This window comes from Glutamicibacter sp. JL.03c (assembly GCF_025854375.1).
In the GTDB taxonomy this organism is placed as follows: domain Bacteria; phylum Actinomycetota; class Actinomycetes; order Actinomycetales; family Micrococcaceae; genus Glutamicibacter.
In genome coordinates this window covers 1494956-1955204 of the sequence record NZ_CP107575.1, presented here as the reverse complement: position 1 = coordinate 1955204, position 460249 = coordinate 1494956, and the positions used below count along the sequence as shown (strand labels likewise).

Below are 460249 nucleotides of genomic sequence, written 5' to 3'. Positions count from 1 at the left end.
CTCAGGCGTGATCACTGGATACCAAGCGATAATTGCCCCGGAGCGGGTTGGATTGGGATTCGAGGCACTTGTGTTCGCGACGCTGAGGGACAGAGCGCAGCTCAAAGAGTTCGAGCTTGCGGTTGAACAAGAGGACTTGATTGTCGACGCCCAGCGGTTATTCGGGGAGCCTGACTTCTTATTGCGCGTGTTCGCCGAAGACCTGAGCCACTATCAGCATGTTTACGACGAAGTCCTGGTTGGCCTGCCCGGCGTTGAGAAACTGACTAGCACGATAGTGATGCGCAATATCAAAGAGCGAGCGGTGCTCCCCGTTTAGCCCGCCTGATCGGCAAGCTTGGGCGGGCGGCTGACGCGCGGGGTGAGCAAAAGGGAAACCACGAGAATACCTGCGCAGATCCACAGAGCCTGAGGCAGACCCACTCCGTCGACGATAAAACCGATCAGCGGCGGACCGCCGAGCATTGCTCCGTAACCGAAAGCGCTGATGATGCTGACGGCCTTCGGACCAAGGCGCTCAGTGCGCGAAGCGGCGATGCTCATTCCAATGGGGAATCCGAGGGAGCTGCCCAGGCCCCACATGGCTGAACCTAGTCCGATCAAGTTCGGGCTCGACCCGACGATGAACAACGTGACGCCGACGAGACCTATGGTTCCCATGAAAAGCAGCGTGTATTTGTGTCCCAGCTGGTCGACCAAATGCCCGCCAAGGAATCGCCCAATAGTCATGGCACCCACGAACAGGGTGAACATGAGTGCGCCTTCCTTGTGCTCCAGTCCGTGGCCGTCTACGGTTGCGACTGCAATCCAGTCATTGGCGGCACCTTCCGTGAAGCTGAGGCCGGCCACCATGAGTCCAAGCAGCAGGAGCAATCCGAGGTTACCTGCGGGCTTGGAAGCCCCCGTTGACTTTTCCTTCGCCAGTTCAGCGAAGTTTTCATTTCCCCATTCGCTCAAGCCCAAGTGGGCAACAAATGCGAGTACGACGAGCAAGACAGAAACTAAGGCAAAGTGCCAGATGCTGCGCACGTGCATGGCAATCGTGGCCGTTGCGAGCCCTGCCCCGGCCAATGAGCCTAGGCTGAAAAAGCCATGCAACGAGGGCATGATGCTACGACCGAGTTTGCGTTCGATTCTTGCACCACTGACGTTCATCATGATGTCGAGGCACCCGAAAGTGATGCCATTAATGAAGAGCGTGAGATATGCGAGCCATGTACTCTGCGTCAATGAAACGGCGACACCGAGGACAGACAGGCATAAGGCCAGACCAAGGGGAAGGACGCAGAGGAGCCGCTTGGTGGGCAGATATTTGCTGATGGTCGGGATAATCGACAAGCCGATCAGGGTGCCCAACGTCATGCATAGAAGGAATGAACCGAGACCTAGGCCGGAGAACCCCAGTACATCATCGATGATCGATAGCCTTCCTGCCCAGGAAGCGAATGATAATCCTGCAAGGAAGAATATTAGGTTGATGCTGGTGCGTTCAGTGGGCAAGAGTCGCGCTCTGGTGGCGACCGGCTGGGTCATCTGAAAGTTTTCCCTGTTCCCTCTCGGTTTCTATAGTGCCTAGAGTTTATCTCACTCTGGAGATCTAAGTTACTAGACGGTTGGATTTGCCTTGTTTTTGAGAGAATACGGCGGTGATGCCCAGTTTCTGTACAGGCAGGAGCTTTGATTCGCGGGGCCTTTACCGTGGTTTCGGCGCAAATTTATGGCGCCGGATCGGCGGAAAACTTGGAAGAAAAAAGACTGCCAACCACGTGAAAAGCACGAGATTAGCAGTCTTGAGAATGGTGCCCCCGGCGGGATTCGAACCCACGACCTAGAGATTAGAAGGCTCTTGCTCTATCCAGCTGAGCTACGGAGGCATGACCGAAAATAGTTTAGCTTATTGCCCGCTGAAAGTACGAGTTGAGGTCAGTAGGGCGCGAAGAGTGCCAAAGTTGAGATTTGATAGCTGTCAGAGCATCGAGCTGGTCGTGGCGCTGGACCTGTTGCTTGGTTGCAGCGCAGCTTCACCGATATGGTTCGGCGAAGGGCTGCAGGAGCCGGCTGTCACAACTATCGCGTAGATGATGATGTTCAACCCGAAGCGTGGTGGCCGCTCTGGCTATGACTTTGCTCGGGGACACGGGCTTGCCATCCTTCGCGGGACCAGCTTATGGACTATGAAATCGTCGGAGAAGAAATCGGATAACGCGGTTGGGTCTGGTCCCGATTGCTGCGGTTCGAAAAATACGCGGCCATCCTTGTATCAGACGTGGTTTGGCCTCTTTCGCATGCTTCGCTAATCCTGCTTGCACGCAGCGTTCCGCTGGCACCAGTTTGGGGGAGTGCTCGCGATGTTCGCCGCGCCTGCATCTTGTTCCGGGCATTTCTCGGGCGGATTCGAATTTGCAGCCACTCAATCTGGCAAGCTGGACTCGCTCATGGAATGTTCAATGCCCGGTAGGCCTGACTTCGAAAATCATGACTGTTGGCGCATCGCTTAATTCCAACTAATCATTCACCATGGGTTGGACCGGTTGACTTGCGCCAGGGGCGCTCATCGCACGCGTACTATTCCCGGCGGCCCGTCGACGGAATGCGTAGACGGTCGATCTCCACAACTCGTTACAACCATGAATCGACTTTCCTGTCCGTGAGCCACCATGGACAGCAACGTCAGGAAGATTCCTTGGCGTAAGGAAAACAAAGGAGTGGTACGAGTGAGCGATCTGGTGACTATCCGTGCGGTTGTGGGCACGGATCCGCAATTGACCGTGACGGCCAAAGGGGTGGCGGTGTTGAAATTTCGAGCTGCGACTCATGAACGCAAGAGGGATCAGGAGTCGGGGCAGTGGGTTGATGGGCCCACGAATTGGTATTCAATTTCAGCCTTTAGGGGCCTTGCTGAGAACACCATGGAATCGCTGGCTCAGGGCGATCACGTGATGGTCTTTGGCAAACTTCAAATTCGTGAATTCGAACGCGCGGATGGGTCCAAAGGCAACAGCGCGGATATCGAGGCATACAGCATCGGACATGATTTGCGGTTCGGCACGAGTTCCTTCGCCCGTGTTCGCAACGACACCGGTGATTTTGATCGAATCTCGCATCAGGACCCGACGACGGAAACTGAAGGAAGCTGGACCAAAGGCGACGATCAAGCTGCATGAATTTAGGCAGATTGGCGGTGTTCGGGTCATTCCTGTGAAACCGGACACCGCCCACCCAAAATAGTTGGTTGAGAATTCGGAATTGACCCCTCTAACCGACTAGCCTTAAGGGCATGGCGGAATTCATTTATACGATGACCAAGGCTCGCAAGGCCGTTGGTGACAAAGTCATCCTTGACAACGTCAGCATGTCGTTCTTCCCTGGCGCCAAAATTGGTGTTGTAGGTCCGAACGGTGCTGGTAAGTCAACGATCTTGAAGATCATGGCGGGTCTCGATACCCCGTCCAACGGCGAGGCACGACTCTCGCCAGGATATTCGGTTGGCATCCTGATGCAGGAGCCACCACTGAACGAGGAAAAGACCGTTCTGGGCAATGTCCAAGAGGGCGTTGGGGAGATCTACGAGAAGATCACTCGCTTTAACGAGATTTCAGAAGAAATGGCCCAAGAAGGTGCCGACTTCGATGCGCTGCTCGAAGAGATGGGCAAGCTTCAGGAAGCCATTGACGCTGCTGATGCTTGGGACATCGACAATCAGCTTGAACAGGCTATGGACGCTTTGCGCTGCCCACCTGGTGACGAGATGGTCACTCACCTCTCTGGTGGTGAACGTCGTCGAGTAGCGTTGTGCAAGTTGTTGCTCCAGAAGCCGGATTTGCTGCTTCTGGACGAACCGACCAACCACTTGGACGCAGAATCGGTACTTTGGCTGGAACAGCACCTTGCTGCCTACCCAGGCGCCGTCCTCGCAGTTACCCACGATCGCTACTTCTTGGACCACGTCGCCGAGTGGATCTGTGAAGTTGACCGTGGTCGCCTGCACCCATATGAAGGCAACTACTCCACCTATCTGGAGAAGAAGCGCGAACGTATGGAGGTACAGGGCAAGAAGGACCAGAAGCTTGCTAAGCGACTGGCTGAAGAGCTCGAATGGGTTCGTTCCAACGCCAAGGGCCGCCAGACCAAGTCCAAGGCACGTCTGGCTCGATACGAAGAAATGGCTGCGGAAGCAGAGCGTACTCGCAAGCTGGACTTTGAAGAGATCCAGATTCCGCCAGGCCCGCGTTTGGGCCAGGTCGTGATTGAAGCTAGCGACTTGAAGAAGGGCTTCGGCGATCGCGTACTGATTGACGGACTGTCATTCTCGTTGCCACGCAATGGCATCGTCGGTGTTATTGGCCCCAACGGTGTTGGTAAGTCGACCCTCTTCAAGACCATCGTCGGCTTGGAAGGGCTTGATAGCGGTTCGCTGAAGATCGGCGAAACCGTAAAGATTTCCTACGTTGACCAGAACCGTGAAAATATCGACCCAAACAAGTCGTTGTGGGAAGTTGTTTCTGACGGTCTGGATTACATCAACGTGGGTCAGGTTGAAATGCCTTCTCGCGCCTATGTCTCCGCGTTCGGTTTCAAGGGACCAGACCAGCAGAAGAAGGCCGGCGTGCTCTCCGGTGGTGAGCGCAACCGCTTGAATCTGGCGTTGACGTTGAAGCAGGGCGGAAACCTTTTGCTTCTCGATGAGCCGACTAATGACTTGGACGTTGAAACCCTGTCTTCGCTGGAAAATGCGTTACTTGATTTCCCTGGTTGCGCTGTCGTCGTTTCCCACGACCGTTGGTTCCTGGACCGCGTGGCTACCCACATCCTCGCCTATGAGGGCACAGAAGAAAACCCGTCAAACTGGTACTGGTTCGAGGGCAACTTCGAGTCCTACGAAGCGAACAAGATTGAGCGCTTGGGTGTCGATGCTGCGAAGCCGCATCGAGTCACCCACCGCCGCCTGACTCGCGACTAGGAAACGAAACAGCGATGGCCGCCAATTTTGGCGGCCATCGCTGTTTTAAGGACTAGTCCAAAAAGTAGAGTCAGTCTTGATAAATTGGCGCAAGAAGGCTCGAAAGCCTGACATATTGCCGGTTCTGGTGCACAAGATGCTGTTGTGGAGCCCCGTGGAGGATCTCGTGGACTTCGGCAGCAATCAAACGAGAGCTTCCCACGCTGATAGACGAGTGAATGGTCGACCTGAAAGCAATTGGGGCATCGGCAAAGTAGGGCTCGCCGGTCGGAAGGAATCGGAAATTCTGGTCCTCCGTGAATCGCGGCGCACCTGGCAGAGCGAAATTATTTGCCAGTTCTTCATGCTCTTCAGAGAGCATATGGATGATGAAACTTGGTGCTGCCAATACCGCGCCTGCGGCACCTGACTCCTTTGCAAGTGAAAACGAAACGGCCACTGGATCAATTGACAGGGAAGCCAAAGATGAAATCGTCAATCCGTAGGGCAGTCCGTCGACTGTTGCGGTAATGAGTGCCACTCCGGCTGGATGATGGCGAAACGCGGTGCGAAAGTCATCTGATAATTGGCTCATCCAATAGCTCCTTCAAGCCGAACAGAAATACGTAGCCCGGCAGGTGATGTGAGAGTTTCTTCAGTTCTCACCAACGACACTGATAACCTCAACACTAAGACTTCAAGCGAACTTGAGGTCAAGCGGAGGGAGAGTGATGATTCGCATATCAAACGATGCCGAAAAGCCACAGGAAAAACCCGCAGAGGAACTCCTGTCTATTGGCCAAGTCAGCGAACGTACAGGGGTCGCACGTTCTGCACTTCACTATTATGAAGAGCTTGGACTCATCGCCTCTCTGCGGACATCAGGAAACCAGCGTCGTTATCCTAGGCACTTGCTTCGCCGAATTTCATTGATCACCGTAGGCAGGCAATTGGGCATTGCGCTTAGCGATATTAAGGAGGCTCTGGCTCCGGTTCCAATGGATCGCTTGCCGTCCGAGGAGGACTGGCTTCGAGCTACCGCACATTGGAAACTCGTCCTAGAAGCTCGTCGACGAGCAATCGAAGAGCTGGAAGATCGACTCATGGGCTGCATCGGTTGCGGCTGCCTCTCGATGCAGGCGTGCAACCTTCTGAATCCGGATGACCGGCTCTCCCGACAGGGCGCCGGCGCGAGACGCCTTGACTCTGATGAATCAAGTGAATAGGCCTGGTGATTAGTTATGAAAGAATCCAGGCCTAGCCGTTCATCTTGTCGTTTGCGGTAGACATCCGTAACTAGACTTGGAACATGAGAATCGATCAGTTGTTCCGTTTCCCCGTCAAAGGCTTGCCTGGAGAATCAATCGAGTCAGCGCCGGTTCACGAAGGCGGCGGACTGCTTGGCGATCGAAGCGTGGCTTTTTCCAACGGCACGGTTGACGTCTCCGACGGTGAATGGAGCAGCTGCCTAGGCTTCACTATCCTGAAGAACGACAAGAGCTTGCAAAAGTGGTCTGTGAAGTCAGAGCCACCGATGATTACTGTTTCGGCTCCTGGTGCGACCTCGAATGATTCGCTGACCTTCGACTCTTCGCATCCGGACGGACGCATCGAGTTGAGAGAATATCTTTCCTCGCATCTACCAACACAAGGATCTCACCGACGTGAAGTGGTCTCAACGCCAGGGGGCATGTTTGATTCTCAGCTGTCCGGGATTTCCCTGATCAATCCAAATACGGTCAAGCAACTTTCCAAAGCAGGGAAGATTGACCTCGACCCACGTCGGTATCGTGGCAACATCCTTATTGAAGGGCTGCCGGCATTTGCCGAGTTCGGTTTGATTGGCAAAGTCTTGCGGATAGGGGACGTGAAAATTGCCATCACGAAATCCATCGAGCGGTGCTCAGCCACATCGGTGAATCCGGACACCACCGAGGTTGATACAAATGGACCTCGACTATTGGCAACACATTTTGGGCACCTGCATTGCGGCATCTATGGCACTGTTCTTGCTTCTGGCACGCTGAGTGTTGGGTCCTCCATCGAGGTTGGCGATATGAGCGCCGAGGAAAAGCATCTCGTTCCCTCCAAACGTTCTCCGCGGTTTGCCACCGTACTGGATGCTGTTCATCATGGTTCAGAAATCGTAGAACTCACCCTTAGTGATGCGTTCAATTGGTTTAGCGAGCACGACGAAGCCGGGAAATACCTACGCGTTCATTTCGCTGATCCCTTGTGGCGCAACTACACGATTACCTCCGTGGCAAACGGAGCAGTGAAGATTGCAGTGAGGGTACAGGGCTCTGTCTCTCAACGACTGGCAACGCTGCGCGCGGGGGACGAGCTCCTGGTTTCAGGACCATATGGCACGACTACCGCAGCCAATGTTCTGCGTCGGAAAACCGCTTTAGTCACCGCGGGTATTGGAATCACTCCGGTGCTCGGATTGCTTCGCGACTGCGAAAATGCCTCGCTTGTTGAAGAGCTTCGCATGTTGCATGTTGAACGAGGCCTGCCGAGCCAACTGAGCGATCGCGCGGTGCAAGTTTCGGAACCACTGAGCGCCAAAGTACGGCACCATCATTACGACAGTTCGATAAGGCGTCCGACTAGCGAAGAAATCGCCAGCGTTGTCGAGGCCTGTGACAGCGTCGTTATTTGCGGACCTGAAGGATTCACCCGGTCAGTGAATGACTTGTGCGCTGCGCTAGGAATACCGCCCGAGAATATCCATAGTGAGATGTTCGCCTCTCCACAAACTGACCTTGCGCAGCTTTTCAAGGATCTGCCTGCCGCAGAAGTCAGTTGCCGAGATTCTGGAACTGAATTTACTTGGAAGCCAGAAGATGGAGTGTTGTTGGAGGCCCTCGAATCCGCAGGCGTAGATGCGCCAAGCCTTTGCCGGGCCGGATCGTGTGGCCAGTGTTCTGTCAGGCTGCTCAAGGGGAGTGTGACCTACCCGATGGAACCCAGTGCTTCGGTTTCCGCTGGACAGGTACTGACATGCGTATCTGTTCCAGCGGAACCCATCGAGCTAGAAATTTAGCCGGTGATATCAGGAAAATCTTCGGGTGATACTATTTTTTGCCGAATTCTGGCAATCGAATCATGCCCTCTTGGGCGACGGTTGCCACAAGCTGTCCGTCGCGATTGAAGAACTGGCCTGTTCCCAAGCCGCGCGCTGAAGACGCGGAAGGGGAGTGGAGGACGTATAGCAGCCACTCGTCGACCCTGAAGTCCCGGTGCCACCACATGGCGTGATCTAGGCTGGCGATGCTCAGTCCTGGATGCACCCAAGCTAAGCCATGAGCACGCAATATGGGCTCTAATAAGACGTAGTCGCTGGCGTAGGCCAAAGCAGCGCGATGCAACGCCAAATCGTCTGGCATTGCCGAGGTTGTGCGGAGCCAAACAGCGCTATCTGCTACCTGGTTTTTGTCTCCGACAAGATAGATTGGCTCAGTCACGTGGCGAACGTCGAAGGGGCGTTCGAAAGCCCACTCCTTGGCGACCGGATGATTCAAGTGCCCGACGACATCCGCTGTAGTTGGAAGCGACTCGGGCTCCGGGGCCTGGATAGGCATTGGATCATGATGTTCCAGTCCTTCCGACGGTTCCTGGAAGGAAGCGATCATCGAGAGGATTGGCTCGCCGTTCTGGTAGGCATGAACCCGGCGTGCCGAGAAGGATCGACCGTCCCTGAGGCGTTGTACGCCGAATGTGATGTTCTGGTTCGGGTCGCCGGGGCGCAAAAAATAGCCGTGCAATGAGTGCACGACACGTACTTCATCGACCGTGCGCGTCGCTGCCATGATCGACTGTGCCAGTACTTGGCCGCCGAATACGCGATGGCGATTCTGCGTAGGCGTCTGTCCAACAAAAACGTCCTCGTCGGTACGAGCCTCGTTGTCTCCGTCTAGCGCTAGAAGATCAAGCAATACCTGGGTGGTGCCAAGGTCTCCGGTCACGGTTTAAACTCCTTGAAGTGCTGTGGGGTAGAACCAAAACAAATATTACTTGAAAGTAATATTGTCGAATGATTTCTCCGCTCATAGGTAATCTATACGACTTTTCTAGCAAACATCACGCCATCAGCTAATTCCACAAGGTCACATTGCCGGAGCGTGAGAACATTGGTCCATGGCAAGCGATGTATTGATTTTTGACGATGCTAATTCCGTAAGTGATCTTGTGAACTTCATTAGTCGGGCAAAAACTATAGAAGATGATGCAGCACTCTTTGTTGCGAGGGGGACCGCGCTAGCTGTTTACGTACCGGTATTAGTTCCTGCTGAACTCGGTCAAGGACAATACACGATACTGGGCATGAGGGTGCATCGCCTGGCCCAGCCGGCAGAAGTCAATGCGAGCTTTTCGATGTCGTCGATTCAAGATCGTTTAGCCCGCATGGGGGAGTTCTCAGTTGAATTCGCTCTGCCACCAGTAGAAGCTACTGCACGCTGGGCTGGTATTTCTGTCCCAATGTCAGGATGGGAAGAAGCAGGAGTTATTTCGGACCAGGCGTTGTCATCGGCAGCACAAACTGGCATCGATGCGGTGGCACAGGCTTTGCCTGAAAACCCTGGAAAACCAGTCATCACTCAGATCCGTCAACGTATTTGGTCCTCGGCAATGGACGATCAGAGTCCGGGGCTACCTATGGGTGCAGCTTTTGCCATGCATGCCCTCGGATTCCTGTCCCATGACGGCGAAAGCAGGATTCTTAAGCAGGGTTCCTGGCACAGGGTAAGCAATGGCCGAGGCCACGCTCTTTTGCGACAGTCCTCATTGCTTGGGTGAGTACCATTTAGAACTGATTGGCTGAAACCTCTTGAGGTTCCAGCCAATCACCTTACGGGGCGCTTAATCCGGGGTATTGAGCATGGAATGAGCCGCACGCTCGAAATAATCCCTGAGGGTTTCGGCCTGCAGCGGTGGAAGCTCCAGCTGATCGATGGCCTTGTTCATATGGCCAAGCCATACGTCGCGGTAGTGCGAATTCACGGTGAAGTTGCCGTGCCGCATCCGCAGCCTGGGGTGGCCGCGATGCTCTGAATAGGTAGTTGGTCCGCCCCAGTACTGCTCAAGAAATAATTGCAGCCTGACTTGTGCCGGGTGAAGGTCCTTTTCCGGGTACATGGCGCGAAAATCCTGGTCCTCGGCGACTGAATCATAAAAGTTCTTAGTCAGCTTCGCGAAGACTTCACGGCCGCCAACCTCGTGGTAAAACGTCCCCGGGTACTGCGATGCATCGACCGGCTCATTGGCAAGATCCAGGAATTCTTGGCTGGATGGGCCCAGGACGAGAGGCTTGCTGAACGGATCCTGCCTGACGCTATGCGGGATCTGCGGGTGTTCACTCATTATTGTTTCCTCGGGAATGATTCGGAAGGACTGGTTCATGAAGGACTGGGAAGTTCACGGATCTGGCGATGAAGCATACCTTGTTCGCCTCTGCATGAAGAGAGTCGGCAAGCTCACGTTGGGTTTCGTCCGCCAAGCTTACAGAAGGATGCAGAACCACCTGAACGAACTCTCCGCTATTGTCGCGGTTCAGCCGGAGCAGACCATCGGCTGAATCGCGGTAGCCGTTTACTGTGAGTCCGTGGTTCACTGCCAAATGCAGATAGGACAGCATATGGCACTGGCTCAGTGCCGCAAGCAATAGCTGCTCCGGGTTCCAGCGATCTTTGTCGCCATGGAAGGTGGGATCAGCGGTGCCCGGTAGATCCGGCAATCCAGTGGAACGCACCACGTGGTCCCGACCGTAACCACGGTAGCTGTCGGTCCCCGTGCCCCGGTTGCCTGTCCACTCCAAACTGATGTGATACTCATGCCGTGACAGATCCATAGCCTTATTCTTGCATCTTTAAACCGTTAGGGCGCACCCGGCAGAGTGATCTGCTCACGGGTGCGCCCCAATGTTCGCCGTGCCGGCTATGGCCTTGGACTAGGCATCAGCACGTCGTGCTGCCAGCGCACGTCGGACGTCCGCGGCCGATTCGGTCAACAAGCGACGAAGCGCGGGGTGCTTCTCACCGAGTGATCCAAGGAATGCCTCGGTCTGGTCCAAGGTCCGTTGGGAGACCTGTGAGCTCGGGTAGAAGCCGAGCACAATCTGCTTTGCCATTTCGTGGGAGAAAGTCTCCCACGACTTGATCAGCAGCCCGAAGTACTTTTCGGTGTAATCCGAGATCAGCGATGCGTCGTGCACATTGTTGAATCCGGCAATGATTGCGCTTTGCTGGTCATTGGACAGGGTGGCGGACGTGGCCGCTTCGAAGGCCTCGTTCTTGGCGGCAGGTGTAGGTCGCGAGGCGCGGGCGGTGTACCAGGAGGCTTTGCCCTTGGCAGTATCGTCGTTCATCAACACGGCATCGATCTGTTCATCTGAAAGACGGCCGCCAGCGCTGAGCGCAATTGCCAAAGACCAACGGAGGTCGGTGTCGATGGCCAAACCATCCAGCGATTGCGTTCCGTCAAAGAGGGCCTGAACGCGATCCAGCTGTTCAGCGGTGCGTGAACGATGCGCGAAGGCCTTCGCCAGCTGCAGCTGGGCGTCGGAACCGGCCTGCGCCTCGTTGGCCAATTGCCAAAGCCGGTCCGCTGCCTGAACTGACAGATCGGCGCTGTGCTCGGAGGCAACGTAATTATCCAGCGAGGTGTTGAGCTGACGCAGAAGGACCATGATGACCGTCGAATCGGCCTCGTAGCCTATATTGTTCAGCAGCAGCTGAACGTAGATGCGAGCTGGTGCCTCGGCGTCGCGCACGGAGTCCCAGGCTGCCGACCAAACCAAAGTCCGAGGCAGGGATTCCTCGAAGTCCTTGAGGTGCTCGGTGGCGGTTGCCAGGGAGAGTTCATCCAGGCGGATCTTGGCATAGGTCAGATCGTCGTCATTGAGCAAGACGAGGTCCGGGCGCTGCAGGCCTGACAAGGCATCCACTGCAGTCGCCTCGCCCGAGATATCCAGCTCTTCGCGGTGCACTCGCTTCAACGCTCCTGCTTCATCAAGGCTGTAGAAGCCTACGGCAAGGCGATGCTGGCGAATCGTCGGGTACTCATCAATCGCTGTCTGGCGGATGGTGAATGAGGTGATGGCTCCAGATGCGTCCGTGTCGATGTCTGCCGTCAGGGTATTAACGCCGGACGTCTCAAGCCACTGCGCGCCCCAATCGCTAAGATCACGGCCGCTGGATGCCTCCAGTTCATTGAGCAAGTCCGGCAGCTCTGTGTTGGACCATGAATGCTTGGCAAAGTATTCGCGCACGCCGGCCATGAATTCTTCCTGGCCAACAAATGCAACCAGCTGCCGGAGCACGCTGGCGCCCTTGGCATAGGTAATGCCGTCGAAATTGACCTCGACGTCTTCGAGATCATTGATCGGGGCAACGATGGGGTGCGTCGAAGGCAGCTGGTCTTGGCGGTAGGCCCAGTTTTTCTCCAGCGTGTTGAAGGTTGTCCAGGCGCTGGTGAATTCGGTGTTCTGGGCTGCGGCCAGGGTGGACATGAACTCAGCGAATGATTCATTCAGCCACAGGTCGTTCCACCACTTCATCGTCACCAGATCGCCAAACCACATATGTGCCAGTTCGTGCAGAATGGTGATGGCGCGGCGTTCGACCATGGCACCGGTTGGACGGGAACGGAACACGTACTCTTCGAGGAATGTCACAGCGCCAGCGTTCTCCATGGCGCCGGCATTAAATTCCGGAACGAAGAGCTGGTCGTACTTCTCGAATGGGTAGGGAGTACCGAAGTTCTTCTCATAGAACTCGAATCCCTGGCGGGTAATCGTCACGATGTTGTCGACGTCCAAGTATTCCATCATGGATGCTCGTGCAAAGACGCCCAGTTCGACGGTGCGGCCGCTGGAGGACACGAGCGAATCACGAGCGACTTGGTAGGGTCCTGCAATCAACGCGGTGATGTAGCAGGAGATGCGCTGGGTAGGGGCAAAGGCCCACGTCGCTGCCTCGCCGAGTTCTTCCGGCTCTGGGGTGGGTGCGTTGGAGATAACGTTCCAGTATTTTGGCGCAGTAACTGTGAACTGGAAGGAAGCTTTGAGGTCCGGCTGTTCGAACACTGCGAACATGCGGCGGCAGTCAGCGACTTCAAACTGGGTGTATAGGTAGACCTCTTGATCGACGGGGTCTACGAACCTGTGAAGGCCTTCGCCAGTGTTCATGTAGAGCGCGTCGGCGTCGATGGTCAAGACGTTATGGGCGGCTAGATTCGGCAGCTGGATGCGAATGCCGTCCGAGACCTCTGCTGGATCAAGTTCCAAGCCATTGAGATTGATGGAGCGGACCGAATCAGTTACAGCATCAATAAACGTGGAAGAACCCTCAGTTGCGCTGAAACGCACCGTAGTCTTCGACGAGAAGACACGTTCGCCCCGAGTAAGGTCCAGATTCACTTCATAGCTGTCGACGTTGAGCAGTTCGGCGCGAGTCGAAGCCTCGGCGCGAGTGAGGTTCATTCCTGGCATGGGGTCTCCAGTTCTTCATGAGGGTTACATCCGTGGCAGTTATGAAACGGATATTGAATATTTGTATATTGTGTCACTGGCAACGGGGTGTAAAGCAAGTCATCTCAGAGATCAATTTACTCAATTTTTGGATTTCGGCCGAAAGCAAGGCACTTTGGGTCCACCGCACGGGACTTAGGCGTAAAAATTCAGCCAGCGCAGCGCTATATTGCAACTGCGTCAGTTGAGATCGCTAAGCTAGATGAGGAAGTATTTGACCCCTCCCAGATAAAAGAGGCTACAGATTATGCGCGTGCATATCGCCACTGACCATGCCGGACTTGAACTGAGTGATTACTTGGTGAAGCACTTGACCGCCAAGGGCTACGAAATGATCAACCATGGTCCGCAGGCCTACGATCCGGAAGACGACTACCCTGCATTCTGCATCAATGCAGCCAAAGCTGTAGTTGAAGATCGGCGGGCAGGACTGGACTCGCTGGGTATTGTTCTCGGCGGATCGGGTAACGGCGAGCAGATTGCCGCCAACAAGGTCGAAGGCATTCGTGCCGCACTGGCTTGGAACCTTAATACTGCGAAGCTTGCTCGTGAGCATAACGATGCCAATGTCATTGCCGTGGGTGGTCGCCAGCACTCGGTTGAGGAAGCCGCGGAGCTTATCGAAGCCTTCCTGGCGGAACCATTCAGTGATGCAGAGCGTCACGCTCGCCGCATCGGGAAGATCGCAACTTACGAAACCACTGGCGAAGTTATCGACTAGTCGTGCCAGAAGGACATTCCCTTCACCGCTTGGCCCGCCAGATTGACGATGTCTTTGGCGGGCAAAGGGTGCAGGTTTCATCGCCGCAAGGAAGGTTCAGTGCCGGCGCTGCTCGTATTGATGGGCAGCAACTTGAGCAGTCCTTCGCGAAGGGCAAGCAACTTTTTTGCCGGTTCTCCAACGATTTGTACCTCCGCGTGCATCTTGGGTTATACGGGGCGTTTAGCTTCGGTGGAGACCGGCATTTTTCTGGCGCCTCGTCGATCGGGGCCCCGCGCAAGATCGGCGAAAGAGAAGTAACTGCTGAAGCAGAGCATGAACTGTACGCAGGGCCCCCGGATCCAGTTGGTGCCGTTCGCGCCCGCATAGTCTCAGAACACGGTTGGGCCGATTTGCGCGGCCCCACCGCCTGCGAAGTGCTGGACTACAGCCAGGTGCAAATACATCTGGGCAAGTTAGGGCCAGATCCACTAGCCAGCGCAGCGCAGGTCTTTTACGGCATGAAGTCCAAGGCTGACTTTGGTGATGCTGCGGACACGGTCGAAGCCGGGTACGAGCAGTTCCGCATGAATCTGTCCCGTACCAAGGCTGCCATTGGGGTTGCATTAATGAATCAGAATGTGATCAGCGGTGTTGGCAACATCTACCGTGCCGAGGCATTGTTTCGCAATAGAGTTTCGCCTGAACTTCCTGCAAATCAACTATCGGCGCGAAGAGTTCGACAACTTTGGTTGGATATTGTCTCTGTCATGGAAGACGGAGTCCGGGATGGAAAAATCATCACTACTCGCACTGAAGACCGGCAGCCAGGGCTGCCGTTGTGGCCAGATAACGCATATTACGTATACCAGCGCCAAGGATTGAGGTGCCGTCGTTGCGCAGGAATAATTTCGATGGCCGAAATTGCGGCCAGAAAACTCTATTGGTGCCCTAGATGCCAGAAAATGCCGCGCGCAAAATGAATAAGTTGGGGCCGAACGTCGCAAATGAGATCAGAAGAATACATTTCCCCTGAATTCTCCGGCGTGTATAGCTTTGAGTTGCCCTATCTAAATGCTAATCAAGAGGCTCCAAGTGAGGCTGGGAATGGCCGATTTGCAAAGCGCATCTTTTATGGTCTAGACTCGATCTTGTTCGAAGCGCAGATGCTTCGAAATGGGGATGTAGCTTAATGGTAAAGCCTCAGTCTTCCAAACTGATTACGCGGGTTCGATTCCCGTCATCCCCTCCAAAGAAAGACCCCGTAGAGATACGGGGTCTTTTGCTGTTCGTGCGAATCTCGGATCTGGTGGCGAGCCCACCCGCAGTGCCGAAAGTGCCGGCGCATCAATTGCGAACTTCGGTCGTTTGCGCACTGGGAATCTCGCCGTGGTTGTAGGGTCTTGGCGCCTGGCAGGGCGCTCCATGGGGTTCAAGTCTTTCGGGATCTGCGGTCAAATCTGAGGCCGCAGCTGGAAAGTTCCTGTTATTCAACTCACTTATCTCAGCAAACCGTCCCAAATCAACCTTGTGATTACCGGAAATTCAAGAGATTTGACCCTCTGCGGGCCACGACATGGTGGAGGTTCGATTTTGCTTTTGGTTCGAACACGTGTAACTTAGTTTCTTGTGATCAGCACGGGAAACAATTGATTCCCGGGTTGAACGCGGGACGGAATGTCCAGATGAAGTAAGGTTTTACGAACTTCATCGGGGTGTAGCTCAGCTTGGCTAGAGCGCGCGCTTTGGGAGCGTGAGGTCGCAGGTTCGAATCCTGTCACCCCGACTTTATGGAAGAATTGAAATTCAGCCATATTTTGAATCCGAGGAATTGGGTTCACTGAATCAGGGTATTAGCAAATTTCCTGATTCATCAACTAACGGTTAGGCATTGTCTGATGCGAAAGCACAGTGCGGCTGACTAATCGGGGTGTAGCTCAGCTTGGCTAGAGCGCGCGCTTTGGGAGCGTGAGGTCGCAGGTTCGAATCCTGTCACCCCGACTTTGTGTGAGGGAATCCTTGAATTCTTGATCATGAATATTGAGAGCTAAATATTATTTAGATCTTGTGATCACTAAAAACTGTCAAAGGTAACTAGTAAGCATCACAAACGATTAGTGGATACAGGATGACTCGGGTTAGACTGTTCACTGCTAATCGGGGTGTAGCTCAGCTTGGCTAGAGCGCGCGCTTTGGGAGCGTGAGGTCGCAGGTTCGAATCCTGTCACCCCGACTCTGTCGAACAACCCCGCAACGCCACCATGTTGCGGGGTTTTTTGCAGATTAGACCTAATATTAAACAACTCAGGAGTACAACGCTGTGAAGAGCGCCGTCGAAAACGTCAACCCGACCCGGGTTAAGCTGACCGTTGAAGTTCCTTACGAGGAACTGAAGCCCCGCGTCGATGAGGCGTACAAGACCATCGCTCAGCAGATTCAGATCCCAGGCTTCCGTAAGGGCAAAGTTCCTTCCCGCTTGATCGATCAGCGCGTTGGCCGTGGCTACGTCATCGAGACCGCAGTAAACGAAGGTCTGAACGAGTACTACCAGCAGGCCATGGTCGAGAATGAACTCACCCCACTGTCCCGCCCAGAGGTCGACATCACCGAGCTGCCTTCGATCGAGAAGGAAGGCGAAGGCCAGCTGGTCTTCACCCTCGAGGTTGACATCCGTCCGAAGGTTGAGCTGCCGGACTACAAGGGCCTCGAAGTTTCTGTTGAAGCCAAGGAAGTTGCTGACGAGGACATCGAGAAGGCTCTCGACGACCTACGTGGCCGCTTCGGCACCCTGAAGGAAGTTGAAGCTCCAGCAGCTGCCGATTCCTTCGTTACCATTGACCTCACCGCTTCGGTTGACGGCGAAGAAGTAGACTCCGCACAAGGCCTGTCCTACCAGATCGGTTCCGGCAATATGCTTGAAGGCATGGACGAGGCTGTTACCGGCCTGTCCGCTGGCGAAGACGCGACCTTCGAAACCACCCTGGCCGGCGGCGAGCACGCCGGCAAGGCAGCAACTGTAAAGGTCGTTATCAACGCCGTCAAGCAGCGCGAACTGCCAGAAGCAAATGATGACTTCGCACAGCTTGCTTCGGAATTCGACACCATTGCTGAACTGCGCGAAAACCTGGCCAAGGACGCTGCAGAGGGCAAGATCGTCGAGCAGGGCGTAGAAGCCCGCGAATTGGTTCTGGACAAGCTGGTTGAACTGGTAGAGGTTCCAGTTCCTGCTTCGGTCATCGACGAGCAGATCGAGCAGCACTTCAATGCCCCAGACGCTGAAGATGATCACGACACCGAAGAGCACCGTGCAGAGGTTCGCGAGAACACCGAGCGTGCCTTCAAGAACGAAATCATCCTGGATGCTGTGGCAGACGCTGAGGAAGTTGGCGTTGAGCAGTCCGAACTGATCGACTACATCGTTCAGACCGCCGGCCAGTACGGCATGGAGCCAAACCAGTTCGCGCAGATGCTGGACGGCGCCGGCCAGGTTCCAATGCTCATGGGCGAGGTTCGCCGCCGCAAGGCACTGGCAAAGGTTCTTGAATTCGCAACCGTCACCGATTCCAACGGTGCCGCTGTTGACCTGACTTCCTTCGTGAAGCCAGCGGGCGAAGAAGAAGCCGCTGAAGTTGAAGCTGAAGAAGCTAAGTAGTCTTTTCGAGACTCTGATGGCCATTGGCTGCCTTGAAAAAGGCGGCCAATGGCCATTTTTGTTCGCTGCCGGCGTGCATCATGCGCCGTGAGCGAAACAAGGGCATGAAACGCCCCATGAAAGCCTTGAAGTAAGTAATCTCAAAGTAACCAGTTGCAGCTTTGGGATTAGAAACAGAAATTCCAGAATCTGATCTACACGTTTGGAAGAGGTAGAGAACATGTCAAATGATTCGCGCACTCCTACTATGGCAGCCGTCGATCCGGCCAGCCGTGATGACTACATCTACAACCGCTTGCTCAAGGAGCGCATCATCTGGCTGGGCTCCGAAGTCCGCGACGACAATGCGAACGCAATTTGCTCGCAGTTGCTCCTGCTCTCGGCAGAAGACCCTGAGAAGGACATCTACCTGTACATCAACTCGCCGGGCGGTTCGATCACTGCAGGCATGGCCATCTACGACACGATGAACTTCATCCCGAATGACGTTGTTACCGTGGCCACCGGCCTTGCTGCATCGATGGGGCAGTTCCTGCTTTCCTCGGGCACCCCGGGCAAGCGCTTCGCGACTCCGAATGCACGCATCCTAATGCACCAGCCTTCGGGGGGCATCGGCGGTACCGCTTCGGACATCAAGATCCAGGCTGAGCTGATCATGCACATGAAGAAGGTCATGAGCGACCTGACCGCTGAGCAGACCGGACAGACTGTTGAGCAGATCCTGATCGATAACCAGCGTGACAAGTGGTTCACCGCAGAAGAGGGCCTTGCCTACGGCTTCTTCGACCAGATCGCAAAGCACGCCGGTTCAGTCACCGGTGGTGGCGGCGTAGAGCGTCAGTAGTCGAACTCACCACTTGATTCCCAAAGATTTGTCCTAGGAGAAAACCATGAACTTCAATCCTGAAGCTGTCGCCGGCCAGATGCCATCGGCCCGCTACATTCTTCCTCAGTTCGAGGAGCGCACCCCTTATGGGTTCAAACGCCAGGATCCGTACGCCAAGCTGTTCGAGGATCGCATTATCTTCCTCGGCGCTCAGGTAGACGATGCCTCGGCTGATGACGTTATGGCCCAGCTGCTGGTCCTTGAATCCATGGACCCGGAACGCGATGTCACCCTGTACATCAACTCGCCAGGTGGTTCGTTCACTGCGATGACTGCAATATACGACACGATACAGTTCATTCGTCCGGAAGTTCAGACCGTGTGCTTGGGTCAGGCAGCATCGGCCGCTGCAGTCCTGTTGGCCGCTGGTACACCGGGCAAGCGTTTGGCACTGCCTAACGCTCGTGTGCTGATCCACCAGCCAGCAATGGGTGGCGGCGAACGCGGTACCGCGACCGACCTGCAGATCCAGGCTGAAGAAGTCATGCGCATGCGCGGCTGGCTGGAAGAAACTCTGGCTTCGCATTCGGAACAGCCCGTAGAGAAGGTTCGTGACGACGTGGAGCGCGACCTGTTCATGACCGCAGCTGAAGCAAAGGCCTACGGAATCGTCGATGAAGTATTGACGCCACGTAAGCTGAACCGGGCGCAGCTGGGCAGCTAGCTCTTTTTCGGAATAATCTCCGATGAATGGCGGTTTACCAAGTGATCGCACTTCACGAACGTGAAGTGGCGCAACGCAGGTAAACCGCCATATTCATCTAATTTGGGGGACAACTAGCCTAGAATTGAGTAAGTCCACAGCTACTCAATTAAATAGGAGAATGGTGCGATGGGACGCATGGGTGAAGGCTCGGATCTGCTGAAATGCTCTTTCTGCGGGAAGAGTCAAAAGCAGGTTAAGAAGCTAATTGCAGGCCATGGTGTCTACATTTGTACCGAGTGCATTGAGCTTTGCAATGAAATCATTGCCGAGGAGTTCGCTGAAGAGCAGGTGCACGAAGAATTTTCGCTGGCCAAGCCACGAGAGATCTTTGATTCGTTGCAGGAATACGTCATTGGCCAGGAGAACGCCAAGCGCGCCCTATCCGTAGCGGTCTACAACCACTACAAGCGCATCCACGGAAACCAGGACCACGGGCCAGTGGCCGCTTTGACGAATGATGACCCCCTGGGTGAAGTGGAAGTCTCAAAGTCGAACATCATGCTAATTGGCCCGACTGGCTGCGGTAAGACTTACCTGGCGCAGTCATTGGCCAAAAAGCTCAACGTACCTTTCGCCGTAGCTGACGCGACTAGCCTGACCGAGGCCGGCTATGTAGGCGAAGACGTCGAGAACATCCTGCTCAAGCTGTTGCAGGCAGCAGACTATGACGTTAAGAAGGCCGAAACCGGCATCATCTACATCGATGAAATCGACAAGATTTCGCGCAAGAGCGAGAACCCATCGATTACTCGTGACGTTTCGGGTGAAGGCGTACAGCAGGCTTTGCTGAAAATCCTTGAAGGAACGGTGGCTGCTGTTCCTCCGCAGGGTGGTCGCAAGCACCCGCATCAGGACTTCATACAGTTGGATACCACTAACATTCTCTTCATCGTGGCCGGAGCCTTCGCTGGCCTGGAAAAAATCATTTCCTCTCGCGCCGGACAAAAGGGTATCGGCTTCGGAGCTCCGCTGACTGCATTGAAGAGCGAGACGGCATCGTATTCGGACGTTCGTCCCGAAGACCTGTTGAAGTTCGGTTTGATTCCAGAATTCATTGGACGTCTTCCCGTGATCACCACGGTTGAACATCTGGACAAGGAAGCGCTGGTTCGAGTTTTGACCGAACCAAAGAATGCTTTGCTCAAGCAGTACCAGAAGATGTTCCAAATGGACGGGGTTGCACTGAGCTTCGACCAGTCGGCGCTCGATGCAGTCGCGGAATTGGCGATCGAACGCGAGACCGGTGCCCGCGGACTCCGTTCGATTCTCGAAGAGACACTCGGCGGAGTGATGTTCGATCTGCCAAGCCGAGAAGATGTCGCTGAAGTGGTGGTTACGCGTGCCACGGTCATCGACGGTGAAGAGCCTGCAATGCTGTCACACGCCATGGTCGCCAAACGCGACAAGAAGTCTGCCTAGACTGCATAAGATCAATAGTTTTAATTCGGTAAGGAAGTTGGTACATCATGGCCGAGCATCAGCACGTTGATTTCTGGTTCGATCCTATTTGCCCATTCGCCTGGGCCACGAGCCGATGGATCAAGGAAGTTGAGAAAGTGCGCGACATCGACGTTTCTTGGAACGTCATGAGCCTCTCTGTCCTCAACGAGGGCCGGGACTTGCCAGAAGATTACCGTGCGATGATGGACTCGTCCTGGGGTCCAGTTCGCGTAGTCTTGAAGGCTGCCGAGCTGCACGGCGAAGATGTAATAGACAAGCTGTACACCGCAATGGGCGAATTGTTCCATTACGAGAAAATCTCCGACCGCGATGAAGTTATCAAGAAGGCGCTGGAGAAGACCGGGCTGCCCGTGGATCTCGCCGAAGCAGCGCATACGGATGCCAACGACGCGGCATTGCGCGCCAGCCACGAGACCGGCATCAGCAAAGTCGGCCAAGACGTTGGCACCCCGATTGTTGCTGTGGACGGCGTTGCCTTCTTCGGACCTGTGATTACCCGTGTTCCGACCGGCGAAGATGCAGGAAAGATGTTTGACGCGGCAGCGCAGCTAGCATCGTTCCCATACTTCTTTGAGATGAAGCGCACTCGCACTGAGAGCCCAACCTTCGACTAAATATCCCGTGGACTCGGTACAGCGGACGCCTCTTTATTCAAGCGGGCGTCCGTTGTTTCTTTGATCTGCCAACGCATGCCTGAATCCAGCTTGATTCACAGCACCCCATGCAACGATTAAGGGGCGGGGGATAGGTAAGCCATCATTTGTAGGGGGTACAGTGTGGAGAATAACTTGCGTCCATCTATCTGGCGAAGCGTGCTATCGAGCATTTGCCTGGTGGTGTCGGTGATAGCAGCGCCGATAACTATCTCAGCATCATGGGCTGCAGGGCACCTGACGGACACTGATGGCTTTGTGGAGACCATGGGGCCGCTAGCTCAGAACCAAGAACTCCAGGAATTGGTGTCTGAGCAAGTAGCGCAGTCAGTTTCCGGCCACCTTCGCATCGAAGAACGCCTTGACGCGGTGACGGGTTCCGGTTGGCTATCGAGTCTCGTCCCCACAGAAGAGATTGCAACCAAAGCATACGAGACCATTGAGAACTCTGCGTTGCGCGTCGTCCAATCCGAGAACTTTGCTTCACTCTGGCAAACGGCATTGCGCGCGAGTCATCAAAGCACTCATCGTATCTTCACCGGCCAAAGTTCGGCTTCTCTAGACCAAGCAGGAAATCTAAGTTTCAGGTTGGACGATGTAGTTGCCGAGATCTCGAAGTCCTTGACGGGGCTGGGAATTCCAGATTTGCCGGCAACGGGCAATCTCGAATGGAACATGAAATTGATTCAAAACGATGCGTTACCGACAGTGCAAAAGGCTTATCTACTCGTGGACAGAATAGGGCCATGGGCGCTCTACCTTAATGCGGCTGTGCTGATCGCTGGTGTTCTGCTCGCTCCGAGACTTCTTTCGAGAGCGCTGCTATGGGTATCCATCGTAAGTGCCCTTAGCTTCATTGCCTTGAAAACTCTCATTCCGGACTATGTTCAAGAACGAATGCTCTCCAACATCGACCGGGAAGTGGCCAGGGAAATTTTCGCCCAAATGAGCAGCGGGCTCGCGACATCGTTGATCGTGACAGCCGTCGCTGCGGGCCTTCTTGGGGCAGCATCCATTCCTCTAAGCCGTAAATGGGCGCTGAATCAACCACGGTCGACGGACCAGGCCTCGATTGTGTGAAGGCTGTCCTTTAACGCAGACCGGGCAGGTTCATGAACTGCGGGGGAATGCACATGGGCTCTCACTTTATGCGGCCCTCCGAGGTTAATAAGTTGGTCTTTTGAAGCTAATCGCAATGAATTTTCAACGGGTTCGCAGCACACATCGTGGTGACGAAGTACCTGATACCGAAGTTTTTCTTTCATATTTTTTGGCACTGAACCAGGGCGTGCGTGCGTTCGCTCAAGAGCATGGCTAGTTGTCATCCATTGCCGAAATTTCGCGGTCTGCTATGTGGGATGTGCAATGGGGCCCGTCCAGTCTTCGATCTCATGGCGATTGACTGACGAGACACGATTACCTGTGAACAAGCTGAGTTACTTCATATCCAAAGGATAATTCCCAGTCATCTTGGCGGTTAGCGGAGGGAAAAATTCCTATAGAAATTGTGTGAAGTGTGTGTTTGACTAATTTGCACGAGTGCTACAGCACCCCCATCGATAGTGGTCATGTGCCACTGGACAAGGAGTTATATCGTGCAAGTTCGTACACTAAAGGCGGATTCGTCGAAGCTGAAGGGTCGCCGCAAGCTGGCTGGAGCCGCACTTCTGGCAGGGGCTTTGATGCTCAGTGCCGCACCGATGGCATCCGCAGCGCCGTCGTCAACAAGTGATGACATCAAATCGATTAAAATATCGGCGCAGAAGGCTGATTCGGCTCTTGACTACTGGACTGCCGACCGCATGAAGGCAGCTAAGAACGCAGATACGCTCGTCGCCGGCAAGTCAGGATCAGCGGCCAAGGTTGATACAAGCAAAGCCGCCAAGGTTCCAGGCCATGCTGCGAACTCCAACGCAGGAAAGATCAGCACCAAAGCCGGCGGAAAGACTCGTGGCCAAGAGGCTCCCGTGTCGCATATCGGCAAGGTGTTCTTCACGCTCGGCGGCCAGGATTACGTTTGCTCTGGCAACGCAGTCGTTTCTGCCAATGAATCCACCGTTTCCACCGCAGGCCACTGCTTGAACGAAGGCCCTGGCGCCTTTGCAACTCGCTGGGTATTCGTGCCAGCCTATGAGAATGGCAGTGCACCCTACGGCTCCTTCGCTGCTACTGAACTGGTCACGACTTCACAGTGGTCAAATGATGGAGACATTACTTATGACACCGGCTTCGCAGTAGTCTCGAACAGCAGCGGATCGACCTTGACCGACACCGTTGGGGCATCGGGTGTGGCCTTCAACCAGCCACGTGGAGAGTACTACACCGCTTACGGCTACCCAGCTGCTTCGCCATTCAACGGCGAGACCCTGCAGTCCTGCGCGGGATCTGCATCTGACGATCCGTTTGGCCAGACCCAGTCGCAAGGCATTTCGTGCAACATGACCGGCGGTTCTTCGGGTGGCCCATGGTTCTTGGGCACCGGGTCCTCTACATACCAGAACTCGGTGAACAGCTTCGGTTACAACACCGTACGCAACACCATGTTCGGTCCCTACTGGGGCTCGGTAATCCAGCAGGCTTACCAGAACGCTCAGAGCTAGAAATCCTGATAGCCAGTGGAGAGAAATCGATGGGGCTCTTCACGGCGATCGGGGCGAAGGAAGTGATGATGCCACAAGAACACTCGCCAAGGGATGGGACCAGCCGCCCGCCCGAACGGCATCGCATTGAGCAATCAGCCGATGAACAACGTGAATATTTCACTGAAGAGCGGCGACGCAAGGCTAAACCAAAAAACCTGATTCGCACTTCACCGCCTGAACCAAAGGCGGGGGAGGAACAGGATTAAAGTGGGTCGGGCGGCCATTCCTAACGGAATGGCCGCCCGACTTGGTTAATGGAAACTAGGCTTCTTCGGTTGGTGCCAACTCAACGTTGGTCACAGCCAGCTCGCCTTCGGCTTCTACCAGGGTCAATTCACGCGCATTGGCTGCGGACTTCAAATCCTCGAAGCCGGCACACAACTGGGCAACCTGCGCAGCGGATGCATGGATCTCACCCGACAGCACCTCGGTGCGCTGCTTGACCTTCGCATCGGACTTCGCTTTGCGGATACCCGACAGAGCCACGCCGACCAGCGGCAGGACTTCTGGGTCGGCGCCTTCAACGGCGGCAGCGACATGATCGGCGCTTGGCCATGAGGTCAGGTGGACCGAACCGGTGCGCCACCAGCCCCACACCTCTTCGGTAGCAAAAGGCAGGAACGGTGCGAACAAACGCAGCACCGAATCCAAGGTAGTTGCCAAGGTGGCCAGAACGCTGGCCTGCTCGGTTTCTCCGTGACCGCCGTAGGCGCGGTCCTTGACCAGCTCCACGTAGTCATCGGTAAATGACCAGAAGAAGGACTCGGTGATATCCAAGGCGCGAGCGTAGTCGTAGTTATCGAAGGCGCGCTTGGCGTCTTCGATCACGGTCGACAGGCGTGCCAACAACGAACGGTCCAAGCCGTTGGTGACAACTGCCGCGTCGTCGGTGAGGACGTTGGCATCGGTCGCCCCCAGATTCAGCACGAACTTCGAGGCGTTCAAGATCTTGATGGCCAGGCGGCGGCCGATCTTCATCTGGTTCACTTCATACGCCGTATCAGCGCCGAGCTTTGCGCTGGCAGCCCAATAGCGCACAGCATCTGCACCGAACTTGTCCAGAACCTCGTTTGGCACGACGACGTTGCCCTTGGACTTTGACATCTTCTTGCGATCCGGATCAAGGATCCAGCCCGAAATCGCAGCATGCTTCCAAGGTGCGTTATCGTGCAAGGAATCTGCACGGACCGCGGTGGAGAACAGCCAGGTGCGGATGATGTCGTGGCCCTGGGGGCGAAGGTCGAATGGGTAGACCTTCGAGAAGAACTCGTTATCCCGACCCCAACGGCCGACGATCTGCGGAGTCAGCGAGCTGGTGGCCCAGGTATCCAAAACGTCGGCATCGCCAATGAAGCCATTGGCAGTGCCACGTTGGTCCTCGGTGTAGCCGGATGGAGCGTCGGCGGCCGGATCGACCGGAAGCTGCTCGATCGCCGGAAGGATCGGTGCGTCATAGTTTGGCTCGCCATGTTCATCAACCTCGTACCAGACCGGTACGGGCACGCCGAAGAAGCGCTGGCGGGAAACCAGCCAGTCGCCGTTCAGGCCCGATACCCAGTTCTCGTAGCGCGAACGCATGAACGATGGGTGGAAGTCGATTTCCTTGCCGCGAGCAATCATCTGGTCGCGTCGCTCTTCATCGCGGCCACCATTGCGGATGTACCACTGGCGGGAGGTAACGATTTCCAGCGGCTTGTCGCCCTTTTCGAAGAAGTTCACCGGACGGGAGATCTTCTTCGGCTCGCCATCGAGCAATCCAGCCTCGGAGAGCAGATCCACCATGGTTTCCTTGGCGGAGAATACGGTCTTGCCTGAAATCTGTGCGTAGGCTTCCTGGCCTGCCTCGGTCGTGATCCACTCTGGGGTCTCAGCGAGGATTCGGCCGTCGCGACCGATGATCGCGCGGGTCGGCAGCTGCAGTTCGCGCCACCAGGTGACGTCGGTCAGATCGCCGAAGGTGCAAACCATGGCGATGCCAGAGCCTTTATCGGCCTGGGCCAATGGGTGCGGGTAGACCGTGACGGGAACACCGAAGATCGGTGAGGTGACGGTCTTGCCGAACAAGTGCTGGTAACGCTCGTCGTCCGGGTGAGCTACCAAGGCGGCGCAAGCAGCCAGCAGTTCCGGGCGAGTGGTTTCGATGAAAACCTGCTCGCCATTTTCGGCGTCAAAACCATAGCGGTAGAAAGCGCCTGGCATCTCGCGGTCTTCCAACTCGGCCTGGGCAACGGCGGTGCGGAAGGTCACGTCCCACAGCGTCGGGGCTTCGGCCATGTAGGCATCGCCCTTGGCCAGATTGTCCAGGAAAGCACGCTGCGAAGCTGCACGGGAGTTGTCATCGATGGTCCGGTAGGTCATGCGCCAGTCAACGGAAAGGCCAAGGGTGGTGAAGAGCTGTTCGAAGACCTTCTCGTCTTCTACTGCCAGCTCTTCGCAAACCTCGATGAAGTTCTTGCGGCTGATGACATCCCAGTCGCGCTGGTTCTTCGCCGGCTTTTCCGGGGGACGGTAGCCCTCGATATAAGGCTTGGACGGGTCGCAGCGGACACCGAAATAGTTCTGTACGCGGCGCTCGGTTGGCAGTCCGTTGTCGTCCCAGCCTAGTGGGTAGAAAACGTTCTTGCCGTTCATGCGCTGGTAGCGAGCCAAAACGTCGGTCTGCGTGTACGAGAACATGTGTCCTACGTGCAGGGACCCGGACGCCGTTGGCGGTGGAGTGTCGATGGAGTAGACGGCCTCGCGGGTCGTGTCCTCGTTGAAGTGATAAGTGCCCTCGGTGCGCCACCGGGACGAAAGACGTTCTTCCAAACCTTCCAAAGCTGGCTTGTCAGGAACGGAAACTGTTGCGGGCGTGTCTGTGCCCAAGTTTTCTTCTGCCATAGCCTTATTCTTTCATGATTTACCGGGCACCTAGGCATTGCTGCCCATGGCTTGCGCCACCACGCCAACAATGCCGGGAAAATCACGAATTTTGGCGCTTATTCAGGTTGACGTCGGACCCGCCGCGGCCCAGTGCCGAGGCCTCTTTATGAGGTGTCTTGAAACGTAAGAGAAATTCATGCCTTACCAACTGGCAATGAACTCGCCATAGAGTTGACGGTATGAACAACACAGAACCACAAGCCTCCCGTTCAGCAGTAGTCACCGGCGCCTCGAGCGGGATTGGCCAATCGACCGTTCGGGCCCTGCGCGAACAAGGCTGGACTGTTTTCGCCGTCGCCCGCCGAGCAGACCGGTTGGAAATCCTTGCTCAGGAAACGGGTGCGATTTCCGTTCCTGCAGATGTCAGCATCCAGACAGATGTCGATGTCCTAGCCAAGACCGTCGAAGCCGCCGGTGGCGTAGACACGCTGATTAACTGCGCCGGCGGAGCTCGCGGGACAGAGTACTGGGCCGATGCTGTTGACGAGAACTGGGAGTTCATGTGGCAAGCCAATGTCATGGGAACGATGCGGCTTACTCGCGCGTTGCTGCCACAATTGCGCCAGGCGCGTGGCACCGTCCTGAACGTCACGTCGACCGCTGCACTTGCCAGCTACGAAGGCGGCAGCGGATACAACGCGGCGAAGGCTGCCGAGCGGGCCATGACCCAGGCCTTGCGTTTGGAAGAAGTGGAAAACGGTTTGCGCGTCATCGAAATTCTTCCGGGATTGGTCCGCACCGAGGAATTCTCGCTGCGCCGTTTGGGTAGCCAAAGCGCCGCGAACAACGTTTATGCCGGGGTGGAGAATCCGCTGACTGCGGAGGATGTCGCTGAAGTTATCCGCTATGCAGTGAGCGCGCCTGCCCATGTTAATCTCGACGAAATCGTGATCCGCCCCCAGGCGCAGGCAGCCAACCACAAGCTCATCCGCAACGCATAATAGCCGTCGTGCAACCCACCGGTAAGGACCTACCAATGAGCCAATCAACCCAGCGCACGATTCACGTCGTTGCCACATCCCATGGCACCGACAATGCCAATGGCCAACAGCTGATCCATGACCTGCGAGCCCAACTGGAGGAGCTCGCCAAGGAGCAAATTCCAGCGACCTTGCTTTGGCATGAAGCCTACGTGGATGTTCAGCGGCCGTCATTGGATGACGTGGTGGCGTCCTTGCCGCAGTCGGAACCGGCAGTGGTTCTTCCGCTGCTGGTCTCCGATGGGGTACATACGACTTCTGACATCGCCAAGGCCGTGGATTCGCGTGAGAATACGGTCGCGGCAGGGCCTCTGGGGCCATTGCCGGAGTTGGCACAGATACTCGCTGATCGAGCCGCTGGTCACTTGGACGGCAATCCCATGGTCGTCCTGGCTGCCGCTGGCACCCGGCTTGAAGTGGGGCAGAACCAGGTCCAGGATCTTGCGGGTCAGATTTCGGGCATCCTAGACCGCGAGGTGGCCGTTGGCTACTGCGCCGGGGCGAAACCCCAGATCATTGAAGTCGTGCAGGATGCCTTAAAGCGGCCAGTGGTCGTGCTCAGCTCCTTGTTGGCCGACGGATACTTTCAACACAAGCTCGTTAGCACGGGTGCCGACGTCGTGACAAGACCACTTTTGCCTGACGTAACTATTGCGCAATGTTTCCTCGTGCGTCTTCAAGAGACGCTCAAAGCGTCCGGTTATGTGTCGCTAGATGACGAAGTTCGCTCTCTGTAGGCAACCCGCAGTCATGTGACTACTCGCGCTTGCCGACCCCCTGGGGTGGCTTTCTACGCTGGATTACATGACGCAGACAACCACACCCGCTCGTCCTAAGAGGGCGGCAAAGCCCAACGGCCAATGGAAAATCGACGGCCCTACGCCGCTGAACGCCAACGAAGAAATGAAGGCCGCCGATAACGGCCTGAACGTGCGACAGCGCATCGAGGAGATCTACTCGAAGCAGGGTTTCGATTCCATTGACCCTGGGGACCTGCATGGACGTTTCCGCTGGTGGGGCCTCTACACCCAGCGTGCCCAGGGAATCCCGGGCGGCAAGACTGCGACGCTGACCCCCGAAGAGCTCGAAGACCGCTACTTCATGCTGCGCGTGCGGATCGACGGCGGGGCGCTGACTACCGAGCAGCTGCGCGTCATCGGCCAGATCTCCACCGACTTCGCCCGCGACACCGCGGATCTGACCGATCGCCAGAACATCCAGCTGCACTGGATCGACGTGGTTGACGTCCCCGAGATTTGGCAGCGGCTTGAGGCCGTCGGCCTGCACACCACCGAAGCCTGCGGCGACGTTCCCCGCGTGATCCTCGGTTCCCCGGTAGCAGGCATCAGCAAGGACGAGATCATCGATCCGAGCCCGGTAATCGCTGAGATTTCCCGCCGCTACATCGGCAAGCCAGAATTCGCGAACCTTCCACGCAAGTTCAAGACCGCCATCACCGGCCACCCGAGCCAGGATGTCGTACACGAAATCAATGACATCGCCCTGATCGGCACGGTGCACCCGGAACTCGGCCCAGGCTACGACCTCTGGGTGGGCGGTGGCCTGTCCGCCAACCCGCGCTTGGGCGAACGGCTCGGTGCCTTCGTGACCGAAGAACAGGCACCAGATGTCTGGGAAGGCGTCGTTTCGATCTTCCGCGATTACGGCTTCCGCCGCCTGCGCAACCGCGCTCGCCTGAAGTTCCTGCTGGCCGAATGGGGCACTGAGAAGATGCGCCAGGTGTTGCAAGACGAGTACCTCGGCTACGAACTGCCTGATGGCCCTGTGCCGGAACAGCCTACCGAAGCGGGGGACCACAGCGGTGTCAACGAGCAGAAGGACGGCAAGTTCTACATCGGCCTGACCGCTCCTGCCGGCCGCGTCTCCGGAACGGCATTGACCGGTCTCGCCGATCTGGTGGAAGCCCACGGTTCCACCCGGCTGCGCACCACCCCGCACCAGAAGATCATCGCCCTGGACATCGCCGAAGACCAAGTCAAGGACTTTGTCGGCTCGGCCCGTGCACTGGGCCTAGAGGCTTACCCGAGCCTGTTCAAGCGTTCAGCCATCGCCTGCACCGGCATCGAATTCTGCAAGCTGGCCATCGTGGACACCAAAGACACCATGATCGATGCCGTAGCGAAAATCGAAGAACGACTGGCCGACCACGAAGGAAAGCTGCCTCGCCAGCTATCCCTGCACGTGAACGGCTGCCCGAACTCGTGTGCCCGTATCCAGACGGCGGACCTTGGCTTCAAAGGCCAGCTGATCACCAATGAGCAAGGTGAACAGGTATCAGGTTTCCAGGTGCACCTGGGCGGAACCCTCGCCGGATTCGAAAATGGCGAGGCCGCCTTGGGCCGCACCGTCCGTGGCCTGAAAGTCGCGGCAGATGAACTCCCCGAATACGTAGAACGCGTTGTCAAGAACTACTCGGCTTCGGCCACGGAAGGCGAATCATTCGCCGCCTGGGCCCACCGAGCAGAAGAGGATGAACTGAAATGAGCCAGCAGGCCCCTACCCGCACCCGCAGCGAAGACGAACTGCGGGAAATCGCCCGGCTCGGTGCCGAAGAACTGGCCTGGGATGCCAGCGCAGCGGAGGTTGTCGCCTTCGCCGCCAAGCACCTGGATGCCAGCGAAGTCGCCGTCGCCTGCTCCATGGCCGACGCGGTGCTTCCGCATGTGGTCTCCTTGCAGCTGCCCCAGGTGGATGTCCTCTTCCTGGACACCGGCTACCACTTTGTCGAAACCCGCAGCACCCGCGATGAGGTAGCCCGCGTCCTGGATGTCAACGTCGTCGACGTCCTGCCCGAGCTGACCGTGGCCGAACAGGACGCCAAGTACGGCAAGGACCTGTTCGCCAGCAATCCGGCGCAATGCTGCCAGATGCGCAAGGTGGACCCGCTGTCGAAGTCCCTCAAGGGCTACAGTGCATGGTTCACCGGCGTCCGCCGGGATGAAGCGCCAACTCGGACCGGCACCCCGCTGGTGACGTTCGACGAGAAGAACGGGCTGATCAAGTTCAACCCGTTGGCACCGTGGAGCTTTGACGAGCTGATCGACTACGCCACCGAGAAGCAGGTTCCCGTGAACCTCTTGCTCTCCAACGGCTACCCATCCATCGGTTGCGAACCATGCACCCGGCCAGTGGCCGAGGGCGAAGATCCTCGCGCCGGCCGCTGGGCAGGATTGAACAAGACCGAATGCGGCATCCACATCTAAGGAGCAAGCCATGACCATTACCGCTAACGCCCCAACCGGCACCCAGCGCAGCGTTTTGGACGCCCTGGAAGCTGAATCCATCCATATCATCCGCGAAGTACTCGCCGAATTCGAGAAGCCTGGATTGCTCTTCTCCGGCGGCAAGGACTCCGTAGTCGTCCTGCACCTGCTGGCCAAGGCTGTCGCACCCCTGCGCGTGCCCATCCCGGTGGTCCACATCGATACCGGCCACAACTTCGCCGAAGTGCTGAACTTCCGCGATTCGGTCGTGGAAAAGTACGGGCTGAATCTTGTTGTCGGCTCCGTCCAGGAATACATCGACCGCGGCGAACTGACCGAGCTGCCAGACGGCACGCGTAACCGCCTGCAGACCCGAGTGCTGTTGGACACCATCGAAAACAACGGATTCGATGTGGTCTTCGGCGGCGCCCGCCGCGACGAGGACAAGGCCCGCGCCAAGGAGCGCATCCTGTCCCTTCGCGATGAATTCGGCGTCTGGGATCCGCGCAACCAGCGTCCGGAAATCTGGAGCCTTTACAACGGACGCCATGAGCCGGACTGGCATGTGCGCGCCTTCCCGATCTCCAACTGGACCGAGCGCGACATCTGGGCGTACATCCAGCGCGAAAACATCGAGCTGCCCTCGATCTACTTTGCCCACTGCCGCCAGGTCTTCGAAAGGGACGGCATGTGGCGGGCACTGACCCCGGTCAGCCAGCCCAACGAGGATGAACCGGTGATCATCAAGCAGGTGCGCTACCGCACCGTGGGCGATGCCAGCTGCACCGGTGCTGTGCTCTCAGAAGCCGACACCGTAGAGAAGGTGCTCGACGAACTGGCTATCGCCACCGTCACCGAACGCGGAGCAACCCGCGCCGATGACCGAATCTCCGCCGCGGGAATGGAAGACCGCAAGACCGAAGGGTACTTCTAAAATGACCACCACACTATTGCGCATCGCCACCGCAGGTTCGGTAGACGACGGCAAGTCCACCCTGGTTGGCCGTCTCCTGCACGATGCCAAGGCGATCCTCGCTGATTCGCTGGATGACATCGCACGCACCAGTGCCGAGCGCGGCTTCGGCGGAGCCGACGGCACCCTCGACCTTGCCCTGGTGACCGATGGCTTGCGCGCCGAACGCGAGCAGGGCATCACCATCGACGTGGCGTATCGCTACTTCTCCACTGACAAGCGATCCTTCATCTTGGCTGACTGCCCAGGACATGTGCAGTACACCCGCAACACCGTCACCGGCGCTTCCACCGCCGATGCCGCTATCGTCTTGGTCGACGCCCGCAACGGCGTGCTCGAGCAGACCCGTCGCCACCTGGGCGTCCTTGCGCTGCTGCGCGTTCCTCGGCTGGTCGTGGCAGTGAACAAGATGGACCTGATCGGCTGGGACGAACAGGATTTCAACACCATTGAGTCCGAGGTCCTCTCGCTGGCCAATGAACTGGGCATCCAGTCCACCACCGTGATCCCGGTCTCCGCCCTGCAGGGCGATAACGTGGTCGAACCATCCCAATCGGCAACCTGGTACGCCGGCCCGACCCTGCTGGGATTGCTTGAAGACCTGGAGCCGAAGCTTGGTGGCGGCACCGCGCGTTTGGACGTCCAGTACGTCATCCGCCCGCAGGGCGCACTGGCCCCGGGACTGGATCCGGATGCCTACCGCGACTACCGTGGCTACGCCGGAACCCTGGTTGATGGCATCTTGAACGTGGGGGACACCGTGCAGGTGCTCTCCAACGGCCATCCGGCGGGCAGCCGGATCAAGGCCATCAGCACCCCGGCAGGTCCAGCGCAGAGCGCACAGGCCGGCGACGCGATCGTTGTTGAACTGGAAACCGACCTGGATATCGCCCGAGGCGACACCATCGTGGCCGGCGAATTGCCGGTAGCGCAGCGCGAATTCCAGGCGGACATCTGCGTTCTGGATCCCGTGAAGCTCACCAACGGGCAGCGATTGCTGATCAAGCACGGCACCAAGGTCTCCGCGGCCAAGCTCTCCAGCATCGACTATGTCATCAATGTCGCCGACTACGCCCAGCAGCCTGCAGACGCGCTGGAACTGAACGATCTGGGGCGGATCACGCTTCGCAGCCAAGCAGCTCTGGCCATCGAGCAGTACGCAACTTCGCGGACCGGTGGCAGCTTCCTGCTCATCGATCCAACCACGGGGCGCACCCTTGCCGCGGGGATCATCGAGGAAAAACATGAAGCGGCCTGATGTAGGCGAATCGACTGGCAACGGCGATCGTGTCCGGCTCTCGCCTCATGGGCAGGAGAGCGGCTTCCGAGGCCGCTTCCTCGGGCTCGCGGCAGTCGCAGCGCTGACCGCAGTTGCCGTGGCCACCGCCTTCCTGCCAGGGCCCAATGAAGTCCAGGCCCAGGCGGCAGATCATGGACCGGCGGACGAGCTGAACATCGGCTACTTTGCCAATCTCACCCATGCTCCTGCCCTGATCGCCCAGTCCCAAGGCATCCTCCAGGATCACGTTGGAGAAGACGGCACCCAAGTTGAAAGCCAGATTTTCAACGCAGGCCCGGCTGCTGTGGAAGCTCTGAATTCAGGGGCCATCGATGCTGCGTACCTGGGACCAAACCCTGCGCTGAACAGCTACCTGTCCAGCCATGGCGATTCCTTGAACGTAGTGTCAGGCGTTGCCTACGGCGGTGCCAGCCTGGTCGTGAACAAGGAGATCTCCAAGCCCGAGGAACTGGCCGGCAGCAATCTGGCCAGCCCGCAGTTCGGCGGAACCCAGGATGTCGCCTTGCGCAACTACCTCAAAGGCCTGGATTTGAAGCAGGACGCGACGGTGACCCCGAGTTCCAATGGCACCGTGGCGCAGCTTTTCGGCCGCGGTGAAATCGATGGCGCGTGGCTCCCTGAGCCCTACGCATCCTTGCTGGTCGAGAAGAACGGCGGGCAGCGCTTGGTGAACGAAGCCGAGCTGTGGCCCGAAGGCAAGTTCCCGACAACGGTTCTGGTGGTCTCCAAGGACTTCATGGCCAGCCACCCGCAAACCGTGCAGCAGCTGGTCGATGCGAATACCGAAGCCATTGATTGGCTCAACCAGGCGGACGAGAAGCAAAAGCTGGAGGCAGTGCAGAAAGCACTGGTTGAAGCCAACGGCAGCTCTTTTGACGAGAGCGTAATCGCTGAAGCACTGGAGCAGGTGCACTTCAGCCAGGACCCGTTGCCTGAAACTTACCAATCGCTAGTGGACCATGCCCTGGCGGTCGGGGTCGGGGCAGGCGGAAACGCAGACGGGCTCGTGGACACGCGCTTTCTTGAACAACAGGAGAAGTAATGGGAGTACTACTGAGTGAAGTGTCCCTGAGCTATCCAGGCACGGGCTTGGTCATAGACCGCATCAGTGCAGAAATTGAAGACGGTGAGTTCATTGCCGTCTTGGGAGCCTCCGGTTGCGGCAAGTCGTCCTTGCTCAACATGATTGCCGGCCTCTTGGCACCGAGCTCCGGCTGGCTTGAGGTACCCAAGGATGGCGCCGCATTCATGTTCCAGGATGCCAACCTCCTGCCGTGGCTCACTGCCAGCGAGAATGTCGATTTGGCGCTCAAGCTGGCGGGCAAGCCAGCTGCGGAACGCCAGCAGCGCGTGGAAGAATTGCTCAACCTCGTACAGCTCGGGCATGCCACCGGCAAGAAGCCCCACGAGCTTTCCGGAGGCATGCGCCAGCGAGTCGCACTGGCGCGGGCCTTGGCTCAGGACCGGCAGGTGTTGCTGATGGACGAACCATTTGCAGCCTTGGACGCGATCACCCGAGACATGCTTCATGAGCAGTTGCGGGCCTTGTGGGGACAAACGGGCAAGACCATCATCTTTGTCACCCACAACGTCCGCGAGGCAATCCGCCTCTCAGGCCGCATCCTGGTGCTCTCTTCGCACCCAGGCCGCATTCTGGAGACCCGCCGGATCACCGACGATCTTCGCAATAACCCCACCCAGGCCGCCGCATTGGCCGATGAACTGACCACGATTCTCAGAAAGGAGCAACGGAAACATGAGCTCACTGACCGAATCCCGAACTAGGTTGAAACCCGTGCGCGCTATCAAGCTGCGCCCGAACAACCGGCTCGACTCATGGGTTGCCCCCTTGCTGACCGTGGTGGTGCTCCTGAGCTTGTGGCAGATCGTTTCCTGGGCCAGCCCGCTGCGGGAAGACCTTTTCCCCGGGCCATTGGCTGTCGCGGCGAAGCTTCCGCAATTGCTGGCAGATGGCTCGCTGATGTCGGCCGTGGGAAATTCGTTATTCCGCGCCGTGAGCGGATTCGCGATTGCCGTGATCATTTCCACCCCGTTGGCGTTGCTGCTGGCGCATCAGCCACTGCTGCGCAAAGGCGTGGGACCCCTGGTCTCGGCCATGCAGGTCCTGCCATCGATCGCCTGGGTTCCAGCGGCCATCATCCTGTTTGGACTGAGCGATGCAACCATCTACACGGTCCTGCTGCTCGGAGCCATCCCATCCATCATCAACGGCCTGCTGTCCGGCATCGACATGATCCCGGCGCAGTACAAATCGCTGTCCAAAGTGCTCGGCGCCTCCAAGTGGGAACACGTCCTGCACATTGAACTGCCCGCTGCCATGCCCGGGTATGTCGCGGGATTACGCCAGGGCTGGGCCTTTGCATGGCGTTCGCTGATGGCTGCCGAATTGATTGCGGTAGGCGGTTCCCTCGCATTGGGGGTTGGATCTCTGTTGCAGCGTGGCCGCGACCTGGCGGATCTGCCGTTGGTCATGCTGGTGATCCTGACTATTTTGCTGGTCGGCGTGCTGATCGAACTAGTATTTTTTGCTCCGATCGAACGCAAGCTGTTGCGTGATCGTGGAATGAGCCGAACTGGAGAAAACAATGGCTAAAGGACACATCACCCTTATTGGTGGTGGCCCCGGTGATCCTGAACTGATTACCGTTGCAGGCTACAAAGCCCTTCTGTCCGCCGATGTGGTTTTGGCCGACCGGCTCGGTCCCACCGCGCTGCTGGCAGACCTGTCGGATGACGTGCTGGTGATCAACGTGGGCAAGTCTCCTGGCTGCCACGTGAAAACCCAGGACGAGACCAATGAACTTCTGGTCAAGTACGCGCTTGAAGGAAAACACGTTGTCCGGCTCAAGGGCGGAGATCCCTTCGTCCTGGGCCGCGGCGGAGAGGAAATGCTCTACGCCGCCGAGTATGGAATTGCCACTCGCGTGATCCCGGGAATCACCAGCGCGATTTCGGTTCCTGGAGCTGCTGGAATCCCGGTGACCCACCGTGGAATCGCTGCCGGATTCACCGTAGTGAGCGGACACGCTGAGCTGGCCGACGTGCCGGTTCGTGCCGATCACACCCTCGCGGTGCTGATGGGCGTATCAAATCTGCCACAAATTGTTGAGACATTGCTTACCCGAGGTTTACCGTCAAGTACTCCAATTGCGATAGTTGAGCGAGGTTACTCACAGACGCAGCGCACAACTATCGGTACGCTAGAAGAGATTGTAGTGCGCGCCCGCAAGGCCGCAGTGGCGAATCCGGCCGTCATCGTCATCGGTGATGTCGTTCGGCTAGCCCCGGAAGCCTCCGACCAACTGGTAGACCTCCTGCCGCTAGAGAACGCCGAAGCCACCGAGCCGGCCTCATTCGTTGACTAAGAAAGAGAAGTTGTTTGATGAGTGAAATTATCATCCCTGAGCACCTGGCCTCCCGGGCACTGCGTGTAGCCATCGTTGGTGCCGGTCCTGCCGGTATCTACGCCGCCGACCTGCTGGGCAAGAGCCAGCCAGTTGCATCGGGGGAATTGAAACTGCACGTTGACCTCTTCGATGAGCTGCCGACTCCTTTCGGCCTGATCCGCTACGGCGTATCGCCGGACCACCCGCGCATCAAGGGCATTATCAACGCACTGCACAAGGTGCTTGACAACGACTGGATCGATTTCTATGGCAATGTCGGCCTCGGCCGGGACATCAGCCTTGATGAATTGCGAGCTCGCTACGACGCCGTGATCATCTCCACTGGCGCCCAGAAGGACGCTGACCTGAACATCCCGGGCATCGACTTCGAGGGCTCCTTCGGTGGCGCCGACTTCGTTTCCTGGTACGACGCCCACCCAGACGCAGAGAAGAACTGGGACCTGTCGGCCAAGGAAGTTGCAGTCATCGGCAACGGCAACGTCGCACTGGACGTCGCCCGCATCCTGTCCAAGCATGCGGATCAGCTGCTGGAAACCGAAATCCCTGAGCACATCTACGAGCAGCTGAACGACTCGGCCGTCACCGACGTCCACGTCTTCGGCCGCCGTGGACCAGCACAGGTGAAGTTCACTCCGTTGGAGCTGCGCGAGCTGTCGCACTCCAAGGACGTTGACATTGTGCTGTACCCGGAAGACTTCGAATTCGATAAGGCTTCCGACGAGGCCATGAAGACGAACAACCAGACCAAGACCATGGTTTCCACCCTGACCAACTGGCTCATCGAGCAGGAAGAACGCGAAGAAGCCCCGAGCGCCTCGCGCCGCCTGCACTTGCACTTCCTGCAGTCCCCGGTCGAAGTACTGGGCGAGGACGGCAAGGTCGCTGGCCTGAAGGTAGAACGCAACGAGTTGGATGGCAACGGCGGTGCCCGGGGCACCGGCGAATATGTCGAATACCCGCTGCAGGCCATCTACCGTGCCGTCGGCTACTTCGGCTCGGCCGTCGATGGCATCGAGTACGATGGGGCCAAGGGCGTTCTGCCCAATGACGAAGGACGCGTTCTTGATTCTGCAGGAACCCTCGTTTCAGGCCTCTACGCAACTGGCTGGATCAAGCGTGGCCCCATCGGGCTGATCGGCCACACCAAGGGTGACGCCCTGGAGACCATCACCCACCTGCTGGAAGACCTCACTGAGCTCGCTGAGCCAGAATCCTCGCAGCAGATTGCAGAACTGCTGGAAAGCCGCGGCATCGCCTTCTCCGACTGGGACGGCTGGAAGACCCTGGACGAACGGGAGAAGGAACTCGGCGCAGCCGCAGGCACCGTCTCCACCCGCTTCGGTGAGATCACCCGGGACCGTGTGAAGGTAGTCGAGCGCGAGGCCATGATGGAATTCTCCCGCGCAAAAAAATTGGCTGAGAGCCTGTAAGCTTCACCCCAGGCTCTAGTTACCCGATGGCGATGACAGCTAGCAATGATTTGCTGGCTGTCATCGCCATTGGTGTATCTGCGCTGATAAGCGCGAATTTCCTTGGCGTGCGAAGGCTTCCTGTCCATAGGGCTGGGACGCCCTGGCACGCTGTTGAATCGGGACTATTTCTCGGTAATTCCCGCCATCTGCACACGGCCGGTTCGAGTGCCTACGGTGCGGTGAAGCATGACAAAGAGCAGGACCATACCTGCAGTAATCGACATGTGGCCTAGTCCGGCGATCCCGGAAATCATTGCTGATGACTCAATCTCCAGCACCGTCATGATGCCATGGATGAGTTGCATTCCTGCGGTCAAAATGACACCGGCATTGTAGGTGCCCATGAACCACGCAAAGAGCTTTCGATGATTGCTTAGTTCAAACGCTTTTTCCAGTAGCAGCACTACGATAAGCATGATGAATCCTAGGATCAGCAGATGCGTGTGCACCACTGAAAGCTGGGTCCACTGGCCCTCAGGGAATCGGTTGATTTTGGTGAACTCCCGGTAGAACAGTCCTGAAGCGACTCCCAGGATCATATAGAGGAAGGAGAAGTTGACGAGCTTACGCATGGATTTCGCTTTCTTTAGGGGTTGTTGGTTCCGAGGCATGTTTGGCGTCGCGAGATATCCCGCCGAAAAGCGGTCGCCCTGATGTCCCTAATGCGTGAAGAAGTGCGGGGAGCAGTAACGTTCGAACGACGAACGTATCCAGGAGAACGCCGAGCCCGACAATCAATCCCAGCTGGCCCAACACGGTCAGTGGCAGCGTGGCCAGCGCGGCGAACACCCCGGCCAGTACGAGACCTGCACTGGTGATCACCGAGCCGGTGCGGCTAGCTGCTTGCTCGATGGCTGCGTGCAGCTCGTGGTTTTGAACGTCTTGTCGGACTCGATGGGTGATGAAGATCGTGTAGTCCACGCCCAAGGCCACCAGGAAGACGAAGGCAAGTAATGGAACTTGGACATCTAGCGCTGTGGCATCGAAGACGAGTGAGGACACGAGGGATCCGAGCCCAGCAGCCGCGGCAGCACTGAGCAGATTCACCAGGCCAAGCGCCAGAGCTGTCCGCCAAGATCGAGTGAGCCAGGCGAGCATGGCGAAACAGATGAACATGATCAATGGGGCAATGACATATAAATCGCGTAGGTGCATTTGACGCGAATCCAGCTGCTGCGCCGTTGGCCCGCCGATGAGCACTTGCCCATCTTTTCCAGCGACCGTTCGAAGCTCGGCGACCAGATCTTGGGCCTGCGACGAGTCTGGATCAATAGCAGGAACTACTGAGAACTGCAGCCAGTCCGAGTTGCCTACCTCGCGGACCGGCCCGACACGCTTCACATCGTCCACCCCAGCCAGCTGGCTGCCTAGCGCATCCAATTGATCGGGGTCAGCCAAGACGGTGATTGGTTGCGCTTCACCCGCGGGGAAGTGGGCCGACAGCTGCTCCATCGCGCTGGAGGATTCTGTCGCGGTTCGGAATTGCTGGACCTGCGGCAATCCGATTCGAGTGCCAGCCAGCGGGCCCGCGAGGACCAGCAAGAGGGCTATCATGGCCGCTAGGTTCAGCCCCGGCCGTTGCATGACCATTCGTGCTGCGCGCCCGAAGAAGTCCTGCTTTTTGATCACTGAACCTGGCCGGGGCACGAGCGGCCAGAATGCCTTGCGACCACTTATGGCCAGCACCGGCGGTAAGAGGAACAGCACAAAGAACGCCGCAATCAGCAGCCCGGCGGCACAGACGATCCCCAGACCACGTGTGTCTTCCATGACGGCCAGGCCCAGGGTCAACAGAGCCAGGACGACGGTCAGATTGGATGTCAGGATCGCTTCGAAACTTGATATCCAGGCGTTGGCCAGTGCTTGGCGGTGATCTCCTTCTGCGCGTAGCTCGTCACGGTAGCGCGAAATCAGCAGCAATGCGTAATTGGTTCCTGCACCGAAAACCAGGACGCTGAGCACGCCTGAGTCGAAGCTCAAGCCCCAGAGATTTCCTATAAGATTGGCGATCAGCGAGGCGCTGCGGTCGGCTATTGCAACTATGGCTAGCGGCAGTAGCCACAGTACTGGCGAGCGGTAGGTCAAGATAAGCAGGAGAGCGACGATCCCTACGGTGACGGCCAGCAAGGTGAAGTCAGCGCCGACGAATGCACCAGTGATGTCCACTGCGAAAGCCGTGGCTCCAGTGACCTGCAGGTCGAGGCCTTGGATCGGATGCCCGTTGATCCAGTTGCGGAGATCTTCAAGCGTTTGCCGGTCGCCCTCGTTGGAGACAGTGCTCCACGAAACCGGGAGCATTGCTGCTTGCTCGTCTTCGCTGATCAGCAGGCGGCCGTCGGTCACGTGGGCACCTGCGCTGAGTCCGGCAGCTAGCCCTTCTAATGCAGTCTTGTCCTGATTGCTGAGTGCGGAATGATCAGGCTTCGACGCGACCAGCAGGGCAGAGGTAGTGGAATCGGTGCTATTTTCGTCCAGGATCTCTTGGACGTGAGCGGAATCGGAGCCGTTGACGATGGAGCTATCAGATCGGGCTGGAGGTTCGAGACTGCTGAGCGATCCAAAAACTATAGCGATGACAGCGATGATCGCTGCGATCCAGATTCGGGCGCCACGACCGCTCGTGAGCGACCGAGCAACCCGAGGGATTACTGAAACTTTCATAGTTCCAGTCAACGGAATTTTGCAGCTTCAGCCATCGTGGAATGAGCTGAATAAAAGATCGACCGAAAGGTTGAGAAATCCCCGGGAGTGTCGAGTCCTTCCGATGCCGGATCAGAGCAGTCCGTGGTCCCTGGCCTTGTTGAGCGCATCCGTTCGAGTGGTTGCCTGTAGCTTGTCGAAGATGTGAACCAGATGCGTTTTCACCGTTGCTTCAGAAACAAACAATGTCTTGGCGATCTGCTTATTTGCTGCGCCGGTGGCAAGTTGCGCTAAGACATCCCTTTCCCGCGCGGTCAGTTCGACTTTGGGCCGGCGCATCCCTTCAACCACGCGCAATGTCATTTCCGGAGCCAGCACCAAGTGCCCATCCGCGGCTTGTCGAAGGGACTCGACGATGGTCTGCGCGCTGACGTCTTTGAGCAGATACCCGCAAGCGCCAGCTTCGATGCACGCCAAGATCTCTGCATCCTTGTCAAAAGTTGTCAGGATCAGCACCTGTGGCGCCTTGGGAAGTTTGCGGATGACGGCTGTTGTCTGCGCGCCGTTCATGCCCGCGCCCAGACGCAGGTCGCAGAGCACCACATCCACGTCGTTCGCCATGACAAAGTCCACAGCTTCTTCGCCAGTAGATACTTCACCGGCCACATGGATATTCTCGTAGTTGTCGAAGAGCGCTCGCAGGCCGGTGCGGACAATCGGGTGGTCATCAACCAGCAGGATCTTGATCATCAATTGTCCTTTGCAATGCGCAGTGGAAGGTGGGCGCAGAGTGCGGTTCCTTCTCCAGGCGCGCTTTCTACATCCAGTCCGCCGCCAAGCTCATTGAGGCGTCGGTTCATCGCTGTCAGCCCAAAACCGCCTACCGGAGTATTGTGTTGCAGCCGGCCTGCAGGCGGGGTGAAACCGCGCCCATCATCCACGATGTCTAGGCGAATCTCATCGTCACTGTAGCTCAAGCTCAGCGCAACCGTGGTTGCCTGGGCGTGGCGCCGGACATTGGACAGTGCAGACTGCGCGGTGCGAAGCAAGGCTATCTGCAAACTTGGATCCAGTAGCGGCAGGCCGGGCTCTATATCGATATTTGTTCCCACACCTGAATCAGTTGAAAAGTCATCAAGGATACGTGAAAGGGCACCGGCGAGCGCCTTGGAATCGAGTTCTGCTGGGGCCAAGGCGGCGATGATCCTTCGCAGATCATTCAAAGACTGCCCGGATAACTGGTCGATGCGTTCGAGGGTGTCGAGCGTCCTTATCGGTTCATTGGCTGCGCTGGCGGCTTTGGCGAGTAGGCCGATTGACGATAACTGTTGGGCGATGGTGTCGTGGATTTCCCTGGCCAACCTCGAGCGTTCGGCCGCGATACCTGCTTCATGCTGGGAGCGAGCGAGTTCTTCTTGGAGGGCTGTTGTTTCCTGCTGCGCGCGCATCAACGAATCGACCAGTGAAGTACGTTCTTGGGCGTCACGTTCCATCTGCAAGTAGCCACGTGAAATGCCCCAGGCAAAGAGGCCGCCAACCAGTGGGCCCGCGACAGCGGCGATGCTGAGGTGACCATGGTGCAAATAGGGAGCTAACAGGGTCAAGGCGTATACGACGACAGACCACAAGATGGAGGACAGGAAAGGCAGCTGGTGTCCCAAGAGCAGCCAGAGGCTGAAGGCCAGCCACATGAACTCGGCCGAGACAAAGAGGGCGGCTATCCAGATGAGCAACAGGACCGCCAGCCACCACATGGGTTCGGCGTGGATCTTGTTCGCTGGGTGGGAAACGAATCCTGCGATGTACCAGGCGGCGAAAAGCGCTGAAATGGAGACTGCCGCAAGGGCATTGTCTTGCGCAGATACTTGTCGCAGCAGCGCAATGGCCAGCAGGATCGCTGTCACCAGGTGTTGTCCCCAGCGCAGCACCCTTGGCGAGGCCAAGGCATGCTGCTGGTTTTGGGAATGCGCTGAGTGATGCTGCGTCGTGCTCATGGATGCCAGCCTACCGAAAGGCCCGACGGCCTACTGTTCGGTGAGCACCACCAATTGAGTTGTTGCTCGAGTCATGGCCACGTATCTGCGGACAGCTCCCCTTAATCCGGTGCCAAAACTCTCGGGCAAGTTGACGAGTACCAAATCGAATTCCAAGCCCTTGGCATGCTCTGGTGACAACGAGCTTGCCCGGTCAGGTGCAGCGAATCCTGGAGCGCCGATCACCACCGCGGTGCCTTCGCTGTTCTCGGACAACCATTGCTCCAAGATCGATCCGAGGTCAGCCGGACGCGCGTACCGCACAGGAGCGCCGTCCGAACGCAGTGAACGTGGAACGTTGGCCTCGGGCATATGCGGCAGGATCTGCTGTGCGGCCGCCTCCATGATTTGCGCGGTGCTGCGGTAGTTGACCTGCAGGGGAGCGACGGTGATGTTCCGGATCCCGATATCGCCCAGGCGTTCTTCCCAGCTCCTGGCGAACCCTTCCGCCGCCTGGGCCCTATCGCCGACAATCGTCAGGCTTCCGGAGGGGCAGCGTCGCTGGATCATGGCCCATTGGGCGTCGGTCAGGTCCTGGGCCTCATCGATAATGACGTGAGAAAACGGGCCGTCGAAGCTGATTGATCTCTCCGGGCTTTCCATGCCTTGGCTCAGGAGCTGTTCTTGCAGGTCCTGGTGCATGAGCTGAGAGGACAGGTCCTCCTTGTCGTCAGCCGAAGCAATCAAGTCGTCAATGACATTCTTCCACCTGTTGCGCTCGGCAAGCCTGCGCGATCGTACCTCGCGTTGCTTGGCTTCGTTGTGCGGGTCGCCGATGAGGAAGCGGGCCAGGTCTATCAACGGGTAATCGGCTGTGGTGAAGCAATCGCTGGCAGGGTTCGCCAAGAGACGGCTGATTTCTTCATTGGTGAGTTCTTGGGCACTGTAGCGCAACAGCGCATCGTTGCCCAGCAGTGCCCGGAAGAGATTGACAGGATCCAGGACGGGCCAATACTCGTCCAGGATGCCGTCCAGCGAGGTGCTGCGTTCCAGCTCGGCACGGAACAATGCATCGGTGCCGGGAGTGCTGTCCTGCTCGGGGAGCAGTAGATCAATGAGGGCCCCGCGCAGCGCCATGCGTGCTTCGTTGTGCGGCATCTGGTGTTCAATCATGTCCACGGCATTGCGCCACAATTGCGCCGAAATGATTACACGACCCTCGGCGAGTTCAACGACTTGGTCCGTTGCTGGGGGCTCTTGGAATACCGTGATAGCCCGTTCGATCGTCTTGAGCATCGCTGTGCTGGCTTTGATCCGTCGTACTTCAGGATCCTGGTCAGCCGGCAAATCTTCACCTATCGAAACTATGTTCGAAAGCGTCGAAATGAGCACTTCGTTCTCACCCAGGTTGGGAAGAACGTCCGAGACGTACCCGGAGTAAGCCTCGTGCGGGCTCACTACCAGCACGCGACCGCCCTGGCCGCGCAGCCTCGGATCTGCATGGAGCAAATAGGCAGCACGGTGCAGCGCGACCACTGTCTTGCCGGTTCCGGGTCCGCCGTCAACCACGAGGGCGCCCTGTGAACTGCTGCGGATAATCGCATCCTGATCCGTCTGGATCGTTGAGAGCACATCCTGCATCTTGGATGAGCGCTGGCTGCCAAGAGACGCGAGGAATGAGGAATGGTCATCCAAGCGGGCATGCGAGGCCAGTAGCGACGAATCAAAGACCTCGTCCCAGTAGTCGGTGATGTGCTGACGGCGCCACCGGTAGCGTCGGCGCATAGCCAGCCCGTAGCTGTTTTCGTGGGTTGCGGCGAAGAATGGTTCTGCCGCAGGGGCGCGCCAGTCGAGCATGAGCTGCTTGCCCCGGTCATCGCTCAACCCGATTCGGCCGATGTAGTGGCGCTCGCCGGTGGATGCGTTCTCCATGAATCCCAGGCATGCGTATGGCCCCATCCGGTCTAGCTGGCGCAAACGCGAGGCCATTTCGTTCAGTTCAACGTCGCGTTCCAGCGATTGCTGGAGTTTGCCGGCGTGATCTCGTCCGCGTGATGCAATGCGCTTCAGGGTTTCCGAGCGCAATTGCTCGACGCGTGCGGCGACTTCACGCAACCTTTGCTGGTCCTGCGCGATGTCAGCGGAGATCTCTGGAGCTGGGTTTTGCTGTTCGGTTGCGAAGTAATTGGCATTCGACATGGTGGCAGGCACATGAGCTTCCTGATCTGGCGGGTTTCGTGGGGAAGGTATCGATTATGGGCCATGGGTGGGGCCTTGCGGCAAGGCCCCCTCGACGCGCTATTCTGAAAATGCAGGAAAAGATTTTTTCGTGTTTCCGCACCGCGTTGTGAGCCTGAACTCACTTGCCATGACTGGGGTTCTGGCGGATTTTCAGCACGCGTATCACACGGTACGATAGAAGTACTCAGGCATTGATCCGGCTATCACCGGGGAGCCTTCGGAAGAACAGCACACATCATGTTTGCCCAGTAGAACCGAACGGGACCAGCCCGTCACAGCTGAAGATAAGTGGTCCTTCGCCATCTGGCGGGGGACAAGCGGGGTGGTACCGCGGCCTAACCGCCGTCCTCGTAGGCAAGGATTTATCGACCCTACGCTTGAAGGACGGCCCATTCGATGAGCTTCTACCCGAAGGTCACTACAGACCCAACCGGTTCGACCCCGGCTTCACCGCGCTTCCCAGAACTTGAGAAGCGCGTCCTCGAATACTGGAAGAACGACAACACTTTCCAGGCCTCCATTGACCAGCGCGAGGGCGAAGAATTCGTCTTCTACGATGGCCCTCCCTTCGCCAATGGCCTGCCGCACTATGGCCACCTGCTCACCGGCTACGTCAAGGACCTCGTCGCCCGCTACCAGACCCAGCGCGGCAAGCGCGTGGAGCGCCGCTTCGGCTGGGACACCCACGGCCTGCCCGCCGAGCTGGAGGCCATGAAGCAGCTGGGAATGAACGACAAGAAGCAGATCGAAGCCATGGGCATCGACAAGTTCAACGACGCCTGCCGCACCTCGGTGATGAAGTACGCCGACGAGTGGAAGCAGTACGTGAACCGCCAGGCCCGCTGGGTGGACTTCGAAAACGACTACAAGACCCTGAACGTCGAGTTCATGGAATCGGTCATCTGGGCTTTCAAGCAGCTCTCGGACAAGGGCCTGACCTATCAGGGCTTCCGCGTGCTTCCATACTGCTGGAAGGACGAGACCCCGCTGTCAAACCATGAGCTGCGCATGGATGACGACGTGTACAAGAACCGCCAGGACCAGACCGTCACCGTCGGCTTCACCCTCCTGGCCGGTGAGACCGAAGCTTCGAAGGCTTTGGCCGGCGTGCAGGCCCTGGCCTGGACGACCACTCCATGGACCTTGCCAACCAACGCCGCGTTGGCAGTGCACCCGTCGATCGAGTACGTCGTCGTTCCTGCCGGCGAGGCTGGCGTGAAGGCTTCGGCCGCTGCTGGTCCATTCCTGCTGGCCAAGGACCTGCTGGGCTCCTACGCCAAGGACCTGGGCTACAAGGATGGCAAGGAAGCCGCCGCATCCATCACCGCCACCTACGTTGGCGCGGATTTGGCTGGCGTGCGCTACCAGCCACTGTGGGACACCTACACCGACACCGAAAAGTACGGGACCGAAAACGCCTGGCAGATCGTCACCGCTGACTACGTCACCGTGGCTGACGGTACCGGCATCGTCCACCAGGCTCCTGCCTACGGTGAAGATGACCAGAAGGTCTGTGAAGAAAACGGCATCCCGGTCATCCTCTCGGTTGACGAAGGCGCCAAGTTCCTGCCGGTCTTCGCCGGTGGTCCGCTGGACGGCATCGTTGGCGTGCAGGTCTTCGATGCGAACAAGACCATCACCAACGTGCTCAAGGACGAAGCCAAGCTGGTCAAGCAGGCTTCCTACGAGCACTCCTACCCGCATTGCTGGCGCTGCCGCACCCCGCTGATCTATCGCGCGATCTCCTCGTGGTACGTCGAGGTCTCCAAGTTCAAGGACCGCATGGTCGAGCTGAATGAGCAGATCAACTGGATCCCGGGCAACGTGAAGCACGGCCAGTTTGGCAAGTGGCTGGAAAACGCCCGCGACTGGTCCATCTCGCGCAACCGCTACTGGGGTTCGCCGATCCCGGTCTGGGAATGCACCGGAGCCGAATGCACGCACCGCGAAGTCTTCGGCTCGCTCGATGAACTGAAGAACTTCTTTGGCCGCCTGCCGCTGAACCACGAGGGCCAGCCGGATCTGCACCGCCCCTTCATCGACGAGCTGACCAAGGCCCACGAAGGCTGCGCCGAAGGCGGAACCCTGGTGCGCGTTGAAGACGTGCTGGATGTCTGGTTCGACTCCGGGTCGATGCCTTACGCCCAGGTGCACTACCCATTCAGCAACCAGGACTGGTTCGATGGGGGACACCACCCGGCTGACTTCATCGTGGAGTACATCGGCCAGACCCGCGGCTGGTTCTACACCATGCACGTGCTCTCCACCGCGCTCTTCGACCGCCCGGCCTACACCAACGTGATCTCGCACGGCATCGTGCTGGGCTCCGATGGCCAGAAGATGTCCAAGTCCCTGCGCAACTACCCGGATGTCACCGAGGTCTTGGACCGCGACGGCTCCGACGCCATGCGCTGGTTCCTGATGGCCAGCCCGATCCTGCGCGGCGGCAATCTGGTGGTCACCGAACAGGGCATCCGCGATGGCGTGCGACAGGTGCTGCTGCCACTGTGGAACGTCTGGCACTTCTTCAACCTCTACACCAACTCCGCCAACAACGGGGCAGGCTACGAGGCCAAGCGCTCGACCACTTCCACCGACCCGCTGGATCAGTACATGCTGGCTGCCACCGGCCAGCTGGTGCGCGAAGTCACCGAAGCGCTGGACACCTACGAGGTTTCCGACGCCACCGAGGCCGTGCGCCAGTATATGGACACGCTGACCAACTGGTATGTGCGCCGCTCCCGCCAGCGCTTCTTCGATGAAGACACCCAGGCCTTCGATACCCTGTACACCGCTCTGGAAACCCTGGTGAAGGTCACTGCTTCGCTGCTGCCGCTGGCCAGCGAAGAGATCTTCCGCGGGCTGACCGGTCAGCGCTCGGTGCACCTGACCGACTGGCCAGATGCCAACGAGTTCCCGACCGATGCATCCTTGCTCGAAACCATGGAAACCACCCGCAAGATCTGCTCGGTCGGCTCTTCGCTGCGCAAGGCCAAGAACCTGCGCGTGCGTTTGCCGCTGGCAGAGCTGAAGGTCGTGCTCACCGGAGCAGCGCGCCTGGATGGCACCTACGCTTCGATCATCAAGGATGAGCTGAACCTCAAGGCCGTCACCCTGATCGATGCCGAAGGCGTCGACGCGGCCAGCTACGGCATCAGCCAGCAGCTGGTAGTCAACGCCCGCGCGGCCGGTCCTCGCCTGGGCAAGAACGTCCAGCAGGCCATCAAGGGCGCCAAATCCGGCGACTGGTCGGTGACCGATGGCGTCGTGACCGCCGGCGGCCTTGAACTGGTAGAGGGCGAATACACCTTGGACACCGTGGTGGATGCAGAAGGCGAGATCGCCGCGGCAGTTATCGATGGCGGCTTCCTGGTGCTGGACACCGAGGTAACCGAAGCATTGGCGGCCGAGGGCACCGCCCGCGACATGATCCGCGCCATCCAGTCGGCCCGCAAGGATGCCGATCTGCAGGTATCGGATCGCATCCACACCGTGATCACCGCCAATGCCGTGACCATCGCAGCGCTGGAAGCCAACCGCGAGCTGGTGGCCGGCGAAACGCTGACCGCGCAGCTGGAACTGGTAGCTGATGGCTCGGCTGCCGAGGAGCAGATCACCGTATCCAAGCTAGACTCCGACAAAGTTGAGGCCAACTAGTGAGCGAACTGGACCGCGTTTACGGGCAATTATTGTCCCGTGCGCCGGAAAACAAGATGGAACCCCGGATGGATCCGATGTTCCGTGCGATGGAGATCCTCGGCGAGCCGAATAAGGCGTGCCCGGTCATCCACATCACCGGCACCAACGGCAAGACCTCGACCGCCCGCATGATCGAGCAGCTGCTGATCGCGCATGACCTGCGCGCCGGCCGCTACTCGTCGCCGCACCTGGTCTCGGTGACCGAGCGCATCGCCATTGACGGCGAGCCAGTGGACGACGAGACCTTCGTGCGGGTGTGGGATGAGATCAGCCCCTTCCTCGAAATTGTCGATGCCGAGCTGTCCGAGCGAGGCGAAACCACGCTGACCTACTTCGAGGCCGTCACCATCTTGGCCTTTGCGATTTTCGCAGAGGTTCCAGTTGATGTTGTGGTGCTCGAAGTCGGCCTGGGCGGCATCACCGATGCCACGAACGTCGCGGATGCCGACGTTTCGGTCTTCACGCCGATCTCCCTGGATCACACCGATCTGCTGGGGGATACCACCGAGCTGATTGCCGAGGAAAAGGTCGGCATCCTCAAGCCCGGCGGCTACCTGGTCTCCTCGACCCAGCCAACGGATGCCGCAGACGTGCTGCTGGCTCGTGCCCGGGAGCTGGAAGTGCCGGCGGCCTTCGACACCTTGGACTTCAAGCTGCTGGAGCGCAAATCCGGCGTGGGCGGACAGCTGCTGTCCATCCAGGGGCAGGCAGGTCGCTATGAAGAGATCTTCCTGCCGCTCTTCGGGGCCCACCAGGCGCAGAACGCTACCGTCGCGCTCGCTGCTGTCGAAGCGTTCCTCGGAGGCGGGCAGCGTGAGCTGAACGCCGATCTGGTGCGCCAGGGATTCGCCGCGACCTCCAGCCCGGGACGACTTGAGCTGGTGCGCAGCGCACCGAGCATCCTGGTCGACGCGGGGCACAACCCGGAGGGCATCCGGGTCTCCGCCGAGGCGATCAAGGAATCCTTCGGCTTTACCCGCCTCGTGCTGATGGTGGGCATCCTCCGCGAGAAGGATGCCGAAGCAATGCTCTACACCATGCGTGAAGAGTACGGCGACATGGTTGAAGACCTGTGCATCACCCAGTCCTCCTCGCCACGAGCCATCCCGGCCGGCGAATTGGCCAATTTGGCCATGAACGCCGGGTGGCCCGAGGAAGATATCCATGTGACCGAGGACCTTGAAGACGCTGTCGAGTGGTCGGTAGGCCGCGCAGAAGCTGGCGAAGATCTCGGTGGAGGCGTCTTGGTCACCGGGTCGATTACACTGGTGGGCGAGATTTCACTGTTGCTCAAGAGAGGTGACTGACAATGGCCAAACTCACCCGTGCACAGCGCGAGTGGCGTCCTGGCATGAAGAAGAAGCTGCGCTCGACGAAGATGATGTTCGCGTCAACGGTCTTGGTGTGCGAAGCGCTTCTGGCAGTTTTCGTCACGCTGGCCGCATTCGGTCTAAAGCGTGGGGGCGAGCCGGTAGTCGTGCTGACCCTGGGCGCGGTGGTAGCCCTGCTGTGCATCCTGAATTGCGCGCTGCTGGGCAAGAAGATCGGCTACATCATTGGTTGGGCGCTGCAGGCGGTCTTCTTCCTGACAGGATTCATCCTGGTGGACATGTTCTACCTGGCCGCCGCTTTTGCCCTGTGCTGGTGGTATGCGCTGAGCAAGGGCGAAGAAATCGACGTGGAGAACAAGCGTCGAGCCGCAGCCCAGGAAGCCTGGGAACAGGCGCATCCCGAACAAGCCTAGATTTTTGGAAATACATCACCGATACGAAGAGGTAGTCAAATGACTGAACGTACCCTGATCCTGGTCAAGCCAGATGGCGTCAAGCGCGCCCTCACCGGCCAGATCCTCGCCCGCATTGAAGCCAAGGGCTACACCATTGCCAAGCTGCAGCAGCTGGACGCTACCCGCGAACTGCTCGCCGAGCACTACGCAGAGCACGAGGGCAAGCCATTCTACGAGCCGCTCGTGGAGTTCATGCTTTCGGGCCCGGTTGTTGCCATCGTCGCCGAGGGCCAGGGCGTCATCCCGGGCTTCCGCTCGCTGGCGGGAACGACCGATCCAACCACTGCGGCTCCGGGCACTATCCGCGGCGACTTCGGCCGTGACTGGGGCCTGAAGGTCCAGCAGAACCTCGTGCACGGCTCCGACTCGCCCGAGTCCGCAGAGCGCGAGATTGCGATCTGGTTCGGCAAGTAAGCCATCAACAGAAATATCCCAGCAGATCAAACTCGGATCTGCTGGGATATTTTTATGCTCTGGAGTCAGTCTCAGTACCAGTCGTCCAGGGATTCAGCTGGCGCATCGGGTCCCTTGGCGATGGAGTCTGCCGCTGTACGGGGTTCTGCAGGATCTTGAATTGACGTGAGTTCGAAGTCCTCGACTGAGCCGACGGTGACTACCTGATGATGCGCGACGGTCGCGTCGACCAGATGCGCCAAATCCTCGTCCGAGTTCCCATTTCTGAAATCCAACATTCGCGGTCCTTCCAGGCTTGTTTGCGTAGCGGTCTCTATCCTTCAGAGTGACTGATTCGCGATCCCAGAATCCTTGCTGCCAAGGTTATCCTGCGAGCGATCGACCTGACTCACTTCAGTCACATTAAACACATTCGCCATATCCGTGACAACGTCACCACACTGGTTCTCGGCATCCGTTGATAATCTCTCTACTGAAAGATCTGGTCAACTGAGCATTAATCCCGGATGAACAGGTTTGCAATAATTCTAACAGTCGCACATATGAAATTAAAGAATTCGCCCCGCAGGTCCATGCGCCGTGTCAGCGGATCTGCGAGGCAAATTAAAGAACTTCGAGCTACCGGGTTCCGAGCCTAGGCCTTAGGAGCCTCCGAGGATTCCTCTGTGCCGGATTCCAGTTTTTCGAGGGCCTTGTCGTCCTGGTCTATTTCGACTTCGGATTTGATATCCGCACTGGCGGCAGGGACAGGATCCATTTTGTCGCGTCCTGTCCAGACCTTGATCACGGACCAGGAAGCGGCAACCAGTGGAACGGCCAGCACCGCGCCAACAATACCTGCAAGCACCGTGCCGGCAGTCAAGGCCAGCAGGACAACCAGCGGGTGAAGATTAAGCGCGTTAGCCATTACGACCGGCTGCAGGAAGTTGCCTTCAAGCTGGTTCACCAGGATCACGGCTGCCAAGACAATCAAAGCGACAATCGGCCCGTTGGTTACCAGGGCAATCAGGGTTGCCAGAATGCCTGCCACCGTAGCACCAACCATTGGAACGAAGGAGCCGAGGAACACGATGATGCCCAGGGGGATAGCCAGCGGCACCCGAACGATCAACAAGGTTGCAGTAATGCCAATGGCATCGACTGCAGCCACGGTCGCGGTGCCGCGGATATAGCCGCCGAAGGTCCGCAATGCGCGGTCACCGGATAGGATCCACTTGTTGCGGTAGTGAACCGGTGTCCACGAAATCGCGAAGGCCCAGATCTTGTCGCCGTCCTTCAGGAAGAAGAACAGGATCACCAGCAGCAGGACCAGACCGGTGAGGAAGCTACCTGCCGCGCTGAGCGTGTTCAGCGCGCCGGTGCCGAACTGCGCGCTTGTCAGGAATCCGGTGACTGTACTAACGACGTTGTCAATTTGTCCCTGATCAATAGATATCGGCAGATTGCCTATGAGATCCTGGACCATGTCGTTGAGCTGATTAAAACCTTGGACGGCTTTATCAACGAGCTTTGGCCATTCATTGATGACAGAAAAGACCAGGCCCGTGCCGACGCCGCCAAGGAGCAAGAGGGAGCCCAGGAAGACGATCCACGCCGAGAGCAAGGGCGAGAAAACCTTGCGCAGCTTGACGACCAACGGCCACAGCGCGCAGGAAATGATGACAGCAAGCAGCGTAGGAATAACGATCATCGTCAAACGAAGCATCCCGATGATCAGGAATGCTCCCAAAACTCCGACAACGAGCAACTGGGCACTGCGGATTCCCAGGCGACCGAGCAGATCTGTCCACAGCCCGGAGACCGTGAAATCGGGTTTTGCGTCGGCGGCTGCCAAGTTTGGGTTGGAGGCAGTCGCCGTCACTGGCTTTCGCGACGGCCTTTTTGCCGGTACTTGGGATTTAGCCTTGCGGAAAAGGGCCATGGTTGCTCCTCGTAGCTCGTACTAATTAGTTCTAAGAATAGGCTAGCTAGATCAAGGGCACTGGGGGCAACACCGAAAGGATGATTAATTCCTTCTCGCGGCCCAGTTCTGACGCACGTGGATGGCCCGCAATCAGCTGCTCAAAAGAAAATGACCGCTCGCCAGTGCGAGCGGTCAAAGTCAGCCCAGCGGCTGCACGGCCAATCGGCTTTTGAAGTATTCTTCAGCCAACAACCCCATGACGATCTTGTCGTGGAATGATCCATCGTGGAATCCAGCTTGCCTGACACGGCCCTCTTCTCGGAAGCCCGAACGAATAAACGTCCGCAATGCCCTTTCGTTGTAGGCCCAGGCCGTCAACCCGATCCGGTTTAGCCCCATCTCACGGAAGCCGTAGTCGATGATCATCTTGGTGGCCAGGGTTCCGTAGCCCTGCCCCACATTTGAGCCGCCGATCATGATCATGAGCTCAGCCGATCGAGCCGGTGCGTTGTAGTCATAGAGCGCGGTGTGCCCGATGAGTGTGTCATCCGGCAGGGTAATGGATAGTCCAACACCGTCAGTCGTGCCTCGGTTGAGGCTTCGGGACTTGAAGAGGGTGGCTGCTTCCTGGACTGGGTGGGGGAGCACGAGGCTTCCCTGCAATGCCATGAATTCCGGGCTATTCCACCACTGGGTAAGAAACGGAAGATCTTCTTCCTGCAGTTCGCGCAGGCGCAATTGGTCTGAGATCAGTAGATCGATCCCGTAGTTCTGGGCATTTTCTGTGTTCCATTTGTCACTTGCCATGTATCCAATCTATCCGTCCTAGCTGTGGAAGGGGCATGACGATCGCAGTTCGCGAACCATTGGCGGTAGGCGCAGGTGGCGCGCTTCTGAAGCCTGGAGAGGTTTCCGGCAAAACGAAAGCCGGTCCGTTGCAAGCACAACGAACCGGCGGGTGGAGATGCAGAATCTAGCCGAAGAACGCATTAGGGAAGCGGAGAACCACCGAAGCGGCTACCAGGATCCACAGGATCGCTGTGACAATCCAGCTCCACTCGGTAAAGAACTTCTTCAACCCAGCGCCGGCAGGAATGATGCCTGTGACCACGTTGCGCGCTGTGGTGAAGACGAAGAGCGGAATCACCATGGCCCACACCACCATGCAGTAGGGGCATAGGGCATTGATTTCATACAGTGCCTGGGACCAGAACCAGATGACCAGGCCCATGGCGGCGGTGACACCAATCTGGAAGCAGATCCAGAACCAGCGTTGCAGCTTGTTCACGCCCGCAAGCAGCACCACTCCGATGGTGATGACTATGGCAAAGCAGACGATGCCGAAGAACGGATTCGGGAATCCGAAGATCCCTGCCTGTTCAGACCTCATCACGGTGCCGCAGGAAATCCATGGATTGATATCACAGCTGGTGACGTAATCAGGATTCTTGTAGAGCTCGATGCGTTCCAAAACGAGGGTCCCGGCTGCGAGCCAGGAGATTAACCCTGTCGCGATGAGAACCAGTCCGAATCCGCGGTCCTTGGCCCACCATGGCAACACGCCCGGGTGGTGGCTCTTTTCTAGTGATGAAACCATGTTTCGACTATTCCATAATTTTGTAGGAAAACGGGAGATTCCGCTTCGAGCGTTTTTCATCTTAGGAAGCGATTCTGTGCAACTGATGAGAAGCAATGAACAAGGCATGAACGAAATATGAGAGAATGGAAATGGTTGTTCGCGGATCCACAGTCTGCTTTCAACCCGACGACAGACTTTTGAAACAACAGATCGCCAGGCGATGCATCGCTTCGGTTGAGTGCCCAATATGTGCGCCTCCCGAGGGAATACCGCGGATCGTAGGGCTGCAAAGGAAAGCAGTCGGTTTTCATAGGCCACGTTGATCCGCAGGAATTGCGTCTGTCTTAGTCAAATAAGCCAGTGGCAATCCCGCGGAAAATAGCGAGCTTTTGTGTCTGGCTGGTTTAAGGAAACCGGTCAAGGGCACGTGATGATTGTAGTTTCAGCTGCGGCGCCGTCTGTGGAGGATGCCAAAGCGGGACAAAGTAGGAGTACGCGAATTTAAATGAGCGCAGCAAATCAACGAAAGGGTGGAGCGCAAGGTAATAAGCGGGGCAACCGTTCAACGCGAGCCCGTCGTACCAGCGTTTCAACCACCCCTGCGCGACCATTGCGTCGCGCCATGACTCTGGCAGAACTCAATGCCGCAGCCGGCATCGAAGAAAGCCCATACCGCTGGCGAGCCACTCGCCGCACCCAGGTTTCCACGCCTGATACCACCCAGCGTGCCAGCCGCCAGGCTGAGCGCCGTGCACAGGCGGCGCGCCATGCTGCCAGCGACGAGGCGGTCGAGCAGGCAGCGGCCAAAACCGAACCTGCCCAGCTTGGCGCCGAAGATGCCGTGAACGGAGAAGCTGCCGCAGCAGACCAGTCTGTGGCACAAAGCGCCACCGAGACTGTAGAGGACCACACCGGCCAGCTATTGGCCGAGCATGGCAGCTCCATGATCTTGAATCCATTCGCCGTGCCTGAAACCGCCCAGGCCGTGTTGGCGCAGGTTGTTGCCAAAAAGCAGGAGCCGGCGCGCCAGGAAACTGCCGAGGCCGAAAGCGATGACGTGACCTCGCGTCGCCGTCGCCGTCGCCGCCGCGGCGATGTGGACCTGGAGCTTGAAGGCGGTTCACAAGATGATCCGCCAAACACCGTAACCCGCGTCCGTGCGCCACGTGGCAGCATCGAAAGCCACAGCTCCGCCAGCGACAAGGTGACTTCCGTGCGCGGATCGACTCGCCTTGAAGCCAAGCGCCAGCGCCGCCGGGAATCCCGCGAGACCGGACGCCGCCGCCAGGTCATCACCGAGGCCGAGTTCTTGGCACGCCGTGAATCCGTAGAGCGCAAGATGATCGTGCGCCAGCGCGAGGACCGCATCCAGATCGGCGTGCTCGAAGATGGAGTGCTAGCAGAGCACTTCGTTTCCAAGACGCAGCAGGACTCACTGATTGGCAACGTGTATGTCGGCAAGGTCCAGAATGTCCTTCCGTCCATGGAGGCCGCCTTCGTTGACATTGGACGCGGTCGCAATGCCGTGTTGTATGCAGGCGAAGTCAACTGGGATGTAGCAGCCCTGGAAGGCCAGCCGCGTCGCATTGAAAACGCGCTGAAGGCCGGCGACTCGGTGCTCGTGCAGGTCACCAAGGACCCTGTAGGACATAAGGGCGCACGACTGACCAGCCAGATCTCCCTTCCGGGCCGCTACCTGGTCTACGTGCCAGGTGGTTCGATGACCGGCATCTCGCGCAAGCTGCCAGATGTCGAGCGCCAGCGCCTGAAGAAGATCCTGAAGGATCACCTGCCGGAAAACGCCGGCGTCATTGTCCGTACGGCCGCTGAAGGCGCCTCGGAAGAAGAACTGACCAACGACATCAACCGACTGCGCGCGCAGTGGGAAGGTATCGAAGAGCAAGCCAACTCCACCAAGACCCTGGCTCCGGAATTGCTGTACTCCGAGCCGGATCTGACCATCAAGGTGGTCCGCGATGTCTTCAATGAAGACTTCACCAAGCTGATCGTTTCCGGCGAGCACGCCTGGGACACCATCGAGGCCTACGTCATGTACGTGGCACCGGATCTGATGGGCCGCCTGGAGAAGTGGGAGTCCGAAGAGGATATCTTCGCCAACTACCGCGTTGACGAGCAGATCGCCAAGGCGCTGGACCGCAAGGTCTACCTGCCATCGGGTGGTTCGCTGGTCATCGACCGCACTGAAGCGATGACCGTCATCGACGTGAACACCGGTAAATTCACCGGCTCGGGCGGCAACCTTGAAGAAACCGTCACCAAGAACAACTTGGAAGCGGCCGAGGAAGTTGTCCGCCAGCTGCGCCTGCGTGATATCGGCGGCATCATCGTCATCGACTTCATCGACATGGTTCTTGAATCCAACCGCGATCTGGTACTGCGCCGTCTGGTGGAGTGCCTGGGCCGTGACCGCACCAAGCACCAGGTGGCCGAAGTGACCTCCCTGGGCCTGGTCCAGATGACCCGCAAGCGCATGGGCACCGGCCTGCTTGAGGTCTTCGGCGAAGAGTGCGAGCACTGCGCTGGAGCGGGTGTCATCACCCACGAAGAGCCGGTTGAGTCGCGCCGCACCTTCAATTCCGCCGGCGAACCCCACGCCAAGAAGTTCAGCGAGAAGCCGAGCCGCAATTCGCGCCGCCGCCGCGGTGGCGAGAAGGACGAGGCCAAGCCAGCTGCCAAGCAGGAGGCCGCGCCGAACGGGGAGAAGGATGAAGCCACCCGCCATGCGTTGGCAAGCATCGCCGCCGCATCGCATCTGGAGCCACACGTGGAGAACGCTGTGAGCATCGAGGGCGAGCAGATTCCTGTTATCAAGACCAGCACTCCGGTTGCCGCCGATGTCTCCGTAACCCTTGAAGCCCTTGAAGCTGCCCTGCCGGGCAAGGACGAGAGCGGCGAGGAGAATGGCGAGTCGTCGCGCAAGCCGCGTCGCCGCTCGCGCTCCCGTGGACGCAACCGTTCACAGGGTGAGGCGCCACAGCAGGAAGCCCAGCCAGCAGAAAACGATCAGACCGTTGCGGAGCAGCAGCCAGTTGCCCCTGTTGCCGAAGATGAGTCCAAGCCTGCTGAGCAGCCTCGCAAGCGTTCCCGCCGGGCTTCACGCCCGCAGGGCGCTGGTGCCGCATCGGTTCAGGACCAGCCGGTGCTGACCGGTTTGGCTATGCCGGCGTCGAGCGCTCCGGGTACGACCGAGGCCAAGGCAACTGTCGAAGCTTCGGCCGCCGCTAGCACGGCGGCCCCACAGAATTCCACGAAGCCAAAGCGACGCAGCCGTCGAGCCACCTCGGCTCAGGGCGACGCGACTGCAGAGGTTCTCGTGGCAGAGGTATCCGCTGCTACCGGTTCGGTAGTTCAAATGGATTCCTCCAGTTCGCAAAGCGAAAAGCCAGCCGAGCCTGCCGGGCAACCGGTAATGTTCGGTGTCGGCGTTCCGGTGCGCGAGCTGAAATAGATGAACTTGGTCACGCTTCACCCGCTGGGGCAGTTTGTATTTGCCCCAGTGGTGTGGACTAGCGTAATCTAGTTGATCGGTGCTAAACGCCAAGATCACGGACTTTCCGTCCGCTCGGCGTCAAGGCACAAGCGCATGAGATCCCCGGGATACGCACTCATTTATGGGTGTTCGGGTCGATATCTGCGCCGGTAAGACAATAAACGTCGAGTAGAAGTGAGTACCCACGTGGTGTACGCAATTGTCCGCGCAGGCGGCCACCAGGAGAAGGTTTCCGTAGGAGACCTCATCACCGTTGACCGTCTTCAGGCTGCCCCAGGTAGCTCCATCGAGCTTCCTGCTTTGCTGTTGGTAGATGGCGAGAAGGTAACTTCCGCCGCTGCTGATCTGGCTAAGGTCAAGGTCACCGCTGAGGTTGTAGAAAACCTTCGTGGCGAGAAGATCGTTATCCAGAAGTACAAGAACAAGACCGGTTACAAGAAGCGCCAGGGCTTCCGTGCCGCTCTGACCAAGGTCAAGGTCACCTCGATCGCCTAATTCTGGCTGATCGTAATATCCATTTTTGTAGCGAAAGAGGCTAAAAGGCATGGCACATAAGAAAGGTGCGAGTTCCACTCGCAACGGTCGCGATTCCAACGCACAGTACCTAGGCGTAAAGCGCTTTGGTGGTCAGGAAGTCAAGGCTGGCGAAATCATCGTTCGTCAGCGTGGCACCCACTTCCACCCAGGCGCCGGCGTAGGTCGTGGCAAGGATGACACCCTGTTCGCCCTGGCTGCTGGTGCAGTCGAGTTCGGCACCCGTCGTGGTCGCCGCGTGGTGAACATTGTTGCTGCTGCCTAATTTAGGCATCAGGCAAATTTTTTAGTACAGAAGGGGTGGGCCGTTATTCGGTCCGCCCCTTGTGTGCGTAGATAGACTTTTTCTGCGAGAGAAACTCGCACCCCCGTTCTAGGAGAAGATGGCCCCGTGGCTGCATTCGTTGATCGCGTAACCCTTCATGTCACCGCAGGTAATGGTGGCCACGGTTGTGTGTCCATCAAGCGCGAGAAATTCAAACCGCTTGGCGGACCCGATGGCGGCAACGGCGGCAAGGGCGGCGACATCATCTTGCGCGTTGACCCCCAGGTCACCACGCTGCTGGACTTCCACCACCTGCCACACCGCAAGGCCGGCAATGGCGAGCCAGGCAAGGGTGGATTGCACCCGGGCAAGCACGGCGAAAACCTGATCCTCGGGGTGCCTGCAGGCACCGTGGTGAAGTCCAGGGACGGCGACATTCTCGGCGATCTGATCAACTCTGGCGACGAGTACATCGCCGCCATCGGTGGCATGGGTGGCCTGGGCAACGCTGCCATCTCTTCTGACAAGCGCAAAGCCCCAGGCTTTGCATTGCTCGGCATTCCCGGAACTAGCCAGGACATCGTCCTGGAGCTCAAGTCCATGGCCGACATCGCGTTGGTGGGTTACCCATCGGCTGGCAAGTCATCGTTGATCGCTGCAGTTTCCGCGGCGCGCCCGAAGATCGCCGATTATCCATTCACCACCCTTGTTCCTAACCTGGGTGTCGTTCAGGCAGGCGAGACCCGCTTCACCGTCGCCGACGTCCCGGGGCTGATCCCGGGCGCATCCGAGGGCAAGGGCCTGGGCCACGAGTTCCTGCGCCACGTAGAGCGTTGCGCTGCCATCGTGCACGTCTTGGACTGCGCCTCGCTGGAATCGGATCGCGATCCGATCACCGACCTGGACATCATCGAAGCCGAGCTGGCGAATTATGAAGCCGACTCCACCTTCGCCGGAACCGACGGCACGATCGTTCCGCTCATTGATCGCCCTAAGCTGATTGCACTGAACAAGGTTGACATGCCAGATGGCGCTGAGATGGCTGAATTCGTGCGCCCTGAGCTCGAGAAGCGCGGATACCGCGTGTTTGAAATCTCAGCCCTGTCACGTAACGGATTACGTGAACTCTCCTTTGCTATGGCTGAATTGGTAGAACAAGCGCGAGCCGAACGGGTCGTGGAGGCACCGGTCGTCGAAGTGCCAGTGATCCGACCGCGCTTCAGCAACAAGGAAGAGTTCTACATTCGCCGCGAGGAACAAAACCTTGAGCCACTGTGGCGCGTTATCGGCGAAAAGCCAGAACGCTGGATCATGCAGACCGACTTCAGAAACGATGAGGCCGTCGGCTACCTCGCTGACCGCCTGGCCAAACTGGGGGTAGAAACCAAGCTATTCAAAGCCGGGGCCAAGCCGGGCGACGCTGTCGTCATTGGTTCCGAAGAAAATTCCGTGGTCTTCGACTGGGAGCCCACCATGGCTGCCGGCGCGGAATTGCTCGGCGGAAGCCGCCGTGGCGAAGACGTGCGGCTCGAAGACCGCGGCAATCGGAAGACCCGCGAAGAAAAGCGCGCCGAACACGAGGACCGGAAGGCCGCCAAGGCCGCTGCCCGTGCGGAGCTGGAAGCCGAGCGCAAGGCCGGCATCTGGACCGAATCGGTCAATGCGAAGAACGCAAAAAATGCTGCTGCAAAGAAGGCAGCGCAGGAGGAAGAATAAAGTATGAGTGAAAGTGCCACCAAGACTATTTCAGCCATTACCTCTCCTCACGAATTGCCGGATGCACGGCGACTCGTAGTAAAGGTTGGATCCAGCTCTCTGACCACGGTCAGCGGGGGAATATCCCATGAAAGACTGAAGTTCCTGGTGGACACTCTCTCCGAAACCGTGAACAACGGTACCGAGGTAATTCTCGTTTCTTCCGGTGCGATTGCCGCCGGCCTGGCCCCGCTGGGTTTGCCAAAGCGTCCTAAGGACCTGGCAACCCAGCAGGCCGCCGCGGCGGTTGGCCAGGGGTTGCTGCTAGCCGAGTACACGCAGCTATTTGAAGAGCACGACTTGCGAGTCGGCCAGGTCCTGCTGACCGCCGACGATTTGATGCGGCGCTCATCGTACACCAACGCTCTGCGCTCCCTCGTTCGGCTGTTAAATCTTGGAGTGCTTCCCATCGTCAATGAAAATGACGCTGTGGCAACTCGCGAAATCCGCTTCGGCGACAACGACCGCCTTGCCTCCCTGGTAGCGCACCTTGTCAAGGCCGACGCACTGCTCCTTTTCTCGGATGTCGATTCCGTTTACGACGCGCACCCCGAAGACGGCGGCAGCCGCATCACCACCATCGAGCATCCTGACGAGCTTGAAGCCGTCGACCTGGGAACCCCGGGCGCAGCTGGCGTAGGAACTGGCGGCATGATCACCAAGGTTGATGCCGCCACCATGAGCTCCTCCGCCGGCATCCCGACATTGGTCACAAGCACCGACAACGCCGCCAAGGCGTTGCGCGGTGAGGATGTGGGAACCTGGTTCGCCGCACGAAATTCGCGTCGCTCTGCCCGTGACGTATGGCTGGCATACCTTGCCAGCATCGAGGGTCGGCTGATCCTTGACGACGGAGCAGTCCAGGCGATCTCCCGTGGAACCAATTCGCTGTTGGCTGCCGGCATCATTGACGTAGAAGGCGCCTTCGAACCCGGTGACGCCGTAGAAATTTGCGGATCGGATCGTGTGCCATTTGCCCGCGGCCTGGTGAACTTCAGCTCCGAGGAGTTGCCCGAGATGCTGGGTCAGAACACTGGCGATCTCGTTGAGCAGCTCGGCGAAGGTTACGATAAGTCGGTCGTGCATGTCGATGACCTAGCTTTGATAGAACCTATTTTCTAGGATGGAAACTATGAGTATCGACGCAGTACGAACAGAAGAACAGATCTCCGATGTCACTGGTTCGGTTTACCAGCTCGCTGATCGAGCTCGCCGTGCCTCGCGAGTGCTCAAGCGCGCCAATCGCGACTGGAAAGACCGTGCACTGCTGGCGATCGCATCAGGAATCGACACGAACCGTTCCAAGATCTTCCAGGAAAATAAGAAGGACTTGGAGGCTGGACAGGCCAATGGCACATCCGTGGCCATGCTGGATCGCCTGAAGCTTGATGACAAGCGCGTTGACGGTTTGATTTCCGCGTTGCATGAACTCGCAGGCCTGCCGGATCCTGTGGGTCGCGTGGTCCGCGGCGAGACTTTGCCGAATGGTCTGCGAATGCGCCAGATCAATGTCCCCATGGGTGTTATCGGCACGATTTACGAAGCCCGTCCCAACGTCACGGTTGATATCGCTGGCTTGTCGCTGAAGAGCGGCAACGCAGTGTTGTTGCGCGGCGGAACTGCTGCCTTGCACTCGAACCAAGCCCTCGTCTCGATCATTCGAGACGCTCTGGAATCCGTTTCGCTACCACGAGACCTGGTGACCTCCATCGATCAGTTCGGTCGCGAGGGCGCAGACGCCATGATGGGCGCGCGAGGCAAAATCGACGTGCTGATCCCTCGCGGCGGACGTGACCTGATTCAGCGTGTTGTCACCACTGCCAAGGTGCCGGTGATTGAAACCGGCGAAGGCAACGTTCATATCTTCTTGGATTCCTCTGCTGAAGAGCAGATGGCTGTCGACATCCTGATGAACGCCAAGACCCAGCGCCCCAGCGTGTGCAACACCGTGGAGACCTTGCTGATTCACAAGGACTCAAAGGTCGCTCCCTCGGTGCTCAAAGCGCTCTCCGCTGCAGGTGTGACCCTTCATGCGGATGAACGCGCTGCAGCTCTCGTGCCGGGTCTGGAGACCGTTCCAGCCCGAGACGAAGACTGGCGCGTTGAGTACATGGACATGGATCTGGCGGTCAAGGTTGTCGATGGTATCGACGAGGCCCTGGACCACATCCGCGAATACTCCACTGGCCACACTGAAGCGATTCTTACCTCGTCGCTGGCAGCCGCTGAGCTATTCATCGCCGAGATCGAATCTGCTGCTGTCATCGTGAATGCTTCGACTCGCTTCACTGACGGTGGGCAACTCGGCCTTGGAGCTGAAGTTGGTATCTCAACGCAAAAAATGCATGCACGTGGACCGATGGGCCTGACCGAGCTGACGACAACGAAGTGGATTGTCCAAGGCGACGGACACGTTCGTAAATAGTTTCTGACCGCCCTTTTCGGTAGGATGTAGAAGAAACGTACCGCTACTTTTCGGACCGCTGGATCCTCAAAGAAATTGAAGATACGGCGGCTTCCGTGGATACGACTGGAGATTTACTTGAACGCGCTGATTCTGGCCTCTGAAGCCGCTGCCCCTGGCTTGAGTGCACACACTTGGTCCCTGCTGATCGGTGGCGGCATTTTTGTTGCTTTGATGATCTTGCTATTGATCACCGTTTCCTACACCAATGTTGGCAACCGCCACTCGGTCAAGGATGAAGAACAGGACATTCATCGCCAGTTCAAGACTCACCAACCACATAGCCACTAGTCTTGAGCGAGCGGCAGCATAGTGACCGCCCATTACGCCTCGGCGTGATGGGCGGTACTTTTGACCCCATTCACAACGGCCACTTGGTCGCCGCCAGCGAGGTGGCTGCCGAATACGACTTGGATGAGGTAGTTTTCGTACCCACCGGCCAGCCTTGGCAGAAAGCCGACAAGCAGGTCACGAGCGCTGAACATCGCTACCTGATGACCGTCATTGCCACGGCGTCCAACCCGCGATTTACTGTCAGCAGAGTGGATATTGATCGAGAAGGGGCCACGTACACACGTGACACCTTGTTGGATTTGCGTGCGCAACGCCCAGAGGCGGAACTGTTCTTCATCACCGGTGCTGACGCGATGAGCCAGATCATGAGCTGGCGTGATATCGATCAGGTTTGGGACCTCGCGAATTTTGTTGGCGTGAGCCGTCCGGGATATGTCATGAGTGATCTTGGCCGCGACAACGTTTCGCAGTTGGAGATTCCGGCGTTGGCGATTTCTTCAACGGATTGCCGTGAACGTGTCGGTGCCGATAAGCCAGTTTGGTACCTTGTGCCCGATGGTGTGGTGCAGTACATTGCAAAATATGGGCTGTATACCGAGTCGTAACCTCACATTGGGTGGCATAACACGGCATAATCACTAGGTAAGGGTGACGGTATTTGTCTATGCGGTCGGGAGAAGTACAGGATGAGCGATAACTCGCAGCCGGTTTCTAGCAGGCGAGCTCTGCGCGAAAAGCGACGTGCTGAAATGGAAGCCTTGCTCGCAGGCAGCAAGGCAGAACAAGAGGCCAAAGAACTCGCAGACAAGAAAAAGGCGGGGGAGTCCGAGCAATCGGCAACGCCAGCGAAAGCTGAAGCGGCTCCCTCTGCAAAGTCAACTCCGAAACCGGAACCAGCCAAGACTCAAGTGGCCAAACCTGCACCGTCAGCTAATCCTGAATCCGTGGCTCAAAAGCCATCCGATCAGACAGTTTCCCAACAGTCAGCGGAGGCTCCAAAAGACCAGCGAAAGCCTGCGGAAATGCCGGCCGTTAATGAGGTGCAGCCTGAAAAGGGCAACCAGGCGCAGGCATCAAAGGCCGCGACTCCTGCTGTACCTAACGCCAAAACTGCATCGGCAAAGGGTTCATCTGCCGGCGAGAATCCAGATCAAGAACCCATGGGGGAGCGTGCTTCGCTTCGTCGAGCCCGCAACCGTGAAGCTCTGCGTGAACGCCGCCGTCTGGAAGGCGAAGTGGATGCACTTACAAGCCATATTCCAACGGTTGAACCAGCAGAAGATCCCAAGCCTCTGACCCGCCGCCAGCTACGCCTGCAAGCCCTTGCTGAACAGGGCAAGGCCGACCCGGCAGCAGCACCTAGACCCGTTGCCAAGCCGGCTAAGAAGCCCGCAACTGACGATGATGCGCCTGAAACGACGGTCATGAGCGTTGAGCAGGCGTTGGCTGCACGTCGCGCGCATGCCCCTAAAGCACCCATTGATCCGAACCTGCTGGGCGAAGACGACGCCGAGATTGATCTCGAAGTCCTGGCTCACCAGCGTGAAATGGCTGCCCGCGCAGCTATTATCTCTCGTCGTGCCGCAGAACGTGAGCGCTTGCGCGTAGAAAATGCTAAGCAAGGCAAAGACGACAAGTCATCTGATCCGTTCACCGGCGCCATGGGCAACATCCGCGAGGTGGAAGACCGCATCGCCAGGACCGGCGTGCAAGGTCCAAAGACCCAGAGCGTGTCCCTGAATCTCGATTCTGATGGCAAGATCAGCTCCAAAAAAGATGAAGCGGCACCAGCAGCCAAGAAGCCGGCAGCCAAAACCGCTGCTCCAGCTAAGCCAGCTCCAAAGCCGGCATCCGCCAAGCCGGCAGCACCTAAGCCAGCAGCAAAGGTTGCCCCTAAGCCCGCACCGAAATCAGCTCCGAAGCCAAATGCCAAGACTGCCGCAAAACCTCCGGCCAAGCCGAATGCGGAAGCGAAGAAGTCAGGCGGTGTTTCGGAACCAGTTTCCGACGTGCAAATGCCTCGCATTGATGCCGTAAATGCTCACGGCCTGGAGCCGCTGGATGTTCAAACCCACGGCGTTCGCCGTGCCAACAACATGCTTATAGCCATGATCGTCGCATTAAGCGTCGGTGGAGCTGCGCTTATTGCGGGGCTCATCATGTTGCTAGGCAACTAGTTTCGTAGCAAAATTAAGTTCTCGATCTACACCTCTAACAAGGAGACACCCCACTCAATGGGAGCACACGCAGATTCAATTGCCCTCGTGAAGATTGCAGCGCACGCTGCATCGGAAAAGTTGGCAGAAAACATGGTCGCGCTCGACGTAGCAGACCGCCTGGGCGTCACCGACGCCTTCTTGATTGTCTCTGGTGGATCAGAACCGCAGGTGAACGCAATCGTCGACGAAATTCAGGCCAAGGTGCTTGAGGAATACAGCATGCGTCCGGTCCGCCGCGAGGGCTTCGGCATGGGCCGTTGGGTCCTGCTGGACTATGGAGACGTTGTCGTGCACGTTCAGCATCAGGAAGACCGCGTATTCTACGCACTGGAACGCCTTTGGGCAGACTGCCCTGTGATCGAACTGCCTGAGGAACTGACTCAGCAGAATCAGTAACGCCGAATTTGCATCCTGATCAGGTAGTCATCTATGATTATGGAGTTGCCTGATCAGGGTAGCAATCCTTTTGGGGGTATGGCGCAGTTGGTAGCGCGTCTGCATGGCATGCAGAAGGTCAGGGGTTCGAATCCCCTTACCTCCACCAATTAAATCCTGAAATTCTTGAAAAAGAATTTCAGGATTTTTTTCGTATAACTTAGTTTTTAGGCACTGACCAGAATTCTGATCATTTCCCGCTTTTGGGCGAGGCCCCCAGTTGCCCCAACGTCACATCAATTGGGCCGGCGCACAGGGCCGCAACGATAGTTGAGGTAACTCTTGGCGAGGAAGACGAAGCATGCAGGGAAGAATCACCAGGTTGGAGGAGTCTTTCGACGCTGAGGTGCTGTTTTTGCACCGTAAACAGAGGTTCACTTGCGATACTTGAATCAAATCGTTCAATCAGGAGCACCATGGCACGAATCCAGCGACGATCAATTCGAGCAAAGCACGTCGATAACGGTCGAGGGCCGGCTCACAGTTCAAAACGCGTTCGCTACATCGATGACGGCACGGTCGAACTTGCACCGTTGAGCGTCACTGCAGCGGAAGCGATGGAATTCTGCCGCACCGGGGAGAATCGCATCGCTTTGTCCCTTTACCCCACGCCAGATGATGCCGATATCCAAGAGCTGGCCGACGCGTGGAAATTGCACCCGGTTCTGGTTGAAGATCTGCTTCACGCAAGACAGCGTCCGAAGCTGGAACGCTATGGTGATGTCCTACTGCTGGTTGTACGTTCAGCCTTGTACCTCGACGTCACCGAAGAAGTCGAGCTATCCGAATTCCACATTCTCCTCCGGCAGGGCTCTATCGCGGTATTGTGCCAGGACCACCGATGGATTGACGGGACCGACGGTCGCGAGTTTGCCGAGTCAATCAGCAATGGAAACCTGCAACAGCATCAGATGTTGCTTAAGGATCCTAAATTGCTTCGGCTGGGTTCTGAAGCAGTGTTGTATCGGATTCTTGATGAGATTGTTGATGGTTATGCGCCGGTTCTCCATGGCTTAGGGATCGATAAAGAACAGATCGAGCGTCAAGTTTTCAGCGGAGATGCTGCGGTTACAGAACGCATCTATCGGCTGAGCCAAGAAGTGATTGACGTACAGCATTCCACGGCATCCTTATTGGAAGTCGTCCGGTCCCTTGATAACGGATTCAAGAAATACCCGGTTCCTGACGAACTGGAAACCTATTTGCAGGATGTCACGGACCACTTGACTCGAGCTAATACCCAGGCGCTTGAATACCGTGATGCCCTGTCGCAGATTTTGAATGTCAATGCCACCTTGGTAGCCCAACGCCAGAATGAAGACATGAAAAAGATTTCAGGTTGGGCTGCAATCTTATTTGCTCCCACTCTGATCGCGGCCATCTATGGCATGAATTTTGACCACATGCCTGAGCTGCACTGGGCCTTCGGATATCCAGCGGCAGTATTGGTGATGGTAGGTTTCGCCGCGGCACTGTATGGCGTCTTCAAATGGCGCAAATGGTTCTAGCAGTAGACGGGGACAGCGGGGGAGTGCAACAGATGGCTGAGAAGATCGATTTCAAGAAATTACTTGATGGCTACCGTGCTAAGCCATCAGAGTTTAGGCTCTTGCGAATGCCTGCCCTACGATATCTCATGATCGATGGCCACGGAGATCCCAACCTGACGCCTTGCTACGCTCAAGCGCTGGAAACGATTTATCCTGTTGCGTACAAACTAAAATTTTCCAGCAAGCAGAATGGCAGGGACTACGTGGTTCCGCCACTGGAGGGTCTGTGGTGGGCGGATAACATGGAGTCCTTTACGACGCAGCGAGATAAGTCCCAGTGGTACTGGACCCTCATGTTGATGGTCCCTGACTGGATCACCGGCGAAGAAGTCCAAGCCGCCGTCGCAGCAGCGGCTTCTCAGCGCAGGCTGCCAAGCGTCGATAAACTCCGCTTCGAAGAACTGGACGAAGGAGAATGCGTCCAGACGCTGCATCTTGGTGCTTATGATGATGAAGGACCTGTCCTAGAGCAGATGCACAAGGACTATATCCTGGGGCATGGTCTGCGATTATCAGGCAAGCATCATGAGATCTATCTTGGAGATCCCAGGAAAGTCGCGCCGGAACGATTGCGAACCATCCTGCGACAACCAGTTGCATCCCTATAGCGAATAAATAGACGGAGTATACGTTGAGCAATGAGATCGGTCCTGAAAGTACAGTGCCAGAAATCCAGCAGGCATTGTTGGTTCTGGAAGACCCCAAAGCGCGGGCGGTCAATGAACGCCATGGTGATGACTTTGGGGTCAATCTCGGCAAACTCCGCGCCCTCGCTAAGTCCCTGAAGTCTAATCAGGAGCTGGCAGAGCAGTTGTGGGCGACCAAGGAAACCTCAAGTCGTCTCGTGGCCCTTCTGATTGCGAAGCCTCGCAGCTTCACGCTGGAACAGCTGCATGACTGGAGCAAGGCAGCCAGCACGCCCAAGGTGCAAGCCTGGTTCTTGAACTACATCGTCAAGAAAACAAAACTGCTAGAAGAGCTACGCCAAGTATTGATGGCTGAAAGCGACAGCGTACAGCTGGCCGCCGGGTGGGAACTAACCGCGCATCAAGTGGTCAAGGACCCTGATCAGCTTGATCTTGTTGGGCTTCTCGACATTATCGAAGAACAGATGCTCGCTGCGCCCGAACGACTGCAGTGGGCCATGAATACCACGCTTGCGCAGATCGGCATTGAGCATCCGGCGTTGCGAGAGCGCGCGCTGGCTATCGGAGACAACCTGCAAGTGCTGGCCGACTATCCGACATCGCCAGGATGCACTTCTCCTTTCGCCCCCATCTGGATCAACGAAATGGTGAAGAGAAAAGCCTAGGCCCGATCCACGATCGTGAATCGAACCTAGGCTTGGGAAGCTGCGATTGGACTAGACGTCGCTGGCTTCTTCTCCGCTTGTCCCGTCACGCAAGACCAACTTGGAGATAATCCAGATGACGGCTGTCAAAGCTCCGGTGAGCAGCAATTGAGTGCGAGCCGCTGCATCGGTCATCGCAATGGCAACGATGGCCGCCAGAACCACGATGGTCGCGATGGAAAGACCCGGGAATCCCCACAGGCGCAATGGCAGCTTCTCGCCCTCTCGGTCGGCGCGGCGACGCAAGATCAACTGGGTCACCGCGATGAATGCCCAGATGAAAATGATGGTCGAGCCCACTACGTTGAGCAGGATCGGCATGACCCTATCGGGCCAAATCCAGTTCAGGCCAACGGCCAGGAAAGAAAAGGCAACAGAGCTGATGACAGCCTTGGCGGGAACGCCCTTGCCGGTCACATGAGTGACGCTTCGCGGGGCAAGCTTCCGCTGGCCGAGCGAGTAGAGCATGCGAGATGAGCCGTAGATGTTGGCGTTCATGGCAGAAAGCAGTGCCACCACAACTACGGCATTCATCAGCAGGCTGACACCGGGGATGTGCATCACTGCCAGCGCCGCGGCGAAGGGTCCGTCGACCACTGATGGGTCATTCCACGGCACCAGCGCGATGATGATCAGGATTGAGCCGAGGTAGAAGAAGAGGATGCGCAGCATCACGGACTTCACCACTCGCTTGATGTTCCCGGCAGGGTCTTTTGATTCTGCCGCGGCAATTGAAACTACTTCGGTGCCGCCGAATGAGAAAATCACGATCAGCACGGCTGCGGCGATGCCAGCCATGCCACCTGGCGCGAAGCCTCCATGGGCAGCCAGGTTGGCGAATCCTACAGGTTCATCGGTGGGGATGACGTGGGCGAGGACCAGTACTCCAAAGACCAGGAAGGCGATAATCGCAGCGACCTTGATTACTGCAAACCAGTATTCGAACCGGCCGTAATTCCGCACGCCCAGGAGGTTGGCGCCAGTGAGGACCACAACAAAGCCAAGAACCCAAGCCCACTGAGGGACGGCCGGGAGCCATCCTGCGGTGATGGCAGCAGCGCCGGTGGCTTCGGCCGCTATCACGACAACCAGCTGCACCCAGTAGAGCCATCCCAGGGTGCTGCCTGCGCTTCGGCCCATCGCCTTATGGGCGAAGGTGCTGAAAGCTCCTGAGGATGGATGCGCTGCAACCATTTCGGCAAGCATCGCCATGATCACGATGATGACGGTGCCAGCGAGCAGGTAGGAAACAAGAACCGCCGGACCAGCAATCGAAATCGCTTGCCCCGAGCCGACAAAGAGGCCAGCGCCAATTGCGCCGCCAAGACCCATCATGGAAATCTGGCGCTGGGTCAGCCCCGTATGCAACTGTGCTTCGGTGTCTTTCACAGCGGTCATGCGATGGCCGCCTTTGCAGATGCCAATTCAGGCAAGGCTGCCAGCACGCGACTAACGTCTTCTTCGGTCCCGGAGGAGATGCGCAGGCCTTCTCCCGGGAAGGCGCGGACCACAACGCCTCCGGCCGCCAGTTGTTCTTCAAGCTGCATGGTGTCTTCTCCTGCGTCCACCCAAACGAAATTAGCTTGGGATTTCACGACGGGGTAACCTGCCTGAGCCAGGGAGTCGTGCATTCGCTCTCGCTGGGCCACGACCTCTTCGATACGCACAGCCAACTCGTCGCTGGCCGCAAGCGATGCCACGGCAGCGCGCTGGGCAAGATCGGAAACTCCAAAGGGCACTGCGACCTTGCGCAGATTCGCTGCCACTTCCAAGGGGCTGATGGCGTAGCCGACTCTCAGCCCAGCAAGACCATAAGCCTTGGAAAACGTGTGCAGGACGGCAACGTGCGGGTATTTGCGGAACAGTTCGATGCCATCAGCACGTACGGCCGAACGGTCGAAGTGCACGTATGCCTCGTCAACGACAACCAGGACGTCACGCGGTACAGCGTTGATGAACTGGTCAAGTGCTTCTGCTTCGACTACGGTTCCCGTTGGATTGTTCGGGTTGCAGATGAAGATGAGCCGGGTGTTCTCGGTAATGGCCTCCAGCATGGCCGGCAAGTCGTGGCGGGACTCGGCATCCAGGGGGACCTCGACCGGCGTAGCGCCGGCGATGCGTACGAGGGATGGGTACGCCTCGAAGGAACGCCACGCGTACATCACTTCATCGCCCTCGGCCGCCACTGCGTGAATGATCTGCGCAGCGACCTCAACCGATCCAGCACCCAGAGTGATATGTTCCGGGGCAATTCCGAACTGCTCGCTCAGTGCGCCGGTAAGTTGAGGAGCGGCAATGCTTGGATAGCGGTGGATGCTCCCCAGACCCTCCTGAATGCTGGAGATCACCGAAGCCAAAGGCGCATGCGGTGATTCATTAGATGAGAGTTTTGAAGCTCCAGCGGGTGCGGGCTTGCCCTGCTTGTAAGCGGGAACGTCCTGCAAGGAAGGGCGCTGGTGAAGGGTCATGAGTTTCCTCTCTGATTGCCACAACTGCTTAAAGTTGGCAATCGTTCAAACAGCAAAGCCACCAGCTGACGTCCTCAGGAGTGGCCCCGCTCATATTCTCGCGTGTCGCGATTCACAAGCAATGACTGTAGGTTGATCGAATCTGCAGTGCAATCGACCTCTGGGGGCCTATGCAAGTTGCATAGCAGTAATTGCCCATCCCTTCATTTTACTAGTCAATCTGTATAGCCTTGTCACGCTCTGCCCCTGCATCAGCGCACGCAGCAACCAGCGGAAGCGTTCTTCCCTGAAAATGCTCGTGCAAGGCAAAAGAGGAGGAAGTCCTGGCTACGCCGGCGACGCGATTGATCCGGTCAAAAATATCCTGGAGATCCTCTGCGGTTCGCGCGACAACACGCAACTGCAAATCAGAACTGCCTGTCACCGTATACATATCAACGATCTCAGGAATCGATTCCTCAAGCGCGGACGCAACCGGGGCATGGCCGTATCGTTGAATGATTTCAACCTGGCAAAAGGCAACGAGTGAGTAGCCGAAACCGGCAGGCTCAACCCGTGGAATGATCCCGCGAATTACCCCAGCCTCGTGTAGTCGAGCTAGCCGGCTGCTCACGGTGCCACGGGCTACACCGAGGCGTCGCGCGCATTCCATCACCGGCAGCATGGGGGATTCGGTGAGCAGTTCGATGAGGTCCGCGTCTAGGCGGTCAATGCGCACGGTAGTCCTTTCAAAGATTGAAATTGGTCATCCAAGATTAACCCGCCAATCTGGAAGTGATGAGGTTTAGCTGCCAGCAGTAACCTGAATCACGCGGTACTCTGGACTAAATTTGAGCTCAAGGAGTCAGAGATGGCAAAAGTTCCACTAGATTCGGTAGCTGGTTTGCATGTCCTGGTCACGGGAGCAGCTCAGGGAATGGGCTTTATCTTCGCAAAACAAGCCTGTCTGGAAGGCGCGGCCCGAGTGATCCTCTGGGACATAAATGAGCTCAGGCTGGAAAAAGCGCTAGCGGAATTGCGCTTGCTAGAAGCCAATGTCGAGGTGCAGGCCGTGGATCTCGCGGACCCGGCACAAATCCAACGGTACGCTCAGAGCGCCGTGGACAGCGGTGGCGTTGACGTCCTTGTCAATAATGCAGGAATCATTACTGGAACGTCATTTGACCAGCACCAGGCCTCGGAGATTACCGCCACGATGCAGGTCAATGCGCTAGCTCCAATGCATCTCACCCATGCCTTGCTGCCTCAGCTGCGGCGAAGCGGCCATGGGCGCGTGCTCACTATGGCCTCTGCTGCGGCCCTCGTTTCGAATCCGAATATGAGCGTATACGCGGCATCCAAGGCCGCCACGCTTTCATGGAGTGATTCCCTGCGTTTGGAACTGGAAGCTGATGACTCGATTGCAGTCAGTACCATTTGCCCCACATACATTTCAACCGGCATGTTCGCCGGTGCACGGCCCATGCTGTTCACGCCGATCATGGAACCTCAAAGGGTTGTCGATCGGGCATGGCGAGCCATGCTCGCCGGCCAGCCATTGGTGCTCATGCCATGGACCAGCAAACTCGGGCAGCTGCTGCGGGGCGTTCTGCCGCGTCCCGCCTGGGATTTCGTGGCGGGCAAGATCATCGGCGTTTACCATTTGATGGATGGCTTTACCGGCCGGGCGAACGGCGAAGAACCTAGCGGTGAAGTCGGACTAAAAGTTCACTGATCTTCCTGTTTTTCCCGCACGCTTCGCGGTACCTTGGAAGCGTCATTCAGTTACCCGAGAGGTTTCGTCATGCAAAAGCTCACCGTCAATCTGTGGATGCAAGGAACAGCTGAGGAAGCTGGAGAGTTCTATGCCGCAGCGCTGCCTGAGGCCACATCAGAAATTGAATCACGCTATCCCACCGAAGGGTTGCTCGATTTCCAACAGCCATTTGCAGGCAAGGCCCTGACCGTTTCGGTACGGGTTCGTGGAACGAAGATCACGCTGATCAACGCCGGGGGCGAGTTCACTCCGAACGCCTCAATCTCCATGATCCTCAGCTTCAACAGCGACGAACGTGACGTCCTTGACGCTACGTGGGCGGCGCTGTCGGAAAGCGGAAACGTGCTAATGCCTTTGGATGCGTATCCGTTCAGCACGCGTTATGGCTGGGTCAGCGACAAGTACGGAGTTTCCTGGCAGTTGATGGAGTCCACAGAGCCGGTGCAAGACGCAGCTCGGGTCATGCCGTCGTTGATGTTCGGCGGAGCGGCCCAGAACCGCGCCGCCGAAGCTATCGCCTACTACTCGGAAGTGCTCGGGGCCAAGCTTGACAGCTCGTTCCCCTATGGGCAGGCAACCGAAGTTGCCACAGCAGAATCGTTGATGTTCGCTCAATTCTCCCTGGATGATGATCTCGTGGCTGCCATGGATTCCGGCGTTGCGCAGGACTTCTCTTTCACGCCAGGGGTTTCCTTGGAATGGCCTTGCGAAGGCCAAGAAGAGATTGATCGAGTTTGGGAAGCGCTCTCGGCCGTCCCGGAAGCTGAGGCCTGCGGGTGGCTTACGGATAAGTTCGGTGTCAGCTGGCAAATTGTGCCATCGAATATGGGTGAGCTCATGGAGCGTCCTGGAGCTTTTGAGCATATGCTGGGCATGAAGAAATTGGTGATCAATGACTTTTAGTTCATCGGGTTCATGAGATACGTCGTTGTGCCGACCCCGTGCATGAGCAGATTCTGAACTCAGGAGCTCAGGGCGTCAACTTCGATCCATGAAATTATCGGTACCGGTTCTCCTCGCTCTGTCGTCGCATGCCCAAAGCAGCGGTAGCGCTGTTCCGCGTTGCATTCGAGTTGCTGCCCGAATCGCGACGGGCTTCAGATGGTCGATGATAGGTGTGGGCGTTAACTGATATTGTCGAAACCTCGACAGTAAATCCATTGATTTCTAAGGACTAGCCCGATGAACCCCAAAATCCGTACCTTTACATTGCCTGAATTGGCAGCCGGATATGCAGGTGATCTCAGTGGTGGCGAGTACGTTGAGCTGTTGCACTTTGCGAATATCGATGAGCCTGTTCAGGCATATGATGCCCGAGTGGAGGAATGCCGCTTTACCTCGGTAGCTCTAGATAATCTACGAAACGCCCGGCTCTTGCAATGCGAGTTGGCGCAGATCAATGCCCCGTCGCTGAATGCGGCTGGCGCATTTTTCAATGATGTGCGAGTGGAGCACAGCAGATTCGGCTCGGCCGATTTTGCAGAAGCCGAGCTGGACGGCGTCGTTTTCGAGAACTGCAAATTCGGATGGCTGAATCTGCGCCGGGCCAAGGCCAGAGACGTGGTCTTCCGCCATTGCCAATTCGAGGAGATCGACTTCGGCGGTCAAATTCACCGCGTGAACTTCATCGATTCACGGTCTACAGTAATTAATTGTTCGGGCGGACAACTTCGAGATGTCGACTTGCAAGGTCTGGACTTCGCCCAGGCCGAGGGCCTGGAAAATATGCGCGGGGCTCATATCAACGCCCTGCAGCTGAGCTTGTTGGCTGGAGACATGGCGAAACATTTGGGGATTAAAGTAGCGCAGTAATCTGCTTGTGCCGGGCAGCCAAGGTGCTTGCTGTCGTTTCGATCAGCGCATGCATGGCTGCTGATGCACGTGTCAGCGATACGTCACGTCGGTGGGCCAAGCCGATGGTACGGGATAGCTGCGGATCGCTTAAGGGCATTGCGCGAACTCCCGGGGTCTCCAATGCCACAGTAGCCGGTACCACGGCGACTCCTAGTCCGCGCTCAACAAAGCGCAAAACGGCGTCCATTTCTCCACCCTCAACCACGATATTCGGAGCAAAACCTGCGTCCTTATAAGCCTGCATGGTGCTCGCGCGGAGGTCGTAGCTGTGGGAGAAAGCCAATTGCGGCACAGGAGCCAGCGTGCGGAGGTCCAGTTCAGTGGTCTCTGGCAAGCGCGGACGGTCCAACGAGTCGATAACCACTAGTTCTTCTTCCAACAACGGTAGATTTTGCAGGTGCTGGTCATTCACGGCGTGTTCCGATGTGACGATCAGCGCAAGATCCAGTTCACCGCCGCCCAACTGCTCCAGCAGCCGATGTGATCCTGCCTCGAAAATCTGCAGCTGAACGCCGGGGTAGCGGTCGTGGAAGGCATCCAGTACCTCAGCAACCAGTGAAACGCAGAGCGTGGGAGGCGCTCCGAGGCGGACCCGGCCGCGCCTCAGTCCCGCCAAATCCGCCATTTCGCTTCTAATGGTTTCTTCATCGGCCAGCATGCGCCTGGCTCGCGGAAGTAGGGCTTGGCCAGCCGCGGTGAGGGAGATATTCCCTCGCGCGCGATGGAAGAGTTCCGAACCCAGCTCTTGTTCAAGAGTGGAAATCTGTCGGCTCAGCGAAGGCTGTGCGAGGTGCAAAAGCTCGGCCGCGTGAGTGAAGTGGCCCACTTCTGCGATGGTGATGAAGCCCCTCAACTGCTCTAGATTCATGTTCATAGCCTATCGCTATCGTGTGTATGAAGATAATTCATTGGACGTATTCAAGGGGCCAGCGGATGCTAGGGATCATGAGAAAAGAACAGCAGATATCCACGTCAGTACTCGTCATCGGCACCGGCGGCTCCGGGCTACGCGCAGCCATCGAACTGGCCGAATTGGGCACTGATGTCCTCGCCGTAGGCAAGCGTCCGAAACATGATGCGCACACGTCACTTGCTGCGGGAGGTATCAACGCCGCGTTGGCAACGATGGATCAAGAGGACAGCTGGCAGCAGCATGCTGCCGACACCATCAAGGAAAGCTACTACCTGGCAGACCCGCGAACCGTGCAAGTTGTCGCCCAGGGAGCGCAGCGAGGCATCGAGGATCTGGAACGCTACGGCATGAACTTTGCCCGTGAAGAAGACGGACGCATTTCACAACGATTCTTCGGGGCGCACAAGTTCCGTCGAACTGCCTTCGCCGGAGACTACACAGGACTTGAAATTCAAAGGACCTTGATCCGTCGTGCAGAACAGCTCAAAATTCCCGTCCTCGACACCGTCTACGTCACCGAGCTTCTGGTCGCCGAGGGAAAGATCTTTGGCGCGTACGGTTTCGACGTCAATGATGGCACCGGATACCTCATCCATGCCGATTCAGTCATCCTGGCTGCTGGAGGACATAACCGCATCTGGCGGCGAAGCAGCTCCCGGCGCGATGAAAATACCGGTGATTCCTTCCGCCTGGCAGTCGAAGCTGGCGCAAGGCTGCGCGACGCGGAGCTTGTCCAGTTCCACCCCTCAGGCATCATCGAGCCAGAGTCCGTTGCAGGCACCTTGATCTCGGAGGCGGCCCGCGGCGAGGGCGGGATCTTGACCAACGCATTGGGCGAGCGCTTCATGCAACGCTACGATCCCGAGCGCATGGAACTATCAACCAGGGATCGTGTGGCCCTCGCTGCCTACACCGAAATTAGCGAAGGCCGGGGTACCGAAAAAGGCGGTGTATGGCTGGATGTATCCCACCTGCCTCGCAAAACCATCATGTCTCGGCTGCCGCGCGTCTATCAGACCATGCTCGAAGAACAGATGCTTGACATCACTCAGGAAAAAATCGAGATTGCACCGACCGCGCATTACTCCATGGGAGGTGTTTGGGTGGATCCGCTCACGCACGCTACAGAAGTGCCGGGCCTTTTCGCCATTGGTGAAGCGTCATCTGGATTGCATGGAGCCAACCGCCTCGGCGGAAACTCACTGATTGAGCTCTTGGTATTCGGCCGAATCGTCGGGCAGGAAGCCGCGAAGTACTCTCGTTCGCTCACCTCCCATCGACGTTCGCAAACTGCCATTGATCATGCACGCAACGCAGTGCAATCCCTGGTTTCTTCGGATGGCGAGGAGAACGTGCGCAGCTTGCAACGAGCAATACGGGATCTGATGACTGTTCATGCCGGCGTCGTTCGCAACGAGGCTGGGCTCAGGCGTGGCTTGGAGAAGCTGGCCGAGATTGAACAGCGAATGAAGAATATCGGCATTCACCCGGATATCGCCGGCTACCAGGATCTATGCCATGCGTTCGATCTGAAGTCCTCGGTTCTCGCAGCCCGAGCGACGTTGGAATCTGCCTTGGAACGAAAAGAAACGCGTGGCTGCCATAACCGTAGCGATTATCCGCTGATTGATCCCGAGCTCCGGGTGAACCTGGTGTGGTCTCCGCAAGGAATTGTTCGTGAACCACTCCCGCAGGTGCCGGAGGAGATCGCCTCGCTGATTACCGAAGTGTCACAGATTGGCAAACTCGTCGAGTAAGCCCAAAACGAGCGAGCAAATTACCTCCATACTGCTGCTCCTCGAATCCGCTACGGCCATTTGGCACCAGCGGTATTCGAGGAGCAGTTTGGGTTGAAGCCAAAGCGCCGCGGCCGTTTTTTCGCAGGAGATGCAGGCGGTGGCACTAGATGTAATGAGCTCTTAATCTTGACGAAACGGGCAAGCCGGTGCTCGTGATCTCGGTTGAGTAAAATCATAGCTGTCTTGGGAAAATAAACTATGTCGACGAGCGGTTCGAAGGGTGAATGCGACCCGGTCAATGCTCAAGTCATGGTCTGCTATTCTTGCCATATCCACGGCCCCTCCGGCGTGTTTTGGCCGATTCCGAGTACAAATGTGGAGCGTCCAAACAACTCTTGAATGGGGATTCAGTTAATGCATTTAACGCCGAGGGAGCAAGAAAAGCTCATGATCGTCGTAGCCGCTGATTTGGCGCGGCGCCGCCAAGCGCGGGGGCTGAAACTCAACTACCCGGAGTCCATCGCCATCATCACTTATGAGTTGATTGAAGGCGCGCGAGACGGTCGCTCTGTGGCCGACCTGATGAGCTATGGGACCACCATCCTGCGCCGCGAAGACGTGATGGAAGGGATCGCAGAAATGATCCCCGACGTCCAGGTTGAAGCTACCTTCCCCAACGGAACCAAACTCGTCACGGTCCATAATCCAATTCGCTAGTTCACGCGGAAACGAAAGGTAGATTCCATGATTCCGGGAGAGTACGTTCTTCGCGACGACCCCATCGCCTGCAACCAGACGCAGAAGACGCTTGAGCTGAAACTCATCAATCGTGGTGACCGTCCAGTGCAGGTTGGTTCGCACTTTCACTTCGCTGAGGTAAACCCACAACTTGAATTCGATCGCGATGCCGCACGAGGATTCCGCCTCGATATCCCAGCGGGGACCGCTGTTCGCTTCGAACCGGGCGATGCCCGAACCGTAAACCTTGTTGAATTTTCCGGTGATCGCGAGGTCCACGGCTTCCGCGACCACGTCGCAGGCCCGTTGGACAACGCTGCTACAAATGATCGGGAACAGCAATCATGAGCTTTGACATGACCCGCAGGCAGTATTCAGAAATGTACGGTCCCACCACTGGCGATGCTATTCGACTGGCTGATACTGAACTGTTATTGGAAATCGAACACGACTACACCACGTATGGCGAAGAAGTCGTCTTCGGTGGAGGAAAAGTCATTCGAGACGGCATGGGCCAAAATGGCCGATTGACCAGAGACCAGAACATCCCAGATACCGTCATCACCAACGTGGTGGTTTTGGATTATTCCGGGATTTACAAAGCTGACGTCGCCCTCCGAGACGGGCACATTTTCAAGATCGGCAAAGCCGGAAATCCGGATATTTCCGATGGCGTCGATATAACCATTGGGGCAGCCACCGAAGTCATCGCTGGAGAGCACAAGATTCTCACCGCAGGCGCGATCGACACCCACATTCACTTTGTCTCGCCAGGCCAAGTCGAAGCTGCCCTGGCAAATGGTACGACCACCATGATCGGCGGCGGAACCGGCCCAGCTGAAGGAACCAAGGCAACTAGCCTGACGCCTGGCGCCTGGCATATCGCACGCATGCTTCAAGCGGTTGAAGATCTGCCGATGAACATCGGGTTCCTGGGCAAGGGGCACGCAAGCGACGAGGCGCCATTGGTTGAACAGATCAAGGCCGGTGCGATCGGCCTAAAAATTCACGAAGACTGGGGCGCCACTACTTCGTCAATCGATACCTCATTGAAAGTCGCCGACAAATTCGACGTTCAAGTCGCCATTCACACGGATACATTGAACGAATGCGGATTTGTCGAAGACACCATCGAAGCCATTGCCGGACGAGTCATTCACACGTTCCACACTGAAGGAGCCGGTGGCGGGCATGCACCTGACATCATCCGCATGGCCGGGTTGCCTAATGTCATCCCTGCCTCCACAAACCCGACGTTGCCTTACACCGGCAATACGGTTGACGAACACCTCGACATGCTGATGGTCTGCCACCACTTGAATCCCGACATTCCGGAAGACGTGGCATTTGCTGATTCACGAATTCGTCCGGAGACCATTGCCGCCGAAGACGTATTGCACGACATGGGAGTCTTTTCGATTACATCATCCGATTCCCAAGCTATGGGCCGCGTTGGTGAAGTGGTACTGCGCACCTGGCAGGTCGCCGACTCCATGAAGCGCCAACGCGGGAAACTGGCTGGTGATCCTGAAATTGGCGACAACGAACGCCTGAAACGATACGTTGCCAAATATACGATCAACCCGGCCATTGCCCACGGCATCGCGGATTCCATCGGCAGCGTAGAAGAAGGAAAATTTGCTGACCTCGTCTTGTGGGATCCTGCCTTCTTCGGCATCAAGCCAGAGCTGATTATCAAGGGGGGCATGATCGTACAGTCAATCATGGGCGACTCGAACGCTTCGATCCCGACTCCTCAGCCACGAACGATGCGTCCGAGCTTCGGATCGATGGGGCGTGCTGTCTTTGAAAGCTCAATTACCTTCATGTCGCAGGCCGCAATCGACGAGGGAGTCCCGGCGCAACTTGGCCTTCGCAAAGTAATCCGCCCATGCAAGGGCATTCGGGGGCTGGCCAAGGCAGACCTCAAGCACAACGGCAACACGCCGGAGATCAAGGTCGACGCCGAAACCTACCAAGTGTTTGTTGACGGTGAATTGGCAACCAGCGAGCCCGCTATCGAACTGCCGATGACCCAGCGGTACTTCCTTTTCTGACCGCAGAACGAGGAAATCTTTCTAGGAGAACGATGATTATTGAAAAACTCGTGGGAAACATCCACGAGGAAAGCCATGAGCTGCTCGATGGGCGGCATCACGAAAAAGTGGTTCTGGCCAGCGCCGACTTGGTAAAGCGAATCCAGCGAGTGACGACTGATCATGGTCGGGAATTGGGCCTGCGCCTCGCACCTGGGCCTGACCTGCGCGATGGGGATGTCCTGCTGGTTTCTGAAAAGGATCTCATCACCATTTCCGTCTTGCCCACAGATGTGCTGGTGATCGCGCCGAGGACAGTCTTCGAAATGGGATTCGTCGCCCATTCACTGGGGAACCGGCACCTGCAAGCGCAATTCTTTGACGCGGAATCTGAATATGGGGCCGAGGTGATGGTGGTTCCATACGATCACACCGTAGAGGACTTCCTGAAGCACCATCAGGCACCATACGAGCGACAGGAACGCGTCATGCCCGTTCCCTTCCGGCATGCCGAACACACCCACTAGCTCCGGATACCTGCTGACGCTCATGCAGCTCTCCGACTCGGCTTTGCCTACCGGAGCTTTCAGCCACTCCTTCGGGATGGAAACTTATTTGGACACCGGACATGTGCATGACGAAGCGAGTTTTGCCCAGTGGCTGCGGCTGTTTCTGCAGCAATCGCTGTCCTATACCGACGGATTGCTGCTGCGTCTTGCCTTCGAAGCGGAAGATGATTCTCGCATTGTCGAATTAGACCAGCTCATTAATGCGTCAGCTTTGCCACGCCAGCTACGTGTCGCAGCACAGAAAATGGGAGCGCGAATGCTCGCAGTCGCACTGGCCGGTTTCGCGGTTCCAGCATTGCAAAGCTATCAGGCAGCAATCCGGTCTGGGGTCTGCACAGGGCATCCAGCCATCGCCTATGCATTGGCTGCTCGCGGTGCAGGCGCCCCGCTTGCCGATGCACTTGGCAGCTACTTGTTTTCGACGGCAACCAGCCTGACACAGAACGCGATTCGTGCCATCCCCTTGGGACAAGACGCTGGACAACGCGTGATTCGCCAAATGCATGAGACGGTGAACGCGGCGATCACAAGGATTTGCATCATGGATGACCGGGACTTGGGTGTGGCCACCCCGGGATTGGAAATAGCCCAGATGCGCCATGAGCACCAGCGTGCACGCATGTTCATGTCCTGAAGATTCAATCGACCGTCGCAACGGTCCTAACAGATTCGAGGAAAAGATTATGGAACCAATTCGCATCGGCATCGGCGGCCCAGTTGGCGCCGGCAAGACACAACTCATCGAACGCATCACCCGTGCTTTGGAGGCTGAAATTTCCATGGCAGCGATCACCAACGACATCTACACCATTGAAGACGCCAAGATTCTCGCCGCAAATGGCGTACTGCCCTTGGACCGGATTGTCGGCATCGAGACGGGCGGTTGCCCGCACACCGCCATTCGTGAAGATACGTCGATGAACGAAGCGGCTATCGAGGATCTGAAGGCCAAGCACCAAGACCTCCAGATCATTTTTGTCGAGTCCGGAGGCGATAATCTTTCGGCGACCTTCTCGCCCGAACTCGTGGACTTTTCCATCTACATTATTGACGTTGCCCAGGGGGAGAAGATCCCGCGCAAGGCAGGCCAGGGCATGATCAAGTCCGACTTGTTCATCATTAATAAAACCGACCTCGCGCCATTCGTCGGGGCTGATCTGTCGGTCATGGAGTCTGATTCCAAGCAGTTCCGCGGTGACAAGCCGTTCTGCTTCACTAATCTGAAGACCGATGATGGACTGGATCAGGTGATTGCTTGGCTCAAGCACGACGTGTTGATGACGGATCTTGCTTAGTGGCTGAACGACGACTCACCGGTGAGCTTGATCTGGGTATCGAGCGCAGGGCAAACAAGGACATAGCCACCAGCCAGTTCCATCAAGGAGCCCTGCGCGTGCTTCGCCCGCACTACCTCGATAGCACGCCACAAGTCTGCTACACGGTGATCAACCCCGGCGGAGGGTACCTCGGTGCAGACCAATATCGTATTGGCATTATTGTCGGCCCGGGTTCCAGCTTGCTGCTCACCACTCAATCCGCGACCAAGATCTACCGAACGCCCCAAGGCGAAGCGCACGCGCAGTTGACTCTTGAGCTGGGCGAGAAGGCCGTGCTGGAATACCTGCCGGATCAGCTGATCGCCTACCGCGACGCAAGCTATCGCCAAGAGACGATCGTTCACATGCAAGAGTCCAGTTCTCTGGTCCTGCTTGAAATCATCACACCGGGCTGGAGCCCCGATAGCGGACGGTTCAAATACCAGCGGATTCGTCTTCGCACTGAAGTCCATATCAACGGTAAGCTCTCGGTCCTGGACAATCTTCTGGTGGAGCCTGGCACCCAGGAGGTCGAGTCAATGCTCTATCTGCAGGGTTTTACCCATGTTGGCATGCTGCTGGCGATTGATTCACGTATCGACAGCAACATGGTTGAGCAGCTTCGAGACCTTGCCTATGATGTGGCGCAACAGCAGAAGGAACACGTCCAAGTTGGAATTTCCACGACAGCAGCACCGGGGCTGTCCATACGGACCTTGGGCACTTCAACCGAATCGGCGGCCGCTGTGCTGATGAGCATTGTCAATGAGCTGCGAAGCCGGCTTCGAAGCCAGAATCCTGTGGAACTACGCAAATTCTAAGGGTTATTGACCCCTTTGCAGATCAGCCAGCGGGACAATTTCGTCGCAATGCTCTTTGAGCGAAGCTCGATCATGCGACGCTACCACTACGCAAGCGCCTTCATCTGCCTTGCTGCGAAGCACCTCGAAAATCACTGTGGTCGTTGCAGGATCGAGGGATGAGGTCGGCTCGTCGCACACTAGCAGTGTTGGATTCAGGCTGAGCGCCCGCGCCAGCAATGCTCGTTGCAGCTGCCCATCAGAGACTTGGGAAGGATGCCTATCAAGCACTTTTTCGGTCAGGTGCAACTGAGCAGCCAGCGCCAGCAGCTGCTCCTGATAATGCTTGGGTGCCGGACGTGAACGACGGTCACGAAATGCCAAGGGGGCGGCGATCGTCTGGGCGAGCGTCAGCCGCGGATCGGCAAACCTTCTGGGATCCTGGGGGAGTACCCCAATGCGTCGACGCACGTTGACCGGGATTTTTGGCGTACCCTTGTCCGAGGGGATAGGGATCTGATCAATACGGATCTGGCCCGTATCTGGACGTTTTAATAGCGCTGCCAATGCGAGCAGGCTGGTCTTTCCTGCGCCAGATGGAGCGGTCAGCCCCACCATGTGCCGGTCAGGAACGTGGAGGGTGGTCGGTGGGAGGATCTGGCGCCCCACGGCATTGAGAGTCACCGCATTCATCGTCAGGGTCATGCGATGCTTCCTTGTTCTTGAGCTATTGGTTGCGGCGAAACCAGTTGCCCGCTGTCCATGGTATAGACGGTTGTGGCGAGGTGTTCGGCTAACTCGGCATCGTGGGTCACCATCAAGATGGCTGCACCGTCATTTGCCGCGCCGCGCAAGATCTCCGTGATGACCAGCCGAGTATCCCGATCCAATGCGCTGGTGGGTTCGTCAAGCACTATGCACGCTGGGCGGCTGACTAGTCCCAGGGCCAGGAGCGCGCGTTGCGCTTGCCCTCCTGATAGTTGGTGGGGGTAGTGGTCCAACAGGTGGGAATCCAAACCGAATACTTGCCAATAGCCTTCAAGATTCTGAGTGGTTGCATCACGAGCGTGCTCCCGGAATGCTCTGGCCAATGCTTTGCGAAGTGTGCGTACCGGATTGAGCGCGGTTGCCGCTGAACCGGGGATGAAAACGAGTTCTTTACCCAACATCTGACCGCTGCGCGCGTTGCCGCAGGCCTGGCCGTTGATGGTCACCGCGGTTGATGCATCCAAAGTAGAAGGCAGCAGCCCAGCGATGGCTCTGAGGACCAGCGTTTTCCCTGCCCCTGATGGCCCCATGAGAGCGGTGATTGACCCGCCTTCTGCATTGATCTCCACGTGATCTATGAGTACATCGGCGCCGGCGTTGACTCTCACGCGTGCGGTGAATCCTGTGCGGGGTTCACGAGTCGTGTGAGGCGCCTGGGCGCGAGCACCTTTCCGGTGGCCTTTGGCTGAATGTTGCGCAGTTCGCGCTTTCTCCTCGTGCTGGGCAAGCCCTGCCACGGCCCAGCAGGCCAGGATCAGGACTGCCGAGGGGAAGAGCAGCAGCCACCACGAGCCGGCAAGGATTCCGCTGCGTGCGTCTTCCAAAAGCAATCCGAGGGATGCGGCCTGCGGCGGTAGCCCCACGCCCAGGAAGGAGAGGGCGGATTCGTGCCACATGGCATGCGGAACTTGCAAGCCAAAGGCAATTGCTATCTGGGGCAGCACTGCAGGGATGAGATGCGTTCGCCAGATGGCCATCGTGCTGGCACCGGACGCGGCGGTGAGCTGGACATAGCCGCTTTCCCGTTCGGCGAGCAACTTGGAGCGCAGCACGCGGGCGACCTGCGTCCAATGGGTCAGCGCTATGGAAAGGACGATGGCCCAGATTTGCCCTGGCCATAGGGCCAAGATGACTATGGACAAGAGCAGGTGCGGTATTGCGTTGAGGCCGTCGATTGACCGGCTGATGATGCCGTCAATGAGTTTCCCGCCGGTCACCGCGACTGTGGCCGCGACGATGCCCAGAATCGTGGCCAACGTTGCTGATCCCAGAGCCATCAGCAATGAAACACGCAGGGCTGCAGCCGTTCGGGTCCACAGATCGCGGCCCAGCTGGTCCGTTCCGAAGAGGTGTCCTGTCCCGGGATGCTCGTACACCGCGGTCAAATCAATGGCGTCGATGGCGTGGGAGTTCAGCATGGGAACCAGCAGCGCATAAAGCATCAGTGTTGCGCCTATGGCTGCAGGCAGGATTGGCAACCGTAATCTACGCATGGCTCACCCTAGCGTCGGCCATCAAGTACGCGGCATCAGCCAGCGCATTGCCGGCGAAGACAGCGAGGGCCGAGCAGATGGTGACCGCTGCGAGCAGGGCGAAGTCGCCGGCTACGGCTGACTCGATGACAGCCGAGGCGATCCCGGGCCAAGCGAAAATGGTCTCGATGATCAATGCGCCCGTGATCAACTCGCCCAGACGGGATCCGATCACGGTCAAGAAGGGCAGCAGGGCTTGAGGCAGGGCTTCGCGCAGCAGGATGTTCTTGGCTCCGCGGCCCCGGGCTGCCAATACCGAATCGGAGTCCATGGCTTCAATGAGTGATGTTCGGAGATTGAGCAGCAGCCAGGGCAATAGGCTGAAGGCCAGCACTGTTGCGGGCAACAGCAAATGAGTGGACAGCGAGCCGAAACTCGGGACTTCGCCTGCCGCCGCGATACCGCCCGTCGGCCATCCCAAAGGGAGCGCGATGACGGCAATGGCGAGCAAGGCAACGACAAAAAGTGGAATTGATTGAGCCAGGTGGGCGATGGCAAGGACGACGCGATCGACGAAGCCAAGCCGGTATTTGACTGCGGCAAGGGACAAGAGCAAAGAGGTCCCGATCGCTAGGATCAAGCCGCTGGCGGTCAACAAAAGTGTGAGCGGAATACGCTCGGACAATACCTGCGCCACCGGGCGGGCCTCGATCAGCGAGGAGCCTAAATCCCCGTGCATCGCGCGGGAGATCCAGTGTGCCCAGACCTGAAGCCAGGACTGGTCTAGCCCGAGCTCCGTTCGGAACTTTTCGCGCAGTTCGAGGCTGGTGTGCGCATAGCTTGAGCCGAGATAGCTGGCCAGGGGGTTAACCGGGGCAACGCTGGCAAGGGCAAAAACCACTGCGGTCAACCCGAGTGTCGCCGGAAGCGCCACGAGTGCTCGTCGCATCAGCAGCGTGCCTGCCAAGCGCCAGCGATGCACTTCAAATGCAGAGCTCACTTGTTGGCCCATTGCCCTATTTCTGCCCAAGGACCCCACGCAGTTCCGTGTTCGTGGGGTTCGAGCAATGTGCTGGTTGTGTTCCATCGCTGATGCACTGAGCTTTGTTGAACGTAGCTGTGGTCGATGAAGGCGAGAAGTAGCATCGAGGGATCCTCGACGTAGAGTTCTTGCACCTTTTGATAAGCCTCGATTCTGGATTTCTCGTCCGTGCTGGTCCGGCCTGTGTGCAGTTCCCGGTCCATGTCTTTACTGGCATAATGGCTGGGGTTGTCATAGTACGCGCCGGCTTTCGGATAGCTTGAGTGCAGCATCTTGTAAAGCTGGGTGTCGACGTCGTAGGGCGTATCTCCACCGCCGAGCATGATGGCATCCTGGCCTACGCGTGGCTCGGCTTGATCGAAGGTGGCTGGCTCAACAGTGATAGCGATTCCGTAGGGTTCAAGCTGTGATGCGAGGGCCAAGGACAAATCCCTTCGCAGGGTATCGCCGGGATTGAAGAGCAGCGAAAACTCCGCGCGAGACCCATTCTTGGCAAGTATTCCGTCCGTTCCGGCCTTCCAGCCAGACGCATCGAGGATCTGTCTCGCACGAGTAGGATCATGCTTGAAGACAGCCTTGGAATTGTGGTAAGTGCCGTATTCCGGCGGGACGAACGTGTAAGCGGGCCGCCCAGCTCCGGCGAGTACGCCAGAGATGATCTCTTCGCGGTCTACGGCAAGGTTCAATGCCAAGCGAACCCCGGGGTCTTTGGTGAAAGGGTGGTTCGACGGTAAGGAGATGCCACGCCAATCCGCGCTGGTGGCCGTGACGACTTCAAATCCTTCGCGCTGCGCAAAGCCGGATGCTAGCCGCGTCGGCAGGATGGTACCGGTGTAATCGGAGCCGGCCATGGCCTGGGTGCGAGCATTGTCGTCGCTGGATTCAGTGTAGGAAACCTTCTTCACTGCTGGGGCGCCGTCTCGGTACTCTTCATTTGCGCTCAGAACCAACGACGAGCTGTCGAAGCTATCAAGAACGTATGGGCCGGTACCAATCGGGCGGCGATTGAGTTCTGAATCGCTGACGGGAGACGCAGCCTGGATTTTCTCGGATGGCGCGATGCCGATAAGCAGGGAGGTCTTAAAGGAGGCTTGCGGTTCATGCAGTGTGAAACGGACTCCATGAGGACCGTGTTCCTCGACAGCAGCCATATTCTCTATCGTGCCAGCCAGCGGCGAGGCGGTGCGCGGATCCTGGATCGCTCGGTAGCTTGCAACGACGTCGGCAGGATCCAGGGACGTTCCATCGCTGAATTTTATGCCCTGTCGAACGGTGATATCCCAAATGAGGCCGTCGGCGGAAATCGAAGGCTCCTCCTGCGCCAGGAGAGGAACGATCTGCGGTAGAGATTTCGCCTCGCCTTGAAGTGTGAAGAGTGATTCGTTTATTTTTCCAATGCCGTTGTTATCAAACCCTGCTAGGGGGTTGAGCGTGGCAGGCAGGGATGGAGTGAGTAAATTTACCGCGGATTTCTCCATTGCAGCAGAGCTAGCTACCTGACACCCGCTGCAGACAATTACGATGGGTAGGAGAATTGCTGCTGCGCGGGATATCGGTTTGCGCACGGCACGGGTCCTTTCAAGAAAAGGTGGGGGTCTTTGTTGCCCTCAGAATACATGTGTCCACCCGGACAGATGTCAGTATTACTCACTGTTTTTAACACAACGTCGTAGCGGAGAATCGTGACTGGGATAGAGCTTGAAAAAATAGGTTCCGAAGCACTCTCGAAAGTTCAGGCCACCATCCCCGAATGGATTGGGGTTTTCTCCCTATGCGCTGATGAAACGCGCATCAAGCTGCTCATCGCCATGCATGCGGCACCGGGTTCTTCGGTCTCGCAATTGGCCGAGGCAACCGGTCTTTCGCCGAACACGGTTACCCAGGCTTTGGCGACGCTTCATCGAGCCCAAGTGGTTCAGGTGGAACGGGATGGCAGGTATCGTCGCTGGCAGTTAGTGCACCCCGGCATCCACCAGTTGCTGCATCAGCTGCAAGCGCCACATTCGGTAGTCCATCCCGAACACTAGCCCCGGATTCCGGTAGGCGGCCGGAATCCGGGCAAGGCAAAGCCCTGGCATTCCTCGTTGTCGCTACGGCGAGCTCCGATGGATGCCAGGGCGGCGCAACAAGCTAAACTGGATGGCTAGCGCTTTCGAACCACGCGCGTCTCATCCCAGACGGGTTCCGCGGATTCGTACACGGTTCCGTCCGATCCGAAGACCAGGAACCGGTCAAAGCTCTTGGCGAACCAGCGGTCATGGGTCACCGCGAGAACGGTTCCTTCAAAAGCGTTGATGGCTCGTTCCAGGGCTTCGCCTGAGTGCAGATCCAAGTTGTCAGTCGGTTCATCGAGCAACAGCAGCGTTGCCCCGGAAAGCTGCAGCAGCAAGATCTGGAAACGTGCTTGCTGCCCGCCCGAAAGCGACTCGAACTTCTGCTCGGATTGTCCAGCCAGGCCATAGCCATCCAAGGCACCTGCCGAGGCCTCGCGAGGCAACCCGGAACGGTGCTCGTCTCCGCGGTGCAGGATCTCCAGCAAGGTCCGCCCGAAAAGATCGGGCCGTGTGTGGGTTTGGGCGAAATAGCCTGGGCGAATTCGGGCGCCGAGCTTGACCGTCCCTTCGTGCTCAACCTTGTCGATCACCACGTCGGAGACGGGCAAATGCTCGCGTTCCGGCTCGCTGCCGCCACTAGCCAGCAGGCGCAGGAAATGAGACTTTCCTGAACCATTGGAGCCGAGGACGCCAACGCGATCACCAAACCAGATTTCGGTTGAGAATGGCTTCATGAGGCCACTGAGTTCAAGATTTTCAGCGACAACTGCGCGTTTTGCGGTACGGCCACCCTTGAGCCGCATTTGCACATTCTGCTCCAGAGGGATGGCCTGGGGCGGGCCCGCTTCCAGGAACTTCTCCAAGCGAGTGGTGGCTGCATGATAGCGGTTGGCCATGTCGGAACGGAATGCGGCCTTGGTCTTGTACATATTGACCAGTTCCTTGAGCTTGGCGTGCTCCTCGTCCCAACGCTTGCGCAACTCCTCAAAACGTTCGTTGCGTTCTTGGCGGGCTTCTACGTAGCTGCCGAAGGAACCGCCGTGGATCCAAGCGGTTGCTCCGCCATGCCCTGGTTCCAGGGTGACGATGCGGGTTGCCGCATTATTAAGAAGTTCGCGGTCGTGACTGATGAAGAGCACTGTTTTGGGGGAGTTGCGCATCTTCTCTTCGAGCCAGCGCTTGCCGGGAACATCGAGGTAGTTATCTGGCTCGTCGAGCAGCAGCAGGTCATCATTGCCCTCGAACAGCGCTTCGAGGACCAGTCGTTTTTGCTCGCCGCCAGATAAGGAGCGGGCCAGTCGGGATGCCGCCTGATCGAACTCGATGCCCAGAGCCGCCATGCAAACCTTGTCCCAGGTGGTCTCGAGTTCGTATCCACCTGCGTCGCCCCATTCGATAATGGCTTCGGCATAGCGCATGTGGACTTTTTCGTCCTCGCTGGTCAGCATGAGCTCTTCGTATTTGGCGATTTTTTCCGCGGCTTGCGCCAGGGCTGGAGCCGCTGTGGACAAGAGCAATTCCTTGACCGTGGTCTCATCGCGCACCTGGCCAACGAACTGGCGCATGATTCCCAATGAACCGGTACGGTTAATCGATCCTTCGTCAGCCTTGAGATCTCCTGCGATGATCTTGAATAACGTCGTTTTGCCCGTTCCGTTCGGGCCTATCAAAGCTGTTTTGGTTCCTGCGGAGACCTTAAAGGTCACACCGCCCAGCAGTTGGGTGCCGTCGGAAAGGAAATATTGGATGTCAGTCACGTCAATATGGGCCACCGAACCATCCTATCCGAGCGGCAAGTGAGCAGTATGCCGGGCAGTGCGAGGCGTTTAGTCGTACTTGTAGAATCCTTCGCCGGTGGCGACACCTAGCTTGCCTTGATCGATGTACTGCGTCATAAGCATTTCAGCAAACTTCTTGCTGGTTTCATCTCCGTGGCTGGAGATGTGATAGGCGGTATTCAAGCCGACGATGTCGTAGATTTCGAAGGGGCCGTAGGGAGCTCCGGTGCCCAGCTTCCAGGTGGTATCAATGGTGGAAGCATCGGCGACCTCGTTGACTAATAAGTGGCTGGCAGATTCGAGGAATGGGACCAGCAGAGAATTCAGCACGTAGCCCGGTTGCTCCTTGAGCACGCGAATTGGGACCAGCCCGGTGCATTCCGCGAATTCGACTACGGCTTCGTAGGCTTCCGAGCTAGTGGCCGCAGTGCCCATGACTTCGCCCGTGTTGTTTTTCCAGATGTTATTCGCATAGTGCAAGGCCAGGAACTGTGCGGGCCGTCCCGTGAATGGGGAAATATCCGACGGCAGCAAGGTCGAGGAATTCGTTGCGAAGATGGTGCGTTGCGGTGCGAAGGAGGAAAGCTTCTGATAGGTCTCTTCCTTGATCTTCAGATTCTCTGGCACTGCTTCGATGACCAAATCCGCATCCCGGACAGCGGTGGCCATATCCGAGGTTAGCTGGATGGATTCCCGGGCTGCTTTCGCCTTGGCCGGGTTTCCGAAGAACGATGCGTACTCATTCACCAGGCTGTCGAGCCGATCTGCAGCAAGCTGCAATGCGGCATCGCTGATGTCGTAACCGATGACCGGCAGGCCATGGTAGGCGGTTTGGAAGAGGATCTGCGAACCGAGCACGCCGGTTCCTAATACGGTGGTATTCGTCAGCTTCATGTTGATCTCCTTGAAAATTGAAGTATTACTGCGAGTCTCCACTTGTAGTGGAAGTGATGCAACTAAATGTGAGGAGTGGAACCATTCGACATGTTTCGTCCCGCTGCTTGTCGCCATTCGTTCACCGGCAATTTGTTCTCCACTGAGAATCTTGGGAGGAAACGGCTAGCAGCTAATAAGGGAGAAGCGAGTGCATCGTGCTGCAGGTAAAAGTATCGGATTAGTCGTGGCAGCAATGTTGGCCACGAGCATTGCCAGTCCCGCCGCTGCTGACAGCAGTGAGTATTTTGAGCGGGTCGCCACGTATCCGGTGTACCAAAATCATCCCGAGGGCGTGGAAGGAACCACGGCAGCAGAGATTTCCACGGTTTCAGACGACGGTAAAACGCTCATCTACTCGGATGCCTTGTCCCGAAGTGTCGGATTTGTCGATATTTCAGATCCATCGAACCCCAGGGGCCTCGGTTTGCTGGGGCTGCACCAACTTGGCAGTGCCGAGGACGAGCCTACAAGCGTCGCAGCCTACGGGCCATACGTGTTCGTCGTGGTCAATACGTCCGCAAGCTACAGCGAGCCCTCCGGCCGGCTGGACGTCGTGCGCATCGCCGACCGCTCGCTGGCGCACAGCTTCGAGCTACCCGGGCAACCCGATTCCATCGCGATCTCCAAAGACGGCGCCTTCGCCGGTATTGCCATCGAAAATGAACGAGATGAGGACGCCGGCGACGGAGGCCTCCCTCAAGCGCCAGCGGGTGCAGTGGCGATCCTCGATCTGGACGGGCAAAGCCCGGAGAAATGGAACTTGCGCGAAGTCCCGCTGACCTCAGGGACTCCAAGCGACCCGCAGGCGTTGCCATTGTTGACCAAAGCCGGCCTGGACACCCCACAGGACCCGGAACCAGAGTATGTAAGCATCAACTCCAAAAACCAGCTGGCGGTTACCCTCCAAGAAAATAACGGCATGGTCATCATCGACCTGCCAAGCGGAAAGCTCAAGCGAGCATTCACCACCGGACATGTCGACCTGCAAGGAATCGACACGAGCGATGACGGGCGACTCGATACCGAAGGTTCACTGCGCGATGTGCCCCGTGAACCGGACGCGGTAGCGTGGCTCCAAGATCGGTACCTGGCCACGGCCAACGAGGGCGACTGGAAAGGCGGAAGCCGCGGGTTCTCCATCTTTGATTCCCGCACCGGAAAAGTCGTATGGGATTCAGGCAACAGCTTTGAACACCTCGCAATGGGACAAGGGCTCTTCCCGGAAAAGCGGGCTGACAAGAAGGGCACGGAACCAGAGGGACTGGCAATCTCACGATTCAACGGCGTCGATTATGGTTTTGTTGCGTCGGAGCGGGCCAATTTCGTAGCAGTATACGACCTATCGGATCCGAAGAAGCCGCGATACCTGCAAACCCTGCCGAGCACCAACGGGCCGGAAGGAATCTTGCCGATTCCAGAACGCGGGCTCCTGGCGGTCGCTTCCGAAACCGATGAGGACGAGGTGCGTTCAGCGCTCTCCCTCTATTCCTTTGGCGCCGATAGCCCGCAATACCCGCAACTTGTATCACCACAGGAATCGCTGGTTCCGTTTGGCGCGCTGAGCGGGCTGAGCCCTGATCCAGCTGACCCGAATAAGCTCTACGCAGTCAGTGATAACGCCTATGCGCCGCGGATATACGACATCACCCTTGGGACTCCTGCTTCCGTAGACAGTTCGATCCCTGTTACCGGAGCAAGCACCGAGCTTGACCTCGAAGGGCTGGCCGTACGAGAAGACGGGGGCTTCTGGGCGGCTCACGAAGGCGCTGAAGGAACCGAGAACATGTTGGTGGAAATCGATCATTCCGGCACGGTCACCGAAGAAGTCCCGCTGCCAAAGGAAGCTGTTGGTTCACTGCAGAAGCAGGGGCTGGAAGGCGTTACTGTGCGTGGAAGCGGGGAAGGCGAGCAGGTGATCTTCACCCTGCAACGAGAGGTTCCGGGCGAGGATTTTGTTCGTCTTGGCAAGTACTGGCCGGCAACCGGCGAGTTCAGCTGGTACGGATACCACTTGGAGGAAGCAACAGAAGGAACCTGGAACGGGTTGTCGGAAATCACTGCTCTGCCTGATGGCTCGTACGCAGTCATTGAACGTGACAATCAAGCTGGTCCAGCAGCCAAGCACAAGGCGGTGTATCAGATTGAATTGCCTGAAGATGGCGATCGGCCTGAAGATGCTGGTGTCAGCATGCTGAACAAGAAGCTGGCCGCCGATGTCTTGCCGACGCTGGAGGCTACCCACGGCTGGACGCAAGAAAAAATTGAAGGGCTGGCCGTGGCTGGCGGGGAAGTATACGTCGTCACGGATAACGACGCCGTAGACGAGGCTACCGGAGAGACAGTTTTCGCCTCGCTGGGCCAGGCCGCCGATGTCTTCGATCTGGACTCCAGCTCGCCAAGCCCGACCACACAGCCAAGCGAATCTCCGTCCTGGCCGGCCCCGCAGGAGAACGAACAGGAACCCGGCCAATCGCCGGAGTCCGCGGATCCTGAGGAACCAGAGACACCTGAACAAACCCGGCCTGAACAGAAGCCGCAGGCAGAGGACCAGGATTCGATATCCGCGGAATCCGAGGAAATTGATGCAGAGCAGGTCGTGCAAACTGGACGACAAGGGAATTTGGCGGAGACCGGTGCCAACAGCCTGTGGCTGATTCCCGTTGGGTTGATGGTGGCCCTGCTCGGAGCTGCCGCGGCCTATAAGTCCGCGCGCGGCTCTCGGGCCAAGCAGTAAGGAACTAGTCGTAGAAAAGCCTCAGGGCGTGGCAGCCGATGGCTGCCACGCCCTGAGGCTTTTCTACGCTAGAGGAAAATTAGTTCTTCTTCTGCACCTGGGAGAGAACCACTGCGGCGACCGCGGCAACAATAAGCGAAACAATCAGGAACTTGCCGCCCTTGTGGGATTTCTCCTTCGGAACCAGATTCTTCTGCGCAGTCTGGACTGCGTTCTGCACCGAGGCACGGGCCCGCTGTGCGGCCTTGGAATTGCCGGTGACATTTTCAATCAGGTTGGAACCAGCCTTGCTGATGGCATCGGCGTTGACACTGGAAACAGCCTCGGTCCAGCCGCCACGGATTTCCTTGGGCAGCTCTTCCTTGGCAGCCTTGGCGAGTTTCGCCAACGACTTTTCAACTTCTTTAAAGCTCTTAGCAGTCTTCGACATGTTTTCCTCTCTGATGGACCTTTAGGCCTCATCTTCCACCCTAGCCAGCGAGCGGTTGGCTCTCAAGTGCCGGGCATTGCGCTCAGTGCGAACTGAGAATTCGCCGGATCCGGGTACTCAATGCGCTGATCAGGCATATCAGCATCATGACCGCGGCAACAAGGCAAACCGTGGCAAAGATCGGAGAGGTGGCGTGCCCTGAATACCGGTCGAGAATGATCCAGGCCAGAACCCACAACGCTCCAGCGTTCAAATAGATGCCCATCGGATTCTTGAAGCTGATGGCACAGAGGAACAACGCAAGCAGGATAATCGCCAGCGCACTGGATCCTTTGAACATCAAGGAGTGCGGGTTTCCGTGATGCATCGCGGCAAAGGCCAAGGCCTCGGCAACGATGATCACTGATAGCCAACCAGCAAATAGCCCGAAACAAGCCCTGGTAATCCAGCGGTCGATGCGGTGTTCCAGGGCGCTTCGGTCAAGGGACACGACAATTCGAATGAGTACAGCCAACAGCGCCGCTCCAGCCAGCAGGCTCATGCCGATCAGCCCGCGCTGCAGGCACAAGACCCATACCGCGTTGGACAGCACCATGGCCACGACCCAAGGCCGGATACGCCGGTGCACCTGCACCTGCCACCGCGAGACTCCCTGCCAGATGGCGTAGGCAGCGAGACAGGGGATGAGGGCGAACCAGGGGAGCAGGCCGATGAGCGGGACAGAAGAGACAGTGGCGTCTTGTCCAAGCCAGCCACCGGCAATATCCCCAAGATCTGGCGCAGCGAAAACCGCCCAGACGGCCCAGCTCAAACCCAGAAGCATCAGGACCGCGTAGCCACCAGAAACCAGCTTTAATTCCACAATTTTGAATTTATCATGACGGGCGTGTTTGGGCGTGATGCCACCGCTAGAGTAGAAGAATGACTGATCTTTGGGTGCGACATGCGATTTCTCAGCTCAATGCCGACGCGAACCGCAGCGCGGATACCCACCTGCTGCGTTTTGAACTTCCCATGCAATGGGGGATCGAGCTGTACCTGAAAGACGAATCGGTGCATCCCACCGGTTCGCTCAAGCACCGTCTTGCCCGTTCGCTGATCCTTTATGGACTGGTCAACGGGCGCATCACCGAGGGAACCACGTTGGTGGAAGCCTCCAGCGGCTCCACCGCCGTCTCAGAAGCCTACTTCGCCCGGATGCTCGGCCTGAAATTCATCGCGGTCGTGCCCGCCTCAACGAGCCCCGAGAAGATCAGGCTCATCGAGTTCTATGGCGGCCAATGCCACCTGGTCGACGGAGCAGGTCAGGTTGATGCCGCCGCCCGCGAGCTGGCGGCAGAATCAGCTGGCTACTATCTTGACCAGTTCACCTATGCCGAGCGGGCCACCGACTGGCGCGGCAACAACAATATCGCGGAGTCGGTGTATGCACAGATGTCTGCCGAACCGCACCCGATCCCCAGCTGGATCGTGGTGGGGGCCGGCACCGGCGGAACCAGCGCCACCTTTGGTCGCTATGCCCGCTATAAGCAGCACGAGACCCGCCTCTGCGTCGCCGATCCGGAAGGCTCATCCTTCTACGAGGGCTGGCGCAGCGGCAACCTGGACTACGCCACCGGCACCGGGTCGCGGATCGAAGGCATCGGCAGGCCCAAGGTGGAGGCCTCGTTCATGCCCGGGGTCATCGATCACATGGTGCAGGTGCCGGACGCTGCCTCCTTGGCGGCCATGCACTTCCTGCGCTCCAGGACGCGCTACTTCGCTGGCGGCTCCACCGGGACCAATCTCTACGCCGCCTTCGGGATCATCGCCCAGATGCTCGAGCGCGGCGAGCAGGGCAGCGTGGTGACGTTGATCTGCGACTCCGGCGAGCGCTACGCCAATACCTATTACAACCAGCAGTGGCTTGATGAGCAGGGCCTTGATCTGGCGCCCTATGCTGCGCAGATGCAGCGGTTCCTCGATGAAGGCGTGTGGAGCAGCTAGAGCTGGCCCGCTAGCTGCGGCGTGGCGCAGGCATCAAGCCCGTGGTGCTCTTGCGCTGATGCACCGAGAAATATGCCAGGCCTTGCTCCCCGGCGGTGAAACGGCGCTGGCTGTGCGCAGGCAGGTAGATGATGTCTCCGACTTCCAGCTCGATCCGCCCGCCGGCGGTGTGCAACACGCCCGAGCCGGCGAAGATGTGCAGCAGCACATCCAGGGCAGGTCCCAGATGTTCGCCGATCTGCTCTCCGGGCGCCAGGGAGATGACGTTGGCGTCGAGGTCCCGATCTGCCGGTTCCAGCTTCCACAGCGCTCCATTGCTCGCTCCTGCCGGAAGCTTGGAGGTATTGGCCATGCGCTGCGGTTCATTCATCATCTCTCCAGCCTAGCCAATCCGCGCCCGGTTCCGCAGCGTTCCTGTCTCTTGTGGGCTGCGGCACCTCATGGTGTGTTGGGAGGAACCTGGTCCGGGAGGCAAAATCCATGGCACAAGGAAGAACTGCACAGTAGGGTGAGCAGTAGACCCACTGGAACATTGTGTGCAGGAGGAATGTTTTGCCTACCGTAGCCGACCACCTGATTGAACAGCTTGACACCCAGGGGGTGCGCCGAATCTATGGCATCCCGGGCGATTCCTTGAATGGATTGACCGATGCCCTGCGGGAGAACGGCCGCATTCAATGGGTGCATCACCGCCACGAGGAAGCCGCCGCCTTCGCCGCCGCGGCGGAAGCGGAAATCACCGGCGGGATCGCGGTGTGCGTGGGCTCTTGCGGCCCGGGCAACTTGCACCTGATCAACGGCCTGTACGACGCGAATCGTTCCCGGGTGCCGGTGCTGGCCATCGCCGCCCAGATCCCCACCGAGGAAATCGGTTCCAATTATTTCCAGGAGACCAATCCGGTTGAGGTCTTCCGTGGCTGCTCGGTGTATGCCGAACAGGTCTCCGATGCCAAGCAGATGCCTCGGATGCTGCGGATCGCGATGCGCGAGGCCATCGAGAAGCGCGGCGTGGCGGTGCTGGTGATCTCCGGAGATGTCGCCCTGTCGGAGATGGAGCGAGCCGCGACCCAGCAGGTCGTCAAGACCAATCCCCGGGTGCTGCCCAATGAAGCGGAATTGGAGCAGGCCGCCGAGATCCTCGAAGGCTCGCGCAAGGTCACCATCCTTGCTGGTGCCGGTGTGGCCGGCGCCCACGATGAAGTGGTCGCGCTCGCTGACAAGCTGGCCGCCCCGATCGTCCATGCCCTGCGCGGCAAGGAGCATATCGAGTACGACAACCCCTTCGATGTGGGGATGACCGGGCTTTTGGGCTTTGCCTCCGGGGCCAAGGCCATCGATGAATGCGACGTGCTGCTCATGCTGGGCACCGACTTCCCGTACCAGCAGTTCTATCCGCAGCACGCCACCATCATCCAGGTGGATCTCCGAGGCGAGCAGATCGGGCGCCGCACCCGGGTGGATGTCCCGCTGGTGGGCACCGTGAAGGATACCGCGGCCGCGCTGAACGCGCTGTTGCCGGTGCAAACCCATCGCAAGCACCTGGAGAATGCGCTGGAGCACTACCGCAAGACCAGGACCAAGCTTGATGAACTGGCCACCGGCTCAAAGCCGGGAGCTGCTATTCATCCGCAGTACCTGGCGCGGCTGATCGACCAGGCCGCCAACGATGATGCGATCTTCACTGCCGATGTCGGCTCTCCGGTCATCTGGGCCGCCCGCTATCTGACCATGACCGGCAAGCGGCGCGTGCTCGGTTCCTTCAACCACGGATCCATGGCCAACGCCCTGTGCCATGCCCTGGGCGCGCAAGCCATCGACCGCAGGCGGCAGGTGATCGCCTTTGCCGGAGACGGCGGCCTGTCCATGATGCTCGGCGAACTGCTGACCGCGGTCCAGAACAAGCTGCCGGTGAAGATCGTGGTCTTCAACAACTCCTCGCTGAACTTCGTCGAGCTGGAGATGAAGGCCGCCGGCTTTGTCACCTATGCCACGGATCTGCAGAACCCGGATTTCGGTGCGGTGGCCACGGCCACCGGGCTGAAGGGCTACCGCGTGGATGACTCCGCGCAGCTCGAATCCACGATCGCGGAGTTCCTGGCCCACGACGGGCCGGCGGTGCTGGATGTGGTCACCGACCGCCAGGAGATGTCGATGCCGCCGAATATCAAGCTGGAACAGGCCAAGGGCTTTGCGCTCTACGCCATTCGCACCGTGCTCTCAGGACGCGGAGACGAGCTGCTGGATCTGGCCAAGACCAACTGGAGGCAAATGTTCTAGGCGTTTATGCCTATGCTTGTTGCTGGCGCCTTTTGGCGCCAGCAACACTTTGGGAGATCGAGAAAGTTGGCGTTTTGACTTCGCAACCTGCTGCCGCCCATGCGGCCACTACCGAGGATTTCGTTCGCAATCTGGCAGCGGTCAATCAGCGCATCGCCGCCGCGTGCACTGCAGCGGGCCGCGAGGCCGGCTCGGTGCGGCTGCTGCCGGTGACCAAGACCATTGGCACCGAGCGGCTGGAACTTGCCATTGCCGCCGGGGTGGACACCTTGGGGGAGAACAAGGTGCAGGAGGCCCAAGGCAAGTACGAGCACTTCCGCGAGGACTTTCCCCACCTGCGCTACGCCATCATCGGCCCGCTGCAAACCAACAAGGCGAAGTTCGTCGCGCAATTTGCCGATGAGTTCCACGCCTTGGATTCATTGAAGCTGGCAGAGACGCTGCAGCGCCGGCTGGAGCTGGAGGACCGGACACTGGAAGTCTTCATCCAGGTCAATACCTCCGGGGAGGAAAGCAAGTCCGGGATCCTGGCATCCGAGGCCGCCGGCCTGCTGGCCTCCTTGGCTCCTCTGGATCGGCTCACCCCGGTGGGCCTGATGACCATGGCAGCCAACACGAATGACCAGCAGCAGGTGCGCGGCAATTTCGCTTCCTTGCGCCGGATGCTGGAGCAGCTGCAGCAGAACGCTCCGCAGGGCTTCGAGCAACTGTCGATGGGCATGAGCGGCGACTACGAGCTTGCCATCTCCGAGGGGGCGACTGTGGTGCGTGTGGGCCAAGGGATCTTCGGCGCCCGGAATTATGCCTGAGCTGCCGGCTGTGGCAGGGGTCTGAGCTGAAGCAGAGAGGACGGCCAGCTGGAAGCAGCGGCCGTCCTCGGTGCTGTGTTGTGCACAGCGCGGGTCTTTGGCTCCTCATAGTGTCGGTCTCCGGGGCCACACTAGATGTAGTGGTACTCCCTGGGAGGGCACAACTAGATATGGGAGGCGGAACACGCCGAGGAACATCTCACAGGAAGAATTTTTAACCCACATGCACCGCTGGCAGGACTGTGGACAACATTGGGCAGACCCCGAAAAATCGCGGTTTAAACGGGGTCGAATATCCACAGTTCCTGTGGACGTTGGCGGGGAAGAATGACATACTTGTAATACATCATGTTGTGGCCGCTTGACCGGCTAAACACAACATGTAGTATTGAACCCGTTGGTGCGGCTCGCACCAGTAGCACCTCGAAAACTGATTTTTGAGGCATCCGAAAGGACAGCTGGGACTTTCTCTCAACAAGAGGGAAACCGGCCAACATCAAGAATTTCTAAAGGGGATCAGGGACATGGCCATCACGGTTTACACGAAGCCTTCCTGCGTTCAGTGCAACGCTACTTACCGCGCGTTGGATAAGAAGGGTGTCGAGTACAACAAGGTCGACATCTCACAGGATGCCGCTGCCTTGGAGCACGTACGTGGCTTGGGCTACATGCAGGCACCTGTTGTCATCACCGACGATGATCACTGGTCGGGCTTCCGCCCAGACAAGATCGAATTGCTGGCTCCAGCTAACTAAAGCACGAGCCCATTCCGCTCACTTTGCAGTGGAGGCGAAAGAGGATGTCACCTACAGCTCTTGCTGACAAGCAAAACGCTGAGGCCCACGAACCAGTAGAGTTCACGAAATCGAACCTGATTTTCTTCTCATCGGTTTCCGAGAACACCAAAAGATTCGTGGATAAACTCGAGATGGACGCGGCTCGGATTCCGGTTTTTGCGACCGAGCCGCCGCTCATCTCCACCGCTCCGTACGTATTGCTCATCCCCACCTACGGTGGAGAACGAGGCAAGCATTCGATTGTTCCGCAGATCATGAAATTCCTGCGGCATGACGAAAACCGGGCAAATCTTCGCGGTGTAATCGGCGCGGGGAACACAAACTTCGGCGAGTACTACTGCATTGCGGCTAAGCGTATTGCCCAGAAATGCAACGTACCCGTACTTTATACATTCGAACTCATGGGAACCTCAGAAGACGTTCTCAACGTCAAAGAAGGGCTTGAAACCTTTTGGACACCAGCGTCGCAGAATTGGCAGGAACGATGACGAGCTCAAAGGAGCTCCCAGCCCAGTTCCAGGGCTTGAGCTACAACGACCTGAATGCCATGCTGAACCTTTACGGTCCAGATGGAAAGATCCAGTTCGAGGTGGACCGCTATGCAGCCCGCCAGTACTTCCTGGATCACGTGAACAACAACACCGTGTTCTTCCACGATCTTGACGAGAAGCTCGAATACCTCGTGAAGCACGAGTACTACGAGCGCGAGACGCTTGACCAGTACTCGATGAACTTCATTCGCGATCTCTTCAAGCACGCATTCAACAAGAAGTTCCGTTTCGAAACCTTCTTGGGAGCATTCAAGTTCTACACCTCGTACACGCTGAAGACCTTCGACGGCAAGCGTTACCTGGAACGTTATGAAGATCGCGTATGCATGGTGGCCCTGCACCTTGCGCGAGGCGATGAAAAGCTTGCTACCCAGCTGGTCGACGAAATCATCGACGGCCGCTTCCAGCCTGCGACCCCGACCTTCCTCAATGCCGGCAAGGCACAGCGCGGCGAGCTAGTCTCCTGCTTCCTGCTTCGCATTGAAGACAACATGGAATCGATCGCCCGTGCGGTCAACTCCTCGCTGCAACTGTCCAAGCGCGGCGGTGGCGTTGCCCTGTCGCTGACCAACCTGCGCGAGCACGGTGCACCGATCAAGCAGATCGAGAACCAGTCCTCCGGCGTCATCCCGGTGATGAAGCTTCTGGAAGACTCCTTCTCCTACGCTAACCAGCTGGGCGCCCGCCAGGGTGCCGGTGCGGTATACCTGAACGCGCACCACCCGGATATCTACCGCTTCTTGGATACCAAGCGTGAAAACGCTGACGAGAAGATCCGTATCAAGACCCTGTCGCTGGGTGTTGTCATCCCAGACGTTACTTTCGAGCTAGCTCGCAAGAACGAAGACATGTACCTGTTCAGCCCGTACGACGTGGAACGCGTTTACGGTGTGCCGTTCAGCGAAATCTCGGTTACTGAAAAGTACTACGAGATGGTCGACGACTCGCGAATCAAGAAGTCCAAGATCAACGCCCGCGAGTTCTTCCAGACCGTAGCTGAGATCCAGTTCGAATCCGGTTACCCGTACATCATGTTCGAAGATACCGTGAACAAGGCCAACCCAATTGCTGGCCGCATCACGATGTCGAACCTCTGCTCGGAGATCCTGCAGGTTTCCTCGGCTTCCGAATTCGGCGACGATTTGAGCTACTCCAAGGTCGGCAAGGACATTTCCTGCAACCTGGGCTCGATGAACATTGCCAAGGCCATGGACGGCAAGAACCTCGCAGGCTCGGTTGAAATCGCGATTCGCGCCCTGAGCGCCGTGTCCGATATGTCGTACATCGGCTCGGTTCCTTCGATCGCTGACGGCAACAAGAAGTCGCACGCTATCGGCCTGGGCCAGATGAACCTGCACGGATTCCTCGCTCGCGAGCACATCTACTACGGTTCTGAAGAAGGCATCGATTTCACCAATATCTACTTCTACACGATTCTGTTCCACGCCCTGACTGCGTCGAACAAGATCGCTATCGAACGCGGTGAAACCTTCGATAACTTCGAGAACTCGAAGTACGCGTCGGGTGAATTCTTCGACAAGTACACCGATCAGCAGTGGGTACCAGCGACCGAGCGCGTACGCGAGCTCTTCGCTGACATTCACATTCCTACCCAGGAAGATTGGAATGCGCTGAAGGCTTCGGTCATGGAGCACGGTATCTACAACCAGAACCTGCAGGCTGTTCCGCCAACCGGTTCGATCTCGTACATCAACAACTCGACTTCCTCGATCCACCCGGTCGCAGCGAAGATCGAGATCCGCAAGGAAGGTAAGATCGGCCGCGTTTACTACCCGGCTCCTTACATGAACAACGAGAACATCGATTTCTACGAAGATGCCTACGAGATCGGCTACGAGAAGATCATCGACACCTATGCCGCTGCTACCCAGCACGTGGACCAGGGCCTGTCGCTGACTCTGTTCTTCAAGGACACCGTAACTACTCGCGACATCAACAAGGCTCAGATCTACGCATGGCGCAAGGGCATTAAGAGCCTTTACTACATTCGCCTTCGCCAGATGGCCTTGGAAGGCACCGAAGTTGAGGGTTGCGTTTCCTGCGCACTGTAAACCCGCATTAGTGGCCGCCAAGTAGGACATTAATATCACGAAGCGGCTGCCGTTTGGTCCAACCTAACGGCAGCCGCTTTGTATAAATACTCAAGTCAGAACCAGTAGATTCTGGCACTAACTTTGAGATTCGCTGCGTCCTCACGGTTCTAAAAACCGGTAGAGTTGGTAGCAACGTTCGTTACACGATTTAGCTTTTCGATGAGGGGCAATGACCGAAAAGATTCAGCTGACCAATAAGGTTGAAGCGATCAACTGGAACCGTATCCAGGATGACAAAGACGTTGAGGTTTGGAACCGCCTCGTTAATAACTTCTGGCTTCCGGAAAAGGTGCCACTGTCCAACGACATTCAGTCCTGGGCTACCTTGACCGATGACGAAAAACTGCTGACCATGCGTGTGTTCACCGGCCTGACCCTGCTGGATACCATCCAGGGTACTGTCGGCGCCGTGTCGTTGATCCCAGACGCTATCACTCCTCACGAAGAGGCTGTGTACACCAACATCGCGTTCATGGAATCGGTTCACGCTAAGAGCTACTCCTCGATCTTCTCGACCTTGGCCTCTACCAAGGAAATTGACGAAGCCTTCCGCTGGTCCACCGAGAATGTGAATCTGCAGAAGAAGGCGCAGATCATCGAGAGCTACTACCACGGTGAAGATCCGCTGAAGCGCAAGATCGCTTCGACCCTGCTCGAATCGTTCTTGTTCTACTCCGGCTTCTACCTGCCAATGCACTGGTCTTCGCACGCAAAGCTGACCAACACCGCCGACCTGATCCGCCTGATTATTCGTGACGAAGCCGTTCACGGATACTACATCGGCTACAAGTTCCAGAAGGGCCTGGAAGGCCTGAGCGAGGAGCGCAAGCAGGAACTGAAGGACTACACCTTCGAGCTCATGTTTGAACTGTACGAAAACGAAGTTCAGTACACCCACGATCTCTATGATCCAGTGGGGCTGTCTGAGGACGTTAAGAAGTTCCTGCACTACAACGCCAACAAGGCTCTGATGAACCTTGGCTACGAGGCGATGTTCCCGGCTTCGGTGACTGACGTTTCTCCAGCAATTCTGGCTGCATTGAGCCCGAACGCTGATGAGAACCATGACTTCTTCTCGGGATCCGGCTCGTCCTACGTTATCGGTAAGGCTGTGAACACCGAGGATGAAGACTGGGATTTCTAGTCCACAGATCTAAGGGCATCTGAATTCCAAAAAGCGGCCAGAACTTGCAGAATATTGCAAGTCCTGGCCGCTTTCTGCGTTCCAGTCAACGTTATCGAGCTACCTGGATCTCTGGTATCGGGGTCTCTTGTCGGAGCTTATTCGGGATCTGGCGTTTCTGATTGATGCCTGGTTCCACCTGGATCCCCGTAGCGAGTTATCAGAACGGGGGAGGAAGGCGTTGCAATGGCCACCAATGATAGGCATTTCGTGGACGGTGTGGACGGTGTGGACGGTTTGGACGGGGCAGGTGTCGCTGTGAATCTGCACCAAAGTGATGGACGAAAAGTTCATATGGTGATTTAATGAACGTGCCGTTCATTTAAAGCATGGGGAGCCAAATGTCTGAGAACATCACTAATTACGGAACGAAAAAGCGTGTTGCACTTGTCACCGGCGGTTCCGGCGGAATCGGCCAGGCTGTCGTGCGGCGTCTTGCCGATGATGGGTACGCCGTTGGGGTGCACTACTCGGGAAACCAAGAGCGTGCCCAAGACCTCGTCCAACAAATCACCGGAAATGGCGGGCGGGCCATCTCAGTCCACGGTGATATTTCAGATGAAGCAGCGATGGCTGAGGCCTTCAATGATGTGGACTCAGCCTTTGGCCACATTGACGTGGTCGTGAATACCGCGGGAATCATGCTTCTGTCGACCGTTCAGGAACTCGATCTCAGCGATTTCGACCGGATGATGAAGACCAACGTGCGAGGTACGTTTGTGGTTTCCCAACTCGCCGCGCAACGCGTGGCACAAGGTGGTGCGCTCATCAACTTTTCGACCAGCCAAACCCGGTTGCAGCACCCCACATATGCGGCGTATGCAGCAAGCAAGGCCGCCGTCGAATCGTTGACTTTGGTTCTCGCCCGCGAATTAAGAGGCAGGGATATTACCGTCAATACAGTAGCGCCGGGGCCAACGGCCACTGAGCTATTCCTTGACGGGAAAGAGCCGCAACTAGTCGATCGCCTGGCCTCCCTCTCACCCCTGGAACGGCTCGGAACACCAGAGGACATCGCTGAGGTCGTTGCTTTCCTTGCTGGCACAGCTCGATGGATCAACGGACAGGTTGTTTTTCCAAACGGCGCGATCGCCTGATCTTCCTTCGACCTGCCGGCTGGTTAGATCATTGGATCCTCCACTGGGGGAGTCGCTGTGCTATAGCGCGACGCTGAAATATTTGATTGAGGCGAAGTTCGATCCAGCCACTGAGGAAGCAAGCAACATACTGTAAGGCTGTAGGCGCAAGTGAGCTTGTAGGTCCCGCAGGCTGAAGCAGGACCACGACCTAGGAGATAGATACATGCAAGAACCCGCACCCAAGCGAGGTCGTGGGCGCCGTCCGGCAGCTGAAGTGCGCCAAGATGTGTGCTCGGCAGTGGGGCCGATTTTGCTCAATGAAGGCATGGGACAGCTCAGCTTTGAGCGGGTTGCCCGCGAAGCCGGCGTCAGTAAGACGACTCTCTACCGCTGGTGGCCGTCACTCGGGGTACTCATCCTTGATTGCTATGTCCATGCCGTAGAGAACGAACTCGCATTTAATGATTCCGGAGATATCAAGGCGGACCTGACTAGCCAGCTCACCGCTTTCACGCGTGTGATGACGAAAACCCGCGGCGGAAGAGTGCTGACCGAACTTATAGGCGCTTCCCAGACCGATCCTGAACTTGCTGCGGAATATCGCCGTCTCTATTCCTCTGTGAGGCGGCAGGCTGCAGTCAAACGCCTGGCCAAGGCCCAGGAAGATGGCCAGATTCGTGAAGAAGTGAATTTGGAATCGATGGTGGATCAACTATGGGGCGCTGTCTATCATCGTGTGCTCATTCCTGATCTCCCTGTGACTCCGTCTTTCATAGACGCGCTCGTTGGCAATGTGTTATCTGGAACTGCCCGTTCCCGAAACCTCGATCATCTCAGTCGAGGCTCGTAGCAGGACCACTCGCAATTCCTCTAAGAGCCAGCAAGTCCTGCTGCGGATTCGCGCTAAAGATATCAGTGGCCCTCTTGGAATTTCGTCTTGGCAAACTATCGAGCCAGATTCGAGATTCAACGCTGGCCAATGACGAGGAACGGTGACAAGCTGAAGTCACATCGCTGTCACCGGAGGGATATGCCAATGAAGTCCACCACTGATTGCATCGTCGTTGGAGGAGGACCAGCCGGAATGGTCGCTGGCTTATTGCTGGCCCGGTGCGGAGTTTCCGTTACCGTGCTCGAAAAGCATTCTGATTTCCTCAGGGACTTTCGCGGGGATACCATCCACCCGTCGACGCTTCAATTGCTCGACGAGCTTGGGTTGATGGAACAGTTTGAGCAGATCAAATTCAACAAGGTGACCCAAGCGCAGTTTCCAGCGCAGGACAACTCACCTGTCACCGTGGTGGACCTTTCGAAGTTGCATCACCCGTACCCGTTCATAGCTTTGGCACCGCAGTGGGATTTTCTGGATCTGTTGGCACGCGCTGGCGAAGCAGAAGAGAACTTCACCCTGCACATGAATTGCGAAGTCACCGATGTGCTCAGAGATTCGGGAAAGGTTGTCGGTGTCCAGTACACGGGGCCCGATGGCGAGCGAGAAGTACGAGCCGATCTCACCATCGCCGCTGATGGCAGATGGTCTTGCATTCGTGATTCAACAGGGATCGCGATGAAGGATTATTCGGTTCCAATTGACGTCTGGTGGTTCAAGGTGCCAGGAGCATTGAAACGCGAATTTACGCTGTCGCCGGCCTTCGTGAACGGCAGGATGTTCGTGTTGATCCCTCGGACCGGGTATGTGCAAACTGCGATGATATTGCCGAAAGGCATGGATGCTGAACTGCGAGCGATGGGAGTGGATGCCTGGCATGATTCGATAGTTTCGGCGGCGCCAGAGCTGGCAGGCTCGGTCGACGGCCTAAAACTCGACGACGCTAAGCTGCTGGACGTTAGACTGAACCGCGCACGGAAGTGGTGGCAACCTGGGTTGCTTTGCATCGGAGACTCTGCCCATGCGATGAGTCCGGTGGGCGGAGTAGGCGTAAATCTGGCAGTGCAAGATGCGGTCGCCACGGCGCGTCTTCTGGCGGAACCGTTACGCGAGTCTAAGCTGACCGAGCGGCATCTTGCCAGAGTCCAGTTCCGGCGCACTGTGCCGACTTTAGTCGTTCAAGGCATACAACGAGCAATGCATCGGGGGCTGAAACAGGTATTGAAAGGAACGGGCGAAGTTATTTTGCCGAATCCGATAGCGATGATTTTTCGACGTTTCACGAAGTTATCCGCGGTGCCAGCGCGTTTATTGGGCGTTGGGGTTCTGAGGGAGCGCCCGCCAGCCCGTGCTCGTCGGAACTAGAAGATTTTGCCTGTTAAAAGCATCAAAGGTGCAGTTCCAGCCCTTGCGGGGGAACTACACCTTTGAAGAAAGTCTCTTAGCGAGCCTGGATGTTGGTTGCCTGTGGGCCCTTTGGACCAGCTTCCAGGGTGTACTCAACGGTCTGTCCCTCTTCGAGGCTACGGAAACCGAAGCTCTGGATAGCGCTGTAGTGTGCGAAAACGTCAGCAGATCCATCCGAAGGAGCGATGAAGCCGAAGCCCTTTTCAGCGTTGAACCATTTCACGGTGCCAGTGGCCATAGTGTTATTTCCTTATTTATTGATTGGCCACGTTGTGGCCCGGTTGCCGATCCGAAGTTCCGAATCGGAAAATTTTGGGGTTACCTCGAGCAGAGCTGCCGAGAACTATTCGCCTGCCGTCGATACGGACTATCGAATACTGATTTTGCCGGTATCGGCCAAAACGGGTGTCGCTGCACTAGCTTAAGCATCATCGGAATCCAGGCTGCTAACGGGTAATGACCCCACGCTAGCGGAGTAGAACAAGGAATCCACAGAGGCGCGACGTTGGGAAACGTCGAGATGCTTTTTCTGCAGTGAAGAAGAGAAGATGAAGAATTCGTTTCGGTAGGAGTTCAGTCAATCCGAAGATCGGTGAACCAATTTGTATTGCACAGACGATTTGTTGGCCGTGCTACAAATCCTACTGCTAACGCTTGCTGGCGGGTGAGTCACACCTGCAAGCGTCGAGGTAACAATTTAAGCCTACCATTGATCCTTGCGATGTGGGAAGTGGTGCGCATGACGCTGGCAAGTCTGCGCCAGCGAACGGCCATTCATACCACGCGGGAGCCCCTCCCATCATGCCTGGCGGAGGCTGGCGTGAAAGGAGGGGTTCTTCCTTCGGCGGGTGCGTGGTTACCCGGATTGGGTTACTTTTGCGTTGAGCAGATCAGCGTTGATAGCCGCTCCAGCAAGCGTGCCAGAAGCTGCTGCGGCCATGACCATGGCGCTGAGGTTGCTCGCGTTGCCTACGGCATAGACGCCTGGGACCTCGGTAGCGCCAGTCTCGTTGACTTTAATGTGAGTGCCCAGCGGGTGCTCTTCAAGCTTCCCGCCCAGCGCTTGGTACAGCTCCCCATGAACGTTCATTCGACTGGCGACGATAACTGATTGGGCACGCAGGCGTTCGTTGTTGTCCAGTTTGGCGGCGGCCAGCTGCCCGTCGCTATCGAATTCCAGAGCAGCGACCGATTGGTTGACCAAGGGGATTTCCAGACGGCTCAGCAACGCAGCGCTCTCTTCGCTCAGTTCATTCGGGTCGTGATTAATGAAAGTGATCTTTGAGCTCAGCTGCTGGAACATCATGGCCTGATGCGCGCTCATCGGTCCGCAGCCGATAACGAGAATTTCTTGATCACGTACTTCCCATCCGTGGCAGTAAGCGCAATGGATCGCTGAAGTGCCCCACGCTTCCTGAAGGCCCGGAATCTTCGGAAGCTCATCTTTGAGTCCGGTGGCAAGGACGATTCGCTCCGCGGTAAATGCCTGTTGATCCACATTGACCGTGAATCCTTGTTCGAGAGAACCGGTTAGCGAGTCCACCGCGCCGGCGACGATTTTCGCACCGTAATTTTCAGCTTCAGCGCGTCCGCGTTCCAGTAGCTGCAGTGGGCTGATGCCTTCTTGTCCCAGTACGTTGTGTGCGTGTTGTGCTGGCGCGTTACGCGGACGCCCTTCATCGATCACCAGCACGTTTCGCCGGGATCGCGCCAGTGCGACCGAAGCTGCGAGTCCGGCGCTTCCTCCACCGACGATGATGACTTCGAAATGTTCCATGGCATGTCTCCTTGTTCTCTTGCTTGCCGATGATCACAGCGTATCGACGTTTTGCGCGAGAAGGTGTAGCCTTTTGCGCATGACGCAAGAATTGGAAGTCGACCAGATCATTCGCCAACGTATTCGCACGCTGCGGCAGAACCGTGGCTGGTCGTTGGAATCATTGGCTAATAAAGCCCGACTCAGCGTTTCAACGCTAAGCCGGATCGAGACCGGTAGCCGACGCATCGCCTTGGACCAGTTGGTGCCTCTGGCGAAGGCATTGGACACGAGCCTTGATGAGCTGGTGGCCACGTCCGAGGCCGAAATCATCATTCGCCCGGAGCCCATCAGCATGCCCGGGATTACGCTGTGGAAGCTCTCCACCGACGACGCGGTCAACGGAGTCAACGTCTCAAAAATGCGCATCGACCCGTCTAAAGCACCAGCGCCAAGCGAATTGCGCATCCATCCGGGCAAGGAATGGTTTACGGTGTTGCTTGGCGAAATCCAATTGCAACTCGGCGAACGCACCTATCACGTGAAAGCCGGCCAGTCAGCCCAGTTCGATACGATGACGCCACACGCGATGTGGGCAAAGAACGGCGTTGCCGAAATTCTAGGCATTATGGACAATGCCGGGCAAAGGGCCCATGAACACGATAAAGATCAGTAATCTATTGATTTCAGTTGCTCTTGGATAACCTGAGTGCAGCGCAATAATTTTTGTACGGCCAGGAGGGCATCAATGACGCACCAGCTCGCTGAGGAATTGGAAAAGATTCTCGCTAAAGGTGACTTTTACTTTGAATCGCTAGGCGAGGGTCGCTACCGCTCATCGTGGCATGCACAAGGTGCCTGGAATGAACATGAACAACACATGGGTCCTGCGTCCGGAATCTTGGCTTATGCGTTGGAGAACTTCGAGCCTCGCGACGACATGCGTATAGCTCGGCTGAGCTTTGAAATTCATGGATTGATCCATGCCGGAGAATTCGAAATCACGACACGGTTGATACGACCCGGCCGGACCATCGAGCTGATCGAAGCCGAAATGACCGCCAAGGGACGAACCAGCATCGTCGCCCGTGCCTGGCGCGTGATAACCGGAGACTCCAGCGCTGTTGCAGGCATCGAAGACACCAGGATTCCTGGCCCGGAAGAATGCGAAGTCCAGAACATCAGCGAACGCTGGCCAGGCGGATATATCCGTTCCATCGAACTGCGTTCCAACGAGCAATGGCGCCCTGGCAAGGGGATCGCATGGCTGCATACCGACTACGCGCTAGTTGATACGTTGGATGCTTCAGACATGGCGAGGCTGGTGGGAATGATCGACACGGCAAATGGCGTGGTGCCGCGCGTCGAACCGAACGAGGGCACCTGGATTTATCCGAATCTCGACTTGCAGATCCATATGTACCGGCAGCCTGCCGGAGCCTGGCTAGGCCTTGAAGTCCAGCAGAGCTTCGGTGTTGATGGAATCGGATTGACCTCGACAGTGCTACACGATCAATCAGGACCCTTCGGCCGTGCCGAACAGATTCTGACGGTGCGTGCCCGCTAGGCGGAGCCTACGACGAAGCCAGCTGCGCGAGCAGCTTTTTGAGCTCAGGCTTCGACTTCAAAATGAATAGGCGTTCACGGTATTTTTCGCGATCCGCACCATGAACGCGGAACAGCGCATAGCCGCGCTTGAGAAGGAAAAGGACCGGTTTGCGACGTTGTGCCACGTCTCGAACAAAGCGTCGAATACCGGTCACCAAAGCGGGTTCGTCAACGTAGTACGCCTGGACGTTAATTCCTTTTTCGCGTAGCGGCTCAAGCAACTCGTAGAGGAAGATTCCCTCGGCCACGATAGGCCCGTTCTCCGAGCGAATTTCTCTGTGGCCGCTGTAGCTGGAGGTCGCGATCGAGTAGTTGGGAACCATGGTGGTGCCGTGTTCCAACAGCTCGTCGATGGCCCGCAGGGCGGCTTCCTTGTTCCAAGTCCCTGAATGGTCCCAGTCAATTTCGCCGTAGGCTGTGCGCGGGAATGCCACCGGATTGCCGTCTTCACTGATCTGTCGGTAGTACTCATCCAGCGGCAGGTGCGGATTGCCGTACTTGGAAGCTAGATAGGACTTGCCTGATCCGGAAGGTCCGCCGATCAGGATGACAGGGGTAGATGATTTTGGCACGCCTATTATTATGGCGCAGATTCTCTCCTGAACAGCACTCGAGCGCTGTGACATCAACTCCACTGGAGCGCAGAGACTGAATTAGACTCGGCATTATGAGTTTGTTCAATCCTCAGTCGGAGGCACCGCTAGCACTGGAATTCGAAGAACCAAGTGGTGATCCTGCAGCTGATTTGGAACGGGGTGTCCAGCTGTTGCGCGAAATTCAGTCAGGGGAGCGTGGACCGAGCTTGCGCCTGTATCGCCCGGACCCGACGTTGGCCTTTGGGCAACGCGACGTCCGGATGGCTGGCTATGAAGCGGCCCGTGATGAAGCTTCCCAGCGCGGTTTCGCACCGCTGGTGCGCAAGGCCGGCGGGCGCGCTGCTGCCTATCACCGGGGAACTCTCATTGTTGATCACCTTGAGCCTGAACAGGAAGCCGTAATGGGCCAACGGCGCCGTTTTGAGGTGTTCGCCGATATTTATGCCAATGCGCTTAAGCGCTTAGGCGTTGATGCCCAGGTAGGCCCGATCCCGGGGGAGTACTGCCCGGGCGACCATTCAGTCCATGGGCTGCCCGCCGCGGAATCACCACGCAATTACCCGGTGAAACTGGTAGGCACCGCACAGCGCGTTGTGTCGGGAGCGTGGCTGTTCTCCTCGGTTTTTGTTGTCGAGGATTCCGAGCCGCTGCGTCAGGTTCTTGATGCGGTGTATCAGGCGATGGAAGTCCCGATGGATCCCACGACCGTCGGGGCCGCCAATGATCTGGTCAGCACGGTCACTACGGAGGGCTTCATCGCAGCCTTGCTCGAGGAATACCGAGAGCACCTCAGTTTGATCTAGAAACGACGACAGCAAAAATCGGTGCCTGAAAATTTCAGGCACCGATTTTTTAGTTTGCCTGCTAGGCTCCGACGCGCTCGACCACTTCTTCGATCCGGGGATTGGTGGCTGCAGTGCCATCTGGGAAGATCAAGGTTGGAACCGTCTGGTTGCCATTGTTGAAGGACTCCACGATCTCGGCAGTTCCTTCGACTTCCTCGATATTCACCTCGTTGTAGGCCACGCCCTTCTGGTCCATGAGGCGCTTGAGGTTTCGGCAGTAACCGCACCAGCTGGTGGTGAACATGGTGACGCCACCGGCGGCAGGAACATACTGGTCAAGGTTCAATTCGTTGCTCATGCTAGGTGTAACGGCGACGTTGTTGGCTTTGTTCCCGAATAACGCGAAAAACTTCGCTGATTTCCAGCGCGTTGATAGCTAGACTGGGGAGCAGATTTCCGGTGCGAAGGAGCAGATGATGTGCGGACGGTATGTGATGGCCAAGGCGATCGGCGACCTGGTGGCCGAAGCTGAAGCCGAGGCAGACGCCAACTTGGAGCTGCGCCAGTCGTGGAACGTCGCCCCGACCACCGACGTGCCCATTGTGCTCGAGCGTCTCATCGACGGCCAGTTGCACCGCCAGATCCACGTGGCCCGCTGGGGCCTGGTGCCCGGGTGGGCAAAGGAACTCGCCGTGGGCGTGCGCGCCTTCAACGCGCGCAGCGAAACCGCCAGCAGCAAACCGACTTTCCGCGCCGCGGTGAAAAAGCGCCGCGCGGTGGTGCCGGTGGAAGGCTACTACGAATGGAAGAAGGAAGGAAACAAGAAAAGGCCCTTCTACGTGCACCGCGAAGACGGGAAGCTCATCTTCTTCGCCGGCCTCTATGAGTGGTGGAAGGACGAAGACGGCAGCTGGATCCTTTCGACTTCGATCATGACCATGGATTCCCCGTCGGCGGAGGAGCCCGGGGTGCTGGGGGAATTAGCCGAGCTGCATGATCGCCTGCCAATTCCGTTGGATTCTCAGATGATGGGCCGCTGGATGAATCCGGACGAGGAAGATGGCGAAGGGCTGATTGAGCAGATCCGTGCCCAGGCTTTTGACGTCGCCTCCGAATGGACAATGCATGAGGTTGATACCGCTGTGGGCAACGTGCGCAATAATTCGCCGCAGCTGATTGACGAGCACAGCAACTCGCTGTTCTAGTCGCTGGCAGCTGATCCGGTGAGCGCGGAACTGTGCCGCAATCCCATGTAGCTGGCGGCCAGGAAAGTTCCGGCGGCTATCCCCAGTTTGCCCAGGATCAGGGTTGCGCTGGCCGGATGGAATTCTGATTTGCTCAACGGCGCATAGGCAAACCAGCCAAAGGTCCGGACCTGGTTGTAATCCCATATCATCGCTGCCAGGCCTGCTGCCGCCAGCAGCAGTCCTGCAACCAGGAACCAGGCTTTGAAGGGAGCGAGCTGGCTAAGCAGCGATCCGGCGGCAACGCCTAGCGCGCCAACGCCGAGCAATGCCAGAACCCAGCCGATGATTTCGGCGGGGCCCGGGCCAATGTAGAACCCAGAGCCAGCTTCCAGCGGTTCATAGGATCCGATGTAGAGAACGACTTCTTGCTGGCTATCCCACCAGAGCACGGCGATGCCGGCAATTAAGAGCATTGCGGCGGCAATAAGCAATGGAAACACGGGTTTGCGACGTTTAAGTGCAGGCATGGGATTAATCTTGCCACGCGAGCACCGCTGAAGTACTGATTCTCTGGCGAAAGAAATTAAAGCACAGGGGCAACCGACCGCCATGGCCGACTGCCCCTGCCCCGCAGCATGCTGGTTAGTGCCCGCGCTTGATCCATTCCTCCAGGTTCGGTGCCTCGGCGCCGATGGTGGTGGCATCACCGTGACCGGTGTTGACTACGGTCTGCTCCGGCAGGCCCAGTAGCTTGGTTCGGATTGATTCGATAATCGTTTCGAAGCTCGAGTAGCTGCGGCCGGTAGCACCAGGTCCACCGTTAAACAGCGTGTCTCCGCTGAACAACACACCCAGGTCTTCTGCGTAGAAGCAGGTGGAGCCAGGCGAATGCCCAGGGGTGTGCATCGCGGTGAGCGTCGTGCCAGCAATGGTGAAGGTGTCCCCATCGCTGATTTCCGCGTCCACGTCGCGCTCGGGATAAACAGCTTCCCAGAGCATGCGATCCTCCGGGTTGAGGAACAGCGGTGCATCGACAATGTCCGAGAATTCGCCAGCTGCGCGGATGTGGTCATCATGCCCGTGCGTGAGCAGAACTGCCATCACCTCGCGTTCGCCGACGGCTTCCTGGATCTTTTTGATGTCGTGAGCTGGGTCGATGACCATGACCTCTGAATCATCACCGATGATCCAGACATTGTTGTCGACGTCCCAGGTGCCGCCATCCAGGGAAAAGGTTCCGGAAGTGATGACGTTTTCGATGCGTGCGGACATTAGAGTTCCACCACCGAACGCAACACGGTTCCTTCGTGCATCTTGCTGAATGCTTCCTCGATCTGGTCGATGGTGATGCGTTCGGTCACGAAGGAATCCAGATCCAGTCGGCCGAGCTTGTACTGCTCCACCAGCATTGGGAAGTCGTGGCTTGGCAGGCAGTCGCCGTACCAGGAGCTCTTCAGGGAGCCGCCACGGCCAAAGACATCGAGCAATGGCAGTTCCAGCTTCATCTCCGGGGTAGGCACGCCCACGAGCACCACGCGGCCAGCCAAGTCGCGGGCGTAGAACGCCTGCTTGTAGGTTTCCGGGCGGCCTACTGCGTCGATCACCACGTCGGCGCCGAAGCCGCCGGTCAATTCCTGGATCGCTTCCACGGCGTCGACCTTGGAAGAATCAACGGTGTGGGTGGCACCGAACTTCTTGGCGCCCTCCAGCTTGTCCACATTGACGTCCACCGCGATGATGGTGGTTGCGCCGGCCAGCTGGGCGCCGGCGACAGCAGCCGCGCCAACGCCACCGCAGCCGATCACGGCGACGGACTCGCCGCGCCTGACCTCGCCGGTGTTGATGGCAGCGCCGATGCCGGCCATGACACCACAGCCGAGCAGACCCACGGCGGCTGGATCGGCGTCCTCATCCACGATGGTGCACTGGCCGGAATGGACCAGGGTCTTCTCGGCGAAGGAGCCAATGCCCAAAGCAGGGGAAAGCTCGGTGCCATCTTCGAGGGTCATCTTCTGGGTGGCATTGAAGGTGTTGAAGCAGTACTTCGGCTGGCCTTTGGCGCAGGCGCGGCACTGGCCGCAGACTGCGCGCCAGTTCAGGATGACGCGGTCGCCGACCTTGACGTTGGTGACGTTCTTGCCGATCTGGCTGACCACTGCGGTGGACTCGTGGCCCAGCAGGTAGGGGTACTCGTCGCCGATACCGCCGAGCTTGTAGTGCAGGTCGGTGTGGCAGACGCCGGTGGTGAGCACGTCGACGACTACTTCTCCGGGACCTGGGTCCGGAACGATGATGTCGACAACCTCTACGGGTGCGTCCTTGACACGGGAAATAACGGCTTTGACCTTATGAGGCATGGGATTTAACTCCTGGAACGTTTGATGGTTGCTGTCTCGATGCTATCGGTGCGTTCGGTGCGAATCGAGCATTGGGCCGATCATGACCCGGAAGTTTCGCGCAGAGCCTATGCGAACGGGCAATTACTCAGCCCTCATCCGCTTCTTTTGCCGTGGTGCGCAAGATTCCTGCATCCTGTGCGCGAGTTTGTACGGAAAGCGGCGCTTGGATTGCGAGCCAGGGTGCACGCGCCGCATTGATGCAGCGCTCCGGGGGAGCGAAGGCGATATCCGCCAGAACTTATGTCGGGGTGGCTCGTTCCTGGAGGTGGGTGGGGAGCACAGCAAGTGTGCCCCATAAGGCGCATAAACCAGTTGGCTGGCAGTCCTTCAAGTTGCCAAGCAGCAGCAACTGGATAGGTCTTGCCTCAAGACGACCGGGAGGCGAATAATGCAGGGATGTTTCGAGGCGGGCATTGCCCCCCCAGGCAGTCTTGTCATCCCTCGCAAAATGACGGAACTGCCTAGTCGTGCCCTCGAGTCCTGCACTCAATGCAGCCAGATGCCGTTGACCGGCGATGGCCAAGAAGAGCAGTGACAGCACTTGCACGGGTTTTAATGCAGCAGGTCATTTGATCGTGACGGCATTGCCGATTCAACGCCTGGTTAACCGAGGGTCAGCAGTATCTTCATGAACGCAAACTCTCTTGTCTTATTTGGAATCGCAACATGGATCCTTGCAACTGTCAGGGCTATTTTCCCCCGTCAATACCGCGACGGGGGTAGTGCAGCACGTATCCCCGCGCCATGCTTCGATGCCTTCGCGCACTGCTACAAATGCAATTGCTAGCGCGGCCACCGAATCGGCCCACGCCCAACCCAACAGGCTGTTGAGTAGCAAACCGACCAGCAGAGCCACCGACAGGTAAGAGCAAATGAGAGTTTGTTTCGAATCGGCTATTGCCGAGGCCGACCCCAGCTCACGGCCTGTTCGACGTTCAAGCAAGCTCAGAAAAGGCATGACCGATAAACTCACTGCGGCCAGGATGATCCCCGCAATGGAGTGTTCTGGTTCCCTGATGCCAGTCAGGGAAAGCGCCGCGTCAACAGAAACATAGGCAGCTAATGCGAAGAACGAGATAGCGATAACTCGCAGGGCTGTTTTTTCTCGCCCCTCGGGATCGGGTGCAGCGAACTGCCAAGCGATGGCGGCAGCTGAGAGCACTTCAACAATCGAGTCAAGTCCAAAGCCGACTAGCGCGGCTGATGATGCCACGCCGCCAGCGATGAGGGCAACCACCGCTTCGATAACGTTCCAGGTGATAGTGATTGCCACGATCACGCGAATGCGCCGTTGCAGAACATTTCGGCGCGCTGGAGTCAGAAGTGCCAGGTTCATGGATTTTCCTTTGGGGTGCAGCAACCTGGAACAGTGCAAGAAACATCAATGCACGGCGCGCTGTTGTCAATCGCTAGCGTCACGTCAACCAAGGCAATCAACGCGGCAGCCAAATGAGGATCAGCAATTTCATAACGTGTTTGCCGTCCCTCGACTTCAGCGACGACAATTCCGCACCCGCGTAGGCACGCCAGATGATTCGAAACATTCGTGCGTGTCAGTCCAAGATCGCGGGCTAGCTGGGCAGGATAGCCCGGTTTCTCCAGTAAGGACAGGAGGATGCGGGAACGAGTGGAATCAGCCAGTGCCCGCCCTAGGCGGTTCATCACGTCCACGCGATTTGAAATGGTCAGCATGTAATGACTATACACTGGGTGATGACTATATGCCCGGCACCTAGATGCAATGCCCTTGGACGTTGAATACGCGTGGCGCACCTGAGTGGCAAAAAGAAGAACCCGATGGGTCTGATCCCAGAGGGCTGCGCTCCTAATCTCCGCGGGAAACGCAACTGGATCCGCCATTTCTCGGTGCAATTAACCGCCAAACGAAATCAAAAGTCACAGCCGATCCCTGCGGGCGAGGACTTCGTCAATGATTATTGCTTTCTGCGCCATTCCCGGATGGCAAGGCGTCATGGGTTTGCTTCACCGGTCCATGAGCAAAAATTGGTCGATGGCCTTCGCGACGCGACTGGCCGAGATTCCCTTTATGGCTGTTTGACTATTCCTTCGCACGCAGGGGTTCGCTCCTGACCAGATCAGCCAAGTGTGAGTGTTTTATTTGATAGTCCCCATTAGGAGCTACCTTGGAACGCACGAGAAGCAGCGGGGCAACAAGGACTCATGTCCCGCTCTTCGGGTAAGGGGCTGCGGTTTGCCCTTGAATGCACCCGGCTGACCCAAACTGTCGGTGCGTTTGACTAGTGTAACTGTCATTCGAATACGTGTTCGAATAGAATGGTTCTATTAGGTAAGGAGTGCACACGTGGGGATGTTCACCGAGTTAATCGAGGTTGCCTGTGCGGCGAACGGAATGCCGTTGCGCGTGAGGTGGCAAGGGCAGGACTATCGCCTGGCTGCCGAACCTCAACGCTGGTTCGAGCGCCGCAAATGGTGGGACGAAAACCTGCGGATTCCGCGTGGAATCGGCGCAGGAATCGCCGACTATGAGATGTGGCGGCTGCAACTGGTTGCGGTGCGCGGCCCCCGGCAGGTGCACAGCGTTGACGTCAGTTTTGACGCGCAAACCGAACGCTGGCGACTGGTGCGTGTGCATGAGTCCCTGGCTCGCAGCGCCTAGGCTGACGGCAGGGGAACATATCTTCGAAGGACCGCAATGAGCTTCACCCATTTGAATGTCAGTTCTTCCTATAGCGCCCACTATGGGGTGTCGCACCCGCGCGCCCTGGCGCAAGCAGCCAAAGCGCACGGCGCACAGATGCTGGCGCTGACCGACCGGGATGGGCTGTATGGCGCGGTTAAGCACGTGGCGGCCTGCATGGCTGAAGGGCTGGCACCGATCCTCGGAGTCAACCTCGCGGTGCTCGACTCTGCCGGAGAAACCCTCGGAAGAATCACCCTGCTGGCTCGCGGAGGCTGTGCAGGAGCTGGCTACGCTGCCTTATGCCGGGCAATTACCCTCGCGCACAGCACGGCGCATGGCGTCCCCGGACTGAGCGCCCGGCAGGTTGCTCAATTAGGCCGCAGCGGCAATCTGATAATCCTGCTCGGCGGCGAATCCGACGTAGCCAGAGCGATTCTCAAGGGAAAATACACCCAAGCGCGTACCCTCATGGCCGATTGGAAAAAGCGGGTGGGGAAGATGCTGCGGGTCGAGATCACCACCTACCTCTCGTCGCACGGTTCGCGCTATAGCCTCGGCGAGGCCGCGCGCATGTTGCGCTATGCCCACGAATGGCAGATCAAAACCGTGCTCACCAACGCGGTGCGCTACGTAGATCCCGACGGAGCTGTCACCGCGGATATTCTTGACTCCGCGCGCACCCTGCACAGCTTGAAAAACCTGGACTCCTGCCAGCCCAATGGCCAGGGCTGGCTCAAAACCCCGCAGCAGATGCACCAGTTGGCCACCGAAATCGGCAATGCCACCGAGCGGCATTGGGCCCATCAGATGCTGCGCGATACCGAACAGCTCGCCCGATGGGCAGCCATGGACCCCGTCGCAGACCTCGGCTGGAAGAAGCCGGTGATCCCTGAGGCGAAAGTCATCGGACTCTACCGGCCAGCCATGCAGGAACTGACCGAACGCGTCTACGCTGCGGTCCCGCGCCTGCTGCCTGATACCGACCGATGCCTGATTGAAAAACAGCTGAACCTCGAGCTGGGCGTGATCCAGCGACTGGACTTCGCCGGCTACTTCCTCACCGTGGCCGAAACCGTCAACCTCATCACCGAGATGGGGGTACGCGTCGCGGCCCGCGGTTCGGGTGCCTCCTCGTTGGTGAACTACCTGCTGGGTATCAGCCAGGTGAATCCTCTAGCTCACGACCTCGTGTTCGAACGCTTCCTGTCAGACACTCGAACCACTTTGCCTGATATCGACATCGACGTGGAATCAGCCCGCCGCCACGAGATCTATCACAAGATCTTCTCCACCTTCGGAGAAGAACGCGTCAGCCTGATGAGCATGCAGAACGCCTACCGGGCCCGCGGCGCAGTACGCGATGCAGGATCCGCCCTTGGCATCGAACAAGAGCAGGTAGACGAAATCGCCAAGCAGCTCTGGCGCTTCTCCGCCTCCTCATTCCGCGAAGCGCTCACCGAGAAACCCGAACTGGCCGCCCTGGCCGAGCGCATCACCGATGACACGCAGCTCGATATCCTCATCGACGCCACCGAGCGCCTGGACCGGCTGCCCCGGCATATTTCCATGCATCCCTGCGGGGTGATCCTCTCCGACGCGAGCCTGCTGGACCGCACCCCGGTCCAGCCCTCGGGCATCGGGCTGCAGATGAGCCAATTCGACAAGCACGACATGGACCTGATGGGCTTGATTAAGCTCGACGTGCTCGGGGTGCGCATGCAATCAGCCATCGCCTACACGCTCGAGGAGATCGCCCGCCTGCACCCGAGCAAAGAGCAGGCAGCTCGCGCCGGCGGGCATGCCGACGACAGCTACATCGACGCCACCGGAGTGATCGACCTGGCCAGGGTGCCGCTGGATGACGAACCCACCTTCGAATTGATCCGCTCCACCCATACGCTGGGCTGCTTCCAGATCGAATCCCCGGGGCAGCGCGAACTGGTCGGCAAGCTCGCGCCCCGCGAATTCAACGACCTGATCATTGACATCTCCCTGTTCCGCCCGGGTCCCATGCAATCGAATATGGTCAAGCCCTACCTGGAACACCGCCACGGCTTCGCCCCCGAGCAGTTCCTGCACCCGGACCTGAAGCCAGCGCTCGCCGAAACCCACGGGGTCACCGTCTTCCACGAGCAGATCCTGCGCATCCTGCACGTGATGACCGGCTGCACTCTGGGGATGGCCGATGTCTATCGGCGGCTGCTCGGCAATCCCGAGAAGGAACCAGCAGTGGAACGCTATGTGCGCATCGAAGCAACTAAGCGCGGTTATAGCCAGGAGACGATCGACAAGGTCTGGAAGGTGCTGGCCGGTTTCGGATCCTTCGGATTCTGCAAAGCCCACGGGGCTGCCTTTGCCGTACCCACCTACCACTCGGCCTGGCTCAAGGCGCATCACCCCGAGGCCTTCCTTGCCGGGATCTGGGAACACGACCCGGGGATGTATCCCAAGCGGCTGCTGGTCTCCGAAGCCCGCCGCATGGGCGTTCCCATCCTCCCACTGGATATCAATCGCTCCACGGGGCACTATCGAGTCGAACGAGTTTTCGAATCTGCTCCTTCGAAGCTCCCAGTGGTGCCCCGCGCACCCAGCTCGCTGCGTCCCGGACGCTATGGAATCCGCCTGGCCTTCCGCGATATCCACCAGATGAGCGAACGCGAAGTGCAACGCCTCGTGGCCGGCCAGCCCTACGAGCACCTTGCCGATGTCCGAGCCCGCGCAGGACTCTCGCGCCGTACCTACCAGAATCTTGCAGCCCTCGGAGTCTTCGATTCCCTGCTTGCAGGAACCTCACGTGCCGACACCATCGCCCATACCCAATCCATGGCGCATAGCTCCCTTCCGGCCAAATACCGTCCGGGACCCGGACAGCTGGCCCTCGACCTTGGGAAAATCGAACACATCAAAGCCACGGGGATTGAGCTGGAACCTGCCGAAGTAGTACGTACCGAACTGGACCTGATGCACTTGGATGCCAGCGAGCACCTGATCTCCTCCTACCGGCAACGCCTGGCGCATCTGCCCATGACCCAAGCGGCCGAGTTGCTGCACTTGCGCAACGGAACCGAAGTGCTGGTCGCCGGGGTACGCGTGGCCACACAGACTCCTCCCATGAGAGGTGGAAAGCGAGTGGTCTTCATTTCCGTGGATGACGGCACCGGCTGCATCGATGCCACTTTCTTCGATGACACGCAGCAACGCACCGGGCCGCTGCTTTTCTCCACCCGCATGCTGCTCATCCACGGGGTCACCCGGCGTACCGGGCCACGCGGCATTTCCTTGCAGGCGCTGAACGCCTGGGACCTGCATCAGCCAGAAACGCTGCCTGCGGCCGGATACCTTGAAGAGCAGAGCCGGCCGCAACCCAGCTATCGGCCAAAATTCGCCGAGGGGGCACCCAAGAGCGAAAGCCTTGGTGAACTCGCCAAGCGCATGGAAGCTGAAGGGCTGGATCAGCGCGGAGCCTGATGAACTAGCCCGCAGGCAGGGCTTTCCCTGCAGCTACATTGGTCCAATAAGGCAGATACCTGATTTTTGGGGCAACCACCGGTGAGCACACAAGATGAAAAACTTTTCCTAACCTGCGTCCAAGCCAACCCGATCAACCGGCAAATACTCCAGCTCGCCCGCAGCTCCGCCTCTCTGACTGGTGGCTGACTACAGGTGAGCTATTCCAAACGGTATGGAACGTACTGGAAGGCAAAGACCCGCAAAACGGGATTCGCGACTACGACTTCTTCTACTTCGACGAAGACACGTCCTATAAGGCGGGAGATGCAGTCATTCGCCGTGCAAAAGAACTCTTCAAGGACATCGACGCAGAAATCGAAGTCCGCAATGAAGCACGCGTCCACATTTGGTACGAAGGGCACTTCGGGGTTCCAGCTATTCCAGTCGCCAGCGATGCGAATGGGCAGATTAGCACCTATGCGCCATATGGATTTGCAAATTTATTCGCCCGGAGGATCATTCCGAATCCAGTGCTCGCGCCCCGGAACGTGTATGAAGCCAAGACCAAACGGTGGTTATCACAGTGGCCGTCACTTACCGCTGAACCCTGGCCTGAGAGGAAACCAAGTACGAACATAACTGACGACTGATAATTCTCAAACCGAGGAAACATGCCCGTCGGCATCAATGACAAACGACGGATTATGCACAAAATCCCAGCGGAAGCCATCCGGATCGGCCACGCAGGCGCTCTTGCCACCCCAAGGCTGCACGGTGGGCACGGTGATCGACGTTGCTCCCGCCTCAAGCGCTCGCCGGTAGTGGTGATCCACTTCCGCATCCGAGTGCACGTTATGCCCAAGCGAGATCGGCGGTGCCAACGGGCCGTGCCCGACATCGCCGTACTCGCTGGGCATCTGTTTCACGTCCCACAGAGCGAGCATCAAACCATATCCGGCGCGGACAAAGGCGATTTCCGGGTGGGCTGGCTGCACCAGCTCAAACCCCAGGCCCTCGGTGTAGAACTTGGTGGAAGCGCCGACATCGCGCACGCCGAGGGTAATGGCGCTGATGACGGGTGGGGCCGGCTTGTTCATATTCCTAGGGTAGGAGCGGTTGAAAATGAAAGCCATGGAATCGAGGATCTTTCAAGACTTTTCCTGCGTCCCTATAAATAGATCCATTGCTCATTGCGCAGCGCTTGATGCCGCATTCGGGCAGCCGCCTCGCTGTTCTGGCGCTCCAACGCAGAGGCATGGCGGTAACGCTTTTCACTGCTGAACATGCGTTTGAGGGCTGATCGCTTGAGCCGGGATTCACCGGGTGCAGTGGGATCGGAAATCACTTCGGGTACTCCTATTCGGTGGGTGCCGCAGGGGCGGGGGACTTCTGGGAGCCATCGGAACTGGCGCGTTCAATCGGTGCTGGAGATGCGGCAGCAACCCAATGCTCGGGGCGAGGGATCCCTCGGACCTGTGGCGAAAGCCAGGCCAAGATGGCAGCCAAGGAAACCAATGCTCCGAAAAAGATGAGTGTCGGGCCCATGCCAACCCACTCCAAGCCGAGCCCGGTGGCCAGCGGTGCCAAAGGCAAGGCGGCCAGGGCCATGAAGGTAATCAAGGAATTCGCTCGCCCGGACATGTCCTGGGGGACGCATGCCATGAAGTATCCGCCGACTGCGGCGTTGAGCGCGGGGACGCTCAGGAGACTGAGCAGCAGCATGGAGCCCATCCACAACAGGTTCGTGTTAAACCCGATGAGGAGCATGGCGGCGCCAAGAAGAGTGAGGCAATTGCAAGCCAGAAGCCCGCTGCGGAATTTTTCAATGAGCGAGGTCGCCGCCAGCGAGCCGATAAGCATTCCAGCGCCCATGCACGTCGATGCCAGCCCAATGATCCACGGAGCTTCCGAACGCTGCTCCAGCCCATAGATCAGAGTGGTCATCAGCCCGTTGACGCCGATGTTGACGACCGTAATCAACATCAGCAGCGCTCGTAGTTGCGGGCGGGAAAAACACCAGCGCATGCCGGCCAAGATTCCGTGGGCAACTTTCTCTTCGCCGACAGCGCTGGCCTCGCCTCGTTCCCGGAAGGATTGCTGCGCGGCCCGCAGAGGCCGGCGCAGCGCGAACCCGCTGGCCGCAGCGATCAAATTCAAGACAGCGACGGCAAGCAGGGCAACGGCGCCGCCGAATCCGAGCAAGACACCGCCAAGGGGAGCGGAGCCGAGCATCAGCACCGAGTCGCGGCCTTGGTTGGCAGCCATCGCGCGGCCGAGCTGTTTCGGGTGCACCAGATCCTTGAGGGCGGCATTGGTTGTTGAGCCAAAGTATCCGCCGCGCAATTCCATCAGGACATGCGCGAGGCATAGCAGGGGAACCGGCAGCGAACTAGTTCCGATACCCAGGGCCAAGGCCGCGGTCACCGCTGCGCCGCACAAGCTCCCGATCAGGATCATCCGCGCCTTGTCGGAGCGGTCCGCCATGGCGCCACCGGCCAATATGACGCTGGCCCTGGCTGCCATCCCCAGCGCAGCCAGGGATCCGGCCAGCACCGGCGCGCCGGTGGCGGCCAGCAGGATCAAGGGGGAGACGAAGCCATAGATGCCGCCCGAAAGCAGTGCCGAGGAGTCCGCCAGCAACCACCTGCGGTAATTTTGCTGCGCACGCAATGGGGGCAATGGGTTTGGGTCAATCGCCGCGGTCTCTGGGTGGCCGCTGGGCTGGGTCGGGGTCATGGAATCCACTGTAAGTCCGCAAATAAAATTGCGCAATAGAATTTGCGCAACTTTATTTGGGGGATTGCTAAGCTGTGCACATGAGCAATAACGAGTCGCTGGTCACGTTCACTACGCCGATGCTTAAGGCGATTGCCAACCCGCTGCGCCGGCAGATTCTCAATACGCTATCGGCGATGGGATCGGCCCGCGCGGCGGACATGGCACAGGTGCTGGAGATGCCGGCGAACAAGATCAGCTTCCACCTGCGCGAATTAGCCAAGGCCGAGATGATTGTCGAGGTCCCGGAGCTCGCACGGGACAAGCGCGACCGCGTCTGGAAGTCGGCTGCCGTTGCGTACACCACCGGCGAGGTGGGGGAGCGGGAAGACGATCCATCCGGCATGGCCATGGGTGCCTATCTCGGGCAGGTCATCAATGACGAGCAGCGGCGCCTGCATGCGGCCATGGTCCACGGCGGACGCCACTACTCCGGCGAAGAAACCGGCGAGGCCAAGGCCCGCATGATGACCAGCGACCTGATGCTCACCATGGATGAAATGCGAGAGCTGATCCGCCGCCTGGAAAAGGTCATCCCGGCGTTCCGGAAGGACCTGCAGGACGGCAAGGTCCATAGCTCCCAGCCGGCCGGGGACCGTGAAATCTGGCATGTGATGACCTTGATCAATGCCGAATCACTGTTGAACGAGTCACAAGCGGGCCAGCAATCATCGCAAAACCCGAAGTGAACGCGCGCTGAGGCGAGGTCTTGAACTAAACTGGAATCTGGCTGGCTGTGGCCAAGGTATGCCACAAGCTATGAAGCCATCACAGATTGAAAGGTAGAACCCGATCTCATGAGCGAGCAGCTGACTCTCACCATCGATGGCGAGCAGGTACAGGTGGACGCGGGAACAACCGGTCTGCAGTTCTACGCCGATCAGAAAGACGTGGTTGTCATGCACGTCGACGGCGTATTGCGCGACCTGGCCCGCGAACTGGAAGCCGGTAGCACCGTCACCCGTGTCACCATCACCGACCCAGAAGGGTTGGAGGTGCTGCGTCACTCGACTGCCCACGTGATGGCCCAAGCCGTGCAGCAGCTGCGCCCCGATGCCAAGCTGGGCATCGGCCCGTACATCACCGACGGTTTCTACTTCGACTTCGACGTCGCCGAGCCGTTCACCCCGGAAGATCTGAAGCAGCTGGAAAAGATGATGCTCAAGATCGTCAACCAGAACCAGCTCTTTGCGCGCCGCGAGGTATCGCCGGAAGAAGCCAAGGCCGAAATGGCCAACGAGCCCTACAAGTGCGAGCTGCTGGCCAAGGCCGACTCCGCGGACACCTCGGGCGAGGGCGTCACCGTTGAGGTGGCCGCCGGCGAAACCACGATCTACGACAACGTGGACCGCAAGTCCGGCGACATCGTCTGGAAGGACCTGTGCCGCGGCCCGCACCTGCCGAACACCAAGCTGATCAAGAACGCATTCGCGCTGACCCGTTCGGCCGCCGCCTACTGGCTGGGCAGCGAAAAGAACAAGCAGCTGCAGCGCATCTACGGCACCGCCTGGCCAACCAAGGAAGACCTCAAGGCCTACCAGGAGCGCCTGGCTGAGGCCGAACGCCGCGACCACCGCAAGCTCGGCGCCGAACTGGACCTCTTCTCCTTCCCGGATGAACTGGGCTCGGGCCTGCCGGTGTTCCACCCCAAGGGCGGCATCATCAAGCGCGAGATGGAAGACTACGTGCGCGACCGCCACGTGGAAGAAGGCTTCCAGTACGTGGGCACCCCGCACATCTCCAAGGACGGGCTGTTCCACACTTCGGGCCACCTGCCGTACTACGCGGACACCATGTTCCCGGCGCTGCACATCGATGAAGAGCGCGATGAAGATGGCAACATCACCAAGCAGGGCCAGGAATACCGGCTGAAGGCCATGAACTGCCCGATGCACAACCTGATCTTCCGCGGCCGCGGACGCAGCTACCGTGAACTGCCGCTGCGCTTGTTCGAGTTCGGCCACGTCTACCGCTACGAGAAGTCCGGCGTGGTCCACGGGCTGACCCGCGTGCGCGGTTTCGCCCAGGACGACTCGCACTCCTACGTCACCAAGGAGCAGGCGCCTGGCGAAGTCGAGCACCTGCTGAACTTCATGCTCTCCCTGCTCAAGGACTTCGGCATGGACGACTTCTACCTGGAGCTGTCCACCCGCGATCCCGAATCGGACAAGTTCATCGGCTCGGACGAGCAGTGGGAAGAAGCCACCGCAGTGCTGGAGCGCGTCGCCACCGAAACCGGCGTCGAGCTGGTTGCCGACCCGGGTGGCGCCGCCTTCTACGGCCCGAAGATCTCGGTCCAGGCCAAGGACGCCATCGGCCGCACCTGGCAGATGGGCACCGTGCAGTACGACTTCAACCAGCCGGCGCGCTTCGGCCTGGAGTACCAGGCGGCTGATGGGAGCCGCCAGGAACCGGTGATGATCCACGCTGCAAAGTTCGGATCCATCGAGCGCTTCCTCGGCGTGCTCACCGAGCACTACGCTGGTGCCTTCCCGGCCTGGCTCTCGCCAGTGCAGGTTCGCGCCATCCCTGTGGCCGAGGCCTTCAACGACTACCTTTCCGAGGTAGTTGCGAAGCTCAAGGCCCAGGGCGTCCGCGTGGAACTGGATGACTCCTCGGATCGCTTCCCGAAGAAGATCCGCAACGCGTCCAAGGACAAGATTCCGTTTGTGCTCATCGCCGGTGGCGAAGATGCAGAGGCAAATGCCGTGTCCTTCCGCTTCCGCGATGGCAGCCAGGAAAACCAGGTGCCGATCGATGACGCGGTGGCCCGCATTGTTGAAGCCATCAAGAGCCGCGATAACAGCAACTAGCAGGGGATAGGGAGTCCATTGAGCATGCAGGAGCAAGCAGACCAGTCCGTCACCGACGACTTTGAACTCGCCGGAGTGCCGGATTCGTTCCAGCGGCTGTGGACTCCCTATCGCATGGCCTACATCAAGGGCGGGCAGGACCAGGTCAAGGACGAGGCCAGCTGCCCGTTCTGCGCCGGTCCGCAGCGCACAGATGAAGAGGCGCTGATCGTGCATCGCGGGGAAACCTGCTTCGTGATCCTGAACCTCTTCCCGTACAACCCGGGCCACCTGCTGATCTGCCCGTACCGCCATGTGCCGAACTACACCGACATCACGGTGGAGGAAACGGCGGAAATGGCGGCCCTGGCCCAGCATTCCATGCGGGTGCTGCGCAAGGTGTCCAATCCTTCGGGCTTCAACCTGGGCATGAACCAGGGAGAAGCCGGGGGAGCTGGCATCGCTGCCCATCTGCATCAGCATGTGGTGCCACGGTGGAGCGGGGACGGGAATTTCTTCCCGATCATCGCGCAGACCAAGGCCATTCCCCAAACGCTGTCCGAGGTGCGCGACGCGATTGCCGCAGCCTGGAACCAATGAGGCGAACCTGCCTTGATCCAGCCGCCTGATCTGGCGGACCCAAAGATCACTGAGCGCGTTGCCGGCCAGAATCATTCTGGCCGGCAACGCGCTTTTTGCTGCCCGGAATCAGGAGGATGGCAAGTGGTGCCCTGGTGCTGGGAACGCCGGTCGATGCAAGGACTCGACGACATATTGCTGAACAGTGTTCAAGAACATGCTGATCAGGGTGTAGGGTGTGTATTCAATAGAAATTGAACACCGTTCAAGAGCCGTTTGGGTCCGGGCAAAACCTGCAGACCCAGGCAGGCCAACGGTGTACCGGCTGGAAAGGCACCCCATGAACTTGAACATCGCAAATACTGCCCCGGCGCCGGAGGAGAGCCGACTGGACCCCGGACAGCTCGCAGAAAAGATCCTCGCCGGACACCGCATCACCGCATCCGAGGCCCTGGGCATTCTCGCAACACCGGATTCCGCCACGATGCCATTGATCTGCGCTGCCGGACTCCTGCGCCGCCAGCACTTCGGGAACACCGTCAAGGTCAACTACCTGGTCAACCTCAAGTCCGGACTCTGCCCCGAAGACTGCACCTACTGCTCGCAGCGCCTTGGATCCACCGCCGAGATCCTCAAATACACCTGGCTCAAACCCGATGAAGCGGTGGCCCAGGCCGGCTTCGGCATTGCCGGCGGCGCCTCGCGGGTCTGCATGGTCGCTTCCGGCAAGGGGCCGACCGACCGCGATGTGGACCGAGTGGCCACGATGGTCGAACAGCTCAAGGAGGAGCACCCGCAGGTCGAGGTCTGCGCCTGCCTGGGCATCCTCAAGGACGGCCAGGCCGCCAGGCTCAAGGACGCCGGGGCCGACGCCTACAATCACAACCTGAACACCTCCGAATCCCTCTACCCCGAGATCTGCACCTCGCATAGCTACCAGGATCGGGTCAAGACGGTGGAACAGGCCCAGTCTGCGGGACTCTCCTCCTGTTCCGGGCTCATCGTGGGGCTGGGGGAAACACCCGAGCAGCTGGTGGAAGCGATCTTCGCGCTGCGTGATCTGGGCTCCGAATCCATCCCGGTCAACTTCCTCATGCCTTTCGACGGCACCCCGATGCAGGGCACCTGGCTGCTGACCCCGATGGCCTGCCTGCGCATCCTCGCACTGGTGCGCATGGCCTGCCCGGACAAGGAGCTGCGCATTGCCGGGGGCCGCGAGATGCACCTGCGCTCATTGCAGTCCGCCGCATTGGAAGCCGCCAACTCGATTTTCCTTGGCGACTATCTCACCAGCGAAGGCCAGGGCGCGGCCAAGGACCTGCAGATGATTGCCGACGCGGGCTTTGTCGTCCTGGGGCAAGAATCCTCCAGCCCGTCCGAGGTGGCCCGCCGCTTGCAGGACGCCGCTCATGCTGCGCCTCCGGCCCCCGCCGACGAGGAAGGCGCCGGCGGCTGCGGCGCCGGCTGCGGAACCGGCTGCGCACCGGCTCAATCAGGGGCGGCAGGCTGCGGGGCCGCTGCCGGGCGCGAACCAGTGCTGCGCCGCCGCGGAGCTGGCACCATGGAAGGACCCAACGCGTGAAAACCCTGGCCGAAAACCTGCTGGACAGGGATGCGGGGCTGCTCTGGCACCCCTATGAGCCCGTGGACGCAGGAGCGCACTACGCGGTCAAGGGGGCGCAGGGTGCAGAACTCCTGCTGCACGATCGCGCCGGCACCGAGCACCGGGTCGTGGACGGCATGGCTTCCTGGTGGTCGATGGTGCACGGCTACCGCAATCCGGTCCTGGACGCCGCGGCGCACGCGCAGATCGAGAAATTCAGCCACGTCATGTTCGGGGGCCTGACCCACGAACCGGCGATCGAGCTGGCCGAACGGCTCGTGGCCATGACCCCGCAGAATTTGCGCCATGTGTTCCTGGCCGACTCCGGATCCATCAGCGTCGAGGTGGCGCTGAAGCTCGCTTTGCAGTACCAGGAGGCCTGCGGGGCCCGTGGGCGCCAGCGCTTCCTGGCGCTGCGCGGAGGCTACCACGGGGACACCTTTGCCGCGATGAGCGTCTGCGATCCGGTCGACGGCATGCACTCGGCCTTCGCGCCGCTGTGCAGCGAGCAGCTATTCCTGCCACGCCCGCCTGCCGCAGAGCACACGGCGGACGGCAACTGGATCTATGACCTCGAGGAATTCGACGCCTGGGCCTGCGGGGCACGTCGCATCGCGGCGGCCCATGCGCATGAACTGGCGGGCATCATTGTCGAACCGATCCTGCAGGGCGCCGGCGGCATGTTCATCTACCCTCCGCAGGCCATTGCGCTGTTGCGCGAGATTGCCGACGAACACGGCCTGCTGCTGATCGCCGACGAGATCGCCACGGGGTTCGGGCGCACCGGGAGGATGTTCGCGGTGCAGCACGCCCAGGTGGAGCCGGACATCATGTGCGTGGGCAAGGCGCTGACCGGCGGCTACCTGTCGCTGGCCGCCATGCTTTGCTCGGGCCGCGTGGCCCAGGCGCTGGACGCCGCGCCCGGTACGTCGGCGTTGCTGCACGGCCCGACGTTTATGGGCAACCCGCTGGCCTGCGCCATCGCCATCGCCTCGCTGGACCTGCTTACCGGCGCCGGCCCGGCCACGGAATTCGGTCCCGGAGCGCCAGAGCGGCCAGCACCCTGGCAATCGCAGGTGGCGCGGGTGGAACGCGGGCTGCGCGCCTCGCTGGCTCCGGCACGCACCCTGCCGCAGGTCAAAGCGGTGCGCGTGCTGGGCGGGGTCGGGGTGATCCAGCTGCACCAGCCCGTCCAGGGCGCAGCGCTGAGCTCCGCCGCGGTCGAACGCGGCGCCTGGGTCCGGCCCTTCAGGGACCTGGCGTACGTCATGCCTCCCTACATGTGCACCGACGGCCAGCTGCAGCAACTGGGCGACGCGCTGTGCGGAGCCATCGACCAGGTCCACGGAGGCTGAGATGACAACCCTTGCCACCACCGCGAGCTGGGATGCCTGGCTGCGCACCCGGTCCGCAGTGCGCACCGCCAGGGACATGCAGCGCAGCGACAACTCGCGCCACGCACTGTTCGACCTGGCATCCAACGACTACCTGGGGCTCAGTTCGCATCCGCGGGTGCGCCAGGCGGCGATCGGCGCGCTCAACTCCATCGGAACCGGCGCCACGGCCAGCCGCGTTGCCAGCGGAACCTGGCAGATCCACCGGGAGCTGGAGGCGGAGCTCAGCCGGTACACTGGCCGCAGCCAGGCACTGGTATTCTCCAGCGGATATTGCGCGAACCTGGGCCTGCTGGGTGCCTTGGGCGGTCCCGGCAGCCTGATGCTGCTCGATGCCCACGCCCATGCGAGCCTGATCGACGGGGCCAGGCTTTCCGGGGCCGGCACGGCGCGCTTCGAACACAACAACCTCGATGATGTGCGCGCCAAATTGCAGGCCAATGCCCAATCGCCCGCCCCGAAGCCGCGGGTGGTTGTGGTGGTGGAGTCGGTGTATTCGGTGCTCGGGGATGCCGCTCCGCTGCAACAGCTGGCCGAACTGTGCGCCCAGTACAACGCCCTGCTGCTCATTGACGAGGCGCACTCGCTGGCCACCGTGCCCACCGGTTCGGCCGTGAACGCTGCCGGGCTGGCCCAGACGGAAAACGTGTTGGTCACCGCGACCCTGTCCAAGGCGCTCGGGGCCCAGGGCGGAGCAGTGCTCTTCGGCGGCAGCCGGGCCGAATTGTGGCGCGAGCACCTGCTCAATACCGCCCGCACCTTCATCTTCGACACGGCCCTGGCCCCGGCCGCCGCGGCGGCCGCCCATGCGGCGCTGGAGCTGGCCACCGGGAAAAGAATCTCAGGCCTGGCAGCCAACGCCCAGGTAATCCGGCGCCTGCTGAATGCCGAAGAGAACCTGGCTGGCCGGGTTGAGCAGGCCGCCGGCCCGGTGCAATCGGTGCGCATGAAATCCCCGCAACAGGCCTTCTTGACTGCAACGCTGCTGCGCGAGAACGGCATCGCAGTTTCCTGTTTCAGGCCGCCAAGTGTTCCCGATGGAATCTCGCGCCTGCGCCTGGCCGCCCATGCACAGCAAGACCCAGCCGAGCTTGCCGCAGCCCTGAAGGTTGTGGCCCGAACCATTAGCGACGTGGAATCATGAACTGCCCTTTCGCCCGAACACCGCTGGCACCAGAGCCTTCGGCCACCAGCACGGCCCCGCTGGCCCAGCCGCTGGAGAAGGTGCTCCCGGCGCGGATCAGCGAACGCTATCGCAGCATCGAGGATCCCCAGCTGGTCCGCGAGATCCTGCGCCATGCCGAGGAATTCACTCCCGCCAACGCCCTGCAGGCGGCGGTGGACCTGGAACCTGCCACCCTGCGCATCCTGGCCCGCGGACGCTTTGCCCTGCCACCGGTACTGGCCAGCGCCTCCGGGGCCGGGCACCGTGCCGTCAGGAAGGTGGTTGCCGGGTTCTTCAGTCCCGCAAAGGTTGCTGCGCAGCGCGAGTTCATCGCCCAGCGCACCCGCGAATTGTGCCTGAACCTGCGCGGCCGCTATCAGCGGGGTGAAGAACTGGACCTCGCCAGCGAACTCGCCGACGTCATCCCGCCAGAGGTGATGGCGCGGATGACGGGCACACCGCTGCCGCCCCTCGACCAGCTCAAGGCCTGGAGCAAGGACTCGCTGGAATTGTTCTGGGGCTGGCCCGGGGCCCAGCGTCAGCAGGAGCTGGCGCACAGCGCGGTTGCGTACCATGGGTGGCTTCGCGATTCCGTCGATGAGGCCACGGCCCGCGATGATGGCAACCTCTATTCAGCCCTGCGCCACGCCGGGGTGGATCGCGACCGCATCGTCTCGCTGGCCTATTTCCTGTGGATCGCCGGCCAGGAGACCACCGCGATGCTCATCCACAGCGCCCTGTTCACCGCCTTGCGCGACGGGCACTGGTCCGGCTGCGCCGCGGCGGACGGCGGGGAATCAGCCAGCGAACGCGTGGTGCACGAGGTGCTGCTGCGGGCATCCTCCGTGCCCACCTGGCGCCGTATCGCGCTGCGCGATATCACCCTTGCCGGCCACAGCTTCGCTGCCGGGGACGAGCTGCTGCTTCGCCTCTCCGGCGGGGACGTGGCCGCCTCGGGCGACGATTCCCTGGCCTTCGGGCAGGGGCTGCATCGCTGCCTCGGCGCAGGCCTTGCCCGGATGGAAACCGGGGTGGTGGTTCACCAGGCCGCAGCGACGCTGCCTGGCATCGAGCTGCGCGATCCGAGCCCCCGCTGGCGCTATCTCGTTTCCTTCCAGGCACCCGAAGCGGCCATTACCCGCGACCGGAATACAGGGAGTGCCAGCGCATGATCCATGCCATTTCAGGGACCGGCACCGATGTGGGAAAAACCGTTGCAACAGCGGCCTTGGCGGCCCGGGAGCTGGCCCAAGGACGCACCGTGGCCATCTACAAGCCAACGCAATCCGGAGTGGAGGACAGCGTACCCGGCGATGTGCGGAACATTGCAGCATGGCTGGATGATCCAGAGCGGTTGAGCACCGCAGAAGGGGTGCGGCTGCGCGAGCCCATGGCCCCGGTTGATGCAGCACTGGTGGCCGGAGGCCAGGCCGCGGTCCAGGCGCTTCCCGGGCTGGGCGAGCATCGCGAACGGATTCTCGGGCTCGCCGCAGAATATGACACGGTCCTGGTTGAGGGCGCCGGGGGACTGCTGGTCACCCTGAGCCCGGATGGCGCGACGATCGCTGATCTTGCCAGCGCGGTGGATGCCCGACTCGTGGTGGTCACCCGCCCGGATTTGGGAACCTTGAACCATACGGCCCTGACCCTTGAGGCGGCGGTCCATCGGGGCTTTCGCCACGGAACGCTGCTGCTGGGCAGCTTCCCCGATCATCCCACGGCCCTGCATGGCAGGAATCTGCAGAACCTCCGGGCGCAAGCAGAGCATCACCGGTGGCACTTCGCCGGGGCGATTCCAGAGCTCAGGCTCCCGGGAGATGTCAAGGAACAACTGCTCAGCGCCGGATTGTCGCTTTCGATCCTGACCGCTGGGGCGGGAAGCTGAACAGGGCTCCGAACGCGGATCCGGGCCGGTGGAACTGGCCTGGAAACACCCGTTGCCAACCGCTATACACAGGCGTAGCCTCCTATACGTGAGTACAGCTGAGCAGGATCTGACGGGCCGGGCCAGGCTGCGCGATGCGGCCATCGAGGCCTTCGCCGCGCAGGGATTTGGTGTATCCCTGCGGGTGATCGCCACGCGTGCCAAGGTCACCGCGGGACTGGTGCGCCACCACTTCGGGTCCAAGCAGGCGCTGCGGGCAGAATGCGACGCCACGGTGCTCGAGCGCTACCGCCGCCTGAAGGAGGATTCCCTGGTGGCCAGTCCCCAGCAGGTGTTCAGCAACCTGCCCAGCTCCAGAGAGGGCGGGGCGCTGATTCTGTACATTCTGCGCTCGGTGCGCGAGGGAGCGCAGGCGGGGGCGCAGTTCACCGGGCAATTGGTCCAAGAGGCGCTCGTCTTATTGGATCGGGCCGTTTCGCGCGGGCTGATCGTCCCCAGCCGCAATGAGCCGGCGCGGGCACGCTTTCTGGTCCTGCAATCCCTGGGTGCGCTGGTATTGCACTTCGCGCTGAACCCGCCGCGGGATCCTGAAGACTTCGCCACCGTGATGCAGGAATACTATGCGCAAGTCGCCCTGCCAACACTGGAACTCTATTCCGAAGGGCTGTTCACCGACCCGGCCTACCTCAACGAGTACCTGGCCTCCGGTGCAGCCGACGTCCCGCCCGCGGGATCCGCGGGAACTGCCCAACCCCGGTAAGGAGCACGCCATGGCCAACACCAAGCAGGCCATTGAAGTGAGCGGACTGCACAAGAATTTCGGGCGCACCGCCGCCCTGTCAGGATTGGACCTGCGGGTGGACACCGGCCAGGTTGCCGGATTCCTGGGGCCCAACGGCGCGGGAAAATCCACGACCATCCGCATCCTGCTGGGATTGCTGAAGGCCGACGGGGGAACAGCCCGGATGCTCGGCGCCGACCCCTGGGCCGATGCGGTCGCGCTGCATCGCCGCGTGGCCTATGTCCCGGGCGAGGTGAACCTCTGGCCCAACCTCACCGGGGGACAGGCGATCAGTATCCTGTCAAAGCTGCACGGGCAGGTCGATGAACAACGCCGCGGCCAGCTGCTGGAACGTTTCGACCTTGATCCCTCCAAGAAGGCCCGCAGCTATTCCAAGGGCAACCGCCAGAAGGTCGCCCTGGTCGCCGCGCTGTCCTCGCGGGCGGAGCTGCTGCTGCTCGATGAGCCGACCTCGGGGCTGGACCCGCTGATGGAGCAGGTCTTCACCTCCTGCATCCGCGAAGCCGCCGCGGAGGGGCGCAGCGTGCTGCTCTCCAGCCACATCTTCGCCGAAGTGGAAAAGCTCTGCGATACCGTGACCATCATCCGTGACGGGCAGACCGTTGAGGCCGGCCGCCTCTCCGAGATGCGCCACCTGCAGCGCACCGAAGTCACCGTTGAAGTCTCGGGCGCCGCGGCCAGCCTCGCGGCAGTCGAGGGCATCGAGGATTTCAGCCTTTCGGGCTCCAAGGCAAGCTTCAGCGTCGGCCCGGAGCAGCTGCCTGGCGTCCTTGCGGCCTTGGCGCAGTATTCGCCGCGCAATCTGGTCAGCACCCCGCCATCGCTGGAGGACCTGTTCCTGCGCCACTACTCGGACCAGGTGCCAGCACCGGCGGGTGCCCGGGGAGGTGGGGTGCGATGACTACGGGTACCGCCCATGGGCGCCATGCAGCGGCAGAACGCCTGGGGCAACCGGCCACCTCGGCCCGCGGCACCAGCACGCTGGCCGGCGTCGGGATAGCAGTGAGGTTCATCCTTCGACGCAACTGGCTGCGCCTGGGCCTCTGGGCACTGGTGCTGGCATCGATGATTCCGATGGTCTACGACTCCCAGCAACAGGCTTTCCCCACGCAGCAAGCGCGCGATGCCTACGCCCAGGTGGCCAACACCCCGGCCGTGGCTGCCATGACCGGCCTGCCCTATGCCGCGGGATCGCTGGGAGGCATCCTGGTCATCAAGATCTGGATGACGCTGGCTGTGGCATTGGCCTTCGCCGTGGTCTTCCTGGTCACCCGCAATGGCCGCGCCGATGAGGAAGCAGGGCGCACCGAATTGCTGCGCGCCACGGCACTGGGACGCCACGCCTACCCGAGCGCGAACTATCTGGTCTCCGCAGGACTGAGCCTGCTGACCGGGGTGCTCATCAGCCTGTTGTGCCTGGCGGTTGCGCTGCCGGTGGCCGGCAGCTGGATCATGGGTGCCTCGATCGCCGGCGCCGGCCTGGCCTTCACCGGATTGGCGGCCATCTGCGGCCAGCTCGCCTCGACCAGCCGCGGAGCGAACTCGCTGGCGGTGGCGCTGATCGGCCTGTTCTACTTCATCCGAGCGGGAGCCGATCTGCAGGCCGAGGGCAACGCCCCCAGCGCGCTGAGCTGGTTCTCGCCCATCGGCTGGGCGCAGAACATGCGCGCCTACGGCGAGGACAACTGGTGGCCACTGCTGGCCTTGGCTGTCCTGGGCGCTGCCGGGTGCCTCGTGGCATTGCGCATCGGCAGCTCGCGGGATCTGGGCTCGGGCATTTTGCCCGAACGCCGGTCAGCAGCCTCTGCCGGCCCCTTCACCACGACGGCGCTGGGACTGGCGCTGCGTCTGCAGCGATCTTCGCTGATCGGCTGGTTCATCGGCGCCGCCGTGTCCGGGCTGTTCTTCGGCTCTGTCGCACGATCCATGGGCACACTGCTGGATCCCGAGAATCCCTTCGCCCGCAATTTTGTCGGCTCCGGGCACAGCATGCTCGACGGGGTGCTTGGCATCTTCGTGGCGTTCAATGCTTTGCTGGCCGCAGCCTTTGCCATCCAGTGCCTGGGCGCGGCGCGCAGCGAGGAGGAGAGCGGCCGGCTCGAGCAGCAGCTTGCCGGGGCCTTGTCCCGCGGCTGGTGGCTCGGCGTCCACCTGCTGATCGCGGTGCTTGGCTCGGGGCTGATGCTGCTGCTTGCCGGAGCCCTGACCGGGGCAACCTCCCAAGGAGCAGGGGATCCAGGGCAGCTAGCCGGTGCCTGCCTCGCATTCTGGCCGGCAGTGCTGTCGATGCTGGGCCTGCAGCTGCTGGCCTTCGGCTTCCTTCCGCGCCTCACCACAGCGATCACCTGGTCCGTCTATGGGCTCTCGGCGATGGCGGCCATGTTCGGCGGGCTGTTCTCGCTGCCGCAAGAGGCCATTCGCTTGACCCCCTTCGGCGCCATCGCGCGCGTCCCGGCCGAGGAATTGAGCTGGACCCCGCTCGTGCTGCTCGTGCTGATATCGCTGGCGCTTGCGGCGGCCGGCATGGCCCGGTTCAACCGCAGAGACGTCCTGGGCGCATAGCTGCCGAGCGTGGGCATCGCAGCAAGACCGCAACAGCGCTGCGCTTGGCGCGTGCCGGGAATCCACGAACCGGCATTGTGCCCTCGGCTAGGGGAACCGGGCGGCGCACCCTTATTTTGCAAAAACGTGAGCTGATAAGGTGCTATGCAAATCTCAGAATGTTACGCTGATATCGGTAACCGGTGGAGAAGTCTACTATCGTAATAATATTACGACACACCCGAGGTAATAAAGTGGGCAGATCCTACGATTATTGAGTACTTTCCGCCGCCGATCGGCTCTGTAGCTACACAGGCCGGGAAATTTGGCGGCAGTTTTGCTTTGCCGAAAGGAATCAGCTCTCCCATGTCTAACACTCAGAACTCCGTCGTCGGTTCGGACCGCGTCAAGCGCGGCATGGCCGAAATGCTCAAGGGCGGCGTCATCATGGATGTGGTCACTCCCGAGCAGGCCCGCATCGCTGAAGATGCCGGTGCCGTAGCAGTCATGGCTCTGGAGCGTGTTCCTGCAGATATTCGTGCCCAGGGCGGCGTATCGCGCATGAGCGACCCGGACATGATCGATGGCATCATTAGCGAGGTCTCCATCCCGGTCATGGCCAAGGCCCGCATCGGCCACTTCGTCGAGGCGCAGATCCTGCAGTCCCTGGGCGTGGACTACATCGACGAGTCCGAGGTGCTCTCCCCAGCTGACTACGAGAACCACATCGACAAGTGGCCATTCACCGTGCCATTCGTCTGCGGCGCCACCAACCTGGGCGAAGCCCTGCGCCGCATCAATGAGGGCGCAGCCATGATCCGCTCCAAGGGCGAAGCGGGAACCGGCGATGTCTCGAACGCCACCGGGCACATGCGCAAGATCCGCGCCGAGATCGCCAAGCTCGCTGCCCTTCCAGAAGACGAGCTGTACGTTGCCGCCAAGGAATTGCAGGCACCATACGAGTTGGTCAAGGAAATCGCGCACACCGGCAAGCTGCCAGTAGTGCTGTTCACCGCGGGTGGCATCGCCACCCCGGCCGATGCTGCGATGATGATGCAGCTGGGCGCCGACGGCGTGTTCGTCGGCTCGGGCATCTTCAAGTCCGGCAACCCGGTGCAGCGCGCCGAAGCCATCGTGAAGGCCACCACCTTCTTCGACAACCCGGACGAGCTGGCCAAGATCTCCCGCGGCCTGGGCGAAGCCATGGTCGGTATCAATGTCGCCGACGTGCCAGTACCTCACCGCCTGGCAGAGCGCGGCTGGTAAATATCAAAGTGGACTACTAGCTCTCCACGGGTTGAGTAGCTAGCGGCACTCACGCAAATGCCCCGTCTGGACTGACGGGGCATTTGCGCGTCCAGGTCCAGCGATGGCCCGCTTCAATGGTGAATCATTTGGGTTCACATTGGTCACGCGAGGACTCGAGCGGACTCAAATCCGAAACCAATCTCAATACCTCATTCAGGCGCACGACGCAGAAGGCCAAAGTATTTCATCTATGAAATGTTTGGTTGACCAGTGACCTTCCAGATCTATGATTGAGCATGTTCCAACTTTTGGGGTGTCAACGTCGAGATGGAAACAGCAACGCCAAAGTTGCTTGCCAGGAGGTCAACATGAGCACAACCGCCGCAACCCGCCTGCATGTCACTAAGCTGGGCGAGCACATCGGTGCACGCATTGATGGACTGGATCTTACCGGGGCACTAAGTCCGGATACCGTCAGCGCTATTCGCGAAGCCTTGAATGAACACAAGGCATTGGTATTCAGCCAGTCAGGAATTATCAGCGAGGAACAGCAAGAAATATTCGCTGCGCACTTTGGTCCGCTGACTACAGCTCACCCAAGGTGACCTTCGAAGAGCAAGTGAAGAAAACCGTGTTGCCTGTGGATAGCGAGCAGTCCATTGCCAATCAATGGCACACGGACGTCACCTTCATTGTTAAACCTCCCCAGATTTCCACCCTCCGCGCGGTGACGCTGCCACCTTATAGAGGGGAAACGCTTATCGCCAATGCGGGCGCCGCCTAGCGGAGCCTGCCCAAAGAGCTTCAAGCGCTGGCAGAGACGTTGTGGGCGGAGCACTTTAATGACTCGGACTATGTCAGGCCCCGAACAGTTAATACGGACAAGGAGAAGGAATACCAAGAGGCCTTCGTCTCCGAAAAATATCGCACGATCCATCCGGTGGTCCGTGTGCACCCGCTGACTGGGCAGAGAGGGCTCTTCATCGGCACTTTCGCTCGGCATGTGAAGATCGTCGGTGTTTCCCCGTCTGAATCCGCCGACTTGCTGCGCCTGTTGCAAAACCACGTCACCAAGCCGGAGCACGTTCTCCGGGTCGCCTGGGAACCAGGACAGCTGGTACTGTTCGACAACCGGATCACCCAGCACTACGCAGTGGACAACTACAACCGCGCTCCGCGGAAGCTCAAGCGCATCACCGTCGCCGGTGATGTTCCGCGCAGCGTCAATGGCAAAACCAGTTACTCGGTGCTGGGAGATGCCTCGCAATACTCGCCCATCGTCGAACTGGACTAGTGGCCTCGGCCCCTGGGCAACACCTGCCATCGCCGAGCCGAGGTGTGGCAAACTGAGGTGCATGAGCGAGATCATTTTTGACGCGGCGGTCAGTCTCAACGGTTTCCTGGCCGACGAAAACCATAGCCTGCAATGGCTTTTCGACGTGCCTGGAGCTCACGAGCCAGACCCGGCCCTGCTCCCGCAAAACGTGGGCGTCCACGTTGAAGGCGCTCACACCTATATGTGGATGGTCGAGAACGAGAACCTTGTCGCAAATCCGCAGAAATGGCAGGAATACTATCCCGGCGTGACCACATACGTGTTCACGACCCGAAATCTGCCGATTCCTGACGGAGCTGATGTGCGGCTGGTCAACGGATCCGTGCAAGAAATCCTCCCCGAAATCCGTGATGTCGCGGGGGAAAAGAACATCTGGGTGCTCGGCGGTGGCGAACTGCTTGGACAATTCTTCGATATCGACGCAATCGATACGCTCGCGCTAACGGTTGCTCCGGCGGCACTATCTGGCGGGGCATCGCTCTTGCCGCGAACGATCGGCAGCGAACGTTTGGAACTCTCGGAGGCAAGGCAAGCCGGGCCATTCGCGCGTCTCGTATATCGCGTCAAGCGCGATGAATGAAACCGCAAAAAAGGGATCGGGCCACAGGATATTTCCTGCGGCCCGATCGTGTCGTTGAAACGGCTGGCGAGTACTACGCCCAGGAGCGAAGAACCATATGGCGTCCTCGACCAAGCAGCTTCAGCCCATTGGCAGTGAAGAAATCGGCACTGGATGGAGTCGCCGCGGCCAAGAGCTCAATGGCCACTTCTTCATCTGGTGGAGACAGCGGGTTGATCATCGATCGGGAAAGGCCTTGGAGCAATGCGGTGCCAACGCCGTGGCGGCGGTGCTGCTTGCCGACAGCCAGCGAATGAACCATGAGCTGCCCGCCCAGACCTTGCTGTGCGAAGCCTCGACCAACAATTTCTCCTTCGTCGGTTCGGGCCAGAGCATGTTCCACTCGACGCAAGGCTGGATGCCCGCTGGACAACTGGCTGCTCAGGTCTCGCCAGAGGTTGGTCACGTTCAGTTCGGCGGCATCGGCGCCGGTGGCTTCCGGCACGTTATTGCCCAACCGGATTTTTCCGGGCCATCGATCCACCGGGATCGCCAACGGGCCAGCGTGCCACGATACCTGCGCGTTGTCGGAGAACCCTGCAGCCTTCAACTCTGCCGAGTCGGCGCCTGAGTTCACCCATGCTTCAACGCGTCTGGCTCCCAAACGATGGCCCTCAGCCAAGGCCGGGCGCAGACCAGCTTGTTCCGCGTTCTCGGGGAACAGCAGGATCAGCCGCTTGCGCACCGGCTGCCAGGCCCATGAGCATCCATGCGTGGTAAAAATCTTTCCACCGGTGGCCACGGCCAGTGCCTGGTGCCAGTGGCTCAGTGCATCCTGTGCGGAGGCAATCGTCGTCATTATTCTGCGTTCACCAATCCTCGACGGCGCAGCAGCGGTTCTACCCGTGCGGTGCGGCCGCGGAATAATTCGTAGGACTCTAGGGGATCGCGCGTATTCCCGCGCGACAGCAGCTCCTCACGGAACCGAGTACCATTTTCGCGCATGAGGCCCCCATTTTCCTCGAACCACTGCACAGTGTCGGCATCGAGCACCTCGCTCCAGATGTATGAGTAGTAGCCAGCGGAATACCCGTTGGCGAAAATGTGCTGGAAATAACCGGTCCGATAGCGTGGCGGAATCATCTCGGCATCAAAGCCGGCGTCAGCTAGGACCTGCTGCTCGAACGCTACAGGATCATCAATGACCGTGTTCACGCTGATGGTGTGCCAAGCCCAGTCCAGAACGCTCGCTGCCAGATACTCGGTCGTGGCAAACCCCTGGCCCCACAGTCCCGCTGCACGGATCCTGGCAATGGTTTCATCATCGAGTTGCTCTCCGGACTGGTGATGCACGGCATAGCCGGGCAGCACCTGCTCATCCAGCACCCACATCTCGTTGACCTGCGAGGGGAACTCGACAAAATCCCGGGGGACCGAGGTGCCCGAGAGCGAAGCGTACTTCCCGTTGGAGAACATGCCATGCAGGGCGTGGCCGAACTCGTGGAAGAGCGTATTGGTCTCGTCCAGGGTGAGCAAAACCCTGTCTCCAGGGGCAGGAGCCGAAATGTTCAAGGTGTTGGTGACAATCGGACGTTCATTGAAATAGGAAGCGGCATCACGGAGGCTGGTCATCCAGGCGCCACCCTTCTTCGTCTCGCGGGCCAGATAGTCGCCGGTGTAGAGCGCCAGCGGGGTGCCGTCGGCATCAAAGACTTCAAAGACCCGAACTTGCTCGTGATAGGTGGGCAGGTCAAAACGCTCGACGAAGGTGATCCCGTAGAGCTTGGTAGCGGTGGCAAATACACCATCGATCAGTACTCGGTCCAGTTCGAAATAATTGCGCAATGACTCGGAGTCCACGGCATACTGTTCACGCAAAACCTGGTTGGAGTAGTACTTCCAATCCCACGCCTGCACTTCGTGGCCGGCAATGCTGCCCAGCACCTCAGCTTCCTTGCGAGCGTTGGCGGTGGCCGCCTTGGTCAATTCCGCGAGGCGTTGTTCAACTGCCGCGGTCGATGGCGCTGTCGCTTGGGCCAGCACCGTTTCAGCGTGGTTTGCAAAACCCAGCAGGGCTGCACGTTCGGCACGTAGCTTCGCCATATCTGCGGCCAGCTGGAGCGTGGGGTTTTCGGAGATCCCGCGTGTGATGGATGCGGCAAATACCTTGCGCCGCGCTTCGCCTCTGGTCAAGGACTCCAGAACCGGCTGCTGCGTCGGGGAGACCAATGGCAGAAGGTATCCTGCCGCATGGCCGGCCTGCTTTGCCGCCTGCGCTGCGGATTCGAGGGCCTGTGGTGACAGGCCGTCCAGCTCGCCAGCCGAGTCGAAGTGGACTGCATGGGCGTTTTGGTTTTCCAGTACGCGATTGGAGAACTCGCTGGAGAGCTCGGAAAGCTGTGCGTTGAGCTGCTTCAGCTGCTGCTTCTGGGCTTCATCCAGATCAGCGCCGGCCAGCCTGAATGCTTTGAGCGTTTGCTCGGCCAGGCGCGCGTCTTCACCAGCTAATCCCGAACAATCTGCGGCTTGTAAACGCGAATACAAGGCCTGGTTTAGGTAGATCTCGTCTTCTTGTGCGCTGAAGATCGATGACATCTCTGTCTGGATGGCCCTGATCGGTTCGGTTCCGTGGGCGGATAGGACGCTGAAATAGGTCATCATCGAACGGCGCAGCACCTGCCCGCTGGCTTCTAGCGCCAGGAAGGTATTGGCAAAGTCGGGTGCACTTTGCTCTTCGATGATGCGCTGCAATTCGGCGCGCTGTTGTGCGGCGCCGAGTTTGGCCGCTTCCAAATAGTGTTCGGCAGTGAGTTCGTCGAATGCCGGCCATTGATAGGGGTTGGCGCTGGGCGCCAGGAGCGGATTTTGCATAAGCATAGGTTTTCACAGGCAACGTGATTTAGCTTGCATTTACACCCCTGAGAGCTTGCTGGGATAGGGTCTAGGCATGCACTCACGTTTGCCTCTGGCCTGCCGTTCCTTGACCGCCGGCGTACTGCTTTCGGCACTGCTGGCAGGGTGCTCGGCAAGCGTCGAGCCGGACGAAGCACCCCGCCCTTCCAAGCCCGCGCTGGCAAGCACCCCTGCTCCCGAGTCCAGTGCAACCAGCGAGCCGAAGGAGTTTTCGCTCATGGTGACCGGGGATGTCTTGTTGCATCCTCCGCTGCTCGAGCAGGCTCGCAGCGCTGCCAAGTCCGGCAACGGGAAGGACTACGATTTTTCTGCTTTGCTTGCGGGCCTGAAACCCTATGCGAACGACGCAGATGCCGCCCTATGCAATCTCGAAACCCCCATCGGCACGTCACCGTACTCCGGCTATCCCCGGTTCACCGTCCCTGCGCAGATTCTCTCCGATCTCAAATCCATCGGCTATGACGGCTGCACCACTGCCACCAACCACACGGTCGACGCCGGAACCAGCGGGGTGAACAGGACCCTGGACGCGCTGGAGGAGCAGGAGCTGTTTGCCACCGGGTCGTACCGCAGCAAGAAAGAAGCGCAGGAACCGCCGATCATGCAGATCGACGGCATCAAGCTCGGCGTGATTGCCAGTACGTTCTCGCTCAATGGCCTGCCGGAGGCCGCCGACTGGCAGGTTGATACCGGAGTCGACGCGCAAAAGCTGATACAGCGCGGAAAATCGGCCCGCCAGGATGGTGCTGACGTTGTGGTGGCCGCAATTCACGATGGCACTGAATATTCGAACAGGCCAACTGCCCAACAGCGCAAACTGGGCCGGGAGCTGGCCGAATCTGGAGTCTTCGACTTCATCTACATGCACCACACGCATTCGGCGCTGCCAATCGAAAAACACGATGGCACCTGGATCGTCTACGGGCTGGGAAATTCGGTGGCCAAGCATGCGACAAAAACCATCTTGAACCGAGAAGGAATCAGCGTCAAGGCAACGTTCAGCCACGATGAGAAGTCGGGTGACTGGAAAGTTTCACAACTTCAATGGGTGCCGCATATGCTCTCGCAATCACCGGTGGCATGGTGCCAGGTATTCGAAGCATCGGCTTGCTTGCCCGAAGCCGATGCCAAGGCATCACTACCTCGGACGACGGCCACCGTAAATGCCTACGGCGCATTCGATGATGGCCTGGAGGACTGGAAAATCGAATAAGCTAGCGTGCCGGCCAGGGCGCCCACGCGCCATCCACGGGAATGACCGCACGGGCCCATGCAAGCTGCGCGGGAGAAATTTCGTCGAGTCCTGTCGCTTGTTGACAGGAACCTAGCTCCTCCACGTTGAATTGATGGGTCATCCGGCCGTTCTCCAGATCCAGGACTTCAACAAAAGAGCCGGAGAGGACCGCTCCCACTTGTGCCTCAAGCTCGTCGAGCAGATCCGGGACAGATTCATCGCAGGCATCGCAACCGCAGTGGGGCATGGCTGCCTGGAATAATGCGCCGAATCGAAGCTGCACCCCGGGAAACCTGGTGAAAACCAGGCCCATGGGTGCACAACGCGAATCTTCCGGAAACAATCTCACTGAGCGCACCAACTCGTCACTAGGTACCCGCAATTGGGCCGCTAGGCCGGGGTCTTCGAAACACCGCACCTTGTAGAATTCGCAGATCCATTCCACGAGCGCCTCAGCCACAACTTGCACAGGGGAGAAGCGCTGCGGATGCGCTGTTACCGAGTAGGTTTCCGCTGGTGGCTGGTCGTCCCATCGCTGCCCATAGCCAATAGGTGCGCCACTGTCATCTGTGTAGGCATTGTGGGTTATCTTTGGACGCTGGTACCCCTGAAGCATGCTCAACTTTCTCATCGGAATTTCCGTATTTTCAGAGTACCTGTTTAGTCACTTCCGCGGATTGAATCGATCCGGCGCTTTTCCCTGCTCGATGGCTCCCAGGGTTCTTTTCTGCAGCCCAATGTGGCAATAGCCAGCACGGAACAGTCCTCATGTCGCCTGATGCTGGCGGGGTGACTTGAAAATCGCGACCAGGGAAAACACGACACACCGAGCAACAAAATCAACTGCTACGACGCTCGGTACTAACGTTGATTCGGCGCGCAATGCGCCATGAACCCCGCGAACCATGAAGGTCACACCCATGCCGAAAATTGGCGTCCTCGCTCTCCAGGGCGATTTCCGCGAACATCTTGCTTCCCTGCAACGTCTGGGACAGGAAACTCTTGCTGTACGTTCACCAGAAGACCTCGCAGCAGTCGACGCCCTGGTCATCCCCGGGGGAGAGTCCTCGGTTATCGACCGGCTATCCCGGAATTATTCTCTGGCAGAACCCATCAAGCGGCGTATCGCAGATGGCATGCCAGCCTATGGTTCCTGCGCCGGGATGATCATGCTCGCAGACCGGATTGAAAACCCCGCGGTCTCCAGCACTGGTGCCATCCAGCAGAGCTTTGGCGGCATGGACATGACCGTTCGACGCAATGCGTTTGGCCGCCAGGTGGACTCTTTTGAATTCCAGTTGGACTTTCTAGGGAAGAACCTCGAAGCGGTGTTCATTCGCGCTCCAGAAGCGGTGCAGGTTGGCCCCGATGTCCAAGTGATCAGCACGGTTCCAGCCGAAGGCGATGGCGAACAGGGTAGAATTGTTGCAGTACGTCAGGGAAATTTGTTGGCAACCAGCTTTCACCCGGAAGTCACCGGCAGCACGGCGATCCACGAATTTTTCATCCAACTCACGCGAGGAGACGCTTAAAGCATGTCAGGCCACTCCAAATGGGCAACCACCAAGCACAAGAAGGCTGCGATCGACGCCAAGCGCGCCAAAGCCTTCGCCAAATTCATTAAGGGCATCGAAGTTGCAGCACGTGCCGGCGGCGCCGACTTGTCCGGCAACCCGGCGCTGGAACTTGCTGTCAGCAAGGCCAAGAAGAACTCTGTGCCGGTGAACAACATCGACCGCGCCATCAAGCGTGGCGCCGGCCTGACCGGTGAGGTCGTTGACTACACCGAAATCATCTACGAAGCACGCGGCCCACAGGGCTCGGCTCTGCTGATTGAATGCCTTACCGACAACAAGAACCGTGCAGCCTCCGAAGTTCGCGTGGGCATCACCCGCAACGGCGGCACTGTCGCCGACCCGGGCTCGGTGGCCTACCTGTTCAACCGCCAGGGCGTTGTCCGTTTGCCGAAGGGCGAACTGACCGAAGACGATCTGCTGATGACCGTGCTGGATGCCGGCGCCGACGAGATCCTGGACGAGGACGATAGCTTCGCCATCGTTTCGGACCCATCTGACCTGCGCGCAGTTGCCGCCGCGCTGGACGAGGCAGAGATCTCCTACGAGTCCGATGAAATGGAATTCCTGCCTTCGATGAAGGTGGAGCTGGACGTTGATGGCGCCCGCAAGTTCCTCAAGCTCTTCGACGCGCTGGAAGAACTTGACGACGTGCAGAACGTCTACACCAACGCCGATCTGTCCGACGAGGTTCGCGCCGCGCTGGACGAAGAGCAGTAAAGGCTTGTCCCTTCGCGTAGTCGGCGTCGACCCCGGACTGACCCGTTGTGGTCTTGCCGTGGTCGACGTCGCTGCAAACAGGCAAGTATCGCTGGTCGACGTCACCGTCGCCGGCACCCCGCCGGGCACTCCATTGGATGCCCGGCTTCTGAAGATCGCCAATGCCATCGACGCATGGCTCGATGAGCACAAGCCCGATGTCCTGGCGCTCGAACGCGTCTTCGCTTCGGCCAACGTTTCGACAGTGATCGGCACGGCCCAGGTCACGGGTGTCGTCATCACCGCAGCGGCCCGTCGCGGAATCCCCGTGGCACTGCATACCCCCACCGAGGTGAAAGCCGCGGTGACCGGCTCCGGCCAGGCCACGAAAGCCGCCATTGGAAAAATGGTCGCGAAGATCTGCCGGCTCGATGAGCCTCCGAAACCCGCCGACGCGGCAGACGCCGTCGCTTTGGCAATCGCGCACGGTTGGCGTGGAGCGGCCTCCGGGTCCAACGCTTCGGCTTCAGCCGCTGGTGCCTCTGGCTCCTCCCAGCTCACCGGTGCGCAGCAAGCATGGATCGCGGCCGAGGCCTCGGCCAAACGGAGAGCAGTTCGCCGGTAGGCAATACGACCCACCGGTGCAGCGCACACGTCGCGATTCGTAGGTATCTTCGATAAACTGGGTTCGATCGAACATATATCCCAAGGAGTGGCATGATCAGCTCATTGACCGGCACCGTTCAAGCGGTGACCCTCAACACGGCAGTTATTGACGTCAACGGCTTCGGCATGCTGGTTAATGCCACCCCTGGAACCCTTTCGACCTTGCACGCAGGACGGGATTCCACCGTATTCACCTCGATGGTGGTGCGCGAAGATTCCATGACTCTGTTCGGATTCGCCAGCGCTGATGAACGTGATGTCTTCGAAGTCCTGATCTCCGTTTCGGGCATCGGCCCTCGCACCGGACTGGCTATCCTGGCGGTTCACAGCCCGGAAGAAGTCCGCATTGCGGCCAACACCAAGGACACCGCCGCCTTTACCAAGGTTTCGGGTATCGGCCCCAAGGGCGCGAGCCGGATCGTGCTTGAATTGAACGGAAAACTCGTTCCAACCGGCGCTGCCGCGACGCCGGTACCCGGCGCCGAGACGGCCAGCGTCTGGGAGCCGCAGGTGATCGAGGCACTCACCGGTCTGGGGTGGAGCGAAAAGGACGCAACCAGCACGCTCAAGTCGCTCTCCAAGGCAGAACCGGAAATTGTTTCCGGGGGCAATGTCGCCGAAATCTTGCGCGCCGCGCTGCGCAGCATGTCCAGCGGGACCCGAGCCTAAGCGGACTTCGAGAGGATCTTTACGATGAATGATTCCACTGGGCTGACCAATGCCGGCAGCGAACCTGAGGAGCGGGTTCTAGAGGCGGCCTTGCGCCCCCGCAACCTCGACGACTTCGTCGGGCAGTCGCGCGTCAGGCAGCAACTCTCGCTAGTGCTCGAAGCCGCCAAAATCCGTGAACGCACCGCAGATCACGTGCTGCTATCGGGGCCTCCGGGCCTCGGCAAAACCACGCTTTCGATGATTATCGCCGCGGAAATGAACGCGCCATTGCGCATTTCCTCGGGCCCTGCCATTCAGCATGCCGGCGATCTTGCCGCCATTCTTTCCTCATTGACCGAGGGCGAAGTCCTCTTCTTGGACGAGATCCATCGAATGTCGCGCCCCGCCGAAGAAATGCTGTACATGGCGATGGAAGATTTCCGCGTTGATATTGTTGTCGGCAAGGGCGCCGGTGCGACAGCGATTCCCCTGGAACTGCCACCCTTTACCCTAGTCGGCGCCACCACTCGCGCAGGCCTATTGCCCGGTCCGTTGCGCGACCGTTTCGGCTTCACCGGACACCTCGAATTCTATGCAGTCAAAGAGCTTGAACTGGTGCTGCGCCGCTCAGCGATGATGCTGGATCTCAGCGTCACTTCAGCGGCATTCACCGAGATCGCCGGCCGCTCACGGGGAACACCTCGTATTGCCAACCGTTTGCTGCGCCGCGTGCGCGACTGGGCGCTGGTGCATAAGCTCGAAGAAATCGACCACAAGGCAGCCGCTGCAGCACTGGATATGTATGAAGTGGACGCGCGAGGCCTAGACCGGTTGGACCGCGGAGTCCTGGAAGCCCTGTGCACGAAATTCGGCGGGGGACCGGTAGGACTGTCCACCCTGGCCATCGCCGTCGGCGAGGAAACAGAAACTGTTGAAACCGTTGCCGAACCGTATTTGGTCCGTGAAGGATTGATGGGCCGCACGCCGCGAGGGCGTATCGCAATGCCCGGCGCTTGGGAGCATCTAGGCCTGGCAATGCCCAAGGATGCGATTTTCGCCAGCGCGCAAAGCTATGAATCCGATGAGGATTAGGCAAGCAATACTTCACTGCCCGCGTAAATGGTCTGCCGGCTGACTGTAAGCCATTAGACTAAAGACGCCTGACCTCTACCCGTTTACGGGTCTGGGAGGGCGTCTTTGCTGTTAATTCCCATCCGTGGGCGCATCGGCAACCTAGAACTTTTGATTCAAACTCGACAACTCGTTAGCAGGTAAATACGTGAATTCCCTCGTAATCGCTCAGGCCGCCGGCGGCGGTGGCTTCAACCCTTCGCTCATCTTGATGGTGGCCTTGTTCGCAGTGCTGATCTTCATGATGTTCCGTGGCCGCAAGAAGCAGGCCGCACAGCAGGAGAAGCTGAAGAACAACACCGTGCCAGGCGCCAAGGTGATGACCAACTCGGGCATCTTCGGCACCGTGGTGGGCGTTGACGCCGAGGACCGCGTACAGGTAGAGGTCGCTAACGGCGTTGTACTGACCCTGCATCGCCAAGCAATTTCCACGTTCCTGGATGACCAGCCAGCGGCTGCGGCAGCACAGCAGCCAGCCGAGTCCAGCGATGTTGCTGAAACCCCAGACGAGTCCCTGCGTCGCCTCAACGACGAGGGCAAGGACGAGCGCAACTCCTAAGTTCCGGGTAGTAGGCGGTGGTTAGAAACTACAGCCACCAACACGAGAAAGCACATTAGATGTCATCAATCAGACCTGTAAAGCAGGCGCGCAAGGCGTTGCTGTGGTTGCTGATCGTCTTCATCATCGCAACCGGCGTGCTGGTGGCTGGTGCAGCGACCGGTAAAACCGGGTGGGGACCAAAGCTGGCCCTCGACCTTGAAGGCGGCACCGAGATGATTCTGGCCCCACGGGTCCAGGGTGATCAGGAAATTAACCAGGAACAACTGGACCAGGCGGTAGAAATCATTCGCCAGCGCGTGGATGGCTCCGGCGTATCCGAAGCTGAAATCACAACGCAGTCCGGACGCAACGTGGTTGTTTCCATGCCCGGTACTCCGGACCAGGCCACCCGCGACCTGATCCAGGCCTCAGCTGCCATGGAATTCCGTCCGGTACTCGTTTCGGGTTCTTATGAAGCGACTCCCAAGGACCAGCGAACTGCCAAGGCTGATCTTCCCAAGCCAAACGGTGAGCCGAAGAACGCTTCGGACACGAATTGGGTGACCGCAGATCTTTACCAGAAATTCGAAGCCTTCGACTGCACCAATGACGAAGACAAGAAGAGCAGTGAAGACGCTGATCCAGCGAAGCCCATGATCTCCTGCGATGCGAAGGTGGGCGTCAAGTACATCCTTGGGCCTCAGGAAATTCCGGGCGACCAGATCTCTGACGCCTACGCGCAGCTGGCCCGTGGAGTTAACGGTTCGGTCACTGGCGAGTGGGTTGTTGTCATCGAATTCAACCAGCAGGGCACCAAAACCTTTGCTGACACCACCCAGCGCCTTGTGGCCCTACAGGGAGCGCAGAACCAGTTCGCCATTGTGCTTGACGGTCAGATTATTTCTGCGCCTACTACCAATGCTGTAGTATCTGACGGCCGCCCGCAAATTCAGGGTGGCTTCACTCAGGAAACCTCGCAGGCACTGGCTGAACAGCTGAAATACGGCGCCTTGCCGATCAGCTTCGATATCCAGTCTGAGCGCCAGGTTTCAGCAACGCTCGGCGCTGACCAGCTGACTGCCGGTTTGATTGCCGGCATTATCGGCTTGGGCTTGGTGTTCGTGTACTCGCTGTTCCAGTACCGTGCACTGGGCATCGTGACCATTGCTTCGCTGCTCGTCTCCGGTGTCTTGACCTACCTTGCGTTGGTCTTGCTCGGTTGGGGCATGAACTATCGACTTTCCTTGGCCGGTGTCGCCGGTCTGATTGTGGCTATCGGCCTGATTGCCGACTCGTTCATCGTGTACTTCGAACGTGTCCGAGACGAATTGCGTGAAGGCCGACCATTGGCCAGCGCAGTCGACATCGGCTGGGGCCGTGCCAAGCGCACCATCCTGGCGTCAAAGGCCGTGAACGTCCTAGCTGCAGTGGTGCTGTACATCGTCGCCGTGGGTAACGTGCGTGGCTTCGCCTTCACCTTGGGCTTGACCGCAATCATCGACCTTGTCGTGGTGTACGGTCTGACGCACCCAACGCTGGTCCTGCTGGCTCGAACCAAGTTCTTTGCCGACGGACACCGCTTCTCCGGTTTGGACCCATCGCTTTTGGGCGTCGAGCCACTGTACAAGGGCGCCGGCCAGATCCGTCGCTTCGGCGAAAACGTGGAAGCGAATCGAGGCAAGAAGAATGCCAAGGCTTCAGGCGAGGCAGCCAAGCGCATGACTATTGCCGAGCGTCGCCGCGCAGAGGCAGCTCAGTCGAGGCAGCGCGGCGCTGCAGAGACGAACGCTCAGGAGGAGAACAATGAATAAGCTAGTGACTTGGGGCAACGAGCTCTACACCGGCAAGCGTTCCTACCCGTTCACCTCCAAGCACCGTCTGTGGTTTGCCATCGCAGGCGTGCTGGTGATCCTGTCGATCCTCGTACCAGTGGTCAAGGGCGGCTTCAACCTGGGCATCGACTTCCGCGGCGGTTCGGAATTCACCGTCTCGGACGTCAAGAGCACCAACATCAAAATTGGTGAAGATGCAGTGACCTCGGTGGCTTCGGGCGCCGAGGCAACCGTCACCAACATCGCTCCGAACACCATGCGTGTCCAGACAGAGCGCTTGAGCGACGACGAGACCCTGGCCATCGCAGCCTCGCTGGCTGATGGATACCAGGTATCGAGCGACGAAGTTACGAGCAACTTCATCGGCCCTACGTGGGGCCAGGACGTTTCCCGCCAGGCGCTGCTGGGCTTGTGCGCGTTCGTCGTTCTGGTTGGTTTGCTGATGGCCGCCTACTTCCGCACCTGGAAGATGTCGTTGGCTGCCATCGTCGGCCTGCTGGTCGTGATCATCGTGACCGCCGGTATCTACTCGATTACCGGTTTCGAAATCACTCCAAGTGCCATCATTGGCTTCCTGACGATTCTGAGTTATTCACTCTACGACACCGTCGTGGTCTTCGATAAGATTCGTGAAAACACTAAGGACTTCACCAAGCAGTCGAAGCGCACCTTTGAACAGTTGGTGAACCTCGCGGTCAACCAGACCCTGGTCCGCTCGATCAACACCTCAGTGGTCGCCGTGCTGCCGGTAGCATCGATTCTCTTCATCGGTTCCTACATGCTCGGTGCCGGTACGCTCAAGGATCTTTCCCTGGCCCTGTTCGTCGGCATTATCATCTCGGCATTGTCCACCCTGTTCGTTCAAGCGCCGATGTACCAATGGTTGCGCCGCAACGATTCGGACGTCGTTGAACACACGAAGAAAATGGGAGTAGCGTAGCTACGACCTAGCCGGCAAGAAGGCACTTCCAGCACCTGCTGGAGGTGCCTTCTTGCAAGAGCGTGAAGCGGTGTAATTAGTTGTCACCGGCCGAACGTGCTATAACGAATGAACTAAACAACGTGTTTTTTGGTGCAAGGTCGTGGATGGACCCACGGCTGAAAACTACCACCGGGTAACGTCGCGATAGCTCGCACATGCCAGTGACGTTAGGTGGCAATGGGGAAGGAGCGGGGCATGGCCAATACGCCAAACCTGAACAATTCGAAACGACGCTCAATTTCCCGTTTAGTGCGTTTTGCTGGTCGCGGGAATACCCCGAGCACCTCGCCGACACTTGAGCCGTTGCTTCGCACCGTCAAGTCCAAGCATCCGCGCGCGGATTTGGATTTGCTCGTGCACGCCTACGAAGTGGCTGAAAAGTACCATGATGGCCAAAAGCGCAAGAGCGGTGATCCATACATCACGCACCCCGTCGCCGTGGCCACCATTTTGGCAGAGATGGGAATGACCGGCGCGATTCTCGCCGCAGCGCTGTTGCACGACACGGTTGAAGATACCGAGTACTCGCTTGAATCGGTCAAGAAAGAATTCTCGGAAGAAATCGCCATGCTCGTTGATGGCGTGACCAAGCTCGACAAAGTCACCTACGGCGAAGCCGCCCCAGCTGAAACCGTGCGCAAGATGGTTGTCGCAATGTCTCGTGACATTCGAGTCCTGCTCATCAAGCTTGCTGACCGCCTCCACAACGCCCGCACCTGGCGCTACGTTTCCGCGGAGTCTTCATCGCGCAAGGCCAAAGAGACGCTCGAAATCTTTGCCCCACTGGCTCATCGCCTCGGCATGAATACCGTGAAGTGGGAACTCGAGGATCTTTCCTTCGCAGCCTTGCACCCAAAGGTCTACCAAGAGATTGTCCGCATGGTGGGGGATCGCACCCCTGAACGCGAAAAGTACCTGTCGTCCATCCGCCAGACGTTGTCCGGCGACCTCGGAAACGTCGATATCCACGCCACCGTTTCCGGGCGCCCCAAGCACTACTACTCGATTTATCAGAAGATGATTGTTCGAGGCAAAGACTTCGACGACATCCATGACTTGATGGGTGTGCGCATCCTGGTCGACACAGTCAAAGATTGTTATGGCGCGCTGGGCGTCGTCCACGCTGAATGGAACCCGCTGCCTAACCGCTTCAAGGACTACATCGCGATCCCGAAGCTCAACCTCTACCAGTCCCTGCACACCACGGTGATGGGGCCCGAGGGCAAGCCGGTAGAAATCCAGATCCGCACCCATGATATGCACGTTCGTGCCGAGTACGGTGTGGCCGCGCACTTCCAGTACAAGCACGGCCAAAACGCCAACTCCATGCTCTCGCCAGAGCAGAACATGGACTGGCTGCGTTCACTGATGGAGTGGCAGGCGGATACCACCGACTCCGAAGAGTTCCTCGATGGCCTGCGGTATACGATCAGCTCGGCCGAGGTCTATGTCTTCACTCCAAAAGGCGACATCATGTCGCTGCCGGTGGGCGCAACACCTGTCGATTTTGCCTACGCGATCCACACCGATGTTGGCCACCGCACTATTGGCAGCCGCGTCAACGGCAAGCTCGTGCCACTGCATACCGAGCTCAAACAGGGCGATGTCGTTGAGGTGTTCACCTCGAAGGCCGAAGGCGCAGGGCCATCCCAGGACTGGCAGAACTTCGTCAAGTCGCCGAGGGCCAAAGCAAAGATCCGCGGCTACTTCTCCAAGGAACGCCGCGAAGAAGCCATCGAAAAGGGCAAGGAGCTCCTCACCAAGGAGCTTCGACGCAATCACCTTCCGCTGCAGAAGCTGATGACCCACGACCTGCTCGCTGCCGTGGCCAATGAGCTGCATCATACGGATATCTCCGCCTTGTACCAGTCGGTTGGCGACGGGCATACCAGCGCGCAGAATGTCATCGAGCACCTGACGGCCCTCATTGGCCCTCCAGAGGCCGAACAGGTCGATGAGGAAGCCGTAGTCCGCCCGAACGCTCCGAGCCCCACTACGGGCAATGACGCGGGTGTGATTGTCGAAGGTGTTGGCGACGTCCTGGTGAAGCTGGCTCGGTGTTGCACCCCGGTGCCACCCGATGAGATCCAGGGCTTTGTCACTCGAGGTGCTGGTGTCTCGGTGCACCGCTCAGATTGCCTGAACCTCACGCAGCTTTCCAATGAGCCTGACCGCCTGGTCAATGTCACCTGGGCCGCCAAGCATCATGGCGTATTCCTCGTGGAGATCCAGGTTGAAGCGCTGGACCGCAAATCGCTGCTTTCCGATGTCACCCGGATCCTGTCCGAGAGCCACTTGAATATTCTTTCGGCCACGGTGCAGACCAGCAAGGACCGCGTGGCGCTCTCGCGCTTCTCCTTCGAAATGGGCGATCCGAAATTCCTGAGCCACGTGCTCAATCAGGTGCGCCGCATCGATGGCGTGTACGACGTGTACCGCACTACTGCCGGTTCACGCCGTTAAGAGCAACTGCTGAGGAAGCTCATGCGGCCTGCGCCATGTCGTCGAATGAGTCGATGAGGCGCAGGGCACGGGATCTTTCCGGAGATTTCTCATAGGTATTCAGGTTCTGCCTGATAGAGATGAGATTCAGATAGGGATCGTTCAGGGAGATTGCATTTTCCAGGACGCGGCTTGCTATCGGTAGCGGGTCGAAGCGGGCGCAGTCGCAGACGCTGCGCAACGCTGATGTCACCTTGACCCGGCTGCGGAAAACCATCTGCGTCTCCGGCACCACGGCCTGCATGAATTCAGCCCTAAGGCCGAAGCCCGGTTCAAACGGGCGATGATAGGCATCGGTGTAGATGCAGATCGTGAAAACTTCGGGCAATAGCCCATGGACCCATGCAGCGGTTTGCCTCGCTAGAACGGTACGCGAATTCAATTCCCGTCCACACACGAAAGCGGCAATTCGCGCGCGCAGCGACGCGGTGATCTGAATCTGGCCGGGGAGAAAGCAATCTCCAAGCACTTCGCGCAGCAGTCCATTCGACACCATTGCCTGCAACTCATTGCGGCTGAACATTTGGCCGGCGATCCAGAGGTCCTCAGGAATGCGCAACGCGACGGCGCCTGGCCCGGTAGCCTGGTAATTTTTCGATTCCATGTGGCTACTGAACCAGCAAGCGCCGTCGCGTTGACGGTGTGCTGGCGATCTGTGGATTACTTACTGGAAGTCGGCTGCCGACTTTTCCAGGGTGTTCAGCCACATGCGGCGTGCATCCAGAGCCTCCTGGGCAGCTGCGATCTGCTTCGCATTGCCCTTGGCCTGGGCTGCTGCAAGGTCATCTTCCAACGCTGCGATCGTGTCCTGCAGCTGGCTGAGCATCGAGTTCGAACGAGCCTTGGTCTCCGGGTTGGACCGGCGCCACTGCTCGTCTTCCGCGCCCTTGACCGCGTCTTCGACCTGGCGCAGTGCCGATTCGATGCGCTGCAAGTCGTTGCGCGGCACCTTGCCGGCAGCTTCCCAGCGATCGCGGATGGAATCCAGCTTGGCCTTGGCCGTGGCAAGATCCTTGATCGGCAGCAGAGCGCGGGCCTCCTCGAGCAAGGCCTCCTTCACGACAAGGTTCTGCGCGTATTCCTCGTCGATCTTGGCGTTCTCCGCGGCACGTGCCTGGAAGAAGACATCCTGGGCCGCGCGGAAACGGCTCCAGAGCTGGTCGTCATCCTTGCGCGAAGCGCGGCGCGACTTCTTCCATTCGTCCATGAGCTTGCGGTACTCGGCAGCGGTAGCGGCCCAGTCCGTGGAGCTCTGCAGCGCTTCGGCACGAGCGATCAATTCTTCCTTCACGGCTTTGGCCGATGCATTGGTCGAATCAAGCTGCGAGAAGTAGGCGCGGCGATGGCGGTCGAAGGTGGTGCGAGCGGCGCGGAACCGCTTCCACAGTGCGTCTTCGGTGGCACGTGGCAGGCGAACCGAGGAACGCTGGGAGGCCTTCCACTGCTCGAACAGCTCATTCATGGAAGCCGAAGCGGTCTTCCACTGGATCTGCTCGGGGCGCTTGGCCGCCATGGCCTCGGCCTGCTCGACGATCGATTCGCGAGCGGCCAGTTGTTCGGCACGGGCCTCATCGTGGGCCTTGCGCTGTTCGGCGTTCAGGCTCTCGACGGCAACGCGGGCATTTTCAAGACGGGTTTCCAGGGCCGGGATGTCGCCGACCATGTGTCGCTCTGCGACGGTGGCCGACAGTGCCTGGACGGCCTTGCCCAGTTCGCCAGCCGGAGCCTTGGCCACGACACGCTGCTCGAGCAGCATCAGCTGCGAGAGCGCATCGTCATATTTGCGCACGAAGTAGCCCAGGGCTTCTTCCTGCGAGGCATCTGGGTACTGGCCCACTGGGAATTCGGCGCCATCGATAATCACGAAGACATGGCCGTCCTCGGTGACACGGGCGAATTTTGCCGCTTCATCGAGGGGAGTGGTGTGTGCGACGCTGGGCGCTACAACCGGTTTTGCGGCAGGCTTCTGCGCCTGCGGCAAAGGGGTCTTCTGGCTGTCGTCGGATTGCTGACTGCTGGTCACCGCTGAAACTCTTTCACTTTACGAGCACTTGCTATAGGCAACTCTACCTGTGACCTCCGTTTCTTAGTAAGCCGACGTGCACAGGTTTCTTGCAAAACAGGCTTAAGATGGTGTGGTAGACCAAATTGCACTAAGGAGTTTCATGGCACGCAAGGCCTCACTATCAGGTTTCCCCGAATGGCTTCCCGCCGAACGGGCTGTCGAACAGCACGTGCTGGACACCTTGCGTCAGGTATTCGAGCTTCATGGATTCGCCAATATCGAGACCCGTGCCGTGGAAACCCGCGCGCAATTGCTGCGCAAGGGGGAAATCGACAAGGAAGTCTACGGGCTCTCCCGCCTAGCCGCCGAGGATGACAAGAACGATCCGAACGCCCTGGCACTGCACTTCGATCTGACGGTGCCCTTCGCACGCTACGTGGTGGAGAACGCCGGCCACCTCGCCTTCCCGTTCCGCCGCTACCAGATGCAGAAGGTCTGGCGCGGCGAACGCCCGCAGGATGGCCGTTTCCGCGAGTTCACCCAGGCGGACATCGACGTGGTGGGCGATGGCACCCTGCCGTTCAGCTACGACGTCGAATTGGCGCTGACCATTGCCGATGCCCTGTCCGCATTGCCGATCGGCGACTTCCGCCTGCGCGTGAACAACCGCAAGCTGGCCGAGGGCTTCTACCGTGGCTTGGGCCTTGATGACCCGGACGCGGTGCTGCGCGCTATCGACAAGCTGGAGAAGATCGGCGATGAAGCTGTCGCCAAGATCCTGGTTGAGGAAGTCGGCGCGACGCGCGAACAGGCCGATGCGGCCTTGGCGCTGGCGAAGATCCGCACCCTGGATACTTCCTTCGTCGAACAGGTCCGCGCCCTGGGTGTAACCCATGAACTGCTGGATACCGGCCTCGATGAGCTCTCCCAGGTGATCGATGCCGCCTCCAAGCGTGCTCCGGGCAAGGTCATGGCCGACCTGTCCATCGCCCGCGGCCTTGACTACTACACCGGCACCGTGTACGAAACCGTCCTGGTGGGCCATGAGTCCCTGGGATCCATCTGCTCCGGCGGCCGCTACGAATCGCTGGCCTCCAAGGGCAAGAAGAATTACCCGGGCGTGGGCTTGTCCATCGGGGTGACCCGACTGATTTCCCGCATCCTCGCCGAAGAGGTTGTCACCGCCAGCCGCAGCGTGCCATCGGTGGTATACGTCACGCTGGCCACTGACGAGTCCTGGCACGAAGCCCAGGATGTCGCGTCCAAGCTGCGCGAGCGAGGCGTCGCGTGCGAAGTGGCGGCCAGCGCGGAGAAGTTCGGCAAGCAGATCAAATTCGCTGATCGCCGGGGAATTCCATTTGTCTGGTTCACCCACGCCGATGGCACCCACGAGGTCAAGGACATCCGCTCCGGCGAGCAAGTTGCGGCCGATCCGCAGTCCTGGATGCCTGCGGCCGAAGACCTTAAGATCGCCATCAGCTAACGCTTTGGGCTTGGCTGCCCGCAACGGCACCCCTCGAGGGTGCACTAAACTTCATGGGGAGAAACTTTCCCAACCGACCGAAAGGATCGTAGTGCTACGCACTCATCAGCTGGGCGTCTTGAACGCCGAGCACATTGGACAGCAGGTCACCCTTACCGGATGGGTCGCCCGTCGCCGTGACCACGGTGGTGTCGCCTTCTTGGATTTGCGTGATGCCTCGGGCGTGGCCCAGGTTGTCGTGCGCGATGAAGAGGATTTCCACCCGCTGCGCAATGAGTTCGTGCTGCAGATCGTCGGCACCGTCGAGCGCCGCCCGGAAGGCAACGAGAACCCGAACCTGCCAACCGGCCAGATCGAGGTCATCGCGGACACCGTGACCGTGCTGAACACCGCCGCCCCGCTGCCTTTCCAGGTTGACGAGCATGTCGAGGTCGGCGAAGAGGCGCGCCTGCGCCACCGCTACCTGGATCTGCGTCGCCCCACCCCGGCACGCAACATCCGCCTGCGCTCGGAAGCCAACCGCGTGGCACGCAACCTGCTGCACGATCAGGGCTACATCGAGATCGAAACCCCTACCCTGACCCGTTCCACCCCGGAAGGCGCCCGCGACTTTGTCGTGCCGGCCCGCCTGACCCCGGGCAGCTGGTACGCGTTGCCGCAGTCCCCGCAGCTGTTCAAGCAGCTGCTTCAGGTGGGCGGTTTCGAGAAGTACTACCAGATCGCACGCTGCTACCGCGATGAGGACTTCCGCGCGGACCGCCAGCCGGAGTTCACCCAGCTGGACATCGAGGCTTCGTTCGTCGAGGAAGATGACATCATCGAGCTCGGCGAGAAGCTGGTCACCGAGCTGTGGAGCCTGATCGACGTGCAGGTCCCGACCCCGATCCGCCGCATGGCGTACTCGGAGGCCATGGCCAAGTACGGTTCGGACAAGCCGGATCTGCGCTTCGGCCTGGAGCTGACCGAGATGACGGAGTACTTCGCGAACACCTCCTTCAAGGTCTTCCAGTCCGAGTACGTCGGCGCCGTGGTCATGCCTGGGGGCGCCTCGCAGCCACGCCGCACCCTGGATGCCTGGCAGGAATTCGCCAAGCAGCGTGGTGCCAAGGGCCTGGCCTACGTATTGATCAAGGAAGATGGCGAGCTGGCCGGCCCGGTGGCCAAGAACCTTTCGGACGAGGAGAAGGCCGGTTTGGCCGCAGCCACCGGCGCATCTGCCGGCGACTGCATCTTCTTCTCGGCGGGCAAGAAGAACGAGTCCCGCGCCCTGCTCGGCTCGGTCCGTGTCGAGATCGGCCACCGCACCGGTTTGATCAAGGAAGGTGACTGGGCTTTCGTCTGGATCGTCGACGCGCCAATGTTCGAAGCTGCCTCCGATGCTGTGGCCTCGGGCGACGTGGCCGTGGGTGCCGGCGCCTGGACCGCTGTGCACCACGCCTTCACCAGCCCCAAGCCAGAGTTCATGGACACCTTCGACACCGATCCAGGTTCGGCGCTGTCCTACGCCTACGACATCGTATGCAACGGCAATGAAATTGGTGGCGGCTCGATCCGTATCCACCAGCGCGACGTTCAGGAACGCGTCTTCAAGCTCATGGGCGTCACCCAGGAGCAGGCCGACACGCAGTTCGGCTTCCTGCTCGAAGGGTTCAAGTACGGCGCCCCGCCGCATGGCGGCATCGCCCTGGGCTGGGACCGTGTCCTGCAGCTGCTGACCAACTCGGAGTCCATCCGAGACGTCATCGCCTTCCCTAAGACCGGTGGCGGTTTCGATCCGCTGACCCAGGCTCCTGCGCCAATCACCCCGCAGCAGCGCAAGGAAGCTGGCATCGACTTCAAGCCTGAGAAGAAGAAGGCCGAAGAGGCCGAAGCCAAGGCTGAAGCCAAGTAGTCTTACGTAGCTATACCAAGCCGGATGGAACGCGCTTAAGCGTTCCATCCGGCTTCTTTTTGCCTCAAAAAGACCATGATGCGGATTAATGCTGATTTTAATACTAGGTTAGTTTTCATACTAGTCATTTCAATCCAAGGAGACTTCTTGGCCTCGGCAAAACCCCAGCACATCGTCGAGCAATACCCGGCGCGTGACCGCGATTGGGCGCAGGACTTCAGGCTTGCCATGCTGCTGCATGACTTGGATGATTCGCAGAGCGGCCAAGAACTGGAAGAGGCCCTGGCCACCATCCGGGATAGCGGTGAAGTTGCAGAGGACCTTTTTGGCGACCCCCTTGAATACGGTGAAGTCCGGGCCTACGTTCGCCTGACGCCGCAACAGCTGGCGGACTCGGAGATGCCGGTCAACAGCAGCATGCTATTGCTTGTTGGTCTCGGAATCGGTGTTGGCCTGCTATGCACTGGTTTTGGCACTTGGGTCGGATTCCGTGACGGTTGGACTGCGAACTCGTGGCGCTATTGGCAGCTAGCGGCCTTGACCGCAGGCACAGGAATCGCCTTATCCGGCCACCTGTGGTGGTTCTACCGCGTGAAAGGCAAATTCGCTCGATCTTGGGCGCTAGGCGTGGCCGGAATAGCGGTATCTATCGCAGCTGCCGCACTCATCGCCACGCTCGGTGGTGAACAGGCCCTGCCGATGCCCAACTGGCTAGCACCGATCCTCGGGATAGCGCTGGCAGCCGGCGCATTTTGGCTGCCATTCAAGGGCGAGCCCGTAGCGACGGACAACAATGCCATGGTTCTTGCCGATCCTGAAGCGTGGTTTGCCGAATCCGCGCGCCTGCTGCGCGGACGCTACGGAATGCGTGGAAGAGAGGCGGCATCCGCCCTGGCACCAGCCCGCGAGCACTGGTCAACCATGTGCACGGCAGGAGGCGAGGCATCAATAGTTGAGGAATTCGGCACCCCCAACGAATTCGCCATCGGTCTGGGGGTCAACACCGCCAAGGCACTGCGGCGGCGCTGGCTCATGCTCCGGTTGCTGCCATTGGCGCTAGTATTCCTGTACGGCACAAGCCTGCTGCCGGAGGCACTGGCCCCGGACCGCAGCGGATGGGACATCTTCTTCGCCGTATGCGTTGCGATTTTTGCGGCGGTTTCCCTTTACGAATTGCGCCCCGCGAACCGCGCAGAATACGTGGAATCCAAGCTTGCCCAAAGGCGAGCCCTTGCCCGCGGCCTGGAAGAAGGGCGCGATGAGTAAGGACTCGCCATTTCCCGGCAGCTGGCAACGCGCCATGCTTCCGATGCTGCTGCTGGCTGAATTGTCGTCCGGGCAAGCCCACGGCTACGCCCTGTCCAAAATCCTGCAAGAACGAGGTTTCGGTCCGATCAAGGGCGCAACGCTCTATCCCGCATTGGCGAAGCTGGAAGCCTCGGGCTTCCTGGAAACCCGATGGGAAGAAGGCCAGGGCGGGCCCGGCCGGAAAGTCTACGAACTCTCCGCCGCCGGCCAAACCGAGCTGGATGCGCAGCGCGCAAGCTTCGAGATGCTCGCGCAGCTGGTGAAGGCTGCCGGCAACTAGGCCAGGTCCGCCGAATCGACGATCACTGTGAACGGGCCGCTATTGGTCAGCGACACCTCCATCATCGCCCCGAACCGCCCGGTCTCAACGTGCGCTCCGAGTTCACGCAGGTACCGCACGAAGTATTCGTAGAGCGGCTCGCTGACCGGGCCGGGCGCAGCATTGGACCAGGAAGGGCGCCGGCCCTTGCGCACCGAGCCGTACAGGGTGAACTGGCTGATCACCAGCAGCGGCGCCTGGTTGCCGGCCGCCGAGGTTTCATCCTTCATGATGCGCAGTTGCCAGATCTTCTCGGCGACCTTGCGCGCCGTGGCCTGATCGTCCTCGTGGGTCACGCCCAGCAGGATCACCAGGCCGGGGGAGTCGAGCTGCCCGACAATTTCCCCTTCAACTTCAACGCGGGCGGTGCTGGCGACCTGGACAACGGCGCGCATGCAGAAAATCCTCTCAATCGGCAATAAGCGGCGACCGAAGGGCCGGTACCGCATTGACACCAGAATATCGGTAGGCTTGGACGGTGAGCGATTTGTTCGATTCCCTGACCGATGATCCGCAGGACGCGCGCGAGGCCCAAGTCAACCGACCCCGCCCGCCGCTGGCGGTAAGGATGCGCCCGCGCTCGCTCGAGGAACTGGTCGGGCAGCAGCACCTGCTTGGTCCGGGCTCGCCCTTGCGCCAATTGGCCGAGAATCCTGAAACAGGCCTGGCCGGGCCTGCCAGCGTGATCCTGTACGGCCCGCCGGGCATCGGCAAGACCACCATCGCGCACGTGATTGCGCGAGCGACTAATCGCAAGTTCGTCGAGCTTTCGGCCATCACCGCAGGCGTGAAAGACGTTCGCCGGGTCATCGAGCAGGCCAAGGACGACTGCGACCTGCGCGGGATGACCACGGTCCTCTTTCTCGACGAGATCCACCGCTTCAACAAGGCCCAGCAGGACGCGCTGCTTCCCGGAGTCGAAAACCGGGTGGTTGTGCTGGTCGCCGCCACTACCGAAAATCCGTCCTTCTCGGTGATTTCCCCGCTGCTCTCGCGCTCCCTGCTGCTGACCCTGCGTCCGCTGACCGATGGCGACCTCGCAGCCCTGCTGGAACGCGCCATCGAAGACGAGCGCGGATTCAACGGGCAGGTCCAGCTGGATGACGAGCAGCGCGACGCCATCGTCCGCCTGGCGCAGGGCGATGCCCGCCGCTCGCTGACCGTGCTCGAGGCGGCCGGGGCCGTCGCGTGGAATGCCGCCGGGGCGGAGGTCACACCGCCGGTGCGGATCACCCAGGATCACGTCCAGCTGGCGATGGACCAAGCCGTGCAACGCTATGACAAAGACGGCGACCAGCACTACGACATCATCTCGGCGTTCATCAAGTCCATCCGAGGCTCGGACGTGGATGCTGCACTGCACTACCTTGCGCGCATGCTCTCGGCAGGGGAGGACCCGCGATTTATCGCCCGGCGCCTGATGATCTCCGCCAGCGAGGATATCGGCATGGCCGATCCCACCGCACTGCCCCTGGCGGTCGCCGCGGCCCAGTCGGTGCAGCTCACCGGCATGCCCGAAGCCCGGATCATGCTGGGCCATGCAACGGTGCATCTTGCCACCGCGCCAAAATCCAACGCCGCCTACAACGCCACCAATGCCGCGCTGGCCGATGTCGCAGAAGGCAAAGGCTCGTTGGTGCCCGATCACCTGCGCGATGCGCACTATCCCGGGGCCAAGCAACTCGGTCATGGCGTGGGGTATATCTACGCCCATGACGCGCCGCATTCCATTGCCACCCAGCAATACCTGCCCGATGATCTGGTGGGCACCAATTACTACACCCCCCACGGTCAATGGCGCTGAAAAGACGATCGGATCGCGGCTGGCGAGGTTGCGGGAGATCATTCGCGGCAAGGACCCGGTACGCGGGGCACGCAAGCGCTAATTGTGCGCTATACCTCAAGATTTGCGGCCTTTGGTTCGTGTAGACTTGATCCTTGGCTGGCAAGCCCTGCCTGGAATCCGAGAGATCGGCGACCAGAGCAAGGTTGAAGTGTAGCAGGGACGCGACGCCCACACACTCTCCATCCTGGAGGCCAGTAGATTCCGTCGCTGAACGAAAAGGACACATCAATGGCTAACGCCCGTGCCCGCCGCACCGTACGCCTTTCGCGTGCGCTCGGCCTTGCATTGACCCCTAAAGCTGAAAAGTACATGGAGCGCCGTCCATACGGTCCAGGCCAGCATGGCCGCGCCCGTAAGAAGCAGGACAGCGACTACGCAGTACGTCTGCGCGAAAAGCAGCGTCTGCGTGCCCAGTACGGCATCCGCGAAGTTCAGATGCTGAACGCCTTCAAGGAAGCCAAGCGCCTCGGCGGCCAGACCGGTGACAACCTGTTGGCACTGCTCGAGTCCCGCCTGGATGCCCTGGTTCTGCGTGCAGGCTTCGCCCGCACCATCCAGCAGGCTCGCCAGCTGGTTGTGCACCGTCACATCCTGGTCAACGGCCAGCGTGTTGACCGCCCGTCCTTCAAGGTACAGCCGGGTCAGCTGATCCACGTACACGAGAAGAGCGAGAAGATGGTTCCATTCCAGATGGCTGCAGCAGGTGAGCACGCAAAGGTGCTGCCAGCTGTTCCTGCGTACCTGGACGTGAAGCTGGAAGCCCTTCAGGCTACCTACCTGCGCGCTCCTGAGCGTGCAGAGATCCCAGTGACCTGCGAAGAGAACCTCGTGGTCGAGTACTACGCACGCTAAATCCGTGCGCTAGTTCCAAGCCCGCAACCGATTTCGGTTGCGGGCTTGTCGCTTAACTACCTATTGGCGCGCAGACTTCGATAAGGTGAACTGGCACCAAAAACCCAAGCAGAAGAGGAAGCACATGTCCGGTTCGGATATTGCAGGGCTTATCGCAGCCGGCGCGTTTGTTGTACTAGTAGTGCTGCTGGCCGTGCCGATCATCAAGTTAGGCAAGGTGTTTGATGAGCTTCGCACCACGATCAAAGACGTGTCCGACGGAACCACCCCGTTGCTAGGTGAAGTCGCCAACACCGTGGCGACCACTAACGACCAGCTCAAGAAGGTCGATACGATCACCACCAACGTTTCTGATACGACCGCCAATGTTTCTGCGCTGTCCTCTTTGGTAGCAGCCACTGTCGGCAAGCCGCTGATCAAGGTGGCCGCATTCACCGAAGGTGTGAAGGCCGCGATGAACACCAAGCCGAGCGGCAAGGCACGCCGCAGCCGCTAAGCCGGAGCCTGTTCGATCGAACACGTATCGGCGCGCTGAACGAGTGACGGCCCATCGAAGGCCGCCAAGGAGACTAGAATGAAAAAGTTCTTGTGGGTTTCTATTGGAGTGGGCGTAGGAGTGCTCGCCACCAAGAAATACGCTGAAGTTAAATCCGGTGCAGCGCTCAACCGCCAGGTCGGCAAGTACGCCGACCGTGTCGCCGAATATCTGGAAGCCTTCCATCAAGGCATGACTTCCAGAGAAGAAGAATTACGTTCCGCCTTGGGCGTGGACTCCGCTAAGTGAAGGGATCATCCGTAACACGATGAAAACGCAGGAAATTGCCCGTCGGTGGGTCGACTTTTTCGTCTCGAAGGGCCACACGGCGGTGCCCAGCGCCTCGCTGGTCTCATCTGACCCATCGCTGCTGTTCACGGTGGCCGGCATGGTTCCCTTCATTCCTTACCTGACCGCGCGCGAAGAGGCCCCGTACAACCGTGCGACCTCGGTGCAGAAGTGCATCCGCACCGGCGACATCGAAGAAGTCGGCAAGACCGTGCGCCACGGCACCTTCTTCCAGATGTGCGGCAACTTCTCCTTCGGCGATTACTTCAAGAAGGATGCCATCCACTTCGCCTGGGAGCTGCTCACCAGCCCGGTAGAAGCTGGCGGCTACGGCCTGGACAAGGAACGCCTCTGGGTCACCGTCTACGAAGACGGCGATGAGAAGGACGTGGAAGCCCGCCGCATCTGGGAAGAGGAGATCGGCATCCCGACCGAACGCGTCGTGGGCACCGGCAAGGAAGACAACTACTGGAACACCGGCCAGCCCGGCCCCGGCGGTCCTTGCTCGGAGATCTACTACGACCGCGGCGCCCAGTACGGCCAAGAAGGCGGCCCAGCGGTCGATGAGACCCGCTACATCGAGATCTGGAACCTCGTGTTCATGCAGTACCGCCTTTCCGCGGTGCGTTCCAAGACCGACTTCGACGTTGCCGGCGAACTTCCAAAGCGCAACATCGATACAGGCCTGGGCCTGGAGCGCCTGGCCATGATCCTGCAGGGCGTCGAGAACATGTACGAGACCGACCAGGTCCGTCCGGTGCTCGACAAGGCCGCCGAACTGGCAGGCGTCACCTATACCTCCACCGAGGATCCGGCCGACCCCAACCACGCCAACGACGTGCGCCTGCGCATGATCGCCGACCACATCCGCTCGTCGCTGATGCTGATCTCCGACCAGGTCACCCCGGGCAACGAAGGCCGCGGCTACGTGCTGCGCCGGCTGATCCGACGCGCTGTGCGCGCCATGCGCTTGATGGGCGTGGAGAGCGAAGTGCTCCCAGAGCTGCTGCCGGTCTCGCGCGACGCCATGAAGGGTGTCTACCCAGAGGTCGAGGCTGATTTCGAGCGCATCGCCCGCATCGCCTACGCCGAAGAGCGCGCTTTCCGCCGCACCATCGCTTCAGGCACCACCCGCCTTGACGAGGCACTGAGCCACGCCAAGGAAGCGGGCGCGAACCTATCGGGCGACGACGCCTTCACCCTGCACGACACCTATGGCTTCCCGATCGACCTCACCTTGGAGATCGCGGCCGAGGCTGGCCTGTCCGTGGACGAGCCGCGTTTCCGCGAGCTGATGAACGAGCAGCGCTCCCGGGCCCAGAAGGATGCCAAGGCCAAGAAGGCCGGCCACGCCGACCTGTCGGTGTACAACAAGCTGGCCGAAGCCGGCAATGTGCACTTCACCGGCTACGACACCCTGGAAGGCGAGTCCTCCATCCGCGGGATCATCCGCGACGGCCAGGTCGTGCCTTACGCTGAGCAGGGCCAGGAAATCGATCTGGTCCTGAATGAGACCCCGTTCTACGCCGAGTCCGGCGGCCAGGCTGGCGACAGCGGCCTGATCACCGGTGACGGCTTCGTGCTGGAAGTCACCGATGTCCAGGCTCCAGTCAAGGGCCTAAACGTGCACAAGGTCATCGTGCGCGAAGGCGAGCTTCCTGCCGAAGCCATGGTGCGCACCCAGGTTGACGCGGTCCGCCGTCGTTCCGGCGAGCAGGCCCACTCGGCCACCCACCTGGTGCACGCCGCCCTGCGCGAACTGCTCGGCCCCTCGGCCACCCAGGCAGGCTCCTTCAACAAGGCCGGCTACCTGCGCTTTGACTTCTCGTGGGCCGAAGCCCTCTCGGCTGCCGCCCGCAGCGAAGTCGAGGAAGTGGTGAACCTCGCGATCGCCGCCAACCACCAGGTCATTACCAATGAGATGGCGCTGGCCGAGGCGAAGAAACTGGGCGCCATGAGCCTGTTCGGCGAAAAGTACTCCAACGACGTGCGCGTCGTGGAAATGAACGGCGCCTGGTCGCGCGAACTGTGCGGCGGAACCCATGTGGATTCCACCGCTCGCATCGGCCAGCTGACCTTGCTCTCCGAAGCTTCGGTGGGTTCGGGCAACCGCCGCGTGGAAGCGTTGGTCGGCATGGAGGCCTTCCGCCACGGTGCTGCCGAGCGCGCCCTGGTTTCCGAGCTATCGGGCCTGTTCCGTGTTCCGTCCAACCAGGTCTCCGAGCGGGTCAACGACACGGTGGCCAAGCTCAAGGCCGCCGAAAAGCAGATCGCCGAGCTCAAGAGCCAGGCCATGCTCGCCCAGTCGGCAGCTCTGCTGGAGAAGGTCCAGACCATCGGCACGACCCGGTTGCTGGCTCACAACGCCGGCGCCATCGATTCGGCCGACGCGTTGCGCACCATGGCATTGGATCTGCGCGGCAAGCTGGGCAGCGAAGCGGCAGTGATCGTGCTGATCGGCGTCTCCAACGGCCGGCCACTGGTACTGGCTGTGACCAATGACGACGCACGCGCCCACGGCTTCAAAGCTGGTGCGCTGGTGCGTACCGCAACCGGCGTGCTCGGCGGCGGTGGCGGCGGCAAGGACGACATGGCCCAGGGCGGCGGCCAGGACGCTTCGAAGATCGATGAAGCGCTGGATGCCATTCGGGCGGCTTTGGCCAATGGCTAAATTGGCACTCGGCGTCGACGTGGGCCTGGCCCGCGTCGGCGTCGCCATCTCCGATCCCTCCGGCATCTTGGCCACGCCGGTGATGACCCTGCGCCGCGATCTGAAGAAGAACTCGGATCGCCGGATGCTCTTGCGGATCATCGCCGATCGAAAGGTCGGCGAGGTGTTCATCGGGGAGCCCAAGTCCTTGGCAGGCCATGACACCGACTCCACCAAAATGGCCCGTGACTACGCCATTGCTTTGGCAGAAGAAGCCGTGAGCGCTAATATCGAGCTTGAGGTTTTTCTGGTTGACGAGCGATTGAGCACCGTGAACGCGCATCGCGCGTTGCACGCCTCGGGTCGTAAGATGGAGGATCATCGAAAGGTTGTCGACCAGGTCGCGGCCACCGAGATCCTGCAGCAAGTGCTGGAAATGCGTCGGAACAACGTCCGCGTGCAGGCCAGCAGGATCGTCATGAAATAGGTTTCGCGCTACGCGGCCGGGGACGATGCCACACCAAGAAATGAGAGTTGATGCGAGAAGAAGCCCGTCGAGAACGGCAACGCGAAACGCATCGCGCGCTGTATGAAAGCTTCGCGGCAGGCCAAGGCCTGCCGATCGCTGAACCTTCCACCCCGGAAGTCACCGGACTCGAGCACTACGTCAATGCCACGGTCGATCCAGACGCGGCCGGCGACACCGCTTCGGACGCTGCTGGCGATCAGGGCGGGCAGGACACCCACACCCGGTTCCTGCCCACCCTGGCCCCGGTGCACACGGCTCAAACCCCGATCCTCGAGCCGCAGGACTCGCTGCACAGCAACGGCCTGCTCGGCCAGGGTGATCAAGAGCACGAAAAGCTGCACCGCAAGAAGACCAGGCGCAAGCGCAATCTGGTGATGCTGGCCACCGTGCTCATTTTCGCGCTCGTGGTGGCGGGGTCCTTCTACTTCGTCAAATCGCTGGTCAAGCAGTTCAACCCGGACGACTATCCCGGTCCGGGGGGAGCCACCGTCGAATTCACCGTGGAAGACGGCCAGGGCTTGGGCGTGATCTCGCGCAAGCTCGAGGACCTGGACGTGATCTCCAACGACAAGCTGCTCATCCGGGCCGTGGAGAACTCCAAGCAGGCCAACAAGGTCATCCACCCCGGCACCTACCTGCTCAAATCCCAGATGCCGGCAGCGGACGCCGCCGAGGTGCTTGTGGACAACCGTCCCGGCAAGGTCTTCTACATCGGCCTGAAGGCGAATCTGCGCATGAACGCAGCACTGGAAGAGATCGCGAAGGGCTCCGGGCTGAAACTGGCGGACCTGGAAAAGCTGGCCAACCAGCCAGAAAAGTTCGGCCTGCCGGATTCGGTGCCCAACCTTGAAGGCTGGCTGCACCCGGGCGAATACCGCTTCGCGCTCGATAGCACCCCGCAGGAAGTGCTGTCCAAGTTGGTCCGTGCTACCAAGGAAACCCTGAAAGACGCTGGGATCAGCGATCTTCAGAAGGGCTACCGCACCTTGAAAGTCGCCTCGATCCTTCAGGCCGAAGCCCGCGAAAAGGACTACGCAACCGTGGCCGGTGCCATCGAGAACCGCTTGGATCCGGCCAACACGGAAACCCACGGGTTGCTCCAGGTCGACTCCGCGGTGATCTATGGCCTGGACCGCTACAGCCTGCAGTTCAGCCAGGCCGAACGCCAGGACGCCGGCAACAAGTACAACACCTACGTGCACAAGGGCCTGACGCCGACCCCTATCGGCTCGCCTGCCACCTCGGCGATCAAGGCTGCGGCCAACCCGCAGGAGAACGGCTACTACTACTGGGTGACCGTGAACATCAAAACCGGCGAAACGAAATTCGCCTCCAGCTATGCCGAACACCAGCAGAACCAGGCTGAATTCCGCGCATGGTGCCAACAGAATTCCGATGTCTGCTAAACGCGGCATCACTGCAGAAAGTACGTGAAGTGATGAAGCAGGCTGCCGTTCTGGGCCATCCGGTCGGCCACTCCAAGTCTCCGGTATTGCACCGCACCGCCTACGAGCTGCTGGGCGCGGCGCTGGGCTATGAAGCCATCGATCTGCAGCCCGCGCAGTGTGCCGAGCATGTGGCGCGCCTGCGCCAGGGGAACTGGGCCGGCTGCTCGGTGACCATGCCCCTGAAAGATGCCTTTGTCCCGTTGATGGACGAGGTCTCCACCCGGGTGCGTCAACTTGGCGCGCTGAATACAATCGTGGTGCGCGAGGACGGTTCCCTGTACGGGGAGAACACCGACATCGACGGACTGGTCCAGGCTCTCGCGGACTTCTCGATGACCTGCACCGACCGGGCCATGATCCTCGGTTCGGGCAATACCGCACTGGCGGCCTTGCAGGCCAGCGCTCTGATCGGGGCCAAGCACGTCACCTTGGTCGTGCGCTCCGCCCAGCGCTCCCAGCGTGCCGTGGAACTGGCCACGGAGCTGGGCCTGGCTCCGGTCGTCCACGAAATATCGGCGATCACCGAGGAACTCGCGGAGCAGTTGCGCCAGGTCCCCCTGGTCTTCAGCACCCTGCCGCCGCGCGCGGGCGATGAGTGGGTCCCGGCCGTGGGCCGCGGAACCGGGATCCTGCTGGATGTCGCCTACGATCCATGGCCCTCCCGGCTGGCCTCGTCCTGGCAGGGACAGGTCATTTCCGGCCTCCACATGCTCGTGCACCAAGCGGTCGAGCAGGTGCGCCTTTTCGCTTCCGCGGCGTGGGATGAGCAGCGGCGTGCTGACGTCACAAATGCGATGTATGACTCTCTGGGACTGCTCCGACACCAGTAATTCCATCAGGTCATGGCAAAATGGAGGACATGTTGCGTTGGTTGACCGCGGGCGAATCGCATGGCCCGGCACTTGTTGGAATTCTTGAAGGGCTACCTGCCGGAGTATCGGTAGATAGCGAAGTAGTACGCGAAGCATTGGCGCGCCGCCGCCTGGGCTATGGCCGCGGGGCGCGTATGAAGTTTGAAAAGGACCAGGTGACTTTCCTTGGCGGCGTACGCCACGGCAAGACCCAGGGCGGTCCGGTGGCCATCGAAATCGGCAACACCGAATGGCCGAAGTGGGAGCGCGTGATGAGCGCGGATCCCGTTGATCTCGATGAGCTCGCTTCGCTGGCGCGCAATGCGCCGCTGACCCGCCCTCGTCCGGGCCACGCCGATTTCACCGGCATGCAGAAGTACGGCTTCGACGATGCCCGGCCGATCCTGGAGCGTGCCAGCGCTCGCGAAACCGCGGCCCGCGTGGCCCTGGGCTCGGTGGCTTCCCGCTTCCTCAACGACCTGGGCATCCAGCTCGTTTCACACACCACCGCGGTAGGCGCCGTTTCCGCTCCTGTCGATGCGCCATTGCCTACCGCCGGCGACATTGAGGCGCTTGATGCCGATCCGCTGCGCTGCTTCGATCAGGCGACCAGCGACGCCATGGTGGCCGAGGTCGACGATGCGCACAAGGCAGGGGAGACCCTCGGCGGCGTCGTTGAGGTGCTCGCCTACAACCTGCCTCCAGGCATCGGCTCCTACGTGCACTGGGATCGCCGCCTGGATGCGCGCCTGGCGGCCGCATTGATGGGCATCCAGGCCATCAAGGGCGTCGAAGTCGGCGACGGCTTTGAAACCGCGGCCCGCCGCGGCTCGGCAGCCCACGACGAAATTGTGCACGCCGAAGATGGCAGCATCAAGCGCAGCTCGAACCGCGCTGGCGGCATCGAGGGCGGCATGAGCATCGGCGAGGTGCTGCGGGTTCGCGCAGGCATGAAGCCGATCGCCACCGTTCCGCGTGCGCTGCGCACCGTTGACACCGCCACCGGCGAGGACACCACCGCGCACCACCAGCGTTCGGATGTCTGTGCCGTTCCGGCTGCCGGCGTTGTCGCCGAAGCCATGGTGGCCCTGGTGCTTGCCCAGTCGCTGCTGGAGAAGTTCGGCGGCGACTCGGTGGCTGAAACCAAGCGCAATATCGAGTCCTACCTGGCGAACATCCCGGATAATCTGGGATCGACCGGCGTCTAGGAAGCATCCGGTAATGATTTACCTCATTGGTCCGATGGCCAGTGGCAAGTCCACCGTGGGCAGGTCACTGGCCACGGCCTTATCAACCAGTTTCGCCGACTCGGATGCTGCCGTGGTGGCCCATCATGGCACCATTCCGCAGATATTTGCCGAGCATGGCGAGGCGCATTTCCGCGATCTGGAAGTCCAGGCCCTGGCGCGCCTGCTCACCGGAGTGGTCGCCACCGGTGGCGGCGCGGTGCTGCGCGAAGAGAACCAGCAATTGCTCTCCCGCGGCACCGTAGTCTATCTGGAACTGGGCCCGCAGGCGGCAGCCGAGCGGATCAAAGCCGACTCCAACCGGCCGCTGCTGGCAGGTGACGAAGCACTCACAGTCTGGGCTTCGGTTTACGAAAAGCGCCGCCCCATTTACGAAATGCTGGCTGACGTGCATGTTGTGGTGGACGGAAAGTCCGTTCTACAAATTGTCGAAGAGATTTTGCCGCAAATCGAACAGCTGTGATTAGCGCCACGAGATGCCAGTTCTCGCCAATCACGCGCGTACGCTAGACAAATCAGCACCATCAGGAGGAATAAGACTGATGCCATTAGCACCGACCACTTTGAAGGTCTCGGGAAACACTGCCGCCGAATCGTACCCGGTACTGGTTGGCAACGGCTTGTTGGGGCAGCTGCCCGAACTGCTCGGACCTTCGGTTAAAAAGGTTCTGGTGATCCACCCCCGCGCGCTGCGCACCACCGGGGACGTCGTCCGCGACGAACTGGCCAACGCCGGCCTGGAAGCACTGACCGCTGAAATTCCTGATGCCGAAGAGGGCAAGCACATCCAGGTCGCCTCCTTCTGCTGGGAAGTCCTGGGCAAGAATGATTTCACCCGCAGCGACGCGGTCATCTCCGTGGGCGGCGGCGCCGTCACCGATCTTGCCGGCTTCGTGGCCGCCACCTGGCTGCGTGGCGTGAAGGTCATCCACATCCCGACCTCCCTGCTGGGCATGGTCGATGCTGCCGTGGGTGGCAAGACCGGCATCAACACCGCAGAAGGCAAGAACCTGGTTGGCTCCTTCCACCCGCCAGCAGCGGTGCTCGCGGACCTCGACGCCTTGGCCACCTTGCCGAAGAACGAACTGGTCACTGGCATGGCCGAGATCGTCAAGACCGGCTTCATCGCCGATGAGCGCATCCTGGAACTGATCGAAGAGGATCCAGAAGACGCCATCAACCCGGGCAGCGCCCGACTGCGCGAACTGATCGAACGCACCATTGCGGTCAAGGCGGACGTGGTCTCCCGCGATCTCAAGGAATCCGGCGACCGCGAATTCTTGAACTACGGCCACACCCTGGCCCACGCAATCGAACTTGCCGAGCGCTACCAGATGCGCCATGGCGCCGCGGTCTCCATCGGCTTGTGCTTCGCCGCCGAGCTCGGCCGCTCCGTGGGATACACCTCCGATGAGATCGCCGATCGCCACGTGAACATCCTCAAATCCCTGGGGCTGCCAACCACCTACCGCAATGACCGCTGGGCTGCGCTGCTCGATGGCATGAAGCGCGACAAGAAGGCCCGTGGCAACCAGCTGCGGTTCGTTGTCCTCGAAGCCATCGGCAAGCCGCGCATCTACGAGGTACCGGATAACTCGCTGCTCTTTGCGGCCTACCAGGAAATCGGGGAGTGAGCATGGGCGACTACACCGCATACGCCATTGACGTCGCATCGGTAAACCGTCAGGGCGTTGGAACATCGGTTAGCGGCGTCCTGATCGATCCGGAGACCCTTAAGCCATATCTCGCCGACGAACAGGCCGCAGAGCACCAGATGCAGGTTGGCTCGCCAACCGACCAGGTCATGATCCTGCTGGCCCGCGGAGATCTTGCCGAAGCCGGCGAACTGATCGCCGAATCCCGCCTGGTCGATCCGACCAACGCGCACCTGCGCGTGCTGGATACCGAGCTGACCCGCATGCAGGGCGACTTCGATCGTGCGATCAACCGCCTGCGCAAGCTCGCCGAGGAATTCGCCGGCACCGATTACGAACCGCTGATGCATCACCACCTGGGCCTGTCCTTCTTCGCGAAGGGCGACTTCAAGGCCGCGGCGACCCGCTTCCGCAAGGCCATGGACCTGCGCATCGAGCTTGATGACGATGCCTACCTGGTCAACGCGTCGAGCACCTGCCTGAAGATCGCCGAGGAGCGCGCAGCGCAGTAACGAGCGCCACCGTGCGCCACCCTGACGGCTTGCGCCGCAGTAGGGTAAACTTGTAGATGGATTTTTGATAATGCCAGTGCAGGCTGGCGTCAATAGAGGATTGAGGAAACGTGGCGGATACAACTGATATTAAAAATGGCGTGGTTCTGAAGATCGAGGGCCAGCTCTGGACCATCATCGACTTCCAGCACGTCAAGCCAGGCAAAGGTGGGGCATTCGTTCGCACCAAGATGCGCAACGTGCTCTCCGGCAAGGTAGTGGACAAGACCTACAACGCCGGTACCAAGATCGAAACTGCAACCGTTGACCGCCGCGATTACCAGTACCTCTACCAGGACGGCGAAGACTACGTCTTCATGAACCTGGAAGACTACGACCAGATCACCGTTTCCGGCGAAACCGTAGGCGACGCCGCCGGCTTCATGCTCGAAAACCAGGAACTGACCATCGCCATGCACGATGGCAGCCCGCTGTACCTGGAACTTCCAGCGTCGGTCATCCTGGAAATCACCTACACCGAGCCAGGCCTGCAGGGCGACCGCTCCTCGGCCGGCACCAAGCCAGCGACCTTGGAAACCGGCAAGGAAATCCAGGTTCCACTTTTCGTCGAGCAGAACACCAAGGTCAAGGTTGACACCCGCACCGGCGATTACCTGGGTCGTGTCAACTAGTGAGAGCCCGCGCCAAAGCCCGTCGCCGAGCCCTCGAATTCCTGTTTGAGGCCGAAGCCCGCGATGTCGACCCCGTGGGTGTCGCCATCTCGCGCCGGGAGAACTCGGACATCGTACTCAATGAGTACTCGTTGACGATCATCGAAGGCGTCATGGCCCACCTGGACCGTATTGACGAAGTGCTTGAAAGCTACGTCAAGGATTGGACCATCGAGCGCATGCCAGCGGTTGACCGCAGTGCGCTGCGCATCGGCGTGTGGGAATTGCTCTACAACGATGATGTTCCCGACGCAGTTGCCGTGGCCGAGGCTGTGGTGAACGTTCGCGAACTCTCCACCGACGAGTCGCCAGAATTCGTCAACGGCGTTTTGGGCCGCATCCAAAGCGTCAAGGACACCCTGGTCGACTAATATCGATTCTCAGTCTCCAAGCCTGGGCCGGATCTCCCTTAGCGGAGCTCCGGCCCGGGCTTTTCTGCGTCCCTGCGCCGGAAATTCCATCTCGCCCTTGTCCACCCGGCACCACAGCGCAAGAATAATGGAATGAACCACGCGCCGAAACGATGGACCCACGCGGTTGAAGTCCCCGACATGTGGCTCGACCCGGCGGAAGACCCCAGGGATACCGGCGAGCCGGATCCGGTAGGGGAGGCGGAGACCTATCAAAGATATCTGCGCGACTACCGGCAGACCCTCCAGCTCAAATGCCAGGGCCTGGACGCCGAGCAATTGGCCCGGCGCTCGGTGCCTCCCTCGACCATGTCGTTGCTGGGATTGCTGCGCCACTTGGGCGAAGTCGAACGCGACTGGCGCAATTGGATTACCTCCGGGCAGCCGCAGGCACGGATCTACGGCCCTCATGATGCGGATTTCGACCGGGCAGTGCCGGAGCCTGGCTGCGTGGCCCAGGCGCTGGAAGTCCTGAACGCCGAACAGCAGGCCACTGACCAGCAGCTCGCGCCGTACCAGGATCTTGGCCAGAGCATCGGCCGCGAGCACATCACCGTGCGCGAGCTGCAGGTGCACCGGATCGAAGAGTATGCCCGGCACTGCGGGCACGCGGACTTGCTGCGCGAATGCATCGACGGCCGGATCGGGCAATAGCTGGCCACGTAGCACTGCAGGACACATCCCCGCCATGATGACGCTGTGCCGAAGCCAACAGCGTCGCCACCTCCGCCACACCAGGCCGCGCGATCGGCGATATGGCGCAGGAGTGTTACAGAGAGCCACCGCACCGGGTGATGGATCTCACCGGTTATTCAGTGTCATGCATAGCTTTCCGCTAGGGATTCGGTGCCGGCTCGTGATAATTTGAACTAGCAATATTCCTTTAAATCCCGTCCCGTGAGGCGGAGAAGGGAGAAGTGCACAGCATGAATGAAAATTCAGTGCCAGATGTGTCGCGCACGGTGCTTACCGGCGACGATATCGATCGTGTACTCACTCGCGTAGCCTTCGAGATCATCGAGGCCAACAAGGGCACGGATGACCTTGTGCTCCTGGGCATTCCCAGCCGCGGATTCCCCTTGGCGCAGCGCCTGGCCCAGCGCATCGCAGCCAGCGCACCAGGCAATCTCGACCCGGCCGCCCTCGTCGGCCAGCTCGACATCACCATGTACCGCGACGACCTGCGCCACTCCACCACCCGCACGCCCTCTCCCACGCGCCTTCCGGCCGGAGGGATCGATGGCAAAGTCGTGGTGCTCGTTGACGACGTGCTCTACTCAGGCCGCACCATTCGCGCCGCACTGGATGCCCTCGCCGACTGGGGCCGCCCGCGCATCGTCCGCCTGGCCGTCCTGGTAGACCGCGGCCACCGTGAACTTCCCATCCGCGCCGACCATGTGGGCAAGAACCTGCCCACCGCGAAGAGCGAAAAGGTGCGCGTGCACCTGGCGGAAATTGACGGGACCAACGAAGTGATGATTGAAGGCGTAGCGTGAAACACCTGCTCTCCACCGCGGATTTGACCCGCGAAGAGGCCATCTCCATCCTGGACATCGCCGAAGAGATGCGCGAGTCCGGCACCCGTGCCATCAAGAAGCTCCCGGCCCTGCGCGGACGCACCGTGGTGAACCTCTTCTTCGAGGACTCCACCCGCACGCGCATCTCCTTCGAAGCCGCCGCCAAGCGCCTGAGCGCCGATGTCATCAATTTCTCGGCGAAGGGCTCCAGCGTATCCAAGGGCGAGTCGCTGAAGGACACCGCCCAAACCCTGCTGGCCATCGGTGCCGACGCAGTAGTCATCCGCCACCCAGACTCGGGTGCCCCGGCCAGGCTTGCTGCCACCGACTGGATCGGCCTGCCGATCGTCAACGCAGGCGACGGCACCCACGAACACCCCACCCAGGCGCTGCTGGACGCATTCACCCTGCGCCGCCAGGTGGCTTTGCGCAATGGCACCAGCCCGGCAGGCCAAGGACTGGATGGACTGAAGGTCGCGATCGTCGGGGATATCCTGCATTCCCGCGTGGCCCGCTCCAACCTCTGGCTGCTGAAGACCTTGGGCGCCGAAGTCACCATGGTGGCCCCGCCCACCCTGCTGCCGGTCGGCGCGCACTCCTGGCCCTGCACCATCAGCTACGACCTGGACGCAGTGATCGCGTCGGGAGTGGATGCGCTGATGATGCTGCGCGTCCAGGGCGAACGCATGAACGCCGCCTACTTCCCGAACCCCCGCGAATACTCGCGCTACTGGGGACTGGATGATGCGCGCCTGGGCCAGCTGGATTCCAGCGGAGCCGAAACGCTGATCATGCACCCGGGCCCGATGAACCGCGGCCTGGAAATCTCATCGGCCGCCGCAGACTCACCGCGCTCCACCGTGCTCGACCAGGTCACCAATGGCGTGGCCGTGCGCATGGCCAGCCTGTACATGCTCCTCTCCGGCGACCTGATCTGAAAGAAGAACCCATGAATTACTTGATCCAACAGGCCGCCATCCTCGGCGGCGAGGCCCACGACGTGCTGATCGCCGACGGCAAGATCGCCCAGATCGGCACCATTGAAGCCAGCGACGACGTACAGGTCATTGACGCGAAGAATCTCGTGCTGCTGCCAGGTCTCGTCGACACCCACACCCACCTGCGCGAACCAGGCCGCGAAGACGCCGAAACCGTGGAAACCGGTTCGCAGGCCGCTGCGCGTGGCGGCTACACCGCGGTGCACGCCATGGCCAACTCCACCCCGGTAGCCGATACCGCCGGCGTCGTCGAGCAGGTCTACGAACTGGGCCGCAAAGCCGGATGGGTGGATGTCCGCCCGGTCGGCGCAGTCACCGTGGGCCTGGCCGGGAAGCAGCTGAGCGAAATCGGCGCCATGGCCGATTCGCGCGCCGCCGTGAAGATGTTCTCCGATGACGGCATCTGCGTCTGGGACCCGCTGCTGATGCGCCGCGCGCTGGAGTACGTCAAGGCCTTCGATGGCGTCATCGCCCAGCACGCGCAGGAACCACGCCTGACCGAGGGCGCGCAGATGAACGAGGGCGAAGTCTCCTCCATCCTGGGCATGCCCGGCTGGCCCGCAGTGGCCGAAGAGTCGATCATCGCCCGCGACGTGCTGCTGGCTGAACACGTTGGCGCCCGCCTGCACGTGTGCCACGTGTCCACCGCCGGCTCGGTCGAAATCATCCGCTGGGCCAAGGCGCGCGGCATCAACGTGACCGCCGAGGTCACCCCCCACCACCTGCTGCTCACCGACGAACTTGTGCGCACCTATGATCCGGTGTATAAGGTCAACCCGCCGCTGCGCCGCGAAGCCGATGTGCAGGCCCTGCGCGCCGGTGTCGCCGACGGCACCATCGACGTGATCGGCACCGACCACGCCCCGCACCCTTCCGAATCCAAGGACTGCGAATGGGGAGCAGCCGCGATGGGCATGACCGGTTTGGAAACCGCGCTGTCCATCGTCCAGCACACCCTGGTGGACACCGGGCTGCTGGGCTGGGCGGATGTCGCTCGGATCACCTCCAGCGTTCCGGCGCAGATCGGCCGCGTGGCCGATCAGGGCCGCCCGATCGCCGTGGGGGAGCCCGCCAACCTGGCCCTGGTCGACCCGGCGGCACGCTGGAGGGTCGACCCGTCGGCCATGGCCACCAAGGGACGCAACTCGCCGTTTGCCGGCATGGAACTGCCAGGCTCGGTGCGCGCCACCTTCTTCCACGGCCACGCCACCGTGCTCGATGGCCAGCTGGCAACCCCGAGGGCGGCTCATGCCTGAGGGAGCACTCGGCCCGGTGATCATCACCGTCCTGGTCATCGTCGCCGCCATCGCGATGATCCTGGTCGGCTGGCGGAATCTCAAAGCCCGCCAGGGGCAGATCCCGGAGCCCTTTGAAGAATTCGACGATGCCATCGAGCACCGCTTCACCGGAATGTACGTGGCCACCACGAAATTCGATGACTGGCTCGATCGCATTGCCGTTCACGATCTGGGCGTACGCACCAACGCCACCTTGGAGGTCGGCGAACAAGGCGTGCACTTGATCCGATCCGGCAGCCGCGCTGTGCACATCCCCTGGGAGCACTTCGATTCGGTCAAGCGTTCCTCCGGGATGATCGGCAAATTTGTCGAGAAGAACGGGCTGATCGTGATCAGCTGGAATCGCGAAGGCTTCAACTTCGACACCGGATTCCGTCCCCGGTACTCCGAGGACACCCCCAAGATTTATCAGTTGCTGGCGTCGCATGGCGACGCAAGCCGAGCAGGAGACAAATAAGTGAATTCCCTGAGCAACCTACCAGCCGTGTTGATACTCGAAGATGGCCGCATCTTCCGCGGGCGCAGCTACGGCGCCGTGGGCACTACCCTGGGTGAAGCAGTCTTCACCACCGGCATGACCGGCTACCAGGAAACCCTGACTGATCCTTCCTACGCCCACCAGATCATCGTGCAGACCTTCCCGCACGTGGGCAACACCGGAGTGAACTCCGAGGATCCCGAATCCACCCGCATGTGGGCCGCCGGCTACGTGGTGCGCGACGCCGCGCGCCGTCCGAGCAACTGGCGCAGCGAGCGCACCCTGGACGATGACCTCAAGGAGTACGGCATCGTCGGCATCCGCAATGTGGATACCCGTGCGCTGACCCGCCACTTGCGCGAGGCCGGCGCCATGAAGGCCGGGGTCTTCTCCGGCGACGACGCAGCGAAGTCCGATGCCGAGCTGATCGAGATCGTCAAGTCCCAGCCATCAATGGCCGGCCGCAACATCTCCGCCGAGGTCTCGGTGGATTCGGCCTACATCGTCGAACCAGCAGACCACGGCTACGAAGGCGCCGCCAAGCACAGCGTTGCCGCGATCGACCTGGGCATGAAGTCGATGACCCCGCAGCGACTGGCCGAACGCGGCCTGCGCGTGCACGTGCTGCCGCACGATGCCACCTTGGAGGACATCAAGGCCACCGGCGCGAATGGCGTGTTCTTCTCCAACGGGCCCGGCGACCCGGCCACCGCCACCAAGCAGGTGGAACTGGTCCGCTCGGTGCTGGACGCCGGCCTGCCATACTTCGGCATCTGCTTCGGCAACCAGATCCTGGGCCGCGCACTGGGCTTCGACACCTACAAGCTGCGCTTCGGCCACCGCGGCATCAACCAGCCGGTGATGGACAAGGCCACCGGACGGGTGGAAATCACCAGCCAGAACCATGGCTTCGCCGTGGACGCCCCGATCGAGGGCGAACTGACCGCACCGGTGGAACGCTTCGGCAAGGTCGAAGTCTCGCACTACTCGCTGAACGACCAGGTGGTCGAAGGCCTGAACTGCCTGGACATCCCGGCGTTCTCCGTGCAGTACCACCCAGAAGCAGCATCTGGCCCCCACGATGCCGCCTACCTCTTTGACCGCTTCATCACCGCGTTGGATTCCGCCGCAGAAAAGGACAGCAAGTAATGCCTAAGCGCACCGATCTGAAATCAGTACTCGTCATCGGTTCGGGCCCGATCGTCATCGGACAGGCCGCTGAATTCGACTACTCCGGCACCCAGGCACTGCGCGTGCTCAAGGAAGAGGGCCTGCGCGTCGTCCTGGTGAACTCCAACCCCGCGACGATCATGACCGACCCGGAATTCGCCGACGCCACCTACGTCGAGCCGATCACCCCCGAGGTCGTCGAGAAGATCATCGCCAAGGAACGCCCGGATGCGATCCTGCCGACCCTGGGCGGCCAGACCGCGCTGAACACCGCCATCGCGCTGGACAAGTCAGGGGCCCTGGAGAAGTACGACGTCGAGCTGATCGGCGCGAACATCGAAGCCATCGAGCTGGGCGAGGACCGCGAGAAGTTCAAGGGCGTCGTCGAGCGCTGTGGCGCCGAGTCGGCCAAGTCCGTGATCGTGCACACCCTGGACGAAGCATTCGCCGCCGTGGAGGACCTGAAGTACCCGGTCGTTGTCCGCCCGTCATTCACCATGGGTGGCCTGGGTTCGGGCATGGCCTACAATCCGGAAGACCTGCGCCGCATTGCCGGTGCCGGCCTGCAGTACTCGCCGACCACCGAGGTGCTCCTGGAGGAGTCCATCCTGGGCTGGAAGGAGTACGAGCTGGAGATGATGCGCGACAAGAACGACAACGTCGTGGTCGTCTGCTCCATCGAGAACTTCGATCCCGTAGGCGTGCACACCGGCGACTCGATCACCGTGGCCCCTGCAATGACCCTGACCGACCGCGAATACCAGAAGCTGCGTGACATCTCGATCGCGGTGATCCGCGAAGTCGGCGTTGACACCGGCGGCTGCAACATCCAGTTCGCCATCGAGCCGGACACCGGCCGCGTGGTCGTCATCGAGATGAACCCGCGCGTCTCGCGTTCCTCGGCGCTGGCCTCCAAGGCCACCGGCTTCGCGATCGCCAAGATCGCCACCAAGCTGGCCGTGGGCTACACCCTGGATGAGATCCCGAACGACATCACCCAGAAGACCCCGGCTTCCTTCGAACCGGCCCTGGACTATGTGGTTGTCAAGGTCCCGCGCTTCGCCTTCGAGAAGTTCCCGGCCGCTGATAAGACCCTGACCACCACCATGAAGTCGGTCGGCGAAGCCATGGCCCTGGGCCGCAATTTCACCGAAGCCCTGCAGAAGGCCCTGCGCTCGCTCGAGCAGAAGGGTTCGGAGCTGAGCTTCGAAACCATTCCAGAGGCCGAGCACGAAGCTGCGCTGGCTTCGATCGTGAAGGGCTCCACCGAGCGCCTCTCGCTGGTCCAGCGCCTGCTGTTCTCCGGCGTTTCGATCGAACGCCTCTACGAGACCACTTCGATCGATCCCTGGTACCTGGATCAGCTGGCTTTGATCAACGAGACCGCGCAGCTGGTTGCCGAGAACAAGGACCTGCCTGAGGAAGTGTTGCGCGAAGCCAAGCGCCACGGCTTCTCCGACGCCCAGCTGGCACAGCTGACCGGCAAGTCCGTGGCTGTCATCCGCGGCATCCGCCATGCGCTGGGCGTGCGCCCGGTCTACAAGACCGTGGATACCTGCGCTGCCGAGTTCGAGGCCTTCACCCCGTACATGTACTCCTCGTACGATGAAGAGTCCGAGCTGGCCACCCACGAGAAGAAGTCCGTGATCATCCTCGGTTCCGGTCCGAACCGCATCGGCCAGGGCATCGAGTTCGACTACTCCTGCGTGCACGCGGTCATGGCGCTGCGCGCCGAAGGCTACGAGACGGTCATGGTCAACTGCAACCCGGAAACCGTCTCCACCGACTACGACATCTCCGATCGCCTCTACTTCGAGCCGTTGACCCTGGAAGACGTGCTGGAAGTCATCCACGCCGAAGAGCAGACCGGCGGCGTGCTCGGTGTCTTCGTCCAGCTCGGCGGACAGACCCCGTTGAAGCTGGCCGCTGAGCTGAAGGCCGCTGGCGTGCCGATCCTGGGCACCTCGCCAGAAGCCATCGATCTGGCCGAACACCGCGGCGCCTTCCAGCGCGTGCTGGATAACGCCGGGCTGATCGCGCCGAAGAATGGCACCGCCGTCTCCTTCGCCGATGCCAAGGCCATTGCCGACTCCATCGGCTACCCGGTCCTGGTTCGCCCATCCTACGTGCTGGGCGGGCGCGGCATGGAGATCGTGTACGACGAGGCGAACCTCGAGCGCTACATCACCAATGCCACCGAGATCACCGTTGACCACCCGGTCCTGGTGGACCGCTTCCTGGAAGACGCCATCGAGATCGACGTCGACGCCCTGTACGACGGCACCGACCTGTACGTCGGGGGCATCATGGAGCACATCGAGGAAGCCGGCGTCCACTCCGGCGACTCGGCCTGCACCCTGCCTCCGATCACCCTCGGCCCGGATGTGCGCGACCGCGTGAAGGCAGCGACCCTGGCCATCGCCCAAGGCGTGGGCGTACGCGGCCTGATCAACATCCAGTTCGCTCTGGCCAGCGACATCCTGTACGTTATCGAGGCGAACCCGCGTGCCTCGCGCACCGTGCCGTTCACCTCGAAAGCCACCGGTGTGCAGCTCTCGAAGATCGCCGCCCTGATCGGCGTTGGCAAGACCCTGGCCGAACTGCGCGGCAACTACCTGCCAGCAGCCGGCGACGGCGCGCACCTGCCTGATTCGGCGCCGATCGCCGTCAAGGAAGCAGTCATGCCGTTCGCGCGCTTCCGCACCCCGCAGGGCAAGGTCGTCGACTCGCTGCTCGGCCCTGAAATGCGCTCCACCGGCGAGGTCATGGGTATCGACAAGTACTTCGACACCGCCTTCGCCAAGTCGCAGGCCGCCGCGAACAACCCGCTGCCGACCTCCGGGAAGGTCTTCGTTTCGGTCACCAACCGCGACAAGCGCTCGATCGTGCTGCCGGTCAAGCACCTGGCGGATAACGGCTTCGAGATCATCTCCACCGGTGGCACCGCAGAGGTTCTTCGCCGCAACGGCATCCCAACCCAGGTGGTGGGCAAGCTGCACGAAGGCGGCGACTCGATCGTCGATCTGATCAACGCCGGCGAAATCGGTTTGATCCTGAATACCCCTTCGGGTTCCGACGCCCGTGGCGACGGCTACGAAATCCGCGCGGCAGCGACCTCCGTGGGCACCCCGGTGATCACCACCGTGGCAGAGTTCGGCGCTTCGGTGCAGGCCATCGACGCCCTGCGTGAATACGCTTGGGATGTCACCAGCTTGCAGAAGCACGAAGCCAACCTGAAGGCAGCCCGCAATGCCTAGCCCGATCCCATTCGGTGAACGGCTGCGTTCAGCCATGCAGGCGTGCGGCCCGCTGTGTGTGGGCATCGACCCGCACCCGGCGTTGCTGGATGCCTGGGGGCTGGGCGACACGGCAGATGGCGTGCGATCTTTCTCACTGACCGTTGTCGAGGCGATGGCCGGCGCCGCGGCGATTCTCAAGCCGCAGGTCGCCCTGTACGAGCGCTTCGGCTCGGCCGGGTTCGCGGTGCTGGAAGAAACCCTGGCCGCTGCCAGCTCCGCCGGGCTGCTGACCCTGGCCGATGCCAAGCGCGGCGATATCGGTTCGACCATGGCCGCTTATGCGACAGCTTGGCTCGATGACCACTCGCCCTTGGCCTCTGACGCGGTCACGCTCAGCCCGTATCTGGGCTACGAGTCCTTGAGGCCGGCCCTGGACTTGGCCGCCGCCACCGGCAGGGGAGTGTTCGTCCTAGGGCTGACATCCAATCCGGAGGGCCCTTCGGTGCAGCACGTTGGTGGTGAAAACTCGGTTGCTAAAGCTATTATCGACCAAGTCACCAAGGAAAATGCTGCTGCAGAAGATTTAGGCCATGTGGGTTTGGTCGTGGGCGCAACCATCGGCAACGCACCAGAAAAGCTGGGGATCGACCTCACGGCAAGCAAAGCCCCGCTGCTGACTCCCGGGCTCGGCGCCCAGGGGGCCACGGCGCAGGATATCGCCAAGTCATTCAGATCCAGCTATTCGCAGGTACTCGGAACCAGCAGCCGCGACATCTTGAAAGAAGGCCCTAATGTAGCGGCCCTTCGTGAGAAGGCACTGAGGGTCCGCGATGAATTGGTCGCCGCAGGCTAGCGAAAATCCCGCTTAGTGACAGAAACGCGTTGTGGCTACTAGAGTTTCTAGTAGCCACAACGCGTTTAGTCTTGCAAAAGCAGCGTTTGAAAGCTATGTTTCTCAACATAGCCTTAGTCAACTACACATTAAGGATGGCTGAACGATGGTACTGCGAGAACTCTCTGACGAAGATCGTATCCGGGCCCGCGCCAAAGCCCTTGCCGCTCGCACACGTCGTGCGGAAATCAAGGCGGAGTTCAGCGCCGGCAAAATTTCCATCACCGAGGTACTAGACTTGGTATACGAAGATGAAGCCGTGGGACGCATGCGTGTCATGGACCTTCTGGAATCGGTGCCGGGCGTAGGCGAAGTACGCGCGGCTAACTTGCTGGAACGCCTTGGCATTTCACCATCCCGCCGCTTGCGTGGATTGGGACGCAAACAGCGCACCGCAATCACCGAACACTTCAAGCAAAGCCCGCCAAAAACGAAAGTGTAGTCAATGACCGCTGCGTCGGTAACTGTTCTAGCCGGCCCCACGGCAGTAGGTAAGGGCACCGTCTCTACCTATATCCGTGACAATTATCCAGATGTCTGGCTCTCGGTGTCGGCAACGACTCGAAACGCTCGACCAGGGGAACAGGACGGAGTCCACTACTTCTTTGTGGGTCCGGAACGTTTCCACGAGCTAGTCGAGGAAGGCCAGATGCTGGAGTGGGCTGTCGTCCACGGCCAGAACAGCTACGGCACGATTCGCTCCACGGTCGAAGATGCAGTGGCCGAGGGCAAAAAGGTTCTGCTGGAGATCGATTTGCAGGGTGCCCGCCAAGTCAAGGAGTCGATGCCAGAGGCAAAATTCGTCTTCCTGGCACCACCATCGTGGGATGAATTGGTGCGTCGTCTTGTGGGGCGCGGCACTGAAACGCCCGAGGAACAGCAGCGCCGCCTGGAAACCGCTAAACTAGAACTTGCGGCGGAATCAGAATTCGACGTGACCATCGTGAACGACGATGTGGCACGTGCCGCCGAAGAGCTTGTAGCCCTCATGGGGCTAAAGAACGACAAATAGGGAGTCCTGTGTCCAACCTAGAGGGAATCATTAACCCATCGATCGACTCGTTGCTTGAGACCAACGACTCGAAGTACGCAATCGTGCTCAATTCGGCTAAGCGTGCACGCCAGATCAACGCTTACTACGCTCAGCTCAACGAAGGCCTTTTCGAATACGTCGGCCCACTGGTTGAGACCAAGCTGAACGAAAAGCCACTGACCATCGCCCTGCGCGAACTGGATGACAGCCTGCTGAAGGTTACTCCAGCCGAGGTCATCGAGGACTAATCGAAAAGTCGGCGCCCTAACCGGGCGCCTTCTTTTTCGTTAAGCACCTTTAAACCGTGCTCTCTGGCGTGCCGCCAGAGGCCGCAGGTCCACCAATCCATTGTCAGTTCCCACCGCACAGATAACTTCGAGGAAGTACTTCGTGAAGCGAATCGTCCTAGGCGTCTCAGCAGGAATCGCCGCCTACAAGTCCGTTCTCCTGCTGCGCTTGCTGCGTGAAGCCGGGCACCACGTCGACGTGATTCCGACCAGCAACGTGGAAAATTTCGTGGGAAACGCAACCTGGGAGGCACTTTCGGGCAATCCGGTGACCTCGAGCGTTTTCGATGCCGTGGAGAACGTCAACCACGTACGGCTCGGGCAGATGGCAGACCTGGTCCTGATCGTCCCGGCAACGGCAGACCTCATGGCCAAGGCAGCAGCAGGGATCGCCGACGATCTGCTGACCGGAACCCTTCTGGCCACCCGGGCACCGGTCGTGATGGCGCCGGCGATGCACACCGAAATGTGGCAGCATCCTGCCACCGAAAACAACGTTTCCACATTGCGCGAACGCGGCGTGCGCGTGATCGAGCCTGCTTCGGGACGGCTCACCGGAAAGGATTCCGGCCCAGGCCGCCTGCCTGAACCGGAAGAGATCTACGCATCCATCCAGGACCTTCTGGCCGACACCATCCTCGCCGGCACCTCGGTGCTCATTACCGCTGGCGGTACGCGCGAGCCGCTCGACCCGGTGCGATTCCTTGGCAACCGCTCCTCGGGGCGCCAAGGCGTTGCCCTGGCCGAAGCCGCACGCGCGGCCGGGGCAGAGGTCACGCTGATTGCCACGCATCTAGAGGTTCCCACGCCGCATGGCGTGCACCTGGTGCACGCGTCGAGCGCCCTGGAGTTGCGCGAGGCAGTGTTCGAACACGCGACCGGCAAGGATGTGCTGATCATGAACGCAGCGGTCGCCGACTTCCGGCCGGCGAGGATCGAGAACTCGAAAATCAAGAAGCGCGATGAGCATTCGGCTCCGGTCATCGAGCTGGTGCGCAATCCCGACATCTTGGCCGAGATCGTCCAGGCCCGAGGCGGCACGGAAGGACTGCCGCGGTTCATCGTCGGTTTCGCCGCGGAAACCGGTGACGAGCAGGGCAGCGTGCTGGACTATGGTCGAGCCAAGCTCGAGCGCAAAGGCTGCGAGATGCTGGTGGTCAACGAGGTTGGCGCGGCCCGGACCTTCGGCGAGGAAACCAACGCCATTCAGGTGCTGTTTGCCGACGGCCGCGAATCGGTGCAGGCCGCCGGAAGCAAATTAGAGGTGGCCCGCGTCGTCATCGAACAGATTAGCTACGCAACAAAAGGACATGCAGGCGACTTCTCGTGAGCTGCGCCATATGGTGCTTAGTCACGTATCGTCGCAACAACTGCCTAACGGTCCACCAGACCAGATAGAGTAAAAAGGTGACTTCAACAACCCCTGAACTTCGTCTCTTCACCTCGGAATCCGTAACCGAGGGACACCCGGACAAGATTTGCGATCAGATTTCGGACGCGATCCTCGACGCCATGCTGGCGCAGGATCCGGATTCCAAGGTCGCCGTCGAGACCCTCACCACCACCGGCCTGGTCCACGTGGCCGGAGAGGTGACCACCAACGGCTACGTGGAGATCCCTGAGATCGTCCGCAAGACCATCCTGGACATCGGCTACGACTCCTCGGCCAACGGCTTTGACGGCGCACGCTGCGGCGTGTCCGTGTCGATCGGCCAGCAGTCCCAGGAGATCCATGACGGCGTCTTCAACTCGCTGGAATCTCGCGAAGGCACTGCGAAGGATCCTCGCGACCTGCAGGGCGCTGGCGACCAGGGCCTGATGTTCGGCTACGCCTCGGATGAGACCGACTCGCTGATGCCGACCCCGATCTTCCTCGCGCACCGGCTCTCCGAGCGCCTGACCCAGGTGCGCAAGAACGGACGCATGCCTTTGCTGCGCCCGGACGGCAAGACCCAGGTAACCATCGGCTACGACGGCGACAAGCCGGTTTCCGTGGATACCGTCGTGGTTTCCAGCCAGCACGCTTCGGAATACGAGCTGGCCACGCTGAAGGCCGACCTGCACGAAGAGGTCGTCACCCCGATCCTGGAGCGCTCCGGCCTGGACGTGTCCGACACCAAGATCATCTTGAACCCATCGGGGCCATTCATCATCGGCGGCCCGGTGGGCGACGCAGGATTGACCGGCCGCAAGATCATCGTGGACACCTATGGCGGATTCGCCCGCCACGGTGGCGGCGCCTTCTCCGGCAAGGACCCATCGAAGGTCGACCGCTCGGCGGCCTACGCCATGCGCTGGGTAGCGAAGAACGTCGTCGCTGCAGGCTTGGCACGTCGTGCGGAAGTCCAGGTCGCCTACGCGATCGGCGTGGCCCGTCCAGTGGGCCTGTACGTCGAGACTTTCGGCACGGAAACCGTGGACCCTGCCAAGATCACCAGAGCCATCAACGAGGTCTTCGACCTGCGCCCGCTGGGCATCATCGAAGATCTTGACCTGAAGCGGCCGATCTACCGCAAGACCGCTGCCCACGGCCACTTCGGCCGCGAGGACAACGACTTCACCTGGGAGAAGCTGGACCGAGTCGACGCATTGCGCAACTGGTTCAACGCCTAGGAACCACAGAGTGCAGCAAGATGCCCTCATCGCAGCACCCGAGCCGACCCGCATCAAGCGGGTTGCCCGGGTGCTGATTGATTCTTCCGTCCCGCACCTGGATCGCCTCTTTGACTATGAGGTTCCGGCTTCGATGGCCGAGCACGCGCATCCCGGGATCCGCGTGAAAGTTCCCTTTGGCCCGCAGCAACTTGCCGGCTTCATCATCGAGATCCTCGACGACCATCCCTCGCCGATGAAACTGCGCCCCCTGGCGAAGATCGTCAGCGATCAGGTCGCCCTCTATCCAGAAGTCATTGAGGCCGCGTCTGAGGTAGCCACGCGCTACGCCGGAACCCTCTGGGATGTGGTGCGCTTGGCCGTTCCGGCCCGGGCCGCGAAGGTCGAAAAAGAGGAACTGGCCACCACTGCACCGACCTTGCCGCAAGGGCCCAACCAGATCGAGCGCTATGAGCACGGTCCCGAAGCCCTCGAAGCCTGGGGTACCGGGGCGACGCTGCGCGCTGTGGCCACCTGGGTGCCGAATATGCAGGGCTTCTGGCCAGGATTCCTGATGGATGCCGCGCGGCCGGTGCTCGAACGTGGCCGCCGCGTACTGATCATCGTTCCCGACGCACGGGATCTGAAAATCCTCGGCGATTACCTGGATGCCGAGTACGGGGCCGAAGCCTACGCCCGGTTGCAAGCCGACGACGGGCCCACCCCGCGCTATCGCAATTTCCTGCGTGCCATCGGCGGCCACGTGCAGATCGTCATCGGCACCCGCTCGGCAGCCCTGTGCCACGTGCCAGATCTTGAATTGATGATCATCTGGCAGGACGGCGACCAGTCACACCGCGAACTGCGCGCGCCCTATCAGCACAGCAGGGAAGTCGCGTTGCTGCGCAGCGCGCAGGCGGAGGTCTCGCTGCTCATCGCCTCGCCCGCCCGATCCGTCGAGGCGCAACGGCTGGTCGCCACCGGCTGGGCGACTGAACTGAAGTTGCCACGCGACTTGTTGCGTGAGCACACGCCGCGAGTTGTCGCCACCACCAACGATTTCGAGCTGGAGCGCGATCCGCTGCTGGCCCGGGCCCGCATCCCCTCGGTGGCGTGGCGGGAGGCGAGCAAGGCGCTGGAGCGCGGACCGGTGCTGGTTCAGGTCGCCCGCACCGGATTCGTCCCGGCGGTGGCCTGCCAGGACTGCCGCACGCTGGCGCGCTGCACCCAGTGCCAGGGGCCGCTACATATCGCTGGCAAGCAATCCCATCTGGCGTGCCGATGGTGCGGTGAACAGTTTCACGACTATCGCTGCCAGAATTGCGGTTCGCCGCGTATCCGGGCAGCCAGCATCGGGGCCGAACGCACGGCCGAAGAGCTGGGCCTGGCCTTCCCGAAGGTGAGTGTTATTTCCTCCACGGGAGCAAAACCGGTCGGCAAGATCAGCGCTAAACCGGCCTTGGTCGTGGCAACACCGGGAGTCGAACCGATAGCAGAAGCCGGATATTCTGCGGTGCTGCTGCTCGACGCGGACAGGATGCTCGCTCATGACTCCCTGCGCAATGCCGAGGAAGTGCTCTCGCGGTGGTTCGGCGCCGCCTGCCTGGCCCGAAGCGACGGGGTAGTCGTGCTCACCGGCAACCCGAGCCCTGCCGGAGCGAGCCTGGTGCGCTACGACCCTGCGAGCTTTGCCGAACGCGAGCTTGCCGAACGCCGCGAGGTGGGCCTGCCGCCAGCGGTGCGCAGTGCCGTCATCACCGGACAAGGGGCGCAACGCCTGATTGCGGCCCTTGATGTCCCCACGCGGGCGAGGGTGCAGATCCATGGGCCCACGGTCATCGACGGCCCGCCGATCGAGCACAAATACGTGCTGTTCTTCTCCTACGCCGATGGCCCGGAGGTCACCAGCGCGCTGCGCCACCTTCGATCGACGATGTCGGCCTCCAAGGACCCGCTGGTGAACATCGCGGTTGATCCGGACAACGTGCTTTAGGCCGCTTGCCGCTGGTTGCCCAGCGAACGCAGGAACGTGTCGATTTCGCCGGCGGTTTCCGGAGCCTTTTCGTAGTGGATCAGGTGCCCGACTCGTTCAAGCATGACCAGGCGCGCCTGGCCGAAGCTGCTGCGCAGTTCCTCCTGGGTTTGCTCGGTGCCCAACTCGTCCTGCATCCCGCCGATCATCAGTGTCGGCAGGCTGATTGCGGGGGAGTAGTGGCCGACCGTGGAGCTGATCGACGCGTGGTATGACTCGGCCAGGGTGCTGGTGGAATGGAATCCGCCAAAGTACCGGCGGTGCTGCTCGCGGACATAGGCGCGCATTTGCCGGTCCTTGCTCTTGGTCATCACCATGCTCATCGCATCGCTGAACAATCGTGAGCGCAGCAGTGGTTCGGCGATAGCCGCCGGCAGCTTCGCGCAGACCTCGTAGTAGCCGCTGGTGATTTTGGCCAGCAGCGCCTGGGACGAGTCCAGCGCCAATTCGGAGATCGGGTTCAGCAGCAGCAATGATGCGAAGGGGCGCATGGTTGCCAATTTCGCGGCGACGATCGATCCGAAGGAATGGCCCAGCAGGTGGACCTTGGCATCCAGACGCAGCTCGTTGCCCAGCGCCTGAAGGAATTGCGCGTAGCCCTCGACGCCATGTTCGAGTTCGCTCATCGAGGTGGATGCGCCGAAGCCGGGCAAGTCGGGGACAATGACCGTGTAGTGCTGAAGGTGCTCGACGATCCGGGCCAACCCGTGGTGATCCCCGCGGAAGCCATGGACCGCGAAGATCACGCCACGCGAAGGTTCTTCTGCCACCGTGGTGAAGACGCGCACGGTGGCGCCGTAGAGCTGGTGCGTGGTGATGAGCTGTTCTCGTGGGCGCATGGATCAAATCCTACCCGTCGAGCAGGGCCAGTGCGGTGCCCTCGTCGATGACCAGGTCGGTGATCAGCCCGCCCTTCAGCGCCCCGCGCACCGCGTCGAGCTTGCCACGGCCGGCGACCACGCAGAAGCGCGTGGGCACCCGGCGCAGGGAATCAAGTGTGGGGCCGGTGGACCGGGCATTGAGCGGAATATTGGAGCTGTTGCCGTCCTTGTCGAAAAAGACGGTCGCCACATCACCCACCACTCCCATCTCCCGAAGCTCCTGGGTTTCGCCTTTGGTCAGGTAGCCGCCACGGTAGACCTGGGAGATGACTGCCGACCCCGCCGAGCCCAAGGAGAACACGGCCAGGTTCATCTCCTGCTGCACGGTCAGCACGCGCTTGATCGACGTTTCCTGCCACATCGCTTCCCGGGTGGAGGCGCGATCGAAGAAGGCCGGCACCGGGAACTGCTCGGTGCGGGCAGTGAAGGCCTGGCCGAAACGGGTCAGGATATCGCTGGCGTAGCTCACCCCGCTGGTGACAGGGTTGGCCGCACCGTTGAGCTGCACGATCTTGGTGTCGTGCGTCGGATGGGAGGTGAGCGCCGAGGACACCGCCTGCATCGTCGATCCCCACGCCACGCCCACCGTCATCGAGGAGGAGACGATATCGCCCAGCAGGTAGGCCGCATGCGCCGAGACGCGGGCGAGCAGTTCGGAATCATCCATGGACCCGTCGGTGGGCACCACATTGAAGCTCACCCCGTAGTGCTCGGAAAGCTGGTTGCCCAGCAGGGCGGACATGTTGGCACTGGGGGTGATGCTGATCGAAACCATGCCGGTGCGCTTGGCATGGGTGAGCAGCCGGGAGACCGTGGAACGCGATGTACCCAGTTCCTTGGCGATCACTTCCATTTTCATGTCCTGCAGGTAATAGAGCTGGGCTGCCCGCAGTGCGTCCTTGGCCTTGGGCGTCGTGTGCACGGATGTGCCAGCCACGCCGCGCTTATATGTTCCCCCGGACGGAGTTTTCTTCATCAATCTGACCATTTCTGCACGTTTGTGCATTTTGTTTGACCGAATTGCCGTTCAGTAACAAGACTAGCCTCAGACTTATTCATTTGTTACAAAGGGGCACAAATCGTGATTCGGGAACAGCTATCCAAACTGCGTGAACGCCCGCAGGCGCGGGTACTGGTAGTTGGCGGTGGCATCAACGGCGTAGCGACCTTCCGCTACCTGGCCATGCAGGGCATCGATGTTGCGCTGATCGAACGCGGCGACTACAGCCAGGGCGCTTCCGGCGCCAGCTCGCACATGATCCACGGCGGCATCCGCTATCTCGAAAACGGGGAGTTCCGCCTCGTCCACGAATCGGTTCAGGAACGCAACTCCCTGCTGGAGATCGCTCCGCACTACGTGAAGCCGCTGCAGACCACCATCCCGATCTTCTCCACATTCTCCGGGATCCTCAGCGCACCCATGCGTTTCTTGACCCACAAGTCGGGCAAGCCCACCGAACGTGGCGCGGCGCTGATCAAAGCCGGCTTGATCATGTACGACGTGTTCGCTGGCATCGGTGGACGCAACACCCCTTGGCACAGCTTCAAGTCCGGTAAGGCAGCCCGCGCCGATCTGCCGCAGCTGCGCGATGACGTGAAGTACACCGCCACCTACTTCGACGCCTCCGTGCACAACCCGGAACGCCTCACCCTGGACGTGCTGCGCGAAGGCCTGGACGCCAATGAGGAGGCTCGTGCCAGCAACTACGTGGAACTCACCGGAGTCGACGGAGGCACTGCGAAGCTGCGCGATGTGCTCACCGGCGACGAGTTCGACTTCGACGCCGAAGTGATCATCAACGCGACCGGTGCCTGGGTCGACTTGACCAACAAGCAACTGGGCCGCGAAACCAAGTGGACCGGCGGGACCAAGGGATCGCACATCGTGCTCGATCACCCAGAGCTGCTCGAAGCCACCGGCGGACGCGAGATTTTCTTCGAGCACGAAGATGGCCGCATCGTCCTGATCTACCCGATGCTCGGACGGGTTCTGGTTGGCACCACCGACCTCGAGCACGATATGAACGAGCCAGCGGTATGCACCGACGAGGAAGTGCAGTACTTCTTCGATCTGATCCACCATGTCTTCCCCGGCATCAAAGCCACCGAGGACCGGATCGTCTACAAGTTCTCCGGTGTGCGCCCGCTGCCCAACCACGACGACACGGCGCCAGGCTTCGTCTCCCGCGACTACCAGGTGAAGGAAACCCGCCTGACCGACAAGACCACGATGCTTTCGCTCATCGGCGGAAAGTGGACGACGTTCCGCGCGCTCAGCGAAAATCTGGGAGCCAAGGCCCTGGAGTTCCTGGGCGAGCGCCAGGTCCAGTCAACCGCCGGCGTAGCTATCGGTGGCGGCAAGAATTTCCCCACCAACGACGGAGCGCTGGCAGCCTGGTATGCGGCCCGCGAATCCAAGGCTTCGCGTGACCGATTGCGCGTATTGCTCGAGCGCTACGGCACCCGCGCCGACGTCGTGCTGGCCCAGCTCGGTGAGAAGGAGCAGATGCTGGAGCACACCGACGAGCTCTCCTGCCAGGAGATCGCGTACTTGGCCCGCAACGAGCAGGTCGGCCGCCTGATCGACGTATTCATCCGCCGCACCAACCTTGCCTTCCGTGGCTTGGTGACAAAGAATTTGGTCATCGAGGTAGCAAACTGCCTGGCTGACCCAATGGGTTGGGACCAGTCTCAACTACAAACCGAAATCGACCATTCGCTCTCGGTTCTCGCAGACAGCCATGGAGTGATCCTGGGCTGATCTGCCACGTGGCCGGCGGCAGGTAGCCGCCGGCAGTCGAAATCACTAAGAGGTCAACGATGTCCACTCACGTGTTTTTCGCCGAGCTTCTCGGCACATTCGTACTATTGCTGATGGGTACCGGCGTCTGCGCCAACGTCGCCCTGAAGGGCACCTTGGGAACCGGCGCAGGCTGGCTCGCCATCAGCTTCGGCTGGGGCCTTGGCGTATACAGCGGCGTGTGGATCGCCGGCATCTCCGGCGCCCACCTGAACCCGGCGGTTACCTTGGGCCTGCTGGTCAACCCTGACGTAACCGAATACGCTCCGGGCGTTGCCATCACCTTGGGCAACACCCTGCTGTACTTCCTGGCCCAGTTCATCGGCGCATTCCTGGGCGCAACCGGCACCTGGCTGGCCTACAAGAAGCACCTGGATGATCCGCAGAACGCAGGCAACCAGCTGGGGGTTTTCGCCACCGGACCAGCAATCCGCTCCTACGGCTGGAACCTGGTCACCGAGATCTTCGGCACCTTCGTCCTGGTCTTCGTGATCGCCGGGCTGGGGCACACTCCGCACCAGCTTGGCCCACTGGCCGTAGCCCTGCTCGTTGTCGCAATCGGCCTGTCCCTCGGCGGTGCTACCGGGTACGCCATCAACCCATTCCGCGACCTGGGCCCACGTGTGGCCCACGCAGTGCTGCCGATCCAGGGCAAGGGCTCCTCGGACTGGGCCTACTCGTGGGTTCCATTGGCCGGACCAGCAATCGGCGGTATCCTCGGCGGACTTGCCGCCGCGCTAATGTTCTAGAAAGAGAGCAGTAAATCATGAGTGAAAAATTTGTGATCGCTATTGACCAGGGCACGACCAGCTCGCGCGCCATCGTGTTCAACCACGCGGGCGACGTGCACTCAGTCGGCCAACTCGAACACGAGCAGATCTTCCCGGCCGCCGGTTGGGTGGAGCATGACCCGGCCGAGATCTGGAACAACGTGCGCGAGGTGATCGGCCAGGCGTTGTCCAAGGCCAATCTGACCCGTCACGACATCGAAGTCGTCGGCATTACCAACCAGCGCGAAACCACCGTCGTGTGGGATAAGACCACCGGCGAGGCCGTCTACAACGCCATCGTCTGGCAGGACACCCGCACCCAGGACATCGTCGACGAGCTGGCGGCCGATGGCGGGGTGGACCGCTACAAGGAAACCGTAGGCCTGCCATTGGCCACCTACTTCGCCGGCACCAAGATCAAGTGGATCCTGGACAACGTCGACGGTGCACGCGAGCGCGCAGAAGCCGGCGATTTGCTCTTCGGCACGACCGACAGCTGGGTTCTGTGGAACCTGACCGGCGGCACCGACGGCGGCGTGCACGTCACCGACGTGACCAATGCTTCACGCACCTTGTTCATGGACTTGAAGACCCTGCAGTGGGATGAGAAGATCCTCGCTGATTTCGGTGTTCCGCTGTCGATGATGCCCGAGATCCGTTCCTCCTCCGAGGTGTACGGTACCGTGCATACCAAACAGCTGCTTCGAGAAGTGCCCGTCGCTGGCATCCTCGGCGACCAGCAAGCTGCCACCTTCGGGCAGGCAGCCTTCACCGCTGGCACCGCGAAGAATACCTATGGCACCGGCTGCTTCTTGATCTTCAATACCGGTACCGAGATCGTGAACTCGACCAACGGGCTGCTGACCACCATGGCCTACAAGCTCGGCGATGCCAAGCCGGTGTACGCATTGGAAGGCTCGATCGCGGTCGCGGGCTCGCTCGTGCAGTGGCTGCGCGACAACATCGGCATGATCTCCTCCGCACCGGAAATCGAGGAGCTGGCAGCGAAGGTGGAAGACAATGGCGGCGTGTACGTGGTGCCGGCATTCTCCGGCTTGTTCGCTCCGTACTGGCGTTCGGATGCCCGGGGTGCCATTGTCGGCTTGACCCGCTTCGCCAATAAGAACCACATTGCCCGAGCCGCGTTGGAGTCCACCGCATTCCAGACCCGCGAAGTGCTCGACGCGGTCAATGCCGACGCCGAAGTTCCGTTGACGGAGCTGAAGGTGGACGGCGGCATGGTCGCCAACGAGGCGCTCATGCAGTTCCAGGCCGACATCCTGGGCGTGCCGGTCGTTCGCCCGAAGGTCACCGAAACCACCGCACTGGGTGCCGCTTATGCCGCCGGCTTGGCAGTGGGCTTCTGGAAGGATCTGGGCGAGCTGGAAGCCAACTGGTCCGAGGACAAGCGCTGGGAGCCAACCATGGACGAGGAAGCGCGTGAGCGCAATCTTCGCCTGTGGAAGAAGGCTGTGACTCGCACCTTCGATTGGGTTGACGAGGATACCAAGGCCTAGCCCGGACGTATTCATTAGCAATCGAGTGCGCAACGACGCCCGAACCCCAGATGGTTCGGGCGTCGTTGCGTTGGGACGATGATTCTTCAGCCCTGCTCGGGCTCGCAAGACGGATCAGGCAGGGCCGGCTCGGGGGCGTCGCCGAGCTGCAGGGCGCCCCAATAGGTATTGCGCCGCGGCTTTTGTTCCGGATCAAGATGCTCGGGCAAGATCACGTGGGGGAGCCCATCGACATCCACGATCTTGATCTGCTCCGCATGCCGTTGATGATGCCCCGTGGTGCACACCCCGGCGCCCGACCAGACGCTGGTTTCCCCGCCTTCAGACCAGGGAACCTCGTAATGGTCGGTCTCAGTTTTCTCAGGAGGCGTCGTGCAATCGGGCACGATGCAGCCACGATCCCGGGCCATGATGGCCGTTCTGATCGCCCCTTTGTGGAATCGCCGGGATCGGCCCATGTCCAGGGGCTGGCTATTGGAACCCAGCACCAGCGGGATGACTCCCGCATGCGCGAGAAGCCGTCTGAGTTCGCCTGGTGGAATGTCCACCCCGTGGGCGCTGACGCCGTGTGCCTCAGCCAAGTTCTGCAAGTCGCTGAGCCACATGTACACCAGAACCTTGGGAACGATGCTCTTGGATTTGCCGGAGGTCCTGGACGCGACGAGCATGGCCATCAGGGCGTTAAGCCGGCGCTCGGCGGCGCTGGGAGAATCGGCCTGCCTAGCCGCGTTCCCTGTTGGCCGGTCTTCTGGTGGTCCGGCCGCGCTATCACCCGCGAACCCGTGATCGGGGGCATCACGCTCTTGCCCGCTCTCGCCGCGTGCCCATTCCGGCATCGGCTGCTCGCTGATCAGCCAGTCCGGCGTTGCGGCGGAGGATCGATCTTGCTCTTGGCCTGTGCCTGTGCCTGTGCCGCCATCGTGCTCGGTGGCTGGTTCATTGGCCTGATCTTCATCGAGGCGGGCCTTCTTGCGGGCTGCCCTGCCGGCCTTGGTGCGGAGATTGCTCGACTGCGCAGCCATGGAATGGAACACCTCGGCTTGGGTGGCATCGGTGCGCAGGTGGAAGCAGTGCACGCCGCCGATCACCTTGCCCACGAAGAAGCCGAGCTTCGGCGGGAGAATCATCCCGTGCGCCTGTTTGTACTGGTTGATCTGGGCATCGATCTGTTTTCGGGCTGCGTTGGGTCCGTGGTCGACCAGGATCCGCGCAGCGCTCTCCTCCAGCGGCAGGCCATCGCTTCCACGGGCCTGCAGCTCGGTGCCCACCCCGTCAAAAGTCGTATCCTCGGGTTCCAATTTCTCCAGTTGACGTGAAACCCGGGCAATTGCGCGTCGATCAACGCCACCACCGGCAAAGAGCGCGGCAAGGTGCTGAAAACGCGGTTCGCACTGCTCGCCGCTGGGAACACGCCGGCCGATCAGCAAATGGGCATCGTCGATGCGGCGTTTCGCGTCGAAGTAGCTGATGCCCAGCCATGCTGCGATCACCTCTGCCGCGTTGCCGTAGCAGGTCCGGCCGGCGGCTAGTTCCGGCGGCTTGGCGAAGAAGGCGTCCACTTCACTGGCTGGTTGTTCTGCCACCCGGTGCAGCGCATCCAAGGTAGGCAGGCTCAGGGCGTGGGCCGCGGTCAATTCGACATCGAGGGCCACCGCGGCCTTCTGGTAGTGCAACTGCTGCTCGACGCGTTCGATGAGCTCCAGCTGGATCAGGGCCAGGCGCGGATCCTTGCTCTCATGCACCAGCTGCCCGATCCCAGTGAGGATCTTCAGGCACACCATGCCCAGCTGGATGAGCATGGCCTGGCTGAGCTGGGGACCGGGTTTCCAAGGTCCCCGGCACAGCTCGAGCAATGCAGCCAGATGGGCGGTGAAGTTCATGCACCTAGGATTCCCCGGCAGCGCAAGCCGGGATCGGACACTTCATCCGATTGTGGAGAACTCGCTGGAAGGCTTGGGGCTTGCGGATGAACGGGTGGCTTGCGCGGCTGTGTCGCATCTAGCGCTTCACCAATGCGCGCCACTAGGCGATGTGCGATAGAATCGCGATATGCATTCAAAGCACAACCTAGTTTAAGCACGGCCATTGGCCGTACCCCCGAGTGGAAATTTGGGGGCTTTTGTTGTGTCTGGAACCAAAAACAAGTTTTCCTATCGGAAATTTTTCCGCAAAGCGTGTGAGAAGAGCAGCGTGACATCATCGACGAACGAACCTAGGACCTACGACTTCAGGGACATCGAGTCCAAGTGGCTGCCGGTATGGGACGAGCTAGAAGTATTCAAGCCCGCCGATGATGGCAGCCGCGAACGTCGCTATGTACTAGACATGTTCCCTTACCCTTCGGGAGACCTGCACATGGGTCACGCCGAAGCCTTCGCCATGGGCGACGTTATCGCCCGCTACTGGCGCCTGCGCGGCTACGACGTGATGCACCCGATCGGCTGGGATTCCTTCGGCCTGCCGGCGGAAAATGCCGCGATCAAGCGCAATAGCCACCCTGCCGAGTGGACCTACAAGAACATCGACACCCAGGCAGCGAGCTTCAAGCGCTACGCCATCTCGGCCGACTGGGATCGCCGCCTGCACACCTCGGATCCCGAGTACTACCGCTGGACCCAGTGGCTGTTCAACAAGTTCTACGAAAAGGGCCTGGCCTACCGCAAGGACCACCCGGTGAACTGGTGCCCCAAGGACCAGACCGTGCTGGCCAACGAGCAGGTCGTCAACGGAGCCTGCGAGCGATGCGGCACCGTCGTAACCAAAAAGAGCCTGAACCAGTGGTACTTCAAGATCACCGATTACGCTGATCGCCTGCTTGACGACATGGAGCAGCTCAAGGGCCACTGGCCTGAGCGCGTGCTGCTGATGCAGAAGAACTGGATCGGCCGTTCCGAAGGCGCCGAGGTGACGTTCGAGATCGAAGCCACCGATGACTTGCCTGCCGTGAAGATCCCGGTCTTCACCACCCGTCCGGACACCCTGTACGGTGCCACCTTCATGGTCGTTGCCGCCGACGCCGACCTGGCCGGCGAGCTGGTCACCGATGAGCACCGCGCTGCCCTGGAAGAGTACCAGGAGCAGGTCAAGGCGCTGAGCGAAATCGAGCGCCAGTCCACCGAACGCGAGAAGACCGGCGTGTTCACCGGCCGCTACGGCATCAATCCGCTCTCCGGCGAGAAGCTGCCGATCTGGGCTGCCGACTACGTGCTGGCCGACTACGGCACCGGTGCGATCATGGCCGTGCCCGCGCACGACCAGCGCGACCTGGACTTCGCCCGCGCCTTCGATTTGCCGGTGCGCGTGGTCGTCGAAACCGGCCTGGAAGACCCAAATGAAACGGGCACCGCCACTGCCGGCGAGGGCCAGCTGATCAACTCGGGCGAACTGACCGGCCTGGAGAAGAAGGACGCCATCGCCAAGGCGATCGAGATCGTGGAAGCCGCCGGCACCGGCAAGCACACCATCAACTTCCGCCTGCGCGACTGGCTGCTGTCCCGCCAGCGCTTCTGGGGCACCCCGATCCCGATCATCCACTGTGCCGACTGCGGCGAGGTCCCGGTTCCCGAGGACCAGCTGCCGGTGCGCCTGCCGGAGAACCTGCGCGGCGAGGACTTGGCACCCAAGGGCACCAGCCCGCTGGCCGCCGCCGAAGAGTGGGTCAACGTGGCTTGCCCGAAGTGCGGCAAGGACGCCAAGCGCGATACCGACACCATGGACACCTTCGTGGACTCCTCCTGGTACTTCCTGCGCTTCGTGTCCCCGGATTATACCGAGGGGCCCTTTGATCCGAAGGCCGTGCGCGACTGGATGCCCGTGGGCCAGTACGTGGGCGGCGTGGAGCACGCGATTTTGCACCTGCTCTACTCGCGCTTCTTCACGAAGGTCATCCACGATCTGGGCCTGATCGACGCCACCGAGCCATTCAGCGCGCTGCTGAACCAGGGCCAGGTGCTCAATGGCGGCAAGGCCATGAGCAAGTCGCTGGGCAACGGCGTGGATCTGGGCGAGCAGCTGGACAAGTTCGGCGTTGACGCCGTGCGCCTGACCATGGTCTTCGCGTCGCCTCCAGAGGACGACGTGGACTGGGCCGACGTCTCCCCATCGGGCTCGCAGAAGTTCCTGGCCCGCGCATGGCGCATCGCCCAGGACACCGCCAGCGAGGCCGGCGTGGACTACGCCACCGGCGAGAAGGCGCTGCGCCAGGTCACCCACCGCACCGTGCACGAGTCCGCGCAGCTGCTGGATTCGGGCAAGTTTAACGTGGTGATCGCCAAGACCATGGAGCTGGTCAACGCCACCCGCAAGACCATCGACTCCGGCGCCGGGGCAGCAGACCCTGCAGTGCGCGAGGCCGCCACGGTCGTCGCCCAGCTGCTGAGCCTGTTCGCTCCGTACACCGCGGAGGACATGTGGGACGCCTTGGGCTACGCGCCGAGCGTGGTCACCAGTGCCTGGCCAGAAGTGGACGAGTCGCTGCTGGTGGATGACACGGTCACCGCGGTCGTGCAGATCAAGGGCAAGGTGCGCGCGCGCCTTGAGGTGCCCGTGGACATCGCCGAGGAGGAGCTGCGCGAGCAGGCCCTGGCCCACGAGGCCGTGGTGAGGATGCTCGACGGCAAGGCGCCGCTGAAGGTGATCGTGCGTGCGCCGAAACTGGTGAACGTGGTTCCTGCCCCGTAAGCTCGGCTCATGAACGAACGACAGAAAAGCTCGCGTGCGGGTTGGCTGCCCAAGTGGCTGGCCCCGCGCGGGCTTTCGCGTCCCCGCATCGGGGTCGTCACCGATTCCGCCTCCTGCCTGCCGCAGTCCTTCCGCGACCGCGCCGGCCTGACCGTGGTGGATATCCCGATCATCGTGGACAACCATGTGCACGGCGCCGACATCCAGGCCCTGATGATGGGACTGGCCATGGGCAAGCCGGTGAAAACCTCACGTCCGGCCCCTGGCGAATTCGCGCGCGCCTACCGGCAGCTATTCGACCAGGGATGCGAACAGGTCATCTCCATCCACATGTCCGGGGCGCTCTCGGGCACCACCGAATCCGCCCGGCTGGCCGCCGCCGATTTCGAGCACAGGGTCACGGTGCTCGATTCGACGACCGTGTCGTTGCCCTTGGGCTTCACCGTCGCCGACGTGCTTGATGCCCGGGATGCCGGGGCACCCCTGCAGATGCTCGAGCAGATCGTCTCGATGGCCGGCGCGAATTCGGTGTATTTCGCCGTGCCGAGTCTGGAGCAGCTGCGCCGCGGCGGCCGCATCAGCGCGCTGTCCTCGGTGCTCGGCAGCCTCTTGAACGTGAAGCCGATCCTGACCATCGACCAGGGAGCGATCACCGCCCTGGAAAAGCCGCGCTCTTTCGCCCGGGCACAGGCTCGGCTCGTAGCGCTGGCGCTTCGGGATGCCCGCAGCGCCCAAGGCCCGGTCCGCCTGGGCGTGATGCATTTTGGCGCGGCCGAGCTCGCCACCGAGATCGCTACCGAATTAGCTCCCTTCAGCAACCAGCCGGTGGTGATCGAGTCGCTGCCCGCCGTGCTCGCCGCCCACACCGGAATGGGCGTGCTTGCCGTCGCCGTGGCGCCCTTGGATCCACAGCCGGACAACGGTTCGCCAAAGGCTTCCGCCTCCTGATCCATACTGTGGGGCATGGGCCGCCATGATTTTTTCAGCAAGTATGCGCCACGTCCCGGCCGTCTCAGGTTTGCGGTCTCGCGCGTGGCGGTGCTGGCTCTGGCCATCATCGTGCTGGGCTGGATCGCTCTCTCCATCCTGCTGGCCCCGCCGCCTTCCAACGAATCGCTGGCAGCAGTTCCGCTGGAACCGGTGCCGACAAGCAGCCAGAGCGCCAAGGGCTCTCCCAGCCCGACCGGACCTCGGGTGACCGTGCACGTCATCGGCGCGGTGCAGAAGCCTGGCGTATACGAGCTGCCCGAAGGCTCCCGGATCACCGATGCGGTCAAAAGCGCCGGCGGCCTGGCCAAGGATGCCCACCCCGAACTGGTGAACTTGGCGGCCAAGCTCATTGACGGACAGCAGATCATCCTGCCTGGCGGCAGCCCTCGATCCCCGGGTCCAAACCTGCCGGTGCCCAGCGATAACGCGAAAATCTCGATCAACACCGCAGATGCGCAAACACTGCAGGAGCTTCCCGGCATCGGTCCTGCCCTGGCCGAACGGATCATAGACTTCCGCACCGAAAACGGCCCGTTCAGCACCGTGGAAGAACTTGACGCCGTGTCCGGGATCGGGCCGGCCATGCTTGAGAAACTCGCCGATCTGGTGATCCCATGAACGCGGATTTCCGTGGCCTGTGGCTGCTGGCCGGGGCGTGGCTCGCCGCGTACTTCACCATGCCGCCCTGGTTGCTGTGGGCGTTCATCGCCTTGCTGGCCTTGCTCATGGGGCTTTTGCTACGTGAACGCCACGATGGCGCCCACTGCACACCCTGGTTCACTGGACCGATCGTTTTCCTTCTGGGACTCGTAGCGGTCACGTTTATCGGCGCCACCAGCAGCGATTGCGGATTGCCGGGGGAGCACGCGCAACAGCGTCGCGCCGTGCTCAGTTTTGATCAGCCGGTTCAGCCGGATCAAGAAGGAGTGCTGAAGGGCCGCGCGAACATCGAGCGGTATTGGCATGGGGGCCACTGGGTGCAATGCGAAGTCCCGGTGTACCTGAGCGTCGCCTATGCGCTGCCGGAAGACGCCGCCTCCTTCGAAAGCATCGTGGATCTCGAGCCGTCTGACACCGGGTCCTTTGGCTGGTGGGCACAGGCGGCCAGCGAGCCGAAGGTGCTTTCCGAGGTGCAACCGAATCCTGCCGATCATCTCAAAAAGCGCTTCACGCAGGCGCTGGATCATCTACCCGGCAATGCCCAGGCTCTGCTGCCGGGCATGCTCTATGGAGATCGGTCCGGTCAGGAACAGGCTCTCGCCGATGCGATGAAGACCAGCGGGCTAAGCCATCTGACCGCCGTCAGCGGTTCGAATATCGCGCTGCTTGCAGCCATAATCCTCAGCTTGCTCCGACTCTTTTCCATACCCCGAGTCCCCAGCGCACTGCTCATGATCAGTGCTGTCGGGATGTTCACCTGGTTTGTCGGCCCAGATCCCAGCGTGCTTCGGGCAAGCTTGATGGGCAGTATCGCGGTGCTCTGCCTGCTGATCGGGCGCGGCCAGGCTTCCTTGGGGATCTTGTCTTTGAGCGCGGCGATCTTGCTCCTGGTTGATCCCGGGTTGGGCGCGGAACCGGCATTTGCCTTATCCGTGTTGGCGACCCTTGGCATCATCATGCTCTCGCCAGCGTTGACCGAAATTTTTGGCCAGTTCCTGCCCGCGTGGCTAGCCGAGTTGACCTCGATCTGTTGTGCAGCACAATTCACGTGCTTGCCAGTGATTATTTCTTTGAACAGCAATTTCAGCGTGTACTCCTTGCCTGCCAACCTGCTGGTCGCGCCCCTGCTCCCGCTGATTACCGCGGTGGGGATGGTGTGCCTGCTGCTCTGTACGCCCCTGCCGTCGCTGACGCACTTGCTGTTGTGGATCCCGGGGCTTCCGGCTGAGCTCGTAGGCCAAGTCGCCAGGTTTTCCGCTTCCTTGCCTGGAGCGTCACGACCATGGCCATCGGGTGCCACTGGCGTTGTCTTGGCGATCATGCTGGCTGCGATGCTGTGCATCCTGCTTATTGCCGGTCGGGAGACAGAGCATCTGCGCGTGAGGCAGGTATCGCTGGCTATGCTCGGGGCCGTTCTGGTATTTATCGCCGCCCTGGTCGTTCCCGCGACCTTGCTGTATCGCGAGCCGATCGACGATGGCTGGGATATCGCCATGTGCGATGTAGGCCAGGGCGATGCGGTCATCATCCACGTGGGGGAGAACCAGGGGTGGCTTATCGATGCAGGTCCCGAGGACGGCAATGTCGTCCAATGCTTGCGGCGGCTGGAAATCACGGCACTGCCCATCGTGTTTGTCACCCACTCCCACGCGGACCACTTCGGGGGAATCAAGGCGGTGGAGAACTCCGGCATCGACATAGGACAGCGCCTGGTGTCTGCTGGATTTGAACTCGATCGCTGGGCTGGGGCTCAAATCATCGAAGCAGGTGCCAGCGTGGATAGCGGCCCGGTTGGCTATCAGGTGATCGGCCCTGAAACGCTGGCAGCCACGCGGGCTGAGCCTAACGACACTTCACTGGTAATCCGGTTCACATTTCATACGCGCTATGGAGAGGTGGATTATTTCTCCGCCGGGGACATGGAGTCCGAAGCCATGGGCGCCCTGCTGCGCAGATTCCCACAAGCTCCAGCCGCGATCCTCAAGGCCTCGCATCACGGTGCGCGAAACGGCGGCACTGAGATCATTGATGGACTCTCTCCGGAAGTGCTCCTGGTGTCAGCAGGAAAGGAAAACTCCTATGGCCATCCGCATCCGGAAACCCTGCGAGCCGCGAATGAAGTGGGTGCCACCGTCTTCCGGACGGACCAGTCAGGTACGGTGCTTCTCACATTTACCGAGCAAGGTGTCCACAGTAGCGCCTTAGGTTCACCGGTTCGGTAGGATCGATATATCGTACGAAGCACTAAGGAGCTCGATGGCACGCGCCCAAGCCAACCCCGGGATCTCATGGCGAGAACTCACGCCGCAACCGCTGATCTTGCTCACCGGTTCAGAGGATTATCTGGCATCCCGCGCCTTCGAGCTGCTTCGGTCGCAAGCTGCTGCGCGCGAGGACATCGAGGTCACACGACTTGACGCGGCGAAATATGAACCCGGCGAGTTGCTGCTGGCTACCAGCTCTTCGTTGTTCTCCAGCGCGAATTTAGTCGAGGTGCACGAACTGGCGCAAATGAATGAGTACTTCCTCAAGGATGCCATGAGCTACCTCAAGGATCAGGCGCCCGAAAATGTGGTGATCATGCACTACTCCGGCGAAACTCGCGGCAAGAAGCTCATCGACGCCATTAAGGCTGCTGGAGCGTTGGTCGTTAATTGCCAGCCGGTGAAGAAAGACGCTGAAAAGATCGATTTCGTCCAGGCCGAGTTCAAGGCCGCGAAACGCCGCATTACCCATGACGCGGTCAAAGCCCTGGTCGCTGCTGTGGGCAATTCCCTCGCAGAGCTGGGATCCAGTTGCTCCCAGCTCATTCAAGACACCACGGGAACGATCGACCAAGAGATCGTCGATCGGTACTACGGCGGTCGTGTCGAGGCTACGGCTTTCAAAGTCGCTGATGCTGCCATTTCGGGAAATGCGCAGGCCGCGCTACGCACCTTGCGCCATGCACTGGGCACCGGAACTGATCCGATTCCGATCGTTGCGACCTTGGCTATGAAAGTTCGCCAGCTGGCTAAGGTGCTCGGTGTTAATGAACCTGCCGCGTCGCTGGCGTCGGAGCTGGGCATGGCCCCGTGGCAGGTGCAGCAAGCGCAACAGCAAGCTCGTGGTTGGAAGCGCAGTGACCTTGCCCTGTGCATCGAGGAAATCGCGAATACTGACCGGATGGTCAAAGGTGGCAGCCGTTCTCCTGGCTACGCCCTTGAGCATGCCATCTTGTTCATTGCTGCCAAGGCCCCGAACCGTTGATTGAATAGTGAGCCTGATGGGGCTCTAGCTGCATTTCCAGCTCCTTCGTCTTCCTCGAGCGATTCCAGGCATCGTCGTGGTCGGGGAGCTGCGGCGTTAAAAACACAGGCCCCCGGAAACTCGGAAGTTTCCGGGGGCCTGTTGAAGTCTAAGCTTGGCTTAGAGGGCGCTAACCTTCTTGGCAATTGCCGACTTGCGGTTTGCAGCGTTGTTCTTGTGCAGAACACCCTTGCTTACAGCCTTGTCGAGCTTCTTGCCAGCCAGGCGCAATGCCTCGGTTGCCTTATCCTTGTCTCCTGCGGCTACTGCCTCGTTGACGTTGCGGATTACGGTCTTAACCTCGGAACGGACAGCTACGTTACGCAGACGTGCCTTTTCGTTGGTCAGGATACGCTTCTTCTGGGACTTGATGTTAGCCACTTTAATAAACTCTCTCGTTTATCGTTTTATACGGTCGGTAGAGGGTTCATCCTTCAGGCCATCGACTGAGCGGTGTGGGGCACCTATGGCGACCCGAAGGGGGCGTGTTGCCCAACCTGCGCAACACACAAGGATTAACTTTATCAGACGCCGGGCCCGACAACGAGTTCTTATGCCCGTTCGTTTAGGGCGTTCACCACATTCGCAAAGCGCTTCCGATCCAAGATGGCACCTTCGCGGCGTACCGACTGGTCATTCAGGCGGATGATGCGATCCAGCTTGACCTCGCTCGGACGGCGCTCACGGTCCCAACTGCCAGTGCCGATATCCATGTAATCCGGATTATGGTGGTTGGAGTTGTTCTTATCCTTGCTGGTGAGCATCAAGCCGAGAAACCAGCCCTCTGCGCGCCCCACGATCAGCACCGGACGGTCCTTGCCCTGCGAGTAGTCCTCTTCGTAGGGCACCCAGCCCCAGACGATTTCACCAGGATCCGCGTTGCCGTCCATCGAAGGCTGGTATTCGAAGTTAATGGGTCCGCGATAATCGCCGGGGTAGCCACCGGAAGGTGATGATCCGGAGTGATCCGCACGCTGCCGCGAACCGCCTTGGGGGCTCCGCCGGCCGGAATTCCTCGTGCTGTTGTTACCTGATGTGCGTGAGCGCGTCGAGTTGATCTGCTTGATCAGGCGCATCACGAGACTGAATATCTTCTCTGGATTCACTGCCATGAACGACAAACTACCAGCTGTCTCCGGTCGAAATACGTGATGGCTCGGAAATCATGACAGAATGGAACCTAATCCAACTACGTCTTTTAGTCAGCTAGTGAGGTCTGTTTAGGTGTCTCCATTGGCCCGCACCGCTCAGGTGCCTGCCGCGACCGATCCGTCGCTTATCCGCAACTTCTGCATCATTGCCCATATCGACCACGGTAAGTCGACCCTGGCCGACCGCATGTTGCAGCTAACCGGCGTTGTCTCGGCCCGCGACATGAAGGCCCAATATCTGGACCGAATGGATATTGAGCGCGAGCGCGGTATTACCATCAAGTCCCAGGCAGTGCGTATGCCTTGGGAATCCGAAGACGGAACCGCTTACGCGCTGAATATGATCGACACTCCGGGACACGTTGACTTCACTTACGAAGTTTCGCGTTCGCTGGCGGCATGTGAAGGCGCGATTCTTCTGGTTGACGCGGCCCAGGGCATTGAAGCGCAGACCCTGGCGAACCTCTACTTGGCCATCGAAGGCGATCTGACGATCATTCCGGTGCTCAACAAGATTGACTTGCCCAATGCGCAGCCTGAAAAGTATGCCGCGGAGCTGGCCAACCTCATCGGGTGCGAGCCCGAAGAGGTGCTGAAGGTCTCCGGCAAAACCGGCGAAGGTGTAGAAGCCCTGCTCGATGAGGTCATCAAGCAGCTGCCGCCTCCCGTGGGCGATGCCAAGGCACCGGCCCGCGCCATGATCTTCGACTCGGTATACGACACCTACCGTGGCGTCGTGACCTACGTTCGCGTCGTCGATGGCAACCTGTCTCCTCGCGAGAAGATCCAGATGATGTCCACCGGCACCACCCACGAGCTACTGGAGATCGGTGTTTCCTCGCCGAACCCAGAGCCGACCAAGGGCTTGGGCGTCGGCGAGGTAGGCTACCTGATCACCGGCGTAAAGGATGTTCGCCAGTCCAAGGTCGGCGATACCGTGACCAACCATCTGAAGCCTGCCAGCGAATCGCTGGGCGGCTACGAAGAAGCCAAGCCAATGGTGTTCTCCGGCCTGTACCCGATGGATGGCACCGACTACCCGGTCCTGCGTGACGCGCTGGATAAACTGCAGCTCAACGACGCCGCGCTGACCTACGAGCCGGAAACTTCCGTGGCTTTGGGCTTCGGCTTCCGTGTGGGCTTCCTGGGCCTTCTGCACCTGGAAATCACTCGCCAGCGGCTGGAGACGGAGTTCAATCTGGACCTGATCTCCACCGCGCCGAATGTGGTCTACGAAGTCATGGGCGAAGACAAGCAGATGATCACCGTGACCAATCCTTCGGAGTTCCCGGACGGCAAGATCCTCGAAGTGCACGAGCCGATGGTCGCAGCGACCATCCTGGCCCCGAGCGAATTCATTGGCGCGGTGATGGAACTGTGCCAATCGCGTCGTGGAACCATGCGCGGCATGGACTATCTGTCGGAAGATCGTGTCGAAATGCGCTATCACCTGCCGCTGGCGGAAATCGTGTTCGACTTCTTCGACCAGCTCAAGTCCAAGACCCGCGGCTACGCGTCCCTGGACTGGAAGGCTGATGGCGAGCAGGTCGCCGATCTGGTGAAGGTCGACATCTTGCTGCAGGGTGATCAGGTGGACGCGTTCAGCGCCATTACCCACCGCGACAAGGCCTACTCCTACGGCACCATGATGACCTCGAAGCTGCGCGAGCTGATCCCTCGCCAGCAATTCGAAGTTCCCATCCAGGCTGCGATCGGTTCGCGCATTATTGCCCGCGAAAACATCCGCGCTATCCGCAAGGACGTTTTGGCCAAATGCTACGGCGGCGACATCAGCCGCAAGCGCAAGCTGCTGGAAAAGCAGAAGGAAGGCAAGAAGCGCATGAAAATGGTTGGCCGTGTGGAAGTCCCGCAGGAAGCCTTCATCGCGGCGCTGTCCACCGACGAACCGAAAAAGAAGTAGATGCCTTCAGTTCTGCCTGACGGCGATCCGGCCCCAGCCGATGGTCTGCTCCCGGCTTCATGTGCGCGTGAAGCTGAGGGGCGGACCATGTCCTTTTATGTGCATATCCCGTTTTGCACCGTTCGTTGCGGCTACTGCGATTTTAATACTTATACCGCCACAGAGCTCGGCTCGGGCTCAAGCCAGGCGACCTACGCCGCCACGGTAAGCAAGGAAATCAGTTTCGCGCGCGAGGTAATGGACCGTTCCGGCCAGCCGCACCGTGAGATCGAAACGGTATTCTTCGGCGGCGGGACGCCTACCTTGCTTCCGGCCAGCGATTTGGTGTCCGTCCTCGATCAAATCCGCAAGGACTTCGGCCTAAAGCCGGGCGCTGAAATCACCACGGAAGCCAATCCTGATTCGGTCACCCGTCAAAGCCTGCAGGAATTGGCCGATGGCGGATTTACCCGCGTGTCTTTCGGCATGCAGTCTGCCGTGCCGCACGTGCTCAAGGTGCTGGAACGTACTCACGATCCCAAGCGCGTTCCGCAGGCTGTTGCCTGGGCTCGCGAAGCTGGACTGGATGTCAGTGTTGATCTGATCTACGGCACCCCGGGGGAGTCGCTGGAGGACTGGCGCACAAGTATCGAAGCGGCGCTGAGCTACGAACCTGATCATATTTCTGCGTACGCATTAATCATCGAAGAGGGAACGAAGCTTGCCGCGCAGATTCGTCGCGGCGAAGTCCCGAATATCGACGATGACGATCACGCCGAGAAGTACCAGTTGGCTGATGACATGTTCGCCGCCGCCGGTTACTCGTGGTACGAAGTGAGCAATTGGGCCAAGACCCCTGCGAATGCCTGCCAGCACAATATCGCATATTGGAAGGGTGGCGACTGGTGGGGCGCCGGCCCTGGAGCGCACTCGCATGTTGGCGGCCTGCGCTGGTGGAATGTGAAGCATCCAGCTGCGTATCAGCAACGCATTGATGCAGGGATCTCACCCGGACACGGCCGAGAGTACCCCGATGCCCAGGCTGTGCAGTTGGAGCGAACGATGTTGTTGACGCGCCTGAGTTCCGGGATGCAAATCAGTGAGCTCGATGCCACTGGGCGCACCAAGGTCGCGGGGCTGATTGCCGATGACCTGATTGATGCCAAGGCGGCGTTTGCTGGAACCATCGTGTTAACACAACGAGGCCGGCTCTTAGCCGACCTCGTGGTGCGAGAATTACTCGATTTCTGATCCTGGGCAGTAAAACTACTTCATCAGGCGAAGATTGAACTTGTAGCGGTAAGGGCGTCCCTTGTTGGCCTGGATGGCCGCAAGGGCGCCTGAGAGCGTCATGTAAACCCATAGGGCCACGGCGAGCACGGAGAAAAGCCATCCGATGCCCGGCAGGATCGTGCACACATTCAGCGCAATCGCGAGGATGGTCAACGGGAAAGTGAAGTTGAACGCTTCCTTGGACTCTTGTGCTGTGAAGGCTCCACGGTCGCGGAAGACAGCAAAAATAATAGCGGATGGAATGCAACCGAGGATGGCGCCGAAATGTGCCATCGTTGACCATTGCCGGTCCTCAGTGGGAGTCAGCGGCAACGCAGCAGTTCGCGATCCCTCGAAGCTCGAATTCTCCGATGACTGCGTCTGGCGTGAAGTCACTATTTTTCCTTGTCTTGCCGTGTCTGGTTTTAACTTCATCATAGCCGGGACGGTTCACCCAGCGGTGAGATTACGGGGTTAAAGTCCAGCTATTAGTCAATTGTTAGAAAACCGTAATCTTCGGTTGTCAGAAAATCGATCAATTCTTCTATCCTTCCCAACAATTGTGGCTCCAACTGCCCGTAGTGCGAGACCGTGGACAGGATCCGTCGCCAGCCGATGCCGATGTCCTCGGCAGTTTCATGCGGCCAGCCAAAGGCCTTTAGCACCCCGGATTTCCAGTCGGTGCCCTTCGGGATCACCGGCCATGCCTTGATCCCGAGGGTCGATGGCTTGATGGCCTGCCAGACGTCGATATACGGGTGGCCGAGGATGAGCACATTCTGCGCGGCCCCCGGAACTTTCATGGCTTCGGCGACGATGCGAGCTTCCTTGGTACCGGCCACAAGGTGGTCGACAAGGATTCCGAGCCTGCGCTCCGGGGAGGGTGCGAAGTCGCGGATAGCTCCGGCGAGGTCATCCACGCCGTGCAGGGGCTCGACCACGATGCCTTCGACACGCAGGTCGTGGCCCCAGACCTTTTCCACCAGTTCAGCGTCGTGCTTGCCCTCCACCCAGATACGGCTGGCGCGAGCTTCACGCGCTTTGAGTCCCGACACCGCCCGGGATCCAGAAGCGGAGACCATGGTTTTCGGCTGCGCGGCCCTGGCAACCGGGTCAACCATTTCCACCGCCTCGCCTTCAAGGTAGAACCCGAAACCGGCCTGGAATGAACGGGTCTTGCCGTGCCGGTCCTCAAGCACGATGATGCGCATGCCACCGGACTTTTCAGTACGTATGACCTCACCAACCCAGCCTGAGGTGGCGTCCTCCAAGACCATGCCACGCTCGATAGGTACCTGGCGGAGTTTTTTCGCTGCTGGAGCACTGAGATCCTGCGGTCCCCAGGAGTAATTAGTCACGTACTGCCTTTCGCTGTGATCGAATAAGCTCGAAAACCAATGCTAGCAACCGATGAACGTATTAGACTTGGCACTTGACAGGTTAGAGTGCCAAACCCTTCTGACAGGGATTCCAAGGAGGTGGCGTTGTGAGTGAGCTTCGGCGTTTGGATGTTTTGCGCGCCATCGTGGAAGACTACGTCCAGTCCCGTGAACCGGTTGGATCCAAGGCGCTGCTTGATCGGCACAATCTTGGCGTCAGCGCGGCCACAATCAGAAATGACATGGCCCTGCTCGAGGAAGAGGGGCTCATCGCGGCTCCGCACACCTCATCAGGCCGGATCCCGACCGAGAAGGGCTATCGGCGCTTTGTCGATGAGATCGGCGAGCTCAAGCCGCTTTCGCGGGCTGAACGCGACGCCATCAACAAGATCCTGGACAGCTCTACGGACCTCGATGAGATGCTCAAGAGCACCGTGCGCCTGCTGGCTCGATTGACCAACCAAGTGGCGATGATCCAGGTGCCGCACTATGACACCGCTTCGCTGAAGAACCTTGAGCTGGTCAGCCTGGGCAGTACCCAAGTGCTGATGGTGATGATCGCTTCCAACGGCACCGTGGATCAGCGCATGATGGCTGTTCCGCGGCTGTATACGGATACCGAACTGGCAGATTTGAAGCTGTGGCTGCTCAATAGTTTTGAGGGCGTGCAGCTGGCCGATCTCGGCGGCAAGCTGTCGCGATCCGGTTTGAGCCCGCAGCAGCAAGCCGAACCGTTGGTCGATGCCGTGGTGCATGCCTTAGAGGAAATGGCCCAAGCGGCGAATACGCAGCGCATCATCATGGCGGGAACAGCGAATCTGGCCCGCGTGGAGGGCGACTTCCCGTTGAGCATTACTCCGGTGCTCGAAGCCCTCGAAGAGCAGGTAGTGCTGCTGAAGCTCTTCTCCGAGCTTGAGGCTGATTCGCGCGGCGTGGCCGTGGCGATCGGCACTGAACACCACTACGGACAGCTATCGGAGGCGGCGGTGATAGCAACCACGTACGGTTCGGATGTGCGCAACAAGCTCGGGGTGCTCGGTCCGACCCGCATGAACTATCCGACGTCGATGGCCTCGGTGCGGGCCGTTGCCCGCTACCTGTCAAAGATTTTGGCGAACTGACCACGCTGGCGATACGCTAAGCATTTTTTGAATTTTGCATTATAGGAAAGGACACGGCGAATAACGTGAGCTCGCATTACGAGACCCTGGGCGTTGCCAAGGACGCGACCCCTCAGGAAATCAAGAGCGCCTACCGAAAGCTGGCACGCAAGCTGCACCCGGATGTGAATCCAAGCGAGGACGCCGCAGAGCAGTTTAAGCTTGTGACCCGCGCTTACGAGGTTCTTTCCGACCAGACCAAGCGCTCGAACTACGATGCCACCGGCGATGAAAACGGCAACGCCCAGCCAGGCTTCGGAGCTGGAGGCGGACAGGGCTTCGGCGGGTTCGGCGACATCTTTGAACAGTTCTTCGGCGGGGGACAGGCCCAGGGGCCGGCATCGCGCACCCAGCCAGGCCGCGATGCGCTGATCACCATCACGATCGATCTGGAAGACGCCGTCAAGGGCACCGTGTACCCGCTGGAGATGGAAACCGCAGTCACCTGCAAGACCTGCAACGGCTCCTGCACGCGCGAGGGCACCAGTCCGGTAACCTGCGACATCTGCCATGGTGCCGGTCAGGTACAGCGCCCAGTGCGCTCCTTCCTCGGCCAGATGATGACCGTGGAAACCTGTGCTGCCTGCCGCGGTTTCGGCACCACCATTCCGGACCCTTGCCTGGAGTGCAACGGCGAGGGCCGAGTGCGCGAGCACGTCTCCAAGTCGCTGAACGTCCCTGCCGGTGTGGATTCCGGCACCCGCATCCAGCTGCGCGGACAGGGCGAAGCCGGTCCAGGAGGTGGCCCCAACGGCAACCTCTTCGTCGAGGTGGACGTGCGCCGCCACAAGGTCTTCGAACGCGCGCAGACCGATCTGCACGCGAAGATGAGCCTGCCGATGACCGCAGCCGCTCTGGGCTGCGAGCTCAAGCTCGAGACTTTCGACGGCGAGCAGCCGATCAATGTCGATGCTGGCGCCCAGGACGGCGACACCGTGACCCTGCCAGGTCTTGGCGTGCCTCGCCTTCGTGGTGGCAAGCGCGGCGATATCATCGTGCACCTTCAGGTGGAGACCCCGACCAAGCTCGATGCCGCCCAGCGCGACCTGCTCGAGCAGCTGGCAAAGCTTCGTGGCGAGGAATTGACAGCTGGCCGAGTCGAGCACTCCGGCGGCATGTTCTCCCGACTGCGCGACAAGCTGAACCAGCGCTAAGCATGAGCAATCACAGCTTCGTCATCGACCCCGACGTGGCCCAGAACTCGGTTCCGGGAGATACCTTGGAGCTCTCGGGCCCCGAGGCTCACCATGCGGTGACCGTCAAGCGCGTCACCGCCGGCGAGCACCTGGACTTGCTCGACGGCCAAGGAATGCGGCTGACGGTCGAGGTTCTGGGCACGGGCAAGGACCTTCTCAGCGCGAGGGTCATCCAGAGGACCCAAGAAGTCGGCAGCGATCATCCTGTGACCTTGGTGCAGGCCCTGTCCAAGGGCGACCGGGATCTGCAGGCTGTCGAGTCAGCAGTAGAGCTCGGCGTGCTCGCTGTCCGTCCCTGGCAGGCTGACCGTTCCATCGTGCGCTGGAACTCGGCTAAGACCGAAAAGGCCCTGGCCAAGTGGCGGGCCCAAGTTCGCTCTGCGCAAAAGCAGTCGCGTCGGGCTTTCGAGCCCGAGGTCCTGGCTCCAGTGAGTTCCAAGGAGCTGGCCAAGGCCATTGCCGCTGATGTCCAAGCCGGAGCACTGGTCCTGGTCCTGCATGAGCAGGCCACCGAAGCTGTCGCTGCGCACGTATCCTCGTGGCTTGCTGCAGCGCAATCGGGTCAAAAGGTCGTGATGATTGTGGGGCCGGAAGGCGGGATCTCGCATGCTGAGCTGCTGGCCTTCGTGGATGCTGGAGCTCAGGCCGCACTGCTCGGACAACATGTCCTCAGGGCTTCTACTGCCGGTCCCGCAGCCCTGGTATTGATCCGCCACTTGCTCGGCGAACTCTGATTTAACCAGCGATTCGCGGGTACCTTGTTCGAAGGTGCCCGCGAATTCTTGTCTGCAGCCTAGATCGGCAATGTCCTGGTTGTGGTTACTTCACCGTGAAATCTGAAGTGACTTCGCCGACTTTCGCCTCGGATTCGGATTCCATGCCCCAGAACGTCAGCTTGTACGAGCCGGGGGCTAGGCGCTCGGTAATGCTGAAAGCGCCGCTCTTTTCGATTTTCCCGTCGATGACCTGCTTCTGGGCAGTGATCACCGTGAGCTTGCCGTCGGAGTCCTTTTTCTGCAGGGAATAGAACGTCCCGATATCAAAGTTCGTGGTGCGTCCCTTGATCTGGACTTTGCCTTCCTTCAGCACCGTTCCGTACTGCGGATCAATAATCCAGATCGGTGCCATGAACTTGGCGTTGCGTTCGTAGACGTCCTTGATTCGATAGCCGCCAAAAACTTCCGCATTAGGCTGGCCATCCACCAGGATCTTCACCGTCGGCGAAGAATCCCCCGCGAGCAGCCCGGAACTCGCGGCCGCAGCGCTGGCAGTGAACACCAGCTGCTGGATCGATCGTTCCGAAAGGCCCTCATCGAGGTGGGCGCTGAACACCTTGGCTGGAAGGTCCAGGGTGATGACGTTGGTGTTGCTGATCGAAACGCCGATTTCGTCAGCCGGCTTAAGCAGGGTGTAGCGATGCGGTCCGGCGGGATCAGCGGAGAGCAGGGTCCAAATCGCGTCGCCAATGGGTTCGCTGCGGCGGGTGTCGTCCAGATACTCGCGGTACAGGAACACTCCGGTGTCGGTATTTTCAAGCCAGTAGATCGGCAGCTTGGTGGCGACGCCGATCTGTTCGCCAGCGTCGGTAGCGCTGGGCAAGTTCAATGATTCGGCGTTGGCGCTCTGGGGCATCTCAAAGGAGCTCTCGCGATTCGCCAGGCCACAGCCTGCAGCGACGACGAGAGCAGCAGTAATTCCTACAATGCCTATTCGGCGGGGAATTTTCTGCATGAACCTTGACCGCACTACTTACCAATCCGTGAATCTTTTTGGGGATAAGGCTCGCAATTCATTTTTGAGCCGCTGTCATAGCTTGCCATATGAGTTGCCGAATTCTGCCCAAAAATGGCCGCACTTACTAATCCGTAACCAAATCTATATGTTCGCGACCTGCTAGGAATAGATTCATTTAGGACTACTTTCAGGTTCTGGACTTACGCTGAGGCCTGAATTCCCACCCGAAAACTCGTTGACTGGATAGAATGGAACCAAGGACAAAGCAACACCACCATCAAGCTCACCAAAGGGGCACCAAGCACTGCATGCAGGTTGAACAGAATAAGACGCAAGCGGACTCAGATTCTGCATCGCTCACCATTAGTTTTGATACAGCTGAACTCATGATTGCTACCCTGGGCCCGAATGATGAGCTTTTGCGCATCCTTTCTGGCGCCTATCCGCAAGTTAATTTCCGTCCTAACGGCCAGGCTCTGGTGCTCGCGGGAAACCCCCAGCAGGTTCGCAAAGCGCAACGAGTCACCGAAGAGGCACGATCCCTGGCATTGCGTGGGTCGCGGATGAGCGCGGAGACAATCGAGCAGATCATCAAAATGCTCAGCGCAGGAAATCCGGATGCCCCCACCGATGTGCTGGGCCTGAAGATCCTCTCGGGCCGTGGCCGTTCCATTCGGCCCAAAACGGTCAACCAGAAAAGCTATGTGGATGCCATCGAAGAGTCGACCATTACCTTCGGCATCGGGCCAGCAGGTACCGGCAAGACCTTCTTGGCCATGGCCATGGCCGTTGCCGCGTTGCAAGACAAGCAGGTCAACCGGATCATCCTGACCCGGCCTGCTGTCGAAGCGGGGGAGAAGCTTGGATTCCTTCCCGGCTCCTTGACCGAGAAGATCGATCCGTACCTTCGTCCGCTTTACGACGCCCTGCATGACATGGTGAACCCAGAAACCATTCCGCAGCTGCTGGAAGCCGGAACCATCGAAGTGGCGCCGCTGGCCTACATGCGCGGTCGCACGCTTAATGACGCCTTCGTCATTCTCGATGAAGCGCAGAACACCACCAGCGAGCAGATGAAGATGTTCCTGACTCGCCTCGGCTTCGGCTCGAAGATGGTTGTCACCGGCGACATCACCCAGGTCGATCTGCCTGGCAACGCCACCTCCGGGCTGCGCATGGCCAGCGAGGTGCTTGAGGGCATCGACGACATCTCGGTGTGCCGGCTGGATTCAACCGACGTTGTCCGCCATCGTCTGATCGCCGACATCGTCTCTGCCTATGACCGTTGGGACGATACCCGACGCAAAGAACACAACCGGGGACGGCGCAGCAAATGAGCATCGAAGTAAATAACGAAACCGAGTACGAAGTTGACCTCCAGGACGTCTCGGCGCTGGCGGACTCGGTCCTCAAGACCATGTTCTTGCATCCCGAGACCGAAGTTTCCGTCGTCTTCATCGATGAGGAGGCCATGAGCGCACTGCACGTGGAGTGGATGGACCTCGAAGGCCCCACCGACGTGATGAGCTTCCCGATGGATGAGCTGCGCCCAGGCACCGCCGGCGCCCCGGGTGAAAACGGCATCCTCGGCGATATCGTGATCTGCCCCACCGTTGCCGAAGCCCAGGCGAAGGCCGGTGGACACAGCACGCACGACGAAATTTTGTTGCTGACCACTCACGGACTGCTGCACCTGATGGGTTTCGATCACGTGGAACCCGACGAAAAAGAAGAGATGTTCACTTTGCAACGTCGATTGCTCGAGTCCTACACCGGACGCCCCGCGCCGAAGGAAACGGTGGAATAGCCCCGTGGAAATACTTCTGCTGATTCTCGCCCTCGTCTTCATGGCAATTTCCGCCGTGCTGACAGCTGCAGATTCAGCCTTCTACGCACTATCCCGTCATGCCGCAGAACGGCTGCGTGCCGAATCCAACGGCAAATCGCTCTCGGCGATTCTTGACGATACCGAAACCCACGCGCAGGCCATCAAGTTCTGGCGAATCTGGTTCGAAACCGCCTCGGCTGTAGCCATCGCATTGCTTGTAGCCCAGTGGATCGACAATGTATGGCTGATCGGGCTGATCGCGACCATCGCCATGGCCGGCCTCGGATTCGTGCTGGTCAGCGTCTCGCCGCGTCGCTTCGGCCGGTCCAATGCCGAGAGCGTGGTGCAGAATACCGCTCCGATGGTCCGCCTGCTGCGCGTCGTGCTCGGCCCGGTCACCAACTGGCTCGCTTCGATCGCCAAGGCCTTGAGCCCCGGCGGAGTCGACGAAGTAGGGTACCTGGGCAAGGAACGCCTGCGCGACCTGGTGGACCGCGCTTCAGAAGGCCAAGACCTTGATGAGGAATCCGCGGAACTGATTTCCTCGGTAATCGACCTCGAGGAAACCAGTGTCCGTTCCGTGATGGTGCCCCGCACCGACATGGTCGTGCTCACCGCTGACCAGAGCATGCACAGCGCCATGGACCTGTTCATGGCTTCCGGATACTCGCGCATCCCGTTGATCGGCGAGGACACCGACGATATCCAGGGGATCATCTACCTCAAGGATCTCATCCGGGAGATCCACGGGCTCCAGCAGGCAGAAACCCTCTCGGATCTGGCACGCAAGGTGCGCTTCGTGCCCGAATCCAAGTCCGCGGCCGAGCTCCTGCAAGAACTGCAGCAGGAATCGATCCACCTGGCCGTGGTGATCGACGAGTACGGCGGAACAGCGGGCCTCGTCACCCTCGAGGACCTGCTCGAAGAAATCGTCGGAGAGATCGACGACGAGTATGATCGGTCAAGGACCGAACTGATCGAGAACCCTGATGGTTCGCTGTTTGCGGTCGCTACCGCAGCGATCGACGACATCGCCGATCATTTCGACATGCACATTGAAGAGGAAGACGTCGACACCGTAGGCGGCCTGCTCTCCAAGGCACTGGAATCAGTGCCGGTGCTCGGGTCCACCGCCGATGTCAACGGCCTGAGGCTGACCGTGGTCGCCCTGGCCGGACGACGAAATCGCATCGGCAAACTCCATGTAGAGCGTCTGGAGACGGACGCATCCGACCATATTGAGAACGACGAGGATTCCTCACATGAGCGAAAACCATAAGCTGATGTCCGCCAGTGGCTGGCCAGAAAACTTCCGATCCGGATTCACCTCCTTTGTCGGGCGCCCCAATGCCGGCAAGTCAACGCTGACCAATGCGCTGGTAGGCCAGAAGGTGGCTATTACCTCGGCCAAGCCCCAGACCACTCGCCACACCATTCGAGGCATCGTTCACCGCGACGACGCGCAGCTGATCCTGGTGGACACCCCGGGCCTGCACCGCCCGCGCACTTTGCTGGGCCAGCGCCTGAATGATCTGGTGGCAGAAACCCTGTCCGAGGTCGATGCTATCGGCTTCTGCATCCCGGCCAATGAGAAGATCGGCCCCGGCGACCGGTTTATTGCCACCCAGCTCGCCCAATTGCAGCGCAAGCCGATCGTCGCATTGGTCACCAAGGCAGATCTGGTTGACCGCGAACAATTGGCCCAGCAGCTGATTGCCGTCGCCGAAATGGGCACGCAGAATTTTGGCGAGAATGGTTTCGCCGCCATCGTCCCGGTCTCCGCAGTCAAGGAATTCCAGGTCCAGGAAGTCGCCAATGTCCTGGTTGAGCAGCTGCCCAAGGGCCCGCCGCTGTACCCGGATGGCGAACTGACCGATGAGCCGGAGGCCAAGATGGTCGCGGAGCTGATTCGCGAAGCCGCGCTGGAAGGTGTCCGGGACGAGCTTCCGCACTCGCTGGCCGTTGTGGTTGAGGAAATGGTCCCGCGCGAAGGGCGCAGCGAGAACAACCCGCTGATCGACATCCATGTTTCGCTGTTCGTTGAGCGCTCCAGCCAGAAGGCCATCGTGATTGGCCGCGGCGGCTCGCGCCTGCGCGAAGTAGGTTCGAACGCCCGCCAGGGCATTGAGAAGCTGTTGGGCACCAAGGTGTACCTCGACTTGCACGTCAAGGTCGCCAAAGACTGGCAGCGCGACCCCAAGCAGCTAGGCCGGTTGGGCTTCTAGCCCGTTTCCACCCGATCCCCGTGCATGAGTTTTCCTGGCTCGTGCACGGGGAATTCCTGCATTTAAGGCGGTGTCCACAATGTGACATGGACCCGACACAAGTTTGAACATCGCCGATTCCACGGTGTTATGCTCAAGTCGTGCATTTCGAGCTTCTACTACTACTTAGCCGCTGCGAGGATCCAAAGGACCGTTAGTGGTCTACAGGCCGACCCCTCGTCGCGGAGTAGCTCTTGTCTGGCCCCACAAACTAAGCACAATTTTTGTCTAGGGGACACACCGAAATGCAGAACATGCAAAAATCTTCGAACATGCCGATCCACAAGTATGTTCCATTCCAGGATCAGATCGAAGTCAACCTGCCCGATCGCACCTGGCCTGACAAGTACATCACCAAGGCTCCACGCTGGTGCGCGGTCGACCTGCGCGACGGCAACCAGGCGCTGATCGACCCGATGAGCCCTGAGCGCAAGCACAAGATGTTCGACTTGCTGGTCCAGATGGGCTACAAGGAAATCGAAGTCGGCTTCCCATCGGCTTCCCAGACAGATTTCGACTTCGTGCGCCAGCTCATCGAACGCAACCGCATCCCCGAGGACGTCACCATCCAGGTGCTGACCCAGTCCCGCGAGCACCTGATCGAACGCACCTACCAGGCGCTGGAAGGCGCCAAGCAGGCCATCGTCCACCTGTACAACTCCACCTCGATTCTGCAGCGCGAAGTGGTCTTCCGCCAGGACGAGGACGGTATCGTGGACATCGCGGTCCAGGGCGCCCGGTTGTGCAAGAAGTACGAAGAGCAGATGACCGGCACCAAGATCACCTACGAGTACTCGCCAGAGTCCTACACTGGTACCGAGCTGGCTTTCGCCAAGCGCATCTCCGAAGCCGTGGCCGAAGTCCTGGAAGCCACGCCGGAGAACAAGATGATCTTGAACCTGCCAGCCACCGTTGAAATGGCCACCCCTAACGTCTACGCGGACTCCATTGAATGGATGCACCGCAACCTGGCCAACCGCGACTCGATCATCCTCTCGCTGCACCCGCATAACGACCGCGGCACCGGCGTCGCCGCAGCTGAGCTCGGCTACCTGGCCGGCGCCGACCGCATCGAAGGCTGCCTGTTCGGAAATGGCGAGCGTACCGGCAACGTCGACCTGATCACCCTGGGCATGAACCTGTTCGGCCAGGGCGTCGATCCGGAAATCGACTTCTCCGATATGGATCACATCCGCCGCACCGTCGAATACTGCAACCAGCTGCCGGTGCCGGAGCGCAGCCCGTACGGAGGCGATCTGGTCTTCACCGCCTTCTCTGGATCCCACCAGGATGCGATCAAGAAGGGCCTGGAGTCGATGGATGCCAAGGCCAGCGCTGAAGGCAAGGACATCAACGATCTGGTCTGGGCTGTCCCGTACCTGCCTATTGATCCAAAGGACATCGGCCGTTCCTACGAGGCCGTGATCCGCGTGAACTCGCAGTCCGGCAAGGGCGGCGTCGCCTACCTGCTGAAGAACGACTACAACTTGGACTTGCCGCGCCGCGCGCAGATCGAGTTCTCCGGCGTGATCCAGCGCAAGACCGATACCGAAGGCGGCGAGATCTCCTCGGAGCGCATCTGGAGTGTCTTCCAGGATGAGTACCTGCCAGCTCCCAAGGATTCCGGCTTGGAGCCATGGGGCTACTATGAGATCGCGTCTGCGACGGCCACTTCCGCTGAAGACGGCAGCTTCCAGCTGGATACCAAGCTGATTATCGACGGCATTGCCCATGAGCGCACTGCCCAGGGCAACGGCCCGCTCTCGGCACTGGTGAAGATGCTCAACGATGACGGTGTTGACCTGCGCGTGCTGGACTACACCGAGCACGCGATGAGCGAAGGCGGCAACGCGAGTGCTGCGGCCTTCGTTGAATGCGCCGTGGGTGACCGAATCCTGTGGGGCATCGGCATGGATACCAACACAAACATTGCCGCCCTGAAGGCTGTTGTTTCGGCCGTGAACCGTGCCATCCGTGACGCTGCCTGAATAATCCGATAAGCGGCGGAGCAGTGCGCGCTGTGGCTCAGACCAGGCCTGAACCACAGCGCGCACTGCTGTCTTAAAACACCACGACACCCATCGTCGCGCGGATTGCGCACTTTGAACGCAGTAGTGGGAGAATATTCTCCGTGTCCAGATCGGGTTTTGCCTCCAAGAGCTACCACACGCGTGGCCTGGTTTTGCGTACCCACAAACTGGGCGAGGCCGATCGCATCATCACCCTGCTAACTCCCAAGGGCATTGTTCGTGCCGTAGCCAAGGGAGTCCGCCGCACCTCCTCACGCTTGGGCGCGACCCTGGAACCATTCATGGAAGTCGAAGCCCTGCTGGTGATGGGACGGAACTTGGACATCGTGTCCCAAGCGCAACTTCGAAATTCCTACGGGCACCTCCTGGTGGCCGATTATCCAAGCTACACCGTAGCCAATGCCATGGCAGAGATTGCTGAAAAGCTGCTCGAAGCCGAAGGCGACTCTACCCAGCAGCAATACCGGCTATTCCACGGGGCCATCGCCCTGCTCTCCAAGCAGCGCGTGGATTCCGGTGCCGTCCTGGATTCCTATATCTTGCGGGCCCTGTCGGTAGCAGGCTGGGCCCCTTCGTTCACCGATTGCGTCAAGTGCGGCAAGCCCGGGCCGCATCAAGCTGTGCACATCCAGCTCGGTGGTGTCGTGTGTCCGGATTGCCGGCCATCTGGTTCCCTGTCTCCCCACCCGATCACGATTGAATACCTGCAAGCGCTGCTTGAAGGCGATTGGGCCATTGTGGCCGAGGCGGGACCTCGGGCGCGGAAGCAGGCCGCGGACATCGTGGCAAACTACTTGCAGTGGCACCTTGAGCGTGCAGTGAATTCCCTACGTCTCGTGGAGAGAAATTGAAGAAACTTCCGAAAATCACCGGCCGCCGCGGCCCCGTTGCGCCATTCGCCCATCCAGCGAATCCCCAAATGCCCTCCATCCCACGTGAACTCATTCCTGAACACGTGGCGATTGTGATGGATGGCAACGGACGCTGGGCCAACCAGCGCGGCTTGCCTCGCACCGAGGGCCACCGCGCTGGTGAGGCGGCCCTGCTCGACGTGATGGCCGGAGCGGTCGAGATGGGCATTAAATATGTGTCGGTTTATGCCTTCTCCACTGAAAATTGGAAGCGAAGCCCAGACGAGGTTCGCTTCCTGATGGGCTTTTCCCGTGATGTTCTCCGCCGCCAGCGCGATACCTTGAATTCCTGGGGCGTGCGCATTCGCTGGTCTGGTCGAGAACCCAAGCTATGGAAGTCCGTGATCAACGAACTGCGCGCTGCTGAGGACCTTACCGCAGCCAACCAGGGCTGCCAGCTGACAATGTGCGTCAACTACGGCGGACGCGCGGAAATCGGCGATGCGGTCAGCGCCATTGCCAAGGACGTCGCCGCGGGCAAGCTGCGTGCCAGCGCAGTGGGGGAGAAAACCGTTGCGAAGTATCTGCATGCCCCAGAGTTGCCAGACGTAGATCTATTCCTGCGCACGAGTGGTGAACAACGCACCAGCAATTTCCTGCTCTGGCAGTCGGCCTACGCAGAGATGGTCTTCCTCGACCAGCTCTGGCCCGACGTAGACCGGCGAACCCTTTTCACTGCCGTGGAGGAGTACGCCAAACGCGACCGCCGTTATGGTGGAGCAGTGGACAAGCCGCAGGCCTGAGCCTTATGCCCGGGCGCCGCGGATCATGCGCAACCATAATGCCAGATCGCGGTAGGCGGTAGCTCTGGCCGGCCCAGCCGAGGTGAAGACCTCGTGCATGGCTCCGGGGACTTCGCACAAAGTCACGAAGCTTCCCAGTTTTCCTGCACGGAGCCGGGTTTGCTGCACGTCGAGCACCGAATCGCAGTGCTGCATCTCTGGAGTGTAGCTCGTGCCGATACGCGTTTTGTCCGAAGTCATGACGAGGATCGGCACGTCGATGTCGAGCCCTTTCGCTACCAAGGCATGGCCCTCGAAGATGGTCTTGAGCCAGCCAGCAGTATTAGGAAACGCCAATCTCGGACGCCAGAGCCTGTGCACGTCCCATTCGCCATGGGCATGGGTGCTCAATGATTGCCAGTAGTGGTCGAACTCGGGACCCATGAGTTTGCGGCGCGGATTGGTGCGCGTGATCGCGTCCATGAGCCCATGTATAGGTATGCGCAAGAATGCTGTTCCCTGGAACTCCAGCCAAGGGGAGTTCAGAATTAGCGCTTTGATTTCAGGGGCGGTACGCGCGAGCCATAGGCTGAGGATCAGTCCGCCTGTCGAATGGCCTTGCGCAACTATGGGCAGGTGAGGGTGCTCCGATCTGATGACCTTCATCGCCGCGTCAAGATCCTCATCGAAGCTCGCCAAATCGTCAACATACCCTGGCAATTGGTGTTCTTCGCGAAGGCTCCTGCCATGCCGCCGCAGATCAATGGCGTAGAAATGGTAACCACGTGAGTGCCAGAAAGTGGCTAGTTCCCGGTTATAGAAATAGTCACTCCACCCATGGACACTGAGCACCACGCCTTCGGCCTTGCGTCCCAGCCGCTTCCGGAATCCTAGAGGACGGTAGCGAACCATGGTCGCGATCGCTGGCCCTTCGGCATCCATCCCGAAATCCAGAGTTTGCTGTTCAAAGCCCGGCCCCAAAAGATCTTGTATCCATTCACCGGCCGGCGTCGAAGACAGATAGTCAGGCCACGAGTCGCTTACCGGAATGATCTGCTCCTTCATATGTTGAATACTACCTATCTCAAGTTGTCTGTTTTGGGTCCTTCACGGGAAAATGAAATCATGCGCATATACCCATTGGTCTTCAAGCACGTATTCACCAAAATGGATCCTGAACAGGCTCATCATTTTGCTTTTAACGCCATCAAGGTTGCGCAGCGTGCCGGCCTGACTAAAGTGGCCCGCAAATTTTTCGCACCTTCTCCAAAACTGAAGCGTACGGTCATGGGCATTGAGTTCCCGTCACCTTTTGGTTTGGCAGCGGGTTTCGACAAGGGCGCTACCGGAATTGTCGCGCTCAGCGACATTGGTTTCGGCCACGTTGAAATCGGCACTGTCACCGGGCAAGCTCAGCCGGGCAATCCACAGCCCCGCCTTTTCCGACTCGTTGAAGATCGCGCAGTCATTAATCGCATGGGATTCAACAATGAAGGTGCCGAGCGCGTCGCTGCACGTGTTGCCACTGCACGCCAGCGGTTGAAGGGGGACTATTCGCAGACCCGGCCCGTCATCGGCGTGAACATCGGCAAGACCAAGGTGGTGGAGCTCGAGGACGCGGTGGGGGACTACTTGACCTCCACGCGCCAGCTGGCTATCCACGCGGATTACCTGGTGGTCAATGTATCCAGCCCGAACACCCCTGGTCTTCGGCTGCTGCAAAGCGTTGAATCCTTGCGTCCGCTGCTGACGGAAGTCGGCCAGCTTGCGGACAAGGTTTCCGGCCGCCATATTCCTTTGCTGGTCAAGATCGCGCCGGACCTCAGCGATGAGGACGTCGCCGACGTTGCGCAGCTGGCCATCGAGCTCGAGCTAGACGGGATCATCGCCACCAACACCACCATCGCCCGCGATGGGTTGACCAGCGACTCGGCCAAGGTCGAGGAAATTGGTGCAGGCGGATTGTCCGGGGCGCCACTGAAAGAGCGTTCCCTGGCTGTACTGCGCCAGTTGCGTTCTCTTGTTCCCGCGGAAATGGCGCTGATCGCCGTGGGCGGCGTGGAGAACGCGCAAGACGTCAAGGACCGCCTGGACGCAGGTGCAGATCTCGTTCAGGGATACACCGCATTCTTGTACGAAGGCCCATTCTGGGCACGCTGCATCAACAAGGGCTTGGAGCGCTTGCTCTAATCCAGTGGCTCAGGCCCACTGCCTACCCTCATGATGGTGGGGCAGGAGAACTCCAAGGTTCTCCAGCCCCACCTTTCGTTTACGTCCATACGAAAAACATCCATTCGAATCTGGGTCCGGCCTTGTAGAACCGTCAACAACCCCGAATGGAACTGGCTGGCAGTGGAGGACCTCCGCCAATCACCCTTTCCGAAACTCTCAATCATTCACGGCAATAAACATTGTAAACTTATCTACAAGCTTTAAATTGTGTTTTCATTGGTTCGCTGGCATAAGAAAAGGAGCAAACCCATCAGGGCTTGCTCCTTCTAAAAGCTATGGAGAATCAGTCGATCTTCGCTCCGCGCGCAACCTGCGGCTTTGGCAAGCGCAGCTTGCGGAACTGCATGCCACGCATCGCCGCATACATGCGAACACCACGCTCCATATGACCGAATTTGGCCACCAAGCGACGCTTCAACACGATCGACGTGAAGATGGCTTCGAGGATGATCAAGGCAATCACGACCCACAATGCCAGCTGGACGAACACCTGAACCTGCAGGTTCTTCTGGAAGACCAGCGAGACCACGAGGAAGGCCAAGATGATGAACATCATGAACTCGCCGAACATCCAACGAGCATCGATGAAATTGCGGGTGTAGCGCTTCTGCTCACCCTTATCGCGTGGCATCAGGTAGCGTTCGTCACCGGTTTCATTGGCAATGCGCAGGCGATTCTGAGCTTCAATGCGCTGCTGGCGCTCGGCCTCCTTGGCTGCCTTCCGATCCGTCGGAACCAGGGGTCGCTGACGGTTCGCCTGCTGCGCACTGCGCTTGGGCGTTGGCCCCGACTTGCGGCCGTCGGATGATTCCGATGCCTGCTCTACGGGCTGTACATTTACGGGGGATTGAGGTTCATCCTTCTTACGTCCAAACACCCCTCTATCCTAGCCGGAATTAGCTTGTCGCGTGACATTCGATACGCAATGAATTGCTAGGCTGAAACCATGAGCACAAATTCACTCTTCGACGCCGCCAAGAATGGCGTCGATATTTCAGCACTCAAGGGCCATATCGATGCGAACTTCGAGCGGATCCTCGAAGAACTCAAGGCCTTAGTCGCCATCCCAAGCATCGCCTGGGAATCCTTCGACCCGCAGAATCTTGAGAAGTCAGCCCAAGCCGTAGCTGAACTCGCCAAGAATGCCGGCATGGAAAGCGTTGATATCCTGCGCGAGCCAGCAGAAAACGGCGCAATGGGCGCGCCCGCCGTCGTGGCCCGCCGCAAGGCTGCCCCTGGCAAGCCGACCGTACTCTTGTACGCACACCACGACGTACAGCCTCCGGGCAATGCCGAGGATTGGAACACCCCAGTTTTCGAGGCAACACAAATCGGCGAGCGACTCTTTGGCCGAGGCGCGGCAGACGACAAAGCTGGAATCATGGTTCACATTGCCGCATTGCGCGCCGTCTTGGATCTTGTCTCGGACTTCGGGGTCGGCGTCACTTACTTCTTCGAGGGGGAGGAGGAAGCAGGATCACCGTCATTCCGCAACTTCCTCGAAGCGCATCAGGACAAGCTTGCTGCCGATGTCATCGTTGTCGCTGATTCCAGCAACTGGGCCGTTGGCACCCCAGCGCTGACCAGCTCGCTCCGTGGCATGTGCGCGGCGGAAATCACTGTTCGCTCGCTGAAGCATGCGGTCCATTCGGGAATGTTCGGCGGCCCGGTCCTGGATTCCCCCTTGCTTGCAGCAAAGCTCATATCGACATTCCACAATGAGGATGGCTCTGTTGCCATCAAGGGCCTTGTTGCCAGTGATTCCGCCGAAGTCGACTTCGACGAGGCCCAATTCCGCAATGATTCCGGGGTCCTTGATTCCTTCAACTTGGCGGGAACCGGGAAAATCACCGATCGCTTATGGAATAAACCAGCTCTGAGCGTCATTGGAATGGATATCCCTAACGTTGACCAGTCGTCGAATACCCTGATTCCTCGAACGAGATTCAAGGTTTCGATGCGGCTAGCACCGGGACAGGATCCGGCCAAGGCACTGCAAGCGCTGGAGGAGCATGTGAATGGAGTGGATCTGCGCGGTGCGAAGGTAGATTTCCGGGCCACCGAAGCTGGAAATGCCTACAAGGCCAATTTGGATGCTTCGGCGAACGACGCCGCACGCTGGGCACTTGAACAGGCCTGGGGAGTTGCACCAGTGAATATGGGGCTGGGTGGGTCGATTCCATTCATCGCTGACTTGCTGGAGGTCTTCCCACAAGCTCAGATCCTTGTGACCGGTGTTGAAGATCCAGATTCACGAGCCCACTCAGCCAATGAATCGTTGCATCTGGGCGACTTCAAGCATGCAATTGAAGCTGAGGCGCTGTTGCTGGCCAGGTTCAACGCCGAAGGACTATGAGGCGTGTCATATGCCGTGACACAGGGGGAGAAATCCTAGCGGTTGCGACGTAGGATAGTAGCAAGAACAGGGGCGAATCCTCGGAGTTAATTTGAGGCTGAAGCCACAACGAGCAGTATGGGAGGAAATCATGACTGCAGCTGTTGAGCAAACCAAGGGTGACCCAAGCGAGTTGCCAACCCACGAGGTAAACATTTCCGATGTGGCCGCCGAAAAGGTGCGTTCGCTGTTGGAACAGGAAGGTCGCGACGACTTGCGTCTGCGCATCGCCGTGCAGCCAGGCGGTTGCTCGGGCCTGATTTACCAGCTTTATTTCGATGAGCGCATGCTCGAGGGAGACGCTGTTCGGAACTTCGACGGCGTAGAGGTCATCGTCGACAAGATGAGCGTTCCTTACCTTGCTGGCGCTTCGATCGACTTCGAAGACACCATTTCGAAGCAGGGCTTCACCATCGACAACCCTTCGGCTTCCGGCTCCTGCGCCTGCGGAGATTCCTTCCACTAGGAACCACTAGGCCCAAGGGAACTAACGCCGCTGTTCAAACGTTGAAGAAATTTCTCGTTAGAACAGCGGCGTTTTTCGGCATTCTGACCCCGAAGAGGGTAAGCTCTACGTTAAGTAGTAAAACTATGTTTCCCTTCGTGAGCCACCTCACCGTGCAACTCGTTAAACCACGAGGTGACTTATGAAGACCACATTCTGCACCAACAAAGAGGAAGGGCCGTCTGTGAGTTCGCAAGACCGAACCGGCAGTCGCGGGTCTGCTAAAGCCAAAGTTCTGGCTTTAGTCGGCACTGGCGCGCTGCTGTTGACGGGATGTTCAGCGGAGGCTAAACGCGGTTGGCTCCCAAACGTGGAGCGTGACACCACTAACCACACTGCTGCAATCCAGGATTTCTGGGTTCACTCGTGGATCGCCGTGGTTGTCATCGGTATTTTGACTTGGGGCTTGATGCTTTGGTGCATCATCGCCTACCGTCGCCGCAAGACCGACACCGGTTACCCACGCCAGCTGAGCTACAACATGCCATTGGAGATCTTCTACACGGCCATTCCTTTGGTCCTTGTTCTAGTCTTCTTTAGCTTCAACAACACCCTGGAAAAGAGCATCAACAAGCCTGTTGATTCCGAGGTCGTAGTAGACGTTCGAGCCAAGCAGTGGTCTTGGGACTTCAACTACACCTACCAGGGCACTGAGAAGCATTTCGCCGGCACCCAGGCCCACTTGCACACCGATGGCTCGGAAGGCGCTCGCGAAGAACTGCCTACCTTGTACTTGCCAGCAGGCAAGTCGGTACAGCTGGATCTGAACAGCCGCGATGTCATCCACTCGTTCTGGGTCCCAGCCTTCTTGCAGAAGCTGGACATGATCCCGGGCAAGACCAACCACATCTACCTGACTCCCCAGGTTGAAGGTAGCTATGACGGAAAGTGCGCCGAGCTTTGCGGCGAGTACCACTCCGAAATGCTCTTCAACGTGAAGGTCGTCAGCGACGCAGAGTTCAAGGCTCAGCTCGCCAAGATGGACGATGGACACATCGGCGAAGAATACGACCGCCAGCCGGACACGGTTAACGGTGTAGTAGTAGAGCACGGGGAAGGAGAGTAATCACGATGACTACGTTTGAATACGCAACTGACGACGTCAAGTCGATTGCCCCAGCCGTGGTGCCGAAGTCGAAGGGTCGCCTTTTCGTCGACTACATCACTTCGACCGACCACAAGAAGATCGGGTACATGTACCTGATCACTTCGTTCGTCATGTTCTGCATTGGTGGCGTCATGGCGCTGCTGATACGTGCAGAGCTGTTCGAACCAGGTATGCAGATCCTGCAGACCAAGGAACAGTACAACCAGCTGTTCACTATGCACGGCACCGTCATGCTGCTGATGTTCGCAACCCCGCTCTTCGCTGGCTTCGCAAACGTCATGATGCCATTGCAGATCGGCTCCCCGGATGTGGCCTTCCCACGTCTGAACGCGCTGGCTTTCTGGTTCTTCGCCATGGGCTCCGTTATCGCTCTGGCCGGCTACCTCACCCCGCAGGGTGCAGCTAGCTTCGGTTGGTTCGCATACGCTCCGCTGTCGAACACCACCTTCTCGCCAGGTGTCGGTGGAGACCTCTGGGTCTTCGGTCTGGCACTGTCGGGCTTCGGTACCATTCTGGGTGCCGTTAACTTCATCACCACGATCATCTGCCTGCGTGCCCCTGGCATGACCATGTGGCGCATGTCGATCTTCTCGTGGAACACCTTGATCACCTCGTTGCTGGTCCTGATGGCTTTCCCGCCGCTGGCAGCTGCGCTGTTCGCACTGGGTGCTGATCGCCGCTTTGGTGCACACATCTTCGACCCGGAGAACGGTGGTGCCGTCCTGTGGCAGCACCTGTTCTGGTTCTTCGGACACCCTGAGGTTTACATCATCGCGCTGCCGTTCTTCGGTATCGTCTCGGAGATCTTCCCGGTCTTCAGCCGCAAGCCGATCTTCGGCTACAAGGGTCTGGTCTTCGCGACCATCTCGATCGCTGCGCTGTCGGTATCCGTGTGGGCTCACCACATGTACGTCACCGGCTCGGTCATGCTCCCGTTCTTCGGCTTCATGACCATGCTGATCGCAGTGCCAACCGGTGTGAAGTTCTTCAACTGGATCGGTACCCTGTGGCGCGGCTCGATTACCTTCGAAACCCCAATGCTGTGGAGCATCGGCTTCATGATCACCTTCTTGTTCGGTGGTTTGACCGGTATTATCCTCTCCGCTCCTGCACTGGACTTCCACGTATCTGACTCCTACTTCGTGGTGGCACACTTCCACTACGTGGTCTTCGGTACCGTGGTATTCGCCATGTTCGCCGGCTTCTACTTCTGGTGGCCAAAATGGACCGGCAAGATGCTCAACGAGCGTCTGGGCAAGATCCACTTCTGGATGCTGTTCACCGGCTTCCACGGAACGTTCCTGATCCAGCACTGGCTGGGCGTCATGGGTATGCCACGTCGTTACGCCGACTACATGCCTGAAGATGGCTTCACCACCATGAACCAGGTTTCGACCGTCTTCGCGTTCATCTTGGGCGCATCGATGATTCCGTTCTTCTGGAACGTATGGACCACCTTCCGCTACGGCAAGAAGGTTGAAGTTGATGATCCATGGGGCTTCGGCGCCTCGCTGGAATGGGCTACCTCTTGCCCGCCACCACGCCACAACTTCCACTCGATTCCTCGCATCCGTTCGGAGCGTCCAGCTTTGGATCTGCACCACCCGGAACTGAGCGGTCGCGTTACCCCAGAATCTCCGGTTGCAAAGATCTTTGGCCCTGCTGATCAGAAGGACCTGTAAAGATGAAAATTGAATCCTGGATCTTCCTCGGTGGCGTCTTCTTCTTCGCCCCTATCGCCGTGATCTACGGTTACATGACCAACTGGAGCGAATGGGTTGGCTTCCTGGCATTGCTGATGCTGGTAGGCCTGTCCGCAATGGTTGGCTGGTACTTGCTGTTCACCGCCAAGCGGATCGGCCCTCGCCCAGAGGACCGTGTTGACGGTGAAATCCACGAGAACGCCGGCGACATCGGAATGTTCTCGCCATGGAGCTGGTGGCCACTGGTACTGGCCGGCTCCGCTGCAATCGCTTTCCTGGGCATTGCAGTTGGCTGGTGGGTCTTCTACATCGGAGCAGGACTTTCCGTTGTAGGCCTGGTTGGCTGGGTTTACGAATACAGCCGTGGAGACCACGCACACTAAGCAGTGCTCCTAATGGGGTGACAAGCAATTGGCTTGTCACCCCATTAGTCTTTTAATAGCAGTAGGGCCAAAGCGAAATGCCGGCCCTGAACCAGCCGAGGAGATCAACCCATGCGCCACGCACCCCAGCCAAAGGTCGAGGCGTACCTTGATCCAGCGAGCAAGCAAAGCAAGTACCGGCAGATCCGTGAGATCCTCAAAACCCACGCCCGAGAAGCCTGCAAACCTGGCTACAAGCTCCCGCCAGAACGAGAACTCGCCGAACATTTCGGGGTGGCCCGCAAAACCATCCGTCAGGCAATTGACGCGCTGGTCGACGAACAGGTGCTCAAGCGGGTAGTCGGCATCGGCACTTTCGTGGTCCCCGAGAAACTCGACTTGCGGGTCAGGCTGCATTCCTACTCCGAGGACATGATGCGCCGTGGCATGGTTCCGGACGCGCACGTTCTGGAGTTTGCCGAGATCAAGGCCAATGCTAACCTCGCCCTGCAGCTCATGGTGGAGGAGGGGACGCAAGTAGTGCAGTTCAAACGCCTGCTGCTGGCCGATGGAACCCCGATGAGCTTGGATGAGAACTACATGCCGGCAGATCTGGTCCCCGGCTTCGTAGACGCGGAACCACCGTCCAAGCTCTACCAAGCCCTACACGAGCGCTATGGCATACTTCTGGAGTGGGGCGAGGATCAGGTCGAAAGCACGGCCGCAAGCAAGAGCCAGGCCCATTTACTGGGCGTTGAACCAGGGTTCCCGTTGCTACAGATCACGCGCTACGCCTATATCGGCGAACGGCTGGCCGACTACTCGGTCTCGCTCTACCGCTCGGACCGCTACAAGCTCTTTGTCCCGCTGCAACGTGTTGGCACTCGTACGCCGCGCTACACAGAGGCGTTTTAGGACCACGCCAGCGTGGCAGTTGCGCTGCCGGCAGTGCTGGCGGACAGATATTAGTCTCAAGTTGGCGTGCGGTGCCGGCCCTATTCGCTTTAGGCGTCGGTTACCACGCTGAAAACGCCTACACCAGCATGAAAAATGCCGGGCGAACCACTGTGGCCCACCCGGCAGCATGCCGTGTTCCCTGATTACGCAAATGACTCCGTGAGGACCGGATTCCACGTTCGACCAACCCGTGTCTTGCCAGGCGGCTTCCACCGGCTTGCAACTCAGGTTGATGGCTGCCCACCCGATTTTGGAGGTCCGGCCCAATGCGCAAGGTCTGCTGACGATCTCCGGCTGTTCTATGCGCAGCCTACATCGCAACTGATTCCAAAGAAGCAGCCACACCGAGATCCACCAGCTTCCACGCCGTTGGCGCCACATAGGAGCGCTTAGAACTTAATTTGCCACTCCTTGGGCGCAATGGGCATTCTCGGCGTTCTCACGGCTGTTTGAGGGCCCTGCAGGATCGGCGATGGATTGGAGTCGGTTTCCGCCCTGATTCCGCAGGGGAGTAGGTTCGCGTGAAGACTCCGCACAGCAACTTAAATAGAACAGGGACACACCGTGGTGTGTCCCTGTTCTAGTGACTAACGCGAATCGGAATTACTTCTCGATCGAGTCCTGCTTGTCACCCTCGACCTCATGGTGACCGTGGGCAGCATGGGCTGCTTCCAGTTCCGATGGGGTTACCGGGGCGACGCGATCTTCGAAGAAGAACTTCGAGATCATTGCGCGGCGCTTCTCCGAACCGGAGATGTGGCCAGCGGCGTCAGGCTCTGCTGGGATGTACTGGCGATCCTCGAAGTTGGTCAAGAGGTAGCGCTTGTAAACGTCGACCTCTTCGTGCTTCTCGGTGAAGCCGCCTTCTGGCGACATCTGGATGATGCCGGCTTCGCGGCCGTGCAGGACGATCTCGCGATCCTTGCGCTGCAGCGACAGGCAGATGCGGCGGGTCAGCCAGAAGCCCAGGATTGGGCCGAGGAAGAACAGCGCACGCAACCAGTAAGTGACGTCATTCAGTGCCACGTGGAAGTGCGTCGCGATCAAGTCAGAGGATGCAGCTGCCCACATCACGCTGTAGAAGATCACGCCGGCGACACCCATAGCGGTACGGAATGGAGCGTTACGCGGACGATCGAGCAAGTGATGCTCGCGGTTGTCCTTGGTGACCCAACGCTCGATCCATGGCCACGCGAACATGACCGCGAACAGCGCGCCTGCAGGCACCAGAGCTGGGAGCAGAACCGAGAGAACCAGAGTGTTGGTGCCCCATGGGAATGGAATGTTCCATTCGAAGCTGAAGTTGCCAAGAACACCTGGCATCAAACGCAGGGCGCCATCAACGAATCCGATGTACCAGTCCGGCTGGGTACCAGCCGAAACAGGGGATGGGTCGTACGGGCCGTAGTTCCAGATTGGGTTGATCTGGAACAGGCCTGCGATGAAAGCAACGATGCCGAAGACGATGAAGAAGAATCCACCGGCCTTTGCCGCGTAGACCGGGCCGACAGGGAAGCCAACAACATTGTCGTTGGTGCGGCCTGGGCCTGGGTACTGGGTGTGCTTGTGGGTCACAACCATGAACAGGTGAACAACGATCAGCAGGATGATCACTGCAGGCACAATCATGATGTGCAGCGAGTACAGCCGCTGGATTACGTGCTCGCCCGGGAACTCGCCACCGAAGAAGAACATCGAGAGGTAGGTACCGACGATGGGCAGTGCCTTCATGACGCCGTCGATAATGCGCAGGCCGTTACCGGAGAGCAGATCATCTGGCAGGGAGTAGCCGGTGAAGCCAGCAGCCAGACCCATGATCAGCAGAACGCCACCGACAACCCAGTTCAATTCACGTGGGCGACGGAATGCACCGGTGAAGAAGACACGAAGCATGTGAACCGACAGCGATGCAATGAAGAGCAGTGCCGACCAGTGGTGGACCTGACGCATGAACAGGCCGCCGCGCACGTCGAACGAGATGTCCATGGTCGAAGCCATGGCGGTCGACATGCCCAGACCCTTCATCGGAACGTACGAACCGTTGTAGGTCACGTGCGCCATCGATGGATCGAAGAAGAAGGTCAGGAAGGTACCGGAGAGCAGCAACAGCACAAAGGTGTACATCGCTACTTCACCGAACATGAAGGACCAGTGGTCAGGGAAGATCTTGCGACCGAATTCCTTGACAATGGCCGAAGCGCCAACGCGTGAATCCACGAAGTTGGCGATACGACCGGTGGAGGTCGTTGCCTGGTATTCGTTAGCAGTCGTCATGATTAACCACGCTCCCAATAGGCTGGGCCGACAGGCTCATGGAAGTCGCTCTGGGCGACCAGGTAGCCTTCGGAGTCCACGGTAATTGGCAGCTGTGGAAGTGCGTGACCAGCTGGGCCGAAGATGACCTTGCATTCCTGAGTCAAGTCGAAGGTCGACTGGTGGCAAGGGCACAGCAGGTGGTGCGTGTGCTGCTCGTACAGCGCGATCGGGCAACCAACGTGGGTGCAGATCTTGGAGTAGGCGACGATGCCGTCGACGTTCCAGTCTTCGCGGCCCTCGGAGATGTTCATTTCTGCTGGATCCATACGCATCAGCAGAACAACGGCCTTGGCCTTCTCGTTCAGCGGGTTCTCGGTTTCGTTGATGCCCTCTGGGACAACGTGGAAAGCGGAGCCGATCTGGACATCCGAAGCCTTGATCGGGGTGCCGGATGGATCGCGGGTCAAACGGATGCCCGTGTCCCACATGGTGTGGCGCAGGGAATCAATCATCTGGTTCGCGGTCTTACCGGTGCGATCCAGATCGCGGAACATGAAGATTGCCGGAATCGGGGCCAAGGCGATGGCACCGATCAGGGTGTTGCGGATCAGCGGACGACGCTTGATACCGGATTCTTCAAGAACGGTATCTACGATCTCGACTGCATCCTGGCGGTCTTCTTCCGAGCGGATCTCGTGGCGCATTTCCATGAGCTCGTGATCCGGCATCAGCGTCTTTGCCCAGTGAACAATACCTACACCGATACCGAGCATCGCGAATGCGGTGCCCAGGCCCAGTGCAGCGTTCTGCACACGCAGTTCAGCGAAAGACATCTCGCCCAGGCGGCCCAGGACGAAGTAGGCCACGAAGAAGAAGAGCGTGCCGATGATGGAGATGGTAAATAGGAGCGCTACTTGACGCTCATGTCGCTTGGCTGCGCGCGGATCGCGGTCTGCGAGACGCGGACGATGGGGTGGCAAGCCCGGATCGGGGAAACGATCCTGAGCTACATCGTCAGCCTTAGCAACGGTGCCCGAGTTTTCGGGACTGCCGTGACTATGGTCGCCCATGTTTCTCTCTCATCCTTCTGTTAGGAATTTATGTACGTAGTGATGGTTACGGCCTATGCCGTGGTTTGCCTTAGGAAGGACGCGAGGTCAACCAAATGGTGAAGGCGATGATGATGCCCAGACCTGCGGTCCAGGTGAACAGGCCTTCAGCAACTGGACCCAGCGAGCCCAGGGCTGCACCGCCAGCGGAACCATTAGCTTCAATGGTCTTCAGGAAGGTGATCACGTCACGCTTCTCATCTGGGGTGATGTTCGAGTCGTTGAACACTGGCATGTTCTGTGGGCCGGTAGCCATCGCTTCGTAGATGTGCTTCTCGGTTACGCCGGTCAAGGTCGGAGCGAACTTGCCTCGGGTCAAAGCACCACCGGCTGCTGCCGCGTTGTGGCACATTGCGCAGTTCACGCGGAAGACGGTTCCACCGTGAGCTGCATCGCCCTTGGTGGTGTCGAGGTATTCCTCATCCGGGATCGCTGGACCTGCACCCAGGCTGGCAACATATGCAGCCAACTGGGAGATCTGCTTGTCGTCGAACTGAACTGGCTTGACCTGGGCCTGAGGGCCCTGCATCTGCATTGGCATACGGCCGGTACCGACCTGGAAGTCAACAGATGCGGCGCCAACGCCAATCAGCGAAGGACCGGAGTCCGAACCTTCAGCGTGCATGCCGTGGCAAGTAGCGCAGTTCGCGACGAAAAGCTTCTGACCTTCGTCAACATCGGTCTGCGATGCTGCGGTGGTCTCAGCGGCCTTCGCTTCGCTGATGTTTCCTGCTGCGGTGTAGAGACTGCCGGTAATCAGCAATCCAAACAGAAGCAGGGCCACAGCGGCGAGCGGGTGGCGGCGCTTTTTCGAAAGAGCCTTCACTTGCTGGTTCCTCACTTAGTTTCTTTGGTGTGGTGTTGCCGTACTTCTCGTTGTGGCAACTAATGACTAAAAGTTGCTACTTCAGGAAGTAGATGATCGCAAACAGCGCGATCCAAACAACGTCAACGAAGTGCCAGTAGTAGGACACAACGATGGAACCCGTTGCTTCGAAGTGGCCAAACTTCTTAGCCAGCATTGCACGACCAATGATCAGCAGGAATGCAATCAGGCCACCGGTGACGTGAATGCCGTGGAAGCCGGTGGTCATGTAGAAGGCCGAAGCGTAGGAGTTCGAGTTCAGTGCTACGCCCTCGTGAACGAGGGTGACGTATTCATAAGCCTGGACCGAGACGAAGATGGCGCCAAGGATGAAGGTAAGAATGAACCATTCGATCATTCCCCATTCCTTGAAGTTGAACAGTCCACCGGAACGGCGAGGCTTGAATTCTTCAGCACGGAACACACCAAGCTGGCACGAGAACGAGCTGGAAACCAGAATCAGGGTGTTAACCAGCGCAAACGGCACGTTAAGTTTGGCAGTTTCAGTCGCCCATAGTTCGGGCGCGGCAGCCCGGAGGCTGAAATACATGGCGAAGAGGGCGGCGAAGAACATGAGCTCGCTGGAGAGCCACACCATCGTTCCCACCGACACCATGTTTGGGCGGTTCGGCGCATGAGGCGCCGTCGTATTTGGGGCATGAGTCGCAGTTGTCACACTGACATTATGTCTCTAAATGCCCCTCAGATACCAATGCAGAAAGGCGTTGTCGGAGGTTTTTTGCGCCACATATCGACAACAACCGCGGAAACACGCGGAAGTACGTAGAAAACTCTTTCTACAATTCGTAGAGCTTGATTCGGCGAGTCGAGCGAAACATTCATTTATGCAACATTCCTGTGCCCTATTTATCCCCAGAAATACTAGGTTTTTAGCGACTTGTGACACATCAATCGATGACATGAATTGGGTCTGCGACTGCTTGCTCGATAGGCTTTCATTTGTGTCAACGAGCCTTGAAAACGAAAAGTTCCCAACCTGGCCAGATCTCTTGGCCACCCTGATTGGCGGTGGCGATCTCAGCCGCGTTCAGGCAGCGTGGGCCATGAATGAGATCATGAGCGGCGAGGCGAGCGACGTTCAAATCGCCGGGTTCCTTGTTGCCCTGCGCTCGAAGGGCGAAACCGTTGCCGAACTCACCGGCCTCGTTGATTCCATGGTTGCCAACGCCAAGCCGCTAAGCATCCAGGCACAAACCCTGGATATTGTGGGAACCGGAGGCGACCGACAGAACACCGTGAATATCTCGACGATGGCCACCCTGGTGTGCGCAGGCGCCGGCATCAACATAGTTAAACACGGCAACCGGGCCTCCTCATCGTCCTCGGGTTCGGCGGATGTCCTCGAAGCTCTGGGTGTGCGACTTGATGTACCAATCGAGAGGCTTGTAGAGGTTTACAACAAAGTTGGCATTGCGTTCTGCTTCGCCAATGTCTTCCACCCCTCAATGCGCCACGTCGCCGTCGCTCGGCGTCAGCTTCGCGTGCCCACTGCATTCAACTTCATGGGCCCGCTGACGAATCCAGCATTGCCAAGTTCTTCCGCGATCGGCTGCTCGGACCCGGTCATGGCTCCGATCATGGCTGGCGTCCTGGCCAGCCGTGGCTCCCGCGGCCTGGTATTCCGAGGAAATGACGGATTGGACGAGCTCACCACGACCTCAGCCAATCGCGTATGGGAAGTACGCGATGGGCGAGTCGATGAGTTCACTTTCGATGCCCAGGATCTAGGAATCTCGCGGGCAACCATCGAGCAGTTGCGCGGCGCAGACGCCCTACATAACGCTCAGGTTGTCAGGCAGATCGTTTCCGGGGCCGAAGGGCCGGTTCGGGATGCTGTTTTGCTGAATGCTGCCGCAGGAATGGTTGCCTACGACGAATCCAGTGAGGGCAACTTCGTTGAGCGCATGAAGAGCGCGCTCCAGAAGGCCGCAATCTCGATTGACTCTGGTGCTGCCAAGTCCGTCCTTGAAAAATGGGCGGACACGACGCAGCAAATCGTAGGGGAGTAGAACCCTAGATTAAACAAGGACGGGTTCTGGTTGCAGCTGATACAAGCTGCAATCAGAACCCGTCCTTCGGGGCACTGGAGCGTTAGTCATCCAACCCCAGCGAAAAAGCCGCTTCCAGGTCGTGATCCGAGTAAGCCCGGAACGCGATATGTGTCTGGGTTCCACGGATGCCCGGAATCTTGGAAAGCTTATTGGCGATCACCTCGGCCAGATCCTCATGCTTGTGCACGCGGGCTACTGCAATCAAGTCCCAATCTCCGGCAACAGAATAGACCTCGCTAATCCCGGAAATTGCGGATATCTGCTGAGCACACTCCGGGATGCTGTCAGTTGCCGTCTGAATCATGACGAATGCGGTAACCATTGCTGCGCCTTTCACTACGTGAGTCCCCGAACTGAAGACCGATAACTTAGTTTCAACTCTAGTCGAAAATGCAGCCCGAGCGAGTCCGATCCATTGTCGCGATTTCATTTCTACAAGTTTTAAAATTAGTATTTTACTCTACTATGTTTTATGGTTGTTCTATGATAGTTCTGACCATCGACCAACGTCGCTCCCGATCATCGGAAGACAAAGTACAAGCGCTCATTGAGCAGGCCAACGCGACCGTTCCGGTTATCCGCCCCTTCCAGCGTACTGCTGGCGATGAGGTTCAAGCTGTCTTGGACGATGCTTCGGAAGCGATTCGTCTGGCCGTCATGATGGCTGCATCGGGGGACTGGAGTGTCGGCCTGGGATTCGGACAGGTTGAAACGCCGCTACCCAAAGAGACAAGGGCTGGCCGCGGGCCCGCCTTCGAATACGCACGAGTTGCAGTTGAGCGTTCCAAGAACACCAATGCGCATCTGGCTGTTCATGGTCCATCCCATGAAGCCACAAGGTTGGAAGCTGAGCTTCAATTAACGGCCTGCATAGTCTCCAAGCGCAGGGCTACCGCCTGGGAGGCCGGCACCTTGGCAGATGAAGGATTGACGCAGCAACAGATCGCCAAGGAATTGGGGATCACCCAGCAGGCAGTCTCATCTCGTCTGTCTGCCGCGCTATGGTTCGAGGCGAATCGGATGATGGACGAGGCGGCGAAGTCGCTGACTCGCCAGCTCAAAATGCTAGGGGAGTCGTAGATGTTGTGGATTGCCTGGGGGAGCCTGAGTCTAGCAACCGTCTTGTCTTGCCTCGCCGCATATCTTGGTTATGCAATAGGCAAACGAGCACGGTGGCGTGAAGTTCTCATCGTGGCCTCCGGTCTCTTGGCCGTAACTTCTGCAGTGCTGTCGGCTGCGACTGGCGCAAATGGCCTGCCTTCCCAAATTCCGGCGTTCTACGTCGTGATGCTCTCAGGCATCTTCGCAGTAAGTTTTGGCGGACCCTTCACCGAACTCGTCTTCCGACTGGCCACCAAGAATGATTCCGAGCTTAACAAAGAAGAGTCCGACCCATCACCGCTCCGAGGCGGGCTATGGATCGGACTCCTGGAGCGAGCAGCTATTGTCAGCACCTTATGGGCCGGCTGGCCAGAAGGCATCGCGGTCGTTCTGGCCATCAAGGGGCTCGGACGCTTCTCAGAATTGAAAGACCACCGCGCTGCCGAACAATTTATCTTGGGGACCTTCTCCAGCGGCCTGGTCGCTGCGGCATCGTACGGGCTAGGACTTTTGCTGCTGTAATCGCTTGGCGATCAACGAGCTGATTCCACGTCGACCTAGCAGGAACACCCCGAGAACAATCAGGGTGACAATGACGAATGAGATGGCAGCAGTTTTGCCCATCAGAAGCCTCAGGGCCATCCCGAGGACAACAGTGCCTAGCCAGACCAGTAAGCCCGTGGGCCAGATCTTGTTGATCGTCAGCCACGGACGCGAGAGCACTGTCATGAGTACATAGGCGATGAGGAATGGAAGGGCGGTCATGAGGATTCCGCCGATATCCAGCCCGTGCTCGTGTTCCCTGCGACCCAGCAAGGCGAAAAGGATGATGAGGACTGCATCTATGACTGCCAGCCACGGCCACCTGCTCAAACTTTGCTTCATGTACTCATGATAGAGAAGCAGTCATGAAACTATTCGCGTCGGGCGGGCCAAAGTGCCTGTTGCCTCCAACACAGCTTCTTGGGGGAGCTTCCGGGACCTTCGCCCCGAACAACCGTTACTAGCACCACCGGTATCGGAGCGTGACGTTCTCGCTAACGTTCACGGCGTGGACGAATAGACTGCACATCTAGGTCCATGTGGTGTCCATGGCAGCCTGCTGCGCACCTGGCATCGCACTGCCATGGCTGAGTGACTAGTCGGGCTGTCTCATCGCTCCGTTCCCTTGGCCTCGCGCTCTGCATCACGTGCTTGAGCACGCCTTCGACCAAGCATCCAGAGGGACTCAAGGATCGTAGATTCACCTTTTCCTTCATGATCACCAACGTCATCGACGTCCGTGCATTGGTATTCGCGTTGACCAGATTCGCCCGGGCTGACCGAAGTGTTCCCATCCGAGTCACTTTGCCTTTGCTTGCACGCTACGTTGACAATGTCATGGTCTTTTCGGGTCTTGCCGGGGGAGCGAACCAGAAGCTTCTTGTGGCAACGCCACTGCTACTGGTGGTTCAAACGATGTTGATCCCTGTCTACACGTACTTCATAGCGGGAAGCCCTCGTTGGTGATATTCCCACCTGGCCCTTTCATGGAAGCCTTAGTCCTGCTCATGTTCATTTGTTGGCCATTGCTTTGGGAACACAACTCTTGGCCAAGATGCATCTAGCCATCCGGCACGTCGAACACGGCGCAGAGCTGCGCATGGTTCCGGCCATGATGGAGTTACCGTCTTGTGTCGTCGGCTCGCAGATCCATTCGGCACTGCCCCAGTTTGAAACACTTCTAGAAGCGGCTACCATCTTCGGTGGCTTCGTTCCTCTAACGGGATTCGGCGCGCACCTGATTGGAAGATCCTCCTATAGGATTCCTGCCCGGGCACTGCGAGAAATCATTGTCAGCGGCGTAAGCGAAATTCCTTGGTTGTGCTTTACATTGCCAGTTGAGCTCGTGGACATGCTCGTGACGATCAAGTCCATCCCCATCTTGATTAAAACGGCATCGACTTTACGAGTTGAATAGGTTCCGGAATAGGAAACGACCTACCGGAACCCGTGGGATCGACCGGATAGGTCGTACAGAAAACTTGCTCCAAGTCTTCCCGTGACGTCGGGGCCGTCATGGAATCGTAGAGGAAGAATGATTAGCCTCGACCGCCGGGCGGACCCATGACGAGCATGCTCGAGAAAACCGCAACGATCAGAATAAAGAGAGTGATCGATGTCAACATCGGCCGGGCAACAAGCCAGCGCATTGACGAGTCGGTCCATCGCTGATCAGCTGGATGGTCAGTGGCCTCCTTGCGCCACTGGCCAACAAGTTTGCCCTTGCGTTCAAGCCACTTATCAAATGGAATCGTCAGTAATGGAACTACTGACGTCGCGGCCGCTCCGAGTATGAGGGCCTTGCCCCAACGCTGATTCATACCGACCAAAATGGCAGCGACGATATAGGTCAGAAAAACGAACCCATGGATGAACCCCGCGATAGAAACGGGCCAGTCGCCAACCTTGATTCCATACTTGAGAATCATGGCCAAAATCAATAATGTCCAGGTGACGGCTTCTGCACGCGCGATCGTTCGGTAAAGAGAGCTTGGAGACATGTCCTGGAGTCAGTCCTTGAAAGTTCGGGGGAGTACGACTCAAATACGAGTCCATACCAGCCTATCCGAGAACTTGCGGTTACTCGATCATCGAACTCATGCACTAGACGCCCGGGAATACCCCAGGATTGCGAGAATTGGCACGGATATCGACAATGCCACGATCGGCCATTGCGCAACGATTACGAGAGATAGCTGGCACACCACCGACTACCGACCTCATTAATTGGCGAATGCTGAAAGCCAAGACAAGGCCAGTCGCGTCTGACACCGTATCGCTGGCTGGCCCCGGTCGCTCGGGTACGCGTCCGAAAGTGCATTCAGTTCAGCCATCAAGCGGCAAGTTGGCACGTCACCTTGTTCCTGTCGAACCAGCAATAGCTAAGTCGTTGAACGGCCCGCCTTGATCATCATAGAAATTGCTTGAGCTCACTCGAATGTCACCAATTGAGCCAGGTGGGGATGAGCAAGATTTCCACTACTTTACATAATGTAGATTATCGGCTTACTGGTAATGGCTGCAGAAGTAAGCAGATTCGACCTTCAAGCATTGCCCTAAGTAGCATCAATCCTGACTGGCCACCGGGACGTCCTGGAGCTCCAGCCGATGGGCCGCAAAGTCCAACGTCTGCCGAATGTACTGGCGGGACAGCTCATCGTGCATTGAGTAGATGACGTGGCGTCCGGACTTTTTCGTTTGCAGAACGCCAGCTGTTCTCATCCGGGCCAGCAGCTGGCCGGCAACCGACGGGCTAACACCAATCAACTGCGCCAGCTCGGACAACGTCAGATCGTCCTCGCACAAAGCCCAGAGCATCTGGAGGCGCAATGGGTCGGATAAGGTCTTGAGCACTACGACGGTCATATCCAGCAAATCACTCGATATGATTCCCGCTTGCGCCCTCGAGGCGCCATATTCACTAGTCATCGCAAACACTCCCTGAACAACTTGCCCAGCACCGCAAACCACCGTTCGCCAATGACCGGTTTGGTGAGTGTGTCCATTATGAACTCACCCCGACAAAAGCGATAGGTAGTCCCAAAAATCATCAAGGTTGGACCACTTGGTGATTAGTTTTGATATCACTCCCTTGAATAAGTCATCGTGTTTGATTTTGCATATTCACAATCTGACTAGCTAATATTCAATTCACGTCGAATCACTCAAGCTGCCTGAGAGCAGATTTAGCGTTGAACTGCAATCGCTTGAATTGGACGGCACACCCAAGAATGGCAAAATTTAGCTATGCCCACCCCGTCGTCACATAAATTGGCTAGCAACGCCCTGTCCGGTCAGATCCTTGATGCTCTTTCTATGGAAGGAATCAACGCCGATCCCACGCAGCAGCAGCTCATTAGCGTTCTAGGCCAATCAATCGGCGCATTTGCCCGCAACACACGACAAGGCGTATATATCTATGGGCCACCGGGGCGCGGGAAGACGATCATCACCAACGCATTAATGGCGCATCTGCCATCGTCAAGTACCCGTCGCTTTCATTTCCACGAGTTCTTTCACCACTTGAACTCCCCCAAAAACCGCGAACCAGGCCAACCACTTGGTGCGATTTTCTCCCAAGGCCTCTTACGCGAGCTAGCCGGCATCCAGGTGCTCATCTTCGACGAATTCCACTGCACTGAACCTGGCGATGCCATGTTGATGGGCAAGCTGATCAAGTTCTGCCAGCAGCACGAGATCCAATTAGTGACCACCTCCAACTATGAGCCTGAAAATCTTCTCGACGACGAAACCTTTCACCACTTAGTCAAACCGATCATTGAAACAATTCGTCGTGACTTCGAAATCTTCCAGCTCGACCATGAACAGGATTATCGGCTTATCAGCGGATCACGCGAGAACTCGCAGGGCTTCGCCAAGGGTTCGCTGAACCTGCTCCCCCGGACAATTCCTGACACCGCGATAGATACTTGGATTGAAATCGGCTATGACCGCATCGGCCCAGCCCATCTGACCGAGGACTGCATCTGGATAACCTTCGACCAGATCTGCAGAACTCGACGCAATACCGCTGACTATCTCGAACTTGCGACCCGCTATTCGCGTTGGAGCATCACCCAAATACCAGCGAGTGAAACAATGCCAATGGACGAAGAACGTCGACTGGCAAACCTCATTGACGTGTTCTACGACAAGGACATCGAAATTCACTTGTATGCACAAGACGACCTTGCACACTTAGGGCATATGCTCCACGCCACCGAAAAAGCAAGGTTGACTTCGCGTTTAGCACAGCTCACCCGCCACGATCTAGAACGGACCGCCGCTTCTCCATGAATCCCGAATATACCAACCACGAGATCCAAGAACTAGTTCTTTCGGTATTGGCCACCGCCGATGAGAACCTGGTCATTCCTATCGTTCAGCTTGGGCACCCGGTGCTTCGGCAACAGGCCATCGAATACACCGGGCAACTGGAAAAGCCGCTACTTGAGCAATTGCTGGAAGCCATGCGTCAGACCATGTATGACGCTCCAGGCGTGGGCCTAGCAGCGCCTCAAATCGGTATCCCGCTGCAGATTGCTGTGCTTGAAGACTTGTACCCGATTCCAGACACAATCGCGGCGGAGCGCGAACGGGAACCGCTCGAATACTTCGAAATTTTCAACCCCACTTATGCCAGCATCTCTGACCGTGAAGCAGTCTTTTACGAAGGATGCTTGTCCTTCGACGGCTTCCAAGGCGTCGTGACCCGTCCCGCTGAGATCACGGCAACTTTCGAGGATCGCGCAGGTCAGAAACAGACGCGGAAATTTAGTGGGTGGCAGGCACGAATCGTCCAACACGAGACGGATCATCTCAGCGGCACCGTATACGTGGATAAATCTGTAACTCGTTCGCTCATTTGCGAGACCGAACTCTGGCGCCACGAAAGCATGGATGTTGCCACTACGAAACAGGTTCTGAACTTCTAATGCCTACGAGCAAAGCTTCGGTCATCTGCCCCGTCTGCGATCGACCCCTGGGCTACCAAGACGAGGCTAAGAGAACGCTTCTCTGCGATTCCGGGCATCGATTCGACGCCGCAAAGCAGGGATACTTCAATTTCCTGACGGGCAAGGGAACCAACTTCCTGGAAGACACCTCCCCCATGGTCCAGGCGCGCGACGCGTTTCAATCTCGTGGGCACTACGCCCCACTAGCAATGAAGCTATCGGAGCTGGTCCAGAAATACCATGCAGGAACTACATTGGACGTTCTCGATGCAGGTGCCGGAACCGGCTACTACCTCAAGGAAATCCTTGATCTCATGACGCCGGCAAGCCAGGACGCGCTAGCATTGGATATTTCTCGATTCGCCATGCGCCGTGCCGCCAAGCTTCCGAATACTGTTGCCGTAGTGTGGGACGTTTGGCGAAAACTGCCGACCTCCGATGCCTCACGGGATATCGTGCTGAATTGCTTCGCCCCGCACAACCCGTCCGAATTCCACCGGGTCCTGCGCCCGACCGGTGTCTGCGTCGTGGTTACAGGGGAACCGGATCACCTCAAGGAGGTAATCGAGCCGTTAGGCATGCTGTCAGTTGCTGAGGGAAAATTGGCAGCCCTGAAGGAGAAGTTTGCCGCTGAAGGCCTGATACACAGTGAGACTGAATACCTGAGCTATCAAATGGAGCTGGGCGCAGAGGATCTTTACAACCTTGCTTTCATGGGCCCAGCGGGCCACCACCTCTCCCCTGAGACCCTTCGGGCAAAAGTGCAGTTCCTTGGTCGACAGCTTGTAACGGCATCCTTCGGAGTACACGTATTCATCCCTAAGAGATAGAAAATACCCCTAATTGACTACGCCTATCCTCCCCCGGATACGGCAGAATATAGGAAAGGCCAAAGCTTCTGGCCCTTGCCCTTTGAGAAATTAGGTGGATTCCATGACTACCGCAGAATGGATCATAAGTAACGCGTGGGTAATTTGGCTCGCACTGTTCTTACTGTTGGCCATCATCGAGATGCTGTCACTCGACCTTTACTTCATCATGCTGGGCATCGGAGCTCTCGGAGGGGTCACAGTGGCCCTTCTAAATGGCCCATTGTGGTTGCAGGTAGTCGTCTTCTGCGTCGTCTCACTGCTGATGATTCTGCTGGTTCGCCCCATTGCCATCAGGCATCTGAAGAAATCCCCTGAAGGGTTCCGCTCGAATATTGAACGGCTGATAGGCGCCGATGCCTTGATCCTTGAACCAACTTCACGCATTTCCGGCTCGGCCAAGATTCAAGGTGAGATATGGACGGTTCGCGCAGAGTCGAACGTTCCGACGATGCCACCGGGCACCTACGCCGTGGTTTCACGAATTGACGGAGCTACCGCCTACCTCTCCCCGAAACCCGAAGACCCAGCTGACAGCTGATAACTTCTCGACCTAAATTTTCATCACCCCGCACAATGAAAGTGAGTATGAACCATGAATTCAAATGGTTTTGGCGTAACTATTGTGCTTGTCGTCCTGGCGATCTTCGTGATCGTCGTACTACTGCGCAGCGTGCGCATCGTGCCCCAGGCACGTGCAGGCATTGTTGAACGCCTCGGCAAGTACAACCGCACCTTGAATCCTGGCCTGACATTGTTGATCCCATTTGTGGATCGCTTGCTGCCATTGCTTGACCTGCGCGAACAGGTGGTTTCCTTCCCACCCCAGCCAGTCATCACCGAAGACAACCTGGTGGTCTCAATTGACACCGTTGTTTACTTCCAGATCACTGAGCCTCGTGCTGCGACCTACGAAATCGCCAACTACATCCAAGCTGTTGAGCAACTGACCACGACCACCTTGCGTAACGTCGTTGGTGGCTTGAACCTGGAAGAGGCCCTGACCAGCCGCGACCAGATCAATGGACAGCTTCGCGGTGTTTTGGACGAGGCAACCGGCAAGTGGGGCATTCGCGTCTCCCGCGTTGAACTGAAGGCCATCGACCCACCACTGTCCATCCAGGACTCCATGGAGAAGCAGATGCGCGCCGAGCGTGACCGCCGTGCAGCCATTCTGACCGCTGAAGGTACCAAGCAGTCAGCGATCCTCACCGCCGAAGGCCAGCGCCAGGCAGAAATTCTGAAGGCTGAAGGTGACGCCCAGTCCTCGATCCTGCGAGCCGATGGTGAAGCTCAGGCTATCCAGAAGGTCTTCGACGCAATCCATGCCGGACGCCCGGATCACGAGCTGCTGGCATACCAGTACCTGCAGACGCTGCCAAAGCTTGCTGAAGGAACCTCCAACACCCTATGGGTGATCCCAAGTGAACTGACCGAAGCGTTGAAGGGCATCGGGGGCGCATTAGGCGGCAATGGCTCCCCAGCGGCACCTCCGGCTTCGCCTGCTCCGAGCAGCGACGTCCAGTAGGGACTGGATTCATAACTGGATAACAGCTAGCGGCGAGGTGCAGGCCATGCACCTCGCCGCTAGCGCGTATAATGGATGTTTTGGTGCCTGAAGATTTCTAAACCGCTTGTTCGGTGGAATTATTATTCGGTGCCAAACGTTGGTACGTGTAGCGAATTCTTTTAACATCGCGGAGGGAAATCATGAGCGATCGCAGCCTACGAGGCATGCGCCTGGGTGCACAGAGCATGGAATCTGAGGCAGGTGTGGAGCCGGCTGCCCGTCAGCGCGTCGAATACCGTACCGAAGATGGCGAGACCGTCTTTGTTGTCTTTGCGGCCGAAGCTGAAATTCCAGCTGTCTGGCACACCAAGACCGGCAAGGAAGCCAAACTTGTCCACGGCGAAGCCCAGATGGAAGAAGCTAGCAACGAAAAGCCAGTTCGCACCCACTGGGACATGCTCCTTGAGCGTCGCAGCGAAGAAGAGTTGGAAAAGACTCTGGCTGACCGCCTGACGCAGTTGCGCGCTGCACGCGGGGAAGCTGTCTAGCACTCCCCTGATAAGCCGCTGGCAAGCTCAGTGCCGGCTTAAGGGAATATGTGAGGCCTGGCTGCACAACCTATGGTTGTGCAGCCAGGCCTCACTTGTATGCGACTTGTCCGCGCCAGATCAGGATAACTTCGTTATACAGCACTGGCACGTACCAGGACATTTCTCGGTACGCGCCAGTGCAGGAAATCTACTTCTTGGACGTTAGTTTCTTCCAGCGAGCACCCAAGCCCCAGCGAGTGACGTTCCACATCGCTTCGAAGACGATATTGCCGCTCATCTTCGAAGCCCCAAGTTCACGCTCCACAAACGTGACGGGCACTTCAACAATCTTCTTGCGCAGCATGGCCACGCGGAAGGTCATATCCACCTGGAAACCGTAACCGCGCGACTCAACAGCATCAAAATCAATGGCTTCGAGGGTCTCGCGCTTGAAAGCGCGGTATCCCGCAGTGATGTCGCGCAATGGCAGACCAAGCATGGTGCGCGAATAGAAGCTGCCACCGCGAGAGATGATCTTTCGCAGCAGTGGCCAGTTGACGACCTCGCCGCCCTTGACCCAGCGCGAGCCGATTACCAGGTCGGCACCGTCTTCGCTGGCTTTCAGAAGGCGTGGCAGCTGCTCTGGCATGTGTGAGCCGTCGGCATCCATTTCGACCAGAACGTCGTAATCCCGAGCCAAAGCCCACTCAAAGCCTGCGATATAGGCGGCACCCAAGCCATCCTTGCCGGTGCGGTGGAGTACGTGGATGTTCGAATCATCCGCCGACATCTTGTCAGCGAGTTCGCCGGTGCCGTCTGGTGAATTGTCGTCAACGATCAATACATCCGAATCCGGAACTGCGGACCGCAACCGCCCTACGGTTAGCGGGAGCGACTCCAGCTCGTTATAGGTCGGGATGATTGTAATGACGCGCACTCGGCGACACCTTTCTGGGTATGCAACACAAAAGTTCCGCCCGTCAATCTAGGCCCAGAAACATGGAACCTTGGATGCGGGAAGAGATAGTCCAAACTCAAATTATAGTCATCAAATGTTCGCCAGGTCATTGAAGACACTGGATAAACTAACGATCCTCAGTGACTTCGGCCCTATTTTGCCCGCTAAAAGCACGCAAAATGTTATCTAAGGTCACTGAGGATCGTTGTTTATATTGCGTCGTTTCGAACGCAATGCTGGTGCATCACGAAGAGGCGCTTACCTCAGCCTAGTGGGTGACCCACCTAGGCTGTCAACCATCTAATGACTTCAATCTTTACCTAGATGCCGGTAGTCAGAGCGATCTTGACGAATATAATTAGGCAGAACCCAATGGTTTCGCTTTAAGCTAATTGACCTGCTCCAGCTCGTCAAAGATGGTGATTCCGGCGCGAACCGTGCGCAAGCACTGAGGAATTTCCTCATCCACAACGGGCAGCATCGGAGTGCCTGCGCGAGCATCCGTGCTCCAAGAGCTGATGCGAACGTCCGGGGTTTGCACGGCAAGTTCAGAGGCAGTCCACACTGCGAAAGTCGCCTGCGCGCCGATGGCCAACTGACCGGCTAGCGGATTCGTCTCCCCCATGGCCCGGTAGGTCGAACGGGTCTGCGCCAGGAAGGCGGCACGGGCGGAAATACGCGCCTGCGGATTGGACATGTTCATCGCCGCGCGAACTACCTCCCAACCGTCGACCTCGGTGACGGGCGCATCGGATCCGAGGACCATCGGCACGCCTGCCGAGAGCATTGCCGAAAGGTTATTCATTCCCTGAGCGCGATCGCCTAGGCGCTGAGCGTACATTCCGTTCGAACCGCCCCAGGCCTTATCGAATACCGGTTGCATCGATACGGTCACGGCGTATTGCAAAAGGCGCGAGCGGGTTGCTTCATCAACCATTTCCACGTGCTCCAGGCGGTGGCGGCCCATCTGCACCTTGGACACGCCAATCTGCTCAGCAGATAGATCGAATCCTTCCAGCACGACGTCCAAAGCGCCGTCGCCAATGACGTGGAACGAAGCCTGGATACCGCGGCTGCTGCACGCGACGAGGTGAGCGGCAATTTCTTCCTTGCTCAGATACAGGATGCCGCGTTCGCCGGGGCGATCGCTGTACTCCTCGCGCAGGTACGCGGTGTGGCTTCCAAGTGAGCCATCAACTTTCAGATCGCCGCCAAGGCCGAGGATCCGTCCAGCAGGGAACGACGCGAAGAGCTCCTCGGCTGCCTCGGCATCGTTCACCAGTTCGCCCCAGTAAGCGTAGACCTTTGGCAGCTTCGCTTGATCGTCGGCCAGGAGCTGCTCGAGCGCGGCACGGCCTTCGAGCTGCGGCGCTGCCATTTCCACTACCGTGGCGAAGCCTCGCGCGGCATAATGTTCCAAGGCCAGACGCTGGAAGTCGTGATCCGCTTTGTGGGCCTTGGCCAGCGCGACGCGTACATCGTCATGATCGCTGCCTGAGACCAGGCCCGGCTTGAGATCTCCAAGACTCAGCAAGTCCAGCAGCTCCTGGTTAACCAATGCGCTGTGCACGTCTCGGCGGGACAGGTAGTAGGCCCGGCCGTCGGCAGCGCTGGTCAGGTCATGCTCTGCAGGAAGCTCGTCCTGTTTCCAGTCGGAATTGTCCCAGCCCTGGGCCAGGACCACTTTGCTGGATTTCTGCCCTTGCGCTGCTACCAAGGAAAGCAGAGAACTTGCCGAGGTAGCTTTGCTCAGATCTCCCCCGGCAAGGCTCCTGCCCAGGGCCGCAAGGTGGGTATGCGACTCGACAAAGGCCGGCGTCACCAACCCGCCACGCAAATCAATCACCTGATCCGCGGTCTCCGCATGGCGATCCGCGGCGTCCTCACCGCCCAACCAGGAAATAGTATCGCCATCAACAACCATGGCGGTCGCAAACGGATCTGCGGCGGAATAGACTGCCCCGTTGCGGTACAGTGTTTTTGCCATCAGCGTGCTCCCTTTTCTCGTGCACCGATTAATAAGTATTGCTCTGAGCCTGGAGTTGAAAGGTCAGGCCAGGACGTTCGAGTAGGCCACGACTCCGCGTTTGACCTGGTCTACAGCCTTATAGGCGTTGCGCACCAGCATCGGCGGAAGTTCAGAATTCTTGGCGAACTGGTCCAAGGTATCGATGACCTGTTTGGCCCAGCGAACGAAGTCGCCGGGTGCCATATCCGTACCGCGAAGTGCGCTGTTCAGGCTCGACCCCCGGGCCCACTTGTACATTGGCCAGATCAGGCCGGATTCAGGCGGCGCAGTGGGATCAAGGTTCAAGGTCTCTTCAGCGTCTGAAAGGGCACCCCAGATCTTGATAGTGGTGTTCCAGATGTCGGCGATCTTATCGGTGGGCATCTTCGGATCCGCACGATCGCCATCGCGGCGGGCTTGATAGACCAAGCTGGCAACGACCGCGCACAATTCCTCCGCGTTGAGCTTGCTGAGTTTACCAGTCTCCAGGATCTGGCTCGTCAGAAGGTCGCGCTCCCCGTAGATTTTGCGCAAGCGCCTGCCAGAGTCCGTCAACGTGAAGTCATCGTTCCCCTCGGCAGGCACCAGGTATTCGAATTGCTCCAGGACTTTGCAGACCTTGTCGAACTGCGTGGCGATGGTATTGGTGCGACCGCGTATGGCGCGTCGCGCCTTGTCGGTGTCCTTCTTCAGTTTCCAATACCGATCGGCCCAGCGCATATGCTGGTCCTTTTCGGAACACGCGTGGCACGGGTGGTCTTTGAGGTCCAATCGCATCTGCGCGATTTCACGTTCAAATGAATCCGCACCTTCATAGTTGAAGCTCTGCGCATCCTGTCGCGGCGGTCGCTGGTCGTAGATGGCATTGCGCAACGATGAAGCCAAGTCCCTGCGTTCCTTTGGCGCCCGACCAGTGAACCCCTTGGGGATTCTGATTCGCGAAACAATTTCCACCGGGCCGTTAAGGTCATCAACCGACAACCGACGCACCTGACCATCCTCGGTCAATACGGTATGGCGAGGGTTGTACATGGCGGTATCAAGCTCGACTATGACAGCGCGGCCAAAACGGCGTCCGCCGGGAAGGTCGACCACATCTCCGCGGATGACTGCTTGCAACGAGCGTTCGGCGGCCGAGCGGCGTTCAGTGCGTCGGCTCTTGGCCGCGTTCTTCTCCAACGCGGACAAATTGCGCTGAAGCTTGAGATACTCGGTGAAATCCCCCAAGTGGCATTGCATGGACTTTGCGTAGCCGGCCAAGGATTCCTCCTTGGACCGTACCTGCCGGGCCATGCCGACCACCGAACGGTCGGCCTGATACTGGGCAAACGAGGATTCGAGGATTTGGCGTGTCTGCTCGCGGCCAAATTGAGCCAGCAAGTTGGTCGACATGTTGTAGGTCGGACGGAAGGAAGAGTTCAGCGGGTACGTGCGCTTGGAGGCAAGGCCAGCTAGCGCTTCGGGTTCCAGTTCCGGGTTCCACACAACGATGGAGTGCCCTTCCACGTCGATGCCACGACGGCCGGCACGACCGGTCAGCTGGGTATATTCGCCGGAAGAAATCTGTACATGGGACTCGCCGTTGAACTTGACGAGTTTTTCCAATACGACTGAGCGCGCTGGCATATTGACGCCCAGCGCCAGGGTCTCGGTGGCAAAGACGACCTTGATCAGGTTCCGGGCGAAGAGGTCTTCAACGATCTCTTTGAAAATCGGCAGTAGCCCAGCGTGGTGCGAGGCGAATCCGCGAATCAGCCCGTCGCGCCATGCCCAGAATTCCAGAACGTCCAGATCCTCGCTGGGAATCCGGTAAGACACCTCGTCCAGTGCCTGCGCAATTTCCGCTGCTTCCTCGTTAGTCGTCAATCGGAGATCAGCCATGGCGCACTGCTGCACAGCCATGTCGCAGCCCTTGCGGGAAAAGATGAAGAAGATGGCAGGAAGCAAGCCTGCCCGGTCCAGCTTGCCGATCACCGACGGGCGATTGACCCGTTGGCTGAACCCGGAACCGCGCTGCGGCCCCCGGCTGCCCTTGCCTCGTCCACGCTGGACGCGCCCGCTTGAATTGTGGGTACGAACGAGCTTGCGCAACTCGGGATTGACGCTGGCTGTGGACTCGTCGTCGGCCACCTTGTCGAAAGCGACGTCCTCCGCGAAGAGGTCAACGATGTAAGGGCCTACCATTACGTGTTGGAAAAGCGGCACGGGCCGATGCTCGGAAACGATGATGTCGGTCTGGCCGCGGACGGTGTCGAGCCATCCACCGAATTCTTCAGCGTTGGAAACGGTAGCCGAGAGGGAAATGATTTGGACGTTGGACGGCAGGTGGATGATGACTTCTTCCCACACCGCTCCACGGAATTTGTCGGCGAGGTAGTGGACTTCGTCCATGATGACGTAGCCGAGGCCATCAAGGGTTTGCGAATCCGCGTACAGCATATTCCGCAAGACCTCGGTGGTCATCACGACGATCTGCGCTTCAGAGTTGATCGACGTGTCCCCGGTCAGCAGGCCAACGCTCTTGGCGCCGTAGCGGCTAACCAATTCCGAGTATTTCTGATTGCTCAGTGCCTTGATCGGTGTGGTGTAGAAAGCCTTCCGGTTCTCGCGCAGCGCCTGGAAAATTGCGAATTCGCCAACAACAGTTTTTCCGGCGCCCGTAGGCGCCGCAACGAGCACGCTGTGGCCCTCGGTGACTTTCTTGCAGGCTTCGGCCTGGAACGGATCAAGGTCGAAGGAGATGCTTGCGCGGAAGTCGGGAAGCGCGGTGCCGAGTTCGACCTGCCGTGCCTTGGAATTCGCGTATTGTTCCGCGGGTGAAGTCACTTGTGGCCGTTCTCTTTCTTGACGGTTCTTTACAACTGTGAATTTGGTTCTTCGATCGTGCCCGGAGCATCAATCGTGGTCGATTCGCCACTGGCTAGTCGTTCGTTTTCAGCGTCCAGCACAGCTTGCTTCTTCGCACGCTTCTTGTCGTTGAAGTAGCAGAATATTGTCGCCGCGGCGAAGGTCAGGAACAGCGGTCCTGCAAGCGCGAACATCGTGATGGCGTCACCGCCCGGAGCAGCCATCGCGGCCACAACCGCAATGAGGAAGACGGTGATTCGCCAGTTCTTCAAAATCACCTTGGCAGGCAGCACGCCCACCATATTCAGGCCAACCATGAGCACCGGCACCAGCATGGCCAAACCAAATGCGAGCAGCAACCGGATGATGAATGGCAGATACTCGTTGATGTTGATCAGGTTCTCGGAATTTTCCGGAGCCAAGCTGATGAAGAACTGCAGGGCAAATGGCAACACAAAGTACGCCATCGCGACGCCGCCGATAAACAGCGGAACCGAAACAGCAACGAAGCTATAGCTGAGTCGACGTTCGTTCTTCTTCAGCCCTGGGACAATAAATGCCCACAATTGATAAAGCCACACAGGGGACGAAACGAGAATTCCGACAAAAAGCGCGACTTTGATCATGATGTCGAATGGTGACATCACTGCCGTGAAGTTCACCGATCCGCCAGCTGCCTGGACGGGAGCAATGATCAGCTCCAGCAACCAGTCATAGAGGAAGAATCCGGCGACAGTTCCCAGAGTTAACGCTATGAGCGATTTGAAGAGTCGGTTTCGAGCCTCAATCAGATGCTCTTTAAGAGACATCCGACCTTCGTCGTCTTTGACCCGCTTTTTCTTATTGCGCGGTGTCTTGTCTTTATTTGTTGCCACAGAAGAGGTTACGAGTTGTTCTTTTCGTTAGGATTCGGTTCATTGACTGTGCCATCAACAGTCTCCGATTTAGGATCGTCATCCTTCATCTGGCGTACTTCAGACTTGAAAATACGCAACGACTGGCCCATCGAACGAGCCAGGCCTGGAAGCTTTGGTGCACCGAAAAGCAACAGTGCCAACACGATAATGATGACTAGATGCCATCCCTGTAAACCACCCATGTGATTTCCCTTCTCTCTATCTAAAGTCTACGTCAGAACAGGCGAAGATCGCGCATGTTTTGAGCTTGGCCGCGTTCGGCGCGACGCTCGATCCTGCGCAAGCGACGGGCTTCGATGCGTTCTGCCTTCCCCTGGTCGCGCAGTTTGCGAATCTTCTCGGGATCGGCGTGCGTTGCATCGGTTCCATGAGGGTAGCGACGCGGGTTCGGCGCGTATTCCACAGCAGTTCCGGGCTGGCTCAGACCGGCACTGATGTGGTCCGCGGCATCGCCCAGGCACTCGACGACCGCCATTCCCCGCTTGAATAAGCGGAACCCGGCAAGCACAACCACGAGCAGCGTCGCCAATACGAGCACGGTCCATAGCAGGACCCAAAACCACCAAGGAAGCATCTACTAATCCTCATACATTCGGATAGCCTCGTCCAACCACAGCGCTACTTGTTCGCGCGTAGCGTCAGGACTGACCACAGCCAGTTTACCGCTATGCCGAGCTACCAATGGCGCTGCCACTTGATGGTCTGAGAAACGTACCGTGGCTAGATAGCCGCTTTCCACTTTTCCTGTTGACCACGATGTCGGATGGAACGCCTCGACTACAGGCAAGATCTCGGCATCCACGTACAGGACAACCTCAAGATCATCCGAACTGGACTCGTATCGAATCTGGACATCTTGCTCGTCATCATGCTTGGCTGCGGGAACAAAATGTTCATCTAGAGTTTCCGCAGTTAAAATTCTATCGACGCGGAAAGTCAGCATATTTTCCCGTTTTCGGCACCAGGCGCGAAGGTACTGAACCGAACCGTCTTCGATCATCCGGACAGGTTCAATGTCGCGCAGCTGATGGGTTCGGGAACTTGCGGAGTAGTAATCGATGCGTACAACTTCATGCTGTCGGACCGCCTGGACCAGCTGGCGCGGGATGTCGTTCTCGCGTGCCTTAGACAGCGCAAATCCCAGGGCTCCGTTCCACCCTTCAAAGCGAGCGACGGCAGAGTTCACCTTGGCCAGTGCTGAGTTGAGGACGTCTTGGTGCTCGAACTCGGGAATGCTCGACAACGCGTTCAGACCTCCCAGAACAGCGACGGCCTCCAGCGGGGCGAGCTTCTGGGGTTCAGCCAAGACGGCCGCGTTGGAGATGGTGACGGTATCGGATTCGAGATCGCCGTCATTGACGTTGATCAGCTCATCATGCTGCCCGTTCGGCACACCGCACATCATGATCATTGCCAGCTCCTCACGGACCTTGGCCACGCTCATGGAATAGCGATCTGCTAGCTCCTGAATCTCCACCGCGCCTTGCGCCACGACATATTGGATCATGTCGATGTTGCGCATCACCTGCGTGGTGGTGGTGCCACGGCCTGTAGCCCTGCTCGGGCGGAACTTGACCTGCGCATAGTGCTCTAAATCGCGCTGGGCAAGTTGCGCGGTCCTGGCGTCAAGCAGCAGGCTGCGCACCTGCTCCGCCAAGTCAGCCGGCTCCAGAACCTGCACAGCTGGCCCGTAGGCAGCGAGTTCCGCTGCGAAGGAGTGCGGGTCCGAAAAACCGATCTGAAGTTCGGAGTTCGAACGACTTCCGTTCAGCGATTGGGCTCGCAAAGGAATGGCTTCGTCGCTGTGCAGCTTGATGGTGGCGAAGTATCCAGGGTGCTTGAGATCAAAGTCCAGGAGCACCTGGTTCATCTCGAAGTTGTCCGGGCGCGGGTGGTAAACGCTGTCCGTGCCGTTGTGGCGATGGTTGCTGAACTTGCCTTGCACGCGCGAAAGCCGGAAGACCCGGGAGTCATTGCGGGTGTGGTCGAATCCGGTGAAGTACCAATTGCCGTAACGCTGTCCAATTCCCCACACATCAACGATGCGGTCGGTTTTTGAACCCTGGGACGAAACATATGCGAACTTCAAGGCTTTGCGGTTGAAAACTGCCAGCGCGCAGTCGCGGAAGTTCGGTTCATCCATGGACAGCCGTGGAACCAGGGAACCGGCCAACGGCGAAACCGGTGACACTGAATCGGCGTGTCCCGTGACCCGCGCTGCGGCGTTCAGGCCCAGGGATTGAAGCTTCGTGTCTTTCCATAAACTTGCAGCCAAGGCGACCACGCCGGCCTCGGCTGGGCTGAACGTCACCGGCGGCAGGAACCAGTCGGTCGTGTCGATGCTGTAGTAAGGAACACCGTCGATGGTTTCCTTGTCCAGCTGCAGTCCGAAGTCATTTCGAATGTCATCTTTGAGACGATCAAGCGCTTTTTCACGGGTATCAGCAGAACCGTCTGGAACAAGATACTCGCCGATCAGCTCGGCGTTGAACTTCCGTGATTTGGTTGCCAAGGCATAGATCAGACTGGTTAGGCGTTCTGCTTTGCTAGGGCCACTGGATTGCTTTATGCTCACGTGTTTAGACTAACCAATTTTCACGACAAAGCATGATTTTTAAGACAGGCAAGGCCCCGATCGTTATATCGGGGCCCTACCTTCATCTGCTATTTACTTGGTGCCCACGAGATCGACAACGAAGATCAATGCTTCGTTCGGACCGATAGCGCCCGGTGCGCCACGCTCGCCGTAGGCAAGGTCGGAAGGAATGTCCAGACGGCGGCGGCCGCCGACCTTCATGCCAAGCAGGCCCTGGTCCCAGCCCTGGATGACCATTCCGACGCCAACTGGGAAGTCGAGGGTCTGCCCACGGTTCCAGGAAGAATCGAATTCTTCGCCGGTTGACCAAGCAACACCAACATAGTGGGCCTGTACGGTGGTGCCCGGGGTTACCTCGGCGCCGGTGCCTTCGATCAGGTCGGTAATGACCAGTTCTTCAGGTGCGTCGGTCCCTGGGAAATCAATCTCGGGCTTGGTGCGGTCGTAGTTGCGTTCTCCGAACGACATAGTCACGGCCTTTCTCAGTCGTAGGTGAGGTCTTTACTCGCTGTCGCCAGCAGTTACAGATTCCAATTCTACGTAGAAGACCAAAGTGCCGGTTGGCGATCCGCTCGTAGAAGAATTTCCGTAGGCCTTGTCCGCAGGGATGGTCAGCAGGACCTTCGAGCCGGCTTTCAAGCCAGTCATGCCTTCAGTCCAGCCCTTGATGACCTGGTCCAGGCCGAACTCGGTGGCTTCGTCCGTGTCGAAGTTGCCATCGAATTCCTTGCCATCAGCCCAGGTAACGCCGGAGTACTTGGCCTTGACCTTCGAGGTGGCAGTCGCGGCTTCGCCCTTGCCCTCTTCCAGGACATCTACGGCAAGGTCCTTAGGAGCCTCGGTGTCCTTAGGGATGGTGATGGCTGGCTTGCCATCGGTGACCTTGACGGTAGGAAGCTTGCCTTCCTTCTTCTGCTTGGCCACTTCGTCCTTGCTCATGGTTCCGCTGGCAACAGTGCTGTCTTCAACGTGAAGAACGATGATGCGTTCGGCACGTGCACCTTCTTCAGGCTCTGCCACGGTGCCATCTGCCTGCTGCGTACCTTCAACGGTGGAGTAGGCGATCCAATCGCCGACCTTGGAATCCACCAAGCGGTCGTAGAGCTCCGGCATTTGCTGCTTCATGGTGTCATCGACAGTCATGTCCGTAGCCTGGCCGGTGAAGTTCTCGCCCGCCGACAAGCCGTCAATTGCCTTGAAGAGGCCGGACTTGATCGAGACAGTATCGCCAGCATTAATCTCGGCGCCATCACCCTGCTCCAAGGTGACAGCCTCGTCCTTGTCAGTGAGGAACGGAGTGTCAAAGGAAACTTCTGGAGCGGTGTTGTCATCCGATGCAGGCTTGACCGAGATCGACGACAGATCTGAGGATGAACCTGATCCGCAAGCTGCCAGGGCTAGAACCGAGGCAGTAGCGCACAATGCCAATACTTTTCGCACGAATCTACTTTCGTTGAAGTCAAAATTGAAAATTTACACAGCTACCCAACAAGCGGGTATGAAACTCACTGCTACCACCCTAGGGTTAGTAGCTGTGAAAAGTCTTTCCGCCCGCTGGTTAGGGACGCTGACCCATGAGGTCAATGAGCTTATCCACTTCGGGGTCGTTGATTGCAAACGGGTCCTTGCAGAGCACGATTCCACCCGGCTCGTCCTCATATTTCATATGAACCCAGTCTGCACTGTAGCGCCGGCCATTGGCTCGAGCGGCACGGATAAACTTGCTTCGGATCGCTGCGCGCGTCGTAGCCGGTGGATTGTTCACGGCATCGCGGATGTCCGCATCGCTGACAACGCTCGAAACCAGTCCACGCCGTTTCAGCAGATGGAAAAGGCCACGAGCCGGGTCGATATCGTGATAGGTCAAGTTCAGCTGCGCCAGGCGCGGCGAAGACAACTCCAGCGAGTTCTTCTGCGCGTAGCCGTGCAGCAGCTTATGTTTGATGGCCCAGTCGATGTCCTGGTCGATGAGCGAATAATTTTCGCTTTCGATCGCGACCAAGGTCCGCTCCCACAGCTCAAGCACTCGATCGACTTGATCATGGTGGGCGCCGTGGCGCTTAACGAACTCGGTCACGGATTCGAAAAGGATCCATTGGATCTGCAACGCAGTAGGCTCGTCCCCGCCCATCAGGCGGACCATGGTTTGGCCATTAAAGTCATGCGAGATCTGGCGGATGGAACGAATCGGGTTTTCCAGACGCAGATCATGGTAGATCTCACCGGATTCGATCAAGCGCAGAACGAGGTCGGTGGCACCGATCTTGAGCAGCTGAGTGGTCTCGCTCATGGTGGAATCGCCCACGATAACATGCAGACGGCGATGGTATTCCGCGTCAGCGTGCGGTTCATCGCGGGTATTGATGATCGGACGCGAACGGGTCGTGGCAGACGACACGCCTTCCCACATGTGATCGGCGCGCTGGGAAAAGACGAACTTGGTTTGATCGTCCTCTGTGATCAGATGCCCGGCACCGCAGAGAAGTTGCCGGGTGACCAAGAACGGGATGAGCATGTCGGCAAGCCGTTTGAACTCGATCTTGCGGGGAATCAAATAGTTTTCATGGCAGCCATAGGAGTTGCCTGCCGAGTCCACATTGTTTTTGAACATGTAGATTCGGCCTTCATGGCCTTCTTCCAGCAACTGGTCTTCGGCCTGGTCCACAAGATCAAGCATGAAGGCTTCACCGGCGCGGTCATGTGCGATGAGTTGTTGCACCTGATCGCATTCGGCGGTGGCGTATTCCGGATGAGACCCAACATCCAGATAGAGCCGTGATCCGTTCTCCAGGAAGACGTTGGAGCTTCGCCCCCAGTTGACCACTGGTTTGAACAGATGCCGTGCGGCATCTTCCGGAGTCAGCCGGCGTCCGTCAGAAGGGACGTAGGTTAGTCCGAATTCTGTTTCCAGCCCGAAAATTCTGCGATCCACGCGTAGTTACTTCCCCTCGCCTGCGGCGTTGCCTAATGTGATGCCAGATCTCGGCTGCGTTATGCACGCAGGTGTTTTACTGGCCGCCCTTTTGAACGAAACCGCGGACGAATTCCTCGGCATTGGATTCAAGGACAGAATCGATCTCGTCGAGCAAGTCATCAACGCCTGCTGATTGGCCGGTGGTGTTAACCTGCACCTGTTCGGTTTCCGCTGACTGGCTTTGTGTGTTGCGGCGAGCTGAGAAGCTTTCCTGAGTCATCTTAATCTCCTAAAATTGTTGAATCCCGGAATTAGGCCCCAAGACTCAAACCTATTCTGCGCCGTTTACCTGCGTCGAGCCAATTCGTCGATAAATTCCGAAATTTCCAATTCAGCGTCGAACAATTCGCCAACGCTCTGACGGGTCCCCTGCAAGGGTTCGGGCATGTGGAATCGGCTGATCTTCCGGGCGCCCGGGACCGCGAAGGACAATGCGTCCCAGTTGGCGGCAACCACATATGGCGCATAGCGCTGGAGTGCCATGCCGCGAAGGTAGGCGCGGGTGTCCTGGGGCGGCGTTTCAACTGCCTGGTTGATTTCGTCCTGGCTGAACAACGTCTGGATCGCGCCTCGCGCAGCCAGGCGGTAGTAGAGGCCCTTGTCGGTGCGCAGATCGGCCCATTGCAAATCCATCATCGCGACACGCGGATCAGCGAGCGAGAGCTGGTGCCGATGGGTGAATCCGCTGATGAGCTTGTACTTGGCAATCCAGTCAATCTGGTCGGCCGCCTGCATCGGATCATGCTCAAGGACGTCCAGGATCCGGGCCCACCGAGTCAGGATCTCCGTGGTATCCGAATCCTCCAGGCCCCTTTGGGCACAGTACTTCTCGCTGGCTTCAAGGTAGAGCCTCTGGATTTCGACGGCCGAAAGCTCCAGTCCCCCGCGGAATTTGACCCTGGTTTTGAGGCTCGGGTCGTGGCTGATTTGCTGCAGCGCCTGAACCGGGTCGACTAGTTCCAGGTTTGGTGCCATATTTGCTTCGATCAAAGAGAGCACCAAATTGGTGGTCCCCACCCTGAGCAGTGTTGAGATCTGGCCTAGGTTGGCGTCACCAATGATCACATGGAGGCGACGGTACTTATCCCAGTTGGCATGCGGCTCATCGCGGGTGTTGATGATTGGACGATTAATCGTGGTTTCCAGTCCAACTTCAGCTTCAAAAAAATCCGCACGCTGCGAAATCTGGAATGCAGGCTCCTCGTTGAGCATGCCTTGCCCCACCCGTCCGGCGCCACAGTAGATCTGGCGGCTGACGAAAAATGGTGTCAGCCCCTGGACGATGGACGGGAATTCAACGGCCCGGGGAATCAAATAATTCTCGTGCGCCCCGTAGGATACCGACTTGTTGTCGGTGTTGTTCTTATAGAGCAACAACTCGCCGCTGCCCAACCGCGCGGCCGTGCGAGCAGCACGGCGCATGACCTCATCGCCGGCTTGATCCCACAGGACGGCAGCGCGGGGAGTCAATGATTCGGGACTTGAATATTCCGGATGCGCATGGTCGACATAGAGGCGTGCCCCGTTGCCCAGCACCATGTTCATCACGACATCATTGGAGTCCTTCTCCTGGTAAAGGGTTGAACCCACGCGCGCGTCATTGCCGTCCAGGGCAATGGATTCCGCGGTCCAGATACCTTGCTCTTCGAGCTCCGGCTCCGCATCCGTCAGCTGGCTCGGATGCGCTTGGCCGCGGTCCATCGAGAATCCGCGGGCATCCTGCAAGGGAGATTCATCGGCATAGTCCCAGCGCGCCGCGGCCGCAGAGGAACTCTGCTCGGCGACCAGTTGCGCGTAGGCATCAACAATTTGCGCTGAAAGCACGGTTGCATTGGCCTTGGGCATTTGCGGTCGGATGATGCCGTATTCGGTTTCCAGCCCGACGAGGCGGCGCGCGCTCATGAAGCGGCCTGGCGGTTGACCAGGGAGCGGATATTGCTGATCCGCTCGCCCTTTCGTCCGGAGATTCGCGCCCAGTCATCCGGGTTGGTGGTGTTTGGCATATCTTCGTGCTCAGCGAATTCTTCCCGAACGGCGCGCAGCAGGTATTCCTGCTTCAAGCCACGCTCGCCCGAGGTGATCAGAGCTTTGATCGCGTGCTTCTTCGCGCGGTCGACGATGTTGTGAATCACCGCTCCCGAGGCGAAATCCTTGAAATACAGAATCTCGGTCTGCCCGGTGACGTAGGTGACTTCAAGGAATTCGTTGATCCGCTCGGTGGAGTACATTTCAGCAACAGTGGAATCGATCATTCGGCGGATCGTGGCATCACCGTTGTTATGATCGGCTGCCAGCTCGGTGTCGTGCAATGGCAGGTCTGTGGTCAGATACTTGCTGAAGATCTCGCTGGCGCCCTGGGCGTCTGGCCGGCGGATCTTGATCTTCACGTCAAGGCGACCTGGTCGCAGGATGGCAGGATCAATCATGTCTTCGCGGTTTGATGCGCCGATGACAATGACGTTGTCCAGCCGTTCCACGCCATCGATTTCTGCCAGCAGCTGTGGAACGATCGTGGTCTCCACGTCGGAGGATACGCCGGTCCCGCGGGTGCGGAACAGAGCTTCCATTTCGTCGAAGAACACCACGACTGGATCGCCGTGCAGCGCCTTTTCCCGAGCGCGGGCGAAGATCAGGCGAATATGGCGTTCGGTCTCACCGACGTATTTGTCCAGCAGCTCCGGCCCTTTGATGTTCAGGAAGTAGCTTCGGGTGCTGGTGCCTTCTTTGCGTTCAACAACACGTTGGGCCAATGAATGGGCGACAGCCTTGGCGATCAGTGTCTTGCCGCAGCCCGGAGGGCCATAGAGCAAGATGCCCTTGGGTGCGCTCAGCCCATGTTCGCGGTAGAGCTCCGGATGAGTGAATGGCAGTTCTACCGAGTCCTTGATGGCCTCGATCTGCGAGTTCAGTCCTCCGATGTCCGAGTAGGAGATTTCGGGGACTTCTTCCAGAACCAGGGACTGCATATCGGTCAGCTGCACGCGGCTGACCGCCATGCCGCTGCGGGAATCAACGGTCAGCTGGTCGCCCACTCGCAAGTGCGTCCTGCGCAACGGATCCGCTAGTTCGATGACCCGCTGATCGTCTGCACGGGCCATCACCACTGCCAGGTTGTTCTCCAGCAGCTCCTTGACCGTGACTAATTCTCCGGTTTCCTCAAATCCCAAGGCGGCAACGACGACCAATGCTTCGTTCAGCAAAACCTGCTGACCGACCAGCACGGAGTCGAAATCCATCAGCGGGCTGACGGCGACGCGCATTTTGCGGCCGGAATAAATCACGTCGACTGCCTGCACCCCAGTGGACTCGATGCCTGTTCCAGGTTCCGGGTGCTGGCGCGGGTGCTTGGAGACGACAGTGCCGTAGCTGAATGGGGTCTCGCCGTCCTTTTCCAGGGCGGCTTTCAACGTGATGATTTGTTCGCGCGTCGTTTCCAGCAATGCGACCAACCGCTGGTTGTTTCCGCTGAGCCCGGCAAGTTGCTTGTCGAGGTTGCGGTTTTTGTCGCGCAGCACATTGACCTGGCGTTCGGTCATCTGAAGCCGTTCGGCCAATTGCTCTGCCTCGTGATTTTCGTTCACGTTCCAACTCCCCACATTCAACGTCGCTGGTCTTTATTGATTCCAGCGAGGTTTTGCGATGCTCAGCGCACCGTCTTAGTCCCATCCTAGGAACTACAGGCCCCGAGTGCAGAACACTCAGGGCCTGTAGTCACATGATGAGACAAACCATCTCATTATTTGGTCAATATTCTCAACTACTCGTTGGAGTCCGCCTCGGCCCCCAGGGCATCACGCACTCGGACAGCCTGATGCGCGTCCCGAGCAGCACGACGGAGCTTCTTATCCGAAATTCCTCGTTCGCCCAGTGCTTCGGCGCTCCACTCCTGCTCATCATGGTCGCGAGTCCACGCGCTCAAGTCTTCCGCTGAGTAAGAGTGCTCCTTGATCCGCTTGGCCTTGGGAATTCCATCTACTGAATCGGCCAAACGACGGCAGGTAATCAGGAAGGCAGTATGAGCCACCATTCGGTGGTCCGGACGCACAGCCAATCCGTCGACGTGCCAGCCACGTACCAAGGTCTCGAAGCACTCTGGCTCGGTGAACTGCCCGGAAGCACGAATGGCTTCAACTACACGCGACATCTGCGTCACTGAGGAGACATAGTTAGTCCATACGCCGCCTGGCGCAAGAACGGTGGCTACAGCGTCCAGGCATTCCCACGGGCTGAGCATATCGAGTACTACTCGATCCACGCTGCCTGGCTCTTCAAGCTCGACGACCTTGTCCTGGAAATCGCCGATGGAGATCTTCCATGAAGGATGATCGCCACCGAAAACGGTGGACACATTGCCTCGGGCAATGTCGGCGAACTCTTCGCGGCGTTCGAAGGAGTGCAGGAATCCTTCATCGCCAACGGCGCGAAGCAGGGAAATCGACAGCGCGCCAGAACCGACACCGGCTTCGACCACGCGTGCGCCTGGGAAAATGTCGCCGAACTGGACGATCTGAGCCGCATCCTTTGGATACACCACGGTTGCGCCACGAGGCATCGAGAGAACGAAGTCCTTGGCCAGCGGTCGAAGTGCCTGGTATCGGAAGCCATCGATATTCTCGATGACAGAGCCCTCAGGCAGGCCAATAATGGCCTCATGCGGCAGGACACCCTTGTGGGTATGGAACTCACCACCGTTTTGCAAGGTGATGGTGTTGATCCGGCGCTTTTCGTCGGTCAGCTGCACGCGGTCGCCCACGCGGAATGGTCCACGACGGGCTGCCGCACCGTGGGGTGCCTGGCTGTTGGCTTCGCTCACTGGTGTGATCCTTTTCTTAATGCTCTATACAGTCTTTGAAAGTTTACTTGCGTCGTCCGGTGACGGCTTTGACGATATCCCGCTGATGCAACAGGCCAACAACATGTCCTTGATCGCTGATCACCGCGTATTCGACCGAACTGACGCTGGCAAGATAGTCGATCAGTGCTCGCCCGTCTGAACTTGCAGCCACGATGGCACCGTGGCCCAACGCACGGGCAACGGCCAATGCCGGTACTTCCGCGGCACGGTCGCGATCCACACGCGAAATAGCCTGGGCGTCGACAACGCCAACCGGCATCCCCTTCCCGTCAGCAAGAATGATTTCGCCCCCGCGCTGGCTCTGGCGCGCGAAGACGTCGGCAACCGTAACCTGGGACAGCATGGCCGAGGCCGGCTTCATCAAGTCCGAGGCGATGACGGTGGGTAGGTTCAACATCATTTTCGAATGCGCAATCAGCCCGGTGGTAGCCTGCCACATGAACACCGCGACCATCAGCCCGACCACGGCGGTGATGATCTGGATTTCTTCGCCGCGCAAATATGGGTAGACGACAAAGAAGAAGACGACTCCCACTGCGATAGCTCGGCCAACCCAGCTGGAGGCGATAGTCCCCTTGAACTGGGAACCGGTCGCTTTCCAAACGATTGATTCGACCAGCCGGCCGCCATCCAGGGGCAACCCTGGCAATGCGTTAAAGGCCCCCAGCAGGAGGTTGGCGTATACGAAGAAATCCAGGAGAAGCTTCGAGTAAATGCCGAGTTCAAGGTTCTGGATGATCAGCCAGCCAAGGCCGGCAAGCACAAAGTTCGACACAGGCCCCGAGAGCGCGACCCAAAGCGAGGCCCCCGGCTTGGCTTTGAAGGATCCGAACTGGGTGTGCCCGCCCATCAGCGTCAAGACGATGTGCGCATCAGGCCATTTGAAGGCACGGGCGGTCATGGCGTGCGCGACCTCATGGATCAGCACCGCAATGGCAATCACCGCGGCACAAGCGAAACCCATGAGGTAGGCGTTGAATGCCGGAATCCATTGGCTGCGTGATAACTGAAGCCCCACCGAAATGGTGATGACGGCGGTGATAATGAACCACGAGCTCGACAGGTATACCGGAACGCCGCCAATACGGCCTAGCTTTATTCCGGGAGCTTTTTCTTGAGTGTCGCTCACGCGCTAACCTGCACCAACCATCGAGTCATTTCTTCCACATCAACCCCGTCTAAACTATCTATCCGACGCCACTTTCCATCGCCTGGATCCGTGGCGTTTGGCACCAGGACAGCATGCAATCCCGCAGCCGAGGCCGAAGCGATGCCTGGTACCGAATCTTCAAACCCGATGCACTTCTCCGCGCTAAGTTCTTTGCCGGAGGCTTCCTGAAGCAGGCGTAAACCGGTCAAGTACGGTTCAGGATGGGGCTTGCCTAGGCTAACTTCTTCCCCTGTCACCGAAGCCTGGAAGGTGCCTTGCGGCAACTGGTCCATGAGCTCCTTGACGATGCTGCGTTCAGACATCGTCACCAGGGCCTGGGGAATGCCCGCTGCATGGCAGGCTGCCAGCAGTTCGCGGGCCCCAGGCCGCCAGGGAATTTCCTTGCGCAGTCCGGCCACGACCTGGGAACTCAGCAGCTCGATGATTTCACGCGCCGGCAAGTTGACCCCGGCTTCTTGCAAAATCTTCGCCGAATTAGGCAGCGCGCTTCCGACCAGGGATAGCCCCTGCTCTTCAGTCCACGTTCCGCCATGGGCTGCCACCAGTTCCGCCTCGGCAACGATCCAGTAGGGTTCGGTGTCGATCAAAGTGCCGTCCATATCCCAGAGGACCGCATGCGGTGTACTGGGCGCTGATCCGGAATTAAAGTCAAAACTGGTGCTTGGCATGAGTCCATTCTAGATGGAAGAGTGGGGCTAAGCCGCTTCGGCAAGCCACGCCAACGGCCAGAACGCTGCCTAGGAGTTTTCAATGGACAAGGATTTCCACACCCCAACGCTGAATACCTATATCGCCGAGTCACACCATGAGATTCGCCCCACTATCGTGGTGGCGGCCTTTGAAGGATGGAATGACGCCGGTTCGGCGGCAACTGATGCCGTTCGACTGCTCCTGGAAGAAAACACCTACGAGCATATCGCCACCATCGGCGAAGACGACTTCTATGACTACCAGTTCTCCCGCCCCAAGACGCGTCGCACCGCCCAAGGACGCATGGTTGAATGGCCACGCACCGAAATCTTCAAGATGGCTCTCCCCCACGCCGCCGCGGACCTATTGGTAGTCCTAGGCGTCGAGCCTACTTTCAAATGGCAAAGCTTCTGCGCCCAAATCATCGACGTGGTACAGGAACATAACGCGCAAGCCATCTTGACGTTGGGCGCATTGCTGGCGGATGTCCCGCACACCCGCCCGGTGCCAACCTCATTATCTAGTGATGACCCGCGACTTCAAGAGCACTTTAAAATCGAAGCATCCAACTACGAGGGCCCCTCCGGCATCCCGACCATCCTGGGAATCGAATTCGAACGTCGGGAGATTGCCAGCATGTCGCTGTGGGCGCAGCTCTCGCATTACGTGGCCCAGTCCCCCAGCCCGCGTGTCCAGCTAGCCTTCATTGAGATGCTTGAGGAGCTTCTGCCGATCTCGGTGTCAGATCAGCAGCTGCGCGATGACGCACTGGCGTGGAAGCACGGTGTTGACGAGCTGGCGGCGGCGGATCCGGATGTGGCCAAGTACGTCAAGCAGCTCGAAGAAGCTACGGATACGAGCGATTTGCCTGAGGCCAGCGGCGAGTCCATTGCCCGCGAATTCGAACGCTATTTGCGCCGCCGCGGGAAGTTCCGTCCAGACGGGTCAGGAGCCGATTTCGAAATTTGAAGTCGACCCCTGGAAGCGCCACCGGTTGGCCCCGGTTCAAACACTGATCCTACAACTTGAGACCCAGCAACGCGTCCAACCCGTCACGCAACAGCTGTTCGCCATCGCCGCTGCCTTCAGCCGGCTGCGCCGCCCACTGGTCAACGGCGTTTAACGCTCCTGGCGCGTCAAGGTCAGTGGCCATCCGCGAGCGGATGCGAGTCAATAGCGCGGTGGCTTCGGCCAGTCCGGTACCTACGAGGCGTTCGCGCCACAAGGCAACACGCTTCTGGGCCTCGGTCAGCAATTCCTCGGTCCAGAACCAGTTGGTGCGGTAGTGCTGAGAGAGCAGCACGGCGCGAATCGCCACCGGCTCGACTCCAGCGGCACGCAGCTTGGAGACCAAGACCAGGTTGCCCAGTGACTTGCTCATCTTTTCGCCGTCCAGACCAACCATGCCGGTATGCACGTAGGTTTGCGCGAGCTGCTGGTGATCGCCAGCGGCCGCATGCGCTGCGGAGAATTCGTGGTGCGGGAAGATCAGGTCAGACCCGCCACCTTGGACAGTGAACGGCGCCGGCAAGGTCTTGCGAGCGATCACCGAACACTCGATATGCCATCCCGGGCGGCCGGTGCCCAGCTTGCCCCCATCCCACGATGGCTCCCCTTCACGGGCCGCGCGCCACAGCAACGGATCCAGTGCATCGCGCTTGCCCTCGCGCTCGGGATCACCGCCGCGTTCGGCAAAGAATCCCAGCATGGTTTCACGGTCATAGTTGGAGACAGATCCCAATTTCCATGCGTCGTTCTCGGCTGCATAGGTGTCAAAGTAGATGTCGCCTTCAACACCGTCGGCGCCAGCAGGAACGCGGTAGGCCAGGCCTGCGTCAAGCAGCTGCTCAACGACCGGAACCAGCCATTCGATGGACTCGACGGCGCCAATGTAGTTCTGTGGCGGAATCACGTTCAATGCTTCCATGTCGTCGCGGAACAGCTGAATCTGCTGCTCAGCGAGATCGCGCCAATCCACGCCGGTGGCCTCCGCACGTTCGAGCAGGGGGTCGTCGACATCGGTGATATTCTGCGAATAGTCGACGGCACGACCGCTGTCCAACCACGTGCGGTGCACCAGGTCGAAGGTCACGTAGGTGGACGCATGCCCCATATGGGTGGCGTCGTACGGGGTGATCCCGCAGACGTACATACTGGCGGCTGCATTGGCCGCATCCGCAGGTGCGGTGGCCTGCAGGTTACCCGTGGCGGTGTTGAAGAGTTCCAAGATTGGTGCTGAACCAGCCACCTGAGGTACTTCAGGGTTTTTCCACGCGTGCACTGATGAACATCCTTTCGCAGATGCGGCGATTTTCTTCCTCTAAGTCCAAGTCAAGCAGGACGAGGTTTATTCCCGTTAACGCCGAGGTGTCCGTGAAATGCTTCACGGACACCTCGGCAACATTCAATTTAGGCGTTGATCAGACCAAAGCCCAAGGCGACAAAGAGCACGAAGCCCAACAGAATACGGTACCAAACGAAGAACCGGTAAGAGTGGGTGGAGACGAACTTCAGGAACCAGCCGACAATGAGGAATCCAACAACAAAGGCGATCGCGGTAGCCAGACCAGTCTGGGCCAAGCTGTACACGCCTGGCTCATCAAAGCTCTTGACCAGCTTGTACAGGCCGGAAGCGTAGACGGCCGGAATCGCAAGCAGGAAGGAGTACCGCGCGGCCGCTTCGCGGGTGTACCCCATGAGCAAACCTGCAGTGATCGTGCCGCCTGAGCGGGAAACGCCAGGAATTAGCGCCATGGCCTGCGCCAAACCGTACAGGATGCCGTGCTTTACCGTGAGCTTGTCCAGTCCACGCTGCTGTTTGCCATAATGGTCGGCCAGTGCGAGGAAGAGGCCGAAGACCACCAACGTGGTCGCGACGATCCATAACGATCGGAAGTTGGTGTCAATATAATCTTCGAGCAGGAGGCCGAGGATCGCGATGGGGATGGAGCCGACGATGATCAGCCAACCCATTTTCGCATCGGGATCCGAGTGCGGAATCTTGCCCGCCAGCGCCTTGCACCATGCGCCAATAATCCTGACGATGTCACGCCAGAAGAACACGATCACCGCAGTCTCGGTGCCAAGCTGGGTAATGGCCGTAAAGGCGGCGCCGGGGTCCTGGGCATTGGGCAAAAGTTCGCCAACAATACGCAGGTGGGCCGAGGACGAGATCGGGAGGAACTCGGTCAGGCCCTGGATCAATCCAAGGAAAGCTGCTTCAAACCAATTCACCCCTCGACATTACTTCACCGCCGAACAGGATCGAGGCTCAAAAACACGATTAGGCTAAAAATCACCCCATGGTCGTACTCACGCATCGTCTACGGGTATGGTGAAAGGCAAAAGTTCAGAATACTGATCGTACAGCGCATCTTCATAGTCCTCGAAGGCATCCGCCAGGGCACCGAAAGCAGCGTCGACAGACGCCTCGGCCGCACCACGGCTTTGCGAAACTACGGCCAGGTGCTGCTCAAGTCGGGCAATCAATGATTGCAGGGCAAAACTTGGATCAGTACTCATGGTCTTAAGCTACAACGCATAGGGTTCTTTAGATAGGGGGCACGATGCTTCAAGAACGAATTAAACCGCCAGTGCATCACTCCGATGAACAGCGCTTTGAATATCTGGTGATCACTTCGTATCCCAGCGAACCTGTTCATGTTGCCCGCGCGGCCTTGCGTGAACACGCTGACAACGGCAAATGGGAACTGATGCGGACGTGCAGGTACGAAGGCGGCGTCTACAAATATTGGCTGCGCCGCAGGGTCATGCGAATCCGCAGTACCCTGCCGCCGCTGGACTAGGCAGCGCGCTTCACTTTTCCAGCGGCCCCACCAGCCAGGAGGCGACGGTATTTTCTGCGGATGCGGCGTTGGACGGGTGGTACCAGCTGGCCTGCACATCGCGGTATAGCCTCTCGAATTCGGAACCGCGGAAATACCCGCCACCTCCAAGCAGCTGCCCCAGCACCTGAACATTCTCGCGCGCCGTGTCGCCGGCAAGGGTGCGCAGCGTGACAAGCTTCGGGAACCACGCGTCCTGATGGTCCACTAATTCGTCAATGTCCTTTGCGACAGATCGCTGGAGCGCATCAAGCGAGATGAGCCGCATGGCAGCTTGGGATAGCAATCCGCGTGCGCGTGGGTCCTGGGAGTACCTGGTTCCGTCATGATGCGTCCTGTTGTTCAAAGCCTGCTGCCCTAAGCTCACGGCCCGATCGGCGATGCCCACATATACGCTGGCGGTGAGGGTGAGGAAGGAGGCAAAGATCCCGAAGATCAGCAGATCGGGATTCGGTCCCGCCGGAAGCCGGCTGTGTACCCATTGAGCCGGGGACACTGCATTGACTAGTTTGGTGGTGTGCGATTGGCTGGCCCGCATTCCCAGCGTGTTCCAATCCCCCATGGATTCAACACCATCACCCTTGGAGACGAACGCGTGGACGAGTTCTCCCGTTGTTTCATCTTTCCCAAAAACCCCCAGCCGGGTGAATGCCGGTGCTAGCGAAGTGAATATCTTGAGACCGTTGAAGGTCACGGATCCATCCGGGCCGGTTGATGCTGAAGTTCTCGAATCAAAAAGAACGGAATCATTGCCGGGTTCCGAGATTCCAAAGGCCATCACCTCGCCCTGTGCAATCCAGTCGGTGACCATCTGAAGACGGCTATCGCCCCTGGCCTGAAGCACTCTGGCAACCGAAGCCCAAACATGATGCATGTTCACTGCCAAGGCGGTAGCAGGCGCAGCTGTTGCCAATCGACGCTGCGCCAGGGCAAGCTGTTCCGCGCTCCAGCCAAGCCCGCCCTTGTCCACGGGGACCAGCGCTTTCAGATAACCCAACGACACCAGCTCATCAAAGTCTTCGACAGCGAAAGAATTTTCAGTATCGTACTGAGCGGCACGTTCGCGGAACCGCTCGAGAAGCTGATCTGTAAGGATTGACTCGATGGACACTTCTACTCCTGAATACTAGGTCTGTGCTGTCGCTGGCTGATTAGTAGCTGCGCATCAGATTTTCGAGGACTCGCACACCGAATTTGACCGCGTCCACGGGGACCCGCTCATCAACGCCGTGGAACATCCCCGTAAAATCTAGCTCTGCGGGCAGTTGAAGCGGCGCAAATCCGTATCCGGTGATCCCAATGGTGGCCAGCCACTTATTATCAGTGCCGCCGGAGAGCATGTAAGGCAGGACGACCGCTTCGGGGTCTTCATCCAGAAGGGACTTCACCATGGAGTCCACTAAGGCACCGGCGAAAGGCACTTCAAGGGAATCCTGTTCATGCACCATGGAAAGCTCCACACCCTTCCCGGCCAGTTCGCGCAGCTTCTCAAGCGTGGCTTCATGTTCATCAGGCAAAGTGCGGCAATCAATCAAAGCCTCGGCCTGCCCTGGAATGACATTGTGCTTGTAGCCTGCTTGCAAGGCGGAGGGATTGGCGGTGTTTTGAAGAGTTGCTCCGACAAATCGCGACACGTTGCCCATGGCTTCGAGCAGCGGCTGCGGGTTCTCGCGATCAAACTCCAGGCCAGACAATTCGGCGACTTGTTCCATGAGGGACTGGGTAGTTTTTGTATAGGACAATGGCCACTGGTGCTCGCCGATGCGGTAAACGGCTCCAGCCAAGGCGGTCACCGCATTAGCGGTATTAATCTGCGAGCCATGGCCTGCCATTCCCTGCGCAGTGAGTTTGAGCCATGCGATCCCTTTTTCGGCCGTTTGCAGCATGTAGGCACGGCGTCCATTGATGTCCACGGAGAATCCGCCAACTTCACTGATCGCTTCTTCGGATCCGGCAAAAACCTCCGGATGGTTTTCAACCATCCAGCCAGCCCCATAATCTCCGCCAGCTTCCTCGTCAGCGAAGAACGCGATGATCAGATCGCGACGTGGAGAGATTCTTTCACGTTGCATGTGGCGGATGCCGGCGATGATCATGGCATCCATATTTTTCATATCGACTGCGCCGCGTCCCCAGATCATGCCATCTTTGATCTCCGCCCCGAACGGGTCAACGCTCCAGTCATCTGCAATCGCTGGCACGACATCAAGGTGGCCATGCACGATCAGCGCCGGCAGCGACGGGTCAGTGCCCGGAATCCGCAACGCCACATTGGCGCGTCCCGGTGCCGACTCGTAAATCCGCGCGTCTAGGCCGACTTCGGCGAAAAGCTCACTGACATAGCGTGCGGCTTGCAGCTCTCCGGCGCCCCGATTGCCGCCAAAATTTGTTGTATCAATGCGGATCAGGCCGCGGCAAATTTCTACTGCGTCATTTTCCATGCGCTCGATTGCGGTGGTCATCAGGGAATTACCTTTCGCCAACATTGTTCTGAGATCCACCCTAATGGGGATTGCTCGAATCGTCTCTTAGTCTTGCTGCTTTGGCTCTCAGCCATGGAGCTCAAGATAGGCATCCCTGGCACCGGGGTGCAGCGGTTGCCCGGCAGTGCTCACCAGCGTCTCAGGAGTCAAATGCTGGATACCCGAGCTGGATCCAGGCACGAGCTGGTGGGCTTGGGTCGTCAGGAGCTTGACGATGCCCTTCGCGGTTTTGACTGGCAGATCGGACCGGGCCATGAGCAGGTTGCTGACTCCGATTGCATCGACGCCAGCTATCCCCGGATACGTGTTGCCTGGAATAACCACCCGGTCATAAAGACCGGGATACGCATCACGCAGCTTCCCAAGCACCTCAGTGACATCCAGGAGACGCAGGTCTTGGGCTCTGGCCAAATCGGTCAACGGCCGTACTGGCATCCCGCCGAAGAGGAAGAGCACGTCGATATCCCCGTGACCGAGCGCCTCCATCCCTGATGCGTAGCCGAGCATGCGCTCGGCAGGCGCCTGGCGATGCTCTTTGAGTCCCGCAACCTGCAAAATCCGCTGGCCGGTGACCCAGGTTCCGGAACCCGCTGCCCCCGTGCCGATGGTGCGGCCCGGGAAATCACGCAACGATTCAATTCCGCTGTTGGCCTTGACGATGCAATGGAAATAATTCTGGTACACCCGCCCTAAAGCACTGATGCCAGCCTGTTTCGTATGCTTGGCGCGGAACTCGGCGACGGTGTCGGCTAGCGCCAATGCCAGATGCGCTCGGCCTTGCACCAGCAAGTCGAGGTTCTGTGCGCTTGCCTCTGTTTTAAGCGCCGCCGAGGTCTCGGCAATTCCATTCTTGACCAGCGCCGCCGAGAGCAGCTGCGCGAATTCGAAGTACATGCCTCCCTCTTCACCGGAGGCAATGTCCAGACGCGACTGGCCAGTTCGTTGGCTACAGGCGCTCAAGGCGGGAAGCGTCGCAACAGCCGGCGCTGACAATAGGACTTTGAGCAGTGCGCGTCGTTCTGGCGAGTACCGGTCAGTCATCAGCTCCCTCCTGTCCTGACGAGGCCCGAGGTAGCCTGATGATGATCTTGAGCCCTGTCCCCTCGTTGGCAGCCACTATGATCTGGCCTGCGTTGGCTCGGGCCAATCTATCCACGATTGCCAATCCCAGTCCCGTGCCCGCAGTGCCGCGGACCCGTTCAGATCGCCAGAAGCGCTCCCCCGCCGAAGCGAGTTCCGCAGCGCTCAGTCCAGGACCTTGATCGCTCACCAGGATGTCGAGCATGGTTCCTGAATGTCTGATGCCTAGCTCAACTTGTGTTCCTGGTGCATATTTCATGGAGTTTTCCAGGAGCTCTGACACCATCTGCTGGAGGTCAAAACCATTGCACCAGACCAGCGCATCGCCCACGGGTTCCGACGCCGTGTCCAGGTTCAGGGTGTTGCCTGACGCTTGCGCAACGGCGGACTGACGCTCGATTTCCTCTGCGAGGACCTCCAAGGCGTTGATGGATTCTCTTCGAGTCCCCGCCTCGACAGCGGATGCCTCGGAATTCTGCTCGGTCAATCGGTGCTCTGCCCTGGCTAGGCGCAACACATCGTCCAGCAGTATCTCCACGCGGGCCAATTCATCCTCCACCGCATGCAGGGCATCGGGGCTCGAATCATCGCTGCCTCGCATTTTCAGCAGGTCCACTCGCAGTCTCAGCGCCGCCACCGGATTACGCAATTGGTGGGAAGTCTCAGCGATCAGCTCTTGTTGCTGCTGGAGGCTTGTCGCCATGGTCTGGGCCATATTGCTGACGGAGCGGGACAAGGCTTGCAACTCCGGAGGTCCTTGATCAACGAGCGGGATTGGGCGTTGAGTCCGGGTCAGCAACCGCACGGAATCGTCCAGGCGGTGAAGAGGCCGTATGACCCATGTCGCTAGCCGATCCGCCAACAGCAAGAAGATCGCGCCGACAGCGAGGGATATTATCAGGACCATGCTCGACGACTGGAGCACCCTCATCCGGGCAGGCTCGAGGTTGACATTCATAGTCACGGAACCTAGCACCTGGGCAGTATTCCCGAAAGGACGGGTGATCAGCGCAGCTTTATCGGAGAATGGGTTGACTGCGGGAATTTCCGTATGTTCCAAATTCAATGTTGCAGCCCGCAGCGCTTCAACAACTACTGGGTCCTCCGGCTGAATTTCCCCTGATGCCAGCTGGTGTCCGTCCGCCACGATCAACAGCGCCTCGCCATAGAGCTGGGAATAGGTGTCCATTTCCAGCTGCAGCATTTCCAAGTCATCGTCGCCGTTGGCATGGGAGGCGAGTTGCACAAAACGGTTCAGAGCCGAGAGCCGGTTCACTTGGAGATCCGCTGTGGCATCGCGGCTGACGCTCTGCATCAAGACCGTGCTGACCAGAACCACGATCACCAGCAGCAAGGAACCGAGGACTGACAGGATGCGGGACCTCACGAGCTCGGCGCCTCAAGCCGATACCCGACGCCACGAACGTTCACGATCATCCCGGGGGTAGCAAGCTTCGCCCGCAGGCCGGTCAGGTGCACGTCCAGGGAACGGGATACAGCCAAGAAAGCGTCGCCCCAGAGCCGATCGAGGATCTGTTCGCGAGTGACGACCGAGCCTGCGTGCCTTGCGAGCAAAGTGAGAAGCTCGAATTCCTTGGCCGTCAGTCCCAGCGGCTTCCCCGCCAAAACAGCTTCATGCTTGCCCAGATCTATGGACAGGGTTCCGGCATTGATCTGATTCCTGGTGGCCGCGGATTTGCCGCCGGTTCGTCGGGCTACGGCCTCGATCCTTGCCAGCAGGACCGCCAGCCCTATTGGCTTGACCAGGTAATCGTCGGCGCCTTGGCGCAAGCCACGCACAACACTTCGCTCGTCGTCCCTGGCGCTGAGGATGATCACTGGGACATCGCTGACTTGGCGAAGCTTGCGAAGGACTTCCAACCCGTCCATGTCAGGCAGACCGAGATCCAGCAGAATCAGGTGAACATCGTGGTGGCGCAACAAGGCATCGGATCCACGGCTCGCGAGCACCGCATGATGGCCGGCTGCGCTAACGGCGTCAATCAGCGCATCCGCCACGGATTGGTCGTCTTCGACGATCAATAGCTGCACGGCACCATCCTCAGTGGTTCCTTGGTGGGCCGCTGCGCCCGGGATAACTAAACGATTCTACCAATATCCCGGCGCCGCAGTGATGAAGGCGCCTTGTTGTCCTAAGAAAGTGTTAGTACTTCCGGCTCAGTTTGCGAGTAACCTGAACCACTACCAATATTGATTACGATCTCGCACGCTTGTGGCCCCGATCACTGATGATTCGGGCCGCGGCGAACCGCACTGTGACAAAGGAATAACTCAATGAGTGAAAACACGCAGGCACCCGATGCCGGCCTAGAGGCCTCCGGGCCGCCACGCTGGAAGATCATCGGCCCAGGTCTTGTGGTAGCCGCGACCGGCGTTGGCGCCGCGGATATGGTGGCAACTTTGGTGGCCGGCAGCCAATATGGCTACGCCCTTCTTTGGGCTGTGATCCTGGGCGTGATCCTGAAGATCGTCCTCGTTGAAGGTGCCGGCCGCTACACCCTGGCCACGGGCAAGACGATCTTCGAAGGCTGGAAGTCCCTGGGCAGGTGGACAACATGGTACTTCGGTCCCTACATCATCATTTGGGGCTTCGTTTATGGCGCCACGGCAATGAGCTCGGCGGCCCTGCCGCTGGCGGCTTTGATCCCTAGCGTAGATCTGAAGATCTGGGCAGTCATCATGGGCTTGCTGGGCTTCGTCATGGTCTGGTTTGGCCGCTATCAGGTCTTTGAAAAGATCACCGCGGTACTCGTTGGCATCATGTTCGTCACCGTTGTCGGACTGGCAATTATCGCAGTGCCCAATGTTCCTGAAATGCTCAAGGGCCTCATCCCAATGATTCCCTCCGGCGGCGTGGTCTACACCCTGGCCCTGGCCGGTGGCGTAGGCGGCACGATCACCTTGGCAGCCTACGGATACTGGCTGCGCGAAAAGGGCTGGTACTCGCCTAAGTGGATGCGTGTCATGCGTATCGACAATTCAATGGCCTACGTGATGACTGGCATCTTCGTGATCGCCATGCTGATTGTCGGGGCAGAGGTTGTCCGCTCTGCAGGCGTAGCAATTTCCGGAGGCGACGAGGGTTTGCTGGAGCTCTCTGATGTCCTCAAGGAAAAGTACGGCGTCGTTGTCGGCAACGGTTTCCTCGTGGGCTTCTGGGCCGCTTCCTTCTCCTCCATCATCGGCGTCTGGAATGGCGTGTCATTGATGTTCGCTGACTTCTGGGGGCATATGCGCAAGCGCCCGGCGAACCACCCGGATACCATGACCGGTGGCAAGTACTTCAAGTTCTACGTCCTCTGGCTGACTTTCCCGCCGATGCTGCTGTTCCTACTGGACAAGCCAATTGCGCTCATCCTTGCCTACGGCGTGCTGGGTGCGCTGTTCATGCCATTCCTCGCTGTAACCCTTCTGGGGCTGCTCAATGGCCATCGGATCCCGAAGCAGTGGGCCAACCGCTGGCACACCAACACGGCCTTGGCCATTACTGCAGTCCTGTTTATCATCCTTGGCGCGCAGCAGCTCTACAAGTCGCTCTCGCCCTTGTGGGCTGGATAGTATTTAGAGGAGTTTCAGGGCCGCTGCCTGTTGCGCGATTTGCGCTTCAGGCGGCGGCCCTGACCTTTACGCTGGTGTCATGGGCATCAAGAAAATCGGAATCCTCGGAGCAGGCCGGGCGGGCACCGCGTTGGCGAGGTCAGCGGCATCCGCAGGCATTCAAGTAAAGATCGCGGGCACTCGTCCTGCACGGCAAATGAAATACCATCTGATGCAGTACGCGCCACACGCGCTCGCGGTGAATGCTGGTGATATCGCCGAAGATGTCGAGCTCGTGGCCCTCATGGTTCCACAAGAGGACTTGGATGACGTCGATACGGGTTCCTTGGCAGACGTTCTGCTAATTGACGCGACAAATCGCTGGGAGGACGAACCCCTTCCTCCCTGGTTCCAGGACTCGTTGGACCGCGGCCTTTCCAGTTCGGAAGCTATCGCTGAGCATTTCAGCCAGACGCGCGTGGTTAAAGCCTTGAATCACATCAGCCATTGGGATCTCGATGCGGATCGCGCGACCAAGACCGAAGCCCAGCGTGCCCTGGCGATCGCGTCAGACAATCCCCGCGATGCTGCAGTCGTGGCGACCTTGATTAGACAGCTAGGTTTCGCTCCGGTCCAACTTGCCGATTTGGCACAAGGGCGGAGTTTGGAACCCTTGGGAGAAATCTTTAACGAGGTACTCGGGGCAGAGGATCTGGTTCAGAGGATTACCAAGGATCCCGCATGTTGAACACACGAATCTAACCCTTCACTAGGCAAATCGTAGATAATTCATGTGACCCTTGCCACTGAATGACGAAATTTACTCGTTAAATTACTACTCAAACGCGATTTTCCCCCGAATTTCCGGGAATCTTGGGCCGCTCCGCCCCAGAGCCGCCCGATTGGAATTCACTCGAAAGGGATGGTAAAGTTTTACTTCGTTGCCAGCGATAACAACGCGAACAACGAGTAACCTGCGCGGGTGGCGGAATAGGTAGACGCGCTAGCTTGAGGTGCTAGTCCTCGATAAGAGGGTAGGGGTTCAAGTCCCCTTTCGCGCACAGGTGAAATTCCCGGTTGACTTTGGTCAACCGGGAATTTCTTTTTATGTGCCACTCGAAAACACTGCCAATTGCCTGTGCCTCGCATAAAGTTCAGATATGGATTCCTCGGTTCATTTCAATAATCCTCGCGAGCACGGCTTTCTCCCAGTGGGCGACGGCAGCAGATTGTATTGGGAAGAATTTGGCTCTCCCGAGGGTATTCCAGCCTTGCATTTACACGGCGGACCGGGTGGGACTCTGGGGAACTCCGGGTATCGCCAGCGCTGGGATCTGCCCCGAACCAGGCTGATCGGGTTTGAACAACGAGGTTGCGGACGCTCGACACCAACAGCAGCCGACCTCGCAGTTCCCTCAGATCACTTCACAATGCAGAAAATGATCCAAGACATTAAAGCCCTGCGCATCGCCCGCGGCATCGACAAATGGATCCTGAACGGGGTGTCATGGGGCTCAACTCTGGCGTTGGCTTATGCCCAAGCGCACCCAGAACGGGTTCACGGCCAAGTGCTCTTCGCCGTGACTACCACCAGCAGGGACGAAGTCCAATGGATCACCGAAACCGTCGGCTCAATTTTTCCCGAGGCCTGGGAACGCCTTGAGAAATTTGCCCGCGACTACGATCCGGAATACGAATCAGGCTCAAAAAGCCTGATCGATTCCTATGCGCGGTTACTGGCGAATTCAGACTCTGTTCTTCGAGATGCCGCATCCTTGGAGTGGGCACTCTGGGAAGATACCCATATTTCCCTTGGCAGCGGGTCAGTGACTCGCGATCCACGATGGAGTGACCAGGATTTCCGGCATTCGATGACCCGGCTCACGACGCACTTCTGGTCTAACGACGGCTTTTGCCAACCGCCGATCCTGCAACAGATCGACCGCGTGAAGCACCTGCCGGCCATCTTCATCCATGGGCGACATGATGTTTCAAGCCCGGTGGCCACCGCGTGGAAACTGCATCGGGCTTGGCCGGGATCGGAGCTGCAGATTTGCGAAAACGACGCTCATGGCGGAGCAACGATGGTTGAGCGGTGGACGGCTGCAAATTCCACGATGCTAGGGCTAGCTTCTTGATAGCATCAATTCTGGATAGCCACGCCGAGTATCCCGTCTCCCCCGACTTTTCCTGGAGCCAATCACATGCGCATTGCCATGCTTTCCCTGCATACTTCACCGATGCAGCAACCAGGCTCAGGCGACGCCGGCGGCATGAACGTGTACATTCAGAACCTCTCCTTCGCATTGGGGGCTTTAGGCCACGAAGTGCACATGATCACGCGGACCGCTTCGGAATCACGGTCTCTTCAGGTTGGTGAAGGCGTGTGGATGCACGAGGTCCAGGTAGCGGCTGAGCAAACTCTGTCGAAGGAAGAGCTCCCGGAGATCATCGCCCCTGCTGTGCAAGAAGTCTCCGCACATTCGCAGGGACTGAAGTTCGATATCGTTCACGCTCATTATTGGCTGTCGGGAATGGTCGGACTCCAGCTCGCTGAGCAATGGTCCGCGCCCCTGTTGGTTTCGATGCATACCTCGGCCGCTGCCAAGGAGCATGAATCGGGTATTGCCGAGCCGGGAAATCGCAAAGAAGCCGAGAAGCTGCTGCTTGCTGAATGCGCACGCATCATCGCCAATACTCCCGTTGAAGCCAAGCAATTGGCACGCTTTTACGACGTGGAATCCAGCAAATTAGATGTCGTGCTGCCAGGGGTGAATCACCGGATTTTCCACCCGGACCAGGACAAATTGCGCAGGCCCCTGGGCGAGGATGATCTGCATCTGGTCTATGCAGGTCGCTTGCAGCCGCTCAAGGGAGCCCACTTGCTGCTTGAAGCAATGGGGATCGCCCGGCGCAGCCATCCGGAGTTGCGCATTACCGCTTCGTTATTCGGCGCGATGTCGGGATCTGCCGACTACGACTTGGAATCCCTCGCCAAGAGGCAGGATCTGAGCGACGTCGTCCGCTTCTACGATCCCTTGGAACCGGCCAAACTAGCGCTGGTCTTTGCCAACGCCGACATAGTCGCTGTTCCTTCTTTGTCCGAGACTTTCGGCTTGGTGGCCGCAGAGGCCCAGGCGTGCGGTACACCAGTGATGGCAAATGCAGTCGGAGGGCTTGCCTACGCCGTGAATGACCGACGATCCGGGTGGCTGATGCCGGAACCGGATGCTTCCCTGTGGGCTCGCAGACTTGTCGAGCTGGCCCAAAATCCTGATGAGGTGACAGCCGCAGGCCATGGAGCCTTGGAGCATTCTGGGCTGTTCACCTGGGAGCGCGCTGCGGTGGCCACTCTCGCCAGCTACCGGATGGCCCAGTCGCAGCTCCAGCTCTGATTAGAAAGTTCTGGCCTTCAACCATCGCTGATTGAAGACCAGAACTCATTACGCTACTAACCGGTGCGATTGAGCACCAATTCGAAGTGCGGCTTGCCCTTGCGCGCATGCCACGCGTTAACGAGGAAACCATCCGCGGTTGGCTCGAAGGCCAAGTCAACGGCAGCCGGCAAAACCACCGGCGTCTTGAATTCGACAGTCCACGAGTAGCTGTGCTGCGCGGGCTCGATACCGGCCAAGGCACGCGCTGCCAGGTAAATGCCGTGGGCAATCGCGGCAGGCATTCCAAGGGCCTTGGCACTCAGGCCCGACAAATGGATCGGGTTGTAGTCCCCTGCAACGTTCGCCCATCGACGACCGGTGCCTGCATCAAGTTTCCAGTGGGCGGTGCGAACCGGAGCGTCGAAGACTCTTCGTTCACTTCGGACTGGCTCTTCGCCCGGGAACTTCACGCCCTTGGCCAGGAATGTGCTGCGCAAGATCATGCGGTCGTGGCCGTCGGCGACAATCCGGATCACCAGATCGCAGGTGGCGCCTTTTGCGTGTGAATTCAGATTCTCGCTGTGGACCTCTATATCGAAGACCTCGTCCTCGCCAAGAGGCTGAGCCACATCGACATGGTTGCCCAAATGGATCATGCCCAATAGCGGCAGCGGGAAATCATCGCGAAGCATCAAGGACATGGCCAGCGGGAAGGCCAAGGAGTGCACATAAAGGCTAGGCAACACCGCGTTCATCGGCGCCCCTACGGCCTTTCGGAACTCGTTGAGCTTCCCCCGCTGCGCCTGCGCGCCTTGGAATACCAACACAGTCTGTGGAAGTACCGGGTTCTTAGGCTTGCGTCCCAGCGTTTTGGCCGCCTTGGCGTACACCGAGGCCATTGAAGGGATTTCGGAAACGATCAGGGCGCCCACTTATGCACCAACCAGCGACTGGCCACACACTCGAAGCACCTGCCCATTCAGGCCTGCCGCTGCATCTGAACCGAGGAAGCTAATTGCTTCGGCCACGTCTTCCGGCAGGCCTCCCTGCATCAGCGAGGGAAGGAGCATGCGTGCCACCGTACGGGTGCCCAATGGAATCTTGGCCGTCATCTCGGTTTCGATGAATCCTGGTGCGACCGCGGCAATGGACCCGCCTTGTTCCGCGAACAGCTTGGCGCTGGAGCGCACCATTCCGATGACGCCGCCCTTGGACGCGGCATAGTTTGTCTGTCCCCGGTTGCCTGCGATGCCCGAGGTGGATGCCAGCGAGACAATGCGCAAGTTAGGCAGCTTTGCTGCCAAGAACGCTTCATTCATGCGCAATTGCGAGGCGATGTTCACGGCGATCACCGAGTCCCAGCGCCCAGCGTCCATATTGGCCAGCAATTTGTCCCGGGTGATGCCGGCGTTATGAACCACGATGTCCAGCGAACCATGACGCCCGAGCGCGTGTTCCATGATCTGTTGCGCCGCATCTGGCGCGGTGACATCCAGTTGAAGGGTGGTGGCGCCGATGGTATTCGCGACCTTGGCCAGCGAGTCGCCGGCCTGCGGCATGTCCACAACCACAACCTGGGCGCCATCACGGGCCAGGGTGCGGGCGATTGCCGCGCCGATTCCGCGCGCCGCTCCGGTGACCACGGCGACTTTCCCTGCCAGTGGCAGTGCGAAGTCTGCCGGCAGTGTCCCGTCCCCGGTACGCACTGTCAGGAACTGGCCATCGATATAAGCGCTGCGCCCCGAGAAGAAGAAGTGCAACGCGGCCAACGCACTAGGACTGACTGGCGTAGTGGATTCTTCAAGCACGATGCCATTTGCGGTGGAGCCACCGCGCATTTCGCGCCCGAGCGAACGGATGGCCCCATCGATGCCCTGTCGCACGGCGGCGGTGGCCGGAGCATCTTGAGCCGTGGCCGGACGCGACATGGAAACCACCCGCGAGCCTGGCAAGAGCTGGCGAAGCGCACGGCCGGCGCTGAGCATCACGGGCGACAGGGACTGCGGATGCTCCACCTCGTCAAGCAGCACGAGGATGCCGCCGAGTTTCGCGCCTCCCGCGTCGTGACGACGAACATCCAGCCCCCAAGAGACCAGGACGTCGCTTAATTCTTGTGCGTGGGCCGACGCTCCGAGCACCAGCAATGGGCCTGGCAGCAATGGGCTTTCTGGCGCATAGCGCCGCAAGCGCGGCGGACGAGGAAGGCCCAAGAGCTTAGCCAGTTTTTTCGTGGCTCCGGAGTTCACGAGCTCCATGTACTTATCAGCCATTAGCTACGGGCCTCCAAGATTGCGACAACGCCCTGTCCGCCTGCGGCGCAAACGGAAATGAGCGCACGGCCCGAGCCCTTCTCGTGAAGCATCTTTGCCGTGCTGGCGATGATGCGTCCGCCGGTGGCGGCGAAGGGGTGTCCGGCGGCCAGCGAGGAGCCGTTGACGTTCAGCTTGGCCCGGTCGATTGCTCCTAGCGGAGCGTCGAGTCCCAGCTTTCCACGGCAGAATTCTTCGTCTTCCCATGCCTTGAGCGTTGAAAGCACGGTGCCAGCGAAGGCTTCATGGATCTCATAGAAATCGAAGTCCTGCAAGGTGAGGTTATTCCGTTGCAGCATCCGGGCCGTGGCATAGGCCGGTGCCATGAGCAGCCCTTCGGCGCCATGGACAAAGTCCACCGCCGCGGCTTCGAAATCAACAAAGTTGGCGAGCATCGGAAGGTCATGGCTGCGCGCATAATCTTCGCTGCCCAAAAGGACCGCCGAGGCACCATCGGTCAGCGGGGTCGAGTTGCCGGCAGTCATGGTGGCCTCTTCGCCCAGGTTCTTGCCGAACGCTGGCTTCAGCTTGGCCAACTTCTCAAGGGTTGAATCGGCGCGCAGGTTGTTGTCCTTGGCTAGGCCGTTGAAAGGGGTCACAAGATCATTGAAGAAGCCACGGTCATAGGCCGCTGCAAGGTTCTTGTGGCTGGCCAGGGCCAGTTCGTCCTGCGCTTCCCGGGTGATTGCCCAGGCCTTCGTGGTCAAGGCCTGATGGTCCCCCATCGACAATCCAGTGCGCGGCTCGCCGGTTCCAGGGGCCGAAGGGGCCAAGTGCGCAGGGCGGATCTTAGCCAGCGCCTTCAGCTTATCCTTCGTGCGGCGTGCCCGTGAAAGTTCAAGCAGGACTGCGCGCAGGGATTCTGAAACAGCAATTGGCGCATCTGAAGTTGTATCAACGCCGCCGCCAATGGCTGATTCCAACTGACCCAGCTTGATCTTATTGGCCAGTGCGCCAATGGCTTCCATGCCGGTGGCACAGGCCATCTGCACATCGTAAGCGGGAGTAGCCGGGTCCAATGAGGACCCGAGCACTGATTCGCGAATGAGGTTGAAATCCTTGGAATGCTTCAACACAGCGCCGCCGCTGACAGCGCCCATGCGCTCGCCTTGCAATCCGAAGCGGGCGACCAGACCTTCAAGTGCGGCGGTGAACATGTCTTGGTTCGACGCGTTGACGTAGGCGGTGTTGGAACGAGCAAAGGGGATGCGATTGCCACCGATAATCACGGCATTGCGCACGGACTGCTGGGTCATGTTCAAAAACTCCTGCATGGATTGTTGTGACTCCTATTACTGTAACCAAGAGTACATGATACTGTGAGTAACGTGAACAAGATCACGGAAGTAATAGATGGTGAAACTGACGGCCGGGCCGTGCGCTGGCACGCGCATCGCACCGCCCGCCACGAGGAACTGCTCAAGCTCGCACGCAAGGCCGTGCACAAGCTGGGGCCTCAGGTATCCATGGAAGACATCGCCAGCCATGCGAAAACATCCAAACCCGTCTATTACCGGTACTTCGGAGACAAAGAAGGGCTGCGCCAGGCTTTGAGCGCCAAAGTCATCAACGATTTCCGCGACCGCGTCATCGCCGCGGCGCTGGCCAAGGACCAGGAACTCAGTTCCTTGCACGCGATGGTCACGGCCTATCTTGAACTGGCTACCAACAGCCCCAACCTCTACTACTTCGTCACCGGCGCGCAACGCTCGGCAGATGGCGAATCCGCTGGGGCACTCAACGATTTCTTCGATGAAGCCTCGGAACTGATCAGTGTGCGGCTGCTGAAGCTCTATGACCAAAAAGCCACGACTGCCGCCCTGGGGTTCTGGCCACGAGCTGCCCTTGGCATGGTCCGAGCAGCAGGAGAACAGTGGTTGCGCCAACCGGAATCAGACTCAAAGCCGAATCTCGAAACCATGGCCCAGGAATTGACCAACTGGTTGGCCTACGGCATCGCCTCGACTTCCGACGTGAAGAACGCATGAGAAACAAAGCATCAACATCCGACTCAACACAGAATGAAAGGCACGTCATGAGCGAGAACCGCATCAACGTCACCGATCTGGCCGAACAGCTGCTCGGCCCTTACGCCGAAATCCGCAAGGCCTCCCGTGCTCGCGCCGCCCGACCTGAGCTTCAGCGTGATCCGCAGCTGGGCATGGACGAGCACCGCGAACGTGTCTTGGGCCAGCTAGGCCTCCTGGTTAACGAGGAAGCCGTTCAGCGGGCATTCCCGACAAAATTCGGTGGCTATGACGACCACGGCGGGTCCATCGCCTCTTTCGAGGAACTAGTTGCCGCCGACCCTTCCCTCCAGATCAAGGCCGGTGTCCAATGGGGGCTCTTCGCCGGAGCCATTCTGCATCTGGGCACCGAAGAGCACCACGCCAAGTGGCTTCCAGATGCCATGAGCCTGAAAACCCCAGGTGCTTTCGCCATGACCGAGATCGGCCACGGCTCGGATGTGGCTTCGGTGGCCACCACCGCAACCTACGACGAGGAAACCGAAGAATTCATCGTCCACACCCCGTTTAAGGCAACCTGGAAAGAGTACCTGGGCAACGCCGCATTGCATGGCAAAGCGGCAACCGTTTTCGCGCAACTCATCACCAAGGGCGTGAATCATGGCGTCCACTGCTTCTACGTACCGATCCGCGATGAGCAGGGCAACTTCCTGCCGGGCATCGGCGGCGGAGACGATGGCCTCAAAGGCGGGCTGAACGGCATCGACAACGGACGACTGCATTTCACCAATGTGCGCGTTCCACGCACCAACCTGCTCAACCGCTACGGCAATGTCGCCGCTGACGGTTCCTACAGCTCGCCTATCCCTTCGCCGGGCCGCCGCTTCTTCACCATGCTCGGCACGTTGGTGCAGGGTCGAGTTTCCCTGGATGGTGCAGCGACCAGCGCTTCGAAGATCGGCCTGCAGATTGCTGTGACCTATGGCAACCAGCGCCGGCAGTTCAACTCGACTTCGGACACCGAGGAAACCACTCTCCTGGATTACCAGCGTCACCAGCGTCGCCTGATTACCCGTCTGGCGCGCACCTATGCTTCTTCCTTCGCCCATGACGGGCTGCTCGATAAATTTGATGCCGTTTTCTCAGGACGCGCCGACAGCGATGCCGACCGTCAGGATTTGGAAACCCTGGCGGCCGCCTTGAAGCCATTGAGCACGTGGGATGCTTTGGATACGTTGCAGGAATGCCGTGAAGCTTGCGGCGGTTCCGGATTCATTGCCAAGAACCGGTTCACCCAGCTCTACCAAGATCTGGATGTCTACGTCACCTTCGAGGGCGACAACAATGTGCTGTTGCAGCTCGTGGGAAAGCGCCTGCTCACCGACTACGCTGCCGAATTCCGCAAGCTGGATACCGGAGCCATGGCGCTGTATGCAGCAAAGCAAGTCGGAAACACCGCCTTGCACCGTTCGGGGCTGCGCAGTGTCGGCCAAGCATTGGTTGACATCTCGGATGAACGCAAGAGCGCGAACTTCTTCAAGGATTCAGCCAATCAGCGTGCATTGCTCACCGACCGGATCAATGCCAAGGTCGCAGAAGTGGCCAACGCGCTTCGCGCCGCCGGAAAGGATCCAGCCAAGTCCGCCCAGGCCTTCAACGACAACCAGGAGCTGCTGATTTCCGCGGCTCGCGACCACGGCCAACTTTTGCGGTGGGAAGCATTTACCGCCGCGCTGGAGAAAATCTCGGACCCAGTCACCGCAGAAGTGCTGACTTGGCTGCGCGACGTATTCACGCTGACGCTCATTGAAGAGGACCTCGGCTGGTTCCTGGCCAACGGCCACCTGTCGATGCAGCGTGCACGGACGCTTCCTGGCTACATCAACCGCTTGCTCGCCCGTCTGCGTCCACACGCGCAGGACCTGGTTGATGCTTTCGGCTACACCCAGGACCACCTGCGGGCCGACATTTCCTCCGGCGGTGAAGCCGAACGCCAGGACGAAGCCATGGAGTACTTCCGGAAGCTGCGTGCCAGCGACAATGCTCCCATCAGTGAGAAATCACTGAAGAAAGCCTCCGCCTAGCTAATTGTTGGCGTCCGATGTCTCGTGAATGACATCGGACGCCGATGCTCTTTAACCACTTTTCACAGGCGCTGTGCCAGTGCGACGATTAGCCCTTCAGGGCCACGGACATAAGCCATGGCCCAGACCTCTTCGTGTTCGCCAATCCCGCCGATCAGTCCATAACCTTGACTTTCCAGATCGGCCACTGCAGCCCGCAGGTCGTCCACTTCGAAGGCCAGGGATCGCAATCCCAGTTCGTTGGCCATGGCCTCGGGCTGCCCGGGTCCATGCGCGGGCTTTTCAAAACTGGAAAGCTCGATTCCCACGTCGCTATCCGGGGCCTTCAACATCACGATGTTCGTGCGGGAGTCCGGGATGCCGCAAACGGTTTCCAGGAATTCGCCTTCCAGGCCATCGGCTCGCCCATCGACGCTCAGGCCCAATGCGACGAAGAATCTGGTGACCTCGTCAAGATTCGCCACGGTAATACCGATATGATCAAACCTGCTGATTCGCCCCATGCCCGACTCCTTGCGCCTCGGATTGATGTCTCTTTCATCCGTTCTCATGCTACGAGCGAATCTGCCTTCCCACCATAGGCGGCGCTCCCCTAATAGTTGCCAGTCACGGAAAACTGCGCCAGGACAACATCGCCTCAACGAACGGATTGTGTCCCTACCCGGAGACCGTCTCATCCAATCCCAGGTCCAGCAGAACCTTGATCAGCTTCCGGCGTTGGGTATCATCCAGGCCTCGAATAGGCTTGGGCAAGCAGTCGAATTGCGCCAAACCGAAGTGCTCTGCAATCGCCGCGCTGACCCTCAGGCTTCCGCCGAAGTCAGTGAATAGCGACCACAACGGCTGAAGATCACGGGATGCAGCCAGAGCTCTCGGGTGATCACCCGATTGAGCTGCACGGGTAATCGCCAACATGGGTTGTGGAAGGGTCCCGCCGACCGCGGTGTACCAGGCGTCGCATCCGGCAATCAGCCCCGAGGCGCCGAAGGCATCACCGGAAACACCAATGGTGACGTGTGCGGGCAAGACGTCGCGAATCGCCGCAATGTGGTCTTTGGCCTTCTCGGGATCATCAGGCACTCCTGGAACCTTGATTGACGCGATTCCCGGCAGCGCGGCAATTCGTGCATATAGATCATTGCTGAAAGTAAAGTGCGTTGTCCCCGGATTGTCGTAGACGATCACTGGCAAGTCGCTGTGGTCAGTCGCAGCCCGATACAAGTCGAGAACTTCAGAATCGCTCATCTTCTGATACCCCACAGGAGCAAGCAAGACGCCTTGGGCTCCTGCGGCCTTGGCATCGTCGATATTCATCAGCATCTGCGAGGAGCGCATTGCGCCCACGCCGATGATCACTGGGATATTAGTCGAATGTTCTACCGCCAGTTCTGCAACTCGTGCTCGTTCTTCTCGGCTCAGATACATATAAGAGCCAGTTGAACCAAGGGCGGTGATCGAATCGACCCCTGCAGCGCAAAGCCGCTGGACGATGGCGATAAACGAAGACTCATCCACTTCGTCATCATGTAGAGGAGTGAGCGGAAATGCGCTCAAACCGGTAAAAGTGTTCACGGGTACCTCTCTCTAGGTCAGATGTTCCTATCGTGTCAGATGCAGATGTCTACTTTGCTGAAGCAGCGATGGTGCCGGACGCATCAGTGGTGGCAGTGGTGGCCCGGGAACGGATAGCTAGCAAAGCGCAACAGATGACCACAGTGCCTCCGGCGATTGTGCTCCAGCCGATGTTTTCGCCCAGCAGCAAGGCGGCCCAAAGGATTGTCAGCACGGGCTGCACCAGTTGCACCTGGCTGACCTGCGACATCGGTCCGATGGCCAATCCGCGGTACCAGGCGACAAAACCCAAGAACATGCTGATGAAACCCAAAAAGGCGAAGGCACCCCATCCCGCTGGTCCGCTGGCAGGAGCTTGGTGATGGAGGCTCGTCAAACTCAAGACCAGCATCAGCGGCGAAGCAAGGACCAAGGCCCAGGAAATCGTCTGCCATGCACCTAGTTCACGGGCGAGCAGTCCTCCTTCGGCATAACCGATGCCGCACACGACCACCGCTGCCAGGAGCAGAAGATCCGCGGGTTGGAGTCCTGCCAGTCCCCCGCCACTGATCACTGCGAAGACTACGGCCGCCAGCGCCCCGATAGCTGCTGCATACCAGAAAGATGCCTTGGTACGTTCCTTCGTGCGAATTACCGCGGCCACCGCTGTAGCTGCGGGAAGGATGGCGATGACCACGGCTCCGTGGTTCGCTGGCACGCTGGCCATGGCAAATGAAGTCAGCAGCGGAAAGCCAAGCACCACTCCGAAGGCAACCACCGACAGGCGCAGCCATTGAGAGGCATTCGGGCGTTCTTGTTTCGTAGTCCAAAGCGCGATCGCGGCAAGGATGGCGGCGATGACCGCCCTTCCGGCGCCGACGAATATCGGATCCATGCCCTCATTCGCCACGGCAATGCGGGTCATGGGAACCGTGAACGAAAAGGCGAGAACCCCGAGCGAACCCCAGAGCAACCCGGCTGGGGTGTTCAGTAGCGGTTGGCACGTAGTTAGAGTAGCGGTACTATGATGCTTCATGATTAACAGTAGCAGTGAAAACCTGGTATTGATACTGCGGGACTGGATCACGCAAGCGCCTGCGGGGACCCAGCTGCCGTCAACCCGACAACTGGTTGCGCAACATTCGCTCAGTCCGGTGACCGTGCAAAAAGCCCTGCGGACACTCATCGCGCAAGGTCTTATCGAGTCACGTCCCGGCATTGGAACTTTTGTCCGCGCCGCGCCGATCGCCCGGCCGTACGACTACGGATGGCAAACTGCCGCGTTGGGTATTCCCCGGCAAAAGCTCCCGCCGGTTCACGCCAGCCAGCGCACGCTGCCCAACGACTTTATTGCGCTCCATTCGGGATATCCGGACCGCGAGCTGCTGCCCGAAAGATTGGTCAAGGCCGCTTTCAGCCGGGTCGCACGCAGCGAATCCGTGCTCCAAAGGACAGAACCGGCGGGACTGCCAGAACTCCAGTCATGGTTTGCCCAAGAGCTCGCAGAACAAACGCTGCCGGGCCTCAGCCCGCCAAGTGCGAGGGACGTCATTGTCCTGCCCGGCAGCCAAAGCGGACTTGGATCAGTCTTCAGAGCTCTGGTTGGCGAAGGGCAGCCGATGCTCATCGAATCGCCGACCTATTGGGGAGCCATTCTCGCCGCGGCTCAAGTCGGCGTGAGCCTGATTCCCATTCCGGCAGGACCCTGCGGACCTGATACCCACGAGCTGGATCTTGCCTTTGAACGCACCGGCGCAAGGGCGTTCTATGCGCATCCTAATTTCGCCAATCCCACCGGGGTTCAGTGGAGTCCGGACGTATCAGAGCGGGTGCTTGAAATCATCAAGAAACGGGGCGCATTCCTTATCGAAGATGACTGGGCCAAGGACTTCGGGATCAATGCCGACTCATCTCCGCTCGCGGCACGAGAGGATAACGGCCACGTTCTGTACCTGCGTTCGCTGACCAAAAGCGTTTCCCCTGCGGTGCGTGTCGCCGGGCTGATCGCCCGCGGACCGGCGCGCGAACGGGTCTTGGCGGATCATCAGGCGCAATCGATGTATGTCAGCGGTCCGCTGCAGGCAGTGGCCCTGGATGTGGTCAGCCAGCCCGGCTGGCGAACCCACCTGAGATCGCTACGCCAACAGCTAGAAAGCCGCCGTGATCTGCTCATTGATGCCCTGACCCGCCATGTCCCCGAAGCCCACCTGCAACAAATCCCGCAGGGAGGTTTGAACCTGTGGGTTCAGCTTCCCGATGGGACTGATCTTCGCCGTTTGGAGAAGGAGTGCGAGGCGCGCCGCTTGGCGATCGCGCCGGGTGCCAGCTGGTTCCCCGCCGAGGAATCCGGCCAATACCTGCGGCTGAACTACTCCGGTCCGAATCCCGGCGCATTCGACGAGGCAGGCCGGATCTTGGGTGAGGCCTTGAGGACCACTAGCCGCTAGGCCAGGCCGTCGACTTCTACCAGGCCGCGGCGGGTTGGCACCGGTGCGAGGTGGGTCCCGTTGCCGGCAACGAGCTGGATCTTGAGCAGGCGCTGGGCATTGCCCTGTGCCGTCTGCAAGATCCATGGGCCTACCATCAGGTAGCAGCGGTCGTTTTCGGCTTCGGTCACCACGCCGGTGATCACAAAATCGCCGTAGGGGTCCTGGCTGAAGGAGGCCACCACCAGATCGCCGTGGCTCAGCTGCGAGGCTTCTACATCCTCAGGCGAGAATTCCCCGTCGAACTGGGCAGGGAATGCTCGCACTTCCTTGTCCGGTTGCCGTTGCATCACCTCTGAACCATCTCCGGCCTTGGCCTTCTTCTTGGCCGCCGCCGCGTTCAGTCCGCCAACCATCACATCATCGAGAACCGTAGTGTGGGCCGCGCCGGTCACGAGGAAATTTCCGAAGCGTTCGGTCTTGTACAACACTGAAATGACCTCGGAAGCTTCAATGGCGCCAAGGGCTGCTTTCATGCCGGCTACGTCACGCTTGGAAGGGCCCTTGATGAAGGTGTCCATTGGCTTTCTCCGATGTTAAGGATTTGCGGGATTCAGCTTTAACCCTAGGTCAGATTACCCGGCCAAGGAAAAATGCTATCCGTGCAAGGCCGCATCGAATCTCCCGGTGATGCTCGCTGGGCGGGTGATAGCGGTCCACACCACGACGGCAAAGGCTCTGGCGTCCAGAGCGGCACGGGCTCGCGCCGGGGCATGGATCCTGCCTTCAGCAATCAGCGGAAGGCCCAGGCCGGCCGCGGCGAACTGCACGATCAGTGCCAGATGCAGCCCCTCGTCTTCGGACGCTCGTCCGCAGATTCGGCCAGGGTTGATCCGATCAAATCGGCTCTGGCCTCGGTGGCCGATAGGGCATCGTCCAGGGACCCGCAGTCCGCCATGACCAGCGCGCTGCTGTGTTCGTTTACGGCGCTGATGGTTTCGGCCAGGTAATTTTTTGATTGGATCGCTGTCGTCGGGTGCCGTCCAAAGTGACAATATTCGCTACGGCATGGGCGATGTTGGGTGCGATGGCTACTCCATCGTGGCCATCCTTGAACGGGCCGATCACCGGAACCTGGACGGCCGAGCGCGATAGCTGGAGATCCGCCATGCCCTGCACGCTCACCGCGGCGGCTCCTCCGATCGCAGCCGAAGCGGCCACCAGCGCCATGGTATGCGGGGCGCGCCTAGGTTCACCTGGAAAAGCCTGTGCCACAACGATCAATCGTCCGTGCAGCACTTCGAGTGCAGCTGCCGTGAGCAGCATCTGAGGTCTGCTCAAGACCTTGGTTCCAAAACAGGCTGGCTGCACCGAGCACGGCGGCGTCGGCGTCCAGGGCGGCTGGCAGAATACGAGTCTGTGCCATGCCGCCGGCCGCTACGCGCTTCTGCGGATCAGGTTCATTGGCCAGAGAACCCACGACGAGCAGTGCGGGACAGCGAATTATTTATCGACTCAAGGTCTCAAACATTCATTTCACAGCTAAGCTGGGATGGTGGACACTCTAGAACGCTATGCACCAAATGAAAATCTGCGACGCGACGAAGCGGCTTGGCGCGCCGAAAATATCACGTGGCACTTCGCCGAAGTGCAATTGGACTTGGGCAACGCCCCGCAGCCCTCGGCAACCAGCTACAGATCGGTGACGACGCTCAATTTTTCCTCTGAGCGCCCCGAGACCTTCATCGACTTCATCCACGAATCCGTTGAGGAAGTACTGGTCAACGGCACGTCCGTTGACCTGTCAACCGCCGTGCTGGACTCACGCATCTATCTCGAGAATTTGCGCACCGACGCGCCCAATACCGTCAAGGTCACCGGACAGGCCCTGTACTCACGCTCGGGCGAAGGCCTGCACCGTTTTGTCGACCCGCAGGACGGCGAGACCTACCTCTACACCCAGTTCGAGCCTTCTGAGGCTCGACGAGTTTTCGCCTGCTTTGAGCAGCCGGATCTGAAAACCAGCTTCCGCTTCACCCTCACCGGCCCCTCGGCCTGGCACCTTGCCAGCAATCAGCCCATCGTGGATGAGGTCTTCCATGATGACGGGACCAAAACGGTGGCCTGCTCCCCCACCCCGCCGATCTCCAGCTACATCACAGCGGTACTGGCCGGCCCGTACCATGTCGAGCGCGGCGAGCACGTCCAGGAACTTCCCGATGGCGACGAGCTGGTCATCGAATTGGCAGCCACCTGCCGCGCTTCCCTAGCCGAGCACTTTGACGGCCAAGAGATCCTCGACCTCACCAGCCGAGGCCTGAACTACTTCCACGAACTCTTCGGCTACCCCTACCCTTGGGGCAAGTACGACTCGGCATTCGTGCCTGAATACAACCTCGGTGCCATGGAGAATCCTGGCTTGGTGACCTTCACCGAACGCTACGTGTTCACTTCCCACGCCACCGAGGGGCAGTACGAGCAGCGCGGCAACACCATCATGCACGAGATGGCGCACATGTGGTTTGGCGACCTGGTCACCATGAAGTGGTGGGACGACCTGTGGCTCAAGGAATCCTTCGCGGACTACATCGGCACCCTGGCCAATGACGAAGCCACCGATTTCACTACCGCCTGGACCACCTTTGCGGCCCGTCGCAAGGCCTGGGCCTACGTAGCTGACCAGATGCCAACCACCCACCCGATCGTGGCCGACATTCCCGACCTGCTGGCTGCTGACCAGAACTTCGACGGCATCACCTACGCCAAGGGCGCCAGCGTGCTCAAGCAGCTCGCCGCCTTTGTCGGCGCAGACGCCTTCCGCGACGCGGCCCGCTCCTATTTCCGCAAGCACGCGTACTCCAATACTTCGCTGGAGGATTTCCTGCAGGCCTTGGAATCCGCAAGCGGCCGGGATATGCGCCAGTGGGCCGAGGCCTGGTTGAAAACCAGCGGAGTTCCAAAGCTGAAGGTCAACTACAGCACCGATAGCGAGGGTCTCATCACCCAGGCGCAGCTGGATCAGTTCGGCACGGATCCGGTGACCGGCGAGCCGATCGTTCGCCCTCACGTTTTGAGCGTGGGAGCCTACGAGCTCCAGGGCGGACAACTCGTGCGCACTGACTCGGTGCCGGTGGAACTCGCGGGCTCCTCGGTAGCCCTTGATTTCCTCGTCGGACGAAAGGTCCCTGACCTGATTTTGCCCAATGACGGCGATGAAACCTACGCCTTGATTGAATTCGATGCGGCATCGCGGGCCACCCTGTTGGGGAATTTGTCGGGGCTGTCCGACTCCTTGCCTCGCGCCACCTGCTGGGCTTCGCTATGGGACGCAGTCCGTTCTGCGACCTTGGACGCCCAAAGCTACGTGGATGCCGTCTTGGCTCATGCGCACACAGTGACGGATGCTGGCGTTTTCGGTGTTCTCACCGACCAGCTGGTGACCTCAATCTCCAAGTATGTGGCCCCGGAATTGCGCGCCAAGCTACGCTCGCGTGCCGCCGAGGTCCTCACTGGCTGGCTCACTGCCTTCGAGCCGGGCAGCGATCAGCAGACCACCACGGCGCGCACGTTGACCCGGTTGGCCCGCGCTGGCGTAGCTGGGGATGTCATCGATGCCTTCCTCGGTGAACAGCCCAACGAATACCAAACCACGGTCGATGAGCAGTTGCTGTGGAATTCATACATCGCGATTGCCGCCGCCGGAAAGCTCGACGAAGCAGCCGAAGCGAAAATGCACGAGGCCGCGCAAAAGAATCCGACGAGCATCGCACTGAATGCTGTTCGAACCGCATTGGCCGCTCGCCCGGTTCCCGAGGTCAAGGAAAATGCCTTCGATACCGTCTTGATGGCGCGCGACGACAAGGGAGACCTCTCGAACGATGCGCTCTCGGCCACGGCCTTGGGCTTCGCTATGGGTTCGGCAGCTTTGCTGGCGCCATTTGAGGAGAGATTCTGGGCGGCAATCCTCCCGGTTTTCGAAACCATGAGCATGGAGTTCTCGACCCGCGTAATCGAGGGCCTCTACCCGGGGCACCAGGACATGGACGGCTCCACTGAACAGAACCGCGCCCTGTCCGCCGCGTCCGCCTGGCTTGAGGAGAATGCGCAGGCACCCAGCGCGCTGAAGCGAATTCTTCTTGAAGAGCGGGCTGAACTAGAGCGTTCTTTGAACGCGCAGGCATTCAGCCGCACCAGCCGCTAAGCCAACGCCATAAGCCAGCGGGTCTGCGCCATGCATGATGCATGGCGCAGACCCGCTGGCTTTAAAGAGCTAACCAGGGACTATGGGACGCGCGCAGTCCACTGCTCGGTAGCGAATTTCGTTTCGGCGAGCTCCTGAGACGCCCGCCGGGTGGCATCATCAAGTTGCGCCTGCTGCGCTCCGGTGCGTCGGGCAAAAGTATCCATCATGACTTGGATGATCTCCATGCGCTCAAGATCGGTCTGCGATTTCAGCGGATCCACTCGCTTCACCGCCGAGGCGATTCCCTTGTCAGAAATCTTTTCCCGGCCGATGCGCAATACCTGGGTCATCTTCTCGGCATCGATGTCGTAGCTCATGGTTACGTGATGCAGCATCGCGCCATTGGCGAGCCGCTTTTGCGCGGCTCCACCGATTTTTCCTGCATCGGTGGCAATATCGTTCAGCGGTTTGTAGTGCGCTGTCAGCCCGATGTTTTGAAGGGCTTCCATGACCCATGCGTCCAAGAACGGGTAGGAATCCGCGAAGCTCATGCCATCAACGAGCGATTCGGGAGCATAGAGGGAATAGGTAATGCAGTTGCCAGCTTCCATGAACATGGCACCGCCGCCGGAAATGCGGCGTACTACTTGGATGCCGTATTTGTCGGCTTGCTCCATATCCACTTCATTCTTGAGCGACTGGAAGGAGCCGATAACCACCGCTCCCTCGTTCCAATCCCAGAAACGGATGGTGGGCTTGCGAGTGCCTTTGGCGATTTGGCGAGTCAGTACTTCATCAAGCGCCACTTGCTCGGTGATCGGAATGATCTGCGGGCCTAGTATTTCCCACTCGTGGTCCTCCCATTTTGTGGCATGCCCTAGAGCTCGTCTAACCACGCGGGCAACGGCATCGGCATCAAAACCGAACATCACCGCTCCTTCTCGCAGGTTGTTGGTAACTGCATCGCGGATGGTGCTGTGGCTGGCATCGGTGGGTAGTCCACGGACGGCCGCATTGAGGTCTTCCAAGGCCTCGTCTGGTTCCAGAAAGAAGTCGCCGTTGAGCGAAACATCCGTGATTACCCCGTCGTCTGATTCGAGATCAACTACGACTAATTTGCCACCGACTACCTTGTATTCGCCATGATGCATCATGTTTTCATTCTATCCCTGCGCATCTTGCACCTGGACACTCCATCGCTGAGCTCACCATGCCGTTAACGCAGCAGCGGCGTGTTTCCAGAAAACTGGAAACACGCCGCATAAAGCTTGCGAGGGGCGAAGTATTACTTCTTGCCGCCGAAGCCCTTGAAACGGGCGTTGAAGCGCTCGACACGACCAGCGGTGTCCATGATGCGCTGCTTACCGGTGTAGAACGGGTGCGAAGCAGCCGAGATTTCAACGTCAATCACTGGGTAAGTGTTGCCGTCTTCCCACTCGATGGTCTTGTCCGAAGTTGCGGTCGAACGGGTCAAGATCTTTTCGCCGGATGCCAGGTCGTTGAAAACCACAGCGGCGTAATTTGGATGGATATCAGCCTTCATAGCTATACACCTTCATGTTTATGGCCACTGGATTTTGCCAGCAGCTAATTACTCGGAAATTCGCCGTGCAGTACAACATTCGTTACTGAACCTGCAACACACAGACATTACATCCTATCGCACATTGAGCACGCAGGAGAACCAGCTCAACGTGGGGCGGAACACAAATGCCAGAAGGCGATTGCACTCGCCGCACCAACGTTAAGCGAATCGACGTCTCGATGCATCGGAATGATCACCGTTCGGTCCACGGCATCCAAGGCTTCCTGGGTTACTCCCCGGCCTTCGTTGCCGAGGATCATCGCCACCTTCTGCCCCGCGGCCAGGTGGACATCATTCAACGCCACGGCATCCTCGGTCAGTTCCATGGCCAGAAGTGCATAGCCATGCGACTTGAGCTTGTCCAGATCCTGTGGCCAGCTTTCAAGGCGAACCCATGGCAAGTCAAACACGGTTCCCATGGAGACGCGTGCGCTGCGGCGATACCAAGGATCCACGCACTTGGGCGTCAGCAAAACGGCGTCAACCCCGAGCCCGGAGGCCGATCGAATGATGGCGCCCAAATTGGTGTGATCCGCTATGTCTTCAAGAATCGCAATACGGGAACTGGTCTCCAGTACCTTATCCAGGTCCAGCGGCTCGGGACGATTCATCGCGGCCATGGCACCGCGATGCAGATGGAAGCCGACAAGATCTTCCAGTTGCTGGTCATCGCCGATGAAAATGGGGGCTTGTGGGAAACGATTGAATTCCTCGGTCAACTGCCCCAGATGCTTTTCAGCCAAAAGGAAACTGCGCGGAACATGGCCGGCGTTGATAGCACGCTGGACAACTTTGGTGCTTTCGGCAATGTAGAGGCCATTTTCAACATCTGTGCGCATCCGAAGGTGGGCTTCCGACAGCCTCAGATATTCATCAAGACGCGAGTCCTGGAGATCTTCGACATGCAAAATCCGTTCTGGATTGAGAGTTTCCATCACTGAATCAAACCAACTTCAATAGCATATTGACCAGTGCGATGACTCCGAGAACAACAATGATGCCGCGCAGCCAGCCAGGAGAGAGCCTGCGACCAATCTTGGCGCCGATAAAACCACCGATCAGCGAGCCCACGGCGATCAAGAGGACAATCAACCAGTTGATGCGCTCCGGCGCAATGATCAGATACATGACAGCAGCCATGAGGTTCACGATCAAAGACAGGATGACCTTGATGGCGTTGGACTGCTGCAGGGAGGCCTGCAGGAATACCCCGAAAACGGCCATGAGCAAAACGCCTTGGGCTGCGGTGAAATATCCGCCGTAAACGCCGATAACGAATACCAGAACATACAAAATGGCAGGAATCTTGGCTCGGTCCGCGTCATCCGGATCAGTCCCGCCCCTGGCGGCCTGGCGGGACTTCGCCCACTTAGCCAATCGTGGCTGGAAGATGACCAGGATCAATGCACAGACCAAAAGGATCGGCGCGACCACCCCGAATACCGATTCAGGCAAGTTCAGAAGCAGCAACGATCCAATCAAGCCACCAATCAGCGAGACTGGTACAAGCTTGAGCAGCGTCTTCTTGACGCTGGCCGCTTCCCGGCGATACCCCCAAGCACCGGAGAATCCACCGGCAACAAGGCCCATCGCGTTTGAAACTACTGCGTTGACCGGGGCAGTGCCCAAGGCCACCAGAATTGGAAAGGTGACCAGCGTTCCGGAACCGACAACAGTGTTGATCGTTCCAGCCCACAGGCCACCAATGAAGATGAGGGCTTCACGCCAAAACTCAACCACGTAGAAGCTTCTCCTCTAATTCGTTCTCTTATGCGCCGGCGAATGCCGAGTAGCGTCCGTTTTCACGGCGTAGCTTCAATTTCATCCCATAAGTCTGCTCAAGGTTTTCCTCGGTGAGCGTCGAATCGATCTCGCCAGCAGCGACCACTTGGCCGTCACGCATCATCAGGATGTGCGTGAACCCGGCAGGAACTTCTTCCAGATGGTGGGTGACCAAAACGAGAGCGGGCGCATCTTCATCGGCAGCCAGCTCGGCCATCTGGGCGACAAGTTCTTCGCGCCCGGCAAGGTCCAGACCCGCAGCCGGCTCATCAAGGATGAGCAGCTCCGGGTCGGTCATCAGCGCACGCGCAATGAGCACGCGCTTGCGTTCGCCCTCGGAAAGCTTGCCGAATGGCTGGTTCATGAACGTGGACATGCCCCATTCGTGCAATAGGCGGAAGGCCCGGCGTTCATCGAGTTTTTCGTACTTCTCACGCCAGCGGCCGGTCATGCCGTACGCTGCAGTCAGAACTACATTCAAAGCCTTTTCGTTGGCTGGAATTGAGTTAGCGACTAGCGCTGAACTCAATCCGATCAGTGGGCGGAGATCGAAGACCGACACGCGTCCTAAACGTTCGCCGAGAATATCGGCAGTGCCACGTGTTGGGTGCAACCGGGTGGCTGCGATATTCATCAAGGTAGATTTGCCAGCCCCGTTGGGTCCGACAACAATCCACCGCTGTCCTTCTTTAACTTCCCAGGACACGTCCTTGAGCAGTTCTTTTCGCCCGCGCACCACGCTGACATCTTTGAAAGTTAGCACTTCGCTCATGGTATTCAAGACTAGACTTTTCGTTGCTAATTCACTAATTGAATCACCCATAATCACCCGATTATGCACCTGTCTGATCCGTCATGTTTGGTCGCAATAGCTGAATCATTGAAAAATGGATGCATGGCTTCATCTCTGGTTTTTGTCTCCCGTCCTTCTTTCCCTCGCGATCAGTTTCTGGCTCTGCTTGACCTGGCCGTCACAGAACAGCTGATTCCGCAGGGGCAGGAGCTCATCGTCAAATCCAGCGAAGAGCGCCTTGTGGCCAAGGCACAACTCGGTGAGGGCTCACAAAACCAGTTCCAGCAGCTCGCGACCGAATTTGTTGATCGACACGTCTTGGCAGGCACTGTGGGCTACTCGGATATTTGCCTGGCCATGGTTCCTGAGGAGATTTCTTCAGCGCCCCAGCTGTTGCTGCTCATGGATGTTGATTCCACGCTGATCAAGCAGGAAGTCATTGAACTTCTGGCTGCCCATGCCGGCCGGGAAAAAGAAGTCGCTGAAGTCACCGAGGCCGCCATGCGCGGCGAACTGGATTTTGCGCAGTCGCTCATCCAGCGTGTGGCAACCCTCAAGGATCTGCCGGACTCGGTACTTGCAGAAGTTGGCCAACGCATCATCTTCTCGGATGGCGCGCCATCACTGGTTCGCCGTTTCCACGCCGCGGGCCACAAGGTCGCTGTGGTCTCCGGAGGATTCCAGCAGATCCTGGACCCTCTGGCTGAGGAATTGGGCTTGGACCACGCGTTGGCTAACACGCTGGGCATTACCGATGGCGTACTTGACGGTACCGTCCATGGTCAGATCGTTGATCGCCAGATGAAAGAGACAAAGCTGCGCGCTTGGTCCTCGGAGCACGAGATTCCGCTGACGGCGACCATTGCCGCGGGTGATGGTGCCAATGATCTTGACATGGTGTCTGCCGCAGGATTGGGCATCGCATTTAATGCGAAACCCGCTCTGCGCGATCAGGCCGACGTTCGGCTGGATTTCGGCCGCCTCGACGTGATTGCCGATCTGGTGCTGGATGACCTGAACTAAGCGAATCCAACAACTCGATAACAATTCGAGTGAATAGAGCCTCACTGCACGGCTATCGGTTGTTCCAGCGGTTAGTATTTTCTCTAGACGCCTTATGGCCTGTGGTAGATACCTCGACCAAGCGGCTGAACCCTAACGCTTTTCGAAAGAACTCTAAAACCAGTGCAGACCCCTGATCAGGACAGTACCCCCGCTACGCCTACGAATTCCTCGCACGATAAGAAGAAGTCTAAGAGCAAGGCCAAGCCTTGGATTATTGGCGGTTCTTGTGCTGTGGCAGTAGTTGCGGCGTACTTTGGCGCAGCCGCGTTCATCAGTTCGCAAGTACCAGCCAACGCTTCCATTGCAGGTGTCAATATCGGGTCGATGACCAGCGATGAAGCACGCGCGGAAATCGAGCGCGCAGTCACGCCGCTGGCGCAGGAGCCCATCAAGGTAAAAGTCAACGGCAAGGACTACACCGTTGATCCTGCCAAGGCGGGCCTTAGCCTTAATACCGATGACACCGTAAAGGATCTGACCTCCTATGAAGTCAATCCGGTCAAGCTCTATGAGCGCCTGGCTGGCGACTACGAGGTCACCCCGGAGCTGAACGTCGACAAGCAGAAGTTATCGAGCCAGGTCGAAGCCTTGGCCAAGAAGACCAACTCTGATGTCACCGAGGGCAAGATTGAATTCTCCGACGGAATGGCAAAGCTCTCCAAGCCAGTTGATGGAGTTGCTCTGGACACCGAAGGCGCCGTCGAAAAGATCAGTGAGGACTGGTCGATTGACGGCTCGACAATCGAACTTCCTGCAGAGGTAGTAAAGCCTGAGATCTCAGCTGGCGAATTGCAGAAGTTCTACGACGACCAAGCGAAAGAGCTGCTCAAGGGCGATGTGACGCTGGTATCCGGCGATAAGAAAGCCAACCTGTCTGCTGCGTCCATCGCCGCAGCTGCAACATACGCGCCCAAGGACGGGGCTCCAGCCATCACCCTTGATGACAAGAAGCTGTACAAAGCAGCCACCAAGAACTCGGAACTTTCAAGCACCGCCAAGGACGCGAAAGTCGTTTTGAAGGGTGGAAAGCCTTCCATCCAAGAGTCAACCAATGGCCTCTCGCTGGAAACCGAGGGCCTGGGAACCAAGGTATTGGCCGCTACAGCGACCGATAACCGCACGGCCGAGGTCAAGATGACCGAGACCGAGGCTGACTTCACTACGGCTGAAGCAAAGAAGCTGGGAATCAAGGAGCCGATCGTTGATTTCTCGACCCCGTATCCTGCTTCGGATACCGTCCGCACCAAGAACCTCAAGGCTGGCGCAGCCCGGGTCACTGGCGTCATCGTGAAGCCTGGCGAGCGATTCTCGCTGCTGAACACCCTGGGCCCAATCACCACCGCCAACGGCTACTTCAGCTCCGGCGTGGTAGAGAATGGATTCAGCTCCGAGGCAGTCGGCGGCGGTCTCTCGCAGATTTCCACAATGATGTACAACGTCGGCTTCCTTGCCGGTTATGACGACATCACCCACAAGCCTCACTCGCGCTGGTTCGACCGTTATCCCGCAGGCCGCGAAGCCACCCTTTGGGAAGGCCAGATCGATATGATCTGGGAGAACAACACCCCGTATGGCGTGATGGTACAAGCTTGGGTTTCCGACGATGCTGTACACACCCGCCTTTGGTCAACAAAGTACTGGGATGTCTCGCAGAAGAGCTCTGGCAAATACAACCTGACCGACCCCGAAACCAAGTACAACGAAGCTGAAAAGTGCGTTGCTGAATCCGGCGGCCAAAAGGGCTTCACCATCGATATCACCCGCTATCGCGAAACCTTTGACGGTTCCACGAAGCTGCCAGCAGAAACCAAGAGCTGGACCTACAGCCCCTGGAACAAAATCGTCTGCGGCAAAAAACCGTAGCGGCTGGCCACTGAAAATGCCGGAGATCCTCTTTTGAGGATCTCCGGCATAGTTCCTTAATAGCCAGGTAAAACCGCTGGTGCCCGGCCCCTACAAGGGGCCGGGCACCAGCGGTTGAAATAGGGCGGGAAATCAGCCTGGATTATTTGCCAGCCTGCTTCAGGAAGTCTCCTGCGCCGCCAACCAATTCGGTGTGGCCGGTCTCGACGTCAGCGAAAACCATCTTGGCGACTTCAGCACCGAATTCTTCGACGGAGTACAGCTTGCCGGCCGCCTCGCGGCGGGCGTCGATGGCACCGGGCTCCATGCGGTTGAGCAAGGTTGCGGTGATGGTGCCTTCGATCATGTCGCCGGAAACGACAACGAAGCTGATGTTCTTTTCGGTCAGCTGCGGGATCATTTCGCGCAATGCGTCTTCGCCGGCACGCTTGGACTTCGCAACCGCGTCATAGGCGTCCATGGTGGACACATCGTTGATGAAGTGTGCCTGGTGGCTGGTGACGAAAACGACGCGTCCTCCTTCGCTCATTTTTGGCAAAGCTGCTTTGAGCATGGCCACCTGGGCGTCACGGTTCAGGCGAAGGGCGTAGTTCTCCCCCATCGAGGTCTCCATGCCGCCCGAAGCGTTCAGCACCACGACGTCGAGTGAACCGAAGTTCTCAACTGCTGCGTCCACGAGGGCTACCGGGCCCTCTGGGGCGGTAAGGTCAGCGCCGACGGCGACAGCCTTGCCGCCCTTTTCCTCAATGGCGGCAACGATCTTGTTGGCGCGCGGTGCCTTGGCACGGTAATTAACTACAACGCCGATACCCTGTTCAGCCAAAAGTTGTGCGGTTACTGCGCCAATGCCGCGCGAGGAACCGGTAACTACGGCGCCTTTGAATTCAGTCATCTCGAATGTTCTCCTTGGATCTTAGGGAAAATTTATTCTCATGCAGCACCAAATGCTGCAGGAAAGCTCTTTAGTGGCCCATGCCCAGGCCGCCGTCAACCGGGATCACGGCACCGGAGATGTAGGCGGCTTCGTCGCTGGCTACCCAGCGAACAACGTTGGCAACTTCTTCTGGCTCGGCGAAACGGTTCGCCGGGATGCTGGCCAGGTAGTCCTTCTGGGTTTCTTCTGGCAGGACTGCAGTCATCTCGGTGTTGATGAAGCCAGGTGCCACGACATTGGCAGTGATTCCGCGTGAACCAAGCTCGCGGGTCAGCGAGCGGGCAATGCCAACCAGGCCGGACTTGGATGCTGCGTAGTTGATCTGTCCTGGGGAGCCATAGAGGCCGACCACTGAGGAGATCAGGACGACGCGGCCTCGCTTCAGGCGCAGCATGCCCTTGGAGGCACGCTTGATGACTCGGAATGCCCCGGTGAGGTTGGTATCGATGACCGAGGTGAAGTCGTCTTCGCTCATGCGAAGGAGCAAGGTGTCCTTGGTGACACCGGCATTGGCGACCAACACTTCTACTGCACCGTGGGCTGCCTCGACCTCTTTGAAGGCCTCATCGATGGAGGCGCTGTCCGTGACATCTGCCTTGACACCGAGCAGTCCGGCGGGAACCTCGCCGCTGCGGTAGGTGATGGCCACCTTGTCTCCGTTGGCCTCGAAGGCACGAGCGATGGCAAGCCCGATGCCGCGGTTGCCGCCGGTCACGAGGACGCTGCGGCCTGTGGTTGGTTCCGTAGTCAATGTATTTCTCCATTCATGCGTCAGCGCAGGCACAACAAATCATGTGACCGAGGCCTCGCGTCACGCACTTTGCCTAGTTAAGTAGCTTCTCCGTGATCAATCCTATTAGTTACTGCCCAGTTTTACCGCTTCGACAGCGCGTAGAAATTACACTCTGGGTGCCACAAGTGAGACAATGGGACTAGTTTCCATACTGCAAAGCGAAGTCATCTATATGCCATTTGAGCCCACGAATCACGATTCTCGTGAACCGGAAGTCCACCGCATCACTGAAGCGCGTGAATCCCACACTTCCGAACGCGATACTCGTGTGCGCAAATACACGATTTCGATGACGATCCGCATGATCTGCTTCATCCTGGCCTTTTTCTTCGACGGCTGGCTGCGCTGGGTATTCATCGCCGGCGCCGTTATCCTCCCGTATATCGCAGTGGTTGTCGCCAACGGTGGCGCAGACCTGACCAAGCGAGAACCGCCAGCAGAGTTCTACAAGGCACCGGAGCCCGAGCAGCTGCCTGCCCCGCCGACTCGCACCGAGCCATCAGAAGGCGAAGCCGACATCATCGACGGCACCTTCGTAGAGCCGCCCAGCAACCCATCCAAGGAGGACTAGTGGATTTATTAGGTTCGCTGGGACAACCACAGGCCAGCGCGGACGTGCAGTGCTCACGCAAGGGATGCCGCAATCGTGCCGAGCACCAGCTGCTTTGGAACAACCCGAAAATCCACACCCCCGAGCGGCGTAAGATCTGGCTGGCTTGCCCGGAACATCTGGAATGGCTGGAGACCTATCTCAAGGAGCGACTGTTGCACCGGGAAACCCTGCCCCTGCCAGAAGCTACCGGAGGCGCCAAGTAAATGTATCGATTCCTAGCAAGCACCCGTTGGGTGGGCTGGCTGGTGCTGGTTGCCATCTTCGCCACCGCCTGCGTGAGCCTGGGCAATTGGCAGGCCAACCGCAGGGAACAGGTCCTGACCGGGATTGAACGCGTTAACCGCAACTACTTCGCCGAACCTGTCTCTGGAGCGGAGGCGCTGGACAAGTTCAAGGTGCTTCCTGAAGAGAAGACGTGGATGACCGTCAAGCTCACCGGCACCTACCTGGGCGACGACACCCGCATCGCGAGAAACCGCGTCAAGGCTGGACGTCCAGGCTACGAGGTCCTGGTTCCTTTCAAAACCACGCAGGGCGAGGTTGTCATTATTGACCGCGGTTACCTTCCCATTGGAGACGAAGAGAGCGGACACCCCGACTCGGTGCCGGCTCCCCCGTCGGGCAATGTCACGGTGCTCGCTCGGTTGAAGCCCGGTGAAGTCCGCTTGGACCGCGGTGCTCCCGAGGGACAGATCGCTTCAATCCAGCTGGAAGACTTTGCGCAGCAGGTGGACTACGACATCGCCCAAGGCGCGTACGGCATCATGTACCAGGAAAATCCTGCTCCAGCTTCAGCGCCGCAGCCTTTGGACGCGCCCGATATGGATGAAGGACCACACCTGTCCTACGAGTTCCAGTGGTACGCCTTCGGCGTCCTTGCCTTCGTTGGCTTCTGGTATGCCGCTCGCCAGCAGAAGAAGCTGAACGCAGAGGATGCCGCTGAACTGGCTGAGGCCAAGGCACTGGGCTTCGACGAACCGGTGCACAAGGTGCGCAAGGTTCGCGCGAAGCAGGAAAAGAAGTTCCGTCGCGACGGATCGCTGACTGATGAAGCCATCGAGGACGCAATGCTCGATGACGCTCCCCAGTCCCCTAGCGACTCGCGCTAGCCCTGCTCTGCCGGACGTTGATCACGGCGCCCAGCGGATGCCATGTTGTTCGCACGCCGGCAATGTGCTTTGTTGCCGTTCTGCCTCGGCGCATGAGGCATCTGTGAGTGTTCGATTCCCGACGGGTTCATCGAGCTTGATGGTGTACGGCACTGTCTCATTGGACTGGCAGGTCTGCGCCTTCCCATCCAGCTCTTCGACCACTAGGCCGATGGTGATATCTTCGGCCGAGTATGCCACCTGGGTACCGGTGATCTCCCCGGTGATGCCCGAACCACAAGCCATGCGCATCACGCCAAGATCCAAGCTGGTGCTCTCTGGCGTCACCGCGGAGGAATCCATCAAGCTCCATTGGGCATTGACCGCATCCGGCGCTGGCCGCGCACACCCGGCGGCGAAGAGCGTACCGAGCAGGAGCCCGGCTGCGAGCATTTTGGTTCTGGCCCCAGATACGCTCATGGCTTGGCCCAACCCCTTCTGATGGTGTTATGCCAAGCCTACGAGATTTCGAGCCGGTCCGTTAGGCCTAAGTCAGCGAGACCAGTTCCAGGTAATCCTCGCTGAACAGATCTTCGTCGCCGTCAGGCAGGATGACCACACGCTCGGGCTTCAAAGACATCACTGCGCCCTCATCGTGGCTGACCATCACCACGGCACCCGGGAAGGTGGATAGCGCACCGAGCACCTCGGCACGGGATGCCGGGTCGAGGTTGTTGGTCGGCTCGTCAAGCAGCAGGACATTGGCGCTGGAGGCCACGATGGTCGCCAGAGCCAGGCGGGTCTTCTCGCCACCGGAGAGCACCCCGGCAGGCTTGGACACGTCATCGCCGACAAAGAGGAACGAACCAAGGATAGATCGCACGTCGGCGTCGTTGAGGTGCTCTGGCGCATTGCGGCGCATATTCTCCAGCACCGTGGCTTCAGCATCCAGGGTGTCGTGTTCCTGGGCGAAGTAGCCGATCTTCAGGCCATGGCCGGGAACAATCTTTCCGGTATCAGGTTCGGCGACACCGGCGAGCATGCGCAGCAAGGTGGTCTTGCCGGCGCCGTTCAGACCCAGGATGACGACCTTGGAGCCTCGGTCGATTGCCAGCGAGACATCGTTGAAGATTTCCAGCGAGCCATAGGCCTTTGACAGCCCCTCGGCCATCAGAGGAGTCTTGCCGCAAGGAGCCGGATCCGGGAAGCGCAGGGCGGCGACCTTGTCGGAGGCACGCTCTTCCTGCAGCCCCGAGAGCATGCGGTCAACACGCTTGAGCATGGACTGCGCGGCCGACGCGCCGGAAGCACGGGCCTTCATGCGGTTGGCCTGGGTGAGCAGGACCGAAGCCTTCTTCTCGATGTTGGCGCGTTCGCGCTTGCGGGCGCGCTCGTCGGTCTCACGCTGGATCTTGTAGCGCTTCCAGTTCATGTTGTAGACGTCAACCACGCCACGGTTCGCGTCCAGATTCAGGACCTTGTTGACGGTCTCTTCCATCAGCCCGGTGTCGTGGCTGATCATCAGCACGCCGCCTGGGTAGTTCTTGATGAAGTCGCGCAGCCAGTTGATCGAGTCGACATCCAAGTGGTTCGTCGGCTCGTCAAGCAGCAGGGTTTCCGCGTCCGAGTACAGGATTCGGGCCAGCTCCACACGGCGGCGCTGGCCGCCGGAAAGCGTGCGCAGCGGCTGGTCGAGAATGCGATCTGGCAAATCCAGGTTGGCGCAAATGGCTGCGGCTTCAGACTCGGCAGCGTAGCCACCGGCGGCGATGAACTCGGCTTCCAGCCGGTCATAGCGGCGCATGGCTTTGGCCGAAACCGCAGGATCATCGCTGGCCATCTCGTCGCGGTTCTTCGCGAGCTTGCCTACAACGACGTCGAGGCCACGGGCGCCGAGAATACGGTCGCGGGCCAGCTGCTCCATATCCGGGGTCTTCGGGTCCTGCGGAAGGTAGCCGATGGATCCCTTGTGGACTACTTCGCCAGCGGTTGGCTGGCTCTCACCAGCGAGGACCTTGGTCATCGTGGTCTTGCCGGCGCCGTTACGTCCCACCAGTCCGATCTTGTCGCCCTTGTCGATGCGGAAGTTCACTTCGTCCATCAGCAAGCGGGCGCCGACGCGTAGCTCAAGGTTGGCTACGGAAATCATATGGTGTGGCCCTTTCACGCGGTGAGAAAAATCTTGGCCCAATAATTGGGCAACTTAACTAGTCTACCGGCCAAAGCCCTGTGCGCTGGAGGAAAGTGCATAAACTAACAGTCCAGCGCCGACTTGTGGCTTTCTACCGTCCCAGCTGGGAACGGTAGTCCTTCATCTGGATCAGGCGGCGACGCAGCGAGCCTTCACGACGAAGATCTCCACCGCTGGTCTTGTCGATGTGCTCCTTGCCGAAACGCCAGAGCAGCACATCATCCAGCAGGCGATCCGGGCCCGGCGAATAGCGATGATCCAACGCGGCACGCACATCGGTCACCACATTGGCATCTAGGAGCTGAGCCAGCTGCCAAGTCTGGTTGATCTCGTGCGCATCGAGCAGTTCTGATGCCCACGACCAGTCATCGTCGCGTTTACGGTCAACGTGCGGGAGCAGGGTTTGCCAGATTTCGCCGATTTTCTCGTCGGTCAATGGCTCGGCACCGGAGCCCTTTTCGTCGTGGTACCCGTTGAGCCGATGGTACAGCTCGTCGATGTCGGTGAAGTAGTCTTCCACCGTTTCCAGCATGGCTGCGGTTGCGGTGAAGTGGCGGTCGATCTGGGGATTCCATGCGGCCTCACCGGGATGCTTGAACCGGATATCGTGTTCCATCTCGCTCCACGCGTGCTGCAGCACCGTGCGGATCTGGACTTCGAACACGAAGTTCCCACTGGCAACCACGGGCTTTCCCAGCGCTTCCTGGAACTTCCGGACAGTCGGTTCGCTGCGGGTCTTGAGCAGCAGGTGCCTCGACGAGTAGCCGTAGGTTCCCGATTCCACCGAGCCGATGTCCTTCTCGCGGTCGCTGCGGCAGTCGAAGGAGTCACGGTGGGCTTTGATCAGGCTTGCCACCTGCTGGATTTCATGCGGCAGCATCACGATGATGCGGATCCCGACCATGTCGTGAATTTCGCGCAGCGGATTGGGGAATTCGAGCACCGGGGCGCTCTCGGTCGTTTCCTGCAATCGGCGCGATGCCTTCGCGCGGAATGATTGCGGTGACTTGACCCGGCCGGTGATGAACAAGGGCTGGACTTCGCTTTGGGCAAAGAGTCCGCGGATCTTTGCCTTCATGGCAGACATGACGGTATTCAGCTCGCCGGCGACAGACTTGTACTGTTCAACGGAGTTCTCGATGTGCTCCGAGAACTCGTCGTTCTTTGGCTCATGCTGGGATTCCGTCATAGCTGCCTCCTCGTTGCTGATCTGCGCGTTGCTCTACAGTCCTTGTGCTCCGTATCGATCCGACCGGGTTGATAATCGATGAACCTTATGGGCGGTTCAGGGTCTTGGCCAGGTCGTCATACAGTGGAGCTTTGTCGTCGGTTGGCTGCGACTGCCCGGCCTTAGGCTGGGCAGTGTTCTTTGCAGGCTGGGTGTTCTGCTTGATCGGGGTGACCTTGGCATCAGCGCGTGCGCTGGCAATGCCCTCGGCGCGGGCACGAGCCAGGGCGTCCTGGTGCTCCTGGGCCAAGGCAGCCATGCGCTCATCTTCAGCGGTCTGGGCGTCGGTCAACGCGGCGTTGTAGCCGTCGTCGTAGGCCACGCCGTACTTCCGGGCATTCTCCTGCTCTTCGTCATAGGCCAGGTCCGCGTGGATTTTCGCGGCCCACGACTTCTTCTGGTACATGTGCACGGTCAAGTGGGTAATGGCCAAGAGGACGATTGGCGGCATGGCTGCGACCAATGCTGAAACCAGTGGCGGCACGCCGTTTTCTATGGAATCCACGGTCAAGATGGCGTGCGTGGAGTTCGCTGCGGTCGAAACGATCGCGCCGAAGAACAACAGCGACCACGGGTAGATCATGGCCTTGCGGCTGAAGCCGTTCAGGGCAACAATCGCGACGGTGGCGGCCACGATCATGCCGTCAATGATGATTGGCCAGATCCATGCCAGGCGCGGGCTGATGCCCGAGCGTTCTGCCAAGTCGGTCAGTGCGGCGAAGGAGAGCACGAATGCGCCAACGGCAATCAGGACCGTTGCGCCAACGGCGGTACCTAGGACTGCGTTGTGCGGTTCGTTCGGGACCTCAGGGTTTTTTTCTTCCATGCTGCTGGGCAGACCTTACTTCTCAGTATTCGGATATGTCGTCGAAGGCGAGTGTGATGACCCCAACGCACTGGTCAAAAGCCACCAGTGTCTATTTTAGCCCCAATTCACTGGTGCTAATGCTCGGGGATTGATATGGCCCGGCGATCAATGAACCCGGTCCCGGTGGCTTTCCCTGCGAGCCCCCGCTGGTGCCCGTCGGAGAGGAAAAAGACCGCGCTTACCGCGATATAGGCAGTGACCAGCATGTTCAGTACCGGGTAGGGGCTGACTTCCGTCAAGCTGGTGGAAATCTGGAACAGGAAGGTGATCCCGCCGAATCCTATGATGCTGCGCAATAGCGCTCGCCCTGCCGATGCGCGTTCAGCGCGGCCATCAGTCACGATGAGCCAGGCGCAGCGCTGTCCGAGTGTCGCACGGCCCCGGCTGAGGCTGGGGAGCATGAAGACGAAGGACACGGCCACCAAGGGGATCCAGAAATTCATCAGGCGTTCATTGGCGGCCGGCCCGCCGAGCCTTTCAATCAATGACAGCGTGCCCGTGATTGCAAAGACGGCACCGGTGGTGATCGCTGCATCGAATACATTGGCCAGCGCGCGACGGGATCGTGTGACCCTGCGGGGCGCCGCATCGCGGGCGTCGCCTTCCTTGGGGCCGGTGAGGAAACCGAAGATCGGAAGATACGCGAAAACGGCACCGATGAATGCGCCACCGGTGTTCATGATCAGGTCATCGACGTCGGCGACGCGATAGGCGCAATCGTACAGCCCCCAGATACCGGTATATTGAGTCAATTCAATTGCCAGGGACGCAGCGAAGCCCAGCATCATGCCAGTGAATATGTTGCCGCGCAGCCACCGCACGGCCAGGATTCCCAGCGGCATGAACAAGATGATGTTGAACAGCACTTGCCATAGGACGAAGCTTGTTGCGAATCCACGTAGACCGAGTTCGGCAATGCTTGCCCTGAAGTCATTCAGGAAGTGGCCCGGGTCTGCCTGGGTGATGCCCAGCCCGGTGAAGCACGCCGCTTCGCGGGTTTCCGGCAACGGCAGCATGGTGTAGCTGAACAGCCCGAACCCGTAGATTGCCGCGGTGGCTGTGGTGATGGTGCGGCGCCAGGAAAGCCGGCCATGGCGGCGGTACTGCACCGCCAGCAGGAAGATGCCGGCCGCGCCAAGAAAAAAGGCCGCGCCGAGCACGGCAACGGCCGCAGGCCAGATCATCGTTTGCATATTTCTATCTAAGCCGACGGTGCGTAGAGGAGCCTGTGCCCGATGATGTGATCTTGGCTATTTCTTTTTCCCCGGGTGCGCCATGCCCAAGGGCCCAACCGGGCCTGCCAGGATCTGCCGGGTCTTCGCATCAAAACTGAAGAGACCGGCGAAGAGCAGTACCACGAGCACCCCGGCGAAGGTGCGCATCATCCATGCTGAGTGCCACTGTTCGATGGAGAGCTGGTCAACAAAAACTGCCACCAGGATCAAGCTGGAAACGTAGATCATCAACTTTTCCGATGACCAGGAAACTCGGTGCGATATTGCGAATAACGCGATGAGCCACAGGATGTACCACGGCTGGATAATCGGGGCCAGCAGCACAGCGGCCGAGAGCGACCATGCTGCCAAACGCACGGGATTCGAGATGTCCTTGGCCAGTGCCAGTCGGGCGACGATGGCCAAGCCCAGCAGCTGGAAAAGTGCCACCACTAGCCCGTTGACAAAAGCGATGTTGCCACCCAGAAGTCCCGCCACATTGCTGACGCTCCACCCGATCAAACCCACCGGCGCATACGGGAATGCGGCATCGCCGGCAGAGAACATTGCTGGCAGCCAGCCAAACCACAGGTTTGTTACGGCGCCGATGATGCCAAGCCAGATCAGCGACAAGACGACGACCTTGGCCCATACGGCCCAGCGGGCGCGCTTGGACGGGTTCTTGTCGAGAAGGATCAGGCCGATGAATGGGAGTACGAGCAGGACGATGGGCTTAACCGAAACGGCAATGGCCAAGGCCAAGGTAGCCGCTGCCGGCCGGCGGTCATAGGCGTAGGCAAATGCGCAGAACACTCCAGCGATCATCAGCGCGTCGTTGTGAACTCCACCGATCATGGTTAAAAGGAACAGCGGGTTGCCGACGATTGCCCAGTTGGCCCAATGAGGGTTTTGGCCCATTTTCTGTGCAAGTTTCGCGGTGAAGTGGAAACAGCCGAGGACGCCAAGCACGGCGACAATTCGCAACAGGCCCACGCCGATTTCCGGAACGCCATTGGAAACGAAGAAGATGAAGCGGGCCAGCACCAGAAAGAAAGGGCCGTAGGGTGACGGCGATTGAGCCCAGAGCCCGTCCGAGCCGCCGTCAAACCATCCCGGCAACGCTGAGATGCCTTCGAGATAAGGTGATTTATCCGCGTGCAGCATCCGGCCCTGCGCAAGGTAGGAGTACACGTCACGGCTGAGAATCGGGAAGCTGAACATCAAGGGCGCCGACCACATTCCGAAGAGCCGTCCCAGCTCCCGGTGGGTGATTCCGGTGGCCACCTGGACCCGTGGCCTGGCGACAATCCAGGTCCGGGTCAGCCAGACCATGCCCAGGGCCATCAAGATGATGCAGGTGATGACGCCGCTGACGTCAGTGCGGAATTCAATGAAGAATCCGCTGCGCGCCAGAGGCGAGAGCTGGTTGCGCGGGAACCAGCCAATCCCCCAGGAAGCCACGGTGATCATCGCGGAGGCGGCAAAGCCCTGCCATCCCAGTGAGCGCAGACTCTCCCCCAGGAGTTTCCGGCTAATGTCCATCACGGCCACTAGGCCTTCTTCGACTTCTTCAGCCAGTTCGTGGAACTGAGAAGATCCGGGCAGATGGACTTGGTCTTCGGATCGAAGAACACCAGGTAGATCGCGCAGGCGATGGAGATGCCCCAAGAAATCATCTGGACGCGAGGAACCAATGACTCTTGGAGGAACTGCCAGACGAAGATCTGGTCGGCTGCCTGATAGGCCAGGAAGAAGATCGTGGTCAGGTGAAGCCAGAGCATCTGCCAATCATCCCGCAGGCCGGTGGCCGCGAAGAATGGCAGCAGCCACAACAAGTACCACGGCTGGATGACTGGCGAGAGGACCACGATCGCCGAGAACGCGATAGCCATGCGCTGCACAAGATGGGAGTACTTGCCGCGGAACATCAGCACAATCGCCATGACCACACCGATTAGTCGCCCGGCAGTCTTGATGACCGAGAGCACTGAATCCGATTCCAGTCCGAAGGAATGGAAAATACTGGAGATCGCCACGGTCATCAGGCCCAGCGGGGCGAAGATCGAGAATCCGGCGCCGGTGTAGTTGAGCATGACTTCCAGCCAGCCGAACCAGTATCCATTGAGCCAGCCGACCACCGTCATGAGGGCCAGGAAGATCATGCCGGAGTAGAACCAGTAGAGAATGCGGCGTGGCCAGTTGGCTTGAGGCCCGGCCCACAGCAGGCCGATAAACGGCAACAGGACCAAAGTGATTGGCTTGACGCCAATAGAGGCTGCCAACACGACAATCGCCCAGAACCCGTGGCGCTTGCAGGCAAGGTATACCGCCCAAACCGACAGGCCGGTCATCAGCGCATCGTTGTGCGCGCTCGCGACGAAGTTGACCAGGAACAGCGGGTTCGCCACGGTCATCCAGGTGGCCTTCGCTCCCGGAACGGAATGCAGCTCGGCAAGCTTCGGCACGAAGTGCAGGCAGAGCAAGACGCCGATAAAGGCGATAGCCTTGAAGACAAGAATTGCGGCGTCGGTCGAACCGCCGACAATGTTGACCACCAGGTACTCGATGGACAGGAACAGCGGGCCATAAGGTGTTCCGTCTTGGGCCCACATGGTGTCGGCACCGAGCTGGAACCAGTTATTCAAGCTGGAAATACCGTCGACATATGGATCCTGCCCGGCATCCACCAAACGCCCTTGGCCGATATAAGCGAAGACGTCACGGCTCATGATCGGCAGCGCGACGAACATCGGAATGCTCCACAGCCAGACTGCACGCCGAACGATCTTGAGGGATCCTTCGCCCCAAGAGCTCAGCTTCTGGCCCAGCCGCCACCAAGAACGAAACAGCACCCAGCAGCCGACGGCTAGCAGGATGACGCAGGTGATAACCCCGGCCGATTCGGTGCGGAGCATGATGAAGAAGGGATCGCGGTTCAGCGGCGAGACGCTAGCCAGCCAGCCTGTGCCGAAGGAGCCGAAAAGTATCAGCGAAGCACCCATAACGCCGCTGAGCAGAGTCCTATTCACTCCAGCGTCCGGCTGGGAGCGCACTGCTTCTACGTTGCTGGCTGACACACTGACACCTCGTGCTGTAGCGGACTAAAGGTCGGAAAATCTTGGCCAACGCCGCATCGGGATTCCCCTTGCGAACGGGTGATTCAACGGCCAGAAATCTCTGTCGATTTTAGCATCACACCACCGGACAACCGGGGCAGGACACCGTTTCTGAGCGAGCAATCACGTCGTGCGCTGCCCCACAGCCACTCTGCGCGTGTAGATTGGTTACGTGGCTAGTAATTCAGAAAAAATTGTGTGGATCGACTGCGAGATGACCGGCCTTGATCTGGTTAATGACGCGCTGATCGAAGTTGCGGTGCTGATCACCGATTCGGATTTGGAGATCATCGACGAGGGAATCCAGGTAGTGATCAAGCCAGAGCCAGCGGCCTTGGCGCAGATGAACGACTTCGTACGCAATATGCATACGGTCAGCGGCCTGCTCCCCGAGCTCGAAGAAGGCATCACCATGGGCGAGGCCCAGCACCTGGTCATGGACTACATCAAGAAGCATGTCCCGGAGCCTAAGAAGGCGCTGCTAGGCGGCAATTCGGTAGGCACCGACAAGAACTTCCTGGCTCGCGACTTGCCGGAGGTTGTCGAGCACCTGCACTACAGGATCATTGATGTCTCGACGCTGAAGGAACTCAGCCGCCGCTGGTACCCCAGGGCCCACTACGCGGCTCCAGCGAAAACTGGCAACCACAGAGCACTAGGAGATATCCAGGATTCCATTAACGAACTTCGCTACTATCGCGAATCGATCATGGTTCCCGCTCCCGGCCCGAGCAGCGACGAAGCTCGTAGGATCGCATCCAGGATCGCGCCGAACGACTGATGCCAGCAACTTTTCAGCCCTTGGGGCGCAGGTGATGCACTGCACAGCATCCCAGGGGTTGCCGATTGGCGTCAGGCCGCGAATTATGTGTATAGTATTTCTCGTTGCCGGATACTACTTCGTCCCTCAAAGAGGTTCTGACTAGTACCGGAGTAAACATGGTGGGTATAGCTCAGTCGGTAGAGCGTCTGGTTGTGGTCCAGAAGGTCGCGGGTTCAAACCCCGTTACTCACCCCAGGTAGGAAGACTTGATCCAAAGCCCCGGTTGCGGATCAGGTCTTCTTTGTTTTTGCCGCGACTAACCCATCAAAAAAAGAACAACAGTGGATTAGTTTCACGCGATCACTCGAAGCCGCGGCAACGCCGAAAACGATACAGGCAAGAAACCGGACGCAAGCGGACTTCCAATTCAGGTGTTCCACGTCGATTCAATCAGGCACCGGATTAGTCGCCGACAGGTGAAGTCGAGGCCAAAACAAACCCGTAATTGAGCCACTGGTCACATACGAGCTTTTCTGCCGTCCCGGATTGGTATTCAACGCACAACTACGTGTATAGTATTTCTCGTTGCTCGATACAAGTGATTCGCCACTACGGCTTCTGACTAGTATCAAAGTGAACATGGTGGGTATAGCTCAGTCGGTAGAGCGTCTGGTTGTGGTCCAGAAGGTCGCGGGTTCAAACCCCGTTACTCACCCCAGATCAAAAGGCTCGATTTGCAATTACGGTTGCAAGTCGGGCTTTTTGCACATCACGACCGCAAAGAATTGCCTCCTCAGGTTTCACTCACGGAACGATAGACGAGTTTCCATCACGCGAGGCCTCCGCCCCGGCTTCTTTTCCCAGTGCGAACGGGACGCACAAGACCCAGACGGTTGCCACGAGGATTACTCATCCGACCGACCCCCAGAGCAGCATCAGGTCTCCGATAGCCGGCATCAGAGAGATTCGATCGCGCGTGAGGGCCGCAAAAAACGCCGGCGACGACTGCCCCGACCCATGAACCGACCATGTTTCCGGTACGTCCGGGGGCGTGCCCGCGGCGGACGCTCAACACGCCCAGGGTGGTGGTGCCGTACGTGAAAATCGCCAACGCATGGTGGATCGTGAATCCGCCGCTGATCATTTAGATGAACCCTCCGCTGACGCAGGCAAAGTGCATTGACATCACCCAGGTTCGCCCTACTGTTCGATGCCGGAAGTTATTGCGGCATCGACGAACATTCAATGGCGCCACGAGAACCATGAGTCTTGCCGAAATCGCGTGGATGGCAATAACGGAGTTCCCCATGTCCCCACCGCAAATCCATACCTCTCGACCCCATCCACGAACGGCGATCGCCACGATCGGCCCCACGGGCCATGCCCCTAGCCGCTACGAGCTGGCAACCATCGGCGAGCGCTGCACCGGAGCAAGCGTGTCCCGATTGAACGCGAAGAGGTCATTGCTAACCGCAGGGCACGATTAGCCTTGTTAAGTCATATTTCGGAAGCGCCTACAGGTGTTTCGAATTTATGTTCGAATGTGCTTCGCTTTTGGGTCTAGCCCCGTGTTTTTCGAGACATCTGGCGTTATTTTGGGACTTGAGACGCGGGTTTGCGATTCAAGTAGGCATGATTTCGCGTGAACAACCATAATGGAACTTGTACTTTGGCAAGTCTCTGTGTTGCTTGCCTGTGCCCTACCCGATGAAAGGTACTCCCCCTGTGAAACGCGCGCTTTTTGAAGAGGACCACGAACAGTTCCGTGAGTTGGCTACGGAGTTCAATACCCGTGAAGTCTCTGGAAAATACGCCCAGTGGGAGAAGGACCACCAGATTCCACGCGAGGTTTGGCAGTCAGCCGGCGAGAACGGCCTCCTTGGCCTGGCCGTTCCCGAGGAATTCGGCGGCATGGGGATCGATGACTACCGCTTCCGCGTGGTGCTTGACGAGGAATTCGTGCGCGCCGGCCACCTAGCTGTTGCACTGGCCTTCCACCTGCATGATGACCTGGTGCTTCCCTACCTGCTGGCTTATGGTTCCGATGAGCTCAAGGCCAAGTGGCTTCCACGCATGGTTGATGGCTCCACGATCACTTCCTGCGCATTCACCGAGCCAGGCGCCGGTTCCGACCTGCGCGCGGTACGAACCAAGGCGGTCCGCGATGGCGAGGATTGGCTGCTGAGCGGCCAGAAGACCTTCATCGGCAATGGCGCCTTTGGCGATGCCGCAGTGGTTCTTGCCCGCACAGATGCGCAGAGCGGTCGAGCCACAGAGTCGTCCTTCTCCCTGTTCATGGTGGAGCGCGCTGAGGGTTATACGAATGGCAATCCCTTCGACAAAATGGGCTTGCGCGCTTCGGATACCGCTGAACTGTTCTTTGATGAGGTTCGCGTATCCGACGCGGATCGTATCGGCGAGATCGGCCAGGGCCTGCGCTATGTCAAGGAACAGCTACCCCAGGCACGCTTGGCCATCGCCGTAGCAGCAGCGGCTATCGGCACGGCGTCGTTCGAGCAGGCATTAGAGCACGCGAAGAACCGCTCAACCTTTGGCCAGGCCTTGACCCAGTATCAGAACACCCGGTTTGAGCTGGCTAATTTGAAGACTGAGTCCCATGTCACTCAGACTTTTGTGGATCAGGCAGTTCTCGCCTTCAATGATGGCGAACTGGATGCCCATGAGGCCGCTGAAGTGAAGCTTTGGGCAAGTGAGAGCGCAAATAGACTTTCGGACAAGGCGCTGCAGATCCATGGAGGCTACGGCTACATCATGGAGTACCCGATCGCTCAATCATTCACTGCGGCACGCTTGCTGACCATATTTGGTGGCACAAGTGAGATCATGCGTGAAACTATTGGACGAGCACTTTAAGCACTTTTGAAAGGACCTGATCACGTGCCAATCCGGCAGATCACAGTTTACGGAGAACCAGTTCTACATCGCCGCGCGGTAGAAGTCACCGAGTTCAATGATGAACTTCGCCAGCTCGTTGCAGATATGCACGTGACCATGGATGAAGCTCATGGCGTAGGACTGGCCGCTCCGCAGATTGGCATCGGTCTACGTCTGTTCACATATGTCTACGCCGACCAGGACACCGCCCCTGAACGTGGCGTTGTCATCAACCCCAAGCTGACCCTCTCCAAGGTGTCGCAGGCACCTGCCGACGTTGACGAGGAGTCGGAAGGCTGCTTGTCCGTTCCAGGGTTGAACTACCCGCTAAAGCGTGCCGAGTACGCGAAGGTGGAAGGTTTCGATGAGTTCGGTAACCCGATCTCCTTCGAAGCCCACGATTGGTTCGCTCGCGTCATGCAGCACGAGTACGACCACCTGGATGGGTTCCTGTATGTCGACAAGCTGCAGCCACGCTGGGACAAGCGCTGGAAGAAAGCCAAGAAGGCACTGGGCTGGGGCGTACCGGGCAATACATGGCTGCCTGGCACTGATGAGGATCCTTTTGGGCACTAGCCTTCGTACTGCCTAATTGGCATGCCTGAAGTCCACGTACCGCTGATGTAGCGCCGCACCGAGTGAATCGGTCGGCGCTACATTTGCATCCCAGAGACTTGATGCCCTGCCACTTTCCAGCCAGAAGGCATTGAACATGCCATTCTTGCCGGGGGTAATCCGGTTTTGCATGGAAGGATCAGCCACCAAGCTTCGATCGGCCCATGACAAGTAGTATTCGTCAAAGGGGCCAAGCAAGCGTGTGGGAAGGTCGATCTTGGCTGATGACCCATACACCTGGTGTGCGGCTGATCCTTGAACCACATACAGGTCTTCTCCGCGTTCATCTTTATCGACGCTGATGAGTTCTCGTTCCATGGAAGCGGCGGCCTTGCGGATGGCGGTGAGGGTCTGGCCCGCATACCAGGCGGCGTCGCGGAGTGTGGCTGGCCCATGGGCGCCGAGATAGCGCGACAGCAATTCTTGGATTGGATTACCCGGAATGTGATGCTCGGTGATCCACTGTTCCACCAGCACAAAGTCTTGGGCAGCCAGTCTCGCCGTCTGCGGTATCGGCCCCAGGCATATCAAGCCCTGCTGGACCAGGGCGAGCAGCAGATGCACGCCTCGTTGATTGCGCGTGCCGATTCCCTGTTGCTCTAGCTGCTCAAAGAGCTCGGGCCTGCTGGCCCTTCCAAGCGCAGCCAGGTGTGACTGGATAATCACGGCGGACTTCTCAATTACCGCTGGATCAATCTGCAGTTCTCGATGCCTGGCAGCCATTGAACGCAGGGTTCGCTCCTTGGAGGCCTGCACCAGCCATTGTGCATCTTGCGGCAAGCAGATATGCAGGGTTCCTCGCATGGTCCATGAGCGCACGAGCAATCCCTCGTTAAAGAGTTGATTAACCTGCTCCCGGAGCGGCATCGGATGCACGCGCTGGGCGAGCGCGTATCTCCCGGCAATGAAGTCCTGGGATTGGGTAGCGAGCAAGTGCCCCGCGGCTTCCTGCACGGTCCTCGCGGGTGCGGACAACAATTGGCTGGCCATCCGGGCTGAGAGCAATCTTTCGCGATCCACGTTTCCGCCTTCCGACTCCGCCTGCTCTTCAGAGGGTAGCAGCTTGGGCTCGCACCTGTGCCTTTAGTTTCGCGATGGATATCCCTCGGCAGCGGCCGCTGGGCGGTTAACGACTTCGGGACCATACACCAGCGCGGTCTGCGCGAGCATGGTCCCGAAGATCAGTCGCTTATGCCTTAGACGGTCACGGCCTCAGCCTTGACAGCTGGAACTGCGACCGGGTGGGTTCCGGCGATCGTTTCGATCACGCGGACAACCTGGCACGAGTAGCCGAACTCGTTGTCGTACCAGACGTAGACAACAGCGTTCTTGCCGGAAACGATGGTGGCCAAGCCATCAACAATGCCGGCGCGGCGCGAGCCGACGAAGTCGGTGGAAACAACCTCTGGCGAATCGATGTAGTCGATCTGCTTGTGCAGCTTCGAGGTCAACGAGGTCTCGCGCAGGTAGGCGTTCAACTCTTCCTTGGTGGTCTCGTTCTCAAGGTTGAGGTTCAAGATCGCCATGGAAACATCCGGGGTTGGTACGCGGATGGCGTTACCGGTCAGCTTGCCTTCGAACTCTGGCAAAGCCTTGGCGACCGCCTTGGCGGCGCCGGTCTCGGTGATGACCATGTTCAACGCCGCAGCGCGGCCACGACGCTCTCCCTTGTGGAAGTTGTCGATGAGGTTCTGGTCGTTGGTGAACGAGTGAACGGTCTCGACGTGGCCGTGGCTGACGCCGAACTTGTCGTTCAGAGCCTTGAGCACTGGGGTGATCGCGTTAGTGGTGCACGAAGCGGCGGTCACGATCTTGTCTTCGGCGGTGATCCAGGAATCATTGATGCCGTGAACGATGTTCTTCAAGTCGCCCTTGCCCGGTGCGGTCAGCAGCACGCGGGCTACGCCCTTGGCCTGCAGGTGCTGGGAGAGGCCAGCTTCATCACGCCAGCGGCCGGTGTTGTCGACGACGATGGCGTTGTCGATGCCGTGCTCGGTGTAGTCCACGGTAGTTGGGTCGTTCGAGTAGATGACCTTGATCAAGGTGCCGTTGGCGAGGATGGTGTTGTTTTCCTCGTCGACGGTGATCGAGCCTTCGAAGCGGCCGTGCACCGAGTCGCGGCGCAACAGCGAAGCGCGCTTGACGATGTCATCATCCGAGCTCTTGCGAACCACGATGGCGCGAAGGCGCAGGCCGTAGCCGCCACGCTCGATGAGGATGCGGGCTAGCAGGCGGCCAATGCGGCCGAAGCCGTAGAGTACAACGTCCTTTGGCTCTGCATCGGTGGCACCGGCCTGGCCGACTTTTTCGCCTAGTTCGTTGCTGAGGAATGCGTTCAGGTCAACCGAGCCGGAATCCTTGAACTTCTTGTTCAAACGGCCAAGGTCAACGGATACCGATCCAACATTGAGCGCCTCAATCTCGTCGAGGATTGCTTTGGTTGCCTTCAGGCTTAGCTCTTCGCCATCGATGCGGCGTACTACGCGGTGCGCCTTGATGATGTCGATGGCGGACTGGTTGATCAGCTTGCGGCCATATACGGAGGGCACCACATTGTTCTTGCGGTACAGGCGTCCGATCAGTGGAATCATGGCCTCGGCGAGCTCTTCGCGCCCGCTCCATTCTTGCTGGGCAACGACAGACTGCTGGGTCACAGAAAATCCTTCCAATTCAGCCGACTCGCAGATCCATGAAGTCGGTTGGCACCGTGGGAAGCACCATTGCTTTTGCGGTGGTACGAGGTCTACAGGATCATCCTCGCAAGTACTAAGTACGCTTTCCATTCTAAACTGCGCAGAAAAATTCAGGGAACGAGCCACTGTGAAACATCTCACCCGAAAGGCTGGAGGGTATGAATGGGATGGCCGATACGCCGGGTTTTGTCGCGCCGAAGCGGGACGGTCATCTATCTACGACTGCCGTTGCCGGCAGCCTCTAGCGGTCCACCCGACTGCATGGGGCGAACAGCCCTCATAACGCAGTCTGTCTGACCTTGCTCCGAGTGGGGTTTACCTAGCCATCCCGGTCACCCGGGACACTGGTGGTCTCTTACACCACCGTTTCACCCTTACCAGGAAGCCTGGCGGTCTATTTTCTGTGGCACTGGCCTGCGGGTCACCCCGAGTGGGCGTTACCCACCACCCTGTTCTGTGGAGCCCGGACGTTCCTCGGGACAATTACTTGCCACGCGACCGTCTGGCCATCCCATTCATTAACCATTCTAGCCCCGGCAGTTTGCCTCACCCGACATGCGTTGCGAGCGCTTCGCCACAGGCGAAGCCAATTGCCGCCCGGCCAAAGGGACAGATCGTGCCATTGTCCCTCAAACGGGGATTCCTCGCCGTCCTCAGATAAGCTGGAAGGCGTGCTTATTTTGTTGCCACCTTCAGAAGGTAAAACCGCTCATGCTGAAGGTTCTCCGTTCAACCTTGCCGACCTCTCGTTCCCTGAACTGAGCGATGATCGCCATCAAGTGCTCGGAGCCTTGTCAGAGGTTTCTGGCCGTGCGGATGCCATGGATGTCTTGGGGGTTGGCGCTTCCTTGGCGAACGAAGTCGCTCGCAATCTCAATTTGCACTTGGAACCTGCCGCCAAGGCCCACGACATTTATTCTGGCGTGCTCTTTGAAGCACTGGGATATTCGACGCTCAGCCCTGAAGCGCAACGGCGCGCTGATCAGAGCGTCGTCGTGATATCCGCGCTATGGGGTGCGGTGCGCTTTGCCGACCGCATTCCCCCATACCGGCTGTCCATGTCCGTGAAATTGGAGCCCCTGGGCAAGCTTGCCAGCTGGTGGAAAAAGCGGCTCGCCACGATCCTCGATGAAGCCGCTGCAGACCAGCTGGTCATTGATGCCCGCTCCAGCACCTATGCGGCCGCCTATAAGCCAGGTCACGGCAACAGCATTGCCATCAATGTTTTCCAACTGCGCAACGGCGTGCCGAAAGTCGTTTCCCATTTTGCCAAGCACACCCGTGGCGAGGTTGCCCGGTTCCTGGTCCAGCAAGAGACCGAGCCAGCGACTGCCGATGAGCTGGTCCAACTGATTAGATCCAAGTGGGAGGCGTCTCTCGTCCAAGACAAGAAAGGACGAGCACTGAACATCTTGCTGCCCGAAGACCACCAGTTCACCACCGCCAAATAGCTCAGCGGACTCTGGCCACTTCCTGGAGATTCCACTGGGACGGCTATGCCCATCGTCGGCAAGTCGCAAAACCGCTGGGCCTTTTAATTTCCCGCTGAGGCCGGTGCTGCGACCAGTTCCACTTCGAAGCCGGCTTGATCCTCTAAATAGGCCGCGTAGTGATCGGAGCCTCCGGCATGCGGATGCTTGTCCGCAAACATCATGGTGAATCCATGGTTCAGGGCATCAGTTGCAATGGTTTCAACTAGCTGTGCGCTCGGCAGGCTGAAAGCCAGATGATTCAACCCCGGCAAGCGCCGATCATGATGTTCATGCCGGACATCCGGCCCGGATTCCAAAACGATGTAATGGCTGCCGTGCTGATAGCTTATGCCGTTGTCCCATTGCGATTGGATGCGATAGCCAAGCCGCGTCAGCAGCCAGCCCAGCGATGCCGTACTCGTTGCCAAATCGTCGACCCAGATTTCCAAATGATGCAGCATGCCCGTGCCCAACTACGTAGTCCGTCTAATGGCTGATGAAGCTACGGCACCAGACCTGAGATCGGTACAACCGATCGATCGTCATCGCCGGGCAGCCAACCCAAGGCGGATCCGCCGATGCCTTGGCGCCTTGCACGTAACGCCGGTCAGCTACACCAGGCTAATCGTTCTCATGCTTTGCACGATGCGAGTATTCGAAATCTTCTGCCGGTGATTCACAGTCAACAATGGGACACACCGCTCCGGATTCCCGGCCGAAGCGCTGGAATATCCCCCGGGAGTGAATCCAGGAGGGCATCCAGAACCTTTGTTCGCGGCGGCCCCAAGCCGATTCTCGTGCGGATCAGCCAGACAATCAAGTTGACCGCTTTTGGCCCGACTATGGAGTCAGGACGAAATCCCAAGGATCCGAGTTGATTTGCGAAATCTCAATCTCCACCGGATGACCCAAATCATTGAGCACGTTCCCCAAGGCGCGGGCTCCCGCCGATAGCCACACCCACTCGGAGGCAAAGTGAGATACATCGATAAGGTACGGGAACCCGCCATTGGCTGCTTCGCGTGCTTCGCTCGCCGGGTGGTGGCGCAAATCTGCCGTGACGTACACGTCCGCTTGGTGCGAGCGCACTGCGTCAAAGAGCGAATCGCCAGCGCCGCCGCATAACGCGACCTTGCGGATAATCCCGGTGCGGTCTCCAGCAACTCGAACGCCACCGGCAACTGCAGGAAGCACGGTGTAAACACGTTCCGCGAAGTCTTCGAGTTTCATAGGCTTCTCAAGGAAACCCACACGCCCCAATCCTTCCTCAGGCAGGCCGTCCTTGGAATCAACCAGCGGAACGCACTCCTTGAGCCCGAAGGCGTCGGCCAATGCGTCATTGACTCCCCCGATGGCACTATCCGCGTTGGTATGCGCGGTTAATAATGCGGTACCGGTCTCGATGAGTCGGTGGATCGCTTCGCCTTTGAAGCTCGTGCCAGCCACCTGGGTGACTCCGCGCAAGAGCAGCGGGTGGTGAGTGATCAGCAGATCGGCCCCACGCTCGATCGCATCTTCAATCACCTCCAGGGTCGGATCCACTGCCATGACGACTTTCGAAACCTGCTGGCCGGTACGTCCGGTTACTAGCCCTACGGCGTCCCAGTCCTCAGCTAAGGAATGGGGCCAAAGCTCTTCCACTGCTTCAAGGACGTTACCCAAGGTGGTTGGTGCCGGGGAGGTTGCATCTTCCGTCGGCTTCGCGTCATCTTCGGTCACGGGCTTAAGCGCAGCAGCGTCCGGGGTTGGGGTCTTCTTCCCCGGTTCTTGCGAGTTGTTTGCCTTGCTCTGCATATGCACCACCCTACGCGTTGACAATAGGGATGGAACAGAATGCAACGCCGCATCGTTATGAACTATGTGAGTATTCTCAGCCTTCAATCACCACATCAATTCAGTCCAACGCTGCAGCTTGAAGAGACCGAGCTGACAACTTTCGTCTTGGCGGGAGGTTGCTTCTGGTGCCTGGATGCGGTCTACCAGCGCACCCGCGGCGTTCACGCAGTGATCTCCGGATACATCGGCGGACACACCAGCAATCCCGACTATCGGCAGGTGTGCACCGGAACGACCGGCCATGCCGAAGGCGTCGCCGTCATCTTTGACCCACAGGTTGTGCCAGCCGAAGTCATCTTGGACATGTTCTTCACCGTTCATGACCCCACGACGCTCAACCGCCAGGGGTACGACGTGGGCACCCAGTATCGTTCGGCGATGTTCCCGCTCGACGACCAGCAACGCAAGCTGTTTACTGCGTCCATGGAAAAATTCGGGCCTTTATACCCTAATCCGATCGTCACCACCATAGAAGAGTCCAAAGATTTCTACCTGGCGGAGCAAATACACCAGGATTATTACTCCGCGAACCAAGATGTCGGATATTGTCGCGTGATTATTGACCCGAAACTCGCAAAGGTCAGGAAATATTACGCTCAATGGCTAAATGAAGCCTAGGTTGACGAATCGCCTACTAGGGTTGGATACGAACCTCCAAGGTGTCCGCGCCATTGAGCCGGTCATCTGCAAGTAACTCGCCGCCAGCAATCGCGGCCGCAATGAGTCACGTAAGGACTGCATAGAAGATGGGCAAGATTTACAACAACGTCACCGAAGTTATCGGCCGCACCCCGCTGGTGAAGCTGAACCGACTCGATGAGGGCTTGGCCGGCAACATCGCCGTAAAGCTGGAATTCTACAACCCAGCCAACTCCGTCAAGGACCGCATCGGTGTTGCAATCGTTGACGCCGCCGAGAAGTCCGGCGCGCTGAAGCCAGGCGGCACCATCGTCGAAGGCACCTCCGGCAACACCGGTATCGCCCTGGCCATGGTCGGCGCTGCTCGCGGTTACAAAGTCATCTTGACTATGCCTGAAACCATGTCCACCGAACGTCGTGTCATGCTCCGCGCTTTCGGTGCCGAGATCGTGCTGACCCCGGGTGCCGATGGCATGCGTGGAGCCGTGGAGAAGGCCAAGGAGATCGTCGCAACTTCTGACAACGCCGTCTGGGCACAGCAATTCGCCAACACCGCCAACCCCCAAATCCACTCGGATACCACCGGCCCTGAAATCTGGGACGACACCGAAGGCAAGATCGACATCCTCGTTGCCGGTATCGGCACCGGCGGCACCATTACCGGTGCTGGCCGCTACCTGAAGGACAAGAACCCCAACCTGAAGATCGTCGCTGTTGAGCCAAAGGATTCGCCAATCCTCAATGGCGGCAAGCCAGGCCCGCACAAGATCCAAGGCCTGGGCGCAAACTTCATCCCAGAGGTTCTCGATACCGATCTGTACGACGAAGTTCTTGATGCAAGCATCGAAGACTCGGTCTCCACCGCGCGCTCGTTGGGCGTCAAGGAAGGCATTCTCGGTGGCATCTCTGCCGGTGCCGCTGTTTGGGGCGCACTGCAGATCGCTGCTCGCGAAGAGAATGCCGGCAAGCAGATCGTTGCCATCATTCCCGACTTCGGTGAGCGCTACATCTCCACCCTGCTGTTTGATGACATCCGCGGCTAAATTAGTTTCGGCAATCTAGAATAAATCGGCGCGAGCCACCGTTGGGTCTAATAGAGGCCCAAATCGGTGCGGCTCGTGCCGATTTGCTGTGTGACGTCAGACGATTCCACCACAGCGAAACGTAAACCCTAAGGTAGTATTCATGAGTTTTTTCTCCCGGCTGCGTGAAGACCTGGCCACAGCTCGACAGCATGATCCTGCGGCACGCAGCGATACCGAAAACTTTTTCGTGTATTCCGGGTTGCATGCCATCTGGATGCACCGGTTGGCTCACAAGATGTGGCAAAATCCATCCCTGAAATGGCCCGCCCGACTCCTGTCCCAGGCCACCCGCGCACTCACGGGCATCGAGATCCATCCTGGCGCCACCATCGGCCGCCGCTTCTTCATCGACCACGGCATGGGCATCGTCATCGGCGAAACTGCAGAAATCGGCGACGACGTCATGCTGTATCACGGGGTGACCCTCGGCGGACGGTCCCTGGCCAAGGTCAAGCGTCACCCGACCATCGGCGACCGCGTAGTTATCGGCGCCGGGGCCAAGGTGCTTGGCCCCATCGTGATTGGTGCTGACTCAGCAATCGGCGCCAACGCCGTGGTGGTCAAGGACGCCCCGGAGGGATCCATCGTCACCGGAATCCCTGCGCAGAATCGTCCACGCAAGCCTGAAGAGCGCAAGCCGGCTGTCGACCCTGCCGAGTACATCGATCCAGCGATGTGGATCTGATTCAGGTTCAGCCCAAAAACGAATGGCCGATGTTCCCATCGGCCATTCGTGCATTAAGGCTCTACTCGCCTAGCTGGTGAGCAGTCTTGCTGCCATCGGCCAGTTCAACGATTTCGTCGTCCTCGCTCTGCGGCTGGGAGCCGAGCTTGCCCTTGGTCAGCTTCTGCATGATCATTGCCACCGCGCCATCACCCGTCACGTTGGTGGCGGTACCGAAGCTATCAAGCGCGATGTAAGCGGCGAACATGAGTCCAACTTCCACCTCTCCGAAACCGAGCATCTGGCCCAGCAGGCCGGCAGCCGCGGCAATGGCGCCGCCGGGAACACCCGGAGCGGCAATCATCATGACGCCGAGCATCAGGATGAATGGGAAGTACGCCCCGAAATTGACATCACCACCAGTGAGCAGCAGAACTGCGATCGAGAAGCAGGTGATTTTCACCATCGATCCCGAGAGGTGAATGGTCGCACACAGGGGAACTACAAATCCGGCCACAGCATCAGAGACGCCGTTCTTCTTGGCCGAAGCAAGCGTGACCGGAATCGTCGCTGCCGATGACGAGGTACCAAGGGCGGTGAAGTACGCATCGCGCATTCCCCACAAGGCTGACAATGGATTGCGCTTGTTCATCGCACCGGCAATCGAGTACTGGATGAGCAGCACCACGAGGGTCAAGGCGAATGACACCACGGCAACCAGCAGGAATTTGGTGACCACGGTAATGGCACTGCCACTGGCCGAAAGATCCATGAAAATGCCGAAGATGAACAAGGGCAACGCTGGGACGACAACGCGACGAATCACGAGCTCAATGACGGTTCGGAACTCAACTACGCCGCGGAAAAGGACTTTGGATCGGAACGCGGTCAGGCCCAGGCCCAGAATGAAGGCCAAGACCAGAGCTGTCATCACATCCAAGGCAGGCGGAAGGACAATTTCAGTGGCTGAATCCCCGGCGCTGGACGCAAGGGTGACAAAAGGCTCGAATCCGGACCCTTCCCCTTCACCGATGGCTTCCAACCCGCCGCCGGACAACGACTGGGTAAAGAGCCAGCGGCTTACGAAGTACGCAAGAAGGCCTGCGAAAATGGTCGAACCGTAGGCAATCACTGCGGTGATGCCAAGCCATTTGCCGGCGCCTTTACCCAGCTCGGCAATCGCGGGGGCCACGAGACCAAAGATAATCAGCGGAACCACGAAGCTCAGGAAGCCCGAGAAAATCGAATTGTAGGTCAGGAACAGGCTTCCCAACCATGCAGGCATGACGGGGCCCAATAAGACGCCCAGGATGATGGCGACAAGCACCCAGCCAAGCAAGGGAATGGATTTCAGCAGCTTCATGAAGGTCCTTTTGGTGGTTGGAGAAGACAGCGTTCAGTCGTAATGCTACTAATGTGTCGCAGCACACGCCTCGATAATGATAATGCGACATCAGGCAAGCTTGAAATACTGTGAATCGCTAGGGAATTCCGAGAATAGCGCTGCTTATCGAATATTTCCCATCATTCCCAAGCCGAACCTCGGAAATCTTCGGCGCGCTGGCGCTGACTGCGGCCTCTGCAGAATAATTGCATCATTGTCCCACTTCCGCCGCTTTTGCAGAATTAAGCAATTAATCCACTTGCATCGAGCCTGCTGGCCTCACCTGCCTCACGGCGAGCGCCTTGCCATCACCCCCATGCAGCGCGAAACCCGCCCCGGCATGGAGATCCCTCACCATCAGCAGTACCCGCGAGGCCTGCCAATTAGTAATGTTGGCATTATGAACCAGCATCCTGCCGACACCCATGACATGATTCGAGTCCGTCAAGCGAGGGAAAACAACCTCAAGGGCATCGACCTTGACATTCCCAAGCGCCGCATCACGGCCTTCACCGGTGTTTCAGGTTCCGGGAAGTCATCATTGGTCTTCGGGACCATTGCCGCTGAGTCGCAGCGCTTGATCAACGAAACATACACGTCGTTCATCCAAACCTTCATGCCATCGATGCCGCGACCCGATGTCGAGGTTCTGGAGAATTTGTCGGCAGCGATCGTCGTTGACCAGGAGCGCATGGGTTCCAACTCGCGTTCCACCGTAGGCACGGCCACCGATGCCTATTCGCTTTTGCGCGTACTGTTCTCGCGCTATTCAGTTCCGAGCGCAGGAGGAGCCGGTGCCTACTCGTTTAATCTCGGACAGGGCGCCTGTTCGATGTGCGAAGGCTTTGGCACCGAGGCCAGCATCGATCTGGATGAATTGCTCGACTGGGACAAGACGTTGAACGAAGGCGCCATCAAGGCGCCGAACTTCGCCCCCGGCGCGTGGCTTTGGCAGACCCTAACGGCTGGCACGCAAGCGGATCTGGAGGTCAAGCTCAAAGACATGCCGCAAGAGATGCTGGACCGGTTGCTCTATGCACAAGACGGCAAGGTCAAGCTCAATGGCGCCAACATGAGCTACTCCGGGCTGATCACCCGCATCAAGTCCAACTACATCCTCTCCGGCAGGGAAATCAAGCAGGCCCACATCCGGGAATGGATCGAACGCATCTCAACCACAGCGCCGTGTGCGGCTTGTGGAGGCTCCCGGTTGGGCGACAAAGCGCGTGCCTCGCAGATCAATTCTTTGGGTATTGCCGATATGACTTCCATGCAGGTCTCGGAACTTGTCGATGAACTGGCGAAGATCACGATTGCCGATGCCGCTCCCTTGATTGCGAATCTCAGGGCGGTGCTCACTTCAATGGTGGAATTGGGTTTGGGATATCTTTCGCTTGATCGCCCTTCCGGCACGCTCTCCGGCGGCGAGGCCCAGCGCGTGAAGATGATCCGGCATCTGGGCAGCGCACTCTCGGACGTCACCTACGTCTTTGACGAGCCCACGGTGGGGCTGCATCCGCACGATATCCAGCGGATGAATGGACTGCTGGCCAACCTGCGGGACAAGGGCAATACCGTGCTCGTCGTGGAGCATAAGCCCGAGGTCATCAAGATCGCCGACCACGTGGTCGACTTGGGTCCGGGAGCTGGAACCCATGGTGGAACCCTGTGCTACAGCGGAAACGTCCCAGGGTTGCTGGACAGCGGCTCTCTTACCGGCCAGCACTTCTCCAGCCGTGTTCCCCTCAAGACCGAAACCCGGTCGGCGACCGGCGCTTTGGAAATCCGCGGTGCTTCGACGCATAACCTCAAGAAGGTTGATGTTGATATTCCCACCGGGGTCTTGTGCGCTGTCACCGGCGTTGCCGGCTCGGGCAAGTCCACGCTGATTCATTCCACGATTTCCAAGCGCGAGGATGTCGCGGTTGTTGATCAAAGCGCCATTCGAGGCTCGCGACGTTCCAACCCGGCGACGTATACCGGGATCATGGATCCGATTCGTGCCGCCTTCGCCAAAGCCAATTCGGTTAAGCCGGCCCTGTTCAGCGCAAATTCCGAGGGCGCGTGCCCGAACTGCAAGGGCGTTGGGTTCACTTATACGGATCTGGTGTCGATGGCCGGGGTGGCTCTTCCCTGCGAAGTCTGCGAGGGCACACGCTTTACCGCCGAGGTATTGGACTACACCTTGGACGGGCTGAACATCAGCGAGGTATTGGATCTGAGCATGGAAGAGGCGCTGGAACAACTGAAGATCCCTAAGGCCAAGCCCATGCTCAAGCGCTTGAACCAGGTCGGCCTCGGATACCTCAAGCTCGGTCAGCGGCTGAGCACGCTCTCCGGCGGCGAGCGCCAGCGCATCAAGCTCGCGATCAACCTCGGCAAGGGCTCTGGAACCTACGTGCTCGATGAACCGACCACGGGTTTGCATATGGCCGATGTCCAGAACCTGCTGGGCCTGCTCGATGAAATGGTCGATGAAGGCAATACCGTCATTGTCATCGAGCACCACTTGGCCGTTGTCGCTCATGCCGACTGGGTGATCGATCTGGGGCCAGGTGCCGGCCACGAAGGCGGTCAGATCGTCTTTGAAGGAACTCCCGCGGCCCTGAGCGCCTCGGGCACCCTGACCGGAATCCACCTGAACGAATATATAGGCGGCAGCAATTGAGCATCACTTTACGGAAGCCGGTATCGAAGGACGCTGTAGAACTCGCCACCTTGCATGTCGAGTGCTGGAAGCAGACGTACAGCCAGCTGTTGCCAGTGGGCTACTTCACCGCGGAGCACCTTGAGCAGCGGATCAGCATGTGGCACAGACTCCTTGGCGATTCCCATCCCGGAGTCCGGATTGCCGTGGCTAGCGACAGGCAGGATCGCCTGGTCGGCTTCTCCTTTTCCGCGCCATTGCCCAAGGACGCGATCCATCTCCCCGACGGGATCGAACGCCAGCTCTACAACCTGTACGTCTTGAATGACCATCACGGCTCGGGCACGGGCCAGCAACTGCTGGAGGCCGTACTTGGCGATGAGCCTGCGATGCTGTGGGTGGCGGAAAAGAATCCCCGCGCCATCGCGTTCTACCGGCGAAATGGCTTTGCCTTTGATGGCCTGGTCGAACAAGACCCCACGGCCCCGCTGATCACTGACGCGCGCATGGTGCGATTGCCAGAAGCGGCTGGAGCCAAAGCCTAAACTCCCCTGCGATCAACCGCTGGGTTAACCGCCTGTGGGGCCAACCGGAGATTTCCGGTTGGCCCCACGAGCATTGGTTCTCGCGTGCTTGGCCCTACTAGATGCGTACGAGCATCTTGCCGGTGTTTGCGCCGCCCATCATGTCCAGGAAGGCCTGGACGGTGTTTTCGATGCCATCAACGATGGTCTCGTCATAGGCGATCTTGCCTTCTGCGAACCACTGTCCCATGAGCTGGGAGAATTCTTCGCCGTAGTTCAGGTAGCTGGACAAGGTGAAGCCCTGCAGCTTCAGCCCTCGGGTGATCAAGTTGGCCATGTTCTGCGGGCCCGGGGTTGGCTCAGTGGTGTTGTAGCTGGCGATGGCTCCGCATAGCGCTGCGCGTCCGCCGTCGTTGAAGGCAGCCAACGCGGCTTCGAGGTGGTCTCCGCCGACGTTGTCGAAGAAGACGTCGATGCCTTCAGGGGCAGCAGCTGCCAGCTGGCCGCGAACGTCGCCGTCCTTGTAATTGAAGGCGGCGTCGTAGCCGTACTTGCTGGTGAGCAGTTCGACCTTTTCCGCGCTGCCTGCGGAGCCGATAACGCGCTTGGCTCCTATGAGCTTGGCGATCTGCCCGGCGGCGGTGCCCACGGCGCCTGCCGCGCCGGAGATGAATACGGTTTCGCCTTCAACCAGGCCGGCGATGGCCTTCAGGCCAACGTACGCGGTCAGTCCGGTCATGCCCAGGATATGCAGGCGCAGGGAGCTTGGCACGCCTGGAAGATCAGGGATCTGCTTGAAGTTCGCGGCCGGGCCCTGCGCCAGTTCGGACCAGCCGAGCTGGTGCAGGACAAGGGTGCCTTCAGGAAGCGAGCTGTCCTGGGATGCGATGACGCGGCCTACCGCGCCACCGGAGATCTGTTCGCCGATCTGGAATGGCTTCACGTACGAGCGGGTGTCATTCATTCGCCCGCGCATGTATGGGTCGACGGAAATGAATTCATTGCGTACCCGTACTTCGCCGGCGGCCAGCTCTACGAGTTCCACATGCTCGACGCTGAAGTTTTCATCAGTGGGCCATCCGGTAGGGCGGCTTGCGAGGTGGATCTGGGTGCTGGTGGTTTCGCTCATGGTGTTGAGTACCTTTCCTTATTCGAATTTTTTCGGGTGTGAAAATCTAGAGTGCTACGCCGATGGACAGGGCGATCACCGCGAGCAGGGGGAAGACGCCTTGCTTGATGGCGGCCGATGCCTTGGATGGGCTGGAGAGGATCAGGACCAAAGCTGCCAAGAGCATTGATCCGGTTCCGGTGAAGACCAGGGTCGATCCGATGGTTGGCTGTCCTGCGATGTGGAAGATGACGCCGGCAAAGGTGGCGATGGCCAGAAAGAGATTATAGAAGCCCTGGTTGAAGGCCATCTCTTTAGTGGCTTCGGCTTCGGCCTGGCTGGAACCGAAGGTGGCGCGAACCTTGGGAGTGGTCCACCACAGGGATTCCATGAGGAAGATGTACACGTGAAGCAGTGCAGCCAAGGTTGCCAGCACGAGGGAAGTGATGATCATGTGGAACAGCTCCTGGAATTTCTAGCGGAACAAGTATTCTGTAACGTCCATTTCAATATATACTGTAATGGTCGTTTCCGAAAGCAGAAAGGTATGTGATGGCAAGAACACTAGCCTTTGACAGCACCACAGTCATCAAAAATGCACGATCGCTATTCTGGGCCAAGGGTTTTGAGGCCGCCTCGATCCCGGACCTTGAAGCAGCTACCGGACTAAGCCGTTCGAGCATCTACAATTCATTTGGATCAAAGCGAGGACTCTTCGACGCTGCAGTCCAAAGCTACCTCGATGAAATCGTCAGACCGCGCCTCCAGCCCTTCATGGCTGAGCAAGTCAGCGCCACGGCACTTACCGAATACCTCGACGGATTGATCGCCGTCTTCAGCCAGCCAGAGGCACTGCCAACCTGCAATGGATGCCTGCTGATCAACGCCGCCAGCTCACCGCTGTCCGCCGACTCGCACGTTTCCCAGGTCGTACAGGAATACCGCGAAGAATTAGAAGCCGCCTTCAGCCGAGGCATCCACGCAGGGCACCCTGGACTCGAACCAGCAGTACAGCAGCGCTTGGCCTCCACAATTACGGGCCTGATCGTTGCCTCCTTCGCGCTCGTCCGGATCGCACCAGCGCAAGCCAGCAAGTTGCTTGAGGACGCCAAAACACTCGTCGCCTGCCAGAGATGAATAGCCAGAACGTCGCCGGAAACGACAGTGAACCCCGTTGCCCCAGCTCATGATTGGGACAACGGGGTTCAGCTCTATGACAACCCTGTTGGAAATTATGTTCTACTGGCCTCCAGGACCTCCGCCCTGGCTACCCATGCCGCCACCCATTCCGGACTGGAACTCCCCTGCAGTAGCCGTGGCGACCTCGGTCGCGTCAGCAATGCTGCCCGCCCCCAGACCTGCATCAACGTCAGCGGTTCCCCCGGTGTAGATGCTGTAGGTCTCGCCATCGACAATCACCGAGCTGGAGTACACCACATTCGCAGTAGCCTTCGACGCCACGAAGCTGGCTACCACTTCGCCACTGGAGTCGACGATGTGAATGGCAGTTCCTGCATCAACGGTTGTTCCCAGGGAGGCCTGCACACCGGACTGCTTGGAAGTATCGCTCAGCCCCTCGGCCATACCGTCACTACCCGCGGCGATGAGCACGCCACCATCCACGGTGATATCGCCATTTGAGTCCAGAGCCCCATTGCCACCATTGGTCGGCCCGTTCACTACGGTAGTGCCGCCGGTTATGGAGATATCGCCGTTGGAATCCAGCCCGTCGCCTTCCGCTGTGACGGTAACCTTGCCGCCGGTGATGTTCAGGTGAGCATCCTGCGCTGCGTCCATGCCTCCGCCACCCTGCGCGCTGGTATCGGTGCTGCCAGCGGTCGCATTGGCCCCGTCATCAGTGGCGGTCACGTTGACTGTCGCCCCCGAGAGGTTGATCGTTGGCGCTTCCAGCCCTTCATTGGACTTGCTGACCGTTGCAGCTCCTCCACTGAGGGTCAGCAGCTGTTCGGCCTTGATTCCGTCGTCATCGGCCGCCACGGATAGCTGGCCACCATATTGGTGCAGCCAGCCGCGATCGGCATCGGTGTCATTAGTCGACTTGATGCCATCGCCCTCAGCCGTAATATTGACGTCACCGCCCAATAGGGCCACATAATCCTTGCCCTTGATTCCGTCATCTGCCGCGCTGACGGTTACGTCTCCCGAAGCGAGGACCAAACCATCCTTGCTAGAGATGCCATCTTGGTAGTTGCCCTTGACGTCCAAAGAGCCTTCACCGGCGATGGTCAGGTCGGCCATCGAATAAATAGCTGCATTGGCGGCGCCATCTGCGGTATCCGCGTATGTACTCGCGTCGGATACCGAGTTGCTCGTGCCCTTTTCCAGGTAGAGCAAGGTCTCGTTGGACGCATCTACTTCAATCGCCGAACCGGTCGAATTAGTGATCGAAGCATTATCCAGAATGATTCGAACTACGTCTTCTTCGCCAGCCGCGACAACAATCTTGCCGTCGCTCAGCGAACCGGATAGCCGGTAGGTTCCTGCGCCACTGATCGTGACCGTGCCTTCATCAACCGAGACCTTATCCGCGTCGGTTCCCGAGGCCTTGGTGCCGTCATCAGCGAGTGAAACGCTCGTTTCGGAGTCCGCGTCCCACTTGAGATCGTCTTCGTCATAGTGAGTATCTTCCGAAATGTCACTGGCCGAGGCGGTCGTGGTATCAGCGGATGCGGCGCTGCTCTCAGCAACCGTGGCGGCAGTGCTGGCACTGCTGGTTGCATCGATGACGTCGGAAACGGTGGTGCCGCTTCCAGTCGTTGCGCAGCCGGCCATCGTCAGGGCCAGGGACAAGGCGGCAACTGAACTCAGTGCCATAGTTCGAAATGAGCGTTTCATGAGCATTCTTTCTACATATAAATTCGGAATACCAGCAATTTAATTTTGCTTCTCGGAGGGTATATAACTATCGTTCACTGCGCCCCTGTGATGACTCTGTATTCACTAAATGTCCATCTTGTGAATCTTCGAATGGCGACGATCTGTTAGATTTTTTTCGGAAAAGAAACCTCTTTTGAACCGAGAAGCTCAGCAAGAACAGCGTAATTTCCGTGAGAATTTTTGCCAGCAGCAGCGGAGTGCCAATAGCTGAAAGCAGGACTAGCACCTCATAATTCAGCGCGAGCAGCACCACCGCTAACAATGCGTAGCGACTCACCGTTGAGCGCAACGACAGGGAACGCCCCTCGGCGAAGACCAATTGGCGATTGATCCAGAAATTCACAGCAGCACTGCCCAGGCGAGCAAGGACTACCGCTGGCAGCAAATCGTTGAACAGCGCTGTGAAGACGAGCAGCAAGACCGTATCTACCGCAAATCCTGCCAGTGAGGAGGCGGAGAATTTCAGCAGCGGAGCATAGATCCGCATCGAATCCCGGATAGGCCGGAAATGGGAACTCTCGTTGTCGTTTAGATAGATTGTCTGAATCTTCACGCTTTCCAGCTCAACATCGTTCTTTTTTGCCTCCAACAACATGTTCAACTCATACTCGTAGCGCTCGCCGGGAACCGTACCTAGCCAGGGAAGGATTTCGGCCGGGAACCCGCGAAGTCCGGTTTGCGTGTCATTGAGCCACGTACCGGTAGACAAAGCGAAGAGCAGCGCGGTGGCCTTGTTGCCCAGTTTGCTCCGCAGCGGGACGTTGCCGGCGAATTCACGTTCGCCCATGACGATGCTTCTGTGTTGCCCTACTTTTCTGGCTACAGCGTAGATGTCGACAGCGGCATGTTGTCCGTCGCAGTCGGCCGTTACGACGTCGTGGCCTGGGAAGTGCTCGGCTACGTAATCAAAACCCGATTTCAGTGCTTCTCCCTTGCCTTGGTTGTCCGCGTGCTGGACAAGGACTGCCCCTTGGCGTTGAGCGTAAGAGAAGATTTCTCCCGACTCGGGTCCACTGCCGTCGTCAACCACGACGAGGATCGTTTCGTTGTTTTCAAGCTGCAGCGACTCAATGAGAATGTTTAGTTTTTCATCAGGTTCGTAGGCCGGAATCAGGATAATCATCGTGCTACCCCTGACCTGCGATGAACATGATGTCCGACGTGCCACGCTCTTGGTTCCGGCCGAGCGGGTTGTTCACGAGCTGGCCGTTGAAGTACATCGTTGATGATCCGCCGCCATCAATGTTGTAGGCGGTTTTGCACCCAAGATCCAACATGATCTGGGCGAGCTCAGGCATTGTCACCCCGACGCTGTATCCCTGGGAGCGCCCGTCAACCACTACGAAGACAAAGTGGTTGTCATCGATGATGCCAATGGCCGTTCGCGGCTGTTGGCCCTGGATCGAGTGGTTGCCGAAATTGGTGTCAACCTCGACCTGGTCAATGCCATCTACCTGCTTTGAGTCCTTGACGACCGCTGGCCCGAAGGACAGCGTCTGCCAGACTCCCTCAGAAACCAACGTGTCAGCATCGGTTGTGGTCTCGTCGTAAACCTTGGCGCTTCCGTCTTTATAGAAGGCCAGCCCTTCACGAGCGCCTTTGTCTCGATAGGCGACGCCGTTGCGAATGATGATGCCGGTGTCCCTGAACCCGTAGTAGTCCCCATTGATAGCGAAGATCGCAGAGTTGTTCTCGGCAATCGCGCTGGTGGTTTCAGTAATATTTTCACCAAAACTATCTTTCGCGAAAGCTGAGGCAAGAACTGTGCCTTCTTTGAGGTTCAGGTCGGCCGCAAAATAAGTGACTTGGCTCGTGCCGCTGCCGGTTACGGTCTTGGTGATGTTGATCTTGGCAAGATCCGAAGTGTAGCTGGTATCCGTAACGGTCGCCGAGCTATCCGGAGCTGCGGCTGCGGTAGCCGTGGCCGCGCTGCTGACACCGGTTTGCTCAACGTGTTCAACTACGAAGCGGTCCAATGCCCAGCCTGCTCCCCCGCCCGCTGACGCGAGGACGGCCAGAGAGCCGATGAGTACAGTTCGGCGTGATGGCTTTTTGGTCTTCGATGCTTTTTCGGTGGCTCGCTGTTGGACTCGAGTGTTCTGCTGTTCAGGTGAATTCGTCATGAAAAAAATTTATATAGACGCTACCTGTTAGCAAATGCCGATCCAGTTAGGTGTTTTCCATGAATGATTGATCGACACCGATTATTCTCAATAATTACGGGCGAAAAATTTTCTTTGTGACTCACCTCCCAAAAAGAAAAACCGGCCCTTTTCCTAAGAATTACCTTAGGAAAAGGGCCGGTTTTTACTGTGGAAACTCTAGTGAGTGTCCTCTGCTGCAATCTCAGAACGGTCGCCGCTCCACAAGGTGTGGAAGGTGCCTTCCTTGTCGGTGCGACGGTAGGTGTGAGCACCGAAGAAGTCGCGCAGGCCCTGGGTCAAGGCTGCTGGCAAACGATCGCGGCGCAGGCCATCGTAGTAGGCCAGCGACGAGGAGAATACTGGTGCTGGGATGCCCAGCTGAACGGCAACAGCGACAACGCGGCGCCATGCTGGAACGGCCTTGGCGATCGCTTCGGCGAAGGCCGGTGCGAACAGCAGGTTGACTGGCTTCTCGTCTGCGGAGTAGGCTGCGGTGATGTCCTTGAGCAGTGCTGCACGGATGATGCAGCCTTCACGCCACAGGCCGGCGATCTCGTCGAGCTTCAGCTCCCAGTTGTATTCGCCAGCAGCAGAGGTCAGCATGTCGATGCCCTGTGCGTAGGAAACCAGCTTCGATGCAAACAGCGCCTGGCGCACGTCTTCGACAAAGTTCTCTGGAAGGGTGACCTCGGTGGTGTCCGCGGTGAGGACCTTCTGGCCCACGGCGCGGATGTCGCGCTGGGAGGACAGCGAACGAGCGAATACCGATTCAGCAATAGCCGAAACTGGCGAGCCCATGTCCAGGCCGGACTGCACGGTCCAGCGACCGGTGCCCTTTTGTCCTGCGGAGTCCTGGATTACGTCGATTAGCGGCTTGCCGGTGGCGGCGTCGGTGTGGCCCAGTACTTCAGCGGTGATCTCGATGAGGAAGCTGGACAGTTCGCCTTGGTTCCACTCGTTGAAGATCTCTGCCTGCTGAGCTGGTTCGATGCCTGCAGCGCTGCGCAGCAGATCGTAGGCTTCGCCGATAACCTGCATGTCGGCGTATTCGATGCCGTTGTGCACCATCTTCACGAAGTGGCCGGCGCCATCGGTGGAAATCCATGCGCAGCAAGGGGCTCCGTCGTCGGCCTTGGCGGAAATCTTTTCCAGCATTGGGCCCAGGGCCTTGTAGGATTCAGCCGAGCCGCCTGGCATGATCGATGGGCCGAGCAGTGCGCCCTCTTCGCCGCCGGAGACGCCAACGCCAACGAAGTGGAGGCCCTTTTCATTCAGGGCTGCTTCGCGGCGACGGGTGTCGGTGTAGTGCGAGTTGCCTGCGTCAATGACGATGTCGCCTTCATCAAGCAGCGGTACCAGCTGGTCGATGACCGAATCTACTGGGCCGCCAGCCTTGACCATAATCAGAACGCGACGCGGGGTTTCAAGGTTCGCAACCAGCTCTTCGAGGCTTTCGGTGCGGATGAAGTCGCCTTCATCGCCGTGCGCCTCAAGCAGTGCGTCAGTCTTTCCGACCGAGCGGTTGTGCAAGGCGACAGTATATCCGTTGCGGGCGAAGTTACGGGCGAGGTTTGCACCCATCACGGCCAGACCTGTGACACCAATCTGTGCAGGCATAAAAATAAGTCTCCATCAATTACGGGGAGGGTGTGCCGTTAACAGAGACCATAAACCATGGCCCCTGAATCACGACCACGTGACCTTTCCATACTACTAGGCACAGGGCACTGTTTCCCAGAGAATGACCGAACTAAAAACATATTTATTCTGTGTAATCGGTGCGCGCAACGCTACTTGCCCCTAGTCGTTAGCTAAACTGTCCCTATGGCAACAAGTCTGCACGCTCATGTGGTTGAGCACCTCGGCTCCCGCATCGTCAGCGGACAAATTCCCCGCGGCTCGATTATCCTGGCCGCTGATCTCGAACAGCAACTTCAAGTTTCCCGCTCGGTGATCCGCGAGGCAGTCCGCGTCCTCGCGCAGAGCGGACTGGTGACCAGCACCAAGCGCGTGGGCATCCGGGTCTTGGGGGCCGAAAGCTGGAATCCCTATGACACTCATGTCATCCGCTGGCGACTGGCCGGCGATCAAAAAGGGACGCAGCTCCGCTCCCTGACCGAGCTTCGCATTTCCGTCGAGCCCATGGCCGCTGAACTGGCCGCCGAGGTCGCACCGGAAGCCATGCGCAAGGAGCTGATGATGATATCAGCCCAAATGAATCACTATGGACGCCTAGGCGACCTTCGCCGGTTCTTGGAACTGGACATTCGGTTCCATGCCCTGGTGCTAGCCGCTTCGGGCAACGAGATGTTCGCGAATCTCTCCACGCCCATTGGCGCGATCTTGCGCGGTCGAACCGAACTTGGCCTGATGCCAGAACGCCCGCATGAAGAGGCGCTGCTCTGGCACCAATCGGTAGCCGATGCGATCTCCAATTCCGATCCGGCCGGTGCCCGCAAGAACATGGAAAGCATCATGCGGCGCACCCATAACGAGATTTGCAGCCTCTGGGAGGGCCAGCCGCGATTGTTTGTCGACCCAGCCAAGGATGCTCGCTAGATCAGCGCACTGATTCGTGCTGTGAGGTCAACTGGAAAATCCGCCGGACCAACGAATATTCGTTGGTCCGGCGGATTTTTTCGCTAGCGAGGCTGCATGCTAGGCAAGCGCAGTCGCAATGCCGTAGAGCACCATCACGAAGACGAAGCCTACAACCGAAACCAAAGCCTGCCCGACGGTCCACACCCGCAATGTCGTCGATACGTCCATTTGCAGGAAGCGGGACACCAGCCAGAAGCCGGAGTCGTTCACGTGGCCGGCGAACACCGAACCGGCAGCCAAAGCCAGAACCATGGTGGCCACCTGGAAAGCGGTCAAAGAGCTATCAGCCAAAATTGCCGGCTGAACGATGGCAGCTGCGGTGGTCAATGCCACGGTGGCCGAGCCCTGCGCCAAACGCACGATGGCTGCGATCAGGAAGCCCGCGATGATCAGTGGCATGCCCACCGACTCCAGCGAATCCGCAATAGCATTGCCGATGCCGCTGGCACGAAGCACTCCACCGAACATGCCGCCTGCTCCGGTGATCAAGATGATCGAGCATACCGGGCCGAGCGCCGAGTCAACGACGGTCTCAACCAGGGTCTTGTCCTTGCCCTTGCGGAAGCCGAGCAGGAACATTCCGAGCAACACAGTGATCAGCAGCGCTACCGGCGTCTCGCCAAACAGGCGAAGCCAGGTAACCCACGATGCTTCTGCATCAACGAAGCCGGCGCTGCCGAGCATGTTCAGCCCGGTGTTCATGAAAATCAAGACCAGCGGCAGAAGCAGCAGGCTGAAGACAGTTCCTACCGCTGGAGAGGACTTGAAGTCATCCTTGCCAGTGCCGTTGCCCAGTGCTGCATCCAGGATGTTTGGTACCGGGATGTCGAATTTCTTGCCAACGAACTTGCCGAACAGGTGGCCGGAGAAGAACCACGTCGGGATGGCGACAATCAAACCCAGAACGAGGACCAGGCCTACATTCGCTTCAAGCAGACCCGAGGCCGCCACGGGGCCTGGATGCGGTGGAACGAAGATGTGCATCACAGAGAATGCAGTTGCCGCTGGAATCGCGTAGTACAGGACAGATCCACCCAGGCGGCGTGCCACGGTGAAGATGATTGGAAGCATGACCACGAGGCCAGCGTCGAAGAAGATGGGGAAACCGAAGAGCAGCGATGCCACGGACAGCGCCAGGGGAGCGCGCTTTTCGCCGAACTTGGAGATCAGCCAGTTGGTCATCACTTCGGCGCCACCGCTGGTTTCCAGCATTCGGCCAAGCATTGCGCCAAGACCCACGAGCAAGGCGACACTCGCAAGCGTCGACCCAAAGCCGCTGGTCAAAGTGGTGATCACCGATGCCGCAGGAATGCCGGCGGCAATTGCCGTCAGCAAGCTGGTGAGAACCAGAGCCACAAAAGCGTGGATCCGGAAGCGGATAATTAGGACCAGCAGCACGGCGACCGCCGCTACCGCGAGTCCGAGGAGACCGGGCGTACCCAGCGTCCAGTTCATGTCGAGCTCAGTTGTCATTGTCGTCCTTGATCAATGGTTATTCATGCCAGATGCTGGCGGGCGGTTTATGCGAGGTGCGCTACTTCGAGGTCAATTACAAGTTGACGCACGATGTCCTCAGGGGAATTGGAAATGTCAGCGGTGAGAACCGCTTCATCGGCCGTGGGCAGCTCCAGGGTTGCCAATTGGCTGTCCAGCAGCGAGGAAGGCATGTACTCGTGGGAGCGTGCGTTCATTCGATCGCGAATAACAGCGGGCACACCTGCCAAGTGCACAAAAATGGTTGACGGTTCCAGGGAACGAATCAGATCGCGGTAACTGCGCTTCAGTGCGGAGCACGCAATGACCAGCGGTTCTTGCTGGCTGGTTCCATCAGCAAGCTTCTGGCCGATCACACGCAACCATGGTTCGCGGTCCTGATCGTCCAATGCTTCGCCCGCGGCCATTTTCTGCTTATTGGATTCGGGGTGCAAGCTATCACCATCGATGAATTGACGGTTCAGCTCATCTGCCAGCATCTGGCCGATAGTCGTCTTGCCGCTACCTGAAACACCCATAACGATGATGGCTGGGACCAGTTCACTCATGTATTCACTCCGTCGTGCGCAAACCTAATATCAGACTTAAGGATTGTTTTATTGGATAAAATCTGATTTAACAAGCGTATGAGCGACAGTGACCCGTGTCAACCATTTCCCATCGGTCAATCGCCGGATCTGCCGAAAGCCCATATCAGATCTGGTTTCGCGAGTAGATGTGATGTGGCCTTCAAGTCGCGTTCGGATCAAAGTTGCGAAAAGCCCGAAAATCACCGGTGCATCCATAGAACCCCAGCTCAAACCGATGTATTCTCTGGGCTAAGTGGTCAAACCCGATCACTAGAGAATCTGACCATTGGAGCGAATCATGGGATTCATTGGATGGATAGTTTTGGGCTTGATTGCTGGCGCTATCGCAAAAGCAATCCTGCCGGGCAAGCAAGGTGGCGGATGGATCGCCACCTTGGTGCTGGGCGTAGTCGGCGCGTTGCTCGGCGGCTGGATAGGTAGCCTCATTTTCGACAAGGGCATGAGCGGATTCTTCTCGTTGTGGAGCTGGATCTTGGCCATCGGCGGTGCACTGATCGTCCTGCTCATTTGGGGCTTCATCACCAAGAGACGCGCCTAACCGCATCATCTGGTTCTCAACCTGCACGAATCCCGAAACCCGTCCAATGAAAATTGGGCGGGTTTCAACGTGTCAGCTCTGCAGCATCCGGCACAGTCTGATCCCAGCATGCTGACGTAGACTTCCAGAACAGGGGTTCAATCCCCCGAGTACTAGGTAAGGACTTCCGTGGCCATTGATCCGATGATCCCCACCGCAAGAATTCGGGCACCGAAAAAATTTTTATCGATCGGCACCGAGCGAACGCGCTGGCGCGGTCTGATTCATGCATGGTCAACACCTGGCATCATCATCATGAACCTGGTGCTAATCGTCCTGGCTGACGGACACCTGGCCGAATGGACCAGCGCCGTATTCGCACTGTGCTCGATCCTCTTGTTCGGCACGTCAGCCTTGTACCATCGCGGCAATTGGACCGAGCGGGTCATGGGTCTTTTCCGCCGGGCCGATCACGCCAACATCTTCTTGCTTATCGCTGGCACCTACACGCCCGTCGCGGCGCTGACCCTTCCCGCGAAACAAGCCATCATCGTATTGTCCATCATCTGGGCCGGCTCTGTGGCCGGAATTGCGATCAAGGCCATCTGGCCGACCGCCCCGCGTTGGGTCGGCGTAAGCCTTTACATTCTGCTCGGCTGGGGCGCGCTGATGCAGCTTCCAGCCTTTTGGGCAGCAAACCCGGCGGTCATGATCCTGATCCTGGCTGGCGGCTTGGCCTACACCGTGGGTGCCGTGTTCTACGCCGCCAAACGCCCCAATCCCCTGCCGACCATTTTCGGTTTCCATGAGCTCTTCCATGCCTGCACGATTATCGCCTTCCTTTGCCACTGGACAGCCGTTCTGCTCGTGGCGCTCTAAGACCTCCGCCCACGCAAAAAGTCGTGCCCGCCAGCTTCCCTGAAGCTTGCGGGCACGACGTGCTTATGGCGTACGTATCTAGCGTTGAGCGTACCGCTTTCTCACGAAGAACAGTCCCACCAAGGAGATCACGGCGATCGCCATGTAGTAGATGCTCGGCGCATCCAACGATCCGGTGGCTTTCAGCAGCCAGGTCAGCACCAGTGGAGCGATGCCTCCTAGCAAAGTCACGCCGACGTTGTAGGCCACCGACAATCCAGAACCGCGGATCGCTGCCGGGAACAGTCCGGACAGCAGTGCCGGCAACGGACCGAAGTAGAAGGACATGATGACGCCCAGCAGCGCGATCACCACGACCATGACCCCGACCGTCGGGGTGGAGGTCATCAGCTTGAACAGCGGATAGGCCAAGACAAAAGCCGCTATTGCCGCATAGGTCATCACCCGAGCCGGGCCGATGCGGTCGGCCAGATGCCCGACGAACGGAACACCACACAGCGTGATGACGCCAGCCGCGATCCCTCCCAAGAACGCCGCGTCCCCCGGAATGCCGAGATTAGTGACGGCAAAGGTCGGCATGAACAGGATCAGGTAGACCGAAATCGTGGCCACACCGATTACCGCTACGCCGGCCAACAACCGCCCGTAATGAAGCTTGAAGAGCGTCCCAAGGGGGAATTTCTCCTTTTTGGCAGTGGTGAACTCCTCGGTCTCTTCCAACCGGGCTCGGATATACAAGCCGACCGGGCCGATCAGCAAGCCCACGAAGAATGGCACACGCCAGCCCCACGATTCCAGGGCCTCAGCGCTCAGCCCCGTGGTGAGGAAGTATCCGAAACCGGAGGCGAGCATCATCGAGGCACCCTGGCTGGCAACCTGCCATGACGAGTAGTACGCCTTCTTATGCGGAGCCGTCTCGATCAGGAAGGCAGTAGCTGTCCCGAACTCGCCGCCAGCCGAGAAACCCTGGATCAGCCGGGAGAGCAGGATAATCAGCGCGCCAGCCACTCCCACCGAAGCATAAGGGGGAGCTACGGCCATGATCAGGGTGCCCAGCATCATCAGCCCAAGGGTCAGCGTCAGCGCCTTCTTCCGGCCCTTGCGATCCGCATAGCTTCCCAGCACCATGCCGCCAAGCGGTCGGATCACGTAGGAAATCGCAAAGGTCGCGAACGTGAGGATCAACGCGAAAGTCGGATCCGATTCCGGGTAGAACACCTTGGCAATGGTCGTGGCGAAGGTGGCGTACACAATGATGTCGAACCATTCGAGGGCGGCGCCGATGGAACTGGAGATGACGGCCTTGCGCGCCATCGCCACCTGTTGCGCGGTTGCGCGATCGCCGGCACTCATCGGCTCAGCTGCGCAATCAGTGAGTCGATGAAGTTTTCGCACTCGGAAATCTGGTCGAGCAAGATGTACTCGTCTGGCGCGTGCGCCTGGGCGATATCACCGGGGCCGCACACCACCGTCGGGATGCCGGCTGCCGAGAACAAGCCCGCCTCGGTGCCGTAGGTGACCTTCTCATCGGTGGCGATCGCGCCGCATGCGGCGGCCAGCGCAACGATTTCTTCGCCGGGCTCGGTATCCAATCCCGGGGCGCCGGCCTGCTGCTCGAAGCTCACCGAGCAGGACGGATTCTTTTCACGCATCTGCGCTTCCAGCTTCGCCGCTACGTCGCGGAAACGAGCGGTGAGCGCATCGCGATCGACCACTGCCAGCGACCGGTACTCGAAGTACACCACCGCTTGGGACGGGATCGTATTCACCGCGATGCCAGCGTCGAACTTGTTCACGTTCATCGTGGTCGTCGGCTCGATAAACGCCTCATCGCTTGGTCCGCTCGATCGGAGTTCGGCCGAGACTTCTTCCACGAAGTTCGCAAACTTTAGCGCGTAGGAGATCGCATTGACCCCTTCAGTAGGAAGCGATGAGTGGGCGGCAACGCCGTTGAACTGGACCCGGAAGACGTTCATCGACTTATGCCCGCGAATGGCGCGCATGCTCGATGGCTCCCCCACGAAGCATCCACGTGGCGCCAATCCGTCAGCCACAATTTTTTCGACCAGGCTGACGGCGCCAACACAGCCCACCTCCTCGTCGTAGGACAGGGCCAGGTGGATGGGCTCTGCCAGTCGGGCGCTGGTCAGTTGATCAAGCTTCGCATGAATGACCCCGAGATAGCCTTTCATGTCGCAGGTTCCACGGCCATAGAGTTTGTCACCGCGCACCTGGGCATCAAATGGTTCGCTGCTCCAGTCCTGTCCATCTACAGGGACCACGTCCGTATGGCCGGAGAGCACAATGCCACCCGAACGCGTGCCGTCGCTGGCGGGGATGGTGGCCAGCAGATTAGCCTTGCTTCCATCCTCATTGTGTATCAGCGTCGGCTCGACACCGTGCGCTCGAAGCTTGTGGACAACGTTTTCGATGAGCGGCAAGTTCGTGTCCCGGCTCGTCGTGTCCACCGCGATCAGCTCACGGATTTCTTTCATGCTTGATTCGGACGGTGCAGCCATCACAACTCCTGGGTACTCGGCTTCATTACACAGTTTTCATGCTGTCATACCAAGTCACTGGCGCATAGAAGATTTCATACTAAGGCTATGCGTGCGGGTACTTCCCCACTCCAACTCCCCGAAGATAACTAACGATGGCCTGCTCAAATGCGCTGTCCAGGTCCAGAGGATCATTGATTTCGCTCAGTGCTGGCAGCAAGTGCGGGTAGGAACCCATCTGCAGGGAATTCAAATAGGCTGAGGCGTATTGATGCCCGCGCTGGCGCTGCCCATTGCGAGCGAGCGCGGAGGTGATGGAGTTCAGCATTGCGAGAGTAAGCAGTTTTCGGGGAGCGCTCAAATCCATATCAGCCGGGGCCAGCCAACTACGCTCCAAGTGCACCAGGAAATTGGGAGTCATCACCTGTTTTTGCATTACGATCAGCGCAACCCGCGGGTGACGACTCATGATCCGACGGTCTTGGCGAGCTATTTCCAAAAGCTGATCAATTGCGGAGCCCGAACATGTCTCATAGTCATGATCAGCACTGATCCGGCCCACCATCAGTTCGGTGAGTTGATCGTAGGACTTTACGTATCGATAGAAATGCTGGTTCCGTGCTAAGCTCCGACGCTACGCTCCGCACTGAAACAGCCTTAATTCCAACAGCAATGGCTAGACCAACGGCAACATCATCGATTTTCGCGAACGTGTTTTGAGGTTTTGAACCGGTGGTTCTCTGAGTTAGATTCTTGACCGCAGTCCGTGCTCCAGTAGTCGGCATGGTCAATCACGAACACTGTTCGCAATTACTGCTACAGGAAATTCACGCGCACGCTGATGGTTACCCCGGGCACCTGTAGTGATGTCTCACCTCTGACGTCTCTAGGTCCGGCACGCATCCCGCAAGGCTTTGATGTCGCGATCGCAGCAGACCCTGCGTATCGAGAGGTGATAACTTCTTCCGGAAGTACCTTCCACGACCTTCCAGGCGACATGAGTGCTCTGGTCAATCTTGAAATCCCAGGGGCAGGGACCAGACCCAAGGAATTACGTCACTACCTCGCAGAATTTGGCACCTCCTTTGATCAAGCGACCACAGGAACTTTGCAGGCCTAGAAGCACGGTGCAGATTTAATTCTCGCAAATTCAGTGGCATCTTTCGCTTTCGATGTCGCCGAGGCGCTAGGAATCCCCTCGATCGGCGCACATCTGCAACCCACCGAACCGAGCGGTCAATAAGCACCGATGGCCCTAGGCAGTGCACGAAGTTTTGGAAACATTGGAAACCGAGCACTTCATCATCTGCCTTCATCTGCAAAGGCCCCTTACGATGCGCCAACCGCACGCATCCGCACAAAATTGGGGCTGCCGAAGAGAGGCCGAGCGGTCACAGGGCGTCAGCGCCGAAAGACCGCTTAACCAGTCCTTAATGGTTTCAGCTCCGCAGCTGTGCCCCGCCCGGCCGATTGGCACGAGAACTTCATCAAATGCGGTTACTGGTGGCCGACGGCCAATACTTCGCGGAGCGCCGCAGCCCAGCTGCGTGATTTCCTCTCCGCCGGAGAGCCACCGCCATTCCTTGGATTCGGGAGCATCGTGGCCTCGGAACCAGATTTCCTAGCTGAAGTTGCCCGCCGCACTGGCCGCCGTACTCTCGTCCAAGGCACTGGAGAATTTAGTGAGACCGACGTACTGGGCATTGGCCCAGAGCCTGATGAGTGGTTGTTCCCTCAGGCAGAAGCGGTGGTGCACCATGCCGGCGCGGGCACAACGGCCGCCGGCTTGCGCGCTGGCACCCTTGCAGTGCCGGTACCGATTTTCACCGACCGGCCTTTCTGGGCTGCTCAACTGCACTGTCTTGGAGCGGGCACTGCCCCATTCCCCTTCAAGAACTTGACGGTTGGTTCACTCACCGAAGCCGTCAACGAAGCAGTCGGCAATGAGCAATGCCGCCAAAGTGCCACATGGCTCTCGGCCCGACTGGCGGCCGAGGAAGACCGTTCGATAGCAGTCGCGACGTTCTTGGAACAATACCGGCCCTCTCGCTAGAGGCAACAAGGGCACCCACCGTGAGGCGGGTGCCCTTGTTGAACTAACTGCTACTTGTTGAAGTCGTCGCGAACGTCTTTGGCTGCATCTTTGACAGCTTCACCGGCCTGCTTCGCCTTGGCCGCGGCCTGATCCTTGACGCCTTCAGCCTGCAATTCCTCGTTGTTGGTTGCATCTCCGACAGACTCCTTGACCTTGCCGGAAGCTTCCTGAGCCTTGTTCTTGAACTTATCGCCTAAACCCATCAGATGAACTCCTTTTGCAGTCAATTGATCAACGAACACTATCGACGCTACAGACCCCATTCAGGTGTGGGCTGTTTACCCACTACGTACTTGCTGGACGTATTCGACAAGATCTGCGGAACTCGAAAAAGTCCAGTAGGCTTGCCGCACGCGCACCTGCGGTCGAATTCGTCGGTAGGCTTACGCTCCACGACCCTCGCAGTTGCATAGCTCATGCGCGGTTCTCCAATGGGTGAGCACCGCAAATCGACAGGGCGTTAGCCATCTGCCCTGCATCAGACATTCCTGAACCGACTATTTCGTGGATTCTCGATAACATAGGCCATCACGCTATCTGGCTTTCGGCCCACGAACGGCCTGCCCCCAAAAATGTTGTCGTTGTAGACGATCGGCTCAACGCTGACGCGGCGATGCGAAATGCGGCGCGCGGCATTGCGATGTTACGGCACGGTGACCCCAACAACGCGGCAATTATTGACAGCCTTGGATCGCAGACCAAGCGCCGTCGATTCCGGCCGTACCCTCAGACGAGGGCAAAGCTACGAACAGAAGTCCTTTTCCATTCATCAAGCGCAGCGCATCACTCCGGGATGCTCTCCTTGATACTGGTGCCCTTGTCCACTGATGGCCAACCAGAGTCCACGCAAATATCCCTGGCTAGAGCTCTCATGTGGGATCCGCCATCACATTCGGGTACGAACAGTCTCGTGCCGCCACGCTGGCCAGGCAGTGATGAGCCTGCCAGCAATTGAACGGAGTGGAGGTACCGGCGCTAGGGAAGAAAATCTACCCCAGCTATGGAACTTTCATGCCCCCGACAGGAGCACGTAGACCTTGTTGCCAAGTCACCGATCAAGAACGCTCGGCTTGCTTAAGTCCTAGGCACCGGCACAGGTGGGCTCGCAGCGCTGTTAGTAGCCCGTGACTAAAAGGGTGTTATCGGCGCGGACATTCACCAATGTGCGGTGGATTGCGCAAACCAGAATTTCGCGCAACTTGGCAATTCAAACTCGGCTCATGCCGAACTGACGACAATGTTCCCTAAGGGCAAAGCACCACTGATTGTCAGCAATCCTGCGTAGCTCCCGGGCAGCGCCACAACCACACCTGATGCATCCATCTATGATCCCGGAAGCAAAATGCTGTTGCAGATTCTCCGTGGCCTGCCCTGGCATCTCACCGAAGAGAGTCAAGCCTGGTTGTGCATGTCGGATGTGGCAGAATTACTCGGGCTCCGAACTAGCCCGGCTCTAGCCACAGCCATCAATGACGCTGGACTAAGAATCAGTGGTTAAATCGATGACCATTCACAGCAAGCCAAGGCATTTAATCACTCGGACCCGCTCTACTCATCCCCGATCCATGGAAGCAACAGCCTTGTGGCAACTAGCGGTCCAGTAGAACTTCACTTCCGACGCTCATAAGACTGGCAACCCGCGCAAGGCCGGAACATCTTGGCTGAATGCACGAGTAGCTACAATTCCGCGACGACGGTGCGAGAGATGCTGACTCTCCCCCGTGCATGAAATCGACGTTCGATCATGCGCCACATCATTGACGGACTCCCGGAGGATGACAAAAACCCGCTTCAACCAGCCATGATTGGCTAGTTGAAGCGGGTTTCACTTCTGTGGGCCCTACCGGGATCGAACCGATGACATTCACGGTGTAAACGTGACGCTCTACCAGCTGAGCTAAAGGCCCTCCTGCAGTTCTGATACCAACAAATTTCTTTGTTTTGTTCGTTCTCTGCAACAAGAAATAATCTAGTACACCCGGGACTGACTTGGCAAATTGAAATCGTTAAAAATGAATAAGAGTGCCGAGCGTCACCACTGGAACATCATGTTCCTACTACATCTCGCTCATCCGCTTCCCATCACACGGAAGCAGCCAGCCATACTGTCGAAACGATCAGTCAAGCTATGGGCATGAAGAAAATACTCCTTCCTGTTTCGCTCGTCCTTAGTTTCACGCTGGCCGCCTGCGGAAGCCATACACAGACCGACAAGCCGGCATCCACAAGCCCAACGGCCAGCCCTGTTTCGTCAGAATCCGCACGGCCCGTTGACCTGCAGGGCATATGGAAGCGTAAGAATTCGATGGACGCGGATGCTTATCAGGAAGCCATTATCGATTCAGAAACCATCACCATCAATTGGGTCACGAACCATGGGGACACGAAATCGTTGTATTGGGTTGGATCATTTGAGGCGCCGCATGCAGCAACGGACGAATATTCGTGGACTTCCAAGCGGGACCGCAAGACAACTGATATCGCAATATTGGCCTCAAGCGACGAGACCAAGAAATTTACATTTCACAAGGACGAGATTTCATTCGAAGCGGGCATCCTGGGAACGACCACCGCGGTGCGCCTCGGAAAATAGTTCGAACGCCAAACGTTGCACCGACACACGGCAGGAAAACAGCAGAACTGAAAAACCCTCGACCCGAGAGGATCGAGAGTTTCATTTTTGGTGGGCCCTACCGGGATCGAACCGATGACATTCACGGTGTAAACGTTGATGTATTCCGCGTAGATTCAAGGCTAGAAGGGGGCCGGTTCAGTTTCTGGTCGGTTTCTCGTTTCACTGAGCAAACCGAACGATTCGGTTTCGTTCTGTTAGGCTTCCCGGTCCACCATGATGCTGAGAACCTGGGATCCTTCAGGCACAAGCTCGTAGGCCTGATCGCGGGCGGCCTCGTAACCATCGCCGTGGATTGATACGGCGCCAACTTCTCCGCCTTGCTTGTAATTTACTTTTACTTCTACAAGGCGAATTCTAGTCGCGCTTCAACCGTGGCTGGTAATCGATCATTTGGTCCCGGTTGATGTGCCAGTGGTGGTCGTCTTCGGTGGTTACCCATGTGGAATCTTCGCTCCGGATGCGGGTGCATGCCGTGGCCGGCACCCAGAGTGCTTCTTTTGCCCCGTTGTCTACGCGCCCTAACTGGTTTTTGATTCGGGTGATCATGAACATGCCAGCCTTCCACCCGTGGGCTTGGGCATGGAACAGTTCGCCATCATGCTCTACCTCAACGTACGGGTACCGGTTGGTTTCGTACTGGTACAGCCCTGGCGAGTACGGATCTTCGTAGTAGTCCATCATTAGATTGTCCCTCAAAATAATCCAGCCCCCGCTGAATAGATCATCAGCGGGGGCTGGTTGCGAGTTTTGCGCTGAGCCATGAATCCCCATCCATGCCCCTAAGGACTTTCATTTCCCCAAAAAACTTAAGTCGAGCGAGAAACTTAACCACATGCTAGAGCGTCAGACACGTTTGTGCATAGACTTTCTTCGTAATCCGTGAATATAGATCATTTATTCAATCCTTGAAAAGGTTGCATTTTGCCGAGCCGAATCGATAGAGTCTGAATCGGTACGATTTCTACCTTCTAACGACTAGTCAGGCGATAGTCTTCTTCCCCCAAGAGTTGATTTATCCTAGTCGAGCCCGCCAGCCTCCCCAAGTGCTGGCGGGTTGCCTTTTTAACGCAGAAAACCGGTTCGGTTCGAGCCTGGCCTGAGGATTCTAAATCGGCTCAAATTGGGGGTTATGTCCCAAAAAGTGTGTACAGATGACGCGCCGAGGTAGGTTCATCGACGCCCTCCCCACCCTTTTTGGATGCCATTCCCGTCTTCCCAGCTGAAATGCTGGTCGTAAAGCGCTGGCCCGATCGATTCCTCCGGCAGGGGTTTCGGCTTCGGATTGTCGGCCCAGTGATGATGTTGCACGAACGACCATGGATCCTTCGGATTCTCGGCGTATTGATACAAATGCCAGCGCACGAGCGCCATGGAATGCTGCGGCGTCAAACCACGATGCAGCCGCAGCTGTTCCTTGATGCCGGCGTTGATGCCGCCTTCCAAGGGGCTGGTGGTCTTGGGCAGCAGCTCGCCGGGCTGGGCGAGGTCCAACCATGGAAACAGGTGGTCTTTCGTGAGCAGGAAGTGCAATAGCCGCTCAGCGCGACGCAGCCCGATATGCGTGTACCACCAGGTCTGGTGCGGCTTGACCCGGGTGGGCCTGGCAGCGGTGTTGTCCTTCGCGTAGGTGCGTTCCTTGAGCGTGACTGCGTGCATGGACTGCCACTGATAGAACTGCTCTGTCCAATTCGCTGCTTCGCTTTTCGTGCTGACTTTCATCAGTGCCCTTGTGAGAGCCAGCAGCTGTTGGCCTGGGACGGTGCGTGGATTCAGGGTCAGGTGCTTGATGATGCTCTGACGGATATGGAAGAAGCAACGCTGGATCTTGGTGTCGGGCCAGAGCGCGGTGAGCACGGATTCCAGGGCGCCGTTGCCGTCGATGACCGCGATCTGCGGCGGGGTCATGCGCTGGAGGAGGCGGGTCCACGACGCGGTCTTTTCGCGGTCGCAGAATTGCCAGTCGATGATGTGTTTACCGTTGAACGCGGTCAATGCGCAGTAGCCGTTGAAGTAGGTGCCATCGAGCATGAGGTACCGGTGCTGCTCGCCGGTTCGCTCCAGGCGTGGCTAGACTTGCCAGCACCATGCGGTGGTGCGGTGGAAGGTGCTGCGCGGGGTTCCCAGCTCGGTGATGCTTTGCTTTCCGGTGGCCCATCGGTGGAAGCCGGTGAACTGTTTCTTCGCGGTGATATCAGGACGGGTAACGGTGCTGGAGGCGCCGCAGTTCTTGCAGCGCCAGCGGGTGCGTCCAGCGCCTGTTTTGCCGTTCTTGACGAGCTTGTTTCCGCATACATCACAACGGGGTTGATTTGCAATTGTTGCCACGGTACATGCTTTCAAAGCATGTGTTCGTGGTGTTGTTCCTAGTGGTTACGCGTTTTTGGGGAGTTTCGTACACACTTTTTGGGACTTAAACCCAAATTGGCGCAGGCCTATAGGCAATAAGTGGTGTCTGAAAACCTGATTCTGCCCCGGCACTCCGGGGCAGAATCAAGTTAAGCATGGATTTCGTTCCCATAGGTGTGACCCTTAATAGAAAAAACACCCACCTATGTAGTATCTGCCAAAGTCCTCAAAAGAAGAACGGGAAACGCAACGGCAAGCAACGATGGCGATGCATTAGCTGCAATGCCTCGACCACACATCAACGACCAGATACAACCCAACGCAACGTCCTCATCGGCTTCGTCAACTGGCTGCTGAGCAAGCAAACCCAAGCCGACCACGCTGGCGGCACTGGCAGAACCTTCCGCTACCAAACCCAGTGGTGCTGGAACGTGTATCCGTACCTGAACCAGACCGGCGAGGTCTTTGACGAGATCCAGGTCGACGGGATCTATCTGCGCCCAGGCTGGTGCCTGCTCATCGCTATCGCGGGCGGCAAAGTCATCGGCTGGCAATGGTGCGACCACGAAAAATCAGCTGCATGGATTGCGCTACTCAAACACTTCCCACAACCGAAAGTCGTTGTCACCGACGGTGGCTCAGGACTGCTCAAAGCATTGACAACGCTCTGGCCCGGAGTGGAAGTCCAACGCTGCCTAGTGCATATCCAACGCAGCATACGCACGTACCTCACCCTGAAGCCACGAATGGAAGCAGGCAAGTCGCTACGGCATTTGAGCTTGCAACTAACCAGGATCAAAGACCAGGACGAAGCCGCCCGTTGGGCGGCTGCCTTAGCTGAATGGCAGTCAAAGTATCAGCATCTGCTCGATGAGCGCACCTACGCCAAAGACTGGGCTGGGCCTTGGCCCAGAGGCATCAGTCAGTCCCGGAAGTCCTGGCCGACCCACGAGCGATTGCTCAAGGCCTATAACGCGATGAACTCTGTTTTGAAGCGTGGCCATCTGTTCACGTATCTGAAGCCGGAGCTCATTGGTCTTGGTGTCAGTACGACAACGAACATGATTGAAGGAGCGATTAATTCCGGGATCAGGGAGATGATCAGGCTCCACCGTGGCATGCCCATTGAGCATCGCCGGCGTGCGTGTGAATGGTTTTGCTGGACACACGCGGATTCGTTGGAACGTCCGAAGCTGCCTTTGATCATCAAGGAATCAGAGGTCCTGCTGAAGGAACGGGAGGCGGCCAGGAAACCTGTTCCGGACGTGATTGGTCCTGAGGTTTATGGGTTAAGTCCCAAAAAGTGTGTACGAAACTCCCCAAAAACGCGTAACCACTAGGAACAACACCACGAACACATGCTTTGAAAGCATGTACCGTGGCAACAATTGCAAATCAACCCCGTTGTGATGTATGCGGAAACAAGCTCGTCAAGAACGGCAAAACAGGCGCTGGACGCACCCGCTGGCGCTGCAAGAACTGCGGCGCCTCCAGCACCGTTACCCGTCCTGATATCACCGCGAAGAAACAGTTCACCGGCTTCCACCGATGGGCCACCGGAAAGCAAAGCATCACCGAGCTGGGAACCCCGCGCAGCACCTTCCACCGCACCACCGCATGGTGCTGGCAAGTCTAGCCACGCCTGGAGCGAACCGGCGAGCAGCACCGGTACCTCATGCTCGATGGCACCTACTTCAACGGCTACTGCGCATTGACCGCGTTCAACGGTAAACACATCATCGACTGGCAATTCTGCGACCGCGAAAAGACCGCGTCGTGGACCCGCCTCCTCCAGCGCATGACCCCGCCGCAGATCGCGGTCATCGACGGCAACGGCGCCCTGGAATCCGTGCTCACCGCGCTCTGGCCCGACACCAAGATCCAGCGTTGCTTCTTCCATATCCGTCAGAGCATCATCAAGCACCTGACCCTGAATCCACGCACCGTCCCAGGCCAACAGCTGCTGGCTCTCACAAGGGCACTGATGAAAGTCAGCACGAAAAGCGAAGCAGCGAATTGGACAGAGCAGTTCTATCAGTGGCAGTCCATGCACGCAGTCACGCTCAAGGAACGCACCTACGCGAAGGACAACACCGCTGCCAGGCCCACCCGGGTCAAGCCGCACCAGACCTGGTGGTACACGCATATCGGGCTGCGTCGCGCTGAGCGGCTATTGCACTTCCTGCTCACGAAAGACCACCTGTTTCCATGGTTGGACCTCGCCCAGCCCGGCGAGCTGCTGCCCAAGACCACCAGCCCCTTGGAAGGCGGCATCAACGCCGGCATCAAGGAACAGCTGCGGCTGCATCGTGGTTTGACGCCGCAGCATTCCATGGCGCTCGTGCGCTGGCATTTGTATCAATACGCCGAGAATCCGAAGGATCCATGGTCGTTCGTGCAACATCATCACTGGGCCGACAATCCGAAGCCGAAACCCCTGCCGGAGGAATCGATCGGGCCAGCGCTTTACGACCAGCATTTCAGCTGGGAAGACGGGAATGGCATCCAAAAAGGGTGGGGAGGGCGTCGATGAACCTACCTCGGCGCGTCATCTGTACACACTTTTTGGGACATAACCCAGGTTTATGGCACTGCTTCTATTGCTGAGGAAGGTCTTTATGCTCGGGCTGGTTGGGGTGGGCGTAGCCGCTAATTCGGGTTAAGTCCCAAAAAGTGTGTACGAAACTCCCCAAAAACGCGTAACCACTAGGAACAACACCACGAACACATGCTTTGAAAGCATGTACCGTGGCAACAATTGCAAATCAACCCCGTTGTGATGTATGCGGAAACAAGCTCGTCAAGAACGGCAAAACAGGCGCTGGACGCACCCGCTGGCGCTGCAAGAACTGCGGCGCCTCCAGCACCGTTACCCGTCCTGATATCACCGCGAAGAAACAGTTCACCGGCTTCCACCGATGGGCCACCGGAAAGCAAAGCATCACCGAGCTGGGAACCCCGCGCAGCACCTTCCACCGCACCACCGCATGGTGCTGGCAAGTCTAGCCACGCCTGGAGCGAACCGGCGAGCAGCACCGGTACCTCATGCTCGATGGCACCTACTTCAACGGCTACTGCGCATTGACCGCGTTCAACGGTAAACACATCATCGACTGGCAATTCTGCGACCGCGAAAAGACCGCGTCGTGGACCCGCCTCCTCCAGCGCATGACCCCGCCGCAGATCGCGGTCATCGACGGCAACGGCGCCCTGGAATCCGTGCTCACCGCGCTCTGGCCCGACACCAAGATCCAGCGTTGCTTCTTCCATATCCGTCAGAGCATCATCAAGCACCTGACCCTGAATCCACGCACCGTCCCAGGCCAACAGCTGCTGGCTCTCACAAGGGCACTGATGAAAGTCAGCACGAAAAGCGAAGCAGCGAATTGGACAGAGCAGTTCTATCAGTGGCAGTCCATGCACGCAGTCACGCTCAAGGAACGCACCTACGCGAAGGACAACACCGCTGCCAGGCCCACCCGGGTCAAGCCGCACCAGACCTGGTGGTACACGCATATCGGGCTGCGTCGCGCTGAGCGGCTATTGCACTTCCTGCTCACGAAAGACCACCTGTTTCCATGGTTGGACCTCGCCCAGCCCGGCGAGCTGCTGCCCAAGACCACCAGCCCCTTGGAAGGCGGCATCAACGCCGGCATCAAGGAACAGCTGCGGCTGCATCGTGGTTTGACGCCGCAGCATTCCATGGCGCTCGTGCGCTGGCATTTGTATCAATACGCCGAGAATCCGAAGGATCCATGGTCGTTCGTGCAACATCATCACTGGGCCGACAATCCGAAGCCGAAACCCCTGCCGGAGGAATCGATCGGGCCAGCGCTTTACGACCAGCATTTCAGCTGGGAAGACGGGAATGGCATCCAAAAAGGGTGGGGAGGGCGTCGATGAACCTACCTCGGCGCGTCATCTGTACACACTTTTTGGGACATAACCCGCTAATTCAAAGTTTTGAAGTGGTCTGGTCCGGGTGACATGCCCGGGCCAGACACCATTTATTGCCTATAAGCCTTGGCGCAAGACGATTTTGGATTAGAGCAAATAAAAAACCCACGCCAGACCCTCTTTTACGAGGACTGACGTGGGTTTTTGATTGGTGGGCCCTACCGGGATCGAACCGATGACATTCACGGTGTAAACGTGACGCTCTACCAGCTGAGCTAAAGGCCCTAACCATGTTCGCCTTGAAAGCTAACGAGGAATAACTTTACAGAGATATTTGGTGGCGCGCAAATCGAGAACCGCATTTTCCGCGTGAACTGGAGCACAATCAACTTCAGCCATCCCTACAGGGCATCGATGGCGTCCTTGTAGTCCTGAATCTCGCGCGCTTCGTTCATCGCACCATGGAAAATATTGCGAACCACGCCATCGTCGACGAGCAGCGAGAGCCTGGTCGCCACGCCTTGATCTACGTCGAAAGCTCCAACGCGCCGCGCCACTTCCCCGTGTGGCCAGAAATCCGCGAGTAGCTCGAACTTCAGTTCCATCGATTCCGCATAGTTGCGAAGCGTGAATTTATGGTCGACGGAAATGCCAACGACCCGCACTCCGCGTTGGGCAAAGTAATCCTGTTCTTCATTAAGCGCCGCCAGCTCCGAACCGCAGACTCGCGAAAATGCCCACGGGTAAAAGACAACCAGCACTCGGCCTTGGGAAAGCCCTGTGCTGGTTATCGACTCGCCGTATTGATTTTGCAGCGAGAAATCGAACAGGCGCGAACCTGCTTGAATCATTAGTTCTTCTTACGTGGGGCCAGGCGGACTGCGGACCAGTCCTCCGATACGCCTTCACTGGTCGTCACATGCAGGCCAGCGCTTGGCGCCTCCTGCTGAATTAGTGCTGGGGATACGTGACCTTCGCGGCCCTGCTTCGGGGTGAGCAGCCAGACTACGCCGCTCTCCTCCAAGCAGTTCAACGCATCCATCAACGAATCTACAAGGTCTCCATCGCCATCGCGCCACCAGAAGATAACTGCGTCGACAACGTCATGATCCTCTTCGGTGAGCAGCTCTGAACCAATCAGATCCTCGATCGAGTCACGCAGATCGTAATCCACGTCATCGTCGTAACCCAGTTCCTGAATAAGGTTTTCATTTTGGAACCCCATTTTTTTGGCGGGCTCCAGGTTTGCCGATACGGCGTCGCTCACTTCATTCCTCCTGCTGGTGCAAAGCGTTACTACCAACGAAACACGGTTTTCCTGTTCCATTCAAGCGCTGCAGCAATAACACGCCGAACAAATATAACCCAGAATTCGGTGGTCCACATCATACCGACAGGTGCATTATCCAGATAGCTCCCATACGATATTGTGTAAGTCACTTTATAAGTCAGATTTAAGCGGTTTTTGGACCAGAAATATGCTCCCAAGCCCGCAAAAATGACATTAGAGTTGCATATGAACCGACAGTGCACATCACTCCAGTGTTACTGCACCCGTTGTCCCAAAACCGTCGCATCGCAGTGGAAAACTGCAACGCAGCGGAGCCGCAATTCAATCAAGGAGCTTCAGTGGCTGTAGAGGAACACATCTCCCAGATCCGTAGCGGGTTGACTTACCAGCTTTCAGATCAGGATCCTGAGGAAACCCAGGAATGGATGGACTCGTTTGATTCTCTCGTAGAATCCCAGGGCACCGAGCGTGCTCAGTTCATTATCCGCTCGCTTTTGCAGCGTGCAGGTGCCAAGTCCGTGGGGGTCCCCCATGTGACCACCACCGACTACGTGAACACCATTCCTGTGGATCAGGAACCAGACTTCCCGGGCGACGAAGCCATCGAACGCCGTTACCGCGCATTCATGCGTTGGAACGCAGCAATCATGGTGCACCGTGCCCAGAACCCAGCCATCGGCGTCGGCGGACACATCTCCACCTACGCGGGTGCGGCCACTCTTTACGAAGTTGGCTTCAACCACTTCTTCCGTGGCAAGAACCATCCAGGCGGCGGCGATCAGGTCTTCTTCCAGGGCCACGCTTCCCCTGGCATGTATGCACGCGCATTCCTCGAAGGCCGTCTGTCCGAAGAGGATATGGACGGCTTCCGCCAGGAGCACTCCAAGGAAGGCCACGCGCTTCCTTCCTACCCGCACCCACGTTCGCTTCCTGACTTCTGGGAATTCCCGACCGTGTCGATGGGTATCGGCCCGGCAAACGCCATCTACCAGGCTCAGCTGAACCGCTACCTGCAGAACCGCGGCATCAAGGACACCAGCGACCAGCAGGTCTGGGCCTTCCTGGGCGACGGCGAAATGGACGAGCCAGAGTCGCGCGGCTTCCTGCAGCTGGCAGCCAACGAGAAGCTGGACAACCTGAACTTCGTCATCAACTGCAACCTGCAGCGCCTTGACGGCCCGGTTCGCGGTAACGGCAAGATCATGCAGGAACTGGAAGCCTTCTTCCGCGGCGCCGGCTGGAACGTCATCAAGGTAACTTGGGGCCGCGAGTGGGATGCCCTGCTCGAAGCCGACAAGACCAACGCCCTGGTTGACATCATGAACCAGACCCCGGATGGCGACTACCAGACCTACAAGGCTGAGTCCGGTGCCTTCGTGCGTGAGCACTTCTTCGGCCAGCGTCCGGAAACCAAGGAATTGGTTGCCGACATGACCGATGACGAGATCTGGAACCTGAAGCGCGGTGGCCACGACTACCACAAGGTTTACGCAGCATATAAGGCAGCCGTTGAATTCAAGGGCAAGCCAACTGTCATCCTGGCCAAGACCGTTAAGGGCTACGGCCTGGGTTCGCACTTCGAGGCTCGCAACGCGACCCACCAGATGAAGAAGCTGACCATGGAAGACCTCAAGCAGTTCCGTGATCACCTGCGCATCCCGATCACCGACGCGCAGCTCGAAGCCGACCTGTACTCGCCACCGTACTACCGCCCTGCCGAGGATTCGGCCGAGTACAAGTACATGATGGAACGCCGTGCGGCTCTGGGCGGCTCGGTGCCAACCCGCCGCAAGGAGAGCTCGGTCAAGCTTCCATTGCCTGGCGACAAGGCCTACGCCATCGCCAAGCGCGGTTCCGGCAAGCAGCAGGCAGCCACCACCATGGCCTTCGTCCGCTTGCTCAAGGACCTGATGCGCGACAAGGAATTCGGCCACCGCATCGTGCCGATCGTCCCCGACGAATCGCGCACCTTCGGCATGGACTCGTTCTTCCCGACCGCGAAGATCTACAACCCAGGTGGCCAGAACTACCTGTCCGTAGACCGCGACCTGGTTCTGGCCTACAAGGAATCCCCTCAAGGCCAGCTGATCCACCCGGGCATCAACGAGGCCGGCGCTGTGGCGGCATTCACCGCGGCCGGCACCAGCTACTCGACGCACGATGAACCGCTGATCCCGATCTACGTGTTCTACTCGATGTTCGGCTTCCAGCGCACCGGCGACCAGTTCTGGGCTGCCGGCGACCAGATGACTCGCGGCTTCATCATCGGCGCTACCGCCGGCCGCACCACCCTGACCGGTGAAGGCCTGCAGCACGCGGATGGCCACTCGCCAATCCTGGCGTCGACCAACCCGGCAGTGATCACCTACGATCCTGCCTACGGTTACGAGATCGGCCACATCATGCGCTCCGGCCTGGATCGCATGTACGGCGGAACCCACCAGGATCCAAACGTGATGTACTACCTGACCGTGTACAACGAGCCAATCAGCCAGCCAGCTGAGCCGGAAAACGTTGACGTGGAAGGCATCATCAAGGGCATCCACCTGCTCAAGGAAGCCACCACCGACGGCCCGCGCGCACAGCTGCTGGCCTCGGGCGTGGCCGTGCCTTGGGCTCTGGAAGCACAGGAAATCCTCGCCGAAGAGTGGGGCGTTTCCGCCGATGTCTGGTCCGTGACCTCGTGGAACGAACTGGCTCGCGACGGCATGAACGCCGACGACGAAGTGCTGATCGACCCATCCAAGGCACGCCGCACCCCGTACGTGACCTCCAAGCTGGAGTCCACCCCGGGCCCGGTCATCGCGACCACCGACTACATGCGCGCAGTCCCTGAGCAGATCCGCCCATACGTCCCAGGTGAATTCCACACCTTGGGCGCTGACGGCTTCGGCTTCTCGGATACCCGTGCAGCAGCCCGCCGCTTCTTCAAGATCGATGCCCACTCCCTGGTGGTCCAGACCTTGCAGTCGCTGGTTGAGCGTGGCGAAATCCCTGCGGACACCGCGGTGAAGGCCCACGCCAAGTACGATCTGAACAACCCGAACGCCGGCAAGTCCGGCAACGCAGGCGGCGACGCCTAGACCTGAGGGTCGGCACCACGTGCCGTGTTCTGCGCCTGCCCCGCGACGGTGATTCCGTAGCGGGGCAGGCGCTTTTTAATAACCCTGCCTGACATGCGCATTGCGGGGCAAAAGTCACTAAGCTTGGAATCATGAGTCCCGAACTCGATGCCGCCACACCAAAAAACCGATCCAGCCACCACCAGCCGCCGAGCCCGCAAACGCTCAAGCGGCTCCAAAGCCATATCGGCGTGCTGTCCACCACCGCCCTGAAATACCTGGACCAGCAGCTGCCGTGGTACCGGTCCCTGGAACCCAACGAGCGCGCGGCCCTGGGCCTGATCGCCCAAAAAGGCATCTCCACGTTCGTGACCTGGTACGAGGACCCGTCCTCCACCCCCTCCTGGGTGGTCACAGACGTTTTCGGCGCCGCGCCCACGGAGTTGACCCGGTCGATCTCGCTGCAAAAAGCCCTGGGGCTTCTGCGCACCATCGTGGAGGTGGTCGAATCCCAGGTTCCGGACATCGCCACCGAGTCCGAACAAGCGGCATTGCGCGAAGCGGTGCTGCGCTACTCGCGCGAGGTCGCGTTCGCCGCCGCCGACGTGTACGCCCGCGCCGCCGAAACCCGCGGCGCCTGGGACTCCCGGCTCGAAGCCCACGTGGTGGATGCGGTGCTCCATGGCGAAGCCCACGATTCGCTGGCCTCCCGGATCGCCGCCATCGGCTGGAAATCGCAGAAGGACATCCGCATTCTGGTGGGCACCACTCCGGCTGCCAACTCCGCGACCTTCGTCTCGACCCTGCGCCGGGTCGCCACCCGCTATTCGCGCGACTCGCTGGTCGGGGTGCTCGGCGACCGGTCGGTGCTGATGCTTTCGGATACCAAGTTCGACGAGGTTGACCTCACCCGCTTCACCCGGTTCTTCGGCCCCGGCCCGGTGGTCTATTCACCGCTGGCCGCCACTGTGAAGGACATGCACCATGCCGCGGTCGCCGCGGTCGCCGGTTACAGCGCGGCCCGCGCATGGCCACAGGCACCCAACCCGGTCAGTGCCGATGACCTATGGCCAGAACGGGCCAGCAATGGTGATCAGCTGGCCCGCACCGCGCTGATCGAACAGGTTTATCAGCCGCTGCAGCAGGCGTCCAACGGGCTGCTGGACACGCTATCGAGCTACCTGGCCTTGGGCCATTCCCTGGAAGGCACGGCGCGTGAGCTTTTTGTCCATGCCAATACGGTGCGCTACCGGCTCAAGCGGGTCAGCGAAGTCAGCGGCTGGGACCCATTGGTGCCACGGGATGCCTTCGTGCTCCAATCGGCCCTGCTCTACGGCCGGCTCCATGAGTTCAACTTGTAGGCTTCACCCAAAGACAATGCATGACGCAGCACACCTTTGCGCTCGCTCATAGCGCATTACATGGGAACTTTGGTTCGCCATGCGATAAGCTTTTGTAGAGTTCCCACAAACAGTCACCTCGAGCTTGGTACCGAAATGAAGCGCCAAAAGCTCCTGATATTTGGAAAGCTGTAAGAGTGTTAGCAATCGTTTGCCCCGGACAGGGCTCCCAGACCCCAGGTTTCCTCGCCGAATGGCTCGAAGTCGAAGGTGTTGCCGATCATCTGGCCGCCCTCAGCGCCATCACCGAGCGTGACCTCACCGCCCACGGCACCGTCTCCGACGAGGAGACCATCAAGGACACCGCCATTGCGCAGCCACTGATCGTCGCCGCAGGCTTGGTGACCGCCCGCGCGCTGTTCGGCGACCAGTTGCCAGCCGGCAGCATCGTCGCCGGCCACTCGGTTGGCGAGATCACCGCCTCGGCATTGACCGGCGCCCTGGCTGAAGCCGACGCCATGAACTTCGTCAAGGTGCGCGCCAACGCCATGGCCGAGGCAGCAGCAGCGACCCCGACCGGCATGGCGGCCGTCCTCGGCGGCGATCCCGAAGAAGTGCTCTCGACTCTGGACGGTTTGGGCCTCACCCCGGCCAACGCTAACGGTGGCGGGCAGATCGTTGCCGCCGGCACCGCCGAACAGCTCGCCGAGCTGGCCGAGAACCCGCCAGCCAAGGCGCGCGTGATTCCGCTGAAGGTCGCCGGCGCATTCCACACCTCGCACATGCAGCCAGCGGTAGGCGCACTCAAGCAGCTGGCTGATACGCTCACTCCGGCCGATCCTAGCGTCCAGCTGCTGTCCAACTTCGATGGCCAGCCGGTCGCCGATGGACCGTCGAACCTCGACTCGCTCGTTGCCCAGGTCTCGCGCCCGGTGCGCTGGGACCTGTGCATGGAGACCCTGGCCGCTGCTGGCGTAACCGGAGTCCTGGAACTGGCTCCCGCCGGAACCCTGGTCGGACTGGCTCGCCGCGGACTGAAGGGCGTGAAGACCCTGGCGGTCAAGTCGCCTGCCGATCTGGAGGCAGCCAAGGCCTTCGTCGCCGAGCATACCGCCGGCTAACCGGAGTCACACAAAGATTTGCGCGCCGAAACAGCCATGATGCCACCGGCAAGCTCATCTCTGGCCTAAGCTTTAAACCGACGAAACTGCGGGGCATGCCAATGCACCATGGTTTCAGCACACCGGCTTAAGACGGGAACCTGTCCGCAGGGGCTTGTAACAGCCACAATGAACACCGGAGTCCTCCGGCAACTGAAGAAAAGGAGCCATCCATGGCTAGCAACGAAGAAATCCTGGCGGGCCTCGCCGAAATCGTCAACTCCGAGACCGGCCTGGACGAAGCAGACGTGCAGCTGGACAAGTCCTTCACCGAGGACCTGGACATCGACTCGATCTCGATGATGACCATCGTTGTAGAGGCAGAAGAGAAGTTCGACGTTAAGATTCCGGACGAGGAAGTCAAGAACCTGAAGACCGTAGGCGACGCTGTTAACTTCATCGCCGGCGCACAGGCCTAAGCTTTCGGCGTTTACCGCCACCCCCGTTGTGCGGGCAAGCCGCGCACACCGACCGGTACGTCAAGCCGGTCCCCTAAATTTCTTAATCGCACAGTAGAGAGTTTGATGATGGCGCGCAAAGTAGTGATCACCGGTCTCGGAGCCACCACCCCTATCGGCGGAGATGTCCCAACCCTTTGGGAGAACGCTTTGAAGGGCGTTTCTGGCGCCGCAACCATAGAGGATTCCTGGGTGAAGGAATTCGACCTTCCGGTCACCTTCGCTGCGCGAGCTGCCGTTCAGCCCACCGAGGTGCTCTCCCGCCCAGAAACCAAGCGCATGGATCCTTCCACGCAATTCGCTGTGGTTGCCTCGCGCGAAGCCTGGGCCGATTCCGGCCTGAACAAGGACGAGATCGACAATAATAAGCTGGCCGTCGCATTCGCTACCGGCATTGGCGGCGTCTGGACCCTGCTCAACGCCTGGGACACCCTGCGCGAAAAGGGCCCGCGCCGCGTGTTGCCGATGACCGTGCCGATGCTGATGCCAAACGGCCCAGCCGCTGCCGTATCGCTGGATCTCGGCGCTGAAGCCGGTGCGCACACCCCGGTCTCCGCTTGCGCTTCGGGTACCGAAGCCATGCACGTCGGTCTGGACCTGATCCGCTCCGGCAAAGCCGACGTGGTCATGGTCGGTGGCGCGGAAGCCGCCATCCACCCGATGCCGATGGCCGCGTTCGCCTCCATGCATGCCCTCTCACGCCGCAACGACGATCCGGCCAAGGCTTCGCGTCCCTACGATGTTGACCGCGATGGCTTCGTCATGGGTGAAGGCGCCGGCGCTCTGGTGCTGGAAGCCGAAGAGCACGCGCTGGCTCGTGGCGCTCGCATCTACGCCGAGCTGGCTGGTTCCTCCGTGACCTCCGATGCGCACCACATCACCGCTCCGGATCCAGAGGGCATGGGTGCCACCCGTGCGCTGAAAGCCGCCATGTACGACGGCTTGATCCAGCCAGAGGACGTCGTGCACGTCAATGCGCACGCGACCTCCACCCCAGTGGGCGACGCACCGGAATACACCGCGCTGAAGAACGCCCTGGGCGATCAGCTGGACAACGTGTGGGTCTCGGCAACCAAGTCGCAGATGGGCCACCTGCTAGGCGCCTCTGGTGCCGTTGAATCGGTCCTGTGCGCACTGGCTGTCTACCACCGCACCACTCCAGTGACGATCAACCTGGATAACCAGGATCCAGAGATCCCGCTGAAGGTTGTCACCGGGGAGCCAAAGCCGCTGCCAGCTGAAGGCACCATCGTGGCCCTGAACAACTCTTTCGGCTTCGGAGGCCACAACGCTGTCGTCGCTATCCGCAGCGTCTAGCCACACCTGAGCTTCCTGAAGCTGATTGCCGATGGGCTGGTCCAAGGTTTTCCTTGGCCCAGCCCATCGGCGTTTATTCGCCCGGCTTCGCCAGAAATAGTTGTCCGCATTGGCCTGTGCTTGCTACGCTCAAGATCCGCCCAGTTGATGCGGAACTTTTTGCTTTCCTCAGGTCAGGAGCTGCCCTCATGCGCACACTTATCGCCACCGCATTTGTCTCACTCGACGGTGTTGTCGAAGCACCGGGCGGGGAACCCGATTACCGCAATTCCGGGTGGACCATGAACAGCGTCGAATTCGATCCAGCCGCATATGAACTCAAGGGAACCGAGCAGGCTGAAGCTTCAGCCATGCTATTGGGCCGAATCAGTTATCAGGCTTTCTCCCCAGTTTGGCCCTCGATGACCGAAGAATTTCCGCACTATAACGCGATGCCAAAGTATGTGCTCTCCACGACCCTGGCCGAGAAGGATCTGGTGGAGAACTGGGGCGAAACCACGATCCTGCGTTCGGTCTCCGATGTAGCCCGCCTGCGCGCCGGCGAAGGCGGACCAATCAGCATTCACGGATCAGCAACATTGGTCCGCTCGTTGCAGGAGCACCAGCTCATTGACCGGTACAACCTCCTCGTATTCCCGGTGCTGCTGGGCGCAGGCAAGCGACTGTTCAGCCTAGAAAGCTTGGACGCGCAGAAGCTGCACCTGGTGGATTCCCAGACCTACTCGAATGGCATCCAGAAGAACGTCTTCGATGTCATGCGCTAGGTCATCCGTCCAGATACCCCTTGGTCAGCAATTCCAGATAGTGGCCTGACGGATCTAGCAAATACACTCCCCTGCCGCCATGCTCATGATTGATCGATCCGGGGCGCTGTCGTTGCGGGTCCGCCCAGTGTTCGATTCCTGCCGTGCAAATCCTCCGGTATGCGCGGTCGAAGTGCGATTCGCCGAGCAAGAAAGCGTAGTGCTGGGGCGGAAAGTCGATCGGTGGCGTTGCAAACTGGAGCAGCACGCCACCGTCGAGGCTGATGTTGCGGAATGGTCCCCAATGCGGGGCGGGCTTCGCTTCTAGCAGGCCCGTGTAGAACTTCGCCATGCGCCGGGGATCCAGCGAAGCGATGATCGTGTGGTTAAATCGTGCGGTCATGTCTCCCTTTCATGTTGTGTCCGAGAATTCTGTACGTTGAATATCTCGGACACCGGGAGGCCCGCGAATCAGGGAACGACCAGGGAGCCGTTCCGGGAGTGGCTATTGCAAGCCTGACTGGTCTTCATCGCCAACGAGTCTAGCACCATCATCGACTACGTATCTAGGCCATCAGCGTTGAATCAAGAAGTGGGATCCCAAACAGGGATCCCACTTCTTTTGGTAACAACCCCGCACCACCGGGGTCTGACTGGATGCAGATGTAAACACACCCAGAGACTTAATAACCAGTCGCTATACCACCTGGTTGAGCCATCGTACAGGCGACTCATCGCCAGAGTGCCGGAATGGTTCAAGTTCTTCGTCCCAGGCTTCACCGAGGGCGATCGACATTTCCTGATAGAACACGGATGGGTTGCCGTCGCCCTTTTCGTAGGCCCAGCGAATGCGTTCTTCACCGACCATGATATTGCCCGCAACATCCACGGTCGCGTGGAAGATCCCCAAGTCCGGGGTGACAGACCAACGGCTGCCATCAGCGCCTGGACTTGGATCCTCAGTGATTTCGAAACGCAAGTGCTGCCAGCCATGCATTTCACTGGTAAGCAACGCGCCAGTGCCTTGTGGGCCTACCCACTCAATTTCGGCGCGGCAAAATCCGGGTGCGACGTGTTGTTCGGCCCAGTCCATCTTGACTGGGGTACCAAGCACGGACCCAATCGCCCATTCGAGATGCGGGCATAGCGCTGCAGGGGCGGAATGTACAAATATCACGCCTCTGGTCATCGGTGCAGACATGCCATCCTCCGTTACGGTGTTGATCGTCTTCCCCTACGTCAACATCGAACAGGTGCTTTCGCCGCCGATACTTCTATTTTGCCCGATGAAGGGCACTTTTCGCCACCCGGATCGAAGACTTTCCCAGATTGGGTGGAAATCTTCAGGCCCGCGGGTGGGCTTGGCGATAGCTTTGCCGCAATCGCTCCACGGAAACGTGCGTGTAAAGCTGGGTTGTCGCCAACGAAGCGTGCCCGAGAAATTCCTGTACCGCTCGCAGGTCGGCCCCACCGTCGAGCAAATGTGTAGCCACAGTATGGCGTAGTGCGTGAGGACCGCTCGCCGAGGTGTCTCCAAGAAGGCGCAGGGCCGTGGCTATGACTTCACGTGCTTGCCGGACATTGAGCCTGGCGCCACGGACTCCCACCAGCAGAGCGTCTCCTGCCGACTCGGATGCCAAGATCCTGCGATGGGATCGAATCCAATCGATAATCACCCGCTCCGCAGGTTTGCCAAATGGAACTACGCGCTGCTTGTTGCCCTTACCCAGCACGCGCAAGGTCCTTCGTTCAAAATCGACATCTGCGATGTCCAGGGCAACCAGCTCGCTGATACGCAGACCAGAGGCGTAGAGCAACTCTGCAATGACCTTGTCGCGGCACTGGATAGCCAAGGATTTCGAGTCATTCGTTTGTTTATCCTCGACGCCATTCACGTTGCTTGTTCCCTCGGACGCAGCCGCTTCATCCGAGAGCAGCCTGTCAATCTGGCTGGGCTGAAGAACATGCGGCAGACGCCGCTCTTTTTTGGGTGCTGCCAGCCGCAGTGCCGGGTCAGCTTCAATGAGCTGGTGCTTGAGCGCCCAGGCGAAGAAGTTCTTAACCGCCGAGATCCGGCGCGCCAATGTAGTGCGTGAGACATCGGACTCGTGAAGGTAGGCCAGCCAGTCTCGCAGCATGTCAACAGAAACCTGTTTCAAGGATGGGTCCGCGGCGCGCTCGTTGAGGAACTGCCCGAGATTTCGCAGGTCAACATCGTAGGCTCGCAAAGTATTCTCGCTGCGCCCGCGTTCGCGCTGCAGGTACTCCAGATAGTCTGCAACTGGTTCTGAAAACTTCGCTGACGGCCCGGCTGATTGCTTCGAGGCGGATTCTTGCTTCATCACCACCGAGCTTACCCGACCGCGATCATTTGCCTTGGTAGAGCAACCTCCATGACAACCCGTCAGTGCCTGCCAGGCCGAGGTCTTCCAACCGCCCCAGAGCTGGCAACGTCTGAATGATCGGGATACCGCTGCGCGCGGAAATCTCATCTACAAGCATCAGCTTCGAGAAGGACATGATGTCGTAGATCATGCCTTCGTCGCGGCCCAGTTGATCGGTGGCACGTTTCGGCGCGGAGTTTTCTTTCGGAGCCTGAGCAGGGTGCTGCGCGCCGACCAGTGCCAGCGCGTCTTGCAGCGAGGTCAACAGGACAGCGCTTCCCTCGCCGATCAACCGGTGACAACCTGCAGAATTCGGGGCGAACACACTGCCAGGGACCGCGGCGACATCACGCCCCAAGTCAACAGCGTGGCCAACAGTATTCAGCGCACCCGAACGGTGCCGGGCTTCGGTCACTACCACCAAACGGCTCAGTGCCGCGATGATCCTGTTTCGATTCAGGAATCGGAATCTGGCAGATGTCGTACCCGGGGGAACTTCTGAAAACAGCACACCTCGCGCCACAATTTGATTCAGCAAATTGCTATTGCCCGATGGGTAGAGCCTGTCAATGCCACCGGCCATGACGGTGATCGTCGGCGGGTTCGCAGCGGACCACTCATCCACGGTCAACGCTGCCCGGTGGGCACTTGCGTCGATACCGTAGGCGCCTCCTGAAACAATGCTGTATCCCTGCAGCGCCAATGTACGGCTCAAGTCGAAGGTCACCTGATCGCCGTAGTCGCTGGCATCGCGTGAGCCGACGATAGCCACGTTGCGTCCCATCTGCTGGCCGCCGAGGAATGCCGGGTCGGCGGCCCTCCACCATAAGCACAGCGGACGTCCCAGATTGAGGTCATCAAGCTGCGTCGGCCACTGATCGTCGCCAGGGATCAGTAATCCCCCTTGGAGTCGCGCGGCGGTGTCCAACGCAGCCTGCGGGTTGCTTAACGGCAGCCGTTTCCGCCATCGGGTTAATGCCGCTTTGAGATCTTGCGCCATATTCGAGGAGGTCTTGAATCCCAGGATTTCCTCCACTCTTGGTTTCAGGTCCCTGGGCATGAAGTCCTCTTTGCGGATCAGGCTCAGCAGTTCCGAGGGGCTCATGAGCTCCAGCAAGGCCGATGCGGTGAAGTCATTCGGTTCGATCAACTGGTTCAAATGCACATAGGTCAGGTGTTCGGAGCTGATACGGCTTGGCGCCTGCGCTGCGTTCGGATTTATCGACATGGAGGTGGCCTAACTATTCTCGAGGCTTTGCCGCAGGTGAGCGGCAACGGCAAGGTCGTCTTCGGTGGGAGCTGCATGCTGTTGCTGGTCCGCTACGGTCCACGCCACACGGAGCAGTCGGTGGATGCCACGGGCCGAGAGGCCGCGACGGGTAGCGAGCAGTTCCAACGCCTTCTTGGTTTGCGCCGGATACTTCAACTCGTGGCGCAGCACTTGTGTCGGGATCTGGGCGTTGCAGCTGATGGAGAATGCTCGTAGCCGTTTCTGGCTGCGTTCCCGGGTGGCCAGGACCCGTTCGCGAACCGCGTGGCTTGATTCATTGGGCGTGGTGCCCAGCAGTTGCGATTGATGCACCGGATTGACCCGCACCTGCAGGTCGACGCGATCCAGTATCGGGCCTGACAAGCGGGCGAAATATCTGCGTCGAGCCATGGGCGTGCAGGTGCAGCCAGTCCCCGTCCCGAAGTTCCGGCCGCATGGGCATGGATTGGATGCCAGGATCAGCTGGAAGCGGGCCGGTAATCGTTGGTGGCCTTTTGCACGCGCCAGGTTGATATAGCCTTCTTCGATGGGCTGGCGCAGTGCGTCAAGGACTCCGGTATTAAATTGGGCGGCCTCATCCAAGAACAGGATTCCGTGATGCGCCCGGGTGATCGCACCGGGAATCAGCTGCGAGGTTCCTCCTCCGATGAGCGCGGAGAGCGATGCTGTATGGTGTGGCGCGACGAATGGCGGGGTTCGCTGGAGCTGATTCACCTCGTGCCTTGCCCCGCGCGTTATGGAATGAACTGCCGTGGCTTCCAGCGCTTGCAGGTCGTCCAGCGGGGGCATGATGGTCGGCAGACACTTGGCCAGCATGGTTTTCCCCGCGCCGGCAGGGCCGACCATGATCAGGTGGTGTCCCCCGGCAGCAGCTAGTTCCAAGGCCATCCGCGCTTCTTGCTGCCCGTTGACCAGTTGCAGGTCGGCTTCCTCGTTCCCGGCACCCATCATCGTCGATTCAGCGGACGATTTTGCTGAAAGCGGATGGTGCAAATGGATAGTGATCAGCTCGTCCTGGGCTCCGCAATAGCGCAGCACCTGTCCGAGATGGCGGGCAGAGATGACCTCGAGGCCTTGGACCAATCGTGCCTCGTTGCCATTGCCTTCAGCTACGATGACTCGCTCCAGGCCATGTTCCTTGGCCAGCTGCACTGCTGGCAGGACGCCGGGCACGGCCTTGAGGGTCCCATCCAAGCCCAGTTCAGCCAGGTACAAGGTGGAGGGGCTGGCGAGCAATTGCTGATCGGCGGCCAAGGCTGCGATGAGGATCGCCAGGTCGAATCCGGAACCGTATTTGGGCAGGGTGGCCGGCGAGAGGTTGACCGTCAGCTTGCGATTGGCCAATGGGATACCGGTATTCCTAGCGGCAGCCTTGATGCGCTCCCGGGCTTCATTCAATGAGGCGTCAGGCAGGCCAAGGATGATGAACCCGGGGATTCCGTTGCCTAGATCGGCTTCAACCTCGACCAATGAGACGCCGACGCCGTGGATGGCGGCAGCGCTGGTCCGAGCGGTGCTCATGGCTGCACCGCTGGGTGCAGCAGGCAGGTGTACTCCGTGCCAACGGGATACACCTCGATGATGTCCACGCGTGGTTGCGGGATGAAGATCCGGTGGGCCTGGGCCCAGAGAATCAGCAGCTTGTGAAGCCGGCGGTATTTCTGCGCGGTGATCGCGTCAAAGCCCGTGCCATAGCGCATGGAGGAACGGGTTTTCACCTCGATGGCTACGATCTGGCCGCTGGCCGTTCGCGCTACGGCATCCAATTCCCCCGCCGAGCAGCGCCAATTCCTGTCGAGGAGCTCGTAGTGGTGCTCGCTGAGGTACCGGGCGGCGGCCTGTTCCCCGGCTGCACCCAAACGTTGTGCCGCTTTGCGCATGTTGACTCCTGGATGTTCGAACTATTCGTTCTGAACATTCTCGGAGCTTGCCTGGGCGCACGTGACCGGGCCGTGCGGAATGTGGATATCCGCGGTTAGGAGTCCAGTCCCTCCTTGGGGATCTGCAGCTCATCGCGGTTGAGTTCCTCGACGTTGACATCCTTGAAAGTCAGCACCTTCACGGATTTCACGAAACGCCCCTGACGGTAGATGTCCCACACCCACGCGTCGGTCAGGTTCAGCTCGAAGTAGACTTCACCGGCGTTGCTCAGTGTTTTCACGTCCACCTGGTTGGCCAGGTAGAAGCGCCGTTCGGTCTCGACTACGTAGTTGAAGAGCCCCACCACGGTTTTATACTCGCGGTAAAGCTGCAGTTCCATGTCGGACTCGTAGTTTTCCAGGTCGTCGCCAGCCATCACTTTGCTTTCTTTGTTGTTGCTTCACCATCGGCCGTATCGGCCTGCGAAGTCAAGTTCCAGCTCTTGCGGTGGTAATCGCAAGGTCCCAGAGCGGTAATCGCCGCCCGGTGCGCGGCGGTAGCGTAGCCCTTGTTGATATCCCATCCGAAGTCGGGCTGTTCCGAGGCCAATTCACTCATGATCCCGTCGCGCTCGACCTTGGCCAAGATGGAGGCACCGGCAATCGCCTGGCAGGTCATGTCGCCTTTGATGATGGTGGTCACCGGCAAGTGCAGGCCCACCGGATCGCGATCGTCGGCGAGCACGTCGAACAAGTCCGGTTCCGGAGCGGTCAGCCAATCGTAGCTTCCATCCAGCAGGATCGCTTGGGGCGCGACGGCGCACTGTTCCACGGCTCTGGTACCGGCCAGGCGCAAGGCTGCGGTGACGCCCAGGGAGTCGATCTCCTGGGCAGATGCATGGCCAACACCATATCCGGCGGCCCACCGGCGCACCTTGGGCACCAGCTCCTCGCGGGTTTCAGGGCGCAAGAGCTTCGAGTCGCGCAGTTCCGGGAACTCGCTGACCTGGTTGATGTCGATCACGGTGATGCCCACGGTAATCGGTCCTGCCAGGGCGCCGCGGCCTACTTCATCCACGGCTCCGATGAACTTCACCCCGTGGCGGGCAGCCAGAGCGCGCTCGTAATCAAGGGTGGTGGACTGGCTCTTGCCGGTCTTCGTTGATGCGGCCATGTTATTTGCTGGTCGCATCAGGAACGTTGGCGAAGACTTCGTCGTGGGAGTCGACGGTGCCCCACCGCGAAGTTGGCCAGGAGATGATCGAGGCGCGTCCCTGGACCGAGTCCATGTCCACGAAACCGCCTTGGATGTCGGTGTGGAAGCGGGAGTCGGCGCTGGCGGCACGGTGATCGCCCATGACCCAAATCTTGCCTTGAGGCACGGTAACGGAGAATTCCATGTCCGACGGCTTATTGCCGGTGTAGATGTATGGCTCGTCGATCGCTTCGCCATTGATCTTCAGCTTGCCGACGGCCGCATCGTATTCCACCGTGTCCCCCGGCATGCCGATAATGCGCTTGACCAAGTACTGCTCGTCGGCTGCCGGCAGGATGCCGACGAATGAGAGGACGTTTTCAAACGCGGTCGGCGATTCAGCCAGCGGCGGCAGCCAGCCCAGATCGTCGCGGAAGACGACAACGTCGCCTCGGTTCAGCTCAAAGGGCCCGGGGACCATCAAGTTCGCGAAGATGCGGTCGTTGACTTCCAGCGTGTGCTCCATGGAGCCCGACGGAATGTAATAGGCGCGGAAGAAGAAAGTCTTGATCACGAAGGAGAGCGCCAATGCTATGGCGACGATGATGACGATCTCGCGAATGAAGCGCCATACCCTGTATAGCGGCCCCTTGTCCTGGGGATTCTCTGCTGGTGCGGCGCTCACAGTTTGATAGATACCTTCCCTTTTGCCTGACACACCCCATCTTACGTGTCGATAGTGGGCGATTGGCTCATTGCCTGCGTCGCTTTGGCCGTGCGTAAAGCGAAAACGGCCAGCCCGAAGTTGGGCTGGCCGTTGCCAGGTGGCCCGCAGGGCCCTCGAGGAACTGGACCCAATGCGAGGATTCAGCTAGGAATTGGCAGGCGATGCGATTCCGCCGCTGGGCTTGAAGTCCACGGGGATATCGCCCATCGGCTTATCCTTTTCAATCAGCTTGGTGATCGCGTCGATCTGGCTCTTGTCCACGGATAGCGTAATGCCACCGGTTTCCGGATTCAGCGAATAGGCGTGGATCGAGCTACGGACCGGGTTCGGTTGCTGAGCCTGCCATTTCATGATCTTTCTGATGGCAGACCGCAACTCCTTATTGCTGTACTGGACAACGTGCCCCTCGGCACCAGCTTCCTTGATGGCGCTCAGCTTGTCTTCGTTGGTAGTTGAAACGTGGAGCTTGCCGTCTTTGATCCAGCCCTGCACGTAGGCATCACCAAGCTGCATTGAAAGCTGATCGTTGGTTTCCAATAAGGCGTCCTGATCCACGGCACTCTCGCTCTTGTTCTCGGATGGCTGGGTGGCATTGGAAGACTCCGAGCCTGAAGAAGTGCTCGCATCTGGGTCCGTCCCTTGGCCGCAGCCGGTCAGCAGCAAGCTCGCCATCAGTGCAGTGGAAGCCAGCGCCAGAGGGGTGCGGGATGTTCGAGCGTTGAAATTCATAAATGCACCTCGGTTTTTGCGTACCCAATAACCTGCCTTGCTATGAGGCTATAGGGCTATCCGTAAAGCAGTCGGTGAACCACATGTGTACTAACTAAAAAGTGTCCCGCTACCGGCAATCTAGTAGCGGGACACTCTCAGAGGTTTCTAGAACCTAATGGTGTTTCCTTAGCCGTGACGGCGGTTGCCGCGACGGAACAGGAGGAACATTGCGCCGACCAGGGCCAGTGCGCCACCTACAGCGATCAATGGAGCGCTGCTCGAACCGGTATCAGCCAGTGGATCGTCGTTCTTAGGAGTTTCCTTTGGAGTTGCGGACTTGGTTGGCTCGTCAGACTTGTCATCCTGTGGAGCTTCAGAGGAATCTTCAGTTTCCGATGGTTCTTCAGTTGGAGTCTTGGAAGGCTCCTCCGTCGGGGTCTTAGAAGGCTCCTCCGTCGGGGTCTTAGAAGGCTCCTCCGTCGGGGTCTTAGAAGGCTCCTCCGTCGGAGATGGAGTCGGAGTTGGCGACTGAGTCGGAGACGGAGACGGAGACGGAGACGGAACCGCCACAACAACTACGTTGCCCTGAGTCGCTGCAGACTTGTCGAAGCCCTTGTGCGCCCGAAGGGTGAACTCGTAGTCGCCAGTCTGGTCAGGGGCGGAGAAAGTGAAGTTGCCGTTCGAATCAACAGTTACGGTGTCAACAACTTCGCCATCAACAATTACGTCGACCTGAGTACCAGATTTAGCACCCTTGACGTTTCCGGAGATTTCGCTGCCAGCCACAACTTCAATACCCGGTTGCGTGGTCAGAGTCGGAGCGTTGATAAAGAGCTTAACCGCATATCCGTCGATGTACTTGTCGTTGAATACATCATCGAGCGAGGTGTACATCGCGATGTCGTCATTAGTGTTGGGGCGCTCGTCTTCACCGGGAGCATTAGCCGAGTTGATACCCACAGCATTGCTCCCTACCAGAGCGGGGCCACCTGAGTCGCCCTGATCAAGAACATTCTGTCCCGGGTTATCGCTAACGAACCCTTCTACCGAACGATACGTTCCATCTCCGCCGTCGACGAAGAAGACACCTTCACCGAAAATTTCGGCACAGCTCCAACCGGTAGTACGTCCCGAAGAACATACTTCCGAACCGACAACTGCCTTTGATGTGCCAGTAACGTTGAAAACATCGTCGCGAGGCGCCTTGCCATCAGCCCATTTGGAAACCGCTGGATGCAGGTTCAATGCTGGGTTTATGTCATCAATAACAGAGATGTCAGTACCTGGTTCGAGGCTGTCGAATTCTTCTTGAGTCATCGAGTTCAGCTCTTCGGAAGTGAATCCTGAATTATTCGGACCACCGAATTGGCTGAATCCAAAGGTGCCCAACTTCAGTCCCAGCGATGGTTGCTCATCTGGAGCAGACTGTTCAGCCAAACCAAGAATCTTCATGGCGCCATCTTTGGTGCAGTGTCCGGCTGAGATCACTGCGTCACCACCGGAGGGATTCCAAGCATTGAAACCGAGCGAGCAAACCAATGACGATTTCGTCGGTGCCCCGGATTCGTCCATTGCATAACCCAACGCACCGTAGATGTCTTCCTCTGCGGTGGTCTTTGCTGTACCAGAACTGACTTCGCCCTCGACGTGATTCGCTTCACCGACAAACTGCTCAATGGTCAGCTTGTCAGAGGAAGAACCAGCCGACTTCGACTTTACCTGAGTCTGCGCTTCTTTCTTGTCGAAGTCCTTCGCGTAGATTTTCAGTCCTTCTCCGGTCCGAAGAATCGCGGTGACGCGCTTCAGTTCTGATGGCTCAATGTTTGCCAGGAGCTCGGTATAAACCTTGTCGACAGTTCTAGCCGATGAATCAACTTCAGTAAGAACGATCGGTGCCGGAACCGCGGTTGCCTTGATGACTTCCTTGGCCTCGGCGCTAGCCCCCTTCTCAACTGTAATTTCCACCTTGGCATCCTTAACGGAGGCGGTAGCTTCGATTCCCTTGGACTTCAGCTCATCGCGAACCTTCGACGCAGCATCGCTAGTTTCGCCATCCTTGACGAATTCGTCGACGGTCTTGCCCAGATCGCGTTCGATCGCTTCTGGAAGACCGGTGGTGTCTACAGCGCCCTCAGTGGTGGTTGCACTAGGCGTGGCCTTCTCGCTCGAGGAGGCCGATAAGGATGGCGAGCTGGTCGCCTCCGGCGCCGCAACGGCAGGCATGAAGCTACTGCCAACTACCAAAGCGGTAGCGGCTGCAGCAACGATGCCTCGTTGCGCAGTCTTCTTATTTGGATTTGGCATTAATGCTTCTCCCACATTTTTGGTGCGAGTGCCCGCGGTGTTCTTACCTCAGAACACATTTCTAGGCACAGGTGTTGTTACCAAAATGAAACAATAGCGGGTCGATGTTGGGGTTTTCAAGTACCGAATCCAACGAAAATATAAATACCAATCTACGTTTCCCCAAGTCAGCACGCGTGGCACGAATTCGACTACGTCACATCTTGCGAGCGGGTACGTTTCGTTTAAGATTGGAGTGATCTTTCTACTGCCTAGTCAGGCCCGAGGAATCTGTGAGATCAGACAGCATCCGCACATCGGAATCATAGAAATGCCGTTGAACCTGTGTAACGACGAAAAAAATTCCATACGACACGAAAAAGGCGTCAGGAAGCGAGAAAATTCCGCTTCCTGACGCCTAATGGCTACCAGGTAGAAACGCTCAATTACCTGATCGCAGCGCGTTGGTCCAGCGGCCAGACAACGTCGGTTGCCTTGCCCACGACTCGTTCGACGCTGATCATTCCACCACCACTGGCCCCGAGCAGCGAGCGCGAGTCCTTGGAGGTGGAGCGGTGATCGCCCATCACCCACAGGCGTCCTTCCGGGACCCTCACGGAGAATTCCTGCTCGCTCGGCGCATCGCCGGCAAAGATATAGGCCTCCTCGACAGGCTGGCCATTGACCGTGATCTGGCACTGGGGCCCTTTGCATTCCACGGTGTCGCCCCCGACCCCGATGACGCGCTTGACGTATTTGCTGCCGGTGCCGGTGAGGCTCAATGCGCCGAGCAGATCGTCGGCGAAACTCGCCCTGGCATAAGGAAGGAAAGAACCGCGACCGTCGAAGACGATGACGTCTCCGCGCTGCGGCGGCGCGTCGCGGTAGGCGCGGCGGTCAACCGCGATGCTCTGGCCGGGGTTGAGGGTCGACTGCATGGAGTTGGAGTCGATATGGAAGAGGTCGGTCACCGTCGCGCGGAAGATGATGGTGCTCAACAGGCCGAGAATAATGGCAAGAACAGCGAAGCGCCAGGCCCAAGAAAAGGCCCGGCGCTTCACCGATGCTCGCTCGCTGCGGGCAATCTGGTTCATCGAGGAACGCAGATTACTTCTTTGTGTTGAAGTCGCGCTTCTCGCGGATGCGAGCAGCCTTGCCGTGACGATCGCGCATGTAGTACAGCTTTGCACGACGAACGTCGCCCTTGGTCACAACCTCGATCTTTTCGATGATTGGGGAGTGAACCGGGAAGGTACGCTCAACACCGGTGCCGAAGGAAACCTTGCGAACGGTGAAGGTTTCGCCAACGCCGTGGCCCTGACGGCCCATAACGTAGCCCTGGAAAACCTGGACGCGCGAGTTCTTGCCTTCGATGATGTTGACGTGCACCTTCAGGGTGTCGCCTGGACCGAAAGCTGGGACGTCCGAACGCAGCGAAGCTGCATTGACTGAGTCAAGAATATGCATGTTGCATCTCCTAGGATCAATGCCGCAGGTCACCGAATCCTCGTAGCGGGGCTTATCGCCGGCTTGCCGCCTGGCGATCTCCCCGGAACGTTTACCACCGACTGGCTCTAGCAGTCGATGCGGCAGTTCTTTCACATCCGGTCTTCCCCCTGCGGCAGGAGCCAGATAAAAACACACCAAGAAACAATTATGCCGTATCGCTACGGCTCGCGCGAGTCCAGCAGAATCCATGATCCCGTGATTTAGACCTCGTCGCCGGGTTGCGGCCGTGGAACTAGTTCTTCTCGGCGCCTTCGGCACCGGCACCGGTCGCCCAGTCCAGCTCGGACTTGGCAGTGATCACGCCGTCAACCACAGCGAATCCGCTATGCCACAGAGCGTCGCGATCGCGACGGTTCAAGGAGGAGACATCCATCTGGGTGATCAAATCCGGGCGGCGGGCCGCGGTGCGCTTGATCTGCTCATCGCGGCGGAAGCGGCCAACCCGCTGGTGATTGCCGCCCAGCAGTACCTCGGGAACCTCGCGTCCGCGCCACGAGGCAGGCTTGGTGTAGACCGGATATTCCAGCAGGACATCCGAGTGGGACTCCTCCACCAGGGATTCAGGGTTGCCGATGACGCCGGGGATCAGGCGGGCAATAGCCTCGACCATCACCATGACCGCCACTTCTCCCCCGTTGAGCACGTAATCGCCGATGGATACCGGGACGACGTTGAAGTTCTCGTGCGCGTAGTCGACCACGCGTTCATCAATGCCTTCGTAGCGTCCGCAGGCGAAGACCAGGTGCTCTTCTTCGGCCAGATCGTAGGCTATCTGCTGATTGAACACCGCCCCGGCGGGTGAAGGAACGATCAAGGTGGGCTTGGGGCCCTGCGCGTCGGCGGGACGAACCGAGTCCAGGGCGCGGCCCCACGGCTCGGGCATCATCACCATGCCGGCGCCACCGCCATAGGGAGTGTCGTCGACCTTGCGGTGCTTGTCTTCGGTGAAGTCGCGCAAATTGGTGACGTTCAGATCCAGGATGCCGTCTTCCGCTGCCCGGCCGATCAGCGAGAGCGAGAGCGGCTGCAGGTACTCGGGGAAAATCGAGATGACATCTAGGCGCATGGTTTAGTGCTCTTCCTCGGTGGACTCTTCGTCGCTGTTCAGGGTCAGCAGGCCGGCGGGCGGAGTGATCACGACGGTGCCGGCTTCCGGATCGATTTCGGGCACGAACTCGTCGACGAAGGGCAGGTAGATCTCGTTGCCTTCGGAATCTTCGAACACCAGCAGGTCCTGTGCGGGGTTGGTGCGCAGCGCGGTGATCACGCCGACCTGCTTGCCCTCGAGCATGACCTTCAGGTCCAGCAGCTCGTGCTCGTACCATTCATCCGAATCGTCTTCGGGTTCATCGGAGACCTCGATCTCCAGGCGGGCACCGCGAAGCGTCTCGGCCTGGTTGCGGTCGTTGATCTCCTTGAAGGACAGCAGCAGGATGGTCTTGTTCCAGCGGGCGTTCTTCACGGTGAGGCTTTTGACCGGGCCGTCGACAACGATCAGTTCCTCGCCAGCGGTGAAGCGATCCTCGGGGTTGTCGGTGAGAACCTGAACGGTGACTTCGCCACGGATACCGTGGGGCTTGCCGATGCGGGCAACCTGCAATCGCATAATCTGCTGCTCTTTCTGGATGGTGTGGGTGGTGAAACACGAAAGGAGTTTCCGTCACCAGTTGGACGGAAACTCCTTTCGAAATGAAGCCAACGAAGAGTTGGGCTGCAGTTGCTTAGCCGCGGCGTCGATCGGTGTCGATGACATCAACACGAACCGATTCCTTGGCCAGCGCTGCCATGACGGTACGCAGTGCTCGCGCGGTGCGTCCCTGGCGTCCGATCACACGACCGAGATCTTCAGGGTTGACACGAACTTCGAGCAAATCGCCGCGGCGGGTGGACTTCAAGGCGACCTTGACGTCTTCCGGTTCCTCGACGATTCCGCGCACCATATGGTCTAGCGCATCAACGAGCACTGTTACTCAGCCTCGGTTGCTTCGGCCTCTGCCTCTTCAGCAGCTGGCTTCTCAGCCTTCTTGGTGATGGCCTCAGGAAGGATCACCGAACCCTTTTCAGGTGCAACGAATGCTGGCTTAGGCTCGGCAACCTGGTAGGTGCCTTCCTGGCCGTCGATGCCCTTGAACTTCTGCCAGTCACCGGTGATGTTCAGCAGCTTGTGAACCTGCTCGGTTGGCTGAGCGCCAACCGACAGCCAGTACTGAGCACGCTCAGAATCGATCTCGATGATCGATGGGTTCTCGGTTGGGTGGTACTTACCGATCTCCTCGATGGCACGGCCATCGCGCTTTGCGCGGGAGTCCATGACAACAACGCGGTAGAAAGGTGCGCGCATCTTACCGAAGCGCTTCAGACGAATTTTAACGGCCACTGTAGTGGTCACTCCTGTTTCTCAACATGGTCGAATCCGATTTTTAGCACCTGTGGGGCAGGCCTTACTTCTCGAACTCTAAAAAGGACAGGATTCGAAGCGGAGAGAGGGGCCACAACAAATCGAGTACCCTGCAATTATGCCAGACAGTACGCAGGCTGGCCAACTCCATTTATGTCCTGACCCGCCAACGATTCATGAGCTTGATCACCTCAGCATGCGGAGTGCAACACGTACCCAAGAGCGAGAACTAGCATTTATTGCATGACCGTTGCCTCTGCCCTAGCAGCCTTTGCCATCGTTGCACTGTTAATGACCTTAGTTCCTGGCGTGGATACAGCCTTAATATTGCGTTCCGCAATGACATTGGGGCGCGTCGAGGCGATCGTCGCCGCGTTGGGGATCTGCACGGGAGTCTTCATCTGGGGTGTCGCAGCGGCCGCCGGAGCTTCCGCTGTCCTGGCCGCGTCTCATGTGGCCTATCAAATCCTCACCTACGCTGGTGCCGCGTATCTGATTTTCCTGGGCAGCCAAATGATCTACCGCAGTTTGAAGAATAAGGATGTGGAAGCCATAAAGGTTGATGTGCCACGCAGCAAGTGGCGCAATTTCACCACCGGCATGGTCACCAACTTGTTAAATCCAAAGATTGGCGTGTTCTATATCGCCACAATTCCACAGTTCACTCCGACCGGGACCCATTCTTTGCTTATGGGGGTTGCGCTGGCAGCGGTACACGTTCTCTTAACTCTTGCTTGGGCCTCCGTACTCATCATCGGGGTTAAGCTTGCCGGGCGTTGGTTGAGCTCGGCTCGCGCCGTGTCATGGATGGATCGGATCACGGGGACCGTCCTGGTTGGATTTGGCGTGAAGGTTGCGCTCTCGCGCCCCTAACCTGCTTGGCGAACTGTTCAATGGCGCCATGCTTTCGAACTCCCTGAACGCTCGCTTCTCATTCGCCACGATTGGCTGAAATCGTCCAGAAATGCAGTCGAAGGACATTGTCGACTCTGCTCCAAGCGGCCGATCACTGATGATTAGCCCACAAATGTTTCCACTAATGAAGCCCGTGCTTCGCGCCAGACAGCTACTCAGGCAAAATATGCCCCCTTTGCGGTGAGCTGGTTAACATTACCGAGAAAAACTCAACTTCACTTGGGCGTTTTTTGCCCGATTAAGATTAGGCTAACCTTATACCGATTGACCGTGTGTATCACCGAATTTTCGATGAGCCGGCATCACCACCCGTGACTGGCATAAGCCTCACGGGACGTGAACCCGTGAAAGCAATACCATGATCGGAAATTACCTGATCGGCCTGCGCGAGGGCCTCGAAGCAGTGCTGATAGTTGTCCTCTTGGTGGCCTATCTGAACAAGAGCGGACGTAAACACCTGCTCCCCAGAATCTGGGCCGGAATCTCTTGCGCGGTGCTGGTCTCACTGGGCTTCGGGGCGCTGCTCACCTTTGGCCCCAAAGGCCTGACCTTTGAGGCGCAGGAAATGATTGGTGGATCCTTATCCATCGTCGCCGTAGGCCTGGTCACCTGGATGATTTTCTGGATGGCCAGTGCGGCCAAAACCCTCGGCAGTGATCTCAAAACCCGAGTCGACAGAGTTGCCGATTCTTCCACGCTCGGACTGGTACTGGTCGGTGCCTTTGCCGTGGGGCGCGAAGGCTTAGAGACGGCCCTTTTCCTCTGGGCGGCAGCGCGAGCCACTGGCGAAACGTGGCAACCGCTGCTAGGAGCCTTCCTGGGGATCTTGACCGCAATCTTCTTGGGCACATTGCTGAACCGAGGAGTACTAAAAATCAGCCTCTCCAAATTCTTCACCATCACTGGTGCACTTTTAGTCATCGTTGCCGGTGGAGTACTGGCCTACGGGGTTCATGATTTGCAAGAAGCTGGATTCTTGCCAGGCCTGCACAACCTCGCTTTTGATGTGTCGCACATTATTGCCCCCGGTGGCGTCATGGGAACTCTTCTCAAAGGCATCTTCAATTTTTCTCCTGCTACTACGTGGCTAGAAGCCATCGTCTGGGTGGCTTACGTACTGCCCGTGATGTTCCTCTACCTGCGCAAAGTCTTCTCTTCTCCGGCCGCCACGGTTCGAAACGAAAACGCATAACCCATCACCGCATCATTCACTGAATTTCGAAGGATTTCGCACCTCATGAACAAAACAAGTACCGCCGTAGCCGTTCTCGTCGTGGGCACCCTGGCTCTGGCTGGTTGCACCGACAACACCACTGAAGCTTCCACAGACGGCGCCATCTCAGTAGTGAGCACCAACGATACCTGCAATGTTTCTACCGACACCACCGCCGGTGGCACCATCAAGTTTGATGTCAAGAACGAGGGCTCCGCCGTGACCGAGTTCTACCTGCTCGCCGAAGACGGACTTCGCATCGTCGGCGAAGTCGAAAACATTGGTCCGGGTGTCACCCGTGACCTCGTCGTCATGGCCCCGCAGGGAAAATATTTCACAGCCTGCAAGCCGGGCATGGTCGGCGACGGTATCCGGGCAGCCTTCACCGTCAGCGAATCGGCAGATGGCCAGGAAGTATCCGCTGACCGTGCCGCATTGCAGAAGAACGCGACGGATCAATATGCCGCTTACGTCAAGGATCAGACCGAACAGTTGGTGCGCGGAACTGAAAAGTTCGCCGAAGCATTTGCCTCAGGAGATGAAGAGCTAGCGAAGAGCCTGTACGCGCCTACCCGCATGCACTGGGAGCGCATTGAACCGGTGGCCGAGTCGTTCGGTGACTTGGATCCAATCTTGGATGCTCGTGAAGCTGACCTGGAGGCGGGCGACAGCTTTACCGGATGGCACCGCGCCGAAAAGGATCTCTGGGCACCCGAGGGTTACACGAAGATGAGTCAGGGTGACCGCGAAGAGATTGCCACCAAGATGGTCGAGGACACCAAGGAACTTTATACCCGCACCCAGAGCCTGGAATTCACTCCGGACCAGCTGGCCAACGGAGCCAAGGAGCTGCTCGATGAGGTAGCTACCGGAAAGGTCACCGGCGAAGAGGAAACCTTCTCGCACACTGACCTGTGGGACTTCCAAGCCAATTTGGAAGGAGCAAAAATTGCTTATGAAGATCTGCAGCCGCTGTTAGCGGGCACCGACGATGCCTTGGACGAGGAGCTGAAAACGAACTTCGCGGCACTGCAAAAGCAGCTTGATGCCTACCGTGAGGGAGACGGCTTCAAGTACTACCAGGACTTGAGCGATTCACAGATCAAGGAACTGGCCTCCGGAGTCGATGCCCTGAGTGAACCGCTGTCTAAACTAACCGCAGTTGTAGTGAAGTAAAGGGTACGATGCACGCAGAATCATCCGGATCACAGCCTTCCACCGGTGTGACGATGAACCGGCGCCTTTTGCTCTCGGCAATGGGCGCCGGTGGCGCGGGCCTGGCTTTGGGAGCGCTGGGACACCGCGCCTACGCCAGCCAAGAAAGCCAGCAGACTGTTGATGATCAGGTGCCATTTTACGGTGAGCACCAATCTGGAATCATCACCGAAGCTCAAGACCGGATGCACACGGCGGCTTTTGATGTTCAGGCACGGTCTCGCGAGGAACTTATCGAGCTGCTTCAGAACTGGACCCGGGCCATTGCCCAGATGATGAAGGGCCAGCCCGTTGGAACTTCGGGTGCTGTTGATGGTTCCTATGACGCGCCTCCGGAAGATACCGGCGAGGCGCTAGGGCTGCCGGCGTCCCGTTTGACAGTCACCATCGGGTTTGGGCGCACGCTCTTTGAAAAGGACGGCAAGGCAAGATTCGGCCTCGATGGCAAACTACCCGAGGCACTGATTGAGCTTCCGCATTTTCGTTCAGACATGATCGAAGAAGCCCGCAGCAATGGGGACATCATCGTCCAAGCCTGCGCCGATGACCCGCAGGTTGCGGTCCATGCCATTCGCAATCTCTCACGCTTGGCTTTTGGCAAAGCCAACGTCCGCTGGTCGCAAATCGGCTTCGGCCGAACCTCGAAAACCAGTACCGCGCAGAGCACCCCGCGGAACCTGTTTGGTTTTAAGGACGGCACCAATAACATCGTGGCCGAGCATACCGATGAGATCAATGAGCATGTTTGGGTACAGAAGCAACGCACCGATCAGCCGTGGATGGTGGGTGGAAGCTATATGGTAATCCGCCGGATTCGCATGCATATCGAAACCTGGGATCGCGCCACCCTAGGCGAACAAGAAAACCTGGTAGGCCGGCTCAAGGGCAGCGGCGCTCCGCTCTCTGGCGGCGAGGAGTTCACCGCGCCCGACTTCACGATGGCCGGAAGCAATGGTCCCATCATCCCCGTGGACTCCCACATCGCGGTGGTGCATCCCGATGCCCACCAGGGAATCAAGATGCTGCGTCGCGGCTTCAACTACACAGATGGCTCCGATGGGTTGGGCCGTTTAGATGCCGGGCTGTTCTTCATTGCCTTTGTTACCGATGCACGAACGCATTTTGTCCCCATCCAACAAGCGATGAGCGCCAACGATGCCATGACCGAATATCTTCGTAATACCAGTTCCGGGCTATATGCCATTGTTCCGGGAGTGCGTGAAGGCCAGTACCTTGGTCAGCAACTATTCGAAAGCTAATCGGCAGATCACCCCAAACAGCAACGAACCACTTCCTGCGCGCATGCTGCAGGTGATCGTCCCTTTTTCACCCGTGCCACAAAATGACACCATTGTGGGACAGGTGGTCACAATATCACCACATGCGCATTTTTGACGCGGGCCTGATCTACAACTGTGCGTCAGCGATGTGCCTCAGCTGAAGAAACTGAGAGCTTGCCCTATTGGCCCCGAGGAACAAGACGCGGACCGCCATTGAGCGCTACGCTCAACAAACGTGGTCCCGCAAACCGCAAGGCTCATGACCGGGCACCACAGTTTTTGCTCTCAACCCAAAGGGCCGACCTCGTGGCATTATCCAGCGAACATCTTAACGCCTACATGGTGACGTGGAAGCTCGAACGCGAATTCGGCGGAATGACCACGGTGTGCATCCAGCGAGCCGGGCTGTTCGCCCAGCGCTACGGCCGGGCGTTTGTGGTGACCTTTAATCGCGCGCCGGATCAGCCGCAGATCGTCGACGAGCTGGTCGGCAAGGGCAAGCTCTCCCCGGATGTGCAGGTGCTGAACCTGTACCTCGATCTGGCCCAGCGCGCAATGGCGCCGCAGGAACCGGTAGCCGCGAAAAAGTTCGATCCGGCCACCGCTGATCTGGCACTGGATGACACCGTGGCCTATCCCGAGGCGCCCGAGCGCCCTTTCAGCCAGCATTTCACCGATGGCAGGGCCAAGGGAACCAGGCAGACTCGGTTCCTGCGCAAGGACGGCAGCACCTTCCTGATCGACACCAAGGGCTTTGACCACCAGGGCAAGAAGCGTCGGTGCCTGGAGGTGCTGGCTGCCGATGGCACGGTGATCGCCCGCTTTAATACTGCACCGGCGCTGTACCGGTACTGGCTCAGCTCGCTGGCCGAGAACGAGAACTCGCTGGTGGTGGTCGACAGCAAGTACACGGCGGCGCTGCTGGATCAGTGGAAGACCACCAAGGTGCCCAAGCTGTACGCTTTCCACAGCATCCACGTGGCCAAGGGCGAACCGCTGCAGACCGGGCAGCTGAGCGACCCCCATGCGCCGATCATCGAAGCCCGCGCGCAGTGGGATGGGTTCGTATTCCTCACCGCCGCGCAGCGAGATGCCTATGTGCGGCGTTTCGGGGATGCCGAGCGCTGTTTCGTGATCCCCAATCCGCTCAAGGCCAGCACCCTTCCCGGCCCGCCGCCGCAGCGCCACAGCACGCATCTGATCGCGGCCGGATCGTTGACGGCGAATAAGAATGTGGCCGCCAGCATCAAGGTGGTCGCCGAGCTGGTGCGCCGCGGGCATCACCCGGTATTGCATGTGGTCGGCCAGGGCTCACAGCGCGATAAGCTCGAAGCACTGAGCCGCGAGCTCGGGGTGGACGATTTGGTCCTCTTCCACGGGTATTCCGACCGGCTGCCGGAACTTTTCGCCAGCTGCACCGCGCAGCTGTTCACCTCCACCAACGAGGGGCAGGCGCTGGTCTTGCTCGAGGCGCAGCAGCAGGGCTGCATCCCGGTGTCCTTCGACATCAATTTCGGCCCGGCCGATAGCATCCGCGACGGGGTCAACGGCTTCTTGGTGGCGCCCGGGGATCTGCAGGCAATGGCCGAGCGGGTAGAGCAGCTGATCACCGAGGGGCAGCTGGCGGCCAGCATGTCGGCCCGCTGCCGGGAATTCGCCCGCGAGTATGCCGCCAACGATGTGATCGCGCGGTGGGTGGAAACCAGGAACAAGGCAGCCCGGCTCAAGGCCGACGGCACCAGGGATGACCTGCCGGATTTCTCGGCCCGCATCGCCTCGCTCGAATTCCTCCCAGATGATGGGCTGGCGCTGGGCATCAGCGTCTCCGAGCCGCTGCCGCGGCACGCCGAGATCGAGCTGGTCATCCTTGATCGCGACACCAAGGCCCAGCTGCAGTCGATTTCTGCCACCCAACGCCAGGAGCAGCGGCTGGTGTTCGCCCTGAGTGCGCAGCTGCTGCAGGCCGCGGCAGGGGAAGATGCACCAAGTGATGTGTATCTGCGGTGCCGGCTCGGGGGCAGCGTAGAGCTCAAGCGCCTGGGCGTGAAGAAGTCGCGCGCCCTGCCGTACTTCACCACGCACAACAACCTGTCCTTCAAGCCGCAGACCGGTCAGCCGAAGAAGTAGGGCTCGGCGGGCAGATCACCAGGTGCCCCTCGGCGCCCGCCCATGGCGCACTCAGTTCGCGGCCCTAGACTCGTACTCATGAAAATCGCGATGTCCCAGTTGCAGCCGCTGTTGCGCGAGTACCGGATCCTGCTGGCCGGCCGCGGTGTCGACAGCATGGAGAAGACCGGGGATTCCTATCAGCCCGAGGCCTTGGTGAGCTATGAGGCGGACCTGGAATTGCACCCGTACACCACGTTCTGGGGCACAACGGGGTTGGCCTTGGGGCGGATGGGCGCGTTTTCCTATACCCATTCGAGGCTGCACAAGTCCTTGGCCGTCGGCCGTTTCACCTCGATCGCCAAGTCCCTGAGCGTGATGGGCGCCCGCCATCCGCATGAGTGGGCTTCGACCAGCCCGGTGTTCTACAACCAGCAGCTGCTCGCGCAGGCCTATAGCGAAGATCGCGGGGTCGCGCTGAAAGCGGCGACGTTCGGCTACAAGCCCGGGAAGATCACGATCGGCAACGACGTATGGATCGGCGAGAAGGTCACCCTGGGCCATGGCATCACCATCGGGGACGGCGCAGTGGTCGCCTCGAATTCCGTGGTGACCAAGGATGTGGCGCCCTATACGGTGGTCGGCGGCCTGCCGGCGCGGGTGATCCGCGAGCGTTTTGCCCCGGAAACCGTGCAGGCCCTGCAGGCCTCGGCCTGGTGGGAATTGGCTCCTGAGGATCTGACGCGCTGCGATGTCAGATCCCCGGACCTTTTTGCCGCGCAGGTGCTGCGCGGCCGCGAGCAGGGAGATTTCCAGCCGCTGGTGACCACCCCGTTGACCGCCGAGGTGATCGCCGAGCAGTTGACGAGGTCCGCCTGATCCCCCGCCCGCGGCCTGCGGCTAGGCGACGGCCACGCGCAGCTGGTTGTTCCATGGATCGTTGAAGCGCAGTTCGGCGCCGGTGTGATGGTGGGCCACGCCCGCGAAGCTCAATCGCTGCGCCAGTTTGCCGACCTCATCGGCGGTGGGCACGTTGATCAGCACCTCGCCGAGGCCCAGGGTGTCCTTGCGGGGACCTGCGCCGCGGGAATTCCACACGTTCATCGCCATGTGGTGGTGATAGCCGCCAGCGGAGACGAACAGCGCCTGGTTGCCCAGCGCGGTGGTCTCGTCAAAACCCAGGGTGTCCACATAGAACTGGCGTGCGGTGGCCACATCGCCCACCTGCAGGTGGACGTGGCCGATATCGGCGCCGGCCGATTGCAAGGAGGCCACGGCCTGTTCGCTCAGGTGGGTGTTCAGGTAGTTGTTGGGGTCCAGGTAGATGGTGTCCATGCTGACCTCGCCGTGGTTCCAGGTCCACGTCTCGCGCGGCCGGTCGAAGTACAGCTCGATGCCGTTGCCTTCGGGGTCCGTGAAGTAGAAGGCTTCGGAGACCAGGTGATCTGAGCTTCCGACGAATTTGCTCTGGTCGAATTGCGCGGCCGACAGCACGGTGGCGGCCAAATCTGCTTGGCTATTGAAGAGCAACGCGGTGTGGAACAACCCTGCTTCGCTGCGGGCAGGCAGACGGAGACCCGGGGCGTTGCGCAGGTTGACCAGCTCCCGGGTGCCGCGGCCTAAGCGGGTGCCTTCGGCGGTTTCATCCAGCACCGTGAGCCCCAGCGCTTTTTGGTAGTACTCGCTCATGGCCCTCATGTCGCCGACTTTCAACTGCACGGCGTTCATGTGAGTGGCTGCGGCGAGCTTATCTTCTTTGAGCATGCACATGGCCAGTGCCTTCTTTCCGATCAGGACTTCTTGTTGGTTTTAAGCCTACGTCGTTTTAGTTGAGGCTTCAAGTAAATTCCAGTGTTCCGGCGATCACGCGCGCGATGGCAGCGCACGCCGCTGGCACCGGGCAAGCCACCGGGCGAGCTTCGGACGCGGACGCCGGCTCGGCAGCACCACAGCGTTCGCCCTGCAGGCTGTTCCGAAAGCCGCTTGCGCCGATGACCCCCGCTGGTGATCCACCAGGTAACCGGCCATGATGGCATCTCCGGCACCGCTGCTGTCGATCCGTTGCCACCGCGCCCGGCGCTCCCAGCGTGCAGATAGCCATTTCCGGGCCATGGCGCAGAACGGTGGCCACCAGCCCTTACGGACCGCTGGTTGCTTCATCGTTCATGACGGCCATCAAGGCCTCCCCCAAGATTGGCAGATGGGATAAGGCCGAGCCGGCAAAGTCATGCAAGTCGGCCCATGCCGGAGCAGGTGGCTCGGCGAGGTTTCCGATTATCCGCACCCCCGCTCGCCCAGCTCAATCACCACCAGCATTGCCCGCCAGCCGCGAGGCTCATGTGCCGCCCGGTACCCCCCAGCGCTTTCAAACCCTTGGACTTCCAAGTATATTGGCAAGTGATCTGCCTCACGACTCCGTGAGGTGTCCTGGTCCCAGCGACGGAAGGTTAATTGTGAGCGTTACCGATGAATTCAGAGCTGCCCGCGATCGGCTCCTGGAATTGCGTGAGAACTACGAAAGGGCCCGAGACGAATTCCGTTGGCCCGAGTTCAGCGAATTCAACTTCGGCTTCGACTGGTTCGACCAGGTGGCCAAGGATCCGCAACGAGCAGATACGCCGGCGCTGATCATCACCGAACGCGATGGCAGCTCGACACGCCGCAGTTGGTCCGAACTCTCGCGGCGCTCTACGCAACTCGCGCGCTGGCTCAGCGATCAGGGCGTGACCCGAGGCCAGACGATCGCAGTGATGCTCGGCAACCAGGTGGAGCTCTGGGAGTCGATGCTGGCCGGGATCAAGCTCGGGGCGGTCCTGATCCCCTGCACCACGCAACTGACCCCCACGGACCTGGCCGACCGCATCGAGCGCGGGCATATCCAGTGGGTGATCACCAACCAGGGCGAAATCCAGAAATTCGAGACGGTGCCCGGCGACTACACGCTGATCCAGATCGGAGGCAGCGCCGCTGAAGGCATCCTCGACTTCGGGCAGTCCTACAACGCCGACGCCGATTTCCAGCTGGAGCGCCCTACGCGCGCCGATGAGACACTGCTGCGCTATTTCACCTCCGGGACCACGTCCAAGGCGAAGCTGGTGGAGCACACGCACACCTCGTACCCGGTGGGGCACTTGAGCACGATGTTCTGGATCGGGCTGGAACCAGGCGATGTGCACCTGAATGTCGCCTCCCCGGGCTGGGCCAAGCATGCATGGTCGAACCTGTTCGCCCCGTGGATCGCCGAGGCCACCGTATTCCTCTACAACTACGACCGCTTCGATCCGATCGCGCTGATGCACCAGATGGACACCGAGAAGGTCACCAGCTTCTGCGCTCCGCCGACCGTGTGGCGCCTACTGATCCAGGCGGACCTGAGCGCATTGAAGAATCCTCCGGCGAAGCTGGTCTCCGCCGGCGAACCGCTGAATGCCGAGGTCATCGACCAGGTGCAGAAATCCTGGGGCCAGGTGATCCGCGACGGCTTTGGCCAGACCGAAACCACGGTGCAGATCGCCAATCCGCCGGGCGTTCCGATCACCATCGGGGCCATGGGGCGCGAGATGCCCGGCTACGATATCGTGCTGCGCGACCCGGCCACCGGCGAGGCCGGGGATCTGGGCGAGATCTGCCTGGTGGCCGATCCCCGCCCGCTGGGGCTGATGAAGGGCTATTTCGAGAACCCGGAGAAGACCGCCGAGGTCTTCCGCGACGGGGTCTACCACACCGGCGATATCGCTGAACGCGATGAACGCGGCGTGTTGACCTACGTGGGTCGCGCCGATGACGTGTTCAAGTCCAGCGACTACAAAATCAGCCCCTTCGAGCTGGAATCCGTGTTGATCGAGCATCCCGGGGTGGCCGAGGCAGCGGTGGTGCCAGCCCCGGATGAAGTGCGCTTGAGCGTGCCGAAGGCCTATATCGTCCCCACGGGGAATACGCAGGCCGGGCCCGAACTCGCGGAGTCGATTTTGGCGCATTGCCGAGAGCATCTCTCGGCGTTCAAGCGGGTACGGCGCATCGAGTTCGCCCAGTTGCCCAAGACCATCTCGGGCAAGATCCGCCGCGTGGAATTGCGCCAGGCCGAAGAGCGCCGGTTCAATGGCGGCGAACCAGCGGGCAAGGAGTACCGGGATACGGACTTTCCTTCGCTGAAATCATAGCCGCCTTGGCTACGTGCCCTGGCGGGCCCTGCAGCTTGTTACTGCGGGGCCTGCTGCGGTTAAGCGCGAAAACCCGTGGATCGGCGATGACCCAGTCACGACATGAAGTTTACATTGTGGGTTGTAACTCATACTATGAATCAGAGTTCCGTGACCCAGCTCACGTCTTCCCGTTATCAACGAAGATCGGATCCCCATGTCAGATACAGCGATTCTGATTAACACCGCCGTGGCCGTGCTCGCCACGGTGCTGCTGATCGTCAAATTCAAGGTCAACCCCGTCATCGGGCTGGTCCTCGGCGCCCTGTATCTGGGACTGAGCACGCAACTTGGCATCAGCAAGACCATCGAAACCATCACCCAGGGCTTCGGCGACATCATGATGGAGGTCGGACTGCTCATCGCCTTCGGCGTGCTGATGGGTTCGATCCTCAACGAGGTCGGCGCCATCCGCCGCCTGGTCGAACGCCTGCTTTCGGTGTTCGGCCCCAAGGCCTTGCCCTACTCCATGGCGGTAGCCATGGGCACCGTGCTGCAGTCGATCTTCGTTGACGTCCTGATCGTCATCTCGGCACCGCTGGCGCGTCGCATGGCCACCAAGATCGGTCCGATGGGCACCGCCCGATTGGCCACTGCCATGGCGATCTCGCTGGAGTGCGGCATCATCTTCATGGTTCCCGGCGTCGGCGCCTTGGCGGTAGCCGGCGTCCTGGGCGTATCGCTGGGCAAGATGCTGATCTGCGGATTGCTCCTGGTGGTGCCGACGGTCGTGCTCGCGGTGCTGATCATGTCCTTCCTGTTCCGTCGCGGGTTCTGGAAGCCAGCGCGCGACGAGCAACATGTCTTCGAGGAAGACGACTACCCGCAGAGCACCCCGAATCCGCCGGCCCGCGGCAGCGTTGGCATCGATGGCGGACAGCAGCCGCAGGCCGATTCCGGCGCGGTGAAGGTGGCCGTCGGCCCCGAAGGCCAGCGCGAAACCTCGTTGCTGCTGCTCTTCGCTCCCCTGCTGCTCTCGCTGCTCCTCATTGCCGCCGGCGCGATCGCCGAAATCGCCACATTCCAGAACGGCGTGCTGGAACTGCTGGGCAACCCCGTGGTCGCACTGCTCATCGGCCTGATCGGCACCACCATCGTGGCACGCGGAGCCATCGGCCAACAGGGCGTGGAGGACGCGATCAGCACCGGCTTCAAGGACAGCGGACAGATCCTGCTGCTCACCGGCGCCGGAGGTTCGCTGGCCGCCACCGTGGCCGCCGCCGGACTGGGCGATATCCTCGGCGGATTCTTCAGCGCCAGCGCCGTGGCACCGCTGGTGGTGGTCTGGGTGATTGCCGCGGTACTGCACATCGCCGTGGGTTCGGTGACCCTCTCGGCGATCACCGCCGCCGGCATGCTCGCCCCGATCGCTCCGGCACTGGGACTGGATCCGGTGCTCATCGCGCTGGCGGCCGGGGCCGGCTCGCTGTTCATGATCCACGTCACCTCCAATACCTTCTGGCTGCTGCAATCCCTGCTGGGCCAAACGGTGCGAGGCGCCCTGAAGTCGGTCACCGTTGGTGTTTCCGTCGCCTCGGTGATCGCGCTGGGACTCGTCCTGGTCATGAGCATCTTCATCTGATTCCAGCCACCTGACAAGGAGCTACCAATGAGCCACCGAGATCCCGCCGCCAAGGCCATCGCCCCGCTGGACGGCATCCGCGTCCTGGAATTGGGCAACTACATCGCGGCGCCCACCGCCGGACGCCTGCTGGCCGACTTCGGAGCCGAAGTCATCAAGGTCGAACGCCCCGATACCGGCGACGAATTGCGCAACTGGCGCTTGAAAAAGGGCAGCGTCTCCATGCTCTATCGCACGATCAACCGGAACAAGAAGTCCGTGGTGCTGGACCTGCGCAGCGACGCCGGTCGGGCCGCGGTCCTGGACCTGGTGCGCGAATGCGACGTGCTGCTGGAAAACTTCCGGCCCGGAACCCTGGAGAAATGGGGGCTCGGGCCAGAAGAGCTCAGCGCGGCGAACCCGGACCTGGTGATCACCCGGATCTCGGCCTTCGGCCAAACCGGCCCGTTATCCGAGCGTCCGGGATTCGCCGCCGTGGCCGAAGCCTTCAGCGGGTTCCGCAACCTGGTCGGAGACCCTGACCGCGCCCCGGTCCGCGTGGGCGTCTCCATCGGCGACTCCATCGCCGGGCTCTACGCCGCGTTCGGCGCCGTGATGGCCCTGTTCGAGCGCGACCGCAAGAGCTCAGGTGGTGAACCCCTGCCATTGGATCACCGGATCATCGACGTCGCCTTGCACGAGGCGATGTTCTCCATGATGGAATCGCTGATCCCCGACCAGGGCGCCTACGGCGAATCCCGGACCCGCACCGGAGGACGGATGGAAGGCATCGCCCCGTCCAACGCGTATCTGTGCGCCGACGGGGCGAGCATCGTGGTGGCCGGCAATGGCGATGGGATCTACCGCAGGTACATGGAAGCCATCGGCCGCCCCGATTTGGCCCGCGACGAGAACTTGCAATCCAATGCCCAGCGATGGGAACAGCGCGAAATGCTCGACCAGGCGATCAGTGCCTGGAGCGGCACCCTGGACTCCACGAATGCCTTGGAAGTGCTGGATGCCGCCGGGGTGCCGGCCGGCCCCATCTATACGGCCGAGGACATCGTCAACGAGCCGCAGTACCTGGCCCGCAAGATGATCCAGGACTTCGACGTCTCCACCGGGGAGGAGGTGCTCCCCGGGGTCGGATTCCCCGGCATCGTCCCGGTCATGGGCCCAGCCTCCCTGCCGATCCGGAACCTCGGCCCGGACCTCGGCGAGCACACCAATGACGTCCTGGGCACGCTCCTGGGCTACAGCCCGGAAGAAATCATGAACGCCACCAGCAGCGAAACGAGCCAAGCATGAACTACAACTTCACACCAGCAGCCACCCTGCGCGATGTCACTCTGCGCGACGGGCTGCAGCTGACCGGAAAGCTCTTGAGCACCGAAGTGAAAATCGCGACCGTCCGGGAACTGTTGCGCCTGGGGGTCGGGGAAATCGAGCTCGGTTCCATGGCCCGCGCCGACCTGGTGCCGCCGATGGCCAACACCCTTGAGGTCGCCGAGGCACTAACCCCGCAGGAACTGGCGCACTGCTGGATCTGGGTGGCGACCCCGGGGCATGTGGCCAAAGCCGCGAAGGCGGGCATCACCAATTTCCAGTACTGCCTCTCGGTCTCCGACGCGCATAACCAGGCCAATATCTCGCGAACCACCGAGGAAAGCCTGGCGGCCCTGCCCGAAGCGGTCCGCTACGCCCAGGCGGTCAACGGGAAGATCCAGCTTTGCTTGGCGACCTCCTTCACCTGCCCTTTCGACGGCCAGGTCCCGGAGTCGAAGGTCCTTCAGATCGCCAATGATCCGCGCGCAGAAGGAACCTGCGACATCGTCATCTGCGACACCCTGGGCCAGGCGGTTCCTGCCCAGGTGGCTTCGCTGATCGCCAATGTCCGGGAGAATTCGCCGCAACGGCGCATCGTCTTCCACGGCCACGACACCTGGGGGTTGGGCGTGGCCAATACGCTGGCTGCGATTGCCTCCGGTGCCGAAGTGGTTGATGGAGCCTTGGGCGGCTTGGGCGGCTGCCCCTTCGCGCCGGGAGCCAGCGGCAACACTTCCAGCGAGGACATCCTCTTTGCGACCCGGCCCGGCTGGCTGACTCCTGAACACTTCGGCGAACTGGTCCAGCTCTCCGAAAGGCTCCTGGCACAGTTGGGCGAGCCGAATCGCTCGAAGTCCGCCCAGGGAGCGCGGTCCAAGGCCACGGCGTTCGAGTGGGTCATCCCCGCGAACACGGAGCCATCCGCCGCTGGCTAGGCCGGGCGGTGGGTCTCGCCGGGGAATCGGCCGCCGATCAGCCGGGTCATGCGCTCGGCGGTTTCCAGCAGCGGTTCCACCCAGCTTTCGCAGACCGCTTGCGGCATGCGCATTGTCGGGCCGCTGATAGTCACTGCGGCCACCAGCCGGGCCGCCGAGTCGAAGACCGGGGCCGAGAGTCCCGAGGCGCCGTTTTCGCGTTCTCCGGTGGTGATCGCAAAGCCGTCGGCGCGGGTAGCTTCCACGGCCGCCTGCAAATCATCCAGACCGGTAATGGTCGATGAGGTCAGCGATTCCAAGGACCCCTCCACCAGGCGCTGCATCAGCTCCGGCTTCCAGGCCAAGAGGACCCGGCCAGCGGAACCAGCATGCAGCGGCGCCAACTCTCCCAAATGCATCTCGCGACGCAAGACATGGCGAGTTTCGGCAATGCCCACGCAAACTCGATACACGGCTTCGGCCCGGAAAAGGCACGCCGTCTCGCCGGTCGTATCGCGCAGCTCGGCCAAGAGCGGGCTGATGACATCGAGGACTTCCTTGCCGCGGGTGGCCGGGGCGGCCCAGTACGCCATTTTCATGCCGATTCGATACCCATCGCCCTCACGATCCAGGAATCCTTGTTCCACGAGGTTCGCCACCAGGCGCTGGACCGTGGAGGCCGGCATGGACGTGGCTTCACGCAAATCAGCCAGGGTGAGCACGGGATGCCGCAGGGAAAAGGAATCAAGAATCGCACTGATTTTTCCCAGCACAAGAAGCGGGTTCTGTTTCTTGGCGGGGACTTGTTCCTTTGGCATATTTCAGACGCTAGACCATCCAAGCGGTTACCGTCCAATTGCTCTTCAGCTCCTGCACGGAGGCCACATTGCTCGCTTAAATCATGATTCAGTGGACAAAATTGCGCGTTGCGCCAACACGACTACGCATGATGGCGCAACAATTCGTCCAAACTGGTCACTCCCGTATATTGAAAGGTAACGAAGGATGATAGCTGCGGGCATTGCCGCCCGAAATGCAAAGGACTGCGATGAGCAATACCGAGAAGTTCCGAGCCGCCCGCGACCTGCTTTTGGCCGCGCGCGATGACTACCAAAGCGCTCGACACGAGTTCACGTGGCCAGAATTCACCGACTTCAACTTCGCCTACGACTGGTTCGATGCCGTCGCGAGGGATCCGCAGCGGGCCGATGAGCCAGCCTTGATTCTTACCGAACCGGACGGAACGTCTGCCCGCTACAGCTGGTCCGAGCTCTCCACGCGTTCCACCCAGGTGGCCCGCTGGCTCTCCGACGAGGGCCTGCAACGCGGGGATGCGATCATCGTGATGCTCGGCAACGAGGTGGCCCTATGGGAAACAATGCTCGCTGGCATGAAACTCGGAGCGGTCATCATTCCAACGACCACGCAGGTCACCAGCGAGGATCTCGCCGATCGCATCGAGCGGGGCGAGGCCACGTGGGTGATCACCAGCCATGATCACCTGGAGAAGCTCGCAGGCGTTCCCGGCAGCTACGCTGTCGTCCAGGTCGGCGGCGCCCGCCACCCTGGAACCTTGCACTTTGACGACTCCCGGCAGGTGCCGGCCGAGTTCGCCTTGGAGACGCCGACCCGCGCTGATGAGAACCTCCTGCTGTACTTCACCTCCGGAACCACCTCCCAGCCGAAACTCGTGCAGCACACCCACACCTCCTACCCGGTGGGCCATCTGGCGACCATGTTCTGGATCGGTGTCGAGCCGGGCGACGTGCATTTGAACGTTGCCTCCCCCGGCTGGGGCAAGCACGCATGGTCCAACTTCTTCGGGCCGTGGATCGCAGAAGCCACCGTCTTCGTCTTCAACTATGATCGCTTCGATCCTCTGGCGCTGATGGAGCAGATGGCCAAGGAGAACGTCACCAGCTTCTGCGCGCCTCCCACGGTCTGGCGCTACCTGATCCAGGCGGACCTGGCCACGCTGCAAACCCCGCCACGCAAACTGGTATCCGCCGGCGAGCCGTTGAACGCCGAGGTCATTGACCAGGTGCGCTCCGCGTGGGGCCAGGTGATCCGTGACGGCTATGGCCAAACGGAAACCACGGTCCAAATTGCCAATTCCCCCGGCGAAACGGTCAAGGTAGGCGCCATGGGCCGCCCGATGCCCGGCTACGATATTGAACTGCGCAACCCCACCACCGGCCAAGCAGCCGAAGTGGGAGAAATCTGCCTGCGCATCGATCCGCGGCCGGTGGGTTTGATGAAGGGCTACTTCGATGACCAGGCGAAGACCGACGAGGCACTGCGTGACGGGCTCTATCACACCGGGGATATCGCCGAACGCGACGAGGAAGGGATCCTGACCTACATCGGCAGGGCGGACGATGTCTTCAAATCCAGCGACTACAAGCTCAGTCCGTTCGAGCTTGAATCGGTGGTCCTGGAGCATCCAGCGGTGGCCGAAGTCGCTGTTGTCCCCTCCCCGGATCCACTCAAGCTTTCGGTGCCCAAGGCTTTTGTCATCCTGGCTGCCGGTTACGCTCCGAGCGCGGACACCGCAGAAGAGATCCTGGGGTTCTGCCGCGAGCATCTGGCTCCCTACAAACGCATTCGCCGACTGGAATTCTCGGATCTGCCCAAGACGATCTCCGGAAAGATCCGCCGGGTGGAATTGCGCCTGGCCGAGGAAGAACAGCATGCCGCCGGCAAGGTTCCGCCCAAGGAATTCCGGGATACCGATTTCCCTGCACTGAAGAATCGCGGCTAGCGGCCAGGGTCGCGACCACGAAGCACAGCGCGGGTGCGCAGCACTCAGCTTGCCGCGCACCCGCGCTGTTGTCGTTCCAGTGATCAGGCCCTAGAAATCGCGTTTGGCTCTGGCCGCATCGATAAGGCCCTTGCCCAGATAGAACGCACCGTCGGCGTACCAGGCGAACATCAGCAGCTGGCGCGCGGGCTTTGGCAGCCACGCGAACTTCTGGCTCTTGGCCAGCAGCGCATGCACGCCGACACCCGAGGCCAGCACCAGCGCGCCGGAACCGATCAGCGCCTGCGGGTTCCATCCGGCACGGAAGAGCACTCGCTTCAGTCCGGTGGCTTCGCGCTCCTGTTCGTTCAGGGCCGCGCGCAGGCTTCTGAAGGGGCCACCGGTGGAAATAACCCGGCGGTCCTCCGGGATGGGACGGCCGGTGAGGTAGTCGACGCTGCGAGGGTCGAAGCCCAGCAATGCGACAAATCGTTTCATGCCGGCCAGGTCAACCGGTCCATGCATCAGGGCCAAGGCTTCGTCGCGGGCCTTCGGGTCAGAGACCAGGGCGTCCAGCAGTTCAACCGTTTCCTCGCCGATGCCCAGCAGCAGCCCGTCCAGTTCCTTGAGGCGCGAAGCCGCAGGAGAGTCGGCATCCGGTTCCACAATGGCCTGGCGTTCCAGATCCAGCACCATGCTCAGCGCCGGGCCGAAGAGATCGCCGCGCGAGCGCTTGGCCTCAACAATTGCCATGATGACGTTGCCCGTGCGGGTCAGCGACAGGAAGGGACGGCTGGAGCGGGAAATCCCCGGGGAGAAGACCGGTTGGGTTGGCATGGCCATCAACCCGGATTCGGTGTCCCAGACGGTGATCTGGTTGTCGTCAAAACCGGCGGCCAGCACCAGTTCCGAGGCTTTCAGGGTGGCTCCGTGCAGCAGCTCGTTGGTTGCCCCGAGATCCCCGAGGATCTCGTCGTCCGGAGTTGGGCCATCGATCTCATCGCCGTCCACCAGCACATAGTTGGCACCGGTCGAGTTCTTCAACTCGTGCACCAGCTTGGTGACACGGGATCCTTCACGCAACTTGCCCTTTGCATCAATGCGGTAGAGCACCGCATCCCGGGCTTCGCTGACGGTCGCCACTTCGGCCAGGACTTCGGTGGACCTCTCTCGTTCGACGGCTCCCCCGATGAAGCCCAGCAGGCGCCGATCAGCCAATGCCGTGCGGACAACTTCTGCGGCGTCTGGCTTGTCGCCCATGAAGATGAACTCTAGGTTGAGGTAGTTGAACTCAGACGAATCCACGAAGGCAGATTCCTTTCACTGGTGAAGTAGCTGGCTACTGTCAATCATAGTTTGGGTCCAGGGCGCACAGACAAAACGCGCCATGGGAACACTATGTCAGTTCCCATGGCGCGTTCTCGTCCTATGCAGCTGGTGGGCTTATCACTTGCCCAAGTACTTCTCGAAACCGGCTGGAAGGTTCAGGCTCGATGGATCGAAGTCCTGGTTGGCGCCGGCGCCAAAGGATGCCCCGCTGGGTGCCGAAGACTTCTTGTTCTGGGCTTCCAGTTGGGCTTGCGCGGCCTTGGCCGGGTTGCCGTACTTCTGCTGCTTCTTGCCCTTGCCCTTGGCCTTGCGGGCAGCGCCCTTGCCGGCACCTGGCATGCCCGGGATGCCGCCTCCGGCAGCCATCTTCTTCATCATCTTCTGCGCTTCGGTGAAGCGCTCCAGCATCTGGTTCACCTCGGAAACCGAAACACCGGAACCCTTGGCGATACGTGCACGGCGCGAGCCGTTGATGATCTTCGGTGCCACGCGTTCGTGCGGGGTCATCGAGCGGACGATGGCTTCCACACGGTCGATCTGGCGCTCGTCGAACTGCTCGAGCTGCTGGCGGGAGATCTGCGCACCGGGCATCATGCCCAGCAGCTTCTTCATCGAGCCCATCTTCTTGATCTGGGCCATCTGGGCGAGGAAATCGTCCAGGGTGAAGTCTTCCTGGTCGGCGAACTTCTTCGCCATGCGCTCGGCTTCGCCCTTGTCCCAATTCTTCTCGGCCTGCTCGATGAGCGTCATGACGTCGCCCATGTCCAGGATGCGCGAAGCCATGCGATCCGGGTGGAAGATCTCGAAGTCATCCAGGTTCTCGCCGGTGGATGCGAACATCACCGGCTTGCCGGTCACCGAAGCCACCGACAGCGCGGCGCCACCACGGGCATCGCCATCAAGCTTGGAGAGCACAACGCCGGTGAAGTCAACGCCTTCGTGGAAAGCCTGTGCGGTGTTCACCGCGTCCTGGCCGATCATCGCGTCGATGACGAAGAGGACTTCGTCCGGGTTGATGGCGGCGCGGATGTTCGCTGCCTGGGCCATCATTTCGGTGTCGACACCCAAACGGCCGGCGGTATCAACGATGACCACATCATGCAGCTTGGACTTGGCTTCGGCGATGCCGTCGCGGGCTACTGCGACCGGGTCGCCGGTTGGGGTGTCGAACTCCGAGGAGACGCCCGGGTGCGGTGCGTAGACCGGAACGCCGGCGCGTTCGCCGTTGATCTGCAGCTGCTTGACTGCATTGGGGCGCTGCAGGTCGCAGGCCACCAGCATCGGGGTGTGGCCCTCGGACTTCAGGTGCTTGGCCAGCTTGCCGGCCAGGGTGGTCTTGCCGGCACCCTGCAGACCGGCGAGCATGATCACCGTTGGAGGGTTCTTGGCCAGGTTCAGGCGGCGGGTTTCGCCACCGAGGATGCCAACGAGTTCCTCGTTGACGATCTTGACGACCTGCTGGCCCGGGTTCAGCGCCTCGGAAACCTCGGCACCCAGTGCGCGTTCCTTCACCTGGGCCACGAAGGCGCGGACCACCGAGACGGCAACGTCAGCGTCGAGCAGGGCGCGGCGGATTTCGCGGACGGTACCGTCGATGTCTGCTTCAGTCAGGCGGCCCTTGCCGCGCAGGTTCTTGAAGGTTGCTGTCAGGCGATCGGAAAGTGAATTGAACACGTGCCGGGCACTTCTTTCGATAGGTCTTGTGGTGCGCGTCAAAAACGCACAGGACTCGACTTATAAGAATATCAAGAATCACGGCACGATCTAACCAGCTCCATATCACGTCGCGGTGCGCAGGCCGGCAACGGGAACAACCTACGGCTTCTCCTGTTGTGCATCGTGCTCCACCGTTGCGGCAGGCGGCTTGGTTGAGGCCGGCACCTTCGGCTTCTTGATGGCTGGCTCTTGCGCTGGTTGCACCACCGGTGCCGATTTGGCTGGCGTCATCGGCGTAGCGGTTTTTGCCGTGCCGGTTCTCACGGCTGGCTTTTTCGCCGGTGCCGCTGTGGCCGGTTCAACCGCTTTGCTCTTGACCGGCGCCGGGACGGGTTCGGCTTTGGCCCGCGCTGGGCGAGGGCCGGGCTGGACGGCAACTTTCTTCACGGCTTTGGCAGGGGCGGCCGATGGCGCCGTCTTGCCCGTTGTTTTGGCGGGAATTTTCGGTGTAGCAGGTGCTGGCGCAGCTGGCTCAGGAATCCGTTGTTCAGGGACCGCCCCCTGGTCCTTGGGTTCTTCACTCGTGCTGGATTCAGGGGCGCTCGGAACGGGTTTCGGGGCCTTAGAGGAAGCCGATGGCTTTGCCGGAGCACTGGGTGTCGGTGACGGCTCTGATACCTGTGAAGGTTCCGGGCTTGCTGAAACGGTGGCTGTCGGCGACTGAGGTGCGCTGGCCGTCGCCGTCGGGTTCGGTGGCATAGCTGGATCGGAAGCATTTGACGTCGGCGATGGCCTCCCGGTTGGTGCTTGGGAGTGCCGCGTCGGCGTAGCCGAAGGCGTCGGCGTTGGCGTAGCCGAGGGCGCGGCCGTCGGTGAGCTTGTACGCGGTGGTGTTGCTGGCGCTGTATCGCTCGGTTGCGGCTTCTGTGCATGCTTGATCGTCGTGTCACGGCGTGGCTCAGCGGTCCTCGGCGCGTCGGCCTTGGTCTTATTGATCTGCTGTGGCTTGACCTTGTGCGGCACGGCTTTGGATCCCACCGGTTGTTGCTTCTTGCCGGACTTCTGCGTCGCCTTCCGTTCTTTGGGTTCAGGCGCTGGCATCACGGTTGTCCTTGACGTTCGCGTTCCTGCTGCAGGCAATGGCTTTACTTGCTGAGGTGCCAGGGCGAAGTTTGCAGCCGGGGATTGCGCGTCAGGGACGAATATCGACGCAAGGTCCCCGGGGCCACGGCCGAGATAAAGACGCGGGTCTTGCCAGTGGCCGTTGGCAATCACTTCAAAGTGAACATGGCATCCGGTGGAATTCCCTGTTGTTCCGGCCAGGGCAATCACTTGTCCTTGGCTGACCTTCTGGCCTGCTCTGGCAAGGATCAGCGAATTGTGGCTATAACCAGTCAAGATCCTATTGCCGTGATCAATGGTGACGCGGTTCCCCGAATGCCCTGCCCACGACGCGAGAACGACGACACCATCCTCGCTGGCTCTGACCGGTGACCCGCAAGCAATCGGATAGTCCTGGCCGATGTGGATTTGCCGTCCGGGCCCGGTTGGATTCTGGCGCCATCCGAAGGGACTTGAAATCGTGCGGGTAGCGACCGGTGGCATCAGCTGGAATAAGGCAAGTGGAGAACCGAACTGCGCTGCGGAAGCTGCACCCGCATACCGCGTGCCCGGGACATCAGGCCCCATGGCATGGTTCTCCAGTGCTCGCGGTCCGGAACCCGCAGCCTGCCGCACGGCCCCGGCTTCCGCAACAGCGGCATTCACCGGATCTGATATCAGTGCGCCAGCAACGCCTATCGATGGCTTTCCCGAGTGCGGTGCGCTCACCGCTTGAGGCCTGAAGGCATCGATGGATTCAACTTCGACTGCTGAACCGCCAGAGTAGGCCCGAGCAGGCGGCGCCGCGGGCCACGGCGTGGCGCTGGAAAGGCCCACGGCCGCTGCTATCCCCAAGGCGATATATACGAACATGTGATGGCGCGCCGGTACCTGTGAAGGCACAGAGATACCCGAATCGTGATGACGTCGTTTCATAACTTGCCAGTCCCCCAAAAACCGCAAATCCACAACAGGCTCTCAGGATAGACCCAGAAGTGCACAATGACCATAGGTTGTACGAATCTGGCATCGGCCAGCAGCTGCTGACCAGTGAATTCACGGATTTTTCAGGCAACGGGGAAGGAAAGCCGCCGGTAGCTGGATGGCTCGCCAAGGCGGGACCCTACCCATGAGAGAGGCGGCAGCCCCGGGGCCTTGCCAAATGACCAGCTTGGCTTCACGCCGGGGCAAAATTCCTGCAGCTTCCTGCTACGGGCCGCCTGCCAGCTAGTTGCGCTCATCCCGGAGCGCTTCGACGGTGCCCCGCGGTCCCGTCCTGCGCTGGATGGACTTCCGGTGCTCGTTCCCGGCGAGGCCGCCCGATGCCCTTTGCTGCCCGTAGGAATCATTCCGGTGGCCATTAGCGTCGCGCGCCCACCTTGCGATCAGGGCCCTGCACGTCTGGTGGGTTTCAGCTCCGCAGCCCAAGCCCTCCAGCAGTGCTCGGACATCTTGGCGCTTGCACGCGAGAAACCAGGCAGTCCACTTGGTACGGCAGCGCAAGCCCTTGCCCCATCCCGGACCGCTCAACCGGATGCTGGATGCAGCCTGCGGATCCGTGGGCGGCCATTGGCTCGCTGGTGCTGGTGCCCTAGCGTTCAAGCCAGCAGCACTGCACGTGAGAATGACCGAGCGAAGGACAGGCCCATGCCGCGCAACTCAATTGACCAGAAGGTCCTGCACCGGTACCTGATCGAGCACCTTCTGGGTTCCGAATCCGGGCTGAACCATTTCAAGGCGGCCCACACCACATGGGCGAAGACCCCTTATGCCGCGCGTTTCGACTCGTTGCACGAGCAAGTCCAGGCTGATCAAGTGGATCTGAAGCGGATCATGGAGCGACTTGGGTGCACTCAGCGGCCACTGGCCAGGCTCTTCGCTCCGCTGGCCAAATTGGCAGGGCACGTGAATCCGTTCAATCCGCTGCGCAGACGCGAGTTGGCCGCCGCGCAGGTGCAGCTCGATGTGCTCACCGGCTTGCTCAATGCCAAACTGCGCATGTGGCAGACGCTGTTGCTGATGGTGCCGCATGATCCCCGGCTGGATCCGTCGTTGCTGCGGGAATTGTCACGCCGCGCTGAATCGCAGATCAGCCAGCTCAAGGCGCTGAGCGATGAGACGTGGGCTGAGCGTTTTGCCCCGGAGGTCGACGACGCAGGGCGATGACCTGCGGTGTGGCGAAATTCGATGGCGCTGCGCCCAACGGCCCGCCCGCCGGGCAGCGCTGCGAGGTCCACCTCGCCGAGCACCATGCCCGTCCCGATGCCGGGTCCTTCTCCTCGCCTACAGGGGACGGCGCGCGCGCATTTGGACTTGCCTGGCCACGGACTGCAGTGGGATGGCCGCGAATAGCCGCTGGCGCATCCGCTTATCGGCACCGGCTCGGTGTTCCTGCGCGAAGATCTCGAAGCCACCATGGCGCAACGCTAGCTGGACCGCTGGGCCCGGCACGTGCTGCAGGCCTGGCATCCGAACCTGGCCGGCGAGGAGGCCGGGGGACGGTTAATGAACCGGCATCCAGCAGTTTTCGCCCGCCGGCGGTTTCAATGGCTTCCGCTTGGCTCCGCGTGCACGGGCTGCTCCTGCGCCCCTCATCTTCGCCCAGCGGACCGGGTGCAGGCGCGGACCGGCTGGCCTTCGGCGCGGCACGCGCGGCGGAAGCACGCCAGCGCTGGGCAACGGTGGTCCAGTAAGTGCCTTCGGCGGGCCGAAGCAGTTCCTTGGCGGGCTGGGAAAACAGACAAATAGAAATGTTGACTAGTAGCTTAACAAAGCTGAGAGTTTCATGAGAAAGCGTGGGTGGGGGCTGAACAACTTGGATCCCAATGATAATTTCCTCTCAAGCTCCCTCCAGAACGCTGCCGGTGTTCGCCGCCAAGCGGCGCTGGAGGACTGTTCTGTTGAATCGAGAAGTATCGTCTAGAAGTGGAGGGTAGTTCACATGCCAGGAAGGCTAGTTAGATCCCGTACCGCACAGCGTGTTGTAGAGCTGCTGGGGTCGCGTGAGGGAAGAAAGCATTTGGGCGACTTCGGCTGGGTCCAAGGAATGCCGATAGTCATGGCGCATCCGCTGGAGGACCTTGACGATGTGATGGGCCTGGTCTCGGTGCATCGGCAGCCGGTGCTGGTCGCCATGATCAATGCAGAGACCGATGAGCTGAAATTCCTGCACGTTTCCGAGCCTTCCCCGGTGCTGGAAGTCGTTCCACCCCGCTCGCCACGCACCACGATCAAGGATTTTTTCAGCGAGGCCGAGCATCGGGACCTGGTTTCCTTCCGCGTCAAGTACTGGCAGCATAGTGCAGTCGCCCACGCAATTCCCGTATTCGACGAGACCGTGCCGGCACGCGCCGTCGTCTCCCAGCAGGCAGGGCAGGCCACCGGCTAGCTTCATCAGCGCCATCCCTCAGCCCCCTGGGAACACCACGGCCGTGGTGTTCCCAGGGGGCTTTTTACGACCCCCTTCTCCCGGGCCTGAAACAACTGCTCCGATCCCGCATCACGCCCCTCCATGGACTTCAGGACTGCGGATTTCAAGCAAACGTCCAGCTTCAGATCACGGATTGGAATTTGCTTTATGGTTCTGAGTGTCAGTAGTCGGATCCACACGGGAGGCAAGAATCATGGGTATCGGAGACAAGATCCAGAACAAGGTCCAGGAAGCATCCGGAAAGGCCAAGGAAGCCTACGGAGATGCCACCGACGACCCGAAGCTGCAAGCTGAAGGCGTGAAGGACCAGGCTGAGGCCAAGGCCAAACAGGCTGGGGAAAAAGTGAAGGACGCCGCCAAGGACGTCAAGAACGACCTGTCCTAGATAACTTGGCTCGCCGGTGCCCCGTGGGACTATCCCCGCGGGGCACCGGCGCGCGTTCGGAACATTGCCCGCGGACTTTGGGAAAAAGCAAGTCCGCTGCCCCGGCCAACGGGGCAGCGGACGCCATCCTCCTGGCAAGCAGGAGAGCTGTTTTTACAGTTCGACGGTGTTCGATTCACCCGGTTCAGCGGGCTTGCCGGTGAGCTTTTGCTTGACCCATCCGGCTACCAGGCTTGCCGCGCCACCGGGGTTCTCCCAGTACTCCGCCGAAGTTGCATCGACATGCAAGAGCACTATCTGCGGTGAATCGGGGCCTTCAGAGGTGAACATCTCCACGGCGCTGCTCCACAGCTGCTGCTTCTTCTCGGCATCCCGCACGACGCTCGCGCGCCCGGCGACGGAAACCCATCGCTTGGATCCGCTGAACGCCGCATTGACTTGCCCATGGGCCTGGATCTCCCGGACGACATCGGAATCCGCGGTGGAGAAGAACCACAGATCTCCCTCGTCGGTGGCTTCAATCAGCGTCAGTGGACGGCTGACCAGCCCCTGTTCGCTCTGCGTGGCGACCATCGCGATCCGCAGGTCCTTGATGATGCCGATGACCTTGTTTGCTTCTGCACTGCTCATAGTGAGCTCCTTCGCCTTGGGGTACTCAGGTCATCTGCAACGCTACCCAGCCCCGGCCATCGACCAAACCGCACTCAGTTGATTGCCAGCTGGCGGCATCACCCAGTCATCTCGGCCACGTCCTCCGACCGGATGCGCTGGGGTTCCTGCTTCCAGCTCGCTGGCGTAGCGCTGGCGCCACCCATGGCCGGTCTGCGCCCTTTCCTAGTCCGCGATGTCCTGCTTACCTTGGTTCGCGCGTGGCTGCTGCAGCGTTCGTGCGGCGGAATTTCCGTCTGCAACCGGCGTCCGCAGCCGGCCACCGTATCGAAGACCCCGCCGAATGGCAGAGGCAGGTCGGCATTCCAGATCCACTGTGGCGCCACGATGAGGCCACTGCTGGCAGCGCAGGGCCTATCGCCCGTCCAGGAGTTCGAGACCTGCAAGAAGAAGGCGGGGGTCGCCTCCGCAACCGGACGGTTGGCATCGGTGCAGTGAACGCAGAGCGCCGAAGGGTGAGCCAGGCGCTCTCGTTCCGCCAGCACCTGGCAAGGGTTTCTCCCATGGCGTCAACCAGGAACGCCGGCCATCAGCCCGGCCAGCGCCCGGCTGATCCACGCTGAGCTGAATCCACCAGTGGATGCGAAGAACCGCCGGTGGCTGCATGGCCCACCGGCGGTCTCCCGGACACCCTATGGCGTCCTACCCCTTGTTTATGTCGTTCTTATTATTCAGGTCCCACCCCTTTACTTCGAGGCCAGCTGGTAACCAGCATCATTGTGTTCGGCTGCGTCGATACCAGCGATTTCAATATCGGCCGATACGCGCCATGGGCTGAACTTCCCGATGACCGATGCAATGATCCAGGTCATTACCGCGGAGAAGAGCATCACTACGAGAAGCGTCATGAACTGTGCCACGAGCTGCGACAGGCCGCCGCCGTAGAACAGGCCACCGGCGCTTTCCTCGTTCGGCAGGGCGAAGAAGCCGAGGAACAAGGTTCCGATGATGCCGGAGACCAGGTGCACGCCAACTACGTCGAGCGAGTCATCGTAGCCAAGCTTCCACTTCAGGTTGACGGCCCAGGCTGAACCGGCACCCGCCAGAACACCGAGAAGCAGTGCTGCCCACGGGGCCAGGTCTGCGCAGGAAGGAGTGATGGCCACCAGGCCGGAGACGAGGCCGGAGGCAACGCCTACCGAGCTGGCGCGCTCGCCGCGAAGCTTCTCAACGAGGATCCAGCCGAGAACAGCTGCGCCCGGTGCCGCGAAAGTATTGATCCAGATCAGGCCAGCCTGTTCGATGGTGGTGGACGCACCTGCGTTGAAGCCGAACCAGCCGAACCACAGCAGGCCAGCGCCGAGCATCACCAGTGGAGTGTTGTGCGGCTGCGGACGATCGTGGAAGTTGTGACGCTGGCCGAGCTTGAGAGCGAGGACAAGAGCTGCGATACCTGCGTTGGTGTGGACTACCGCGCCACCTGCGAAGTCGATGGCTTCACCGAAGATCTGGCCGAGGAAGCCGTCTGCGGAAAGCAAGCCGCCGCCCCAGACCCAGAATGCCACCGGTGCGTACACCAGGGTGACCCACAGCGGGATGAAGAACAGCCACGGAGCGAAGCGAGCGCGGTCGGCGATGGCTCCGGAGATGATGGCGACCGAAATCATCGCGAAGGTGCCAGAGAAACCTGCAGAAAGCAGGTCGGCTTGTTCGGTGTTGTGCATCGCGAAATCGCTAATCGGATTTCCGACGATACCCGCGATGGTTGGTTCACCAGCGGAGAACGAGTACCCCCACAGCACCCAAACCACCGCGGTAATTGCCGCAGCGGAGAAGCTCATCAGCATCATGTTGACCACGCCGGTAGCGCGAGTCATGCCGCCATAGAAAATTCCAAGTGCTGGTGTCATCATCAAGACAAGTGCGGCTGCTATCAGGATCCACAAGCTGGCTACGTCCAACTCCATCTGGATCACATCCCCTCAAGGTGTTCGGTGTATCGGTGGCGAGTCGGGCCCAGCTGCAGTCTGCGGTGTTAATGGCCCGGTGTTGAAACTATTCTTCGCCAACGATGTTTCGGTTCCCTCGCTGCCGCATTTCAAGAATGTATCCAAGAGCGCTCGGGGGTAACGTTTGGTTCTCGTACCGGTTTCCGGCATGTTTCAAAGCCTTCACGAATGGCCGCTATCCATGTGAATCCACACCGCAAGAAAGCCTGGAAGTGCACACGCTGGAATACTGGGTTCGTGGACCGATCCTTCTTCATGCCTGATGCGCTCAGCGTGGCCCCTCGCCTGCTGGGTTCGATCCTCAGCGTCGATTCACCCCAGGGACTGGTAAGCCTGCGGATCACGGAGACCGAAGCCTATCTGGGGGTCGGGTCCACCGGCCCCTACGATCCGGGCAGCCATTCCAAGGATCGAAAGACTGCCCGCAACTCCTCGATGTTCCTGCCGCCGGGCCACGCCTATGTGTATTTCAGCTATGGGATGCACTTCGCGTTGAATCTGGTGTGCTCCGAGGAACACGTGGCATCCGGCGTGCTGGTACGTTCAGGACAGATTGTCCAGGGCATCGATCTGGCGCGTCGCCGGAGAACGGCGAAACGCCCGCTGGGACCTCATGCCGCTCCGATCCGCGAAGCCCAGTTGGCGCGGGGTCCGGGGAATCTCGCGGCGTGTCTGGGAATAGACCGTGAAAGCCACGACGGCAGGGACCTATTCGAGCCACCGTTTGCCATCAGCCAGGGGCCGGCACTGGGCACGCCGATCCTGTGCGGCCCGAGAGTTGGCGTTGCGGGAATCGCGGGCGGTCCTGCTTATCCCTGGCGGTTCTGGCTGGAAGGCGATCCGACGGTTTCCGCATTCCGGCCCGGGCGGGGCGCACCATCATCCCGCTGACCCTCTTGCCGAGCCTTGGCGATTTGACGCGGCGCCAAGTACGGGCAGGGACGAGGGCTTAGGGGACCCAGTGCTGCATCGTGGGGTGATCCCCCGGCTCAGGCTGAGGGGAACAGCTGCTCTGACTTCAGCGCCTTCTCCATGCGCGAGCCAAGAGTCGTGGAAAGGGACTGGGCGTAGGTTGCGCTCAGGTGCGAGTGGTCCCAATAGGCCACGATTCCACCCACCACCGTATAGCAGCGGTCGTCTTCGCACAGCTGGTCGTTCATGTCGATTTGCACGATGTTCGGGTCGTCCAAGGCTTTGACTGCGTCGGCCTGGGGATCTTGTGGAATCCACTTGTCGGCATCCCCGCTGCATTCACTGAGCTCGTCAGAGTTTTCCGCAACGCAGTCGGGCACATTTTCAAGGGTCGCCCCGGGCCATGAGGTATCCCGGATAACGGCAACCTGCGCCCCGGTGTCGGCCCATTCTTTCAGGATGGTCTCGTAGGCTTGGGTTGCGGGTTCTTCCGTGGATTCCATGCTGTGCCCGCTGACGGGCACCGACTGCCGGTTGGAACTGATGACCAGATCATAATCCTGCTTCTGGATCTGCTTCGTAGCCCAGTCGCCCAGTTCGCCGCAGCCCTCGTCCTTCGCCTCGGAGTCGAACTCCTGTTCCTCTCCCATGACAGCACAGCGGTTGGCCAGGTAGGTGTCGATCTGCCAGCCATTTTCCTGAGCCAGCTTGTCGAGCGCCGGGAACCACTGGCCCGCATGCGAGTTGCCGACCAGGGCCACCTTGATTTTGCCCTTGCCATAACTGCAAACCGGGCGGTCTTGGAAATCGGTGGTTTGGCTCGCGAAGCAATCATCCTTGTAGAGCACGGGCTTATCGGTTTTCGCAGCCACAGGCTCGGGCGCAACTTGTTGATATGGGGTCTCCGCGGCGTCTTGTTTGGTGCAGCCGTCGCCCAATGCGGAGGCGCCGAAGCAGCTCTCGCCCACTTCCTTTTCGACTTGGGCCAGGGCCTTGTTGATGTCCTGTGCGTCATTAGTGATGCGGGCGCTGTTCAAGTAGAAAGCACCGGCGAACAGGGCCAGCACGAGACTGCCGGCGGCAAGGAACCGGGGAGCCGATAGGAGGGCGGAAGTATCGATGAACCGGCGGAAGCGGACCTCAACGAGCTTCTGCGTCAGGACAGCCAGGACCAGTGTCAGCACCAGGGCGATCATCTTCTGCGGCCACTTGAAATCATCAACCATGAATGGCATCAGCACCAGCAACGGCCAGTGCCACAAGTAAATGGCATAGGAATTATCGCCAAAGAACTGGAACAGCTTGGTGTTCAGGAACAGGGTCGGCGAATACTTGTGGGTCGAGTAGGCGAGCAGGATCAGCGCAGTGCCGAATACCGGGATGATGGCAATATAGCCAGGGAACGGCATCTCTCCGGTGAAGGCCACTGCGCTGAATCCGATAGCAAGCACGCCTCCCCATGAGCCGATCAGGCTCATCAAGTCGCTCTTCGCCGCATGGGCCTTGTGGCCCAGGGCGGCGACGAGAGCGCCGGCTGAGAATTCCCAGACACGAGTGAAGGTGGAGAAGTAGGCACCGCCGGGTTCCGTGGCTGTCTGGTACAACGAGTAGCAGATGGACAGCACGAAGACGATCCCGATGCCCGCCAGTACGACGTTTTGCGACTTCTTCTTGTATTTGATCGCGGCGAAGATCAGCAGGCCAATGAGGATCGGCCAGACGAAGTAGAACTGTTCTTCCGCCGAGAGCGACCAGAAATGCTGGAATGGGCTGGGCGCGTCACCCTCGGCCAGATAGTCGACCTTGGTCAGGGCCAGGAACCAGTTTTGGAAATAAAAGGTTGCTGCAAATGCTTGCAGCCCCCAGTCTTCCCAAACCGTCTGCGGAGCGAAGATCCAGATACCCAGCACGCTGCAGAGAATGACGAGGAACGAGGCGGGAATCAGCCTTTTGACGCGCCGCATCCAGAATCGTGCCACGTCTGCCGCATTCTTCGGTGGCTTGGCAATCAGATGCGAGGTAATCAGGAAGCCAGAAATGACGAAGAATACATCAACGCCCACAAACCCGCCTGGCAGGTAGTGGCCCCAAAAGTGGTACAACACGACGATGCCCACTGCAATGGCGCGCAGTCCCTGGATATCCGCGCGGAATCCCCGAGGTTTCGGGTCCTGCGCAACGGGCATGGGCAAGTCTTGGTTGGACGACACGTCTGGATGGATCCTTTACCGTCTGGGCTGTCTAACGGAGCTGGTCTCCAAGGACTTGAAACACCGTTGCTCGCAGACAATACTTACCGGAAATCCTGACCGGTTTCTGAATGCGCGCTCCATGCGCTATCGGACTCGCTCTGTTCGACTGCCCGAATGAACGGCTCAACCTAGATGTTGACTAGGGAACTTACGAACCGGACTAAGCCTTGGGATTCAATGGTATTTGACCTGCATCACATCCCCTGTGTGGGCGTGTCGTGCAACATCTCCCCGAAAAACGGACGTCGCGCGGGTAGCGCGTCACCCTATTGATGCAACGCTGGCCCTGCCTAAAGGCAGGGCCAGCGTTGCATCCGGTTGATTCTCCACTTAGCCTTCGAGCAAAGCGTCCACGAAATCCTCTGGGCTGAACGGCGCCAGATCATCCGGGCCCTCGCCCAAGCCAACCAGCTTCACTGGCACGCCCAGCTGTCGTTGGATCGCGACAACGATGCCGCCCTTGGCTGTGCCATCGAGCTTGGTCAGCACAATGCCGCTCACGTTGACGACCTCGGAGAAGACCTTGGCCTGCTGCAGGCCGTTCTGTCCGGTGGTTGCGTCCAAAACGAGCAGCACCTCGTCAATGGTGGCCTTTTTCTCGACCACGCGCTTGATCTTGCCCAGCTCGTCCATCAGGCCGACCTTGTTCTGCAGCCGACCAGCGGTATCGATCATCACGATATCGACTTCCTGGTCGATGCCAGCCGAAACAGCTTCAAAGGCCACCGAGGCCGGGTCGGCACCATCGATATCAGAGCGGACGGTTGGCACACCAACACGGTCGCCCCAGGTAGCCAGCTGCTCGGCAGCCGCGGCGCGGAAGGTATCCGCCGCACCGAGCAATACATCCTTGTCCTCGGCGACGAGCACACGGGCCATTTTGCCGATGGTGGTGGTCTTGCCAACGCCGTTGACGCCCACGACCATGATGATGCTCGGACGATCCGGGTGCGGTTCAGGCAGGTAGCTGCGGTCCAGGCTTGGATCCACGAGCTTGAGCAGTTCCTCGCGGAGCATGGCCTTGACCCGGGCAGGATCCTTGCTGCCTTCGATCTTCACACGTTCGCGCAGGGCATCAACGAGTTCCATGGCTGGTTCGGTGCCGAGGTCTGCCATCAGCAGATTCTCTTCGATTTCTTCCCAGACATCCTCGTCAATGGTGTCCTGGCTGAGCAGTGCCAGCAGGCCCTTGGAGAACATGTTGTTGGACTTGGTCAGGCGGGCACGCAGTCGTGCCAAGCGGCCCTGAACAGGTTCAGGAACGTCGAGCTGCGGAGCTGCCGGGGAGACAGGTTCCTCGACTGCAACAGCAGTATCGGTGGCACCTGCGGCGTCAGCAACCGCCTCGGTCGTGCCTTCTGCTGTTTGACCGGCTGGCAGGTCGTCAGCATCGCGCTCTGAGGTATATGGAGTCTTGGGCTTGCGGCCCTTGGTGACAAAGGCAATGACGCCAATGCCCACCACGGCAACAACCGCGACAATGATGATGGTTAATATAAGCGAATCAGACACGTGTTAAATCGTCTCATACCTTCTGTGAGATACCACGCTGTGGTAAATCGCGAAGAGCACTAATAATCCCCTGATAAGAAAGTTCAAGAGGACATAGACTTAGTCAGGTTCTATCGACCTCACCTGTTCCGAAGAAAGGCTGGAAGGCCTGTGTCATCCCAGGCCATCGGCAATGAAGAAGTTTTTCTCCTCTAAAGCTGCTGCACGCGCACCCATCCCCCGAGAAATCGGCGTTCTTCTGGTGGCGGCGTTCATTATCGCTTTGGGCTTCGGTCTCATCGCCCCGATCCTGCCGCAATATGCGGTGAGCTTTGATGTCGGCGCGGCTGCGGCCAGCGTGATCGTGAGCATCTTTGCCTTCACCCGTCTGATCTTCGCACCGGTGGCCGGTGCGCTTGTGGGCAAGCTCGGCGAACCTCGGATCTATGTCACCGGTGTCCTGCTCGTCGCGCTCTCCACCCTGCTTTGCGGCTTCGTCCAGGACTACACCCAATTGCTCATCGCCCGCGGACTCGGCGGCTTCGGATCCACGATGTTCACCATTTCGGCGATGGCGCTGATTGCACGGCTGTCCCCCGAAAAATCCCGCGGCCGAATTTCAGGCCTTTATGCAGGAGCATTCTTGCTGGGCAACGTCGCTGGTCCAGTCCTCGGCAGTGCCCTGGCACCTCTGGGCATGAGGGTGCCCTTCTTCATCTACGGCACGGCGTTGGTGATCGCCGCGGCCGTGGTCTACTTTGCTTTGGGCCGCCGCCGCGACCTCGACCGTGATGCCGAAGACCCGAGAAAGACCAGAAGCGTCATCGAGGTGGTCACCACTGGCGAGGCCCTGAGCTCGCCCGCGTATCGTGCGGCGCTGTTCTCCGGCTTCAGCTATGGCTGGCTGGCTTTCGGCATCAGAAACAGCATGATCCCGCTGTTTGCGCTGGCGGTGTTTGGAGAGGGCCTTGGCACCACGATCGCAGGACTGTCAATGGCCCTCTTTGCGATCGGCAATGGCTGTGCCTTGCTTTTCTCCGGCAAGCTAACTGACAGGGTCGGACGCAAGATCCCGGTAATGCTGGGGCTGACCCTCTTGCTGCTGTCCATTGGCTCCATGGGAATCTTCACCTCGACGGCCGGTTTCGTCATTTGCTCAATTTTCGCCGGATTCGGCGGAGGCATTCTCGGCCCTGCCCAGCAGGCATCCGTATCCGATGTCATTGGCACCGGACGCAATGGTGGCAAGGCACTGGCTGGATTCCAGATGTGCCAGGATTTCGGCGCGATTATCGGGCCGCTGCTGGCAGGGTTCCTGGCCGATGCGTTGAACTACGAAATCGCCTTCGGCATTTCCGCCTTGATCGCTCTGGTCGGCCTGATCGGATGGGCTTTCGTCCCGCGCACCATCCGCCCAGTGGCGCTCGCTGAAGGAGCCGAAGCACCAAAAAGCACGAGCTAGCTTTGGCTATCGATGGGCACTGGCCCCAAACAATGAGGAAGAAGTTAGACAGCGAGGGAGCGAAGACCAGCCATTGGTAATCGCTCCCTCGCTGTCTGCAGTCGGCTAGCCGAGCTTCGCCTTTCGAAGATCGATGCTCAACGCACCGTTGACGGTTCTGTATAAACGGGCTCCTGCGTGGGTTGCCTCCTTCACACTGGTTCCGATTCGCATGCGTCGAGTCTCAGCGTGGTCGTATTTCACATGAATATCACCGATGCCCACAATTTGAGCGCCTAGGGTTGCAAAGTCGATCCTTGCCATATAGCGACCGGTGCCCTGCTCTACCACCGGGAATTCCAGGCGACGGTCGGTTTCGCGCTCGTCGATGTAGAGACCTCGCGGGATGGGCCCGATGACGGCCGAAGTGAACTGCAGTTCGAAATGATCACTCTTGCCTGAGGCCTTGGTAACTTCAGGGCGGACGGCAGCCTCTTCATCCTTGGAGGCCAAGCTCTTAAGTTCGTCGTAGTCCCCGGCAATGATCGCCATGGCTTTGGCTGTATCGTGATCGCTGAGCACTTCGTTCGTGTTCCCTGCGAGGAATTCTTGAACGTAGGGGCCAAACGCAGAGATCCATAGCTTCGCGCGGGACTCGCGATACTTCAAGAAGCGTTGTCCTACGAAAAATTTTAATCCCTTGCGTTTAAACAAGCCGGCGATCAGCATGCGTCCAAGGTGCGGATCTTCGGTGGTGTTGTTTCGAATCGTTTTACTGATATGCGTCATGGATTCGACGTAACCCATGGGCTCAAAAGGCTGAGTGCTGATGTTATTTCCGTCGCCACGTTCGCGAATGTAGTAGTACTCGTAGTCGGCTAGCACGCTCACACGTTTGGCATGAAGGTAGCATCCCGCCAGAACCATTCCGTCTTCAAGACGGACTTTTTCTTCTGCAAAACGCAAATCGCGTTCGAGGATCATCTGCCGGCGAATAAGTTTCTGGGGCATCAGCGTCGCGAAGATCTGCTCAAGAGGAACGTCGATCTGGGTTGAGGAAAACAGCGAGGTTCGGATTACGCGACCGCCGACGGGAACCAGTTTTGGGGCTAGTACGTCAACGTCGTGCGCCATGGCGAACTCACGCATTCTGCGCAGCGCTTCGGTCCCCAAGGTGTCGTCCGAGTCCGCGTAGAAAACGTACTCGCCCTTTGCCAGCGCGGTACCTACATTGCGGGGCTTTCCGGGCCATCCGCTATTTTCCTGATGCACCACAGTGAAGTTTTCATTGCGCTTGGCATACACATCCAAGATCTCCCCACCGAAATCAGTGGATCCGTCATTGATTGCAATCACCTCATAAAGGCTCTTGTCCAAGTCCTGCAGTTCCAAAGAATTGAGCAGCTCGGTCAGATAAGGCATCGAGTTATAAACAGGAATGATGACGCTGACGAAGACTTCTTCGGCACGCTGCAATGGTTCGACTAGTTCCAGTGCATTCTCGGATGCGGCGCTTTGCACCTCAACAGGCGAGACTTCCACGGATGCTGGTTCAACAGTTTGGGCTTTCGCCTCGGTCAGCGATTCCTTGGTGCAAGCAGTTTTGGTACGTCGTCTAAACAGAGCCATCTATTTCCCAAATCTCAGAACAAGTAAGGTTCAATTTTTTTGTCTACGCTAAGTATATATAGAGTTCACCATGAGAACCGAGTATTGCCATGCACACCATTTGCCGGTCTGATTAGTACCAATAAGTAATTTTGGCCACAGTCATGCAATGTTGCTCTTCCAGCGCTTTCATCACCTGATTTCGACGAATGACTAATAGCCAGGGCCCCTGGATCAATCGAGGCGCGGCCTGACAAGTACCCGACGTGCCGAGCAGTCCGGTCGCCCGCGATCGGCTACCCCAATTTCCCGTAACTCGGTGACGAACGCATGCATGGCAACCTTCCAGCAACGCCACACGCTTTCACGCGACACGTATCAACTTCGAAGCCTTGCGACTCTGTCGCCGCGCATTGCTCTCACGCATGATCCCGGGCGTTACTACATGCTTCGCAGCGCCATAATGAATGAACGATTTGTGACCCAGAGGTTAGGTTTGCAGGTGCAAGAGAAAGAGATTATCCAGAAAGAACTAAGTGTCGGGCTGACCTGGCGCTCGGCTATCATAATGGCGGTTGCCCATATCAATAGTCACTTTTGAGGACAAAACAAACACATCAGCGCCACTGAGCCAGGCACTTCTGAAAAAAGACCCCGTCGAGGCATTTTGTGCAACTAGGTTTATATGAATTCTGGTTAAGCGCAGTAGATGTCAGCCACGAGACGAGCACTCAAACTTGCTCCGTCCAAGGCCGAGTTCCACCTCCGCTTGGGAGACCTGTTGCGCCTGGCCAACCGCCTGCCTGAGGCGGAATCGTCGATTTCCAAAGCAATTCAATTAAAGCCAGAATCGCCGAACACCCACGTCCGATTGAGCTACGTATACGCTGAACTTGAGCGTTGGAATGACGCCGTAGCGGTAATGAAGCAGGCCATTTCCCTCTCGCCCGGTAGGCCGGAGTACCAGCTTCGATTGGGAGAATGACAGCTCATGGCCGGAGAACTACTCGACGCAGAAAAGTCCGTGGCGAAAGCAATTGAAATGGCACCAGGTAATTCGCATTATTTGGTGCGCTTGAGCTATGTTTTTGCCGCTGGAAAAGACTATGCGCGTTCGGCGAGCGCAATGCAGAAGGCAATAGCGATCAGTCCCGTTCGCTCGGCTTATCATCTTCGACACGGCGAATGCCTTATCAAGTCCGGAGAACTTGAAGCCGCGGAGAAGTCCATGCAGGAGGCCGTTCGGCTGGCGCCAGATGGACAGCGCGCGAAGGATCGCCTGCGCGCAGTAGAAGCGGCCGTTGGCAGGCAGCGAAGCAAGGCTTCAGCGTAATCACACGGACGAGACGATGACCGGCGAGCTGGCGACTATTGAGATCCAGCTCGTTCCATCTTCTGGCTGATCACTGTCGTCACGCCGTCGCCGCGCATGGTGACGCCGTAGAGCGCGTCCGCGACTTCCATGGTTTTCTTCTGGTGCGTGATCACGATCAGCTGCGAGGACTCGCGCAGCTCTTCAAAAATGGTGATGAGGCGGCCCAGGTTCATATCGTCCAGGGCGGCTTCAACCTCATCCATGACATAGAAGGGCGAAGGCCGGGCCTTGAAGATCGCGACCAGCAGCGCCACCGCGGTCAACGAACGTTCGCCGCCTGAGAGCAGGGACAGGCGCTTGATCTTCTTGCCTGCGGGGCGCGCCTCCACCTCGATGCCGGTGGTGAGCATATGCTCGGGATCGGTCAGCACCAGCTGGCCTTCACCACCCGGGAACAGGCGATCGAAGATCCGCTTGAACTGAACAGCCGTGTCGTTGTACGCCTCGGTGAAGACCCGTTCCACGTGCGCGTCCACATCGGCAATGATCTGCTCCAGGTCGCCGCGGGATTTCTTCAAGTCCTCCAGCTGGCCGGAGAGGAACTTGTGCCGTTCTTCCAGAGCCGCGAATTCCTCCAAGGCCAGCGGGTTGACCTTGCCCAGTGCGGACAGGTCCCTTTCAGCCTTCTTGAGGCGCTTTTCCTGCTCAACCCGGTCGAACGGCTTCGTTCCGATGGGATTGCCCTCTTCATCGACATTCTGGCGCAGGCTGCCCCACTTGTCGTCTTCATCGATGGCTTCCGGGATCAGCTGATCTGGGCCGTAGTTGGCAATCAGGTGATCCGGTGTGAACCCCAACTCTTCCAAAGCCTTGGTTTCCAGGTTCTCGATGCGCAGGCGCAGCTCGGCACGCGCTATTTCATCTCGGTGTGCTGCGTCCGACAATCTGGCCAATTCGGCAGACAGCTGCTCTGCCTCAGTGCGCTGGTTGCTGAGCATCTGGTCGAGTTCTGCCTTCTTCGAGCCGAGCTCTTCGCGCTCCTGCCCCGCCATCGACACCGAGACTTCGATGAACCGCAGTACGCGTTCGGCTGCTTGCTCTACCCGGTTGGCGTTGGCTGCCTGTGCTTTGCGCTGTTCTGCGCGGCGGGCAGCGACTTCACGGTGATTGCGTTCAGCAGCTGCGGTACGGCGAAGCCCTTCGATGCGGGAGCGCAAGCCGGATACGCGCTCTTCGCTGCTGCGCAACGCCAGGCGGGCTTCAAGCTCTTGCTGGCGGGCCGCCGCGGCTGCATCGGCCAACGCGGCACGGGCTGCATCGTCAATGGTCTCTTCTTCTTGATCCGTCGAGGCCATCTCCATGCGCTCGGTGATCTCTTCCAGGGATTCCTGCTCGATCTCCAGCTTCTCATTCGACGCTTCAAGACGCTCGATGAGTTTGAGCTTGTCGGCTTGGGCACTGCGCAGCTTTTGGCCCAGGCGTGCTAGATAGGAGCTGAGCTCGTCGATGGCTGCATCGGATTCGGCCAACGCCGAGAGCGCATCGTCCCGCTGCTGCCGGGCGATTGAGAGTTGCGGGGAACGTTCGGCGATGCGTTCTTCAACCAGCGAGAGCTCCGTCTGGCATTCGTTGAGTTCCGTTTCGGTTTGTTCAACCATGGCCTGCTGGGCGATGAGCGAGGCGCCGGCCGCATCACCGACAGAGCTGCGCAAGGCTGAGAAGGTTGTCCCTTCCAAGGTGGTCACCTTGGCCGCCGGATACTCCGCTACGACTGCATGGGCCTGGCCGAGCTCTTCAACCACGTAGTATCCGGCAAATAGCTGGTCCAGCAGCGCCGAGATCCTGGCCTCGGAGCCGACTACGTCGCGAGCGCTTATGGCGCTGTGAAGGCTGGGTGTTGATAGTTGAACTGCATTGCCGCTGGCGTGCAGGAAGACGGCGCTGGCTTCATCAGCCTGGAGCTGTTCAAGCAGGCTTGATGCCGAGGAGGCGTCAAGGGCGACGAGCGCTTCCGCGTTATCCCGCAGAATCGCTGCCACTGCTTGTTCATAGCCTGGGTTGACCGTCATCAACTCTCCGAGGCGTCCGAGCAGCGCGGTCGAGGCGGACTGCAGCAACTTCGAAGACTGGTCATCGGGCTTGGTGTTCAGCTTCAATGCTTCCAGCCGGGAGCGCAGCCCGGAGACCCGCACCGATAGTTCGCGTTCGCGTTGGGCATCAGCCTGATGGGTCTGCGCCAGATCAGCGAAATCGTGATCCGCTACCTCGAAAGCTTCATTTAGATCGGTTTCCCCGGCAAGTTGGGTCTCCAAATCGGCGGAGACCTCGTTATGTGAACGCTGATCAAGTTCAAGATCAGAATCAAAGGATTGAACGCTCTCCTGCAAACGAACAATCTCGGCCCGGGTGACATCAACGCGGCTCCGTGCCGATGCGACCTGCGAAGCCAAACGGGAGATTCCTTCGCGCCGGTCTGCGGCTGCACGGAGCATCGCCGCCATGCGCTGCTGCTCGGCCCGCGACTCCTCTTCGGCGTGCTCTTTGGCTTCTACCGCTTCGGCGAGGATTTCATGGCGGTCCTCGACGGCTTCTTCAAGCTCTTCCAGCTCTTCGCTCAGGCGTTCGGCCTGGGATTCGAGGCGTTCGGGATCCCTGCTGGAATCAAAATGGGTTTCGTTGCTCTCTAGCAGTTTGCTGCGTTCCCGGGCCAACGCCGCCAGTGAACGGAACCGTTCTGCCTGGGTGCTCAACGCTACCCAGGTATCTTGCATTTGCCCCAGGCGCGGGGTGACGCTTTCGATCTGTGCACTGATCTCTGCGATGTGCCTCTTGACTCGCTCAAGCCGGTCGGCGGCTTCCTGATGTTGCGCCTGGACCTTTGATTCATCATCGATGTCTTGAGCCAGACGATTATTCATCGTCACCAGGTCATCGGCCAGCAGGCGCGACTTGGCGTCGCGGACGTCGTGCTGCACGGTCTGAGCGCGGCGGGCAATTTTTGCCTGCCGGCCCAGTGGTGCCAGCTGTCGTCGCACCTCGGCGTTGAGGTCTTCGAGGCGATCCAGGTTGCCCTGCATCGCCTGAAGTTTGCGCAGGGTCTTTTCTTTCCTGCGTCGGTGCTTGAGGACGCCGGCTGCTTCTTCGATGAAGCCGCGGCGATCTTCAGCGGTGGCGTGAAGGATTCGATCCAGCTGGCCTTGGCCGACAATGACATGCATTTCCCGCCCGAGGCCCGAATCCGAGAGCAGCTCTTGAATATCCAGCAAGCGGCAGGAGCTGCCATTGATGGCATATTCCGAGCCACCGGCACGGAACAGGGTGCGCGAAATGGTAACTTCCGCATAGTCGATGGGGAGTTGGCCATCCGCGTTATCGATGGTCAGCGAAACGTGGGCGCGGCCCAGGGGCGGTCGTCCGGAAGTGCCGGCGAAGATCACGTCTTCCATTTTGCCGCCGCGAAGGGTTTTCGCGCCTTGTTCCCCCATGACCCAGGCCAAGGCATCCACGACGTTGGACTTTCCCGACCCGTTGGGTCCGACTACCGCCGTGACGCCGGGTTCAAACTCAAAGGTAGTTGCCGACGCGAAAGACTTGAATCCGCGAACGGTAAGAGTCTTTAGATGCACGGCGTGAAGTTCCTAAGTTTGGGTCAGATCGCTATGGTTGGTTTGGGCAGTAGCACTCAATCCTTCACGCAATTCTAGCGAAGCGTGCTTTGGTTTTTCTGATTCTGCTCGCAAATACCAACAAGAAATATCGAGGGATAGATCATTCCATGAGCATTCTGAGCCAGATTGACCAGTGGCCTTCCGAGAACGCAGTTTCCGTCGTTGTAGACGGCCACGGTGACGTGGTTGATCAGCATGGTGATGTGCACCGGGTTTATTCACTTGCCTCAGTGACCAAACTGCTCAGCGCCTACGCTTTCCTGGTAGCTCTGGAAGAGGAAGCAATTTCCCTGGAGGACGCGGCCGGCCCTGCAGGATCAACAGTTCACCATTTGCTGGCCCATACTGCGGGTTATGACTTCGATTCTGAGACCATTCGCTTTGCCGTAGGCACCAAGCGAGGCTACTCCAATACGGGCTTCGAGAAGCTAGCCGAACACTTGGAGCAAAAGACCGGAATCAGCATGGCAGAGTACGCTCACGAGGCGGTTTTCGCGCCGCTGGGAATGACCCGGACTGGGATTGCCGGAAGCTGCGCCAAGGATGGCCGCTCCACCGCCAATGACCTGGCGAAGTTCGCAGCTGAGCTGCTTAACCCAACCATCATTGCCGAAGAGACACTCGATGATGCCACTCGAGTACATTTTGAGAATCTCGCCGGAATCCTTCCAGGCTACGGGCGACAGAGTCCCAACGACTGGGGTTTGGGTTTTGAAATTCGTTCCGCCAAGAATCCGCACTGGACTGGCGCTAGCCACCCGATAAGCACCTTCGGACATTTTGGCCAGTCGGGCACCTTCCTATGGGTAGATCCTGAACACCGCCTGGCGTGCGTGACCCTGACCGACAAGAATTTTGGCCAGTGGGCCGTTGACGCCTGGGCACCATTCAACGAGCAGGTTCTGGCAACTCAACTCGCCTGATTGTAGTCCATGCCCAGGACTGCGAATCTTGGCGTTCGCGCCAGCCGCACCACATGCTGGACACAACTTGGCAGACAGCAGTCTGCTAGCCAAATATTGGAATAACCAGTTTTTCCGCAGTTGTTTTTTCATTTGTGAGGGCGCATGGAACCGTTTGTCACTTGGCAATGGTGCGAAAGCCAAGCCGAGGACTTTGTTCTTGTTGATAGCCGCTGGTATTGGGACCGCTCGGGGTTCGATGCCTATTGTCAGGGACATGTCCCCGGTGCTGTTTTTGTCGATCTCGATACGGCGCTCACCGGGGACATCACTGAGGACTCTGGCCGTGGCCCATTCCCTACGCCCAAGGATTTTGCTGCAGCCATGTCACGTGCCGGTATTGACGGTACTGTTCCAGTAATCGCATATGACGATGCTGGCGGAGTCATCGCCGCGCGGCTGGTTTGGATGCTACGTCTTCTCGACGTGCCTGCTTCGGTTGTTTCAGGTGGCATCCAGGCATTCGCCGGTGAGCTTGATTCAACAATGCCTCCACGTCGCGAAACTGCCTTCCTTCCGCGCCCGTGGCCAGCTGGATCCCTATTAACGACCCAGGAAGTGGCTGCCGATGTGTCGTCCCTCCTAGTTGATGCCAGGCCGGCGAATAGATACCGTGGCGAAGAGCCCGAATTCGATACGAACTTGGGCAAGGTGCCGGAAGCCGATCCGCGCCGCGGACACATCCCGGGGGCAATCAATCTCCCCTGCCGGCAGCATCTTCAAGCCGATTCAACGATGGCTCCGCCCGAAGTGGTTCGCGAGACTTTTGCCGCCGCGGGTGTCCTGCAGGCCGCAGATGTAGTCAGCTACTGCGGCGCGGGCATTACCGCTTGCCACAATCTCTTGTCCATGGAATACGCAGGGCTGGGACGTGGCAAGCTCTATCCCGGGAGCTGGAGCGCCTGGAGCCGCACCGTGACGCTACCGATCGAGACCGGTTCAACTGAGTGATGGTTGCTCTTGGACCCCTTTACGGAACCGCACACATTTGCACCTCGTCCAGCCCTGCCCCAAAAAGCGGATGGCGCAGCCATGTTCAGAGGCGATTCGGCGAATCAGAGTTACTTTGCCATCCCGCGCACATCGAAGGCACTCTTTGCCCTCGCGTCTGTAGGCGTTGAGCGAGCGGGCAAAGTAGCCGTACTTCCCACGATAGGTACATTGAAGAATTGGGTGTCTCTGAGGGAAACGTTTTTGCTGGTCAGAGACCACTTGACGGTGAAATAACGTTCGAAGGTCGTGTGCTACCCACACACCAGAGTACGGCCTCAGGACATCAATATGCCAGCGGCCTGATCGAAGGAATAATCGGGCGTCCGCGACCGCGCGCATAGGTCGCCTTCGTCAACAAAGATGGGCTCTACAGCGCCTGCGACGCAGCCGAGGTCCTCGCGGATTCTCTATACAGGCCCTTGCGCGCACAGTCATCTGGAGAAAAGAGTCCAGCTTCAACGCAAGGTCACCGGCACGATCACGTGAATCGATTTTGGACTCGCTCGGCCGAAGTTCGACAACACATCGAATCCGTCCGGCCGACGCGCACATTTTGTTGGAGGCAACGTCCCCAGGCTCTCAGCGGTTCACATCCGCGCTCAAGTTGCCGTTGCTTCCATGAGCAAGTCCTTTGCACGCTCGATGACAGTTCTCGTAGCACGGCTCAGATGCGTATTGGTTCGATACACAATTGCAAATTCTTCATACAGCCTAGGAGCCAGTTCCACGGCATAAAGCTTGTTTCCCAGTTTAGGTGCAACTCGGCGAACAACGCCCCGGGCCGCGATCGTATCGGCATACCCTTGGGCGGCAATCTCGATTGCCGTTTCCACATTTTCCACTTCAACCCGTGGCTGAAGCGGGAGGCTGGCCGCCTGAACTGTACGCTTCAGTTGCTGACGGGTAAAGTCTTTATCTCCCCATGTCACCTCGGGCAATACGAGTTTTGCCGCCGAGATGACTGACGGTGTCGCTGGTCGCATTACGCGCTGCGGATCAGCGCTGAGATACACAAGTTCGTCTCGGGCCACCGGCTCAATGTGCAAACGCTCTTCATTATGGATGGGCAGGGCCACTAATCCGGCTTCAAGGTTCCCGGCACGAATGTCTTCTATAACCTCGCTTGAGTTCTGGCCGACGAGAGCAACATTCACCCCGGGATGCTGATCCAGCGTACGGCAGACGAGATCGCCGGAAACATACAAATGTGCCGCGCCGAAGAGCCCGAAGCGCACTGTGCCTGTCTCAGCCTCATTAAGGGACATGACCGCGCGATCTCCAGCGGACACCGCCTCCAGCGCGGTCAAAGCAAATGGAGCGAAAGTTCTTGCCGCTTCAGTCGGCGCGACTCCACGACCCAATCGGCGGAACAGCTGTGTACCAAGGTGTCGCTCCAGCAGTCGAATCTGCTCAGAGAGGGACGGCTGGGACAACCCCAACTCGCGCGATGCCTTTGTGAATGATCCACACTCCATGGTCGTAACGAAGCAACGTAGCTGATGCAAGCTTTGAGACATAGGAATATCCTATGTGATAAATAGAAAAGAAAGTATTCCTCAATCTCTTATGCCTCTCTAAAGTTTTTGGTGAAGCACGTCACAACAACGAAAGAGAGTCATTCAATGAGCTCTATTGGATTCATCGGTCTCGGCAACATGGGCGCACCAATGTGCCACCGGCTGATCAACGCTGGTCACGATGTAACCGTTTTCGACATGAACCAGGCAAAAGTGGACGAAGCCGTAGCCTTAGGCGCGACAGCGGCCGCTTCGGCCGCTGACTGTGCAGGGAATGTCGAGTACCTCCTGACATCGCTTCCACGCCCTGACCATGTTCAGTCAGTCATGCGCGAAGCAGGAGCCTTGGCAGCGCTGCGTCCCGGCAGCGTGTGGGTCGACCTCACCACGAACCGCAAGGAACTCGTCGCCGATCTCGCGGCAGAAGCGGGACCAGGTGTCGGAGTCGTGGACTCTCCGGTGACCGGGGCCGTGGACGGCGCACGGAATGGGCGACTGACCCTCTTCATGGGCGGCGATGACGAGCTGCAGGACCGGGTTGAACCGATTCTTGAAAAACTCGGCATCGTCATCCGATGTGGCGGCCTGGGTTCCGGGAACGTGGTGAAGCTCGTGACCAACCAGCTGTGGTTTGTTGCTTCAGCAGCCATCGGTGAAGGATTCGCTCTGGGCATGAGCCACGGCGTGAAGCTCGAAGTGCTATGGTCTGCCATCCGCCAGTCTGTCGGCGATTCTTTCGTGGCCCAGCATGATGCACCGTCGATCTTCGCCGGACACTACGATCCTTCATTCACGCTGGATTTGTGCAACAAGGATTTGGGGCTGATTCGCGAACTGCAAAAGGACGTCGGCACAGGCCTGCCCATGACCGATGCCGCGCGAGGAACTTTCGAGCGGGCAGCCGAACGCTACGGCAGCTCCGAGCCGGAATTGTTTGTCGCCAAATACCTGGAAGATGAGTCCGGCCTGTCATTCCGGCTCGATGGTGACTGGGTTCCGCCGTGGGAAGTCACCGACCAGTCAAAGGCTGCAACTCGCTAGATTCATCAGAGACTCCTGGCCTTGAAGGAACCTAAATGACAAAAACTCTCTACATCGATGGGCAGTGGCTGGCCGCTCATTCCGAGGAAACAAGAAATATCCATTGCCCAGCAGATGGCAGCTTCGTCGGCACGGTTGCCACAGGAGATGTCCAAGATGCCAATGCCGCGATCGACGCTGCGAAGCGCGCTTTCGATTCCCGCGTCTGGTTCGACGCTTCGGGTGATGAACGCGGCGATTTCCTCGACCGGGTTGCACATGCGCTAGAAGAGCGGCTCGATGATTTCGCCAAAGCCGAGGCGTTGGACACGGGCAAGCGCTTCGTTGAAGCGCAGATCGACATCAAAGATGTCATCGCGTGCTTCAAGTACTTCGCACGCGCCGCACGCGGCGATGCCGGCCGAGTCATTGACGCTGGAAATCCGGCGGTCTTGTCCCGCGTTGTCTACGAGCCGGTGGGCGTCTGCGCACTGATTACACCCTGGAATTTCCCGTTGTTGCAAGCGGCATGGAAAGTTGCGCCGTGTCTCGCGGCCGGGAATTCACTGATTCTCAAACCAGCCGAAATCACCCCGCACACCGCGGTTCTTCTCTTTGAGATCTTCGATGAGCTGGGTCTCCCGGCAGGTGTGGCCAACCTGGTGTTGGGTGCCGGGTCTACTGTCGGGGCTCGCATGTCGGAACATCCCGATGTGGATCTTGTGTCTTTCACTGGTGGGCTGCCGACCGGCCAGCGCATCGCTGCCGCAGCGGCGAAGACCGTGAAGAAGCTGGCGCTGGAACTCGGAGGTAAAAACCCGAACGTCATATTCGCCGACGCTGATTTCGACGCGGCCCTGGATAACGCATTGAACGCTGGATTCATGGATTCGGGCCAGGTCTGCTCGGCTGGTACGCGGCTCATAATCGAGGAAAGCATCGCTGAAAAGTTCGTAAACGAACTGGTTGAACGGGCCCAGCGCATTCGCATGGGAGGGCCCTTCGACCCCAATGCCGAAACGGGTCCGCTGGTCTCAGCGGAACATCGCAACAGCGTGACCGCGTACGTGCAACGTGGCCTCCAGGAGGGTGCCAGGCTCCGCTGCGGCGGCGACTGGGGCGCAGACGAATATGCCACAGGGTTCTATTATTCGCCGACCGTGCTTGACCGCTGCAGGCGAGGCATGAGCGTCGTGACCGAAGAATCTTTCGGTCCCGTCATCACCGTCGAAACATTCAAGTCAGAGCAAGAAGCGCTCGACATCGCCAACGATACCGAATTCGGCCTGGCAGGAGCGGTGTGGACCAGCGACCAGGGCAAAGCACACCGCATGTCCCGGCTACTGCGCCATGGCACGATCTGGATCAATGATTACCACCCCTACCTGCCACAAGCAGAGTGGGGCGGATTCAAGAGATCAGGAATCGGCCGAGAACTTGGCCACTCGGGCCTGGACGAGTACCGCGAAGCGAAACATATCTATCAGAACACTGAACCGGTTGTCACCGGATGGTTCGCACAACCCTCTTAGAGAGCGTCGGCTCGATTGAGCCTTTCACTTGCGGCGGCGATGAAAATCGCCGCCGCGCCCATATCACCCATCGCATGAATCAAGCAGCCGCGGGACACGACACAGCAGATCTTCCCTGTGCAGCTTCATTCGTTTCACGCGAATCTAGAAACGGAAACGCCCATGAAAGATCTTCAGAATGTGCGCAATTCAATTAACGCGCCCATAAGGTCACAAGGCAGTACCTCACAATTCAAGCGCCGCTTCATGAAACGGCTGCTCGCGGTCCTCATCGGAGGAATGTTCCTCGACGGCTACATCCTCGGTATTCTTGGCCCAGCAACGGGTTTGATCCGAGAAGACCTCCTGATCGAAGATGTTTGGATCGGGCTTATCGCAGCTGCGCCTTTATTTGGCATTTTCATCGGTGCGCCTCTGGCAGGCTGGGCCACCGATAAATTCGGCCGCAAACCCATGTTCATCATCGACATGGGACTATTCCTGCTAGCATCGGCAGCACAATTCTTCGTGACTTCCGGAGAGTCCGCTGTCCTTCAGCTGGTAATCATTCGGTTGTTGATGGGTGTCGCCATTGGTGGTGAATACTCGATCGGCTGGCCTCTGCTCTCCGAATTCTCGCCGCCCAAACTGCGAGGCCGGTTGCTCGGCGTGACCATGGTCGCGTGGTACATCGGATTCATGTGCGCATTTATCGTGGGCACGGTGCTCCACGACCTAGGTGCTTCCTGGAAGTTGATCCTGGGTTCAAGCACGCTGCTCGCGCTCATACTCTTCTTGGCACGCATCGGCCTGCCTGAATCACCCAGCTGGCTCATCACCAAAGGACGACAGGCCGAAGCCGAAGCGATCATGCAACGCTACGTCGAATCACCGGACATGGTGCAGAGCATTACCGCAGAAATCGACCTGAGAAGACTCCAAGAAGCGGAAGCCACGCGGACGGATACGGCCCTCCCGCAGGGGTCATTCTCGATGCTGTTCTCACGGCAATACTGGAAGTCCACGCTCTTCACATCAGGTTTCTGGTTCTGCGCCGTAACACCGTATTTTGCCATTGCCACGTTCGCGGACGATGTTCTGAAACAATATGGGCTTGCTGGCGGCTGGACAGGTGGGGTGGGCTTGTCAGCCCTTGCCACAGCCGGTGTGATCACTTCGATCCTGCTTATTGACAAGCTAGGCCGTCGCATCTTGACTGTGCCAGGACAGTGGATTTGCGCCGTCATGCTGCTGGTCATCGGCGTTTGGACGCAAGCTCCTTCCGTTGTCGTGCTTGCGCTTTTCTTGGCCTTCTCCTTCTTCAATGCCAGCTACAGCATGCTCGTGCAGGTCTACCCAGCGGAGTTGTTCCCAAGCCAAATACGAGGTCTTGGCATGGGCTTTGCCGCCGCTATCAGCCGCGTTGGCGCAGCGTTAGGAACCTTCGCGCTGCCTTGGGCGATCAGCCACATAGGCATGGGTCCCAGCATGATTGCAGCTGCCCTGATCGCCTTTGCCGGGGCGATACTCTCGCAGTGGCTTGCACCTGAAACCAAGGGCAAATCACTTGCAGAGACTGCCGCAACCTACTCTCATTGATTGGAACTTCAGGACTAGCAGGCGCACTGCTTAAAATCGTTGGCGATCCACCGGAAGCCTAAAAGCTGGTGAATCCAATGACATGAAATCGCTCGGCTGGACATCCTCCAGCCGAGCGCTTCGATAAACTGCGCATTTTTGAACCGGTGACGCATGCGTACCCTACCTAGCGTTTCCGCTGGCAGACCGGTCAGTAGCGGCTCGATCGGTTCATGAAACTTCTCCCGCACGGTCGGGGTCCCGCGGCGGCCAAGACCTCCCCCGTGCACCTTGGCAGCCCAGAGGGCTTCATCGGAGTAGTGGTTCAAATGCCGGACACCACCGTCTGGTCCAGCAGCGCGCGCTTGATCCCGATGCGCTTGGAATGGATACCTTCGACCACCAAGGCTTGATCGAACAGCGTATCGGACAGATCACGAGCGATGCGGGCGATCGACGACAGCCGTGCGGCACCGCCCTCGTCATACATCAGATGCCCGAACGTGCGACGGTCGTTAAACCGCAGATGATGGCCGCCGTAGGTGAAGGTGAACCGCGCCCGCTCGTTCGAGGCTGTCGGCGCATCGGAGGAAGTGACGAGCATCTGACCGTTCATCCATAGACGGATCAGCAACGCATCTGTCTCGTCCAGGATCAGCCACAGGAACTTGCCGTAGCGCACAGTCTCCGTGATCGTCGCACCGACCATCCGTACTGCCACATGCTAATGACAAGCTTTAAAGTGACGTGTTATCCGGGACGTGGGTCAATCTTCGAGGCGAGCGCAGGATTTCGGGCATAATCGATAAATGCGTGTTTCTGAAAAACTTCATCGCCTGCGCGGGCGTGGCTGGCACACCGGGCAAGTGTAGGAAGAACGCCCCATGAACGCGTCCCTACGGATCACCGAGCTCACCCCGTTTTCGGCGCAGCGCAGGCAGGGATTGCCCTCGCGTCCGTAGGCGTTGAGCGAGCGGGCAAAGTAGCCACTGGCACCGTTGACGTTGACGTACAGCGAGTCGAAGCTGGTGCCGCCCGCATCCAGCGCGCGGGTCATGACATCAATCAGGGCATCGTTAAGGCGTTGCACCTCCGGGCGCCGAATCGTGGCGGTTTTCCGGTATCCCGAAAGCTTTGCCTGCCATAGGGCTTCATCAGCGTAGATATTGCCAACCCCGGAGATGACACTTTGGTCCAGTATGGCCCGCTTGAGGTCGGTGCTTCGCTTGCGCAAAGCTAGATAAAGGTCTTCTGCGGTGCGATGCGGATCGAGAACGTCCCTGGCAATATGCGCCGCGGCCTGCGGTATGGCTGGCTCGTCGGTGCCCTGGCCGGCCGGCAGCCCGTCGGGAGTTGGAACCAGCGGCGATAGGAACATCCCGCCAAAGATCCGTTGGTCAACGAACCTGAGTTCCCCCGGATTATCCAGATGTTCCGCTAGCGAAAGCCTCACCTTGAGGTGCTTCTCGTCAGGTGCGTCTGGTTGCTCCACGAGCAACTGGCCGCTCATGCCCAGATGCGCGACGAGAACCGCAGGAACGTCCAGCCCATCAAGTCCCAGCCAGAGGAATTTCCCGCGGCGTGCGACGGTGGAAATGGTGCAGCCGGTCAGTGATTCTTCGAAGTCGAGCGCACCATCAAGATGGCGTCTGACTGATCGTGGATCCAGCACTTGAACGGATTCAACCGTTCGAGCGCGTACCCACTTGTCCAATCCCCGACGGACTACTTCCACTTCTGGCAGTTCAGGCATCTGCGTGGTGCTTAGCTTTTCGGGATCTGTTCGCCAGGATTGAGCTGCAGCCACGTTTGGTGGGCAGCTTCCTGTTCAGCTTCTTTTTTGGACGGTCCATGGCCTTCGCCATAGCCGTTCTCTCCAATGTGCAGCACGGCAAGGTAGGTGCGTGCATGGTCAGGGCCAGATCCGGTGACCTGATAACGCAGTTCGCCTAATTTGCGAGAGGCAACGACTTCCTGGATAACTGTCTTCCAGTCGGTAGTGGCGCCGAGTAGGCGAGGATCCTCCAGCAGTGGTGTGACGAAGCGAAGCACAAAAGCACGAGCCGCGTCCATTCCCTGGACCAGGTAGGTCGCTCCGAGGATGGATTCCATGGTGTCAGCCAGGATGGACGACTTGTTAGCGCCGTTGGATTGGGCTTCTCCGCGTCCGAGGAGAAGATGTTCTCCAACTTCCAGGTCTCGGGCAATCATGGCCAGGGCACGCGTGCTGACAATGGCGGCACGGCGTTTTGCCAGATCGCCTTCGGGCAGATCGGGGAATTTAGCGTAAAGGTGTTCTGCAACGCAGAAGCCAAGGATCGAGTCCCCAAGGAATTCAAGGCGTTCGTTCGTTGGAATGCCACCGTTCTCGTAGGAATACGAGCGATGGGTGAATGCAAGACGAAGCGTCTCGGAATCGATATCGATTCCGAGACGCTTCATCAGTTCTTCTTTAGAAGACATGTCTTAGACGTCAGCGACCTTGCGACCCTTGTACTCAAGGAACAGTTCAGTACCGGCCGAGTCGGTGACAACCTTAGCCTGGTGAGGCAGGCTGTAAGTTACGCGACCGTTTTCAACGGTCTTCACCAGGTTCGGCGCGGTGGCCTTCCACTGAGAACGGCGGGCACGAGTATTCGCACGGGACATCTTCCGCTTTGGAACAGCCACGACTACTTCTCTTCTCTCTAGTCTAACGTTTTAGTTTTTGTCACTATCTTCAGTGACATTGTCGGACAGCTGCGCTAGCGCCGCCCAACGTGGATCAAGTACCTCATGGTGATGCTCGGGTTCATCGTTGAGGTTGATTCCGCATTCATTGCAGAGCCCCAAGCAATCTTCCTTGCAAACCGGCTGGAACGGCAGGGCGGTAACCACTGCGCTCCGTAGTACCGGATCGATGTCAATCAAGTCACCGACTACCCAATACTGATCCACATCATCATCTTCTTCGAATTCTTCGCTCTCCTCATAGTAGAAGAGCTCCTGAATATCAGCCACGAAGTCGTACTCGATAGGATCCAGGCATCGTCCACATTCCCCAGCAATTTGCGCTGTAGCGGTACCCGATACCAAAATTCCTTCATGCACGGCTTCAAGGCGAAGATCTAAGTCAAGCTCAGATCCTCCACGAATACCGATGAGTGCATTTCCCACATCTGCGGGTGCCTGAACCTGCTCGTTTAGAGTCTCCATTGAGCCCGGCGAACGGCCGAGATCCCTGGTTGAAAAAACCAAAGGCGAGTTGCGATCGAGTGCGCCATGTGGCGATCGATCAGAACGCTTATCGCTAATGATGACTCCTACTAAAACATAGTCCGACATTTCATCTTAGCTTGCCACCACCCAAGTTCCCAAACTGAAACCAGCTAAAGCACACAGATGTTGGTGTTGCACTCACCACAGCATATCGCAGTGCGATTCAATATGAAGATTCGAACACGTCTGGAGGCAATGGGGCATAACCCAACATTGAACGAATGCAAACCCGCTTATCTGGGTGTATTTAGGTCATTAGCTCAAAATTCCCTAGGCACATAGGCGCTTCAAGGCATGTCAACAGCTCTGGCCAATGACTTCCACTTATGCTTATGGAGACGGGTTATTTTTCGTGACAAAGGATCTCTGATGAAGGTGTTAAAAACCTTGAATAACGCGGCATCATACGCCGGGCAACGCCTTGCTGCTCGACAGCAGCGTAAATTCATTGATCGCCACGCCACCGAACTGTTTCACATGCCTACCGGAGAGGACCGTTATCGCGTTGCCTTGTACTTCGCTGACGAGATGGTCAATGCGTACCAGATCCGCCAGTGGTACGAGCCAATCAAGCAATTAGCGCAGTACGTTTCCGTCGTAGTCATCACCCGTCGCCCTGACTCGGCACTGGCGCTGCGGGAGGAATGCCCTCTGCCGGTGCATTACGCGCCGACCATTGAAGACGTTGAACGGCTGGTCGATTCGCAGGATCTGCGTTTGGTGTTCTATGTAAATCAGAACATCCGCAATTTCCAGATGATGCGCTTCAACGAGCCTAATCACGTCTTCATCAGCCACGGTGAGAGCGAAAAGGCCTACATGTGGTCCAATCAGCTCAAGGCCTACGATTATGTCTTCTCGGCAGGACAGGCAGCTCAGGATCGCTTGAACTTGCACCTGCGCAACTATGACGCCCAGACGCGTACGCGCCTAATCGGCCGTCCACAGATTGATGTTTCCTACTTGGCCCCTTATTCGCTGAATACTTCCCTGCCAACGGTGCTGTACGCGCCGACCTGGGAGGGTGACCGTCCGTCCATGCATTACGGCTCGGTTCTCTCGCACGGCGAGAAATTGATCGATGCGCTGATCAAGGACGGAGGATTCAATTTGATATTCCGCCCGCATCCTCGTTCAGGATTGAATTCTGGTGCCTACGGACATGCCGTTGAACGGATCCGTCAGAAACTGGTGTCAGCCAATGCGACGTCTGCTGCACGTTTGCTTTTCGATGACACCACCCATTGGGGCTGGCAGTGGGCGGTCTCTGATTTATGCGTGACCGACATTTCCGCTGTTGCCTACGATTTCATGGCCACCGGCAAGCCGATGTTCGTGACTACCCCGGTATCCGCGGAGGCTACCGTGACCGACTCCCCTGCGTTGGCCAAGGTGCCGGCGCTGTCGGCCGACGAGTCCGAAGAAATTGCCGGCAAGATCCGAAGGGCCTTAACTGAAGACAATGAGAGCTTCCGCGAAGTCGTGGAATACTACTTTGGCGACGTTACCGCTGGTGCCAGCATGGAACGCTTTATCACCGAGTCGTTGAAGCTCGTAGTGGGCGACGTCGAGGTTGAACGGCTGCCTCGCCGAAGGGCCGCCTAGCTCGATTTCTCCAAAGGGCCGGATCGCGACCAAGAATTGGCCCTTAAACAGGTCGTGGAGTGCATTCAGCACTCCACGACCTGTCTATTTGTTCTCAGACTTTGACACCATCGACCAGTCGTTCAAACTGCGCTAGCGCGCTGTTCTGGTATTCCTGCGCATCAAATTTCTTGTCCGCCTGGTAACCGTTCAGGTATCGGTCCATGCCATCAACCAAACCGGCGGCAGAGTTCTCGACGAGCAAGCCGTAGCCATCAGCCAAGACGCTGTGTGAACCCACCACGTCGGTTGAGATCGCTGGCAGTCCAAGCATCATCGCTTCAACCATAGCCAGGCCCTGGCCCTCATAGTCCGAGGAAAACACGAAGCAATCTGCGGTCTTCAATGTTGGGAACGGGTTCGAGAGCAGACCGGTGATGACCGCTTTGCCGGCAAGACCGCGGGCGGCAACCTCGGTTTCCAGGTCGGTGCGCAATGGTCCGTCACCGATAAGAAGCAGTCGAGTGTTTGGATGCTGCTCATGCACCTGTGCGAAGGCCTCCAACAATTTCATCTGCCCTTTTTCCGGTGACAGTCGAGCCATGTTGGCAAAAACAGTCAAGCCCTCGCCGGAGAAGGTGTGCACCGGATCCTCAAGCGTGGACCAGCGCAATGGCTTCTCCAGATCCAAGAGGTTTTCCGAAACGGTGAACTTCTCTTCAGCCAGCCCAAAGAGCGTGGATAGCTCCTTGACGTTCTGCTCCCCCACGCTTTGGGTCACCGACACCAGTTGATCATAGTGACGGTAAGTCGCGAAGAGACCGGGCATGGTGCCGAAGCGGAGCTTCCATTCGCCGACCATGTCGTTATGAAGGTAAATGTAGTTGCGTGCCGCATGGGAGTGTGCCGCCGAGAACAAGCTGGCCCAGAATCTCGAATAGCCTTCGAAGTCGATGGCTGCGTCGAAGCGCGCGTCACCGAAGGAACGCTGCATCTCTCGTGCCATGGTCCCCAGGTGGACTTGCTCGGCTCCCGGCGAATCAAAACCGCGATGCGCGTGATACCCGTCGGATACCCAACGTTCTTCCGCGGACATGATCGTGGCGCCAGCTCGTGGAAGAATCTTCACGTGCCCAGGCAGCGAAGCGAGGATCTCCATGGAGTCGGCATTGCTTGCTACCGCTCCCATGTCCACGGCCACAGACACGTGGTACTTTGACGGATCCAAGGAGCCGATCAGGTTGGTAAACGCGGTGGCAATGCCGTTTGGCTTGAACGGGCCTTGATAGAACAACAGCTTCTTGCGCTGATCTTCGACCGGCGCCAGCACGTGCGAATCATCATCAAAGAAGAAGAAATCGATGACTCGTGCGGTTGCGTGGCCATCCTCCATGGAAGCAAAGGTTTCCAGGTTCTCGGCGAAGTTCAGATGCGGCTGGGGTTCAGCGACGCTCAGCTGCCTCTGGAGTTCCGCAGCAACATCCTCGATCGAGTCGAGCACCTCGCCTGGCCAGGTGGAGCGCTCAAAGTAGAGCCCTCGTTCTGCCTCATAGGCTGCGAAGTCGGGAGTATAGAAGATGACAGGTTTCTTGGCGGGCAAGAAGTCATAGAAAATCGACGAGTAGTCGGTGATCAAGACGTCAATGACAGCAAGAAGTTCATTGGTGTCAATTGACGAAGGGACCACTGCGGCATCGAGTTCAGCGTCGCCGATGAGCTTCTCTGCGAAGCGATGTGCGCGGAAAAGCATGTGGTGCTCGCCTTGGGCCAGAGTTGCCAGGTCGTCGACGAGTCCGCTCACGTCATAAGATTGATCCTTGAGCTGCCCGCGCCAGGTTGGCGCGAATAACACGATCTTCTGGTGGTTCTCAGGATCGATACCCAATTCGGTGAGGATCTCGCTACGGCGTTCCTCGCTCATATTGACCATCTGGTCGATGCGTGGGCTGCCGGTCAATGCGACCTTTGCCGGGAACAGGCCGTCCAGATCATGATCCGTGCTCAACGTCTTCAAGGTGTGGGTGTTCGGAACCATCATATGCGTGGTTTGAAGGAAGTTCCGCTGGACGTTGCGGTGCTCAGCCACGCCATCCTTCACTAGCTTACCCATGAATTTCAGCGGGGTGCCGTGCCAGGTGTTCAGCACCTGCTGGCCCTCGCGACGGGCAAAGTACGTCGGGAACGTTGCATTGTTCACCAGGTACTTGGCTGTGCCAAGAACCTTGATGTACTTGTCCGAGTGCTGCTTGATGATTGCGACATCTGGATCATTGGCCAGCTGAGCCGGAATCTGGGAATCGTCGTTGTAAACCCAAACGTAGCGGAAATTCGCGAATCGCGGATCTTCTCGCATGGCCTGGTAGATTGCAAAGGGATGGCAATGCACGTTCTTTCCGTGAGATGACTCGAAAAGGACCAGGTTCTCATCCAGGTCTTCGACTTCACGCGCATGGATAGCCAAGGCACCACGGCGGCGTCCTACGCCCTTGAGCGCATTGCCCAAGCCTGCCAGGGAAATTTCGGTAAAGAGCAGCATGCCAACGAAGTATTCGCAGGCCTTCTCGAAATCGCCCAACTTGGCGTATGCTTGGCCTGCGCGTGCCTGCCACTGGCGTTCGGTAGATGAGGCGTGCCAGATGGCCGATGAGTAGGCCGATGCAGCGCCTGCCCAGTCACCGGTGGCTGCGCAAATGGCAGCGCGCTGACGGTGTTCATTGGCGCGGGCACCTGCTGCTTTTGATCCTCGGAAGGATGTACCGAGGTACCCCCATTCGGATGCTGCCTGCAGGAAGAGCTCACTGGCTTCAGCATGCTTGCCAACCTGGTGAAGACTATATGCAAAGCGGAATAGCGCAACGGGAGTTTCAACTCGTTTTTGTTCTGGCAAGAAGTCGATGAATCGCGCGAAGCATTTTGCTGCAGATTCAAAGTCGCCGGAACGAGAGAGCACTCGTCCTTGTGCATAGCCTGCCAGCACATGGTCTTCGATGGTTTCAGCAAGCTCTTCGGCTCGGCGGTAATACTGTGCCGCCTGGCGGAATTCAAAGAGCCGGGCGGCTGCTTCGCCAGCGCGGTAGTTAAGCAGGTAGAGGTCTACACCTTCCTCTGCTTGTCCCAGTTGCGCTTCATAGGCATCCAAGGCCCGGTTCCAGTCGTCTTCGCGTTCGTGGATCTTACCAATACCGATTTTCTGAACGGTCGTGTCTCCCGAGCGCAAGACCGCGTTGGAATAAGCGTTGTCGGCTTCTTCTTGCTTGCCCTGTTCTTCGAGGCTACGGCCAAGGCCATACCAATATTTAACATGCTGGTCATCGAGTTCGAGGGTCTTTCGGTAGTACTGCTCTGCAAGGTCGAAACGAGACATGTAGGCTGCAGCTTCTGCCGTCAGGAATGACCATTTCGGGTCTGCTGCATGTTGATTTTCATGTTGCAGGCGGACGTCCAATTCGCGCCAGCGCTGGCTGCTGTCCAGCAGGAAGGTGGCAATGGCTGATGATGCTTTGGGATCATCCGGGAAATCGACAACCAGCTTGTCCAGTACTGCCGAGGCGTAGTCGGCCTTGCGAGCCAATCGGGCACAGCGAGCCCAGCGGATGCGCCAGGTGATGTTGCTTGGATCGCCCTCGCATGCCGCGGCAAATAGCTCTAGAGCCCGCTCGTACTTCTTCATCCGCTGCATGGTCAATGCGAGCGTCTGGATCCAGCCGTAACGATGCGGCTGGCGCGCCACTGCGGCTTCGATCTGGGTCATAGCTTTGGAGTACTGCTTGCACTTGTAGAGGCTAAAACCGTAGCGGAACTGAATTTCGGATGCTTGCGAAAGCCCAGTGGCCAAGGTGCGTTCGTAGTAAAGAGCTGCAACCCTGTAGCGACCTAGCCGTTCAATTCGACGGCCTATGCCGAGAGCTATGCGCGTACGAAATTCATCCACCAGTTTTGTTTCCTTCAAGCAAGATCAAACGTAAGGGCACAAGATGACTTGTGCCCATATAACTATTGATTCTGCCCTAATAAGGGCAGAATTCAGCCGATTGCAGACCGAGTGTTGAACACAACGAGAGCAATACCAAGCAGAGATCATAAACACCCCAAGCCAGCATCGAGAAGTCTCACGGTGTTCATATGGCCAATTATTGGTTTCTAGCTATGCCATCCTCGGAAATTAACCAAGTTCTTCTGGCGTTCCGCAATCAGGTCCTGCACGACCTTCTGGAAGCGTATGGTCGAGTCCCCGCGGGTCAACTCACCGAAGTAGAACTCACGCATGTCCAGTCGCTGCGTTTTGTGCGCATCGTGGGTCAGCGCATCTTCGAGGAGCGTCGGCAGTTCGGTGGCGGACTTGCGGTCAATAACATGGCAGGCCTGCGCTATCGGAGCATCCCTCAAGAGGTTCTTGCGGTTATTGCGACGATCAGAAATGACCAAGGGCTTGCCCGGGTGCAGGTACAGATAGTCCAGTCCGACGCTGGACACGTCCGTGATCAATGCATCCGTTGACTCGAACATGGCAAGAATATTTCCCTGTTCAGAAATTACATGCTCAGCGCCCAAATCAATGGAAGCTTGCAGGAGTTCCTTGATTTGCTGATGCGCTTGGGCAACGCCAGGAGTCTTGCTTGTTTCAATTCGCGGGTGGGGCTTGTAGATGATCCGCAGTTCTGGATTAGCTAGCAAGGTTTCAATGATCGCCACACCGTAACGATCCAACGAGGTGTAGTTGTTATCTTCGTTTTCGCCTTCCCAGGTCGGCGCATACATGACATCGAACTTGCTGCTTGGCTCAAGTTCAAGCTTGAAATCAATATCGAGTTGCGGCCGTCCCGTGACAAGCAGTTTGTTGAAGTCAAAATCAATCAGCATTGATTCATGGCGCTTAATCGCGGCAGGACCCGCTACGAAGACCTTGTCGTACGCCTTGGCCTTGTTCGACACCATAGAAAGCTTGTCGCTCTCGCCATGATTCACGTGAACATGCACCAGACGAGGGTGATCCAAGGACTGGAAATTGCTCCGTGAATTATTCACGTAAATGACCAGTTTAAGATCGTTGTCGTCGTAGACGTCCATGAGGTCGGAGAAACGGCGCACGAAGATCTTAGGAAGATCAGTCAACTTGCCTGCGGCATTGAAGGCACTCATGGTTCGGAAGACCAGCAGGACTTCTTCCTTTTGATGCAGCTCTTCAAGAACTGGCAGCCACTGCGCTACCTGGTAGATCTTGTCCGCGCCATCGCCAAAGTACACCGCTACCTGTCCAGGCAACGGCACGTTGGATACGCCAACGTTGGCCCCCGCTGGTCGATTGACAAAACCCATCGCCCGCGTCAGTCGTTTTGCCTCTGGCCGACGTCCGACCTTGCGCAAAACACCCTTGACACTGGATTTGATGGATCTGGTGATGTTCTCGCTAGACATGAATTCTTCCCGTGGTGTGCTTCAACTGAATGTGGGCAGAGGCTATTGCTAGCTCAATTCCTTCACGATCTGGCTCAACGTATCCAGAGTACTCTTCAGGGACTGGACATGTCGCTCATCGAATTCGCTGAGTACGCGCTTCATTTCAGTTGTCGAAATGCCGGAAGTGCGCGGGAGGTAGACAACTTCGACTTCGTCGCCCAAGTCATCAAACTTGCCCTTCCAGTCTTCACCGATTCCAAAGACCTTGGCATCGTACTTCTTGATGTCCAGACGCTTCTGTTCCCAGTTCTCTTCCGGGATGGCCAAGTCTACGTACTTAATAGCTTGGACGATTTCGCGACGCTGCTCAAACGGAACAACTGGCTTCTTGCCTTTGATGGCGTTGAACTCATCGGTGGATACTCCAACGATCAGCCGGTCCCCTTTTTCACTCAAGCGCTTGAGTATATTCAGATGTCCAATGTGAAACAGATCAAAGGTCCCATAGGTAAGTACAGTTTTGGTCATTCTTCTTCTCCTGCTGTAGTCAGTGACAGCGCTCATCCCAGATAGCATGTCGCGATGGTTTCTCCGGATAATTCGTAATTACCCTGAAGTGAACCACCAATCACGTATTCACAATCATGTCACGTTGTTCTGAGGAATATCTGAACGCGACGCGTCACTTTTCGAAGGACGACTTGTACGGAAACAGGTCATCTAGAACGCGCTTGGCAAGTTGCCCTCGTTTTTCATTTTCGCTGACGCTCGCTACTTCATTAAGGCAAAACATCTGCATACCACGCCCTCTAACCAGGCGGTAAAGATTCATCGGCAAGTGATTTCCTCCCAAATCCACGTATGCATAGTCGATGTCAGCGGGAACACCAACTCCTTCTGCTGCAGCGACATAATGCGCCAGCGCAGATGGAACCGAAACGTCGTTCACGTGCCGAAACTTGTGTTTCGCCGTTTCTTGCACTTCCGCTGAGAAGGCTTTGTTTATGAGTTTATGAATGGACCGACGTTGCGGATGAGCCACGTGTTTAAACTTTCGTGCAGTCGTCTTGCCGTACTTGGCCTCTATGAGCTCGGCGTTCAATTTTGCAGCTAGATTAACTGCCAGTCTCGGGTTACTAGCTTCTGCGTAATGAGCCTTTGCCAAGGAGTATTTAACTGATCCGCTACCGGTGAAAAATACATTTGGGGACATCGGACGTCCAAAGAAGATATCATCGTTAACATAGATGAAATGCTCAGATAGTCCGCTTATTCGCGAGATCTGTGTTTCTATGGCATGTGAATTAAACGTGGGAAGGCAGTCCTCGGGCGACTCGAAAATCTCCGCATGGTCAATAACTTTGATTTTAGTGTTGGACGTATCTAACCACTTAGGGGTCTGGCCCGCAGTTACCAAATAGATCTGACGGATCCAAGGCATATTCATTTCTAAAGATCTCAATGAATACTTCAGCTCATCACGAGATGTATATCGAGCAATATCTCTGCTGGTCGGATGTGATCCGGCCGCCGGTACGGAGTTCTTGAACTGGCTGTAAGAAGTTTGCCAATCTGGGTCACTTGAATCTACCCACGTATAAACAGCGTCTACAGGCTCAGTGAAATCTTGAATGTCGGGAACGGAGGACTTTTCGTCTGAATAAACGGCCCAGATCGCGCCCAACCCTGAATGTCGCCTTTGCGCTCGGGCATTATCAAAGCGTGGAGTTTGAACCGACCACACTTGCAAGGCACCATAGCTAGCGGCCACCGAATCAATCTTGACCATCTTGAACTCAGAACTTGAGAGTTCCTCGGCCAAGCGACCCCAATCGGACTTCGAAACCACAGAGACTCCCAGCACAGGATCGTGGGAGTATGCGATGCCCGCCTTGTTAGCAATTGCCCAAGTTCCATCCACATTCGCAGAACGAACTTGAGCAATTTTCAGAGTATCTTGGGGAGACCGATTGGTGGACAGGGCCAAAACGCGTTCCCAGAACGAGTCTGGAAGACTGCGACTCAGCTTCCCTCTCCACCCTCGAAGCCCCAAATTTCACACCATCCAACGCCTGTTAGTGATACACATGAATAGAATTCCATGTTTCGTTCATAAATATCTTACCGCTTGTTCATCAGAAGTTTGAATGACGGTTCTACAAACCTGACGCATTCGTGAACCAACCATCATGTCCCTGGCGACAACCACTTGGATTAGACGCCGGGCTTTTTCTGAACTCCAACCTAAACAGGCTAGATAATTGGCGGACGACCCGACAGTGTCATTCGCAGAAGCGTTATCCAGCGGAGCTTGGAACGTGGCTCCTGGTACCACGGGCTGCCCTTCCAACCAGCTTTCCAACCGGCTAGGTACTGGTTCACCGCGTTCGGCTTCTTACGCATTCGCAGACATTCAATCATCATCCACGTAGTTGGATAGATCCAAGTGAACGGTGCCGGCAAGTTTCTGCGAGCCAACCACACGCGGTTACGGGCATTCAGACGATAGAACTCTTCATGCCTACGAGGATCAACCACGGGATGGCCGATGCGCATATCGCCTGCGTACCAAACGTACGTTCCGGTGTCCCAGATTCGCCAAGCAAGCTCAATACCTTCGTGGGCGTACCAGAACCCACCGGCCCAACCACCGGTGGAGTCGAAAAGCTCACGGGTTGTCACCAGACACGTCTCCCCTACGTGAAAGACGCGGCTTGGCTCCACCGCGGTGCGCTTCTTCAAGCGAGGAATCCAGCGTGTTGGATTCTGATCACTATGTTCAGGATCGGTAATGCGGGGCTGGAGCAAACCCATCCGCGGATACTTTTTAAAACGCTGGACAGCCGTGATCAAGAAATCATCATCAAGGAACCAGGAATCATCATCGAGAAAGCACAGGTACTCCCCCTCGACCTGGGCAACGCCAGCATTTCTGCCTGCGGGAATGCCGAGGTTTTCCGGCAAGTAATGTGTCTTGATCCCGGCCGGGATATCCGTGGGGTCCCAGCCGTTGCCAACGACTACAGCATTGATGCTGACATCTCGTTGTGCCAGCAAGGAATCCAGCGCTCGGCGCAGTTCTACCGGACGGTTGCCCATGGTCAATACGACAACGCCGATTGTTGGAGCGAGTCGATTATCCATGCTCAGCCCTTTCCGTTTGTTCTTGTGCGAGAGCACGAAATCACGCCTTCAGCCGCGACGACACCATATTCGACAAGAAGTGTCCAAAATTTACCAGAACGCACGCCGGCAGCAGAATCCAGATCATCCACTTTTCAGCTACACCTGGCATGCCAGCGATCGCTGAGATGATGGAGCACAGCAGGATGAGAAGACTCAATTCCACCGCATGAAGCAGCCTGTGGAACGGGAGGAAACGCGCCATCGCGCGTAGCCGTCCAATAACAGTTGCCGTCGAAACAGCCCGTGCAGCCGCAGTGTCCGGAAGCTTGGACAGCCCAGCCATGCCTCGAGCCGCGTGGACCATCAAGGACTGCGAACGATTCAGCACCAGCAACACAGACAAGCAGGCGCCCATGAACAAGGTAGGCCATGCCTGGCCGCTCAGTGCCCCATCCACCGAAAGTTCCTTGAATACCCGGTAACCCAGCGCAATCGGAATCAGCGCTTCAGTGGTGTGGTGACCGACCATATCGATGAAAATGCCACGAGGCGATTGCGAAGCACGCCATCGGGCGACTTCGCCGTCGGAGCAATCGAAATACAACTGCAGCTGTGAAAGGACAACTGCGAGAATCGGTCCCCAAATGCCAGGAATCAGCAGAGCAAGCGACATGCACCAGCCCGCCAGGATCATCAGCCCCGTAACCCCGTTGGCGGTGATTCTGGTCCTGACCAAAATTGCAGTCAGATAAATGGAAATATGCCGAAGGTACAGTTCCGCGGTCCAGTGTTCGGCATTTTTTCGCGCTCTGACTTCAGGTGGCTGGCAAACAGCCCTGAGCTGGTCCAGCGTTGGATTCTTGGGACGATCTACGGTCACTTGACCCGGCCCTTATCCAGGGTTCCAGCAGCCCCGAAGATCCTGCCCTTGAGGTAGCCAGCGGCCCACGGCAAGTGAATGGCTTGGAATGCACCTGCGGTCAGGAGCTTCTCCTTTATCCCTTCGCCCTTCGAAGCCAATCCAGCAGCGACGGTAGCGGCAACATAGACCAAGGGCGCGGAGGCCGCCACATTGATCAGCGACTGCACCGGACGTGGCGCGCGATTCCGCGCTAATGGAGAAACGGCCAAGGCAACAGAGCCGAGGCTTACGCCCGCGAGAAGCAACGGCGGAATGTCGTGACGCAAGGACTTGCCCTCTGGGAAGCGTCGCGCAATCTCACCGCGCCACGTGCCAGAAGCGTAAGACTGCCGGGCCAAGGCCTTGAAAGTATCTCGCGGGTAGTAGCCGACCTTCAGTTCTGGATCGAACCAGACCTTGTGGCCCGCCTGGCGGATCCTCAGGCAAAGTTCCCAGTCCTGGGCGCGCCACATGTTCTCATCGTAGTACCCGACTTCGTCGAATACCTCGCGGCGGAAGATTCCCAAATACGCGGATTCCGCTTCTCCCTCAGGTGCACCCGAGTGGTATGCCGGTCCACCAAAACCGAACTTGGAATGATACGCCGCTGCAATGGCTCGCTGCACCGGCGTGCGGCCACGAGCGTCCATGAGCCCGCCGACATCGTGGGCGCCAACGCGGTACAGGGTCTCCACGCCACGGCGGGTGTAGTTCAATGGAAGTTCGCTGTGCGCATCAACGCGCATGATGATTGGATGGCTCGATTCTTTGATCGCCAAGTTCAGCGCGATCGGGGTACGGCCCTTGGGATTGTCGACAAGCGTGATGCGAGCATCTACGTCGGCCAAACGGCGCGCAACGGCATCAGTGTTGTCGGTGCTGGGGCCGAGGGCAATGACCAGTTCTTTCTCACCGTCATAATCCTGAGTGAGGATCGAGTTGACAGCCTCTTCCAGATAGTCGGCCTCGTTCAGCACTGGCATGACGTAGGATACGCCGGGGAATTCAGTCATTCGTCTCTTACTTCTTGTGCTGTTGGTAGGCCTTGATCACGGTATCCGGATCGCCGTCCATTTTCTGGACGCCCTTTTCAATCCAAATGCAACGATTGCAAGTTTCTTTGATCGAGTTCATCGAGTGCGACACCAAGAACACGGTTCCTGCGTTCTCTCGAATTTCGCGGATCTTGGCTTCACTGCGCTTGCGGAACTTTGCGTCGCCCACGGCCAAAGCCTCATCGACGATGAGGATGTCGTGCTCCTTGGAAGCGGCAATGGCGAATTTAAGTCGTGCAGCCATGCCGGAGGAATAGGTTTTCATTGGTAGATCAATGAACTCTTCCAGCTCAGCGAACTTGGTGATCTCTTCACGCATCTGTTCGACTTGCTCGCGATTGTACCCCAGAGCCAAACCACCCAAGGTGATGTTCTTGTCTCCCGAGAGGTCCGGAATCAGAGCCGCGCCAACACCCAGGAGGCTGGGACGTGAACGCGCAAACACAGAGCCGGATGCAGGCGGAGTTAGACCTGTGATGGCTCGCAACAAAGTCGATTTACCGGATCCATTGGAACCAATGATGCCAATGGACTCGTTTTCGTAGGCGACAAAGGAGATCCCCTTCAACGCATGAACCGTACGAACGCCGCGCATCTTTGGCTGCAAGAGCCGTCGGGCCCCGGCATTGCCTACGGCCTTGCCGCTGGAGAACACCTGGTATTTAACATGCAAGTTATCCACCATGACGACAGGCGTTCGGGACTCGTCAACGGTCAACGTTGATGTCTTGACTTCTTCCTGCTTGACGACATCGATGAATGAGGTGTCGTCAGAGAAGATCGGAGCTGGTTCGTACTCGGGGTGTAGCCCCGGGTTGATTAGGTCATCAAAACTAATTGGCACGGCCGTAACGCTCCTCAGCCTTCCAGAAGAAAATAAGTCCAACGATCAGCACAATAAGAGACCAGGCAGTGACAACTAGCCACGCCATCGCGTTATACTCTGCGTTGTTCATAATCATGGCTCGAGCAAGTTGCAGCGTTTGATACAACGGATGATAGTCAAAAACAGTAACGAGCCAAGGCCAGTGGTTGAGGATGCGATCTACGCTAAATAGTACGCCAGAGGTATAGAAAAGCATGCGTGTAACCAAAGGAAGAATCTGCGTAAAATCTCGTACATGAACAGTGATTCTTGCACATACAAGTGCAATGCCAATATTGAAGACTGTGAATAGGGCGATCAAAGGTATGATGCCAAACCACGACCATTTGGGGGTCGTTCCAAGAATCATGGCGTAAATAAACATGACCGCAACCATGGGCATCAGCGTTAGTAAGTTCTGAGTAATTTGAGCGATCGGCAAGCTCAACCTAGGGAATGACAACGACTGGACCAGAGCTTGGTTTCCAGTAATAGATTTGGCTCCGCCATTCATCGAGCTGGTGAAGAACTCGAAGAGGAAAACGCCGATTACTACAAAGACGGGAAAATCTGGCCCCTTCTTGTCCCCTTGCAAAACACCAAAAATAACTCCATACATAAGGGCATTAAGAGTAGGCTTCAGAACGACCCAGATCATACCAAGTCGGTTCTGCTGGTTCTGTTTCTGGACTCGTGCCTTCGCTAGCTCATAGATGAACTCGCGACGCTCCCAAGTTTGCCGTAGATAGTCGCCCAACGACGGACGCGCGCCAACGCGGTCCAAGCCGAACTTGTCGGCCTCCTCTGCAACTGCCATGCTCAAAGGTCCTCATTCTCGAATGCTAACTGTCGCTTTGTTAGTAAGCACAGATGCTCAAAGTCTAGTAGATGGGATCTGACATCCATGTGATTCTGTAGGCGGTTCCACGCTTTTGTCGCACCGATCACAGGATTTACTCTGTTTCGGGAGGATTCTCTTTCAGATACTGCGCCATCGTGTCTGTTTGCAGAGCTTCTCCGATTTGCGCAATTGCCAATTCGCTCGGGAGTTCGATGGACTGCCCGTCGGCGCTCACCGAGGTGCCGGCCGTTGGCATGGTAAACATTGCCATATTTTTCGTGTCAACGTTCTTCAACTGCATGCCTAGCCCCACGAGGGTCGCTGCGTCGAAGTCTTCGTCAAACGTCAGATATGGCGAAACGGTATCCACGATTTCGTACAACTTGACTGGATTAGTGAGAGTATCCGAGGAAAGAAGCTTACTGGCCGCAGCAGCAATGAATTTCCGTTGATTAGCCACGCGCTGATAGTCGCCGTTGCTAAAGGATTTGCGCTCTCGAACAAACCGCAACGCGCGATCGCCTTCTAGATTGAGGTTTCCGGCCGGATAGAAATAGTCGGTGTCGTTCGCCGTGAACGGGATGTCGTTTTCCACCGTGACACCACCGAGCGCAGTTGAAAGTTCCTTGAATCCCTCGAAATCGACCATGGCGACATGATCGATTTTTGTCTCGAAGAGTCCCTCGACAGTTCGCATCAGTAATGGCACTCCGCCGTAAGATACTGCGGCGTTCAACTTATTCATCCCGTATCCAGGAATATCAACGTACATATCTCGAACCATCGACATGACGTAGACCTGTGAACGGTCCTCTGGAATATGGACAAGCATCATGGAGTCGCTTCGCTGTTCGACCGCCCCACTCAGTGCGGCAGAGCCGTCGCTGTCATCAGCAGCGTGGTCTACGCCGAGCATCAGAATATTCATCGACTTGTCGTCGGGGTCTTTAACAGGACGCGCTTCTTGATCTTCGTCAGAAAACCCTAGAGCCAAGGAATTGGATTTTGAGTTGAACTGACGCTGAAGGTCGAAAACGAAGTAGCCTGCACCGAGGACGCAAATGAGCATGGCCGCGACTACGGCTACTAGCACGTTCTTGGTTCGTTTCTTCTTGCGTTCCACTTCGATACGCGCGCTGCGCGACGCAAATACAATTTCTTGAGGTTCTTCGTGTTTCAAATCATCTCCACCCGGGCTGCCAAAACTGAAGCAACCGGACAGGCCGAGAGACTTCACGCAAAGAGACAGCATACATAAGATACTTGTGATTATCCTGAGTGCATTGACTTCTAAATAGAGTGAGAAACACCACTCGCTTTCATGATCCTCTATTTAATCGAATTAATTCAATCATTGAAAACATCGCAATCATTTCATCAGAGGATGCTTGTCAAATGAACACCCCAAGGAACTAGCGGAGCGGCCAACCGAAGAGCCGCAATCAACCGTGCAGATGTAAACGCAACAATTGTCAGTAGACAAAGAGTTGAGCGCGCTCCTACGTAGCAGAGCGCGCGGTTCAACGGCAAGATCATTTACACGTTGTGCTGGTAGCTACCACACCTGGCGCAGTGTTGGCATTGGACTACCACGGTCCCCGAATTAGCCACCGGGACGAATCACTGCGGAAGCTTGGGCAATTCCAACTCTATGAACCGTGCACATGATTTGAGTCGGTGAAAATTCACCAAAATCGTCGTACTTTTTCTCTAGCGCTTGGATATGAATTTCAGAAACTACTGCTTCACCGAAATTCCACATTCGGCCATGTGAAGATTGCGACGAAATCCGCCAGTCCTTTCCATGGTCAATCACTGAGAATATCGTCCGTCCTAATCTCCGGCGTACTGCTATTGAACGGATGTAGTGGCATGCAGAAAGATGCTGTCGAGTTAACGATGAGTTCGCATGGAGCCGGAAATTCACAAACAGGATCGTGGCGCCAATTCGACAATGTCCATATTGAAGGCCCAGCGAACAGACACCGTTCTCGAAAGTAGGAACTCCGTCGACTGTCCAACTTTCAGCTGACTCTAGATGAGCATCCCCACGAGAGCCCGAATTTTCAGTAGACGGCTACACTGTGCACGCCAAAGCTAGTGAACGGCTGTGCCTGGTAGACATCGAGATTTGCTACGCGCCTAGTGGCAAAATCAATATCAACGATGTTCGTGAACCATTTGGGAGACACAACAAGCGAACCTGATCTACACACTTGTCGTGAATGAAGATCTAGCGCGAACCGTTCGAGAAGTAGGTAGCCTACCGGACGACGACCCAGTCGGCGAGGATTCCACCTACATCACGACGGACTCGCCCGAGTTCGCATTCGTTAACGACTGCTCGGAAACCTGCGACGATGCCTTGCTCGTTTTTGATTTCTCTTATCTCGATGAGAGCCGTACCTTGGAGACTTTTTCGGTCTCGTGGATTGCTTCAATGAAGTATTCGGTTGGCCTAACCGCTATCCGTATATAGGTGCAGGGCGATGCCAGCGCCTACAGTGATTCTGACGGTTCTTGGCACCAAAGGCAGTAGCGACGATCATGATTCACTTTTTCTTGTGAACCGCGAGAGTTCCGCGTTCAAACCTCTGCCCGGTTATTGATTCCCTGTGCGGCGGATCCGACTTGTCATGTTCAGACTGGCACAGAGCTGTCAGAATTTCATTTTCCATTCAATAGCGATGGGATTCACGTCTATCCTTGAGCAGTCAGCCACGAAGTCAGCAGTCTGTCCCGATAAACTTTGAATGATCGATAAGCACGTACACGTTACTGCATGCCAGAACGTGCTGAACGCATATGGGGACACCAGAATGTCATTGCGACAAAAGATCACAATTACCCTCGTACTGATCGTCGTGGTGGCTGTGGCCTTGGTTCCTGCAATCCAAAGCATCATCTCATCGAACAGCCAGGCTGCAGAGACTCCCCCGAGCGCGGCCCCTGCAGAACCCGCCGCAAGAAACAATTTCGATCGAGTGCTGTTCGCGGGCGACTCGATCAGTGTAGGTCGGGACGCCCACGCACTCCCAGAGAGCTTCCGGGCGATTACCTCACGCCATCTCAAAGCCGCAGGTACTGAATCGATCACAACCATCGCCAAATCGGGCGCTAAGTTGAACTACATCGCACACAGCAAGAGCCTTCCCGCGGATTTAGATTTGGCCATCATCGAACTGGGGACAAACGACGCCGGGGCTAAAACGCCCACTGTCACCTTCCGCAAGGAATATCGGGACTACCTCGAACGGATCCGCTCGGTTTCGCCATCGGTACATTTCGTCTGCTTAGGTGTCTGGTATCGGCCGGAAACTCAGATTGCACAAGATCTAGACACTGTTATCCAGCAGTCCTGCGAAGCAAGTAGCGGTACATTCGTGTCGCTGTCAGATCTTTACTCGAACGCCAAGAATCGCGGCCCCCGCGGGATACAAACATGGAACGGTAAATCCGATTTGTTCCACCCGAATACGGCTGGGCACCTGGCGATTGCGAAGCGCTTGCTCCAAGAGTTGTCCTTGCCTGCAACCAGCTAAAAAGTTCAGCGTCAGGTGCTAAACGGTGCCGAACGCAAAACTCAAATACCTGCGTGCGCACCAAACTATCGCGAATACACACTAAGGCCTTGGTGCCTCCGCATAGCGGGGGGCACCAAGGCCTTAGTTAACTCATGCTTCAGCTAGGAAATGACGGCCATTGGTTGGGGTGTCAAAGCTGGCAAGGAGTGATTAGTCGTCCAATTCTGCGACAAACTCCTTGAGCCAGGTCTTCAAACCGGCACCGAGGTCGTCATGATCAACCGCTAAGGTGATATTGGCTTGCAGATAGCTCAGCTTGTCACCGGTGTCGTAACGGCGGCCACGGAACACAACTGCGTGCACACCCGAACCTTCGCCCTCAGCTGCTGCAAGCACCTGCAAGGCATCGGTCAGCTGGATTTCGTTGCCGCGGCCTGGGGCGGTGTGCTCCAGGACTTCGAAAACTCGCGGGTGGAGCAAGTAGCGTCCGATGACAGCCAAGTTGCTTGGCGCTTCATCGACGGCTGGCTTCTCAATCAAGCCATTGACCTTGACGTATTCTTCGCCTTCGACTGCCGAAACGTCAGCACAACCATAGGCGCTGATCTGTTCTGGCTCTACCTCCATCAACGCGATCACCGAGCCACCGGTTTTACGCTGCACTTCGGCCATCACGGACAGCAGTTCATCGCGCTCGTCAATGAGGTCATCACCTAGCAATACAGCAAACGGCTCGTCGCCCACGTGCTGCTTTGCGCACAGAACTGCGTGGCCCAAGCCCTTTGGATCGCCCTGGCGAACATAGTGGATGTCGCCAAGGTGAGTGGCCTCGTGGATTGCATCCAGCTTCTTCTTATCGCCCTTGGCTTCAAGCGAGTACTCCAGAGATGGAACGCGGTCGAAGTGATCTTCGAGGGCGCGCTTGCTGCGACCCGTAACCATGAGCAAGTCAGTGAAGCCAGCCTTGACGGCTTCCGAGACGACGTACTGGATTGCCGGCTTATCGACAACCGGCAGCATCTCTTTCGGCATGGCCTTGGTTGCTGGCAAGAATCGGGTTCCGAGTCCTGCTGCAGGAATGACTGCCTTTGTGATGGCACGTTGATTCATTTTAGGAAAACCGTCCGAATAAGTGAGAGTGATCTTTCGAGGGTCTAATCTTATATCTACCCTGTGTAATTACAAACTTCATGAAAATGGCGATTAGCGAAGCAGCCTCTTCATTACAGCCCGCGGAAAGTATTCCGCCACGTTGCCGCCCAATGACTGCACTTCCTTCAGAAGTGAAGATGACAGGTGGGTAAAGCGGGTATCCGCCTGCAGGAACACTGTCTCGACGCCCGTCAGGTGTCGGTTCATCGTTGCCATCGGGATTTCGTAGGCATAGTCAACGGTGCTTCGGAGCCCCTTGACGATCGCTTCCGCGCCGTGTTCCTTGCAGAAATCCGCCAGCAATCCTTGACCCATCGGAATCGCAGTAACGCCTCGCAGACCCCCCACTGTTTCTTCCACCATCGCTACTCGCTCGTCTTCGCCAAAGCGATATTTCTTCGAGTAGTTCGTGGATATGGCAACGATCACCTCGTCAAATAGACTGGCTGCACGCGCAATAATTTCAACGTGGCCGTTGTGAATCGGGTCAAAGGAACCGGGGCATACTGCTCTTCGCATGAATTGAATCTATCAAGAACTCGCGTCAGTTGTTGGAACTTCGGTGAATGTCCCGTAACGATTGCACGACTCAATGGACAACATTTCATGAGCGCGCGTCCATAATGAACTTATGAGCAATTCCATGACTCCTTGGCAGAGAACAGCCCACGGCGCAAATTTATTGGACGCTTCTGGCCAGCCTGGGGTGACCATCTTTGAAGAGATCACCGCCCTGGCCAACAAGCATGATGCCATCAACTTGGGCCAGGGTTTTCCAGACACCGAGGGTCCTGCCGAAATACGCCAAATCGCTGTCGATGCAATACTGGCCGGGTCCAATCAGTACGCGCCGGGCTCAGGAATCTTGGAACTGCGTCACGCGATCTCCGATCATCAGAAGCGCTTCTATTCGCTGGACATTGACCCTGCCAACGAAGTAGTAGTCTCAACCGGTGCGACTGAAGCTATCGCATCAGCACTGCTTGCCTTCCTTGAACCTGGCGATGAAGTGGTTACCTTTGAGCCCTTCTATGACTCATACGCAGCGATGATCGGTCTGGCTAATGCGCAACATAACGTGGTTCAGCTACAGGCTCCGAGCTTCGAGCCGAGTGTCGATGATTTGCGACAGGCAATCACGGACAATACGCGCGTCATCCTGATCAATAATCCCCACAACCCTACGGGAACGGTGTTCTCGACTTCTATGCTCAATGAAGTCATTGCCCTGGCCCATCAGCATGACTGCATTATCGTTGCCGACGAAGTCTACGAACATCTGACATTTGGAACGAAACATGTGCCTATTGCGAGTTTGCCTGGCGGGTTTGAACGAACGATCACCATATCGTCCGCGGGAAAGTCGTTTTCATTTACCGGTTGGAAAGTAGGTTGGGCTACAGGTCCGCAGAACTTGATCACCGCGATTCGCACGGTAAAGCAGTTCCTGACCTATTCCTCAGGGCCGGCTTTTCAGCCAGCTGTCGCCAACGCCTTGAAGCTGCCAGAGTCATTCTTCACTGGCTTCGCGTCATCGCTGGCGCAGGGAGCAAAAATTCTCGCTGATGGACTCGAAAATGCTGGCATTCCAGTCATTCGTCCCAAAGGGACGTATTTCCTGGTTGCCGATATAAACGGTTTCAAGCACAACGACGCTATCGAGGTCGCGCGCAAGATGCCACGGGACGTTGGCGTCGCTGCCATCCCAATGTCAGTCTTCGTGCATCCACAGAACGCTTCCAGCTACCAGGGGCTGCTGCGCTTCGCGTTCTGCAAGAAGCCCGAAATCCTGACAGATGCGGTTGAAAAACTGCAACAGCTCCCGGGAGTCTTGAACCGATGAAGGGAAAACCTGCGAAGCGGTGGTTGGGATTCGTTCAGGCACATGCCACCATCTACGACGATGACTTGATCCCTGGCTCGAAAATTCTTGCCATTGGCGACGCCCCGCAGTCGCATGTGAATCTGGCTCATCCGGAAGACGTCTTCTACGAGTACCTTGCCCGCATTGCGAATCATCTGCAGACGTTGCGCACACCTGAAAATCCACTCAAGATGCTTCATCTGGGAGCCGGCGCATTGACGTTGGCCCGTTGGGCAAGCGTAGTCTATCCAGGCAGCAAGCATGTTGCCGTTGACATCGAACGAGAACTTCTAGATTTTGTACTGACCCAGCTGCCACTGCCTTCTGGCTGCGATCTCACCCCAGTCGTAGCTGATGCCCGATCAGTCTTGGCTGAGGAACTGGCAGGAGAAAAATTCGATGCAATCGTACTCGACATCTTCTCCGGGCCTGAAGCGCCAGAACACCTCACTACGCCGGAGTACTACACCGAGCTCAGGGAGTCTCTGACCGACGATGGACTGCTGTTCGTCAATATTGGCGACGATCCCCCGCTGCGCTTCACCAAGTCACAAGTCGCCGCCGTGCGTTCTGCTTTCGATTTCGTGATGCTCAGTGCAACACCAGAGATGTTTACGTCCCGGTACCCAGGCAACCTCATCCTCACAGCTTCGAGGAACCAGGTCCCTGAGGAACTGGTTGACCGCTGCCAAGCGGCCGGGCCTTATCCGGCGGAAGTCCGTTCTGGTCTAGGCCTCGACAGGTTCAGCAAACCATAAGTGGGTTTCTCCGTACTTCTTGTCGGAGAAATTCACCAACTCAGTAGGCCACGAAGGTTCCGGAGAACGGCTGGAACGCTCGACCATTACCGTCGCGTTTTCGGCCAGGACTTTCGAGATTTTCTGCAAGGTCGTCGCGAGCTCATCTTCGGTCAGCGGATAAGGCGGATCCAATAGAACGAGGTCGAAGGTGCGGTTCGGCAACCCGGTAGCAGCGTTCATGTAGCCATCCAGGACCGAGTCCACTGAACCGCGCTGTACCGAAACTGTTGATGTATTCAGTACCTTGTTAATCAAGGCCGCGTTCTGCTGGCATACGCTGGCGGCTTTGGGAGCCTTTTCAACGAGTACGACTTGACGGGCACCCCGGCTTGCGGATTCTATCCCCAGAGCACCAGAACCAGCAAAAAGGTCCAGCACACGGGCGCCTGCGATTAGGTCCCAGCTTTCAAGGCGTGAAAAAAGTGCTTCCTTCACGCGATCTGTGGTCGGTCGAGTCGCATCTCCGGGAACTGATTTCAGTGGCTGGCCGCCAGCGATGCCGGCAATAATTCGGCTCATTTCAGCCTTTCCTGCTAGTTCTTGTTCAAGAATTCTTTTGTTGATTCATCGGCCCATGCTCCGGCGATCTGAACGAGACGCGGATATTTCTCGTGCCAATGCGGCACCTTCATGAGGACATCAACGTTGTTCCGGGATTGCTCAATAAGTGAACGGTCCCTGATGATACTCAGCTCCTTGAGCGATGACTGGCTCCCGGACTGCTGAACACCTAAGATGTTTCCTTCACGTCGCTCCGCCAAGTCTGCCTCGGCTAGTTCGAATCCGTCCATTGTCGCTTCGATGGTCTTGAGCCGTGCTACTGAAGGATGGTCGGCATCAAGCCACGTGGTCATCAGGCATGTGCCGGGCAATCCGCCACGCCCCACACGACCGCGCAACTGGTGCAGCTGGGATATCCCGAATCGTTCAGCGTCCATGATGACCATCAGTGTTGCGTTGTGCACGTCAACGCCCACCTCGATGACAGTGGTCGAGACGAGCACATCAATTTCGCCTCTGGCAAATGAATCCATGACATCTTGCTTCTGCGCCGAATCAAGCTGCGAGTGCAAAGCCTCGATTTGGATCGAAGCGAATTCAGGCATGCCCGCGAGCAGTTCCGTCATTGCTTCAACGCTCATGGTTTGGCCCGAAGGCGCCTCATAGGTCGAGAGAAGCACGCCCTGTTCAGCGGCTGTATCCGTAATTCGCGGGCAAACAACATACACCTGATGCCCCTTGGAAACCTCTTCGGTGATCCGCGAGAACAGGCGGTCACGGTATCCGGTCAGCTGCATGGGAACGATATGGGTCTGGATGGGTGCACGCCCGGCCGGCAGACGCTTGATGGTCGAGGTATCCAGGTCTCCAAAGACGGTCATCGCGACTGTCCTGGGAATCGGGGTAGCGGTCATCACCAACGTATGCGGGAGGGCGGCGCCCGATTTTGCGCGGAGGGCATCACGTTGTTCGACGCCGAATCGGTGCTGCTCGTCAACGACGACCAGGGCAAGCTCCGCGAATTGGACCTGATCGCTTAGCAGAGCATGCGTGCCGATGATCAGACCGGTTTCACCGCTGGCTATTCCTAGCAAGGCTTCACGGCGTTGAGCGGTTCTTGCAGAACCGGTCAACAACGCGATACCAGTTCCTTCGCCTTCGCCGAATAGTCCGGGCTCCCCCAATTTGCCGAGCATTTTCTTGATGGAGCTGAAATGTTGTGCTGCGAGAACTTCCGTTGGCGCCAAGAGCGCGGCTTGTCCCCCGGCATCGATGACTTGCAGGATGGCGCGCAGGGCGACGATCGTCTTGCCCGAACCTACCTCGCCCTGGAGCAATCGATGCATCGGGTGGGCCTGGCCCAAGTCAGATGAGATCTGGTCCCCTACCTGCAGCTGATCTTCGGTCAGTTCAAACGGCAATTGATTGTCGAATTTTTCAGCCAAGCGTCCTGAAATGCGTGGACGGGCGATAGCCAGCTGCGTGCCCAGCTGGCGGCTCCTTTCAGCAAGCGATAGCTGGAGAATGAAAGCTTCTTCGAAAGCGAAACGCTGTCTGGCGATATAGGCGTTTTTTATTTCGCGAGGTACATGGCGTTCAAGAAACGCTTTGTGGCGTTCCGGATAGTGATGCGAACGAAGGATCTCTTCGGGAAGGAATTCCGGCAGGTTCTCCGCAGTCAGGTGCTCTATGAGAAGTCCCATCAAGTCCCGAATCCGCTTGTTTGGCATCTTCGCCGATGCCGGATAGATCGGAATGGGACGAGGATCAGCTTGCGAGGCTTCGTCTAGGACCGCGTAGTCAGGTTGGCTCAACTGGAGGTGATCCTGATACCAGCCGACTTTTCCGCTGAACATGGCGATGGTCCCAACGATCAAGTCCGTGCGTGCTTGATACCCGTTGAAGAATGTCATTTTCAGTTCTTGGCCGCCGGAACTCAATTCATCGCTGACGGTCACTTCGAAGATGAATCCGCGGCGTGAGTGCATTTGCCGCTGGCTGACGTTGACTACCTGGGCGACAACCGTGACGTGTTCATCAAACGGAAGTTCGGCAATGGGCGTGAGCTCGCCAACTTCAACATATCGACGCGGAAAATGCCAGAGAAAGTCCCCAACGGTCTTGTATCCAAAGGCTTTGTCGAGAGACTGGGCGTTCTTGTTGCCCAAGTACATTGCGAGCTCGGATTCTTCAAACACAACGGAGCTTGGATTAGTCATCGTGGGTGCAAAGGTCGGTTACGCTGACGTTCACCGGATCTCCATATTTGCCAATCAGATCCAGGGCCGGCTGGGCTTCGTCCACGTGGACATGTACTCGCCAGCGGTAGGTATCTTCCTCGAGCTGATTCACCGGAGACATGATCACCGAATTGCCCATGGAATCTAGCTGCCCCCTCAAGGTCGCAGCTCCCAGGGCATCGAGGGAAACGGTGCACATCACTTCAACGCCGGACTCTGCCTCTCGGTTGAGATGTACATGGGGGTCTTGGATCTTGTAGCCGTGGAATGACTCATAGGAGTCAAAGTCGGTTTCGTCATTCCTGATGGCGGCGCAGAGTTCATCAATGATGATCAGCATGCCCACGGCACCGGCATCGACGACGCCGGCTTCTAGCAGCGGCGCCAGTTCGGATTCAGTGCCTTGGACTGCCAATTGTGCTGCCTGTTTCATCTGAACCAGCACGGTGTCGAGCGCCGCTCGGCTCTCGTAGTCGTTTTTTATGTGAGCCAGGGTTGAACCCGCGGCCAAGGCAATAGCGTTGATGACCGACAGCATGGTGCCTTCTACCGGTTCGCTCAGCGCGGACCAGGAGCGGACCTTGGCTCGTTCCAGTCCTTGGGCAAGCAAGGGCGCACTCAGCCGTTCTTGACCGACCCATGGTTCGCTCAGACCGCTGAGGAAGACGGCATACAGGGTGCCTGAGTTGCCGCGCGCCGACTCCATGGAAGCACGCGCGGCAATCTCAAGGAAGCCACCGATATCGTCGCTTTCCAACTCGCTGACCGCGTCATGACCCGCCCGAGCGGTGAGATAGAGATTGCTCCCTGTATCGCCGTCGGCTACCGGAAAAACATTGATGGCATTAAGCCGGTCAGAGTGATTCCCGAGACTCTTAACGCTCCGCGCAAGCCATTCCTTGATGGCGCGCACGGAAGTATCGAGTTTTTGGGGGGTCATGGAAAGTGGGTCCTTAGCTGGTGTTACTGTGACAGATCTGTTGAAGCTACGAACTCGTCAACAGTGTCATTCTGCAATGCTTCGCCGAACTTGTTAATGGTCTCCATATCTGGAATCACGATGGACTGGCCATCCGCGGAACGTCCCGGACCATTGTTTGGCAGGGTAAAGAAGGTCATGTCATCAGAGCGGACATTCAGCATTGATGAGGCAATACCTGCAATCTTGGCCGAGTCCAAGGTGTCGTCTACCGCGACATAAGGTGCAATCTCGCTAACAACATTCTGAATCTTTGAAGGGCTGGTCAGGGTTTCCTTGGACAGGATCTGGCCGAGCAAAGCCTTAACAAAGAGCTGCTGATTCTTCACGCGGCGGTAATCGCTACCACCTGCGCCGGTGAAAGCCTTACGCTCACGTACAAAGGTCAGTGCGCTTTCGCCATCCAACTTCTGCACGCCCTTAGGGAAGTAGTAGCCCTTGGCATGAACCGGGGTGAAAGCAATTGGGTTATCGACAGTCACGCCGCCTACGGCATCGGTCAGTCCCTTGAAGCCTTCAAAGTCGATGGATGCAACGTGGTTGATACGGATGCCGAAAAGACCTT

At 58.8% G+C, this 460249-nt stretch carries 422 protein-coding genes, 11 tRNA genes, 1 other RNA gene and 6 pseudogenes (2 of these 440 cut by a window edge); 250 read left to right on the top strand and 190 right to left on the bottom strand.

The window, feature by feature from the left end; genetic code table 11:
- Window positions 1-319: the 3' portion of an Lrp/AsnC family transcriptional regulator gene (locus OF385_RS09010; RefSeq protein ID WP_264275090.1), read on the top strand. It extends 128 nt beyond the left edge of the window; the window shows 319 of its 447 coding nt (coding positions 129-447); the start codon falls outside the window, past its left edge; its stop codon occupies window positions 317-319.
- Here the strand turns inward: OF385_RS09010 and OF385_RS09005 are convergent.
- On the bottom strand, window positions 316-1533 hold the full coding sequence (locus OF385_RS09005) for an MFS transporter (RefSeq protein WP_264275089.1): 1218 nt from the start codon (window positions 1531-1533) through the stop codon (window positions 316-318). The two genes, OF385_RS09010 and OF385_RS09005, sit on opposite strands and share 4 nt — an antisense overlap.
- A gap of 264 nt (window positions 1534-1797) precedes the next feature.
- A tRNA-Arg gene (locus tag OF385_RS09000) sits at window positions 1798-1874 on the bottom strand.
- A gap of 350 nt (window positions 1875-2224) precedes the next feature.
- Here OF385_RS09000 and OF385_RS16740 point away from each other — a divergent pair.
- From OF385_RS16740 to ettA, 3 genes are all read left to right on the top strand, one after another.
- Window positions 2225-2458 (top strand): hypothetical protein, encoded by a 234-nt coding sequence (locus OF385_RS16740; protein WP_413467958.1) that lies wholly within the window; start codon window positions 2225-2227, stop codon window positions 2456-2458.
- Window positions 2459-2714: 256 nt separating this feature from the next.
- Window positions 2715-3164 (top strand): single-stranded DNA-binding protein, encoded by a 450-nt coding sequence (locus tag OF385_RS08995; protein WP_264275088.1) that lies wholly within the window; start codon window positions 2715-2717, stop codon window positions 3162-3164.
- Window positions 3165-3277: 113 nt separating this feature from the next.
- A complete protein-coding gene (gene ettA, locus OF385_RS08990; protein WP_264275087.1) occupies window positions 3278-4960 on the top strand; it encodes an energy-dependent translational throttle protein EttA in 1683 nt (560 codons plus the stop codon).
- 70 nt (window positions 4961-5030) lie between these two features.
- On the opposite strand, the gene OF385_RS08985 is transcribed toward ettA, so the two are convergent.
- Window positions 5031-5534 (bottom strand): flavin reductase family protein, encoded by a 504-nt coding sequence (locus OF385_RS08985; protein ID WP_264275086.1) that lies wholly within the window; start codon window positions 5532-5534, stop codon window positions 5031-5033.
- Between the two features lie 136 nt (window positions 5535-5670).
- Here OF385_RS08985 and soxR point away from each other — a divergent pair, with 136 nt between their 5' ends.
- Both soxR and OF385_RS08975 read left to right on the top strand, forming a co-directional pair.
- A complete protein-coding gene (gene soxR / locus OF385_RS08980) occupies window positions 5671-6165 on the top strand; it encodes a redox-sensitive transcriptional activator SoxR (RefSeq protein ID WP_264275085.1) in 495 nt (164 codons plus the stop codon).
- 83 nt (window positions 6166-6248) lie between these two features.
- A complete protein-coding gene (locus OF385_RS08975) occupies window positions 6249-7985 on the top strand; it encodes a 2Fe-2S iron-sulfur cluster-binding protein (protein WP_264275084.1) in 1737 nt (578 codons plus the stop codon).
- A 31-nt stretch (window positions 7986-8016) separates the two neighbouring features.
- On the opposite strand, the gene OF385_RS08970 is transcribed toward OF385_RS08975, so the two are convergent.
- Window positions 8017-8907: an acyl-CoA thioesterase gene (locus tag OF385_RS08970; protein WP_264275083.1), complete on the bottom strand. Its 891-nt coding sequence runs from the start codon at window positions 8905-8907 to the stop codon at window positions 8017-8019.
- A 172-nt stretch (window positions 8908-9079) separates the two neighbouring features.
- Here OF385_RS08970 and OF385_RS08965 point away from each other — a divergent pair, with 172 nt between their 5' ends.
- Entirely contained in the window at window positions 9080-9739 is a 660-nt protein-coding gene (locus OF385_RS08965) for a hypothetical protein (RefSeq protein WP_264275082.1), read from the top strand.
- A gap of 63 nt (window positions 9740-9802) precedes the next feature.
- On the opposite strand, the gene OF385_RS08960 is transcribed toward OF385_RS08965, so the two are convergent.
- The 3 genes from OF385_RS08960 to pepN (OF385_RS08950) all read right to left on the bottom strand — a co-directional run bounded on the left by OF385_RS08960 (window position 9803) and on the right by pepN (OF385_RS08950) (window position 13430).
- Window positions 9803-10303, bottom strand: coding sequence for a globin (locus OF385_RS08960; protein WP_264275081.1), 501 nt, complete (start codon window positions 10301-10303; stop codon window positions 9803-9805).
- Window positions 10296-10790, bottom strand: coding sequence for an OsmC family protein (locus tag OF385_RS08955; protein WP_264275080.1), 495 nt, complete (start codon window positions 10788-10790; stop codon window positions 10296-10298). The genes OF385_RS08960 and OF385_RS08955 overlap by 8 nt, the downstream gene beginning before the upstream one ends.
- A 99-nt stretch (window positions 10791-10889) precedes the next feature.
- Window positions 10890-13430, bottom strand: a complete 2541-nt coding sequence (gene pepN, locus OF385_RS08950) for an aminopeptidase N (RefSeq protein WP_264275079.1) — start codon at window positions 13428-13430, stop codon at window positions 10890-10892.
- 286 nt (window positions 13431-13716) lie between these two features.
- Between pepN (OF385_RS08950) and OF385_RS08945 the strand changes: the two genes are divergently transcribed.
- From OF385_RS08945 to OF385_RS08880, 14 genes are all read left to right on the top strand, one after another.
- Complete coding sequence (locus OF385_RS08945; RefSeq protein WP_264275078.1) at window positions 13717-14190, top strand: ribose-5-phosphate isomerase; 474 nt, start codon at window positions 13717-13719, stop codon at window positions 14188-14190.
- A 2-nt stretch (window positions 14191-14192) separates the two neighbouring features.
- Window positions 14193-15152 carry an Fpg/Nei family DNA glycosylase gene (locus OF385_RS08940; protein ID WP_264275077.1) on the top strand — a complete coding sequence of 320 codons (960 nt, stop codon included), beginning with the start codon at window positions 14193-14195 and terminating at the stop codon, window positions 15150-15152.
- A 195-nt stretch (window positions 15153-15347) separates the two neighbouring features.
- A tRNA-Gly gene (locus OF385_RS08935) sits at window positions 15348-15421 on the top strand.
- Between the two features lie 459 nt (window positions 15422-15880).
- Window positions 15881-15955, top strand: a tRNA-Pro gene (locus tag OF385_RS08930).
- A 140-nt stretch (window positions 15956-16095) separates the two neighbouring features.
- Window positions 16096-16170: transfer RNA gene (locus tag OF385_RS08925), tRNA-Pro, on the top strand.
- Between the two features lie 157 nt (window positions 16171-16327).
- A tRNA-Pro gene (locus tag OF385_RS08920) sits at window positions 16328-16402 on the top strand.
- 87 nt (window positions 16403-16489) lie between these two features.
- On the top strand, window positions 16490-17821 hold the full coding sequence (gene tig, locus OF385_RS08915) for a trigger factor (RefSeq protein ID WP_255164459.1): 1332 nt from the start codon (window positions 16490-16492) through the stop codon (window positions 17819-17821).
- Window positions 17822-18068: 247 nt separating this feature from the next.
- Window positions 18069-18665, top strand: a complete 597-nt coding sequence (locus OF385_RS08910; protein ID WP_028268560.1) for an ATP-dependent Clp protease proteolytic subunit — start codon at window positions 18069-18071, stop codon at window positions 18663-18665.
- Window positions 18666-18711: 46 nt separating this feature from the next.
- Window positions 18712-19371, top strand: a complete 660-nt coding sequence (locus tag OF385_RS08905) for an ATP-dependent Clp protease proteolytic subunit (protein ID WP_264275076.1) — start codon at window positions 18712-18714, stop codon at window positions 19369-19371.
- 168 nt (window positions 19372-19539) lie between these two features.
- Window positions 19540-20832 (top strand): ATP-dependent Clp protease ATP-binding subunit ClpX, encoded by a 1293-nt coding sequence (clpX, locus tag OF385_RS08900; RefSeq protein ID WP_264275075.1) that lies wholly within the window; start codon window positions 19540-19542, stop codon window positions 20830-20832.
- Between the two features lie 47 nt (window positions 20833-20879).
- Window positions 20880-21488, top strand: a complete 609-nt coding sequence (locus tag OF385_RS08895; RefSeq protein ID WP_264275074.1) for a DsbA family protein — start codon at window positions 20880-20882, stop codon at window positions 21486-21488.
- Between the two features lie 345 nt (window positions 21489-21833).
- Window positions 21834-22607, top strand: a complete 774-nt coding sequence (locus OF385_RS08890; RefSeq protein WP_264275073.1) for a hypothetical protein — start codon at window positions 21834-21836, stop codon at window positions 22605-22607.
- A gap of 515 nt (window positions 22608-23122) precedes the next feature.
- Entirely contained in the window at window positions 23123-24127 is a 1005-nt protein-coding gene (locus tag OF385_RS08885; RefSeq protein WP_264275072.1) for a trypsin-like serine peptidase, read from the top strand.
- A 29-nt stretch (window positions 24128-24156) separates the two neighbouring features.
- The gene (locus tag OF385_RS08880; protein ID WP_264275071.1) at window positions 24157-24375 is read left to right on the top strand and encodes a hypothetical protein; all 219 of its coding nucleotides are present in this window, start codon (window positions 24157-24159) and stop codon (window positions 24373-24375) included.
- Between the two features lie 55 nt (window positions 24376-24430).
- On the opposite strand, the gene valS is transcribed toward OF385_RS08880, so the two are convergent.
- The gene (gene valS / locus OF385_RS08875; RefSeq protein WP_264275070.1) at window positions 24431-27049 is read right to left on the bottom strand and encodes a valine--tRNA ligase; all 2619 of its coding nucleotides are present in this window, start codon (window positions 27047-27049) and stop codon (window positions 24431-24433) included.
- 221 nt (window positions 27050-27270) lie between these two features.
- On the opposite strand from valS, the gene OF385_RS08870 reads away from it, so the two are divergent.
- The 11 genes from OF385_RS08870 (at window position 27271) to OF385_RS08820 (ending at window position 38426) form a co-directional block, all read left to right on the top strand.
- Window positions 27271-28032 (top strand): SDR family oxidoreductase, encoded by a 762-nt coding sequence (locus OF385_RS08870; protein WP_264275069.1) that lies wholly within the window; start codon window positions 27271-27273, stop codon window positions 28030-28032.
- 35 nt (window positions 28033-28067) lie between these two features.
- Window positions 28068-28808: a sirohydrochlorin chelatase gene (locus OF385_RS08865; protein ID WP_264275068.1), complete on the top strand. Its 741-nt coding sequence runs from the start codon at window positions 28068-28070 to the stop codon at window positions 28806-28808.
- Between the two features lie 67 nt (window positions 28809-28875).
- Window positions 28876-30576 (top strand): nitrite/sulfite reductase, encoded by a 1701-nt coding sequence (locus OF385_RS08860; protein ID WP_264275067.1) that lies wholly within the window; start codon window positions 28876-28878, stop codon window positions 30574-30576.
- Window positions 30573-31295, top strand: coding sequence for a phosphoadenylyl-sulfate reductase (locus OF385_RS08855; protein WP_264275066.1), 723 nt, complete (start codon window positions 30573-30575; stop codon window positions 31293-31295). Before OF385_RS08860 ends, OF385_RS08855 begins: the two co-directional genes overlap by 4 nt.
- A 10-nt stretch (window positions 31296-31305) precedes the next feature.
- Entirely contained in the window at window positions 31306-32229 is a 924-nt protein-coding gene (gene cysD / locus OF385_RS08850) for a sulfate adenylyltransferase subunit CysD (protein WP_264275065.1), read from the top strand.
- 1 nt (window position 32230) lies between these two features.
- Window positions 32231-33526 carry a sulfate adenylyltransferase subunit 1 gene (locus OF385_RS08845; RefSeq protein ID WP_264275064.1) on the top strand — a complete coding sequence of 432 codons (1296 nt, stop codon included), beginning with the start codon at window positions 32231-32233 and terminating at the stop codon, window positions 33524-33526.
- Window positions 33513-34610: an ABC transporter substrate-binding protein gene (locus tag OF385_RS08840; protein ID WP_264275063.1), complete on the top strand. Its 1098-nt coding sequence runs from the start codon at window positions 33513-33515 to the stop codon at window positions 34608-34610. Before OF385_RS08845 ends, OF385_RS08840 begins: the two co-directional genes overlap by 14 nt.
- Window positions 34610-35353, top strand: coding sequence for an ABC transporter ATP-binding protein (locus OF385_RS08835; protein WP_264275062.1), 744 nt, complete (start codon window positions 34610-34612; stop codon window positions 35351-35353). The genes OF385_RS08840 and OF385_RS08835 overlap by 1 nt, the downstream gene beginning before the upstream one ends.
- Window positions 35325-36182, top strand: a complete 858-nt coding sequence (locus tag OF385_RS08830; RefSeq protein WP_264275061.1) for an ABC transporter permease — start codon at window positions 35325-35327, stop codon at window positions 36180-36182. The genes OF385_RS08835 and OF385_RS08830 overlap by 29 nt, the downstream gene beginning before the upstream one ends.
- Window positions 36175-36954 carry a uroporphyrinogen-III C-methyltransferase gene (cobA, locus tag OF385_RS08825; protein ID WP_264275060.1) on the top strand — a complete coding sequence of 260 codons (780 nt, stop codon included), beginning with the start codon at window positions 36175-36177 and terminating at the stop codon, window positions 36952-36954. Before OF385_RS08830 ends, cobA begins: the two co-directional genes overlap by 8 nt.
- Before the next feature lie 17 nt (window positions 36955-36971).
- Entirely contained in the window at window positions 36972-38426 is a 1455-nt protein-coding gene (locus OF385_RS08820) for an FAD-dependent oxidoreductase (RefSeq protein ID WP_264275059.1), read from the top strand.
- A 164-nt stretch (window positions 38427-38590) separates the two neighbouring features.
- Here the strand turns inward: OF385_RS08820 and OF385_RS08815 are convergent, their stop codons facing one another.
- The 5 genes from OF385_RS08815 to helR form a co-directional block, all read right to left on the bottom strand.
- Window positions 38591-39040 (bottom strand): DUF2871 domain-containing protein, encoded by a 450-nt coding sequence (locus tag OF385_RS08815; RefSeq protein WP_264275058.1) that lies wholly within the window; start codon window positions 39038-39040, stop codon window positions 38591-38593.
- Window positions 39033-41129, bottom strand: a complete 2097-nt coding sequence (locus OF385_RS08810; protein WP_264275057.1) for an MMPL family transporter — start codon at window positions 41127-41129, stop codon at window positions 39033-39035. Before OF385_RS08810 ends, OF385_RS08815 begins: the two co-directional genes overlap by 8 nt.
- Window positions 41130-41240: 111 nt before the next feature.
- Window positions 41241-41858 carry a response regulator gene (locus OF385_RS08805; protein WP_264275056.1) on the bottom strand — a complete coding sequence of 206 codons (618 nt, stop codon included), beginning with the start codon at window positions 41856-41858 and terminating at the stop codon, window positions 41241-41243.
- Window positions 41858-43102 (bottom strand): sensor histidine kinase, encoded by a 1245-nt coding sequence (locus tag OF385_RS08800; protein ID WP_264275055.1) that lies wholly within the window; start codon window positions 43100-43102, stop codon window positions 41858-41860. Before OF385_RS08800 ends, OF385_RS08805 begins: the two co-directional genes overlap by 1 nt.
- Window positions 43103-43132: 30 nt before the next feature.
- Window positions 43133-45280 carry an RNA polymerase recycling motor ATPase HelR gene (gene helR / locus OF385_RS08795; RefSeq protein ID WP_264275054.1) on the bottom strand — a complete coding sequence of 716 codons (2148 nt, stop codon included), beginning with the start codon at window positions 45278-45280 and terminating at the stop codon, window positions 43133-43135.
- A gap of 438 nt (window positions 45281-45718) precedes the next feature.
- Between helR and ileS the strand changes: the two genes are divergently transcribed.
- Genes ileS through ndk form a run of 4 tightly spaced genes read left to right on the top strand, consistent with a single transcriptional unit; the run spans window position 45719 to window position 51221 of the window.
- Window positions 45719-48979 (top strand): isoleucine--tRNA ligase, encoded by a 3261-nt coding sequence (gene ileS / locus OF385_RS08790; protein ID WP_264275053.1) that lies wholly within the window; start codon window positions 45719-45721, stop codon window positions 48977-48979.
- A 56-nt stretch (window positions 48980-49035) separates the two neighbouring features.
- Window positions 49036-50328, top strand: a complete 1293-nt coding sequence (locus tag OF385_RS08785; protein ID WP_413468150.1) for a bifunctional folylpolyglutamate synthase/dihydrofolate synthase — start codon at window positions 49036-49038, stop codon at window positions 50326-50328.
- Window positions 50329-50330: 2 nt separating this feature from the next.
- Window positions 50331-50765, top strand: a complete 435-nt coding sequence (locus OF385_RS08780) for a DUF4233 domain-containing protein (protein WP_264275051.1) — start codon at window positions 50331-50333, stop codon at window positions 50763-50765.
- 39 nt (window positions 50766-50804) lie between these two features.
- The gene (gene ndk / locus OF385_RS08775) at window positions 50805-51221 is read left to right on the top strand and encodes a nucleoside-diphosphate kinase (RefSeq protein WP_264275050.1); all 417 of its coding nucleotides are present in this window, start codon (window positions 50805-50807) and stop codon (window positions 51219-51221) included.
- A gap of 71 nt (window positions 51222-51292) precedes the next feature.
- On the opposite strand, the gene OF385_RS08770 is transcribed toward ndk, so the two are convergent.
- The 4 genes from OF385_RS08770 to OF385_RS08755 form a co-directional block, all read right to left on the bottom strand.
- Window positions 51293-51499, bottom strand: a complete 207-nt coding sequence (locus OF385_RS08770; RefSeq protein ID WP_264275049.1) for a hypothetical protein — start codon at window positions 51497-51499, stop codon at window positions 51293-51295.
- Window positions 51500-51855: 356 nt separating this feature from the next.
- The gene (locus OF385_RS08765) at window positions 51856-53142 is read right to left on the bottom strand and encodes an AI-2E family transporter (RefSeq protein WP_264275048.1); all 1287 of its coding nucleotides are present in this window, start codon (window positions 53140-53142) and stop codon (window positions 51856-51858) included.
- A 180-nt stretch (window positions 53143-53322) separates the two neighbouring features.
- Complete coding sequence (locus OF385_RS08760; RefSeq protein WP_264275047.1) at window positions 53323-53931, bottom strand: GNAT family N-acetyltransferase; 609 nt, start codon at window positions 53929-53931, stop codon at window positions 53323-53325.
- 166 nt (window positions 53932-54097) lie between these two features.
- On the bottom strand, window positions 54098-54721 hold the full coding sequence (locus OF385_RS08755; RefSeq protein ID WP_264275046.1) for a vitamin K epoxide reductase family protein: 624 nt from the start codon (window positions 54719-54721) through the stop codon (window positions 54098-54100).
- A 604-nt stretch (window positions 54722-55325) separates the two neighbouring features.
- Between OF385_RS08755 and OF385_RS08750 the strand changes: the two genes are divergently transcribed.
- The 14 genes from OF385_RS08750 (at window position 55326) to OF385_RS08685 (ending at window position 69042) form a co-directional block, all read left to right on the top strand.
- On the top strand, window positions 55326-58172 hold the full coding sequence (locus tag OF385_RS08750) for an Rne/Rng family ribonuclease (protein ID WP_264275045.1): 2847 nt from the start codon (window positions 55326-55328) through the stop codon (window positions 58170-58172).
- Window positions 58173-58400: 228 nt separating this feature from the next.
- A complete protein-coding gene (gene rplU / locus OF385_RS08745; protein WP_022875304.1) occupies window positions 58401-58709 on the top strand; it encodes a 50S ribosomal protein L21 in 309 nt (102 codons plus the stop codon).
- Between the two features lie 49 nt (window positions 58710-58758).
- Window positions 58759-59013, top strand: coding sequence for a 50S ribosomal protein L27 (rpmA, locus tag OF385_RS08740; protein ID WP_022875303.1), 255 nt, complete (start codon window positions 58759-58761; stop codon window positions 59011-59013).
- 126 nt (window positions 59014-59139) lie between these two features.
- Window positions 59140-60729, top strand: coding sequence for a GTPase ObgE (obgE, locus tag OF385_RS08735; RefSeq protein ID WP_264275044.1), 1590 nt, complete (start codon window positions 59140-59142; stop codon window positions 60727-60729).
- A gap of 3 nt (window positions 60730-60732) precedes the next feature.
- Window positions 60733-61890 carry a glutamate 5-kinase gene (gene proB / locus OF385_RS08730; RefSeq protein ID WP_264275043.1) on the top strand — a complete coding sequence of 386 codons (1158 nt, stop codon included), beginning with the start codon at window positions 60733-60735 and terminating at the stop codon, window positions 61888-61890.
- Between the two features lie 10 nt (window positions 61891-61900).
- Window positions 61901-63193 (top strand): glutamate-5-semialdehyde dehydrogenase, encoded by a 1293-nt coding sequence (locus OF385_RS08725; RefSeq protein WP_264275042.1) that lies wholly within the window; start codon window positions 61901-61903, stop codon window positions 63191-63193.
- A gap of 117 nt (window positions 63194-63310) precedes the next feature.
- Entirely contained in the window at window positions 63311-63523 is a 213-nt protein-coding gene (locus OF385_RS08720; protein WP_195182249.1) for a hypothetical protein, read from the top strand.
- Between the two features lie 47 nt (window positions 63524-63570).
- Entirely contained in the window at window positions 63571-64131 is a 561-nt protein-coding gene (gene nadD, locus OF385_RS08715) for a nicotinate-nucleotide adenylyltransferase (protein ID WP_264277886.1), read from the top strand.
- 417 nt (window positions 64132-64548) lie between these two features.
- Window positions 64549-65703, top strand: coding sequence for a hypothetical protein (locus OF385_RS08710; RefSeq protein WP_264275041.1), 1155 nt, complete (start codon window positions 64549-64551; stop codon window positions 65701-65703).
- A gap of 57 nt (window positions 65704-65760) precedes the next feature.
- Window positions 65761-66141: a ribosome silencing factor gene (gene rsfS / locus OF385_RS08705; RefSeq protein WP_022875296.1), complete on the top strand. Its 381-nt coding sequence runs from the start codon at window positions 65761-65763 to the stop codon at window positions 66139-66141.
- Window positions 66142-66213: 72 nt separating this feature from the next.
- Window positions 66214-66289: transfer RNA gene (locus OF385_RS08700), tRNA-Ala, on the top strand.
- Window positions 66290-66596: 307 nt separating this feature from the next.
- Window positions 66597-67688: a magnesium and cobalt transport protein CorA gene (locus OF385_RS08695; protein ID WP_264275040.1), complete on the top strand. Its 1092-nt coding sequence runs from the start codon at window positions 66597-66599 to the stop codon at window positions 67686-67688.
- A 32-nt stretch (window positions 67689-67720) separates the two neighbouring features.
- On the top strand, window positions 67721-68338 hold the full coding sequence (locus OF385_RS08690; RefSeq protein WP_264275039.1) for a GyrI-like domain-containing protein: 618 nt from the start codon (window positions 67721-67723) through the stop codon (window positions 68336-68338).
- 23 nt (window positions 68339-68361) lie between these two features.
- Complete coding sequence (locus OF385_RS08685; protein ID WP_264275038.1) at window positions 68362-69042, top strand: DNA alkylation repair protein; 681 nt, start codon at window positions 68362-68364, stop codon at window positions 69040-69042.
- Between the two features lie 51 nt (window positions 69043-69093).
- Here OF385_RS08685 and OF385_RS08680 read toward each other — a convergent pair whose 3' ends face one another.
- The 3 genes from OF385_RS08680 to OF385_RS08670 all read right to left on the bottom strand — a co-directional run bounded on the left by OF385_RS08680 (window position 69094) and on the right by OF385_RS08670 (window position 72267).
- Window positions 69094-70479, bottom strand: a complete 1386-nt coding sequence (locus OF385_RS08680; RefSeq protein ID WP_264275037.1) for an amino acid permease — start codon at window positions 70477-70479, stop codon at window positions 69094-69096.
- A complete protein-coding gene (hisC, locus tag OF385_RS08675; protein ID WP_264275036.1) occupies window positions 70476-71549 on the bottom strand; it encodes a histidinol-phosphate transaminase in 1074 nt (357 codons plus the stop codon). Before hisC ends, OF385_RS08680 begins: the two co-directional genes overlap by 4 nt.
- 211 nt (window positions 71550-71760) lie before the next feature.
- A complete protein-coding gene (locus OF385_RS08670; RefSeq protein WP_264275035.1) occupies window positions 71761-72267 on the bottom strand; it encodes an Lrp/AsnC family transcriptional regulator in 507 nt (168 codons plus the stop codon).
- A gap of 132 nt (window positions 72268-72399) precedes the next feature.
- On the opposite strand from OF385_RS08670, the gene OF385_RS08665 reads away from it, so the two are divergent.
- The 3 genes from OF385_RS08665 to OF385_RS08655 all read left to right on the top strand — a co-directional run bounded on the left by OF385_RS08665 (window position 72400) and on the right by OF385_RS08655 (window position 75117).
- Window positions 72400-73263, top strand: coding sequence for an SDR family NAD(P)-dependent oxidoreductase (locus tag OF385_RS08665; RefSeq protein WP_264275034.1), 864 nt, complete (start codon window positions 72400-72402; stop codon window positions 73261-73263).
- A 69-nt stretch (window positions 73264-73332) separates the two neighbouring features.
- Entirely contained in the window at window positions 73333-74208 is an 876-nt protein-coding gene (locus OF385_RS08660) for a VOC family protein (RefSeq protein ID WP_264275033.1), read from the top strand.
- A 279-nt stretch (window positions 74209-74487) separates the two neighbouring features.
- Window positions 74488-75117, top strand: a complete 630-nt coding sequence (locus OF385_RS08655; RefSeq protein WP_264275032.1) for a pentapeptide repeat-containing protein — start codon at window positions 74488-74490, stop codon at window positions 75115-75117.
- On the opposite strand, the gene OF385_RS08650 is transcribed toward OF385_RS08655, so the two are convergent.
- Complete coding sequence (locus OF385_RS08650) at window positions 75101-76027, bottom strand: LysR family transcriptional regulator (protein WP_264275031.1); 927 nt, start codon at window positions 76025-76027, stop codon at window positions 75101-75103. The two genes, OF385_RS08655 and OF385_RS08650, sit on opposite strands and share 17 nt — an antisense overlap.
- Before the next feature lie 77 nt (window positions 76028-76104).
- On the opposite strand from OF385_RS08650, the gene OF385_RS08645 reads away from it, so the two are divergent.
- The 8 genes from OF385_RS08645 (at window position 76105) to OF385_RS08610 (ending at window position 83291) form a co-directional block, all read left to right on the top strand.
- Window positions 76105-77829 (top strand): FAD-binding protein, encoded by a 1725-nt coding sequence (locus tag OF385_RS08645; protein WP_413467955.1) that lies wholly within the window; start codon window positions 76105-76107, stop codon window positions 77827-77829.
- 396 nt (window positions 77830-78225) lie between these two features.
- The gene (locus OF385_RS08640) at window positions 78226-78528 is read left to right on the top strand and encodes an urease subunit gamma (protein WP_264275030.1); all 303 of its coding nucleotides are present in this window, start codon (window positions 78226-78228) and stop codon (window positions 78526-78528) included.
- Window positions 78529-78555: 27 nt separating this feature from the next.
- Window positions 78556-78897, top strand: coding sequence for an urease subunit beta (locus OF385_RS08635; RefSeq protein WP_264275029.1), 342 nt, complete (start codon window positions 78556-78558; stop codon window positions 78895-78897).
- Entirely contained in the window at window positions 78894-80606 is a 1713-nt protein-coding gene (gene ureC, locus OF385_RS08630) for an urease subunit alpha (RefSeq protein WP_264275028.1), read from the top strand. The genes OF385_RS08635 and ureC overlap by 4 nt, the downstream gene beginning before the upstream one ends.
- Before the next feature lie 32 nt (window positions 80607-80638).
- The gene (gene ureE / locus OF385_RS08625; RefSeq protein ID WP_264275027.1) at window positions 80639-81112 is read left to right on the top strand and encodes an urease accessory protein UreE; all 474 of its coding nucleotides are present in this window, start codon (window positions 80639-80641) and stop codon (window positions 81110-81112) included.
- Window positions 81093-81788, top strand: coding sequence for an urease accessory protein UreF (locus tag OF385_RS08620; RefSeq protein ID WP_264275026.1), 696 nt, complete (start codon window positions 81093-81095; stop codon window positions 81786-81788). The genes ureE and OF385_RS08620 overlap by 20 nt, the downstream gene beginning before the upstream one ends.
- Window positions 81789-81834: 46 nt before the next feature.
- Window positions 81835-82449 carry an urease accessory protein UreG gene (gene ureG, locus OF385_RS08615; protein WP_264277884.1) on the top strand — a complete coding sequence of 205 codons (615 nt, stop codon included), beginning with the start codon at window positions 81835-81837 and terminating at the stop codon, window positions 82447-82449.
- Window positions 82449-83291 (top strand): urease accessory protein UreD, encoded by an 843-nt coding sequence (locus OF385_RS08610; RefSeq protein ID WP_264275025.1) that lies wholly within the window; start codon window positions 82449-82451, stop codon window positions 83289-83291. The genes ureG and OF385_RS08610 overlap by 1 nt, the downstream gene beginning before the upstream one ends.
- A 3-nt stretch (window positions 83292-83294) precedes the next feature.
- Here OF385_RS08610 and OF385_RS08605 read toward each other — a convergent pair whose 3' ends face one another.
- Genes OF385_RS08605 through OF385_RS08590 form a run of 4 tightly spaced genes read right to left on the bottom strand, consistent with a single transcriptional unit; the run spans window position 83295 to window position 88030 of the window.
- Window positions 83295-83975 carry an ATP-binding cassette domain-containing protein gene (locus tag OF385_RS08605; protein ID WP_264275024.1) on the bottom strand — a complete coding sequence of 227 codons (681 nt, stop codon included), beginning with the start codon at window positions 83973-83975 and terminating at the stop codon, window positions 83295-83297.
- On the bottom strand, window positions 83972-85531 hold the full coding sequence (locus OF385_RS08600; RefSeq protein ID WP_264275023.1) for an ATP-binding cassette domain-containing protein: 1560 nt from the start codon (window positions 85529-85531) through the stop codon (window positions 83972-83974). Before OF385_RS08600 ends, OF385_RS08605 begins: the two co-directional genes overlap by 4 nt.
- Window positions 85524-86510 carry an ABC transporter permease gene (locus tag OF385_RS08595; RefSeq protein WP_264275022.1) on the bottom strand — a complete coding sequence of 329 codons (987 nt, stop codon included), beginning with the start codon at window positions 86508-86510 and terminating at the stop codon, window positions 85524-85526. The genes OF385_RS08600 and OF385_RS08595 overlap by 8 nt, the downstream gene beginning before the upstream one ends.
- Window positions 86507-88030, bottom strand: coding sequence for an ABC transporter substrate-binding protein (locus OF385_RS08590; RefSeq protein WP_264275021.1), 1524 nt, complete (start codon window positions 88028-88030; stop codon window positions 86507-86509). The genes OF385_RS08595 and OF385_RS08590 overlap by 4 nt, the downstream gene beginning before the upstream one ends.
- A 204-nt stretch (window positions 88031-88234) precedes the next feature.
- Here OF385_RS08590 and OF385_RS08585 point away from each other — a divergent pair, with 204 nt between their 5' ends.
- On the top strand, window positions 88235-88579 hold the full coding sequence (locus tag OF385_RS08585) for an ArsR/SmtB family transcription factor (RefSeq protein WP_264275020.1): 345 nt from the start codon (window positions 88235-88237) through the stop codon (window positions 88577-88579).
- Window positions 88580-88695: 116 nt separating this feature from the next.
- Here OF385_RS08585 and OF385_RS08580 read toward each other — a convergent pair whose 3' ends face one another.
- Entirely contained in the window at window positions 88696-90378 is a 1683-nt protein-coding gene (locus OF385_RS08580) for an ABC-F family ATP-binding cassette domain-containing protein (RefSeq protein ID WP_264275019.1), read from the bottom strand.
- A 54-nt stretch (window positions 90379-90432) separates the two neighbouring features.
- Window positions 90433-91278, bottom strand: a complete 846-nt coding sequence (locus OF385_RS08575) for a 3-hydroxyacyl-CoA dehydrogenase (RefSeq protein ID WP_264275018.1) — start codon at window positions 91276-91278, stop codon at window positions 90433-90435.
- Window positions 91279-91513: 235 nt separating this feature from the next.
- Between OF385_RS08575 and OF385_RS08570 the strand changes: the two genes are divergently transcribed.
- A complete protein-coding gene (locus OF385_RS08570) occupies window positions 91514-94054 on the top strand; it encodes an esterase-like activity of phytase family protein (RefSeq protein WP_264277883.1) in 2541 nt (846 codons plus the stop codon).
- Between the two features lie 79 nt (window positions 94055-94133).
- On the opposite strand, the gene OF385_RS08565 is transcribed toward OF385_RS08570, so the two are convergent.
- Entirely contained in the window at window positions 94134-94484 is a 351-nt protein-coding gene (locus tag OF385_RS08565) for a hypothetical protein (RefSeq protein WP_264275017.1), read from the bottom strand.
- A gap of 82 nt (window positions 94485-94566) precedes the next feature.
- The gene (locus tag OF385_RS08560; protein ID WP_264275016.1) at window positions 94567-95346 is read right to left on the bottom strand and encodes a hypothetical protein; all 780 of its coding nucleotides are present in this window, start codon (window positions 95344-95346) and stop codon (window positions 94567-94569) included.
- Between the two features lie 59 nt (window positions 95347-95405).
- On the opposite strand from OF385_RS08560, the gene OF385_RS08555 reads away from it, so the two are divergent.
- Window positions 95406-96470 carry a PLP-dependent cysteine synthase family protein gene (locus tag OF385_RS08555; RefSeq protein WP_264275015.1) on the top strand — a complete coding sequence of 355 codons (1065 nt, stop codon included), beginning with the start codon at window positions 95406-95408 and terminating at the stop codon, window positions 96468-96470.
- A gap of 10 nt (window positions 96471-96480) precedes the next feature.
- On the opposite strand, the gene OF385_RS08550 is transcribed toward OF385_RS08555, so the two are convergent.
- Entirely contained in the window at window positions 96481-96843 is a 363-nt protein-coding gene (locus OF385_RS08550; protein WP_264275014.1) for a cupin domain-containing protein, read from the bottom strand.
- 179 nt (window positions 96844-97022) lie between these two features.
- Here OF385_RS08550 and poxB point away from each other — a divergent pair, with 179 nt between their 5' ends.
- The 9 genes from poxB (at window position 97023) to OF385_RS08505 (ending at window position 107534) form a co-directional block, all read left to right on the top strand.
- Window positions 97023-98747, top strand: coding sequence for a ubiquinone-dependent pyruvate dehydrogenase (poxB, locus tag OF385_RS08545; RefSeq protein ID WP_264275013.1), 1725 nt, complete (start codon window positions 97023-97025; stop codon window positions 98745-98747).
- A gap of 74 nt (window positions 98748-98821) precedes the next feature.
- Window positions 98822-99556 (top strand): YggS family pyridoxal phosphate-dependent enzyme, encoded by a 735-nt coding sequence (locus OF385_RS08540; protein WP_264275012.1) that lies wholly within the window; start codon window positions 98822-98824, stop codon window positions 99554-99556.
- 524 nt (window positions 99557-100080) lie between these two features.
- Window positions 100081-100311, top strand: a complete 231-nt coding sequence (gene nrdH / locus OF385_RS08535; protein ID WP_013349130.1) for a glutaredoxin-like protein NrdH — start codon at window positions 100081-100083, stop codon at window positions 100309-100311.
- Window positions 100312-100355: 44 nt separating this feature from the next.
- Window positions 100356-100841 carry a class Ib ribonucleoside-diphosphate reductase assembly flavoprotein NrdI gene (gene nrdI / locus OF385_RS08530; protein WP_264275011.1) on the top strand — a complete coding sequence of 162 codons (486 nt, stop codon included), beginning with the start codon at window positions 100356-100358 and terminating at the stop codon, window positions 100839-100841.
- Window positions 100838-102976, top strand: coding sequence for a class 1b ribonucleoside-diphosphate reductase subunit alpha (gene nrdE / locus OF385_RS08525; protein WP_264275010.1), 2139 nt, complete (start codon window positions 100838-100840; stop codon window positions 102974-102976). The genes nrdI and nrdE overlap by 4 nt, the downstream gene beginning before the upstream one ends.
- Before the next feature lie 211 nt (window positions 102977-103187).
- The gene (gene nrdF, locus OF385_RS08520) at window positions 103188-104162 is read left to right on the top strand and encodes a class 1b ribonucleoside-diphosphate reductase subunit beta (protein WP_264275009.1); all 975 of its coding nucleotides are present in this window, start codon (window positions 103188-103190) and stop codon (window positions 104160-104162) included.
- Window positions 104163-104542: 380 nt separating this feature from the next.
- Window positions 104543-105298, top strand: coding sequence for an SDR family oxidoreductase (locus OF385_RS08515; protein ID WP_264275008.1), 756 nt, complete (start codon window positions 104543-104545; stop codon window positions 105296-105298).
- A gap of 205 nt (window positions 105299-105503) precedes the next feature.
- Window positions 105504-106130, top strand: coding sequence for a TetR/AcrR family transcriptional regulator (locus OF385_RS08510; RefSeq protein WP_264275007.1), 627 nt, complete (start codon window positions 105504-105506; stop codon window positions 106128-106130).
- A 186-nt stretch (window positions 106131-106316) separates the two neighbouring features.
- A complete protein-coding gene (locus OF385_RS08505) occupies window positions 106317-107534 on the top strand; it encodes an FAD-dependent oxidoreductase (protein WP_264275006.1) in 1218 nt (405 codons plus the stop codon).
- Between the two features lie 76 nt (window positions 107535-107610).
- On the opposite strand, the gene OF385_RS08500 is transcribed toward OF385_RS08505, so the two are convergent.
- Window positions 107611-107814, bottom strand: coding sequence for a cold-shock protein (locus tag OF385_RS08500; protein WP_013349123.1), 204 nt, complete (start codon window positions 107812-107814; stop codon window positions 107611-107613).
- Window positions 107815-108432: 618 nt separating this feature from the next.
- On the bottom strand, window positions 108433-109353 hold the full coding sequence (locus tag OF385_RS08495; RefSeq protein WP_264275005.1) for an NAD(P)/FAD-dependent oxidoreductase: 921 nt from the start codon (window positions 109351-109353) through the stop codon (window positions 108433-108435).
- A gap of 79 nt (window positions 109354-109432) precedes the next feature.
- Here OF385_RS08495 and OF385_RS08490 point away from each other — a divergent pair, with 79 nt between their 5' ends.
- Together OF385_RS08490 and OF385_RS08485 are read left to right on the top strand one after the other, a co-directional pair.
- Window positions 109433-110008 (top strand): helix-turn-helix domain-containing protein, encoded by a 576-nt coding sequence (locus tag OF385_RS08490; protein ID WP_264275004.1) that lies wholly within the window; start codon window positions 109433-109435, stop codon window positions 110006-110008.
- Between the two features lie 72 nt (window positions 110009-110080).
- The gene (locus tag OF385_RS08485) at window positions 110081-110899 is read left to right on the top strand and encodes a thioesterase family protein (protein WP_264275003.1); all 819 of its coding nucleotides are present in this window, start codon (window positions 110081-110083) and stop codon (window positions 110897-110899) included.
- Window positions 110900-110906: 7 nt separating this feature from the next.
- Here OF385_RS08485 and OF385_RS08480 read toward each other — a convergent pair whose 3' ends face one another.
- Entirely contained in the window at window positions 110907-111512 is a 606-nt protein-coding gene (locus OF385_RS08480) for a uridine kinase (RefSeq protein WP_264275002.1), read from the bottom strand.
- Window positions 111513-111607: 95 nt separating this feature from the next.
- Between OF385_RS08480 and OF385_RS08475 the strand changes: the two genes are divergently transcribed.
- Window positions 111608-112339: a biotin/lipoate A/B protein ligase family protein gene (locus tag OF385_RS08475; RefSeq protein ID WP_264275001.1), complete on the top strand. Its 732-nt coding sequence runs from the start codon at window positions 111608-111610 to the stop codon at window positions 112337-112339.
- 61 nt (window positions 112340-112400) lie between these two features.
- Here OF385_RS08475 and OF385_RS08470 read toward each other — a convergent pair whose 3' ends face one another.
- Window positions 112401-112679, bottom strand: coding sequence for a mycoredoxin (locus OF385_RS08470; protein ID WP_022875249.1), 279 nt, complete (start codon window positions 112677-112679; stop codon window positions 112401-112403).
- Window positions 112680-112797: 118 nt separating this feature from the next.
- Here OF385_RS08470 and OF385_RS08465 point away from each other — a divergent pair, with 118 nt between their 5' ends.
- The gene (locus OF385_RS08465; RefSeq protein WP_264277882.1) at window positions 112798-113526 is read left to right on the top strand and encodes an SOS response-associated peptidase; all 729 of its coding nucleotides are present in this window, start codon (window positions 112798-112800) and stop codon (window positions 113524-113526) included.
- On the opposite strand, the gene OF385_RS08460 is transcribed toward OF385_RS08465, so the two are convergent.
- From OF385_RS08460 to cmtR, 5 genes are all read right to left on the bottom strand, one after another.
- Window positions 113523-114035, bottom strand: a complete 513-nt coding sequence (locus tag OF385_RS08460) for a hypothetical protein (protein WP_264275000.1) — start codon at window positions 114033-114035, stop codon at window positions 113523-113525. The two genes, OF385_RS08465 and OF385_RS08460, sit on opposite strands and share 4 nt — an antisense overlap.
- 115 nt (window positions 114036-114150) lie before the next feature.
- Window positions 114151-114780 (bottom strand): MBL fold metallo-hydrolase, encoded by a 630-nt coding sequence (locus OF385_RS08455; RefSeq protein WP_264274999.1) that lies wholly within the window; start codon window positions 114778-114780, stop codon window positions 114151-114153.
- On the bottom strand, window positions 114780-115865 hold the full coding sequence (locus OF385_RS08450; protein WP_264274998.1) for an S-(hydroxymethyl)mycothiol dehydrogenase: 1086 nt from the start codon (window positions 115863-115865) through the stop codon (window positions 114780-114782). Before OF385_RS08450 ends, OF385_RS08455 begins: the two co-directional genes overlap by 1 nt.
- A gap of 691 nt (window positions 115866-116556) precedes the next feature.
- On the bottom strand, window positions 116557-117243 hold the full coding sequence (locus tag OF385_RS08445) for a cation transporter (protein ID WP_264274997.1): 687 nt from the start codon (window positions 117241-117243) through the stop codon (window positions 116557-116559).
- Entirely contained in the window at window positions 117240-117599 is a 360-nt protein-coding gene (gene cmtR, locus OF385_RS08440) for a Cd(II)/Pb(II)-sensing metalloregulatory transcriptional regulator CmtR (RefSeq protein ID WP_264274996.1), read from the bottom strand. Before cmtR ends, OF385_RS08445 begins: the two co-directional genes overlap by 4 nt.
- A gap of 637 nt (window positions 117600-118236) precedes the next feature.
- Between cmtR and OF385_RS08435 the strand changes: the two genes are divergently transcribed.
- The 3 genes from OF385_RS08435 to OF385_RS16735 all read left to right on the top strand — a co-directional run bounded on the left by OF385_RS08435 (window position 118237) and on the right by OF385_RS16735 (window position 122669).
- Entirely contained in the window at window positions 118237-118545 is a 309-nt protein-coding gene (locus OF385_RS08435) for a DUF6504 family protein (RefSeq protein ID WP_264274995.1), read from the top strand.
- A 36-nt stretch (window positions 118546-118581) separates the two neighbouring features.
- Window positions 118582-122037 (top strand): DNA polymerase III subunit alpha, encoded by a 3456-nt coding sequence (locus OF385_RS08430; RefSeq protein WP_264274994.1) that lies wholly within the window; start codon window positions 118582-118584, stop codon window positions 122035-122037.
- Window positions 122038-122150: 113 nt separating this feature from the next.
- Window positions 122151-122669, top strand: a complete 519-nt coding sequence (locus OF385_RS16735) for a nucleotidyltransferase family protein (protein ID WP_413468149.1) — start codon at window positions 122151-122153, stop codon at window positions 122667-122669.
- Between the two features lie 6 nt (window positions 122670-122675).
- Here the strand turns inward: OF385_RS16735 and OF385_RS08420 are convergent, their stop codons facing one another.
- The 3 genes from OF385_RS08420 to OF385_RS08410 are packed head-to-tail and all read right to left on the bottom strand — an operon-like array spanning window position 122676 to window position 124755.
- Window positions 122676-123152, bottom strand: coding sequence for a VOC family protein (locus tag OF385_RS08420; RefSeq protein ID WP_264274992.1), 477 nt, complete (start codon window positions 123150-123152; stop codon window positions 122676-122678).
- Window positions 123153-123187: 35 nt separating this feature from the next.
- Complete coding sequence (locus OF385_RS08415) at window positions 123188-123364, bottom strand: hypothetical protein (RefSeq protein ID WP_264274991.1); 177 nt, start codon at window positions 123362-123364, stop codon at window positions 123188-123190.
- 11 nt (window positions 123365-123375) lie between these two features.
- Window positions 123376-124755, bottom strand: a complete 1380-nt coding sequence (locus OF385_RS08410) for an MFS transporter (protein ID WP_264274990.1) — start codon at window positions 124753-124755, stop codon at window positions 123376-123378.
- A gap of 80 nt (window positions 124756-124835) precedes the next feature.
- On the opposite strand from OF385_RS08410, the gene OF385_RS08405 reads away from it, so the two are divergent.
- The 15 genes and pseudogenes from OF385_RS08405 to OF385_RS08335 all read left to right on the top strand — a co-directional run bounded on the left by OF385_RS08405 (window position 124836) and on the right by OF385_RS08335 (window position 140719).
- Window positions 124836-125483, top strand: coding sequence for a helix-turn-helix domain-containing protein (locus OF385_RS08405; protein WP_264274989.1), 648 nt, complete (start codon window positions 124836-124838; stop codon window positions 125481-125483).
- A 108-nt stretch (window positions 125484-125591) separates the two neighbouring features.
- On the top strand, window positions 125592-127607 hold the full coding sequence (thrS, locus tag OF385_RS08400; protein WP_264274988.1) for a threonine--tRNA ligase: 2016 nt from the start codon (window positions 125592-125594) through the stop codon (window positions 127605-127607).
- A 24-nt stretch (window positions 127608-127631) separates the two neighbouring features.
- Window positions 127632-128186, top strand: coding sequence for an HIT family protein (locus OF385_RS08395; protein ID WP_060701712.1), 555 nt, complete (start codon window positions 127632-127634; stop codon window positions 128184-128186).
- 319 nt (window positions 128187-128505) lie between these two features.
- A complete protein-coding gene (gene bioB / locus OF385_RS08390) occupies window positions 128506-129747 on the top strand; it encodes a biotin synthase BioB (protein ID WP_264274987.1) in 1242 nt (413 codons plus the stop codon).
- Entirely contained in the window at window positions 129744-131123 is a 1380-nt protein-coding gene (gene bioA, locus OF385_RS08385; protein ID WP_264274986.1) for an adenosylmethionine--8-amino-7-oxononanoate transaminase, read from the top strand. Before bioB ends, bioA begins: the two co-directional genes overlap by 4 nt.
- Before the next feature lies 1 nt (window position 131124).
- Window positions 131125-132306 (top strand): aminotransferase class I/II-fold pyridoxal phosphate-dependent enzyme, encoded by a 1182-nt coding sequence (locus OF385_RS08380; protein ID WP_264274985.1) that lies wholly within the window; start codon window positions 131125-131127, stop codon window positions 132304-132306.
- Window positions 132303-133499 carry a cytochrome P450 gene (locus tag OF385_RS08375; RefSeq protein WP_264274984.1) on the top strand — a complete coding sequence of 399 codons (1197 nt, stop codon included), beginning with the start codon at window positions 132303-132305 and terminating at the stop codon, window positions 133497-133499. The genes OF385_RS08380 and OF385_RS08375 overlap by 4 nt, the downstream gene beginning before the upstream one ends.
- A complete protein-coding gene (gene bioD, locus OF385_RS08370) occupies window positions 133496-134212 on the top strand; it encodes a dethiobiotin synthase (protein ID WP_264274983.1) in 717 nt (238 codons plus the stop codon). Before OF385_RS08375 ends, bioD begins: the two co-directional genes overlap by 4 nt.
- Before the next feature lie 88 nt (window positions 134213-134300).
- On the top strand, window positions 134301-134972 hold the full coding sequence (locus OF385_RS08365) for a TetR/AcrR family transcriptional regulator (protein ID WP_264274982.1): 672 nt from the start codon (window positions 134301-134303) through the stop codon (window positions 134970-134972).
- A 10-nt stretch (window positions 134973-134982) separates the two neighbouring features.
- Complete coding sequence (locus tag OF385_RS08360; RefSeq protein WP_264274981.1) at window positions 134983-135915, top strand: ATP-binding cassette domain-containing protein; 933 nt, start codon at window positions 134983-134985, stop codon at window positions 135913-135915.
- Window positions 135912-137576, top strand: coding sequence for an ABC transporter permease (locus tag OF385_RS08355; RefSeq protein ID WP_264274980.1), 1665 nt, complete (start codon window positions 135912-135914; stop codon window positions 137574-137576). Before OF385_RS08360 ends, OF385_RS08355 begins: the two co-directional genes overlap by 4 nt.
- Before the next feature lie 345 nt (window positions 137577-137921).
- Complete coding sequence (gene pdxS / locus OF385_RS08350; protein ID WP_264274979.1) at window positions 137922-138821, top strand: pyridoxal 5'-phosphate synthase lyase subunit PdxS; 900 nt, start codon at window positions 137922-137924, stop codon at window positions 138819-138821.
- A gap of 350 nt (window positions 138822-139171) precedes the next feature.
- Window positions 139172-139408: a TauD/TfdA dioxygenase family protein gene (locus OF385_RS08345; protein ID WP_264274978.1), complete on the top strand. Its 237-nt coding sequence runs from the start codon at window positions 139172-139174 to the stop codon at window positions 139406-139408.
- Window positions 139405-140097: pseudogene (locus OF385_RS08340) on the top strand (TauD/TfdA dioxygenase family protein). Before OF385_RS08345 ends, OF385_RS08340 begins: the two are co-directional and overlap by 4 nt.
- Before the next feature lie 61 nt (window positions 140098-140158).
- The gene (locus OF385_RS08335) at window positions 140159-140719 is read left to right on the top strand and encodes a dihydrofolate reductase family protein (protein ID WP_264274977.1); all 561 of its coding nucleotides are present in this window, start codon (window positions 140159-140161) and stop codon (window positions 140717-140719) included.
- A 73-nt stretch (window positions 140720-140792) separates the two neighbouring features.
- On the opposite strand, the gene OF385_RS08330 is transcribed toward OF385_RS08335, so the two are convergent.
- Window positions 140793-141557 carry a GNAT family N-acetyltransferase gene (locus tag OF385_RS08330; RefSeq protein ID WP_264274976.1) on the bottom strand — a complete coding sequence of 255 codons (765 nt, stop codon included), beginning with the start codon at window positions 141555-141557 and terminating at the stop codon, window positions 140793-140795.
- Window positions 141557-143569 carry a M3 family metallopeptidase gene (locus OF385_RS08325; RefSeq protein ID WP_264274975.1) on the bottom strand — a complete coding sequence of 671 codons (2013 nt, stop codon included), beginning with the start codon at window positions 143567-143569 and terminating at the stop codon, window positions 141557-141559. The genes OF385_RS08330 and OF385_RS08325 overlap by 1 nt, the downstream gene beginning before the upstream one ends.
- A 76-nt stretch (window positions 143570-143645) precedes the next feature.
- Between OF385_RS08325 and OF385_RS08320 the strand changes: the two genes are divergently transcribed.
- Window positions 143646-144824: a CapA family protein gene (locus OF385_RS08320; RefSeq protein WP_264274974.1), complete on the top strand. Its 1179-nt coding sequence runs from the start codon at window positions 143646-143648 to the stop codon at window positions 144822-144824.
- Between the two features lies 1 nt (window position 144825).
- Here the strand turns inward: OF385_RS08320 and OF385_RS08315 are convergent, their stop codons facing one another.
- Window positions 144826-145461, bottom strand: a complete 636-nt coding sequence (locus OF385_RS08315) for a DUF6226 family protein (RefSeq protein ID WP_264274973.1) — start codon at window positions 145459-145461, stop codon at window positions 144826-144828.
- Window positions 145462-145765: 304 nt separating this feature from the next.
- On the opposite strand from OF385_RS08315, the gene pdxT reads away from it, so the two are divergent.
- From pdxT to OF385_RS08270, 9 genes are all read left to right on the top strand, one after another.
- Window positions 145766-146377, top strand: coding sequence for a pyridoxal 5'-phosphate synthase glutaminase subunit PdxT (gene pdxT, locus OF385_RS08310; RefSeq protein WP_264274972.1), 612 nt, complete (start codon window positions 145766-145768; stop codon window positions 146375-146377).
- 3 nt (window positions 146378-146380) lie between these two features.
- Window positions 146381-147139 carry a YebC/PmpR family DNA-binding transcriptional regulator gene (locus OF385_RS08305; RefSeq protein ID WP_264274971.1) on the top strand — a complete coding sequence of 253 codons (759 nt, stop codon included), beginning with the start codon at window positions 146381-146383 and terminating at the stop codon, window positions 147137-147139.
- Window positions 147140-147143: 4 nt separating this feature from the next.
- Window positions 147144-147743 carry a crossover junction endodeoxyribonuclease RuvC gene (gene ruvC / locus OF385_RS08300; RefSeq protein WP_255164406.1) on the top strand — a complete coding sequence of 200 codons (600 nt, stop codon included), beginning with the start codon at window positions 147144-147146 and terminating at the stop codon, window positions 147741-147743.
- 92 nt (window positions 147744-147835) lie between these two features.
- Window positions 147836-148453, top strand: coding sequence for a Holliday junction branch migration protein RuvA (gene ruvA, locus OF385_RS08295; RefSeq protein WP_264274970.1), 618 nt, complete (start codon window positions 147836-147838; stop codon window positions 148451-148453).
- 24 nt (window positions 148454-148477) lie between these two features.
- Window positions 148478-149527, top strand: a complete 1050-nt coding sequence (gene ruvB / locus OF385_RS08290; protein WP_022875214.1) for a Holliday junction branch migration DNA helicase RuvB — start codon at window positions 148478-148480, stop codon at window positions 149525-149527.
- A gap of 187 nt (window positions 149528-149714) precedes the next feature.
- Window positions 149715-150125: a preprotein translocase subunit YajC gene (yajC, locus tag OF385_RS08285; protein WP_264274969.1), complete on the top strand. Its 411-nt coding sequence runs from the start codon at window positions 149715-149717 to the stop codon at window positions 150123-150125.
- Between the two features lie 59 nt (window positions 150126-150184).
- Window positions 150185-151918: a protein translocase subunit SecD gene (gene secD, locus OF385_RS08280; RefSeq protein ID WP_264274968.1), complete on the top strand. Its 1734-nt coding sequence runs from the start codon at window positions 150185-150187 to the stop codon at window positions 151916-151918.
- On the top strand, window positions 151911-152879 hold the full coding sequence (secF, locus tag OF385_RS08275) for a protein translocase subunit SecF (protein WP_264274967.1): 969 nt from the start codon (window positions 151911-151913) through the stop codon (window positions 152877-152879). Before secD ends, secF begins: the two co-directional genes overlap by 8 nt.
- A gap of 237 nt (window positions 152880-153116) precedes the next feature.
- On the top strand, window positions 153117-155384 hold the full coding sequence (locus OF385_RS08270) for a RelA/SpoT family protein (protein ID WP_264274966.1): 2268 nt from the start codon (window positions 153117-153119) through the stop codon (window positions 155382-155384).
- Between the two features lie 19 nt (window positions 155385-155403).
- Here the strand turns inward: OF385_RS08270 and OF385_RS08265 are convergent, their stop codons facing one another.
- Window positions 155404-156027: a hypothetical protein gene (locus OF385_RS08265; RefSeq protein ID WP_264274965.1), complete on the bottom strand. Its 624-nt coding sequence runs from the start codon at window positions 156025-156027 to the stop codon at window positions 155404-155406.
- A 60-nt stretch (window positions 156028-156087) separates the two neighbouring features.
- Entirely contained in the window at window positions 156088-157446 is a 1359-nt protein-coding gene (locus OF385_RS08260; RefSeq protein ID WP_264274964.1) for a DUF349 domain-containing protein, read from the bottom strand.
- A 142-nt stretch (window positions 157447-157588) separates the two neighbouring features.
- On the opposite strand from OF385_RS08260, the gene hisS reads away from it, so the two are divergent.
- The 4 genes from hisS (at window position 157589) to OF385_RS08240 (ending at window position 162390) form a co-directional block, all read left to right on the top strand.
- Window positions 157589-158911 (top strand): histidine--tRNA ligase, encoded by a 1323-nt coding sequence (hisS, locus tag OF385_RS08255; protein WP_264274963.1) that lies wholly within the window; start codon window positions 157589-157591, stop codon window positions 158909-158911.
- A 91-nt stretch (window positions 158912-159002) separates the two neighbouring features.
- The gene (gene aspS, locus OF385_RS08250) at window positions 159003-160802 is read left to right on the top strand and encodes an aspartate--tRNA ligase (RefSeq protein ID WP_264274962.1); all 1800 of its coding nucleotides are present in this window, start codon (window positions 159003-159005) and stop codon (window positions 160800-160802) included.
- Window positions 160803-160949: 147 nt separating this feature from the next.
- On the top strand, window positions 160950-162068 hold the full coding sequence (locus OF385_RS08245) for a hypothetical protein (RefSeq protein ID WP_264277827.1): 1119 nt from the start codon (window positions 160950-160952) through the stop codon (window positions 162066-162068).
- Entirely contained in the window at window positions 162061-162390 is a 330-nt protein-coding gene (locus OF385_RS08240) for a PadR family transcriptional regulator (protein WP_264277826.1), read from the top strand. Before OF385_RS08245 ends, OF385_RS08240 begins: the two co-directional genes overlap by 8 nt.
- Here the strand turns inward: OF385_RS08240 and dtd are convergent.
- Entirely contained in the window at window positions 162387-162824 is a 438-nt protein-coding gene (gene dtd, locus OF385_RS08235; RefSeq protein ID WP_264277825.1) for a D-aminoacyl-tRNA deacylase, read from the bottom strand. The genes OF385_RS08240 and dtd overlap by 4 nt on opposite strands.
- 83 nt (window positions 162825-162907) lie before the next feature.
- Here dtd and OF385_RS08230 point away from each other — a divergent pair.
- From OF385_RS08230 to OF385_RS08095, 28 genes and pseudogenes are all read left to right on the top strand, one after another.
- Window positions 162908-164315 (top strand): annotated as a pseudogene (locus OF385_RS08230) (replication-associated recombination protein A).
- Window positions 164316-164503: 188 nt separating this feature from the next.
- The gene (gene rpsD / locus OF385_RS08225) at window positions 164504-165127 is read left to right on the top strand and encodes a 30S ribosomal protein S4 (RefSeq protein ID WP_060701674.1); all 624 of its coding nucleotides are present in this window, start codon (window positions 164504-164506) and stop codon (window positions 165125-165127) included.
- Window positions 165128-165251: 124 nt separating this feature from the next.
- Window positions 165252-165623 carry a DUF948 domain-containing protein gene (locus tag OF385_RS08220; RefSeq protein WP_264277824.1) on the top strand — a complete coding sequence of 124 codons (372 nt, stop codon included), beginning with the start codon at window positions 165252-165254 and terminating at the stop codon, window positions 165621-165623.
- A gap of 78 nt (window positions 165624-165701) precedes the next feature.
- Window positions 165702-165911, top strand: coding sequence for a hypothetical protein (locus OF385_RS08215; protein ID WP_264277823.1), 210 nt, complete (start codon window positions 165702-165704; stop codon window positions 165909-165911).
- 19 nt (window positions 165912-165930) lie between these two features.
- Window positions 165931-168621, top strand: coding sequence for an alanine--tRNA ligase (alaS, locus tag OF385_RS08210; RefSeq protein WP_264277822.1), 2691 nt, complete (start codon window positions 165931-165933; stop codon window positions 168619-168621).
- Window positions 168614-169087 carry a Holliday junction resolvase RuvX gene (ruvX, locus tag OF385_RS08205; protein ID WP_264277821.1) on the top strand — a complete coding sequence of 158 codons (474 nt, stop codon included), beginning with the start codon at window positions 168614-168616 and terminating at the stop codon, window positions 169085-169087. Before alaS ends, ruvX begins: the two co-directional genes overlap by 8 nt.
- A 50-nt stretch (window positions 169088-169137) precedes the next feature.
- Window positions 169138-170535 (top strand): endolytic transglycosylase MltG, encoded by a 1398-nt coding sequence (mltG, locus tag OF385_RS08200; RefSeq protein ID WP_264277820.1) that lies wholly within the window; start codon window positions 169138-169140, stop codon window positions 170533-170535.
- Between the two features lie 32 nt (window positions 170536-170567).
- The gene (locus OF385_RS08195; RefSeq protein ID WP_264277881.1) at window positions 170568-171407 is read left to right on the top strand and encodes a shikimate dehydrogenase family protein; all 840 of its coding nucleotides are present in this window, start codon (window positions 170568-170570) and stop codon (window positions 171405-171407) included.
- 29 nt (window positions 171408-171436) lie between these two features.
- On the top strand, window positions 171437-172636 hold the full coding sequence (gene aroC / locus OF385_RS08190) for a chorismate synthase (protein WP_264277819.1): 1200 nt from the start codon (window positions 171437-171439) through the stop codon (window positions 172634-172636).
- A gap of 13 nt (window positions 172637-172649) precedes the next feature.
- On the top strand, window positions 172650-173138 hold the full coding sequence (locus OF385_RS08185; RefSeq protein ID WP_264277818.1) for a shikimate kinase: 489 nt from the start codon (window positions 172650-172652) through the stop codon (window positions 173136-173138).
- Window positions 173139-173217: 79 nt separating this feature from the next.
- Window positions 173218-174309 carry a 3-dehydroquinate synthase gene (aroB, locus tag OF385_RS08180; protein WP_264277817.1) on the top strand — a complete coding sequence of 364 codons (1092 nt, stop codon included), beginning with the start codon at window positions 173218-173220 and terminating at the stop codon, window positions 174307-174309.
- Between the two features lie 2 nt (window positions 174310-174311).
- Window positions 174312-174842: a tetratricopeptide repeat protein gene (locus OF385_RS08175; RefSeq protein ID WP_264277816.1), complete on the top strand. Its 531-nt coding sequence runs from the start codon at window positions 174312-174314 to the stop codon at window positions 174840-174842.
- A 110-nt stretch (window positions 174843-174952) separates the two neighbouring features.
- Entirely contained in the window at window positions 174953-175513 is a 561-nt protein-coding gene (efp, locus tag OF385_RS08170) for an elongation factor P (protein WP_022875190.1), read from the top strand.
- Entirely contained in the window at window positions 175513-175923 is a 411-nt protein-coding gene (gene nusB / locus OF385_RS08165) for a transcription antitermination factor NusB (RefSeq protein ID WP_264277815.1), read from the top strand. Before efp ends, nusB begins: the two co-directional genes overlap by 1 nt.
- A gap of 132 nt (window positions 175924-176055) precedes the next feature.
- A complete protein-coding gene (locus OF385_RS08160; protein WP_264277814.1) occupies window positions 176056-176616 on the top strand; it encodes a DinB family protein in 561 nt (186 codons plus the stop codon).
- Between the two features lie 272 nt (window positions 176617-176888).
- On the top strand, window positions 176889-177458 hold the full coding sequence (pyrR, locus tag OF385_RS08155) for a bifunctional pyr operon transcriptional regulator/uracil phosphoribosyltransferase PyrR (protein WP_264277813.1): 570 nt from the start codon (window positions 176889-176891) through the stop codon (window positions 177456-177458).
- On the top strand, window positions 177455-178417 hold the full coding sequence (locus OF385_RS08150) for an aspartate carbamoyltransferase catalytic subunit (RefSeq protein ID WP_264277812.1): 963 nt from the start codon (window positions 177455-177457) through the stop codon (window positions 178415-178417). The genes pyrR and OF385_RS08150 overlap by 4 nt, the downstream gene beginning before the upstream one ends.
- Before the next feature lie 11 nt (window positions 178418-178428).
- Window positions 178429-179733, top strand: coding sequence for a dihydroorotase (locus OF385_RS08145; protein ID WP_264277811.1), 1305 nt, complete (start codon window positions 178429-178431; stop codon window positions 179731-179733).
- Window positions 179726-180232, top strand: a complete 507-nt coding sequence (locus tag OF385_RS08140) for a hypothetical protein (protein WP_264277810.1) — start codon at window positions 179726-179728, stop codon at window positions 180230-180232. The genes OF385_RS08145 and OF385_RS08140 overlap by 8 nt, the downstream gene beginning before the upstream one ends.
- The gene (gene carA / locus OF385_RS08135; RefSeq protein ID WP_264277809.1) at window positions 180233-181402 is read left to right on the top strand and encodes a glutamine-hydrolyzing carbamoyl-phosphate synthase small subunit; all 1170 of its coding nucleotides are present in this window, start codon (window positions 180233-180235) and stop codon (window positions 181400-181402) included.
- Window positions 181402-184680, top strand: a complete 3279-nt coding sequence (carB, locus tag OF385_RS08130; protein ID WP_264277808.1) for a carbamoyl-phosphate synthase large subunit — start codon at window positions 181402-181404, stop codon at window positions 184678-184680. The genes carA and carB overlap by 1 nt, the downstream gene beginning before the upstream one ends.
- A complete protein-coding gene (pyrF, locus tag OF385_RS08125; RefSeq protein WP_264277807.1) occupies window positions 184673-185515 on the top strand; it encodes an orotidine-5'-phosphate decarboxylase in 843 nt (280 codons plus the stop codon). The genes carB and pyrF overlap by 8 nt, the downstream gene beginning before the upstream one ends.
- Before the next feature lie 145 nt (window positions 185516-185660).
- Window positions 185661-185996, top strand: coding sequence for an integration host factor, actinobacterial type (gene mihF / locus OF385_RS08120; protein WP_013349055.1), 336 nt, complete (start codon window positions 185661-185663; stop codon window positions 185994-185996).
- A gap of 3 nt (window positions 185997-185999) precedes the next feature.
- A complete protein-coding gene (gene gmk, locus OF385_RS08115) occupies window positions 186000-186566 on the top strand; it encodes a guanylate kinase (protein WP_022875180.1) in 567 nt (188 codons plus the stop codon).
- 8 nt (window positions 186567-186574) lie between these two features.
- Window positions 186575-186835 carry a DNA-directed RNA polymerase subunit omega gene (rpoZ, locus tag OF385_RS08110; RefSeq protein ID WP_022875179.1) on the top strand — a complete coding sequence of 87 codons (261 nt, stop codon included), beginning with the start codon at window positions 186575-186577 and terminating at the stop codon, window positions 186833-186835.
- A gap of 142 nt (window positions 186836-186977) precedes the next feature.
- Window positions 186978-188204 carry a bifunctional phosphopantothenoylcysteine decarboxylase/phosphopantothenate--cysteine ligase CoaBC gene (coaBC, locus tag OF385_RS08105; RefSeq protein ID WP_264277806.1) on the top strand — a complete coding sequence of 409 codons (1227 nt, stop codon included), beginning with the start codon at window positions 186978-186980 and terminating at the stop codon, window positions 188202-188204.
- 77 nt (window positions 188205-188281) lie between these two features.
- The gene (metK, locus tag OF385_RS08100; protein ID WP_264277805.1) at window positions 188282-189487 is read left to right on the top strand and encodes a methionine adenosyltransferase; all 1206 of its coding nucleotides are present in this window, start codon (window positions 188282-188284) and stop codon (window positions 189485-189487) included.
- 10 nt (window positions 189488-189497) lie between these two features.
- Entirely contained in the window at window positions 189498-191459 is a 1962-nt protein-coding gene (locus tag OF385_RS08095) for a primosomal protein PriA (protein ID WP_264277804.1), read from the top strand.
- Here OF385_RS08095 and OF385_RS08090 read toward each other — a convergent pair.
- Both OF385_RS08090 and OF385_RS08085 read right to left on the bottom strand, forming a co-directional pair.
- Complete coding sequence (locus tag OF385_RS08090) at window positions 191456-192337, bottom strand: alpha/beta fold hydrolase (RefSeq protein ID WP_264277803.1); 882 nt, start codon at window positions 192335-192337, stop codon at window positions 191456-191458. The two genes, OF385_RS08095 and OF385_RS08090, sit on opposite strands and share 4 nt — an antisense overlap.
- 10 nt (window positions 192338-192347) lie before the next feature.
- The gene (locus OF385_RS08085) at window positions 192348-193355 is read right to left on the bottom strand and encodes a sugar-binding transcriptional regulator (protein ID WP_264277802.1); all 1008 of its coding nucleotides are present in this window, start codon (window positions 193353-193355) and stop codon (window positions 192348-192350) included.
- A gap of 105 nt (window positions 193356-193460) precedes the next feature.
- On the opposite strand from OF385_RS08085, the gene OF385_RS08080 reads away from it, so the two are divergent.
- Genes OF385_RS08080 through glpK form a run of 3 tightly spaced genes read left to right on the top strand, consistent with a single transcriptional unit; the run spans window position 193461 to window position 197466 of the window.
- A complete protein-coding gene (locus OF385_RS08080) occupies window positions 193461-195140 on the top strand; it encodes a glycerol-3-phosphate dehydrogenase/oxidase (protein ID WP_264277801.1) in 1680 nt (559 codons plus the stop codon).
- Window positions 195141-195199: 59 nt separating this feature from the next.
- A complete protein-coding gene (locus tag OF385_RS08075; RefSeq protein WP_264277800.1) occupies window positions 195200-195928 on the top strand; it encodes an MIP/aquaporin family protein in 729 nt (242 codons plus the stop codon).
- A 17-nt stretch (window positions 195929-195945) separates the two neighbouring features.
- Window positions 195946-197466, top strand: coding sequence for a glycerol kinase GlpK (gene glpK, locus OF385_RS08070; RefSeq protein ID WP_264277799.1), 1521 nt, complete (start codon window positions 195946-195948; stop codon window positions 197464-197466).
- Window positions 197467-197552: 86 nt separating this feature from the next.
- On the opposite strand, the gene OF385_RS08065 is transcribed toward glpK, so the two are convergent.
- Window positions 197553-199346 (bottom strand): 13E12 repeat family protein, encoded by a 1794-nt coding sequence (locus tag OF385_RS08065; RefSeq protein WP_264277798.1) that lies wholly within the window; start codon window positions 199344-199346, stop codon window positions 197553-197555.
- A 310-nt stretch (window positions 199347-199656) separates the two neighbouring features.
- Between OF385_RS08065 and leuS the strand changes: the two genes are divergently transcribed.
- Genes leuS through holA form a run of 5 tightly spaced genes read left to right on the top strand, consistent with a single transcriptional unit; the run spans window position 199657 to window position 207045 of the window.
- Window positions 199657-202146 (top strand): leucine--tRNA ligase, encoded by a 2490-nt coding sequence (gene leuS / locus OF385_RS08060; RefSeq protein WP_264277797.1) that lies wholly within the window; start codon window positions 199657-199659, stop codon window positions 202144-202146.
- A gap of 9 nt (window positions 202147-202155) precedes the next feature.
- Window positions 202156-203094, top strand: a complete 939-nt coding sequence (locus OF385_RS08055; RefSeq protein WP_264277796.1) for a DegV family protein — start codon at window positions 202156-202158, stop codon at window positions 203092-203094.
- 15 nt (window positions 203095-203109) lie between these two features.
- Entirely contained in the window at window positions 203110-203754 is a 645-nt protein-coding gene (locus OF385_RS08050; protein ID WP_264277795.1) for a ComEA family DNA-binding protein, read from the top strand.
- Window positions 203751-206018, top strand: coding sequence for a ComEC/Rec2 family competence protein (locus OF385_RS08045; RefSeq protein WP_264277794.1), 2268 nt, complete (start codon window positions 203751-203753; stop codon window positions 206016-206018). The genes OF385_RS08050 and OF385_RS08045 overlap by 4 nt, the downstream gene beginning before the upstream one ends.
- A 34-nt stretch (window positions 206019-206052) precedes the next feature.
- Window positions 206053-207045, top strand: coding sequence for a DNA polymerase III subunit delta (holA, locus tag OF385_RS08040; protein ID WP_264277793.1), 993 nt, complete (start codon window positions 206053-206055; stop codon window positions 207043-207045).
- Between the two features lie 159 nt (window positions 207046-207204).
- Here the strand turns inward: holA and rpsT are convergent, their stop codons facing one another.
- Window positions 207205-207465 (bottom strand): 30S ribosomal protein S20, encoded by a 261-nt coding sequence (rpsT, locus tag OF385_RS08035; protein WP_022875164.1) that lies wholly within the window; start codon window positions 207463-207465, stop codon window positions 207205-207207.
- Window positions 207466-207635: 170 nt separating this feature from the next.
- The gene (locus OF385_RS08030) at window positions 207636-208196 is read right to left on the bottom strand and encodes a type II toxin-antitoxin system PemK/MazF family toxin (RefSeq protein WP_264277792.1); all 561 of its coding nucleotides are present in this window, start codon (window positions 208194-208196) and stop codon (window positions 207636-207638) included.
- Window positions 208197-208308: 112 nt separating this feature from the next.
- Here OF385_RS08030 and lepA point away from each other — a divergent pair, with 112 nt between their 5' ends.
- Together lepA and hemW are read left to right on the top strand one after the other, a co-directional pair.
- Complete coding sequence (gene lepA / locus OF385_RS08025; protein ID WP_264277791.1) at window positions 208309-210156, top strand: translation elongation factor 4; 1848 nt, start codon at window positions 208309-208311, stop codon at window positions 210154-210156.
- Entirely contained in the window at window positions 210157-211386 is a 1230-nt protein-coding gene (hemW, locus tag OF385_RS08020) for a radical SAM family heme chaperone HemW (RefSeq protein WP_264277790.1), read from the top strand.
- Between the two features lie 15 nt (window positions 211387-211401).
- Here hemW and OF385_RS08015 read toward each other — a convergent pair whose 3' ends face one another.
- Both OF385_RS08015 and OF385_RS08010 read right to left on the bottom strand, forming a co-directional pair.
- A complete protein-coding gene (locus OF385_RS08015; protein WP_264277789.1) occupies window positions 211402-211803 on the bottom strand; it encodes a DUF4870 domain-containing protein in 402 nt (133 codons plus the stop codon).
- A 92-nt stretch (window positions 211804-211895) separates the two neighbouring features.
- The gene (locus tag OF385_RS08010) at window positions 211896-212765 is read right to left on the bottom strand and encodes a DUF3097 domain-containing protein (RefSeq protein ID WP_264277788.1); all 870 of its coding nucleotides are present in this window, start codon (window positions 212763-212765) and stop codon (window positions 211896-211898) included.
- Window positions 212766-212893: 128 nt separating this feature from the next.
- Here OF385_RS08010 and hrcA point away from each other — a divergent pair, with 128 nt between their 5' ends.
- The 3 genes from hrcA (at window position 212894) to OF385_RS07995 (ending at window position 215876) form a co-directional block, all read left to right on the top strand.
- Window positions 212894-213907: a heat-inducible transcriptional repressor HrcA gene (gene hrcA, locus OF385_RS08005; protein WP_264277787.1), complete on the top strand. Its 1014-nt coding sequence runs from the start codon at window positions 212894-212896 to the stop codon at window positions 213905-213907.
- Between the two features lie 65 nt (window positions 213908-213972).
- Window positions 213973-215100 (top strand): molecular chaperone DnaJ, encoded by a 1128-nt coding sequence (gene dnaJ, locus OF385_RS08000; protein ID WP_264277786.1) that lies wholly within the window; start codon window positions 213973-213975, stop codon window positions 215098-215100.
- A 2-nt stretch (window positions 215101-215102) separates the two neighbouring features.
- Complete coding sequence (locus tag OF385_RS07995) at window positions 215103-215876, top strand: 16S rRNA (uracil(1498)-N(3))-methyltransferase (RefSeq protein ID WP_264277785.1); 774 nt, start codon at window positions 215103-215105, stop codon at window positions 215874-215876.
- An 85-nt stretch (window positions 215877-215961) separates the two neighbouring features.
- Here the strand turns inward: OF385_RS07995 and OF385_RS07990 are convergent, their stop codons facing one another.
- Complete coding sequence (locus OF385_RS07990; RefSeq protein WP_264277784.1) at window positions 215962-216774, bottom strand: GerMN domain-containing protein; 813 nt, start codon at window positions 216772-216774, stop codon at window positions 215962-215964.
- A 410-nt stretch (window positions 216775-217184) separates the two neighbouring features.
- Here OF385_RS07990 and OF385_RS07985 point away from each other — a divergent pair, with 410 nt between their 5' ends.
- The 7 genes from OF385_RS07985 (at window position 217185) to OF385_RS07955 (ending at window position 224652) form a co-directional block, all read left to right on the top strand.
- On the top strand, window positions 217185-218213 hold the full coding sequence (locus tag OF385_RS07985) for a PhoH family protein (RefSeq protein ID WP_264277783.1): 1029 nt from the start codon (window positions 217185-217187) through the stop codon (window positions 218211-218213).
- Window positions 218210-218683 carry an rRNA maturation RNase YbeY gene (gene ybeY / locus OF385_RS07980; protein WP_264277782.1) on the top strand — a complete coding sequence of 158 codons (474 nt, stop codon included), beginning with the start codon at window positions 218210-218212 and terminating at the stop codon, window positions 218681-218683. The genes OF385_RS07985 and ybeY overlap by 4 nt, the downstream gene beginning before the upstream one ends.
- 4 nt (window positions 218684-218687) lie before the next feature.
- Window positions 218688-219983: a hemolysin family protein gene (locus OF385_RS07975; RefSeq protein WP_264277781.1), complete on the top strand. Its 1296-nt coding sequence runs from the start codon at window positions 218688-218690 to the stop codon at window positions 219981-219983.
- Window positions 219967-220929 carry a GTPase Era gene (gene era / locus OF385_RS07970; protein ID WP_264277780.1) on the top strand — a complete coding sequence of 321 codons (963 nt, stop codon included), beginning with the start codon at window positions 219967-219969 and terminating at the stop codon, window positions 220927-220929. Before OF385_RS07975 ends, era begins: the two co-directional genes overlap by 17 nt.
- 284 nt (window positions 220930-221213) lie before the next feature.
- Window positions 221214-222956, top strand: a complete 1743-nt coding sequence (gene leuA / locus OF385_RS07965; RefSeq protein WP_264277779.1) for a 2-isopropylmalate synthase — start codon at window positions 221214-221216, stop codon at window positions 222954-222956.
- Window positions 222957-223099: 143 nt separating this feature from the next.
- A complete protein-coding gene (gene recO / locus OF385_RS07960) occupies window positions 223100-223849 on the top strand; it encodes a DNA repair protein RecO (RefSeq protein ID WP_264277778.1) in 750 nt (249 codons plus the stop codon).
- A 68-nt stretch (window positions 223850-223917) separates the two neighbouring features.
- Window positions 223918-224652 carry an isoprenyl transferase gene (locus OF385_RS07955; RefSeq protein ID WP_264277777.1) on the top strand — a complete coding sequence of 245 codons (735 nt, stop codon included), beginning with the start codon at window positions 223918-223920 and terminating at the stop codon, window positions 224650-224652.
- A gap of 3 nt (window positions 224653-224655) precedes the next feature.
- Here OF385_RS07955 and OF385_RS07950 read toward each other — a convergent pair whose 3' ends face one another.
- Window positions 224656-225696, bottom strand: coding sequence for an alpha/beta hydrolase (locus OF385_RS07950; protein ID WP_264277776.1), 1041 nt, complete (start codon window positions 225694-225696; stop codon window positions 224656-224658).
- Between the two features lie 60 nt (window positions 225697-225756).
- Here OF385_RS07950 and OF385_RS07945 point away from each other — a divergent pair, with 60 nt between their 5' ends.
- Window positions 225757-226821, top strand: a complete 1065-nt coding sequence (locus tag OF385_RS07945) for a quinone-dependent dihydroorotate dehydrogenase (RefSeq protein WP_264277775.1) — start codon at window positions 225757-225759, stop codon at window positions 226819-226821.
- 325 nt (window positions 226822-227146) lie between these two features.
- On the opposite strand, the gene OF385_RS07940 is transcribed toward OF385_RS07945, so the two are convergent.
- On the bottom strand, window positions 227147-227740 hold the full coding sequence (locus tag OF385_RS07940) for a DUF3043 domain-containing protein (RefSeq protein ID WP_264277774.1): 594 nt from the start codon (window positions 227738-227740) through the stop codon (window positions 227147-227149).
- Window positions 227741-227809: 69 nt separating this feature from the next.
- Here OF385_RS07940 and OF385_RS07935 point away from each other — a divergent pair, with 69 nt between their 5' ends.
- The 6 genes from OF385_RS07935 (at window position 227810) to OF385_RS07910 (ending at window position 233851) form a co-directional block, all read left to right on the top strand.
- Window positions 227810-229219 (top strand): dipeptidase, encoded by a 1410-nt coding sequence (locus tag OF385_RS07935; RefSeq protein WP_264277773.1) that lies wholly within the window; start codon window positions 227810-227812, stop codon window positions 229217-229219.
- Window positions 229220-229349: 130 nt separating this feature from the next.
- On the top strand, window positions 229350-229724 hold the full coding sequence (locus OF385_RS07930) for a HesB/IscA family protein (protein ID WP_264277772.1): 375 nt from the start codon (window positions 229350-229352) through the stop codon (window positions 229722-229724).
- Between the two features lie 181 nt (window positions 229725-229905).
- A complete protein-coding gene (coxB, locus tag OF385_RS07925; protein WP_264277771.1) occupies window positions 229906-230829 on the top strand; it encodes a cytochrome c oxidase subunit II in 924 nt (307 codons plus the stop codon).
- 5 nt (window positions 230830-230834) lie between these two features.
- Entirely contained in the window at window positions 230835-232553 is a 1719-nt protein-coding gene (gene ctaD / locus OF385_RS07920; RefSeq protein WP_264277770.1) for a cytochrome c oxidase subunit I, read from the top strand.
- A gap of 2 nt (window positions 232554-232555) precedes the next feature.
- On the top strand, window positions 232556-232957 hold the full coding sequence (locus OF385_RS07915) for a cytochrome c oxidase subunit 4 (protein ID WP_022875140.1): 402 nt from the start codon (window positions 232556-232558) through the stop codon (window positions 232955-232957).
- Between the two features lie 111 nt (window positions 232958-233068).
- The gene (locus OF385_RS07910) at window positions 233069-233851 is read left to right on the top strand and encodes a GntR family transcriptional regulator (protein WP_264277769.1); all 783 of its coding nucleotides are present in this window, start codon (window positions 233069-233071) and stop codon (window positions 233849-233851) included.
- 645 nt (window positions 233852-234496) lie between these two features.
- Here OF385_RS07910 and OF385_RS07905 read toward each other — a convergent pair.
- From OF385_RS07905 to OF385_RS07890, 4 genes are all read right to left on the bottom strand, one after another.
- A complete protein-coding gene (locus tag OF385_RS07905; protein WP_022875138.1) occupies window positions 234497-236167 on the bottom strand; it encodes a cytochrome b in 1671 nt (556 codons plus the stop codon).
- Between the two features lie 2 nt (window positions 236168-236169).
- Window positions 236170-237219, bottom strand: a complete 1050-nt coding sequence (locus OF385_RS07900) for a ubiquinol-cytochrome c reductase iron-sulfur subunit (protein WP_264277768.1) — start codon at window positions 237217-237219, stop codon at window positions 236170-236172.
- Between the two features lie 70 nt (window positions 237220-237289).
- Window positions 237290-238084, bottom strand: coding sequence for a c-type cytochrome (locus OF385_RS07895; protein WP_061952133.1), 795 nt, complete (start codon window positions 238082-238084; stop codon window positions 237290-237292).
- A 76-nt stretch (window positions 238085-238160) separates the two neighbouring features.
- On the bottom strand, window positions 238161-238799 hold the full coding sequence (locus OF385_RS07890) for a heme-copper oxidase subunit III (protein WP_022875135.1): 639 nt from the start codon (window positions 238797-238799) through the stop codon (window positions 238161-238163).
- Between the two features lie 334 nt (window positions 238800-239133).
- Between OF385_RS07890 and trpD the strand changes: the two genes are divergently transcribed.
- Window positions 239134-240153, top strand: a complete 1020-nt coding sequence (trpD, locus tag OF385_RS07885) for an anthranilate phosphoribosyltransferase (RefSeq protein WP_264277880.1) — start codon at window positions 239134-239136, stop codon at window positions 240151-240153.
- 82 nt (window positions 240154-240235) lie between these two features.
- Here trpD and OF385_RS07880 read toward each other — a convergent pair whose 3' ends face one another.
- Window positions 240236-240517 carry an Lrp/AsnC family transcriptional regulator gene (locus tag OF385_RS07880; protein WP_022875133.1) on the bottom strand — a complete coding sequence of 94 codons (282 nt, stop codon included), beginning with the start codon at window positions 240515-240517 and terminating at the stop codon, window positions 240236-240238.
- 68 nt (window positions 240518-240585) lie between these two features.
- On the opposite strand from OF385_RS07880, the gene OF385_RS07875 reads away from it, so the two are divergent.
- A complete protein-coding gene (locus tag OF385_RS07875; protein WP_264277767.1) occupies window positions 240586-241275 on the top strand; it encodes a SatD family protein in 690 nt (229 codons plus the stop codon).
- 111 nt (window positions 241276-241386) lie between these two features.
- The gene (locus OF385_RS07870; protein WP_264277766.1) at window positions 241387-241818 is read left to right on the top strand and encodes a hypothetical protein; all 432 of its coding nucleotides are present in this window, start codon (window positions 241387-241389) and stop codon (window positions 241816-241818) included.
- On the opposite strand, the gene OF385_RS07865 is transcribed toward OF385_RS07870, so the two are convergent.
- Window positions 241798-242181, bottom strand: coding sequence for a DUF3054 domain-containing protein (locus OF385_RS07865; protein WP_264277765.1), 384 nt, complete (start codon window positions 242179-242181; stop codon window positions 241798-241800). The genes OF385_RS07870 and OF385_RS07865 overlap by 21 nt on opposite strands.
- 372 nt (window positions 242182-242553) lie before the next feature.
- On the opposite strand from OF385_RS07865, the gene OF385_RS07860 reads away from it, so the two are divergent.
- Window positions 242554-242805 carry a hypothetical protein gene (locus tag OF385_RS07860; protein WP_264277764.1) on the top strand — a complete coding sequence of 84 codons (252 nt, stop codon included), beginning with the start codon at window positions 242554-242556 and terminating at the stop codon, window positions 242803-242805.
- 52 nt (window positions 242806-242857) lie between these two features.
- Window positions 242858-243256: a hypothetical protein gene (locus tag OF385_RS07855; protein WP_264277763.1), complete on the top strand. Its 399-nt coding sequence runs from the start codon at window positions 242858-242860 to the stop codon at window positions 243254-243256.
- 121 nt (window positions 243257-243377) lie between these two features.
- On the opposite strand, the gene OF385_RS07850 is transcribed toward OF385_RS07855, so the two are convergent.
- Window positions 243378-243839 (bottom strand): DUF3817 domain-containing protein, encoded by a 462-nt coding sequence (locus OF385_RS07850; RefSeq protein ID WP_264277762.1) that lies wholly within the window; start codon window positions 243837-243839, stop codon window positions 243378-243380.
- A gap of 565 nt (window positions 243840-244404) precedes the next feature.
- A complete protein-coding gene (locus OF385_RS07845) occupies window positions 244405-244767 on the bottom strand; it encodes an ArsR/SmtB family transcription factor (protein WP_264277761.1) in 363 nt (120 codons plus the stop codon).
- Window positions 244768-245085: 318 nt separating this feature from the next.
- On the opposite strand from OF385_RS07845, the gene zapE reads away from it, so the two are divergent.
- From zapE to OF385_RS07815, 6 genes are all read left to right on the top strand, one after another.
- Window positions 245086-246135, top strand: coding sequence for a cell division protein ZapE (gene zapE / locus OF385_RS07840; RefSeq protein WP_264277760.1), 1050 nt, complete (start codon window positions 245086-245088; stop codon window positions 246133-246135).
- A gap of 47 nt (window positions 246136-246182) precedes the next feature.
- Window positions 246183-246773 (top strand): peptide deformylase, encoded by a 591-nt coding sequence (gene def / locus OF385_RS07835; protein WP_264277759.1) that lies wholly within the window; start codon window positions 246183-246185, stop codon window positions 246771-246773.
- Window positions 246773-247624, top strand: a complete 852-nt coding sequence (locus OF385_RS07830; RefSeq protein WP_264277758.1) for a putative RNA methyltransferase — start codon at window positions 246773-246775, stop codon at window positions 247622-247624. Before def (OF385_RS07835) ends, OF385_RS07830 begins: the two co-directional genes overlap by 1 nt.
- A gap of 103 nt (window positions 247625-247727) precedes the next feature.
- Window positions 247728-248204, top strand: coding sequence for an NfeD family protein (locus OF385_RS07825; protein ID WP_264277757.1), 477 nt, complete (start codon window positions 247728-247730; stop codon window positions 248202-248204).
- 54 nt (window positions 248205-248258) lie between these two features.
- The gene (locus OF385_RS07820; RefSeq protein ID WP_264277756.1) at window positions 248259-249191 is read left to right on the top strand and encodes an SPFH domain-containing protein; all 933 of its coding nucleotides are present in this window, start codon (window positions 248259-248261) and stop codon (window positions 249189-249191) included.
- A 182-nt stretch (window positions 249192-249373) separates the two neighbouring features.
- The gene (locus tag OF385_RS07815; protein ID WP_264277755.1) at window positions 249374-249721 is read left to right on the top strand and encodes an RNA polymerase-binding protein RbpA; all 348 of its coding nucleotides are present in this window, start codon (window positions 249374-249376) and stop codon (window positions 249719-249721) included.
- Between the two features lie 190 nt (window positions 249722-249911).
- On the opposite strand, the gene OF385_RS07810 is transcribed toward OF385_RS07815, so the two are convergent.
- From OF385_RS07810 to OF385_RS07735, 16 genes are all read right to left on the bottom strand, one after another.
- Window positions 249912-250640 (bottom strand): polyprenol monophosphomannose synthase, encoded by a 729-nt coding sequence (locus tag OF385_RS07810; protein WP_264277754.1) that lies wholly within the window; start codon window positions 250638-250640, stop codon window positions 249912-249914.
- Window positions 250641-251049: 409 nt separating this feature from the next.
- The gene (locus tag OF385_RS07805) at window positions 251050-252648 is read right to left on the bottom strand and encodes an amidohydrolase (RefSeq protein ID WP_264277753.1); all 1599 of its coding nucleotides are present in this window, start codon (window positions 252646-252648) and stop codon (window positions 251050-251052) included.
- Between the two features lie 63 nt (window positions 252649-252711).
- On the bottom strand, window positions 252712-255495 hold the full coding sequence (locus OF385_RS07800) for a DEAD/DEAH box helicase (RefSeq protein ID WP_264277752.1): 2784 nt from the start codon (window positions 255493-255495) through the stop codon (window positions 252712-252714).
- 29 nt (window positions 255496-255524) lie between these two features.
- Complete coding sequence (gene tatC, locus OF385_RS07795) at window positions 255525-256325, bottom strand: twin-arginine translocase subunit TatC (RefSeq protein ID WP_264277751.1); 801 nt, start codon at window positions 256323-256325, stop codon at window positions 255525-255527.
- A gap of 74 nt (window positions 256326-256399) precedes the next feature.
- The gene (gene tatA, locus OF385_RS07790; protein ID WP_022875116.1) at window positions 256400-256615 is read right to left on the bottom strand and encodes a Sec-independent protein translocase subunit TatA; all 216 of its coding nucleotides are present in this window, start codon (window positions 256613-256615) and stop codon (window positions 256400-256402) included.
- A gap of 32 nt (window positions 256616-256647) precedes the next feature.
- On the bottom strand, window positions 256648-257007 hold the full coding sequence (locus OF385_RS07785; RefSeq protein ID WP_264277750.1) for a hypothetical protein: 360 nt from the start codon (window positions 257005-257007) through the stop codon (window positions 256648-256650).
- Window positions 257008-257010: 3 nt separating this feature from the next.
- On the bottom strand, window positions 257011-258945 hold the full coding sequence (locus tag OF385_RS07780) for a helix-turn-helix transcriptional regulator (protein WP_264277749.1): 1935 nt from the start codon (window positions 258943-258945) through the stop codon (window positions 257011-257013).
- 156 nt (window positions 258946-259101) lie between these two features.
- Window positions 259102-259497: an FKBP-type peptidyl-prolyl cis-trans isomerase gene (locus OF385_RS07775; RefSeq protein ID WP_264277748.1), complete on the bottom strand. Its 396-nt coding sequence runs from the start codon at window positions 259495-259497 to the stop codon at window positions 259102-259104.
- Between the two features lie 33 nt (window positions 259498-259530).
- Window positions 259531-260469, bottom strand: a complete 939-nt coding sequence (locus tag OF385_RS07770; RefSeq protein ID WP_264277747.1) for an FKBP-type peptidyl-prolyl cis-trans isomerase — start codon at window positions 260467-260469, stop codon at window positions 259531-259533.
- 118 nt (window positions 260470-260587) lie between these two features.
- Window positions 260588-261961, bottom strand: coding sequence for a Pup--protein ligase (pafA, locus tag OF385_RS07765; protein ID WP_264277746.1), 1374 nt, complete (start codon window positions 261959-261961; stop codon window positions 260588-260590).
- Window positions 261962-262037: 76 nt separating this feature from the next.
- Entirely contained in the window at window positions 262038-262223 is a 186-nt protein-coding gene (locus OF385_RS07760) for a ubiquitin-like protein Pup (RefSeq protein ID WP_264277745.1), read from the bottom strand.
- Between the two features lie 65 nt (window positions 262224-262288).
- Complete coding sequence (dop, locus tag OF385_RS07755) at window positions 262289-263905, bottom strand: depupylase/deamidase Dop (RefSeq protein ID WP_264277744.1); 1617 nt, start codon at window positions 263903-263905, stop codon at window positions 262289-262291.
- Window positions 263902-265539 carry a proteasome ATPase gene (gene arc / locus OF385_RS07750; protein WP_264277879.1) on the bottom strand — a complete coding sequence of 546 codons (1638 nt, stop codon included), beginning with the start codon at window positions 265537-265539 and terminating at the stop codon, window positions 263902-263904. Before arc ends, dop begins: the two co-directional genes overlap by 4 nt.
- A gap of 221 nt (window positions 265540-265760) precedes the next feature.
- Window positions 265761-266816: a tRNA (adenine-N1)-methyltransferase gene (locus tag OF385_RS07745; RefSeq protein ID WP_264277743.1), complete on the bottom strand. Its 1056-nt coding sequence runs from the start codon at window positions 266814-266816 to the stop codon at window positions 265761-265763.
- Window positions 266817-266859: 43 nt separating this feature from the next.
- Window positions 266860-267987: a site-2 protease family protein gene (locus OF385_RS07740; RefSeq protein WP_264277742.1), complete on the bottom strand. Its 1128-nt coding sequence runs from the start codon at window positions 267985-267987 to the stop codon at window positions 266860-266862.
- Entirely contained in the window at window positions 267984-268697 is a 714-nt protein-coding gene (locus OF385_RS07735; RefSeq protein ID WP_264277741.1) for an HAD family hydrolase, read from the bottom strand. Before OF385_RS07735 ends, OF385_RS07740 begins: the two co-directional genes overlap by 4 nt.
- 82 nt (window positions 268698-268779) lie before the next feature.
- Between OF385_RS07735 and OF385_RS07730 the strand changes: the two genes are divergently transcribed.
- Window positions 268780-269688 carry a proteasome assembly chaperone family protein gene (locus tag OF385_RS07730; protein ID WP_264277740.1) on the top strand — a complete coding sequence of 303 codons (909 nt, stop codon included), beginning with the start codon at window positions 268780-268782 and terminating at the stop codon, window positions 269686-269688.
- Between the two features lie 49 nt (window positions 269689-269737).
- Here OF385_RS07730 and mshC read toward each other — a convergent pair whose 3' ends face one another.
- The 3 genes from mshC to OF385_RS07715 all read right to left on the bottom strand — a co-directional run bounded on the left by mshC (window position 269738) and on the right by OF385_RS07715 (window position 272241).
- Window positions 269738-271000 (bottom strand): cysteine--1-D-myo-inosityl 2-amino-2-deoxy-alpha-D-glucopyranoside ligase, encoded by a 1263-nt coding sequence (gene mshC / locus OF385_RS07725; protein ID WP_264277739.1) that lies wholly within the window; start codon window positions 270998-271000, stop codon window positions 269738-269740.
- A 128-nt stretch (window positions 271001-271128) separates the two neighbouring features.
- Window positions 271129-271953, bottom strand: a complete 825-nt coding sequence (locus OF385_RS07720; RefSeq protein WP_264277738.1) for an undecaprenyl-diphosphate phosphatase — start codon at window positions 271951-271953, stop codon at window positions 271129-271131.
- 78 nt (window positions 271954-272031) lie between these two features.
- The gene (locus OF385_RS07715) at window positions 272032-272241 is read right to left on the bottom strand and encodes a hypothetical protein (RefSeq protein WP_022875100.1); all 210 of its coding nucleotides are present in this window, start codon (window positions 272239-272241) and stop codon (window positions 272032-272034) included.
- Between the two features lie 44 nt (window positions 272242-272285).
- Between OF385_RS07715 and OF385_RS07710 the strand changes: the two genes are divergently transcribed.
- Complete coding sequence (locus tag OF385_RS07710) at window positions 272286-272525, top strand: DUF5703 family protein (RefSeq protein ID WP_264277737.1); 240 nt, start codon at window positions 272286-272288, stop codon at window positions 272523-272525.
- A gap of 10 nt (window positions 272526-272535) precedes the next feature.
- On the opposite strand, the gene OF385_RS07705 is transcribed toward OF385_RS07710, so the two are convergent.
- The 5 genes from OF385_RS07705 to OF385_RS07685 form a co-directional block, all read right to left on the bottom strand.
- Entirely contained in the window at window positions 272536-273675 is a 1140-nt protein-coding gene (locus tag OF385_RS07705; protein ID WP_264277736.1) for an acyl-CoA dehydrogenase family protein, read from the bottom strand.
- 40 nt (window positions 273676-273715) lie between these two features.
- Entirely contained in the window at window positions 273716-275026 is a 1311-nt protein-coding gene (locus OF385_RS07700) for a M20/M25/M40 family metallo-hydrolase (protein WP_264277735.1), read from the bottom strand.
- 87 nt (window positions 275027-275113) lie between these two features.
- The gene (locus tag OF385_RS07695; RefSeq protein WP_264277734.1) at window positions 275114-276088 is read right to left on the bottom strand and encodes a TAXI family TRAP transporter solute-binding subunit; all 975 of its coding nucleotides are present in this window, start codon (window positions 276086-276088) and stop codon (window positions 275114-275116) included.
- A complete protein-coding gene (locus OF385_RS07690) occupies window positions 276081-277514 on the bottom strand; it encodes a sensor histidine kinase (protein WP_264277733.1) in 1434 nt (477 codons plus the stop codon). The genes OF385_RS07695 and OF385_RS07690 overlap by 8 nt, the downstream gene beginning before the upstream one ends.
- On the bottom strand, window positions 277511-278179 hold the full coding sequence (locus OF385_RS07685) for a response regulator transcription factor (RefSeq protein ID WP_264277732.1): 669 nt from the start codon (window positions 278177-278179) through the stop codon (window positions 277511-277513). Before OF385_RS07685 ends, OF385_RS07690 begins: the two co-directional genes overlap by 4 nt.
- Before the next feature lie 243 nt (window positions 278180-278422).
- Between OF385_RS07685 and OF385_RS07680 the strand changes: the two genes are divergently transcribed.
- The 5 genes from OF385_RS07680 to OF385_RS07660 all read left to right on the top strand — a co-directional run bounded on the left by OF385_RS07680 (window position 278423) and on the right by OF385_RS07660 (window position 283080).
- Window positions 278423-279706, top strand: coding sequence for an Nramp family divalent metal transporter (locus OF385_RS07680; protein ID WP_264277731.1), 1284 nt, complete (start codon window positions 278423-278425; stop codon window positions 279704-279706).
- 79 nt (window positions 279707-279785) lie between these two features.
- A complete protein-coding gene (locus OF385_RS07675) occupies window positions 279786-280433 on the top strand; it encodes an NADPH-dependent F420 reductase (protein WP_264277730.1) in 648 nt (215 codons plus the stop codon).
- A 228-nt stretch (window positions 280434-280661) separates the two neighbouring features.
- Window positions 280662-280746 (top strand) — tRNA-Leu (locus OF385_RS07670).
- A gap of 150 nt (window positions 280747-280896) precedes the next feature.
- Entirely contained in the window at window positions 280897-281823 is a 927-nt protein-coding gene (locus tag OF385_RS07665; protein WP_264277729.1) for an alpha/beta fold hydrolase, read from the top strand.
- A 102-nt stretch (window positions 281824-281925) separates the two neighbouring features.
- The gene (locus tag OF385_RS07660) at window positions 281926-283080 is read left to right on the top strand and encodes a glycosyltransferase (RefSeq protein WP_264277728.1); all 1155 of its coding nucleotides are present in this window, start codon (window positions 281926-281928) and stop codon (window positions 283078-283080) included.
- A gap of 56 nt (window positions 283081-283136) precedes the next feature.
- Here the strand turns inward: OF385_RS07660 and OF385_RS07655 are convergent, their stop codons facing one another.
- The 3 genes from OF385_RS07655 to OF385_RS07645 are packed head-to-tail and all read right to left on the bottom strand — an operon-like array spanning window position 283137 to window position 286627.
- Entirely contained in the window at window positions 283137-283994 is an 858-nt protein-coding gene (locus OF385_RS07655) for a MaoC/PaaZ C-terminal domain-containing protein (protein WP_264277727.1), read from the bottom strand.
- On the bottom strand, window positions 283995-285332 hold the full coding sequence (locus OF385_RS07650) for a 3-oxoacyl-ACP reductase (protein WP_264277726.1): 1338 nt from the start codon (window positions 285330-285332) through the stop codon (window positions 283995-283997).
- A complete protein-coding gene (locus OF385_RS07645) occupies window positions 285332-286627 on the bottom strand; it encodes an acetyl-CoA C-acetyltransferase (protein WP_264277725.1) in 1296 nt (431 codons plus the stop codon). Before OF385_RS07645 ends, OF385_RS07650 begins: the two co-directional genes overlap by 1 nt.
- A 72-nt stretch (window positions 286628-286699) precedes the next feature.
- Here OF385_RS07645 and OF385_RS07640 point away from each other — a divergent pair, with 72 nt between their 5' ends.
- Window positions 286700-287359, top strand: coding sequence for a TetR/AcrR family transcriptional regulator (locus OF385_RS07640; protein ID WP_264277724.1), 660 nt, complete (start codon window positions 286700-286702; stop codon window positions 287357-287359).
- A gap of 47 nt (window positions 287360-287406) precedes the next feature.
- Entirely contained in the window at window positions 287407-289422 is a 2016-nt protein-coding gene (locus tag OF385_RS07635; protein ID WP_264277723.1) for an acyl-CoA dehydrogenase family protein, read from the top strand.
- Window positions 289423-289484: 62 nt separating this feature from the next.
- On the opposite strand, the gene OF385_RS07630 is transcribed toward OF385_RS07635, so the two are convergent.
- The 3 genes from OF385_RS07630 to OF385_RS07620 form a co-directional block, all read right to left on the bottom strand.
- Window positions 289485-289925, bottom strand: coding sequence for a VOC family protein (locus tag OF385_RS07630; protein WP_264277722.1), 441 nt, complete (start codon window positions 289923-289925; stop codon window positions 289485-289487).
- 154 nt (window positions 289926-290079) lie between these two features.
- Window positions 290080-290937, bottom strand: coding sequence for a dihydrodipicolinate synthase family protein (locus tag OF385_RS07625; protein WP_264277721.1), 858 nt, complete (start codon window positions 290935-290937; stop codon window positions 290080-290082).
- Between the two features lie 106 nt (window positions 290938-291043).
- Window positions 291044-292009: a DMT family transporter gene (locus tag OF385_RS07620; protein ID WP_264277720.1), complete on the bottom strand. Its 966-nt coding sequence runs from the start codon at window positions 292007-292009 to the stop codon at window positions 291044-291046.
- Here OF385_RS07620 and OF385_RS07615 point away from each other — a divergent pair.
- On the top strand, window positions 292008-293420 hold the full coding sequence (locus OF385_RS07615) for a PLP-dependent aminotransferase family protein (protein ID WP_264277719.1): 1413 nt from the start codon (window positions 292008-292010) through the stop codon (window positions 293418-293420). The genes OF385_RS07620 and OF385_RS07615 overlap by 2 nt on opposite strands.
- Here the strand turns inward: OF385_RS07615 and OF385_RS07610 are convergent.
- On the bottom strand, window positions 293417-293980 hold the full coding sequence (locus OF385_RS07610) for a hypothetical protein (protein WP_264277718.1): 564 nt from the start codon (window positions 293978-293980) through the stop codon (window positions 293417-293419). The two genes, OF385_RS07615 and OF385_RS07610, sit on opposite strands and share 4 nt — an antisense overlap.
- A 75-nt stretch (window positions 293981-294055) precedes the next feature.
- Window positions 294056-294725 (bottom strand): annotated as a pseudogene (locus OF385_RS07605) (N-acetylmannosamine-6-phosphate 2-epimerase).
- 229 nt (window positions 294726-294954) lie between these two features.
- Between OF385_RS07605 and pepN (OF385_RS07600) the strand changes: the two are divergent.
- Window positions 294955-297600 carry an aminopeptidase N gene (gene pepN / locus OF385_RS07600; RefSeq protein ID WP_264277717.1) on the top strand — a complete coding sequence of 882 codons (2646 nt, stop codon included), beginning with the start codon at window positions 294955-294957 and terminating at the stop codon, window positions 297598-297600.
- Window positions 297601-297680: 80 nt separating this feature from the next.
- On the opposite strand, the gene OF385_RS07595 is transcribed toward pepN (OF385_RS07600), so the two are convergent.
- The 5 genes from OF385_RS07595 to OF385_RS07575 all read right to left on the bottom strand — a co-directional run bounded on the left by OF385_RS07595 (window position 297681) and on the right by OF385_RS07575 (window position 301721).
- Window positions 297681-298736: a biotin/lipoate A/B protein ligase family protein gene (locus OF385_RS07595; RefSeq protein WP_264277716.1), complete on the bottom strand. Its 1056-nt coding sequence runs from the start codon at window positions 298734-298736 to the stop codon at window positions 297681-297683.
- Between the two features lie 131 nt (window positions 298737-298867).
- Complete coding sequence (locus tag OF385_RS07590; RefSeq protein ID WP_022875076.1) at window positions 298868-299125, bottom strand: type B 50S ribosomal protein L31; 258 nt, start codon at window positions 299123-299125, stop codon at window positions 298868-298870.
- Window positions 299126-299271: 146 nt separating this feature from the next.
- Window positions 299272-300102 (bottom strand): TrmH family RNA methyltransferase, encoded by an 831-nt coding sequence (locus OF385_RS07585; RefSeq protein WP_264277715.1) that lies wholly within the window; start codon window positions 300100-300102, stop codon window positions 299272-299274.
- 7 nt (window positions 300103-300109) lie between these two features.
- Entirely contained in the window at window positions 300110-300907 is a 798-nt protein-coding gene (locus tag OF385_RS07580) for a sulfite exporter TauE/SafE family protein (protein WP_264277714.1), read from the bottom strand.
- A 28-nt stretch (window positions 300908-300935) separates the two neighbouring features.
- Window positions 300936-301721: an ABC transporter ATP-binding protein gene (locus OF385_RS07575; RefSeq protein WP_264277713.1), complete on the bottom strand. Its 786-nt coding sequence runs from the start codon at window positions 301719-301721 to the stop codon at window positions 300936-300938.
- Window positions 301722-301844: 123 nt separating this feature from the next.
- On the opposite strand from OF385_RS07575, the gene serB reads away from it, so the two are divergent.
- Together serB and OF385_RS07565 are read left to right on the top strand one after the other, a co-directional pair.
- A complete protein-coding gene (gene serB, locus OF385_RS07570) occupies window positions 301845-302765 on the top strand; it encodes a phosphoserine phosphatase SerB (RefSeq protein ID WP_264277712.1) in 921 nt (306 codons plus the stop codon).
- 162 nt (window positions 302766-302927) lie between these two features.
- A complete protein-coding gene (locus tag OF385_RS07565; RefSeq protein ID WP_264277711.1) occupies window positions 302928-304670 on the top strand; it encodes a VanW family protein in 1743 nt (580 codons plus the stop codon).
- A 142-nt stretch (window positions 304671-304812) separates the two neighbouring features.
- Here OF385_RS07565 and OF385_RS07560 read toward each other — a convergent pair whose 3' ends face one another.
- Both OF385_RS07560 and fabG read right to left on the bottom strand, forming a co-directional pair.
- Window positions 304813-305562, bottom strand: a complete 750-nt coding sequence (locus OF385_RS07560; RefSeq protein ID WP_264277710.1) for an SDR family oxidoreductase — start codon at window positions 305560-305562, stop codon at window positions 304813-304815.
- A 70-nt stretch (window positions 305563-305632) separates the two neighbouring features.
- Entirely contained in the window at window positions 305633-306355 is a 723-nt protein-coding gene (gene fabG / locus OF385_RS07555; RefSeq protein WP_264277709.1) for a 3-oxoacyl-ACP reductase FabG, read from the bottom strand.
- A gap of 175 nt (window positions 306356-306530) precedes the next feature.
- Here fabG and OF385_RS07550 point away from each other — a divergent pair, with 175 nt between their 5' ends.
- The 3 genes from OF385_RS07550 to OF385_RS07540 are packed head-to-tail and all read left to right on the top strand — an operon-like array spanning window position 306531 to window position 308119.
- A complete protein-coding gene (locus tag OF385_RS07550) occupies window positions 306531-306968 on the top strand; it encodes a DUF3099 domain-containing protein (protein ID WP_264277708.1) in 438 nt (145 codons plus the stop codon).
- Window positions 306968-307213, top strand: a complete 246-nt coding sequence (locus tag OF385_RS07545) for an acetone carboxylase (RefSeq protein WP_264277707.1) — start codon at window positions 306968-306970, stop codon at window positions 307211-307213. The genes OF385_RS07550 and OF385_RS07545 overlap by 1 nt, the downstream gene beginning before the upstream one ends.
- Window positions 307214-308119, top strand: a complete 906-nt coding sequence (locus OF385_RS07540; RefSeq protein ID WP_264277706.1) for an SURF1 family protein — start codon at window positions 307214-307216, stop codon at window positions 308117-308119.
- A 21-nt stretch (window positions 308120-308140) separates the two neighbouring features.
- On the opposite strand, the gene OF385_RS07535 is transcribed toward OF385_RS07540, so the two are convergent.
- From OF385_RS07535 to mptB (OF385_RS07505), 7 genes are all read right to left on the bottom strand, one after another.
- On the bottom strand, window positions 308141-308578 hold the full coding sequence (locus OF385_RS07535) for a hypothetical protein (protein ID WP_264277705.1): 438 nt from the start codon (window positions 308576-308578) through the stop codon (window positions 308141-308143).
- Window positions 308579-308645: 67 nt separating this feature from the next.
- Window positions 308646-310247: an ABC-F family ATP-binding cassette domain-containing protein gene (locus OF385_RS07530; RefSeq protein WP_264277704.1), complete on the bottom strand. Its 1602-nt coding sequence runs from the start codon at window positions 310245-310247 to the stop codon at window positions 308646-308648.
- A 133-nt stretch (window positions 310248-310380) separates the two neighbouring features.
- The gene (locus tag OF385_RS07525) at window positions 310381-311478 is read right to left on the bottom strand and encodes a GTP pyrophosphokinase family protein (protein ID WP_264277703.1); all 1098 of its coding nucleotides are present in this window, start codon (window positions 311476-311478) and stop codon (window positions 310381-310383) included.
- Between the two features lie 85 nt (window positions 311479-311563).
- Window positions 311564-312343, bottom strand: coding sequence for a DUF2637 domain-containing protein (locus tag OF385_RS07520; RefSeq protein WP_264277702.1), 780 nt, complete (start codon window positions 312341-312343; stop codon window positions 311564-311566).
- Window positions 312344-312459: 116 nt separating this feature from the next.
- A complete protein-coding gene (locus OF385_RS07515) occupies window positions 312460-313578 on the bottom strand; it encodes a VanZ family protein (protein WP_264277701.1) in 1119 nt (372 codons plus the stop codon).
- Between the two features lie 57 nt (window positions 313579-313635).
- Window positions 313636-315141 (bottom strand): polyprenol phosphomannose-dependent alpha 1,6 mannosyltransferase MptB, encoded by a 1506-nt coding sequence (gene mptB, locus OF385_RS07510; protein ID WP_264277878.1) that lies wholly within the window; start codon window positions 315139-315141, stop codon window positions 313636-313638.
- An 8-nt stretch (window positions 315142-315149) separates the two neighbouring features.
- A complete protein-coding gene (mptB, locus tag OF385_RS07505; RefSeq protein ID WP_264277700.1) occupies window positions 315150-316676 on the bottom strand; it encodes a polyprenol phosphomannose-dependent alpha 1,6 mannosyltransferase MptB in 1527 nt (508 codons plus the stop codon).
- A gap of 253 nt (window positions 316677-316929) precedes the next feature.
- On the opposite strand from mptB (OF385_RS07505), the gene orn reads away from it, so the two are divergent.
- From orn to def (OF385_RS07480), 5 genes are all read left to right on the top strand, one after another.
- Complete coding sequence (gene orn, locus OF385_RS07500; protein ID WP_413468148.1) at window positions 316930-317496, top strand: oligoribonuclease; 567 nt, start codon at window positions 316930-316932, stop codon at window positions 317494-317496.
- 161 nt (window positions 317497-317657) lie between these two features.
- Window positions 317658-317733 (top strand) — tRNA-His (locus OF385_RS07495).
- Between the two features lie 387 nt (window positions 317734-318120).
- Window positions 318121-318196, top strand: a tRNA-His gene (locus OF385_RS07490).
- Window positions 318197-319203: 1007 nt separating this feature from the next.
- Window positions 319204-320352, top strand: a complete 1149-nt coding sequence (locus OF385_RS07485; protein WP_264277698.1) for an acyl-CoA dehydrogenase family protein — start codon at window positions 319204-319206, stop codon at window positions 320350-320352.
- A gap of 24 nt (window positions 320353-320376) precedes the next feature.
- On the top strand, window positions 320377-320949 hold the full coding sequence (gene def, locus OF385_RS07480; RefSeq protein ID WP_264277697.1) for a peptide deformylase: 573 nt from the start codon (window positions 320377-320379) through the stop codon (window positions 320947-320949).
- 12 nt (window positions 320950-320961) lie between these two features.
- Here def (OF385_RS07480) and OF385_RS07475 read toward each other — a convergent pair whose 3' ends face one another.
- The 3 genes from OF385_RS07475 to rnpB all read right to left on the bottom strand — a co-directional run bounded on the left by OF385_RS07475 (window position 320962) and on the right by rnpB (window position 324195).
- A complete protein-coding gene (locus tag OF385_RS07475; RefSeq protein WP_264277696.1) occupies window positions 320962-322008 on the bottom strand; it encodes a winged helix DNA-binding domain-containing protein in 1047 nt (348 codons plus the stop codon).
- Window positions 322009-322184: 176 nt separating this feature from the next.
- Complete coding sequence (locus OF385_RS07470; protein WP_413468133.1) at window positions 322185-323642, bottom strand: glyceraldehyde-3-phosphate dehydrogenase; 1458 nt, start codon at window positions 323640-323642, stop codon at window positions 322185-322187.
- Between the two features lie 198 nt (window positions 323643-323840).
- An RNA gene (gene rnpB / locus OF385_RS07465) (RNase P RNA component class A) lies at window positions 323841-324195 on the bottom strand.
- A gap of 169 nt (window positions 324196-324364) precedes the next feature.
- Between rnpB and OF385_RS07460 the strand changes: the two genes are divergently transcribed.
- A complete protein-coding gene (locus OF385_RS07460) occupies window positions 324365-325132 on the top strand; it encodes a peroxide stress protein YaaA (protein WP_319019275.1) in 768 nt (255 codons plus the stop codon).
- 83 nt (window positions 325133-325215) lie between these two features.
- Here OF385_RS07460 and OF385_RS07455 read toward each other — a convergent pair whose 3' ends face one another.
- A complete protein-coding gene (locus OF385_RS07455) occupies window positions 325216-325626 on the bottom strand; it encodes a VOC family protein (RefSeq protein ID WP_264277694.1) in 411 nt (136 codons plus the stop codon).
- 367 nt (window positions 325627-325993) lie between these two features.
- On the bottom strand, window positions 325994-326947 hold the full coding sequence (locus tag OF385_RS07450; protein WP_264277693.1) for a Nif3-like dinuclear metal center hexameric protein: 954 nt from the start codon (window positions 326945-326947) through the stop codon (window positions 325994-325996).
- A gap of 132 nt (window positions 326948-327079) precedes the next feature.
- On the opposite strand from OF385_RS07450, the gene msrA reads away from it, so the two are divergent.
- From msrA to epsC, 3 genes are all read left to right on the top strand, one after another.
- Entirely contained in the window at window positions 327080-327607 is a 528-nt protein-coding gene (msrA, locus tag OF385_RS07445) for a peptide-methionine (S)-S-oxide reductase MsrA (RefSeq protein ID WP_264277876.1), read from the top strand.
- A 128-nt stretch (window positions 327608-327735) separates the two neighbouring features.
- Window positions 327736-328671: a cysteine synthase A gene (gene cysK, locus OF385_RS07440; RefSeq protein ID WP_264277692.1), complete on the top strand. Its 936-nt coding sequence runs from the start codon at window positions 327736-327738 to the stop codon at window positions 328669-328671.
- 142 nt (window positions 328672-328813) lie between these two features.
- Complete coding sequence (gene epsC / locus OF385_RS07435) at window positions 328814-329398, top strand: serine O-acetyltransferase EpsC (protein WP_264277691.1); 585 nt, start codon at window positions 328814-328816, stop codon at window positions 329396-329398.
- A 61-nt stretch (window positions 329399-329459) separates the two neighbouring features.
- Here epsC and OF385_RS07430 read toward each other — a convergent pair whose 3' ends face one another.
- Window positions 329460-330740, bottom strand: coding sequence for a dicarboxylate/amino acid:cation symporter (locus OF385_RS07430; RefSeq protein WP_264277690.1), 1281 nt, complete (start codon window positions 330738-330740; stop codon window positions 329460-329462).
- Window positions 330741-331161: 421 nt separating this feature from the next.
- Here OF385_RS07430 and OF385_RS07425 point away from each other — a divergent pair, with 421 nt between their 5' ends.
- Together OF385_RS07425 and OF385_RS07420 are read left to right on the top strand one after the other, a co-directional pair.
- Window positions 331162-333429 carry an excinuclease ABC subunit UvrA gene (locus tag OF385_RS07425; protein ID WP_264277689.1) on the top strand — a complete coding sequence of 756 codons (2268 nt, stop codon included), beginning with the start codon at window positions 331162-331164 and terminating at the stop codon, window positions 333427-333429.
- Window positions 333426-333953 (top strand): GNAT family N-acetyltransferase, encoded by a 528-nt coding sequence (locus OF385_RS07420; RefSeq protein ID WP_264277688.1) that lies wholly within the window; start codon window positions 333426-333428, stop codon window positions 333951-333953. Before OF385_RS07425 ends, OF385_RS07420 begins: the two co-directional genes overlap by 4 nt.
- 97 nt (window positions 333954-334050) lie before the next feature.
- On the opposite strand, the gene OF385_RS07415 is transcribed toward OF385_RS07420, so the two are convergent.
- Entirely contained in the window at window positions 334051-335061 is a 1011-nt protein-coding gene (locus OF385_RS07415) for an NADP-dependent oxidoreductase (protein WP_264277687.1), read from the bottom strand.
- A gap of 46 nt (window positions 335062-335107) precedes the next feature.
- Window positions 335108-335494 carry a DUF1304 domain-containing protein gene (locus OF385_RS07410; protein ID WP_264277686.1) on the bottom strand — a complete coding sequence of 129 codons (387 nt, stop codon included), beginning with the start codon at window positions 335492-335494 and terminating at the stop codon, window positions 335108-335110.
- Between the two features lie 98 nt (window positions 335495-335592).
- Between OF385_RS07410 and OF385_RS07405 the strand changes: the two genes are divergently transcribed.
- A complete protein-coding gene (locus OF385_RS07405) occupies window positions 335593-336177 on the top strand; it encodes a TetR/AcrR family transcriptional regulator (protein ID WP_264277685.1) in 585 nt (194 codons plus the stop codon).
- Window positions 336178-336279: 102 nt separating this feature from the next.
- Here the strand turns inward: OF385_RS07405 and OF385_RS07400 are convergent, their stop codons facing one another.
- The 4 genes from OF385_RS07400 to gndA form a co-directional block, all read right to left on the bottom strand.
- On the bottom strand, window positions 336280-337875 hold the full coding sequence (locus OF385_RS07400) for a carbohydrate-binding domain-containing protein (protein ID WP_264277684.1): 1596 nt from the start codon (window positions 337873-337875) through the stop codon (window positions 336280-336282).
- 88 nt (window positions 337876-337963) lie between these two features.
- Window positions 337964-339061, bottom strand: a complete 1098-nt coding sequence (locus OF385_RS07395; RefSeq protein ID WP_264277683.1) for a bifunctional glycosyltransferase family 2/GtrA family protein — start codon at window positions 339059-339061, stop codon at window positions 337964-337966.
- A gap of 4 nt (window positions 339062-339065) precedes the next feature.
- Window positions 339066-340061 (bottom strand): phosphodiester glycosidase family protein, encoded by a 996-nt coding sequence (locus tag OF385_RS07390; protein ID WP_264277682.1) that lies wholly within the window; start codon window positions 340059-340061, stop codon window positions 339066-339068.
- 198 nt (window positions 340062-340259) lie between these two features.
- Complete coding sequence (gene gndA / locus OF385_RS07385) at window positions 340260-341699, bottom strand: NADP-dependent phosphogluconate dehydrogenase (RefSeq protein WP_264277681.1); 1440 nt, start codon at window positions 341697-341699, stop codon at window positions 340260-340262.
- Window positions 341700-341906: 207 nt separating this feature from the next.
- Here gndA and OF385_RS07380 point away from each other — a divergent pair, with 207 nt between their 5' ends.
- Complete coding sequence (locus OF385_RS07380) at window positions 341907-342641, top strand: FadR/GntR family transcriptional regulator (RefSeq protein WP_264277680.1); 735 nt, start codon at window positions 341907-341909, stop codon at window positions 342639-342641.
- A 99-nt stretch (window positions 342642-342740) separates the two neighbouring features.
- Here OF385_RS07380 and OF385_RS07375 read toward each other — a convergent pair whose 3' ends face one another.
- On the bottom strand, window positions 342741-344156 hold the full coding sequence (locus OF385_RS07375) for a GntP family permease (protein ID WP_264277679.1): 1416 nt from the start codon (window positions 344154-344156) through the stop codon (window positions 342741-342743).
- 47 nt (window positions 344157-344203) lie between these two features.
- Window positions 344204-344725, bottom strand: a complete 522-nt coding sequence (locus tag OF385_RS07370; protein ID WP_264277678.1) for a gluconokinase — start codon at window positions 344723-344725, stop codon at window positions 344204-344206.
- 319 nt (window positions 344726-345044) lie between these two features.
- Here OF385_RS07370 and OF385_RS07365 point away from each other — a divergent pair, with 319 nt between their 5' ends.
- Complete coding sequence (locus OF385_RS07365; protein ID WP_264277677.1) at window positions 345045-345305, top strand: GlsB/YeaQ/YmgE family stress response membrane protein; 261 nt, start codon at window positions 345045-345047, stop codon at window positions 345303-345305.
- 294 nt (window positions 345306-345599) lie between these two features.
- Window positions 345600-346163, top strand: coding sequence for a PAQR family membrane homeostasis protein TrhA (trhA, locus tag OF385_RS07360; RefSeq protein WP_264277676.1), 564 nt, complete (start codon window positions 345600-345602; stop codon window positions 346161-346163).
- Between the two features lie 78 nt (window positions 346164-346241).
- On the opposite strand, the gene OF385_RS07355 is transcribed toward trhA, so the two are convergent.
- From OF385_RS07355 to OF385_RS07345, 3 genes are all read right to left on the bottom strand, one after another.
- Window positions 346242-347516 (bottom strand): MFS transporter, encoded by a 1275-nt coding sequence (locus OF385_RS07355; protein ID WP_264277675.1) that lies wholly within the window; start codon window positions 347514-347516, stop codon window positions 346242-346244.
- Window positions 347513-348682 (bottom strand): acetylornithine deacetylase, encoded by a 1170-nt coding sequence (gene argE / locus OF385_RS07350; RefSeq protein ID WP_264277674.1) that lies wholly within the window; start codon window positions 348680-348682, stop codon window positions 347513-347515. The genes OF385_RS07355 and argE overlap by 4 nt, the downstream gene beginning before the upstream one ends.
- An 85-nt stretch (window positions 348683-348767) precedes the next feature.
- Window positions 348768-349130 (bottom strand): TetR/AcrR family transcriptional regulator C-terminal domain-containing protein, encoded by a 363-nt coding sequence (locus tag OF385_RS07345; protein ID WP_264277673.1) that lies wholly within the window; start codon window positions 349128-349130, stop codon window positions 348768-348770.
- A gap of 984 nt (window positions 349131-350114) precedes the next feature.
- Between OF385_RS07345 and OF385_RS07340 the strand changes: the two genes are divergently transcribed.
- The gene (locus OF385_RS07340) at window positions 350115-350714 is read left to right on the top strand and encodes a glycosyltransferase (protein WP_264277672.1); all 600 of its coding nucleotides are present in this window, start codon (window positions 350115-350117) and stop codon (window positions 350712-350714) included.
- A 50-nt stretch (window positions 350715-350764) separates the two neighbouring features.
- On the opposite strand, the gene OF385_RS07335 is transcribed toward OF385_RS07340, so the two are convergent.
- Window positions 350765-350959, bottom strand: a complete 195-nt coding sequence (locus OF385_RS07335) for a CsbD family protein (protein ID WP_264277671.1) — start codon at window positions 350957-350959, stop codon at window positions 350765-350767.
- Window positions 350960-352590: 1631 nt separating this feature from the next.
- Window positions 352591-352663: transfer RNA gene (locus OF385_RS07330), tRNA-Val, on the bottom strand.
- Window positions 352664-352890: 227 nt separating this feature from the next.
- Between OF385_RS07330 and OF385_RS07325 the strand changes: the two genes are divergently transcribed.
- Entirely contained in the window at window positions 352891-353349 is a 459-nt protein-coding gene (locus OF385_RS07325) for a hypothetical protein (protein ID WP_264277670.1), read from the top strand.
- Between the two features lie 396 nt (window positions 353350-353745).
- Here the strand turns inward: OF385_RS07325 and OF385_RS07320 are convergent, their stop codons facing one another.
- The 3 genes from OF385_RS07320 to OF385_RS07310 all read right to left on the bottom strand — a co-directional run bounded on the left by OF385_RS07320 (window position 353746) and on the right by OF385_RS07310 (window position 355716).
- Window positions 353746-354072 carry a hypothetical protein gene (locus OF385_RS07320; protein ID WP_264277669.1) on the bottom strand — a complete coding sequence of 109 codons (327 nt, stop codon included), beginning with the start codon at window positions 354070-354072 and terminating at the stop codon, window positions 353746-353748.
- A gap of 489 nt (window positions 354073-354561) precedes the next feature.
- Window positions 354562-355419: a transposase gene (locus OF385_RS07315; RefSeq protein ID WP_264277666.1), complete on the bottom strand. Its 858-nt coding sequence runs from the start codon at window positions 355417-355419 to the stop codon at window positions 354562-354564.
- Window positions 355420-355458: 39 nt separating this feature from the next.
- A complete protein-coding gene (locus OF385_RS07310; RefSeq protein ID WP_264277667.1) occupies window positions 355459-355716 on the bottom strand; it encodes a hypothetical protein in 258 nt (85 codons plus the stop codon).
- A gap of 176 nt (window positions 355717-355892) precedes the next feature.
- Between OF385_RS07310 and OF385_RS07305 the strand changes: the two are divergent.
- The 5 genes and pseudogenes from OF385_RS07305 to OF385_RS07285 all read left to right on the top strand — a co-directional run.
- Window positions 355893-356934, top strand: a pseudogene (locus tag OF385_RS07305) (IS1249 family transposase); the annotation flags it as partial.
- Window positions 356935-357115: 181 nt separating this feature from the next.
- Window positions 357116-357373 (top strand): hypothetical protein, encoded by a 258-nt coding sequence (locus tag OF385_RS07300; RefSeq protein WP_264277667.1) that lies wholly within the window; start codon window positions 357116-357118, stop codon window positions 357371-357373.
- A gap of 39 nt (window positions 357374-357412) precedes the next feature.
- Window positions 357413-358270: a transposase gene (locus OF385_RS07295; RefSeq protein WP_264277666.1), complete on the top strand. Its 858-nt coding sequence runs from the start codon at window positions 357413-357415 to the stop codon at window positions 358268-358270.
- 215 nt (window positions 358271-358485) lie between these two features.
- Complete coding sequence (locus OF385_RS07290; RefSeq protein WP_264277667.1) at window positions 358486-358743, top strand: hypothetical protein; 258 nt, start codon at window positions 358486-358488, stop codon at window positions 358741-358743.
- A gap of 39 nt (window positions 358744-358782) precedes the next feature.
- Window positions 358783-359640 (top strand): transposase, encoded by an 858-nt coding sequence (locus OF385_RS07285; RefSeq protein ID WP_264277666.1) that lies wholly within the window; start codon window positions 358783-358785, stop codon window positions 359638-359640.
- Between the two features lie 203 nt (window positions 359641-359843).
- Here OF385_RS07285 and OF385_RS07280 read toward each other — a convergent pair.
- The 3 genes from OF385_RS07280 to OF385_RS07270 all read right to left on the bottom strand — a co-directional run bounded on the left by OF385_RS07280 (window position 359844) and on the right by OF385_RS07270 (window position 360859).
- Window positions 359844-359919 (bottom strand) — tRNA-Val (locus tag OF385_RS07280).
- 116 nt (window positions 359920-360035) lie between these two features.
- Window positions 360036-360485, bottom strand: a complete 450-nt coding sequence (locus OF385_RS07275) for a redoxin domain-containing protein (protein ID WP_264277665.1) — start codon at window positions 360483-360485, stop codon at window positions 360036-360038.
- On the bottom strand, window positions 360485-360859 hold the full coding sequence (locus OF385_RS07270) for a DUF3052 domain-containing protein (RefSeq protein ID WP_264277875.1): 375 nt from the start codon (window positions 360857-360859) through the stop codon (window positions 360485-360487). Before OF385_RS07270 ends, OF385_RS07275 begins: the two co-directional genes overlap by 1 nt.
- Window positions 360860-361263: 404 nt before the next feature.
- Here OF385_RS07270 and aceE point away from each other — a divergent pair, with 404 nt between their 5' ends.
- The 6 genes from aceE (at window position 361264) to OF385_RS07240 (ending at window position 369026) form a co-directional block, all read left to right on the top strand.
- The gene (aceE, locus tag OF385_RS07265) at window positions 361264-364008 is read left to right on the top strand and encodes a pyruvate dehydrogenase (acetyl-transferring), homodimeric type (RefSeq protein ID WP_264277664.1); all 2745 of its coding nucleotides are present in this window, start codon (window positions 361264-361266) and stop codon (window positions 364006-364008) included.
- A 131-nt stretch (window positions 364009-364139) separates the two neighbouring features.
- The gene (locus OF385_RS07260; RefSeq protein ID WP_264277663.1) at window positions 364140-365348 is read left to right on the top strand and encodes a PucR family transcriptional regulator; all 1209 of its coding nucleotides are present in this window, start codon (window positions 364140-364142) and stop codon (window positions 365346-365348) included.
- 176 nt (window positions 365349-365524) lie between these two features.
- Entirely contained in the window at window positions 365525-366448 is a 924-nt protein-coding gene (locus OF385_RS07255) for an ACP S-malonyltransferase (protein ID WP_264277662.1), read from the top strand.
- A 212-nt stretch (window positions 366449-366660) separates the two neighbouring features.
- Window positions 366661-366906 (top strand): acyl carrier protein, encoded by a 246-nt coding sequence (locus OF385_RS07250; protein ID WP_022876609.1) that lies wholly within the window; start codon window positions 366661-366663, stop codon window positions 366904-366906.
- Window positions 366907-367014: 108 nt separating this feature from the next.
- Entirely contained in the window at window positions 367015-368262 is a 1248-nt protein-coding gene (gene fabF / locus OF385_RS07245; RefSeq protein ID WP_264277661.1) for a beta-ketoacyl-ACP synthase II, read from the top strand.
- Window positions 368263-368450: 188 nt separating this feature from the next.
- On the top strand, window positions 368451-369026 hold the full coding sequence (locus tag OF385_RS07240; protein ID WP_264277660.1) for a dihydrofolate reductase family protein: 576 nt from the start codon (window positions 368451-368453) through the stop codon (window positions 369024-369026).
- Window position 369027: 1 nt separating this feature from the next.
- On the opposite strand, the gene OF385_RS07235 is transcribed toward OF385_RS07240, so the two are convergent.
- The 17 genes from OF385_RS07235 to rpsP form a co-directional block, all read right to left on the bottom strand.
- Entirely contained in the window at window positions 369028-369408 is a 381-nt protein-coding gene (locus tag OF385_RS07235; RefSeq protein WP_264277659.1) for a VOC family protein, read from the bottom strand.
- Between the two features lie 294 nt (window positions 369409-369702).
- On the bottom strand, window positions 369703-370206 hold the full coding sequence (locus OF385_RS07230) for a DUF3145 domain-containing protein (RefSeq protein WP_264277658.1): 504 nt from the start codon (window positions 370204-370206) through the stop codon (window positions 369703-369705).
- Between the two features lie 142 nt (window positions 370207-370348).
- Window positions 370349-371347, bottom strand: coding sequence for a tyrosine recombinase XerC (locus OF385_RS07225; protein WP_319019274.1), 999 nt, complete (start codon window positions 371345-371347; stop codon window positions 370349-370351).
- A gap of 25 nt (window positions 371348-371372) precedes the next feature.
- Entirely contained in the window at window positions 371373-372617 is a 1245-nt protein-coding gene (gene dprA / locus OF385_RS07220) for a DNA-processing protein DprA (protein WP_264277656.1), read from the bottom strand.
- Window positions 372618-372626: 9 nt separating this feature from the next.
- Window positions 372627-374180 carry a YifB family Mg chelatase-like AAA ATPase gene (locus tag OF385_RS07215; protein ID WP_264277655.1) on the bottom strand — a complete coding sequence of 518 codons (1554 nt, stop codon included), beginning with the start codon at window positions 374178-374180 and terminating at the stop codon, window positions 372627-372629.
- Window positions 374177-374539, bottom strand: coding sequence for a YraN family protein (locus OF385_RS07210; protein ID WP_264277654.1), 363 nt, complete (start codon window positions 374537-374539; stop codon window positions 374177-374179). The genes OF385_RS07215 and OF385_RS07210 overlap by 4 nt, the downstream gene beginning before the upstream one ends.
- A gap of 95 nt (window positions 374540-374634) precedes the next feature.
- Window positions 374635-374955 (bottom strand): DUF2469 domain-containing protein, encoded by a 321-nt coding sequence (locus tag OF385_RS07205; RefSeq protein WP_022876618.1) that lies wholly within the window; start codon window positions 374953-374955, stop codon window positions 374635-374637.
- Window positions 374955-375692 (bottom strand): ribonuclease HII, encoded by a 738-nt coding sequence (locus OF385_RS07200; RefSeq protein WP_264277653.1) that lies wholly within the window; start codon window positions 375690-375692, stop codon window positions 374955-374957. The genes OF385_RS07205 and OF385_RS07200 overlap by 1 nt, the downstream gene beginning before the upstream one ends.
- A 1-nt stretch (window position 375693) precedes the next feature.
- Window positions 375694-376398 carry a signal peptidase I gene (gene lepB / locus OF385_RS07195; protein ID WP_264277652.1) on the bottom strand — a complete coding sequence of 235 codons (705 nt, stop codon included), beginning with the start codon at window positions 376396-376398 and terminating at the stop codon, window positions 375694-375696.
- 186 nt (window positions 376399-376584) lie between these two features.
- On the bottom strand, window positions 376585-377169 hold the full coding sequence (locus tag OF385_RS07190) for a hypothetical protein (RefSeq protein ID WP_264277651.1): 585 nt from the start codon (window positions 377167-377169) through the stop codon (window positions 376585-376587).
- A 168-nt stretch (window positions 377170-377337) separates the two neighbouring features.
- Entirely contained in the window at window positions 377338-379455 is a 2118-nt protein-coding gene (locus OF385_RS07185) for a S1 family peptidase (protein ID WP_264277650.1), read from the bottom strand.
- Window positions 379456-379880: 425 nt separating this feature from the next.
- Complete coding sequence (gene lepB / locus OF385_RS07180) at window positions 379881-380528, bottom strand: signal peptidase I (protein WP_264277649.1); 648 nt, start codon at window positions 380526-380528, stop codon at window positions 379881-379883.
- Between the two features lie 13 nt (window positions 380529-380541).
- Entirely contained in the window at window positions 380542-380901 is a 360-nt protein-coding gene (gene rplS, locus OF385_RS07175; RefSeq protein WP_264277648.1) for a 50S ribosomal protein L19, read from the bottom strand.
- 274 nt (window positions 380902-381175) lie between these two features.
- Window positions 381176-382009 (bottom strand): tRNA (guanosine(37)-N1)-methyltransferase TrmD, encoded by an 834-nt coding sequence (gene trmD / locus OF385_RS07170; RefSeq protein WP_264277647.1) that lies wholly within the window; start codon window positions 382007-382009, stop codon window positions 381176-381178.
- A 3-nt stretch (window positions 382010-382012) separates the two neighbouring features.
- Complete coding sequence (gene rimM / locus OF385_RS07165) at window positions 382013-382549, bottom strand: ribosome maturation factor RimM (RefSeq protein ID WP_264277646.1); 537 nt, start codon at window positions 382547-382549, stop codon at window positions 382013-382015.
- A 115-nt stretch (window positions 382550-382664) separates the two neighbouring features.
- Window positions 382665-382907 (bottom strand): RNA-binding protein, encoded by a 243-nt coding sequence (locus OF385_RS07160; RefSeq protein ID WP_022876627.1) that lies wholly within the window; start codon window positions 382905-382907, stop codon window positions 382665-382667.
- A 2-nt stretch (window positions 382908-382909) separates the two neighbouring features.
- A complete protein-coding gene (gene rpsP / locus OF385_RS07155; protein WP_022876628.1) occupies window positions 382910-383320 on the bottom strand; it encodes a 30S ribosomal protein S16 in 411 nt (136 codons plus the stop codon).
- A 264-nt stretch (window positions 383321-383584) separates the two neighbouring features.
- Between rpsP and OF385_RS07150 the strand changes: the two genes are divergently transcribed.
- From OF385_RS07150 to OF385_RS07125, 6 genes are all read left to right on the top strand, one after another.
- Window positions 383585-384214: a LysE family translocator gene (locus tag OF385_RS07150; protein ID WP_264277645.1), complete on the top strand. Its 630-nt coding sequence runs from the start codon at window positions 383585-383587 to the stop codon at window positions 384212-384214.
- Window positions 384215-384614: 400 nt separating this feature from the next.
- A complete protein-coding gene (gene efeU / locus OF385_RS07145; protein ID WP_264277644.1) occupies window positions 384615-385448 on the top strand; it encodes an iron uptake transporter permease EfeU in 834 nt (277 codons plus the stop codon).
- A 45-nt stretch (window positions 385449-385493) separates the two neighbouring features.
- Window positions 385494-386645, top strand: coding sequence for an iron uptake system protein EfeO (gene efeO, locus OF385_RS07140; RefSeq protein WP_264277643.1), 1152 nt, complete (start codon window positions 385494-385496; stop codon window positions 386643-386645).
- Window positions 386646-386653: 8 nt separating this feature from the next.
- Window positions 386654-387943: an iron uptake transporter deferrochelatase/peroxidase subunit gene (gene efeB / locus OF385_RS07135; protein ID WP_264277642.1), complete on the top strand. Its 1290-nt coding sequence runs from the start codon at window positions 386654-386656 to the stop codon at window positions 387941-387943.
- 327 nt (window positions 387944-388270) lie between these two features.
- Entirely contained in the window at window positions 388271-390091 is a 1821-nt protein-coding gene (locus OF385_RS07130; RefSeq protein ID WP_264277641.1) for a glycosyltransferase, read from the top strand.
- Window positions 390092-390169: 78 nt separating this feature from the next.
- Window positions 390170-390949, top strand: coding sequence for a CatB-related O-acetyltransferase (locus tag OF385_RS07125; RefSeq protein WP_264277640.1), 780 nt, complete (start codon window positions 390170-390172; stop codon window positions 390947-390949).
- Window positions 390950-390970: 21 nt separating this feature from the next.
- Here OF385_RS07125 and OF385_RS07120 read toward each other — a convergent pair whose 3' ends face one another.
- Complete coding sequence (locus OF385_RS07120; RefSeq protein WP_264277639.1) at window positions 390971-391840, bottom strand: VOC family protein; 870 nt, start codon at window positions 391838-391840, stop codon at window positions 390971-390973.
- Window positions 391841-392523: 683 nt separating this feature from the next.
- Here OF385_RS07120 and OF385_RS07115 point away from each other — a divergent pair.
- From OF385_RS07115 to OF385_RS07100, 4 genes are all read left to right on the top strand, one after another.
- Window positions 392524-394230, top strand: coding sequence for an AMP-binding protein (locus OF385_RS07115; protein ID WP_319019273.1), 1707 nt, complete (start codon window positions 392524-392526; stop codon window positions 394228-394230).
- 196 nt (window positions 394231-394426) lie between these two features.
- Complete coding sequence (locus OF385_RS07110) at window positions 394427-395851, top strand: GntP family permease (RefSeq protein ID WP_264277638.1); 1425 nt, start codon at window positions 394427-394429, stop codon at window positions 395849-395851.
- A gap of 27 nt (window positions 395852-395878) precedes the next feature.
- Window positions 395879-397138: a CaiB/BaiF CoA transferase family protein gene (locus tag OF385_RS07105; RefSeq protein WP_264277637.1), complete on the top strand. Its 1260-nt coding sequence runs from the start codon at window positions 395879-395881 to the stop codon at window positions 397136-397138.
- The gene (locus OF385_RS07100) at window positions 397135-398091 is read left to right on the top strand and encodes a hydroxymethylglutaryl-CoA lyase (RefSeq protein ID WP_264277636.1); all 957 of its coding nucleotides are present in this window, start codon (window positions 397135-397137) and stop codon (window positions 398089-398091) included. The genes OF385_RS07105 and OF385_RS07100 overlap by 4 nt, the downstream gene beginning before the upstream one ends.
- Here the strand turns inward: OF385_RS07100 and OF385_RS07095 are convergent.
- Window positions 398088-398888: an IclR family transcriptional regulator gene (locus tag OF385_RS07095; protein WP_264277635.1), complete on the bottom strand. Its 801-nt coding sequence runs from the start codon at window positions 398886-398888 to the stop codon at window positions 398088-398090. The genes OF385_RS07100 and OF385_RS07095 overlap by 4 nt on opposite strands.
- Window positions 398889-399118: 230 nt before the next feature.
- Here OF385_RS07095 and OF385_RS07090 point away from each other — a divergent pair, with 230 nt between their 5' ends.
- The gene (locus OF385_RS07090) at window positions 399119-400831 is read left to right on the top strand and encodes an AMP-binding protein (RefSeq protein WP_264277634.1); all 1713 of its coding nucleotides are present in this window, start codon (window positions 399119-399121) and stop codon (window positions 400829-400831) included.
- Window positions 400832-400921: 90 nt separating this feature from the next.
- Here the strand turns inward: OF385_RS07090 and OF385_RS07085 are convergent, their stop codons facing one another.
- On the bottom strand, window positions 400922-402115 hold the full coding sequence (locus OF385_RS07085) for a hypothetical protein (RefSeq protein WP_264277633.1): 1194 nt from the start codon (window positions 402113-402115) through the stop codon (window positions 400922-400924).
- Between the two features lie 141 nt (window positions 402116-402256).
- Entirely contained in the window at window positions 402257-403813 is a 1557-nt protein-coding gene (gene ffh / locus OF385_RS07080; RefSeq protein WP_264277632.1) for a signal recognition particle protein, read from the bottom strand.
- Between the two features lie 190 nt (window positions 403814-404003).
- Between ffh and OF385_RS07075 the strand changes: the two genes are divergently transcribed.
- Complete coding sequence (locus tag OF385_RS07075) at window positions 404004-404519, top strand: hypothetical protein (protein ID WP_264277631.1); 516 nt, start codon at window positions 404004-404006, stop codon at window positions 404517-404519.
- Window positions 404520-405100: 581 nt separating this feature from the next.
- Here OF385_RS07075 and OF385_RS16730 read toward each other — a convergent pair.
- Window positions 405101-405400 (bottom strand): annotated as a pseudogene (locus OF385_RS16730) (M23 family metallopeptidase); the annotation flags it as partial.
- A 1143-nt stretch (window positions 405401-406543) separates the two neighbouring features.
- Between OF385_RS16730 and OF385_RS07070 the strand changes: the two are divergent.
- Window positions 406544-407062, top strand: a complete 519-nt coding sequence (locus tag OF385_RS07070; protein WP_264277630.1) for a hypothetical protein — start codon at window positions 406544-406546, stop codon at window positions 407060-407062.
- A gap of 117 nt (window positions 407063-407179) precedes the next feature.
- Here OF385_RS07070 and OF385_RS07065 read toward each other — a convergent pair whose 3' ends face one another.
- Window positions 407180-407365, bottom strand: coding sequence for a hypothetical protein (locus tag OF385_RS07065; RefSeq protein ID WP_264277629.1), 186 nt, complete (start codon window positions 407363-407365; stop codon window positions 407180-407182).
- A gap of 77 nt (window positions 407366-407442) precedes the next feature.
- Here OF385_RS07065 and OF385_RS07060 point away from each other — a divergent pair, with 77 nt between their 5' ends.
- The 3 genes from OF385_RS07060 to OF385_RS07050 all read left to right on the top strand — a co-directional run bounded on the left by OF385_RS07060 (window position 407443) and on the right by OF385_RS07050 (window position 408711).
- A complete protein-coding gene (locus tag OF385_RS07060; protein ID WP_264277628.1) occupies window positions 407443-407589 on the top strand; it encodes a hypothetical protein in 147 nt (48 codons plus the stop codon).
- A 365-nt stretch (window positions 407590-407954) separates the two neighbouring features.
- Window positions 407955-408284 (top strand): hypothetical protein, encoded by a 330-nt coding sequence (locus OF385_RS07055; protein WP_264277627.1) that lies wholly within the window; start codon window positions 407955-407957, stop codon window positions 408282-408284.
- 235 nt (window positions 408285-408519) lie between these two features.
- Entirely contained in the window at window positions 408520-408711 is a 192-nt protein-coding gene (locus OF385_RS07050) for a CsbD family protein (protein WP_264277626.1), read from the top strand.
- A 153-nt stretch (window positions 408712-408864) separates the two neighbouring features.
- Here OF385_RS07050 and OF385_RS07045 read toward each other — a convergent pair whose 3' ends face one another.
- Window positions 408865-409341, bottom strand: coding sequence for a pyridoxamine 5'-phosphate oxidase family protein (locus OF385_RS07045; RefSeq protein ID WP_264277625.1), 477 nt, complete (start codon window positions 409339-409341; stop codon window positions 408865-408867).
- Between the two features lie 183 nt (window positions 409342-409524).
- On the opposite strand from OF385_RS07045, the gene OF385_RS07040 reads away from it, so the two are divergent.
- Window positions 409525-409818, top strand: coding sequence for a hypothetical protein (locus OF385_RS07040; RefSeq protein WP_264277624.1), 294 nt, complete (start codon window positions 409525-409527; stop codon window positions 409816-409818).
- Window positions 409819-410066: 248 nt separating this feature from the next.
- On the opposite strand, the gene OF385_RS07035 is transcribed toward OF385_RS07040, so the two are convergent.
- Window positions 410067-411287 carry an ammonium transporter gene (locus OF385_RS07035; protein WP_264277623.1) on the bottom strand — a complete coding sequence of 407 codons (1221 nt, stop codon included), beginning with the start codon at window positions 411285-411287 and terminating at the stop codon, window positions 410067-410069.
- 279 nt (window positions 411288-411566) lie between these two features.
- Here OF385_RS07035 and OF385_RS07030 point away from each other — a divergent pair, with 279 nt between their 5' ends.
- The gene (locus tag OF385_RS07030; protein WP_264277622.1) at window positions 411567-412220 is read left to right on the top strand and encodes a DNA-3-methyladenine glycosylase; all 654 of its coding nucleotides are present in this window, start codon (window positions 411567-411569) and stop codon (window positions 412218-412220) included.
- Between the two features lie 98 nt (window positions 412221-412318).
- Here the strand turns inward: OF385_RS07030 and OF385_RS07025 are convergent, their stop codons facing one another.
- Window positions 412319-414451, bottom strand: a complete 2133-nt coding sequence (locus OF385_RS07025) for an acyltransferase family protein (protein WP_264277621.1) — start codon at window positions 414449-414451, stop codon at window positions 412319-412321.
- 372 nt (window positions 414452-414823) lie between these two features.
- Window positions 414824-416005, bottom strand: a complete 1182-nt coding sequence (gene ftsY, locus OF385_RS07020; RefSeq protein ID WP_264277620.1) for a signal recognition particle-docking protein FtsY — start codon at window positions 416003-416005, stop codon at window positions 414824-414826.
- Between the two features lie 172 nt (window positions 416006-416177).
- Here ftsY and OF385_RS07015 point away from each other — a divergent pair, with 172 nt between their 5' ends.
- Window positions 416178-417446: an MFS transporter gene (locus OF385_RS07015; RefSeq protein ID WP_264277619.1), complete on the top strand. Its 1269-nt coding sequence runs from the start codon at window positions 416178-416180 to the stop codon at window positions 417444-417446.
- Between the two features lie 105 nt (window positions 417447-417551).
- Here the strand turns inward: OF385_RS07015 and OF385_RS07010 are convergent, their stop codons facing one another.
- Window positions 417552-418967 (bottom strand): glycosyltransferase family 2 protein, encoded by a 1416-nt coding sequence (locus OF385_RS07010; protein WP_264277618.1) that lies wholly within the window; start codon window positions 418965-418967, stop codon window positions 417552-417554.
- A gap of 400 nt (window positions 418968-419367) precedes the next feature.
- On the opposite strand from OF385_RS07010, the gene OF385_RS07005 reads away from it, so the two are divergent.
- The 3 genes from OF385_RS07005 to OF385_RS07000 all read left to right on the top strand — a co-directional run bounded on the left by OF385_RS07005 (window position 419368) and on the right by OF385_RS07000 (window position 420366).
- Window positions 419368-419634: a hypothetical protein gene (locus tag OF385_RS07005; RefSeq protein WP_264277617.1), complete on the top strand. Its 267-nt coding sequence runs from the start codon at window positions 419368-419370 to the stop codon at window positions 419632-419634.
- 108 nt (window positions 419635-419742) lie between these two features.
- Entirely contained in the window at window positions 419743-420018 is a 276-nt protein-coding gene (locus tag OF385_RS16725; protein ID WP_413468126.1) for a tetratricopeptide repeat protein, read from the top strand.
- Window positions 420019-420024: 6 nt separating this feature from the next.
- Window positions 420025-420366 carry a tetratricopeptide repeat protein gene (locus tag OF385_RS07000; RefSeq protein ID WP_264277616.1) on the top strand — a complete coding sequence of 114 codons (342 nt, stop codon included), beginning with the start codon at window positions 420025-420027 and terminating at the stop codon, window positions 420364-420366.
- Window positions 420367-420401: 35 nt separating this feature from the next.
- Here OF385_RS07000 and smc read toward each other — a convergent pair whose 3' ends face one another.
- Window positions 420402-423974 (bottom strand): chromosome segregation protein SMC, encoded by a 3573-nt coding sequence (smc, locus tag OF385_RS06995; RefSeq protein ID WP_264277615.1) that lies wholly within the window; start codon window positions 423972-423974, stop codon window positions 420402-420404.
- A gap of 149 nt (window positions 423975-424123) precedes the next feature.
- Here smc and OF385_RS06990 point away from each other — a divergent pair, with 149 nt between their 5' ends.
- Both OF385_RS06990 and OF385_RS06985 read left to right on the top strand, forming a co-directional pair.
- On the top strand, window positions 424124-424939 hold the full coding sequence (locus tag OF385_RS06990) for a serine hydrolase domain-containing protein (RefSeq protein WP_264277614.1): 816 nt from the start codon (window positions 424124-424126) through the stop codon (window positions 424937-424939).
- 144 nt (window positions 424940-425083) lie between these two features.
- Window positions 425084-425929: a sulfurtransferase gene (locus tag OF385_RS06985; protein WP_264277613.1), complete on the top strand. Its 846-nt coding sequence runs from the start codon at window positions 425084-425086 to the stop codon at window positions 425927-425929.
- 641 nt (window positions 425930-426570) lie between these two features.
- Here the strand turns inward: OF385_RS06985 and OF385_RS06975 are convergent.
- Together OF385_RS06975 and OF385_RS16720 are read right to left on the bottom strand one after the other, a co-directional pair.
- Complete coding sequence (locus OF385_RS06975) at window positions 426571-427236, bottom strand: LysR family transcriptional regulator substrate-binding protein (RefSeq protein ID WP_264277612.1); 666 nt, start codon at window positions 427234-427236, stop codon at window positions 426571-426573.
- 120 nt (window positions 427237-427356) lie between these two features.
- Window positions 427357-427446 (bottom strand): annotated as a pseudogene (locus OF385_RS16720) (LysR family transcriptional regulator); the annotation flags it as partial.
- Between the two features lie 147 nt (window positions 427447-427593).
- Here OF385_RS16720 and OF385_RS06970 point away from each other — a divergent pair.
- The 3 genes from OF385_RS06970 (at window position 427594) to OF385_RS06960 (ending at window position 431618) form a co-directional block, all read left to right on the top strand.
- The gene (locus OF385_RS06970) at window positions 427594-428529 is read left to right on the top strand and encodes an NAD(P)-dependent oxidoreductase (RefSeq protein ID WP_264277611.1); all 936 of its coding nucleotides are present in this window, start codon (window positions 427594-427596) and stop codon (window positions 428527-428529) included.
- A 35-nt stretch (window positions 428530-428564) separates the two neighbouring features.
- The gene (locus OF385_RS06965; RefSeq protein ID WP_264277610.1) at window positions 428565-430040 is read left to right on the top strand and encodes an aldehyde dehydrogenase family protein; all 1476 of its coding nucleotides are present in this window, start codon (window positions 428565-428567) and stop codon (window positions 430038-430040) included.
- 162 nt (window positions 430041-430202) lie between these two features.
- Entirely contained in the window at window positions 430203-431618 is a 1416-nt protein-coding gene (locus OF385_RS06960) for a sugar porter family MFS transporter (protein WP_264277609.1), read from the top strand.
- Window positions 431619-431922: 304 nt separating this feature from the next.
- Here OF385_RS06960 and OF385_RS06955 read toward each other — a convergent pair whose 3' ends face one another.
- The 5 genes from OF385_RS06955 to OF385_RS06935 all read right to left on the bottom strand — a co-directional run bounded on the left by OF385_RS06955 (window position 431923) and on the right by OF385_RS06935 (window position 434834).
- The gene (locus OF385_RS06955) at window positions 431923-432318 is read right to left on the bottom strand and encodes a DNA-formamidopyrimidine glycosylase family protein (protein ID WP_264277608.1); all 396 of its coding nucleotides are present in this window, start codon (window positions 432316-432318) and stop codon (window positions 431923-431925) included.
- Window positions 432319-432426: 108 nt separating this feature from the next.
- Window positions 432427-433350 carry a bifunctional DNA-formamidopyrimidine glycosylase/DNA-(apurinic or apyrimidinic site) lyase gene (mutM, locus tag OF385_RS06950; RefSeq protein WP_264277607.1) on the bottom strand — a complete coding sequence of 308 codons (924 nt, stop codon included), beginning with the start codon at window positions 433348-433350 and terminating at the stop codon, window positions 432427-432429.
- Between the two features lie 11 nt (window positions 433351-433361).
- Window positions 433362-434039: a ribonuclease III gene (gene rnc, locus OF385_RS06945; RefSeq protein WP_413468124.1), complete on the bottom strand. Its 678-nt coding sequence runs from the start codon at window positions 434037-434039 to the stop codon at window positions 433362-433364.
- Window positions 434040-434063: 24 nt separating this feature from the next.
- Window positions 434064-434267 (bottom strand): 50S ribosomal protein L32, encoded by a 204-nt coding sequence (gene rpmF / locus OF385_RS06940; RefSeq protein ID WP_013348816.1) that lies wholly within the window; start codon window positions 434265-434267, stop codon window positions 434064-434066.
- Between the two features lie 30 nt (window positions 434268-434297).
- Window positions 434298-434834: a YceD family protein gene (locus tag OF385_RS06935; protein ID WP_413468146.1), complete on the bottom strand. Its 537-nt coding sequence runs from the start codon at window positions 434832-434834 to the stop codon at window positions 434298-434300.
- Window positions 434835-435224: 390 nt separating this feature from the next.
- Between OF385_RS06935 and OF385_RS06930 the strand changes: the two genes are divergently transcribed.
- Window positions 435225-436460, top strand: a complete 1236-nt coding sequence (locus OF385_RS06930; protein WP_264277605.1) for a CDP-glycerol glycerophosphotransferase family protein — start codon at window positions 435225-435227, stop codon at window positions 436458-436460.
- A 94-nt stretch (window positions 436461-436554) separates the two neighbouring features.
- On the opposite strand, the gene OF385_RS06925 is transcribed toward OF385_RS06930, so the two are convergent.
- The 11 genes from OF385_RS06925 to OF385_RS06875 all read right to left on the bottom strand — a co-directional run bounded on the left by OF385_RS06925 (window position 436555) and on the right by OF385_RS06875 (window position 450440).
- Complete coding sequence (locus OF385_RS06925) at window positions 436555-440190, bottom strand: CDP-glycerol glycerophosphotransferase family protein (protein WP_264277604.1); 3636 nt, start codon at window positions 440188-440190, stop codon at window positions 436555-436557.
- Between the two features lie 389 nt (window positions 440191-440579).
- On the bottom strand, window positions 440580-441854 hold the full coding sequence (locus OF385_RS06920) for a CDP-glycerol glycerophosphotransferase family protein (RefSeq protein ID WP_264277603.1): 1275 nt from the start codon (window positions 441852-441854) through the stop codon (window positions 440580-440582).
- Window positions 441855-441902: 48 nt separating this feature from the next.
- Window positions 441903-442292, bottom strand: coding sequence for an adenylyltransferase/cytidyltransferase family protein (locus OF385_RS06915; RefSeq protein ID WP_319019272.1), 390 nt, complete (start codon window positions 442290-442292; stop codon window positions 441903-441905).
- Window positions 442293-442518: 226 nt separating this feature from the next.
- A complete protein-coding gene (locus tag OF385_RS06910) occupies window positions 442519-443823 on the bottom strand; it encodes a stealth family protein (RefSeq protein WP_264277601.1) in 1305 nt (434 codons plus the stop codon).
- Between the two features lie 266 nt (window positions 443824-444089).
- Window positions 444090-444980 carry a glycosyltransferase family 2 protein gene (locus OF385_RS06905; protein WP_264277600.1) on the bottom strand — a complete coding sequence of 297 codons (891 nt, stop codon included), beginning with the start codon at window positions 444978-444980 and terminating at the stop codon, window positions 444090-444092.
- Window positions 444981-445020: 40 nt separating this feature from the next.
- The gene (locus OF385_RS06900) at window positions 445021-445635 is read right to left on the bottom strand and encodes a CDP-alcohol phosphatidyltransferase family protein (protein ID WP_319019271.1); all 615 of its coding nucleotides are present in this window, start codon (window positions 445633-445635) and stop codon (window positions 445021-445023) included.
- A 203-nt stretch (window positions 445636-445838) separates the two neighbouring features.
- Window positions 445839-446876: a glycosyltransferase family 2 protein gene (locus tag OF385_RS06895; RefSeq protein WP_264277598.1), complete on the bottom strand. Its 1038-nt coding sequence runs from the start codon at window positions 446874-446876 to the stop codon at window positions 445839-445841.
- Window positions 446877-446883: 7 nt separating this feature from the next.
- Window positions 446884-447762 carry an ABC transporter ATP-binding protein gene (locus tag OF385_RS06890; protein ID WP_413468123.1) on the bottom strand — a complete coding sequence of 293 codons (879 nt, stop codon included), beginning with the start codon at window positions 447760-447762 and terminating at the stop codon, window positions 446884-446886.
- The gene (locus tag OF385_RS06885) at window positions 447752-448600 is read right to left on the bottom strand and encodes an ABC transporter permease (protein WP_264277597.1); all 849 of its coding nucleotides are present in this window, start codon (window positions 448598-448600) and stop codon (window positions 447752-447754) included. The genes OF385_RS06890 and OF385_RS06885 overlap by 11 nt, the downstream gene beginning before the upstream one ends.
- 136 nt (window positions 448601-448736) lie before the next feature.
- Complete coding sequence (locus OF385_RS06880) at window positions 448737-449876, bottom strand: LCP family protein (RefSeq protein WP_264277596.1); 1140 nt, start codon at window positions 449874-449876, stop codon at window positions 448737-448739.
- Window positions 449877-450227: 351 nt separating this feature from the next.
- The gene (locus OF385_RS06875) at window positions 450228-450440 is read right to left on the bottom strand and encodes a hypothetical protein (RefSeq protein ID WP_264277595.1); all 213 of its coding nucleotides are present in this window, start codon (window positions 450438-450440) and stop codon (window positions 450228-450230) included.
- Between the two features lie 937 nt (window positions 450441-451377).
- Between OF385_RS06875 and OF385_RS06870 the strand changes: the two genes are divergently transcribed.
- A complete protein-coding gene (locus tag OF385_RS06870; RefSeq protein WP_264277594.1) occupies window positions 451378-452166 on the top strand; it encodes an SGNH/GDSL hydrolase family protein in 789 nt (262 codons plus the stop codon).
- A gap of 192 nt (window positions 452167-452358) precedes the next feature.
- Here the strand turns inward: OF385_RS06870 and galU are convergent, their stop codons facing one another.
- A complete protein-coding gene (gene galU, locus OF385_RS06865; RefSeq protein WP_264277593.1) occupies window positions 452359-453258 on the bottom strand; it encodes a UTP--glucose-1-phosphate uridylyltransferase GalU in 900 nt (299 codons plus the stop codon).
- Window positions 453259-453351: 93 nt separating this feature from the next.
- On the bottom strand, window positions 453352-453819 hold the full coding sequence (gene coaD / locus OF385_RS06860; protein WP_264277592.1) for a pantetheine-phosphate adenylyltransferase: 468 nt from the start codon (window positions 453817-453819) through the stop codon (window positions 453352-453354).
- Between the two features lie 112 nt (window positions 453820-453931).
- Between coaD and OF385_RS06855 the strand changes: the two genes are divergently transcribed.
- Together OF385_RS06855 and OF385_RS06850 are read left to right on the top strand one after the other, a co-directional pair.
- On the top strand, window positions 453932-455143 hold the full coding sequence (locus OF385_RS06855) for an aminotransferase class I/II-fold pyridoxal phosphate-dependent enzyme (protein WP_264277591.1): 1212 nt from the start codon (window positions 453932-453934) through the stop codon (window positions 455141-455143).
- Entirely contained in the window at window positions 455140-455922 is a 783-nt protein-coding gene (locus OF385_RS06850; protein ID WP_264277590.1) for a spermidine synthase, read from the top strand. Before OF385_RS06855 ends, OF385_RS06850 begins: the two co-directional genes overlap by 4 nt.
- Here OF385_RS06850 and rsmD read toward each other — a convergent pair.
- The 4 genes in view from rsmD to OF385_RS06830 are tightly spaced (at most 23 nt apart) and all read right to left on the bottom strand, a layout consistent with a single transcriptional unit that may run on beyond the window.
- A complete protein-coding gene (gene rsmD / locus OF385_RS06845; RefSeq protein WP_264277589.1) occupies window positions 455893-456483 on the bottom strand; it encodes a 16S rRNA (guanine(966)-N(2))-methyltransferase RsmD in 591 nt (196 codons plus the stop codon). The two genes, OF385_RS06850 and rsmD, sit on opposite strands and share 30 nt — an antisense overlap.
- Window positions 456484-456497: 14 nt before the next feature.
- Window positions 456498-458684, bottom strand: a complete 2187-nt coding sequence (locus tag OF385_RS06840) for an ATP-dependent DNA helicase RecG (RefSeq protein ID WP_264277588.1) — start codon at window positions 458682-458684, stop codon at window positions 456498-456500.
- A complete protein-coding gene (locus OF385_RS06835; RefSeq protein ID WP_264277587.1) occupies window positions 458677-459645 on the bottom strand; it encodes a DAK2 domain-containing protein in 969 nt (322 codons plus the stop codon). Before OF385_RS06835 ends, OF385_RS06840 begins: the two co-directional genes overlap by 8 nt.
- A gap of 23 nt (window positions 459646-459668) precedes the next feature.
- Window positions 459669-460249 carry the 3' portion of an LCP family protein gene (locus OF385_RS06830; protein WP_264277586.1) on the bottom strand. Its footprint extends 475 nt past the window's final position, so 581 of the gene's 1056 nt are visible here — the last part of the coding sequence; its start codon lies off the right edge, out of view; its stop codon occupies window positions 459669-459671.

What these genes read in the sequence shown, in the direction of transcription:
- OF385_RS09005 (WP_264275089.1), bottom strand. Translation starts at nt 1,533, where the DNA reads ATGACCCAGCCGGTCGCCACCAGAGCGCGACTCTTGCCCACTGAACGC.
- ettA (WP_264275087.1), top strand. Translation starts at nt 3,278, where the DNA reads ATGGCGGAATTCATTTATACGATGACCAAGGCTCGCAAGGCCGTTGGT.
- OF385_RS08985 (WP_264275086.1), bottom strand. Translation starts at nt 5,534, where the DNA reads ATGAGCCAATTATCAGATGACTTTCGCACCGCGTTTCGCCATCATCCA.
- soxR (WP_264275085.1), top strand. Translation starts at nt 5,671, where the DNA reads ATGATTCGCATATCAAACGATGCCGAAAAGCCACAGGAAAAACCCGCA.
- OF385_RS08975 (WP_264275084.1), top strand. Translation starts at nt 6,249, where the DNA reads ATGAGAATCGATCAGTTGTTCCGTTTCCCCGTCAAAGGCTTGCCTGGA.
- OF385_RS08965 (WP_264275082.1), top strand. Translation starts at nt 9,080, where the DNA reads ATGGCAAGCGATGTATTGATTTTTGACGATGCTAATTCCGTAAGTGAT.
- OF385_RS08960 (WP_264275081.1), bottom strand. Translation starts at nt 10,303, where the DNA reads ATGAGTGAACACCCGCAGATCCCGCATAGCGTCAGGCAGGATCCGTTC.
- OF385_RS08955 (WP_264275080.1), bottom strand. Translation starts at nt 10,790, where the DNA reads ATGGATCTGTCACGGCATGAGTATCACATCAGTTTGGAGTGGACAGGC.
- pepN (WP_264275079.1), bottom strand. Translation starts at nt 13,430, where the DNA reads ATGCCAGGAATGAACCTCACTCGCGCCGAGGCTTCGACTCGCGCCGAA.
- OF385_RS08945 (WP_264275078.1), top strand. Translation starts at nt 13,717, where the DNA reads ATGCGCGTGCATATCGCCACTGACCATGCCGGACTTGAACTGAGTGAT.
- OF385_RS08910 (WP_028268560.1), top strand. Translation starts at nt 18,069, where the DNA reads ATGGCAGCCGTCGATCCGGCCAGCCGTGATGACTACATCTACAACCGC.
- OF385_RS08905 (WP_264275076.1), top strand. Translation starts at nt 18,712, where the DNA reads ATGAACTTCAATCCTGAAGCTGTCGCCGGCCAGATGCCATCGGCCCGC.
- clpX (WP_264275075.1), top strand. Translation starts at nt 19,540, where the DNA reads ATGGGACGCATGGGTGAAGGCTCGGATCTGCTGAAATGCTCTTTCTGC.
- OF385_RS08895 (WP_264275074.1), top strand. Translation starts at nt 20,880, where the DNA reads ATGGCCGAGCATCAGCACGTTGATTTCTGGTTCGATCCTATTTGCCCA.
- OF385_RS08880 (WP_264275071.1), top strand. Translation starts at nt 24,157, where the DNA reads ATGGGGCTCTTCACGGCGATCGGGGCGAAGGAAGTGATGATGCCACAA.
- valS (WP_264275070.1), bottom strand. Translation starts at nt 27,049, where the DNA reads ATGGCAGAAGAAAACTTGGGCACAGACACGCCCGCAACAGTTTCCGTT.
- OF385_RS08870 (WP_264275069.1), top strand. Translation starts at nt 27,271, where the DNA reads ATGAACAACACAGAACCACAAGCCTCCCGTTCAGCAGTAGTCACCGGC.
- OF385_RS08865 (WP_264275068.1), top strand. Translation starts at nt 28,068, where the DNA reads ATGAGCCAATCAACCCAGCGCACGATTCACGTCGTTGCCACATCCCAT.
- OF385_RS08860 (WP_264275067.1), top strand. Translation starts at nt 28,876, where the DNA reads ATGACGCAGACAACCACACCCGCTCGTCCTAAGAGGGCGGCAAAGCCC.
- OF385_RS08855 (WP_264275066.1), top strand. Translation starts at nt 30,573, where the DNA reads ATGAGCCAGCAGGCCCCTACCCGCACCCGCAGCGAAGACGAACTGCGG.
- cysD (WP_264275065.1), top strand. Translation starts at nt 31,306, where the DNA reads ATGACCATTACCGCTAACGCCCCAACCGGCACCCAGCGCAGCGTTTTG.
- OF385_RS08845 (WP_264275064.1), top strand. Translation starts at nt 32,231, where the DNA reads ATGACCACCACACTATTGCGCATCGCCACCGCAGGTTCGGTAGACGAC.
- OF385_RS08840 (WP_264275063.1), top strand. Translation starts at nt 33,513, where the DNA reads ATGAAGCGGCCTGATGTAGGCGAATCGACTGGCAACGGCGATCGTGTC.
- OF385_RS08835 (WP_264275062.1), top strand. Translation starts at nt 34,610, where the DNA reads ATGGGAGTACTACTGAGTGAAGTGTCCCTGAGCTATCCAGGCACGGGC.
- OF385_RS08830 (WP_264275061.1), top strand. Translation starts at nt 35,325, where the DNA reads ATGAGCTCACTGACCGAATCCCGAACTAGGTTGAAACCCGTGCGCGCT.
- cobA (WP_264275060.1), top strand. Translation starts at nt 36,175, where the DNA reads ATGGCTAAAGGACACATCACCCTTATTGGTGGTGGCCCCGGTGATCCT.
- OF385_RS08820 (WP_264275059.1), top strand. Translation starts at nt 36,972, where the DNA reads ATGAGTGAAATTATCATCCCTGAGCACCTGGCCTCCCGGGCACTGCGT.
- OF385_RS08815 (WP_264275058.1), bottom strand. Translation starts at nt 39,040, where the DNA reads ATGCGTAAGCTCGTCAACTTCTCCTTCCTCTATATGATCCTGGGAGTC.
- OF385_RS08810 (WP_264275057.1), bottom strand. Translation starts at nt 41,129, where the DNA reads ATGAAAGTTTCAGTAATCCCTCGGGTTGCTCGGTCGCTCACGAGCGGT.
- OF385_RS08805 (WP_264275056.1), bottom strand. Translation starts at nt 41,858, where the DNA reads ATGATCAAGATCCTGCTGGTTGATGACCACCCGATTGTCCGCACCGGC.
- OF385_RS08800 (WP_264275055.1), bottom strand. Translation starts at nt 43,102, where the DNA reads ATGAGCACGACGCAGCATCACTCAGCGCATTCCCAAAACCAGCAGCAT.
- helR (WP_264275054.1), bottom strand. Translation starts at nt 45,280, where the DNA reads ATGTCGAATGCCAATTACTTCGCAACCGAACAGCAAAACCCAGCTCCA.
- ileS (WP_264275053.1), top strand. Translation starts at nt 45,719, where the DNA reads ATGAGCTTCTACCCGAAGGTCACTACAGACCCAACCGGTTCGACCCCG.
- OF385_RS08785 (WP_413468150.1), top strand. Translation starts at nt 49,036, where the DNA reads ATGGAACCCCGGATGGATCCGATGTTCCGTGCGATGGAGATCCTCGGC.
- OF385_RS08780 (WP_264275051.1), top strand. Translation starts at nt 50,331, where the DNA reads ATGGCCAAACTCACCCGTGCACAGCGCGAGTGGCGTCCTGGCATGAAG.
- ndk (WP_264275050.1), top strand. Translation starts at nt 50,805, where the DNA reads ATGACTGAACGTACCCTGATCCTGGTCAAGCCAGATGGCGTCAAGCGC.
- OF385_RS08770 (WP_264275049.1), bottom strand. Translation starts at nt 51,499, where the DNA reads ATGTTGGATTTCAGAAATGGGAACTCGGACGAGGATTTGGCGCATCTG.
- OF385_RS08765 (WP_264275048.1), bottom strand. Translation starts at nt 53,142, where the DNA reads ATGGCCCTTTTCCGCAAGGCTAAATCCCAAGTACCGGCAAAAAGGCCG.
- OF385_RS08760 (WP_264275047.1), bottom strand. Translation starts at nt 53,931, where the DNA reads ATGGCAAGTGACAAATGGAACACAGAAAATGCCCAGAACTACGGGATC.
- OF385_RS08755 (WP_264275046.1), bottom strand. Translation starts at nt 54,721, where the DNA reads ATGGTTTCATCACTAGAAAAGAGCCACCACCCGGGCGTGTTGCCATGG.
- OF385_RS08750 (WP_264275045.1), top strand. Translation starts at nt 55,326, where the DNA reads ATGACTCTGGCAGAACTCAATGCCGCAGCCGGCATCGAAGAAAGCCCA.
- rpmA (WP_022875303.1), top strand. Translation starts at nt 58,759, where the DNA reads ATGGCACATAAGAAAGGTGCGAGTTCCACTCGCAACGGTCGCGATTCC.
- proB (WP_264275043.1), top strand. Translation starts at nt 60,733, where the DNA reads ATGAGTGAAAGTGCCACCAAGACTATTTCAGCCATTACCTCTCCTCAC.
- OF385_RS08725 (WP_264275042.1), top strand. Translation starts at nt 61,901, where the DNA reads ATGAGTATCGACGCAGTACGAACAGAAGAACAGATCTCCGATGTCACT.
- nadD (WP_264277886.1), top strand. Translation starts at nt 63,571, where the DNA reads ATGGGCGGTACTTTTGACCCCATTCACAACGGCCACTTGGTCGCCGCC.
- OF385_RS08710 (WP_264275041.1), top strand. Translation starts at nt 64,549, where the DNA reads ATGCCGGCCGTTAATGAGGTGCAGCCTGAAAAGGGCAACCAGGCGCAG.
- rsfS (WP_022875296.1), top strand. Translation starts at nt 65,761, where the DNA reads ATGGGAGCACACGCAGATTCAATTGCCCTCGTGAAGATTGCAGCGCAC.
- OF385_RS08695 (WP_264275040.1), top strand. Translation starts at nt 66,597, where the DNA reads ATGGCACGAATCCAGCGACGATCAATTCGAGCAAAGCACGTCGATAAC.
- OF385_RS08690 (WP_264275039.1), top strand. Translation starts at nt 67,721, where the DNA reads ATGGCTGAGAAGATCGATTTCAAGAAATTACTTGATGGCTACCGTGCT.
- OF385_RS08680 (WP_264275037.1), bottom strand. Translation starts at nt 70,479, where the DNA reads ATGACCGCTGTGAAAGACACCGAAGCACAGTTGCATACGGGGCTGACC.
- hisC (WP_264275036.1), bottom strand. Translation starts at nt 71,549, where the DNA reads ATGACCCTTCACCAGCGCCCTTCCTTGCAGGACGTTCCCGCTTACAAG.
- OF385_RS08665 (WP_264275034.1), top strand. Translation starts at nt 72,400, where the DNA reads ATGGCAAAAGTTCCACTAGATTCGGTAGCTGGTTTGCATGTCCTGGTC.
- OF385_RS08660 (WP_264275033.1), top strand. Translation starts at nt 73,333, where the DNA reads ATGCAAAAGCTCACCGTCAATCTGTGGATGCAAGGAACAGCTGAGGAA.
- OF385_RS08655 (WP_264275032.1), top strand. Translation starts at nt 74,488, where the DNA reads ATGAACCCCAAAATCCGTACCTTTACATTGCCTGAATTGGCAGCCGGA.
- OF385_RS08650 (WP_264275031.1), bottom strand. Translation starts at nt 76,027, where the DNA reads ATGAATCTAGAGCAGTTGAGGGGCTTCATCACCATCGCAGAAGTGGGC.
- OF385_RS08645 (WP_413467955.1), top strand. Translation starts at nt 76,105, where the DNA reads ATGAGAAAAGAACAGCAGATATCCACGTCAGTACTCGTCATCGGCACC.
- OF385_RS08640 (WP_264275030.1), top strand. Translation starts at nt 78,226, where the DNA reads ATGCATTTAACGCCGAGGGAGCAAGAAAAGCTCATGATCGTCGTAGCC.
- OF385_RS08635 (WP_264275029.1), top strand. Translation starts at nt 78,556, where the DNA reads ATGATTCCGGGAGAGTACGTTCTTCGCGACGACCCCATCGCCTGCAAC.
- ureC (WP_264275028.1), top strand. Translation starts at nt 78,894, where the DNA reads ATGAGCTTTGACATGACCCGCAGGCAGTATTCAGAAATGTACGGTCCC.
- ureE (WP_264275027.1), top strand. Translation starts at nt 80,639, where the DNA reads ATGATTATTGAAAAACTCGTGGGAAACATCCACGAGGAAAGCCATGAG.
- OF385_RS08620 (WP_264275026.1), top strand. Translation starts at nt 81,093, where the DNA reads ATGCCGAACACACCCACTAGCTCCGGATACCTGCTGACGCTCATGCAG.
- OF385_RS08605 (WP_264275024.1), bottom strand. Translation starts at nt 83,975, where the DNA reads ATGACCCTGACGATGAATGCGGTGACTCTCAATGCCGTGGGGCGCCAG.
- OF385_RS08600 (WP_264275023.1), bottom strand. Translation starts at nt 85,531, where the DNA reads ATGCGTAGATTACGGTTGCCAATCCTGCCTGCAGCCATAGGCGCAACA.
- OF385_RS08590 (WP_264275021.1), bottom strand. Translation starts at nt 88,030, where the DNA reads ATGGAGAAATCCGCGGTAAATTTACTCACTCCATCCCTGCCTGCCACG.
- OF385_RS08575 (WP_264275018.1), bottom strand. Translation starts at nt 91,278, where the DNA reads ATGAAGCTGACGAATACCACCGTATTAGGAACCGGCGTGCTCGGTTCG.
- OF385_RS08570 (WP_264277883.1), top strand. Translation starts at nt 91,514, where the DNA reads ATGTTGGCCACGAGCATTGCCAGTCCCGCCGCTGCTGACAGCAGTGAG.
- OF385_RS08565 (WP_264275017.1), bottom strand. Translation starts at nt 94,484, where the DNA reads ATGTCGAAGACTGCTAAGAGCTTTAAAGAAGTTGAAAAGTCGTTGGCG.
- OF385_RS08555 (WP_264275015.1), top strand. Translation starts at nt 95,406, where the DNA reads ATGACTGATCTTTGGGTGCGACATGCGATTTCTCAGCTCAATGCCGAC.
- OF385_RS08550 (WP_264275014.1), bottom strand. Translation starts at nt 96,843, where the DNA reads ATGATGAATGAACCGCAGCGCATGGCCAATACCTCCAAGCTTCCGGCA.
- nrdH (WP_013349130.1), top strand. Translation starts at nt 100,081, where the DNA reads ATGGCCATCACGGTTTACACGAAGCCTTCCTGCGTTCAGTGCAACGCT.
- nrdI (WP_264275011.1), top strand. Translation starts at nt 100,356, where the DNA reads ATGTCACCTACAGCTCTTGCTGACAAGCAAAACGCTGAGGCCCACGAA.
- nrdE (WP_264275010.1), top strand. Translation starts at nt 100,838, where the DNA reads ATGACGAGCTCAAAGGAGCTCCCAGCCCAGTTCCAGGGCTTGAGCTAC.
- nrdF (WP_264275009.1), top strand. Translation starts at nt 103,188, where the DNA reads ATGACCGAAAAGATTCAGCTGACCAATAAGGTTGAAGCGATCAACTGG.
- OF385_RS08515 (WP_264275008.1), top strand. Translation starts at nt 104,543, where the DNA reads ATGTCTGAGAACATCACTAATTACGGAACGAAAAAGCGTGTTGCACTT.
- OF385_RS08510 (WP_264275007.1), top strand. Translation starts at nt 105,504, where the DNA reads ATGCAAGAACCCGCACCCAAGCGAGGTCGTGGGCGCCGTCCGGCAGCT.
- OF385_RS08505 (WP_264275006.1), top strand. Translation starts at nt 106,317, where the DNA reads ATGAAGTCCACCACTGATTGCATCGTCGTTGGAGGAGGACCAGCCGGA.
- OF385_RS08500 (WP_013349123.1), bottom strand. Translation starts at nt 107,814, where the DNA reads ATGGCCACTGGCACCGTGAAATGGTTCAACGCTGAAAAGGGCTTCGGC.
- OF385_RS08495 (WP_264275005.1), bottom strand. Translation starts at nt 109,353, where the DNA reads ATGGAACATTTCGAAGTCATCATCGTCGGTGGAGGAAGCGCCGGACTC.
- OF385_RS08490 (WP_264275004.1), top strand. Translation starts at nt 109,433, where the DNA reads ATGACGCAAGAATTGGAAGTCGACCAGATCATTCGCCAACGTATTCGC.
- OF385_RS08485 (WP_264275003.1), top strand. Translation starts at nt 110,081, where the DNA reads ATGACGCACCAGCTCGCTGAGGAATTGGAAAAGATTCTCGCTAAAGGT.
- OF385_RS08475 (WP_264275001.1), top strand. Translation starts at nt 111,608, where the DNA reads ATGAGTTTGTTCAATCCTCAGTCGGAGGCACCGCTAGCACTGGAATTC.
- OF385_RS08470 (WP_022875249.1), bottom strand. Translation starts at nt 112,679, where the DNA reads ATGAGCAACGAATTGAACCTTGACCAGTATGTTCCTGCCGCCGGTGGC.
- OF385_RS08465 (WP_264277882.1), top strand. Translation starts at nt 112,798, where the DNA reads ATGTGCGGACGGTATGTGATGGCCAAGGCGATCGGCGACCTGGTGGCC.
- OF385_RS08460 (WP_264275000.1), bottom strand. Translation starts at nt 114,035, where the DNA reads ATGCCTGCACTTAAACGTCGCAAACCCGTGTTTCCATTGCTTATTGCC.
- OF385_RS08455 (WP_264274999.1), bottom strand. Translation starts at nt 114,780, where the DNA reads ATGTCCGCACGCATCGAAAACGTCATCACTTCCGGAACCTTTTCCCTG.
- OF385_RS08450 (WP_264274998.1), bottom strand. Translation starts at nt 115,865, where the DNA reads ATGCCTCATAAGGTCAAAGCCGTTATTTCCCGTGTCAAGGACGCACCC.
- OF385_RS08445 (WP_264274997.1), bottom strand. Translation starts at nt 117,243, where the DNA reads ATGAACCTGGCACTTCTGACTCCAGCGCGCCGAAATGTTCTGCAACGG.
- cmtR (WP_264274996.1), bottom strand. Translation starts at nt 117,599, where the DNA reads ATGCTGACCATTTCAAATCGCGTGGACGTGATGAACCGCCTAGGGCGG.
- OF385_RS08435 (WP_264274995.1), top strand. Translation starts at nt 118,237, where the DNA reads ATGTTCACCGAGTTAATCGAGGTTGCCTGTGCGGCGAACGGAATGCCG.
- OF385_RS08430 (WP_264274994.1), top strand. Translation starts at nt 118,582, where the DNA reads ATGAGCTTCACCCATTTGAATGTCAGTTCTTCCTATAGCGCCCACTAT.
- OF385_RS08420 (WP_264274992.1), bottom strand. Translation starts at nt 123,152, where the DNA reads ATGGCTTTCATTTTCAACCGCTCCTACCCTAGGAATATGAACAAGCCG.
- OF385_RS08410 (WP_264274990.1), bottom strand. Translation starts at nt 124,755, where the DNA reads ATGACCCCGACCCAGCCCAGCGGCCACCCAGAGACCGCGGCGATTGAC.
- OF385_RS08405 (WP_264274989.1), top strand. Translation starts at nt 124,836, where the DNA reads ATGAGCAATAACGAGTCGCTGGTCACGTTCACTACGCCGATGCTTAAG.
- thrS (WP_264274988.1), top strand. Translation starts at nt 125,592, where the DNA reads ATGAGCGAGCAGCTGACTCTCACCATCGATGGCGAGCAGGTACAGGTG.
- OF385_RS08395 (WP_060701712.1), top strand. Translation starts at nt 127,632, where the DNA reads ATGCAGGAGCAAGCAGACCAGTCCGTCACCGACGACTTTGAACTCGCC.
- bioB (WP_264274987.1), top strand. Translation starts at nt 128,506, where the DNA reads ATGAACTTGAACATCGCAAATACTGCCCCGGCGCCGGAGGAGAGCCGA.
- OF385_RS08380 (WP_264274985.1), top strand. Translation starts at nt 131,125, where the DNA reads ATGACAACCCTTGCCACCACCGCGAGCTGGGATGCCTGGCTGCGCACC.
- OF385_RS08375 (WP_264274984.1), top strand. Translation starts at nt 132,303, where the DNA reads ATGAACTGCCCTTTCGCCCGAACACCGCTGGCACCAGAGCCTTCGGCC.
- bioD (WP_264274983.1), top strand. Translation starts at nt 133,496, where the DNA reads ATGATCCATGCCATTTCAGGGACCGGCACCGATGTGGGAAAAACCGTT.
- OF385_RS08360 (WP_264274981.1), top strand. Translation starts at nt 134,983, where the DNA reads ATGGCCAACACCAAGCAGGCCATTGAAGTGAGCGGACTGCACAAGAAT.
- OF385_RS08355 (WP_264274980.1), top strand. Translation starts at nt 135,912, where the DNA reads ATGACTACGGGTACCGCCCATGGGCGCCATGCAGCGGCAGAACGCCTG.
- pdxS (WP_264274979.1), top strand. Translation starts at nt 137,922, where the DNA reads ATGTCTAACACTCAGAACTCCGTCGTCGGTTCGGACCGCGTCAAGCGC.
- OF385_RS08345 (WP_264274978.1), top strand. Translation starts at nt 139,172, where the DNA reads ATGAGCACAACCGCCGCAACCCGCCTGCATGTCACTAAGCTGGGCGAG.
- OF385_RS08335 (WP_264274977.1), top strand. Translation starts at nt 140,159, where the DNA reads ATGAGCGAGATCATTTTTGACGCGGCGGTCAGTCTCAACGGTTTCCTG.
- OF385_RS08330 (WP_264274976.1), bottom strand. Translation starts at nt 141,557, where the DNA reads ATGACGACGATTGCCTCCGCACAGGATGCACTGAGCCACTGGCACCAG.
- OF385_RS08325 (WP_264274975.1), bottom strand. Translation starts at nt 143,569, where the DNA reads ATGCAAAATCCGCTCCTGGCGCCCAGCGCCAACCCCTATCAATGGCCG.
- OF385_RS08320 (WP_264274974.1), top strand. Translation starts at nt 143,646, where the DNA reads ATGCACTCACGTTTGCCTCTGGCCTGCCGTTCCTTGACCGCCGGCGTA.
- OF385_RS08315 (WP_264274973.1), bottom strand. Translation starts at nt 145,461, where the DNA reads ATGCTTCAGGGGTACCAGCGTCCAAAGATAACCCACAATGCCTACACA.
- pdxT (WP_264274972.1), top strand. Translation starts at nt 145,766, where the DNA reads ATGCCGAAAATTGGCGTCCTCGCTCTCCAGGGCGATTTCCGCGAACAT.
- OF385_RS08305 (WP_264274971.1), top strand. Translation starts at nt 146,381, where the DNA reads ATGTCAGGCCACTCCAAATGGGCAACCACCAAGCACAAGAAGGCTGCG.
- ruvA (WP_264274970.1), top strand. Translation starts at nt 147,836, where the DNA reads ATGATCAGCTCATTGACCGGCACCGTTCAAGCGGTGACCCTCAACACG.
- ruvB (WP_022875214.1), top strand. Translation starts at nt 148,478, where the DNA reads ATGAATGATTCCACTGGGCTGACCAATGCCGGCAGCGAACCTGAGGAG.
- secD (WP_264274968.1), top strand. Translation starts at nt 150,185, where the DNA reads ATGTCATCAATCAGACCTGTAAAGCAGGCGCGCAAGGCGTTGCTGTGG.
- secF (WP_264274967.1), top strand. Translation starts at nt 151,911, where the DNA reads ATGAATAAGCTAGTGACTTGGGGCAACGAGCTCTACACCGGCAAGCGT.
- OF385_RS08270 (WP_264274966.1), top strand. Translation starts at nt 153,117, where the DNA reads ATGGCCAATACGCCAAACCTGAACAATTCGAAACGACGCTCAATTTCC.
- OF385_RS08265 (WP_264274965.1), bottom strand. Translation starts at nt 156,027, where the DNA reads ATGGAATCGAAAAATTACCAGGCTACCGGGCCAGGCGCCGTCGCGTTG.
- hisS (WP_264274963.1), top strand. Translation starts at nt 157,589, where the DNA reads ATGGCACGCAAGGCCTCACTATCAGGTTTCCCCGAATGGCTTCCCGCC.
- OF385_RS08240 (WP_264277826.1), top strand. Translation starts at nt 162,061, where the DNA reads ATGAGTAAGGACTCGCCATTTCCCGGCAGCTGGCAACGCGCCATGCTT.
- dtd (WP_264277825.1), bottom strand. Translation starts at nt 162,824, where the DNA reads ATGCGCGCCGTTGTCCAGGTCGCCAGCACCGCCCGCGTTGAAGTTGAA.
- rpsD (WP_060701674.1), top strand. Translation starts at nt 164,504, where the DNA reads ATGGCTAACGCCCGTGCCCGCCGCACCGTACGCCTTTCGCGTGCGCTC.
- OF385_RS08220 (WP_264277824.1), top strand. Translation starts at nt 165,252, where the DNA reads ATGTCCGGTTCGGATATTGCAGGGCTTATCGCAGCCGGCGCGTTTGTT.
- OF385_RS08215 (WP_264277823.1), top strand. Translation starts at nt 165,702, where the DNA reads ATGAAAAAGTTCTTGTGGGTTTCTATTGGAGTGGGCGTAGGAGTGCTC.
- alaS (WP_264277822.1), top strand. Translation starts at nt 165,931, where the DNA reads ATGAAAACGCAGGAAATTGCCCGTCGGTGGGTCGACTTTTTCGTCTCG.
- ruvX (WP_264277821.1), top strand. Translation starts at nt 168,614, where the DNA reads ATGGCTAAATTGGCACTCGGCGTCGACGTGGGCCTGGCCCGCGTCGGC.
- mltG (WP_264277820.1), top strand. Translation starts at nt 169,138, where the DNA reads ATGCGAGAAGAAGCCCGTCGAGAACGGCAACGCGAAACGCATCGCGCG.
- OF385_RS08195 (WP_264277881.1), top strand. Translation starts at nt 170,568, where the DNA reads ATGAAGCAGGCTGCCGTTCTGGGCCATCCGGTCGGCCACTCCAAGTCT.
- aroC (WP_264277819.1), top strand. Translation starts at nt 171,437, where the DNA reads ATGTTGCGTTGGTTGACCGCGGGCGAATCGCATGGCCCGGCACTTGTT.
- OF385_RS08185 (WP_264277818.1), top strand. Translation starts at nt 172,650, where the DNA reads ATGATTTACCTCATTGGTCCGATGGCCAGTGGCAAGTCCACCGTGGGC.
- aroB (WP_264277817.1), top strand. Translation starts at nt 173,218, where the DNA reads ATGCCATTAGCACCGACCACTTTGAAGGTCTCGGGAAACACTGCCGCC.
- OF385_RS08175 (WP_264277816.1), top strand. Translation starts at nt 174,312, where the DNA reads ATGGGCGACTACACCGCATACGCCATTGACGTCGCATCGGTAAACCGT.
- OF385_RS08160 (WP_264277814.1), top strand. Translation starts at nt 176,056, where the DNA reads ATGAACCACGCGCCGAAACGATGGACCCACGCGGTTGAAGTCCCCGAC.
- pyrR (WP_264277813.1), top strand. Translation starts at nt 176,889, where the DNA reads ATGAATGAAAATTCAGTGCCAGATGTGTCGCGCACGGTGCTTACCGGC.
- OF385_RS08145 (WP_264277811.1), top strand. Translation starts at nt 178,429, where the DNA reads ATGAATTACTTGATCCAACAGGCCGCCATCCTCGGCGGCGAGGCCCAC.
- OF385_RS08140 (WP_264277810.1), top strand. Translation starts at nt 179,726, where the DNA reads ATGCCTGAGGGAGCACTCGGCCCGGTGATCATCACCGTCCTGGTCATC.
- carB (WP_264277808.1), top strand. Translation starts at nt 181,402, where the DNA reads ATGCCTAAGCGCACCGATCTGAAATCAGTACTCGTCATCGGTTCGGGC.
- pyrF (WP_264277807.1), top strand. Translation starts at nt 184,673, where the DNA reads ATGCCTAGCCCGATCCCATTCGGTGAACGGCTGCGTTCAGCCATGCAG.
- mihF (WP_013349055.1), top strand. Translation starts at nt 185,661, where the DNA reads ATGGTACTGCGAGAACTCTCTGACGAAGATCGTATCCGGGCCCGCGCC.
- gmk (WP_022875180.1), top strand. Translation starts at nt 186,000, where the DNA reads ATGACCGCTGCGTCGGTAACTGTTCTAGCCGGCCCCACGGCAGTAGGT.
- OF385_RS08090 (WP_264277803.1), bottom strand. Translation starts at nt 192,337, where the DNA reads ATGCGCCCACGAGAACAGCTCATCACCACGCACCAGCTCTACGGCGCC.
- OF385_RS08085 (WP_264277802.1), bottom strand. Translation starts at nt 193,355, where the DNA reads ATGAAGAAAACTCCGTCCGGGGGAACATATAAGCGCGGCGTGGCTGGC.
- OF385_RS08075 (WP_264277800.1), top strand. Translation starts at nt 195,200, where the DNA reads ATGTCCACTCACGTGTTTTTCGCCGAGCTTCTCGGCACATTCGTACTA.
- glpK (WP_264277799.1), top strand. Translation starts at nt 195,946, where the DNA reads ATGAGTGAAAAATTTGTGATCGCTATTGACCAGGGCACGACCAGCTCG.
- OF385_RS08065 (WP_264277798.1), bottom strand. Translation starts at nt 199,346, where the DNA reads ATGAACTTCACCGCCCATCTGGCTGCATTGCTCGAGCTGTGCCGGGGA.
- OF385_RS08055 (WP_264277796.1), top strand. Translation starts at nt 202,156, where the DNA reads ATGAACGAACGACAGAAAAGCTCGCGTGCGGGTTGGCTGCCCAAGTGG.
- OF385_RS08050 (WP_264277795.1), top strand. Translation starts at nt 203,110, where the DNA reads ATGGGCCGCCATGATTTTTTCAGCAAGTATGCGCCACGTCCCGGCCGT.
- OF385_RS08045 (WP_264277794.1), top strand. Translation starts at nt 203,751, where the DNA reads ATGAACGCGGATTTCCGTGGCCTGTGGCTGCTGGCCGGGGCGTGGCTC.
- holA (WP_264277793.1), top strand. Translation starts at nt 206,053, where the DNA reads ATGGCACGCGCCCAAGCCAACCCCGGGATCTCATGGCGAGAACTCACG.
- OF385_RS08030 (WP_264277792.1), bottom strand. Translation starts at nt 208,196, where the DNA reads ATGGCAGTGAATCCAGAGAAGATATTCAGTCTCGTGATGCGCCTGATC.
- hemW (WP_264277790.1), top strand. Translation starts at nt 210,157, where the DNA reads ATGCCTTCAGTTCTGCCTGACGGCGATCCGGCCCCAGCCGATGGTCTG.
- OF385_RS07995 (WP_264277785.1), top strand. Translation starts at nt 215,103, where the DNA reads ATGAGCAATCACAGCTTCGTCATCGACCCCGACGTGGCCCAGAACTCG.
- OF385_RS07990 (WP_264277784.1), bottom strand. Translation starts at nt 216,774, where the DNA reads ATGCCCCAGAGCGCCAACGCCGAATCATTGAACTTGCCCAGCGCTACC.
- OF385_RS07985 (WP_264277783.1), top strand. Translation starts at nt 217,185, where the DNA reads ATGCAGGTTGAACAGAATAAGACGCAAGCGGACTCAGATTCTGCATCG.
- ybeY (WP_264277782.1), top strand. Translation starts at nt 218,210, where the DNA reads ATGAGCATCGAAGTAAATAACGAAACCGAGTACGAAGTTGACCTCCAG.
- era (WP_264277780.1), top strand. Translation starts at nt 219,967, where the DNA reads ATGAGCGAAAACCATAAGCTGATGTCCGCCAGTGGCTGGCCAGAAAAC.
- leuA (WP_264277779.1), top strand. Translation starts at nt 221,214, where the DNA reads ATGCAGAACATGCAAAAATCTTCGAACATGCCGATCCACAAGTATGTT.
- OF385_RS07955 (WP_264277777.1), top strand. Translation starts at nt 223,918, where the DNA reads ATGCCCTCCATCCCACGTGAACTCATTCCTGAACACGTGGCGATTGTG.
- OF385_RS07950 (WP_264277776.1), bottom strand. Translation starts at nt 225,696, where the DNA reads ATGAAGGAGCAGATCATTCCGGTAAGCGACTCGTGGCCTGACTATCTG.
- OF385_RS07945 (WP_264277775.1), top strand. Translation starts at nt 225,757, where the DNA reads ATGCGCATATACCCATTGGTCTTCAAGCACGTATTCACCAAAATGGAT.
- OF385_RS07935 (WP_264277773.1), top strand. Translation starts at nt 227,810, where the DNA reads ATGAGCACAAATTCACTCTTCGACGCCGCCAAGAATGGCGTCGATATT.
- OF385_RS07930 (WP_264277772.1), top strand. Translation starts at nt 229,350, where the DNA reads ATGACTGCAGCTGTTGAGCAAACCAAGGGTGACCCAAGCGAGTTGCCA.
- coxB (WP_264277771.1), top strand. Translation starts at nt 229,906, where the DNA reads ATGAAGACCACATTCTGCACCAACAAAGAGGAAGGGCCGTCTGTGAGT.
- ctaD (WP_264277770.1), top strand. Translation starts at nt 230,835, where the DNA reads ATGACTACGTTTGAATACGCAACTGACGACGTCAAGTCGATTGCCCCA.
- OF385_RS07915 (WP_022875140.1), top strand. Translation starts at nt 232,556, where the DNA reads ATGAAAATTGAATCCTGGATCTTCCTCGGTGGCGTCTTCTTCTTCGCC.
- OF385_RS07910 (WP_264277769.1), top strand. Translation starts at nt 233,069, where the DNA reads ATGCGCCACGCACCCCAGCCAAAGGTCGAGGCGTACCTTGATCCAGCG.
- OF385_RS07905 (WP_022875138.1), bottom strand. Translation starts at nt 236,167, where the DNA reads ATGACGACTGCTAACGAATACCAGGCAACGACCTCCACCGGTCGTATC.
- OF385_RS07900 (WP_264277768.1), bottom strand. Translation starts at nt 237,219, where the DNA reads ATGGGCGACCATAGTCACGGCAGTCCCGAAAACTCGGGCACCGTTGCT.
- OF385_RS07880 (WP_022875133.1), bottom strand. Translation starts at nt 240,517, where the DNA reads ATGGTTACCGCATTCGTCATGATTCAGACGGCAACTGACAGCATCCCG.
- OF385_RS07875 (WP_264277767.1), top strand. Translation starts at nt 240,586, where the DNA reads ATGCAGCCCGAGCGAGTCCGATCCATTGTCGCGATTTCATTTCTACAA.
- OF385_RS07865 (WP_264277765.1), bottom strand. Translation starts at nt 242,181, where the DNA reads ATGAAGCAAAGTTTGAGCAGGTGGCCGTGGCTGGCAGTCATAGATGCA.
- OF385_RS07860 (WP_264277764.1), top strand. Translation starts at nt 242,554, where the DNA reads ATGATCACCAACGTCATCGACGTCCGTGCATTGGTATTCGCGTTGACC.
- OF385_RS07850 (WP_264277762.1), bottom strand. Translation starts at nt 243,839, where the DNA reads ATGTCTCCAAGCTCTCTTTACCGAACGATCGCGCGTGCAGAAGCCGTC.
- OF385_RS07845 (WP_264277761.1), bottom strand. Translation starts at nt 244,767, where the DNA reads ATGACTAGTGAATATGGCGCCTCGAGGGCGCAAGCGGGAATCATATCG.
- zapE (WP_264277760.1), top strand. Translation starts at nt 245,086, where the DNA reads ATGCCCACCCCGTCGTCACATAAATTGGCTAGCAACGCCCTGTCCGGT.
- OF385_RS07830 (WP_264277758.1), top strand. Translation starts at nt 246,773, where the DNA reads ATGCCTACGAGCAAAGCTTCGGTCATCTGCCCCGTCTGCGATCGACCC.
- OF385_RS07825 (WP_264277757.1), top strand. Translation starts at nt 247,728, where the DNA reads ATGACTACCGCAGAATGGATCATAAGTAACGCGTGGGTAATTTGGCTC.
- OF385_RS07820 (WP_264277756.1), top strand. Translation starts at nt 248,259, where the DNA reads ATGAATTCAAATGGTTTTGGCGTAACTATTGTGCTTGTCGTCCTGGCG.
- OF385_RS07815 (WP_264277755.1), top strand. Translation starts at nt 249,374, where the DNA reads ATGAGCGATCGCAGCCTACGAGGCATGCGCCTGGGTGCACAGAGCATG.
- OF385_RS07805 (WP_264277753.1), bottom strand. Translation starts at nt 252,648, where the DNA reads ATGGCAAAAACACTGTACCGCAACGGGGCAGTCTATTCCGCCGCAGAT.
- tatC (WP_264277751.1), bottom strand. Translation starts at nt 256,325, where the DNA reads ATGTCTCTTAAAGAGCATCTGATTGAGGCTCGAAACCGACTCTTCAAA.
- tatA (WP_022875116.1), bottom strand. Translation starts at nt 256,615, where the DNA reads ATGGGTGGTTTACAGGGATGGCATCTAGTCATCATTATCGTGTTGGCA.
- OF385_RS07785 (WP_264277750.1), bottom strand. Translation starts at nt 257,007, where the DNA reads ATGCTTCCTTGGTGGTTTTGGGTCCTGCTATGGACCGTGCTCGTATTG.
- OF385_RS07775 (WP_264277748.1), bottom strand. Translation starts at nt 259,497, where the DNA reads ATGTCGTTCGGAGAACGCAACTACGACCGCACCAAGCCCGAGATTGAT.
- OF385_RS07760 (WP_264277745.1), bottom strand. Translation starts at nt 262,223, where the DNA reads ATGACTCAGGAAAGCTTCTCAGCTCGCCGCAACACACAAAGCCAGTCA.
- dop (WP_264277744.1), bottom strand. Translation starts at nt 263,905, where the DNA reads ATGAGCGCGCGCCGCCTCGTCGGGCTGGAAACCGAATACGGCATCATC.
- arc (WP_264277879.1), bottom strand. Translation starts at nt 265,539, where the DNA reads ATGACCGAACGCCAGGTCAATGTGCTGCGCGACAAAAACCGCAACCTC.
- OF385_RS07735 (WP_264277741.1), bottom strand. Translation starts at nt 268,697, where the DNA reads ATGCCAAGCACCAGTTTTGACTTTAATTCCGGATCAGCGCCCAGTACA.
- OF385_RS07730 (WP_264277740.1), top strand. Translation starts at nt 268,780, where the DNA reads ATGGACAAGGATTTCCACACCCCAACGCTGAATACCTATATCGCCGAG.
- OF385_RS07715 (WP_022875100.1), bottom strand. Translation starts at nt 272,241, where the DNA reads ATGAGTACTGATCCAAGTTTTGCCCTGCAATCATTGATTGCCCGACTT.
- OF385_RS07710 (WP_264277737.1), top strand. Translation starts at nt 272,286, where the DNA reads ATGCTTCAAGAACGAATTAAACCGCCAGTGCATCACTCCGATGAACAG.
- OF385_RS07700 (WP_264277735.1), bottom strand. Translation starts at nt 275,026, where the DNA reads ATGACCACCGCAATCGAGCGCATGGAAAATGACGCAGTAGAAATTTGC.
- OF385_RS07695 (WP_264277734.1), bottom strand. Translation starts at nt 276,088, where the DNA reads ATGACTGACCGGTACTCGCCAGAACGACGCGCACTGCTCAAAGTCCTA.
- OF385_RS07680 (WP_264277731.1), top strand. Translation starts at nt 278,423, where the DNA reads ATGAGTGAAAACACGCAGGCACCCGATGCCGGCCTAGAGGCCTCCGGG.
- OF385_RS07675 (WP_264277730.1), top strand. Translation starts at nt 279,786, where the DNA reads ATGGGCATCAAGAAAATCGGAATCCTCGGAGCAGGCCGGGCGGGCACC.
- OF385_RS07660 (WP_264277728.1), top strand. Translation starts at nt 281,926, where the DNA reads ATGCAGCAACCAGGCTCAGGCGACGCCGGCGGCATGAACGTGTACATT.
- OF385_RS07650 (WP_264277726.1), bottom strand. Translation starts at nt 285,332, where the DNA reads ATGGCTGATAAGTACATGGAGCTCGTGAACTCCGGAGCCACGAAAAAA.
- OF385_RS07645 (WP_264277725.1), bottom strand. Translation starts at nt 286,627, where the DNA reads ATGACCCAGCAGTCCGTGCGCAATGCCGTGATTATCGGTGGCAATCGC.
- OF385_RS07635 (WP_264277723.1), top strand. Translation starts at nt 287,407, where the DNA reads ATGAGCGAGAACCGCATCAACGTCACCGATCTGGCCGAACAGCTGCTC.
- OF385_RS07630 (WP_264277722.1), bottom strand. Translation starts at nt 289,925, where the DNA reads ATGGGGCGAATCAGCAGGTTTGATCATATCGGTATTACCGTGGCGAAT.
- OF385_RS07615 (WP_264277719.1), top strand. Translation starts at nt 292,008, where the DNA reads ATGATTAACAGTAGCAGTGAAAACCTGGTATTGATACTGCGGGACTGG.
- OF385_RS07620 (WP_264277720.1), bottom strand. Translation starts at nt 292,009, where the DNA reads ATGAAGCATCATAGTACCGCTACTCTAACTACGTGCCAACCGCTACTG.
- OF385_RS07610 (WP_264277718.1), bottom strand. Translation starts at nt 293,980, where the DNA reads ATGGACACCTTCATCAAGGGCCCTTCCAAGCGTGACGTAGCCGGCATG.
- OF385_RS07595 (WP_264277716.1), bottom strand. Translation starts at nt 298,736, where the DNA reads ATGATGCATCATGGCGAATACAAGGTAGTCGGTGGCAAATTAGTCGTA.
- OF385_RS07590 (WP_022875076.1), bottom strand. Translation starts at nt 299,125, where the DNA reads ATGAAGGCTGATATCCATCCAAATTACGCCGCTGTGGTTTTCAACGAC.
- OF385_RS07585 (WP_264277715.1), bottom strand. Translation starts at nt 300,102, where the DNA reads ATGGAAACTCTCAATCCAGAACGGATTTTGCATGTCGAAGATCTCCAG.
- OF385_RS07575 (WP_264277713.1), bottom strand. Translation starts at nt 301,721, where the DNA reads ATGAGCGAAGTGCTAACTTTCAAAGATGTCAGCGTGGTGCGCGGGCGA.
- serB (WP_264277712.1), top strand. Translation starts at nt 301,845, where the DNA reads ATGGCTTCATCTCTGGTTTTTGTCTCCCGTCCTTCTTTCCCTCGCGAT.
- OF385_RS07560 (WP_264277710.1), bottom strand. Translation starts at nt 305,562, where the DNA reads ATGACTGAATTCAAAGGCGCCGTAGTTACCGGTTCCTCGCGCGGCATT.
- OF385_RS07550 (WP_264277708.1), top strand. Translation starts at nt 306,531, where the DNA reads ATGGGACTAGTTTCCATACTGCAAAGCGAAGTCATCTATATGCCATTT.
- OF385_RS07540 (WP_264277706.1), top strand. Translation starts at nt 307,214, where the DNA reads ATGTATCGATTCCTAGCAAGCACCCGTTGGGTGGGCTGGCTGGTGCTG.
- OF385_RS07535 (WP_264277705.1), bottom strand. Translation starts at nt 308,578, where the DNA reads ATGAGCGTATCTGGGGCCAGAACCAAAATGCTCGCAGCCGGGCTCCTG.
- OF385_RS07530 (WP_264277704.1), bottom strand. Translation starts at nt 310,247, where the DNA reads ATGATTTCCGTAGCCAACCTTGAGCTACGCGTCGGCGCCCGCTTGCTG.
- OF385_RS07525 (WP_264277703.1), bottom strand. Translation starts at nt 311,478, where the DNA reads ATGACGGAATCCCAGCATGAGCCAAAGAACGACGAGTTCTCGGAGCAC.
- OF385_RS07520 (WP_264277702.1), bottom strand. Translation starts at nt 312,343, where the DNA reads ATGGAAGAAAAAAACCCTGAGGTCCCGAACGAACCGCACAACGCAGTC.
- OF385_RS07515 (WP_264277701.1), bottom strand. Translation starts at nt 313,578, where the DNA reads ATGCAAACGATGATCTGGCCTGCGGCCGTTGCCGTGCTCGGCGCGGCC.
- mptB (WP_264277878.1), bottom strand. Translation starts at nt 315,141, where the DNA reads ATGGACATTAGCCGGAAACTCCTGGGGGAGAGTCTGCGCTCACTGGGA.
- orn (WP_413468148.1), top strand. Translation starts at nt 316,930, where the DNA reads ATGACCGGCCTTGATCTGGTTAATGACGCGCTGATCGAAGTTGCGGTG.
- OF385_RS07450 (WP_264277693.1), bottom strand. Translation starts at nt 326,947, where the DNA reads ATGCAGAGCAAGGCAAACAACTCGCAAGAACCGGGGAAGAAGACCCCA.
- cysK (WP_264277692.1), top strand. Translation starts at nt 327,736, where the DNA reads ATGGGCAAGATTTACAACAACGTCACCGAAGTTATCGGCCGCACCCCG.
- epsC (WP_264277691.1), top strand. Translation starts at nt 328,814, where the DNA reads ATGAGTTTTTTCTCCCGGCTGCGTGAAGACCTGGCCACAGCTCGACAG.
- OF385_RS07430 (WP_264277690.1), bottom strand. Translation starts at nt 330,740, where the DNA reads ATGAAGCTGCTGAAATCCATTCCCTTGCTTGGCTGGGTGCTTGTCGCC.
- OF385_RS07425 (WP_264277689.1), top strand. Translation starts at nt 331,162, where the DNA reads ATGAACCAGCATCCTGCCGACACCCATGACATGATTCGAGTCCGTCAA.
- OF385_RS07415 (WP_264277687.1), bottom strand. Translation starts at nt 335,061, where the DNA reads ATGAGCGAAACCACCAGCACCCAGATCCACCTCGCAAGCCGCCCTACC.
- OF385_RS07410 (WP_264277686.1), bottom strand. Translation starts at nt 335,494, where the DNA reads ATGATCATCACTTCCCTCGTGCTGGCAACCTTGGCTGCACTGCTTCAC.
- OF385_RS07405 (WP_264277685.1), top strand. Translation starts at nt 335,593, where the DNA reads ATGGCAAGAACACTAGCCTTTGACAGCACCACAGTCATCAAAAATGCA.
- OF385_RS07400 (WP_264277684.1), bottom strand. Translation starts at nt 337,875, where the DNA reads ATGGCACTGAGTTCAGTTGCCGCCTTGTCCCTGGCCCTGACGATGGCC.
- OF385_RS07395 (WP_264277683.1), bottom strand. Translation starts at nt 339,061, where the DNA reads ATGATTATCCTGATTCCGGCCTACGAACCTGATGAAAAACTAAACATT.
- OF385_RS07390 (WP_264277682.1), bottom strand. Translation starts at nt 340,061, where the DNA reads ATGACGAATTCACCTGAACAGCAGAACACTCGAGTCCAACAGCGAGCC.
- gndA (WP_264277681.1), bottom strand. Translation starts at nt 341,699, where the DNA reads ATGCCTGCACAGATTGGTGTCACAGGTCTGGCCGTGATGGGTGCAAAC.
- OF385_RS07380 (WP_264277680.1), top strand. Translation starts at nt 341,907, where the DNA reads ATGGCAACAAGTCTGCACGCTCATGTGGTTGAGCACCTCGGCTCCCGC.
- OF385_RS07375 (WP_264277679.1), bottom strand. Translation starts at nt 344,156, where the DNA reads ATGACAACTGAGCTCGACATGAACTGGACGCTGGGTACGCCCGGTCTC.
- OF385_RS07370 (WP_264277678.1), bottom strand. Translation starts at nt 344,725, where the DNA reads ATGAGTGAACTGGTCCCAGCCATCATCGTTATGGGTGTTTCAGGTAGC.
- OF385_RS07365 (WP_264277677.1), top strand. Translation starts at nt 345,045, where the DNA reads ATGGGATTCATTGGATGGATAGTTTTGGGCTTGATTGCTGGCGCTATC.
- trhA (WP_264277676.1), top strand. Translation starts at nt 345,600, where the DNA reads ATGAACCTGGTGCTAATCGTCCTGGCTGACGGACACCTGGCCGAATGG.
- OF385_RS07355 (WP_264277675.1), bottom strand. Translation starts at nt 347,516, where the DNA reads ATGAGTGCCGGCGATCGCGCAACCGCGCAACAGGTGGCGATGGCGCGC.
- argE (WP_264277674.1), bottom strand. Translation starts at nt 348,682, where the DNA reads ATGGCTGCACCGTCCGAATCAAGCATGAAAGAAATCCGTGAGCTGATC.
- OF385_RS07345 (WP_264277673.1), bottom strand. Translation starts at nt 349,130, where the DNA reads ATGAGTCGTCACCCGCGGGTTGCGCTGATCGTAATGCAAAAACAGGTG.
- OF385_RS07335 (WP_264277671.1), bottom strand. Translation starts at nt 350,959, where the DNA reads ATGGGTTTAGGCGATAAGTTCAAGAACAAGGCTCAGGAAGCTTCCGGC.
- OF385_RS07325 (WP_264277670.1), top strand. Translation starts at nt 352,891, where the DNA reads ATGAAGAAAATACTCCTTCCTGTTTCGCTCGTCCTTAGTTTCACGCTG.
- OF385_RS07320 (WP_264277669.1), bottom strand. Translation starts at nt 354,072, where the DNA reads ATGATGGACTACTACGAAGATCCGTACTCGCCAGGGCTGTACCAGTAC.
- OF385_RS07315 (WP_264277666.1), bottom strand. Translation starts at nt 355,419, where the DNA reads ATGCTCGATGGCACCTACTTCAACGGCTACTGCGCATTGACCGCGTTC.
- OF385_RS07295 (WP_264277666.1), top strand. Translation starts at nt 357,413, where the DNA reads ATGCTCGATGGCACCTACTTCAACGGCTACTGCGCATTGACCGCGTTC.
- OF385_RS07285 (WP_264277666.1), top strand. Translation starts at nt 358,783, where the DNA reads ATGCTCGATGGCACCTACTTCAACGGCTACTGCGCATTGACCGCGTTC.
- OF385_RS07275 (WP_264277665.1), bottom strand. Translation starts at nt 360,485, where the DNA reads ATGATTCAAGCAGGTTCGCGCCTGTTCGATTTCTCGCTGCAAAATCAA.
- OF385_RS07270 (WP_264277875.1), bottom strand. Translation starts at nt 360,859, where the DNA reads ATGGGGTTCCAAAATGAAAACCTTATTCAGGAACTGGGTTACGACGAT.
- OF385_RS07260 (WP_264277663.1), top strand. Translation starts at nt 364,140, where the DNA reads ATGAGTCCCGAACTCGATGCCGCCACACCAAAAAACCGATCCAGCCAC.
- OF385_RS07250 (WP_022876609.1), top strand. Translation starts at nt 366,661, where the DNA reads ATGGCTAGCAACGAAGAAATCCTGGCGGGCCTCGCCGAAATCGTCAAC.
- fabF (WP_264277661.1), top strand. Translation starts at nt 367,015, where the DNA reads ATGGCGCGCAAAGTAGTGATCACCGGTCTCGGAGCCACCACCCCTATC.
- OF385_RS07240 (WP_264277660.1), top strand. Translation starts at nt 368,451, where the DNA reads ATGCGCACACTTATCGCCACCGCATTTGTCTCACTCGACGGTGTTGTC.
- OF385_RS07235 (WP_264277659.1), bottom strand. Translation starts at nt 369,408, where the DNA reads ATGACCGCACGATTTAACCACACGATCATCGCTTCGCTGGATCCCCGG.
- OF385_RS07230 (WP_264277658.1), bottom strand. Translation starts at nt 370,206, where the DNA reads ATGTCTGCACCGATGACCAGAGGCGTGATATTTGTACATTCCGCCCCT.
- OF385_RS07225 (WP_319019274.1), bottom strand. Translation starts at nt 371,347, where the DNA reads ATGAAGCAAGAATCCGCCTCGAAGCAATCAGCCGGGCCGTCAGCGAAG.
- dprA (WP_264277656.1), bottom strand. Translation starts at nt 372,617, where the DNA reads ATGTCGATAAATCCGAACGCAGCGCAGGCGCCAAGCCGTATCAGCTCC.
- OF385_RS07215 (WP_264277655.1), bottom strand. Translation starts at nt 374,180, where the DNA reads ATGAGCACCGCTCGGACCAGCGCTGCCGCCATCCACGGCGTCGGCGTC.
- OF385_RS07210 (WP_264277654.1), bottom strand. Translation starts at nt 374,539, where the DNA reads ATGCGCAAAGCGGCACAACGTTTGGGTGCAGCCGGGGAACAGGCCGCC.
- OF385_RS07205 (WP_022876618.1), bottom strand. Translation starts at nt 374,955, where the DNA reads ATGGCTGGCGACGACCTGGAAAACTACGAGTCCGACATGGAACTGCAG.
- OF385_RS07200 (WP_264277653.1), bottom strand. Translation starts at nt 375,692, where the DNA reads ATGGCCGCATCAACGAAGACCGGCAAGAGCCAGTCCACCACCCTTGAT.
- OF385_RS07190 (WP_264277651.1), bottom strand. Translation starts at nt 377,169, where the DNA reads ATGAATTTCAACGCTCGAACATCCCGCACCCCTCTGGCGCTGGCTTCC.
- OF385_RS07185 (WP_264277650.1), bottom strand. Translation starts at nt 379,455, where the DNA reads ATGCCAAATCCAAATAAGAAGACTGCGCAACGAGGCATCGTTGCTGCA.
- lepB (WP_264277649.1), bottom strand. Translation starts at nt 380,528, where the DNA reads ATGAACCAGATTGCCCGCAGCGAGCGAGCATCGGTGAAGCGCCGGGCC.
- rplS (WP_264277648.1), bottom strand. Translation starts at nt 380,901, where the DNA reads ATGCATATTCTTGACTCAGTCAATGCAGCTTCGCTGCGTTCGGACGTC.
- trmD (WP_264277647.1), bottom strand. Translation starts at nt 382,009, where the DNA reads ATGCGCCTAGATGTCATCTCGATTTTCCCCGAGTACCTGCAGCCGCTC.
- rimM (WP_264277646.1), bottom strand. Translation starts at nt 382,549, where the DNA reads ATGCGATTGCAGGTTGCCCGCATCGGCAAGCCCCACGGTATCCGTGGC.
- OF385_RS07150 (WP_264277645.1), top strand. Translation starts at nt 383,585, where the DNA reads ATGACCGTTGCCTCTGCCCTAGCAGCCTTTGCCATCGTTGCACTGTTA.
- efeU (WP_264277644.1), top strand. Translation starts at nt 384,615, where the DNA reads ATGATCGGAAATTACCTGATCGGCCTGCGCGAGGGCCTCGAAGCAGTG.
- efeO (WP_264277643.1), top strand. Translation starts at nt 385,494, where the DNA reads ATGAACAAAACAAGTACCGCCGTAGCCGTTCTCGTCGTGGGCACCCTG.
- efeB (WP_264277642.1), top strand. Translation starts at nt 386,654, where the DNA reads ATGCACGCAGAATCATCCGGATCACAGCCTTCCACCGGTGTGACGATG.
- OF385_RS07125 (WP_264277640.1), top strand. Translation starts at nt 390,170, where the DNA reads ATGAAAATCGCGATGTCCCAGTTGCAGCCGCTGTTGCGCGAGTACCGG.
- OF385_RS07120 (WP_264277639.1), bottom strand. Translation starts at nt 391,840, where the DNA reads ATGTGCATGCTCAAAGAAGATAAGCTCGCCGCAGCCACTCACATGAAC.
- OF385_RS07110 (WP_264277638.1), top strand. Translation starts at nt 394,427, where the DNA reads ATGTCAGATACAGCGATTCTGATTAACACCGCCGTGGCCGTGCTCGCC.
- OF385_RS07105 (WP_264277637.1), top strand. Translation starts at nt 395,879, where the DNA reads ATGAGCCACCGAGATCCCGCCGCCAAGGCCATCGCCCCGCTGGACGGC.
- OF385_RS07100 (WP_264277636.1), top strand. Translation starts at nt 397,135, where the DNA reads ATGAACTACAACTTCACACCAGCAGCCACCCTGCGCGATGTCACTCTG.
- OF385_RS07095 (WP_264277635.1), bottom strand. Translation starts at nt 398,888, where the DNA reads ATGCCAAAGGAACAAGTCCCCGCCAAGAAACAGAACCCGCTTCTTGTG.
- OF385_RS07090 (WP_264277634.1), top strand. Translation starts at nt 399,119, where the DNA reads ATGAGCAATACCGAGAAGTTCCGAGCCGCCCGCGACCTGCTTTTGGCC.
- OF385_RS07070 (WP_264277630.1), top strand. Translation starts at nt 406,544, where the DNA reads ATGCCGCGCAACTCAATTGACCAGAAGGTCCTGCACCGGTACCTGATC.
- OF385_RS07065 (WP_264277629.1), bottom strand. Translation starts at nt 407,365, where the DNA reads ATGCCAGGCCTGCAGCACGTGCCGGGCCCAGCGGTCCAGCTAGCGTTG.
- OF385_RS07060 (WP_264277628.1), top strand. Translation starts at nt 407,443, where the DNA reads ATGGCTTCCGCTTGGCTCCGCGTGCACGGGCTGCTCCTGCGCCCCTCA.
- OF385_RS07055 (WP_264277627.1), top strand. Translation starts at nt 407,955, where the DNA reads ATGGCGCATCCGCTGGAGGACCTTGACGATGTGATGGGCCTGGTCTCG.
- OF385_RS07050 (WP_264277626.1), top strand. Translation starts at nt 408,520, where the DNA reads ATGGGTATCGGAGACAAGATCCAGAACAAGGTCCAGGAAGCATCCGGA.
- OF385_RS07045 (WP_264277625.1), bottom strand. Translation starts at nt 409,341, where the DNA reads ATGAGCAGTGCAGAAGCAAACAAGGTCATCGGCATCATCAAGGACCTG.
- OF385_RS07040 (WP_264277624.1), top strand. Translation starts at nt 409,525, where the DNA reads ATGGCCGGTCTGCGCCCTTTCCTAGTCCGCGATGTCCTGCTTACCTTG.
- OF385_RS07035 (WP_264277623.1), bottom strand. Translation starts at nt 411,287, where the DNA reads ATGGAGTTGGACGTAGCCAGCTTGTGGATCCTGATAGCAGCCGCACTT.
- OF385_RS07015 (WP_264277619.1), top strand. Translation starts at nt 416,178, where the DNA reads ATGAAGAAGTTTTTCTCCTCTAAAGCTGCTGCACGCGCACCCATCCCC.
- OF385_RS07005 (WP_264277617.1), top strand. Translation starts at nt 419,368, where the DNA reads ATGGCAACCTTCCAGCAACGCCACACGCTTTCACGCGACACGTATCAA.
- OF385_RS16725 (WP_413468126.1), top strand. Translation starts at nt 419,743, where the DNA reads ATGTCAGCCACGAGACGAGCACTCAAACTTGCTCCGTCCAAGGCCGAG.
- OF385_RS07000 (WP_264277616.1), top strand. Translation starts at nt 420,025, where the DNA reads ATGGCCGGAGAACTACTCGACGCAGAAAAGTCCGTGGCGAAAGCAATT.
- OF385_RS06990 (WP_264277614.1), top strand. Translation starts at nt 424,124, where the DNA reads ATGAGCATTCTGAGCCAGATTGACCAGTGGCCTTCCGAGAACGCAGTT.
- OF385_RS06985 (WP_264277613.1), top strand. Translation starts at nt 425,084, where the DNA reads ATGGAACCGTTTGTCACTTGGCAATGGTGCGAAAGCCAAGCCGAGGAC.
- OF385_RS06975 (WP_264277612.1), bottom strand. Translation starts at nt 427,236, where the DNA reads ATGTCCCTTAATGAGGCTGAGACAGGCACAGTGCGCTTCGGGCTCTTC.
- OF385_RS06970 (WP_264277611.1), top strand. Translation starts at nt 427,594, where the DNA reads ATGAGCTCTATTGGATTCATCGGTCTCGGCAACATGGGCGCACCAATG.
- OF385_RS06965 (WP_264277610.1), top strand. Translation starts at nt 428,565, where the DNA reads ATGACAAAAACTCTCTACATCGATGGGCAGTGGCTGGCCGCTCATTCC.
- OF385_RS06960 (WP_264277609.1), top strand. Translation starts at nt 430,203, where the DNA reads ATGAAAGATCTTCAGAATGTGCGCAATTCAATTAACGCGCCCATAAGG.
- mutM (WP_264277607.1), bottom strand. Translation starts at nt 433,350, where the DNA reads ATGCCTGAACTGCCAGAAGTGGAAGTAGTCCGTCGGGGATTGGACAAG.
- rnc (WP_413468124.1), bottom strand. Translation starts at nt 434,039, where the DNA reads ATGAAGCGTCTCGGAATCGATATCGATTCCGAGACGCTTCGTCTTGCA.
- OF385_RS06930 (WP_264277605.1), top strand. Translation starts at nt 435,225, where the DNA reads ATGAAGGTGTTAAAAACCTTGAATAACGCGGCATCATACGCCGGGCAA.
- OF385_RS06925 (WP_264277604.1), bottom strand. Translation starts at nt 440,190, where the DNA reads ATGACCCAGATCGAAGCCGCAGTGGCGCGCCAGCCGCATCGTTACGGC.
- OF385_RS06920 (WP_264277603.1), bottom strand. Translation starts at nt 441,854, where the DNA reads ATGTCTAGCGAGAACATCACCAGATCCATCAAATCCAGTGTCAAGGGT.
- OF385_RS06905 (WP_264277600.1), bottom strand. Translation starts at nt 444,980, where the DNA reads ATGGATAATCGACTCGCTCCAACAATCGGCGTTGTCGTATTGACCATG.
- OF385_RS06900 (WP_319019271.1), bottom strand. Translation starts at nt 445,635, where the DNA reads ATGTCGCTTGCTCTGCTGATTCCTGGCATTTGGGGACCGATTCTCGCA.
- OF385_RS06895 (WP_264277598.1), bottom strand. Translation starts at nt 446,876, where the DNA reads ATGACTGAATTCCCCGGCGTATCCTACGTCATGCCAGTGCTGAACGAG.
- OF385_RS06885 (WP_264277597.1), bottom strand. Translation starts at nt 448,600, where the DNA reads ATGGCAGTTGCAGAGGAGGCCGACAAGTTCGGCTTGGACCGCGTTGGC.
- OF385_RS06880 (WP_264277596.1), bottom strand. Translation starts at nt 449,876, where the DNA reads ATGCTGTCTCTTTGCGTGAAGTCTCTCGGCCTGTCCGGTTGCTTCAGT.
- OF385_RS06870 (WP_264277594.1), top strand. Translation starts at nt 451,378, where the DNA reads ATGATCGATAAGCACGTACACGTTACTGCATGCCAGAACGTGCTGAAC.
- galU (WP_264277593.1), bottom strand. Translation starts at nt 453,258, where the DNA reads ATGAATCAACGTGCCATCACAAAGGCAGTCATTCCTGCAGCAGGACTC.
- coaD (WP_264277592.1), bottom strand. Translation starts at nt 453,819, where the DNA reads ATGCGAAGAGCAGTATGCCCCGGTTCCTTTGACCCGATTCACAACGGC.
- OF385_RS06855 (WP_264277591.1), top strand. Translation starts at nt 453,932, where the DNA reads ATGAGCAATTCCATGACTCCTTGGCAGAGAACAGCCCACGGCGCAAAT.
- OF385_RS06850 (WP_264277590.1), top strand. Translation starts at nt 455,140, where the DNA reads ATGAAGGGAAAACCTGCGAAGCGGTGGTTGGGATTCGTTCAGGCACAT.
- rsmD (WP_264277589.1), bottom strand. Translation starts at nt 456,483, where the DNA reads ATGAGCCGAATTATTGCCGGCATCGCTGGCGGCCAGCCACTGAAATCA.
- OF385_RS06840 (WP_264277588.1), bottom strand. Translation starts at nt 458,684, where the DNA reads ATGACTAATCCAAGCTCCGTTGTGTTTGAAGAATCCGAGCTCGCAATG.
- OF385_RS06835 (WP_264277587.1), bottom strand. Translation starts at nt 459,645, where the DNA reads ATGACCCCCCAAAAACTCGATACTTCCGTGCGCGCCATCAAGGAATGG.